The 448,200-nt window shown below is 59.0% G+C and carries 377 protein-coding genes and 2 pseudogenes; 231 read left to right on the top strand and 148 right to left on the bottom strand.

The annotated features are described in order from the left end of the window. The 4 genes from FKG95_RS29730 to FKG95_RS19035 form a co-directional block, all read left to right on the top strand. Positions 1 to 788: hypothetical protein (locus FKG95_RS29730; RefSeq protein ID WP_179954173.1), on the top strand; the 788-nt coding region annotated here is incomplete at its 5' end. A 6-nt stretch (positions 789 to 794) separates the two neighbouring features. Next, positions 795 to 1,691 (top strand): sulfotransferase family protein, encoded by an 897-nt coding sequence (locus FKG95_RS19045; protein WP_142897978.1) that lies wholly within the window; start codon positions 795 to 797, stop codon positions 1,689 to 1,691. A gap of 139 nt (positions 1,692 to 1,830) precedes the next feature. Continuing rightward, entirely contained in the window at positions 1,831 to 3,558 is a 1,728-nt protein-coding gene (locus FKG95_RS19040; RefSeq protein WP_142897977.1) for a type I secretion system permease/ATPase, read from the top strand. Further along, positions 3,551 to 4,858 carry an HlyD family type I secretion periplasmic adaptor subunit gene (locus tag FKG95_RS19035; RefSeq protein WP_142897976.1) on the top strand — a complete coding sequence of 436 codons (1,308 nt, stop codon included), beginning with the start codon at positions 3,551 to 3,553 and terminating at the stop codon, positions 4,856 to 4,858. Before FKG95_RS19040 ends, FKG95_RS19035 begins: the two co-directional genes overlap by 8 nt. A 710-nt stretch (positions 4,859 to 5,568) precedes the next feature. Here the strand turns inward: FKG95_RS19035 and FKG95_RS19030 are convergent. Next, a complete protein-coding gene (locus FKG95_RS19030) occupies positions 5,569 to 5,976 on the bottom strand; it encodes a protein-tyrosine phosphatase family protein (RefSeq protein ID WP_179954172.1) in 408 nt (135 codons plus the stop codon). 553 nt (positions 5,977 to 6,529) lie between these two features. Between FKG95_RS19030 and FKG95_RS19025 the strand changes: the two genes are divergently transcribed. Beyond that, positions 6,530 to 7,171, top strand: coding sequence for a GntR family transcriptional regulator (locus FKG95_RS19025; protein WP_142897974.1), 642 nt, complete (start codon positions 6,530 to 6,532; stop codon positions 7,169 to 7,171). Between the two features lie 141 nt (positions 7,172 to 7,312). Here the strand turns inward: FKG95_RS19025 and FKG95_RS19020 are convergent, their stop codons facing one another. From FKG95_RS19020 to FKG95_RS19000, 5 genes are all read right to left on the bottom strand, one after another. Next, entirely contained in the window at positions 7,313 to 8,743 is a 1,431-nt protein-coding gene (locus tag FKG95_RS19020; RefSeq protein ID WP_142897973.1) for an HlyD family type I secretion periplasmic adaptor subunit, read from the bottom strand. A 1-nt stretch (position 8,744) separates the two neighbouring features. Next, positions 8,745 to 10,892, bottom strand: a complete 2,148-nt coding sequence (locus FKG95_RS19015) for a type I secretion system permease/ATPase (protein ID WP_142897972.1) — start codon at positions 10,890 to 10,892, stop codon at positions 8,745 to 8,747. A 295-nt stretch (positions 10,893 to 11,187) separates the two neighbouring features. Further along, entirely contained in the window at positions 11,188 to 12,237 is a 1,050-nt protein-coding gene (locus tag FKG95_RS19010) for a transporter substrate-binding domain-containing protein (RefSeq protein WP_142897971.1), read from the bottom strand. A gap of 110 nt (positions 12,238 to 12,347) precedes the next feature. After that, positions 12,348 to 13,448, bottom strand: coding sequence for an amino acid ABC transporter permease (locus FKG95_RS19005; RefSeq protein ID WP_142897970.1), 1,101 nt, complete (start codon positions 13,446 to 13,448; stop codon positions 12,348 to 12,350). A 4-nt stretch (positions 13,449 to 13,452) separates the two neighbouring features. Further along, positions 13,453 to 14,628, bottom strand: a complete 1,176-nt coding sequence (locus FKG95_RS19000) for an amino acid ABC transporter permease (RefSeq protein ID WP_142897969.1) — start codon at positions 14,626 to 14,628, stop codon at positions 13,453 to 13,455. A 112-nt stretch (positions 14,629 to 14,740) separates the two neighbouring features. On the opposite strand from FKG95_RS19000, the gene FKG95_RS18995 reads away from it, so the two are divergent. From FKG95_RS18995 to FKG95_RS18960, 8 genes are all read left to right on the top strand, one after another. Next, positions 14,741 to 15,337 carry a protein-tyrosine phosphatase family protein gene (locus FKG95_RS18995; RefSeq protein ID WP_142897968.1) on the top strand — a complete coding sequence of 199 codons (597 nt, stop codon included), beginning with the start codon at positions 14,741 to 14,743 and terminating at the stop codon, positions 15,335 to 15,337. A gap of 402 nt (positions 15,338 to 15,739) precedes the next feature. Further along, positions 15,740 to 16,210, top strand: a complete 471-nt coding sequence (locus FKG95_RS18990; RefSeq protein ID WP_142897967.1) for a toxin-activating lysine-acyltransferase — start codon at positions 15,740 to 15,742, stop codon at positions 16,208 to 16,210. A gap of 203 nt (positions 16,211 to 16,413) precedes the next feature. Beyond that, positions 16,414 to 16,785 (top strand): hypothetical protein, encoded by a 372-nt coding sequence (locus tag FKG95_RS18985; protein ID WP_142897966.1) that lies wholly within the window; start codon positions 16,414 to 16,416, stop codon positions 16,783 to 16,785. Between the two features lie 110 nt (positions 16,786 to 16,895). Continuing rightward, on the top strand, positions 16,896 to 26,306 hold the full coding sequence (locus FKG95_RS18980; protein ID WP_142897965.1) for a hypothetical protein: 9,411 nt from the start codon (positions 16,896 to 16,898) through the stop codon (positions 26,304 to 26,306). 1,078 nt (positions 26,307 to 27,384) lie between these two features. Then, positions 27,385 to 28,101, top strand: a complete 717-nt coding sequence (locus FKG95_RS18975) for a 4'-phosphopantetheinyl transferase family protein (protein ID WP_142897964.1) — start codon at positions 27,385 to 27,387, stop codon at positions 28,099 to 28,101. A 1,051-nt stretch (positions 28,102 to 29,152) separates the two neighbouring features. Next, the gene (locus tag FKG95_RS18970; protein WP_142897963.1) at positions 29,153 to 30,673 is read left to right on the top strand and encodes a PfaD family polyunsaturated fatty acid/polyketide biosynthesis protein; all 1,521 of its coding nucleotides are present in this window, start codon (positions 29,153 to 29,155) and stop codon (positions 30,671 to 30,673) included. Between the two features lie 45 nt (positions 30,674 to 30,718). Next, the gene (locus FKG95_RS18965) at positions 30,719 to 37,099 is read left to right on the top strand and encodes a type I polyketide synthase (RefSeq protein WP_142897962.1); all 6,381 of its coding nucleotides are present in this window, start codon (positions 30,719 to 30,721) and stop codon (positions 37,097 to 37,099) included. Positions 37,100 to 37,206: 107 nt separating this feature from the next. Further along, positions 37,207 to 44,880, top strand: coding sequence for a type I polyketide synthase (locus FKG95_RS18960; protein WP_142897961.1), 7,674 nt, complete (start codon positions 37,207 to 37,209; stop codon positions 44,878 to 44,880). 358 nt (positions 44,881 to 45,238) lie between these two features. Here FKG95_RS18960 and FKG95_RS18955 read toward each other — a convergent pair whose 3' ends face one another. The 8 genes from FKG95_RS18955 to FKG95_RS18920 all read right to left on the bottom strand — a co-directional run bounded on the left by FKG95_RS18955 (position 45,239) and on the right by FKG95_RS18920 (position 53,420). After that, complete coding sequence (locus FKG95_RS18955; RefSeq protein ID WP_179954171.1) at positions 45,239 to 46,222, bottom strand: AraC family transcriptional regulator; 984 nt, start codon at positions 46,220 to 46,222, stop codon at positions 45,239 to 45,241. 688 nt (positions 46,223 to 46,910) lie between these two features. Then, positions 46,911 to 47,723, bottom strand: coding sequence for an alpha/beta fold hydrolase (locus FKG95_RS18950; protein ID WP_142897959.1), 813 nt, complete (start codon positions 47,721 to 47,723; stop codon positions 46,911 to 46,913). A 70-nt stretch (positions 47,724 to 47,793) separates the two neighbouring features. Then, entirely contained in the window at positions 47,794 to 48,534 is a 741-nt protein-coding gene (locus FKG95_RS18945) for a GNAT family N-acetyltransferase (RefSeq protein WP_142897958.1), read from the bottom strand. A gap of 3 nt (positions 48,535 to 48,537) precedes the next feature. After that, complete coding sequence (locus tag FKG95_RS18940) at positions 48,538 to 50,127, bottom strand: pyridoxal-phosphate dependent enzyme (RefSeq protein WP_218940254.1); 1,590 nt, start codon at positions 50,125 to 50,127, stop codon at positions 48,538 to 48,540. Between the two features lie 26 nt (positions 50,128 to 50,153). Then, a complete protein-coding gene (locus tag FKG95_RS18935) occupies positions 50,154 to 51,386 on the bottom strand; it encodes an NAD(P)-binding domain-containing protein (RefSeq protein ID WP_142897957.1) in 1,233 nt (410 codons plus the stop codon). Positions 51,387 to 51,755: 369 nt separating this feature from the next. Further along, on the bottom strand, positions 51,756 to 52,319 hold the full coding sequence (locus tag FKG95_RS18930) for an OsmC family protein (RefSeq protein WP_142897956.1): 564 nt from the start codon (positions 52,317 to 52,319) through the stop codon (positions 51,756 to 51,758). 72 nt (positions 52,320 to 52,391) lie between these two features. Then, positions 52,392 to 53,099 (bottom strand): hypothetical protein, encoded by a 708-nt coding sequence (locus tag FKG95_RS18925; RefSeq protein ID WP_142897955.1) that lies wholly within the window; start codon positions 53,097 to 53,099, stop codon positions 52,392 to 52,394. A 117-nt stretch (positions 53,100 to 53,216) separates the two neighbouring features. Then, entirely contained in the window at positions 53,217 to 53,420 is a 204-nt protein-coding gene (locus FKG95_RS18920; RefSeq protein ID WP_142897954.1) for a hypothetical protein, read from the bottom strand. Between the two features lie 501 nt (positions 53,421 to 53,921). On the opposite strand from FKG95_RS18920, the gene FKG95_RS18915 reads away from it, so the two are divergent. Together FKG95_RS18915 and FKG95_RS18910 are read left to right on the top strand one after the other, a co-directional pair. Next, positions 53,922 to 54,803 carry a helix-turn-helix domain-containing protein gene (locus tag FKG95_RS18915; RefSeq protein ID WP_218940253.1) on the top strand — a complete coding sequence of 294 codons (882 nt, stop codon included), beginning with the start codon at positions 53,922 to 53,924 and terminating at the stop codon, positions 54,801 to 54,803. A 142-nt stretch (positions 54,804 to 54,945) separates the two neighbouring features. Continuing rightward, complete coding sequence (locus FKG95_RS18910) at positions 54,946 to 55,794, top strand: helix-turn-helix domain-containing protein (protein WP_142897953.1); 849 nt, start codon at positions 54,946 to 54,948, stop codon at positions 55,792 to 55,794. Here the strand turns inward: FKG95_RS18910 and FKG95_RS18905 are convergent. Further along, positions 55,791 to 56,249, bottom strand: a complete 459-nt coding sequence (locus tag FKG95_RS18905; RefSeq protein WP_142897952.1) for a hypothetical protein — start codon at positions 56,247 to 56,249, stop codon at positions 55,791 to 55,793. The genes FKG95_RS18910 and FKG95_RS18905 overlap by 4 nt on opposite strands. A 314-nt stretch (positions 56,250 to 56,563) precedes the next feature. Beyond that, positions 56,564 to 56,899, bottom strand: a complete 336-nt coding sequence (locus tag FKG95_RS18900; protein ID WP_218940252.1) for a winged helix-turn-helix transcriptional regulator — start codon at positions 56,897 to 56,899, stop codon at positions 56,564 to 56,566. 245 nt (positions 56,900 to 57,144) lie between these two features. On the opposite strand from FKG95_RS18900, the gene FKG95_RS18895 reads away from it, so the two are divergent. From FKG95_RS18895 to FKG95_RS18875, 5 genes are all read left to right on the top strand, one after another. Further along, the gene (locus tag FKG95_RS18895) at positions 57,145 to 57,843 is read left to right on the top strand and encodes a hydrolase (protein WP_142897951.1); all 699 of its coding nucleotides are present in this window, start codon (positions 57,145 to 57,147) and stop codon (positions 57,841 to 57,843) included. Positions 57,844 to 57,942: 99 nt separating this feature from the next. Then, positions 57,943 to 59,961, top strand: coding sequence for an amidohydrolase (locus FKG95_RS18890; protein ID WP_246116824.1), 2,019 nt, complete (start codon positions 57,943 to 57,945; stop codon positions 59,959 to 59,961). 106 nt (positions 59,962 to 60,067) lie between these two features. Beyond that, positions 60,068 to 61,723, top strand: coding sequence for an MFS transporter (locus tag FKG95_RS18885; RefSeq protein WP_179954170.1), 1,656 nt, complete (start codon positions 60,068 to 60,070; stop codon positions 61,721 to 61,723). Between the two features lie 52 nt (positions 61,724 to 61,775). Continuing rightward, positions 61,776 to 62,474 (top strand): pirin family protein, encoded by a 699-nt coding sequence (locus FKG95_RS18880; RefSeq protein ID WP_142897949.1) that lies wholly within the window; start codon positions 61,776 to 61,778, stop codon positions 62,472 to 62,474. A gap of 3 nt (positions 62,475 to 62,477) precedes the next feature. Then, on the top strand, positions 62,478 to 63,866 hold the full coding sequence (locus FKG95_RS18875; protein WP_142897948.1) for an alginate export family protein: 1,389 nt from the start codon (positions 62,478 to 62,480) through the stop codon (positions 63,864 to 63,866). A gap of 326 nt (positions 63,867 to 64,192) precedes the next feature. Here FKG95_RS18875 and FKG95_RS18870 read toward each other — a convergent pair whose 3' ends face one another. Together FKG95_RS18870 and FKG95_RS18865 are read right to left on the bottom strand one after the other, a co-directional pair. Then, positions 64,193 to 64,525, bottom strand: coding sequence for an ArsR/SmtB family transcription factor (locus FKG95_RS18870; protein WP_246116823.1), 333 nt, complete (start codon positions 64,523 to 64,525; stop codon positions 64,193 to 64,195). A 60-nt stretch (positions 64,526 to 64,585) separates the two neighbouring features. Then, on the bottom strand, positions 64,586 to 64,897 hold the full coding sequence (locus FKG95_RS18865; RefSeq protein WP_218940251.1) for a thioredoxin domain-containing protein: 312 nt from the start codon (positions 64,895 to 64,897) through the stop codon (positions 64,586 to 64,588). A gap of 153 nt (positions 64,898 to 65,050) precedes the next feature. Between FKG95_RS18865 and FKG95_RS18860 the strand changes: the two genes are divergently transcribed. The 10 genes from FKG95_RS18860 (at position 65,051) to FKG95_RS18815 (ending at position 74,368) form a co-directional block, all read left to right on the top strand. Beyond that, a complete protein-coding gene (locus tag FKG95_RS18860; RefSeq protein WP_142897946.1) occupies positions 65,051 to 65,785 on the top strand; it encodes a cytochrome c biogenesis CcdA family protein in 735 nt (244 codons plus the stop codon). 148 nt (positions 65,786 to 65,933) lie between these two features. Further along, a complete protein-coding gene (soxX, locus tag FKG95_RS18855; protein ID WP_142897945.1) occupies positions 65,934 to 66,407 on the top strand; it encodes a sulfur oxidation c-type cytochrome SoxX in 474 nt (157 codons plus the stop codon). Positions 66,408 to 66,444: 37 nt separating this feature from the next. Next, positions 66,445 to 66,894, top strand: coding sequence for a thiosulfate oxidation carrier protein SoxY (gene soxY / locus FKG95_RS18850; RefSeq protein ID WP_142897944.1), 450 nt, complete (start codon positions 66,445 to 66,447; stop codon positions 66,892 to 66,894). 24 nt (positions 66,895 to 66,918) lie between these two features. Then, on the top strand, positions 66,919 to 67,245 hold the full coding sequence (gene soxZ, locus FKG95_RS18845) for a thiosulfate oxidation carrier complex protein SoxZ (RefSeq protein WP_142897943.1): 327 nt from the start codon (positions 66,919 to 66,921) through the stop codon (positions 67,243 to 67,245). An 82-nt stretch (positions 67,246 to 67,327) separates the two neighbouring features. Then, positions 67,328 to 68,164 (top strand): sulfur oxidation c-type cytochrome SoxA, encoded by an 837-nt coding sequence (gene soxA / locus FKG95_RS18840; protein WP_142897942.1) that lies wholly within the window; start codon positions 67,328 to 67,330, stop codon positions 68,162 to 68,164. Between the two features lie 142 nt (positions 68,165 to 68,306). After that, positions 68,307 to 69,995 (top strand): thiosulfohydrolase SoxB, encoded by a 1,689-nt coding sequence (gene soxB, locus FKG95_RS18835; RefSeq protein ID WP_142897941.1) that lies wholly within the window; start codon positions 68,307 to 68,309, stop codon positions 69,993 to 69,995. 69 nt (positions 69,996 to 70,064) lie between these two features. Then, positions 70,065 to 71,345 (top strand): sulfite dehydrogenase, encoded by a 1,281-nt coding sequence (soxC, locus tag FKG95_RS18830; protein ID WP_142897940.1) that lies wholly within the window; start codon positions 70,065 to 70,067, stop codon positions 71,343 to 71,345. Next, positions 71,329 to 72,378 (top strand): c-type cytochrome, encoded by a 1,050-nt coding sequence (locus FKG95_RS18825; RefSeq protein ID WP_142897939.1) that lies wholly within the window; start codon positions 71,329 to 71,331, stop codon positions 72,376 to 72,378. The genes soxC and FKG95_RS18825 overlap by 17 nt, the downstream gene beginning before the upstream one ends. A 3-nt stretch (positions 72,379 to 72,381) precedes the next feature. Beyond that, a complete protein-coding gene (locus FKG95_RS18820) occupies positions 72,382 to 73,074 on the top strand; it encodes a c-type cytochrome (protein ID WP_142897938.1) in 693 nt (230 codons plus the stop codon). A 28-nt stretch (positions 73,075 to 73,102) separates the two neighbouring features. Next, positions 73,103 to 74,368 carry an NAD(P)/FAD-dependent oxidoreductase gene (locus FKG95_RS18815; protein WP_142897937.1) on the top strand — a complete coding sequence of 422 codons (1,266 nt, stop codon included), beginning with the start codon at positions 73,103 to 73,105 and terminating at the stop codon, positions 74,366 to 74,368. A gap of 226 nt (positions 74,369 to 74,594) precedes the next feature. On the opposite strand, the gene FKG95_RS18810 is transcribed toward FKG95_RS18815, so the two are convergent. Together FKG95_RS18810 and FKG95_RS18805 are read right to left on the bottom strand one after the other, a co-directional pair. Then, positions 74,595 to 75,545 carry an MBL fold metallo-hydrolase gene (locus FKG95_RS18810; protein ID WP_142897936.1) on the bottom strand — a complete coding sequence of 317 codons (951 nt, stop codon included), beginning with the start codon at positions 75,543 to 75,545 and terminating at the stop codon, positions 74,595 to 74,597. A gap of 51 nt (positions 75,546 to 75,596) precedes the next feature. Then, the gene (locus FKG95_RS18805; RefSeq protein WP_142897935.1) at positions 75,597 to 76,112 is read right to left on the bottom strand and encodes a GlcG/HbpS family heme-binding protein; all 516 of its coding nucleotides are present in this window, start codon (positions 76,110 to 76,112) and stop codon (positions 75,597 to 75,599) included. Between the two features lie 216 nt (positions 76,113 to 76,328). Between FKG95_RS18805 and FKG95_RS18800 the strand changes: the two genes are divergently transcribed. Further along, positions 76,329 to 76,946 (top strand): thioredoxin family protein, encoded by a 618-nt coding sequence (locus FKG95_RS18800; protein ID WP_218940250.1) that lies wholly within the window; start codon positions 76,329 to 76,331, stop codon positions 76,944 to 76,946. Beyond that, positions 76,943 to 78,085 (top strand): YeeE/YedE family protein, encoded by a 1,143-nt coding sequence (locus tag FKG95_RS18795; RefSeq protein ID WP_218940249.1) that lies wholly within the window; start codon positions 76,943 to 76,945, stop codon positions 78,083 to 78,085. Before FKG95_RS18800 ends, FKG95_RS18795 begins: the two co-directional genes overlap by 4 nt. Before the next feature lie 681 nt (positions 78,086 to 78,766). Here the strand turns inward: FKG95_RS18795 and FKG95_RS18790 are convergent. Next, positions 78,767 to 79,639 (bottom strand): LuxR C-terminal-related transcriptional regulator, encoded by an 873-nt coding sequence (locus FKG95_RS18790; RefSeq protein ID WP_142897934.1) that lies wholly within the window; start codon positions 79,637 to 79,639, stop codon positions 78,767 to 78,769. Between the two features lie 128 nt (positions 79,640 to 79,767). On the opposite strand from FKG95_RS18790, the gene FKG95_RS18785 reads away from it, so the two are divergent. Genes FKG95_RS18785 through FKG95_RS18755 form a run of 7 tightly spaced genes read left to right on the top strand, consistent with a single transcriptional unit; the run spans position 79,768 to position 86,791 of the window. Continuing rightward, complete coding sequence (locus tag FKG95_RS18785) at positions 79,768 to 80,667, top strand: beta-keto acid cleavage family enzyme (protein ID WP_179954169.1); 900 nt, start codon at positions 79,768 to 79,770, stop codon at positions 80,665 to 80,667. A gap of 48 nt (positions 80,668 to 80,715) precedes the next feature. Beyond that, positions 80,716 to 81,720, top strand: coding sequence for a TRAP transporter substrate-binding protein DctP (dctP, locus tag FKG95_RS18780; protein ID WP_142897932.1), 1,005 nt, complete (start codon positions 80,716 to 80,718; stop codon positions 81,718 to 81,720). 42 nt (positions 81,721 to 81,762) lie between these two features. Further along, positions 81,763 to 82,266, top strand: coding sequence for a TRAP transporter small permease subunit (locus FKG95_RS18775; protein WP_142897931.1), 504 nt, complete (start codon positions 81,763 to 81,765; stop codon positions 82,264 to 82,266). Continuing rightward, entirely contained in the window at positions 82,266 to 83,582 is a 1,317-nt protein-coding gene (locus FKG95_RS18770; protein WP_142897930.1) for a TRAP transporter large permease, read from the top strand. The genes FKG95_RS18775 and FKG95_RS18770 overlap by 1 nt, the downstream gene beginning before the upstream one ends. A gap of 6 nt (positions 83,583 to 83,588) precedes the next feature. After that, positions 83,589 to 85,607: an alpha-ketoacid dehydrogenase subunit alpha/beta gene (locus tag FKG95_RS18765; protein WP_142897929.1), complete on the top strand. Its 2,019-nt coding sequence runs from the start codon at positions 83,589 to 83,591 to the stop codon at positions 85,605 to 85,607. Positions 85,608 to 85,610: 3 nt separating this feature from the next. Beyond that, the gene (locus FKG95_RS18760) at positions 85,611 to 86,012 is read left to right on the top strand and encodes a RidA family protein (protein ID WP_142897928.1); all 402 of its coding nucleotides are present in this window, start codon (positions 85,611 to 85,613) and stop codon (positions 86,010 to 86,012) included. Further along, positions 86,009 to 86,791, top strand: coding sequence for an HpcH/HpaI aldolase family protein (locus FKG95_RS18755; RefSeq protein WP_142897927.1), 783 nt, complete (start codon positions 86,009 to 86,011; stop codon positions 86,789 to 86,791). Before FKG95_RS18760 ends, FKG95_RS18755 begins: the two co-directional genes overlap by 4 nt. Positions 86,792 to 87,441: 650 nt before the next feature. Here FKG95_RS18755 and FKG95_RS18750 read toward each other — a convergent pair. Both FKG95_RS18750 and FKG95_RS18745 read right to left on the bottom strand, forming a co-directional pair. Beyond that, a complete protein-coding gene (locus FKG95_RS18750) occupies positions 87,442 to 88,233 on the bottom strand; it encodes a Hint domain-containing protein (protein ID WP_142897926.1) in 792 nt (263 codons plus the stop codon). Between the two features lie 815 nt (positions 88,234 to 89,048). Next, positions 89,049 to 89,549, bottom strand: coding sequence for a hypothetical protein (locus tag FKG95_RS18745; protein WP_142897925.1), 501 nt, complete (start codon positions 89,547 to 89,549; stop codon positions 89,049 to 89,051). A 192-nt stretch (positions 89,550 to 89,741) separates the two neighbouring features. Between FKG95_RS18745 and FKG95_RS18740 the strand changes: the two genes are divergently transcribed. The 7 genes from FKG95_RS18740 to FKG95_RS29725 all read left to right on the top strand — a co-directional run bounded on the left by FKG95_RS18740 (position 89,742) and on the right by FKG95_RS29725 (position 108,835). After that, the gene (locus FKG95_RS18740; protein ID WP_142897924.1) at positions 89,742 to 91,922 is read left to right on the top strand and encodes a type I secretion system permease/ATPase; all 2,181 of its coding nucleotides are present in this window, start codon (positions 89,742 to 89,744) and stop codon (positions 91,920 to 91,922) included. Beyond that, a complete protein-coding gene (locus FKG95_RS18735; protein WP_142897923.1) occupies positions 91,922 to 93,319 on the top strand; it encodes an HlyD family type I secretion periplasmic adaptor subunit in 1,398 nt (465 codons plus the stop codon). Before FKG95_RS18740 ends, FKG95_RS18735 begins: the two co-directional genes overlap by 1 nt. A gap of 4 nt (positions 93,320 to 93,323) precedes the next feature. Further along, on the top strand, positions 93,324 to 94,067 hold the full coding sequence (locus FKG95_RS18730) for a hypothetical protein (protein WP_142897922.1): 744 nt from the start codon (positions 93,324 to 93,326) through the stop codon (positions 94,065 to 94,067). A gap of 32 nt (positions 94,068 to 94,099) precedes the next feature. After that, the gene (locus tag FKG95_RS18725; protein ID WP_142897921.1) at positions 94,100 to 94,861 is read left to right on the top strand and encodes a class I SAM-dependent methyltransferase; all 762 of its coding nucleotides are present in this window, start codon (positions 94,100 to 94,102) and stop codon (positions 94,859 to 94,861) included. Positions 94,862 to 95,403: 542 nt separating this feature from the next. After that, positions 95,404 to 96,003, top strand: coding sequence for a toxin-activating lysine-acyltransferase (locus FKG95_RS18720; protein WP_142897920.1), 600 nt, complete (start codon positions 95,404 to 95,406; stop codon positions 96,001 to 96,003). Between the two features lie 141 nt (positions 96,004 to 96,144). Further along, entirely contained in the window at positions 96,145 to 108,441 is a 12,297-nt protein-coding gene (locus tag FKG95_RS30220) for a calcium-binding protein (RefSeq protein ID WP_142897919.1), read from the top strand. A 253-nt stretch (positions 108,442 to 108,694) separates the two neighbouring features. Beyond that, positions 108,695 to 108,835 carry a hypothetical protein gene (locus FKG95_RS29725; RefSeq protein WP_179954168.1) on the top strand — a complete coding sequence of 47 codons (141 nt, stop codon included), beginning with the start codon at positions 108,695 to 108,697 and terminating at the stop codon, positions 108,833 to 108,835. Positions 108,836 to 108,969: 134 nt separating this feature from the next. Here FKG95_RS29725 and FKG95_RS18710 read toward each other — a convergent pair whose 3' ends face one another. Beyond that, on the bottom strand, positions 108,970 to 109,278 hold the full coding sequence (locus FKG95_RS18710) for a carboxymuconolactone decarboxylase family protein (protein WP_142897918.1): 309 nt from the start codon (positions 109,276 to 109,278) through the stop codon (positions 108,970 to 108,972). 10 nt (positions 109,279 to 109,288) lie between these two features. After that, positions 109,289 to 110,137, bottom strand: coding sequence for a helix-turn-helix domain-containing protein (locus FKG95_RS18705; protein WP_246116822.1), 849 nt, complete (start codon positions 110,135 to 110,137; stop codon positions 109,289 to 109,291). Between the two features lie 104 nt (positions 110,138 to 110,241). Here FKG95_RS18705 and FKG95_RS18700 point away from each other — a divergent pair, with 104 nt between their 5' ends. From FKG95_RS18700 to FKG95_RS18655, 10 genes are all read left to right on the top strand, one after another. Continuing rightward, entirely contained in the window at positions 110,242 to 110,706 is a 465-nt protein-coding gene (locus FKG95_RS18700; protein WP_142897917.1) for a universal stress protein, read from the top strand. A gap of 62 nt (positions 110,707 to 110,768) precedes the next feature. Then, positions 110,769 to 112,421 carry an MFS transporter gene (locus FKG95_RS18695; protein WP_142897916.1) on the top strand — a complete coding sequence of 551 codons (1,653 nt, stop codon included), beginning with the start codon at positions 110,769 to 110,771 and terminating at the stop codon, positions 112,419 to 112,421. Positions 112,422 to 112,488: 67 nt separating this feature from the next. Then, entirely contained in the window at positions 112,489 to 113,883 is a 1,395-nt protein-coding gene (locus tag FKG95_RS18690) for a NarK family nitrate/nitrite MFS transporter (protein ID WP_142897915.1), read from the top strand. Positions 113,884 to 113,947: 64 nt separating this feature from the next. Continuing rightward, positions 113,948 to 117,712: a nitrate reductase subunit alpha gene (locus tag FKG95_RS18685; protein WP_142897914.1), complete on the top strand. Its 3,765-nt coding sequence runs from the start codon at positions 113,948 to 113,950 to the stop codon at positions 117,710 to 117,712. Further along, a complete protein-coding gene (gene narH, locus FKG95_RS18680; RefSeq protein WP_142897913.1) occupies positions 117,709 to 119,232 on the top strand; it encodes a nitrate reductase subunit beta in 1,524 nt (507 codons plus the stop codon). The genes FKG95_RS18685 and narH overlap by 4 nt, the downstream gene beginning before the upstream one ends. After that, on the top strand, positions 119,232 to 119,942 hold the full coding sequence (narJ, locus tag FKG95_RS18675) for a nitrate reductase molybdenum cofactor assembly chaperone (RefSeq protein WP_142897912.1): 711 nt from the start codon (positions 119,232 to 119,234) through the stop codon (positions 119,940 to 119,942). Before narH ends, narJ begins: the two co-directional genes overlap by 1 nt. Positions 119,943 to 119,956: 14 nt before the next feature. Then, complete coding sequence (narI, locus tag FKG95_RS18670; protein WP_142897911.1) at positions 119,957 to 120,730, top strand: respiratory nitrate reductase subunit gamma; 774 nt, start codon at positions 119,957 to 119,959, stop codon at positions 120,728 to 120,730. A gap of 5 nt (positions 120,731 to 120,735) precedes the next feature. Beyond that, positions 120,736 to 121,524 (top strand): peptidylprolyl isomerase, encoded by a 789-nt coding sequence (locus tag FKG95_RS18665; RefSeq protein WP_142897910.1) that lies wholly within the window; start codon positions 120,736 to 120,738, stop codon positions 121,522 to 121,524. A 333-nt stretch (positions 121,525 to 121,857) separates the two neighbouring features. Further along, on the top strand, positions 121,858 to 122,475 hold the full coding sequence (locus tag FKG95_RS18660; protein WP_142897909.1) for a hypothetical protein: 618 nt from the start codon (positions 121,858 to 121,860) through the stop codon (positions 122,473 to 122,475). Between the two features lie 35 nt (positions 122,476 to 122,510). After that, positions 122,511 to 123,992: a B12-binding domain-containing radical SAM protein gene (locus FKG95_RS18655; protein ID WP_142897908.1), complete on the top strand. Its 1,482-nt coding sequence runs from the start codon at positions 122,511 to 122,513 to the stop codon at positions 123,990 to 123,992. Between the two features lie 162 nt (positions 123,993 to 124,154). Here FKG95_RS18655 and FKG95_RS18650 read toward each other — a convergent pair whose 3' ends face one another. The 4 genes from FKG95_RS18650 to FKG95_RS18635 all read right to left on the bottom strand — a co-directional run bounded on the left by FKG95_RS18650 (position 124,155) and on the right by FKG95_RS18635 (position 127,483). Further along, positions 124,155 to 124,460 carry a propionyl-CoA synthetase gene (locus tag FKG95_RS18650; RefSeq protein WP_142897907.1) on the bottom strand — a complete coding sequence of 102 codons (306 nt, stop codon included), beginning with the start codon at positions 124,458 to 124,460 and terminating at the stop codon, positions 124,155 to 124,157. A 246-nt stretch (positions 124,461 to 124,706) separates the two neighbouring features. Continuing rightward, a complete protein-coding gene (locus FKG95_RS18645; RefSeq protein WP_218940248.1) occupies positions 124,707 to 125,396 on the bottom strand; it encodes an aspartate/glutamate racemase family protein in 690 nt (229 codons plus the stop codon). Between the two features lie 10 nt (positions 125,397 to 125,406). Beyond that, on the bottom strand, positions 125,407 to 126,480 hold the full coding sequence (locus FKG95_RS18640; protein ID WP_142897906.1) for an isocitrate/isopropylmalate dehydrogenase family protein: 1,074 nt from the start codon (positions 126,478 to 126,480) through the stop codon (positions 125,407 to 125,409). A gap of 88 nt (positions 126,481 to 126,568) precedes the next feature. After that, complete coding sequence (locus FKG95_RS18635; protein WP_142897905.1) at positions 126,569 to 127,483, bottom strand: GntR family transcriptional regulator; 915 nt, start codon at positions 127,481 to 127,483, stop codon at positions 126,569 to 126,571. A gap of 201 nt (positions 127,484 to 127,684) precedes the next feature. On the opposite strand from FKG95_RS18635, the gene FKG95_RS18630 reads away from it, so the two are divergent. From FKG95_RS18630 to FKG95_RS18620, 3 genes are read left to right on the top strand one after another with little or no spacing between them, the layout of a single operon-like run. Next, positions 127,685 to 128,641 carry a Bug family tripartite tricarboxylate transporter substrate binding protein gene (locus FKG95_RS18630; protein WP_142897904.1) on the top strand — a complete coding sequence of 319 codons (957 nt, stop codon included), beginning with the start codon at positions 127,685 to 127,687 and terminating at the stop codon, positions 128,639 to 128,641. A gap of 56 nt (positions 128,642 to 128,697) precedes the next feature. After that, entirely contained in the window at positions 128,698 to 129,213 is a 516-nt protein-coding gene (locus FKG95_RS18625; protein WP_142897903.1) for a tripartite tricarboxylate transporter TctB family protein, read from the top strand. A 21-nt stretch (positions 129,214 to 129,234) separates the two neighbouring features. Continuing rightward, on the top strand, positions 129,235 to 130,758 hold the full coding sequence (locus FKG95_RS18620; protein ID WP_142897902.1) for a tripartite tricarboxylate transporter permease: 1,524 nt from the start codon (positions 129,235 to 129,237) through the stop codon (positions 130,756 to 130,758). A gap of 10 nt (positions 130,759 to 130,768) precedes the next feature. On the opposite strand, the gene FKG95_RS18615 is transcribed toward FKG95_RS18620, so the two are convergent. After that, complete coding sequence (locus tag FKG95_RS18615; RefSeq protein ID WP_142897901.1) at positions 130,769 to 131,698, bottom strand: helix-turn-helix domain-containing protein; 930 nt, start codon at positions 131,696 to 131,698, stop codon at positions 130,769 to 130,771. Between the two features lie 146 nt (positions 131,699 to 131,844). Here FKG95_RS18615 and FKG95_RS18610 point away from each other — a divergent pair, with 146 nt between their 5' ends. Genes FKG95_RS18610 through FKG95_RS18600 form a run of 3 tightly spaced genes read left to right on the top strand, consistent with a single transcriptional unit; the run spans position 131,845 to position 134,065 of the window. Further along, on the top strand, positions 131,845 to 132,678 hold the full coding sequence (locus FKG95_RS18610) for a sulfurtransferase (protein ID WP_142897900.1): 834 nt from the start codon (positions 131,845 to 131,847) through the stop codon (positions 132,676 to 132,678). A gap of 1 nt (position 132,679) precedes the next feature. Further along, a complete protein-coding gene (locus FKG95_RS18605) occupies positions 132,680 to 133,090 on the top strand; it encodes a rhodanese-like domain-containing protein (RefSeq protein ID WP_179954167.1) in 411 nt (136 codons plus the stop codon). 9 nt (positions 133,091 to 133,099) lie between these two features. Next, positions 133,100 to 134,065, top strand: coding sequence for a GAF domain-containing protein (locus tag FKG95_RS18600; protein WP_218940247.1), 966 nt, complete (start codon positions 133,100 to 133,102; stop codon positions 134,063 to 134,065). Positions 134,066 to 134,163: 98 nt separating this feature from the next. Here FKG95_RS18600 and FKG95_RS18595 read toward each other — a convergent pair whose 3' ends face one another. Continuing rightward, positions 134,164 to 134,751 (bottom strand): FMN-dependent NADH-azoreductase, encoded by a 588-nt coding sequence (locus tag FKG95_RS18595; RefSeq protein ID WP_179954166.1) that lies wholly within the window; start codon positions 134,749 to 134,751, stop codon positions 134,164 to 134,166. Between the two features lie 230 nt (positions 134,752 to 134,981). On the opposite strand from FKG95_RS18595, the gene FKG95_RS18590 reads away from it, so the two are divergent. Further along, a complete protein-coding gene (locus FKG95_RS18590) occupies positions 134,982 to 135,440 on the top strand; it encodes a YybH family protein (RefSeq protein WP_218940246.1) in 459 nt (152 codons plus the stop codon). Positions 135,441 to 135,494: 54 nt separating this feature from the next. After that, positions 135,495 to 135,866, top strand: coding sequence for a YybH family protein (locus tag FKG95_RS18585; RefSeq protein ID WP_142897899.1), 372 nt, complete (start codon positions 135,495 to 135,497; stop codon positions 135,864 to 135,866). Between the two features lie 120 nt (positions 135,867 to 135,986). Here FKG95_RS18585 and FKG95_RS18580 read toward each other — a convergent pair whose 3' ends face one another. Continuing rightward, the gene (locus FKG95_RS18580) at positions 135,987 to 136,565 is read right to left on the bottom strand and encodes a MarR family winged helix-turn-helix transcriptional regulator (protein ID WP_142897898.1); all 579 of its coding nucleotides are present in this window, start codon (positions 136,563 to 136,565) and stop codon (positions 135,987 to 135,989) included. Between the two features lie 133 nt (positions 136,566 to 136,698). On the opposite strand from FKG95_RS18580, the gene FKG95_RS18575 reads away from it, so the two are divergent. Continuing rightward, positions 136,699 to 137,583: a haloalkane dehalogenase gene (locus FKG95_RS18575; protein ID WP_142897897.1), complete on the top strand. Its 885-nt coding sequence runs from the start codon at positions 136,699 to 136,701 to the stop codon at positions 137,581 to 137,583. Between the two features lie 56 nt (positions 137,584 to 137,639). Here FKG95_RS18575 and FKG95_RS18570 read toward each other — a convergent pair whose 3' ends face one another. Then, entirely contained in the window at positions 137,640 to 138,524 is an 885-nt protein-coding gene (locus FKG95_RS18570) for a LysR family transcriptional regulator (protein ID WP_142897896.1), read from the bottom strand. A gap of 106 nt (positions 138,525 to 138,630) precedes the next feature. On the opposite strand from FKG95_RS18570, the gene FKG95_RS18565 reads away from it, so the two are divergent. From FKG95_RS18565 to FKG95_RS18535, 7 genes are all read left to right on the top strand, one after another. Next, positions 138,631 to 140,082: an aldehyde dehydrogenase family protein gene (locus FKG95_RS18565; protein ID WP_142897895.1), complete on the top strand. Its 1,452-nt coding sequence runs from the start codon at positions 138,631 to 138,633 to the stop codon at positions 140,080 to 140,082. After that, complete coding sequence (locus FKG95_RS18560; RefSeq protein ID WP_142897894.1) at positions 140,079 to 141,089, top strand: membrane dipeptidase; 1,011 nt, start codon at positions 140,079 to 140,081, stop codon at positions 141,087 to 141,089. Before FKG95_RS18565 ends, FKG95_RS18560 begins: the two co-directional genes overlap by 4 nt. Positions 141,090 to 141,166: 77 nt before the next feature. After that, a complete protein-coding gene (locus tag FKG95_RS18555) occupies positions 141,167 to 143,008 on the top strand; it encodes a BCCT family transporter (RefSeq protein ID WP_142897893.1) in 1,842 nt (613 codons plus the stop codon). Positions 143,009 to 143,114: 106 nt separating this feature from the next. Beyond that, on the top strand, positions 143,115 to 144,782 hold the full coding sequence (locus tag FKG95_RS18550) for a hypothetical protein (RefSeq protein ID WP_218940245.1): 1,668 nt from the start codon (positions 143,115 to 143,117) through the stop codon (positions 144,780 to 144,782). Beyond that, on the top strand, positions 144,779 to 145,483 hold the full coding sequence (locus FKG95_RS18545; RefSeq protein ID WP_142897892.1) for a DUF3726 domain-containing protein: 705 nt from the start codon (positions 144,779 to 144,781) through the stop codon (positions 145,481 to 145,483). Before FKG95_RS18550 ends, FKG95_RS18545 begins: the two co-directional genes overlap by 4 nt. Before the next feature lie 14 nt (positions 145,484 to 145,497). Further along, positions 145,498 to 146,502, top strand: coding sequence for an Ldh family oxidoreductase (locus tag FKG95_RS18540; RefSeq protein ID WP_142897891.1), 1,005 nt, complete (start codon positions 145,498 to 145,500; stop codon positions 146,500 to 146,502). An 83-nt stretch (positions 146,503 to 146,585) separates the two neighbouring features. Then, the gene (locus tag FKG95_RS18535; protein ID WP_142897890.1) at positions 146,586 to 148,319 is read left to right on the top strand and encodes a phosphoenolpyruvate hydrolase family protein; all 1,734 of its coding nucleotides are present in this window, start codon (positions 146,586 to 146,588) and stop codon (positions 148,317 to 148,319) included. On the opposite strand, the gene FKG95_RS18530 is transcribed toward FKG95_RS18535, so the two are convergent. Then, on the bottom strand, positions 148,316 to 149,392 hold the full coding sequence (locus tag FKG95_RS18530) for a hypothetical protein (RefSeq protein ID WP_142897889.1): 1,077 nt from the start codon (positions 149,390 to 149,392) through the stop codon (positions 148,316 to 148,318). The genes FKG95_RS18535 and FKG95_RS18530 overlap by 4 nt on opposite strands. Before the next feature lie 30 nt (positions 149,393 to 149,422). On the opposite strand from FKG95_RS18530, the gene FKG95_RS18525 reads away from it, so the two are divergent. From FKG95_RS18525 to FKG95_RS18450, 16 genes are all read left to right on the top strand, one after another. Beyond that, the gene (locus tag FKG95_RS18525) at positions 149,423 to 150,433 is read left to right on the top strand and encodes a branched-chain amino acid ABC transporter permease (protein ID WP_142897888.1); all 1,011 of its coding nucleotides are present in this window, start codon (positions 149,423 to 149,425) and stop codon (positions 150,431 to 150,433) included. Between the two features lie 3 nt (positions 150,434 to 150,436). After that, entirely contained in the window at positions 150,437 to 151,468 is a 1,032-nt protein-coding gene (locus tag FKG95_RS18520) for a branched-chain amino acid ABC transporter permease (protein ID WP_142897887.1), read from the top strand. 55 nt (positions 151,469 to 151,523) lie between these two features. Beyond that, positions 151,524 to 152,774: an ABC transporter substrate-binding protein gene (locus FKG95_RS18515; protein WP_142897886.1), complete on the top strand. Its 1,251-nt coding sequence runs from the start codon at positions 151,524 to 151,526 to the stop codon at positions 152,772 to 152,774. A gap of 25 nt (positions 152,775 to 152,799) precedes the next feature. Continuing rightward, complete coding sequence (locus FKG95_RS18510; RefSeq protein ID WP_142897885.1) at positions 152,800 to 153,585, top strand: ABC transporter ATP-binding protein; 786 nt, start codon at positions 152,800 to 152,802, stop codon at positions 153,583 to 153,585. Further along, positions 153,578 to 155,857 (top strand): ABC transporter permease, encoded by a 2,280-nt coding sequence (locus FKG95_RS18505; RefSeq protein WP_142897884.1) that lies wholly within the window; start codon positions 153,578 to 153,580, stop codon positions 155,855 to 155,857. Before FKG95_RS18510 ends, FKG95_RS18505 begins: the two co-directional genes overlap by 8 nt. Continuing rightward, positions 155,844 to 156,677, top strand: a complete 834-nt coding sequence (locus tag FKG95_RS18500; RefSeq protein WP_142897883.1) for a phosphoenolpyruvate hydrolase family protein — start codon at positions 155,844 to 155,846, stop codon at positions 156,675 to 156,677. The genes FKG95_RS18505 and FKG95_RS18500 overlap by 14 nt, the downstream gene beginning before the upstream one ends. Before the next feature lie 12 nt (positions 156,678 to 156,689). Further along, positions 156,690 to 158,747, top strand: coding sequence for a flotillin family protein (locus tag FKG95_RS18495; RefSeq protein WP_142897882.1), 2,058 nt, complete (start codon positions 156,690 to 156,692; stop codon positions 158,745 to 158,747). Between the two features lie 3 nt (positions 158,748 to 158,750). After that, the gene (locus FKG95_RS18490; protein WP_142897881.1) at positions 158,751 to 159,188 is read left to right on the top strand and encodes an SRPBCC family protein; all 438 of its coding nucleotides are present in this window, start codon (positions 158,751 to 158,753) and stop codon (positions 159,186 to 159,188) included. Position 159,189: 1 nt separating this feature from the next. Next, on the top strand, positions 159,190 to 160,659 hold the full coding sequence (locus FKG95_RS18485; RefSeq protein WP_142897880.1) for an SRPBCC family protein: 1,470 nt from the start codon (positions 159,190 to 159,192) through the stop codon (positions 160,657 to 160,659). Beyond that, on the top strand, positions 160,656 to 161,522 hold the full coding sequence (locus FKG95_RS18480; RefSeq protein ID WP_142897879.1) for a fumarylacetoacetate hydrolase family protein: 867 nt from the start codon (positions 160,656 to 160,658) through the stop codon (positions 161,520 to 161,522). Before FKG95_RS18485 ends, FKG95_RS18480 begins: the two co-directional genes overlap by 4 nt. Positions 161,523 to 161,525: 3 nt before the next feature. Then, complete coding sequence (locus FKG95_RS18475; protein ID WP_142897878.1) at positions 161,526 to 162,299, top strand: alpha/beta fold hydrolase; 774 nt, start codon at positions 161,526 to 161,528, stop codon at positions 162,297 to 162,299. A 30-nt stretch (positions 162,300 to 162,329) separates the two neighbouring features. Continuing rightward, positions 162,330 to 163,664, top strand: a complete 1,335-nt coding sequence (locus tag FKG95_RS18470) for a metal-dependent hydrolase family protein (protein WP_246116821.1) — start codon at positions 162,330 to 162,332, stop codon at positions 163,662 to 163,664. A gap of 592 nt (positions 163,665 to 164,256) precedes the next feature. Continuing rightward, positions 164,257 to 165,267, top strand: coding sequence for an ArsJ-associated glyceraldehyde-3-phosphate dehydrogenase (locus tag FKG95_RS18465; protein WP_142897877.1), 1,011 nt, complete (start codon positions 164,257 to 164,259; stop codon positions 165,265 to 165,267). Positions 165,268 to 165,274: 7 nt separating this feature from the next. Further along, positions 165,275 to 166,567 carry an organoarsenical effux MFS transporter ArsJ gene (gene arsJ / locus FKG95_RS18460; RefSeq protein WP_142897876.1) on the top strand — a complete coding sequence of 431 codons (1,293 nt, stop codon included), beginning with the start codon at positions 165,275 to 165,277 and terminating at the stop codon, positions 166,565 to 166,567. A 233-nt stretch (positions 166,568 to 166,800) separates the two neighbouring features. Then, positions 166,801 to 167,508 carry a Crp/Fnr family transcriptional regulator gene (locus FKG95_RS18455; protein WP_142897875.1) on the top strand — a complete coding sequence of 236 codons (708 nt, stop codon included), beginning with the start codon at positions 166,801 to 166,803 and terminating at the stop codon, positions 167,506 to 167,508. After that, positions 167,505 to 168,080 (top strand): DUF4202 domain-containing protein, encoded by a 576-nt coding sequence (locus FKG95_RS18450; protein ID WP_142897874.1) that lies wholly within the window; start codon positions 167,505 to 167,507, stop codon positions 168,078 to 168,080. The genes FKG95_RS18455 and FKG95_RS18450 overlap by 4 nt, the downstream gene beginning before the upstream one ends. A gap of 7 nt (positions 168,081 to 168,087) precedes the next feature. Here FKG95_RS18450 and FKG95_RS18445 read toward each other — a convergent pair whose 3' ends face one another. From FKG95_RS18445 to FKG95_RS18375, 15 genes are all read right to left on the bottom strand, one after another. After that, the gene (locus FKG95_RS18445) at positions 168,088 to 168,363 is read right to left on the bottom strand and encodes a cytochrome C oxidase subunit IV family protein (protein WP_142897873.1); all 276 of its coding nucleotides are present in this window, start codon (positions 168,361 to 168,363) and stop codon (positions 168,088 to 168,090) included. Continuing rightward, positions 168,360 to 168,917, bottom strand: coding sequence for a cytochrome c oxidase subunit 3 family protein (locus tag FKG95_RS18440; RefSeq protein WP_142897872.1), 558 nt, complete (start codon positions 168,915 to 168,917; stop codon positions 168,360 to 168,362). Before FKG95_RS18440 ends, FKG95_RS18445 begins: the two co-directional genes overlap by 4 nt. After that, positions 168,914 to 170,857, bottom strand: a complete 1,944-nt coding sequence (locus tag FKG95_RS18435) for a nitric oxide reductase activation protein NorD (protein WP_142897871.1) — start codon at positions 170,855 to 170,857, stop codon at positions 168,914 to 168,916. Before FKG95_RS18435 ends, FKG95_RS18440 begins: the two co-directional genes overlap by 4 nt. Positions 170,858 to 170,866: 9 nt before the next feature. Beyond that, a complete protein-coding gene (locus tag FKG95_RS18430) occupies positions 170,867 to 171,688 on the bottom strand; it encodes a CbbQ/NirQ/NorQ/GpvN family protein (protein WP_246116820.1) in 822 nt (273 codons plus the stop codon). Positions 171,689 to 171,693: 5 nt separating this feature from the next. Beyond that, on the bottom strand, positions 171,694 to 173,067 hold the full coding sequence (locus FKG95_RS18425; protein ID WP_142897870.1) for a cbb3-type cytochrome c oxidase subunit I: 1,374 nt from the start codon (positions 173,065 to 173,067) through the stop codon (positions 171,694 to 171,696). 127 nt (positions 173,068 to 173,194) lie between these two features. Beyond that, positions 173,195 to 173,647 (bottom strand): c-type cytochrome, encoded by a 453-nt coding sequence (locus FKG95_RS18420; RefSeq protein ID WP_142897869.1) that lies wholly within the window; start codon positions 173,645 to 173,647, stop codon positions 173,195 to 173,197. Between the two features lie 213 nt (positions 173,648 to 173,860). Further along, a complete protein-coding gene (locus FKG95_RS18415; protein WP_179954165.1) occupies positions 173,861 to 174,244 on the bottom strand; it encodes a c-type cytochrome in 384 nt (127 codons plus the stop codon). Continuing rightward, the gene (locus tag FKG95_RS18410) at positions 174,241 to 175,206 is read right to left on the bottom strand and encodes an FAD:protein FMN transferase (protein WP_142897868.1); all 966 of its coding nucleotides are present in this window, start codon (positions 175,204 to 175,206) and stop codon (positions 174,241 to 174,243) included. The genes FKG95_RS18415 and FKG95_RS18410 overlap by 4 nt, the downstream gene beginning before the upstream one ends. Then, a complete protein-coding gene (locus tag FKG95_RS18405) occupies positions 175,203 to 175,766 on the bottom strand; it encodes a nitrous oxide reductase accessory protein NosL (protein ID WP_142897867.1) in 564 nt (187 codons plus the stop codon). The genes FKG95_RS18410 and FKG95_RS18405 overlap by 4 nt, the downstream gene beginning before the upstream one ends. Continuing rightward, positions 175,763 to 176,587 carry an ABC transporter permease gene (locus FKG95_RS18400; protein ID WP_218940244.1) on the bottom strand — a complete coding sequence of 275 codons (825 nt, stop codon included), beginning with the start codon at positions 176,585 to 176,587 and terminating at the stop codon, positions 175,763 to 175,765. The genes FKG95_RS18405 and FKG95_RS18400 overlap by 4 nt, the downstream gene beginning before the upstream one ends. Further along, positions 176,584 to 177,501 carry an ABC transporter ATP-binding protein gene (locus FKG95_RS18395; RefSeq protein ID WP_142897866.1) on the bottom strand — a complete coding sequence of 306 codons (918 nt, stop codon included), beginning with the start codon at positions 177,499 to 177,501 and terminating at the stop codon, positions 176,584 to 176,586. The genes FKG95_RS18400 and FKG95_RS18395 overlap by 4 nt, the downstream gene beginning before the upstream one ends. Further along, on the bottom strand, positions 177,498 to 178,769 hold the full coding sequence (locus FKG95_RS18390) for a nitrous oxide reductase family maturation protein NosD (RefSeq protein ID WP_142897865.1): 1,272 nt from the start codon (positions 178,767 to 178,769) through the stop codon (positions 177,498 to 177,500). Before FKG95_RS18390 ends, FKG95_RS18395 begins: the two co-directional genes overlap by 4 nt. Positions 178,770 to 178,771: 2 nt before the next feature. After that, positions 178,772 to 180,676 (bottom strand): TAT-dependent nitrous-oxide reductase, encoded by a 1,905-nt coding sequence (gene nosZ / locus FKG95_RS18385; RefSeq protein WP_142897864.1) that lies wholly within the window; start codon positions 180,674 to 180,676, stop codon positions 178,772 to 178,774. Continuing rightward, positions 180,669 to 182,861 carry a NosR/NirI family protein gene (locus tag FKG95_RS18380; protein WP_218940243.1) on the bottom strand — a complete coding sequence of 731 codons (2,193 nt, stop codon included), beginning with the start codon at positions 182,859 to 182,861 and terminating at the stop codon, positions 180,669 to 180,671. Before FKG95_RS18380 ends, nosZ begins: the two co-directional genes overlap by 8 nt. A 124-nt stretch (positions 182,862 to 182,985) precedes the next feature. Continuing rightward, positions 182,986 to 184,176, bottom strand: a complete 1,191-nt coding sequence (locus FKG95_RS18375; protein ID WP_142897862.1) for an NnrS family protein — start codon at positions 184,174 to 184,176, stop codon at positions 182,986 to 182,988. 529 nt (positions 184,177 to 184,705) lie between these two features. On the opposite strand from FKG95_RS18375, the gene cobA (FKG95_RS18370) reads away from it, so the two are divergent. From cobA (FKG95_RS18370) to arcC, 13 genes are all read left to right on the top strand, one after another. Then, entirely contained in the window at positions 184,706 to 185,527 is an 822-nt protein-coding gene (gene cobA / locus FKG95_RS18370) for a uroporphyrinogen-III C-methyltransferase (RefSeq protein WP_142897861.1), read from the top strand. After that, on the top strand, positions 185,520 to 185,846 hold the full coding sequence (locus FKG95_RS18365; protein WP_142897860.1) for a c-type cytochrome: 327 nt from the start codon (positions 185,520 to 185,522) through the stop codon (positions 185,844 to 185,846). Before cobA (FKG95_RS18370) ends, FKG95_RS18365 begins: the two co-directional genes overlap by 8 nt. Next, positions 185,843 to 187,006 carry a cytochrome D1 domain-containing protein gene (locus tag FKG95_RS18360; RefSeq protein ID WP_142897859.1) on the top strand — a complete coding sequence of 388 codons (1,164 nt, stop codon included), beginning with the start codon at positions 185,843 to 185,845 and terminating at the stop codon, positions 187,004 to 187,006. Before FKG95_RS18365 ends, FKG95_RS18360 begins: the two co-directional genes overlap by 4 nt. Before the next feature lie 3 nt (positions 187,007 to 187,009). Then, complete coding sequence (gene ahbB, locus FKG95_RS18355) at positions 187,010 to 188,002, top strand: siroheme decarboxylase subunit beta (protein WP_142897858.1); 993 nt, start codon at positions 187,010 to 187,012, stop codon at positions 188,000 to 188,002. Beyond that, positions 187,999 to 188,463, top strand: a complete 465-nt coding sequence (locus tag FKG95_RS18350) for an Lrp/AsnC family transcriptional regulator (protein WP_142897857.1) — start codon at positions 187,999 to 188,001, stop codon at positions 188,461 to 188,463. Before ahbB (FKG95_RS18355) ends, FKG95_RS18350 begins: the two co-directional genes overlap by 4 nt. Next, positions 188,460 to 188,981 carry a siroheme decarboxylase subunit beta gene (gene ahbB, locus FKG95_RS18345; RefSeq protein ID WP_142897856.1) on the top strand — a complete coding sequence of 174 codons (522 nt, stop codon included), beginning with the start codon at positions 188,460 to 188,462 and terminating at the stop codon, positions 188,979 to 188,981. The genes FKG95_RS18350 and ahbB (FKG95_RS18345) overlap by 4 nt, the downstream gene beginning before the upstream one ends. Continuing rightward, the gene (nirJ, locus tag FKG95_RS18340) at positions 188,981 to 190,189 is read left to right on the top strand and encodes a heme d1 biosynthesis radical SAM protein NirJ (RefSeq protein ID WP_142897855.1); all 1,209 of its coding nucleotides are present in this window, start codon (positions 188,981 to 188,983) and stop codon (positions 190,187 to 190,189) included. The genes ahbB (FKG95_RS18345) and nirJ overlap by 1 nt, the downstream gene beginning before the upstream one ends. Continuing rightward, the gene (locus tag FKG95_RS18335) at positions 190,164 to 191,711 is read left to right on the top strand and encodes a nitrite reductase (RefSeq protein ID WP_142897854.1); all 1,548 of its coding nucleotides are present in this window, start codon (positions 190,164 to 190,166) and stop codon (positions 191,709 to 191,711) included. Before nirJ ends, FKG95_RS18335 begins: the two co-directional genes overlap by 26 nt. Next, positions 191,668 to 192,429, top strand: a complete 762-nt coding sequence (locus tag FKG95_RS18330; RefSeq protein ID WP_142897853.1) for a sirohydrochlorin chelatase — start codon at positions 191,668 to 191,670, stop codon at positions 192,427 to 192,429. The genes FKG95_RS18335 and FKG95_RS18330 overlap by 44 nt, the downstream gene beginning before the upstream one ends. 711 nt (positions 192,430 to 193,140) lie before the next feature. Continuing rightward, complete coding sequence (locus tag FKG95_RS18325) at positions 193,141 to 194,556, top strand: YfcC family protein (RefSeq protein ID WP_142897852.1); 1,416 nt, start codon at positions 193,141 to 193,143, stop codon at positions 194,554 to 194,556. A 59-nt stretch (positions 194,557 to 194,615) separates the two neighbouring features. After that, positions 194,616 to 195,848 carry an arginine deiminase gene (arcA, locus tag FKG95_RS18320; protein WP_142897851.1) on the top strand — a complete coding sequence of 411 codons (1,233 nt, stop codon included), beginning with the start codon at positions 194,616 to 194,618 and terminating at the stop codon, positions 195,846 to 195,848. A gap of 44 nt (positions 195,849 to 195,892) precedes the next feature. Then, entirely contained in the window at positions 195,893 to 196,894 is a 1,002-nt protein-coding gene (gene argF, locus FKG95_RS18315; RefSeq protein WP_142897850.1) for an ornithine carbamoyltransferase, read from the top strand. 3 nt (positions 196,895 to 196,897) lie between these two features. Next, positions 196,898 to 197,848, top strand: coding sequence for a carbamate kinase (gene arcC / locus FKG95_RS18310; RefSeq protein ID WP_142897849.1), 951 nt, complete (start codon positions 196,898 to 196,900; stop codon positions 197,846 to 197,848). 93 nt (positions 197,849 to 197,941) lie between these two features. Here arcC and FKG95_RS18305 read toward each other — a convergent pair whose 3' ends face one another. Then, positions 197,942 to 198,550: a transcription elongation protein SprT gene (locus tag FKG95_RS18305; RefSeq protein ID WP_142897848.1), complete on the bottom strand. Its 609-nt coding sequence runs from the start codon at positions 198,548 to 198,550 to the stop codon at positions 197,942 to 197,944. 815 nt (positions 198,551 to 199,365) lie between these two features. Here FKG95_RS18305 and FKG95_RS18300 point away from each other — a divergent pair. The 3 genes from FKG95_RS18300 (at position 199,366) to FKG95_RS18290 (ending at position 204,368) form a co-directional block, all read left to right on the top strand. Then, positions 199,366 to 201,609 (top strand): HAMP domain-containing methyl-accepting chemotaxis protein, encoded by a 2,244-nt coding sequence (locus FKG95_RS18300; protein ID WP_142897847.1) that lies wholly within the window; start codon positions 199,366 to 199,368, stop codon positions 201,607 to 201,609. A 228-nt stretch (positions 201,610 to 201,837) separates the two neighbouring features. Beyond that, a complete protein-coding gene (locus tag FKG95_RS18295; RefSeq protein WP_179954164.1) occupies positions 201,838 to 203,964 on the top strand; it encodes an ATP-binding protein in 2,127 nt (708 codons plus the stop codon). 23 nt (positions 203,965 to 203,987) lie between these two features. Then, positions 203,988 to 204,368, top strand: coding sequence for a response regulator (locus tag FKG95_RS18290; protein WP_142897845.1), 381 nt, complete (start codon positions 203,988 to 203,990; stop codon positions 204,366 to 204,368). A 12-nt stretch (positions 204,369 to 204,380) separates the two neighbouring features. Here the strand turns inward: FKG95_RS18290 and FKG95_RS18285 are convergent, their stop codons facing one another. Beyond that, entirely contained in the window at positions 204,381 to 205,340 is a 960-nt protein-coding gene (locus FKG95_RS18285) for a LysR family transcriptional regulator (protein WP_142897844.1), read from the bottom strand. Between the two features lie 116 nt (positions 205,341 to 205,456). Between FKG95_RS18285 and FKG95_RS18280 the strand changes: the two genes are divergently transcribed. Both FKG95_RS18280 and FKG95_RS18275 read left to right on the top strand, forming a co-directional pair. Then, on the top strand, positions 205,457 to 206,005 hold the full coding sequence (locus tag FKG95_RS18280; RefSeq protein ID WP_142897843.1) for a thiamine pyrophosphate-binding protein: 549 nt from the start codon (positions 205,457 to 205,459) through the stop codon (positions 206,003 to 206,005). Then, positions 206,002 to 206,586: a thiamine pyrophosphate-dependent enzyme gene (locus tag FKG95_RS18275; protein WP_218940242.1), complete on the top strand. Its 585-nt coding sequence runs from the start codon at positions 206,002 to 206,004 to the stop codon at positions 206,584 to 206,586. Before FKG95_RS18280 ends, FKG95_RS18275 begins: the two co-directional genes overlap by 4 nt. 52 nt (positions 206,587 to 206,638) lie before the next feature. Here the strand turns inward: FKG95_RS18275 and FKG95_RS18270 are convergent, their stop codons facing one another. After that, positions 206,639 to 208,114, bottom strand: a complete 1,476-nt coding sequence (locus FKG95_RS18270) for an aldehyde dehydrogenase (RefSeq protein WP_142897841.1) — start codon at positions 208,112 to 208,114, stop codon at positions 206,639 to 206,641. Positions 208,115 to 208,369: 255 nt separating this feature from the next. Here FKG95_RS18270 and FKG95_RS18265 point away from each other — a divergent pair, with 255 nt between their 5' ends. From FKG95_RS18265 to FKG95_RS18240, 6 genes are all read left to right on the top strand, one after another. After that, positions 208,370 to 209,956, top strand: a complete 1,587-nt coding sequence (locus tag FKG95_RS18265) for a 5-guanidino-2-oxopentanoate decarboxylase (RefSeq protein ID WP_142897840.1) — start codon at positions 208,370 to 208,372, stop codon at positions 209,954 to 209,956. Positions 209,957 to 210,098: 142 nt separating this feature from the next. Continuing rightward, positions 210,099 to 211,313: an NAD(P)/FAD-dependent oxidoreductase gene (locus FKG95_RS18260; RefSeq protein WP_142897839.1), complete on the top strand. Its 1,215-nt coding sequence runs from the start codon at positions 210,099 to 210,101 to the stop codon at positions 211,311 to 211,313. 240 nt (positions 211,314 to 211,553) lie between these two features. Next, positions 211,554 to 212,414, top strand: a complete 861-nt coding sequence (locus tag FKG95_RS18255; RefSeq protein WP_142897838.1) for an FAD binding domain-containing protein — start codon at positions 211,554 to 211,556, stop codon at positions 212,412 to 212,414. After that, a complete protein-coding gene (locus FKG95_RS18250) occupies positions 212,411 to 212,890 on the top strand; it encodes a (2Fe-2S)-binding protein (protein ID WP_142897837.1) in 480 nt (159 codons plus the stop codon). Before FKG95_RS18255 ends, FKG95_RS18250 begins: the two co-directional genes overlap by 4 nt. Beyond that, on the top strand, positions 212,890 to 215,139 hold the full coding sequence (locus FKG95_RS18245; protein WP_179954163.1) for a xanthine dehydrogenase family protein molybdopterin-binding subunit: 2,250 nt from the start codon (positions 212,890 to 212,892) through the stop codon (positions 215,137 to 215,139). Before FKG95_RS18250 ends, FKG95_RS18245 begins: the two co-directional genes overlap by 1 nt. Then, complete coding sequence (locus FKG95_RS18240; protein ID WP_142897836.1) at positions 215,132 to 215,377, top strand: MoaD/ThiS family protein; 246 nt, start codon at positions 215,132 to 215,134, stop codon at positions 215,375 to 215,377. The genes FKG95_RS18245 and FKG95_RS18240 overlap by 8 nt, the downstream gene beginning before the upstream one ends. A 38-nt stretch (positions 215,378 to 215,415) precedes the next feature. Here the strand turns inward: FKG95_RS18240 and FKG95_RS18235 are convergent, their stop codons facing one another. Beyond that, complete coding sequence (locus tag FKG95_RS18235) at positions 215,416 to 216,336, bottom strand: hydrogen peroxide-inducible genes activator (RefSeq protein WP_142897835.1); 921 nt, start codon at positions 216,334 to 216,336, stop codon at positions 215,416 to 215,418. A 174-nt stretch (positions 216,337 to 216,510) separates the two neighbouring features. Between FKG95_RS18235 and FKG95_RS18230 the strand changes: the two genes are divergently transcribed. The 9 genes from FKG95_RS18230 (at position 216,511) to mnhG (ending at position 224,744) form a co-directional block, all read left to right on the top strand. Then, on the top strand, positions 216,511 to 217,470 hold the full coding sequence (locus FKG95_RS18230) for a universal stress protein (RefSeq protein ID WP_142897834.1): 960 nt from the start codon (positions 216,511 to 216,513) through the stop codon (positions 217,468 to 217,470). A gap of 1,084 nt (positions 217,471 to 218,554) precedes the next feature. Next, complete coding sequence (locus tag FKG95_RS18220) at positions 218,555 to 218,800, top strand: YdcH family protein (RefSeq protein ID WP_142897832.1); 246 nt, start codon at positions 218,555 to 218,557, stop codon at positions 218,798 to 218,800. A 199-nt stretch (positions 218,801 to 218,999) separates the two neighbouring features. Next, positions 219,000 to 221,306 carry a putative monovalent cation/H+ antiporter subunit A gene (locus FKG95_RS18215; RefSeq protein WP_142897831.1) on the top strand — a complete coding sequence of 769 codons (2,307 nt, stop codon included), beginning with the start codon at positions 219,000 to 219,002 and terminating at the stop codon, positions 221,304 to 221,306. Next, on the top strand, positions 221,303 to 221,722 hold the full coding sequence (locus FKG95_RS18210) for a Na+/H+ antiporter subunit B (RefSeq protein WP_142897830.1): 420 nt from the start codon (positions 221,303 to 221,305) through the stop codon (positions 221,720 to 221,722). Before FKG95_RS18215 ends, FKG95_RS18210 begins: the two co-directional genes overlap by 4 nt. Before the next feature lie 14 nt (positions 221,723 to 221,736). Beyond that, positions 221,737 to 222,123 (top strand): Na+/H+ antiporter subunit C, encoded by a 387-nt coding sequence (locus FKG95_RS18205; RefSeq protein ID WP_246116819.1) that lies wholly within the window; start codon positions 221,737 to 221,739, stop codon positions 222,121 to 222,123. Beyond that, positions 222,120 to 223,622, top strand: coding sequence for a Na+/H+ antiporter subunit D (locus FKG95_RS18200; RefSeq protein ID WP_142897828.1), 1,503 nt, complete (start codon positions 222,120 to 222,122; stop codon positions 223,620 to 223,622). Before FKG95_RS18205 ends, FKG95_RS18200 begins: the two co-directional genes overlap by 4 nt. Continuing rightward, a complete protein-coding gene (locus FKG95_RS18195) occupies positions 223,619 to 224,092 on the top strand; it encodes a Na+/H+ antiporter subunit E (protein ID WP_142897827.1) in 474 nt (157 codons plus the stop codon). The genes FKG95_RS18200 and FKG95_RS18195 overlap by 4 nt, the downstream gene beginning before the upstream one ends. Beyond that, entirely contained in the window at positions 224,089 to 224,412 is a 324-nt protein-coding gene (locus FKG95_RS18190; protein WP_142897826.1) for a cation:proton antiporter, read from the top strand. The genes FKG95_RS18195 and FKG95_RS18190 overlap by 4 nt, the downstream gene beginning before the upstream one ends. Further along, positions 224,409 to 224,744, top strand: coding sequence for a monovalent cation/H(+) antiporter subunit G (gene mnhG / locus FKG95_RS18185; RefSeq protein WP_142897825.1), 336 nt, complete (start codon positions 224,409 to 224,411; stop codon positions 224,742 to 224,744). Before FKG95_RS18190 ends, mnhG begins: the two co-directional genes overlap by 4 nt. Before the next feature lie 76 nt (positions 224,745 to 224,820). On the opposite strand, the gene FKG95_RS18180 is transcribed toward mnhG, so the two are convergent. Genes FKG95_RS18180 through FKG95_RS18170 form a run of 3 tightly spaced genes read right to left on the bottom strand, consistent with a single transcriptional unit; the run spans position 224,821 to position 228,698 of the window. Beyond that, entirely contained in the window at positions 224,821 to 225,417 is a 597-nt protein-coding gene (locus FKG95_RS18180) for an RNA polymerase sigma factor (RefSeq protein WP_179954162.1), read from the bottom strand. A 2-nt stretch (positions 225,418 to 225,419) separates the two neighbouring features. After that, entirely contained in the window at positions 225,420 to 226,631 is a 1,212-nt protein-coding gene (locus tag FKG95_RS18175) for a hypothetical protein (protein WP_142897823.1), read from the bottom strand. Positions 226,632 to 226,643: 12 nt separating this feature from the next. Further along, the gene (locus tag FKG95_RS18170; protein WP_142897822.1) at positions 226,644 to 228,698 is read right to left on the bottom strand and encodes a hypothetical protein; all 2,055 of its coding nucleotides are present in this window, start codon (positions 228,696 to 228,698) and stop codon (positions 226,644 to 226,646) included. 1,400 nt (positions 228,699 to 230,098) lie between these two features. Between FKG95_RS18170 and FKG95_RS18165 the strand changes: the two genes are divergently transcribed. Then, the gene (locus tag FKG95_RS18165; protein ID WP_142897821.1) at positions 230,099 to 230,458 is read left to right on the top strand and encodes a hypothetical protein; all 360 of its coding nucleotides are present in this window, start codon (positions 230,099 to 230,101) and stop codon (positions 230,456 to 230,458) included. Between the two features lie 19 nt (positions 230,459 to 230,477). Here the strand turns inward: FKG95_RS18165 and FKG95_RS18160 are convergent, their stop codons facing one another. The 5 genes from FKG95_RS18160 to FKG95_RS18140 all read right to left on the bottom strand — a co-directional run bounded on the left by FKG95_RS18160 (position 230,478) and on the right by FKG95_RS18140 (position 235,209). Further along, entirely contained in the window at positions 230,478 to 231,461 is a 984-nt protein-coding gene (locus FKG95_RS18160; RefSeq protein ID WP_142897820.1) for a hypothetical protein, read from the bottom strand. 78 nt (positions 231,462 to 231,539) lie between these two features. Beyond that, complete coding sequence (locus tag FKG95_RS18155; protein ID WP_142897819.1) at positions 231,540 to 232,124, bottom strand: hypothetical protein; 585 nt, start codon at positions 232,122 to 232,124, stop codon at positions 231,540 to 231,542. A 90-nt stretch (positions 232,125 to 232,214) separates the two neighbouring features. Next, the gene (locus FKG95_RS18150) at positions 232,215 to 232,463 is read right to left on the bottom strand and encodes a hypothetical protein (RefSeq protein ID WP_142897818.1); all 249 of its coding nucleotides are present in this window, start codon (positions 232,461 to 232,463) and stop codon (positions 232,215 to 232,217) included. 262 nt (positions 232,464 to 232,725) lie between these two features. After that, positions 232,726 to 234,477 (bottom strand): S8 family serine peptidase, encoded by a 1,752-nt coding sequence (locus tag FKG95_RS18145; RefSeq protein ID WP_179954161.1) that lies wholly within the window; start codon positions 234,475 to 234,477, stop codon positions 232,726 to 232,728. Positions 234,478 to 234,525: 48 nt separating this feature from the next. Continuing rightward, the gene (locus tag FKG95_RS18140) at positions 234,526 to 235,209 is read right to left on the bottom strand and encodes a hypothetical protein (protein ID WP_142897816.1); all 684 of its coding nucleotides are present in this window, start codon (positions 235,207 to 235,209) and stop codon (positions 234,526 to 234,528) included. 651 nt (positions 235,210 to 235,860) lie between these two features. Here FKG95_RS18140 and FKG95_RS18135 point away from each other — a divergent pair. Further along, on the top strand, positions 235,861 to 236,808 hold the full coding sequence (locus FKG95_RS18135; protein ID WP_142897815.1) for a transcription antitermination NusB family protein: 948 nt from the start codon (positions 235,861 to 235,863) through the stop codon (positions 236,806 to 236,808). A gap of 268 nt (positions 236,809 to 237,076) precedes the next feature. Then, positions 237,077 to 238,072, top strand: a complete 996-nt coding sequence (locus FKG95_RS18130) for a hypothetical protein (RefSeq protein WP_179954160.1) — start codon at positions 237,077 to 237,079, stop codon at positions 238,070 to 238,072. 308 nt (positions 238,073 to 238,380) lie between these two features. Here the strand turns inward: FKG95_RS18130 and FKG95_RS18125 are convergent, their stop codons facing one another. From FKG95_RS18125 to FKG95_RS18105, 5 genes are all read right to left on the bottom strand, one after another. Continuing rightward, positions 238,381 to 240,726: a hypothetical protein gene (locus FKG95_RS18125; RefSeq protein WP_142897813.1), complete on the bottom strand. Its 2,346-nt coding sequence runs from the start codon at positions 240,724 to 240,726 to the stop codon at positions 238,381 to 238,383. A gap of 309 nt (positions 240,727 to 241,035) precedes the next feature. Continuing rightward, positions 241,036 to 242,223: an HD domain-containing phosphohydrolase gene (locus tag FKG95_RS18120; protein ID WP_142897812.1), complete on the bottom strand. Its 1,188-nt coding sequence runs from the start codon at positions 242,221 to 242,223 to the stop codon at positions 241,036 to 241,038. A gap of 45 nt (positions 242,224 to 242,268) precedes the next feature. After that, positions 242,269 to 243,372, bottom strand: coding sequence for an HDOD domain-containing protein (locus FKG95_RS18115; protein WP_142897811.1), 1,104 nt, complete (start codon positions 243,370 to 243,372; stop codon positions 242,269 to 242,271). Next, complete coding sequence (locus tag FKG95_RS18110) at positions 243,373 to 244,746, bottom strand: PAS domain-containing sensor histidine kinase (protein WP_142897810.1); 1,374 nt, start codon at positions 244,744 to 244,746, stop codon at positions 243,373 to 243,375. A gap of 4 nt (positions 244,747 to 244,750) precedes the next feature. Next, complete coding sequence (locus FKG95_RS18105; protein WP_142897809.1) at positions 244,751 to 245,302, bottom strand: heme NO-binding domain-containing protein; 552 nt, start codon at positions 245,300 to 245,302, stop codon at positions 244,751 to 244,753. 287 nt (positions 245,303 to 245,589) lie between these two features. On the opposite strand from FKG95_RS18105, the gene FKG95_RS18100 reads away from it, so the two are divergent. Continuing rightward, positions 245,590 to 246,753 (top strand): hybrid sensor histidine kinase/response regulator, encoded by a 1,164-nt coding sequence (locus FKG95_RS18100; RefSeq protein WP_142897808.1) that lies wholly within the window; start codon positions 245,590 to 245,592, stop codon positions 246,751 to 246,753. Positions 246,754 to 246,940: 187 nt separating this feature from the next. Here FKG95_RS18100 and FKG95_RS18095 read toward each other — a convergent pair whose 3' ends face one another. Beyond that, positions 246,941 to 248,029, bottom strand: coding sequence for a DNA-binding response regulator (locus FKG95_RS18095; RefSeq protein WP_142897807.1), 1,089 nt, complete (start codon positions 248,027 to 248,029; stop codon positions 246,941 to 246,943). Positions 248,030 to 248,320: 291 nt separating this feature from the next. Here FKG95_RS18095 and FKG95_RS18090 point away from each other — a divergent pair, with 291 nt between their 5' ends. The 3 genes from FKG95_RS18090 to adhP all read left to right on the top strand — a co-directional run bounded on the left by FKG95_RS18090 (position 248,321) and on the right by adhP (position 252,448). Then, positions 248,321 to 249,166 carry a phosphate/phosphite/phosphonate ABC transporter substrate-binding protein gene (locus FKG95_RS18090; protein WP_218940241.1) on the top strand — a complete coding sequence of 282 codons (846 nt, stop codon included), beginning with the start codon at positions 248,321 to 248,323 and terminating at the stop codon, positions 249,164 to 249,166. Next, a complete protein-coding gene (locus FKG95_RS18085) occupies positions 249,151 to 251,064 on the top strand; it encodes an ATP-binding protein (RefSeq protein WP_142897805.1) in 1,914 nt (637 codons plus the stop codon). Before FKG95_RS18090 ends, FKG95_RS18085 begins: the two co-directional genes overlap by 16 nt. Before the next feature lie 364 nt (positions 251,065 to 251,428). Next, positions 251,429 to 252,448, top strand: a complete 1,020-nt coding sequence (adhP, locus tag FKG95_RS18080; protein WP_142897804.1) for an alcohol dehydrogenase AdhP — start codon at positions 251,429 to 251,431, stop codon at positions 252,446 to 252,448. 4 nt (positions 252,449 to 252,452) lie between these two features. Here the strand turns inward: adhP and FKG95_RS18075 are convergent, their stop codons facing one another. The 5 genes from FKG95_RS18075 to FKG95_RS18055 form a co-directional block, all read right to left on the bottom strand. Continuing rightward, the gene (locus tag FKG95_RS18075; protein WP_142897803.1) at positions 252,453 to 252,851 is read right to left on the bottom strand and encodes a GFA family protein; all 399 of its coding nucleotides are present in this window, start codon (positions 252,849 to 252,851) and stop codon (positions 252,453 to 252,455) included. Positions 252,852 to 252,939: 88 nt separating this feature from the next. Continuing rightward, positions 252,940 to 253,836, bottom strand: a complete 897-nt coding sequence (locus tag FKG95_RS18070) for a diacylglycerol kinase catalytic domain-containing protein (RefSeq protein WP_142897802.1) — start codon at positions 253,834 to 253,836, stop codon at positions 252,940 to 252,942. 1 nt (position 253,837) lies between these two features. Next, positions 253,838 to 254,857 carry an SPFH domain-containing protein gene (locus tag FKG95_RS18065; RefSeq protein ID WP_142897801.1) on the bottom strand — a complete coding sequence of 340 codons (1,020 nt, stop codon included), beginning with the start codon at positions 254,855 to 254,857 and terminating at the stop codon, positions 253,838 to 253,840. Positions 254,858 to 254,893: 36 nt separating this feature from the next. After that, the gene (locus FKG95_RS18060; protein ID WP_142897800.1) at positions 254,894 to 255,598 is read right to left on the bottom strand and encodes an NUDIX hydrolase; all 705 of its coding nucleotides are present in this window, start codon (positions 255,596 to 255,598) and stop codon (positions 254,894 to 254,896) included. A 175-nt stretch (positions 255,599 to 255,773) separates the two neighbouring features. After that, positions 255,774 to 256,580, bottom strand: a complete 807-nt coding sequence (locus tag FKG95_RS18055; protein WP_142897799.1) for a phytanoyl-CoA dioxygenase family protein — start codon at positions 256,578 to 256,580, stop codon at positions 255,774 to 255,776. A 229-nt stretch (positions 256,581 to 256,809) separates the two neighbouring features. Between FKG95_RS18055 and FKG95_RS18050 the strand changes: the two genes are divergently transcribed. From FKG95_RS18050 to FKG95_RS18000, 11 genes are all read left to right on the top strand, one after another. Further along, entirely contained in the window at positions 256,810 to 257,766 is a 957-nt protein-coding gene (locus tag FKG95_RS18050) for a carbohydrate kinase family protein (protein ID WP_142897798.1), read from the top strand. Positions 257,767 to 257,807: 41 nt separating this feature from the next. Continuing rightward, a complete protein-coding gene (locus FKG95_RS18045; protein ID WP_179954159.1) occupies positions 257,808 to 258,647 on the top strand; it encodes a TauD/TfdA dioxygenase family protein in 840 nt (279 codons plus the stop codon). A 292-nt stretch (positions 258,648 to 258,939) separates the two neighbouring features. Next, on the top strand, positions 258,940 to 260,214 hold the full coding sequence (locus FKG95_RS18040) for a metal-dependent hydrolase family protein (protein ID WP_246116818.1): 1,275 nt from the start codon (positions 258,940 to 258,942) through the stop codon (positions 260,212 to 260,214). A 31-nt stretch (positions 260,215 to 260,245) separates the two neighbouring features. Further along, positions 260,246 to 261,337: an ABC transporter ATP-binding protein gene (locus FKG95_RS18035; protein WP_142897795.1), complete on the top strand. Its 1,092-nt coding sequence runs from the start codon at positions 260,246 to 260,248 to the stop codon at positions 261,335 to 261,337. A 77-nt stretch (positions 261,338 to 261,414) separates the two neighbouring features. Further along, entirely contained in the window at positions 261,415 to 262,854 is a 1,440-nt protein-coding gene (locus FKG95_RS18030) for an extracellular solute-binding protein (protein WP_142897794.1), read from the top strand. A 146-nt stretch (positions 262,855 to 263,000) separates the two neighbouring features. Continuing rightward, on the top strand, positions 263,001 to 264,029 hold the full coding sequence (locus FKG95_RS18025) for a carbohydrate ABC transporter permease (RefSeq protein WP_218940240.1): 1,029 nt from the start codon (positions 263,001 to 263,003) through the stop codon (positions 264,027 to 264,029). A 14-nt stretch (positions 264,030 to 264,043) separates the two neighbouring features. Further along, positions 264,044 to 264,952 carry a carbohydrate ABC transporter permease gene (locus tag FKG95_RS18020; protein ID WP_142897793.1) on the top strand — a complete coding sequence of 303 codons (909 nt, stop codon included), beginning with the start codon at positions 264,044 to 264,046 and terminating at the stop codon, positions 264,950 to 264,952. A 4-nt stretch (positions 264,953 to 264,956) separates the two neighbouring features. After that, positions 264,957 to 266,042, top strand: a complete 1,086-nt coding sequence (locus FKG95_RS18015) for an ABC transporter ATP-binding protein (protein WP_142897792.1) — start codon at positions 264,957 to 264,959, stop codon at positions 266,040 to 266,042. Further along, positions 266,039 to 266,347 (top strand): hypothetical protein, encoded by a 309-nt coding sequence (locus FKG95_RS18010; protein WP_142897791.1) that lies wholly within the window; start codon positions 266,039 to 266,041, stop codon positions 266,345 to 266,347. The genes FKG95_RS18015 and FKG95_RS18010 overlap by 4 nt, the downstream gene beginning before the upstream one ends. Positions 266,348 to 266,481: 134 nt before the next feature. Next, positions 266,482 to 267,543, top strand: coding sequence for a sugar phosphate isomerase/epimerase family protein (locus tag FKG95_RS18005; RefSeq protein WP_142897790.1), 1,062 nt, complete (start codon positions 266,482 to 266,484; stop codon positions 267,541 to 267,543). A 32-nt stretch (positions 267,544 to 267,575) separates the two neighbouring features. After that, positions 267,576 to 268,733 carry a Gfo/Idh/MocA family protein gene (locus FKG95_RS18000; RefSeq protein WP_142897789.1) on the top strand — a complete coding sequence of 386 codons (1,158 nt, stop codon included), beginning with the start codon at positions 267,576 to 267,578 and terminating at the stop codon, positions 268,731 to 268,733. Positions 268,734 to 269,192: 459 nt separating this feature from the next. Here the strand turns inward: FKG95_RS18000 and FKG95_RS17990 are convergent, their stop codons facing one another. Continuing rightward, complete coding sequence (locus tag FKG95_RS17990; protein ID WP_142897788.1) at positions 269,193 to 269,582, bottom strand: DUF7383 domain-containing protein; 390 nt, start codon at positions 269,580 to 269,582, stop codon at positions 269,193 to 269,195. A gap of 359 nt (positions 269,583 to 269,941) precedes the next feature. Here FKG95_RS17990 and FKG95_RS17985 point away from each other — a divergent pair, with 359 nt between their 5' ends. Together FKG95_RS17985 and FKG95_RS17980 are read left to right on the top strand one after the other, a co-directional pair. Then, complete coding sequence (locus FKG95_RS17985) at positions 269,942 to 271,078, top strand: AfsR/SARP family transcriptional regulator (RefSeq protein WP_142897787.1); 1,137 nt, start codon at positions 269,942 to 269,944, stop codon at positions 271,076 to 271,078. Positions 271,079 to 271,080: 2 nt separating this feature from the next. Beyond that, the gene (locus tag FKG95_RS17980; protein WP_142897786.1) at positions 271,081 to 271,647 is read left to right on the top strand and encodes a hypothetical protein; all 567 of its coding nucleotides are present in this window, start codon (positions 271,081 to 271,083) and stop codon (positions 271,645 to 271,647) included. A gap of 27 nt (positions 271,648 to 271,674) precedes the next feature. On the opposite strand, the gene FKG95_RS17975 is transcribed toward FKG95_RS17980, so the two are convergent. Genes FKG95_RS17975 through FKG95_RS17965 form a run of 3 tightly spaced genes read right to left on the bottom strand, consistent with a single transcriptional unit; the run spans position 271,675 to position 274,099 of the window. Next, on the bottom strand, positions 271,675 to 272,052 hold the full coding sequence (locus tag FKG95_RS17975) for a carboxymuconolactone decarboxylase family protein (protein WP_142897785.1): 378 nt from the start codon (positions 272,050 to 272,052) through the stop codon (positions 271,675 to 271,677). A gap of 18 nt (positions 272,053 to 272,070) precedes the next feature. Further along, positions 272,071 to 273,171 (bottom strand): aromatic ring-hydroxylating oxygenase subunit alpha, encoded by a 1,101-nt coding sequence (locus tag FKG95_RS17970; protein ID WP_142897784.1) that lies wholly within the window; start codon positions 273,169 to 273,171, stop codon positions 272,071 to 272,073. Between the two features lie 13 nt (positions 273,172 to 273,184). Further along, positions 273,185 to 274,099 (bottom strand): MurR/RpiR family transcriptional regulator, encoded by a 915-nt coding sequence (locus tag FKG95_RS17965; protein WP_142897783.1) that lies wholly within the window; start codon positions 274,097 to 274,099, stop codon positions 273,185 to 273,187. 77 nt (positions 274,100 to 274,176) lie between these two features. On the opposite strand from FKG95_RS17965, the gene FKG95_RS17960 reads away from it, so the two are divergent. From FKG95_RS17960 to FKG95_RS17940, 5 genes are read left to right on the top strand one after another with little or no spacing between them, the layout of a single operon-like run. Then, entirely contained in the window at positions 274,177 to 276,630 is a 2,454-nt protein-coding gene (locus tag FKG95_RS17960; RefSeq protein ID WP_218940238.1) for an FAD-dependent oxidoreductase, read from the top strand. Then, positions 276,630 to 277,739, top strand: coding sequence for an alcohol dehydrogenase family protein (locus tag FKG95_RS17955; protein WP_218940237.1), 1,110 nt, complete (start codon positions 276,630 to 276,632; stop codon positions 277,737 to 277,739). The genes FKG95_RS17960 and FKG95_RS17955 overlap by 1 nt, the downstream gene beginning before the upstream one ends. A gap of 4 nt (positions 277,740 to 277,743) precedes the next feature. After that, on the top strand, positions 277,744 to 278,853 hold the full coding sequence (locus FKG95_RS17950; RefSeq protein WP_142897782.1) for a mandelate racemase/muconate lactonizing enzyme family protein: 1,110 nt from the start codon (positions 277,744 to 277,746) through the stop codon (positions 278,851 to 278,853). 1 nt (position 278,854) lies between these two features. Beyond that, positions 278,855 to 279,958, top strand: coding sequence for a mandelate racemase/muconate lactonizing enzyme family protein (locus FKG95_RS17945; protein ID WP_142897781.1), 1,104 nt, complete (start codon positions 278,855 to 278,857; stop codon positions 279,956 to 279,958). A 13-nt stretch (positions 279,959 to 279,971) separates the two neighbouring features. Beyond that, positions 279,972 to 281,252 carry an aspartate aminotransferase family protein gene (locus FKG95_RS17940; protein WP_142897780.1) on the top strand — a complete coding sequence of 427 codons (1,281 nt, stop codon included), beginning with the start codon at positions 279,972 to 279,974 and terminating at the stop codon, positions 281,250 to 281,252. A gap of 85 nt (positions 281,253 to 281,337) precedes the next feature. Here the strand turns inward: FKG95_RS17940 and FKG95_RS17935 are convergent, their stop codons facing one another. Further along, positions 281,338 to 282,114 (bottom strand): SDR family oxidoreductase, encoded by a 777-nt coding sequence (locus FKG95_RS17935; RefSeq protein WP_142897779.1) that lies wholly within the window; start codon positions 282,112 to 282,114, stop codon positions 281,338 to 281,340. 243 nt (positions 282,115 to 282,357) lie between these two features. Here FKG95_RS17935 and kce point away from each other — a divergent pair, with 243 nt between their 5' ends. Beyond that, on the top strand, positions 282,358 to 283,284 hold the full coding sequence (gene kce / locus FKG95_RS17930; protein WP_142897778.1) for a 3,5-dioxohexanoate:acetyl-CoA acetone transferase: 927 nt from the start codon (positions 282,358 to 282,360) through the stop codon (positions 283,282 to 283,284). An 82-nt stretch (positions 283,285 to 283,366) separates the two neighbouring features. Here kce and FKG95_RS17925 read toward each other — a convergent pair whose 3' ends face one another. After that, the gene (locus FKG95_RS17925; RefSeq protein ID WP_142897777.1) at positions 283,367 to 284,008 is read right to left on the bottom strand and encodes a carbonic anhydrase; all 642 of its coding nucleotides are present in this window, start codon (positions 284,006 to 284,008) and stop codon (positions 283,367 to 283,369) included. Positions 284,009 to 284,445: 437 nt separating this feature from the next. Between FKG95_RS17925 and FKG95_RS17920 the strand changes: the two genes are divergently transcribed. Further along, positions 284,446 to 284,655, top strand: a complete 210-nt coding sequence (locus FKG95_RS17920; protein WP_142897776.1) for a helix-turn-helix domain-containing protein — start codon at positions 284,446 to 284,448, stop codon at positions 284,653 to 284,655. Positions 284,656 to 284,689: 34 nt separating this feature from the next. Here the strand turns inward: FKG95_RS17920 and FKG95_RS17915 are convergent, their stop codons facing one another. From FKG95_RS17915 to FKG95_RS17905, 3 genes are all read right to left on the bottom strand, one after another. Next, positions 284,690 to 285,256, bottom strand: a complete 567-nt coding sequence (locus tag FKG95_RS17915) for a DinB family protein (protein WP_142897775.1) — start codon at positions 285,254 to 285,256, stop codon at positions 284,690 to 284,692. A gap of 4 nt (positions 285,257 to 285,260) precedes the next feature. Beyond that, positions 285,261 to 285,851, bottom strand: coding sequence for a histidine phosphatase family protein (locus tag FKG95_RS17910; protein ID WP_142897774.1), 591 nt, complete (start codon positions 285,849 to 285,851; stop codon positions 285,261 to 285,263). Between the two features lie 271 nt (positions 285,852 to 286,122). Beyond that, on the bottom strand, positions 286,123 to 286,878 hold the full coding sequence (locus tag FKG95_RS17905) for a class II aldolase and adducin N-terminal domain-containing protein (RefSeq protein WP_142897773.1): 756 nt from the start codon (positions 286,876 to 286,878) through the stop codon (positions 286,123 to 286,125). Positions 286,879 to 287,212: 334 nt separating this feature from the next. On the opposite strand from FKG95_RS17905, the gene FKG95_RS17900 reads away from it, so the two are divergent. After that, positions 287,213 to 288,451, top strand: a complete 1,239-nt coding sequence (locus FKG95_RS17900) for a cytochrome P450 (RefSeq protein ID WP_179954158.1) — start codon at positions 287,213 to 287,215, stop codon at positions 288,449 to 288,451. Here the strand turns inward: FKG95_RS17900 and FKG95_RS17895 are convergent. Next, positions 288,448 to 289,779 carry an NAD(P)/FAD-dependent oxidoreductase gene (locus tag FKG95_RS17895; protein ID WP_142897771.1) on the bottom strand — a complete coding sequence of 444 codons (1,332 nt, stop codon included), beginning with the start codon at positions 289,777 to 289,779 and terminating at the stop codon, positions 288,448 to 288,450. The two genes, FKG95_RS17900 and FKG95_RS17895, sit on opposite strands and share 4 nt — an antisense overlap. Positions 289,780 to 289,926: 147 nt before the next feature. Between FKG95_RS17895 and FKG95_RS17890 the strand changes: the two genes are divergently transcribed. Together FKG95_RS17890 and FKG95_RS17885 are read left to right on the top strand one after the other, a co-directional pair. Further along, complete coding sequence (locus FKG95_RS17890) at positions 289,927 to 290,478, top strand: RrF2 family transcriptional regulator (RefSeq protein ID WP_142897770.1); 552 nt, start codon at positions 289,927 to 289,929, stop codon at positions 290,476 to 290,478. A 2-nt stretch (positions 290,479 to 290,480) separates the two neighbouring features. Further along, positions 290,481 to 291,698 carry an NAD(P)/FAD-dependent oxidoreductase gene (locus tag FKG95_RS17885; RefSeq protein ID WP_142897769.1) on the top strand — a complete coding sequence of 406 codons (1,218 nt, stop codon included), beginning with the start codon at positions 290,481 to 290,483 and terminating at the stop codon, positions 291,696 to 291,698. A 3-nt stretch (positions 291,699 to 291,701) separates the two neighbouring features. On the opposite strand, the gene cbiB is transcribed toward FKG95_RS17885, so the two are convergent. Then, positions 291,702 to 292,697 (bottom strand): adenosylcobinamide-phosphate synthase CbiB, encoded by a 996-nt coding sequence (cbiB, locus tag FKG95_RS17880; RefSeq protein ID WP_142897768.1) that lies wholly within the window; start codon positions 292,695 to 292,697, stop codon positions 291,702 to 291,704. A gap of 197 nt (positions 292,698 to 292,894) precedes the next feature. Here cbiB and FKG95_RS17875 point away from each other — a divergent pair, with 197 nt between their 5' ends. The 6 genes from FKG95_RS17875 (at position 292,895) to cobM (ending at position 299,244) form a co-directional block, all read left to right on the top strand. Next, on the top strand, positions 292,895 to 293,965 hold the full coding sequence (locus FKG95_RS17875) for a sirohydrochlorin chelatase (protein ID WP_142897767.1): 1,071 nt from the start codon (positions 292,895 to 292,897) through the stop codon (positions 293,963 to 293,965). A 78-nt stretch (positions 293,966 to 294,043) separates the two neighbouring features. Next, positions 294,044 to 294,691, top strand: a complete 648-nt coding sequence (locus FKG95_RS17870) for a precorrin-8X methylmutase (RefSeq protein WP_142897766.1) — start codon at positions 294,044 to 294,046, stop codon at positions 294,689 to 294,691. Continuing rightward, the gene (gene cbiE / locus FKG95_RS17865) at positions 294,688 to 295,896 is read left to right on the top strand and encodes a precorrin-6y C5,15-methyltransferase (decarboxylating) subunit CbiE (RefSeq protein ID WP_142897765.1); all 1,209 of its coding nucleotides are present in this window, start codon (positions 294,688 to 294,690) and stop codon (positions 295,894 to 295,896) included. Before FKG95_RS17870 ends, cbiE begins: the two co-directional genes overlap by 4 nt. Continuing rightward, complete coding sequence (locus tag FKG95_RS17860; protein WP_142897764.1) at positions 295,893 to 296,615, top strand: precorrin-2 C(20)-methyltransferase; 723 nt, start codon at positions 295,893 to 295,895, stop codon at positions 296,613 to 296,615. The genes cbiE and FKG95_RS17860 overlap by 4 nt, the downstream gene beginning before the upstream one ends. Then, positions 296,612 to 298,450 carry a precorrin-3B C(17)-methyltransferase gene (gene cobJ / locus FKG95_RS17855; RefSeq protein WP_142897763.1) on the top strand — a complete coding sequence of 613 codons (1,839 nt, stop codon included), beginning with the start codon at positions 296,612 to 296,614 and terminating at the stop codon, positions 298,448 to 298,450. The genes FKG95_RS17860 and cobJ overlap by 4 nt, the downstream gene beginning before the upstream one ends. Beyond that, complete coding sequence (gene cobM / locus FKG95_RS17850) at positions 298,447 to 299,244, top strand: precorrin-4 C(11)-methyltransferase (protein WP_142897762.1); 798 nt, start codon at positions 298,447 to 298,449, stop codon at positions 299,242 to 299,244. The genes cobJ and cobM overlap by 4 nt, the downstream gene beginning before the upstream one ends. A gap of 2 nt (positions 299,245 to 299,246) precedes the next feature. On the opposite strand, the gene FKG95_RS17845 is transcribed toward cobM, so the two are convergent. Together FKG95_RS17845 and FKG95_RS17840 are read right to left on the bottom strand one after the other, a co-directional pair. Further along, positions 299,247 to 300,005 carry a cobalt-precorrin-6A reductase gene (locus tag FKG95_RS17845; protein WP_142897761.1) on the bottom strand — a complete coding sequence of 253 codons (759 nt, stop codon included), beginning with the start codon at positions 300,003 to 300,005 and terminating at the stop codon, positions 299,247 to 299,249. Continuing rightward, a complete protein-coding gene (locus FKG95_RS17840) occupies positions 299,995 to 301,083 on the bottom strand; it encodes a cobalt-precorrin-5B (C(1))-methyltransferase (RefSeq protein ID WP_142897760.1) in 1,089 nt (362 codons plus the stop codon). The genes FKG95_RS17845 and FKG95_RS17840 overlap by 11 nt, the downstream gene beginning before the upstream one ends. A gap of 69 nt (positions 301,084 to 301,152) precedes the next feature. On the opposite strand from FKG95_RS17840, the gene cobA (FKG95_RS17835) reads away from it, so the two are divergent. The 3 genes from cobA (FKG95_RS17835) (at position 301,153) to FKG95_RS17825 (ending at position 305,382) form a co-directional block, all read left to right on the top strand. After that, on the top strand, positions 301,153 to 301,992 hold the full coding sequence (gene cobA, locus FKG95_RS17835; RefSeq protein WP_142897759.1) for a uroporphyrinogen-III C-methyltransferase: 840 nt from the start codon (positions 301,153 to 301,155) through the stop codon (positions 301,990 to 301,992). A 27-nt stretch (positions 301,993 to 302,019) separates the two neighbouring features. Then, positions 302,020 to 303,414 carry a cobyrinic acid a,c-diamide synthase CobB gene (locus tag FKG95_RS17830; RefSeq protein WP_342779256.1) on the top strand — a complete coding sequence of 465 codons (1,395 nt, stop codon included), beginning with the start codon at positions 302,020 to 302,022 and terminating at the stop codon, positions 303,412 to 303,414. A 420-nt stretch (positions 303,415 to 303,834) separates the two neighbouring features. Then, on the top strand, positions 303,835 to 305,382 hold the full coding sequence (locus tag FKG95_RS17825) for a PAS domain-containing sensor histidine kinase (RefSeq protein WP_142897758.1): 1,548 nt from the start codon (positions 303,835 to 303,837) through the stop codon (positions 305,380 to 305,382). A gap of 12 nt (positions 305,383 to 305,394) precedes the next feature. Here the strand turns inward: FKG95_RS17825 and FKG95_RS17820 are convergent, their stop codons facing one another. Next, positions 305,395 to 307,884 (bottom strand): transketolase-like TK C-terminal-containing protein, encoded by a 2,490-nt coding sequence (locus tag FKG95_RS17820; protein ID WP_246116817.1) that lies wholly within the window; start codon positions 307,882 to 307,884, stop codon positions 305,395 to 305,397. A 178-nt stretch (positions 307,885 to 308,062) separates the two neighbouring features. Between FKG95_RS17820 and FKG95_RS17815 the strand changes: the two genes are divergently transcribed. Next, positions 308,063 to 308,536, top strand: coding sequence for an Lrp/AsnC family transcriptional regulator (locus tag FKG95_RS17815; RefSeq protein ID WP_142897757.1), 474 nt, complete (start codon positions 308,063 to 308,065; stop codon positions 308,534 to 308,536). Positions 308,537 to 308,572: 36 nt separating this feature from the next. Here the strand turns inward: FKG95_RS17815 and FKG95_RS17810 are convergent, their stop codons facing one another. From FKG95_RS17810 to FKG95_RS17795, 4 genes are all read right to left on the bottom strand, one after another. Next, positions 308,573 to 309,367, bottom strand: coding sequence for an undecaprenyl-diphosphate phosphatase (locus tag FKG95_RS17810; protein WP_142897756.1), 795 nt, complete (start codon positions 309,365 to 309,367; stop codon positions 308,573 to 308,575). A gap of 217 nt (positions 309,368 to 309,584) precedes the next feature. Next, entirely contained in the window at positions 309,585 to 310,319 is a 735-nt protein-coding gene (locus FKG95_RS17805; RefSeq protein WP_179954157.1) for a GntR family transcriptional regulator, read from the bottom strand. 796 nt (positions 310,320 to 311,115) lie between these two features. Beyond that, positions 311,116 to 311,601: a YajQ family cyclic di-GMP-binding protein gene (locus tag FKG95_RS17800; RefSeq protein ID WP_142897754.1), complete on the bottom strand. Its 486-nt coding sequence runs from the start codon at positions 311,599 to 311,601 to the stop codon at positions 311,116 to 311,118. A 272-nt stretch (positions 311,602 to 311,873) separates the two neighbouring features. Beyond that, entirely contained in the window at positions 311,874 to 312,362 is a 489-nt protein-coding gene (locus FKG95_RS17795; RefSeq protein ID WP_142897753.1) for a hypothetical protein, read from the bottom strand. A gap of 222 nt (positions 312,363 to 312,584) precedes the next feature. Here FKG95_RS17795 and queF point away from each other — a divergent pair, with 222 nt between their 5' ends. Then, positions 312,585 to 313,049: a preQ(1) synthase gene (gene queF / locus FKG95_RS17790; protein WP_142897752.1), complete on the top strand. Its 465-nt coding sequence runs from the start codon at positions 312,585 to 312,587 to the stop codon at positions 313,047 to 313,049. A gap of 46 nt (positions 313,050 to 313,095) precedes the next feature. Here queF and FKG95_RS17785 read toward each other — a convergent pair whose 3' ends face one another. Next, a complete protein-coding gene (locus tag FKG95_RS17785; protein WP_342779254.1) occupies positions 313,096 to 313,710 on the bottom strand; it encodes a queuosine precursor transporter in 615 nt (204 codons plus the stop codon). A gap of 96 nt (positions 313,711 to 313,806) precedes the next feature. Continuing rightward, on the bottom strand, positions 313,807 to 314,529 hold the full coding sequence (locus FKG95_RS17780) for an SAM hydrolase/SAM-dependent halogenase family protein (RefSeq protein WP_142897751.1): 723 nt from the start codon (positions 314,527 to 314,529) through the stop codon (positions 313,807 to 313,809). 280 nt (positions 314,530 to 314,809) lie between these two features. Here FKG95_RS17780 and FKG95_RS17775 point away from each other — a divergent pair, with 280 nt between their 5' ends. Together FKG95_RS17775 and FKG95_RS17770 are read left to right on the top strand one after the other, a co-directional pair. Further along, positions 314,810 to 315,478 (top strand): GcrA family cell cycle regulator, encoded by a 669-nt coding sequence (locus FKG95_RS17775; protein ID WP_142897750.1) that lies wholly within the window; start codon positions 314,810 to 314,812, stop codon positions 315,476 to 315,478. 408 nt (positions 315,479 to 315,886) lie between these two features. Then, positions 315,887 to 316,762 carry a hypothetical protein gene (locus FKG95_RS17770; RefSeq protein WP_142897749.1) on the top strand — a complete coding sequence of 292 codons (876 nt, stop codon included), beginning with the start codon at positions 315,887 to 315,889 and terminating at the stop codon, positions 316,760 to 316,762. On the opposite strand, the gene FKG95_RS17765 is transcribed toward FKG95_RS17770, so the two are convergent. From FKG95_RS17765 to FKG95_RS17755, 3 genes are all read right to left on the bottom strand, one after another. Beyond that, positions 316,743 to 319,670 (bottom strand): sensor histidine kinase, encoded by a 2,928-nt coding sequence (locus FKG95_RS17765; protein ID WP_142897748.1) that lies wholly within the window; start codon positions 319,668 to 319,670, stop codon positions 316,743 to 316,745. The genes FKG95_RS17770 and FKG95_RS17765 overlap by 20 nt on opposite strands. Positions 319,671 to 319,672: 2 nt before the next feature. After that, positions 319,673 to 320,032 carry a hypothetical protein gene (locus FKG95_RS17760; RefSeq protein ID WP_142897747.1) on the bottom strand — a complete coding sequence of 120 codons (360 nt, stop codon included), beginning with the start codon at positions 320,030 to 320,032 and terminating at the stop codon, positions 319,673 to 319,675. A gap of 114 nt (positions 320,033 to 320,146) precedes the next feature. Further along, positions 320,147 to 320,536 carry a response regulator transcription factor gene (locus tag FKG95_RS17755; protein ID WP_142897746.1) on the bottom strand — a complete coding sequence of 130 codons (390 nt, stop codon included), beginning with the start codon at positions 320,534 to 320,536 and terminating at the stop codon, positions 320,147 to 320,149. 382 nt (positions 320,537 to 320,918) lie between these two features. Between FKG95_RS17755 and FKG95_RS17750 the strand changes: the two genes are divergently transcribed. Genes FKG95_RS17750 through FKG95_RS17730 form a run of 5 tightly spaced genes read left to right on the top strand, consistent with a single transcriptional unit; the run spans position 320,919 to position 326,811 of the window. After that, positions 320,919 to 321,920, top strand: coding sequence for a BMP family protein (locus tag FKG95_RS17750; RefSeq protein ID WP_142897745.1), 1,002 nt, complete (start codon positions 320,919 to 320,921; stop codon positions 321,918 to 321,920). A 14-nt stretch (positions 321,921 to 321,934) separates the two neighbouring features. Continuing rightward, positions 321,935 to 323,491, top strand: coding sequence for an ABC transporter ATP-binding protein (locus FKG95_RS17745; RefSeq protein WP_142897744.1), 1,557 nt, complete (start codon positions 321,935 to 321,937; stop codon positions 323,489 to 323,491). After that, complete coding sequence (locus FKG95_RS17740) at positions 323,491 to 324,540, top strand: ABC transporter permease (protein ID WP_142897743.1); 1,050 nt, start codon at positions 323,491 to 323,493, stop codon at positions 324,538 to 324,540. Before FKG95_RS17745 ends, FKG95_RS17740 begins: the two co-directional genes overlap by 1 nt. A gap of 6 nt (positions 324,541 to 324,546) precedes the next feature. Next, positions 324,547 to 325,491, top strand: coding sequence for an ABC transporter permease (locus FKG95_RS17735; protein WP_142897742.1), 945 nt, complete (start codon positions 324,547 to 324,549; stop codon positions 325,489 to 325,491). Between the two features lie 33 nt (positions 325,492 to 325,524). Next, positions 325,525 to 326,811 (top strand): amidohydrolase family protein, encoded by a 1,287-nt coding sequence (locus FKG95_RS17730; RefSeq protein WP_142897741.1) that lies wholly within the window; start codon positions 325,525 to 325,527, stop codon positions 326,809 to 326,811. 57 nt (positions 326,812 to 326,868) lie between these two features. Here the strand turns inward: FKG95_RS17730 and FKG95_RS17725 are convergent, their stop codons facing one another. The 3 genes and pseudogenes from FKG95_RS17725 to FKG95_RS30470 all read right to left on the bottom strand — a co-directional run. Beyond that, positions 326,869 to 327,426 (bottom strand): hypothetical protein, encoded by a 558-nt coding sequence (locus FKG95_RS17725; RefSeq protein WP_142897740.1) that lies wholly within the window; start codon positions 327,424 to 327,426, stop codon positions 326,869 to 326,871. 84 nt (positions 327,427 to 327,510) lie between these two features. Continuing rightward, the gene (locus FKG95_RS30475) at positions 327,511 to 327,840 is read right to left on the bottom strand and encodes a tetratricopeptide repeat protein (protein WP_425456765.1); all 330 of its coding nucleotides are present in this window, start codon (positions 327,838 to 327,840) and stop codon (positions 327,511 to 327,513) included. A 287-nt stretch (positions 327,841 to 328,127) separates the two neighbouring features. Beyond that, positions 328,128 to 328,313 (bottom strand): annotated as a pseudogene (locus FKG95_RS30470) (tetratricopeptide repeat protein); the annotation flags it as partial. A gap of 399 nt (positions 328,314 to 328,712) precedes the next feature. Here FKG95_RS30470 and FKG95_RS17710 point away from each other — a divergent pair. Next, entirely contained in the window at positions 328,713 to 329,165 is a 453-nt protein-coding gene (locus FKG95_RS17710; RefSeq protein WP_142897738.1) for a GNAT family N-acetyltransferase, read from the top strand. Between the two features lie 65 nt (positions 329,166 to 329,230). Here FKG95_RS17710 and FKG95_RS17705 read toward each other — a convergent pair whose 3' ends face one another. Then, complete coding sequence (locus FKG95_RS17705) at positions 329,231 to 329,764, bottom strand: DUF4240 domain-containing protein (RefSeq protein ID WP_179954156.1); 534 nt, start codon at positions 329,762 to 329,764, stop codon at positions 329,231 to 329,233. Between the two features lie 477 nt (positions 329,765 to 330,241). Here FKG95_RS17705 and FKG95_RS17700 point away from each other — a divergent pair, with 477 nt between their 5' ends. The 4 genes from FKG95_RS17700 to FKG95_RS17685 all read left to right on the top strand — a co-directional run bounded on the left by FKG95_RS17700 (position 330,242) and on the right by FKG95_RS17685 (position 334,295). Further along, positions 330,242 to 331,333, top strand: a complete 1,092-nt coding sequence (locus tag FKG95_RS17700; protein ID WP_142897736.1) for an ABC transporter substrate-binding protein — start codon at positions 330,242 to 330,244, stop codon at positions 331,331 to 331,333. Between the two features lie 140 nt (positions 331,334 to 331,473). Next, positions 331,474 to 332,364, top strand: a complete 891-nt coding sequence (locus tag FKG95_RS17695; RefSeq protein ID WP_142897735.1) for an ABC transporter permease — start codon at positions 331,474 to 331,476, stop codon at positions 332,362 to 332,364. Beyond that, on the top strand, positions 332,364 to 333,203 hold the full coding sequence (locus FKG95_RS17690; RefSeq protein ID WP_142897734.1) for an ABC transporter permease: 840 nt from the start codon (positions 332,364 to 332,366) through the stop codon (positions 333,201 to 333,203). The genes FKG95_RS17695 and FKG95_RS17690 overlap by 1 nt, the downstream gene beginning before the upstream one ends. Before the next feature lie 45 nt (positions 333,204 to 333,248). Next, on the top strand, positions 333,249 to 334,295 hold the full coding sequence (locus FKG95_RS17685) for an ABC transporter ATP-binding protein (RefSeq protein WP_142897733.1): 1,047 nt from the start codon (positions 333,249 to 333,251) through the stop codon (positions 334,293 to 334,295). A gap of 33 nt (positions 334,296 to 334,328) precedes the next feature. Here the strand turns inward: FKG95_RS17685 and speB are convergent, their stop codons facing one another. After that, positions 334,329 to 335,384: an agmatinase gene (gene speB / locus FKG95_RS17680; protein WP_142897732.1), complete on the bottom strand. Its 1,056-nt coding sequence runs from the start codon at positions 335,382 to 335,384 to the stop codon at positions 334,329 to 334,331. A 214-nt stretch (positions 335,385 to 335,598) separates the two neighbouring features. Between speB and FKG95_RS17675 the strand changes: the two genes are divergently transcribed. Both FKG95_RS17675 and FKG95_RS17670 read left to right on the top strand, forming a co-directional pair. Continuing rightward, positions 335,599 to 336,519 carry a LysR family transcriptional regulator gene (locus FKG95_RS17675; protein WP_142897731.1) on the top strand — a complete coding sequence of 307 codons (921 nt, stop codon included), beginning with the start codon at positions 335,599 to 335,601 and terminating at the stop codon, positions 336,517 to 336,519. Next, positions 336,520 to 337,038 carry a GNAT family N-acetyltransferase gene (locus FKG95_RS17670; RefSeq protein WP_142897730.1) on the top strand — a complete coding sequence of 173 codons (519 nt, stop codon included), beginning with the start codon at positions 336,520 to 336,522 and terminating at the stop codon, positions 337,036 to 337,038. Positions 337,039 to 337,068: 30 nt separating this feature from the next. Here FKG95_RS17670 and FKG95_RS17665 read toward each other — a convergent pair whose 3' ends face one another. Next, positions 337,069 to 337,410, bottom strand: a complete 342-nt coding sequence (locus FKG95_RS17665; protein ID WP_142897729.1) for a winged helix-turn-helix transcriptional regulator — start codon at positions 337,408 to 337,410, stop codon at positions 337,069 to 337,071. A gap of 111 nt (positions 337,411 to 337,521) precedes the next feature. Here FKG95_RS17665 and FKG95_RS17660 point away from each other — a divergent pair, with 111 nt between their 5' ends. From FKG95_RS17660 to FKG95_RS17650, 3 genes are all read left to right on the top strand, one after another. After that, the gene (locus tag FKG95_RS17660) at positions 337,522 to 338,439 is read left to right on the top strand and encodes an SMP-30/gluconolactonase/LRE family protein (RefSeq protein WP_142897728.1); all 918 of its coding nucleotides are present in this window, start codon (positions 337,522 to 337,524) and stop codon (positions 338,437 to 338,439) included. Between the two features lie 153 nt (positions 338,440 to 338,592). Continuing rightward, positions 338,593 to 339,165 (top strand): TetR/AcrR family transcriptional regulator, encoded by a 573-nt coding sequence (locus tag FKG95_RS30465; RefSeq protein WP_179954155.1) that lies wholly within the window; start codon positions 338,593 to 338,595, stop codon positions 339,163 to 339,165. 99 nt (positions 339,166 to 339,264) lie between these two features. Next, positions 339,265 to 340,446 (top strand): fatty acid desaturase, encoded by a 1,182-nt coding sequence (locus FKG95_RS17650; protein WP_142897726.1) that lies wholly within the window; start codon positions 339,265 to 339,267, stop codon positions 340,444 to 340,446. A gap of 23 nt (positions 340,447 to 340,469) precedes the next feature. Here FKG95_RS17650 and FKG95_RS17645 read toward each other — a convergent pair whose 3' ends face one another. Further along, complete coding sequence (locus tag FKG95_RS17645) at positions 340,470 to 342,098, bottom strand: methyl-accepting chemotaxis protein (protein WP_142897725.1); 1,629 nt, start codon at positions 342,096 to 342,098, stop codon at positions 340,470 to 340,472. A gap of 432 nt (positions 342,099 to 342,530) precedes the next feature. On the opposite strand from FKG95_RS17645, the gene FKG95_RS17640 reads away from it, so the two are divergent. After that, positions 342,531 to 343,235, top strand: a complete 705-nt coding sequence (locus FKG95_RS17640; protein ID WP_142897724.1) for a GNAT family N-acetyltransferase — start codon at positions 342,531 to 342,533, stop codon at positions 343,233 to 343,235. A gap of 111 nt (positions 343,236 to 343,346) precedes the next feature. Here the strand turns inward: FKG95_RS17640 and FKG95_RS17635 are convergent, their stop codons facing one another. Next, complete coding sequence (locus FKG95_RS17635; protein ID WP_179954154.1) at positions 343,347 to 343,838, bottom strand: PepSY domain-containing protein; 492 nt, start codon at positions 343,836 to 343,838, stop codon at positions 343,347 to 343,349. Positions 343,839 to 343,968: 130 nt separating this feature from the next. Here FKG95_RS17635 and FKG95_RS17630 point away from each other — a divergent pair, with 130 nt between their 5' ends. The 4 genes from FKG95_RS17630 (at position 343,969) to FKG95_RS17615 (ending at position 347,065) form a co-directional block, all read left to right on the top strand. After that, positions 343,969 to 344,289 (top strand): PepSY domain-containing protein, encoded by a 321-nt coding sequence (locus FKG95_RS17630; protein WP_179954153.1) that lies wholly within the window; start codon positions 343,969 to 343,971, stop codon positions 344,287 to 344,289. 72 nt (positions 344,290 to 344,361) lie between these two features. Further along, on the top strand, positions 344,362 to 345,033 hold the full coding sequence (locus FKG95_RS17625; RefSeq protein WP_142897721.1) for a response regulator transcription factor: 672 nt from the start codon (positions 344,362 to 344,364) through the stop codon (positions 345,031 to 345,033). A 4-nt stretch (positions 345,034 to 345,037) separates the two neighbouring features. Further along, the gene (locus FKG95_RS17620) at positions 345,038 to 346,423 is read left to right on the top strand and encodes a sensor histidine kinase (protein WP_142897720.1); all 1,386 of its coding nucleotides are present in this window, start codon (positions 345,038 to 345,040) and stop codon (positions 346,421 to 346,423) included. Positions 346,424 to 346,585: 162 nt separating this feature from the next. Further along, the gene (locus FKG95_RS17615) at positions 346,586 to 347,065 is read left to right on the top strand and encodes an RT0821/Lpp0805 family surface protein (RefSeq protein ID WP_342779252.1); all 480 of its coding nucleotides are present in this window, start codon (positions 346,586 to 346,588) and stop codon (positions 347,063 to 347,065) included. A 48-nt stretch (positions 347,066 to 347,113) separates the two neighbouring features. Here the strand turns inward: FKG95_RS17615 and FKG95_RS17610 are convergent, their stop codons facing one another. Beyond that, positions 347,114 to 348,028, bottom strand: coding sequence for a S1 family peptidase (locus tag FKG95_RS17610; protein ID WP_179954152.1), 915 nt, complete (start codon positions 348,026 to 348,028; stop codon positions 347,114 to 347,116). Between the two features lie 169 nt (positions 348,029 to 348,197). Between FKG95_RS17610 and FKG95_RS17605 the strand changes: the two genes are divergently transcribed. From FKG95_RS17605 to FKG95_RS17585, 5 genes are all read left to right on the top strand, one after another. Beyond that, positions 348,198 to 349,295, top strand: a complete 1,098-nt coding sequence (locus tag FKG95_RS17605; protein WP_142897718.1) for an ABC transporter substrate-binding protein — start codon at positions 348,198 to 348,200, stop codon at positions 349,293 to 349,295. Positions 349,296 to 349,416: 121 nt separating this feature from the next. After that, positions 349,417 to 350,190 carry an ABC transporter ATP-binding protein gene (locus FKG95_RS17600; RefSeq protein ID WP_142897717.1) on the top strand — a complete coding sequence of 258 codons (774 nt, stop codon included), beginning with the start codon at positions 349,417 to 349,419 and terminating at the stop codon, positions 350,188 to 350,190. Beyond that, positions 350,183 to 351,019, top strand: a complete 837-nt coding sequence (locus FKG95_RS17595) for an ABC transporter permease (RefSeq protein ID WP_142897716.1) — start codon at positions 350,183 to 350,185, stop codon at positions 351,017 to 351,019. Before FKG95_RS17600 ends, FKG95_RS17595 begins: the two co-directional genes overlap by 8 nt. 207 nt (positions 351,020 to 351,226) lie before the next feature. Continuing rightward, the gene (locus FKG95_RS17590) at positions 351,227 to 352,291 is read left to right on the top strand and encodes a lipid A deacylase LpxR family protein (protein ID WP_142897715.1); all 1,065 of its coding nucleotides are present in this window, start codon (positions 351,227 to 351,229) and stop codon (positions 352,289 to 352,291) included. A 186-nt stretch (positions 352,292 to 352,477) separates the two neighbouring features. Then, positions 352,478 to 353,008 carry a response regulator gene (locus tag FKG95_RS17585; protein ID WP_142897714.1) on the top strand — a complete coding sequence of 177 codons (531 nt, stop codon included), beginning with the start codon at positions 352,478 to 352,480 and terminating at the stop codon, positions 353,006 to 353,008. A gap of 71 nt (positions 353,009 to 353,079) precedes the next feature. Here FKG95_RS17585 and FKG95_RS17580 read toward each other — a convergent pair whose 3' ends face one another. Next, entirely contained in the window at positions 353,080 to 354,702 is a 1,623-nt protein-coding gene (locus tag FKG95_RS17580) for an ATP-binding protein (protein ID WP_179954151.1), read from the bottom strand. Positions 354,703 to 354,996: 294 nt separating this feature from the next. Here FKG95_RS17580 and trhO point away from each other — a divergent pair, with 294 nt between their 5' ends. Both trhO and FKG95_RS17570 read left to right on the top strand, forming a co-directional pair. Next, positions 354,997 to 356,028 carry an oxygen-dependent tRNA uridine(34) hydroxylase TrhO gene (trhO, locus tag FKG95_RS17575; protein ID WP_142897712.1) on the top strand — a complete coding sequence of 344 codons (1,032 nt, stop codon included), beginning with the start codon at positions 354,997 to 354,999 and terminating at the stop codon, positions 356,026 to 356,028. Then, the gene (locus tag FKG95_RS17570) at positions 356,025 to 356,702 is read left to right on the top strand and encodes a glutathione S-transferase (protein WP_142897711.1); all 678 of its coding nucleotides are present in this window, start codon (positions 356,025 to 356,027) and stop codon (positions 356,700 to 356,702) included. The genes trhO and FKG95_RS17570 overlap by 4 nt, the downstream gene beginning before the upstream one ends. 52 nt (positions 356,703 to 356,754) lie before the next feature. Here the strand turns inward: FKG95_RS17570 and FKG95_RS17565 are convergent, their stop codons facing one another. Further along, the gene (locus FKG95_RS17565) at positions 356,755 to 357,663 is read right to left on the bottom strand and encodes a formylglycine-generating enzyme family protein (RefSeq protein ID WP_246116816.1); all 909 of its coding nucleotides are present in this window, start codon (positions 357,661 to 357,663) and stop codon (positions 356,755 to 356,757) included. 162 nt (positions 357,664 to 357,825) lie between these two features. After that, a complete protein-coding gene (locus FKG95_RS17560; RefSeq protein ID WP_142897709.1) occupies positions 357,826 to 358,395 on the bottom strand; it encodes a TetR/AcrR family transcriptional regulator in 570 nt (189 codons plus the stop codon). 239 nt (positions 358,396 to 358,634) lie between these two features. On the opposite strand from FKG95_RS17560, the gene FKG95_RS17555 reads away from it, so the two are divergent. Continuing rightward, entirely contained in the window at positions 358,635 to 359,198 is a 564-nt protein-coding gene (locus tag FKG95_RS17555; protein ID WP_142897708.1) for an Mpo1 family 2-hydroxy fatty acid dioxygenase, read from the top strand. A gap of 58 nt (positions 359,199 to 359,256) precedes the next feature. Here FKG95_RS17555 and FKG95_RS17550 read toward each other — a convergent pair whose 3' ends face one another. Beyond that, entirely contained in the window at positions 359,257 to 359,559 is a 303-nt protein-coding gene (locus FKG95_RS17550; RefSeq protein ID WP_218940236.1) for an SCP2 sterol-binding domain-containing protein, read from the bottom strand. A gap of 496 nt (positions 359,560 to 360,055) precedes the next feature. Here FKG95_RS17550 and FKG95_RS17545 point away from each other — a divergent pair, with 496 nt between their 5' ends. After that, positions 360,056 to 360,679 carry a hypothetical protein gene (locus tag FKG95_RS17545; protein ID WP_142897707.1) on the top strand — a complete coding sequence of 208 codons (624 nt, stop codon included), beginning with the start codon at positions 360,056 to 360,058 and terminating at the stop codon, positions 360,677 to 360,679. A gap of 484 nt (positions 360,680 to 361,163) precedes the next feature. Beyond that, positions 361,164 to 362,006 (top strand): SDR family oxidoreductase, encoded by an 843-nt coding sequence (locus FKG95_RS17540; RefSeq protein ID WP_142897706.1) that lies wholly within the window; start codon positions 361,164 to 361,166, stop codon positions 362,004 to 362,006. Between the two features lie 43 nt (positions 362,007 to 362,049). Here FKG95_RS17540 and FKG95_RS17535 read toward each other — a convergent pair whose 3' ends face one another. Both FKG95_RS17535 and pspF read right to left on the bottom strand, forming a co-directional pair. After that, a complete protein-coding gene (locus FKG95_RS17535) occupies positions 362,050 to 362,685 on the bottom strand; it encodes a TetR/AcrR family transcriptional regulator (RefSeq protein WP_142897705.1) in 636 nt (211 codons plus the stop codon). 76 nt (positions 362,686 to 362,761) lie between these two features. After that, a complete protein-coding gene (gene pspF / locus FKG95_RS17530; protein WP_142897704.1) occupies positions 362,762 to 363,838 on the bottom strand; it encodes a phage shock protein operon transcriptional activator in 1,077 nt (358 codons plus the stop codon). A gap of 190 nt (positions 363,839 to 364,028) precedes the next feature. Here pspF and FKG95_RS17525 point away from each other — a divergent pair, with 190 nt between their 5' ends. The 5 genes from FKG95_RS17525 to FKG95_RS17505 all read left to right on the top strand — a co-directional run bounded on the left by FKG95_RS17525 (position 364,029) and on the right by FKG95_RS17505 (position 367,060). Further along, a complete protein-coding gene (locus FKG95_RS17525) occupies positions 364,029 to 364,235 on the top strand; it encodes a hypothetical protein (RefSeq protein WP_142897703.1) in 207 nt (68 codons plus the stop codon). Between the two features lie 92 nt (positions 364,236 to 364,327). Further along, complete coding sequence (gene pspA, locus FKG95_RS17520) at positions 364,328 to 365,008, top strand: phage shock protein PspA (protein WP_142897702.1); 681 nt, start codon at positions 364,328 to 364,330, stop codon at positions 365,006 to 365,008. A 5-nt stretch (positions 365,009 to 365,013) separates the two neighbouring features. Next, positions 365,014 to 365,247 (top strand): envelope stress response membrane protein PspB, encoded by a 234-nt coding sequence (gene pspB / locus FKG95_RS17515; protein ID WP_142897701.1) that lies wholly within the window; start codon positions 365,014 to 365,016, stop codon positions 365,245 to 365,247. Next, entirely contained in the window at positions 365,244 to 365,699 is a 456-nt protein-coding gene (locus tag FKG95_RS17510) for a PspC domain-containing protein (protein WP_142897700.1), read from the top strand. Before pspB ends, FKG95_RS17510 begins: the two co-directional genes overlap by 4 nt. 143 nt (positions 365,700 to 365,842) lie before the next feature. Beyond that, complete coding sequence (locus FKG95_RS17505) at positions 365,843 to 367,060, top strand: serine hydrolase domain-containing protein (protein WP_142897699.1); 1,218 nt, start codon at positions 365,843 to 365,845, stop codon at positions 367,058 to 367,060. 285 nt (positions 367,061 to 367,345) lie between these two features. On the opposite strand, the gene FKG95_RS17500 is transcribed toward FKG95_RS17505, so the two are convergent. Then, positions 367,346 to 368,101, bottom strand: coding sequence for a hypothetical protein (locus FKG95_RS17500; protein ID WP_142897698.1), 756 nt, complete (start codon positions 368,099 to 368,101; stop codon positions 367,346 to 367,348). A 363-nt stretch (positions 368,102 to 368,464) separates the two neighbouring features. Here FKG95_RS17500 and FKG95_RS17495 point away from each other — a divergent pair, with 363 nt between their 5' ends. Continuing rightward, positions 368,465 to 369,367 carry an EamA family transporter gene (locus FKG95_RS17495; RefSeq protein WP_142897697.1) on the top strand — a complete coding sequence of 301 codons (903 nt, stop codon included), beginning with the start codon at positions 368,465 to 368,467 and terminating at the stop codon, positions 369,365 to 369,367. A 262-nt stretch (positions 369,368 to 369,629) separates the two neighbouring features. Beyond that, positions 369,630 to 370,319 (top strand): cytochrome b/b6 domain-containing protein, encoded by a 690-nt coding sequence (locus tag FKG95_RS17490; RefSeq protein WP_142897696.1) that lies wholly within the window; start codon positions 369,630 to 369,632, stop codon positions 370,317 to 370,319. A gap of 122 nt (positions 370,320 to 370,441) precedes the next feature. Here FKG95_RS17490 and FKG95_RS17485 read toward each other — a convergent pair whose 3' ends face one another. The 3 genes from FKG95_RS17485 to FKG95_RS17475 form a co-directional block, all read right to left on the bottom strand. Next, positions 370,442 to 370,906 carry a c-type cytochrome gene (locus FKG95_RS17485; RefSeq protein WP_179954150.1) on the bottom strand — a complete coding sequence of 155 codons (465 nt, stop codon included), beginning with the start codon at positions 370,904 to 370,906 and terminating at the stop codon, positions 370,442 to 370,444. 145 nt (positions 370,907 to 371,051) lie between these two features. Further along, on the bottom strand, positions 371,052 to 373,085 hold the full coding sequence (locus FKG95_RS17480) for a TRAP transporter permease (RefSeq protein ID WP_142897694.1): 2,034 nt from the start codon (positions 373,083 to 373,085) through the stop codon (positions 371,052 to 371,054). Between the two features lie 205 nt (positions 373,086 to 373,290). Then, positions 373,291 to 374,304, bottom strand: a complete 1,014-nt coding sequence (locus tag FKG95_RS17475) for a TAXI family TRAP transporter solute-binding subunit (RefSeq protein WP_142897693.1) — start codon at positions 374,302 to 374,304, stop codon at positions 373,291 to 373,293. Positions 374,305 to 375,007: 703 nt separating this feature from the next. Between FKG95_RS17475 and FKG95_RS17470 the strand changes: the two genes are divergently transcribed. Next, positions 375,008 to 375,187, top strand: coding sequence for a hypothetical protein (locus FKG95_RS17470; protein WP_142897692.1), 180 nt, complete (start codon positions 375,008 to 375,010; stop codon positions 375,185 to 375,187). Positions 375,188 to 375,330: 143 nt separating this feature from the next. Here FKG95_RS17470 and FKG95_RS17465 read toward each other — a convergent pair whose 3' ends face one another. The 4 genes from FKG95_RS17465 to FKG95_RS17450 form a co-directional block, all read right to left on the bottom strand. After that, a complete protein-coding gene (locus FKG95_RS17465) occupies positions 375,331 to 375,942 on the bottom strand; it encodes a flavin reductase family protein (protein WP_142897691.1) in 612 nt (203 codons plus the stop codon). A 65-nt stretch (positions 375,943 to 376,007) separates the two neighbouring features. Next, complete coding sequence (locus FKG95_RS17460; protein ID WP_142897690.1) at positions 376,008 to 377,036, bottom strand: DUF3179 domain-containing protein; 1,029 nt, start codon at positions 377,034 to 377,036, stop codon at positions 376,008 to 376,010. Positions 377,037 to 377,279: 243 nt separating this feature from the next. Next, on the bottom strand, positions 377,280 to 378,242 hold the full coding sequence (locus tag FKG95_RS17455) for a DUF2336 domain-containing protein (RefSeq protein WP_142897689.1): 963 nt from the start codon (positions 378,240 to 378,242) through the stop codon (positions 377,280 to 377,282). Positions 378,243 to 378,469: 227 nt separating this feature from the next. Beyond that, positions 378,470 to 380,971, bottom strand: coding sequence for an ATP-binding protein (locus FKG95_RS17450; protein ID WP_142897688.1), 2,502 nt, complete (start codon positions 380,969 to 380,971; stop codon positions 378,470 to 378,472). Between the two features lie 489 nt (positions 380,972 to 381,460). On the opposite strand from FKG95_RS17450, the gene FKG95_RS17445 reads away from it, so the two are divergent. Together FKG95_RS17445 and FKG95_RS17440 are read left to right on the top strand one after the other, a co-directional pair. Further along, positions 381,461 to 382,009, top strand: coding sequence for a bactofilin family protein (locus FKG95_RS17445; RefSeq protein WP_142897687.1), 549 nt, complete (start codon positions 381,461 to 381,463; stop codon positions 382,007 to 382,009). Positions 382,010 to 382,359: 350 nt separating this feature from the next. Beyond that, positions 382,360 to 384,690, top strand: coding sequence for an ATP-binding protein (locus FKG95_RS17440; RefSeq protein ID WP_142897686.1), 2,331 nt, complete (start codon positions 382,360 to 382,362; stop codon positions 384,688 to 384,690). A 62-nt stretch (positions 384,691 to 384,752) separates the two neighbouring features. On the opposite strand, the gene FKG95_RS17435 is transcribed toward FKG95_RS17440, so the two are convergent. The 6 genes from FKG95_RS17435 to FKG95_RS17410 form a co-directional block, all read right to left on the bottom strand. Next, positions 384,753 to 386,132 (bottom strand): tetratricopeptide repeat protein, encoded by a 1,380-nt coding sequence (locus tag FKG95_RS17435; protein ID WP_142897685.1) that lies wholly within the window; start codon positions 386,130 to 386,132, stop codon positions 384,753 to 384,755. 77 nt (positions 386,133 to 386,209) lie between these two features. After that, a complete protein-coding gene (gene mtnA / locus FKG95_RS17430) occupies positions 386,210 to 387,316 on the bottom strand; it encodes an S-methyl-5-thioribose-1-phosphate isomerase (RefSeq protein ID WP_142897684.1) in 1,107 nt (368 codons plus the stop codon). Continuing rightward, positions 387,313 to 388,614 (bottom strand): S-methyl-5-thioribose kinase, encoded by a 1,302-nt coding sequence (gene mtnK / locus FKG95_RS17425; RefSeq protein WP_142897683.1) that lies wholly within the window; start codon positions 388,612 to 388,614, stop codon positions 387,313 to 387,315. Before mtnK ends, mtnA begins: the two co-directional genes overlap by 4 nt. Positions 388,615 to 388,877: 263 nt before the next feature. Beyond that, positions 388,878 to 389,075: a hypothetical protein gene (locus FKG95_RS17420; protein WP_142897682.1), complete on the bottom strand. Its 198-nt coding sequence runs from the start codon at positions 389,073 to 389,075 to the stop codon at positions 388,878 to 388,880. Between the two features lie 588 nt (positions 389,076 to 389,663). After that, positions 389,664 to 391,121, bottom strand: coding sequence for an ATP-binding protein (locus FKG95_RS17415; RefSeq protein WP_142897681.1), 1,458 nt, complete (start codon positions 391,119 to 391,121; stop codon positions 389,664 to 389,666). After that, positions 391,118 to 391,837, bottom strand: coding sequence for a response regulator (locus tag FKG95_RS17410; protein ID WP_142897680.1), 720 nt, complete (start codon positions 391,835 to 391,837; stop codon positions 391,118 to 391,120). Before FKG95_RS17410 ends, FKG95_RS17415 begins: the two co-directional genes overlap by 4 nt. 195 nt (positions 391,838 to 392,032) lie before the next feature. Here FKG95_RS17410 and FKG95_RS17405 point away from each other — a divergent pair, with 195 nt between their 5' ends. After that, positions 392,033 to 392,584, top strand: coding sequence for an EF-hand domain-containing protein (locus FKG95_RS17405; protein WP_179954149.1), 552 nt, complete (start codon positions 392,033 to 392,035; stop codon positions 392,582 to 392,584). 74 nt (positions 392,585 to 392,658) lie between these two features. On the opposite strand, the gene FKG95_RS17400 is transcribed toward FKG95_RS17405, so the two are convergent. Next, positions 392,659 to 393,492, bottom strand: coding sequence for a mechanosensitive ion channel family protein (locus FKG95_RS17400; protein ID WP_142897678.1), 834 nt, complete (start codon positions 393,490 to 393,492; stop codon positions 392,659 to 392,661). A 669-nt stretch (positions 393,493 to 394,161) separates the two neighbouring features. On the opposite strand from FKG95_RS17400, the gene FKG95_RS17395 reads away from it, so the two are divergent. Both FKG95_RS17395 and FKG95_RS17390 read left to right on the top strand, forming a co-directional pair. Beyond that, complete coding sequence (locus FKG95_RS17395; RefSeq protein WP_246116815.1) at positions 394,162 to 396,003, top strand: PHA/PHB synthase family protein; 1,842 nt, start codon at positions 394,162 to 394,164, stop codon at positions 396,001 to 396,003. A 57-nt stretch (positions 396,004 to 396,060) separates the two neighbouring features. Then, the gene (locus tag FKG95_RS17390) at positions 396,061 to 396,804 is read left to right on the top strand and encodes a class I SAM-dependent methyltransferase (RefSeq protein WP_142897677.1); all 744 of its coding nucleotides are present in this window, start codon (positions 396,061 to 396,063) and stop codon (positions 396,802 to 396,804) included. Between the two features lie 471 nt (positions 396,805 to 397,275). On the opposite strand, the gene FKG95_RS17385 is transcribed toward FKG95_RS17390, so the two are convergent. Continuing rightward, entirely contained in the window at positions 397,276 to 397,950 is a 675-nt protein-coding gene (locus FKG95_RS17385; RefSeq protein ID WP_142897676.1) for a hypothetical protein, read from the bottom strand. Positions 397,951 to 398,354: 404 nt separating this feature from the next. Between FKG95_RS17385 and FKG95_RS17380 the strand changes: the two genes are divergently transcribed. The 5 genes from FKG95_RS17380 to FKG95_RS17360 all read left to right on the top strand — a co-directional run bounded on the left by FKG95_RS17380 (position 398,355) and on the right by FKG95_RS17360 (position 403,254). Then, positions 398,355 to 399,644 (top strand): DoxX-like family protein, encoded by a 1,290-nt coding sequence (locus FKG95_RS17380; RefSeq protein ID WP_179954148.1) that lies wholly within the window; start codon positions 398,355 to 398,357, stop codon positions 399,642 to 399,644. After that, positions 399,641 to 400,117, top strand: a complete 477-nt coding sequence (locus tag FKG95_RS17375; RefSeq protein WP_142897674.1) for a DUF2269 family protein — start codon at positions 399,641 to 399,643, stop codon at positions 400,115 to 400,117. The genes FKG95_RS17380 and FKG95_RS17375 overlap by 4 nt, the downstream gene beginning before the upstream one ends. Positions 400,118 to 400,237: 120 nt before the next feature. Further along, on the top strand, positions 400,238 to 400,798 hold the full coding sequence (locus FKG95_RS17370; protein ID WP_142897673.1) for a hypothetical protein: 561 nt from the start codon (positions 400,238 to 400,240) through the stop codon (positions 400,796 to 400,798). Between the two features lie 134 nt (positions 400,799 to 400,932). Beyond that, a complete protein-coding gene (locus tag FKG95_RS17365) occupies positions 400,933 to 401,361 on the top strand; it encodes a DUF2147 domain-containing protein (RefSeq protein ID WP_179954147.1) in 429 nt (142 codons plus the stop codon). A gap of 183 nt (positions 401,362 to 401,544) precedes the next feature. After that, a complete protein-coding gene (locus FKG95_RS17360; protein ID WP_142897671.1) occupies positions 401,545 to 403,254 on the top strand; it encodes a di-heme-cytochrome C peroxidase in 1,710 nt (569 codons plus the stop codon). A 99-nt stretch (positions 403,255 to 403,353) separates the two neighbouring features. Here FKG95_RS17360 and FKG95_RS17355 read toward each other — a convergent pair whose 3' ends face one another. The 3 genes from FKG95_RS17355 to FKG95_RS29720 form a co-directional block, all read right to left on the bottom strand. Next, positions 403,354 to 405,315, bottom strand: a complete 1,962-nt coding sequence (locus tag FKG95_RS17355) for a peptidoglycan-binding protein (protein WP_142897670.1) — start codon at positions 405,313 to 405,315, stop codon at positions 403,354 to 403,356. A gap of 140 nt (positions 405,316 to 405,455) precedes the next feature. After that, positions 405,456 to 406,742, bottom strand: coding sequence for a cation:proton antiporter (locus FKG95_RS17350; RefSeq protein ID WP_142897669.1), 1,287 nt, complete (start codon positions 406,740 to 406,742; stop codon positions 405,456 to 405,458). A 460-nt stretch (positions 406,743 to 407,202) separates the two neighbouring features. Beyond that, on the bottom strand, positions 407,203 to 407,691 hold the full coding sequence (locus FKG95_RS29720) for a hypothetical protein (protein WP_179954146.1): 489 nt from the start codon (positions 407,689 to 407,691) through the stop codon (positions 407,203 to 407,205). 40 nt (positions 407,692 to 407,731) lie between these two features. Between FKG95_RS29720 and FKG95_RS29715 the strand changes: the two genes are divergently transcribed. The 3 genes from FKG95_RS29715 to FKG95_RS17335 all read left to right on the top strand — a co-directional run bounded on the left by FKG95_RS29715 (position 407,732) and on the right by FKG95_RS17335 (position 409,769). Continuing rightward, entirely contained in the window at positions 407,732 to 408,235 is a 504-nt protein-coding gene (locus FKG95_RS29715; protein ID WP_179954145.1) for a cytochrome P460 family protein, read from the top strand. A 213-nt stretch (positions 408,236 to 408,448) separates the two neighbouring features. Beyond that, positions 408,449 to 408,937, top strand: coding sequence for a thermonuclease family protein (locus FKG95_RS17340; RefSeq protein WP_179954144.1), 489 nt, complete (start codon positions 408,449 to 408,451; stop codon positions 408,935 to 408,937). Positions 408,938 to 409,019: 82 nt separating this feature from the next. Then, a complete protein-coding gene (locus FKG95_RS17335) occupies positions 409,020 to 409,769 on the top strand; it encodes a DUF6969 family protein (protein ID WP_142897667.1) in 750 nt (249 codons plus the stop codon). 13 nt (positions 409,770 to 409,782) lie between these two features. Here FKG95_RS17335 and FKG95_RS17330 read toward each other — a convergent pair whose 3' ends face one another. The 4 genes from FKG95_RS17330 to FKG95_RS17315 all read right to left on the bottom strand — a co-directional run bounded on the left by FKG95_RS17330 (position 409,783) and on the right by FKG95_RS17315 (position 412,677). Next, complete coding sequence (locus tag FKG95_RS17330; RefSeq protein ID WP_142897666.1) at positions 409,783 to 410,970, bottom strand: YeeE/YedE family protein; 1,188 nt, start codon at positions 410,968 to 410,970, stop codon at positions 409,783 to 409,785. Between the two features lie 30 nt (positions 410,971 to 411,000). After that, positions 411,001 to 411,477 (bottom strand): DUF302 domain-containing protein, encoded by a 477-nt coding sequence (locus FKG95_RS17325; protein ID WP_142897665.1) that lies wholly within the window; start codon positions 411,475 to 411,477, stop codon positions 411,001 to 411,003. 398 nt (positions 411,478 to 411,875) lie between these two features. Next, complete coding sequence (locus tag FKG95_RS29710) at positions 411,876 to 412,037, bottom strand: hypothetical protein (protein WP_179954143.1); 162 nt, start codon at positions 412,035 to 412,037, stop codon at positions 411,876 to 411,878. 157 nt (positions 412,038 to 412,194) lie between these two features. After that, positions 412,195 to 412,677: an acyl-CoA thioesterase gene (locus tag FKG95_RS17315; protein ID WP_218940235.1), complete on the bottom strand. Its 483-nt coding sequence runs from the start codon at positions 412,675 to 412,677 to the stop codon at positions 412,195 to 412,197. Positions 412,678 to 412,851: 174 nt separating this feature from the next. Here FKG95_RS17315 and FKG95_RS17310 point away from each other — a divergent pair, with 174 nt between their 5' ends. The 10 genes from FKG95_RS17310 to FKG95_RS17265 all read left to right on the top strand — a co-directional run bounded on the left by FKG95_RS17310 (position 412,852) and on the right by FKG95_RS17265 (position 424,430). Further along, positions 412,852 to 414,249, top strand: a complete 1,398-nt coding sequence (locus tag FKG95_RS17310; protein ID WP_142897663.1) for a glycerate kinase type-2 family protein — start codon at positions 412,852 to 412,854, stop codon at positions 414,247 to 414,249. A 136-nt stretch (positions 414,250 to 414,385) separates the two neighbouring features. After that, entirely contained in the window at positions 414,386 to 415,261 is an 876-nt protein-coding gene (locus tag FKG95_RS17305; RefSeq protein WP_218940234.1) for a protein-L-isoaspartate O-methyltransferase family protein, read from the top strand. A 315-nt stretch (positions 415,262 to 415,576) separates the two neighbouring features. Continuing rightward, on the top strand, positions 415,577 to 417,118 hold the full coding sequence (locus tag FKG95_RS17300; protein ID WP_142897661.1) for a CYTH and CHAD domain-containing protein: 1,542 nt from the start codon (positions 415,577 to 415,579) through the stop codon (positions 417,116 to 417,118). Positions 417,119 to 417,509: 391 nt separating this feature from the next. Beyond that, complete coding sequence (locus FKG95_RS17295) at positions 417,510 to 418,481, top strand: Bug family tripartite tricarboxylate transporter substrate binding protein (RefSeq protein WP_179954142.1); 972 nt, start codon at positions 417,510 to 417,512, stop codon at positions 418,479 to 418,481. A gap of 72 nt (positions 418,482 to 418,553) precedes the next feature. Then, the gene (locus FKG95_RS17290) at positions 418,554 to 419,102 is read left to right on the top strand and encodes a tripartite tricarboxylate transporter TctB family protein (protein ID WP_142897660.1); all 549 of its coding nucleotides are present in this window, start codon (positions 418,554 to 418,556) and stop codon (positions 419,100 to 419,102) included. Positions 419,103 to 419,106: 4 nt separating this feature from the next. Then, positions 419,107 to 420,606 (top strand): tripartite tricarboxylate transporter permease, encoded by a 1,500-nt coding sequence (locus FKG95_RS17285; protein WP_142897659.1) that lies wholly within the window; start codon positions 419,107 to 419,109, stop codon positions 420,604 to 420,606. A gap of 3 nt (positions 420,607 to 420,609) precedes the next feature. Then, positions 420,610 to 421,782 carry an L-rhamnonate dehydratase gene (locus tag FKG95_RS17280; protein WP_142897658.1) on the top strand — a complete coding sequence of 391 codons (1,173 nt, stop codon included), beginning with the start codon at positions 420,610 to 420,612 and terminating at the stop codon, positions 421,780 to 421,782. Beyond that, positions 421,779 to 422,690, top strand: coding sequence for a dihydrodipicolinate synthase family protein (locus FKG95_RS17275; protein ID WP_142897657.1), 912 nt, complete (start codon positions 421,779 to 421,781; stop codon positions 422,688 to 422,690). The genes FKG95_RS17280 and FKG95_RS17275 overlap by 4 nt, the downstream gene beginning before the upstream one ends. 1 nt (position 422,691) lies before the next feature. Then, positions 422,692 to 423,402 (top strand): GntR family transcriptional regulator, encoded by a 711-nt coding sequence (locus tag FKG95_RS17270; RefSeq protein WP_142897656.1) that lies wholly within the window; start codon positions 422,692 to 422,694, stop codon positions 423,400 to 423,402. Then, positions 423,399 to 424,430, top strand: a complete 1,032-nt coding sequence (locus tag FKG95_RS17265; protein ID WP_142897655.1) for a 4-hydroxythreonine-4-phosphate dehydrogenase PdxA — start codon at positions 423,399 to 423,401, stop codon at positions 424,428 to 424,430. The genes FKG95_RS17270 and FKG95_RS17265 overlap by 4 nt, the downstream gene beginning before the upstream one ends. A gap of 85 nt (positions 424,431 to 424,515) precedes the next feature. Here FKG95_RS17265 and FKG95_RS17260 read toward each other — a convergent pair whose 3' ends face one another. The 3 genes from FKG95_RS17260 to FKG95_RS17250 form a co-directional block, all read right to left on the bottom strand. Continuing rightward, the gene (locus FKG95_RS17260; protein ID WP_142897654.1) at positions 424,516 to 425,049 is read right to left on the bottom strand and encodes a SixA phosphatase family protein; all 534 of its coding nucleotides are present in this window, start codon (positions 425,047 to 425,049) and stop codon (positions 424,516 to 424,518) included. 26 nt (positions 425,050 to 425,075) lie between these two features. Beyond that, positions 425,076 to 425,951 carry a haloalkane dehalogenase gene (locus tag FKG95_RS17255; protein ID WP_142897653.1) on the bottom strand — a complete coding sequence of 292 codons (876 nt, stop codon included), beginning with the start codon at positions 425,949 to 425,951 and terminating at the stop codon, positions 425,076 to 425,078. Positions 425,952 to 426,031: 80 nt separating this feature from the next. After that, positions 426,032 to 428,329 carry a mechanosensitive ion channel family protein gene (locus FKG95_RS17250; protein ID WP_218940255.1) on the bottom strand — a complete coding sequence of 766 codons (2,298 nt, stop codon included), beginning with the start codon at positions 428,327 to 428,329 and terminating at the stop codon, positions 426,032 to 426,034. A 224-nt stretch (positions 428,330 to 428,553) separates the two neighbouring features. Between FKG95_RS17250 and FKG95_RS17245 the strand changes: the two genes are divergently transcribed. Beyond that, positions 428,554 to 429,828 (top strand): MFS transporter, encoded by a 1,275-nt coding sequence (locus FKG95_RS17245; protein ID WP_142897651.1) that lies wholly within the window; start codon positions 428,554 to 428,556, stop codon positions 429,826 to 429,828. A 21-nt stretch (positions 429,829 to 429,849) separates the two neighbouring features. Here FKG95_RS17245 and FKG95_RS17240 read toward each other — a convergent pair whose 3' ends face one another. After that, the gene (locus FKG95_RS17240; protein ID WP_142897650.1) at positions 429,850 to 431,361 is read right to left on the bottom strand and encodes an AMP nucleosidase; all 1,512 of its coding nucleotides are present in this window, start codon (positions 431,359 to 431,361) and stop codon (positions 429,850 to 429,852) included. A gap of 137 nt (positions 431,362 to 431,498) precedes the next feature. Beyond that, entirely contained in the window at positions 431,499 to 431,966 is a 468-nt protein-coding gene (locus FKG95_RS17235) for a hypothetical protein (RefSeq protein ID WP_142897649.1), read from the bottom strand. A 309-nt stretch (positions 431,967 to 432,275) separates the two neighbouring features. On the opposite strand from FKG95_RS17235, the gene FKG95_RS17230 reads away from it, so the two are divergent. Further along, positions 432,276 to 432,836, top strand: a complete 561-nt coding sequence (locus FKG95_RS17230; RefSeq protein WP_142897648.1) for a pseudouridine synthase — start codon at positions 432,276 to 432,278, stop codon at positions 432,834 to 432,836. A 49-nt stretch (positions 432,837 to 432,885) separates the two neighbouring features. Then, positions 432,886 to 433,770 (top strand): spermine/spermidine synthase domain-containing protein, encoded by an 885-nt coding sequence (locus FKG95_RS17225; protein ID WP_142897647.1) that lies wholly within the window; start codon positions 432,886 to 432,888, stop codon positions 433,768 to 433,770. Between the two features lie 17 nt (positions 433,771 to 433,787). On the opposite strand, the gene FKG95_RS17220 is transcribed toward FKG95_RS17225, so the two are convergent. The 5 genes from FKG95_RS17220 to FKG95_RS17200 form a co-directional block, all read right to left on the bottom strand. After that, a complete protein-coding gene (locus FKG95_RS17220; protein WP_142897646.1) occupies positions 433,788 to 434,975 on the bottom strand; it encodes a DUF2336 domain-containing protein in 1,188 nt (395 codons plus the stop codon). 175 nt (positions 434,976 to 435,150) lie between these two features. After that, positions 435,151 to 436,755: a trimethylamine methyltransferase family protein gene (locus tag FKG95_RS17215; RefSeq protein WP_142897645.1), complete on the bottom strand. Its 1,605-nt coding sequence runs from the start codon at positions 436,753 to 436,755 to the stop codon at positions 435,151 to 435,153. 4 nt (positions 436,756 to 436,759) lie between these two features. Continuing rightward, a complete protein-coding gene (gene tdh, locus FKG95_RS17210; protein WP_142897644.1) occupies positions 436,760 to 437,785 on the bottom strand; it encodes an L-threonine 3-dehydrogenase in 1,026 nt (341 codons plus the stop codon). A gap of 97 nt (positions 437,786 to 437,882) precedes the next feature. Continuing rightward, entirely contained in the window at positions 437,883 to 439,085 is a 1,203-nt protein-coding gene (locus tag FKG95_RS17205; protein WP_142897643.1) for a glycine C-acetyltransferase, read from the bottom strand. 158 nt (positions 439,086 to 439,243) lie between these two features. After that, a complete protein-coding gene (locus tag FKG95_RS17200) occupies positions 439,244 to 439,852 on the bottom strand; it encodes a helix-turn-helix domain-containing protein (protein WP_142897642.1) in 609 nt (202 codons plus the stop codon). Between the two features lie 259 nt (positions 439,853 to 440,111). Here FKG95_RS17200 and FKG95_RS17195 point away from each other — a divergent pair, with 259 nt between their 5' ends. The 3 genes from FKG95_RS17195 (at position 440,112) to FKG95_RS17185 (ending at position 443,962) form a co-directional block, all read left to right on the top strand. Next, on the top strand, positions 440,112 to 441,137 hold the full coding sequence (locus tag FKG95_RS17195; protein ID WP_142897641.1) for a GlxA family transcriptional regulator: 1,026 nt from the start codon (positions 440,112 to 440,114) through the stop codon (positions 441,135 to 441,137). Positions 441,138 to 441,275: 138 nt separating this feature from the next. Next, entirely contained in the window at positions 441,276 to 442,298 is a 1,023-nt protein-coding gene (locus FKG95_RS17190) for a P1 family peptidase (RefSeq protein ID WP_142897640.1), read from the top strand. An 869-nt stretch (positions 442,299 to 443,167) separates the two neighbouring features. After that, a complete protein-coding gene (locus FKG95_RS17185) occupies positions 443,168 to 443,962 on the top strand; it encodes a THxN family PEP-CTERM protein (RefSeq protein ID WP_142897639.1) in 795 nt (264 codons plus the stop codon). Between the two features lie 106 nt (positions 443,963 to 444,068). Here FKG95_RS17185 and FKG95_RS17180 read toward each other — a convergent pair whose 3' ends face one another. The 5 genes and pseudogenes from FKG95_RS17180 to FKG95_RS17160 all read right to left on the bottom strand — a co-directional run. Next, the gene (locus FKG95_RS17180; RefSeq protein WP_142897638.1) at positions 444,069 to 444,815 is read right to left on the bottom strand and encodes an ABC-type transport auxiliary lipoprotein family protein; all 747 of its coding nucleotides are present in this window, start codon (positions 444,813 to 444,815) and stop codon (positions 444,069 to 444,071) included. Continuing rightward, positions 444,802 to 445,830 (bottom strand): MlaD family protein, encoded by a 1,029-nt coding sequence (locus FKG95_RS17175; RefSeq protein WP_142897637.1) that lies wholly within the window; start codon positions 445,828 to 445,830, stop codon positions 444,802 to 444,804. The genes FKG95_RS17180 and FKG95_RS17175 overlap by 14 nt, the downstream gene beginning before the upstream one ends. A gap of 13 nt (positions 445,831 to 445,843) precedes the next feature. After that, positions 445,844 to 446,737 (bottom strand): ABC transporter ATP-binding protein, encoded by an 894-nt coding sequence (locus FKG95_RS17170; RefSeq protein WP_142897636.1) that lies wholly within the window; start codon positions 446,735 to 446,737, stop codon positions 445,844 to 445,846. A gap of 2 nt (positions 446,738 to 446,739) precedes the next feature. Further along, positions 446,740 to 447,897 (bottom strand): ABC transporter permease, encoded by a 1,158-nt coding sequence (locus tag FKG95_RS17165; protein WP_142897635.1) that lies wholly within the window; start codon positions 447,895 to 447,897, stop codon positions 446,740 to 446,742. Between the two features lie 189 nt (positions 447,898 to 448,086). Then, positions 448,087 to 448,200: pseudogene (locus tag FKG95_RS17160) on the bottom strand (IS5/IS1182 family transposase); the annotation flags it as partial.

Genomic DNA, 448,200 nt, shown 5'->3' with positions numbered 1-448,200 from the left:
AGAATGTGACGCTGGGGATCGACACTGTTCTGGATGCGGCCACGACGAACCGGACATTGAGCATCGACGAGGGTCTGACATTGGACGCCGACTTCATCTTGGCGGGCAGCGTGAACCGTTCAGCGCGGGTTGACTTCCGTGGCGAGCAGACGGTGGACGGGTCTGGCGAGATTGTTCTGAGCCGCGAGAATGCGCTGGATGAGGGCGGTGTTTTAAACACGGTGCGCTTTGCAGGCGTCTCGACGGGAGCGGAAACGCTGACGCTGGGTACCGATCTGACCCTGCGCGGGCAAGGCCGGATCGATACGGCGAACGCGACCGACGAAATCGATCTGAAAGGTGTCGTGCGCGCCGAGGGCGGGTTGCTTGAGATCGATGAGTTCGATGAGCTGGACGGGACACTTGGTGCCGCATCGGGGGCCGAGCTTGAGGTCGAGCAGGATCTGACGATGCTCGAGCAGGGTCGTTTGGAGATCGGGGTGACGAACGAGGGTGCCGGCCGGATCGATGTTCAGGGGGCTTTGAACCGCGCCGGGGTTCTGTCTCTGGACGTCGGAGACGACTTTGTCGCGACCCTGGGCGACAGTTTCGAGTTCGCGACCATCAGCGGGGGCATGACCGGGAGTTTCCAGGGTTTTGAGGGTTTCGATCTGGCGGGTGATCTGGCCTTTGTACTGGATGAGGCCGCCGACAGCCTCACCCTGCGCGTCTCGACAGACCAGGAGGCACAGGATGGAGGTTTCCTCACAATTGCTGATTTCATCCCGACTGACGAAAACATCATTTAGGTTCCAATGTACAAGAGATTAAACTTCATATCAGGCCTTCCTCGCTCCGGCTCGACATTGCTCGCGGCCATTCTTCGACAAAACCCACGAATCAGTGCCGAAATGAGTTCCCCCTTGGCGCCGCTCTTCAACGCCTGCTTAACCGGTATGGGCGCAGACAACGAGTTTTCGGTTTTCTTCAAGGAAGAGCAAAAGCGTTCAATCCTCGAAGGGGTTTTCGAGAACTACTACAAGCACCTGGATACCGCGGATGTCGTATTTGACACCAACCGTATGTGGGCCTCGCAGTTGACCGTTATCAAGCAACTTTTTCCTGAAACCAAGGTCATCTGCTGCGTGCGCAATCCCGCATGGATTTTGGATTCCGTCGAACGTCTTCTTCGCAAGAACGCATTAGATGTCAGTCGGCTTTTCGGAAACTCTGCCGAGAGAGCGACTGTGTTTTCGCGCGCAGAAACGCTGCTAAACCCCGGTCGTATGATTGGCTTCCCCTGGTCGGCTTTAAAAGATGCCTACTACAGTGCTGAGAGTGATAGTCTGCTCCTTGTCGATTACGAGCTTTTGGCCAGTCGGCCGCGCGAAGTCTTAGCCCTTATCTATGACTTTATCGGTGAACCTGCCTTCGAGCATGATTTCGAAGATGTTACTTATGAGCAGGAACAGTTTGATCAACAGTTGTTGACGAAAAATCTGCATACCGTGCGTGGCAAGGTGGAGCTAACGCCTCGTCAAAGCATTCTGCCGCCTGATCTCTTCAAGAGATGCCAAAACTTGGCCTTCTGGCACGATCCGAACGGTACCGCTGCTCATCGGATCGTTGTTGCGAAAGAAGACCCTCCCGCCGAGTCGAATTCTGGAGCGGAAGCAAAGAGTCGAGAGCCGATGCCTGATAGTGTCGTTTAAGACTGATCATGTATTTCCAAGCGGAGGCCAATTCAGAACACTTTAACGTCGAAGAGAGTGATGCTGGACAATATCAGATGCTTGCTATGACTGAACGGCGAGCATCTGATGACACTCACCTGTTGAAAATTTCGATGTCATGAGCCGCAGTTCCAACGAAGCCATCATCAAGAATGCTCTCAACGTTTGCACTTCGGCTTTCATGGGCGTGGGTGCTGTCAGCTTTGTTATCAACCTGCTAATGCTGACGGGACCAATGTTCATGCTGCAGGTTTATGACCGAGTGCTCACTAGTAGGTCTGTGCCAACCCTTGTGGCTCTTGCCGGTATTGTAGTTGGTCTCTATGCGTTTTTTGGAGCCCTGGAAGCGCTTAGAACAAAGATACTGATCCGCATCGGCTCGCGATTAGATACTCAGCTCTCCGGTGCGACATTCGAGCGTGCAGTGGCATTGCCGATAACGGCCGGGCGGCGTGCAGAGCGCCTGGAACCTATGCGTGATCTGGACTTGGTGCGGCAGTTCCTGTCCGGGCCGGGACCTTCCGCCCTGTTCGATATGCCCTGGATGCCAGTTTACTTAGGGGTCGTCTTTCTCCTTCACCCGGTCCTTGGATTAGTTGCTTTGCTTGGCATAGTCATACTCTGTGTTCTCATTGCCTTGAATGAAGCCTTTGCGCGCACCCCTTCAGCAAAGGCAGCAGCACAGTTGCTTAATCGCAATGCTCTAATTGAAGGAGCGCGACAAAACGCCGAGGTGGTCGCCGCTATGGGAATGATGCCTGGTTTGCGCGCGCGTTGGCTCAAAGAAAATCATTTGTATTTGTCCTTTCAGCGCAAAGCGTCGGATCGGGCGGCGGTTTTTGGCGCTCTCACGAAGACACTCAGATTCGTGATGCAGTCGTCGATCTTAGGAGTCGGGGCTTATCTTGCAATTCATGAAGCGATCACGCCGGGGGTCATGATTGCGGCCTCCATTATCACATCCCGGGCGGCAGCGCCAATCGAACAAGCTGTGGCCCAATGGCGTGGCTTTCTGTCAGCCCGCCAAGGGTTCAAACGGTTGAAGCAGGTGCTTGAATCCGGAGTATATTCCGGGCCCGAGACAGAACTACCACTTCCTGTTCGTGGTCTTGATATCGAGGGCTTGTTTATTGCCGCTCCCGGAGAAACCAAGTCTATTGTACAGAATGTCACGTTTTCTCTAAAAGCAGGAGAGGCACTTGGGGTCATTGGTCCGTCCGGCTCTGGAAAATCGACACTTGGGCGCGCACTGGTCGGTGTTTGGCCTGCCGCTCGTGGCTCAATCCGGCTAGACGATTCCGACCTGGATCAATGGGCCTCTGAGCGATTGGGAATGTCGGTGGGATATCTTCCTCAGGATATCCAACTCTTTGCTGGTTCTGTTGCCGAAAACATTGCTCGTTTTCAACCTGACTGGTCGTCCGAGCAGGTTATAGAAGCTGCCCGGTTTGCAAATGCGCATGACATCATCGCGCGCTTACCTGATGGATACGACACTGATGTTGGAGAGGGGGGCGTCATTCTTTCCGGTGGTGAACGTCAACGTGTCGCGCTCGCCCGAGCTCTTTATGGCGATCCTTTCCTGGTTGTTCTCGACGAACCGAATTCAAATCTCGATTCGGAAGGCGAAGCGGCTCTCACTCATGCGCTGCGGTTGCTGCAAGAAAGAGGGCGTATTGTCATTGTCATTGCGCATAGGCCAAGCGCCATTTCCGTTGTTGGCAAGTTGATGTTCATGAACAAGGGGCAGGTGGGTGCCTATGGACCGCGGGACAAAGTGCTCGAACAGATCCTATCGAAACCTGAAAGGGATAGTGCGAGTCTGAAGGTGGTGAGCGATGGATGACTCCGACGAAGAAGTTGCCTCGAGCCTGCGTAAACACATTTGCATCGCCTTTTTCCTTTCGACTCTCCTTATCGGCGGTTTAGGTGTTGCTACTGCGTTTATTGAGATCAGCGGCGCTGTTATAGCGCCAGGCCGTGTGGTCGTAGAGACGAATGTCAAGCGTGTGCAACATCAGGAAGGAGGTATTGTTCAGGAAATACTGGTACAGGAAGGACAGGTTGTAGAGGCTGGAGCGGTTCTGGTTCGTCTTGACGACACGCTTGTGCGGGCGAATTTAAGAATTATAGATACCAGGCTAAATGAACTCGGGGCATTGGAGGCTCGTCTAGAAGCTGAGGCTGGCAGTCACTCTCAATTAAAAGTGCCGAATTCGCTCGTTGCACAGATGTCTAACCCCGAGATTGCGGCGGTTATTGAAGGGCAGCGCCGGCTTCTTGAAGCAAGACGTGTCTCCAGGGATGGGCGTAAGGCGCAGCTTTCTGAACAGATACGCCAATTTGAAGAGCAGATTTCCGGTTTGGCATCGCAGCGAGATGCAAAAGGTCGCGAGATTGAACTCATTGTAAGTGAACTCGAGGACCTAGCTGGATTGATGATAAAAGGATTAGTACGCCGCTCGCGCATTGCGGCTCTTGAGCGGGAAGAAGCGAGAATTGAAGGAGAGCGAGGTGGGTTCATTTCTGAGATTGCGCGTGCAGGACAATCAATATCTGAGCGCAAGATCCAAATTTTGCAGATTGACGAGGAGACACGTGCAGAGGCTGTTGAACAACAGCAAAATGTACGCGCCGAGATTGCTGAACTTAGGGAGCAAAGACTGACGAGCGAAGATCAGCTACGCAGAACAGAGATCCGCGCGCCGAGGGCTGGATCTGTTCAGGGCCTTTCTGTTCATACCATAGGTGGGGTAATTGCCCCCGCCGAAGAAATTCTACTTATAGTGCCGCATGAGGATGTTCTCGTGATCGAAGTCGAAGTCGCGCCGACAGATGTGGATCAATTGGTCCTCGCACAGAAGGTTATTGTTCGTTTGCCAGGCTTCGACCAACGAACCACACCTGAGTTGCATGGAGAGATACTCACGCTTTCAGCAGATTTGATGGAGGACCCGACAACAGGACTTTCATTTTATCAAGCCAGGATCACTTTATCGGATGATGAAGTCTCAAGGCTCGGCGAGAAGCGCCTTGTATCTGGAATGCCGGTGGAAGCTTTTGTACAAACTGAGTCTCGCACGATTCTTTCATATCTATTAAAGCCGTTAACTGACCAGATTGCTTACGCTTTCAGGGAAGGGTAACAGTTCCTGAAGTTGGTCTTGTTGCAAAGAATATCATAGAAAAGAGCCACGTTGAATTTGGATGGAGTTCAGGCAGGGACGTTGAGTGACGGTTGGTAAATATGACCTCTAGCTTTGGACCTGATGCACCACGAAGCCAAGTATTGAGCCGGCCTCTTTGGAGATGAGCACAATCTCGGCGTTTTTAACAGTGACGTAGATTGTCTCCATCGAATCGAAGTCAAGGGTCAGGTTGATCAGGTGTTTTAGCTTGAGATGACCGTTTGTGAGTCGATTATTCAGATACTGGACCTGTGGGTGCAAACTTACATCCAGGGTCTCGCCACTATCTAACAGTTTCTAGGTTGCAGCTCCATAGCCAGGAATCTGAAGTGGAGTGATTGACGCCCGAATATAATGGTTGCTGTGCTTGAAGACTCTCGTCAGAAACCGTCCTTCCGCCTTGGTACTGCGAATGTGGATCTGCCTCCTGCCAACAGAGTTTGCTTGCACTTGCATCCAACTAAGACGCACGGTGATCTGAGTAGAGTCCAATCGCTGAGAAAAGTGCACAAAGTTGGTTGCGTGCCCCCGCAACCAAATCCTAAACGCAACCAAACACAATGACCCCCTCCGTGGGGCCTTTTGTATTTGGGTATGAGACAAGCTTTGAACCTGCGACCCTTGGGTATTCGGAGCAACCGTGAGCCCGCTGGGCTCGCGTAAGCATCTCATCGTGCCGAGGTCTTGCTGCGCGCGAGCAGATACGCCAATTGCCTTTCAGTCTCGATCGCTTCCGGTCGTACCGAGCGGACTTCGCGCAAAGCCCGCGTCGGTGAGAATCCGAGTTCAACCAGGAGGCAGCCTGCCAGGAGACCGCTGCGTCCATCGCCGGCCATGCAGTGTAGAGCGATGCTATTGCCACCGCGCAGTCTGTCGACGGCCCTGGAGAGGATGCGTTTCAAGCTGGCTTCCTGACCCGGCAGTGGCACACCAAAGTCGCGCAAGGGAAAGCGCGCGGTTTCAATAAGAATATCTTGGGCGGCATCGATAACGTCGTCGTAAGCAACGCATTCCAGTTCTTCATCCTCGATCAGACCGATTAACAACGCGACCTTATGTTCCAGTAGGCGTTGCATTTCGTGCGCCAACGTCGCTTCGCAGAGATCAAGACCGCCATCCTGTCTGATTACCAGCCCTGGAAACCCTGTAAAAACAATCTTGGCCCCCTCTTCAAGGCGGGGAGATAGGATAGAGATCGGTTGCATTGTCTCACCTAAGGCACGCAGTATCTTGACCGAATTTGCTGAGACAGCTACAGACAGGCCGGTCGAAAGGCAGAAGTCTCTTGCGTAGACGTCTAAACGCACGCTAGCACAGAGTGATTACATAAATTGGATGCTTTTCGCGTTTGGCAGCCCCTGCGCGACCTTCTTCGCGGTTGGCAGTGCTCCACGGTCAGCATCGCTGTGTAGAAATCGTTATGAGCTGAACTTTAAAGCGACCTCGAGTTTTATTGTGTTATTTTAGGAGATTAGCTATCCATTTTTAAATTGCAGTATATTTTGAGATTGTTTCCTGCTTTTTGTTCAATTAATATTGAAATATTGTTCTATGTAGTATTTAGGCTTTGCAGTTTTGTTTTATAGAAAGTTATGAAGATGCGATCAACGACAAGAAAGGTTCCACTGGATGCGCGAGAAGACGCGAGTTGATGCTATTTACGAAACACTCCGCGACCGCATCTGTTTAGGGCAGTATGGGCATGGCGATATGTTTTATGAGGCTGATCTGGGCCAAGAGTTCGAAGTTAGCCGGACTCCTATTCGCCAGGTTCTGCAAAGACTAGCTTCGGAAAAGCTGGCAGTTGTGCGAGCAGGCGTTGGCACCGTTGTCGCGGGGTGTTCTCCAGCGATTGTCAGGAGCTATCTTGAGATTCATAGCCGCCTGTTGGTATCTGTCGCTGAACTGGGCTTAACCGCCGATCCGGCGCCTTTGGAAGAAACGGCCGCATCCTTGTATTTCCGTGCGTCCAGGCTTGAGCGCAAGGCCGACCCGGAGCGGTTTTGGCTTGCGCTCAAGGATTTGCAGGAGCTGTCTAGCCGGTTAATCGTTGACGACCTGGTTCAGCATATGGATGAGATGCTGTTTTATCGCACCGCGCCGACCATCATGTTAGGCGCACGCGCGATGCCAAAGAAAGCGGCCGTGATACTCAAGCGGAATATTGATGCCATTGTTGATCCGGCCGAAGCGGGCGACTATCCGGCTCTCTTTGCAGCTCTCGGTCCTGGTATCAGACACTACGCGGAGTTGGTTTTCGACGAAGCCTAGCCTCGCATCCGGATGCTCGTCTCATATGCCAGATGGCATGGTCGCATAACTCCAAAAGGCGGTTTCGGACCTGCGCGCAAACCTGCGTTGTGTCCGGGGCGCCGGCAGCAGATTTCAGGCCCTTTTCCTATCTCACGGTTATTACATCTCGCGAAGCGCTTCGCCCTGATACTTTGCGATCGGCGACAGAAAGTAATCGAGGATACGCCGCTTTCCCGTTTTTATTTCAACTGTAACCGACATGCCGGGTCCGAGAGCGACGAGGCGATTTCCGATTTGAATATGCTCGCTCCTGAGTTCTGCGCGGATAGGGTAGACGAGACCCATGTGCTCTTTCTCGACGGCATCCGCGGAAATGTGTTTTATGTCTCCTGTGATCAGGCCGTATTTCGTGAAGGGGAAGCTTTCGATTTTGATTGCGACCTGCTGTCCGACCTCAATGAAGCCGATATCCTTGTTCAGGACGAAAGCTTCCACCTCGAGAGGCTGATCGTCCGGAACGATGCTGAGCAAGACCTCCGCAGGCGTCACGACGCCGCCTCTGGTGTTGACCTTCAACTCTTTGACGTGACCTGAAACAGGAGCCCGCAGTGAGCTCAGCGCTTCACGGGCGATAATTTTGTCCAGTTCGGACTTGGACTGCTGATATTTTTTCCGCGCTTGCAATAGCTGCTCCAGCAACTGGCTTCGCCAGGCCGTCACAGCCTCGTTCTGCTCACTGAGAATAGTCGAAACGCTGGCAGCCAGCTTCGTGGCGCGGGTTCGCTGAATCTCCAGGTTCTCCTGCATTTCGATCAGGTTGATACGGACGTTCATCAGCTCCAGTTTGCGAGTGACCCCCTTCTCGTAGAGGGTTGTCAGAGCATCGGCCCTTTCCTTGACCATAGGGATGATCAACTTGAGCTTTTTGATTTCCGACATAACCTCCCGTCTCTCCGCCTCGGCCGCTTTTTCGCGCGCCTGGAGCGTTTCCAGACGTTTCTGGAAGGCGGCGACGTCGGCCTTCAACTTGTTCCGGTGAACCTCCACCAGAGCCGGGTCGGCAGCGCCTGAAAATCGGAATGCGGTGGTTTCGCCGTCGATCAGTTTCAGAGCCGCGTCAAGCCGGGCCATTTCCAGGGCCGCTTCCAGGTTCTCACGCCGCATCTGCTTGATGTTCGCTTGGATTTCCGATGGGTCTAGTTCGATCAGGAGATGGCCTTGCGGGACATACTGGCCCTCTTCGACATGAATAGCTTCGATCACGGCGATTTCCTTGGGCTGGATCGTGTTTATCCGTCCGGAGGGGATGATCGAGCCCTGGGCGACCGCGACGATATCGAGCTTGCCGACGTAACTCCAAACGACGGCGCCCACGACAAGGGCCGCGATGAGGGCGGCGGACCATCGCAAGAAGCGCGATGCCGGTGTCTCGATGATCTCCAGCGCCGCGGGCAGGAACTCGAGTTCTTCCCGCTTGCGCTTGATCTGCGCCTTGGCCGCCAGATCTTGCTGTGCGCGGCGCCAGAAAAGCATGTGGCTCCAGATCCCCCGAAGCAGGCGAGAGGGCCAGGTGATGATCGCGGTTATCATGTCAGCCTACCTGTTGCTGATATAGTCTTGCGTATTGTCCGTCGAGTGCGAGCAATTCCTTGTGGCTGCCTTGTTCGGCGATTGCGCCTTTGTCCAGCACCACAATTCTGTCGGCCCGCCTGACTGTCGAGAGGCGGTGCGCGACGATGAGCACTGTTCTATTGGCACAAATGCTCTGCATATTCTCCTGGATGATACGCTCGGACTCATAGTCGAGCGCCGATGTGGCCTCGTCGAAGATTAGGACCGGGGGATTTGCGGCCAGGGCGCGGGCGATGGCTACCCGCTGCCGCTGACCGCCGGAGAGGTTGCTGCCGCGTTCTTCCAGAATGGTGTTGTAACCGTCTTTCATCTCGAGGATGAAATCGTGCGCGCCGGCGGACTTCGCAGCCGCGACAACCTGCTCGAACGGCATTGCAGGTTGCGCAAGAGCGATGTTCTCCCGGATGCTGGCGCGAAACAGAACGCTTTCCTGCAGGACGACGCCGATCTGCCGTCTGAGTTGGGCAGGATCGGTTAGCGCTATATCGGAGCCGTCGATAAGAACCCGTCCGCGTTCCGGAAGGTACATACGCTGAACCAGCTTTGTCAGAGTGCTTTTTCCGGATCCCGAACGGCCGACGATACCGATGACCTCGCCGGGTTGAATGCTGAGCGAGAGATCACGCACAACCTCAGGTCGGTTGGGTTCGTACCTGAAGCTGACGCGCTCAAAATCGATCCTGCCCGCAATAGACGGCATGACCGGTTTCGAGGGATCGCTGCCTGGCTCCCTGGGGCTGTTGAGAATGTCTCCCAGTCGTGCGACCGAGATACGCATCTGCTGAAAATCCTGCCACAGCTGCGCCAGGCGGATGATGGGGCCGTTGACCTGACCGGCGAACATGTTAAAGGCGATCAACTGACCGACGGTCATATTGCCGGCAATGACTTCCGTCGCGCCGACCCACAGGATTGCGACCATGACCGCTTTGGAGATCAGTTGCACGCCCTGGCTGCCAAGCGTGCTGATGACCACCGTGCGGAATCCGGCGCGCACGTAGGCCGCCAGTTGCTCTTCCCAGCGGTGACGCATCTGGGGCTCGATCGACATGGCTTTCAAGGTCTCGATGCCGGTGACCGTTTCCGTCAGGAACGACTGATTGACCGCGCCCCTTTGAAACTTCTCCTCAATTCGGTTTCTCAGGCTTGGCGTGATCAAAAGCGATAGAACGACAAAGAAGGGGATGCTGGCGACCACGATCCAGAACAGCGTCCTGCTGTAGTAGTACATAATCGCGAAAAAGATGGCAGTGAAAAAGGTATCGATTAAAACTGTGACCGAAGATCCCGTGAGAAAGTCGCGGATATTGTCCAGTTCCCTTACGCGCGCGACCGTCTGTCCAACCGGTCGTTTTTCGAAGTATCCGAGCGGCAGGCTTACCAGATGATCGAACAAACGGGCGCCCAATTCGACATCCACGCGGCTCGTCGTATGGGAGAAGATGAAGGTGCGCAGTCCGTTGAGCAGAACATCGAAGACTACGATCGCAAGCATTCCGAAGGCGAGGACATCCAGAGTGCTCAGGCTCTGGTGAACCAGAACCTTGTCAACCACGACCTGAAAAAACAGCGGTGACGCCAAGGCAATGATCTGGGTAAAGAGCGACGCGACAATCACTTCACCGAAGAGTTTACGGTATTTGACGATCGCCGGAATGAACCAGCGCAGATCGAAGGGGTGTTCGTCTGTCGGTACGGCAAGGCGGGTGGTTGCAAACAAAGCTTCGCCGGACCAGATCTGGCGCAGCTCTTCGCGCTGGATCTGCTGCGGCGGCTGGCCTGGAGCCTGAATCAGAACCTGATCCTCCTGACAGCGCGCCAAAACAAAGTACTCGCCGTTCTTATCCAGGGCGACCGCGGGCAAGGGCAGCTTGTCGAGGCGTTCGAACCTGCAGGTTCGCGCCTTGGCCTTCAGGCCCATTTTTTTCGCGGCCCGGACGAGGTGCATCATCTCGATCTGCCCGGTCGGCGAAAACTCATTCATGAGCTGTTGCGGGTCGCTCGTGACTTTCTGAAACGCCAGCAGCATGGAGAGGCAGATGTAGCCGCTATGGGGGAGGTCTTGTTTCGAGCTGCTCGCTGCGCTTCGTGCTCTCTCGAGTTTCATGATGCAGTTGCCTTTGGTCTTGAAGAGCGCATAACCCTGGCTGTCTTCACTCCGGTTGACCTGGTTGTGGGCGCATCCCGGCGCAGGAACCCGGAGCCGTGGGGGCGCTGGTGGACGCGCTCCAAGAGAAAGCCGTTCCGAAAAGAGCCGTTGCTGGAGAAGCGAGTCCCGAGAAGCGAAAAGGCAAAGACCCGTGTCCTAGGATCTTTGCCTGATCACAACTCGCCGCAACCGGTACGGAGGGGGCAGGTTTCATGCCGGTCCGCACATCACGAACACGCCGCTGAACCGCCCATCACCTTACCGGATGGGCATACAACAAGCCGCCATCGGCCCAGAGTTGGTTCGGGGTGCCGCCGCGGACCAGTCCCATAGGTGTGTTCTCGCCGATCGTCCGCTCGAAGACCTCGCCGTAGTTACCCACCTGACGGATCACTTCGATTGCCCAGGTCTCGTGAATACCGAGTTTTTTTGCCATGTCACCCATCGCCGAGTCGGCGCCCAGCAGACGCTGAACCGCTTTTGGCTGATCGTCGAGCGAAGCCACGACCTGATCGATGTTTTGCGAGGTGATGCCAAAGCTCTCCGCCCATAACATGGTTTGGAAGGCCCAGAAGACGGAGGCTTCCAGTTCCTGGTCGGGTTGGACGACGATGGTCAAAGGTTCGTTGGAAATGACTTCGGGCAAGAGCTTGTAATCACCCGGATTGTCGGCCAGCAGACGATCCGCCGCGAGCGCGGAAAAGTCGCTGGACATTACATCGCACTTACCTCCGAAGAAGGCTTGCAGGCGTGCCGTCTTGTCGGCGATGTTCTCGACCTTGTAGTTCATGTCCCGGTCGCCGAACCAGTCGGCGACATTCAGCAATGTGGTTGAACCTTCTTCGGCGCAGACTGTGGCGCCGCGTAGTTCGTCCGCGCTGCCGACACCCAATGACCTTGGCACCATGAAACCCTGGCCGTCGTAAAAGGTGGTGACCACGAAGGCCATGCCCTGATCCGCGTCGCGGGTGCCCGTGCGGGTGATGCTGCGCGCGGCCATATGGGCCTGATCGGCGACGATCGTCTTCATACTGTCGGAGAAGCCAATGCCGCGAATGTCTGCTTTGCCAGCGTCGCCGAGGATCGCCGCCGCGGCCATGCGGCAGAATTCGGGATTGAAGCCGGCGTACTTGCCGTTGCTGTCCGGGACGGAAAATCCCGGCGAGTTGCTGTTGACGAGGCAGATCAGTTCCCCTGAGTTTTTGATGTCATCCAGAATTTCACCGCCATGAGCCGAGAAGGGGGCCGACGCGAGTGCGGCAATGAGGCTGACCGAAGCCGCGGCCATCGCTGTTTTGAGCATTGAGTCTCTCCGTGTACGTCTTCTTGGATTGCTTATTTGTTTAACCGAGTATCCACTGAATTAGTGTACATGTATACACGTTTGTCGTGACGCTTTTATGTCACCGCTTTCTAATTCTTGTCTCTCGCACTGAGATAGCGCGCCACATGTCTTTCCATTGTCTGGGCGTGCCGTGATACCAGGAGACAGGTCAGGGCATAGAGCAGGCCGACGAAGACAAAGCCCTCGATCGCGTGTTTCTGCCAGGTGGGATCGCTGTAGGCCATGCGCGTCGTTGCCAGCAGATCGAAGATGCCGACGATCGCCACCAGCGAAGTGTCCTTGAAACCGCCGATAATGGTGTTTGTCATGGAGGGGATCGCCACGCTCAGGGCTTGCGGCAACACGACTAGGCGGACCCGTGCCAGATAAGGCAGACCCAACGCTTTTGCGGCGTCGTGCTGGCCTCTTGCGATCGACTGCAGTCCGCCGCGCACGTCCTCGGCGAAGTAGGCGGCATGGAAAAAAGTCAATGCCGCCAACGTGGCCAGGAGCGGATCATAGCTCCAGCCGCTCGGCAGCAGGAGCGGGAGGATGAAGATGCCGAAAAAAAGAACGGTGACCAGCGGCACGCCGCGGATGAACTCGATGTACGACGTTGCCATCCCGGCCAGAAGAGGTGGTCCTTCGTGACGTGCAATCGCCAGGGCGATCCCCATGGGCAACGCAAGGATCAAGCTGAAGACACCCAGGAACAGGACCACCGACAGGCCGTGCCAGCGCACCGTTTCGACCTGCTCAAGGGCGAGGGGCCGTCCGTCCAGGAGACTGGCGAAGAGGATGAAAGTAATGGTCAGCCCGACGATGCTGGGGCGGGCCGGCCATCGGCGCCAGGCAAGACAGGTAAGACAGGAGATGACCAGTAAGGATCCCAGAATTGGCCGCCAGAGCTCTTCGCGGGGATAGACCCCGAACAGGATGACCGACCATTTCTCGGCGATAAAAGCCCAGCACGCGCCGGTCACGGCTTCGCAGGACGCCGCGTCGGTCGGCCGCCACTGCGCCGAGAGCACAAGCCAGTCGAGGAGGCCTGGGAAGAGCCAGAGGAAAAGGGCGATCAGCAGCAGGCTGACGAGTGAGGTCCGCCAGTCACAGAACAGGCGCGTTCTGATGAAAGACCCGGCGTTCGCGATTGCCCTGCTGCGGGTTTTGTTCGACGCGGCTGTGGTCATGGATTTAGTTCTCCTTGAACTGTACCGCGCGGTTATAGAGGTTCAACAGGGCCGAGACGCTCAATCCGATGGCCAGGTAGATCGCCATGGTCAGCAGCATCAACTCGACCGGGCGAAAGGTCTGGTTGACCGAGGTGTTCATCACCGAAACCAGGTCCGAATAGCCGACCGCCAATCCGATGGAGGTGTTTTTCATCAGGTTAAGGTATTGATTGGTGAGCGGCGGGATGATCGTGCGCAGGGCTTGCGGCAGAACGATCAGCCAGGCAATTTGCGGCCAGCGAAGGCCCAGGGAATAGCCGGCTTCGGTCTGCCCATCGGGCACGGACTGGATTCCGCCCCTTACCACTTCGCCGATCTGGCCGCCGTGATAAATGCTGAGCGCGATGGCCAGGGCCAGAAACGGGATCGATACCGCCGCGCCGCCAACGAAGTTGAAGCCTTCGAAACGGGGAGCTTCGATGCCGGCATCCAGATAGCCGATCAACAGCACAAGGAGCGCGCAGGCTGCCGCCAAGGCCGTCAGACGCATCGAGAGCCTGATGCCGGGCAATGACGGATAAAAACGGCCGAGCACCGCCAGGAGCAACGGCAGTGCCCAAAGTGCAGCTAAAACCGCGTAGGCTGCGTCCGGAGCGCTGCCGGGGAAGCTGAGCACTGGAACCTGGAAGCCCCGGTTCGAGAGATAGGCCAGATCGTAAAAAGACCAGGCATCGCGGACCATCGGCAGTTCGCGCACCAGCAAGACATAGACGGCAAGCAGGATCAAAAGCTTGGGCAGGTTGCGCATGGTCTCCACGTAGACCAGCGCCGAGCGGTTCACGAGCCAGTGTCCGCTGCGGCGGGCAAAACCGATCGCCAAGCCGATCACGGTCGAGAGGACTATGCAGACGACAGTCAGGTGGAGGGTGTTGACAAGACCGACCACCAGAGCGTCGCCATAGGAGTCCGACGCAGTGTAGGGCAGGAGACTCTCGTTTACGTCGAAGCCGCTTTCTTGCGACAGGAAGCCGAAGTCGATCGCGATCCCTTCGCTGCTAAGATTGGCTGACAGATTCTGCAGCAGAAACCAGCCGAACAGCAGCAGCGCGGCGGCTGCGGAAGCCTGCAGGGCCGCGCGCCGGAAGGCGAGCGAGTGCGTAAAGCGCGGCATACCGACTTTTCCTGCGCTGCCTTCCATGCTCTAAGCCACCTTGCCAGAAATCTGCACATCGTTTGTAAAATTTACTTTCACTCGACAAGAATACCTGTATACCTGTCGAAATTCGGAAGTCAATAAGAGTCTGCAATCCATGTCGACAGTTGTTCGAGACTGCTTTTCCTATGCCGATCTGGCTCTGCCGGGGACGCTTGGGATCGTTGCATTGATGTCATGCCCCGGCGCTAGAGCTGGACAGGCAGCCGATGCAAATCCGGCGGAAGATCTGCAGCGCGATTTCTCCGTTATTTCTTCGAGAGGGTTGCGCATGGTGGTGAGTTGCTTGGAGCCGCGCGAATTGCCGCTCGAACCACAGCACTATCAAGGCCTGTACGAAAAGGAACGGATAGACTGGGAAATCGTTCCGATCCCCGACTATCACGCACCATCTCCGACGCAGGACACACTACTGACCCGCCTTTTCGATTCTGTGGATCTTCGGTTACGTTTTGGCGAAAAAGTCGGATTTCATTGCTACGGCGGTCTTGGCAGGACCGGAACGGTCGTTGCCCGCTATCTGATCCACAAAGGACTGACACCCGGTGAAGCGATCCGCTATATCCGCGATAATTACAACAGCCGGGCGATCGAGACTATCGCGCAAGAGGAATATCTCAAGCTCTGCAGGCGCCCGGCGCGTGGTGCATTGGCGGAGCCTGCGGGAGATGCTTCGGCGCTGACCAAAGAGTGACCTGCGGCGTGGCTCCAGCAAAAACGCACCGAATGAGGGAACCCGTCAGATCAAACGTCCTGGCGCGGCCTGCTGTCCTTGCCGATGCCACACAAATTTGATCAGCGCCCTGCGTGCCAGCCGCTGTCTCTGTTTTTCCGCCTGCAATCGAGCCACGCCTGGTCCCAGCGGTGCGCTCGTGGTCTCTCTGCCGTATTCTGACGGACCCTCGACAGATAAGAGACGATTTGAAGAAGCAGGCAGGGTTTCAAATAACTGACATGGACGCCGGCTACTCTCTCGCTGTCTGGTCTGGTGCAAGTTCTTGCATATCAAAACGTATACCTGTATTTTTCTTGTGATCAACACCAACGCCTGGGCTCGGCATGCGTTCATGGCATATAGACTGTGAGGGTGGGCGCAATGAGTTTGGAGCGCGAAGTAACAGCCAGTTCAAGATGTCTACCCGTCAGGGAGCAGACAGCGGTGCTTGGCGGCGTGCTCTGGCTTTGTCAGCACTCGGATCTTCATCTCAACATTCCGGTCGGACTGCTGGTGAACCGTGTTGCCGCCTCCATCGAGCTCAATCAGTTCCGCTACTTTGAAGACGATAATGGCGTGCCTGTCGGCTTCTGTAACTGGGCTTACCTGTCCGACGAGCTTCTACAAGAGGCGCTAGCCGGAGAATTTCTTTTTAAAACAGACTATTGGCGGAGCGGAGAAAATCTCTTCTTTCCCGAAATGCTCGCGCCCTTTGGACACTTGCGGAGAATCGTCCGCGACATCAGGGAGAACATCGTTCCGCGCAATCAGCGGGGCTGGTCTGTCCGGGGGCAGATCCTTGCCGGTGATGAGGATAAGCCGGTGAGGGTACATAGGTTTCGGAACAACTAGCTTCCGCCCTCGGGCCGCAGGTCACGGCTATGGCTTTTCGCGATCAGGACCTGGCGTTGCCGCAGCTCGGCACAGCTTCACCCGTCACGAGATCGTAACAGAAAACTGCTAACGTATATTCCTGTATACATGTTATAGATTTTGCAGTTAATCTGTTGCAGGACAGCATTTTTAGTGTGATCAAACGTGGGGAGTTTCAAGCAATGAGCAAAGACCTTCAGGCCGATACGGCCCCTGATATCTATGTAGAGACGGTGTCTTCGATCAACTTCAACAACGGTGTGGTGCGGTTGTTCATGGTTGATCAGAACCCGTCCGAGCTAATGGAGAAAGACGCCGATCCGTCGAAGCTGACGCCACGCCTGAAGCAGCAGGTCATCATGCCGCTTCCCGGTTTCATTTACATGCTTTCGGTGATCCGCGGCCTGATGGAAGACCCGAAAATGCAGGGCATCGTGGAGAAGTATGTCGAGTTGGGTCTTCTGAACAAGGGGCCGGATGAGTCCGGAGCTGAGCAGACGGGTGCGCAAAAGACCGGACCTGTACAGACCGATGCCGTGGAGGCCGCCGAATAGGTAGGCGTTCTAGGGGGCAGCTGGCCGCCTGTTGAGCAAGATGATTTACCGGGATATCCATTTAGGTTGCAGGGCGCGATCGCGCTGCATCAGCGAGGGGGATGTAACAGATGGGCGCCGCAGCTAAAAAGATCAAAAGCGCATTTAAGTCGGTCGGGTATTTCTTCACCGGCCAATATAATGGCGACAGCGGTAACAACAACATCGTCGCCATCGGCTTCGGCGGCACCATCCACGCCAAGGGGGGCAACGACACAATCACGGTCGGCTCATTCTCCGCAACGGTCCATACCGGCAGCGGAAATGATAAGGTTTACGCAGGGGCGGCGCACTTGAAAGTCCGGGATACCACCGGGCATCTGACGGTCCGCGGTGCTGCCGGCTTCGCCGACATCAAAAAAACCGGCAATGGCAACCTGAGCTTCGGCGGCGCCGCCGGCGCTACGTCCATCGAACATACCGGGTATTCGGGGAACGTCAGTTTCACAGGTGCAGCATTTTACAACAAGATTACCCGGCGCGGCGCTCACGGCCACGTGGTGTTCCGCGGCGCTGGCGCCAGCAACGACATTCAGCATATCACCCGGACCGGAGATACTCACTTCGAGGGAGCCGGCGCCAGCAATGTGGTCAACCGCGCGTGGCACGGCAGTTACGAGGGATCCAGCGGTGACGTGTCGATGGTCGGCGCGGGTGTTAGCAACAAGATCAGTCACAATCTGGAGCAGGGTAGTGTCCTGTTCGAAGGCGTTGGCGGCCATACCACGATCACCCGACGCGGGAAGAGCGGCGATGTGGGATTTGTCGGCGCGGGTATCAGCAACGACATCCAACATCATGTCCATACCGGAGATACCCACTTCGAAGGGGCTGCTGCCGAAACTAAAATCGTCCGGAACTGGTATGGCAGCTACGCCGGATCCTCAGGCAATGTGTCGTTGACCGGAGCGGGCGTTGCGAACCGGATCGAACATAACCTGATGCACGGCAATGTCTCATTCGAAGGTGCTGGCGGTTACACAGAGATTAAGCGCTGGGGTGACGGCGGCGGCGAATCGACCGGCGACGTGACCTTCATAGGTGTGGGTGCGGTCAACGTTATCGAACATAAGACCTGGAGCGGGGATACGCTGTTTGAGGGCGCTGGGGCTAGCAACACCATTACCCGCGAAGGCGAGAGCGGTAACGTGACCTTCCGCGGCGCGGGCGGCGGCAATTCCATCACACATCAAACCACGACAGGGGACACCTATTTCGCCGGGGCCGGTCTCAGCAATGTTATCCGTCGCACCTACGGCACGGGCTCGCAATACTGGGCATCGAGCGGCAACGTGACAATGGTCGGCGCAGGCGCTGAGAACCGGATTGAACATCACCTGCTCCACGGCGATGTTCTCTTCGAGGGTGCCGGTGGAGCGAACTTCATCGAACGTTTCGCGAAAACGGGCCATTCCAGCGGCGACGTCACCTTCCGTGGCGCGGGCGCGGCCAACTCTATCACTCACACGACCTGGAGCGGGAACACTCTGTTCGAAGGTGCGGGCGCCGCCAATATCATCACCCGCGAGGGTGACAGGGGGAATGTGGTCTTCAACGGTGGGGGCGCCAGCAATTCCATCCTTCATCGCACCGTTGTAGGGGACATACATTTTACCGGGGCCGGTTTGCGCAACGTCATCCAACGGAAGTACCGCTGGTTTTCTGACTACGCGAGAACGCGCGGCGACGTCACGATGGTCGGCGCAGGGGGCGAAAACCGGATCGAACACAATCTGATGCGCGGCGATGTCCTGTTCGAAGGCGTCGGCGGCACAAACGTTGTTACGCGCAGCGGAGTTGGCGAATCGACCGGCGATGTTACTTTCCGCGGTGCGGGCGCGGCCAACTCGATCACTCACACGACCTGGAGCGGGAACACCCTGTTCGAAGGTGCGGGCGCCGCCAATATCATCAACCGCGAAGGCATGCGCGGGAATGTGACCTTCCGCGGAGCTGGCGGCGGCAACTCTATCACCCACAAGACGGTTCAAGGGGATACCTATTTTGCCGGGGGTGGTCTGAGCAACGTCATCCATCGCACCTACCGCTGGTACGCTCACTACGCTCAAACCCGCGGCAACGTGACAATGGTCGGCGCGGGCGCCGAGAACCGGATCGAACATAGGTTGCTCCATGGCGATGTTCTCTTCGAAGGTGTCGGCGGGGCAAACATCATCAAGCGCTGGGGCGGAGCAGGCGGCGAATCGACCGGCAACGTGACCTTCCGTGGCGCAGGTGCGGCCAACTCGATCACTCACACGACCTGGAGCGGGAACACCCTGTTTGAGGGCGCGGGCGCCGCCAATACCATCGACCGCGAGGGCGAAATTGGGAATGTGGTCTTCGAGGGTGGGGGCGCCGACAACTCCATCCTTCATCGCACTGTTGCAGGAGATACACACTTTACCGGGGCCGGTTTGCGCAACGTCATCCAACGGAAGTACCGCTGGACCTCTCAATATGCCCGAAGCCGCGGCGACGTGACAATGGTCGGCGCGGGCGCCGAGAACCGGATCGAACACAATTTGCTCCATGGCGATGTTCTCTTCGAAGGTGCCGGCGGGGCGAACATCATCAAGCGCTGGGGCGGATTAGGCGGCGAATCGACCGGCAACGTGACCTTCCGTGGCGCGGGCGCGGTCAACTCTATCACTCACGCAACCTGGAGCGGAGACACTCTGTTCGAAGGTGCGGGCGCCGCCAATATCATCAATCGCGAAGGCGAGAGCGGTAACGTGACTTTCCGCGGTGCGGGACTTGGGAACTCCGTAACGCATGCCACCACACAGGGCGATCTCTCGTTCGAGGGTGGCGGCGGCGCGAACGTCGTGACCCGGGTCGGCAAGACCGGAAATTTGACGTTCACGGGAGTGGGGGCCGCCAACGTCATCACCCATTATGTTGACCAGGGACAGATGACCGTGAATGCGATCGGTGGCGCCAATGTGATTAGCCGCAGCGGCGACGGCGACACCACACTGGTTCTTGCGGGTGGCGCCAACGTCGCCACGGTCGACGGGAACGGCGACCTCGATGCGCAGATGTTTGGCGGCGCGAATGTGCTGAATAAGTCCGGCGGGGGTCATACCAAGGCTGTCCTCGGCGGGGCCGCCAATGTGGTGCGCGTCGGCGACGGCGGCAGCGACATTACGAGTGTCGGCTTGTATGCCGACATCGAGACCGGCGCCGGATACGACGAGATCCGCTCCTACGGTGTCGCCGCGCGAATTCACAGCGGCGGCGCGCCGGAGGGTCAGAGCGACCATGTCGAAGCCTACGGCGCCTACACGGATGTCGACCTCGGCAACGACCAGGGCAGCGGCAAGACGGTCGAGGACGTCGATTTAGACGCGGTCCTTGCCGAACTGGTCGATGGTGAGGAGGCAGGCGATTTCTCCGGCGGAGTCGAGGGCTTTAAGGAAAGCGCGATTGAGAAAGCCAAGGCGGAGAACGGCCTGGCCTCGCTGGACGATGCGATTGTCTCCGGGACGGCCGGCTCGATGTCGGCGGAGGAAGCCGCGGCGAGAAGGGATGCCGCCCTGGCGTTCGATATCGATGCCCATCTGGCGCAAGACAAGTACGCCGACGCCATGACCGCCCGTGATGGGGATTTGCGCGCAACGGCAGAGAGCGAACACGGCTCCGCGGAGCAGATGCAGTCGGCGGAGACGGACGCCAATCCCGACGATCCGGCGTACGACGTCGATGCGGGTGCGATAAACGAAGATCTGTTGGGTAGCATTTGGTCTGCGGGCGCGTTCAGTTTTACCGACGACCATGACCATCATGTCGACATCTTCGGCCTCGGCACCAAGGTGACGACCGGCGGCGGCAACGACTACGTCGGCGCCTGGACCCTGGCCTATAACGAGATTAACACCGGTGATGGCAGTGACACGGTCGTTGCAGGATCCATCATCAACAACATCCACACCGGGGATGGCCGCGATAAAGCCTATCTAATAGGGCTTGGAAACTACCTGCATGCCGGCGCGGGGAACGACTTCGGCCTGCTTTTGGGCGGCGTGAACGTTGCTGAGATGGGATCGGGCGACGATAAGGTTGTATCGGTCGGACTTGCCAACGTGACCCTCAAAAGCGAGGAAGGAGACCTGACCGCCGTCATGCTGGGCGCCGCCAACGTGCTCGTCAATCGGGGCGATGGTGACCTTGACGCCTACATGTTCGCCGCGGCGCAGGTTGCTTACAAGGAAGGCGACGGTGACGTTTTTGCCGTGATGGCTGCAGGTGGAAACGCAATCACCCAAAAAGGCGACGGATATTTCGTCGTCTGGTCCGCAGCGGCTCTGAACGTGGCCGTTCAGATCGGCGACGGCGCCTATGAAGCCTATATGCTGGGCGGGCTCAATGTCTCCACCAAGGTCGGCGATGGGTACAACGGCGTGGTCATGCTGGGCGGATACAACGTCCACACTCACGACGGCAATGGGGACGGCGGATATGTCGCGATCGGCGGCGGCAACCTCATCACGAAAACCGGTCATGGCGATCTGGCCGCCGTCATGATCGGTCTGGGGAACGTCTTTACCCATGCCGAGGGTGACGGCGACGACGCTCTGGTGGCGATCGGGCAGGGCAACCTCATCACCAAGGACGGCGACGGGGACCTTTACATAGTTTCGATTGCCGCGCCTCTCTCGGCAGCTTTTGGCGCGCCGGATATCCCCACGGCCAATGTGGTGACCCAGGTCGGCGCGGGCGACACTTTCGGCATTATGGTCGCGATGGCGACCAAACTGGCGGTGAATGTCTTCACCAAGGTCGGAGACGGCGACGTGGCGCTAGTGATGGCCGGCCTAACCCCGGGTGTGCTTAAGGGGCTGCTGAAGGGAGGTCAGTCGGACGTTGGGTTGGGTTTTGGCGAAGGCTTTAAAGACTTCGCCGTAAACCTCTTCACGCAAGCGGGCGATGGCGACACCAATGTTTTCGCGCTTGGCTCCTTGAATATGATGGTCAAGGTCGGCCATGGCGACTCCGGCAGCGCTTGGGATCATTGGGACGCCGAACAGATCGACAGCGTGACCGACACCGGCGACCGGACAGCGGAGTGGGACGACAGCGCACCGACCGTCGCCGATCACATCACCGACGGTATACGCGATGCCTCCGACACCGTCATCGGCGATCTCGGCGGCCTCGATACAAAGATGATCGCCGTCGGCGACATGAACGTCATGATCGAGGTAAATCCCGACGCGACCAAACCCACCAGAACTTTTATGGCCGGCATCGGTCAGATGCTGAATGTTCTGGTCAAGGCTGGCGACGGCCTCTTCGTCGGCGTCGCCGCGACCAGCGATGCCTACGATGTGATTAAGAATGCCGTCTGGGGAAGACCTGGCAAATCACTTGACTTTGACGATGATTTACCGAAATCCATCGGCAACGTCATCGTGCATGCGGGCGACGGGCCAAGCTGGATGGTGACGGCGGGGACCCGCAACGCCATGGTGAAAGTCGGCGACGGCTCGGTCAGCACCGGCGACACCGAGGGCGGCTGGACGCCGGAGGGCCTGCGCCTGATGGTCGGCAGCTTCAACCTGACCTACGACCACGGTGTCTCGAACGACATCATGATCACCCTCGCCAATGCCCAGTACGGCTCCACCGCCGACAGAAAAGGACTCTTCGGCAGCCTTGGCGACTTTATGTCGAACACTGGACATGGCGCGCTGGACAAGCTCTGGGATAAGAAGACGCTCGGTGTCCCGAATATTTTCACCGGTCAGGGGCGGCAAGAACTGGCCGGGCTGCTGTTTGCGGGTTTCTCGCCAGGTGAGGCCCCAAAACCAGACAATGACGATGATCCAGGCCCGTCGGAGTACAGCAAGCGCTCCGGCAAGTCGCAAATCAACAAGTGGTCAAGCAAATTCCACAGCCTTGCCGAGGCCAGCTTGGACCGAGGCGGCGCCGCCGCACGGAGGGAATACGTCAATCAAGCTGTCGCTGATTCCGCGGATAGTGGTAAGGACATCAAAGACGAATTTAACAAAATGTATAAGGCGATGAAGGAAGGCGTCCAGAGCGGTTCCAATCTGGTTGTGGCCGGCGCGGGCTCGGATGTGGTGATCACGATCGGTGGAGCCAACTTCGTCTTCGGCGATACGCTATCGAGCTTTTTCGACATGTCCTTCGCCTCCTTCATGCCGGCGAACGGCCAGGCGATCTCCGCTAACGAATTCGTCGGTATGTTCTTCAAGGGGCCGCCGCCTAGCTATAGCGCGACGAAAGCCTATGAGGAAGACGTAAAGCCCTGGGATAAATACGACGCCGAGGCATATGATCGGTATCTCAAGGAAAGTCGGGACTCAATGCTGGGGAGGCTCGGTCAGGGGGCGATGGCGGGCACCGACTTCCTGCAGATGTTCGGCGATATCGGCTTTACGGTGCCTTACGCAACCTTCGGCGAGATGTTCGGGGTCAACTACACCGAGACCGGCGAACTGATCACCGACTTCGATGCCAGTCAATTGCTGTCTTACTTTGCGCGTATGTTCTGGGTTGAACTCACGCTTCCAACGTCCGTTCTGGGCGGTGCGGGCTTTGACGGGGCCGGGACTGGCCTCAATGCCTACCTCTTACACAAAGCGGAGGCTTCGGTAGAGGACGCCGCGGAGTGGGGCAGAGGTATGCTTGAGCGGTCCGCTTCGATATTCAACGGTTCCAGCGACCTCGCCGACCACATGACGAACACCGATACCTCCGCAGGCTTCATACCGGGCCATGGCGTTCCGGTCATTCCGGCCGTGCCCAGCATCGGTTCGCTGATCGCGCTGATCCAGAATTTCGAGGGGATCACGCAGATCGGCGAAGGCGGCGCCTTGGACAATGCCGCGGAGATTCTCAGGAACCTGAAGCCGATGACGGCGCACGGCGACGTGCTGCTGGCCAGCGGCCTCGCGAACTTCCAGTTCGGCGGGCACGGCGACGATGTCATCGCGGCCGTCGGCAACCTGAACCGTCTCTTCGCTGGTTCTGGCGACGATGTCATGTTCAGCCTCGGCGAGTTCAACTACCAGAACGGCAATCTGGGCGACGACATGATGCTTTCGGTCGGCAAATACAACGTGCTGCACGACCTCGACGGCGACAATATGGTGGTCGCGATCGGTGAGCGGAATGATATCCGTACCGGCCGGGGCAACGACATGCTGGTGGTCTATGGCAACACGAATAAGGCCCGGACCGGCGACGGTGTCAACTTCATCGTGGTCGTCGGCAACAAGAACTCGATCTATCTCGCCGGCAGCAGTATCGCCTTTGGTTTCGGGGCGGAGAATAACTACTACGTGCTCGGCGGCGAGGGCAGCGAGGCCCTGATCTACAATGTCGGCTCGGCCAAGGTTACCTTTTCTCCTGGCGCGAAGGGGTATGTCGAGCTCGGCGGCGGCTACATCGTCGGCAGCGGCGGCGATGACTTCATCGGCTTCACACGCGAGGGGCGCGAGATTGGTAATTCTGACGAAGACAAGCCTGACAATAATCTCTTTGGCGACGACAGGCTTGACGAGGTCGGGCTCGACAATCGCGGCAAGGACACGCTCCTTTTGCGTGGCCGGGATACCGTGGGCTGGGGTGGCCATGGCGGCAGCGCCGACACGGACATTTTTGTTGTCGGCTATGGCCTGAAAGACGGTGTGATTCAGGAAGCGGGCGGCAGCAAGCTCGGCTTCGGCGACGAGACCGAGGACAAGATCATCCTCGGTGAGATGATCGGCGTGGCCGATTACAGCGGCCGGATCCTGGATGCGCCCGTGCGTTTCGAAAGAAACGGTGACGATCTGAAGATCTTCATGCCGGACCACGCCTTCTTCGCCAGCGATCCATCGCCGCTGGGGCCGGACGGGCTCAACAGCGTATCCATCGAAGACTATTTCGAGTACGGCGGCGCGCAGTCCGCACAGATCGTACTTTCGGTCTGGGATCCGGAGGTCCTGGCGGAGTGGCAGGCAAAATACGATGCGGAGGAGGCGAAAGTCGCCGGCACCGGCAATCAGGCGATGCACACCTTCTCGACCCACGACTTCGCGAACTATACTTATCTCACTAAAGCGGGCGTGATCGCGATCATGCAGGCTTTCAAAAATTCGACCGCCACGACGGTTGCGGAGAAATGGGCGGACGCCTGGGCGCAGCAGTGGGACTTCGATGCCGGCAACTGGAAGGCTGACGGTGCGGTCAAGACCGGGACGGATCTGTCGAACTTCAAGCTTTCCCATCAGTATGGCGTGATGGTCGCCGGGGGCAGCGGCGACGACTCCATCATCGGTACCAGCCTTGATGACGTCATCGAGGGCGGCGCGGGCAACGACACGCTGGATGGCGGTGACGGCGTCGACACCGCGGACTACAGCACTGCTTCAGGCAGCGTGACCGTCGATCTGACTGCCGGCACGGCAACGGGTGCGGCGGGTGACGACACCCTGTCCAATATCGAAAATGTGATCGGCAGCGGTTTTGACGACACTCTAACCGGCAACGGCGAAGACAATGCGCTGACCGGCGGCGGCGGCGACGATGTCCTCTCCGGCGGCGACGGCGCCGACAGGCTTGCGGGCGGCGCGGGCAACGACACGCTGGATGGCGGCGCGGGAACGGATATCGCCGACTACGGTGGCGCTCAGGCGGGTGTGAACGTGGATCTCGGCGCCGGCACCGCGACCGGCGGGGCAGGGAACGATACGCTTTCCGCGATCGAAAACGTCATCGGCGGCGGCTTTGGCGATACCCTGATCGGGAGCGATGCCGACAACTATCTCTTTGGCGGCGCTGGAGACGACCTGCTCGACGGTGGCGCTGGCGATGACACCCTGGACGGCGGGGCCGGGTCCGATACGGCGGACTACAGCAACGCCCAGGGCGGTGTAACGGTCGACCTGGACGCTGGCACGGCAAGCGGTGCGGCGGGTGACGACAGCTTGTCAAACATCGAGGATGTCATCGGTAGTGCTTTTGACGATGTCCTGACCGGCGACAGAGGCGATAACCTGCTTGTCGGCGGGGCCGGTGACGATACGCTGACCGGCGGGGCCGGCGATGACGTCTTCATCGTCGGCAGCGGCGCCGATACCATCTCCAGCGATGGCGCCGACCCCAGTGACACGGACGTGGCGGTCTTCGAGAACGGTATCGGCTCCGACAGCCTTTGGTTCTCGCGCGATGGCGACGACCTGCTGGTGGAGATCCTGGATGGCCCGGGAAGCGTCACTCTCTCGGACTGGTACGGTTCCGGTGCGACGGGCGCGGAACACATTGATGTCTTCGAAGCCGAAGGCATGCACCTGGTCCAGACCTCAGTGCAGCAACTGGTCGATGCCATGGCTCTGTGGACCGCGAACAATTCCGGGATCGATGACCTGGGACGGCTGAATGCCCTCCAGCAAGATCAGGGACTTCTGACGGCGTCGTCTGCGTGGCAGGCTTATACTGGCGCAGCTTATGGCTCCGGTCATGGATCCTGAAACCTCAGGCGGTTCTGACGCGCTTCAGGATTGCCTGAGTGATCTGCCTCATCCGCATTTTGCGGTGGCTTGAGACGCTGGGCAATTAGCGTTCATCGCCTGGCGTGCGAAGCTGCTGGACGATGATAAGCTGAAAGCCCCAATGCTGAGAAAGGTGCACAAAGTTGGTTGTGGGCCCCCGCAACCAAACGCGACAAAGCCATCCATCGGATGGTTTTTTTGCGTTTCGGGCTGTTGGTCAGTATATGAACCTGTGCCCATGAAGGTTATAGCGGCAACCAAAGGGAACGCTCATAACTTGAAGGCTGAGGGCGTATAGAAAAAGCTCCAGTGGAGCTTTTTTAGCCCGAAGGTTGAGCACGGACAAAGTCCGCGCGCAGACTGCGCAAGGGACAAATCCATCAAACAGTCCACTGGACTGTTTGATCCCGCAACCAAATCAAAAACGCAACCAAATATGCAGAAGCCGCCCTCAGAGCGGCCTACGCAATTATGAACCGGCAGCATGAGGTCCAGGAAACCACCGAGATGCCGGTTGGATCCCGGGCTTCAATGGGAAATTTCGAGATGAGCCGCTCGACGGCGAGATCCCTTACGGCTTTAAGGAAGCCCGGCTGTTAATCGAGCATGGACGCAAGCACTACACACCGTCCGGCCTCGTAGTAACCTCGGTTCCAGGCCACCGGTACCCTGAACCATTCGGCAGTACGGCATCAGTCTATCCAATGCTGTTGATGGGCTCCGGCCAGATCGCCGCTTTCACTGACTGGCTAAGAGCCTAAACCAGCGCATGTTACCAACCGCGGGTGTGGGCCACGCAGCTTGAACGCGCCCGATCAAAACCCGGGCGCCTGCTTGTTTGAGGCTCGGATGACAACAGGTGCAAAAAGCAGACACCGGCAGGGAGTTCTATCGCCGTTCGGCGCGCACCGTTTTCGTTCCGCGAAAAACCTGCTTACCTGAATCGGCTAAAGACCGGTCCCCAAAGGACCTGTATACGAAGAGCCTGCACAGGTGCAATGCATTGATGCTTGGAATCTGGATACTGTTGGAACATCGATTTTGATTGGTGATTTGCGTGTTTGCTTTTAGAGAACTACCAATAGATCAAGGCTCTTCCGTCGTCCCTCAATCTGACATTCGTCTGTTTCTCGGCAATACGGACGAAGCTGCAGACCTCTCCACGGGGGCGGAACTCGGCCCGGAAGAGCGCGCACGTATGGAAAAGCTGCAGGACCCGCTGCTTCGCCGACGTTTTGGTGTCCGTCGCAGGTGGCTGCGTCGTCTCATATCTGCTGAATGCGGAATACCCGAGCGCGAGGTGGACTACCGCGTCAATCGGCATGGCAAGCCGGAACTCGTCGATGCAGTGGAGGCGGCTGGGTTTCATTTCAACACTTCGACTTCGGAAGGTTGGCACGCCATTGCGACGTCACGCACGGGACCCGTCGGTGTCGATCTGGAGGCAATCGGGCGGCAGGTCAACTACGCGCAAGTCCTGCGCCTTGCGGCCAGTGCAGAGGAGCTGGAATGGCTCGACGATGCCCAGGCCGGCACTTTCGATCTGAACGCCATGAAGATCTGGGTGGCCAAGGAGGCCATTTTGAAGGCTGCCGGTCGAGGCTTGTCGGTCAACCCCCGCAGGGTCTCTCTGCCACGCAGTCTGGCCGTTTCCAAAACGCCCGGCAGGTGGAGTGAGGTGCTTGTGCCGGGTTTGGCTGGCCCTTTTTGGGTTCAGATTCTCGAGAGGGAACAGGTCATCCTGGCACTCGCCCAAGCTGAACCGAAACCCTAATCCACTGCAGGGTGATCGCGGGCGGACTGAGAGCGTCGCGTTGTGTCAAATTCTGTTCTCTGCTCGTGACAAAAATGAGCGCTGCTCCTCCTCGCCGTCGGTGACTCGCTGCAGAACCGCCAGCCTTCCCGTAAAAGCCTGACGCATCTTTAGCACAACCCAAGCGGAGTTGTTAACATGCTAAATATTCTTCGTCTGGTTGTCCATTTTTGTCAGGATTTTGGCGCATTCTTGCCACTTCCATTCTTGGCCGCATCGCGAGACTTTAAGTGCGTTAGGGTCTGTTGCGGAAGCGACAGGGCGCCGCGGTTCTGTGTTGTCCGCGGACCGGTTGAGAGTCAAGAGAGGACAGTTTGCTGCAATGGCCAAAATGAATGTTACGGGTTCTCTCGAAAGGGGAGCTATCGGCTCAGGAGGTGGCCATTCAGCAAGTAAGGAAGGGGCCGTAGATTCATCTGGTTCACGCATTGGCCCGACAGGCACGCGACGAGAAATCATCGACCCGGGCGTCCAGCTTCAGACCGGCTTCAGAATAGCATCGGGTAAAGAGATTTTCATTCGTCTTGTCTACTGCGCGAGAGGCTGGCGCCGTTCACACTGGTCCGTAAGCAAATTCAACGCGCCGCCCTAAAATCGGCGGTACCTTGCGGGCAGTTGCACCTATCCAAACCAATAAACTGTCCCTAACGACGATCTTGAAACTGACGGCTTTGGCATGATCAAGACGGGACGGCATCATCACTGACGTCTGGCTGTGATAACAGGAGCGCTGGCAGGCCCTTCGATCATTTGAAAGCGCATTCAAAAAAGGAGACGAAGAGTGGTAGCAGTTGAGTCACAGTTGCATCTTAACTCTACACCGCGAGCCATCACACCGGATGTCGTCCAGTGGCAGGCGGAAAACCATAATTTCCGGCCAGTGGTAAATGGCCGGGCCGTTGCTGAACATGTCCTTCGGGACGCTGGCATCAACCACACACTAAATCTTGCGTCTGCTATCCAGCGATTCCGTCAACCTCTGCTCGTTCTTGATGCACCTGGACATGGTCGCATGGTGACGACCTATGGAGAGCACGACGTCGAGGAGGCCATGAGCCACTTCAGACTGGAGATGGATGCCGGCATCAGTCTGGTTGGTGTCTTGCCGGGCATCTATCCGGAATGGCTGGGGTCGCGTCGCTTCACAGACAGTTGCGGTTGCCGGTTTCCCTATGTTGTCGGTGAAATGGCTCGTGGGATTTCTTCGGTGCAAATGGTTGTCGCCTCGGTCCGTGCCGGTTTCGTCGCATTCTTCGGCAGTGGCGGTCTCCGTCCACATATTGTGGCGGATGCGATCGATGAAATCACACAAGCTGTCGGAAGTGACACCGCTTGGGGAGCGAACCTGATCCATTCGCCCGATCGGCCGGATAGGGAGAGTGCCATGGTCGATCTGTTTCTCCGCAAAGGCGTGAGACGCGTATCAGCGTCAGCATTTATGGGGCTCTCAAAAGACCTTGTGCGCTACGCAGCCAAGGGCCTGAGCCGTGACGCAAACGGTAACGTGGTTCGTCAAAATCATGTCTTTGCTAAGATTTCCCGCGCTGAAGTTGCGGAGCCTTTCATGAGGCCGCCTCCTGCCGGCCTCTTGCGTGAGTTAGTCGCGGCCGGAGAGATCAGTCATGAAGAGGCTGAGATACAAGCAACCCTGCCGGTCGCGGAGTTTGTCACCGTGGAGTCGGATTCCGGTGGCCATACCGACAATCGGCCGCTTGCCTCTTTGTTCCCCGTCATCGCTGATCTGCGTGAGCGGATCGTTCAAAAGCACAACTACCGCCGGCCCATACAACTCGGGGCCGCAGGCGGTTTGGGAACGCCTGCGGGAGTCGCATCGGCCTTCGGGCTCGGCGCTGACTATGTCCTGGTCGGTTCGGCGAACCAAAGCGCAGTCGAGTCGGGGCTGTCGGAAGTCGGCCGCGCCATGTTGTGTGAGGCGGGTATCGCGGACGTGACCATGGCGCCTGCTTCGGACATGTTCGAACTCGGCGTGAAAGTGCAGGTGCTGAAGCGCGGTACGATGTTCGCCGTCAAAGCTCAACGGCTCTACGACCTCTTCCGTCGCCACGAGACCATTGACGCGTTTTCGTCCAAGGACCGCGAGTGGCTGGAAAAGCAGGTCCTGCGGGAAGGCTTCGAAACGGCCTGGTCTAAGATTGTTGAGTACAGGCGGAAAAGCGATCCGACCTTTGCGGTCGCGACAGATAAGACGCCACGGCAAAAAATGGCTCAGGTCTTCCGGTATTTTCTATTCATGGGCTCCCAGTGGGCTCGGGAGGGAATTGAAGACCGCAGGGCCGACTTTCAGATTTGGTGCGGTCCGGCGATGGGGGCCTTTAACGACTGGGTGCAGGACAGTTTTCTGGAGCCCGCCGAGAACCGGACAGTTGAGCAAATCGGACTCAACCTGCTCGAGGGAGCTGCCCACGTCACACGTGCTCAGCAACTGGGCAACCTCGGCATGCGCGTTCCGCAGCATCTCTGGGCCTACAGGCCGCAACCGCTATGCCTGGGATACGCCGCAAGCGTCCAATAATCTGCCGTTTCAATCCTGACAGTGAACCGTTGAGAGGGGTTATCGATGCCACACAGCCGAAAGCTATCGCCAATCGCGATCGTCGCAATGGGCAGCAAGTTTCCTGGCCGGGGAACAACGTCCGGATTCTGGCGGGATATCGTAGAGGGCGTCGACACGAGCAGTGACATTCCCGAAACCCACTGGCGCGTTGAGGACTATTATGATCCCGATCCGAAGACGCCGGACAAAACCTACAGTTCCAGGGGGGCCTTTATTCCGGCCTTTCCTTTCGACCCGATTGCATACGGAACGCCGCCACGTGTCATTGAAACAACGGATACGGTGCAGCTTCTGGCGCTTCATGTCGCGAAGCAGGTGCTTGCCGACGCACAGCCGGACGGCACATCGCCCGTTGATCTTGAACGCACCAGTGTCGTGCTCGGCGTGGCCGCGGGAACCGAGTTGATCGGCGACATGGCGAGCCGCCTCAACGGCCCAATCTGGATCAAGGCGATGCGCGAGGAGGGGATCGCGCAACCTGATGCCGAGAGAGTCGCCGACAGAATTCGCAGTCATTTCACGGACTGGCGTGAAAGCACTTTTCCGGGCCTGCTTGGCAACGTCGTCGCCGGACGGATCGCCAACCGGTTCGGTCTTGGCGGTTCGAACTTCACCACCGACGCCGCTTGCGCAAGTTCCCTCGCGGCGATCCAACACGCGGCTCAGGAGCTTTGGCTCGGCGATTCCGATTTGGTTCTGGCGGGTGGCGCCGATGCCTTGAATAACATCTTCATGTACATGTGTTTCTCGAAGACACCAGCCATGTCCGCCAGCGGTAAATGCCGGCCGTTCTCCGACGATGCTGATGGCACGCTGATGGGCGAAGGCTGCGGTATCTTTGCCTTGCGCCGTCTGGAAGATGCGGAGAAAGACGGAAACAGAATCCTCGCCGTCATTACCGGTATCGGTGCCTCGTCCGATGGTCGCGGATCGAGCGTCTATGCGCCCCGGGCAGGCGGCCAGGCGTTGGCGATACGTCGTGCACTCAACAAAGCCGGTATCAGCCCGCGAAGCGTTGAACTGGTTGAGGCTCATGGAACCGGTACGCGTGCGGGTGACGCTGCCGAGTTCGAAGGGCTGAGGGAAGTCTTCGGCGAGGCTGACCCTGATACTGGAGCCTGGTGCGCGCTCGGCTCGATCAAGTCCCAGATTGGTCATACGAAGTCAGCGGCCGGAGCGGCAGGTCTGGCCAAGGTTGTCTCAGCGTTGCATCATAAGGTCCTGCCCCCGACGATCAATGTGCGGGCCCCAAATCCTAAGCTCGGTATCGACGGATCGGCTTTTTATCTCAATACCAAAGCACGTCCGTGGATCCGAAGCAGCGACCACCCGCGACGTGCGTCGGTCAGTTCCTTCGGTTTTGGCGGAACGAATTTCCATATCACGTTGGAGGAGCGGCGCGGGCCAGCTTCAAGGCGTAGCAAATACAGAACTGCTCCGACCGAGCTTTTTCTGTTCTCAGCCTCGTCAGGGGCCGGATTGAGTGAGCAAGTCCAGGCTCTGATCGCGGAATGCTCCAGCGACGCGGATCTGCCGCATTATGCAGCCGCGTCGCAGCGGGCATTTAACCCTGACGCGTCTCAACGCTTGGCTTTTGTCATTGGTACGAATGAGGATTTAACCAAGATCGCGGTAACGCATGGACCGAGTTTGAAGGCAGAGCGCGCGTTTTCGATAGGGAACATCATCTACGAAAAGGGCCCCTCCATCGTTGCGTCAGGAAGGACCGCCTATCTTTTCGCGGGACAGGGCAGCCAGTACCTTGGCATGGGCGCCGACCTTGCTATGACGTTCGACCTAGCGCGTGCGCCCTGGGATTGGGCTGCACGCGACCCTGTTCTCCGCTCTCTTCAGCTGCATGGCCTCAGCTTTCCGCCACCGGCCTTCACGGATCGGGAAACCGAGAGGCAGTCGGCCGAATTGACGCGCACGGAAAACGCGCAGCCATCTATTGGTCTGGTGGCCCTTGGTCAGCTTGGTATCCTCAACGATCTCGGCCTGCGGCCGGACTGCCTCGCGGGGCATAGTTTTGGCGAGGTGATGGCTCTGCATGCTGCAGGTGCGCTTGATGCGACGGCTGCGATCAGGCTGGCGCGTGCGCGCGGCGAAGCCATGGCGCAGGCCGCCCAGGCAACACCCGGCGGCATGCTTGCCGTCTTTGCGGAACGCGATTTTGTGGATGCTTATCTCGCGGAAGGCGCCGGGGGTCTGGTGCTGGCCAACGACAATGCGCCTGATCAGGTCATCCTGTCTGGGCCGGTCGCGGCGATCGAAAAAGCCGAAAAAGAGCTCACGGATCAGAAGTTGCGTGTCCGCCGCCTCAGTGTTTCGACGGCCTTTCACTCACCGCTGGTTGCCGCTGCGGCTACGGATCTTGAGGCCGCGATCGAAAATGCCCGGCTCCGCGCGCCACGGCTACCGGTCTATGCCAATCTGACCGGCAAGCTTTATTCGAACAATGAAGCAGAGGCTCGTGCCGTTCTCAAGGCGCAGTTGACCGCCCCGGTGCGGTTCCGGGAAACAATCGAAAAGATGTACGAGGACGGTGTTCGGACCTTTGTCGAGGTCGGGCCATCTTCAGTTTTGTCCGGGCTAGCCGGTGCAATTCTGAAGACCCGGCCTCATGTTGCCACCTCGCTGGACCAGCGCCAAATGCACGGTGTGACTGCGTTCCATCGCGCTCTGGCAAAACTTGCTGTCGCCGGTCACAGGATCAACTTCGAGGCGCTTTGGCACGAAGCGCCTGCGCCTGAGCCGCGCCGGCAACCAAAGCAACACGAGATCATGCTGAACGGTGCGAATTACGGCAAGCCTTATCCAAGCCAAACCCATCCAAACCAAACCCATCCAAGCCTGACCTGTGATGACGAGTTGTCCGCACCTGTACACGCGCGCTGTTTCACCGGGACGCTCGGGTCTACGAACGGAGCTCATAAGGACGCTGAAGCCTGCCATCGAACGCGAGAGCCCCATGCGGGTTCGGACGATGAGCGTGGCAGGCTCATCAATGCCCTATCCGATTCCCAACTGGCACTTCAGCGCGCTTCTGAAGCCACCAGCGAATTACAAGCGGCCGAAACCGTGCGTGCTGTGATGGCTGAGAAGACAGGTTACCCGGCCGATATGCTGGAGCTCGGTATGGAACTCGATGCTGAGTTGGGCTTCGACTCGATCAAGCAGGTCGAGATCCTCTCGGCGCTGCGTGAAAAGCTACCGCATATGCCGGAGATCGAGCCATCCCGGCTCGCTGAGTTGCGCAGCATTCAGTTGATCGTCGACGCCATCACTCCGACTCCATCCGGGCAAGCACAGGCTGGACAGGCGAAGAATGAGGTGCAAGCGGTCGAGGTGCCGGTGACCCCTGGTCCCTCTGATGCGGCTGCTGTAAGCGGGACGGCGCTATCCGAAGCTGCGGAAACCGTGCGTGATGTGGTGGCGGAGAAGACCGGATACCCGTCCGATATGCTGGACCTTGATCTGGATCTCGAGGCCGAGCTGGGGATCGATTCCATCAAGCAGGTCGAGATCCTCTCGGCGCTGCGCGAGACGCTGCCGGATATGCCTGAGATCGAACCGGCGCAACTGGCCGAGCTGCGGACCCTGCAGCAGATCGCCGAGGCGGTTGTTCCGGTTTCTTCTGCGCAAACACAGGCTGGGGCAGGACAGGTGAAGCCTGACGGTACCGTGGCCGGGCGATCTCTGAACGGGGTAGGCCCGACACAACCTACGGCGCAAGCGGTCGAGGTGCCGGTGACCCCTGGTCCCTCTGACGCTGCTGTGAGGGAGGCTGCGCGTTCCGAGGCTACGGAGACCGTGCGTGATGTGGTGGCGAAGAAAACCGGATACCCCGCCGATATGCTGGACCTTGAACTGGATCTCGAGGCCGAGCTGGGGATCGATTCCATCAAGCAGGTCGAGATCCTCTCGGCGTTGCGCGAAGAGCTGCCGGATATGCCGGAGATCGAACCGGCGCAACTCGCCGAGCTGCGGACCCTGCAGCAGATCGCCGAGGCTGTTGTTCCGGTTTCTTCCGTGCAGGCAGAGGGCGGGCGGGCGACGCCTGATGCTAAAGTGGCCGGGCGATCTCTAAACGGGGCAGGCCCGACACAACCTACGGCACAAGCGGTCGAGGTGCCGGTGACCCCTGGTCCCTCCGATGCGGCTGATGTGAGCGAAGCTGCGCTTTCCGAGGCCACGGAGACCGTGCGTGATGTGGTGGCGGAGAAGACCGGATACCCAGCCGATATGCTGGACCTTGATCTGGATCTCGAGGCGGAGCTGGGGATCGATTCCATCAAGCAGGTCGAGATCCTCTCAGCGCTGCGCGAGAAGCTGCCGGATATGCCGGAGATCGAACCGGCCCAACTCGCCGAGCTGCGGAGCTTGCAGCAGATTGCCGAGGCGGCTGTTCCAGTTCCTTCCGCGCAGGTAGAGGGCGGGCAGGTAGAGGGCGGGCAGGCAGAGGTTGAGCAGGCAACGCCTGCTGCTACCATTGTCGCGCGATCTCTGAACGGGGCAGGCCCGACACAACCTACGGCGCAAGCGGTCGAGGTGCCGGTGACCCCTGGTCCCTCCGATGCGGGTGCTGTAAGCGGGACGGCGCTATCCGAGGCCACGGAGACCGTGCGCGATGTGGTGGCGGAGAAGACCGGATACCCCGCCGATATGCTGGACCTTGATCTGGATCTCGAGGCGGAGCTGGGGATTGATTCCATCAAGCAGGTCGAGATCCTCTCGGCGTTGCGCGAGAAGCTGCTGGAAATGCCGGAGATCGAACCGGACCAACTGGCCGAGCTGCGGACCCTGCAGCAGATCGCCGAGGCGGTTGTTCCGTCTGCAAGTTACGATGCGCCGGCTTCGCAGATGAAACCTGTTGAACCCCCGGTCGAATCTGATCTGTCTCTCGCCACGTTTGTAAAGAAGGCTGCAAACTTAGGCCTTTCGCGGCAGGTCGTCGACGTCGATGTTGCCCCGTCCTGCTCGGACCAGATGCTGCTGTCCAACGGACAGCGCATTGAGATCACGCGTGACGTCCCCGATCTTTCTGGTGCGATTGCATCTGCATTTCAGTCTCTGGGAATCACGGCGGAGGTGGTCGATGCGCCATCGGAGGACGCCGACGCTGTGATTGTGACGAGCGGATTAGCCGACAGCCGAGGGGCAGCGGAGGTGAGTTGGACGGCCCTTGCGATGGCGCGCAGTGTCGCCGAGACAACGAGCCGGAACGCCGGTTGGTTTATCCTCCTGCAGGATAGTGCCGGTGATTTTGGGCGTATGAACCGAACACTCGATAAAGCCGCACGTGGCGGGCTCACGGGACTTGCCAAGACCGCCGCTCTTGAATGGCCTGACGCAAAACTGCGTGTGATCGACGTAGACCGGCACAGTGCCACACCTGAAGACACGGCGCGGCGGATTGCCCAGGAAATTCTCTTTGGTGGAGGTCCTCTTGAGGTCGGCCTGAAGCAGGATGGCCGACGTCTGACGCCTATAACCAAACCGGCGCCCTATCGAGACAATGGGTTCACGTTAGACCATGGGGCCAACATCGTCGTGACTGGCGGTGGACGCGGAATCACCTCCAGAATTGTCCGTCGACTCGCTGGCCTGGGGCGGATGCGATTTCTCATTCTCGCGCGCAGTGAGCTCCGCCAATGGCCGTCGGATATTCCGACGGACGCTGATGAGCTCCAAATCCGCTCGCTCCTAGCGGAAAAGGCACGTGAGACGGGACAGGTCACCGACTTCAAAGCCATAGCGGCAGAGGCTGGCCGGCTCGTGGCCTCGCGTGATGTCGCGGAAACACTCGCGGCCGTGAAAGCAGCAGGATCTGAGGTGACCTATGTTGCCGTCGATGTTGCCGATGTTGAAGGCGTGGCGGCTGCAGTGGGTGCGTTTCGGGAGCAAAACGGACCCATTTCCGGTCTCATCCACGGAGCCGGGCAGCTTGCCGATAAGTTGATCAAAGATAAGACTGAAGAACAGTTCCGGCGAGTATTTGAGCCAAAGGTTCTTGGTTTCCAATCGGTCTGGTCGGCCATTGAGGCCGATAACCCTTCGTTTGCGGCGCTCTTTTCGTCGGTTTCGGGACGCTACGGTAATCCCGGTCAAGCTGACTATGCAATGGCGAACGAAATTCTAAATCGCTTTGCCTGGTGCTTGCGGCAATTGCGCCCGCAGATGCATGTGATGTCGATAAACTGGGGCCCGTGGGACTTTGGCATGGTGACCGAGGGCATGCGTGCGCAGTTCGAGGCACGAAACACGGCCCTCATCCCGGAAGACGTCGGCGTTGACGCCTTTGTCGCGGAGCTTTTTCACGGCGCGCTCGATCAGCCCGAGATTGTTTTTGCCGGCCAGCTGACTCCGACCTCCGGCCGGTAAGGCTTTCCAAGACCGCAGAGTTGTTGAGGAGCGTTTGCATCGTGAGGGCAAGCGTAAGGGCTCTGATATACGTCGGCGCCCGCAGTTCGCTTCAAGGAACGAGTTAGATGAAAGATCCTATCGCGATTGTCGGCTGTGGCGCGGTTCTGCCCGGTGCCTTATCTCCTGACGAACTATGGCACGCGGTTTTGGAAGGCCGCGACCTACTGAAACCTGTTCCTGATGGTGCATGGCCTGTTCCACCGGAATTGGTGGAGCGGCCGAAGTTGCGCGCAAAGGCGGCGGGCCCGCACGTACCATTCCGCGGCGGCTTCGTGCAGGGCTTCGACGCCGTTTTTGATGCGAAGGCCTACGACTTACCGACCGAGGAGGTGCTGGCGCTCGATCGCTCTTCACAATGGCTCCTCCACGCGGCGCGGCAGGCGGTCGGGGAGTTGGCGCAGCCGGAAGTGGCGGGTGAGCGGGCCGCCATTGTGGTTGGAAACTTGTCTTACCCGACCCGGAACATGACCGAACTGGCCTACGCCGCGGCAATCGGTTCGGCCTTGCCGGGGAGCCGACCAGTCCCCCAACGCCAATGGTTGGACCGCTTCGTATCTGGTCGTCCCGCACACGTTCTGGCGCAGGGCCTTGGGGTTACGGGACCGGCATTCTGTCTTGATGCCGCTTGTGCATCCTCGCTCTATGCTGTCAAGCATGCCTGCGATTATCTCCGTGACGGGATTGCCGATGTTGTCGTAACCGGCGGTGTCAACGGTTGCGATAATATATTTCTGCATCGGGGTTTTGCTGAAATAGGAGCGCTCAGCCCAACGGCCCGAAGTCGGCCCTTCAGTAAACACGCTGATGGGCTTTTACCCGCCGAGGGTGCTGCTGCTCTTGTGCTTAAACGCCTCGAGGACGCCGTCCGTGCCGGGGATCATATCCATGCCGTGATCCGTGGCGTCGGACTTTCCAACGATGGGCGTTGTAAGGGGCTCCTCTTACCCGACTCAGGTGGGCAGGTGCGTGCGATTGAGGCGGCCTACAGAGGCACCGGTCTTTGTCCGTCAGACTTATCCTTGATGGAGTGTCATGCGACCGGAACACCGGGTGGGGATGGAACCGAAATCGAGAGCCTGATCCAGGTAATGGGTGATATCCGGGATCTCCCGGTCGGGTCCTTGAAATCAAACATCGGTCATCTGGTGACGGTCGCGGGAACTGCGGCGATTATAAAGGTCATCGGCGCCATGAAGCATGGGCTGCGTCCCGCGACTCTTCATGCCGAAGACTGGATCTCCGAGTTTGAGAATTCGCCCTTGCGGCCATTATTGCAAAAGGAGAATTGGCCGGACGACGTTCCGAGGCGCGCGGGCATCAACAACTTTGGGTTCGGGGGGAGCAACGCCCATCTTGTTCTCGAAGAGTTTGTCCCTGCCCGGAGACTGCATAGCGTTCCGGTCACGTCAGATGTTTTTTCAAAGCAACATGCTGGGGAAGAGCAACGCAATCTGGATGACGACATCGTCGTCTGTGGCATTGGGGTGATTCATGGTAACGAGAGAGGGTTCGGAGCCTTTGCCCGCAAGGTCGCAGGACCGAACCCTTCCGAGGGAGACGAACGGACGGAGTCCGTTGTTCTTCCACTTTTAAAGCTTGGTTTCCCGCCAAACGACCTGAAACAGAGTCTCAGTCAACAAACCCTTGCACTTGAGGCGGGATTGCAGGCAGTGACGGATATCGATCTGCCGGCCTCCGAACGCTGTGGTGTCTTGATCGGCATGGGCGCCGATTTTGATGCTGTTCGTCCTGGCCTTGCCTGGCGCATGGAACAGGCGTTGCGCGATCAGCAGGCGGGAGAGGGGGGTGCGCCAAGCTTCGACGCGGATATCGGCGGATTGACCGGGCCGGCTTACGTGATGGGCGCCATGCCCAATCTTCCCGCCAACCGGATCAACATTCAGCTGGATATGCGTGGTCTGGGTTTTACTGTCTCGAGCGAGGAACTCTCCGGGCTGACTGCGCTCGACATAGGTATTCGCGCTCTCCGGCAAGGTGAACTTGATTTCGTTCTCGCGGGTGCTGTCGACCTCTCGACCGAAGTTCTGCATCGGAAAGCCTGCAAGATGCTTCCGGAAATCGGCGAGCGCACCCATGCGGACGGTGCGATTGTCTTCGCGTTGAAACGGCGCGCCGACGCGGAACACTCTGGTGACCCAATCATTTCCGTTCTTGACGTTGGCGCGATGGAGAGACTTCCCCGGCCCGGCGAGGCTGTCTCCGAAGCCAGCGCGCTTGGTCAAGCGCATGCGGCATCGGCTCTCTTCGAATTGGCGGCAGGACTTGCCACGAGACTTCACGGCGGCCACCTGTTGCCTAAAGGTCGTGAAGTTTCTGACGATCGCCCTGCGGAAATCGGCGCAAGATCCTTTACCGGATGGACACAGTCTGCATCCTTACGGCCACTCGATCGGCAACCGGCCTCGCTCCATGATGGCGAAGTGCCGTATCTTGCTTTTGCCGCTGCCGAGACATCAGAGCAGCTCGCCGTGATGCTGAGAAGCGGGCGCAGCTCGAGCAAGGGGCATTTGCGGATCGCCGTTACCGCTGGAACGGCCGGGCAACTCGCCGGACGGATTGACCGGTCGATTCAACAGCTCGAAGCTGGTGGCGTGCCTGAGGGACCGGGAATCGAGTTCGGATCAACGGAGTTTGACGGTGACGTGGCTTTCGTCTTTCCAGGGCTTGCCTCTGCCTATCCCGGCGTTCTGGGCCAATCGCTCAAGTCGTTCCCCGAGGTGCGCGACAGACTCGATCGCGTCCACGGACCTGAAGCGTTCAACCGCATCGGCCGGTTGAAGAGCGCCTGGAAAGACCGCGACATCACAGTTTCCGAGATCGCGACCGTGGGCGCCGGGGCTTCCATCTTCAATGTTACTCTTTTGAGATCCGTTCTGGGCGTGCAGGCGGATGCTTGCCTCGGAGTTTCGATGGGTGAACTCAGCATGATGTTCTCTCATGGGCTTTGGGAGGCGCCGATCACTTTTATGGAAGGACTGGAACGTTCGGGTTTTTACAGGAACATCGCCGAGGACTCACCGCTCCTCCCTGATTATTTCGGATTGGAACCGGAGGAGTGCGGGGGGTGGAGGAGTTTTGAGATCGTCGGACCGGTCGAGGAACTGCGGGATCTGATAGATCGGACAGAGCATGTTTGGCTCCTCATCATAAACTCGCCGAACCGCTGTCTTATCGGGGGCGAAAATGGTGCTTGTTCGGCACTTGTCGCTCGTCTGCCCCGAAGGTTCCAGGCTATGCCGCGACCCAAAAGCATCGCTTTCCACGCTCCTTTTGCCGAGCGTTTCAGCGATGATCTCCGGACTCATCTTGCGAGTCAAGAAACCAGAACCAGCAACGGTATTCGCTATTATCTCAATGCAGTGAACGACAGCATCGATCCCACCACGGCTAAGACGACCGAGCTCTGGGTTCGTCAGGGCGTGCAGACGGTCGATTTTCCCTCAACAGTTCTGAAAGCCTGGGATGACGGCGTGCGGGCCTTCATCGATGTCGGCCCGCGAAGCACTCTTGCAAGTTCCATTCATTGCACACTGGGTCATCGACCACATATCTCGGTCGGCCTCGATCTGGTGAGGCGTGATGATCTGAGCCAACTCGCAGACGCCTGCGCTAAGCTGTTTGCATATGGCGTGACTGTTTCAATCCAGGGGCTCGCGCGAAGGCTCGATCGTATGCGCAGAGCCGAAGCCCCCGATAGCGGCAGGACTATTTCCTTTCCGGCGCACCTGCCGGAAATTGTTGTCCGACTCAACGCGGCTGGCGTAGGCGGCGCTGAACGGTCTATTGATCCGCAGCCGGAAGAGTTTCAGCGCCCGCATGTTATGCCTCGACCTCCTTGCTTGCCGAGGTCCGCTCCCGTTACTCCAAGCGCGGGTTATTCGCACTGGCCACAGGCATGCAGTGAACGACGGGTGATGACAGACCCCTGTTTGACCTCTCGGCGGGAGGACCCGGAAGATTCAAGCCTGCTTTTGGTCGCGCAGGGAAGAGCAACAGCTTTTTCTACGTCGGGTTCCGCCACTGCAATGCCACTGCCGCCGGATACGTCGAGCGCCGTTGAATCTGTAACTCGTCGGCCTGTCCGTTCTGCAACCCCGCCCAGCGGGCGCGCCAAACCTAAGCCGGTTGTTGTGGGGAGGAGCTCTGTTCCAGAGCCGCTTGAACGGCTCCGGCCAAGCGGACCAACACTTGACCGTGCAGCCTTGGAACTGGCGTCCCGTGACAAAATCTCAAAAGTCTTTGGCGAGATGTTTGTCAGCCAGGATGGCTATCTTCGCCAATGTAGAATGCCGGCTCCGCCGCTCCTGTTGGCGGATCGTGTCACAGGTCTCGAGGGTGAACCCGGGTCCATGGGCAAAGGCATCTGCTGGACTGAGACAGATGTCCGTCCCGACTCCTGGTACCTCCACGATGGCCTTATGCCGACCGGGATACTGATCGAGGCAGGTCAGGCCGACCTGCTTCTGATTTCCTGGCTTGGTGCCGATTTCCTGAATCAGGGTGAGCGGGTTTACCGTCTTTTGGGTTGCGAGATCACGTTCCACGAAGGTGATTTACCCAGGATCGGTGACACGATTGGCTACCAGATCCACGTAGACGCACATGCCAATGTCGGCGATACGAGGCTCTTCTTTTTCCGCTATGACGCCTGCATCGGTGATCGTCTGATCTCTTCGGTACGTCATGGTCAAGCTGGCTTCTTTACCGATGCCGAGCTGGCGAATTCCGATGGTGTGCTCTGGTCTCCGGACGAGGATGCACCAAAATCTGATGCCCGAATGGACCCCGCGCCCGCAACAAGCCTCAAGCGCAGTTTCTCAGCTGCGGAACTAAAGGCCTTTGCTGAGGGTGATGCGTTCGCTTGTTTTGGTGCGGGTTTCGAATTTGCCGCGGCGCATCAGCGGACACCCAAGATACCCGCGGGCCGGATGCAGCTCATCGATCGCGTGCCCCTGTTCGACCCGGCTGGCGGACCCTGGGGACGCGGCTATCTCATGGCTGAATGCGATGTCCCCATGGACTCCTGGTTCTATGACGGCCATTTCCATAATGACCCCTGCATGCCAGGCACTCTTATGGCGGAAGCCGCCGTGCAGGCTCTTGAGCTCTATGTGGCGGCTTTGGGTTTCACCATCGAGCGCGATGGCTGGCGCTTTCAACCAGCAACAGGCGAGGCCTTTAAGTTTGAGTGCCGCGGACAGGTCGTTCCTGACAAACTTCACCATATCACTTACGAAATCTTTATCGAGGAAGTGATCGACGGCGTTCAGCCGAAAGTCTACGCCGCTCTGCTTGCCAGGTCGGACGGATTCAAGGTGTTTTTGTGCCGTCGCTTCGGGGTCACCCTGGTTCGGGATTGGCCGCTCTCTTCGCGCTCGACCTCCATCGATGCCTTGCCGGAAAGGCGAATTGTTTCCCCAAGTGGTGACGTTCCTGGAGATCATGCGTCACTGATGGCCAGCGCCTGGGGCAGGCCGTCGGCTGCCTTCGGGGCTATGTATCGAGAACTCGATGTCGAGGGCTGTCCGCCAAGACTACCTGGGCCACCTTACAAATTCATATCCCGCATCCTCTCAGTCGACTGCCCGCCAGGACGCCCGACGATCGGCGGTAAACTGACTTCCGAGTACGATGTTCCAGCCGATGCCTGGTATTTCCGGGATGGCGGCACCGGGACCATGCCTTTCTCTGTCTTGAGTGAAGTGGCGCTGCAACCTTGTGGTTGGTTCGCAAGCTACATGGGATACGCGCTTGGCAAGCGGGTGAAGGTCCGGAATCTCAATGGTAAGAACTGTAAAACTCATCGTGAGATTTGGCCGGATTCAGGAACCGTAACCGTCGAGGTTTCTTTCATTAAAGCCGCGCAAGTCGGTCCCATGACGCTGGTATTTTATGAGGTCACCTGCCGGCTTGGAGATGACGCAATCATAAGCCTGGAGACCGATTTTGGGTTCTTCCCGCCTGAGGCCCTGGCCCAACAAAGGGGTCTTGCGACGACCGACGCCATGCGGGCTGTCCTCAAGGGGCCACAGCAGGTGGTTTCGAGGGAGGAAAGCAAAGCGGTATTGGCCGGAAAACAACAGCCCTTGCTTCCATCGGGATTGCTCGGTCTTGTCGACGAGGTTACCGGCTTTTGGCCGGATGGCGGAGAGGCCGGGTTGGGCCGCGCCATGGGCCGGCAACGGGTTGAGCCCTCGGCATGGTACTTCAAGGCACATTTCTTCACGGACCCTGTTCAGGCCGGGTCACTGGGCCTGGAAGCGCTCTTCACGCTTCTGAAAGCGGTTGTGAAGATGAAGAACCTGCATCAAGGCTTCAAGTTTCCACGCTTCGAGAGCCCGGCACTGGGCGAAGCGCTTGTCTGGGCTTACCGCGGTCAAGTGGTTCCGGCAAACAAGGAAGTGCTGACGGAAATCGAGATCGTCGAAGTCATCAATGAGAGCGAATCAGTCCTGATCCGGGCAAAAGGCAGCCTGTGGGTCGACGGTCTGCGTATCTACGAGGTGAGTAACTATTGCCTCAGGATCAGAGAATTGGAGAAACAGAGCACTCCAGCAGTTGACGCAGGACCCGGCGTCGTCCGGATTGATCCGGATGCTCAACCCTGGTTGAAGGATCACAAGCCGAGTTACGTGATTCCTGCCTATCCCTTACTCGGTGTCGCCGGCCTGTTATTGGAGAGCGCTGGCGCGGACGCTGCCGCAGCACCGGTCAGACGGATCGATATGCTGGAGGTTAGGGGCTGGCTCCTGCTTGATGCAGGTCCGCTTGACTTGCTGTTCCGGCGGGTACCGATGTCCGATGGGTCGGAACGGGTCACCTTTCACCGTGTGCGTGGCGGGGTGCCCGAGAAACGCCCTGCCGGTGTGGCGATAAGCTCCCGCGAGCCCGGTGGGTCCGCTCCTGACGTCTGGCAGAGGCTTGAACATGAATGGGTGGAAAGCGATCCTTACGGCGCTGGAGGTTTGTTTCACGACGGTGCTTTCCAGGTCGTCGATTCCATCAAATGGGGGGACAACTGCTCGAGTTTTGATTTTGATGCGGCTGGTGCCCGAGCGTCCGCTGATGACAATCCGACAATTCTTCTCGACACTCTGTTCCACGGCTTTCCGCACCATGCGCCCGAGCGCTGGTATGGTGCGGTTGCGGCCGGCCAGGTCGCTTTTCCCTACCGGCTGGATCATTTCACGCTGTATGGCGCTTTGCCTCGGTCGGGCAGGGTGACCGTTGTAACCCGCCGCCGGGATATGCCGACCTTGCGGACTCTTCGCTTCGATGTGCAGGTTCAGCTTGAAGGCCGGGTGATAATTGACGCCACCATGACGGAAGCCCTGATTCCGACGGGTGTGCCACAGTGCATGACATCCACAGATGTGCGACGCTATTGCCAAGACCGCGTTGCCATGCCGGCATTTAGCGTAAGCAGCCTGTTGCCCGATTGTACCCGACTGACCACCGGCGACTTGCAACGGGCCAGTTGGTTGCCCGGGACCTATCAAGTTATCTACGACGTTTCTCCCGAAGCCCGGGATGACCCTCGTGCAAGCGTCGAGCAGATCGCTATCAAAGATCATATCGCGAAGAAATACGCGATCCACCCGGCTGATGTCCGGATCGAGTCTGATAGTGTCCGACCGGGCGCGAACCCGTCACTCGCGCTTTCCTCACTGTTGAGAGAATGGGTCGATGACTGCAGCTTTGAAGTTCGAGATGTCTAGACAAGGGCGTGTCGTAAAGGCAGATGCACAGGCTCGGTAAATCGTCATTGGCGATTCACCCTGAACTTGATCTGAATCTAATTCGTCTGGGGCGAAGGTAAGGGGTGCGAGTATCTTGTCGTAAGCGTCATCGCGCAAGACAATGGCCAGACCATTTATTGTTCGATTTCCTTCTGTTTAGGGCCCGGCCTGGTTACGAACTGCATGCCTCGAAGAGATTGACGCAATCACTAAGTGCTGTGACCTAAACGCGAATGGCGGCTTTTGCAAAGGGAAGGGATTTCACATTTCAGTCGTGCACCCAAGTGGAAGTGGCGGGCGCAAGGCGTCCTTGGCACTGCAACGCCCGGTTTGTGGGTCAGGCGGCCGCGCTGGAGGCACAGAATTTCCCCTTCCGGACGCCACGCCACCCGCCGGGAGAACACCCGGTTTCTTTCTTAAATGCGCGCGAGAACGCCTCTGGCGCATTATATCCGACGCGAAAGGCAATGGCGGCGGTCGGAAGCTCAGAGTCGCGCAACAGCGACTTGGCGACGGAAATTCTTTGCGCCACAACGTATTTCCGCGGACCCACGCCCATCACTTCGGTAAATCTCTCCACGAATGAGGAGCGCGACATGCCAACCAATTTCGCGAGATCGTCGACACGCGGCGGGTCCGCCACATCGGCATGAATGCGCGCCAGCGCCCGCGCGATGCGCGGATGCGCCATGCCACTCAACCATCCAACGGGCGTTGGGTTGGTCTCGATGTGGGTGCGCAGGGCTTCGATGAGCAGAATGCGGCACAGGCCGGAAGCCACCATATCGCTTGAGCAGCGCTCCGACGCCAATTCCCGCGCTGCCATGGCGACGGAGGCCTCGATCCACGAGCGCGTTTCAAGGCTCTCGATGCTGATCACCAATAGCTCCGGCAGAGTGTCGAGCAGGGGGTTGGGCACCCCATTGCTCCCGATAAAGCCACAAAGCATCCGGGTCCTGTCGCCGCCGCCGCCATGGGTGAGCCGCATCAGCCCATTCCCACTCGCCGGCAAATGCAGATCATCACTGGACACTGGCCGCTGGCCTGTTCCGCTGGCAAGGACGTGAACCGGATTGGACGGTAGAAAAATGACGTCACCGGGCTTGGCGCGATAGTGTTCTTTATAGCCCTGCGAAGTGTCGAGAGACACAACCGCCTCGCCTTCGGTGATCAAGTGGTAGGCGATGATGCGACGCGGGATCGGCATGAAGGGCTTGCAATCCTGCTCGGTAACACGGGCGTTAATCGCCCAGGGTGCGGTAAAATCGGCTCTCAGAAAAACCGCCCCCTCAAGATCGAGGGATCTTACAATGTCTGTCAAAGGATCTAGTCTCATGTCGCGTCCAATCGTTACACCGGGCCTGAACCTTTGCTTGTGTTTCACTGTTTTTGGTTTCCGAGCCGGTGACCGGTGGAATGTGTCTTCGTCATTTACGTGCGGATCGGTCGAGTTTCCTGAAGAAGTTCCGAATTTAATCTGAAACGGGATTTTGGCCGCGGGGACTTCTGTTGCGGGGAGCACAATCCTGCTCGTTTTTCCTCTGGAACGGCATGTCCGTGTGATCAGGGCCGGGCCGCAGGCGGAAACGTGGGGACGATCATGAGCCGATCGGCATGCGCGCCTGTCGTCGGGCACCTGTGGTGTAGAGCCCGAAAATGATGTTACCTCCTCAGACAGGCTCCTCATCTCCGGTTGGCACAGGTGTTTTGCCGATCGGGGATGAGAGACCAATCCGATTTTTCACGAGGTCGATCTCATGCCGGGCGAATTCAACGCCCTTTTCGGTGAGTGATATGGCGGCGCGCTCTCCGTACCGGCAGAGGTCGTGACCGACGAGGACCGGCGCAGATGCCCGCCCGATCCAGCGCGAATGGATGCCAGGAATTGGAAAGATACCCGCGAAGGCTTCAAAGAGGATCACGCACTAGGCTGTCAGGCAGACAAACCGAGTGAGACAAAGCATTGGACACTGCCCGGTCGAGTGAAAAAGAAAAGCTTCAGCCACAGGTTATGCGCGGGAAAGATGATCCTTGATGATGCCTGACACCTTGTCGCGGACGGTAAAAGGACCCAGGTGCCCGACCCCCGCGAGTTCGACAAGATTTGCTTGCGGTGCTTCTTTCGCCAACAAGGCGATCACCCGTTTTGCATGGGCACGTGTTTGTGCGCCGCTCAGCAACGTCACGGGCAGGGCCAGCGGTAGATCCGGTCCCTGCGGCTCGTAAAGAAGTGCGCCGAAGTCCAGGGCGGCCTTGGGCGCCCATGTGATCAAGTCCCGCCGTCGGTCAAGACGCAGCGCCAGCCAAGCGCCCAGGCCCCCCCAGAAATCCGTAAATACCTCGGCAGCAAACGCCGCGTGGCCTTCTTCAATTGCGTCCTCCAGCGATGCGGCAAAGGTTTCAAGCTCGCGATAGAGCCGCTGGTCACTCTCGCCTGACCGCGCCAGAAGGCTGAAGCAGGTCGGTTCGTAGAGGCACAGCGAGGCGACATGTTGTGGGTAATGGCGGGCGATGTGAAGCGCCAATGCGCCCCCGTAGGAGTGACCGACCAGGTGAACCGGGCGCGCTGCACTGAGAAGGCGTTCCACCAGGGGCCTGGCTTCTTCTGCCAGCGAATAGGACTGCATGGACCAGCCCGCCGCTGCCGCTTCCGGTCCCACAAGGTTGGGCGCGATGAAGTCGGTGTCGCTGTCAAATTGAGAGGCGAGATGAGCCCATTGGGTTCCGTTCGCGCCCGAGCAATGCAGTGCCATGACAGGCGCTGACCGCACCCGCCCGGAAGGCCCAAGTGGGCAAAAGTCTGTTTGAAAAGTGCTGTTCATAGCCGTCTCCTGAAAAAAGGGTGAAAGTCATGGCGGCTGTAGCCGGGAATGCGCTGGCGTTGGTGCGTCATCAGCTCTGACCCCGCACTGTTGCGCGCGCCTCGACATCCACCAGCGTTGCAATTTGCATCTCGCGGCGGAGGCGGAACCCCAGAGCTTTGTAGAGCACGATCGCAGCGTGATTGTCGGCATAGGTGTGCAAAAAAGGTGCTTCATCGCGCGCCAGTATGCCTTGGGCGACATGTGCCACGAGTCGACGTGCAAACCCGTGCCCTCGGTACGCGGGATGAACGCAAACCGCGCTGATCTCGCAATAGCCGGGCAGACGCAAGCGTTCTCCCGCCATGGCCACGAGGCGGCTACCGAGCCGAATGCCCCAATAGGCCCCCAGCAAGCGGGTCCGGGCTGCGAATGGGCCGGGTGCCGTCAACTCCACGAGGCGCATCATTTCCGGCACGTCGTCCGCCGACAGAAGCGAGATTATGTCCGTTTCGCCTGCCTCGATGGGGTGCTCGAGCAGCATCTGCACGCCCATTGCCTGGCGCGTGCAGACGAGGTCCGCCGGAACATACACCTCGTCAGACTGCATGAAAGTGACACCGTTTGCGCGTTTTCGGACGAGCCGCACCAGGCAGGCCTGCGTCTGTGGACCTGTTGGTTCAACGGCACCGAAGGGTGCGACATCTTCCGCATAGGCGCACGCCGGACCCTCCGTCTCGGCAAAGCCGGCATGCCGCGTTGTCAGCGCGGACCAGATTGGCCGGTCAAGACGGTGAAGGCGGTGCCGAAGACAGACGTTTGTTGCGCCCATAACTTAAGCACCCGCGTTTGCGCTCGATGTCGCCCTGGATGGACGGCGCACCCATTTCGGCAGATAGTCCATCGGATCGGCGACCGGTGTAAAATCAATCGGTCGTGCGAGCTGCTTCAGCCTGTGGCCGAGAGAGCCGTCACCTGCCGCCGCAAGCACTTCGTTCGCGCCGCCGACCAGTGTGCCGCCAATGAAAACCTGCGGCACGGTCCGCATCCCCGTATGCGAGAACAGTGCACGCAGCACGTCGCCGCCGCGATCTTCTTTGCGATACTCGGCGCTGTCGACATCGATGGAGCGGAAAGGAACACCGGCCGCGTCAAAGAGGCGCCGTACCGTCCAGCAGAACTCGCACCACTCGAAGCCGAACATCACAACAGGCGCGTTTGCATCGCGAATGACCTCTTTGACAAGATCAAGCGCTTCCTCGGAGATCGGAGGTGCCGGTTCCTTCTGCGGGGACGAAGATGGTGCGACCGCCGCAAGCGCGCTGGCCGATTTTGCGATTGCGGCCTCCTCCTCGTTCATTTCGACTTCGATATGATCGAAAAGCGGCGTCGACAGATACCGCTCTCCGGTGTCCGGGACCATGGCGAGGATCGTGCTGCCGCCGGGCGCGGCTTCGGCAATGGCGATCGTCGCCGCCACGGTTGCCCCGCCGCTGATTCCGCAAAAGATGCCTTCGCGCCGTGCCAGGTCCTGAGCAACCTGCAGCGCATCCGCGCCGGAGACGGGCTGGAAGATATCGATCAGGCCAGCCTCCTGCGCGTCACCAGCCAGCTTGGGTATAAAATCGGGCGACCAGCCCTGGATCGGGTGAGCGCGCGCGTTGGGATGGCTTCGCGCCGCCGCACCATCCGGTCGCCGTAGTTGCGGCACCCCGCTGGCGAGGATCTGCGTGTTATCGGGTTCCGCCAGGACGATGCGGGTGTTTGGGCGATGCTGTTTCAGCTCTCCGGCAACGCCCTTCAACGTGCCACCGGTACCGAAACCGGTCACCCAGTAGTCAAGCCCCAGTTGTTCAAAGTCGCTGAGGATCTCTTGAGCGGTGGTTTGTGCATGAAATTCCGCGTTGGCCTCGTTCTCGAACTGCCGGCAAAAGAACCAGCCATGCGCTTCGGCGAGCCGTTCGGCGGTGCGGAACATGCCGGTTCCGCGCTCGGATGCGGGTGTCAGGATGACCTTGGCTCCCAGAAACCGCAGGAGCTTTCTGCGTTCGAGGCTGAAATTCTCGGCCATGACGATCACCAGCGGGTAACCCTTTTGCGCACAGACCATGGCCAGTCCGACGCCCGTGTTGCCCGAGGTCGCTTCGACGACGGTCTGACCGGGTTTGAGCGCACCTGACCGCTCCGCCGTCTCAATCATGGCCAGTGCCAAGCGGTCCTTGACCGAACCCAGGGGGTTGAAGGCCTCAAGTTTGGCAAAAAGCGCCACGTGGCCCGGTCCAACGTTGTTCAGACGCACAACGGGCGTGCCGCCGATGGTTTCGAGAATGGATGCCCTCGGTCCACTTCGGTTCGCGGTGTGCCGATTTATGGTGTGTTGCCCTGCGTTCTGCTTTTCGGGCGGTTCGACAAACATGTTCGACATTTTAATGCTCCTCCGAGTATGCCTGTTCAGGCAGCACGGCACGCGTCGAGGTGCTGCCCGATAAGAATTGAAAGGTCATGCGTGTCCGCCGCAGCGCCCGAGATTTGATGCGACCGCCTGCGCCGCAAGATGGGCAGGCCAAGCATGTAAAGCCCCGGCACAGGACAGACGCCCCCGTCGTGCCGCAGCCGGCCGCGGGCATCAAATACGGGCGCATCGATCCACGTGTGATCAGGTGTGTATCCGGTCGCCCAGACGATCGTGCGAAGAGAACCGCTCAGATCGAGCGACAAGCGGGGGGCGGCAGCGATGGCGGTCGGCTCCGGCTGGTCCGGCGCAGCGATCTCGCCGGGCGAAGCCAACCTGTCGAGCCACTCGTCGATGCGCCGCAGTGTGCGGTTCATCTTCAAATCCGCCGCCGTAACAAGACTCGCAAGACCACCGGAGAAAAGCGCCTTGCCATTGCGTATGGCGGACAAGCGGCCAACCACTTCAACGCCGAGTTCCTGGAGTGCGTTCAGATCGACCGGTCCAGCGCTAAAAAGCTGTGCAGAGGGCAATCTGCGTGCCCGCGAGAGATCTTCGATCTCAACCGCGCGTTCGTCGCTTATACCGCAGACATCAAGCCAGTGATCAATGTCACGCCCGCGATAATGGCGCGGCAGGCGCAGGTGTCCGCCGACGGCCAGAACAACCTGTCGGCCCGAAAGCTGCAATTCTCGTGCGATCTGAACGCCGGACGCCGATGCGCCAACGACAAGCACGGTTCCGGGCGGCAGTGCCGCAGGATTGCGGTACCGATCCGTGGTGATCTGCAGAACGTTCTTCGGGACATCGCGGGAGAGCGCGGGCACCCTGGGCCGGCGCGTTGCCCCTGTGGCATTTACAACCGTCTCAGCAGTGAAGAGGTCCTGGCCGGTTTCGATGCGAAAACACCGCGCTTCGCTGGAAAGGCGTGTGACGGTCACACCGCTGCGCAACGGGGCGGATATCGCTTTTGCATAGCGTTCCAGACTGTCGGCAAACTCCCTGGCCGACATATACCCGTCCGGGTCAGGACCTTTGTACGGCGCACCGGGAAGGCCGTTGGCCCAATTGGGTGTGATCATATGCAGACTGTCCCAGCGCTCCTTGTGCCAGGAATCGCCCGGCCCGCCACGATCGAGAACGACGTGGTCGATCGATCGGCGAGTCAGAGCCCGGCTCATGGCGAGGCCGGCATGTCCCGCGCCGATAATGATGGCCGTTGCGTGTGTCATGTCGCTGCCTTTTTCTTCCGGGAAACCCGGCTGCACTGTGTTTCTTGGAGAGGCAGGGCGCCGAAGCCGGGCGCCCTGACCGGAACCGTTCAGGCTAGAACGGCAGATCCGTCCATCGGATCGGCCTTAAAAAATCGCCGCGCGTCAGTCCGATATCGTCGAGCAGCCTGTGGTCGAACTGTCCGTGCACCCGGCCTATCGGCCTGCGGCGGGGTATGCATCGCCGAGTGACGATGCGGCGCCAGATTTTGCCAGTCCTGTTGGTTTTCGGCGCAGCGGCGTTTCCGGGTTCCGCGAGGATTTCCGCTTTGTCCGGATCATGAGATTGCATGGTAAAGTCCTCTCTTGAGTCACTGCGTCAAAGTGGCGTCAGCCGACGGTGACCTGAACAGCTGTCGGGTTGGTGAGGATGTCGAAGACTGCGGATCGCTTCTGCGATTGCGCGACCAGTGCCGCGATGTCTTCGCTGGAGGCATCAGCGTCGATGTCGAACTTCACGCGCACGGCCTTGAAGCCATTACGGACATCCGGGTCGATGCCGAGGATCCCCGCGATATCCATGTCACCCTCGAGGGTCGCCTTGACCGACCTGAGATTGATGCCGCGGTTTTCCGCAACCGCCGCGACGCCCGCGGTCAGACAGCTTGCCAGAGCGCTCAACAGGATTTCGACAGGTGTCGCACCCTTGTCCGCTGCGGCGAACTGCGGCGGGTGATCCGCGTCGATCGAGAAAACCTGTGAGTGGCTCTGGTTCTCCCCGAGGCCGAAAAAACCTTCGATCGTGGATCGGCTATGGACGCCGTCAATCCATTCACAGGCAGTGCGCCAGGTGAATTGACCGGCGTCTGGGGCCGCCTCGAGGGCTGAGCGTGCGTCAAGCAGTGCCTGGACGTTGACACCGTTTTTTAGAGAGAGTTCGGTATTTACGGTCATATGTAGATCTCCATTTTTGTGTTGAAGCCGGCGAGGGCCCCGCAGGGTCCCTGCGTCAGCGGAGGGGGAAGGTCAGAGGTCCGGGCGCTGCGGCAGCGCAGTGAAAAGCTGGATGTGCGCGTTTTGGCCAAAAGCGCCGGGCGCCACACCGTAGGTCTTGCCGTCGCTGTGCCAGTTGACCGCAAGACCCGCGGTCAACTGCTCGCCGGACAATTGCAGCGCGGTGTCAAAGCTCTGTTTGAACGTTGCAGAGCCATCAGCGTCGGCGACAAAAACAGACTGACTGCCGTCAAGCGCGCCGACGGGCAGATCAAAGGTGCCGATGAAGGGATCGGTTTCGCCATTGGCCATAAAAAAGTGCCAAAGCGTGTAGACCCCATTTGGAACAAGCCCCTTGAATGCGACCGTCAGGTGGCCCTCGCCATCTTCGACGTGGTAGTGCCCGCTGCCCGACGCTCCCAGCCATTTTCCAAGCGTCAGATCGAGCTTCGTCCCCTTTTTGAACGGGCCGACTGCGGCGGGATTACCGGGATCATGCGGCTGCGGTTCTGCCGCGGTGAAAAGCGGCGCATCCGGATCGGTGTCGTCCGGGCCTGGACGATAGACCTTGCCCCGCGACGCTCCGCGCGTGACGTAGACATCCTGCTCTGCCACGCCGGCCTCAACGTGGGATACAAATGAGACATCGAAGGCGATTGGCGTTTCTTGCTTTGGTGCATCGACCGCCAGAGCCGGTGCGGCCATCGCCATAACGGCTAGAATAAGGGGAAGTGTTCGCATTGCTGTTTCCTTTTGGTTTGCATGGGGGCGGCAACGCCGCGGTAGAGCCGGTCACCGGCAATGCACCGACCCATGGGGCCGGCTATTGCCAAGCGGCGGTTTCTCGGACAAGTCAGGTTATCTGTGCCGGAATGCAGGTCTGGCCGATCTCGTGGATGTGGCGATGGTCGGTGCCGCAGCAGCCCCGAGAACCCGCAGGTTCGGCAACAGCGGCAGATCGTGTCCATCGTGGAACATCAGGGTGGTCTCGATGCCGCCATCGGTTAACAGCTGTGTGCTGCCCAGTTGCGGCAGGTTCTTTTGATATCTTGGTCGTGTCATGGCTTCACCGTGCCTTGTTTGTCTGGGAACAAACTATGCAGCTCGGTGCCGCCTGCGAATGACGCGGCCGCCAAGCAACATGACGTAACCGCCGAAACTTCTCACGCTGACGTAATCTGAGCAGGGTTTTCTCACCACCCTGAAACGCAGGGGGCCAAATCCGGGAAAAATGATCCTGCGCGGGACGGGTGGAGCCAAGCAGGATTCGAACCGGAGCCATAAGCGGCAAGGAGCGAGCGTCTTGAAGATCCTGAAGATGCCTGCTCAGGTGGCTTTGGAATGCCTGTTGACGCTGTCTTCCAACTCTTGAGCGTAGACTGGACTAACATCAACGGGCGGTAGGGTACTTTTTCTTATAGTTGATATGTCTATCATAGCAGCGTGAGCAGGAGGGGTATTCGTTCATGCGTAAGGGTACACTCGATTTGATCCGTGTCTGTAAACCACTCGCGGCATGCGGCAAAAGACGTCGGCCCGCTGGCATCTATGGGGAATGGCGCAATGAATGAAGCAGAAACCGGCGCGCGTGACTGGCATGCGATTCAGCGTCAAAGGGCGGGGCAAACGCGCACGATCGCAGGGAGCACGAGCTGTAAGCTGTTTTCCTGGCAACTGAGTTCGTGCCCGGGATTTCAACCCCTATGTTCTGACCTCACGATCCAGCTTTTTAGACGGGGGGCTGCCTGGGGCATGGTCGATTTGGGCGCCGGAAGGTTTTATGCCCATGGTCGGTTGGGTTTCTGGGGTGTGACGGCGGCCAACGAAACGACGCAATACGAGACCGAAATCTCGCCTGGCGGAACCGAATTGACCGTTCTGGCCATACCAGGGCATCACATTGAAGACCTCATGGAGGACGCGGCGGGACGGCGAACCGCAAAGCTCCCGTCATTGCACAACTCGATGCATCAGGATTTGATCGTAAGGCAGCTGATCGAGTGCCTTATTCAAACGCCCCCCGAAATGATGACAGCCCTTTACCTGGATGGAATCATTCAGGCACTGGTGGCACGCCTCGCCGTGCTTGATGAGCGCAGGGTGCCCGCAGCAGTTTGTCGGGGAGAAAAAACGGCTTCCCGTTTGATCGAAGAGATCGAGGGCAGATTAGGCGAAAACTTGACGACCGACGAACTTGGGTCGCTTGTCGACGCCCTCCCGCGGCAGGTTCACAAAACCATTGTGATGGCTACAGGAACCACCCCGCACCAATATGTCATCGAGCGGCGGGTCGCGCGGGCACGGGAAATGTTGGCGCAGAAAGATTTATCCCTGGCCGAAATAGCCTATACCTGCGGGTTCTCTTCGCAACAGCACATGACGAACGTCTTTTCAAAGCGGCTTGGAGTGTCGCCCGGAAAATACCGCAGGGAAATCCGGGCCTGAGGACGACGAGTGGCAAGAATTTGTAACGCAGCGGTTTCTTGTAAGACGGTGGGTGTTCTCTGCGGCAGGTTCAGTTCTTGTCTTCTTTTGTCCGCAGATGTTGCGGTAATACGGGTTTACTGAAACTTGGTAAGGATACCCCATGATCGTTCCGAGACTGGAAGCCGGATTTCCGCCAGCCGTGGCTTCGGCGGCGACCGCTCAGGTCTATGCAGCTGTGACAGCGCCGGAACCTTTCGAGGTCATGTTCAACACCGCACGCTGTCTGGTTATGGTACCGTTGGGTGCGGGGCGACTGGAATTCAACGCGCCCGACCTTAACCAGGGTGAGGCGGTCACAAAGCCGTTCGTTCTGGCATATCTTCCGACTGGACGCGAACGTCACATCTGCCAAAAGCGGAGAGTGGAGCATCTTTTTTTGTCGATTGCAGCGGATCGGATGGTCGCGGTTATGGGATCGGCGGCGCGCAATAGCGTTCAACGCCCTGGCTGCGTTGTTGGCTATGCCCATCCCGATATTCCTGCCGTTGCGCAGGCCCTGCGACGGCATATGCTCGACCCACGTTGTGCGAATTCGGTCTATCTGAACGCTCAAGCCGACATTCTTCTCGCGCATGCCATGGCTGCCCTCGGTTCTCGGCCGGCCAATTCGGCAGGTCCAACCCCGTTTCGCAATGATCTGCTTCAGAGTATCCTGTCGCACGTGGAGAAACAGCTCGAAGAGGGCGTTTCGATCGCGGCATTGGCGTCGGCCTTTCAGATGACCCCAAGCGAGTTCTCGCGGCGCTTCAAGGTAACGGTCGGGTGTTCGCCGCAGCGTTACATCATCGAGAAAAGAATTGCCGAAGCGAGACGCCTCTTGCGGGAGAGTGATGAGCCCATCGCCGAGATCGCCTTTCGGCTTGGGTATTCGTCTCAGGCACACCTTACCTCGTCTTTCAAATCGCTGATGGGGCTGACACCCTCTCGTTACCGAAAGCGCAATCGCTAACCGGAACCGGATGTAAGACTCAAATGTGCCAGGTGCCAACGGCGTTTCCATTCAACGTGTTGCTGCTGTTGGGTGAGGAGAAGGCTTGTGATCCGGGGTTCCCGCTCGAGCGGAGCCACGCTTAAAACAAAGGCAACGTCCTCTGAGATCTGGGCGTGATCCAATGCCAGTTCTTTCGTGAGCTGGCTGGAGAAAACCTGTGTGGCCTCGTTGACGGATGAGAGTCTGCGCAAGTCTGCGAACAGCACAGGTATTGCGTATCCGAGGCCTGGGGCGGTCGCGATGAAGTCGTTGCTGGATGCGCTGAGGAACAGCCGATCTTCCTGCAACAGGTCCAGAAGGTTCCCGTCCGTCTCGGGGTCGAGGCGCCAAGTCCAGGAACGTTCCTTCTGGTCCAGGCACAGGGCGCTGGCGATCAGTCGGACAAGTCCACATGTAAGTGATTTCTCAAGCATCAAGCGCGGTGTCTTTTCTGTGCAGGATGCCACAGACTCTTGTCATCTGAGCGGCAGCTTGTCTTTCAACGCCTTGCGAAGTTGCAGGGATTTGCGCGGCCGTTCCGAAAGAGTCCTCGCTTCGCAAAAAATTGTAAATTTTGCCTCTGCTTGAAATACAGCGAATGCCGATCCGGCCACAATCACCACTGTCGAAAACGAAGACTAAAATTCACCCAGTTGGAGAGATGCCGGTGGTTGCCCGGGAAAGAATGAATGGTCTTGGTGCGCCTGGTTGGCATGCCGTTGGTCTTACTACGGTAGGGCGGGCGAACTCATCCCCAACGCTCGGCGATGCCATGGATGGAACGCAAGGCGTCATCGAGTTCCCGGCCGTGATCCGTCAAACCATAGGTCACTTTGGGAGGCACGGTCGGTTCGTAATCACGAAAGACAACGCCTTCCTGTTCGAGCATGCGCAGACGATCGGTCAAGACCTTCGAGGAGATGCCCTCGACCCGGCGCCGGAGTTCGCCATGCCGTGTCGGACCGTTGTTGCTGAGAACCCACAGAATGTGTGTGGTCCACTCTCCAGAAAGCAGACGCATAACGAGATCGAGCGGACACCCCTTGGGAATTGCCGCGTCCGCAGTTCCGTCTTTAGTCATCATTGGTTCCTTAGTTACCAAACAGTGCCTACTTTACATCAGAAACCACCATGCCAACAATAACTTTGAACACAGGTTTCACCCGCCGCAACCCTCCCGAAACGGGGCCGCTGCGTCAGATTTGAGTATCGAGAAAGAGATCAAAAACCACCCACCGATGGCTTGAGCCGAGCCGTTAACACTTGGGTTCCTAAAGCCCCGGTCAGTTCGCGCGAGGTCATCACTTGTGCAGAGAGAGGAGAGATAAAGTGCCCAGTAAACCTGAACTTCTTACGCCGACGAACTGCCAGCTGATTATCATCGATCAACAGCCGCAGATGGCTTTCGGGGTCGAGTCGATCAACCGCCAGGTTCTGAAAAACAATGTCGTGGCTCTGGCAAAGTCGGCCAAGGTCTTCAATGTTCCAACGACCATTACGACCGTGGAGACCGATAGCTTTTCCGGGCATACCTTTCCCGAGATTCTGGCGGTTTTTCCGGACACGCCTCTGCTTGAACGGACGTCGATGAATTCCTGGGACGACCAGAAGGTCCGTGATGCCCTGGCCAAGAACGGCCAGAAGAAAGTGGTCGTTGCCGGACTCTGGACCGAAGTCTGCAACAACATGTTTGCCTTCTCCGCCATGGCCGAGGGTGACTACGAAATCTACATGGTTGCCGACGCGTCCGGCGGAACCACGCAAGAGGCCCATGATTATTCCATGCAGCGCATGGTGCAGGCGGGCGTTGCGCCCGTGACCTGGCAGCAGGTTTTACTGGAGTGGCAGCGCGACTGGGCGCACCGCGGCACCTACGACGCGGTGATGGATATCGTGCGGGAACACTCTGGCGCTTACGGCATGGGCGCCGACTATGCCTACACAATGGTTCACAAGGCCGAAGAGCGTGTGAAGCACGGGCCGCGTTTGGAGCCTGTGGCAGCGGGCGAGGCCTCGGCGGCTGAGTAGCACGCACTCACATCACGGACTTCATGAGGGGACGTGCGTTCCAAGTGAGCGTGGCCGCACGTTTCTCAAGCCCAACTTCTCAAGCCTGCGAGAGAGGCCATGCCCGATTTATCCAAACCTGAAACAGACAAAGCCGATGATGCGCAACACCGCCGCGATGCACCCAGCCGGCGTGCCGCGCTCAAAGGCGGGACGGCCTTGGGAGTCTGCGCGTTGCTCTCTCCCCGGCTGACCCATGCGCAACAACAACCAGGAGATGGAATGGCTGAGATCATCCTCCGCGGCGGCCGGATTACGACGCTCGACCGCGCAAATCCGGAAGTACAGGCTATCGCAGTGCGCGAAGGTCTCGTCCAGGCGACCGGCACGAACGATGAGATCATGCGTCTCGCGGGCGAGTCTACGGAAGTCATTGATCTCTCGGGCCGACGCGTCATTCCCGGCCTGAACGACAGCCACACCCATCTGATCCGTGGTGGTCTCAACTATAATATGGAACTGAGGTGGGAGAACGTTCCCTCGGTCGCCGACGCTTTGCGGATGCTCAAGGATCAGGCGGACCGCACTCCGGCGCCCCAATGGGTGCGCGTTGTCGGCGGCTGGTCGGAGTTTCAGTTTGCGGAAGGGCGCATGCCGAGCCTGGAGGAGATCAATACCGCTGCGCCGGACACGCCGGTCTTTGTGCTTCATCTTTACGCCAGCGCGCTCTTGAACCGCGCAGCCCTGAGAGCGCTAGGCATTACCGGTAAGACGCCGAACCCGCCGGGCGGCCTGATTGAAAAGGACGGGAATGGCGAGCCCACGGGTATGCTGATCGCGAAGCCTTCAGCGCTCATTCTCTATTCGACTCTTGCGCAAGGCCCCAAACTGCCGGTCGAGGAGCAAATCAATTCGACACGGCATTACATGCGCGAGATGAACCGGCTCGGCATTACCAGCGTGATCGACGCCGGTGGCGGCGGCCAGAATTTTCCGGACGACTACAACGTCATCCAACAGCTGCACGACGCGGATCAGCTTACGGTTCGGATTGCTTACAATCTCTTCGCCCAAAAAGCCGGAGACGAACTGACCGATTATGAGCGCTGGATCGCCATGACCGAACCGGGAGCCGGTTCGGATATGCTACGCATGAATGGCGCGGGCGAAAACATCACCTGGTCGGCGGCGGACTTCGAGAACTTCCTGGAACCGCGTCCTGATCTGGCGCCGACAATGGAGAGCGAACTCGAACCCATCGTCGAGTTGCTGGCCACCAACAAATGGCCGTTCCGTATTCACGCGACCTATGATGAATCCATCGACCGCTTTCTGAGTGTCTTCGAGCGTGTCAACGGCAGGACGCCATTCCAGACCCGCTTTATCATCGACCATGCCGAGACCGTCAGTCAGCGCAATATGGAGCGGATCAAGGCGCTCGGCGGCGGCATTGCCACGCAGCATCGCATGGCGTTCCAGGGCGAGTACTTCGTTAACCGCTTCGGCGCGGAGGCGGCAAAAGCCACGCCGCCCATCAGCAAGATGCTTGAGCTGGATCTGCCTGTGGGGGGAGGCACCGACGCTACGCGCGTTGCGTCCTACGATCCCTGGGTTGCGCTCTACTGGCTCACCACCGGCAAAACACTTGGCGGTTTATCGCTCTATGCAGATGACAACATTCTCGATCGCGAGACGGCCTTGAGGATCTGGACCCACGGTTCGGCCTGGTTCTCCGGTGAGGCTGAGGTCAAGGGAACGCTGGCGCCGGGAATGTACGCGGATCTCGCTGTTCTCTCCGCAGACTATATGTCGATTGCGCCGGAGGAGATTCGTCAAATCAACTCCGTCCTGACCATGACCGGTGGCCGCGTCGTCTATGCGGAAGGAGACTACGCGGGTTCGGCACCGCCTCTGCCGCCAGCTTCTCCCGGCTGGAGTCCGATCAATGCGGAACCCAGCCCGGCGATGCGGGCCGCGGCAGCCGGTGCGACGCAATTCGCCCGCGTATGTCATGACGGATGCGCGTCTTCCTGCGGTCTGCATGGCCACGATCACCAGATCGCATGGACTCGGCCGATCCCCACGGATGACAAACGCAGCTTCTGGGGTGCGCTGGGCTGTTCATGCTTTGCGGTTTGAGGAGCCTGAAGGCTCCAGCGCTATCGCCGCCTGCGTCAAAGGCCTGGCGGCAGCGGGAAACAGTGTGAGGTGCGGTCGTGTGCGCTGACAAAGAGGCAAAGCGGTGGTGACGGGGACGAATCAGGCGGAGAAACCGCGAGACCAGGTCTCGTCCTGGGCACCCTTTGCGCAGCTTTCGTTCCTGGTCCTCTGGACGGCGACGGTCGTCTCGAATATCGGCACCTGGATGCACGATGTCGCCTCGGGCTGGCTGATGACGTCGTTGTCGCCGTCGCCTCTCATGGTGGCTCTGGTCCAGGCGGCAACCACGGCACCGATGTTTCTCTTCGCCTTGCCGGCGGGGGCGTTGGCCGATCTCGTCGACCGCCGCCGGCTGCTGATTTCTGTGATGCTGCTACTCTCGTTGTCGACTTTGGCGCTGGGCCTGCTTGTCCTCTTCGGCCTGATTAACGCCTGGGTGCTGCTGATTTTCACCTTTCTATCCGGTGCGGGCGCCGCCTTCGTCGCCCCGGCCTGGCAGGCCATCGTGCCGCAGCTGGTGCCCCGTTCCCAACTTCAGCCGGCGGTGGCTTTGAACAGCGTGGGCATCAATGTCAGCCGCGCCATCGGACCGGCGCTGGCAGGTGTGATTATCGCAAGCGCGGGAATCGCCTGGCCCTACCTTATCAACGCGTTTAGCTTTCTTATCGTTATCGCCGCGCTGATGTGGTGGCGTCCTCCGCCGAGAGAGGAGACGCATTTGCCGGCAGAGCGTTTTTGGAGCGCTGTAAGGGCTGGTCTGCGTTATGCACGCGCGAGCACGCCGTTGCGCGCGACCCTCATCCGCGCCGTCGCCTTCTTCCTCTTCGCCAGTGCTTACTGGGCTTTGCTGCCGCTCATCGCACGCCAAGAGCTGCAGGGCGGACCCGAACTCTACGGTGTTATGCTGGGGGCCGTGGGCATCGGCGCGGTTTGTGGTGCATTACTTCTTCCAAAGCTGAAGACGCACCTGAATGCGGATCAGCTTGTCGCCTGCGGCACCGTCGGAACCGCCCTGGTGCTGGTGATATTCGCCTTTCTCAGGCGGCCAGACGCCGTTGTTGCGGCCAGCCTGATCGCAGGTGCATCCTGGGTCACTGTGCTTTCAAGCCTTAATGTCTCGGCGCAGACATCACTGCCAAACTGGGTGCGTGCGCGGGGGCTGTCGATCTTCATTACCGTGTTCTTCGGCGCCATGACACTCGGCAGTATGATCTGGGGTCAGACGGCGTCGATGATCGGTGTTCCCATGACTCTGCTGATTGCAGCCGGCTGCGCGGTCCTGGGGGCCGTGATTTCCTGGCCGGCGAAGCTGCAACAAGGTGCCGACTTTGACTTTTCGTCCTCTTCGCACTGGCCAGCCCCGTTGGTTGCCGAAGACCCTGAGCCTGATCGCGGACCCGTTATGGTCACGGTCGAATACCGGATTAACCCGGAGAGGACTGCTGCTTTTGTCGAGGCTATGCAAAGCCTTAAGGCGGAGCGCCGACGCGACGGTGCATATGCCTGGGGACTCTTTGAGGATGTCGCGGTGCCGGGCCGTTACCTGGAATACTTCACTGAAGAGTCCTGGCTCACGCATCTTCATCACCACGCTCGGGTGACTCAGAGTGATCGACATATTCAGGATGCGGTAAGAGTCTTTCATCTCGGCCCTGGAGATCCGCAGGTCACCCATTATCTTGCGCCCGAGCCGGGCGCTGCAACGCCAAGCAACGTGCCTCAAACCGGAGGGCTAAGCTGATTCAAAGTCAGAAGCGCCGTCTTAGGGCTCATGAGCAGAGGGAAGTAAAGCTATGATTCGTGTGAGAGACCGCATGACGCGCGGGCGCACCCAAGTGTCTTGGCTCGATAGCCATCACAGTTTTTCCTTCGGGAACTATCGGGATCCTGAGCATATGGGTTTTGGCGCGCTGCGCGTCATTAACGATGACCGGGTGACGCCGGGCGCCGGGTTCGGCGAGCATGGTCACGCGGATATGGAAATCATCTCCTATGTTCTGGAGGGCGCGCTTGAACACAAAGACAGCATGGGAAACGGCTCGGTGATCGTGCCGGGTGACGTCCAGCGCATGTCGGCCGGAACCGGTGTGACCCACAGCGAATTCAATGCTTCGAAGACCGAGCCGGTACATTTTCTTCAGATTTGGGTAATCCCGGAAGCTCAAGGGATTGCGCCAAGCTATGAACAAGTCCGCATCCCTCCGGAAGAACGACAGGGCAGGTTGCGCCTGATTGCTGATCGCTGGGGCAGCGAGGGCTCTGTGACTGTGCATCAGGATATCCGTGTCTATGCCGGCGAGTTTGCCGAAGGCGAGGCCGCGACCTACAGGATTGACGAGGAGCGCCGTTGCTGGCTTCAGGTGGCGCGCGGAATAATTCGACTCAACGGGGAAGAACTGAGGGAAGGGGACGGTGCCGCCATCGCCGGTGAACCCCAAATTACACTCGAAACGGACCATCGCGCTGAAGTGCTGCTGTTTGATCTTGCGTAACCCATGAGACAATCTGTCATCACTGCGGCGGCGTTACTCTTGGCCTGGCCTATCAATGCCGCCGCGGAGCCGCGTCCTGAACTCCAGAAATTCCGTTTTCATGAAGATTACAGGTTCCTGCGCACCTTCAGCGGCGCGCCCGATCCCTTCGATCCCATCAAGTACGTTCCACTCGATGACAGCGGTTCAAGTTCTCTGAGTTTTGGCGGCTCTATCCGCGAACGTTACGAATACACCGGCAACCCTCTCTTCGGCGACGACCCGCAGGACGAAGATGGCGTTTGGCTGCAACGGGCCAACCTGCACGGCGATCTGTATATTGGCCGAAATCTAAGGTTTTTTGGAGAATTTTCCAGTGCTTTGTCGGAAGGCCGGGCCGGCGGACCAAGCCCGGTCGATGAGAACGAACTGGATGTACAAAACGCCTTTGCTGATATTTCGTTCCCGGTCGACCGGGTAAACAGCTTCACCTTGCGCGCAGGACGGCAGGAGCTGCAGTTTGGCACTGGGCGGCTTGTCGATGTGCGGGAGGGCGCGAACGTCCGCCGGACATTCGACGGCGTCCGGGGGCTCGTGGAGGTCGCGAACTGGGACCTGGATCTACTTGCCGTGCGCCCCCGGCGCGATGAAAATGGGATCTTCGACGATCGGACAAACCGTGATGAAGTGCTCTGGGGTGTCTACGCGGCTGGAGAGCCTCAGCTGCTGGCCGCGAGCGGCCTCGATCTCTACTATCTCGGGTTTCGCGACGACCGCGGAAGCTTCGTGCAGGCGGTCGAGGATGAGACCCGGCACAGCATTGGTGCGCGTCTCTCCGGCAACCGGCAGGGATGGGACTGGAACCTCGAGGCCGCGTATCAGTTCGGGACCTTCGGAGATGGCGATATTGCCGCCTGGACCGCCGCGAGCGACACGGGTTTTAAATTCGACGAAACGCTTTTCCAACCGCGCATAGGCCTGCGCGCCAATATTGCCAGCGGCGACGAGGACCCGGCCGACGACGAGCTTCAGACCTTCAATCCGCTCTATCCTCGCGGTAACTATTTCAGCCAGGCTGCGGTTCTGGGACCACGGAATTTCTTCAACCTGAACCCCCATTTGAATTTTCAGATCACCGAAGAGTTCGCCCTCAATACTGATGCGAATTTCTACTGGCGCCTGGAAAAAAAAGATGGTGTGTACAGTCCGTCCGGACAAATCATAAGGGGCCCAGGGCAAAGCGACGCCCGTTACGTTGCTACGGGGGTTTCAGTCGAAGCCACCTGGGCACCCCTGCGGAACGTCGATTTCACCGCTATTTACACACACCTGGCACCGGGAGCCTTCATTGAGGAGACCGGTGCGAGCGAAAGCGTCGATTTCATTGAATTAACAGCCCGCTTCAGATTCTAAGCCGTTCCCTCTTGGGGGGGGAGCGGTCAGGAGACTGCCCATTCGATAGGAGTTGCGCGGAGGCGACATCAATCTCATCGCCGGGGAAGACAGCAGAAAGTTGGTTGCGGGCCCCCGCAAACCGGCGGGGCCTTTGCGTTCAGAACCGTTAGAAACGGCCGCTCATGACCTGCTCCTGCAACGTCACGCAGTCAATGGCTCGAGGTTTGCGTCAGATCCACCTCAAACTTCGAGGTCTTGTTTTTCGAAAGAAAACGTCAAACCCTTCAATGGAGACCGGTCTCGGATCTGTGCCGTTCTGGTTGCGGCCCTGAAGAACCAGTTGGTCAGGTCGGCGGTTTGCAGAACATGTTATAGAGGACCGAGACGAGTTCACGCGCTCGCTCGCTGGCAAGCGAGTAATAGATCGTCTTGCCGTCACGGCGGGTCGCGACAAGGTCGTCGGCCCTCAGGCGTGCGAGCTGTTGAGAAACGCTCGGCTGACGCATTTCCAGCAGAACCTCAAGGTCGCGGACTGATTTTTCACCCTCCACCAGCATGCAGAGAATGAGGAGACGATTTTCATGAGCGATCGCTTTGAGGAAGTCGCTGGCCGCCCTGGCGCGCGTCATCATGTCTTCCATGGGGCCCAGGTCCGAAAGCTCTTTGGCATCTGCCATGTTGGTGCTCGTAATAGTCAAATCAGAAACATGCTGTGTTTCAAATAACTATGCAGGCGGTCACTGTCCACTTCCAGATGACGTTTGCACCCCATTTGACACCTCCATTTGATCGATCAGCTCAGCAAGTAGTCCCCAAAAGAAGTCTTCGCCTGGATATCCCTGTATGCGGCCGACTTCTCTGCCATCTGCGATGAGCACAAAGGTAGGGGTGTAGTGAACAGGCTTTAGCTCCGGCAGGTCGTCCGGCCAGTCGCCGTGCAGATCAACCCGCCGCAGAGGGGCTTCTTTCCCTTCCCTCGTCTTGGGATAGATCGGAGCAATGTCGCGATCCCAGCGCGCGCACCAAGGGCAGCCCGCTTCCTCGAACATGATCAGCTCTGCCGCACTTGTGGAGAGGGGAAGGCCAAGGCAAAGCAAACACAAGACGGCACCCAGTCTGACCCGGTGCATCATTTTTCTGGCACAGTTCATACCATAACATATATAATTAATCGAATATGAAGTCCAGAAGGGAGGGCGAGTATGGGGTTTGACGTTAGCCTCGGCGGTGCTTTTGTCGCTGGCCTGCTGTCATTTCTCTCGCCTTGCGTCCTGCCTTTGGTGCCGCCTTATCTGTGTTTCATCGGCGGGCTTTCGATGGAAGAAGTCGCTGAAGGCACGGAGACCGGCGCAAGCCGGAGGGTTGCCGCGGCCGCGTTGAGTTTCGTCCTCGGTTTCATGACGGTCTTCGTGGCGCTCGGCGCAAGCGCGAGCATGGTGGGGCAACTGGTCGCCGAGCACCTCGGTATCCTCAGTTACGTGGCCGGCGCGGTCATTATCGTCATGGGCCTGCACTTTCTGGGCTTAGTTCGTATTCCACTGCTCTATCGCGAGGCTCGCTTTCACGCCTCTGCGCGCCCGGCGGGTCTGTTTGGCGCCTATGCGGTTGGTCTTGCCTTTGCCTTTGGCTGGACACCCTGTGTCGGCCCGGTGCTGGCGGCAATCCTGTTCATGGCGGGCAGCGAGGAAACCGTCGGGCGAGGCGCCGGCCTGCTGACGGCCTATGGTCTTGGCATCGGTATTCCATTTTTGCTGGCGGCACTCTTCGCCGGGCAGTTTCTACAATTCGCACGGCGCTTTCGCCGTCATGTGGCGAACGTTGAAAAGGCAATGGGGGGATTGCTCGTGGCCACTGGGATTCTTTTTATAACCGGGTCTATGAGTACGATCTCCTACTGGCTGCTGGAAACTTTTCCTCAGCTTGGAAACGTTGGATAACAGGATGTTAGAGATATCGCATTCAAATATTGCAATATATATATTGATTTAGGGAGCGTCTCTCTTCATTATTGATTTCAAAGGGATCGGCGCCGCAAAAAAACACAAAGACCAATGCGCCGACCAAACCACGCGAAAGTGGGAGGAAATGGTGGGCCACATACATACAGCCGGATTCTGTCTGGCGATCTTTCTGGGTACCGTAACTGCGACGGCGAACGCCGCGACGATAGAACCGCAGGACGTCGTGATTCGGGACGCCGAGGTGGAGGCTTCGTTGACCGGTTCGCCTGGCGATCCGGTTGAGGGCAGCAAATGGTTCAAGAGCCGCAAGCTCGGAAACTGTCTTGCCTGTCACGGCAACAGGGATCAGATCGGCGAACCCTTCCACGGGGACATAGGGCCGCCCCTTGATGGCGTGGCGGATCGCTACTCAGAAGGAGAGCTGCGCGCAATCCTGGTGAACGCGAAATCCGTCTTTGGGCCTGAAACGATTATGCCCGGCTTCTACCGCGTCTTCGACGGGCAGCGGGTTCGCGAAGAGTTTCAGGGTAAGCCGGTCCTCACAGCGACGCAGGTTGAGGATGTCATCGCTTATCTGAAAACCCTCAAGGAGGAATAGTCGCTCCATGCAGACCTTCAGCCTGAAAGGAGATATTATGAAAAACGTGACGCGCCGCAATGCGCTTCAGATTACCGCCGGTCTCTTGGCCATTGCTGCGGTTCCGCTGCCGCTTTCCGCGGCAGATACAGCCATGGAGGAGATCGAGCAATTCACCGGCGGCAGCGAAGCTTCCGAGAGTGGCAAGATCAGTCTCGAAATGCCGGAGATCGCCGAGAACGGCAATACCGTACCCTTGACGGTCTCCGTCGACAGCCCAATGAGCGGTGACGACTACGTCAAGCGGGTCATGGTGCTTGCGGACGCTAATCCGCGGCCCGGCGTCGCGACGTTTCACTTCTCACCAAAAAGCGGTGTTGCCGAAGCCTCGACACGTATGCGGCTTGCGAGAACTCAGAACGTTATAGCCGTTGCAGAGATGTCGGACGGTTCGTTTCACATGGCGAAGGCCACGGTCAAGGTCACGATCGGCGGCTGTGGCGGTTGATCAGGAAGAGAGGAGTACCGGGCAATGGCAAAATCCAAGCCACGCGTAAAGGCCCCCAAGGCGGCCTCGAAGGGAGAGGTTATCACAATCAAGACGCTGATCTCTCACAAGATGGAGTCGGGTCAACGCAAGGACAAACAGGGCAACCTGATTCCACGCCAGATCATACATAACTTCACCGCCAAGTTTAACGGCGAAACTGTCTTCGCGGTCGATATCGAGCCGGCCATTTCAGCAAACCCCTATCTGCAGTTCAAGATGCGGGCTGACGAGCCCGGCGAATTCGAGTTCATCTGGCAAGATGATGATGGCTCGGTCTACTCGAAGAAACAAAAACTGAGCGTCACCTAAAGGAACCGGCCGTCTGTGCAGTGGTTTTACGACCGGCACACAGCGCGGCGAGAATCCGACGACGCCTTTGGGAGGGAGAGGGATGATGGTGAAAAGAACGAAAATTGCAGTCTTGAGCGCCGCCGCGGCTGGTCTCGTGATGAGCGGCTACGCCTTCGCTCTTCCCGAGGGGGTCGATACGGTTCAAGTGACAGCGACAGCGAAAGACCACCCGCTCGATGAGATCTATTCGGGCTGGCATTTCCGGACACCGGAGACCCAGGCATTGCAGCAGGATGACTTCGAGAACCCGGGTTTCCTCTGGGTCGAACAGGGCGCCGAGCTCTGGGAGACTGTGGACGGCAGCGAGCAAAAATCCTGCGCTTCCTGTCACGAGGATGCGGCCGATACCATGGCAACGGCCGGCGCACAAATGCCGAAGTGGAACGAGGCGTTGGGCAAGCCGGTGAACCTGGAACAGCAGATTAACCTGTGCCGCAGCGAGCGCATGGGGGCGAAACCCTGGAAGTGGGAGTCGTCAGAGCTCCTGTCGATGACGGCCTTCGTGCGCAACCAATCGCGCGGTACACCGGTTGAGGTCCAGATTGGCGGCCCAATGACACCGTGGTTTGAAAAGGGCAAGGATCTCTACAACACCCGGGTCGGTCAACTTGATCTGGCGTGTGTTAATTGCCACCAGGGCTACTACGGGCAGAGTATTCGTGCCGACCGTTTGAGCCAGGGGCAGTCCAACGGTTTCCCGACCTATCGTTTGAAGTGGCAGAAGATCGGGTCGCTGCATCGGCGCTTCAAGGGCTGCATGGATCAGGTCCGGGCCGAGCCGTACAAAGTGGGCTCCGACGAGTTCCTGGCTCTGGAGCTGTACGTCAACTGGCGCGGGCAGGGGCTGCCCGTCGAAGCACCCGCTGTCCGCCAGTGATCTCGCCGCGGTCTGCGACTGACTGACCGTCTGCCGCAGCCTTTGCCTCTGCCCTGCTGCCCATAGACTGGGCTTTGCGGAAGTGGTCCGCTGTGAGCGGATCTGCGCGCGAAGTGGCGCAAACCTGTGAAGGAGAGACTGAGTGCTTTCTCGAAGAGACTTTCTGCAAGTCGCGCTTGCGACCGGTGCCTTGGCTAAAGGCATAACAGGCCGCAGAGCCTTTGCGGCGGGCTCAGCCCTGACGCAGTCCGATCTTCTTGCCTTCGAGCCTCTGGGCAATGTCACGCTGTTGCACGTCACCGATATGCATGCGCAGTTGGTGCCGCTCTACTTTCGTGAGCCGAGCATCAACATCGGTGTCGGCGAAGTCAGCGGCCTGCCGCCGCACGTCACCGGCAAGGCGTTTCTGGAAAAGTATGGCCTTGAGGCTGGAAGCACCGAAGCCTATGCCCTGAGTGACCAGGGCTTTGAGAGTCTGGCCCGCGACTACGGCCGTGTCGGCGGCGCCGACCGTCTGGCAACGCTCCTCAAGGCCGTTCGCGCAGACCGGCCCGATAACACGCTTTTTCTGGACGGCGGTGATACCTGGCAGGGCTCCTACACCTCTTACCAGACACAGGGCGCGGACATGGTTCGCGTGATGAACGCGCTGGGGACCGATGCCATGACCGCGCATTGGGAGTTCACCTATGGAACAAACCGGGTGAACGAGCTATTGGAACAGCTGGCTTTTCCCTTTCTCGCGCAGAACGTCCGAGACACGGATTGGGAAGAGCCGGTCTTCGATGGGGTTGCCTATTTCGAGCGAGGTGGGGTCAAGGTTGCCGTCATCGGCCAGGCCTTTCCCTACACGCCGGTTGCCAATCCCCGTTACAAGATTCCCACCTGGTCATTCGGTATTCGGGAGGAGGCCGTCCAGGCCCAAGTTGACGAGGCGCGGTCTGCAGGTGCGGAGCTCGTCGTCCTGCTTTCGCACAACGGCTTCGATGTTGACCGTAAGCTGGCTTCGCGGGTGCAGGGGATCGATGTGGTCCTGACCGGTCACACCCACGATGCACTGCCGGATGTCGTGCAGGTCAACAAAACCCTGTTGGTTGCCAGCGGTTCCCACGGCAAGTTTCTGTCGCGCCTGGATCTCGACGTCCGTGACGGCGAAGTCAAAGGCTATCGCTACAAGCTGATGCCTGTCTTCTCGGATGTCATTACACCCGATCCGGAGGTCACGGCGCTGATCGGGGAGATCCGGGAGCCACACAAGGCCGAGCTGGAGCGCGTCCTGGGACAGACCGAGACAATGCTCTACCGACGGGGCAACTTCAACGGCACCTTCGACGATCTGATCTGCCAGGCGCTGCTGGAAGAGCGTGATGCCGAGATCGCGCTATCGCCTGGCTTCCGCTGGGGCGCATCCCTGCTGCCCGGCCAGGACATTACCGTCGAGGATGTGCACAATCTGACATCCATAACCTATCCGGCGGCTTACCGGACGGAGATGACCGGCGCGTTCCTGAAGACGGTGCTGGAGGACGTCGCGGACAATCTTTTCAATCCCGATCCTTACTATCAGCAGGGTGGCGACATGGTGCGGGTCGGTGGCCTCGGCTACAGCATCGATCCCACCGCGTCGATCGGCAAGCGGGTCACGGGCATGACGTTCCTTGCCAGCGGTGAACCGATCGAGGCGGACAAGAGTTACAGCGTCGCTGGTTGGGCAAGCGTCAACGAGGGGACCGAGGGGCCGCCGATCTGGGATGTTGTGGAGAGCTATGTTCAGCGCAAGGGAAGCGTGAACATCACGCCCAATGACTCGGTCAAGGTGGCTGGACTGTAAGAGCAGGGCTTGGAGGTGAGCCCTGGCTCCAACCCTTTCAGTGTAAGTGTAAAAGTGAGGTCGAGTGAGATGAAAGACCAAAGTGTTCGACCGGGAACGACCCGCCGCGATTTTTTGAGGACGTCGCTGTTGGCCGGGGGCGCCGCAGCGGCCTCGGCTTCGGTCTCCACTTCCGCCCAAGCGGCCGGCGACCCGGCGATCCTCGAGGTGCAGCCCTGGGCGCAGGCTCTGGGCGACGGAGTCGATGCACGGCCCTACGGCTTCCCGTCACCCTTCGAAGAGCAGGTGAAGCGCCGCAACGTTGACTGGCTGACCGCCGACCCGGTGAGTTCGGTCAATTTCACGCCCCTGCATGACCTTGACGGGATCATCACGCCCAACGGCCTTTGTTTCGAGCGGCATCATGCGGGTATCGCCGAGGTTGATCCGGCGCAGTACCGCCTGATGATCAACGGCCTTGTTGAGAAGCCGCTGATCTTCACCATCGAAGACCTCAAGCGCTTCCCGCGCGAAAATCATCTTTATTTCCTGGAGTGCGCCGCCAATTCCGGCATGGAATGGCGTGGCGCCCAGCTCAACGGCTGTCAGTTTACCCACGGCATGGTGCACAACGTGATGTACACCGGCGTCAAGCTGCGCCATCTGTTGGAGCGCGCGGGCGTAAAGACCAAGGGTAAGTGGCTGCTCGCGGAGGGCGCCGATGCCTCAGCCATGACCCGTTCGATCCCCATGGAAAAAGCGCTCGACGATTGCCTGGTTGCTTTCAAGATGAACGGTGAGGCGCTTCGTCCGGAGCAAGGCTATCCGGTCCGCCTCGTGGTGCCCGGCTGGGAAGGCAACATGTGGGTCAAATGGCTGCGCCGTCTCGAGGTGGGGGATCAGCCCTGGCATCACCGCGAGGAGACCTCGAAGTACACTGATCTGTTGGCCGATGGCCGGGCCCGGCGCTTTACCTGGGTGATGGACGCCAAGTCGATCATCACCAATCCGAGCCCCCAGGCCCCTATCACCCATGGCCGTGGCCACACGGTCATCTCCGGCCTGGCCTGGTCCGGCAGAGGCACCATCCCGCGCGTCGACGTCACTCTGGACGGCGGCAAGAACTGGTATCCGGCGCGGATGGACGGGCCGAGCCTGCCGATGTCGTTGCATCGCTTCTATTTCGACTTTGATTGGGACGGCCGCGCGCTGCTGTTGCAGAGCCGGGCGCATGATTCGACCGGATACGTTCAGCCGACGAAGGATGAACTGCGTATGGTGCGCGGGGAGAACTCGATCTATCACAATAACGGCATTCAGACTTGGTATGTGAACAACAAAGGGGTCGCCGAGAATGTTGAAGTTTCCTGATCTCTTTTTTGTGCTCGCCGCCGCACTGTGTCTTGGCCAAGCCGCATGGGCCGAGTCGTTCGATCTTGGCCGCGAGGCCACGCCCGAGGAGGTCGCGGCCTGGGATATCGATGTCCGCCCCGACGGGCGCGGTCTGCCGGTGGGATCAGGCTCTGTAACTGACGGCGAAGAGGTCTTCATCGAAAAGTGCGCAGTCTGTCATGGCGACTTCGGCGAGGGGGTCGGCCGCTGGCCGGTTCTGGCCGGTGGTCAAGATACGCTGGCCGGCGAGCGCCCGGTCAAGACCATCGGCTCCTACTGGCCCTATCTCTCGACGGTCTGGGACTATGTCCATCGCGCTATGCCCTTTGGCGATGCTCAGTCGCTGAGCGATGACGAGGTCTATGCCATCACTGCCTATCTGCTCTATATGAACGACGTCGTCGATGATGAAGATTTCGTCCTGTCCAAGGATAACTTCGCGGATACCCGGTTACCCAACGAAGGCGGGTTCTTCATGGACGATCGCCACAAGAGTCCGATCTTCGCAAGGACCGAGGTTTGTATGACCGACTGCAAGGAAACAGTCGAAATTACGATGCGCGCCCGCGTTCTCGATGTAACGCCGGATCAGGCGGCGGATGAACCAGCCGATGAGACAATGGACCAGGAAGCCGCCAACCCGAAGAGCACGACCCTTGCGGTCGTGCCGGAGCCGGCAGCGTCGGCCGACCCGGGTCTTGTCACAATGGGCGAAAAGCTCTTTCGCAAATGCAAGGCCTGCCACCAGGTCGGTGACGGTGCAAAAAATCGGGTCGGCCCGGTTTTGACCGGAATTGTCGGACGGCCGGTGGGTACGGTAGAGGGGTTCAGATATTCGAAGCCGATGGCGCAGGCCGGCGAGGGTGGTCTGATCTGGGACCACAAGTCTCTTGGCGCCTTTCTCGCAGATCCCAAGAGTTATATGCCCAAGACCAAGATGTCCTTCAGCGGATTGCGGAAGCAGGAAGAAATAGATGCAATTCTTGCCTATCTCGCGAGCACTGCGGAGTAACCCATGCGCAGCTTGGCCATCCTCGTCGCCCTTCTTCTGCCGGCTTCAAGTGCCGTCGCAGAGGTCGGTGATGCGGAGCGCGGTGCCAAGGTATTTCGCAAATGTGTGTCCTGCCATCAGGTAGGCGGCACAGCAAAGAACCGCGTCGGCCCTCATCTGAACGGGGTCTTTGGGCGAGCAGCCGGAGCAGTGGCGGGTTTCCGTTACTCGGACCATATGAAGCGTGCAAGCGCGGACGGACTGGTTTGGACCTTCGAGACCCTGGATGCCTTTCTGGAGAACCCGAAATCCCTGGTGTCGGCGACACGGATGAGTTTCCGCGGCTTGAAGAAGGCGCAGGACCGCGCCGACATTCTCGCCTACCTGCGCCAGTATTCCGACAAGCCGTCAGACATTCCTGAGAGTGAGCCAACACTTCGAGATGGTGGTCCAAATTTGGATCCGGCTGTTCTATCCCTGCAGGGTGACCCGGCCTACGGCGAGTATCTCTCCAGCGAATGCACCACCTGTCATCAGGCGGACGGTTCAAATCAGGGAATTCCGTCGATCACCAGCTGGCCGGCAGAGAACTTCGTGGTCGCCATGCATGCCTATAAGCAGCAACTGAGGCCGCATCCGGTGATGCAGATGCTTGCCGGACGACTTTCGGACGAGGAGATCGCTGCCTTGGCTGCCTATTTCAGCGGTCTCGACTAAAGAAAAAAGGCAAAGGGAGGAGAGCAAAATGAAAATAAACAGAAGAACGTTTTTGGGAACGACCCTGACCGCCGCAGCCGGCCTGACGGCGCCGGCGGTGCTTGGCCAGACCAGGCCACGGGTCGTGGTCATCGGTGGAGGTGCCGGCGGGGCCACGGCCGCGCGATACATCGCCAAGGACAGCAAGGGTGCGATTGATGTCGTTCTCATCGAACCGACGCGGCGCTACTACACATGCTTCTTTTCCAATCTCTATATCGGCGGCTTCCGGGAGATGAGCTCCATCGGCCACGGTTACGGCAAACTGGCCAGCGACTATGGCGTGAATGTGGTGCACGACTATGCCATCGGGGTCGACCGGGATGCCAAAACGGTAACGCTCGCCGGCGGCGGCTCGATCGGTTACGACCGTCTTGTGCTCTCGCCCGGGATTGACTTCAAGCAAGATGCTCTGCCCGGCTGGGATCTCTCGGCCCAGAACGCGATGCCCCATGCTTACAAGGCCGGTACGCAGACCGAGCTCCTGAAGGCTCAGATCGAAGCTATGCCCACTGGCGGCATCTTCTGCATGGTCGCCCCACCGAACCCCTTTCGATGCCCGCCTGGACCCTATGAGCGCGTGTCGATGGTGGCGCACAAGCTGAAGGCGGAAAACCCGACGGCCAAGATCCTGATTGTCGACCCCAAACCAAAGTTTTCGAAGCAAGCGCTCTTCGAGGAAGGTTGGCAGAACTACTATGGTGGCATGATCGAGTGGATCGGCCCGGATTTTGGCGGCGATGCGGTGGAGGTGCGTCCCGATACCATGGAGGTGGTAATCGACGGTGCCGTCGAAAAGGTCGACGTCTGCAACGCCATTCCTGCGATGAAGGCGGGACGCATCGCCGAACTTGCCGGTGTGACGAATGAGGCAGGCTGGGCGCCTGTGGTGCCTGCGACTATGCAAAGCCGCATGGATGAGAACATCTATGTCCTGGGTGACGCCTGCCATCAGGGGGACATGCCAAAGTCCGGTTTCTCGGCAAACAGCCAGGCCAAGGTCTGCGCTATGTCCGTGCGCGGCACACTAACCGGGTCGAAGGTCTTTCCAGCCAAGTATTCCAACACCTGCTGGTCGCTGATCGAAACCGACGACGGTGTGAAGGTCGGGGCGACCTATAAGGCGACAGAGGAAAAGATCGCCAAGGTGGATGGGTTTATTTCCCAGACCGGCGAGGCGGCGGGCCTGCGCAAGCAGACCTATGAAGAGTCGCTCGGATGGTATGCGGGCATTACCGCCGACATGTTCGGCTAATGTCGATTCCCTGTCGACTTTCGGCCCCGCAACGACGAAGCACGCCGTTGCGGGGTTTCTTTTTTCCAACCTTGCAAGCGCTTTAGAGCAATTCACATTTAGATGGACTCAAAATTCACTGCCTCTCAATCAGCAAACTGCTGATCTCGAACGCGATTTTTGAGGAGTTACGTTTCAAGATAAATATAAAACGCTTTAGAGTTGCGTATGACGCTTGGGCGCTTGGTTACTCGAACTCCATCTGTTCGTAGACCCGACCGGCGTTGCGTGTGGCCAATTGCTCGAAGGTGTCGAGATGCGTGTAGGGTGACTGATCGACATAGTAGGCCTCCTCCAGGCTGCCGCCGTCTTCAAGCAGCTTGCCGATCTGTCCGCGCAGATAGACCAGGTAGTCCCTGGTATAGCGCCTGACCTGGTCCATGTTTGTCGGATGGCCGTGACCGGGGATCACGTAGGTTGCCTTGAGAGCTTCAAAGTCTTCCCAGCTCTCCAGCCAGCCGGCGGTGTCTGTGTCGTCGAAGATCGGCAAGAGGCGTTCGTGAAAGGCCATGTCGCCGGAAATGACCAGGCTTTGCTCGGGCAGCCAGACCACGATGTCTCCCGGTGAGTGAGCTGGCCCGAGATTCCTTACCTCAATCCGGAATCGACCCATTTCAATGAGCTGTTCCTCCTCGAAGGTTTCGCTGGGGCCTTGCAGAACCGTGCCAGCCGACTTCTCTTTGTTGTAATTCTCCATGCGCGCCAGGATCTGAGGGCCGCGGTCTTCAAATTCCTCTGCCGCTTCGGCATGCGCCAGAATCGCAACGCCTTGTTCCGCCCAGTAGGCATTGCCCAGCATGGCGTGTCCCTGGCCGTTCTCGTTGATCACCAGCTTCACCGGTTCGTCTGTGATTTCTCTGATCTCTTCATGCAGCGCCTTGGCCAAGAGATAAGCCGCGCCACCGTTGATGACGACGACGCCGTCGCCGGTGACGATGAAGGACAGGTTGTTGTTGTGTCCTGAGTTCTCATAAGTCGGCGGGGCAGTGGCGCCGATGGCCGACCAAACGTGAGGGATCACCTCCACTGGTTTTGCATAGAGCACCGACTGCGGATACTGATCGGGAATCTGCTCGCTCGCAACGCAGGGGAGGGATGCGTTTGCGAGCAGCGCCGCCAAAGCTATCGGAAGACGCATGGCTCTCTCCTGTTAATTGCCTCCTGATACCTGCAGCTTTCGCCGTCTCCGCTAGAAGGCAATCTTGTCGTCGATTGCTGCCAGACCTGCGTCGGCGCAAGCCTTGTCCGCGGAGCCGCTGGGGGCGCCGGAAACACCTATAGCGCCCAGCATGCTGCCGTCGCCGGCGACGATTTGCACACCGCCGCCCAGCGGCAAGGCGTTGGAGATGTTACGGATTGCCCAGGCTTCGCCTTCCTCTGTCAACTCCGCCAGCTCAAGGGTGTCGGTGCGGAAACTGACGGCTGTCCAGGCCTTGCGATAGGAAGTGTCCGGTGTGTGAGGCCCGGCGAACTGGTCGCGGATCGTGGCCTGCAGATTGCCACCACGGTCGACCACCGATACGGCGATTTGGAAGCCTTCGTCCCGGCAGCTTGCCAGGGCGGCCTGGGCCGCCTCCACCGCCACATCGGGGGCCAGTGACTTGAAGGTCACGATGGCGTCCTGCGCGGCAGCGGCGCAGGAAAAACCCGCGATAAAAAAAGCTGCAACAGCGAGACGGTGACCTGGGCTATAATAAGAAAGCATGAAGGTTCTCCCGATTGCGGTGGCTTGCCGCGCGCTTGGTTTCAGCGCCGATAACACCTACCTTTGAGCGATTCTTGTTGTCAGGCTAAAATTATACATATAAATATTTGAATATAAATATGTAAAAACAGCGATGCTGCTTTTTGCTTTGCAATCGATGACGGATGACCGATTGCAAGCGTCCTCCCGCAGTTGCGCTGAAGAGGGAGAGAAGCCATGGAAAGCAACCGAAGGACGGTGCTGCTTGCCGGTATGGCGGCCACCGCTCAACTCTTGTCACCGCAAAGCCTGCGTGCGGCCGAACCTGAGGTTGGCGATAACGGGCTGCATGTTCAAGACTGGTTCGTCGAGAGTTTCCTCGATCTGCAGGAAGACCTTACCGTCGCCGCGGACAACGGCCGGCATTTTGCTGTACTGTGGGAACAGCGTGGTTGTCCCTATTGTCGTGAGCTGCACAGCGTAAATCTGGTACGTACCGAGATCGTTTCTTATTTGCGGGAAAACTTCGAGCTTCTTCAACTGGACCTCTGGGGCAGTCGCGCCGTCACCGATTTTGATGGCGAAGAGCTTGAGGAGCGTGCCTTGGCGAGAAAGTGGCAAATCAACTTTACGCCGACCGTCGTTTTCTTTCCAAGCGACCCGCAAGCAGTTGCAGGCCGGGCGGGGCGGGCGAGCGAGGTGGCCCGTATGCCCGGCTACTTCAAGCCATTTCATTTTGTCAGCATGTTCGAGTTTGTCCGCAGCGGCCAATATCAGGAACAGTCCTTTCAACGCTATCTGCAGGAAAAACTCGAGCAGCTCAAAGCGGAGGGCAAGTCGACGGATGACTGGTGAGCGCGCCGGGCGGTCAGACCCGAACCATGGATGAAATTCCGACTTCACTGATGCTCGCCGGCTGTGGCCTTGGGGCCGGGTTGGTCGTCGGCGCAGCTGCCCGCGGTGTGCGTTTCTGCACCTTCGGGGCGATCGAGGATTGGATTCTGGCGGATGACACGCGGCGGATGCGCAGTTGGGGGCTGGCGATGGCGGTTGCCATGATGGCCGTGCAGTTTCTCGACGCCTGGGGCGGCGCGCGGATTGGCGAGAGCTTCTATCTCTCCGCTTCTTTCGGTTGGGCCGGGGCGATTGTTGGAGGTCTCCTGTTCGGCTTCGGCATGGCGATGGTGGGCACCTGCGGTTACGGAACGCTGGTCCGCCTCGGCGGCGGCGATCTGCGCGCTATCGTCGTGTTCCTGGTGCTGGGGCTCTCGGCCTATATGACCGCGCGTGGCATTACAGGCGTTCTGCGTGAAGCGGTGATCGATCCCCTCAGCCTGAACCTGGAGAAGCTTGGCGGTCAGGGCTTGTCGCACCTCTTAAGCGCAGCGCTGGGGATTGAGCGATCTTCGATAAGCATGGGATTGGGACTCGTCGTGCCCCTGGTCATGGTGCGCTGGTGTTTCCAGAGTGCGGCTTTCCGCGCGGCGCCAAGAGACATCTTCGGCGGCCTTATCATTGGTCTTGCGGTGGCGGCCGGCTTTGCGGCAACCGGTATCGTCGGTGCCGATCCCTTCGATCCGCAGCGGGTCGAGTCCTTGACCTACGTTCTCCCGCCGGGAGAGACAATCATCTATCTGCTGACCTTCTCCGGGGCCACGATCGACTTCGGCGTTGGCCTAGTCATCGGAACCATTGCGGGCGCTTTTCTCACCGCTGCGGCGAAGAGGGAGCTTCGTCTGGAAGCTTTCGACGACGCAAGAGAGATGCGCCGCCACCTGCTGGGAGCGCTATTGATGGGCTTCGGTGGCGTGACGGCGCTGGGCTGCACGGTGGGGCAGGGTATTTCCGGGATTGCCACCCTCTCACTTAGTGCCCCGCTGGCGCTTGGTTCGATCCTCCTGGGGGCGGCCTTCGGACTGCACTATCTGGTCAGCGGCAGTGTCCGGGAGGCTTTCTCCGCCCTGCACGCCGTCGGTCGTGAGCCCTTTAACTGAGGCAGATGGGTTTGGGGCACCAACCGGGATCTGTCGCGACCGTACGATGAGGTTTCGGGTCGTTGATCTCAAGTCGGGATTGTCACATTAAGCTCTTTAAAGTCAGTTTCCTCTTCATTGTGACGTGTCGAGACGCCAACCATCTCCCCCGCACGCTATCGATTCCCACCGGATGTTATCCGCCATGCTGTTTGGCTCTACGCTCGTTTCACTCCAAGCTATCGAGACGCAAGGCGTCGGACTGCGGGAGTGACCGCAAGCTTTGGAACCAGACTCAGAAGATTCACTGAGTACAAAGTGATGCTCGCACCAGCTTTTCGCAATTGCTGCGACTACGATTCCCCGGATAGCTGCATTGCGGTGACGCGCCGAGCTTTGCGCAAAACAGCTTTATGAGGGAGACCAGGCGACGGTTGGGTGGATGATTGTTTAGCCAGCACGCCAGCGGCGGCCCGTTTTCAGACCTTTTCGCGAGGCGTTTCTGCAATTTTCTCCTGTGCCTCCAGCAGGCCCGTGCGCTTCATTGTGCCCAGTATGGCCGGATACTTGGGCGAGCCCTTCGATCGCGCGGCGACGGCGATGGCAGACCTCATCTGGTCCTTGCCTTAAATCCTGATCGCCATCACCGGACCCGGGCTTCAACGCACAATGGTGGCGATCTCGGTCGCCTGTCTCGGGCCGCTAACCAAAGCAAATCCTCGCCGCTTCGGTGCGGTTGCGGGTCTCGGTACGTTTCAGGATGGCGGAGATGTGCAGCTTGACTGTCCCCTCGCGAATGTTGAGCGCCTCGGCAATGTCCCGGTTGGACGCACCACCCTGGACGAGCCGCATGATCTCGATCTGTCGCGGTGTCAGTGAACTCATCGCCTTGCCACCATGATCGGTGATTTGACGAGACGCTTCGGTGGCGCCAGCCTGGATCAGATCACGCGAAGCCGTGAGCGCCCTGGTGAAGTGGTCGCTGTGCTGAACCACTTCGTCGACGCAGGAAGCGACATCCTCGGAAGCATCGACAGCGGCGGCTTGCAGGCGATCGATAGAGGCCTTTAAATCCGCCAGCGGGCGCAGCACATCGTTTGCCGCGATAAGTGCGAAGCGCCCTTCCGAGATTTCGTTTCTGCGAGCATCCGACAGTGTGCGATGGAGCGCTTCCAGAGCCTCGCGGCGGTCGGTGACGTCCAGCGCGACGCCGTCCCAGATAACTGTGCCGTCACTCTGCCGCCGTGGACGTCCTATAGAGCGAACCCATTTGAATCCACCTTCCGGGAGTTCGACGCGCACCTCTTCATCCAGGGTCGTGAGTTGGGATGCAGACCGCTCCAACGCGGCTATAAATCGCGCTCGGTCTTCCTGATGAATCCAGCTGTGGTCCACGGCCTCGAGTTCCATGAGGGCATCGGCGTTGAGGCCGAATGTCTTCTCAATTTCGGCACTTACGTAACTGTAGCGATAGGTACCGTCGGGGGTGCGCAGCCGCTGCATCGTATGGCCGGGAAATGCGCCGCCAAGCAGAGCGGCAAGATCGAATGGGGAGGATTCTTTTTCAAAATTCATATTACTAAAGATATATAGAATTACTGCAGAAGCAATGAAAATATAACTTTTTATATGACTTTTTGAATTTTGAGTGTATAACCTCGTTACAGAAATGCCCGGATCAACCGGGCTGGGAGGAGGGAGTTTTGGACAAGATCATCATTGAAGCGCGGGTGAACGAACTGGCGACGCGGGTGGGAAATCCCCATGTGCCTTTCCTCCCGCAAGAGATCATCAAAGATGCCAAGGCCTGTTACGACGCGGGTGCCGCTGTTTTGCACTATCACGCCCGGACAGCGGACGGCGCGCCGGATCACAGCCCTGAGTTCTACCTCGAAGCCAACGCGGGTATTCGCGCGCAATCGGATCTTCTGATCCACCCCACCTTGGGTTACGTCGCCAATGACGCGGACGCCAGAAGCCGGTTCGCAGCCGTGGAGGCCATGATGCAGTCTGCCGAGACGGCGCCGGACTTCGCGCCGATGGATTGCGGCAGCGTCAACGTCGACTGGTGGAATCCCGAGAAGGGGGCCTATGACACGACGGATCTGATCTATAAGAACTCGACGGCGACCCTGATGTATTTCGCCGAGCGGATCGACCACTATGGTCTGAAACCCTACCTCGTCAGCTGGAACATCAGCTTTACCCGGCAGATCGAACAGTTCCTGAAGATGGGGGTCCTGCGGGGACCCGCCTATGTATGCTTCTGCATGACGGATGAGATCATCTTCGCGGGTCACCCGGGCACGGAGGCCGGGCTTGATGCGCATACGACCTTCCTGCCGAAGGACTTCGAGACGGTCTGGACGGTGGTGAACTACAAGGGTGACCTCTTTCAGCTGACCGAGAAGATTATCCGCCAGGGCGGGCACATTTCCATCGGTCTGGGCGATTATGCCTATATGGACGGCGCGCGGCATATGACCAATGCCGAGGTAATCGACAAGGTGGTGGCGCAGGCGCGGAGCCTGGGCCGCGAACCGGCAAGCGCGGCCGAGACGCGCGAAATCCTGCAAATGCCGAAGGTAAAAGTCGCGGCCTGAACCGCGACGCAATCGAACCCTCTGGCCAGCTCTCTGGGAGGAGAAATCATGGTACTGAAATCAGCACTTCTTGGCGCTGCAGCCTTTAGTATGAGTGTGGCGGCTGCCCAGGCGACCGAGTTCAAGATGCAGACCTTTCTCGGGGCTAATGCCTCCACCACCAAGGCCTTCGAGGCAATGGCGGCTCAGCTGAAGGAGGATACCGGCGGTGAGGTGAGTATTACCGTTCTTCCGGGCAAGGCCGTGGTCGGCGCGGGAGAGACAATCGATGCGATCCAGAATGGGCTTCTGGACGGGCAGTACACCGCGCCCAGTTATTTTGCGGGCAAGGATGCCGCACTGGGCGTGCTGGGTGACACACTGGCCGCATACCCGGACAGCGTGACGCGCGACCGCTGGTTCACCGAAGGTGGCGGACTGGAACTGGCCCGCGCGCTCTATGGCAAGTACGACCTCTATTTGGTCTGCCCGGTGCATTGGCCTTCGGAGCAAATCCCCTCGACGGTCGAGATCAAATCCGTTGAAGGTCTTGAGGGACTCAAGATGCGTGCTCCGGGCGGCTTGGCCTCAGACCTGCTCAGCCGGGCGGGTGCTTCGCTGGTGACCATGGGCGTCGGTGAGAGTGTCACGGCCATGGAGACGGGTGTTCTGGATGCCACGGATCTCGCGAATGTGGCGCTGAACGTCGCGCTGGGTATGCACAATCAGGCGAAGTATTCGGTGCTCGCGCGGCATTCCATGGCCGTTACCGAAATGTCGGTGTCGATGGATAAATGGAACAGCCTCTCGTCCGAAAACCAGGGGAAATTCGAAGAGGCATGCAATGCCATGTCGGCGGCGCTGGTCAAGACCCTCACGGCCGAGGATGCCGCGGCGGAAGCGAAAGCCAAATCTGAAATGGGTGTGACCTTCATTGCCTTTGGCGACGAGGATGCCGCCAAGTTCCGCAAGATGACGACCGAGGTCTGGAACGACTGGGGAGCCAAGTCAGCGGATGCCCAGGCAGTGGTGGACAGCCACAAGGCTTTCATGACCTCCATTGGGTTGAATTGATAAAAGCGGCCGTGCCCGGCCGAATTTTCCAGGAGCGGCCATATGTCTTTTCTTGACCGCTTTGCCCTGTGGCTGGGCCGAATGACGGCATGGTGCTTCGCCGCGATCGTTCTGATTATGGTCTACGAGGTGGCCGCCCGTTACGGCTTCAATGCGCCGACCACCTGGGCACATGAGGTTTCCATCCTGCTGGCGTCCATAGGATTTGTCATTGGCGGGGCCTTCTGCATGGCCGAGAGAACGCACATGCGTATCTCTCTTCTGGTGGATCGGCGTCCTCGGCTCGCCAGCTTCTCAGAGGCTCTTGGTCTCGTGGCGGGCGCGATCTATCTGGGCGGGCTCAGCTATGCTGCGTGGCGAATGGCGGAGAAGGCCTTGTGGCGCTTTTCGCTTTCCGGGGCCTGGGATCCCGAGCGGTCGGGCAGCACCCTGAATTCTCCCTTGCCGGGCTATCTCAAGGCGCTGCTTTTTGTCGGTTGCGTCCTGTTTCTGCTCCTGATCCTGCGGCGTATGCTCCCCTTGCATAATCGTTGGCGGTTGCGCTGATGGATATCGGCAGTCTCACTCTGCTGATTATTGCCAGCATGACGGTTTTACTGATGCTGGGGGTGCCGCTGGCCTTTGTGTCGGGCGCCATCGCGGTCGTCCTGACCGTAACGCAGTTCGGGTGGAACGGGCTTTTCATCGTCGGCAGCCGAACCGTGGAGTTTCTGGACAGTTTCGCTCTGATCGCAGTGCCGATGTTTGTCATCATGGCCTCGATCATGGAAAAGTCGGGGGTCGCGCGTGACCTTTACCGCGCATTCCACGTTTGGGCCGGCGGGCTGCGTGGCGGTATCGGGGTCGTGACGACCTTTGTCGCTGTTCTGCTGGGTGCGACGACCGGGATCATCGGTGGCGAGATTGTGCTGCTGGGCCTGATCGCCTTGCCGCAGATGCTGAAGCTCGGCTACGACAAGAAGCTCGCGATCGGCACCATCACGGCGGGCGGCTCGTTGGGCACGATGATCCCGCCCTCGATCATCCTGATCTTCTATGGGCTGACCGCAGAGGTCAGCATTTCACATCTCTTCGTTGCCACGCTGCTGCCGGGCCTGATGATGGCGCTCCTTTACATCACCTATATCCTGATCCGCTGCGGCCTGAATCCGGCGATGGGCCCGCCTCTGTCAGAGGAAGAGCGCAACATTCCCTTGCGGGAGAAGCTGGCGCTCTTCGGCGGTGTCGCCTTGCCCATGCTGGTTGCGGGCGGCGTCCTGGTGTCGATCTATGCCGGCTTCGCCTCAATCACCGAAAGTGCGGCTTTGGGTGCTTTTGGAGCCGCTGTCGTGGCCTGGGTGCGGGGCGCTTTCAGCTTCGCGATGTTGCGCGACGTGCTGGTGCAGGCATTGCGGACCTGTGGAATGGTATTCTGGCTTGTCTTTGGCACGAACGCGTTGATTGGCGTTTATAATCTGATGGGCGGGATCGGCTTCGCACGCGAGATGCTCGTCGGGCTCTCAAGTGAACCCGGCGTAATCCTTGCAGTGATGATCGGCGTTTTCATCCTCCTGGGTTTTTTCATCGACTGGATCGGAATTCTGTTCCTGACCATGCCGGTCTTCCTGCCGACTCTGCAATCCCTGGGCTACGACCCGATCTGGTTTGGTGTCGTCTTTAATCTGTCAATGCAGATCGCCTATCTGACACCCCCCTTCGGGCCGGCCTGTTTCTATCTGAAAGGGGCCGCACCTGAGGGCATAGACCTGCAGGATATCTTTGCCGCGCAGTGGCCTTTCATCGGGTTGCAGGTGCTTGCTCTCATCATTGTGGTTCTCTGGCCCGGGCTGTCTCTGTGGCTACCACAGCTTATCTACGGATGATCCGCTATGGCTGACGTTTCGATCCTAAGGACTCTGCCTCCGACACCGCAGACGAACCGCTTGAGCCCCGAGGATAACCTGGGACTTCTGACCCAGATGCTTCGTATCCGGCAGTTCGAGATCCGCGCGAAGGAGCTGTTTCTAAAAGGCGTTATCAAGGGCACGGCGCATTCCTCGGTCGGCCAGGAGGCGATCGCGGCAGGGGCCTGCCGTGCCCTTGAACCAGAGGACTTCCTGCTCACGCACCATCGCGGGCATGGCCATACCATCGCCAAGGGCGCCGATATGGGTCGCATGTTTGCCGAGCTGATGGGGAAGGCCGAGGGCTATTGCCGCGGTGTCGGCGGTTCGATGCATATCGCGGACTTCGATCTGAATATTCTGGGGGCCAACGGTATCATCGGCGCGGGTATGGGGATCGGGACCGGGGCGGCCTTGGCCGCCAAGCTGAGAAAGACCGGCGCAGTCGGAATCGCTTTTTTCGGCGATGGCGCCTCGAACGAGGGCATTTTTCACGAGGCGATGAACCTCGCCGCAATCTGGAAACTGCCTCTGATCTTCTTCTGCGAAAACAACCAGTACGGCCTGACGACACCCACCGAGACCGTTACCGCGGGTCCCGGAATCGCGGCGCGGGGGGATGCTTACGGAATTCCGAATCTGCGCATCGACGGCAATACACCGGTGGCCGTATTCGATGCGGTGGAGAAGGCGGCTTTGCGCGCGCGGGCAGGCGATGGCCCTTCGCTGATCGAGGCGATGACTTATCGCTGGGATGATCACTCGATGCGGGCCAATCTGGACAGTTACCGTACAGCGGATGAAGAGGCGGGGTGGCGGTCGGAGGATCCCATTGCGCGCCAACGCGAAAGTCTTGGTCTGGATGATGCCGCGTTTGACCGGCTGACGGGTGATGTCGCGGCTGAGATCGAGGTGGCGGTCGACTGGGCGAGTGGGTTGGGGGAGCTGTCACCCGATGGGGTCATGGACATGGTGAAGTCACCGCCACCACCCCTGTCGCTGGTCGAACCGCCATCGGGGGAGCGGGCGATCACCTACAAGCAAGCCATCAATGAGGCCTTTCATCAGGAAATGGCGCGTGACGATAGCGTGATCCTCATGGGCGAGGATGTGGCGCGCATCGGCGGCATCTTTGGCACGACGACCGGTTTGCTCGATGCTTTCGGACCAGAGCGGGTGCGCGACGTGCCCATTGCAGAGGGGGTGCTGGCGACCTGTGGTGTCGGTGCCGCGATGCAGGGGTTGCGTCCGATCATCGAGATCCAGCTGTTCGATTTCGTCACCTTGATGATGGATGCGATTGTCAATCAGGCTGCAAAAGCGCGCTTCATGCTGGGTGGTAAGACCAGGGTGCCGATCGTGTTCCGCGGCCCCCAGGGAGCTGGCATCCGGCTGGCGGCGCAACACACGCAATCGCTTGAAATGTTCTTTGCCAATGTGCCGGGTCTGGAGATTTACGCGCCGTCGAATGCTTATGACGCCAAAGGCCTGATGGCCACTGCAATCCGTTCGGATAATCCGGTTGTCTTCCTGGAACACAAGTTAATGTACCTGAGCGCGGAACAGGCTGTTCCCGAGGAACCGTACACAATAGCACCTGGTCGGGCGCGTATTGTGCGGCAAGGGTCGGACGCAACGCTTGTGGCGAGCCTGGCGATGGTTGATCGCGCCGTGCAGGCGGCGCAGCGCCTGGCAAAAAAGGGGATCAGTGTGGAGGTAATCGATCCCCGCACGATCAAACCACTCGACATGGAAACTATCGTGACCAGCGTGCGCAAGACCAATCGCGCGGTGGTCGTGCACGAGGCGCCGCTCTTTGGGGGGATCGGCGGCGAAATTGCCGCTTCGATCATGGAGCAGGCCTTTGACTGGCTCGATGCGCCGGTCGCCCGCGTCGGCGCACCGGAGATGCCTGTCCCTTACAATGACAATCTCGAACGCGCCTATATGCCCGACGCCCGCGACATCGCGGCAGCCATCGAAACCGTCTGCTACAGGAGCTGAAGCATGCCCAAGCGCGAGGTCATCGTTCCCGAGGGAATGGAAAATATTTACGACAGATATCACTACGCGCCGGGCATTCTGGTGGGCGATACGCTCTATTGCTCGGGCCAGGTCGGGCGCGATGCAGACCTGAATGTGGTGGAGGGGGCCGAGGCACAGTTCGTTCAGGCCTTTGAGAACGTCGGCAAGGTGCTGGCGGCGGCCAACGCCACCTTCGACGACGTTGTCGAAATGGAAACCTGGTTTGCCGACAGCATGGCAGACCTGACGACTTTTATGACGGTCAAGGACCGCTTTTTTACGACGCGTTATCCGACCTGGACAGGCTTTGCCGTCAAGGGATTTTCCATGCCGGGAATTCTGGTCGAGATTAAGTGCAAGGCTGTCCTCGGATTAAGTGAATGACGCGGGATCTCAAGACACTTCTTCGCGCAGGCGAGGCGGTTTTCGGCACCTGGTCCCAGATCGCGTCCCCTGAAATGGTGGACCTGGTCGGTCTCAACGGCTTCGAATTCACCATCATTGACTGCCAACATGGTTTCTTCGGTCTGGAGACCGCTGAAAACCTGGCCCGCGCAGCCGATGCCAACGATATTGCCGCCGCAGTGAGGCTGCCTGACAACGACCCGGTCGCGATCATGAAGGCACTGGATGCGGGTATCCGGCATGTCGTGATCCCCAATCTTGAAACGGCCGAACAAGCCGAGCTGGCCGTGGCGGCGACACGTTTTGGCCCCCATGGCCTGCGAGGCGCCTGTCCCTGCTGCCGCTCCGGCGGACACTTTATCCGCAACTGGCCGGACTACGTGGCCGAAGAGGAGGCCCGCGTCGGGGCCATCGGACTGGTGGAATCCGCTGTGGGCGTGGATAACATCGAAGCCATCGCCGCAACACCCGGGCTGACGGCACTGATGTTCGGCCCCTTCGATCTGTCGGTTTCCATGGGCCTGAACGGAGATTGGCGGCATGAGGAGGTCGAGCGCCGGGTTTCACGCATGGTCGATACGGCGGTCGGATTGGGCGTCCCCGTTATGATGCCGGTCTTTTCGCCGCATGTGGAAGAGTGCCGGAGCCTGGTCGCGAAGTGGAAGGGCCGGGGGGTGTCCACCTTCGTCATCGGGTCCGACAAAATACTGGTTTCCGATGCTTTTTCACGCTGGACGTCAGCGCTTCGGAGGACCTGAAGAAAGATTTGGCGATGCGTTTTGATGTTGGAAGACTCCTCCGGATGATCATCGAAGACCGACCCTAGGGATTGCTGCATGACCTGTTGCCGCGGCCGAAGGGGAGCGCTCGTAACGAGGGGCCTTTGCGTCTTACTTTACCCAAAGTTCGCTGCCTCTCGATCCGTAAAGCCCGATCTCGAACGCAGATTTCGGGGCCTCCTTTGTTGCGCGTAAAAACGCAAGAAGCTTGGGGAGGGGCGACCATTCCGCGCGTAGACCACGCGGGTTTAATTCAGGAAACGCTCCACGAGAGACTTCCACCCGGCACCCTCTTGTCAAGAGTGCCAGACGCTCAGAAATCGCAGGCGCCTGTAGCACCTGTTCCAGGTGTATAAATTCAGGCGCCGCACTCCAACTGCGCACCAGATTGGGAGGTCGCGGTTTGGTCAATTCTGTCCGCTCTGTGACCGGTTCTAATCGAGGCGGTGAGGAACGAAAAAACGGCCCCGCCGGTGAAAAGCTGAGGCCGTTTTGTTCTTTTCGCCTGCCATGCCCGACGGGTTTGAAGCGGGATCAGATCATCTCAGAATGGAACCGCGGACGGCGATCAACTAAGCTTGTGACTTTGATCCAACTACAAGACTTAGAGCGGATTCACAGGATCCGCTCTAGTGAATGGTCTCCCCGGCCTGTTTGGCGGCGGTGGCGTGCAGGGTGCCTTCGGCGGGGGTGATGCCCCGGCCGAGTTTCGAGGGGGGCGCGCTGGCCGCGACCTCGGGCCGGTATTCGGGCTCGGCGTAGAGATCCGCGTCGGTTAATTCGCTGCGCTTGAGCACGTAGTCCTCAGGGCGCGGGATCTCGCCGTACCAGTAGAGCGGGTGGGGCTCCTCGCCGTCCTTCGCGACCAGGCCGGTTTCGGCATCGAAGCGGTAGCCGTCTTCTTCCAGGCAGGCCAGCACGCTTTTGCTCTCGCCCTCCGGCGTCAGGATCAGCGTGCCCGCGCGCATCTTTCCGCTTTGCATCAGCGCGTCGTTGCCGTCGGTCAGATAGGCCACCTGGACAAAAGCATCTTCCCGGCTCTCCACGGGCGCATTGGTCGCCGCCCGCAGGACCGTGCCGTCGGCGCTGACGATGGTGCCGTCCGAGCGCAGGATCTCCATCAGCATGCGATGCTGCCCGGCAAACTCACCGTCCCCGCAAAGGAACACATGCCCCGGCGTTACCTTTAGGCCATGGAAGTCGATAACAAGCTTGTCCGGTGTAGCATAGGTGCGCGTGACCCGGCACGGCGAAAGCGCGCCCTGGCCCTTGTGGTCGGAGGCGTCATAGGCGAGGACCTCGTCGCCGACTCTGATCTGCTCGATGGGTTTTGACGTGCCGTCGGGGAGTTCGACGGGGGTGCCGGCGGCGAAGCAATACCTAGCCCTGAATTCCCGATCATAATCTGGGTCTTCAGCCATTCGCTCTTCGGTTTCTTTGATGATGTCAACTACTTCATCATCGGAAATACCGTTTTCTGGTCTTGTGTCCGGAGGTGGCGATGCATCTGGTCCATACTCGTGTAAGAGAATTCGCATCTCTCCGTCTGCCCAATACTCCCACAATGTTGGTGCGGCGAAAGTATTAGGTAACCCCAGCTCACCAACCCCAATTCCAAATGTTTCAGAATAGATTCTACCATTCTCTGAGTAGACATGCCGAACGACAAGCCCTGGGTAGAGAGCATGCCCAGGAAGAGTGGCGTTGACAATCATTCTCGAGGTCTTGTCTACAATGTGCATCACTGGGCCTGAGCTGGGAAGCGCGTCTCCACCGTTGTTCAATGTGTCTTGCAGTGACTTAACGCCAAACCAATCGGCGTCCATCAGCGACACTTCAGAGACGTCCCCGGTTCTCACAGGCTGTGATGTGTCAACTCCAGGATCAGTGAACGCAGGGAACCTCTTGGCTGCATACCAGGCGTTTTCTATGTTTGTGGTTGGTATCAAAAACGCTTTCGGCGCCAACAAAGGTGCTGGGAAAACAGCGCGAGCATCAATAACTAAATCTGCTTGTTCTGCGAAGGTTAAATCAAAAAAATCTGTACCTTCTTCGAATCCTACAATGCTTCTTGCTGTATAATTGTGGTAGTTCTCGTGGCTGATATCTATATTTAATCGTTCGCTATTGGGTATAATGTATTGTTTCCCTCCGCCATATTTAAGTACTACCTTCCCCTCTTGGTTGATACTGATAGTGTGGTTGCTTGGTGATTTATCAAAGCTTACACCCATTCTTACTTCTCCCTAAGCTTCGCGCAGCCTGGCGTGATTACATTACCAACAGAACGTTTGTAAATTGAATTAAAAACTTCGGAAAATATAAAGTATATTTTTACAAAAATATGTAAAATTAAAACAAATACACAACAAATAACTGCTTCTGCTATTATTCCTGCCATGGTCGGTACGCCATTTTCATAAAATACTATATCGAAAGATATAACACTTCGACTTGCCGCATAAGTGGTGAGGACGCGAAATAAAAACAGTAAAACAAATAGAGATAAATTAAATTTTAATTTAGTTTCCCAAATGCTGTTATTGTAATAATTAATCAAAATAACGTATTGAGTGCATAAAATAAAAGAAAGTAAAAAATGCCAAAAACTTGAATAAATTCCAGTCAAAACAAGAGTTGATGTAAATATTGAGCAGGAAAAAGTCAAAATAAAAATTGAAAATTTCAATAAAAATAAAATATATATTTTTATTTTTTTCAATGTTTTGATTTTCACGAGTAGTTGTTTTCCGTCTGTGTGCCGCGAAATACTTTTTCGTCCAGAATTTGATCGTTGTGGCAAGTTGAAAAAGAGTTGCACTTACAGATTGACAATTTGCGCTTCCGCACTTCCCCCTTGCCAATGCCCTATTATTGACACACGATCAATCATCGAGTGCAAGAGCAAATTTTAACCACTTGAGGTAAAATGCCCGAGGGTGCAGGAGGCGCCGCAGCGGCTGCGGGGAACGGCGGGTCCAGGGAAATTTCGAGTGCATTGGCGGCGGACACGGGTGTGCTCTGTCTGACCATGATGCTGCATTTCCTGAAGCTGCCTGCGGACCCGGAGCAGATTCGGCACGAGTATTCGCCCAACGGTGCGCCGCTGGACGTGATGAGTCTCGTGCGCGCGGCGCGGCAGCTCGAGGTCAAGGCGCGGGCGGTCCGAGTCAAGCCAAAACGCCTGGAAAAGTCCCCTTTTCCGGCGATTGCCGAGGCGGGTGACGGGACCTTCTTCATCCTGGCGCGGATCGCCGAAGGCAAGGCGCTGGTCCATGTGCCCGGGCAACGGCCGGAGACGATCACCGTCGACGAACTGCTGCAGCGGGGCACCGGGCAGTTCATCTTCCTGACCCGGCGGGCGCAGCTCGCGGGCGAGGACCGGCGTTTCGATTTCACCTGGTTCATTCCCTCGATTGTCAAGTACCGGCGATTGTTCGGCGAAGTCCTGCTGGCGTCGCTGTTTTTGCAGCTCTTCGGGCTGGTCACGCCGCTGTTTTTTCAAGTTGTGATTGATAAGGTGCTCGTGCACCGGGGGCTGACCACGCTCGACGTTCTGGTGGTGGGTTTGCTGGCCATCACGGTCTTCGAGATCATCCTGGGCGGCCTGCGGACCTATATCTTTTCCCACACCGCCAGCCGGGTGGATGTGGAACTGGGCGCGCGGCTGTTCCGACACCTGCTGGCTTTACCGATTGCCTACTTCGGCGCGCGGCAGGTGGGCCAGACCGTGGCCCGCGTGCGCGAACTGGAGAGCATCCGCAGCTTCCTGACCGGCAACGCCCTAACCGTGGTGCTGGACCTGCTCTTCACCTTCGTCTTCTTCGCGGTGATGTACTACTACGCGCCGGTCCTGACCTGGATCGTGCTGGGCTCGATCCCCTTCTACGTGATCCTGTCGGTGGCGATCACGCCGGAACTGCGGCGGCGGGTCGAGGAGAAGTTTCAGCGCGGCGCGGTCAACCAGGCCTTTCTGGTGGAATCGGTCTCCGGCGTCGAGACCCTGAAGGCCATGGCGGTCGAGCCGCAGATGCGCCAGCGCTGGGAAGAACAGCTGGCGGAGTACGTGCGGGCGTCTTTCCGCAGCGTGGTGCTGGGCATGATCGGCAGCCAGGGCGTGACCCTGATCAACAAGGTGGTGATCGCCGCCGTACTCTGGGTCGGCGCCAAGCTGGTGATCAATGGTGAGCTGACCGTCGGGCAGTTGATTGCCTTCAACATGCTTTCCGGGCAGGTCAACCAGCCGATCCTGCGCCTGGCACAGCTCTGGCAGGATTTCCAGCAGTTCCGGATCTCCCTCGACCGCCTGGGCGATGTTTTGAACGCTCCGGCGGAACCGGCGCAGAGCCCGAACCGTCCGGCACTGCCCGCCATCAAGGGCGACATCATTTTCGACCGTACGGTTTTTCGCTATACGCCCGAAGGACCGGAGGTGCTGCGCGGCATCTCGCTTGATATCAAGGCCGGGCAGGTGATCGGCGTGGTCGGGCGGTCCGGCTCCGGCAAATCCACCCTGACCAAGCTGATCCAGCGGCTTTACGTGCCCGAGAGCGGACGGGTCCTGGTGGACGGCACGGATCTGGCCATGGTGGATCCGACCTGGCTGCGGCGGCAGGTCGGCGTGGTGTTGCAGGAAAACGTACTCTTCAACCGCTCGGTCCGGGATAACATCGCTCTGGCCGATCCGGCGATCTCCATGGAACAGGTGATCGAGGCGGCGGAGCTGGCGGGCGCCCACGAGTTCATTCTCGAACTGGCGGAAGGCTATGACACCATTCTGGGCGAGCGCGGGTCTTCGCTCTCCGGCGGGCAGCGGCAGCGCATCGCCATCGCCCGGGCCCTGGTGACCAACCCGCGGGTGCTGATTTTTGACGAGGCGACCTCGGCGCTGGACTATGAGTCCGAACGCATCATCCAGGACAATATGCGCAGCATCTGCGCCGGGCGGACCGTGATTATCGTGGCGCACCGCCTTTCCACCGTGCGCCGCGCCGACCGCATCGTCACCATCGAGGCGGGGCAGGTGGTCGAGGACGGCACGCACGAAGAGTTGCTCAGGAGCGACGGCCGCTACGCCGCGCTCTACAAACACCAGACGGGAGAATTGTGATGTTCGCGGGGATCCGGCAGGCCGGTGCCGTATGGCGCGCATCCGTCGCCGAGGAGCGCAAGCAGCCTAAGGCGAAGCTGAAGGGCCAGGAGCTCGAGTTCCTGCCCGCCGCCGTTGAGATTTTGGAGACCCCGGCCTCGCCGGTCGGGCGTGCGGTGGTCTTCGTGATCGCCACGCTCTTTGTCGCCACTATCGCCTGGGGCTGGTTCGGCAAGATCGATACGGAAGCCGTCGCCCAGGGCAAGATCATCCCCGGCGGCCGGGTCAAGGTGATCCAGCCGCTGGAAATTGGCGTGGTGCGGAACATCCATGTGCGCGACGGGCAGAGCGTCAAGGCGGGCGATCTGCTGATCGAACTGGATCCGACCGAGAGCGACGCCAACCAGGAACGCCTGGCGCAGGACCTGGTTGCGGCGCGTCTGGATGTCGCGCGCCTGACCGCGATGATGCAGCGCGAGGAGGACCCCATGACCGCCTTCAGGGCGCCGCGGGGGATCTCGCCCGTCATGGCTGCAACCAGCCAGGCCTTGCTGGAAGAGAAGCTGCACGAGCATGAGGCGCAGCTGGCCTCCATCGACAGCGAAATATCCGAGCGCAAGGCCGAACGCGCCATGACCCAGGCCAACATCAAGAAGCTGTCGGGGATGGTACCGCTGCTGGCAGAACGGGTTGCCGCGCTGGAGACTCTGGCCGCGAAGAAGTTCGGCACCCGCTCGGCCTTTCTTCAACTGAAACAGGATCTGGTTGAAGCCGAGGGCAATCTCTCGATCGAAAAGCACCGGGTGACGGAGGCGTCGGCGGGTATCGAGACGCTCCAGCGCCGCCGTGCTTCGCTGATCGCCGGTTTCCGCGCCGAGGCGAACCAGGAACTGGCCGAGGCGCTGCAAAGGGTTTCGGGGCTGGCGCAAGAGCTGCGCAAGGCCGAGGAACGCAATCGCCTGCGGCATCTGACAGCGCCGGTCGACGGCGTGGTTCAGCAATTGGCCGTGCACACGGTGGGCGGCGTCGTGCAGCCGGCGCAGTCTTTGATGGTGATCGTTCCCGGCGATCAGCCGCTGGAAATCGAAGCCAACGTCCTGAACAAGGACATCGGCTTCGTGGAAGCGGGACAGTCTGCCGAGATCAAGGTCGAGAGCTTTACCTTCACCAAGTACGGCCTTTTGCACGGCGAGGTCATGCAGGTCTCCGCCGACGCCATCCAGGATGAAAAAGAGGGGCTGCTTTACACGGCGAAGGTTGCCATGGACGATGACCGTATTCTGGTCGGCGACAAGTGGGTGCCGTTGACGCCCGGCATGGCGGTCACGGTCGAGGTCAAGACGGGACATCGCCGGGCGATTGAGTATTTTCTGCATCCTTTCCTGAAGTATCAGGACGAAGCTTTGAAGGAACGTTAGAGCCTTGGATCAAGAGAAGACAGGGGACAACCAAGGGGCAGGCGAACAGCGGGTTCTGGTTTCGACCGAAAGCCCGGCGATCAACCTGGAGCGTGACGCGAAAGGCGGTATCGTGGTGACGCGGCGGCCCAAAGTGACGCTGGTGATGCTCAGCGGCGGGATCGACAGCGTCTATACCCTGGTCAAGCTGCTCAGGGAGACCCGGGACGAAATCCTGGTCCATCACGTCGATCTGATCAATCAGGAGGACCGCTTTCGGATCGAAGGGAAGCGCTGTCTCGAGATCGTGAACTACTGCCGAGAAACCTACCGGGATTTCAGCTTTTCCCAATCGGCCGTCGATCACCGGGGGTTCCGCTTCTTCGGCTACGATATGGTGACCGTCGGATTTGAAGCGGGCATCGTCGCGCATTCCTACCTGATGGCCAAGGGGCGGCCCGTCGACCGCTGGACCGTGGGCACCTGTACGGAGGAGGGGCACTGGGAAGAGCGCTTCAAACATGTGGAGGCCTGCGTCGCGGCGAACTGCTTCCCGGAAGCGCCGCCCAGCTTCTTCCTGTTGCCGATGGTGACGAAGCGAGAAGAGATGGACTATCTGCCTGAGCGTCTGGTTGACATCTGCTGGACCTGTCGGACGCCCGTGAAGACCGAGGACGGCGTTGAAGAGTGCGGGGAATGCAAAACCTGCGAGCTAATGATCGACGTGCGGCAAGAACGCGCCCGAGCGCTCGTTGCTGAACCTGCCTGATCGACTTTGTGTGACCAACCGGCTTTGCTGCGATGACCCAAAACCAGCGCGAACCCTCCATTCGTGAGCTTTTCCATTCGGCCTGGGGCCGTAATCTTCATATCGGTCTGTTCGAGGATGAGACCCTTTCGGTTCCGCAGGCAGCGGCGGCGGGGAACCGCCGGATGGCAGCATTTGCGGCACCTTCGGCGGGTGATCGTGTTCTGGAAGTCGGTTGTGGATTTGCCGATGCGTCGAAACTGCTCACGCAAGAATTTGGCTGTCACGCGGTGGCGGTGGATAATGCGCCCTGGCGCTTGAGTGGTGCGGATATTGCCGGCACACGAGACCGAGTTCAACTGCTTGCCGCAGAGCACGGGCGCCTGCCCTTCGCGGACCGGAGTTTCGATCTGGTCTGGGCGGCGGAAACGCTGGGCTACGCGGATGATCTCTCGAGGACGATTTCTGACATTGCGCGGGTTCTGCGTCCGGGCGGGCATTTGATCCTACTGGAATGGTTCGGATCTGTTTTGCTCTCGCCCCGGCCGATCCTGGAGCTCTATGGCGCGTCGCATCTTTGGCCGCAAAGGCGCTGGCGAAGCGAGTTGGCCGCTGCCGGATTTGAAATCGAGCGTTTTGACGATTGGACGCTCCATGCGCGCGGCACCTACGACCGGCTTTGCAGGATTTTCGAAGCCGACGCGGAGCGCTATACGACAGCGGCGATAGCGCAACAGAATATGGACCACAGACTGCGTTGGATCGACCGTTCCGCGCTTGGCAGCCTGATGATCCTTGCGCGCAAAAAAGGTTGATTACCTCAAGCCGAGTGCAGGGTTGGTTTTCCGGACTGGTGTCGTCCTAAGACTATTTGCCTTATCAGCCCTTTGGCGATTTAAGGTTGAGTTTAGAAAAATTCACTGGGTAAAAAGTCAGCGGTCGATGTTCTGTTGCAAGAACTTCCCTATCGATCGTTAGTTGTTCGTTATGGTTGTATTTTTCATGCTGTCCGTGACCGATTTTCTAAAAACGATATTAAAAACAACAAAATACAACGCCAGAGAAGTGGTTTTTTTGAATAACTATAAATTATAGTGTTTTGACACTAGACGCTTGAAGTCAAAAGCCAAAGGGAATTGCAAGAGAAATTTCTCACCTCTTGCGTGAAATAGCTGTTCACATGCGAATTCGTTAACTGTATCTTGCAGTAGTTCCTGCGGTGTCGATGTGGCCGGTGTTGGCCGCAACCGAACGTAAGTGTGGCGGTTTGCTTAGGTTTGGGTAACTTTCGCTCTGGTTTGAGTCGCTGCGGGAAAGTAGGAAGGGCCAGATAGGTCACCTAAAACTGGGGGTCAGAATGACAGAAACAAACGAGCCATCGGCGAACGAGGGGCAATCTCTCGGGGGCGCTGGTGGAGCCAATCCGGCGGATATAGGCAGCTCAAATCAGAGCGATCAAAATCAGACACATGATCGAGCAAAGGCGAGCGGTCAATCGGAGGGGCAATCCTCCGGCCAGGCCGAGGCCGGCACGCAAGGTGCGGCGCCAAACGACTCGATCGACAAAGTCGCGGCCTTGGGCCACGGCGTCTGGCTGATGTCGCAGGTACCGACGCACAAGCACTTCTTCATTGCCGATCTGGAATGGATGCTGGTTCCGCCGGTGGCCGTGGGGCAGTTCCGGCTCTGGCTCGAAAAGACCCTGCCGGTCGGATTTGCGACTTGGGCCTTCCTCAACGAGGACGCCGAGAAGCGGATTCAGGAAGGCGGTATTCGACGCCTCGCACCGAACGACTGGAAGTCCGGTGACCGCATCTGGCTGATGGACCTCATCACGCCCTTCGGCGGCCGTGACGAGGCGGTCAAGGAAATCAAGACCCAGGTTTTCCCCGGCAAAACGATCAAGACACTGCAGCCTGCGCCCGACGGCAACGGGCTGATCACGGTGGAGCTCTAAGACGTCCTTTCCGCGTTGGGAAGGAAGGCCTGAGTCCACTGCTCACTTCGACAGCGAGCCGGTCTTTCTTCCCCGCGCGTTATGCGTTGCGGCGTTCCTGCCGCAGCATTCAAGAAACGAACGTAATCGGCGGATAAAGACATGGAAGCATATCGGCTTGGCGGCGTGGCACCGAAGCGTGTGGCGCAGGTTCCCGACTTCGCGGTTCAGGTTTTCGGTGGCTCTGGCTCAGGAGGATTGGGCGCGACCCGGCAGGACGCGATCCGCCAGAGCAGTGGCGCAGAGACAAGCCTCGGCGCCGAACTGAAGTTTCCAGTCAATTTGACGCCGCCTTGCGCGCCTGTCGAAGCGCCCGCCATCCAGGTCAGGCCGGTCACAGACGCCGGCCTCGGCCGCGCGTCGGCACCGCGCTTCATGTCACCCACGGGCAGCTTTAGGAGTCTGCGCGAAGCCATCAACGACCGCGTCATCGAGGCCGCGGTTCTTGATACGATCCCGCCGTCCATGATCCGTCCGGCGCCCAAACGGCACCGGGTCTACAATTTCACCGTTGAAGGCCTGCACACCTATATCGCCGGCGGCTACCGGGTGCATAACGATTCGCGCTATTCGGTACAGAGTACCGAGGGACGCCTTGGCTCGTTGCTGGGGTCGACCCTGGCCTCTCACTTTGGACCCGATAACGTTGCGTTGAGCCTGCTGACACAGGCCGCTGGCGACACGCTCGGTGGCTACATCGGCGATGCGATTGGTTACCAGTTCGGTGTTCGGTCGGACTATTTGCCGACTCGCTTCGGTGTCGCGCTTGCGAAGCAGGGCATCAACTATGGTGTTGGGCAACTAAGCTCTGCAATCAGCGAAAGACTTGGATTCGATCAAGCGACCTTCGGCGGACGTTTGGGGGCAACGGCTGCAAATGTTGTTATCGGTACTGCGGCCAATGTCGTTGTGGCAAATTCCTTGCTAGCCGCTGGAGCCAGCAAAGAATTTGTTGGTGCAGTCAGTGGTGCCGTCCTTGAGCCAACCTTTATTATCGGCCCGGGCGATTCCATTATTCCAACTGGATATACCGTAAATGTAGGGGCGACACTTGCAAACATTGGTGCTGGTGCGCTGGGTACTTTTGCTGGATCGGAGCTTGCAAAGCTTCTCTTCGATGGGAATCCGCAAGGACAAGCCATCGGCGGTTCCCTTGGAGGAGCAGTCGGTGGTATTCTAGCGGGAGCGAAGCTGCTTGGGTTCTTGGGTATTGGGGCTGGGCCGCTGGGAATTCTTATTGCGTCTTTTGCAGGTGCGTTCCTTGGGACAGCGCTGGGCGGTCTCTTCGGGGGCGATTCTGTCGGTCCGAACGCGATTTCTTACCTCCGATACAGAGATGGAAAGTGGCAGCTCGGAGCTGAAGGAGCTGACAACGGCGGAGATATAGAGGTCGCGCGAGCGATGTCCCGAGCGGCTGGCGATACCTTGACGCTGCTGTTCAACAGCGTTGGCGGTGTGCCCGTCGGTAAGTTCGATCGCGACCTGAACTTTGGCTACATCGGCGGCAAATACTTCTCTGGTGGGCCGGTCCCTGACAAGGAAGTCGGCAATTTTGATACGCCGCAACAGGCGATCGAAGACGGTGTCCTGCGCGGAATCAAACGAGCCGACTTTGAAGGCGGGGACCGTTACATCAAGCGCGCGTTCAAGGTGACGAGCGCGAACACGCTGGAAGAGCTTGGGAAGGATATTGAGCTCGCTTCGGCTTACGGAGTCTACGCGGATAACAAGGTGCTCTACGACAAGGTTCAAGAGCAGCAACTGGACGCCTCTTTTACCAACAACGAGGAAACGCTCTTTGGCCGTAATCGTCAGAGCGAACAGGAAATCCGGGAAGAACTGAAAGCCGGGCTCCGGCAGATCGCAAGTGAAGTCCAGGAGGGTGAGGGCGCGGCGGCTGACGAATTGACCGGGTCTGATACTTTGGGCGACCCCCAGAAAGGCGAGCCGAAGGTTCTTGTGGACGGCCTGTTCGGTGGCGATGGCAACGACAGCCTGATCGGCGGCAAAGGCACCGACGTTCTGGTCGGCGGCGCCGGGAACGACGAACTGATTGGCGATCATATTGCCGAGGATACGACGTCCAACTATGGCGATGCCGATGTCCTCTACGGCGGCGAAGGTAACGACCAACTCAAGGGCGGCAAGGGCGATGATGTTTACTTCTTCGGCCGCGGCGACGGGAGCGATACGCTTCACGACGATTACCACTACTGGGGCACCGAAAAGTACGTCTACAAAACCACCCAGGAGCTCGAAATTAGGGGTGGAGAGGGCGAGAAGAGACGCGTCCAGCTCGTCAACGGTAAGTTTTACATCCCTGGCGGTGGTGAGGAAAATGCCAGGTGGGTCGATGCCTCCACGGTAACCGGCGGCAAGATCATCGATACCCATCATTACAAGACGAGACCTGTGATCAAGCAGGGGAATGGCGGTGACGATACCATCGAATTCGCCAACGGTATCTCAATAGCCGATGTCCGTCTCAAGATTGACGGCAACAACCTGATCATCGCGCTCGACGATCCGAATGCCGCGAGCTTCGCAGACCTGACGGACCGCATCACCATTCAGGATTGGACCAATCCGAAAAACCGCGTCGAGACGCTCGGATTTTCCAGTGGGGCGCAGATCGATATTTCCGGTGCGGACGTCGCCGACTTGACGGCCGCTGACGGCGTTTCTCTCTCAGCAATATCCGGCGCGGCAAGCGATGTTAGTGGCACGTCCGGAGCGGATGTTCTGATTTCCTCGACAGCATCGGAAATACTGTCGGGCGGTGCGGGTAACGACATCTACTATTACGATGCCTCGGGCGGTCAGGATACGATCCAGGACAGCGCGGGTGCCGACATTCTCGAGTTCGGCGCAGGCGTGACCGCAAAGTACCTTCTGTTGGAGGTCAGTGGCAACGATCTGATCGTGACCATCCGTACCAAGGATCAGTTTGATGGTACGGATCCCACGCTCTCGACCGACCAAGTGACTCTGAAAGACTGGAAGACTTCCGCGAGCAGGATCGAACGTTTCCGCTTCGCAGACGGCACAGTGCTTATGCCTTTTGTCGACGGTGCCGACGCCGCCATGCTGCAGACCGAAGCGCAGATGGAGTGGCGTGATACCCTTGCCGAGGCCGAAGCGTTGGGCCTGCAAAATGCAAATGATTCAGATGACTTCGTTGGCAAGCGGATCGCGCAAATCGTAACGAACGGGTCTGCTGGCGCGGAGGTCTCCGGTGGTAGCGGCGACGATATCCTGCATGCACAGTCGAGTGGAGGCCAAACTGTAAGCGGCGGTAAAGGGCAGGATGTCCTTATCGGCTCATCCGGCAATGAAAGCCTCTTGGGCGGCGGCGGCAACGACGTTTACTTCTTTGGGCGCGGATCAGGTGTTGATGAAATCCTGGACGAGACCCTGGTGGTTGAAAACCAGGAGGTGCCGGCAGAGAGTACTTACGAGTGGGTTGTCGCCGGTGGTGAAGGCGAGGTGTATCGTTACAAGTACGACTTGGCCAATCAGAAGTACTTTGTTCCCGGCGGGGAAGGTGGAGTTTGGAAGTCCATCTTCAACGGGGAAGGTGATCCGCCTGTTGGACACTATGAGGAAATTGCACAAACAAAAATTGTCGAAGTCATCGTCGATGGCAATGCGGGCACGGCAGATGTGCTCGAATTCGGTGTTGGGATTTCCGCGAGTGATTTGATCTTCGAAGTTAGCGGGAATGATCTTATCATAGGGGTTCGCGGGGCAGCTGACGCGGCCGTAACGACAGCCAGTTCGCTTGATGACCGCATTGTCATCAAGGATTGGTTCAGCGTGAACAACCGCGTCGAGTTTGCCCGCTTTGAGGACGGCAGCACCTATAAGATCGACAATACGACCGGTACTGTCTCCCTTGCTGCCGATGCGGATGCGTTTGAAGCGGTTGGCAATGTCGTCGATGGCGCTAACAACGGGGGCATCCTCGACGATGGTGGTGCCTCAATTGCACGGGCGTCTCGTTCTTTCGTGGTCGATAGAGGCAGTTTCCCAAGCTCAACAACAACCTCCTGGTATCGAGACGGCTTGCGCATATCAGCCGTCGAAGGTGATTTGATCCTCAACCCAGCCGCTTTGACCGGTCCGGACTCCATCGACCGCTTGCAGCTCGGAGACGGCACGACCGGCAGCACCGGCCTGACCATCGAGCTCGGGCTTCAGGCTGCGACGGTCGTCGATCTGGAGTTGATGGACTTTGAAGCAGGTGACGCCGCGACCTGGACCGCGTTCGATGCTTCCGGCGCGCAGATCGGCACGGGCACGATCAACTTCAGTGACCTGACGGTCGGAGAGTCCGGACTCCAGCTTTATACGATTTCCGCTGCACCAGAGACCTATATCTCCAGCGTTACCTTGACCCCGACCGACACCGGCAATGGCACGGTTGGCAACATCTCATTACGCTCGGCCTCGGCTCATCGCGCGATGGGCAACGAAGGTCTGGTGGCTTTCGATCTGGATGGAAACGGGTTGGACCTGATTTCCAGAAGCGCCTCGGCTGCCCTGTTCGATATGGATGGTGACGGCTACAAGGAACAGACCGGTTGGATCGGCGGCCAGGATGCATTCCTGGTCTGGGATCGCAACAACAATGGTTTGATCGACGATATGACCGAGATGTTCACCTTTTCGGACACGACGTCTGCGAACGGGCCTGCTACGCTTGCCAGTCTCGACAGTAACCTTGATGGAAAATTCTCATCTCTTGATGATCACTTCGACGATGTTGTGCTCTGGAATGACGCCAATGGTGATGGTCAGACCGACATTGGCGAGATCTTGCCTTTCCACCGAGTTGGCCTCACGGCGATCGACCTGTCTCAATCGGCGGAGTCTTATACTGCGCGCGGCAATGAGATTCTCTCGAGCGGTTTCTATACCCGTCTCGGCAAGGTCGACCGGCAATATGGCCGTTTCTACGGCGTATCGCTTAGCCACAACGATCTGGGCGTCAAGGTTGAAAACGGCGACAACGGAACCGGCAGGCTGAATTTCGAGGGCCGTAAGACAGTGTCCTTCGGCGGTGGTCTTGATGCGATAAACGGCACGATCGATGCGTCGGTTGCTCATACCGTCACCGGAACCGGTCTTGACGACATTCTTACGGTCGACGGCACCATCGACTCCACCGAGCACGGCGTTCAGTTCAACGGTGAGGCCGGCGATGATATTCTGACCGGCGGCTCCGGCGACGACGTCCTGATCGGTGGGGCCGGTAAAGACAGGCTGTTCGGCGGCGCCGGTGACGATATTCTGATTATGGACGACGAGGATACACTCACCAGAGTGGAAGGCTCGACCACCTTACTGAATATAGACGGCGGCGATAGTGACGATGCCGCCAATCCGGACTTTGACCTTTTGGTCTATGACGGAAGCAATGCACTAAATCTCACGCTGAGCGATATCAGGGTTGAAGCTGTCTTTGGCGGTTCCGGAGATGATACGCTCTCGGCAGCCGATTTTGCCGCAGGACGAGACGCCGTTTTGGCCGGCCGCGAAGGCAACGATAACCTGACTGGTGGCGCTGGCGACGACAATCTGGAAGGCGGTGAAGGCAACGATATCCTAACCGGCAATGCAGGTAACGATGTTCTGACCGGTGGCGCGGGCGATGATACATTCTTCGGCGGCGATGGCGATGATCAGATCTATATCGATGCCGACGACCAGCAGGCCAATATCCATGGTGGTGCCGGCAAAGACACGGTCATTGTGAATGACACGCGGGGCGTTACGCTCGATCTCGGCGCCATGCAGGCAGAGGCAGTGATCGGCGGCTTTGGTGACGATACGCTCTCGGCGGGGACCGCTGTTGGGGTTACGCTGTTCGGAGGCAGCGGCGCCGATACGCTGACCGGCAGCAGTGGAGACGATACGCTCGACGGTGGTGCCGGGTTTGATACAGTCGTCTATGGCGGGACTCAAGGCAGCTATCAAGTCATTCATGGCTCTGGGGATAGTGCCGGGTTGGTTACGATTACCGGTGCTGACGGTGCTGATGTTCTTTCGAACGTCGAACGGGTTGTCTTCGCGGATGGCCAAGAAGACCTCGCCGAGTTAGAAGCCGTAATCCTCATATCTGCGCCGAGTGAATGGGCGATAGTAAGTCAAGATGGTCGAAATGCGCTTCTACTCGATACCTATACCATTGATCAACTCGACGTGCGCCGCGATGGCAATGACCTTATCGTTGGTGTAAGGGAAGCAGGTGTCGCATTTGAAAATCTGGCAGAAACCGGGCGCCTAGTCGACTGGTTCAACCGTATGGGCGAAGTTTCTCATTTCGCTCTTAAAGATGGCGCCTCTTTCAACATGGCCTTGGTGGCCGAGACTGCGACCGCAGCGCAAGTTTCGGATGCTAACTGGCTTACCAATTCGGATTACGTGAACCTCGGTTTGAAGGGAGGCTTGACCGAAACCGGTAGCGATGCCGTGGCCGATACTCTTGTCGGTTCTTCCGGCGACGATACCCTGATTGGCCTCGACGGGGCCGACAGCTTGGAGGGTAAGGCCGGACATGACAGTCTTCTCGGCGGTAGAGGAGACGATACCTACTTCTTTGGCCGCGGCGATGGTTGGGACAGCGTCTATGATGCCTATACAACGGATGACGTTCATACAACGGTTCCCGTAAACTATACTTACTACACGTACGAGAACTGGTACCGGAGTGCCGTTGGGGGTGAAGACGGTACTACTTACACTTGGATCCAGCCTGTATCGGCCGGCAATCCGGGGGGCGGCGAGGGCCACAATATTTCGATTGTGCGCCGCAGGTTCACTCATCAGGGTGTCCGGCACGACCCGGTCGTTATCCCCGGTGTCGCGGCTGACGGCGGCCAGGATACGCTCGAATTCGGTGCGGGCGTAACCGTTGAAGACCTTGCGGTGCGTGTCGTTGGTAACGACTTGGTCATTGGACTCCGCGATGGGGCAGAGTCGACCACGCCGTTCGATCAACTGGCTGATAAGATCACGCTGAAAGACTGGTTCGACGACTTTACGAAGATCGAAGTGCTCAAGTTCGCGGACGGAAGCAGCTATTCCTTGCGCGCAAATATTGACGGTGTCGGTACAGAGGGCGAGATCATTATTGCGTCAATCGCGGGAACGGCCGTGGATGGTGGTCTGGGTGACGATATTCTCATCGGGGCCGATGCCAACGCGACTTTGCGTGGTGGTGATGGTGCCGACACGCTCATCGGTGGCGAAGGTAACGATACGCTGGAAGGCGGTGCGGGCGACGATATTCTGATCGGCGGTGCCGGTGATGATACCCTGTTCGGGGGCGCTGGTAACGATACGCTCTTTGGAGGCAGTGGCAGCGATACCGCCCTCTTCAGCGGCAGTCTCTCAGATTATCGAGTCACCTACGATCAGGCAGCAAAGGCTTTCACGGTCAGTCAATCGACCGAAAACGGTGACGTTGATACTGTTGTGTCAGGAGTTGAACAGATCAAGTTCGATGACGTGACGCTGAATTCTTCCCATGCTTTGGGTATTGCACCTATCGCCATCGACGGCGATGCGGATGTAATCGGCGAAGATGGATTGGTGTCCTGGACCGTCTCCGCGCGTACGTATGACGGTTCCGGTCTCGGTGATGTCACTTATGGTCTAGAGACGGGGCCGCAGCACGGTGTTGTCGTCGTTAACGCAGACGGGAGCTACGTCTACAAAGCCAATGACGGCTACTCCGGAACCGACAGCTTTACCTTTAACGTGACCAACAAATCCAATGGACTGAGCTCAACGGCGACGGTTTCACTGGATGTGCGTAACCAGGCTGGACCGACCTTGACGGGAGGTTCGGAGGTTCATGTCAGCGACAGCTATACGATCGGCCATCAGTATTACAATGACGTTGCCAAGTTGTCTGACGGCGGTTACGTCATCGTCTGGACATCGGATAACGGTGATGGCAATGGCTGGGAGGTCTTCGCTCAACGCTACGATGCTTCGGGTGCGGAAGTCGGCGCCGAGATCAATGTCAATGACTACAAGCCCAGCTCGCAGTTCGCTCCAAGAGTAGCGGCATTTGACGATGGCGGCTTCGTCGTATCTTACGGAAGCCATGGGCAGAACGGCAGCAATTACACGATTTATGCGCGCCGCTATCTACCCGATGCCGCAGACCCGTCTCAGCTTGTCGCGCAGCCTGAACAACCTGTGAGTTTGGTTGGGAATCACCAGATTTATTCGCAGGTTGAAACGACCGCTGACGGCGGATTTGCTGTAGCCTGGACCTACGCAAGACCTAACGGCGGTAATCCTGATACCGATGACGTTCTCAAAAAGTTTTTTGATGCGGACGGCAACGAGATTGCGGGCTCTTACGACTATGTGAATGGGCACAGAGGCAAAGTGCAACGGATTAACGGTATCGCGCGCCTTAAGAACGGCGACACGATTGTGACATACCAGTCAAGCCATGCGAAAACCTGGGGTGTTTACGCCCAGCGTTACGATGCGAATGGCGTGGCCATCGGTGGGAACACCACGATCATCGCCGGGCGGGACAGCAAAAAGTACTATGGAAGTTCGATTGCAGCCTTGGAAGATGGCGGATATGTCATCGCCTTCACCATGTCTCGTGTTTCCAACAGTAAAGAACAGGTGTTTGTCTGGGTTTACGATGCGGATGGCAATGGGCCTCTGGGCGTCACTGGAAGTTTTGGGGCCGAAGCAAACGGGAAGCATTCACATGAGGTTGTGGGGCTTGCCGATGGCGGCTTCGTGGTTACCTACAGAAAAAGTGATGGTAACGGTTTTGGTGTTTACGCTCAGCGTTTTGACCGCAACAGGCAATCGGTTAGTGGTGAAATCCGTCTGAACGATTATTTGCCGGGTGCACAGGAAGCAGCGACGATCACGGCGCTCCCGACCGGCGGATTTGTCGCCACATGGGTCTCCATTGGTCAAGATGGCAGTGATTACGGCGTCTACAGCAAGGTCTTCGAAGCCAGCGGGAGCTTTACTGGCGATCTTGGCAACAATGTCATTGCCGGAACCACGGGTTACGACACCATCGTCGGGGGCGCTGGGGACGACAAGCTGATCGGCGGTGGCTCGGCGGATACGCTTGACGGCGGCTCGGGGTCCGATACGGCCTCTTATGAGAGTTCCGAACTGGGAGTTTCGGTCAGTCTCGCAAGCGGAACCGGATCCAGAGGCGATGCCAAGGGTGATGTGCTGATTGGGATCGAAAACCTCATCGGTTCAGCTTACGCCGACGATCTGACAGGCGACGCCGGAGACAACCGTCTTGAGGGTGGGGACGGCAGCGATGTTCTCACCGGTGGCGCTGGCGCCGATGTTCTCGACGGCGGCAGCGCGGAGGACACCGCTTCTTATGCGGACTCTCCGGAAGCGGGAGAACCTGGATCCGGCAAGGGCGTCACGGTGAACCTCGAGACGGGCGACGCGTCGGGGGGCGATGCCGAGGGCGACAGTCTTATCGATATCGAGAACCTGGAAGGCTCGGCCTTCGATGACGCCTTGACCGGTGATGACCAGGACAACCAGCTTGTCGGCAACGCTGGCGCAGATACTCTGTCTGGTGGCGAAGGGGATGACAACCTCATCGGCGGCGCCGGGGCCGACTGGATGTCTGGCGGAGCAGGCGCCGATACGCTCCTGGGCGGAGACGGCTACGACGTTATGGCCGGCGATGCCGGGGCCGATAGTCTCGACGGCGGGTCTGGCAATGATACTGCGAGTTACGTGGACTCTGAAGCAGGGGTGGTGATCGACCTGGCCGCTGGCACAGCTGCCGGTGGCGATGCGGAAGGGGATGTGCTCACAGCAATCGAATCCCTGACCGGTTCGGGCCACGACGATCTCCTGACCGGCGATGGGAACAGCAATACGCTGATTGGTGGCGCAGGCGCCGATACTTTGACCGGCGGGGCTGGTGATGACGACCTGAGAGGCGGAGATGGGGACGATGTTGCCGTCTTCGATGGTAATCGGACCGACTTTACCATTACAACCGACGCTGCGATGGGCACGATCACGGTTACCGACAACGTCGGTGCCGGCGGTTCGGACACGGTTTCACGTGTTGAAACCCTGCGATTCGCTGACGGCGACGTTTCGACCAGCATCTACAACTGGGCTCCGGTCGTGGCAAACCTGATTGACGATCAGGTCGCTCAAGCTGATGAGGCTTTCAGTTTCCAGGTTCCGGCCGATAGCTTCAGGGATGACAATGCAGCCGATGTGCTGACATTTAGCGCGACGCTGACCGATGGCTCGGCTCTACCCGGCTGGCTGACCTTTGACCCGGCCACGCTGACATTCGGAGGAACGCCGCCGGTTGGGGCTATCGGAACCAGCCTGTCGATCAAAGTGACTGCGAGTGACGGCAGTGGTGCCATGGCGGATGACGACTTCACCATTGACATCATGGCGGCACTCGACGATCCGACGCTCAGTGTTTCCGCGGTCCAAGGCAATGAAGATAACGCGATTGCGCTAACCGTGACCTCTGGCCTACCGGCTGGAGTGACAGAAGGAACCTTGAGCATAATCTTCTCGGGTGTGCCGGAAGGTGCCCTCCTGTCTGCCGGGACAAAGAATGCCGACGGGACTTGGACTCTGGCGCTGGCAGATCTTACAGGCCTCACCATTACACCGGCAGCTGACAGCGATGCAGACTTCGTGTTGACTGTGAAGGCCGAGTTGACTGACGGACAGCGGCGGTCCGAGATCACTGTGCCGCTTGCGGTGACCGTGAACCCGGTCGCGGACGTTCCGACTGTCACGGTGAGTGATGCTTCCGGCTATCATGGGACCGCTATTGCCCTGAACATTGGGGCGGTTGCGACCGACGGTGACGGGTCCGAAATGGTTACAGTGACCATTGCCGGTGTTCCGGCGGGGGCAACTCTCTCTGCGGGTACAAACAACGGCGATGGGACCTGGACGCTCACTTTGGCGCAGCTCTCCGGTCTCACGATCCAGACCGCTGCCGGCGACACGACCGATATGGTATTGAGTGTGACCGCAACCTCGGTTGACGGCAGTGACAGTGCAACGTCAGTGGCTAAGGTGGTTAACGTCGTGGTGTCGGATACAGCGCCACCATTGGTTATTGCAGGAACAGGTTCCGACAATCTTCTGGAGGGAGATTCGGGCAACGATACGATCTCCGGTCACGGCGGGAAGGACACTCTGTTTGGGTATGGCGGCGATGATACGCTCAATGGAGGGGCGGGGCGCGATACGCTTGATGGAGGCGCAGGAAATGACGTCCTCATCCTTGGTAACGATGTGCAGAGCTACGAATGGAATTCCGTACAGGGAGGTGAAGGTCAAGACACAATCCTTGGCGGATCCGGCGACGATATTCTTCGTGTTTACAGTTTGTCTGCGGCGCACTCTATTGAGACGATCGACGGCGGCGCTGGATACGATGTGCTGCAAGCTTACGGCACCGGCGACATAGATCTCACGGGTGTTACGCTTCTGGGAATCGAGAAGATTGCAACCGGCTCAGGCGGTGGTGATGTTACCGGCACATCCGGGGCAGATACCATTCAGGGCGGTTCGGGGAGCGACAGTCTCTTTGGTGCTGGCGGCGACGATACCTTCCTGGCGTTAAATAATTCCACGAATTCAGATACTTTCCGCGGCGGCGACGGCAATGACCGGATACTTGGTAACGCAGGGGACAATGCCATCGCCGTCCGTTATCTCTCGGCAAGTAACTCGATCGAGACGATTGATGGCGGCGCCGGGTACGACAGAATTGTCGGCTCGGTCTATGCCGATAACATAGATCTAAGCACAATCGCTGTTACCGGTATCGAAGAGATCGATGGCGGTGGCAACAAGGACGTCATTGTGGGGAGCGCAGGGGCGGATTTCATCAAAGGCGGTTCGGGAAGTGATACGCTGACTGGTGGTAGCGGAAACGATACGCTCCACGGTGGTACCGGCAACGATACGTTGGAAGGTGGTGCCGGTGACGATACCTATATGTTCGGACTAGGTGACGGAAGCGATCTGATCCGCAATAACGATGGGGTCTCGACGAACGACCGTTTGCTGTTCGGTGGTGGTATCACAACCGACGAGATTTGGTTTGAACACAACGGGAATAACCTGGTGGTCTCGGTTCTGGGCACAACGGACGAGGTTGTCTTTGAAAACTGGTTCACGGATGCGACCCGGACGGTTGACAAAATCGTCACAGACGATGGTCAGGTCCTGTTGCAGAACCAGGTCGATCAGTTGGTCAACGCGATGGCGTCCTTTACACCTTCGGACGGCACAGGGACTGGTATCACCAGTAATACCTTGCCGACTACTGTGAGCAGCGCAATTGCGGCGAACTGGCAATCAGGAAGTTGATGACGCTGTCACCCGTTTTTTCGCGTCTTCTCTGTGGGATATTCCATTGAAGTGATCGCTGAGGTCGGGTGCGCCGACGCTCGATGACTTAACGTCCACTGCGCTGATCCTCTCTTGCCGCGGGGAACATGACCAGCGGCAAGAGACAGACTATGCAAAAGGGCAGGGAGGAGCGAACGCGGTTCGAGGCCGACCTGGTGCTTAACACTGGGCGCTTCTTGAACGGGAGCGGTCGGACGACGCTGCCGATGCCATGAGCTGGTTCTTCCACCCCACGCTTGCACCCGACTTGCCGATCTTCGAAAAACTGCGTCGCCAGGGCTTGTCGATCCGGCAGACACAGTGGCGCAAAGCCCAGAGCGCCAATCAGGGCGTGGCCGCGACGGCAAGTTGATGTCGTTGCCGGCAACAGCAAATTCTGTGTGCCACACTGTGCGGCGAGACTATGCCATCAACAAAAGCTATGGGTCAGTTCAGAAAAACCGGCTGAGGAGGACACATGACTGGTGGCGGCATGAGGCCCGGAGATCACTTGATGTCTTCAATCCAGGTCTTGGCGGCTACTGCCCTTGGCAGGCCACAGGAACCGATCGCCAAAAGAGCAACCTGCTTTACCGCCGCGTCCTCGATGCCTTCCGCCCTGGCGCGGCGGGTATGGGAATGGACTGCGCCTTCCGACCCTATGCCGACCGCCAACGCCAGTTTGACCAGTCTTTTTTCACGGTCCGTGAGCGGGCCGGCCTCTGCTGTGGCTTTACCGAGGGCGGAATAAGCCTCCCAGATTTCAGGGAAGTTTTGAGTGAGCTCGCCGGCAGCGCCAGGAATCGTATTCGACATAACAGATCCTCTAAATTGAGTGGTCGTCTATGAGTGGACAGGGTTTTGCAAAGCGCTCCAGATCAGACTGGTCCGAGATTTGAACTCGCGTGCCGTCCACGATCACACCATAGGCGCGCAGGGACTTGAAAGCGCGGCTGAGGTTTTCAGGCGTCATCCCAAGAAATGACGCAAGCCTGCGTTTTTCAATCAGCAGATCAAATTCCGTCGCATTGTCGGCACGGATCTGTTGCCGCAAAAGGTAGTTGGCCAGGCGCTCCAGGGAAGTGCGCAGTTTCAGGTTCTTCGTGCTTTTGATAACGGATCGGTAGCAACGCGCCAGCTCGGTAACAATGGCCTTAGCGAAGAGTGGGTCGATTTCAAAGACTTCGCGCACATTCTCACTAGGGACGAGCACAATCCGGCTCTTCTCAAGAGTGCGTGCCGACATCAGATAGGGCGCATTCTTGATGGTTGCCGCGAGGATAAAGGTCGAGATCGGAGTGACGGTAGCCATACTCGTCTCGCGGCCCCTCCAGCCGGAGAAGAGGTCGACCGATCCGCTCAGGACGATATGCAAAAAGTCGCTCGGGTCGCCTTCGCTGATCAGTTCGATCTGCGGTGGGAAATTCTGAACGTAGGATCCCCGCATAAGAACGAGGAAGTGATCCTCTTTCATGCCCTTGAAAAGGTCCAGCTCGCGAATTTCGGGGAAGTGAGACTTCGGCATATGAAACTGCTGCGTTTGTGAATACGCTTGATATTTATCAGGTCTCTTCACGGTAAAAGTCAAGAATTCATCTTTCCTTCTGTTTTGGCGGCCTTGATTTTGACAGGCACGAAAAACGAAATATTTCTGTAAGCCATTTATTTTAAACAAAAAATCCTGCCAATTGATCCTTGTCAACTCCTCGGGAGCTTAATTGCTGGCTTATGGCGTCAGGCGCCGGTTCCAACCCGCGCAACGACCGAAGGAGGACAGTGATGGAAATAATGCTCGCCTACGACCATTCGCGTAACGCGCGGATTGCGCTCGAAGCCGTAAAGGAAATGTTCGGGGCGATTAAGCCGAACGTCACACTGATTTCGGTGATTGAAGACCCAGGGAGCGCGACGGCCGGCGCCGACGAGATGTTTAAAGAGCAATATGCCGAACAGAAGGCTGGTGTCGATGCGGCGGCAGCCGAACTCATGGCTGCAGGCTTTCCCTCGAAGGTCGTTGTAGCCGAGGGCGACGCCCGCAAAATGATTTTGCGGGCCTGTGATGAGCGCAAGCCGAATTTGCTTGTTATGGCGCGGCACAGTCACAAACCAGACGGCAATTTCATCACCCGGCGCCTCGATGCGCTGGTTGAGGAATTTGACCACATGACCTTCGGGTCGGTCTCCGCCTTTCTCGCCCGGCGTGTCCAATGCCCGCTTCTGATCGTTCCCACCGGAAGCGATTGAGCCAGGCGGTTCATCCACGACAACGACCTTTCATTAGTTTCTAGCCCGACCGAGGCCCCCCAATGCAAGTATCCGACGTCTTCCGGTTCAAGAACCGTGAAATCCGGGCGCTCCACCTGACCTGGATCGCCTTCTTCATTACATTCTATGTCTGGTTCAATATGGCGCCGCTTGCGTCATCAATTCTGAAGTCAGCCGACTGGCTCACGAAAGACGATCTTCGCCTCTTCGCGATCGCCAACGTGGCGCTCACTATTCCGGCCCGCATTCTCGTGGGCATGGCGCTCGACAAATGGGGGCCGCGTCGGGTCTTTTCCCTCCTGATGATCACGATGGCGATTCCGACCTTCGTTTTTGCATTCGGCGAAACCCGCGAGCAGCTCTTTATCTCACGCCTTGTGATGTCATCGGTCGGCGCCTCCTTTGTCGTCGGCATCCACATGACGGCGCTTTGGTTCAAGCCACGCGATATCGGCTTCGCTGAGGGTTTTTATGCCGGTTGGGGCAATTTCGGTTCGGCTGCTGCTGCCTTGACGATCCCCACGGTCGCTCTGACGATTTATGGCGGCGATGACGGCTGGCGCTATGCGATCGCTACCTCAGGCGCAATCATGGCGCTTTACGGGATCTTCTACTGGTTCGCGATTACCGACGGACCGACGAAAGACACTCACAAGAAGCCTCGGCAAGCGGCGGCGCTGGAGGTTTCCAGTTATCGCGACCTGGGCCTCCTGGTTCTATTCACAATCCCGCTGGTCGGCATTCTTTCGATCCTCGTCTGGCGGATCCAGGGTATCGGCTATATTGACACGCTCACGGCCTCATTCTGTTACGCAGCGATCGTGGTGGTCGTAATCTACCAGATCTGGCAGGTCCTGCGTGTCAACCTGCCAACGCTGAAGAAGGGTGTGCCTGAGGACGACCGTTATCCCTTCTCATCGGTCGCGGCTCTCAACACCACCTATTTCGCTAACTTCGGCGCTGAACTTGCTGTGGTGTCAATGCTGCCTTTGTTCTTCCAGGAGACCTGGGGCTTAACACCGGTCACGGCGGGTATCATCGCTTCGTCCTTTGCTTTCGTGAACCTCTTCGCGCGGCCCATGGGCGGACTTGTTTCCGACCGCTTCGGCAACCGCCGCTTCGTCATGCTGTCTTATATGTTCGGCATCGGCATCGGCTTTGTGCTGATGGGGCTTCTGGACTCGACCTGGCCGCTTATCATCGCCATCTCGATCACCATCGCCTGTTCTTTCTTCGTACAGGGCGCCGAGGGCGCGACCTTCGGTATTATTCCTTCGATCAAACGGCGCGTGACCGGGCAGATCGCGGGTATGGCAGGTGCCTACGGCAATGTCGGCGCGGTCTTCTATCTCTTCATCTTCATGTACGTCACGCCGTCGCAGTTCTTCTTCATCATCGCGGCGGGCGCATTCATCAGCTGGGCGGTTTGTGCGCTCTGGCTGCGTGAACCGCAAGGCGGCTTTGGTGACGAGTATGTGATCTCGTCTGTCGATGAAGCCATTGCGAACGAGGCGCAGCTGCGCCGTGAGACTGAAGCTGATCTCGCGGTGATCTTCGCAGGCAGCGAAAAAGTGGCTCTGGCCGACAAGGGTACGGGCCTGACCGTAACCGCCAGGTTCAAAGACATCGATGACCTGAGAACGGCGCTTGCGCGCCTCGGCAACGGCAGCACCAAGTCGGCGCCTGCTGAATGAAACGCCGGTAGCCCGGCGTGCCGGGCCACCACCTCAATTCTTACGCCAAACCGGGAGGAACCTACCCATGGCGACCACAGACCACTCCAATCAGCCGCAGGGTCATGTTCTGACCGACTGGCGCCCGGAAGACCCTCAGTTCTGGAGCGATCGGGGCCGCGCCATTGCGACCCGTAATCTCTGGATTTCGATCCCCAACCTTCTCCTGGCTTTCTCGGTCTGGATGGTGTGGTCGGTCGTGGTGGCGCGGCTTCCGGCGATCGGCTTTGACTACACGACGGGTCAGCTCTTTTGGCTGGCTGCTCTGCCCGGCCTTTCCGGCGCGACTCTCAGAATCTTCTATACCTTTATGATTCCGATCTTTGGTGGCCGGAAGTGGACGACGTTATCCACGGCCTCGCTGCTCTTTCCAGCGGTCGGGATCGGCTTCGCCGTACAGAACCCGGAGACACCATATGTCTTGTTCGTGGCCCTGGCGCTGATGTGCGGCTTTGGCGGCGGTAACTTTGCTTCCTCCATGGCCAACATCGCCTATTTCTACCCCAAGAAAACCAAGGGTAATGCGCTGGCTCTGAACGCAGGCCTGGGTAATCTCGGTGTCTCGGTGATGCAATTTGTCGTGCCGATGGTCATCACCGCCAGCGTCTTCGGGGCGATCGGAGGCGAAGCCCAGACGCTGGAAGACGGCAGCCAGCTCTGGATCCAGAATGCCGGCTTCATCTGGGTGCCTTTCCTGGCGGTTTCTGCAATCGCGGCCTGGTTCGGGATGAACGACATCGCCGATGCCAAAGCTTCGCTTGGCGATCAGCTCGCAATCCTCAAGCGCCGGCACAACTGGATCATGTGCGTTCTCTACACCGGGACCTTCGGATCCTTCATCGGCTATTCAGCGGGCTTCCCGCTTCTGATGAAGACTCAGTTTCCCGAGGTGAACGTCCTGTCCTACGCCTTCCTCGGTCCGCTCGTCGGCGCCCTCAGCCGTGCGGCGACCGGATGGGTCTCGGATAAGTTCGGCGGCGGCAGGGTCACCTTCTGGTGCTTCCTGGGGATGATCGTGGCGGTCTGGGGCGTGCTCCAGTTCCTGCCGCAGAACGGCACGGCCGGTGACTTCTGGGGCTTCTTCGCCTGCTTCATGGCGCTCTTCTTCCTGACCGGTGTGGCCAATGCCTCAACCTTCCAGATGATCCCTTCGATCATGAAACAGGAAATCCCGCGCCTGATGCCGAATACAGATCCGGCGGTGAGACAAAAAACGATCGAGCGCGAGAGCGCCGCGATCATCGCCTTCACCAGTGCGATCGCGGCCTATGGCGCCTTCTTTATCCCTAAAGCTTACGGCACCTCGATCAGCATGACGGGTGCCCCACACGGCGCGCTCTGGGCTTTCCTGGGCTTTTACGTCATCTGCCTCGCGATCACCTGGTTCTGTTACAGCCGCAAGGGCGCTTCGGTTCCCTGCTGACACTTTGAACATCCCTGCGTCGGTAAGGGCGCCGGCGCAGGCCCCACTCTGAGGAGACAGAGATATGAGCCATCTGCTCGATAGATTGAACTTCCTCCAGTCCAAGGAACTGGAACAGTTTTCGAACGGGCACGGCCAGGTGACACGGGAAGACCGGACCTGGGAAGACACCTACAGAAACCGCTGGCGGCACGACAAGGTCGTGCGCTCGACTCACGGGGTGAATTGCACCGGATCATGCTCCTGGAAGATTTACGTCAAGTCAGGGATCGTGACCTGGGAAACTCAGCAAACTGACTACCCGCGCACGCGCCACGATCTGCCGAACCACGAGCCGCGCGGCTGTGCGCGGGGCGCTTCCTACAGTTGGTATCTCTACTCCGCCAACCGCGTGAAGAACCCGCTGATCCGAGGCAAGCTGCTGAAACTCTGGCGCAGGATGCGCGAGACCATGGACCCGTTTGAGGCCTGGACCGCGCTGCAGCAGGATCCGATCCTGCGCGCCTCCTACGTCGAGGCGCGTGGTAAGGGCGGCTTTGTGCGCGCCAACTGGGAAGAGGCAACGGAAATCATTGCAGTTGCCAACGCCTATACGGCGAAGACCTACGGCCCCGATCGGATCTTCGGCTTCTCGCCGATCCCTGCCATGTCGATGGTCAGCTACGCCGCGGGCAGCCGCTATCTGAGCCTGCTTGGCGGCACCTGCATGAGCTTCTATGACTGGTACTGCGATTTGCCGCCTGCCAGTCCGATGACCTGGGGCGAACAGACCGACGTTCCCGAATCCGCCGATTGGTACAACGCAGGCTACCTGCTGGTTTGGGGTTCGAACGTGCCGCAAACGCGGACTCCGGATGCGCACTTCTATACTGAAGCGCGCTATCGCGGCACCAAGTCTGCTGTTATCTGCCCGGACTATTCCGAGGCCGCCAAGTTCGGTGACGTTTGGCTCAACGCCAAGCAGGGGACTGATGCCGCGTTGGCCATGGCTTTTGGGCATGTGATTCTGCGCGAGTTCCACTTGGACCGGCAGGCCGAATACTTCGAGGATTACTGCCGCAAATACTCCGACATGCCGATGCTGGTGCAGCTTGAGGAAAAAGACGGCCGGCTGCTGCCGGGCCGGTTCCTGCGTGCCGACAGTCTCGACGATAAGGTCGGCGAGGCGAATAACCCCGAATGGAAGACCCTGGCCTTTGACGAGACCAGCGGCAGTCTGGTCGCGCCGAACGGCTCGATCGGCTATCGCTGGGGCGAGCAAGGCGAATGGAATCTTGAGGAACGGGCCGGCGAGGCGGAAACCCGTCTTCTGATGACGTTGATCGGCGACAGCGACCACGATGAAGTCGCTTCGGTCGATTTCCCGTATTTCGGCGGTGTGGCCACGGCTGAATTCGCCACGGACGCGGATCATCCTGAAGTTCTGACCCGCCACATCCCGGCCCGGCGTATAAAAACCGGGCAGGGCGACATGCTGGTTGCCACTGTCTTCGATCTCTTTTGCGCCAACTACGGGCTCGACCGCGGTCTCGGCGGAGACTGGGTGACACACGACTTTATGTCCGATGTTCCCGGCACGCCGGCCTGGGCCGAGAAGATCACCGGTGTCGACGCCGAAAAAATTATCCATGTCGCGCGTGAATTCGCGTCCAACGCCGAAAAGACCAATGGCAAGTCCATGGTCATCATCGGCGCGGGGATGAACCACTGGTACCACATGGACATGAACTACCGCGGCATCATCAACATGCTGGTGATGTGCGGCTGTGTGGGTCAGTCAGGCGGCGGCTGGGCGCACTATGTTGGACAGGAGAAGCTGCGTCCGCAGACCGGCTGGGCGCCCCTGGCCTTCGCACTCGACTGGGGCCGCCCACCCCGGCATATGAACTCCACCTCAGCCTGGTACGCCCACACCGATCAATGGCGTTACGAGTCCCTGACGGCGAAGGAGATTATCAGCCCCACCGCGCCTGACGGCGACTGGGATGTTTCCCTGATCGACTACAACATCCGCGCTGAGCGCATGGGCTGGCTGCCCTCGGCACCGCAGTTGAAAACCAATCCCCTGGAAGTAGCGAAGGCGGCCAAAGCGGCGGGCAAGGAAATTCCCGCTTACGTGGCCGAGCAGCTCAAGTCGGGTGATCTGGAGATGTCCTGCGAAGACCCGGACGCGCCCGAGAACTGGCCGCGCAATCTCTTCATCTGGCGGTCCAACCTGCTGGGTGCGTCGGCCAAGGGCCACGAGTACTTCCTCAAGCACCTTCTGGGCACCAATCACGGCGTCCTGGGCAATGACCTCGGCGAAGAAGGCCAACAGTTGCCGAAGGAGGCAAAATGGCATGATGAAAGCCCGCGCGGAAAGCTCGACCTGTTGGTCTGCATCGACTTCCGCATGAGCACGACGGCGGTCTATTCCGACATCGTGCTGCCCACGGCAAGTTGGTACGAGAAGAACGACCTCAACACCAGCGACATGCACCCCTTCATCCATCCGCTCCAGGCGGCGGTGGATCCGGCCTACGAGTCGAAGTCGGATTGGGAAATCTTCAAGGCGATCGCCAAGAAATTCCAGGAAGTCGCCCCCGGCGTCCTGGGCCAGGAGACCGACATTGTTGCCCTGCCCATCCTGCACGACACTCCGGGCGAGATCGCCCAGGACCAGGTGCGGGACTGGAAGAAAGGCGAGTGCGACCTGATCCCCGGAAAAACGGCCCCCGCCTATGTGGCGGTCGAACGGGACTACACCGCAATATACGATCGCTTCGTTGCCGTTGGCCCCCTGATGGACAAGATCGGCAACGGCGGCAAGGGCATCGCCTGGGACACCAAGGACGAGGTCCAACACCTGCGCGAGCTGAACGGCGAGTGGCAGGACGGTCCGGCCAAGGGCTGCCCGAAGATCGTGACCGACATCGACGCTTCGGAAGTGATCCTGATGCTGGCGCCGGAAACCAACGGCGAGGTTGCGGTCAAGGCGTGGCAGGCGCTCGGCAAGGCAACGGGCCGCGAGCACGCACACCTGGCGCTGCCCAAGGAAGACGAGAAGATCCGCTTCCGCGATATCGCGGCGCAACCGCGCAAGATCATCTCCTCCCCCACCTGGTCGGGCCTCGAGAGCGAAAAGGTCTGCTACAACGCGGGTTACACCAATGTCCACGAGTTGATCCCCTGGCGGACCCTGACGGGCCGGCAGCAGCTCTACCAGGATCATCTCTGGATGCGTGCTTTCGGTGAGGGCTTCATGTCCTACCGGCCGCCGGTGGATCTCAAGACCATCACCGAAGAATTGAACAATGACGCCCGTGACGGCAATCCTCATCTGGTGCTGAATTTCATCACGCCGCATCAGAAGTGGGGTATCCACTCGACCTATAGCGACAATCTGCTGATGCTCACGCTGAACCGGGGCGGTCCCGTGGTCTGGATCTCCGAGCCTGACGCCAAACGTGCCGGGATCGAGGACAACGACTGGGTCGAGGCCTACAACGTGAACGGCGCACTCACGGCCCGCGCCGTGGTCTCCCAGCGCATGATGGATGGCACGGTCTTCATGTACCACGCGCAAGAGAAGATCGTGAACACACCGGGGTCCGAGAAGACCGGCCAGCGGGGCGGCATTCACAACTCGGTGACGCGCGCGACGCTCAAGCCCACACATATGATCGGCGGTTATGCCCAGCAGAGCTACGGCTTCAACTACTACGGCACCGTGGGATCGAACCGGGACGAGTTCGTCGTTGTCAGAAAAATGAGCAAGGTCGATTGGCTTGATGAACCCGCCAGCGAGCCCACCAGCGAGCCCACCAGCGAGAAGGACACCGCGAAATGAGAGTACGAGCACAAGTCGGCATGGTGTTGAACCTCGACAAATGTATCGGGTGTCACACCTGCTCCGTCACCTGCAAGAACGTCTGGACCAGCCGCGACGGCGTCGAATACGCCTGGTTCAACAACGTCGAAACCAAGCCCGGCACCGGTTATCCGACCGACTGGGAGAACCAGGCCCGCTGGAACGGCGGCTGGGAGCGGACCGCATCTGGTAAGCTCCAGCCGAAACAGGGCTCGAAGTGGCGCATCCTGGCGAACATCTTCGCCAATCCGGATCTGCCCGAGATCGACGATTACTACGAGCCCTTCGATTTCGATTACGATCACCTCAAGTCGGCACCGGAGATGACGGCCTTCCCGACGGCGCGGCCGCGCTCCAAGATCACGGGCGAGCGTATCGAGAAGATCGAGAAGGGTCCCAACTGGGACGAGATCCTCGGCGGGGAATTCTCGAAACGCAGTGAGGACTATAACTTCGAAGGCATCCAAAAGGAGATCTACGGGGAGTACGAGAACACCTTCATGATGTATCTCCCCCGGCTCTGCGAGCACTGCCTGAATCCCGCCTGCGCGGCCTCCTGCCCCTCCGGCGCGATCTACAAGCGCGAGGAGGACGGCATCGTCCTGATCGACCAGGAGAAATGCCGTGGCTGGCGCATGTGCGTCAGCGGCTGCCCCTACAAGAAGGTCTACTACAACTGGTCCACCGGCAAATCCGAGAAATGCACACTCTGCTATCCACGGATCGAATCCGGTAATCCGACCGTCTGTTCGGAAACCTGCGTCGGCCGCATCCGTTACCTCGGTGTCATACTCTACGATGCCGACAAGATCGAAACGGCGGCCAACGCCGAAAAGACGACCGACCTTTACGATGCGCAACTGGATGTCTTTCTGGACCCGAACGATCCCGAGGTCATCGAAGCCGCAAGAGCGGACGGCATTCCGGCGGACTGGATCAAGGCCGCGCAGGAAAGCCCGATCTGGAAAATGGCGATGGAGTGGAAGGTCGCCTTCCCTCTGCATCCGGAATACCGCACCCTGCCCATGGTCTGGTACATCCCGCCGCTCAGCCCGATCCAGAATGCCGCACAGGCCGGGGCGATCGGCATGGATGGCGAAATGCCTGATGTGCGCAGTCTGCGCATACCGGTCAAATATCTCGCTAACATGCTGACGGCGGGCGACGAGGAACCGGTCGTCCAGGCCCTCGAACGGATGCTCGCGATGCGGTCTTACATGCGCTCGAAAACCGTCGAGGGTGTGATTGACGAAGGCATTGCGGCGCGGGTCGGACTGAACGGCCGCATGATCGAGGATATGTACAAGATCATGGCAATCGCGGATTACGAGGATCGCTTCGTCATCCCCACCACGCACCGCGAAGAAGTCGAAGATGCCTATAACCTGCGCGGCGGCTGTAGTTTCACAGACTCCAACGGCTGTTCCGGTGGGATCAGCAAGGGCAATCTCTTCGGTAGTAACAAACGTCCACTGAAAATGCCCAAGGAGGTCGTGTGATGGACCGCACTGTCAAAGCCCTCTCATTGATCCTCAGCTATCCGACACGCGCGTTGCAGGCGGCCATGCCGGAAATCGGCGGCGTTCTTGCCGCAGACAGCCGTTTGACGGCGGCAACCCGCCGGGCGCTGCGACTGTTGATCGAAAATCTGGCCAACCGCGATATCTACGACCTCGAAGAAGAGTTCGTGTTGCTCTTCGATCGCTCGCGCAGTCTGTCGCTCAACCTCTTCGAGCATGTTCACGGCGAGAGCCGCGACCGGGGCGGCGCCATGGTCAGTCTGGTCGAGACCTACCGTGCGGGCGGTTTCGAGCCCGTCACCGCCGAACTGCCCGATCATCTGCCGGTGCTGCTTGAGTTCCTGGCGACTCAACCTGCGTCTGAAGTCCGGGAGACCCTGGCGAATGCAGCGCATATCTTTGACGCCCTAAGCACGCGCCTCGAACGGCGCGAAAGTCCCTACAGCGCCGTGTTCACGGCTCTCCTGCAACTTTCCGGCGTCCGGGCCGACAGCGAAGCCGTGGCCGAACTTCTGGAGCAGCCCGAGGACGACCCCGGCGACCTCGCCGCCCTCGATACTGTCTGGGAAGAGAGCCAGGTCACTTTTGGCCCCGACCCCAATGCCGGTTGTCCGCAAGTGCACGAAATGCTGTCGCGCATGGAACTGCCCATCAACTCCAATTCGGCCCGACACGTCGCGGCCAAATGACGAAGGACTGAGACATGAGTATCGACTTCTTCATCTTCGGCATTATGCCTTACGTTGCGCTGACCGTGCTGGTGGTTGGCTCGATCGCACGCTACGAACGTGATCCCTTTACCTGGAAATCCTCATCGAGCCAGCTCTTGCGGCGCAAGCAACTGATGCTGGGTTCGGTGTTGTTCCACGTGGGCATCATTGTCGTATTTTTCGGCCATCTGGTCGGTCTTTTCACACCGATCTGGGTGCTCGACGCCATCGGCGTCAGTTACGGCTTTAAGCAGCTCATGGCCATAGTGGTCGGCGGCATCGCCGGTGTGGTCGCCCTGATCGGCGCGAGCATGCTTCTGCACCGCCGTCTGACGGACCCTCGTATCCGGCAGACCTCGAGTTTTGCCGACATCGGCATCCTGGCTCTCATCTGGCTGCAGCTGCTGGTCGGGCTGGGCACGATTTTTCTCTCCATGAGCCATCTGGATGGCGGCGAAATGGTGCGTTTCATGACCTGGGCCCAAAGCGTCATGGGCCTTCAACTCAACGCCTGGCTCGAAGTGGCGAACGTACACGCCCTTTTCAAGTTCCATATCTTCCTGGGCTTGCTGATCGTGATCCTGTTCCCCTTCACCCGGCTCGTGCACATGCTGTCCGCACCGGTGCGGTTCCTCTGGCGGCCGGGGTATCAGGTGGTGCGGTCGCGCCGCCAGACGACCCTGCCGGCGCGCCCGGACACCGCTCCGAAGGCCAAGGTGCACGCTGCACGGCCCGCAACCGGTGGCATCGCGAAACCTGCGGAGTAACGATTATGGCAGCATCCCTGTTTCCCGATCTGATCGTGAACGGCGAGGTCATCCCGCAAGCGGAGCTGGACGCGGAAACCCAGAACCACGTCGCGCCCAAGGGTAAACCGCTGATCGCCCGGCAAAAGGCTGCCAATGCACTCGCCGTGCGGACCCTTCTATTGCAGGAGGTCCGGCGACGCGGACTTCAGGCGATCCCCCGTGAGGTCGCCCCAGGGCGATTTGAGACCGAGGAGGAGGCCCTTATCCGGGACCTCCTCGATCAGGCGATCCCCGCGACCGTGCTAACCGACGCTCAGGTTCAAGCTGAATGGGCGCGCGACCCGTCGCGCTTCCGCAGTCCGCCGCTCTGGGAGGTCTCGCATATCCTCTGTGCCTGCGATCCGCGTGACGACGCGGCCCGGACGGCGGCTCAGGCACATGCAAAGGCCCTGAATGAGGAGGCTCTGCGCGATCCCCGAGGTTTTGCTGCTTTAGCGCGCCGCACAAGCGACTGCGGCTCCAAGTCAAATGGTGGTGCCCTCGGTCAACTCGGGCCCGGCGACACTGTGCCTGAGTTCGAGACTGCTCTGCGTGAACTCTCAGAGGCAGAGATCACGCAAGGACCTGTACTCAGTCGCTATGGCTGGCACATCATCCGTATGGATGCCGTGGCCCCAGGCCAAATATTGCCCTTTGAAAGCGTAAAGGACCAGATTGCAGCCGCCCTTGAGAGAGCAGCCTGGGATCAAACCGCCCGGGTGTTTGTCGCTGGCCTCGTCGAGTCCGCCGAGATCTCCGGTGCCAAGCTTTGATCTGCTATTTTCCAGTGCGTGAAGGGCTCTATCGATCGCGAATTTCTGGCCACGAAGGCACGGTTTTCAGTCTGTATTGCAAGAAGGTCAGGGGATAGAGCAGGCAAACATGTTTTCGCTTAAATGGCCCGACCCGGGATCATGAACTTCCGCGACGGGCCGCAGACCGAGATCACCCGGAGGGATGCATCCAGCCCCGAGTGGAGTTCTTTTGATGGTTATCTGACCCGTTCTCTTTTCCCGGTCCGTTCAGGGTTGGTCGACACAACCCGAAAATGCTGTTACTATAGCTCGTCTATTTGAAGTTCGGCGGATTATTGAGGGGTTGATGTTATGCACCTCCATGATAGCACGCGGAACAAGAGCGCGCTGAGTTCCTCCGCCAGGAGGCAGCTGGAAGACGCAGCAAAGGCGCTTCACGCAAATTCATCTGGAAATTTTGAAGAGATCTACCGGTATCTCTTCGATGAAGCTATCGAGTGCGGTGGTCTTGTAACGGATGGTACGCGCGCCAAGCACCCAATCCTCTCCACCGCGCGCCTTGGTGATTCCGCAGTCCAATCGTCGCCCGAAGAACGCCTCTGCATGGATGCTGCAATTGATCGGATCTGCACAGATCCGGGCTTCCGCAGACGCTTAAAGGCTGCGCCGTTATCCGCGTTGTCTTCTCTTGGTATTACCATGCCAGTGAGCGCGCAGGAGTTACTTCAGTCCGAGGACCATGACGATCCGGATCTTCTCATCAACGCTGCCACAGCGCAGACCACGACCGAAAATGATCTGGCGGCCAACTCTCAGGAGGGGGTGGTTGCTGTCGCAATCGGCGTAACGATTGTTCTCTCCGGCGTCGCGGTTGCCGTTGTCGTGATCATTCGCCGGCGACGGCGCAAGTCGAAGTCAGAACAGATAGAGGATAGCTTTAAAGGCGGGGACGGGGGCGACTACAACTAACCTGGCCACTCGTTTTGAAAGCAGAGGGGGCCAAGATGAACGTGCTCTTCTACTCAGTGCCAATTATGGATTTCGCCGGAGGCCGCCTCGTTCCGGCGGGTCAGGACTTTCCGCCGAATTGCCCATCACTCTCCACATACCTGCTTGCTGCGGTTCTTCGGGATGCAGGGCATCGTGTATCCGTGATCGACCTTGTGGCCGTCGGCTCTATTTCGCTTGATCTCGATGATGCTGATCTGAATGGGGCGGGGTTGATTGCCATAAGTGCGACATCGCTGAACTGGCCAGCGGTGCTCGATGTGATAGGGCAGATCCGAGCGGCCGACGTTACGGCGCCCGTTGTCGTTGGCGGCGTTCATCCCACCATGTTCAGCGACTATATTCTGTCCGACTTTCAAACCATCGATTACGTGGTCCGAAATGAGGGAGAGGTTGCGCTGACGGACTTGTGCGCCCGCCTCGAAGAAGGCGAGGATGTTTCTTCTGTTCCGAACCTCTCCTGGAGGACGTCGGACGGGAGGGTTGTGCATAACAGTGTTGCACCGGTCCTCGACGTCGACCGCCTTGCCGCTCTGCCGCTGCCTGCCTATGACCTTATGCCGCCCGGCATCTACCCAAGTTTGCCGATCCAATCGTCCAGAGGTTGCCCGTTCAGTTGCAGCTTTTGTTCAACCTCGCACCGCCGTTCGTACCGTGGCGTCGCTCCCGAAGACTTTGTGGATAGGCTGGAGGCAGTCTTGGCTCTTGGTCGCAACCGTGTGATGGAGCCGGATCTGATTCAGATCATAGATGACGAATGGTCGATCAACCGGAAGCGAAGCACGGCAATTCTGCGTGAGTTGGACAGGCGAGGACTGGAGGTTCAGATGACCTACGACTCGCGCGCAAACGACTTTCTGCTGGATGACGAGTATATCGAGTTGGTCGCGCCGCACACGGCCGGTGTGCTGGTCGGGGCGGAGTGCGGCTACGATGACGGCCTGAGGCGTATCGGAAAAGGCACAACGACGGAACGGCTCAGGGACTGCGCTGCATTACTGCATCGTTACGATATCGCGCACTGCGCCGAATTTTCGTTTATTCTTGGTTTGCCGTGGGAATCGAAAGAGGACGCGCTTGAAACCGTGCGCTTCGCATTCTCGTTGGCGTCAAACTTTGGCGTTACTATTCTCTTGCAGTGGTACTGGCAGCTTCCGGGATCTCATTTGTGGGACGCGAGCTACGCCCGGGGCATCGTCGCGCCCGCCATGTATAACGAGTTTGGCTTTTTTCGGAATCTCTACCTCTTTTCGACTGGGAACCGCCTGGAAGTCGACGAGGTCTGGGAAGTTATGGATGTCATCGATACGCTAACCAGTGTTCTGGTTTTGCGCGGACATGACCGCACCGCGATCCGGGCGCGTCCACCGGCCCCGATCGAGATAAATTTCCCCCGAGCCGCCGGTATCCCGCCGGAAAGTTCATCGTTGCAGCTTGTTCGCAGAAGCCAGCGTGAGCTGGATCGGGCAGGCAACTGAGCCCTTCACGATGATCCAGTTACAGGTTGCCGGGGCATTGTAGCGGGCCCAGTGAAACGCGCAGCTTGAAGCAGGTCAGAGACTTCAAATTCTGACAAGGGGGCCGACAAAAAACACGGGCCGGGCAGCCGGTATTGTTCCACATAGCGACACTACGAGTGGTTAACCAAACCGCCCTGGACCTTGGCGTGCTTTTAAAACGCTACCGGTCTGGTCGAGGACATTCGGGTCGTCGATCGCGGCAACCATCTTCCAGTCCTCCACACTTGCGATCTTTTGCATGGTGCCTTGCAGGATCTTGACTGAGCGTGTCTTGGGCAGGTGTTGAATCGGAATAACGGTTTTGAAAGCCGCGACCGGACCGATTTTCTGGTGAACGAGCGCGACCTGCTCTCTCGAGTTTTTCTGTGGTCGGGTCCGTCCTGTCGTATTGAATGAAAAATCCGACCGGAATTCGGACTTGGCCAAGTCTTACAGAAGTCACCGTCGCGGGAGCTCACTTCGTCCAGAAGGACTCTCATGACGAGATCGGCAAGGCAGTTGCGGATTGGATGCGGTAAAGCGGTTTACAGGCATCAGTGCGGTGATGGCGGGCGTGTTCTGTCCGGATACTTATGGCGTCGCAATGCGAAGATACTTTTACGGTAGGGGCGGTGGGATTGATTAAAGGCTATAACTTTGCGTACGAGAACTCTTTTGCATTCGCGCCGACAGTCAACGTGGGACTGAATCCGAGATGAGGGCTTTCAGCTTCGCTACGGCCGCATCAGGACTGGTCATCACTGGGGCTTCTACGGAGGCTTGCGCGGTCTCTTTGGCCCGTGCCATCGAAAACTGCGCCAGCATGATGGCGTCGGCTTCGTGAAGCGCTGCCGCTGCATCTGCAATGAGTTTGTCGTGGCGGGCTGTGTCACCGGCGTTCAGCGCCTCAAGTGCATCCGGAACGAAAACAGTTTCAAGTGAAACCGTGACACCCCGGGCAAGCGCGGACTCCCGAAACTCTTCGGCCATGGATGCGCCTGCAGGCCCGAATGTGTGGAGAAGCGCTATTCTGTTCCCTCGTGTCAGTGCGTCGTCGAACATCGCTTCGTTGGGCTTTAAGACCGGAACGTTGTGACCGGTTTTCGCAGCTTCGATGGCTGGACCGAAGGCTGAACAGGTGAAGAGCACGCCGTCTGCACAGATCCGTCCCGCATGGTTGGTTAAATCTGCGATCCGTTTCTTGAGATCCGGTGTAAGACTGGTTGTTTTCGCCCGGTCAATGGACAGAGACTCGTCAAGCACGCTAATCGCTTCTGCCTCGGGCCAGATGCGGGTCAGAGCCGAGGATATCGGCTCCATGGCCAGTTGGGTGGCATGAATCAGGACAATCCTTGGAGGGATGGCAAGGCCGGGCATGGTCATAAATCCGGTCTCACGCGGTTCCGACAGCGTCAGCGACCAGCCGGCCGAATTCGGCAGTGTTCGTCGTGCCGCCGAGATCACGGGTCCGGGCAGCGGGGTCTTCCAGTACCAAATCGACGGCAGAATTCATGGCAGCGCCGGCCTCCATCAGTTTCTTGACGCCGCGCTGCTCCCCAAGCCAAGTCAGCATCATTGCCGCCGAGAGGATCAGTGATGTTGGGTTGGCGGTGTTTTGCCCGGCGATATCCGGGGCTGATCCATGCTGGGCTTGCGCGCAGATCAGACCTGTCTCTGCGTTCGCGTTGATCGAACCCGCAAGACCCAGGCTACCTGATAGTTCCGATGCCAGATCAGAGAGAATATCACCATAGAAATTTGTCGCGACGACCACGTCGTACTTTTCGGGTTGGCGCACCAGAAGAGCGGCCATGGCATCGACGATGACCGTCTCGGTCTCTACATCCGGAAAGTCTTTTGAGACCGTCTCGAAACACTCCAGAAACAAGCCGTCTGTCATTAAAAAACTGTTGGCTTTGTGGATCGCCGAGACCTTGTTCCGACGCTGGCGCGCAAGCTTGAAGGCTTCGCGGCAGATCCGCTCGCTCCCTTGCCGGGTGATTTTGCGTATCGAGAGCGCCATATCAGGGGACGGCATCATCTCGCCCACACCCTGATACATGTTGCGATCAGGGTAGAAGCCTTCCGTTGCCTCGCGCATGATCACGAGGTCCATGCCCGGCGCTGCGTTGCTGAGAAAACTGCGTGAGCGTGCGGGCCGGACATTGGCATAAAGATCAAGCCCGATCCGGAATCCCGCCGAGACGTTGCGTCCGCCTTCCGCGAGGGGCGGATAGTCCATGTGGGACTGCGTGCCAAGAATCACGCCATCGAACTCTTCGCGGGCCCGCTCGAGCACTTCGTCCTGCAGGGTGATACCGTGTTTCTTCAGGCTGTCGAAGCCGGAAATCTCTTCTTCGGTTGTTACGCCGAGTTCGAATTTCCGGTTGGCGGCTTCAACCGCGTCAAGTGTTGCGCCCATGATTTCAGGGCCAATCCCATCACAGGGCAGAACCATAATACGCATCTCTTCCTCCTCCGGACAGCGCTTCGGGCCGCATCGGTGCGGCGGGGATTAAATGCATTTTTTAATTTAAAAAAGCAATATGCAATTTTTAAATCTTGCCGAGATTTGCGTCTTCCTGCGACCACAACAGCGGTGATTTTTTCTTGAGCGCGCCGCTGAGGTGGCGGCGCATATTGTATGAAGCCTCGATGACTTCGCCCCGTTCCAGAAGTTCGATAATCGCCAGGTGACCTTGGGTCTGCTCAACAAACCTCTCGCGGTTAAACACAGTGCGGTATTCTAGAAGTCTTCGCATCTGGTTCACCCGAACCAGGGATTGGTGGAAATAGGGGTTGCCGGAGAATTTAATCAGCTCTTCATGGAAGCCCGCACCCACGGAGAGCAGGCGCTCGAGCGGCTGATGCTCGATGTCATGATCCAGCATCCGCATCTGTATGCGCTTGAGATTTGCGAGCATCTGAAGATCAATCTCGTAGTCGGGATCCAGCATTGCGGCAGGTTCAATGACCATACGAAAATGATAAATCTTTTCAAAGGCCTCAGGAGTCTTCGCAACGGTTAGAAAGCGCCAGCCGTAACCTGGTTTGCGTTCGGCCCAGCCCTCGCGGACGGCGCGGACCAGCAGATCGTTCAATCGTGCCTTGGTGATCCCATAGCGATTGCGGAGGTATTGTTCTGTGACCTCCTCGGGCAAAGCATCACGGCGCCAGTCGTCGGCGATCTGCTGGTAGTCAGACTGCTCGTCCTCAAGGGCGGCGCTCAGGGCATTGGAGCGTTCGAGTTGTTGTTGACTGTCCGTGACGAAAAAACCCCGGTTCGGTTTTTGCACAACAAGACCCGCATCCAAAAGCAACTGCAGCGCTTCGCGGACGGGTGAACGCGAGATCCCGAAGTCATTCGCAACCGTTTGAGCGCTGATGTGCTGTCCAGGTTCAAAGTCCCGGGCAAGGATTCGCCTCGAAATCTCCTGAGCAACCTGCCGTGCAAGCTGATTTGACTTCATTTATCGGAGCTCCCAATCAATTGATCACGTTTCGCTGGGGTTGGGTGGTGTGCAATTTTTCCGTGTCTGTATGGATTTATAAGACGAGAAAATCAATTTTTCGTCCAAAAGTCCAAACTTTATGAGTTGACAGTTCGTATGACTCTTGCGTAATTGGTTTTATAAATCAAAAAAGACATATTTGTATTGGGAGGAGTTACGATGAAGTACGTCTTTGGGGCAGCCGCAGTCGCGTTGGCACTGACAGCGACGCCAATCGCTTTGGCAAACGAGAGCTATCCGTCCGAACCGTTGAACTATGTCATCGCTTTCGGTCCGGGCGGCGGAAACGATCTGATGTCGCGCACCCTTGTGGGGATTCTGAACCAGTATGACCTTTACGACCGCGATATCTCGGTTGAGAACCGGGATGGCGGTAGTGGGGCGGTAGGCTTCAGTTATGTAAAGCGTCAGAAGGGCAGTCCTTACTTTGCTACCTCGACCAGCGGCAATTTCCTGGCGACGCCGCTCGTATCAAATACCGATTGGACCTATGCCGACTTCACACCCGTCGCGCTTTTGGCCAGTGATGCGATGTTCTTGGTGGTCAGCAGCGACTCAGGCATTGAGACCGTCGATCAGTTTGTCTCTGCCGCAAAGGATGGCCGGGTGATTGTCGGCGGTACCGGCACGGCCGGACCGGAGCGCGTCGTTGCTAGTCTTTTCGCCAATGCCGCTGGGATCAGTTTTGATTACGTACCTATCGGTTCTGGAGGAGAACTTGTCACCTCGCTGACTTCCGGAAGTGTCAGCGCTATCGTTGCCAATCCTTCCGAGGTCAGCGGGCAGATCGCGGCCGGCAACTTTCGGGCGCTTGCCTTCTCGGACGCGGAGCGCAGCACGGTCTATCCTGAGATCCCAACCTTTCGCGAACAGGGTTACGATTTCGATTTCTCCTTACCGCGCGGAATGGTTTTACCGGGCGGCGTAGATGCGGAGATCCAGGCCTGGTGGGTCAAAACCCTTCAAGAGGTTGTCAAAACGCCCGAATGGCAGGACTACCTGAAAACAAATTCAATGTCAGGCAATCCGATTTGGGGGGCCGCATTTGGGGCTTACCTTAAAGAGACCAGCGCGGAGTTTGAAACCGTGCTGCGTGAAATCGGCGCTACTCAATAGTCGGGAGTGTCAGGGCGGTTCGGTCCGCCCTGACGAATTTCCCATAGAGGAATTCCATGAAAAAGTGGTTCTCGCTTGGGCTCGTTGGATTGTCATCGGCCTATCTCGCCTATGGTTTGCGAACGCTCGACATACTCGACTTTTCCGGGCGTCCGGGCGCCGGGTATTTCCCGCTGATCATCGGAGGCTTGCTGCTGCTTGCGACCGCGGTCAACGCGGTGCTGGATTTCCGCGAAGCCCGTCAGGGTGAGATGCATCCGCTTCAGCTCGATCCGGCGACTGAAGGCACGGCAGAACTGATGGGGGTGGACGCCCACGGCTTGGATGGCGGCAGACGTTTCCCCCGTGATGTGCTCATCATACTGGCGTTGCTTTCCGGATTCATCTTTTTGCTGCCGGTCCTCGGCGCTCTTGCGGCCATGATCGTGTTGATGCTGGCCTATCTTTTCACATTCAATCAGGCTGAGCTCCTGACCAATGTCCTCTATGCCCTGGCGCTGCCGGCCTTCCTCTACTGGTTGTTCAGCATCATTTTGAACGCATCCTTGCCTGTTGGACCGTTCGGATTCTGACCGGTTGATGGAGATATCCCTATGCTGACGGACATTTTCGCCAACCTGGCTTTTGGTCTCTCGATTGCGGTGACGCCCACAAGCCTCCTGTTCCTAGTGATCGGTGCTTTTGTGGGTATGATCGTGGGGCTTTTTCCCGGGTTCGGACCAGCGGCCGGAATCGCTGTACTGATCCCCATGACCCTGGGGCTGGAACCGACGGTCGCCATCATCATGCTGGCGGGGATTTACTACGGCTCGATGTATGGCGGGACGATTACTTCAATCCTGATCAATACACCCGGCGAATCTGCGACCGTCGCCTCCACGCTCGACGGTTACCCGCTGGCGCAAAAGGGCAGGGCGGGGCCGGCCCTCGTGATGCAGGCGATCGCCTCTTTCATCGGTGGCACAATCGGCGTGGTTCTGATTACAGCACTCGCGCCTCTTCTTGCGGAGTTCGCGGCGTCATTCGGCCCTTCGGAGTACTTTCTCATCATCACGCTCGGGCTGCTTCTGCTGACGACGATGATGGGGGACAACAGGTTTAAGGGCTTGATCTCGGCCTTGATCGGTTTTGCGATCGGCACGGTGGGGGTTGACGTGATGAGTGGCCAGCAACGCTATACCTTCGGTTCGCCGGAACTGATCGGAGGGGTCTACTTCGTCGCTGTTGCGATCGGGCTGTTCGGTATCGGCGAGCTCTTGCATTGCATCTACAACGGTCTGCATCTCAGGCCTGCCAAGAAGTTGCGGCTCAGCTTTAAATCCAGGGAGTTCTGGCCCACCAGATTCGACTATATCGAATCCCGCTTCACTTTCTTCCGTGGCTCGATTATCGGCTTCGTCGCAGGGGTCCTCCCCGGATCCGGGGCCACTCTGGGTTCGATCATCGGCTATTCGGTTGAAAAGAAACTCGCCAGGGATCCGGAGAATTTCGGCAAGGGAGAAATGCGGGGGCTGGTGGCGCCGGAAACGGCCAACAATGCAGCTTCGGCCGGGGCGATGGTACCTCTTCTTTCTCTTGGTATTCCCGGTTCAGGCGCGACTGCCGTCCTGCTGGGAGCCTTCATGATGTGGGGGTTACAGCCGGGTCCGCTTCTGATCGTGAACGATCCAGGCTTTGTCTGGGGGCTGGTAGCAAGTATGTATCTGGGCAATATGATCCTGGTCGCGCTCAGTATTTTTGCGATTCCGCTTTTCGTGAAGTTTCTGGATATACCTTATCGGCTTGTGGTGCCTGTGATCGTACTTCTCTGCGTGATCGGAGCTTTTGCCATCCATGCAAGCATCATCGAGACATGGATTTTGTTCATGGCGGGCGTTCTGGGCTTTGCCATGAAGCTCTACGGTTACTCTCCCGCGGCAATCGTCCTTGCGCTGGTGCTGGGGGGAATGGCTGAGGAGACCTTTCTGCAATCCCTGATCATCTCAAATGGTACATTGGACGTGTTTATCGAACGTCCGGTTTCCCTTGCGCTGCTTTGTATTCTGATCGCCGTCGTGGTTGTCCCGATCTGTCTGGCCTTGTGGCGTGCACGGCACAGGATGAGCCCGTCAGGCTAGACCGGCCATATCACGCCTCATTCTGGACCGGGCTCTGAAAATACTGAGAGGGCGGCCTGCCGAACTGTTTGCGGAAGAAACGCGAGAAGTAGAGTGGGTCGATAAAGCCCAGATCGAACGCAACCTCTTTGATCGAGCGCTTGCCTGATCGCAAGGCGACACGTGCTTCGATGGCCAGGCGTTCGTTGACCGCCTGCATTACCGATTTACCCAGCTCGTCTTTGACGCGCCGGTTGAGCTTGGAGAGCGTCACACCCAACGCCTCACTATAAAAAGTGGCTTCTTTTCGTTGCGCGAAGGTCTCTTCTACCAAGTGCTGGAACTGCAGTACCAGGGGAGAGAGATGCTTCGTCTTTCCTGCTTCATGAAGTTCCGCGGCGGTCGCGCGGGATTTGTAATCCGCGGCATGCAGAAGCAAGGCACGCAGGACGTTGAGCGCACGGTCATGACTGAATGGACTTGGATTGCTCAAGATGCTGATCATCTCGTGAAATCGCCCCTCGACAATCGTGTGTTCTGTTTCAGGGAATGCAACGACCGGCAGGCCGGACAGTCTGTTGAACACAACGCCATCGCAATAGACCTCATCACGCTGTACGCGAACGCAAAAGAAATCATGATGGAAGCTGAGTGAGATGAGGGTCTGCCCTTCGGAAAAGGCCACGACCTCACCCGGGGACAAGGTTAGCAGTTGCCCCTTTTTCAGCGTCATTGACTGGCTGTCCAGGGTCAATGCGATATCGCCGCGGTTGGCCAGGTACAGACGATAGAGTTCAAGCGGGTATTCAGGTGGCGACCCTTCTTCCTGTGGAACTGTAAGGGCCGGAAGGCCGGCAGTTTCCGCATTCGTCGGCAGAAGGTTCAAAAGAGCTTGGTCCGGCATTTGATCAGTCCATGGTCGGTCGGTCGATTCTGCTCGGTCAAAACGAGGTTTCTCCATCCCGCAGAACACTAAAGTAGTTCGTTAACCAACATCAGAAAAGTGCCGAGATGAAGGTTTTGTCCATGTCAAAGTCGGATTTGTGTATGGGGGATGGCGTCGGTTCGTGAGAGCCTGAAGCCCCAGTAACGCAAGGAAGGCATGAAATGGACTCTTCTTCTCTAATTTCCGCCGATGAACTGAACGGCGTTCTCGGGCGTGAGAAACTGCGGGTGTTCGACGTGCGCGGCACCTGGCAGACCCCCGCCCGCGCACTGCATGATGACTACCTGGCGGGCCATATTCCCGGTGCCGTGTTTGTGGATTGGACCAAACAGTTTTTGGATCAGGGGCAAGCGGTCGGTCTCGCACCCGTTTGTGACCAGGAGGCTGCCGCTGCTGATTTCAAATCACTTGGCGTGAATGAGGGAGATCTTTGCATTCTCTACGACGATTACTCACACATGCTCGCAGGCCGGGTCTGGTGGGCGATGCGTCACTGGGGTTTCGAGAACCTACGTGTCCTGAATGGAGGCTGGAGTCACTGGAAAGCCCAAGGATTCCCCGTTTCGACTGATGTCCCTAATGTTCCGGAGGGCTCGTTCACACCACGGCTCAACAGCGGCCTGCGTGTTAGCCTCAATGAGCTCCAAGAGAGAATGGCGCAGGCCTGTCACATGGATGCGCGTGGCCCGGTCAGCTATGCGGGCAAGCCGGAAGACCCGCGGACCGGACATATTCCCGGTGCGTTGCACGTGCATTTCAAGGAGCTGTTGGATGAAGACACGGGTCTCTTCCTCGAGTCCGACGCTCTTGAGAAAGTCTTTGATCGACTGGCGCCTGAATGGCGCACACGTCCGGTTATTGCATCTTGTGGTTCCGGTTATGCCGGGACGGTCCCCATGCTTGCACTGAGCGGCTTGGGCGTAGATTCAAGTCTTTATGACGGGTCGTTCTCGGAGTGGAAACAGGAGCCTTCGCGACCTGTCGAGCAGAGCTGACATGGTGAAACTCAGGATCAGCTCTGCCGAATTGGTCGCGCGCGCCCGCGGTGAAATAGAAGAAATCGAAACGCCCGACGCGATCGAGATGCTCGGCAACCCCAATCTGGTGGTCGTCGACATCCGGGATATCCGCGAGCGTCAGCGCAAGGGATACATCCCCGGCAGCATCCACTGTCCCCGCGGAATGATCGAATTCTGGGTCGATCCTGACAGCCCCTACTTCAAGGATGTCTTTGGTCAGGCTGATAAGAGCTTCCTGTTCCACTGTGAGTCGGGCTGGCGCTCTGCGCTGACCTTGCGGACTCTGCAGGAAATGGGTTTTCAGGCCTGCCACTTGAAAGACGGGTTTTCGTCATGGAAAGCCGAGGGCGGTCCCGTGGCGTTCTCAGAGATGAAATCCGATAAGTGAGATTATGAAGTGACTGGACACAACCAGCATATCGACCGGGTTCTTGAGACAGCGACCTCTTCCAAGGCAGCGGCAATGTCGCGGCTTGCGGCCTCATGGTCGCGTTCGCTCACCAAGCATGGCCTGCATCCGGGCAAGCGCCGGGCACCGGATCGTGTGACCGCCAGTGATCTGCGCTCGCGCCGGGAGTCTCTCGGTGAGGCACTGGCTCTGGCCTCTCCCGGGCTTGACCGCCTCTTTGAAATCGTGGGCAAACCCGGTTGCGCGGTTTTGCTGACGGATGCCGAGGGCATCGTCATGGATCAGCGCTTGAACGACGTCGATGAACATACCTTCAAGCAATGGGGTTTCTGGCAAGGCACCAACTGGAGCGAGGAAGCGGAAGGAACGAACGGGGTCGGCACCTGCCTCACAGAAAAGAGGCGCGTGGTTATCCACCGGGATGAGCACTTCCTGGCCCGCAATACCGGCATCAGCTGCATCGACGCGCCGATTTTCGGTCCCGATGGCAATCTCATCGGAGCTCTGGGCGTTTCATCGGCCAGATACGATCAGAGTCCGGCGTTGAACGCTATGATCGCGGCGCTGGTTTCACAAACCGCACAAAATATAGAGGTATCGAAATTCCGTGCCGCCTATCCAAAGTCCCGTATCGTTATGCTGCCGGGGGAAAACCTTGAAGCCGGCGCGCTTCTGGCCGTCGATCAGGATGATCTGGTGGTCGGTGCAAGCCGGAGCGCCCGCCGACGGTATCTCTTGGGTGTTGGTGGGGACGTCGAACCTTGCCTCGCGTCCGATCTGCTGTCCGACATGAAAAGCGAACTGGGTTTTGAGGGAGCTGAACGCAGGGCCGTATTGCAGGCGCTCACACAAACGGGAAACAATGTGTCCGAGGCTGCACGTCTCTTAAGGGTGGGAAGGGCTACGCTGTACCGCCGGATGAATAAGCTGAAAATCTCAACTCGCAAAAACTAGGGTCAGAGCGTCGTCTTGATCCGCTGCCGATTTCTCTCAGCAGCTTGAGCGCCTTTGATCGCAGTAACGCAAGTCACGTCACTGCGATCGGTGCAAATCTAGGCTGCATCCCGGATCTGCCGCATGGCCCGGTCCAGGGCGCCTTCAGGATCTGATACCATTGTATCGGCTCCGATGACGGTCACGTCCGTAATGCCCAGAAAACCGAGAATGTGCGTCATATAAGCGGTTGCGTAATCGACGGGGCCATTGATCTCCGTCCCGCCCGAGGTCACCACCAGGAAGACTCTCTTGCCCTTGAGCAGTCCGACGAAACCCTCCGGTTCGGCGCGAAAGGTAAGCCCGGGCCTGCAGATCTGATCGATCCAGGCTTTGAGAACGCCTGAAATGGAGAAGTTATAGATCGGCGTACCGATCACGATGAAGTCGGCGGCTTGTACTTCGTCGACAAGCTTCTGGGAATGCTGCAGCCGTTCTTTCTGCCGCGTGCTCCGCTCCTGGGCCTGAGTGAAGTTCGCAATCACCCATTCTTCGTCAAGAAATTCAGCGTTTGTGACTGCATCGCGTTCGATCACCTTTGCTCCGGGATGCTCCGCGACAAGCTTTCCGACGAGAGCCGCTGTGAGTTGACGGGATGCGGACCCCTGCCTGCGTCCACTCGAATTTACCTGTAAGATCGTTGCCATGATTGTTTCCTGCAATTTTGATGGAGTAGAGGCTCTGAACGGGCTGAATGCGACGTCCAGGCATGAAACGCAGGTGGCGCTGCCGTGAGGTCTTTTCTCCCGTTTGACCAATTTGCGGCATTCCAGGTGTCTCAAAAACGAGACAGCTTGCGGTGCCGGGTTTCCGGGCACCGTCGTTTTGTCCGCAGGCATCGCCAAATTCATGCTGTGGCAACAAGAAAGGATCAGACATGAAGGTAGCCCCCCTTACGATTGCAGCTTTACTCGCCTTTTCACCCGTCGCAGCGTCTGTCGCAATGGCCGATGGTCACAGTGCAACAAAGGCCGCTATTGAGGCTGTCGATGCTGAGTTCGAAGCGGCTTTAAGTGCCGGCAGCGCATCCCGTCTCGCCGGTGTTTACACCGAGAACGGTCAGGCTTTGCCGCCTAATGGCCCGATTGTCTCCGGCCGGAAAGCTCTGGAGGTCTTCTGGCAGGGTGCTGTCGATGCAGGCCTCGCTTCTGTCGAACTCGAGACGGTCGAACTGGAAGACTTCGGTGATAGCGCCGTTCAGGTCGGCCGCTACACGCTGAAAGCGGCCGACGGGACGACGGCCGACGTCGGCAAGCTCATGATCCTCTGGAAGAAAGAGGACGGTGAATGGAGATGGCACCGTGACATCTGGAACAGCTCTAACCCTGCAAAGTAGGGTCAGAACGACCACGCGGAACCAGAATACCCGAGCGATGTGAGAGGAAGAAACATGAGAGAAGATATAGAAGCCGTTGACCGCGAGTTCGAAGCCGCGATGAAGGCCGGAAATGCCTTGGGTCTGGCCGGTGTCTACACAACCACCGGACAAGCGCTCCCGCCCAACGCAGCGACTGTCTCGGGAAAAGAAGACATCGCAGCTTTCTGGCAGGGGGCGATCGACATGGGAGTGACCGGTGTCGAGCTTGAATCAGTGGAACTGGAAGAACTGGGCGATACCGCCATCCAGGTTGGGCACTTTACCCTGAAAACGGCAGACGGAAGCGTGGCCGACAACGGCAAATACATCGTGATCTGGAAGCAGGAGGACGGTGCCTGGAAGTGGCATCGTGATATCTGGAACAGCTCAAATCCAGTCGCTTAGAACAAATACGAATTTCCAAAGTGCTTCCGTCGAAACGCCCTGACGGAGATTGCCGGGGCGTTTCTTTTTCCTGAGTGTTGTACCGACCAAGAGAGTGTCACGATCATTTGTTTCACCACATTAGGGACCCTTCGCTCTGTGCTCTTGGGCTGAGATTTCGACTGGGCAGCCCAGGGGACGACAGGCACTCTCATCGCAAAGTCGGCAGTTACGCCGGGCGCTTTCTTCGTCTTTCGTTGTCACTGCCAGAATAGTCTCCAGCACCGGTTTCAGGCCGGCAATCTGCTGCTTCGAAAGGCGTTTGACGATTGCGCGTGTCGCACGTTCTCGAGCGCCGATGATTACTTCGGCGCTGTCTTGTCCGTTAGCGGTCAAACGTAAGACGACGGCCCGGCCGTCGGTATCACTTCGGCGCCGTTCCACCAGTCCGTCTTGTTCGAGACTGTCTATCAGGCGAACCGCTCCTGAATGGGTCAGGGAGAGGACGCGCCGGAGCGCATCAATACTGTCGTCCGGATGATTGCGTATTGTCACCAATGCGGTCGCGGCATTGGTGCTTGGCAGGCCAAGGTCTCCGATCTGATCTTCAATCTGCGTGGCGATCGTCGTCGCGGCTGCAGCTAACAGATTGTTTATGTAGTCATCTTTTTTCATGAGCGTAAAATATATGAGAGAATCATACAAATCAATGGACGGCATTGACTTAAGTCATATATATGACTGGCGCATATAAATTGAAAGCGAGAATATGGCTGTCGAACCTGTTGCATCTCGTCGGTGTCCCGTCCCGCGCGCCTGCACCCAATAGAGTTACTTTTCAGAGGAAAGTCTCATGACCCAGTTCCCAAAAAACGCGCTTCCGCGGAAGAAACTTAGAACCGTCCTAGGCAAAAAGATGGCCTATGTGGAGGTCGGCGAGGGCGATCCGATCGTCTTTCTGCATGGCGTTCCGACTTCTTCGTATCTCTGGCGTAATGTCATGTCTCATCTGGAAGGCAAAGGGCGGTTGATTGCACCGGATCTGATCGGGATGGGGGATAGTGAGAAACTCGACAATACCGCCGATGGCAGCTACTCCATTCCGGAACACAGCAGGTATCTTTTCGCGCTTCTCGAAGAACTGGATGTCAAAGAGAACGTCACCTTCGTTTTGCATGACTGGGGCTCCGGTCTTGGCTTCCATTGGGCGGAGCGGAACCGGGGTGCCGTGAAGCAGATGGCTTTCATGGAAGCTATTCCCTCGACGTTTCCCACCTGGGACGATTTTCCGGAAGCAATCCGAGAGGTGATCGGGAAACTGCGTTCGCCGGAAGGTGATAAGATGGCGTTGGAGGAAAACTTCTTTATCGAAACACTTCTGCCAGCGGCCATTCTGCGTGATCTGACCGAAGAAGAGCATGCGGTGTATCGCAAGCCGTACCTCAGTGCCGGTGAAGACCGCCGGCCCACGCTGGCAGGGCCGCGCCAGCTCTCTATCGAAGGTTCACCGGCCGATACCACCGCGATCATCGAAGCTTACGGTGAATACCTGTCCAAATCGGAAGATCTGCCGAAGCTCTTCATCAATGCAGAGCCCGGCGCTTTCCTTGTTGGGTATGCAAGAGACTTCGTTCGGACTTGGCCAAATCTTACAGAAGTCACCGTTGCGGGAGCTCACTTCATCCAGGAGGATTCTCCCGACGAGATTGGTAAGGCAATCGCGGATTGGATGCGGTGAATCTCACCGCATGTCTCGATTTGTCACTTCGTCCCAGTGGCATGGGCAGCGATCTCTTACCGCGACAGATTTGTCCGCTCAGCCATGCGTGCGGTGAGAAATTCGGCAAAGGCCGAGGTTGCCGGGCTAGGGGTGTCCCGGGCCCGGCTGATCAGATCGATCCTACGGTGCGCGACCGGACTTGCCAGTTCGCGGAAGGTGATCCGGGAGTCGGCTTGCCGGCACACCAGCTCGGGCAGCAGCGTCACGCCAAGGCCGGCGCGGACCATCGTCAAAAGGGTCGTGGTGTTGTGCACGCGCAAATGGGCGCGCTCGAGGGCACCGTGCAGTTCGGGTTCGTCAATGCGCTCACAGAGCGGATTGGCGATGAGCCCGGCTCTCGCCAACGCCTGCCAGGAGATTTTCTTGCGCTTAGCCAGCTGGTTGTCCGCGCGCATTACGACGCCGAAGTGATCCGAGGCCAACTCGACCAGACGGACCTCCGCAGTCTGACGGGCGTCTGACACAATACCCAGATCAATCCGTTCCCGCTCAAGTTCGCGCTGGATCGAGGCGCTGTCCATGTCGCGAATGTCGAGTCTGACGTTGGGTGAAGCGGCGGTGAACTCCAGAACCAGCTCTGGGAGGATGGTCATCGCAAAGGAGGGTACCACAGCGATCCGGACTTCGCCTCGGCGTGCACTGGCGAAATCCGTAAGGGCCGTGATGGTCCTGTCGAAATGCGCGAGTTCCCGGTTGGACATCTCAAAAACATAGGTGCCGAGCGCAGTCAGGCGTGATTTTCGTTCTGACTCAAACAGCGGCTGACCCAGGTGCGCTTCCAGCTGTTTCAATGTCATAGACACGGCAGAAGGTGCGCGCCCCAGGCTCTCGGCAGCGCTGACCAGATTGCCGGCCCGGGCAACCTCGACGAAGACACGCAGCATCTCTGTTTTTATCATTTCAATTTTTCTGAAAGAAACTTCAAGTCTTTCTGATTGAATGAAATTGCTGGGCGTGTCAAGGCTTCCAGGTGATCGCGGGAAGTCTTGAGGGAGCGGTGTTGGGATGGGCGCAGTGGGTCGGAACTTTATTGCGGGTGAATGGTGCGCAGGTGAGAGCGAACTCGAGAACCGCAATCCCTCCGACACCTCGGACCTGATCGGCCGCTATGCCCAGGCCAGTGCTGGCCAACTGGACGACGCCATTGAAGCGGCGCGGAGCGCTCAGGCGGTCTGGGCCAGAACCGGTCCAGAACAGCGCCAGGCCGTGTTGCAGGCGATCGGCGAGGAACTAATCGCGCGCAGCGGTGAACTCGGTGAGCTTCTCAGCCGGGAAGAGGGTAAGCCCCTGGCCGAAGGTCGGGGCGAAGTCTACCGCGCCGGCCAGTTCTTTACCTACTATGCCGCAGAGGCACTGCGGCAACTTGGCGAGAACGCCGACAGCGTCCGCCCCGGTATCGAGGTCGACGTCCGCCGGGAACCGGTCGGGACCGTCGCCGTGATCAGTCCCTGGAACTTCCCGACGGCGACGGCGGTTTGGAAAATCGCCCCGGCGCTGGCCTTTGGCAATGCGGTGATCTGGAAACCGGCGAACCTGGTGCCGGCCTCGGCGGTCGCGCTGACCGAGATCATCGCGAAACAAGATCTGCCTGCCGGTCTCTTCAACCTCGTCATGGGGTCTGGCGGCAGCATCGGCCAACGCCTTGTCGAACACCCCGGGATCGACGCCATCAGCTTCACCGGGTCGGTCGCCGTCGGCAAGGGCATTGCGGCCTCGGCGATCGGCAATCTGACTAAGCTGCAGATGGAGATGGGATCCAAGAACGCCCTGGCGGTGATGGACGACACCGATCTTGAGCTTGCCGTTTCAGCTGCACTCAACGGCGCCTTTGGCGGCACGGGTCAGAAGTGCACGGCCTCCTCGCGTCTGGTCGTACATGAAGCGGTCCACGATGCCTTTGCCGAGAAGCTGGTGGCCGCGGCAGGCAAGATGAAGGTCGGACATGCCTTGCGTCCCGAGACCCAGATGGGGCCGGTCGTTTCCGAGAGCCAGTTCCGCCAGAACCTTGAGAACGTTGCCTTGGCGCAGCGCGAAGGCGGCGAACTCCTGACCGGCGGCGAAGCCCTTCAGATGGAGACCGAAGGTTATTACATGTCGCCGGCGGTGATCGGCGGCACCGGCAACGACTGGCAGGTCAACCGCGAAGAGCTCTTCGCGCCCATCGCCTGCCTGATTAAAGTCGGTTCCTATGAAGAGGCGCTTGAGGTGGTCAACGACACGCGCTTCGGCCTGACCGCCGGCATCATGACCCGCAGTCTGGCCCGGGCGACGCACTTCCGGCGGAACGTCCGCAGCGGCTGCGTCATGGTGAACCTGCCCACCGCGGGCACGGACTATCACGTTCCCTTCGGCGGCCGGGGTGAGAGTTCCTATGGGCCGCGCGAGCAAGGACGCGCCGCAGCGGAATTCTACACCACGGTCAAAACCGCCTACATCAACGCAGGGGTGCCGGAATGATCATCGATGCTCTTCAGTACGCAAACTGGTCGCCCAAGATCTTTCGCCAGATGCGCGAGGGCGGTGTCGACGCCGTCCATGTGACCATTGCCTACCACGAAAATTTCCGCGAGATGGTGCTCAATATCGAGCGCTGGAACCGCTGGTTCGAAGACTATTCCGATCTGATCTGCCACGCGCGCAGCGGCGATGACGTGCGGGCCGCAAAAGCCTCCGGGCGCACGGCGATACTCTTCGGTTTTCAGAACTGCTCGCCGATCGAAGACGACATCGGGCTGGTTGAAATCGTCCATACCCTCGGCGCCCGCTTCATGCAGCTCAGCTATAACAATCAGTCTTTGTTGGCCACAGGCTGTTACGAAAGCGAAGACCCGGGCATCACGCGCATGGGCCGTCAGGTGATCGCCGAGATGAACCGGGTGGGTCTGGTGATCGACATGAGCCACTCCGCCGAGCGCTCCACGCTGGAAGCGATCGAGATTTCCGGGCGGCCCATCGCCATCACCCACGCCAACCCGTCTTGCTGGCATCCGGCGCTGCGCAACAAGTCCGACAGCGTGCTCAAGGCTTTGGGTGAATCCGGCGGCATGATCGGCTTCTCACTCTATCCGCATCACCTCAAGGACAAGTCGGACTGCAGCCTGGAGAGCTTCTGCGAGATGGTTGCGCGCGCCGCGGAGATCATGGGTGTCGCGCAGCTCGGCATCGGATCGGACCTCTGCCAGGATCATCCGGACAGTGTTGTCGAATGGATGAGGGTCGGCCGCTGGACGAAGGAAATCGACTACGGCGAGGGCTCACGCAACGACGTTGGTTTTCCGCCGATGCCGTCGTGGTTCCGCGACAACAGAGACTTCGGAAAAGTCGAAGCGGGTCTCCGGGCCGTGGGTTTCGATGCGGCAGAGGTTGCCGCGATCATGGGCGGAAACTGGCTGAATTTCTTCGACCGCAGTTTCGGGCCGCAGGTCCAGCAGGCTGAAGCACAGCCGAGAGAGGTTGCTGAGTAACAACCCCAATACCGGTCCGCCGATAGGAGACCGGAGAGATATGAAAAATAAAACAAACTCAACAGAGGGAGGGGAAAATGGCTGTTAAACCACCATTTACCGATCTGGAGATCGCAAAGGCTCCAGCTGGATTTTACGAGGGCTACAGCCTTCCGATCGCGCTGATCAGTAAGTTTTCGATGGCCATGCTCGTGATCTGGGCGTTGTTCTGGCCGGCAAACGCGAACGGTGTCCTCGGCAGCGTCAACTGGTCCCTGCTGGAGGGATTTAACGGCTTTTACATCGTCATTGTCGGCTTCTTCGCCGTTTTCCTGGCGGTGCTCGCCATCCTGCCGCAGACCGGACGGCGCCTGATGGGCCGCGAGGGGGAGGCGCCCGAGTTCTCGAACTTCTCCTGGTTTTCCATGATGTTCGGTGCCGGTCTTGGGGTTGGCCTGATGGTTTTCGCGACCGCCGAGCCCCTGGGGCTATGGGGATCCAATCCGGTCGTTCTCGATGGCGATACCGCGGCCAATAGCGAGGGTGCGGTTGAAGCAGCCTATCGCTATACCTTCCTGCACTACGGTTTCCACGCCTGGGCGATCTACGTGGTGACGGGTCTGTCGCTGGCTTATTACGCCTACACGCGCAATATGCCGCTCACCATCCGTTCGGCGCTGACGCCACTTCTGGGCAAACACGTCAACGGTCTGGTCGGGCACATCGTCGACGTGCTGGGTGTCGTCGCGACCATCCTGGGTGTATCGGTGACCATCGGCTTTGGTGTGAGTCAGTTCGTCGACGGCATGTACGCGATCACCGGCATGGACTGGATGATGGATATGACCGGCGAAGCGCCCAAGCCGGGCACCGTCGGACTGGTCGTGGCCCTGGTGATGATCATGGGCATGTCGATCATTTCGGCCGTGTCGGGTGTCGGCCGCGGGGTTAAGTATCTTTCCAATCTCAACCTCGTGCTCTCGCTGATCCTCTTGCTGACTTTTGTGATCTTCGGCTCTTTCCTCTTTGCCATGACCACCTACGCGTCAGCCCTGGCTGACTATCTGCTTAACTTTCTGTCGCTCTCGTTCGGCGCCTATGGACCGCAATCGGCGGAGAGCTTTGCCGCCGCTCTGCCAGCGGAAGCGGCGCCCCTGGCCAGCGATCTTTACGCCGGAGCCACCAATGCCTGGGGGTCTCTGGAGAAATTTCAGAGTGGCCTGACCGGCGCTGCTGCGGCGTTGCCTCCTGAGGTTCAGCTCGCGGCCTACGAAGCGGGCACGGAAGGACGTCAGTTTGGCTGGCAGGCCGGCTGGACCACGTTCTATTGGGCCTGGTGGATTGCCTTTTCGCCCTTCGTTGGTCTGTTCCTGGCGCGCATTTCGCGGGGCCGAACGGTGCGGGAGTTCATCCTGGGCTGTGTCGTGGCACCGGCGCTGGTCTGTTTTGCCTGGATGACCATCCTGGGCGGCACCGCCATTGACCTTGAGCTGACCGGTGCTGCGGAGGGCGCGATCATCGGGGCCTCCAATACCGCGAAGCTCTTCGTCACCCTGGGTGAAATGCTTTCGGGCGGTTTCCTCTCGGCGATTACGGTGATGTGCGTCGTGCTCATTTTGACCTTCCTGGTGACCTCGGCGGACTCGGGTATTCTGGTTATGAACACCATCATGTCCGGCGGTGAGCAGGAGACCGGTGTCAAACACCGCATCGTCTGGGGAGTGATCCTGACCCTGGTGATCGGCACTCTGCTGATCGCGGGCAAGACCAATGGCGGCGCCGACCCGATGGAGGCTCTGAAATCTGCCATGATCATCGGAGCCTTGCCCTTTACCATGGTTATGGGCCTGATGTGTGTCTCCTTGACCAAGGCGCTCTATCGTGACGGACTACGTGACAAGCATGGTGTCATGGAGGCCAGCGCGCAGGCGGCCGAGTAAGCAGCGGGATGCCGGCGTCCTTGCAAAGTAACGTGCAGGGGTGCCGGTTACCGGTAAGTTGATAGCGTTTGTCATTTAAAGGCTTGAAAACAGGAAAGCATGACCCGTGACCTTGCCTCGCAAACATGAAGCCGACGTGCCGCTGCGATCCGCGGATAACGTCATGCGTTTGGCGCGGATGGGATCGTTTCATCCGACGCGCTTGTCGTTTATGCAGAGCCTGCTGCGCCGTCTTGCGCGCGAGGCCTGGCGCTTCGAACGGCGCTGCTGGGAGATCGACGACAAGGGTGTCGGCCATGCGGTCTACAGCGTGCTGGGCCCCGAACGGGCTTATTCCCTGGTGTGTTTCGCTCATGATCTGCCCGATGAGATGCGTTCGGACCGGGTCATTGCGACGGCCTGGGACGCGACCTTTGCACTCTTCGACGGGGTGCCGACTGAAAACGACATTGATCGGCTGGCGCGGAATGTTCCGAAACAGGAGGCAGGCCGGGTGTCGGACGATGAACTTTCACTCTCCCGCGCCAATCGCTCGGTACGGCTCTTCGAGTATGTCGTCGGGTGCCTGGCGGAGGGCCGTCAGCCGGATCGCGCGGAGATTGACGCAGTTGGATACCTTATGCGCACAACCGCGGTTTACGGTTCGGGCAAGTTCGGGGCCGCCGACCGTGTGAAGATCGCGGGCCGGCCGGAACTGAAGGGGCCCTTCCAGGCCGAGATGCTGTCGGTCTGGCTGACCCGCAGCTTCACGCTCGATCTGGTCGAGCACATGGCCCGGGTCAGGGACGGCGCGCAAGCTGTCACCATTGACCCGGACTTGCGCCGCCGCTTCGGGGTGGGGAACTCGACCGGGCTCGGCATGGCGCCCTTTCTGATCAATCATCCGGTTCTGCTCAACAACTGGATCCTGGCGCGTGAGGAAGCGCTGGCGCGGGTGCGTGCTCTTGCAGCGGCCGATCAGAATAGTGTTGAGGGCTTTCGGAGCGCACTTGTCCGGGCCACCGAAAACGTTGCTTTGTGGCGGTCGGAGCATCCGGTGCAGGAGCAAAAACTGGCCGGACTCCGCAAAGACCTCGATGCTTTGACTGCGCGCTGCAAACCTGATGACAGCTTTGACAAGCCAATGCCCTGGAATCTGCTTTGGCTCTGGGCGGAAGACGTACTCTCCCTCGAAGGTCAGGAGCTTCTGGTCTCGCTGCTGCTCGAGCCGCAAGGAGATCTTGTCGATGACCTTGCCGATTGCATGGATGCCGATGAGGACGCCGCCTTCCGGATCGACGGCAGCATGACCACGCAGACCCTGCGCGGCATTTTGGCCGAAGTCTTCGATTGGGCGCTCTCCGTGGACTATGAATCAGCGCCGAACTGCGCCCGCTTCTGGTATGTGTCGGAGGAAAAGCTTGAGCCCCGGCTTGGTGAACGCGCCAGTGAAGAGGGCGCGGAGTACGAGCAACCGCTCTCGACGGGCCGCGACGCCGCGCAGATGGCGGCGGATCTCGACCACTGGCAGGGGGAGCTATCTGTTGCGGCGTTCCTGCTGGCGCATCCGGAGCACCGTCACACCGCCCGCCGCGCCCAGATCGCGGCGCGCTATTCCTACGCGGAGATTCGCGACAACCTCATCTCATCGGACCTGATGCCGATCGATCTGCTGCGCTGCAAGCTGTCGTTCTTCGGCGCCGACCGCTTCGATCCGCGCTCGGATCGCTGGGTGCGCATCTGCATGTACCGGGATGCACCGTTCCCCCAGGAAATCCTGCAGGCACCGCGATGAGCGATCCAACGATCCAGTCCCCGAGCGGGCCGGGAAAGGATGTCATCGGCGATTGGCGGGTTTCGCTGGCCGAGATCGATGCCATGGGCCGCAAAGCGGCGCGCGGCGCCGGCTTCACCTGGGGCATGGCGGAAGAGGCGGGTCGCGCGGCGCGCTGGCTGGCGGCTTATCGCCTGCCGGGTCCGGAAGCCCTCGTTGCCGTACTGAATGAAGTCGACGCCGCGGTTCCGGAGCATGCACCCCGTATCGACGGTGATGTTTGGCATTGCAATGCCGAGGCGCTCTGTCCCATTGCGAGCGGCGCCGCACTCTCTGACCGGGCGAAAACCATTGTCCAGGGCGGCAGCTTTCGTCTTGGACCGGTGATCTGGCCGGTTCTGGTGGTGCCGTTTCTCTGCCGGGCTGCCCGTGATCTCGATTGCGCGATGACGCTTCGTGGAGGTGATTTCCTGGTTCATGCCACGAGCGAAGGACCGGTGGCGAGGGATTGGTGGGCCGTGACGGTACCATTGAGCCGTGAACTCTTGGTCACCCGGATAATGGAAACACCCGGCGAACTGCGCCGGCCGGGATCAGACGCCCACGTTCTTCCGGTGGAGCTGTGGCGCAGGCTCGACCACTTTGCCCAACGTACCTATGCACCGGCTACCGAGGCTTCGCGCCGGGCGGGCGCTGGTGCCGGCCTCATTGACCGAGATTAAAGGAGTTTTCGCCCATGACCGAGAGCGTGACCATGAACCCGGGCGAGATCGAGGCGCTGGCCGTTGAGATCCTGGAAGCCGCCGGAGCCCGGACTGAGAGCGCTCGCCCGCTCGCCCGTGCCATCGCCGCCGCGGAGCGGGAGGGAATCGCCAGCCATGGCCTGATGTACCTGCCGATCTATGCCGAACACCTGCGTTGCGGAAAGGTCGACGGCCAGGCGGTACCCAAGGTCACTTCTCCGCGGCAGGGGACCGTCCTGGTCGATGCGGGCACCGGCTTTGCCCATGCCGCGATTGACGCCGGTTTTGCCGAGCTCATACCCAGGGCGCGCGAGCTTGGCGTCGCTGCGCTCGCGATCCGGAACTCCTACAACTGCGGGGTTCTTGGCTACCACATGGAACGGCTCGCGGCAGAGGGCCTGGTCGGTCTCGGCTTTACCAATGCACCGGCCTCGATCGCGCCGGTTGGCGGCAGCCATCCGGTGATTGGCACGAACCCTTTCTCGCTCGCGGTTCCTGACGGCGGGGGCGGTGCGGCGATTCTAATCGACCAGAGCGCAAGCGTCGTCGCCAGGTCTGAAGTGATGAAGCATGCCCGTGAGGGCCGGCCGATCCCCGAAGGCTGGGCGCTTGACCCGGATGGTCAGTCGACCCGTGATCCTGACCTCGCGATTAGAGGTTCGATGGCGCCGTCCGGCGGCTACAAAGGAGTCGGTATTGGGCTGTTGACCGAGGTCATGGCGGCGGCCTTGACCGGCGCCTATCTCGGTATCGACGCGGCGCCCTTCAGTGGCACCAAGGGCGGTCCGCCACGTACCGGGCAGTTCTTCCTCGCAATCGATCCAGCGGCAAGCGCTGGCGATGTCTTCGCGGAACGGATTGCGGCGCTGGCCGGTGCCATCACCGAGCAGCCGGGCGCACGTCTTCCTGGCCAAGGGCGCCGCGCCGCCCGTAAGCGCCATGATCGCGACGGCATTCAGGTCTCGACCGCGTTGCTCGACAAAATTCGGTCCGATTAATCGCGGCGTCACCGGAACCCTGCGAAAAGCATCCGAAACCTGCTAGAGTTGAGGGACAAGACTAGAAGCAGGCGTGAATAACGATGCGTTTGGCAAAATCCGAAACAGACTTTCTGGTCGGCGCGGCGATTGGTTCCGGCAATGCAGCCTTGGCGGCGGAGCGCGGCGGCGCGGACTTTTTGCTGGCGATCAATGCCGGCCGGCTCAGAAACATGGGGGCGCCATCGATTGCCTGCATGCTGCCGATTTTGGATGCCGGATCCCTGACCCAGAGCTTTGCTGTGGGCGAGCTGTTGCCGCAGTGCAAAGTGCCGGTTCTCCTGGGGGTCAACGCATGGGGTGAAAGCTGCAATCCGGCTGAAATTGCCGAACGTGTGCGCTCAAGCGGCTTTGCCGGTGCCGTGAATTTTCCCAGCGGCATGCACTACACACACGCCATGCAACAGCTCTTGTCCCGTGCCGGGCGCGGTATCGAAAAGGAGGTTGAGATCTTGCGGGCTGTTCAGGACGTCGGCCTGACTACGATGTTTTACTGTGCGACCCGCACTCAGGCGCGGCTGGGGGCAGACGCAGGGCTCGATATGGTGTGTTTGAATCTCGGTTGGAATGCTGGCGGTGCGTTTGGTCACCGGATGCGTGCCTCGATCGAAGAGACCGCGTCGGTCGCCCGCGAGATCGGCCGTTTGATCAAGCGTATTCACCCGGGCGTGGCGTTTCTTCTGGAAGGCGGACCTATCGTAACGGCAGAGGACCTGGGGCGTGTGACGGCCCGCGCGCCAATCGATGGATACGTTGGCGGCTCGACCATTGAACGCCTGCCGTTTGAAGCTTCGGTGGCCGATCAGATCGACGCCTACCGGCGCGCCAGTAACCGCCGTGTCGCCCTCGACACGGAGAGCGCCAAGCTGGTGACCTGGGGTCAGCGCTGCGGTTTTGTCGGCCGTTCATCGGCCTTGGTCGCGTTTTTGCGCCGGCTCCGGGTACTCGCAGGCGGGCAGACACCGCTGATGATTTTTGCTGAGCCGGGCCTGGATGTGCGGCCTACATTACGTGCCCTCGAAAATCAGAGTGCGCGCGGGAAGAAGAAGGTCTTGGAAATAGATCTTCTTTCCGAGGAATTTCCGGCGGGTGTCGGCCGGAGGCTCTTCGGCTCGGCGGAACTTGCCGGTCTCAACCCGGGGGCTCTCGCCGACGAGAGTCTCGGTCTCATCGTTATCCGTGCGCCGAGCGCGTTGCCCTCCACCCTTAAGCGGCGTCTTGCGCGCGCCCTGAGCGACGGTAGTTTCATCATCCCCGGCAGCCGCCGGAAGGTCTCTGTCCTGCCGCGTGTGGTGCTTGTGTCAGACGATTGGGATCAGGGGCGGGGCCAAGACCACGGGTCAGGTGCGGAGTTGGCCCGTTTATTGGCCGGTTGGACGCTGCGGGTGCCGCCGTTGCGGGATCGTGTCGAGGACCTGATGGCCGTACTTGATAAGCTCGCCGAGGAGCTTACGCCCGCGTCGCCCGGGCGCAGCGATTTTTCGACTGCGGCAAGAAAGCTTCTGACGGCACATACCTGGAGCGAGAACGAGGCCGAATTGAAACGGCTTCTGGGGGGCTTGGCCGGCCGGAAGCTGACACACCAGATTCAGCCGGAGGAGCTGGCCGGTCTGCTCGAAAGCGATGATGGAGATGAAGCGGACGCGCGAACTGAGAAACGCCGGGTGGTCGATGCTCTCTGGCGGAATGGATTTCACCGGACTCGCACGGCCGAGGCGCTTGGGATCTCGCGCAAGACACTTTACAACAAGATGGCAAAATACGGTCTGAAGGGTTAAGGGAGCGCGCGGAAATCCTGTTGAGCCTTCAGTGGAGCGGGGCGGCAGATGACGCCATCCAGGGCATCCGGCCAGAGTGTTTCGTGCGCGACTTCGCTCTCTGCAGCGAGGCCCAGGAGTGGGCCTTTCCAATTCACTGCCCGGACGGCGTCGAGGACCTCGCGCGCGGCGGCGCCACGCTGACGGAACGACGGAAAGCCGGCCGCAAAGTCGGCCACCGGAGGGATCACAAATACCGCGGCCGGATTGACCCGGGTTGCGGCGCTTGCCGCTTGCGGACCTGCGACCACGGCCAGAACCCGAAAGCCCGACGCGCTCAAATGACTGAGCCGCTCAATTTCGAGAGTCCGGTCAAGACCTACATCGCCAAGGAGCTGGACAAATTCCTGATCCTGCTGTTCGACCGAAGGCAAGTTTGCGATCCAGTTGATCCCGGCTTCGCGCAGCCTTTTCGTTTCGGCTTCGGCATTAAAAAAAGGATCGGCGAGAAAGAGCCCCAAAGCTCTCGCTTCCATCTGCCATGGCGCGGAGTGCACCTCGGAGATGAGGCCGGAAGCGCCACTGTGATTGGGCAACAGCAGGGCAATTTCATCTGGGATTCCACTGTCTGAAAACCGGGGTCTCGCGGTCAGAATAGCGGGCGGTAAGGCAACGGAATCCCACGAAGACTCGGCGCGTAAGGTGATGTTCCAACTCAAATGATTCCGCAACATGATAAACAAATTACCCAATATTACCCAAAATCTCAATAAAACCGGCTTGTGAGCAATAATTTTACTCTCCACACTTAAATCAACGCCAAAAGGCAGTGTGGGACGTCGCCGTGCAAGCTTCGGGATATGCATTCCGAAGATTAAAGCCGGATCATCCCATAAAAAAACGCCGTCCTGCTGGAACGAGACGGCATCGAGGGAGGCACGAGAGATCATGGTTTCCATGACCTTCGCGATGCATTGGCCGTCGGTCTCGCCGGCGTCACTGCACCGTTGCAGATCCGGCGGAAACTCCAGCCACAGACATTGTGGCCGCGCCCTTTCTCGTTCTGGTCGACAAAAAGCGAGCAGCGTCAACATTCGGGTCACCGCAACAGGGAGCGCAGCCCGTTGAGGAAGTTTATCGAGCGCCATACCTTCTGGGCGATCGTCGTCCTCTTATTGGCGGGTATTTTCCTCTGGATGATTTTTGCGGTTTGGCCGGACTGGATGGTCTCGGCACTTGGCCGCAAAAAGACTTTTGTGAATACTTTTCTCAACGGCTTGACGCTCGCCGGTCTTTATTTCCTGGTGGCCAGCGGCTTTACGCTCGTATTCGGGCTGATGCGCAACGTCAACCTGGCACACGGCTCCATGTATCTCCTGGGAGCCTACATCGGATACGAAGCGGCGGAAGCCTCCGGCAACTGGTTCGTTGGCCTGGGCGTGGCCTTCATCGCGATCGCCGTGACCGGTATTCTGCTCCAGGTACTGGTGTTCCGGCGGATGGAGGGTGACGACCTGCGCCAGACCCTCGTCACCATCGGGGTTTCCATCGTGGCGGCGGATCTGATGCTCGCGGTCTGGTCCGGCACGACCTATCAGTTCGCGCCGCCGGAGTGGCTGTTCGGAGCTGCTGAGCTACCGATCATCTCGACCATCCGCTCGTCAGGGCAAGAGGTCTTCATCAAGTACCCGGTCTATCGCCTGGCGGTGCTAGGGGTGGCCATCGCGGTCGGCATCGCGCTCTGGCTGTTTCTGAACCGAACGCGTATCGGCATGATGATTCGCGCCGGCGTGAACGACCGCGATATGCTGGCGGCGAGCGGGGTCAATGTGCAGCTCGTCTTCGCCCTGGTCTTCGCCATCGGCGCGGGGCTTGCCGGGTTCGCGGGCGTGATCGGGGGCACCGCGCTCTCGATCGCACCGGGGGAGGATATCCGCTATCTGCTCGCGTCGCTCGTTGTCGTGATTGTCGGTGGCATGGGTTCGGTGCCAGGCGCAGCGATCGGTGCGCTGCTGATCGGTCTGGCCGAGCAATTCGGTCTGGCATACTTCCCGACCTACGGCGTGGTCCTGACCTTCCTGATCATGGTCGTGGTGCTTGCGGTGCGCCCTCAGGGTATCATGGGGAACAGCTGAGCCATGGCCGACCTTTCTCTCATCGCAGGCAAGAGCCGGCTGCCGAACATCCACCCTGCGGCGCTGGCCGCGGCGGTGTTTCTGTTGTTTTATCCGGCCTTCGCGTCCAACTTCTTTATCTTCCAGATCGGCGCTTACACCCTGGTGTTGGGTACCATTGCGCTGTCGCTGATGATGCTGGCCGGTTACGGCGGGATGGTCAGCCTGTCGCAACTGACGGTGGCGGGCCTTGCGGGTTATCTCATGGCCATCCTTGGGGAGAATTCGGTCGGGGTCATGGGGCTGGGCTGGCCCTGGTGGCTCACGGCTATGACCGCAATTCTCGCAGCGTCGGTCTTTAGTGCACTGATAGGTGCGATCTCGGTCCGGACCGAGGGTATTTACACTATCATGATCACCCTGGCGATTGCCGTCGCCTTTTTCTATTTCGTCCGCCAGAATTACGTCATCTTCAATGGCTTCACCGGCTATGCCGGTGTCGAGCCACCGGTTCTCTTCGGCGTCTACTGGCGCGATCCGACACCCTTCTATTATCTGAGCCTCGCGGTCGCGGCCTTCTTCTTCTTTGCAGTGCTTTACGGCGCCCGCTCGACCTTCGGCCTCAGCCTGCAGGCGATCCGCGACAACCCCAGGCGCATGCGCGCGATCGGCTACGATGTCACTCTGCACCGGATCTTCGCCTACTGGCTGGCGGGGCTGATTGCCGGAACTGCCGGCGTTCTGATGGTCTGGTTCAATGGCCGTATTTCGCCGGGTTCGGTGGGTGTCGATATCGTGATCGATATCCTGGTCATCGCAGTGGTCGGGGGCATGCGCCATCCGATCGGACCCTTCATCGGCGCACTGGCCTTCGTTCTTTTGGAAAACTTTGCCATCGATCTGATCGACCGGGAGCGCTTCAACACGGTCATCGGACTCGCTTTTCTTCTGGTCGTTCTCTTTTCACCGGACGGCCTGCTCGGGCTTTGGATGCGCATCAAAAACGCGCTGAAGCTCAAGCGACGCACACTGCCGGAAAGCGGCGGTGAGCAGTAACCGGGATCAGGCAGGTTCGCCCGAACACGGTCAACCCACAACAGGGAGGAACAAAATGATAACCGATAAAAGGACAGTGATAGCGGCAGTCGCCGCGGCCATGCTAGCCGGCCCGGCGTTGGCGCAGGAGGATTCCGTCAAGATGGGGGCGCTTGCGACCCTGGAAGGCGCCTTCACGGTGCTGGGCGAGGACTCCATGCGCGGTGTCAGAATGGCGCTGGAGGAGTTCAAGTACACAGCCGGCGGCAAGAAGATCGAATTGATCACCGGTTCGTCGGATGCATCGCCGGACAGCGCGATCCGTGCCACCCGCAAGCTGGTCGAGCAGGACGGTGTGCAGGTTTTGGTTGGGCCCTTGTCAGGGTCCGAAGGTCTGGCGGTCAAGGATTACGCTAAAACGCAGCCGAACGTCACGTTCTTGAACGGCTCGTCTGCGGCTCAGGACACAACGCTGCGTGACCCCGCAGAGAATTTTTTCCGCTTCGGCACCGAGGGCGCGCAGTGGATGGCGGGGCTGGGCGAGTATGTTTATAATGAAAAAGGCTATCGCAGCATCGCCGTGCTGGCTGAAGACTATTCCTTTCCTTATACGCAGGTCTTCGGCTTCCTGGAGCCCTTCTGCCGTCTGGGCGGCGAAGCGCCCGCGGACGCCCGCTTCTGGGTGCCGATCGGCAACAAGGATTATTCCTCGGTGATCGCCGCTTTGCCGGACGATGTTGATGCGATCTATGTGGCGCTGGGTGGTGCCGACGCTGTCAACTTCCTGACCCAATACGAACAGGCCGGTGGTGATCTGCCCCTGGTCGGCGGTTCCATTACGGTTGACCAGACCGTGCTGGGCTCCAAGGGCCGAACCCGTGACTTCGTGATCGGCACGCCTTCGGCTGGCCCGATCTCCGACACCTGGGACGACGCACGCTGGCAGAAGTTCGTCCAGGCCTACAAGGCCCAGTTCCCGGATGGCTTCCCATCACCGTCGCTTTTTGCGCATGCCTACTACATCAACACCAAGGCAGCACTGCTGGCGCTGGATGAAGTTGGTGGCGATCTGTCCGATGGCGGCAAGAAGTACCGCGAGGTGCTGTCCAATCTCTCCTTCGAGACTCCGACCGGTATGGTCAAACTGGACGAGCGGCGTAATGCTATCGCCGATATCTTCCTGACCGAGGTCTCTGAGGGGCCGGACGGCAATCTGCTCAATAAGACCATCAAGGTGATCCCGGAGGTCAGCCAGACCCTGGGTGTGTCCTATGATGAGTTCCTGAAGTACGGCCCGGTCAGCCGCGAGAACCCGAAGTGCGGCTGAGACTGAAGACTTGAGGCTGACTTAAATGCTTAGGACCGACGCCCTTACCCGCCTGCAGAGTACCGGCCAGTATGCGCTGGAACTCGAGGCCGTCAGCCGCCACTTCGGCGCGCTGGTGGCTCTGGCGGACATCAACCTGACCGTCAAGGCGGGTGAGCGGCGTGCGGTCCTGGGTTCCAATGGGGCAGGGAAAACAACGCTCTTCAACGCGATCACAGGTGACTTTCCGCCAACCACCGGCCGGGTCAGGCTGTTCGGTGAGGATGTCACGGATCTTTCTATTCATGAACGGATCCGGCGGGGACTGCGCAGGACCTATCAGATTTCCCTGCTCTTCGACGGCCTGAGTGTCGTCGACAACGTTTATCTGGCCTGCCGGGGCGCAAGCCGGGGCCGGCTCTCTTTGCGGCGTCCGAAGCCGGATGATGCCATGACCCACGCGGCGGAGACCTTGCTTGATGCCGTGCACCTGGGCGCCGAGCGCGAAAGCCTGGTCTCGGAACTCAGCCATGGCCAACAGCGGCAGCTCGAAATCGCGCTCGCGCTGGCGGGCGCGCCGCGCTTTATTCTTTTTGATGAACCCGCCGCCGGTCTTTCCCCGACCGAGCGCAGTGAGCTCATCGAAATTCTGCAATCTCTGCCCACACACATCGGCTTTATCATTATCGAACACGACATGGATGTGGCTCTGCGCGTAGCAGAGAGCGTAACCATGATGCACAACGGGCGCATTTTCAAAGAAGGCAATCCGGAGGAGATCGAGAACGACCCGGAAGTTCAGGAACTCTACCTGGGGGGTGGACATGCCTGATCGCCGGAGAAGCAGAAAACCCTCGGATACGGTTCTTCAGATCCGCGATCTGCACGTCTTCTATGGCAGTTCTCATGCTTTGCAGGGCGTCGACTTCACTCTGGAACACGGCGTTCAGGCCATTGTCGGCCGCAACGGCATGGGCAAGACGACCCTCTGCAACGCCATCATGGGGCTGGTGCCCGCCAGCCGAGGGTCGATCCGCTTCCACGGTGACGAGCTGACCAAGCTGCCGCCCCATCGTATTGCAACGCATGGGATCGGCTACACACCGCAGGGACGGCGGCTCTGGCCCTCGCTCACGGTCGACGAGCATATGCGCCTGTCGGATCGCGGTGGCAGTACCTGGACCGTCGAGCGTGTCTACGACACCTTTCCGAGGCTTGCGGAGCGCAAGAACAATGGTGGCGGACAGCTCTCCGGCGGTGAGCAGCAGATGGTCGCCATCGCCCGTGCCCTGCTGCAGGACCCGGAACTGCTGGTCCTCGACGAGCCGACCGAGGGACTCGCACCGGTCATCGTCCAGCAGGTCGAGGACATGCTGGCGCAGTTGGCCGAAGAGGGCGACGTTTCGATCCTGCTCATCGAGCAGAATATCGGTGTGGCGACGGCGATTGCTGAAAACGTCGCAATCATGGTGAATGGCAGGGTCAATCGCGTTTTGCCTGCGGACCAGCTTGCCAACGACCGGACGCTGCAGGAGCGGCTTCTGGGTGTTGGCCGTCATTCCCACGAAGACGCGGATTTTCCGAGCTTTGACGAAGTGGCGGCTGCGCCGGCGTCTGAGATCGACGAAGCGGAGGTGTCATCCGATGTGGTTTCCCTGCCGGTGCAGGAGAGCGAACGGAAGGCTGTACACTATATCCCGCCGACACGCTGGTCGAGCGCGGCCTGGAAGGAGAGGGGAGACGATAGACTTGTAGAATCCCCGAACCAAACCTCCGCAAAGGGCAAAGATTCAACTGCCACGAGCCGTCCCTTCGATATCAAGCCTGAGCCGATTTACGCCGAAGCGCTCACGCCGCTTGCACAGCTTCGCGGTCAGGAAGTTTTGGTTGTGGGTACCTTCGACACCAAAGGCGCGGAACTTCGCTACATCCGTGACCGGATCGCCAGTCAGGGCTTAAGAGTGCGGACGGTTGACCTTTCTACCTCCGGCAAACCCTCCAGCGCGGACGTGCCGCCGCATATGATCGCGACCTACCACCGGGGTGGCGCCAGCGCGGTCTTCACCGGCGATCGGGGCGCGTCGGTCCGTGCCATGGCCAAGGCTTTCGAGGCCTGGATCCAGCGGCAGCAGGGGATCGGCGGGATAATCTCAGCGGCGGGGTCCGGTGGCACGGCACTGGTCACGCCGGCGATGCGGCGCCTCCCTATCGGCATTCCAAAGGTGATGATCTCGACCGTGGCCTCCGGTGATGTCGGAAACTACGTCGGGCCGTCCGATATCATGATGATGTATTCGGTGACCGACGTTCAGGGGCTCAACCGCATCTCCAAGCAGGTGCTGGCCAATGGCGCCAATGCGCTGGCGGGGATGGTCAAGCAGTCGCAAACCGAGCAGGGTGAGCATAACCATGACCTGCCGGGCCTCAGCCTGACCATGTTCGGAGTCACCACCACCGCTGTCAGCCAGATTACGGCACAGCTGAAGGACCACTACGATTGCCTGGTTTTCCACGCGACCGGCGTTGGCGGACGCTCAATGGAGAAACTGGTCGACAGCGGGATGCTGAGCGCGGCGGTCGATCTGACCACCACGGAAATCTGCGACATGATGATGGGCGGCGTCTTCGCCGCCGATGAGGACCGTTTCGGCGCCTTCATCCGCACGCGCATTCCCTATGTCGGCTCTGTTGGCGCCCTCGATATGGTGAATTTCGGTGCGCCGGAAACCGTGCCGCAAAAATACCAGGGCCGGACCTTCGTGGAGCACAATCCGCAGGTCACCCTCATGCGCACGACAGCGGACGAGAACCGGCGCATGGGCGAGTGGATCGTGGAGCGTCTGAACAAGATGGAGGGGCCGGTGCGTTTTCTGATCCCCGAAGGCGGCGTCTCGGCACTCGATGCGCCCGGGCAGCCCTTCCACGATCCTGAGGCCGACCGGGCGCTCTTTGATGCCATAACACGTGGCTTCAAGGAGACCGGTAACCGTCGCCTCCTGCGCCTGCCGCAGAATATAAACGACCCGGCCTTCACCGATGCGGTGATCGCCGCCTTAGCCGAAATCGATAGTTACCTTGGGAGAGAGCGACATGCCGCGCTTTGAGCGTTCGGACCTGCTGAAGAAGTTTCAGCAAATGAAAAAAGACGGCCAACCCATTATCGGCGGCGGCGCGGGGACCGGCCTCTCGGCGAAGTGTGAAGAAGCGGGCGGGATCGATCTGATCGTGATCTACAATTCGGGACGCTACCGCATGGCGGGCCGCGGCTCGCTGTCCGGCCTCATGGCCTACGGGAACGCTAACGACATCGTCATGGAGATGGCCTCGGAAGTTCTGCCGATGGCACCCAACACACCGGTTCTGGCCGGGGTGAACGGCACTGATCCCTTTTGCGTGTTCGACAGTTTTCTAGATGATCTCAAGCGGATCGGCTTTTCCGGGGTGCAGAACTTTCCAACCGTTGGTCTGATCGACGGCACCTTCCGCGCCAATCTGGAAGAGACGGGCATGTCCTACGGGCTGGAGGTGGACATGATCCGCATGGCCCACGAAAAAGACATGTTCACTACGCCCTACGTCTTTAACGAGGATGACGCGACGGCTATGGCCAAGGCCGGTGCCGACATCGTGGTTTGCCATCTCGGTTTGACGACCGGCGGCTCGATCGGTGCGGAAACCTCGCTCAAACTGGAGGACTGTCCTGCATTGGTCGATGCCTGGGCCTCGGCGGCCCTGCGGGTCAATCCGGATATCATTACACTGGTGCACGGCGGCCCGGTCGCCATGCCCGACGACGCCACTTACGTTCTTAACAACACCGACGCCTGTCACGGGTTCTACGGCGCTTCTTCGATGGAGCGCCTGCCGACCGAGATTGCGCTGACGGAACAGACCCGGGCCTTTAAGGCCATCGGCGGTCGCTGAAGGGAGGGAAACATGACAAGCGGATTGATTGGCGCGGTCATACTCTGGCTGATCATTGCGATCATTGGCATCGCAGTGGTGGTCTATCTCTTACACTGGCTTTATCACCGTTCAACGAAGGAGGTCTCCTTCGTCCGTACCGGCTTCGGCGGGGAAACGGTCGTGATCAACGGCGGTGCGCTCGTATTGCCGATCGTTCACGAGGTGACGCCGGTCAATATGAACGTCGTGCGCATCCCGGTGCGCCGCAGCAAGGAAGAAGCGGTCATCACCCGCGACCGCATGCGCGTCGACATCGAAGCCGAGTTTTTCGTGCGGGTCGCACCCAAGCCTGAGGCGGTGTCCGCCGCTGCTGCGACGCTCGGCAGACGGACCATGGACCCGGACGGACTGGCGGATCTCCTTTCCGGTAAGTTCATCGGCGCGCTGCGCTCGGTCGCGGCGGAAATGTCGCTCGACGAGATGCATGAAAAGCGCGGTGACTATGTGGTCGAGGTGGAGGCCCGCGCCATGGACGTTCTGGCCCGCAATGGCCTGGAGCTGGAGTCCGTGGCGATTACGGATCTTGATCAGACCGACCTGGAGTTCTTCAATCCAGCCAACCGTTTTGATGCGGAAGGCCTGACCCAGCTGATCGAAGCCATCGAAACCCGCCGCAAGGCCCGTAACGATATCGAGCAGGGCTCCATGGTCGCCATCCGCAGCCGGAATCTGGAGGCGGAGAAAGCCACGCTGGATCTGGAACGGGAAAGCGAAAACGCGCGTTTGTCTCAGGAACGCGATATCGAGGCTCTACGCGCGGCGCAGCGTGCGGAAATTGTCCGCGAGCAGGTCGAGCGCGAAGCCGAAGCGGCGCGGGCGCGTATTTCCACCGAACAGGATACACGCAAGCGTGAGATTGAGCGGCGCATTGCGCTGGAAGATACGGAGATCAAAGCACAGGAGGAAGTCGAGCAGGCCCGGATCGCGCAGGAGCAGGTCCTGGATAAGGCCCGCATTGAGCGCGAGAAGCTGCTGCGGTCACAACAGATCCAACAGCGTCATGCCACGGAAGTCGCCGAGATCTCGGCAAACGAGGATATCGAGCGCGCGCGGATTGTGTCGGAGCGTCAACTCCGGGAAGCGCGCATTGTATCCGAGGAGGAAACCCAGGCCCGCGAGATCGCACGTGGGCAACAGATCGAGTCCGCCGAGATTGCCGCTCGTCAATCCGTCGAGGCTGCGCGTATACAGCAGGAACAGACACTCGATAAGGCCCGTATCGAGCGGGAGAAGCTGCTGAAGTCGCAGCAGATCGCACAGCAACAGGCGACCGAGGAGGCTGAGATTTCAGCCCGTGAAGAGGTCGAACGCGCGCGTATCGCCTCTAACCGCGGCCTGGATGAGGCGCGTATTTTACTCGAGCGCGACCTCAAACGCTTGGACGTCGAACGCCGGCAGGTCATCGAGCTGGCTGAGCTGGATAAAGAGATTGCGCTGCTGAACAAGCAATCCGATGAAGCGGCAACCCGCGTCACCACAGAAGCTGTCCGGGCCGAAGCAGCCAGGGCCGAGGAAAATGTGGCGACCGTGCGCGAGACCGAGGTTGCGGATCGTCTGGCGGCGATCGACCGCTTGCTGGCGGCGAAAGATGCGGATACCGCGAAGATCGCGGCGGAGGCCGAGAAAGTCCGGGCCGGCGTCGCCGCCGAAGCGCAAAGGCTGATGAACGAGGCTGAAAACGTCCTGACCGACGATGCCCGGGCGAGCTTGCTGCGTGGCAAGATGATCGAACGCCTGGAGGGCATCGTCCGCGAGTCCGTACGGCCCATGGAGAACATCGAAGGCATCAAGATCCTGCACGTCGATGGCCTCGGCGGCGGTGGCGGAAACGGCGCACCGCGCTCACCCACGGACGAAGTGATCGAGAGCGCGTTGCGCTACCGCGCCCAGGCCCCTCTGATCGATGAGATGATGAAGGAGATCGGGGTCGAGGGATCGAACGTTGCGCGGATGGGCGACGTCTTCCGCGCCGCGCGGGATGCCCAAAGCCTCGCCAAGAATAGCAAAGACACCAAGAAGGACGATTAGCCTATGGCGGAGGTCTATACCTCCTCGATCATCAACGCTCCGGCTGAGCGGGTCTGGGCGCGTATCCGTGATTTCAACGCCTTGCCGGCCTGGCATCCGCTGATCGCGGAAAGCCGGATCGAAGGCGGCGCGCCGTCTGATCAGGTCGGCTGCGTCCGGGATTTCCGGCTGAAGGACGGAGGACGTATTCGGGAAAAGCTGCTGGCGCTTTCCGATTACGAGTTCTCCTGCAGTTACTCGATCCTGGAAAGCCCCATGGGGGTCGAAAACTACGTGGCGACCCTGAAACTCACACCGGTGACCGATGGCAACCGCACCTTTGCCGAATGGTCGGCGGAATTCGATTGCGTTCCCGAGGCGGAATCCCAACTGGTGTCGGACATCGGCGGCGGCGTTTTCCAGGGCGGGTTCGATGCCCTAAAAAACCAATTCGGCACCTAAGATGGTTGAAGTCCGCCGCTCCACAGTCATCGATGCTCCGATCGAAGAGGTCTGGGGGATTCTGCGCGACTTCAACGGCCACGACCGCTGGCACCCGGCGGTTGCCCAGAGCAGGCTCACGGGCGCCAGGTTTACCGACCAGGTCGGGTCGGTTCGCGATTTCCGGCTCACCGGCGGCGAGAGGGTCAGGGAACAACTGCTGAGCCTCTCGGACAAGAGCTGCAGTTTCAGTTATGCGATCGTCGAAAGCGATGTTCCGCTTAATGACTACGTGGCCCATGTAGCCCTGAAGCCCGTGACCGACGGGCGACGCACCTTCTGGGACTGGCGGTCGAAGTTCCGCCCGCCAAAGGGACGCGAGCAGGAGCTGGCGCAGTTGGTTGCGGAAGGGGTTTACGATGCAGGCTTCTCTGCGATCCGTGCGCTGGTGGCCGGGACGTCTAATCGGTCCGCACCGTCGACTGGATCTGCTGCAGGGTCGATCGAAGGACAGGCCATCATAGTGCAACGGCACGGTGGCCCGGAAGAGCTGGTCATGGAGACCGTTCAGGTGCCGCCTCCCGGATCCGGCGAGATCAGGTTGCGCCACACGGCCATCGGCGTGAATTTTATCGACGTCTACTGCCGCACCGGATACTTCGATTTGCTGAAGCCGCCGAGCGTGCCCGGCATGGAAGCTGCGGGGGTTGTCCTCGATGTCGGACCGGGCGTAACCCACCTGCGTGTTGGAGACCGGGTCGGCTATGCCTGCCCACCGGTGGGCGCTTACGCCAGCCATCGGACCATGCCGGCTGATCTGGTTTTCCAACTGCCTGAGGATGTGAGCGACGAGACTGCCGCCGCGGGCTTGCTCAAGGCTATGACTGCGGAGTTTCTGCTCCACAAGGTACATCCTTTGCAGGCGGGCGAGACCGTCCTGGTCTACGCACCCGCGGGCGGGGTAGGCCGCATGCTCTGCCAGTGGGCCTCGCATTTGGGTGCGCGCGTCATAGGTGCGACCTCCAGCCCGGAGAAAGCGGCAGCAGCGCGGGCCGCTGGGGCGGAGGCTGTCATTCTTCCCGGCGAAATCAGTCTCGAATCGCAGGTGATGGAATTGACTGCCGGCCATGGCGCCGACGTTATCTTAGACGCCGTGGGACGTGACAGCTTTGCCCATTCCCTGCGGGCGCTTGCAATCCAAGGGCATCTGGTCAGCTACGGCCAAGCTTCAGGGCCTGTGGGCACTTGGGATATCGGCGCGCTTTCGTCACGTTCCGCCACCATCTCGCGTCCGAACTTCGGGCATTACACCGACACACCCGGGAAGGTGCGCGAGATTACGTCGCGTGTCTTCGATGCGTTGCGCGCCGGCGTGATCAGCGTTGAGATCGGTCAACGCGTTGCGCTCGCGGACGCGGCAAAGGCGCATCGTGATCTGGAGGGGCGCAGCACCACAGGGTCGACAATTCTCATACCGGGGGAAAGCTCGTGAAAGTAGCCGTCTTTGAATGGAACGGAATCAGGCGTGTGGGGCAGGTGGACGAAGCCGCGCAGACAGTGGCGCCCTTTGATCTGCCTCTCGATGCCGCACGCGAGGCAGGGGTCACGGTCCTGATCGACCGGCCGCTGCCGCCGACGGGAACGCCTATCGCGCTGTCGGACGTAACCCTCTGTGCACCGGTGCCGCGGCCCCGACGGAACGTCTTCTGTGTCGGAAAGAATTATCACGAGCACGCCCAGGAGTTCTCCTCCTCCGGCTTCGACAGTTCGGCGGCCAAAGGGGCAGTGCCAGAGCACCCGATTGTCTTCTCCAAGACTCCGGAGAGCGTCATAGCCGCCGGCGCGCCGGTCAAAATCGATCCGTCGGTGTCGGAGGCCATCGACTACGAGGCTGAACTCACGGTGATCATTGGCAAAGGCGGGCGTAATATTCGCGCTGAGGACGCTCTGTCGCACGTTTGGGGTTACACGATCGTGAACGACGTCACGGCGCGTGATCTTCAGGGGCAGCACAGCCAATGGCTGATCGGGAAGTCTCAGGACAGTTTTTGCCCCATGGGTCCTTGGGCTGTCACCGCCGACGAAATGAACCTGGATGATGCGGCGATCCGTTGCTGGATCAATGGCGAACTCCGTCAGGACTCCAACATCAAACTCCTGATTTTCGATGTGCCCACCATCATCGCCGCGATCTCGAACGGTCTGACCCTGATGCCTGGAGACGTGATCGCCACCGGCACGCCCGCCGGTGTCGGGATCGGCTTCAACCCGCCGAAGTATCTCAAGCCCGGTGATAAGATGTCTGTCGAGATCAAGGGCATCGGGCGCCTGGATAATCCGGTGGAGGCCTTCTGAGTCATGGTCGATATAAAACTCGGGAGTATGGTGAGCGAGGTCGCCGGAGACGGACCGGTCGTCGTGTTGGTTCATGGCTTGGGAGGAAGCTCCAACACCTTCCAGCCCTTGATGCCCACCTTGAGTGGGTTCCGCGCGATCCGTCCCGATCTGCCGGGGGCGGGCCGATCGGACATGCGGCCCGGGCTTGCCGGGCTCAAGGGACTGGCCGCTGCCGTCGCCGAAATGCTGCGGGCACAGGCAATATCGGAAGCGCACTTTGTCGGCCATTCCATGGGTACGGTTATCTGCCAGGAGCTTGCGGTGTCTCAAGCCGATCTGGTCACGAGTATGACTCTTTTCGGGCCGATCCTGGAGCCGCCGCCCGCCGCTCGCCAAGCTCTCCAGGCGCGGGCGGAGGAGGCCCGCAAGAACGGCATGGCCGGCATCGCGGACGCTGTATCGAACGCCAGCCTCTCGGCGACGACCAAAGAAAGAAACAGCGCGGTTGTCGCGTTCGTGCGTGAAAGCCTCATGCGCCAGGATCCTGCCGGTTACGCCCGTCACTGTGAAGCGCTGGCCGATATGCGGCCGCCTGAGCATGGTGCGATTTCCTGTCCTACGCGGCTGGTTACTGGTGCTGAAGACGTGGTCGCGCCGCCCCAGATGGGCGAGCAGCTGGCTCAACGTATCGCGGGGTCCAAATTGTATATACTGCCCAACTGCGGTCACTGGACGATGATGGAAATGCCGTCAGACGCGGCACAGCATCTCTCTTTGCAGCTGGGTGAAAACTGATCCGAAAAAACGGAATGGAAGGAAGCAGCCTTGGCCGATACAAACTATACCGATTGGGGTGGCGGACGCAGTTCCTCGAGCGAAAACGCCATTACCTTCACCAATATCCGGGTTCTCGATGCCACCGGTGAGGCGCCTTACACGGGCGAGGTCGTGGTCGAGGGCAACCGCATCAAGTCTGTGAGCCGTTCAAGCGGCGGCTATGCCTGGGGCAACGGCGGTGGTCAGCGGATCGATGGGCGTGGTGCGACCCTCATGCCGGGCCTGATCGATGCGCACCTCCACTTGAGCTGGAACAATGCCCCCGGGATCGCGCCGATCCAGATGATGCCGCTGGAGGAGCATGTTCTGGTCACCGCCGAGATGGCGAAAATCATGATCGATGCCGGCTTTACGGCGGGGCGGGGGGCCGCGGCCGCCAAACACCGGCTCGACGTCGTGATCCGTGACTTCATCAACCAGGGACGAATTCCCGGCCCGCGTTACACCGCGGCGGGTCCCGAGATCACGACCGTGGGCGGTCTGGGCGACACATCCCCACCTCACATCCAGCACGAAGGCATGAACCTGGGCATTGTCGTTTCAGGTCCCGAGGAGATCCGGCGGACCGTGCGCGAGCTGATCAAATACGGTGTCGATACCATCAAACTCAACCTTTCCGGCGAGGAAATCACAGGCATGGGGGCAGAGGAAACGCCCATGTCCGAAGAAGAGATTTCCATGGCGGTGAAGGAAGCACGCGTGCGCGGGAAGTCTCTTGCCGCCCACGCCCGCTCATCGGAATCGGTCAAGCAATGCGTCAGGCATGGCATCGAATACATCTATCACGCCTCCTTCGCTGATGAAGAAGCGCTCGATATGCTCGAGGCGGTCAAGGACAAGCATTTCGTTGCGCCGGGTCTTGCCTGGCTGATCAATACCTCGCGCAATGCCGGGGACTATGGGATCAAGCCGGGCACGCCGATCACCATCGCCTATGAGAGGGAACTGGAAATGGCCGTCGAGACCATGAAAAAGATGCACAAGCGGGGCATCCGGGTTCTTATTGGCGGCGACTACGGCTTCGCCTGGACCCCGCAAGGCACCAACGCCACCGACATCCATACCTTCGTTGATCTGCTGGGCATGTCGCCGATGGAGGCAATCCAGGCCGCCACCAAGTATGGCGGCCAGATCATGGGGATGGGCAATGAACTGGGCATGATCCGTGAGGGCTACCTTGCCGACCTGCTGCTGGTAGACGGTGACCCCATCGCCGACGTGCGGATCCTGCAGGACAAGAACCGGCTGCTCGCCATTATGAAAGACGGCAAGTTTCACAAGGCACCGACCGGTCATGTCGCGGGAATGCGGGTCACGGCGTAGAGGCAATTTGTAAGCTTGTCCTCGTAGGATTGTAAGACCGGTCGGTAACGTGAGCTGCGCTAAGGCTCCGACTGTATGACCGCGGGCTTCCGCGAGGGCATGACAGATGGACTCTGTTTTGCCTGCGTCACATAACCAAAATTTTTCTGAAAACTTTTTGTCACAAAGCTTCTCTAGAGATGGTCGCGCTGAGGAGCTATTAACTCCGTTCGCCCCGCATATGTCTGCTTTTTGAGGGGTGGATACCGGACCAGTACCCTCGACTGAAATCGTCCCTGATACACTGACGCCCTGTCCGGTATGCGCACCAGGGTCCGTTGAGGTTCAGGATACGACCGGGGTTGGCCAGAGCTAAATCAAGATTAGGAGCGAGGAGGCAGAACATGTCGGGCATATTCAACGACGAGCGACGCGAGCTTGATTTAGCTCTGGCCAATCCTTGCAGGACGGATCGTATGTTTTCAGCTCTTGCATCGCGAGCGCCTTGTGTGGGGCCCGCCACACGGCGCCACTCGCTCCTAGCCGCTGAAAACATATGATCCGCCACGACGATATCCTGAACCTCAATAGACCCTAGGTCTGGAGACAACGAATGGTGAATGTTGCGCTTAACGGTATGGGCCGGATCGGCAAGCTCGTCTTGCGCGCTTTTGTCGAAGAGGGTTTGCCTGCGAAGATCGTTTTGCTGAACGACGCGACGGGCGACACGGAACAGCACGCCCATCTGCTTGAGTTCGACACGGTCCATGGTCGCTGGGACGCGAAGATTTCCCATGACTCGGAAAGCGTGACGATCAACGGCAACCGCATGCTGATGACGGGTGAGGCCCGGATTGGGGATCTACCACTCGCCGAACTGGGTGTAGATCTGGTCGTTGACTGCACAGGCGTATTCAAGACACAGGCACTTTTGCAGCCCTACTACGAAGCGGGTGTAAAAAAGGTCGTAGTGTCCGCACCTGTGAAGGAGGCCCACGCGCTCAATCTCGTGTATGGGATCAACCACGATCTTTATGACCCGGCTCAGCATCATCTCGTGACAGCGGCGAGCTGCACGACCAATTGCCTCGCACCTGTTGTTAAGGTGTTATATGAAGAAATTGGAATTCAGCACGGGTCGATCACGACAATCCACGATGTTACCAATACGCAAACGATAGTGGACCGACCCGCAAAGGATCTCCGGCGCGCCCGCTCGGCGCTCAACTCTTTGATCCCGACCTCCACAGGCTCGGCGACGGCAATCACCCTGATTTATCCCGAGTTGAAGGGGCGCCTGAACGGCCATGCGGTCAGAGTGCCGCTTTTGAACGCGTCCTTGACGGATTGCGTCTTCGAGATGCAGCGGCCCACGTCGGTCGAGGAGGTGAACGCTCTCTTCGAAACCTGGGCCAATGGACCCTTGAAGGGTATTCTCGGCTATGAAACCCGTCCATTGGTCTCCGCCGACTTCGTCAACGATCCCCGCTCGGCGATCGTCGATGCTTTGTCGACGATGGTGGTCAACGGGACTCAGGTAAAGGTCTATGCCTGGTACGATAACGAATTCGGCTATGCCTGGCGTCTGGCAGATGTGACCCGCATGCTGGCCGGATCGATTTGAGGTGTTCATGAGCGAGGCAGCAGCAAAGCGTCCACCGGGGTTGGCGGCCTATGCCGTAGTGACGCTGGCCTATTGGGCGTTCATGCTGACCGACGGTGCTCTGCGCATGTTGGTGTTGCTGCATTTTCACAGTCTCGGCTTCAATGCGATTCAGCTCGCGTGGCTGTTCCTGCTCTACGAGTTCATGGGCATGGTTACCAATCTCTCGGCTGGCTGGATCGCCGCGCGTTTCGGACTGACAAGCACGCTCTACGCCGGTCTGTTGCTTCAAATTGGCGCTCTGCTCGCTTTGACCCAGCTTGAGACCGAGTGGGCGCTGCTGGTTTCCGTCATTTTCGTGATGGCGGTGCAGGGCGTCTCCGGCGTCGCTAAGGACCTTGCGAAAATGAGTGCCAAAAGCGCGGTCAAGATTTTGGCACCGGCAAACGAGCAAGGGGCATTGTTCCGTTGGGTCGCGCTTCTGACCGGATCGAAGAATGCCGTTAAGGGCTTCGGGTTTTTGCTTGGTACCTTGCTGCTGGGTACAATTGGCTTTACGGCATCCGTCTTTGCGATGGCGATTACCCTGAGTGTCATCCTGCTCGCTGTTGTGGTTTTGATGCCGGGCGGTCTGTCTGGCGGAAAAAAAGACGCCAGGTTCCGCGAGGTCTTCTCCAAGGACGCCAATGTGAACCGCCTGTCTGCGGCGCGTCTCTTTCTCTTCGGGGCTCGCGACACCTGGTTTGTGGTTGGCATCCCTATCTATTTCTACAGTGTCTTGTCCGATGGCAGCCTGGCGGGAAACCGCGCTGCCTTTTTCCAGATCGGAGCTTTCATGGCGGTCTGGATTATCGGCTACGGAATTGTTCAGGCGGCCGCGCCAAAGCTGTTGCGTGCGAAGAGGAAGAGCCTCGCTGAGACAGTGGGACATGCGCGCCTGTGGGTTGGGTGCCTGACGGTAATTCCGGCTGTTCTTGCAGGAGCTGTCTGGTTCGCTCAACCACAGAGCACTGCGGATTGGTTGACGGCCACCCTGGTTGGCGGACTGCTTCTCTTCGGTGTGGTTTTTGCGATCAACTCGTCCCTTCATTCTTACCTGATTCTGGCCTTCACCAGTTCGGCACGCGTGACCATGGATGTGGGCTTTTATTACATGTCGAATGCTGCTGGCCGGCTGCTCGGAACTCTGCTTTCGGGCCTGAGCTACCAGTTCGGTGGTCTGACGCTTTGTCTGGCAACGGCGGCGGCCATGTCGTTCCTCAGTTTTCTCTGCGCGACGGGCCTCTCAAGGTCTCATCTCTCATCAAAGCAGTCGGTCTAAGACTTTAAACTCTCGCCAAGCGCTCATTCGGACTTAAACCCGTGTTTTTGACGTAAGTGCAAAAACTTAGAAAACCGCTATACTCTTCTTACAAAGGTTGACCCCTGCTCCTGCAGGTTTGAGGGGTATGCTGCGGCTTTATGTCGGTATCCGGCCCCGCGACTTGACTCAGCTCAATGCTGAAGAGCGTTCGTTAAAATATTACAACGCAAAGAATAAATACGGGGTGGGTTATGCAGCGAAATGACGATGCTCAGATCGCTAAGGCTTCTGTGCTTCTGGCCAGCGTGCCTGAGGATGTCGCCGAGACAATCCTGGCGCGGTCGGAAATTCGTGTCCTGGACCGTGGCGAGACGATTTTTCTGCAGGGCGAGCCCGCGGATAGCGTCTTTATCGTCCTTGAAGGCTGGGCGAAGCTGTTTCGGATTTCTCATAACGGTGCTGAAGCTGTGGTTGGTGTCTTCACCAAAGGCAGAAGTTTTGGTGAAGCAGTGGCATTCCGAAGCGATGTTTATCCGGTTGGCGCAGAGGCGGTCACCGACTGCCGCCTGATGCAGGTTCGCGCTTCGATCATTCTCGATATGATGAAGTCCCGCCCGGAGGTCTGCACCGCGATGCTGGCCTCCACCTTCAAACATCTCCATGCCCTGGTGGCCCAGATAGAGCAATTGACGGCTCAGACAGGTGCCCAGCGTGTGGCTGAGTTCTTGATTGAGCTCTGCCCCGTCGATGAAGGACCCTGTGCGGTTACTCTGCCATACGACAAGGTTCTGATCGCGGGCCGTCTGGGGATGAAACCCGAGAGCCTCTCGCGCGCCTTCGGCCGCCTGCGGGACACCGGCGTTAAGATCAGTCAGAACCATGCCGCGATCTCCGACGTGGCGCGCCTGCGCGACTATGTCGAGGAAGATCGCGCGACGGCCTGGAGCCGGGTGCAATGAACGGGCGGCTTGAAGCGGTTCTCGCCGCAATCGACGAGGCCAATGCGGCGGATCCCACCCTGGAAGATGACGAAACGGGCCGACAGCCCGCTGCGTTGCTTTACGGACGCCGTATGTCGTCGGAATTGGCGCGGATCTGCCCTGAGGCTTCTGACATTCTGAAGATCGCCGCCCGCGGCCAGCATATCGAGCGCTGGAAAACGCCACGTAGCTCCTTTCCGGAGGGCAAGGCGGGTTACTTTGCCTGGCGCAAGGGGCAGGGCGCCGCCCATGGGGCCCGTCTGGCAGGGTTGATGGCGGCGGCAGGCTATGACGAGGCGGATTGCGCGCGTGTCGGGCAGCTTCTGCGTAAGGAGGGGCTTAAGCGGGATGCCGAAGTCCAGATGCTGGAAGACGTGATCTGTCTGGTGTTTCTGCGCTGGTACTTTGCGGATTTCGCCGAAGGCCGGGAGCCTGATCAGATCTTCCGTATCGTGTCCAAAACCGCGCGCAAGATGTCGGCTGAGGGCCGTGCGCGGGTTGCCGCGGAATTCGATCTGCCGCCTGAACTGGCACCGGCTCTGGCAGTCTGATCGCCGCTTACAGTCCCGCCGCGAGATAGAGCGCGAGCAACAAGACCATATAAATCGCGATCAACAGATTGAGTCCGCGGTACCAGGAGGGTGCTTCTGCCAAACCCAGGTATCGGGCCAGGATAAGGCGCGCCTTCATGTAGGCAAGAAACAGGATTGCCGCCCCGGCAATCGGCCCGGTGATTCCTCGCGTCACGAAGTATGCGATGGCGGTGGTTGTGAGGCTCAGGGTCAATAGCCAGACCCAGCACCACCAAAGTCTATTCTGAAAGATGCTTTTCATCTCAGCAGGTAGATCACAGGAAACAGAAGGACCCAGATCAGATCAACCATGTGCCAGAAGGCGGTGCCGGTCTCCAGGTTGCGTGGACTGTCGTAGCACGCGATAAAGCCCAGAATCACAATGCCGGCCACCACATGGGCCGCGTGAAAACCGGTCAGTAGGTAATAGAAGGTGAAAAAGGGGTGTGTCTCGGTGCCAATCCCCGCCGATAGCTTGTCGCCGTACTCGATCGCCTTGACCCAGAGAAACACGAGACCCAGCGCCGCGGCGCCCGCGAGCCAGAGCCTGGCCTGCTTCCGCTGGCCCTGAGCGCCGTCCCGGTTTGCCAGTGCGGCACAGAGGCCGCTGGTCACCAGGACGGCGGTGTTGAGGCCGCCCGCAGCACGGTCGAGGTGATCCTGCGCGTCGGCAAATCCCGCCGGATCACTAATCCGCACCGCGAGAAAAGCCGCGAGCCCGGCACCGAAAACCAGCAATTCGCTGATTATAAGCACCCACATCATCAAATCGCCTGGCAATTCGGCGAGAAGACCTTGCTCCTTCGCCTCGCTCATGCGCCGACCAGATGCCGATAGATCTCCGGCAGTGCCGTGGTCAATCGGTCCGGATCGGGGATGACGGCGTAGCCCCCGCGCCCGAAGATGCGCGAGAACCATGACTTCCCCTTGGCATCGACAGTTACGCCGAAGACGGATTGGCCAGCGCGGCGGGCCTCGCGGATTGCCATGCGGCTGTCCTCGATTCCGTGTTGTCCTTCGTAGTGGTCCAGATCGTTGGGTTTGCCGTCGGTAATGACGAGAAGCAGTCGACGCTGACGTGACTGGCGGGCGAGATCTGCGGAGACATGGCGGACGGCGGCACCGAGCCGGGTGTAAAACCCTGGCCTCAGGCCTGCGATTCTTGCCTCAATCTTTGCCGACATGGGGTCGCTGAAGTCTTTGCAGCGGCGCAGGTAGACCCGGTCCCGGCGCAGTGAAGAAAAAGCGTGAATGGCGCAGTCGTCCCCGCAGGCCGAGAGGCCCCAGGCGAGCGCGGTCAGAGCTTCGCGTTCGATATCTATGACGGCGCGGCCGGTGACCGCGCTTTCCGTGGAGCGCGATACGTCGAGCAGGATCGAGACTGCAAGATCCCGCGCCTCGGAACGGGCCGCCCGCCAGATCCGGTTTGAGCCCCGGCCCGTCGCGCGGAGCTCGACCTGAGCCCGGACGGCGGCTTCCAGATCGAGGTCGTCTCCGTCGGGTTGACCGGGCAGGACGAGCCGCCGCGGCCGCAGGGCTTCGAACTGGCGCTTGACTGCCCGGATGCGGCGTTGCGCCCGCGGGTCGTCGGCGTAGGGGGCAGGCTCCGAACTCTGCGGGGCGTCGCTGGCAAGCACGCGACAGTGCTCAGGCAGGTAGCTTCCACTTCGTGCATCCCATTCCGGGTAGGTGAACTTACCTGCAAGCCGCTCCAGATTGACGTCCTCTGGAGCGAGGTCGAGATGCAGCTTCAGCCGTGTTGCGGGCGCTTTCGAGATCTGACCCAGACCAATCTCATCCTGATCGTCGAGGGCTTTTTTCGCGTTATCGAGATCGTCGTCGTCGACCCGGCGATTAAGATTCAAAAACTCGGCCCAGGCCAGGACGGCTTCAAAGCGATAGAGGATCAGACTGTCCCGGCGCTTGGCCTGATCGGCCTTCTTGCGGCGGGCCCGAAATGTGCCGTCGCGACCCTCCTGCGGCGGGCCTTCGGTATCGGGGCTCTCCAGCTCCGTGGGCGCTGAGAGGATAAGGGGACGGAGATCCGGCCAGAGCGGCACGGGCTGATAGGGGCGGTAGCCTCTAGGGGCTTGGTAAGCAGTGAGATCGGCGTCAGCCTGACGCAGCGCCGGCAGCATGTGTGCGGCGTGGGCGTTGAGGTCAGGCTCAGCGCCCAAAAGAGCCTGGATCATCGCCTCCATTCCCGCTTCCCAAGAGGGCAGGACCCGAGGCGCGCGAAGGCTCAGGCATGCGCGCGACAATTCCTTGTAGAGTGGACGCAATCCGGGACAATGCTCCAGGGTGTCGCGCATCATCGTTTGTCCGGCGGCCAGGGCGCGCAGATCGGCCCGCAGAAGATCCTGTTCCGTGATCGGTGAGGGCGCATGGGCCGCACTGGCGGCCAGCCAGAAATAAAGGGATAAATTGGCTTCGCGGTGGGGAAAATCAGCGATCCGTTCCGGCAGGCGCAGGGCTTCGCCGTCGAAACTCGCCCGTGTGATCCGCTCCGCGCTGGCGCCGAAGCTTCGGCGCCAGGATAAGCGGTGTCGGCTGGATTCCGGGGCGACGGCTTTGATCTCGACCGAGCTCGCGCCGCCCAGCCCCCGGAAGAAAACTGCCAGCCGCCCGACGACCTCGTCGAGGTCGACCGCGGCTCCATGATGCACCTCCGGCGCATCCAGGCGGCTGGCGAATGCGTGCCACAGTTTCCCGACCGATTCCTCGGGTTCCCATGGCTCGAAGGCGACTCCGGTCATCGCTGTACCTCACCCAAAGACAGCGGTGACCAGATCCAGGAGTCCGCGTTTTACATCCTCATCATCTGTTAGGGGTTCAATCATGGCTGCCAGGATCGCCCGTTCCACAGGCATGCCCTGATGGATCAGGGTTGCGCAGTAAACGAGCAGGCGGGTCGAGACGCCTTCCTCCAGATCCTGGCCTCTGAGACCCCGGAGCTTTCCGGCCAGGCGCACCAGAGGCGCAACGCGGTCGGCGGAGAGACCACTCTCTGTCGCGACGATTGCGGTTTCCTGCTCGGGCGCCGGGAAGTCGAATTCAATCGACAGGAAGCGTTGCCGCGTCGAGGGCTTCAGGGTTTTTAAAATATTCTGGTAGCCGGGGTTGTAGGACGCGATCAGCATGAACTCCGGCGCGGCCACAAGCTCCTCACCGGTGCGGTCGATCGGCAGAATCCGCCGGTCGTCGGTCAGAGGGTGGAGTACGACGGTGACGTCTTTGCGCGCTTCGACGACTTCGTCCAGATAGCAGAGCGCCCCGGCCCGGACCGCGCGGGTGAGGGGGCCATCCGCCCAGACGGTTTCGCCGCCTTTCAGCAGATAGCGTCCGATCAGGTCGGCGGCGGAGAGGTCGTCGTGACAGGCGACCGTATAGAGCGGGCGGTTAAGCTGCGCGGCCATGTGCGCCACGAAACGTGTTTTACCGCACCCGGTTGGTCCCTTGAGCAAGAGCGGCAGGCCATTGCTGTGCGCGGCAGCGAAAATCTCGCATTCATCGCTCTGGGGGAGATAGAAGGGGGCGGCTGCCCCCTCCTTTTTTATGGACCCTTCCATGACCATGGATCCTTCCATTGCCTTTACTCCGCGGCAGCGCGCTGTTGCATATGTCCAGGCTCGATCACTTCTTTGCGCGGCGCGAGGACAGCGTAGATGAAGAGCAGAGCCCCAAGGACGACAGCGATGCCTGAGCCGAAGCGCATGATGTAGAAGATCTCGATTTGATCTTGAACGTCCATGAAGTTCTCGCCCATGACCCGCTGCAGGTGAGTTTGGACGACCCCTGCGAAGGTGAGGACAAAGGTCATGAAGGTCATGCCACCGGCCATCAGCCAGAAGGACGCCATGTTCAGCACCTGGTTATAGGGATCGCGGTTTTTCAGGATCGGGAAGGCATAGGTGAAGATTGCCAGGTTCAGGGCGACATAGGCTCCGAAGAAGGCAAGGTGCCCGTGCGCCGCCGTGATCTGCGTGCCGTGGGAGTAGTAGTTGACACCATGCAGTGTGTGCATGAAGCCCCAGACTCCGGCCCCGAAGAAGGCCAGAACGGCGCAGCCGAGCGCCCACAAGAGAGCGGCTTTGTTGGGATGATCGCGCTGGCCTTTCCACACCATGACGAACGCGAACGCCATCATGCCGAAGAAAGGAACGACTTCGAGTGTTGAGAAGATCGAGCCGATCCACTGCCAGTATCCGGGCGTGCCGATCCAGTAGTAGTGGTGACCGGTGCCGAGGATACCGCTGAAAAGCGCCGTGGCGACGATGACATAGAGCCACTTCTCGACGATCTCACGATCGACGCCCGTAAGCTTCAGCATCAGGAAGGCCAGGATGGAGGCCATGATCAGTTCCCAGACGCCTTCGACCCAAAGATGGATCACGTACCACCAGTACTTCTTGTCGAGCGCCAGGTTGGCGGGATTGTAGAAGGCGAAGAGGAAGAGCAGCGCCAGACCCCAGAGACCGATCAGCAGCACGCTGCTGATCGCGGTCTTCTTACCCTTCAGGAGCGTCATACTGACGTTGTAGAGGAAGATCAGCGCGGCGACGACGATCCCGGCCTTGACCCAGAGCGGTTGCTCGAGGAATTCCCGTCCCTCCTGACCGAGAATGGCGTTACCTTCGAAGAGATTGAAGATGTAGGTCACGACGACGCCCAGGGTGCCGACCACCATGATGATGAGGGTCAGATAGGCCAGGAAGGGCGAGTGAATTTCCTGTTCGGACTCTTCCGGTATCAGGAAATAGGCCGCGCCCATGAAGCCGAGAAGCAACCAGACCACCAGGCTGTTGGTGTGCAACATCCGTACGATGTTGAAGGGCAGCAGTTCGCTCAGGGTGTTGGGCGAGATGTAAATCCAGCCGGCCAGCAGTCCGCCGCTAACCTGGATCGCGAAGAGCGCCATTGCGACCAGGAAGTAGGCCTGCGCAATTTTTTGGGTTTGATATTTCATTGGGTGAGTCTCCTTAGAGAGCGGTCGTTCTTGATTTCTGCAATCAAGGGCGTGAATCGCTCTCCAACTGATATGATGAGAGGCTGATTCACGTTTGACTTTGATTTCAAAGTAAAACGATCAGGCTCTAGCCCGCGTCGTTCGGTGGCCATTCCTGCGTGCGGATCGTATTGGTCCAAAGCAGGAAGTCCGTGAGATTGCGGACCTCTTCATCGGTCAGGTGGAATTGCGGCATCTGGCGCCGCCCCTCGACACCGGTGGGCTGTGCATCCATCCACGACTTCATGACATCGAACGCGGCTTCGGGGTCGTCAACGACACCCCAGCGTGTCATCACGTTCCCCAGTTCGGGAGCGTAGTAAGCACCTTCGCCAAGAATCGTGTGGCAGTTGACGCAGGCCTTCTCTTCCCAGATGCGCTTTCCGCGCTCAACGCTGGCGGTCAAGGTCGCCTTATTGGTCGACGTCTCGACGATATAGATGTGACTGTGGATCGCCAGACCCACGAAGATGACAATGAAGAATAACGACCCTCCATAAAATATGTTCCGGGCCATGGACTTGGTCATGACTTCGCGCATCGCGCTCCCCTTTTTGGAGTCGTTTACAGTGTGGGGAGAATGGCGGAGCGGGCGTTGGAGAGCCTTAACGAAAGTCAAGAGGGAGACGGGGAATCTCGGAGAGACGCTTCAACAGACTGGAGTATCGGGCGCTGTGCAGGCAAAGCGCACGCAAAAACCGGTCGGGATCGCATCTGCAATCCCGGCCGGATGTTTCCATGACCTGTTGAAGGTCTATTCGTAAGTCTTGAGATAGGCGATGACGTTGACCCGGTCTTCTGCCTTACGCAGTCCGACAAAACTCATCTTGGTGCCGGGGGTGTGGTCTTTTGGTTTCAGCAGGTAAGCGTCGAGCTCCGCGTCGTTCCAGACCAGACCTTCTTCCTTCCTGGCCAGAAAGGCCTTGGAATACCTGTAGCCTTCGACCGATGCGATTTCCGCGCCGATGATGCCGTTGAGCTGCGGCCCCACTTTATTCTTCGCGCCTTCGCCAACCGCGTGGCAGGCTTTGCATTTGTTGAAGACTTTTTTGCCCTTATCGACATCGCCGTCGGCGAAGGCCGGAGCCGACAAGGCAGCGACCAGGGCCGCCAGGACGGCGGTTCTCCGTATCTTCATCTATCATCCCTTCCGTTATTTTCAGATGAGGCGAGAACTTCCAGGGACGCCGAGGCATACAACGGCAACACCCTCTCGATTGCCGCGCGCGGCAGCAGGCAAAAAGCCGTCGAGAGGCCATCCGCCATGGCGGCCCGCTCCGCGGAGACGGAGACCACTGCCCAAGTCCTGGCGAGGCCGCCGCTGCGCGGATCGAGAATATGCCCGACAGTGTTTCCGGCATCGAGCAGCGTGCCTCGCGGCGCCGAGGTTGCAAGGGCACGGTTTTCAAGCGAAAGCCGCCGGATAATTCTGTTGTCCGGCGTCGCGACTCCCGCCCGCCAGGCATTGCCATGCGCGTTCCGGCCCAGAGCGCAGATCTCGCCCATTTCGACCAGAACGTTGCTCAATCCGCGCGCGCGCAATAGATCGGCCACCTTGTCGGCGATATAGCCCTGTGCGATCCCATTGAAGGTCAAGGCCATGCCCTCGCGTGTGAAGGAGACGGCCTTCGAGTCGTAACGCAGAGCCGTCCAGCCGGTGCGTCGCCGAACCTCACCGATTTCGCGCGCGCTCGGGGTTTCACCCTTCGATGCGCGCGCGGCGTAGAGCTGCCAGAGCGGCTGGACCGTCGGATCGAAGGCCCCCTCCGTTGAGCGGTGGAGACTGTCCGACAGGCTGATGAGTTCCAGAAGTTCGGGCGGCGGGCTCTCCAAATGTCCCTTAGTGTTGAGGCGGACCAGGGCAGAGTCCGGCCGGTAGAGACTGAAGATTCTCTCGAGCCGGGCAACTTCCGCCTGCACCGCGGTGAAGACATCTGTGGCGGCGGTCTCCTCCACGCCTACGAGCGACATTGAGGCTTTCGCGCCCAGGGCCGAACCTCGCCAGCGGGCGGCTGGTGCGGTCGCCAGGGTTGATGACGGCAGAACCGCCAGGGCCGCGGAAACGCTGATAAAGCGGCGGCGGGAGAGTCTTGCCGTCATTGCGTCGTCTCTCGCGGTTCCGGGTTTTCGACCGTCTGATGACTCTCGCCGGGGAGATCCAGGTCGACCGGCGCCAGGACGACCTCGCTGGGAATCTCCTCCAGCGACATAACGTTGCCGCCGCGATCTTCCGCGAAACGCTTAGCGGCGGCCAGGGTGCCGAAAGGCGCGATTTCAGGGGCACCCATTCCGCCTTTCACGTCCGCGCCGACCACGAAGGACGCGGCTTTGGCGGCAACCCAGTTGGTGGGACCGGGTTCGTCCCAGCTTTTCGCCTTCTCCATATCGCTGACATAGACGGCGATCACCGGTGCGTCGCGTTCCGGACTGCGCAGATAGGCAACGGCATCGCGGACCTGGGCGAAGAAGATCGGTCCGGGCATGCCTTCCAGGTGAATCTGGGCCTTCGGTCCGCCGTGATCGGCGATCCACATCTGGCAATAGTAGCTGAGGGCTGTTTCGGTCAGCGGAACGGGGTCGGGAAGCTCGACGATTTCTTCGCGGCAGGCCGTCAGGGCGAGCGGTGCGAGAAGGAGTGAAAGAAGAAGATGCCGTCTCATGGTTCGACTCTCCCGAATGCGCCGCGCGCCATGAAGAGGGCCAGCGGCGGCCAGAGCATTAGCGATGCCGGTGCGACCCAGGCGGGAAGGGCATCAGCGGCGCCCGTCATACCGGTCGCCAGGGCAACGCCCTCGGCGCCGGACACGTTCCATAGCCGGAAGGCATCCGCCGGATTGAGGGCTAAGAGCCAGGGAAAGACGCTGCGGGTGAAGAAGCCGCCGTCGTCAAAGACAATCGCGCCCAGAAGGCTGAGGTCGTAGAGGACCACGAACAGCAGCCAGAGCCCGGCGGCGAGACCCGCCGCGGCAGTGGCGCTTCCCGCCAGTGCCGAGACCAGATAACCCAGGGCCAGGAAGGCCCCGCCCAGCAGGATCGATGTTCCGATCAGCCGCGCCAGCGCCAGCAGGCTCTCGCTGCCTGCGCCGCCCGTCAGGGCCGCAGCTGCGCCGGCGGTGCCGAAACCGAGGGTCATGGCGAAGGCGAGGGCGCTCAGGTGGGCCAGGAACTTGCCGAGCAGGACTTCGCCCCGCGAAACCGGATAGGTCAGGATGAGGGCGAGCCCGCCTCGCTCCACTTCGCCCGCGATTGCGTCGAAGGCCATCATGAGCGCGAGCAGGGGGGCCAGATAAACCGAAAGCGTGGTCATGGAAGCGACCGAGACGGTCAGCAGGTCGACGCCCAGGGCACCGGTCGGCGCGGCACCGGCAAAGGTCAGCGCCAGGGCAAAGAGCATCATGATCAGACTCGCCGTCAGCACCCAGAGATTTCGCCGAGCAATCCGGAGTTCTGTCGAGGCGATGGCGAGAACGCGGGTTATCATGGCTGCTCCTCCCCGGAAAAGCGCCGATAGAGGTCTTCGAGGCTCGGCGGAGACATCTCGACATCGGTCACAAGGTCGCCGAGGGCGGCGATCCGCGCCAGGCGCTCCATTTTTTCGTCCGGCTGGCAAAAGAGTTCGACCGACGCGCCGTTGAGCCTCTGGCCGCCGAGTTCCGCATGCAGCTCGGTGGCATCGTTGTCCTTGGCGGTCAGCTTCAAACGGATCGGCAGGCCGGCCCGCTTGCTGAGCCGTGCCAGAGTGTCGTCTGCAACCAGTTCGCCTTTGCGCAGGATGGCGATCCGGTCGGTGCGGGCCTCTACTTCGGTGAGCGCGTGGGAGGAGATCAGCAGGGCCGTGCCCTGGGCGGCCATCTCGTCAATGATGCTGTAAAGTTCGTGACGTGAGATCGGATCGAGGCCGCTGGCCGGTTCGTCGAGCAGCGCAACGCTCGGACGCCCCAGCAGCACCTGCGCCAGTCCCAGGCGCTGGCGCATGCCCTTCGACCAGGTTCCGATGCGCCGGTCGGCCGCATCCGCAAGCCCGACCCGGTCCAGGAGAGGGGCGACGACTTTGCGCGGCTCGCCGGCCAGCCTGGCGAAGAGGGAGAGTTGCTCACGGCCGCTCAGCGCGCGGTGGAAGGCGACCGCCTCGGGCAGATAAGCCACCGCTTTCCTGGCGGCGTCGGAACCGGGGCGGGCGCCCGCGATGGTGATTTCGCCTGCGTTTGGCGTGCTCAATCCCAGTATCTGCTTCATGAGCGTGGTTTTGCCTGCGCCGTTGTGGCCCAACAGGGCGACCCGCTCACCGGGCCGCAGTGCGAGAGTGACCTCGTGAAGCACCTCCGTGGCGCCGTGGCTTTTACACAGCTTCTCGACGATCAGAACGGGAGCGCTGCTTGCGGTATTTTCTGTCATGAGGAATCTCCCAGGGCTGGGATTTCGATTTCCACCGGCTGCATCATGGGGCGGCTGTCGTAGACGCCGCCGGGCAGCAGTGCGGGAAAGGCGGATTGAGACCAACGGACGAGCTGCACGGCCGGAGCCCCAAGCAGCAGTTTGGCCGCAGGCTGGGTCCAGAGGATATGGTCCATGCTGTCGTTGGGCCGGTAGGGTGTATCGGCGATGCCGTCACCGTTGATGTCGTAGGCGGCGAAGTCGCTCCAATAATTCCCCAGGCCGTTGGCCGACCAGTCGACCCAGCGTGAGCCGACGTACTTGACCTGTGTGCGGTTGCCGATAAAGGCGTTGCCGCTGATTTCATTGCGCTCCGATCCCGCGGTGAAGTGAATACCGGTCGCGCAGCGCTCGAAGCGGTTGCCGGAAATCAGGTTTTTGTGGGCGTTGTAGAGGAAGGTGCAACGGTTGCCTCCGTCGCGCACGAGATTGCCCCTGACTTCCGAGCTGTTGGCGTAGTTGAGCATGACGCCGTGATCGGCGTCGCCGATGGAGATGTTGCCGATGATCCGGACACGCTTGGAGAACATCACCGCGTAGCCAAGGTCATTGCCGATCGAGACATTGCCGATGACTTCGCTGTCGTCGGCGTGCATGTAGTGGACGGCGAAGCGCAGTTCCCGGAATTGATTGTTCTTGAAGGAGTTCTTTTTCGAGGTGTTCACGAAGATGCCGTCGCGGCCCCAGCGGACGTCGTTGCCTTCGACCCTTGCGCCCGGCGCATTCCAGACGTAAACGCCGTTGCCCCGGTCGTTGACGCGGTGGTCGCGGCGGCCTTCGATGAAGTTGTTGGCCACCAGGGAGTCTTTCGCGCCGTGGATGTTGACCCCGTAAAGATTGCCGATCAGCCGGTTGTTCTCGACGATGGCGCCGGTGGCTTTCTTGCCAAGCGTAACGCCGGAGTCGATGGTCTGGTGGGATGAGCCGGAGCCTTCGATCGTCAGGCCGCGGACCACGACGCCCGGGACGGTCACGCTGATGACGCTGCCTTCACCGAGGCCGTCGATCACTGCTGCGCCATTGCCCTCCAGAGTGAGCGCCTTATCGATCACGACGGCGCCGGAATGGCGTCCCGGCGCAAGCTTCAAGACGTCGCCGTCTTCAGCCTGCGCCAGAACGTGAGCCAAGGCCCCGGGCTCTGCCGGCACGTCCCATTCACTCGCGACGGAGGCCAGCGGCCACAGCAGCAGAGCAGGGAAAAGCGCCGTAATGAACCCGGGGCGTTTCATGGTCAGACTCCCCTTGGTTCCACAAGCATGCGTCCGCGCATTTCCATGTGCAGGGCATGACAGAACCATTGGCAATAGAACCAATGCACGCCGGGACGTTCGGCGATGAAGGTGACCGAAGCGGTGGCCTGCGGTGCGACCTCAATGGCGACACCGAAGTTCGCCATGCAGAAGCCGTGGGTCAGGTCGTCGATATCGTCCATGTTGGTGACGTAGATCGTGACCTCGTCACCTTGCTTCACCGTGAATTTCTCCATGCTGAAGCTTGGCGCAATTGAAGTCATGTAGACACGAACCTTGTTGCCGTCCCGGATCGGTTCGTCGGCACCGGACTCGATATCGACACCGTCGGCTTCCGCCTGCTTGATGGCATCGGCGAAGGTCGGATCGTTACGGTCCCAGACAACCACCGGGTTCACTTTGGAACGGTGAACGATGATGCTGTCATGGGGTTCCGCGAAGGTCGGGCCGTCATGAACGACCTTCATCTCATCGCTGGAGATATCGATGAGCTGTTCGTTCTCCGGTTTGAGCGGTCCCACATTCAGGAAACGGTCCTTGGAGAACTTGTTCATCGAGATCAGCCACTTCCCGTCGGCCTCTGCGGTCTCACCCATGGAGGTCGAGTTGTGGCCGGGCTGATAGTGGACATCGACCTTGGAGATGATGGGATCGACGTCGCTGCCGTTATAGGCCTCGATGGCCTTATCGATGTTCCACTTGGCAACCTGGCTGTCGAGGAACAGAGTCGTGAAGGCGTTGCCCTTGCCGTCGAAGGCGGTGTGCAGCGGACCGAGGCCCAACTGCGGCTCGGCAACGATGCAGGACCGCGGATCGGCGTCTTCCTCAAAAAGCGCGTCGATCTTGGTCACGTCGATCACCGAGACGGTGGGCGAGAGCTTGCCGTTGATCACGATGTGCTTCTTGTCGGGTGCCGCGTTACAGCCGTGCGGACTGTTGGGAATCGGGACGTAGCGGGTATATTTCGAACCCTTGCGGCCGTCGACGACCGGGACGCCGTTGAGTGTCTGGAAATCGCCGGTGGCGACCGCTTCTTCGATCCGCTTGATGTTGAAGATCACCGCATGGTCGGTCTCGTTCGCGGTCATCTCGGCCAGGTTGGTGCCCATCTCGGAATTATAGCTGGTCGAGAAGGCGTATTTGCCCTGATAGTCGCAATCGCAGTTGTCCAGGTTGCCGCTCACGATAACCTGCCAGGCGACTTTCATCTCGTCACCGTCGATCGCGCTGAAGATGTTTACGTAGTCTTCAGGGCTGTCGAGAATCGTGCCATCGTTCACCAGTGGCGTTTCGTGTTCGCCGTTGGCGAAGACATAGCCGGTGCGCGGGTACTTCTGCGGCCGCAGACCATGGATATCGCTGGCATTCGGAATCTCGATAATCTTGTCGCATTTCATGACGTCGCAGCGGACCCGGGCGACCCGCGTGTTGGCTTTGTCGTTCATGAAGATATAGCGGCCGTCGTAAGTACCGTCGGTAAAGGACATATGGGGGTGGTGAAGGTCGCCGTTGTCATAGGTGACCTTGCCCTGGGCCTTGAGATACTCTTTTGTTTCAGGCAGCAGGCCTTCGGTCAGAATCTTCAGGGACTCGTTGGTTTGCCCCCAGCCGGTGGCCGAGCAGCGATTGAAGACCGGGATGCGCATGAATTCGCGCATGGACGGCACGCCGAGGATACGCAACTCGCCCGTCTGGCCCGAAGACCAGAAGCCGTAGTATTCGTCCAGTTCGCCGGGGTCCAACGCGTGTTTCCCCGCGGCTGCGCGGGCCGGCTGGCTGTTCATGACCATGCCGGTGCCGCCGGCAGCGGCCAAGAGGGCACCGCCTGCAGAAGCGCCCAGCAGATGACGCCGGTTTATCGACCAGTTTTTATCCTTCTCAGACATGAGTTCCCTCCTTCAGTGGAACGCGAGCGCCAAACGCCTTTTCCAGCGCGGCGGCGCTCTCCTTGTTGCGCGCGACCATCTTCGCGTGCCGTTTCAGTTTCTTGATGACGACCGGGCATTTCTGGCCCGACTGGTACAACACCTGGCAGTGCAGGCAGTTGACGCATTCGTTGGGATTGATCTCGCCGGTCGGGTGGATGGCCTGCACCGGGCACTCATTGGCGCAGGTTTTACAGGGGTTGCCGCATTCGCGGTAACGCTTCAGCCAGTCGAACATGCGCATCCTCGCAGGGATCGCGAGGGCGGCGCCAAGCGGGCAGAGATAGCGGCAGTAAAAACGTTCGATGAAAAGACCGACGACCAGCAGGCCGACAGCGAAGAGGACGAAGGGCCATTCCCGCGCGAATTTCAGGATGATCGCGGTCTTGAAAGGTTCGACTTCGGCATAGGTCTCCGCCAGAGGTATCGAGGCCAGCGAGACACCGAAGAGGCCCAGGAAGATCATGTATTTGATCGGCCAGAGGCGTTCGTGCAAACCCCAGGGCAACTCCCACTGCGGCACTTTGAATGCCCGGGCGATGCGGTTGGTAAGTTCCTGCAGCGCACCGAAGGGGCAGAGCCAGCCGCAGTAGACGCCGCGCCCCCAAAAAACCAGGGCGGCGGCCAGCGAAAACCACAGAATGAAGATCATGGGGTCCAGCAGGAAGGCATCCCAGGTGAAGCCGGTCTGAAGCGCGCCGGCGAGAGCCATGAGATTGACGACCGAAAGCTGCGCGTTGGCATACCAGCCCAGAAAGACGAGCGTGACCGTCAGAAAGCCCATGCGAAACCAGAAAAGGCTGCGTTCGTTCCGAGTGGCCTGGAACTGAAAGAAGAACACCGCGGTCAAAACGATCAGCATGGCCGCAAGCCCGGCGATTTCGAATTGCCGGTCACGCCAGATCCGCTGCCAAAGCGCGGCCTTCGCCGCGGCTTCTTCGTCCGGCGTGTCCAGAGAGACCGGAGTCAGCGGAACGAGATAGGACTCCGGCAGCCGGTAGGCGAGATCGAAGGTCAGAAAACTCTTGTCGATCGGCCCGACCGCGCGCTGTGCCAGAAGTTGCAGGCGCCAGGGTTCCGCGGGGTCAAAGCCGGAGTCGGCGGGGATCTTGAAAAGATCGAGTTCGGTAAAGCTCGGTGCGCCTGCGGCTGCGATTGTGCCCAGACGGCGGTGCTGTTTGTCGAAAAAGCGGACTGAGTTGTCGCCCTGGATCAGCTGGATGCGGTCGAAAATTCCGCCCCGCACATAACCGGAGCCCTTGAAGGAGTAACGGCCGCGTCCCGCGACCATGATGGCGTGTTCGCCTTCCTTGAGCCAGGTCGTGAGGTTGTTGTATTCGGCGTCGCCCATCAGGCTGCGGCCGATCGACGGCACACTGATCAGGGCGGCTTTCATCGAAATGAAGCTGTCGGTCTCGGGACCTTTTTCCGGGCGGGCGGCAGCCCGTTCGTCGCCTGAAGCGGCGAAGGCCGCGTTGATCTGGCCGACATCCAGCGTCAGGGAGCGGATAGAGCCGTCACCCTCCAGTGTCGTCCAATCCTCAAGGCGCTCGACACTGACATCTATGACTCGCTGCGGACCTGAAATTTCAGGGGCGAGACCGCCTAGACCCAACGCGCGGGCGACTTTGAGACCGCCGCGGACGAGCGAATCGTCAATCACCATGATGGTGACGGTGGCGCCTGAGATAATGTCGAGATCATGCGCCGATCCGCCGGCGGCGGCCTCCGCTTTGAGATCCAGTCCGGCGTAGCCCTCGGTCAGACGCTGGACCTTGACGTCGGGAATTCCGATCAAAACGATCGGCTCCGAATGTTCGACCAGACGTACGCCGGCCAGAACGGCATCGGGCGTGATGGCGGCGACCACATGGATCGGCTTGCCGGAATAGCCGGTCGTGCCTACGAAGTCCGAGGTCAGGAAGGCCCAGCCGAGGGTTTCGCCATTCTTCAGGATTGGTGCAACGGGAATATCGTCGCGCAATTGACCGAAGCCGGTCGCACCGGGCATCAGGTCGCTGGCTTTTAATGTGGTCAGAAACCGGGGGAGTTCAGGTTGGCCCGATGCCGCAACCGTAACCCGGGGCTCCACAAGCAAAGAGGCCGCAAAAGACAGGCACATCAGCAGGCAGATCAAGAGGCGCACGGACATCACTCCAAAAAAGCCCGGCCACTCTCTGCCTGCACATTTCTGAAGTCCTTGACTTGCGTCAAGAGACGCCGTGAGTTTTTCCTCTACTCCCACGCGTAGCGGTGTCAGATCGGAGATCTTAAGGACGTGAGTCGAGATTCAGAATCACCGGCAGGTAAACGGCGACGAAGAGAGTAAAGGCGGCGATCCACAGACCGCCGGAGACCAGCGTGGCTGCGTTGTACCACTCGATTCCACCCGCCGAGCCGACGGCCCGCAGGACCGCGGACAGAGCGATGAGCAGATAGGCGAGGGCAATGGGTGCCGATACGGTCAAAGCTTTGCCTGCGTGCCCCAGGATCGCGCGGCTCATGACGGCCAGGGTCATGCCGCCAATGGCTCCGATTCCCAGAAGATGCAGGGCCGCGACCTCGCTGAAGAGATCGAGAAAGGCCAGACCCAGAGCCATGTAACCTGTGGCGAGCATGGCGAAACCGAGGTGCAGGCTCCAGAGGATCGGTTGGGAGAGCGTCCAGCGGCCCCGCCACCCGGCGAGGCGTGCGGCCTGCAGTGCGCCGGTGAGGAAGGCGACCAGAGCAACGGCAATATCCGGTACGGCAAAGACGATCAGCAGTGGCAGCAGGATCGCCGTCGCGATCGCGGTCCCATCGAGAACCCGGTGAGAGCGCGGCAGGTTCGTCTCGATCCCGGACCGGGTCATGGCGTTACGGGTGAAGGCCGGGATGATACGGCCGCCCAAGACGACGATGATGGAGATTGTGCCCAGCAGCCCCAGACGCAGACCCGGCCAGACACCGTCGTCGATGAGCCCGCTCCATTCCAGATGAACCAGAAGGTTCCCGCACCAGACCATGGTGAGAAGCAGCAAAAACATGAGGTTTTGCGGTTTCGGCCTTTTAACCAATTGGGTCGCGATCTTACTGGCCAGCAAAGGCAGAAAGGCAAGATCGATGGCGGCGACCAAAAGGGGATCGAGTGCACCGGACCACCAGACCGCGAGGCGGCCTGCAAGCCAGAGTCCGGAGGCCGCGACGATAAAGAGATGGCGGGCCGCCTTGGTACCGGTCCAGTTGGGCACGGCGGTTAAAAAGAATCCGCCCAGTGCCGCGCCCGCGTATCCGAAAACCATCTCGTGCGCGTGCCAAAGATGAGGCGGCACCGCGAAGGGCATTTCGGTGACCAAAGCGCCGGTCGCGTGAATGCCGAGCCATCCGACCCAGAGGCCGACCGAGATCACGGCGTAGAGACCGGCGGCGAGAAAGAAGATGCGAAAACCTTCGCTAAAGAGGGTTCGCAGGGCGGTGATCATACGGGTTTTTCCGGTGAGACAGGTGTTGGAGCCGGGGATGGGGTCGTGACGGCCGCAGGCACGCTGATACTGCTTTCCGCCGCCAGGGCAAGACCGACCGCGCCCAGGATGAAGGCCATGAAAAATATACGTAAAAGAGAGAACCGGATCGGAAGGCACCGCATCGGACACTCCGTTATCTGAGGCCGGAAAAGTCTGTCTGCGTGCCGCTGGATTTGCCTTAACGAAAGTCAAGGCGGGAAAGGGTTGGACTCGGCATTCTCCTCTTCAACTCACCAGCGCAACTGGGAAAACCGGCATGAATGGCTTTCGCAAAACCCGGAGACTCGCATCCCTCGCAGGTGTTGCGTTTCCGATGGCTTTAACCGCGAACGGGATTTCGGCTCAGGAGAAACCCGAAGGCCAGCCGCGCGTTGATCAAAGTGAGTTCAACGTCTTCAGAACACCTCGAGACGTTTACTGAGGTGGAAAGCGGGAGCGCGGTTCCGGTCGCCCTCTTGTTGCATCGTAAAACGCCAGGGAGGGCGCAATGAAGAAACTGGGACGGGTCTTTCTGGTCGGAGCGGGTCCGGGCGATCCGGAGCTTTTGACAATGAAAGCGGTCCGCATGCTGGGTTTGGCCCAGGTTGTGGTCTACGACCGTCTGGTCTCCGACGAAGTGCTCTCGCTGGTGCCGTCTGCCGCCCGGCGTATTGCCGTCGGCAAAGCGCCGAAGTCGCACCCGGTGCCGCAGGAACGAATTAATGACATTCTCGTCGAGTTGGGTCAGCAGGGCCTCTGCGTCGTCCGTCTGAAGGGCGGCGACCCTTCGATCTTCGGGCGCGGCTCGGAAGAGGCCGCCGCACTCCATGCTGCCGGCATCCCGGTGGAAATCGCGCCGGGCATCACGGCGGCCCAGGGGGTCGCGGCGGCGACCGGCGTTCCCTTGACCCATCGGGGACTGGCGACCGGCGTGCGCTACGTCACCGGACACTGCCGGCGCGATCTGCCGCTCGATCTGGATTGGGCCGGTCTGGCGGACCCCGATACCACGCTCGTGGTCTACATGGGCGTCGCCAACATTGCGGAAATCGCGACCTCGCTGATTGCCCATGGTATGCCCGCGGCCTTGCCCGTCATGGCGGTGTGCAACGCAACAACCCCCAAGGAAGTACGCTTGCTCTCGCAACTCGACAGGATCGCGGCGGAAGCAAAAGCGGCTCGCCTCGAGGGCCCCGTGCTGTTCGTCATCGGCGAAGTCGTCTCCCTCTACCGCAGTTGTCCCGCTGAAGTCCTGTCGCTGTTTCCGGCCGAACTGGCCGACGTCTCCCAAGGTCCTTTTAACTGGCTTAGAGCATCGGCAAATGCGTGAAGCTCTCGTCACCGTCTTGTGGTTTACGCTGCTGACCGGACTGGCTCCGGCGGCGGCGGCTGACCTTTCCCTCGAGAGGGAAGCCGAGCTGGAACGGCTCGTGCTTCAGGACTGCGGGTCCTGCCACGGCCTGACCCTGAAAGGCGGGCTCGGTCCCGATATCCGGGCGGAGACGCTCGCGGGCATCCCGCCCGAAGCGCTGACCGAGATCGTGCTGGACGGCATACCGGGTACGGCGATGCCGCCCTGGCGTCCTCTGCTCAGCGAAGACGATGCCCGCTGGATCGCGGATTTCTTACTGAAAGGCGATGTCGAATGATCAAGGGTTTTCCATTCTTCCTTCTGGTTTCGGTTTTGCTTTTCAGCGGCTCCGCTGTGAAGGCGGACAACCTGCGCGGCACCGGCGATCTTGGCGTCGTGATCGAACGGGCGAGCGGCTCGGTCCTGATCGTCGACCAGTCGGAGCGGGCCAGGATCGGCCGGGTCGAAGGTCTCGGCGATCTTTCGCATGCTTCGGTCGTCTTCTCGCCCGATCAGCGCTTCGCCTATGTGTTCGGGCGTGATGGCGGCCTCAACAAAGTCGATATCCTGGCGCAGTCGCTGGTCGACCGGGTCGTGCAGTCGGGCAACGCGATCGGAGGCGCGATCTCGGACGATGGCCGTCTGGTCGCCGTCTCGAACTACGAACCCGGCGGCGTGCGCGTGTTCGACGCCGAAACTCTGGAGATGGTGGCCGATATCCCGACGGGCTCAAAAACCATCGGTCTGGTCGACGCCCCGGGACACCGCTTCGCATTTACCCTCTGGGACGACGGCGAAACCTGGATCGCCGATTTTTCCGGAGGCCGGACGCCGGAAATCACCAAGGTGACGGGCATCGGTGAGAACCCCTACGATGCGCTGATCACGTCGGACGGCCGTCACTATATCGCCGGTCTGTTCGGCGAGGACGGCCTGACGGCGCTCGATCTCTGGGACTCGAAACCGGCGCCGCGCCGCATTCTGCAGGGCTATGGCCGGGGTGAAGAGCCTTTGCCGGTCTATAAAATGCCGCATCTGGAAGGCTGGGCTTTGGCAGGCGAGCGCTTCGTTCTCCCGGCGGTGGGCCGTCACGAGGTGCTCTGGGTGGATGCCCGGACCCTGGAAGAGGCGGGCCGGACCAAAACCCACGGTCAGCCGGTCTTCGCGGTCGCGCGGCCCGACGGACGGCAGGTCTGGGTCAACTTCGCGCATCCGGATAACGACACCCTGCAAATCATCGATACCCCCTCCGGCGAGGTGGTTCACAGCTTCAAGCCGGGCCCCGCGATCCTGCATATGGAATTCACCCCGCGTGGCCACGAGATCTGGGTTTCGATCCGCGATGCCGGCCGGGTCGATATCTACGACACCCGGAGCTTCGAGAAACTTGGCGAGATTGCCGCGGACACGCCGTCCGGCATCTTCTTCACGGCACGCGCTCATCGCACGGGACTCTGAGGCATGACCCTTCATCTCGATCCCGTCGACCACGAACTGCTTGATCGCTGGCAATGCGACTTCCCTCTGGTCTCAAAGCCTTTCTCGGTCATGGCCAGACGGCTCGTTCTGACGGAAGACGAGGTGCTTCGGCGTCTGCGCAGCTTGTCGGAGGCCGGCGCGATCAGCCGGATCGGCGCAACCTGCCGGCCCAATACCGCAGGCGCCAGCACACTGGCCGCGGTCGCGGTGCCGGACTCCCGGATCGAAGAGGTCGCCGCGGTCATCGGCGGGGAGCCGGGCGTCAATCACTCTTACCTCCGTGAAAACCGATGGAATATCTGGTTCGTGGCGACCGGCCCCGACCGCGCGCAGGTGAACGGGTGCCTGGCACGGATCGGCAGGCGGACGGGCCTGGAGGTTCTCGACTTAAGGCTGGTGCGCCCCTTCAACATCAATCTGGGCTTCGCCCTCGACGGGTCCGGTAAACTGCCGCCGCAGCGGGAAAACATCGACACCGCTGTTCTGATCCCCGGCGACCGGGAAATCATGCAGGCGCTCAATGTCGGTCTGGAGATCGTCGCGCAGCCGTTCAATGCGCTCGGGGAACAATTGCGACGCCCGGAGAGTGAACTGCTGCAACGGATCGAGGCTCTTGCGGCTGCGGGGATTCTCTCCCGGATCGGGGTCATCGTCCGCCACCGTGCGCTCGGCTGGAGCTCCAACGCCATGGTGGTCTGGGATTTGCCGGAAGAGGAAATTCCCCGGGTGGGGCCGGCGTTGACGGCGGTGCCGGGGATCACGCTTTGTTATCAGCGTCGTCCCGTGCCGGGCGTTTGGCCTTACAGCCTCTACTGCATGATTCATGCGCGCAGCCGCGTCGAGGCCATGACCGTGCTAGACAGCGCCTGTGATGAGGTCGGGCTACGCGACGTGCCGCATCAGGTGCTCTTCAGCGTCCGCTGTTTCAAGCAGACCGGTGCACGGGTGTTGCTGGAGAAAGGAGCAGCGGCATGAAACCTTCCGACTACCGACCGGATGCGACCGACCGGCGAATCATCAATGCGCTGCAGGAGGGTTTCCCGCTCTCATCACATCCTTATGCAGAGGCTGCCGCTGATTTGGATCTCAGCGAATGCGAACTGATTGAACGATTGGCGCGTCTGCGGAAGGAAAGAGCGATCACTCGTTTCGGCCCCTTCTTCGATGCCGCGGCCATGGGTGGTGCCTTTTGCCTCTGCGCAATGAACGTTCCGGGTGATCGTTTCGAAGCGGTGACGGCGCAGGTCAACGCGCACTCCGAAGTCGCCCATAACTATGAACGGGCTCACCAGCTCAATATGTGGTTCGTGCTGGCGACGGAGACACCGGAAGGGATCGAGGCTGTGGCCTGCGCGATCGAACGGGAAACCGGTCTCGAAGTCCTGCGCTTTCCCAAACTCGAAGAGTTTTACATTGGCTTCAGGATGGTCGCATGAACCTGGATGGAACGGACCGGCGGATAGTCGAAGCGACGCAGTCGGGTTTGCCCTTTGTTGCACAGCCCTACGCCGAAATTGCATCTTCCCTGGGCCTGGAGGAAACTGAAATCATCGATCGTCTGGCCGCAATGCAGGCGCGCGGTGTCGTACGTAGGATCGGGGTTGCACCGAACCACTATGCCCTGGGCATGACCTCGAACGGTATGACGGTTTGGGACGTTGAAGATGAAATGGCCAGTGAACTGGGCGCGCAGGTCGGGCGGCTCGACTTCGTGTCGCACTGCTATCTGCGGCCACGCGCCTTGCCGCTTTGGCCCTACAATCTCTTTGCCATGGTGCATGGCAGCGACCAAAGAGAGGTCGAAGAGAAGCGCCGGGTTATTGTCTCATTGCTGGGGCCTGCGTGCCGGGGAAACGACACACTTTATTCGACCCGCATCCTGAAAAAAACCGGATTACGGCTGGCCCGCAAGGGCGCAGGTGACTCCAACGCTACAGTCCGAGGAGAAAGCTGATGTTTCGACTCTCCCACTATATGCACCAGCTTGTGAAGCCGACGCCGGTGCGCCGGCGTAACGGCGAGGTGAAACCTGTTGTCATCTGGAATTTGACCCGCCGCTGCAATCTTCAATGCCGACACTGCTATACGACCTCGGCAGATCATGTCTTTCCGGGCGAGTTGACGCACGAACAGGCCATGGGCGTCCTGGAGGATCTGGGAGACTTCAAGATACCGGCCTTGATCCTCTCCGGGGGTGAACCCTTGATGCGTATGGACCTCTTCGAAATTGCGGAGCGGGCGCGCAAGATGAAGATGTATCTTGCGCTCTCGACCAACGGCACCGCGATCGAGGGAGAGCTGGCGGAACGTGTCGCGGATATCGGCTTTGACTACGTAGGTATCAGCATCGATGGCATCGGTGCGACGAACGATTGGTTCCGTGGCAAGGAAGGCGCTTTCGATAAGGCGCTTGCCGGCGTGCGGGCCTGCAAGGCGCGTGGCGTCCGGGTCGGTTTGCGTTTCACCATTACCCAGGAGAACGCCGGTCAGCTTCCCGAGCTTCTCGCGCTTGCCGATGGGGAAGGGGTGGACAAGTTCTATCTCTCGCACCTGGTTTACGCGGGCCGCGGCGACAAGCACCGGGGCGCTGACGCCACCTGGTCCCACACCCGCACCGCAATGGATCTGCTGATCGATCGCGCCTGGCGGGCCGCCGACGCGGGGTGTCCGCTGGAGATCGTCACCGGCAACAACGATGCCGATGCCGTCTACTTCCTGCGCTGGGCGGAAGAGCGCTTCACCTCGGAGCAGATTGCGCATCTGAAGGGTCACCTGCAAGCCTGGGGCGGAAACTCTTCGGGGGTCGGGGTCGCCAATATCGATCCGCAGGGCGCCGTTCATCCCGACACCTATTGGTCGGATTACACGATCGGCAGTGTGAAAGACCGGCCCTTCTCGGCGCTCTGGACCGGTGACGACCCGATGCTCGCACAGCTGCGCAGACGTCCACGCCCGCTCAAGGGCCGTTGCGGGGCCTGCAGCTATAAGATGGTCTGTGGCGGCAATACACGGATCCGGGCATTGCAGCTGACCGGCGACCCCTGGGCCGAGGACCCGGCCTGCTACATGAGCGACCGGGAGATCGGGGTCGAAGACTCGGATCGCCTGACCGTAACACCTTTCCGGGGCAAGAGCCGTGATCCGATACATCGTTTTCTTTAGCTGTCTGCTGGGCCTGACCGGCGGGGCTCTGGCAAATCCTGACGCGCTCTATAGCGAGCATTGCGCCGCGTGCCACGGTGCCGACCGCCTGGGCGGGATCGGGCCGGCGCTGATTCCCGAAACGTTGAAACGCATGCGCGGTCCGAAGTTGGCGGACGTGATTGCCGAGGGCCGTGCAGCGACGCAGATGCCGGGCTTCAGCGACACCCTGAAACCTGATGACATTGCGGCCCTCACCGAATTTGTAAAGGTGCCGCTGGCCAAGATCCCGGAATGGGGGCCTGAAGAGATTTCGGCAAGCCGGGAGCTTGATCCTGATTATCGTCCAGCTGACCAACCGGTTTTCGACGCCGACCGCCTGAACGTCTTTCTGGTCGTGGAAACCGGCGATCATCATGTCTCGGTGCTTGATGGCGACCGCTTTACAGTTATGGATCGCTTCGAAACGCCTTTTGCCGTACATGGTGGACCGAAGTTCACACCGGATGGCCGCTTCGTCTTCATCATGTCACGGGACGGCTGGGTGCAGAAATACGATCTTTGGAGCCTGGCCGAGGTCGGGCGGATACGAGCCGGCCTTAACAGTCGCAATATCGCCATCTCCAAGGACGGCAAGCATCTGGCCGTGGCGAACTATCTGCCGCGCAGCCTGACTATTCTGTCGAGCGAAGATCTCTCGGTGGAGCGGGTGTTCAAAGTGCACGCCAAGAACGGAAACCTGTCGCGGGTATCGGCCGTCTATCAGGCGCCGCAACGTGAGAGTTTTATCCTGGCGCTCAAGGACGCGCCCGAGATTTGGGAGATCGCGACAGGTCCCGAGGCAGAGCCGGTGTTTGAAGGTTTCGTCCACAGTCATGAAAAGGGCATGCTTGAAGCCCTTCCGTCGTCCGAAGGTCTTTTTGCGCTCCGCCGGATCGAGGTCAGTGAACCCATCGACGACTTCTTCTTCACGCCCGACTACCGCCATTTGATCGGTGCCGCCCGTGATGGCGCGCGTGGTGTTGTTGTCAATCTCAACGCCGGGCGGGAAGTCGCCGAGTTACCGCTGCCCGGTCTTCCGCATCTGGGGTCCGGTATTTCCTGGCTCCGTGGGGAACATCGGGTCATGGCGACGCCGCATCTGAAGGAGGCCCGCTTGTCGGTCATAGATATCGGAAGCTGGCAGGTTGTGAAAACGCTCGAAACCCTTGGGCCCGGGTTTTTCCTCCGCAGTCATGAAAACACGGACTACGTCTGGGCCGATGTTTTCTTCGGGCCGAACCGTGACGTCATGCATGTGATCGATAAAGAGAGTCTGGAGATCGTGAAAACTTTGCGGCCGGTGCCGGGGGCCACCGTTGCCCACGTCGAATTCGATCGCAGCGGCCGTCATGCCCTGGTCAGCGTCTGGGAAGACCAGGGCGCAGTTATCGTTTACGACGCCGAAACCCTGAAAGAAGTCAAACGCCTGCCCATGCGTAAACCCTCGGGGAAGTATAATGTTTGGAACAAGATCACCTTTTCCGACGGCACATCACACTGAGCGGCCTGCGGTTCTGATTGTCGCTCACGGTTCCCCCTCCGCGCCGGAGGTGCCCGAGGCGGCCATAAAGGCCCTCGCCAAGGAGACGGCCCGCTGGCTGCCCGGCTGGAACCTCGACGGTGCGACGCTGGCTGCGGAATCTGCCCTGGAGACCGCGCTGAACCGCATGTCCCGGCGGCACCTGCTGATCTATCCCTTTTTCATGTCGGATGGCTGGTTCGTGAGGACGGAACTGCCGCGCCGTTTGAGAGCCGGCGGTCAGCGATCCTTCGAGGTCCTGACCCCCTTCGGGCACAACTGCGGAATCCCAGCGCTCTGCGAAGCGGCCATCAAAACCGCGGCGAAGTCGGCAGGTGATCTCGCGGCGGATACGAACGTTCTGCTCGCGGCCCACGGTTCGCGTTCTGTGCCGCAGCAGCGGCGCCTGATCGAGCGAACGGCCGGTATTCTCGCCGCATCGAATTCCTTTCGCGGCGTGCATGTCGGCTTCCTGGAAGAATTGCCGAGTGTCGGCGAGGCGGCGCGTCTTGCCGGGGCGGGCGTATGCCTGCCGCTGTTCGTTGGCCGCGCGGGCCATGTAGAGATCGATCTTCCGCGCGCACTTGCGGCGGCCTCATGGTCGGGAACACTCCTTGATCCTCTGGGAACCTGGCCGGAGATTCCGGATCTGATTGCAACGTCATTGCTGCAATCGCGGCCCGTGGCCTTGTCTGGCTAATCTGCCCCTACTCGGGGTGAGGTAAAGTCTCGCGCTCTGCGTCGACCGTTTCCCTGAACGACCTAGAGCGCGTCATGTTTTAACGGAAACACAGAGTGTTTTCGCTAAAACATGTGAACCCGCTCTACATCATATAGTTAGAGCAGATTCACCGGTACGACGGATCGCCGAAGGCGATTCCATCTAAACCGGATCTACTCTAGCTGGTGGTCCCTCATTCATCCCATCGATGACTCTCCGGCGGTGCACCTCGGAACCTTCAGTGCATCCGGTCTCTCTTAAAATCGACGCTCTTGGCGATGCCGGATCAGCAGCTCTTGCTGGCTTGGAGTTTCGCAATGACCATCGGATTGTTACCCTCTCAGATAGAGGGTGCCCCGGGTAAAATTCTCACCCAGATAGAGGTGGAAAAGCGGCTCTCGATGGGCGGCTGAGGGCGAAGCTCTTGAAGTTGTTGAGTGATATATATCAAGGACGGCCCGCACGCCCTTCGTCAGACTGTTATCACGAATGCAAGGTTTCTCGTCCGGTCACGCGGCTCAGCCGGGTCTGCCGCGGTGCGGATATGCGGGTTCGGTTTCCGGAAGAGTTTTGAAAAGGATCGGGACGACAGTCGCGGCGCGGTCGGTCGTTCCTTCGCCGAAGTTGGGAGTTACGGTTTGAGCGGACCCTTGCAGCTATAAGACCCCATGACAGGAGACGCGTGACGCTATGAAACTGAAGTTTCCGAGTGCCTACACAATCTTGTTCGGTTTGATTATTGCGGTGGCGGTCGCCACCTGGTTTGTTCCCGCCGGTCAGTACGACCGGGAAATGAGCGAGACCCTGGGAAAAGAAGTTCCCATTCCCGGTACCTATAAGACAGTCGAGCCCAATCCGCAGGGTTTCTCCGATGTGGTCCTGGCGCCGATCGCCGGCTTCTTCGATCCGGGGACTTATGAGGCACGGGCGGTCGACGTTGCGCTCTTCGTGCTGATCATCGGCGGTTTCCTGGGCATCGTCACCAGAACCGGCGCTATCGACGCTGGGATCGAGCGGGCCATGGCGGCCATGCGCGGGCGGGAAAAGTGGATGATCCCGATCCTCATGGCGCTCTTTGCGGCGGGCGGCACGGTCTACGGCATGGCGGAGGAAACCCTCGCCTTTTACGGCCTGATTATCCCGGTGATGATCGCCGCCCGTTATGATGCGGTGACCGGTGTTGCCATCATCATGCTGGGGGCAGGGGTCGGCACCCTGGGCTCCACCATAAATCCCTTCGCCACGGTGATCGCAGCCAACGCCGCGGGGATCGCCTTTACCGACGGTATCCTGCTGCGGTTCGTGCTTCTGATCCTTTGCTGGCTGGCGTGCGTGGTCTACGTCATGCGCTACGCCGAGAAGGTCAAGGCAAACCCGTCTGCCTCGATTGTTGCGGACCGGCGGGAGTCCAACGAAGCACACTTTCTCAAGGGCCGTGAGGCTGCGGCGGGCAATCATCAACTCGATTTCACGTTGACGCGCAAAATCGTGTTGCTCGTCTTTGTCCTCGCTTTCGCCGTGATGATCTGGGGGGTCTCGGCCGGTGGCTGGTGGATGGCGGAGATGTCGGGCCTCTTCATCGTGGCGGCAATCCTGGTCGGCGTGATCGCCCGCATGAGCGAGGAGGACTTTACCAACACCTTCGTAGATGGCGCTCGCGACCTCCTTGGCGTCGCCCTGGTGATCGGCATTGCCCGCGGCATCGTGGTGGTCATGGACGCGGGCAATATGACCGATACCATTCTCTTCTGGGCCGAGGGCGCGGTCAGCGGTTTGCCCGCCATCGCCTTCATCAACAGCATGTTCGGGATCGAGGTGGCCTTGTCCTTCTTCGTACCCTCATCGTCCGGTTTGGCTGTTCTAACCATGCCGATTATGGCGCCGCTCGCGGATTTCGCAGCCGTGCCGCGGGATCTGGTGGTGACGGCCTATCAGTCGGCCAGCGGGTTGGTGAATCTGATCAACCCGACCTTTGCGGTGGTGATGGGTGGGCTGGCGCTGGGGCGTGTGCCCTACGAGCGCTGGCTGCGATTCATGTGGCCGCTGCTTCTTATCCTGACGGTCATCATCATGGCCGCGATAAGCATCGCGACACTTTTGAACTAGAGCCGCTTGCGCCGCGGTCTGAAGACATCCTGCTCGAGGTTTGGCAACGGAGAAACGAAATGGCGAAATTAGGCGTTCACTCGGAAGTCGGGAAGCTTCGCAAAGTCATCGTGCATCGTCCGGGGTTAGCGATCGCCCGGCTGACACCGGGTAACTGTCATGACCTGCTGTTCGACGATGTGCTTTGGGTGAAGCAGGCGCGCCAGGAGCATCTGGGTTTCGTGGACGAAATGCGCCATCGCGGCATCGAGGTTTATCATCTCCGCGAACTGTTGGAAGAGACCCTGTGCGATATGGAGGCGCGCAGGTGGCTGCTGGATTTGAAGGTCACCGAAAACACCGTGGGTGTCGGTATGGCCGGTGATCTGCACGCCTGTCTGATGGAGATGGATCCCTACAAACTCTCTGTCCATTTGATCGGCGGGATCAACCGGGCCGAGCTACCCTTCGAACCCGCGGGCATGATTGGGCGTCTGCTCGCGCCACAGGACTTCGTTCTGCCGCCCTTGCCCAACCAGCTTTTTACCCGTGATCCTTCTGCCTGGATCTACGGCGGCGTGACACTGCATCCCATGTTCTGGCCCGCGCGGCGGCAGGAGACGCTCAACGTCGCCGCCATCTACCGCTTCCATCCACTGTTCAAAAGCTCGGACTTCGAGTTCTGGTGGGGGGAGGATGTCGAAAACGATCATGGCAATGCGCATGCCGAAGGCGGGGACATTCAGCCCGTCGGCAAGGGCGTCGTCCTGATCGGTATGGGCGAGCGCACGACGCCCCAGGCCGTCGGACAGATCGCCCGAAGCCTCTTTGCGAAAGGCGGGGCGGAACACGTCATCGCAGCGGCCATGCCGAAAGAACGCTCGGCAATGCATCTGGATACGGTGTTCACCTTCTGCGACCGGGATCTCGTCAATCTGTACCCTGACGTGGTCGACAAAATCCGGGCTTTCTCCTTGCGGCCCGGCGAGCGCGGGGGCGAACTCTCGGTCACCGAAGAGTCCGCCGACTTCCCGGCGGTGGTGGCGAGGGCACTGGGGCTGAAAAAGCTGCGCCGGGTTCACACCGGCGGTGATGCCTACGAAGCCGAGCGCGAACAGTGGGACGACGGGAACAATGTGGTCGCGCTGGAGCCTGGCGTCGTCATGGCGTACGAGCGCAACACCTTTACCAACACCCTGCTGCGCAAGGCGGGCGTCGAGGTCATCACCATCGCGGGCAATGAGCTGGGCCGGGGTCGGGGCGGCGGGCACTGTATGACCTGTCCGATCCTGCGCGATGCCGTCGAGGACTGACGTTCCGAACTCCAACTCCGCAAAAAAAGAGGGATAAAACGCCCATGGCTTTCAATCTCAAAGGCCGCAGTTTTTTGAAGCTTCTGGATTTTAATCAGCGGGAGCTGCGTTACCTGTTGGATCTGTCCCGTGACCTCAAACGCGCGAAGTATGCGGGCACCGAACAACAGCATCTGAGGGGGCGCAACATCTGTCTGATTTTCGAGAAGTCTTCGACCCGGACCATGTGCGCCTTCGAAGTCGCGGCGATGGATCAGGGCGCGGGTGTGACCTATCTCGGACCGTCAGGTTCGCAGATCGGGCATAAGGAGTCTATGAAGGACACCGCGCGGGTGCTGGGGCGCATGTACGATGCCATCGAGTATCGTGGCTTTGCTCAAGGCATTGTCGAAGAGTTGGCGAAATATGCCGGGGTTCCCGTCTTCAACGGATTGACCGACGAGTTCCATCCGACTCAGATGCTGGCGGATCTGCTGACCATGCGGGAGCACGCCGACAAGCCGCTTCACGACATCTCCTATGCTTTCGTTGGCGACGCGCGCAGCAACATGGGCCATTCCTTGATGATTGCCGGTTGCCTCATGGGCATGGATGTGCGGATCGCGGCGCCAAAGGAAAACTGGCCGAGTGACGAATTTCTCAACCCGGCCCGCGAACTCGAGGCAACCTACGGTGCCACTCTGACCATCACCGATGATCCCGAAGCGGCGGTCAAAGGCTGCGATTTCATCCACACCGACGTCTGGGTCTCCATGGGTGAACCGCCCGAGGTCTGGGAAGAGCGGATCAGGCTGCTGAAACCCTATCAGGTCAACAATGCGCTCATGGCGGCGACCGGAAAGACTTCGACCCGCTTCATGCATTGCCTGCCGGCCTTTCACAATCGCGAAACCAAGGTCGGTCAGGAGATTTTCGAAAAGCACGGTATCGCCGAGATGGAAGTCACCGAGGAGGTTTTTGAATCCCCCGCCGGTATACAGTTCGAGCAGGCGGAGAACCGAATGCACACCATCAAGGCCGTCCTGGTCTCAACGATTGGAGTTTAGGCCATGCGGATTGTTATTGCCCTTGGGGGCAACGCGTTGCTGCGCCGCGGACAGGCCCTGACCGCCGAGAACCAACGCGAGAATGTGCGGATCGCAGCCGAAGCCATGGCGCCAATCGCGCGGCAGCATCAGCTTGCGGTCTCGCATGGCAATGGTCCGCAAGTCGGCCTGCTTGCTCTGCAAGGCGCCGCCTACAAACCCGATGAGCTCTACCCATTAGATGTCCTGGGGGCCGAAACCGAAGGTATGATCGGCTACATGATTGAGCAGGAGATGGGGAACCTGCTGCCTCCAGAGGTGCCTTTCGCGACAATTCTGACCATGATCGAAGTCGACCAGGCGGACCCGGCCTTTGCCGACCCGGCCAAGTTCATCGGGCCGGTTTACGAGGAGGCTGAAGCCCGGCGCCTGGCGGCCGATAAGAATTGGTCGATCAAACCTGACGGGGACAAATGGCGTCGCGTCGTGGCTTCTCCACAGCCTAAACGGATCTTTGAGATCCGCCCGATCCGATGGTTACTGGAACGCAACACCATCGTCATCTGCGCCGGTGGAGGCGGCATCCCCACTGTCTACGATGAAAACCGCAAGCTGCAGGGCACGGAAGCAGTAATTGACAAGGACCTGGCCAGTGAGCTGCTGGCCCGCGAGCTGGACGCGGACCTGCTGATCATGGCGACGGACGTGGATGCGGTTTACACCGATTGGGGGACGCCGGAGGCCAAGGCGATCAGGCAGACCTCGCCCGAGGCCCTTCGGGCGCAGAGTTTTCCGGCCGGTTCCATGGGGCCCAAGGTCGAGGCGGCCTGTCTCTACGTGGAACGCACCGGCAAAGCCGCGGTCATAGGCGGGTTAGCCGATCTGGAGAGCATGGTCACCGGATCGGCCGGGACCACGATCAACAGCACGGCATCCGGACTGGAGTGGTATGATAGGGCAAACCGCGACTTTTGATTTGGCACAGTTTCGTCTGAATAGACTGCGTGCCCCTCGTCAGACTGCCCAACGGTGTCGTTTCGATAGTGTTGGACCATCGATAGTGTTGGATCAGCCGTCAGGAACCATCGGTCCGTGGAGTGGACAATGCGGGGGGCCAACTTCAGAGAGCCATTTACGCGATACGCGTGCGACGTAGCCGCATTCACTGCAGGACACCTTAATCATCCGCGAGGTCTGCCCTGGTGCCTTATCCTTGTCGATCTGCTGAATCTCGGGCGAGGGCAGGGGACCTGCGGTCTCGAGTATTGACTTTGTGATCTCCTTGAACAAAGCCCCCGGCGGAGACTCGTTCCTGGTGCCCTTAAGTCCCAGGGATATTGCCAGGTGACGGAATAGATAACCGTGTTGATCCCGGTCCCCGACGGCAATCCGGCACATCTGAAACGCCAATGCCGCTGCAACTTCTGTTTCCTCGCTGCGGTCGGGCCGAACCAGGATTACATAAGTGGCGCCGTTATCCTGTGTCCAGGAGTCGGTGATGTTCGGGCTTCTGCGGCCGACACTTGGAAAGCCGGTGCGGACATCGAAGTCGGGCAGGGGAAATCCAAGATCGTCGAACCATCCCCGCATCGCCGTGGCGACCTCTCTCAGCCAGTCCTCGCGGACTTTGCCGGAGGACGGCGAAGACGCGGATTTGGTGCTCCCTTTGTTTGGCATCTGATCTCGTACCAGTCTTTTCGCGAGTTAAGCGTCGAATCTGTGAAACGCCTTCTGCATCGGGAGCGCCACAAAGTCCATCACTGTTAGCATGCGATTAAACAGGATCGCACGCGCGTCTAAACATTATGCGTTACTTTAATTGGCAATTCGAAACAATTCAAGGTAGCAAAAACAGCAATTTTAGGTAGTGTTGCGACCGCTTGAATCCCGTGTTTCTGCACGTTGCATTCTTGAGTGAAGAGGGGTTTGCTCAAGCTGGTCTCTACCTGTCTCAGCATAAAACGGACTGGCTGATTTGGGTTTCCTCACTTTGAGGGGAGATAGTGACAGATGTCGAGACGGACTCAAATTTTTATTTGTATGTACTAACTATATTCTTCTTTCGGTTGTTTTTGAAACAATAATCAGTCGTCCTTACATGCACGGTTTCGTTCGCAGACTTCAGGCTTTGATTCTGCATGTGCTCTCCGGCGGATCAAAAAGCGGTCTTGAAACAAGCGATCGAGAGAAGCCCTCCACACTCGACCGCTCTTTCAAGCATGTTGCTCATACAACCTATGCTTATTAAAAACTCATCTCTGCAATTAATAAAACGTTATATAAAAATGTTTAAACGATGTTTTGTGTTTAAATATTTGATGCGTAAATGCGCTTGCACCTAACGGCAGGAGCTTCCATCGATCAGGTACTCGTGCGTCACTGAGTGCAAGCTCGATATGAGAGCGATGTTGAGAGTGACTGGAGTGTGTCCCGGTCGACTTAGATATCCTGCTGTATGCGGCGCGGCGCTATGATCTTTAGGAGATTGTGCAATGTCACCGCAAGCCAGTATCGATGCCAAGCAGCCGCGGATAAAGCCAAGTGTGTCCTTGCCTTTGGGTCGGGTAACCTTCGCGAAAGTCAAGATATCCGCTAAGCTGATTGCGGGATTCACTGGATTGGCGGTGCTTAGCGCACTGATCGGTATCGCGGGTTTGTTCTTTGTCGATAGAATCAATGACCGGCTCACAGATATTACGGAGACGTCGGAACCCACGGTGTTCTTGGCCGAGAGTCTGAATTCCAACATCTGGGAAGCAACCAAGGTCGCGGAGGAAGTCATTGCCGAAGAAGACCTTGAGGATATAACGCCTCTTGTTGAGGAGTTCGCCGTTCTGGACGGTTTGTTTCTGTCGTCATTCTCCGAGCTGCAGAGAATTGTGACAGACCCGCAACTCAATGACGAATTGCTTGCGACAAGGTCGGCCCAGAAAAGGTTTGTCGAGATTTCCCGCGAGATGTTTGCAGCGCACCGGATAGAACTTGAAGAAGAGGCGAAAGCCAAGGAATTGCTTTTCACTTTTGACGAACTGGGCCAGCGCATGATCATTGCGTTGGATGAATTTGCGACCGAAAACGAAGCCGAGATGGCTCAGGTGCAAACCCGGGTCGGCGAATTGCTGGCGAGTGGTGCCACCGCAGCACAAGTGGATCAAGTGATTCAACAGCTTTACCGGGTCGACTATCCGGTCGTTGAGGCCGCCTTGAAGCTACAGCGCCAGGTTATTGAGATGCAGGACACGGCCGGAGAGTATCTGGCGGAGGAATCTGCTGCAAAACTGGGGGCTGTGGCGAAAGAGTTCGAGACACTGTCTCGCGGCGTGCTGAAGAATATCAGTATTCTCGCCGAGTTTGCGGAGAGCGAAGAGGACACGGCGGACGCCGAATCGCTAAGTAAGTTGTTTCAGGAGTGGATCGTCTTTGCGGGGGATGACGAAATGCTCTTCGATACGCACAGGGATATGTTGCAGGCAGAGACCGAGGCGGATGAACTCACTGAGGATCTTGAAGCGGAGGCCGACGCGGTCGCCCAGGTCCTGGACAACGTGGGGGAATACGCCGAGGCAATTTCCAAAGCTTCTGCGAATGAAGCAGATCAGGCAGTGACTCAAGCCAGCCTCTCAATCCTCTCTCTGCTCTTGCTTGCAGCCGTGATTTCGGCAGGACTGATTTACTTCGCGGTCGCGTCGGTTATCCGGCCGATCAAGGGAATGACGCAATCGATGAAACATCTGAGCGACGGAGACACCTCAGTGGAGGTCCCGAGTATTCAGCGGCGAGACGAAATCGGCGATATGGCCAAGGCAGTACAGGTCTTTAAAGAAAACGCGATCGAAAAAGAGCGTCTCAATGACCGTGAGCGGGAGCATCAGTTGGCCCGCGAAGCGCGCTCCGAGCGGGTTGCGGAACTTATCTCGAGTTTCGAAATCTCAAGCAACGATGTATTGAGTTCAGTGAATGCTGCTGTTTCGCAGCTGCGGAGCAATGCACAGACGCTGTCTGCGACTGCAGAACAATCGAACAGCCAGTCTGCCGCAGTGGCTGCGGGTTCAGAAGAAGCCGACGTCAACGTCCAGACCGTTGCAGCCGCAACTGAACAGTTGAGCAGTTCGATCGTCGAGATCACTCAACAGATGGATCATTCCTCGCAGATCACCCGTGCGGCGGCTGAAGAGGCTGAGTCAACGACGGAAACAGTTAAAAATCTCAGTTCGGCTTCACAGAAGATAGGTGATGTCGTGAGTCTGATCACCGATATCGCGGAGCAGACAAACCTCTTGGCTCTCAACGCGACGATTGAGGCCGCGCGTGCGGGGGATGCCGGCAAAGGTTTCGCCGTTGTCGCCTCCGAGGTCAAATCATTGGCCAACCAAACGGCGAAAGCGACCGAGGAAATAGGTACCCAGATCAATAGTATTCAGGACATTTCCGACGAAGCGGCGAACGCGATCCACAAAATTGCCGGGACGATCGGCAAAATGAACGAGATCGCCTCGACGATTTCCGCCGCAATGGAAGAGCAGCGCGCGGCAACCCAGGAAATATCACGCAACGTTTCCGAAGCCTCCGCGGGAACGGCCAGTGTTAGCGCCAACATCGTCGGTGTAAGTCAAGGCGCCCAAGAAACTGAGAAAGCTGCGAACGAAGTTCTGCAGGCGGCTGACGATTTAGGGCAACGTGCTCAATCGATGAGCGATAGTGTCGATGGCTTTCTAGAGGGTATCCGCAGCGCATAAACTGGAATGAGACTAGCTGTTCGCGTAATAATGATCACTCGCCGACGCAGGGGCGCAAGACTTTGACGTATCTCAATCGTCCAAGGCGCGGGCGGGTTATTTCTCGCTATCCGGCGTTGGGCCGGCCCGGAGAATGATTGCGGGTAGGAGCGTCGTTAAGGGGGGGGCATGGTTTCGTCTAGCGATTTTGTTGTAACCGGGGCGCGGAGGTTCCCGCCGCTTTCAAGTGTGCTGAAGGTCTTTGCGCCCTTCATCAACCTAAATATCTCGAAGAAACTCGTTGCCGGTTTTGCAACGATTTCGATCTCGGCTGTCCTGGTTGGTATCACGGGCTTGTACTTTATTGACAGAATCAACACGACTCTGAACCACATTTCGGACGTTGCAGCCCCAACGGTCGAGACATCCGATGACCTTATCGCTCTGATCTTTGAAGCAACCAAAGTAGCGGAGGAGATTATTGCAGACAGCGACCTCAACCGCATGGAGCCATTGATCACAGAACTTAGTGTGCTTGATCATAAGTTCGATCAGACCTATGTCGAACTGCAGGGCCTGGTCAGCGATGTCTCGCTCCTGGATGAACTGGCTACGGCGCGCCAGGAGCAATCTGAGTTCAACGAACATGCCCTTCAAATGGTCTCGGTTCTCAGGAGCGCTTTGAACAACGAACAAGAAGAAACCAAGCTCCTCACCGCATTCGACCTGGCGGGTTCGGAGTTGACTAAATTGCTCGATGTCTTGGCCGAAAAAAATGAACTGCAAATGGCGAAGGCTGAGGAGGAAGGGGATAGACTGGCAGAACGTGGGGCCGATGGACACTCTGTGAACGGCGTCCTCGGGCAACTCTTCGATAGAGACTATCCGGTCGTGGAAGCGGCTTTGAAGATGCAGCGCCTGATCATCGAGTTACAAGACACGGCCGGCGAATATATCGCAGAGCGAAACTCCAGCAAACTGGGCGCGATCGAAGCTGAATTTGTCGCCTTGTATGAGAGCGTGTGGCCGCATCTGAGTGTTTTGCGCAAGCTGACGGAAACGCAAAGAGACAAAAGCGACGTTGACGAACTCCGCTCCAGGCTCGACACCCTCTTTAAGCTGGGCTATGGCCGCGGACAGCTCTTCGAGACACACCGGGCCAAGCTGGCGGCCGTGCGCGAGTCCAGACTGCTTGCAGAACGCCTGGAAACCGACGCAGATAACGCCGTTGCGGCGCTGGATCAGGTTGCCGAGTCAGCCGACGCAATCAGCGACGGTGCCGATGAAGCTGCGGAGCACGCCGTTGACCAGGCGAGAACAACAATTCTGACGCTGCTCATCATCGCGATGATCGCATCTATCGGATTGTTGTCGTTTATCGTTCTGACTGTTGTGCGTCCGATTAAGAATTTGACGGGGGACATGGTCTCTCTTGGTGAGCGTTATGGTTCCACTGTCCCGCCTGTCCGCAGGCGGGGCGATGAAGTTGCCCAGCTCAGGATGACGTTTGATCAGCTTCGGGCGCAGGTGCAACAGCGCACCGATCAGTTAGACTCGGCAAACCAGAGTCTGGAACGGGAGCTGGCCCGGCGTGAGACCCTGGAGAGGCAGCTCGTTCACACCCAAAAGCTCGATAGCCTGGGTACGCTGGCGGGTGGCATCGCGCATGACTTTAACAATATGCTGTATGTCATTCTAGGTTGTACCAAAATCGCTCTCGAAGAGGAGCCCAAAGAGAGCTTTACTAGCAAGCTGATCTCCAAAATCGATCAAGCCGCGCAACGCTCGAAATCCATCGTCGACCAGATTTTGTTCTTCAGCCGCCGCGAACAAGCGAACCGGGAGCCTCTCCAAATCAGCCATGCTGTTCGCGAATCCGTCACGCTGTTGCGGGCTGGTCTGCCCTCCACAATGGTTCTCGATATGGAGATCGATGACAACTGTGGCATAGTTTTGGCCGACGAGACGCAGATCCAACAATTGACTGTGAACCTGATGACCAATGCCTTTCAGTCCTACTCCGACGGCAAGGGGTCGATCCGTCTGACAATGATCGAGACCGAAGTCGACCAGGCCTTCGCAGATCAACACTTGGGACTGCATCCAGGGCCCTATGTTCGCTTGTCGGTGGCCGACCGTGGGTGTGGTATCCCGGATGATGTGTTGGTGAAAATCTATGATCCCTTTTTCACAACGAAACCGGTTGGTGAAGGCACGGGCCTGGGACTGTCGGTCGTGCATGGTATTGTCACCGGGCATGAAGGTGTCATAGTGATTTATACCCGAGTCGGCGAAGGGACGACCTTCGAGGTCTACTTGCCGGTTTATGAGGGACAAAGGCTCGAAAGCGGCGGCATGCGGAGCTCTGTGACGTAGGTCCGTCTTTTTGGAGGGGAAAAGTGGCAAAGATCTTGGTTGTGGACGATGAACCGTTGATTTGCGAGATGCTTGAGGTGTTTCTCTCGCGCGCCGGTCATGACGTCACAGCGGTCACCGATGGGAAACAGGCAGTCAAAGCTGTCGAGTCAACTCCCGTGGATCTTGTCGTTGCCGATATCGTCATGCCGGAAAAAGACGGTCTCGAGACAATTATGGAACTCCAGAAAAAGCGACCTGAGTTGAAGATTATTGCTATCTCCGGCGGGTCCCGCATCGGCAACTTTGACTTTCTGGCAATGGCCAAGAAACTGGGGGCGTGCAAGACTTTTTACAAACCCCTGGATAACAGTGCTTTGCTGGTTGCGATTAACGAGTGCCTGGAAGACAAGTTGCCGACTTAAAGGCAATCACATCTATCGTTGAGCGGCGGTCTCCTCTTGTTGGCTCTTGAGCAGCAATTGTCCATCCCAAACACCGTCTTCGACCATTTCCGTCACCTCCCTGCATAACTCCTGAGAAAATCGCGTTACTGCGTTCGAAGTCTGGCGACCAAGCGGCAAGGCGACGACAAGTTTGCGTGAGAGGGCCGGAGCAACAATCGGTGTTGCCGTCAGCTTGCCTTCCGCGACCTCTTCGTGGATCGAGGCATAGGGCAGAACTGTCGCTGCATGTCCGCGCCGCGCCAGATCCTTAAGAGTCTGCAGGGCATCGGCTTCGACCGGCACATTCAGCTGCAGGCCCTGCTTCGCCGCTTCCTGTTCCAGGAGAATACGCAGGCTGTGGTTTGGGCCGGGCAGAACAAGCGTGCGCTGCGCGATAGCGGCGAAGCGCACCGCACGCCGGACATCAAGCGCTGCTTCCTTGCTGGCGACCAGAAAGAGGTTTTCCATCAGAAGCGGCTGCACCATCAGGTTTGTCTGCTTCTCCTGGGCGTACATGATGGCGATGTCGACTTCACCCCTGAGCAGCCACTCCAGAAGATACTCGGTAAAGGCCGGGACGATCCTCAAACTTACCTCCGGGTAGGCTGTGCGAAAGCGCTCAGTGATACGGGCGGCGAGGATATCGCCGACTGTCGGCGGAATTCCGATCACGACCTTTCCTCTGACCGCAACAGCCTGTTCCGTCAGGTCCGCGCAGGTTTCCTCGACCTGACGCAGGATCGAGGTGGCGCGCGACAACAGCAACTCGCCTGCTTCGGTCAGGACCATGCCCCGCCCGTGGCGTGAGAAGAGCTGCGTTTTAAGCTCGTCTTCCAGCATCCGGATTTGCCGGCTGAGTGCGGGTTGCGCGATTCTCAGGCGCTCGGCCGTCTTACTCAGACTGCCCAGTTCCGCGACCTGGACGAAGGTGTTGAGTTGTTTAAGGTCCATCGTACTATCAAAAAATTATATAGCTTTTCGTAAATTCTTATATTTCAAATATATCCGTTGTGTTGATAGATTCTCAACGACAAGGTCATGCAGGCAACTTGAAGTGCGAACCCCTCATGCAGCAAAACTCTCTCCAAAACAGCCACTCAATTGACTGGAAATTACAGGTCTATGAGGTGCTGAAGGATTTCGATGTAAAGCATGCGGCTTACGTGCCCGATGCGGGCCATTCCACCGCCATCGAGCGCTTCAATGCCGATAAGGCGGTGCACTCTGTGGTTTTAACAACCGAGGAGGAGGGGATCGGCTATCTGGCAGGGGCCTGGCTTGGCGGAGAGCGGGGTGTTCTACTGTTGCAATCGAGCGGTGTCGGCAACTGCATCAACACCTTGGCACTCCCGGCATGCGGCCGTTTTCCGCTGCTCATGGTCGTGACCATGCGCGGCGACTGGGCCGAATTCAATCAATGGCAAAATCCCATGGGTCAGGCGACCGAAGCAGCCTTGAACCTCATGGGCGTGAGGACCTGGCGCGCCGAGAGAGCCGAGGAAGTTGAGGGGCTCTTGCGTGGAGCGGCGACGATGGCATTCGATGGGGACCAGGCCTGTGCTGTTCTCCTGAGCCAACAACTGATCGGTAAAAAAGTATGGAACCAGGCGCAATGACATCTACCCATTTGAACCGTAGAGAAGCTGTCGCCGAACTGCTCGAAGATCGCGGTGATCTGATCGTGACGACCGGTCTCGGGTCGCCGTCCTACGATGTCATGGCGGCGGGCGATCACGACCGGAATTATTACCTTTGGGCCGCGATGGGCAGCGCCGCGACCGTCGGCCTTGGGCTGGCGATGTCCCGACCTCAGGATCCGGTCCTGGTGGTGACCGGTGACGGTGAGATGCTGATGGGCATGGGAGCCCTTGCCACTATTGCCGTGCAGGCACCCAAGAACCTGACGATCGTTGTTCTCGACAACGGCCACTACGGCGAGACGGGAATGCAGCGCAGTCACGCCGGTCACGGCATCGAGCTTGACAAGGTCGCCCAAAGCGTCAACTTCGACTGGACCGCCCGTATCACCGACTTGGCCGGTGTCCGTAACCTTCGTACACGGGTTCACGCGAAAAACGCGTTGAATTTTGCCGCGGTCACAATTGACGTGGCGGAGGAAGACCGCATTCTGCCATCCCGCGATGGCGTTTACATCAAAAACCGCGTTCGTGCGGCTCTTGGCCAGCAGGATTTTTGAGCGCCGGGCCCCAAGCAATTTGCGCCTTAAAAACCCGCCATGCTTCCGTTGATCATCTGATGATAAAGGGGTTGGCGACGGGCGAGGCCTGTGCCAGCCATACGGATTTCGTTTGTAGATACTCCTTGATGGCCTCCAGGCCGCTTTCCCGGCCGATCCCGCTTTGCTTATAGCCGCCGAACGGCGAGGTATAGCTGACCGCACGGTAAGTGTTGACCCACACGGTACCGGCTTTCAGCCGTTCCGACATACGAAGCGCGCACCCCATGTCTTTGGTCCAAACGCCCGCCGCCAGGCCAAAGTCGATGTCATTTGCGATGCGCAGGGCGTCTTCCTCGTCCTCGAAGGGGATGACTGAGAGAACCGGTCCAAAAACCTCTTCCTGGGCGATACGCATATCGTTGCGCACGTTGGTGAAGATGGTGGGCTCGACGAACTGCCCGCCGATGGCGCCGGGCCCGTCGTACGGCTTGCCGCCTAACACACAGGTTGCGCCTTCCTCGCGTGCAATCTCGATGTAATCGAGTACTTTTTTATACTGTGGTGGAGTTGTGACGGGGCCAACGTGAGTCTCCAGCGACATCGGATCACCGATCGTGGCTTCTCCAGCGACCTTGACCAGCCGTTCGACGAATGCGTCGTGGATGGACCTTTGCAGCAGCAGGCGCGAACCCGCGATACAGGTCTGGCCGGTCGCCGCGAAGATGCCGGAAATAGCACCCATGACGGCGGCTTCCTGATCAGCGTCCTCAAAGACGATATTGGGTGACTTTCCACCCAGCTCCAGGGATACATGTTTGAGATCGCGCGCCGCGGCCTCGTTGATCTTGCGTCCGGCTACGTCGGAGCCGGTGAAAGCGATCTTAGCCACGTCCTTATGCGCGACGAGGGCCTGCCCGACATCCGCGCCAAAACCGGTAACCGTATTGACGACGCCGGGCGGGAACCCGGCCTCTTCGATGAGTTTCATGAAGGCCAGAGTAGAGGCGGAGGTGAACTCCGAAGGTTTGATGACCGCTGTGTTGCCTGCGGCCAAAGCTGCCGCCAGCTTCCATGCGAGGAGCAGAAGCGGGGAGTTCCAGGGCGTGATCATGGCAATCACACCCAGCGGTTCATAGCGTACGAAATTGAGGACGGCTTCCTTGTCCGTCGGAATGACGGCGCCTTCGATTTTGTCCGCAAGGCCGCCGTAGTAGCGATACCACTCGGCCATATACTTGGTTTGCGCCGACATCTCGGCGTAGAGCTTGCCGTTATCGCGGACCTCGATCTCCGCCAGCGCGGCCGAGTCCCGCTCGATCAACTCCGCGAGACGCATAAGCAGGCGGCCACGTTGCGACGGCTTCATCGCCGACCATTCACCGTCAAACGCAGTCAGCGCGGCTGTGACGGCATGATCGACATCCCCGCCGTTACCGTGCGCGATTTCCGCCCAGGCTTCACCGCTGTAGGGATTGACCGTCTCAAACCATTTCCCAGCGTCTGGTGCTACCCAGGCACCGCCGATATAGTGCTGGTACCTCTCCATCCGTCCTCTCCTGTGCGTTCTTGTGCGTTTTTGCCTGCCGCTCCGCGCGGAATTGATTTTGCACGGTTGTTATAGCATCAGATTTTCCTGTCAGGCTTGGAACTAGAACTTTTCGATAGCCGCTTTCGAATTTCAACATGGCTCTGCAGCGCGTGAGAAACCGTATTTCGTTGACAAGGAAAGCTGCACTGCCCGATCTAAGGGTCCGCGGATCGACACGGGGTCAGATTCGCAAACGCCAGTGCGAGCAAACTTATGACCACGATCGGTGAAGCCATTGTCCGGTACCTCGAAGAGCGCGAGCTGCCGGTTGTTTTCGGATTGCCCGGGGTGCATACGGTTGAGCTTTACAGGGGGCTGGCCCAGTCGAAGATCCGTCATGTCATCGCGCGCCACGAACAGGGGGCTGGCTTTATGGCGGACGGCTTCGCACGCGTATCGGGGCAGCCGGGTGTGGCCTTTGTGATCACCGGTCCGGGGATCACCAATATACTGACAGCGATGGCACAGGCGCGCTCGGATAGCGTGCCCATGCTGGTGGTTTCAAGTGTGAACGAGCGGGCCGGTCTCGGCTCGGGGCTGGGGCACCTGCACGAACTTCCCGACCAGCAGGGGGTTTGCGCGCTTGTCGCCTGCCGTTCGGAACAGGTGACCTCGGATGCCGAGTTGATGCCAGCGCTGCACGGGATCTATCAGGATTTTGCGACGAAGCGTCCGGCGCCTATGCACCTGGAGGTCCCGTTGGATGTGATGGGGGCTTCGTTCGACCAGGTTTTAAGCGCGCCCGATCCTAAATCACCACCGGTTCCCGGTCCCGAACTGCTTAAGAGTGCAGTGGGCCTGCTATCGCGGGCGCGCAAACCGGTCATTCTGGCTGGGGGCGGGGCGCGCTGGGCCGAGGACGCGCTCCTGGCCGTTGCTGAACAACTGAACGCACCGGTCGTCCAGACCATCAATGCCCGTGGCTTGATGCACGGTCACCCACTGACAATCCCGGCCAGCGCCAGTCTGGAGGCGGTGCGCGATCTGCTTCGGGTATCCGACGCCATTCTCGCCGTCGGGACAGAACTCGGGACGACCGATTATGATATTTACCGCAATGGCGGCCTGCCTGAGCTGAAGCATATGGTTCGCATCGATATTTGCCCTGATCAACTCGCCCGTCATCCTGCCGACGTCACACTCTGCGGCGTGGCGGCGGATGTCCTTCCGCTGCTGAGCAGGGCGCTGGGTGAAGGCAGGGGCGCGCCGGACTGGGGGGCTGAGCAGGCGGCTGAGACCCGGGTTAAGGCGCACGCCGAACTGCCGGGCGACTATGCCCATCAGGTGGAGATGCTGAACTGCATCCGCGACAGTTTTCCGAACTCCATCATCGTCGGAGATTCCACTCAGCCGATTTACGCGGGGAATCTCTACTACGACCATGACTGCGCAGGCGGATGGTTCAATTCCTCGGTTGGCTATGGGGCCTTGGGTTATGGCATTCCCGCTGCGATCGGCGCGGCTCTGGCGGCGCTCGATCGGCAGGTCGTCTGTATCACGGGGGACGGGGGCGCGCAGTTCACCCTGCCGGAATTGATGACTGCGTTGGACGAGAAACTGCCGATCATCTTCGTCATCTGGAACAATGCGGGATATCTGGAAATCGAAACATCCATGGCTGACGCCAATGTCGAGGTGGTCGGCTGTGATCCCACCCCACCGGACTTTGAGGCGCTTGCCAAGGCCTGCTCGATGTCTTTCCGGCGTTGCGAGAACAGCACCGCCGGCTTTTCCGAGGCGCTCAAATCGCACAAGCCCGCTGACGGACCGATGATCATTGAAGTGGATGTCCCGCGTTGAGTGTCTCGCTTTGCTTCATCTCATGAGTAAGGGGACATCCGACGGCTTGAGACGGTTATCGCGAAAAAAAACGGCTATGGCTGCTAGAGTGCAAATGCTACGCAAGAAGTGAGCGCTTAAGCGAGAAAGAGGAGAAGGCCTGATGGGTGAGGGTCTCATTGCACCGAAAAACAAGTCGTACGATGTCGTGATTGTCGGCGGAGCGATGCTTGGGTCCGCGGTCGCCTGGTTCCTGAGCGACAATCCGGATTTTGACGGTTCCATCCTGGTGGTTGAGCGGGACCCGACCTACGAGTTCACCTCGACCGTACACACCAACAGCTGTATGCGGCAGCAGTTCTCGAACGAGATCAACGTGCGGATCTCGCAATTCGCAGCCGAATTCGTGAAAAACTTCCGTGAATTCATGGGCAATGACGAGCGCGTGCCGGACGTGCCGCTCCACAGCTATGGCTATATGTATCTGGCGGACAATGAAGCCTTTGCGCAGGTTCTGCGGGAAAATCAGAAGCTCCAGGCGGCCTGTGGCGCCGGCACGAAGTTCATGACCCGAGACGAGATCAAGCGCGACTATCCCTTCTATCAACTCGACGACATCGTTGGCGCGAACCACAACCTTGTCGACGAGGGGTACTTCGAAGGCAGTACGCTCTTCGACTGGTGGAAACGCTCTGCGCGGGAACAGGGCGCGGAATACATTGCCAACGAGGTGGTTGGGATGGCCAAAAACCCAGCCGGCACCCGGGTCGAGAGCGTGACCCTGAAGTCGGGTGATGTCATAGCCTGCGGCTCGGTGGTGAATGCCTCAGGCCCACGCGCAGTCTTGACGTCGCGCATGGCGGGCATCGAAATTCCCGTGGAACCCCGCAAACGCTACACCTTCATCTTTTCGGCGGAACAGCCACTGGACCGGGATTTGCCGCTGACCATCGATCCCTCGGGTGTTCATATGCGCAGCGACGGAACCTACTATCTCGCGGGTTGCCCGCCCGATGACGACCCTGCGGTTGACTACGACGATTTCGTTCAGGACTTCAGCATATGGGAAGAGAAGGCCTGGCCCGTCATCGCAACCCGCGTTCCCCAGTTCGAGGCCATAAAGCTGATCAACTCCTGGGCCGGACACTATGCCTACAACACCTTGGACCAGAATGCGATCCTCGGACCCCACAGCGAGGTCGAGAATTTCATCTTTGTGAACGGCTTTTCAGGCCACGGTTTCCAGCAGTCTCCTGCCATGGGGCGCGGCACGTCGGAATGGATCACCTATGGCGAATACCGCTCTCTCGATCTGACGCCTTTTCACTACGACCGCATCGCGCAAAACAGACCTTTCCTGGAGAAGGCAGTCATTTAGGAGCACCCGCCGGTTTCAGGCTTTGCGCCATAACTCGCAGCTCCATCCGATAACGTAAACGCGCAGCAGGTTTGGTGCTTTTACCGCTTGCCGGTTTCATGCTCCCTGTGAGACGGTTGTATTTGAGATTTGATTGCGGGCCATCGGAAGACCGGGCCTGCTCCACGTATCAGCATTTACTGCCCTGAGTGGCGGGCAGGATAAGAAGTAGAGAGCACCACCTGGTGCCTTGGAGGATTCATGGAATACCATACGCCTGGCAGCTTCAAAGACGCCGCCACGATCGCGGCGAAAGCGGAGGGAGTGACACGGTTTTTGGCAGGTGGCACCGACGTCCTGGTACAGTTGCGCGCTGACATGGTGACACCCGACGTGCTCATCGACATCAAGCAAATCGCCGGTGTCAAAGATATCGCCCGAGAGGAGGGCGGCTGGCGGATCGGCGCGGCTGTTGCGGGCGCCGAAATGACGGAGCATTCCGAACTGGGCAAGGAATGGCCCGGCGTGGTCGAGGCGATGGACTTGATCGGATCCACCCAGATCCAGGGACGCGCGACCCTCGTCGGAAACCTCTGCAATGGCTCACCGGCGGCCGATAGTGTTCCGGCACTGATGGCGGCTGGCGCATCGGTCTCGGTGGTGGGGGCCTCCGGCACCCGCAAAATACCGGTCGAGGAAATCCCCGCAGGCCCGGGCAAAACCAATCTTGCCAAAGGCGAGGTTATCAGTGCGGTGCATTTGCCGGCCCGGGGTGACAATGCCGGCGATGCTTATCTGCGGTTTATCCCGCGCACCGAGATGGATATTGCTGTTGTCGGCTGCGGCGTCAGTCTCCGGCTTGACGGTCCGGCGGTCGCGGAAGCCCGTGTTTCCTTGGGGGCAGTGGCGCCCAGGGTTCTTCTGGTCGAGGACGCTGCAAAAGCGATCATCGGCAGCTCGCTTGATGACGCGGCGCTGGAAGCTTTGGCTGCGGCGGCCTCGGCAGCCTGTAACCCGATCGACGATAAACGCGGCACCATCGAGTTCCGCACCCATGTGGCCGGCGTCCTGGCACAGCGCGCCGCCAAAATAGCTTACGAGCGCGCAGGAGGTGCCAAATGAGCATGATTCATGTGACCACGACCGTAAACGGTGATGAGGTCGAGTTTCTTTGCGATCCCCGGGAAACCCTGCTGGATGTCCTGCGCGACAGGCTGGCGCTGACCGGCGCGAAAGAGGGATGCGGCACCGGCGACTGCGGCGCCTGTTCCGTTACGGTTGACGACCGGCTGGTCTGTTCCTGCCTGATGCTGGGGGCCGAAGCCGAAGGCAAATCCATCGGCACCATCGAGGGCATGGCCAATGGCGAGGAGCTGCATCCTCTGCAGGAGAAGTTCATCGAGTATGCCGCGCTGCAGTGCGGTGTCTGCACACCGGGCGTTCTGGTGGCGACCGAGGCGCTGCTGAAAAAGAACCCGGACCCGACCGAGACCGAGGTGCGCTACTGGCTGGCGGGCAATCTCTGCCGCTGTACCGGTTACGACAAGATCATCCGCGCTGTGCTGGACACGGCTGCTGACCTCAGAAAGGCATCGTAATGGCTCCCGACGGAAACATGACAAACGGTTTCAAGGTCGTTGGCACCCGCCCCAAGCGGCCAGACGGCGTGGATAAGGTCACCGGGCGCGCAAAGTTCGGCGCCGACGCGGCGGCACCCGGTATGCTGCACGCCTCTATCGTGCGTTCGCCGCATGCCCATGCGAAAATACTGAAAATCGATACCTCAAAGGCAGAGGCGTTGAAGGGCGTAAAGGCGGTCGTGACCCGCGCCGATTTCGCCGAGGGGTTGACAGGCGAGAACTGGAATATCCTCGAGAACGTCATGGCGGGCGATACCGCGCTCTACGATGGCCACGCCGTGGCGGCAGTTGCCGCGACCACGGCACTGGCTGCGCGGGATGCGGCCAAGCTGATCGAGGTGGAATACGAGCCTCTGCCCCACGTGACCGACGTGGACAAGGCCATGGCCGCGGATGCGCCGGTGATCCGCGCCGGTGCCGCCGACAAGTCGGTTCCCGAGGGCATGCATCCGAACGTCGTGCGCTATCATGAAAGCGGCCACGGCGATGTCGACAAGGGCTTTGCCGAAGCAGACCTGGTGATCGAGGAGAGCTTCAAGACCGAGGCCACCCATCAGGGTTACATCGAGCCTCATGCCTGTTTGGCCCAGCTCGGTCCCGACGGCAAGGGCGAGGTCTGGTGCTGCACGCAGGGGCACTTCAATGTTCAGAAGGTCTGTGCGGCACTGGTAGGCACCGAAACCAGCCAGCTTCGGGTCACGCCTTCGGAAATCGGCGGTGGCTTTGGCGGCAAGACGGTTGTCTTCATAGAGCCTGTCGCCCTCGCTTTGTCTCGCAAGGCCAACCGCCCGGTCAAACTGGTGATGAGCCGCTCCGAAGTCTTCCGCGCGACGGGGCCGACGGCCTCGACCTCCATGGACATCAAGATCGGCATGACCCGTGAGGGCAAGATCACCGCCGCTCAGGGTGTCTTCCGTTTGCAGGGCGGGGCTTTCCCCGGCGCGCCGATGGAATTCACCGCGATGTGCGCCTTCGCGCCCTACGCTCTGGAGAACGTGCATCAGATCGGATACGACGTCATGTCGAACCGCCCGAAGCAGGCGGCCTATCGTGCGCCCGGGTCTCCCATGGCCGCCTTTGCGGTCGAATCCGTCATTGACGAACTTTGTAACAAGCTTGATCTGGACCCGATCGAGGTGCGCCTGAAGAACGCCTCCAAGGAGGGCACCAAAGCCTCCTATGGACCAAAGTTCGAACGTATCGGTCTGGTGGAGACCCTCGAGGCGGCGAGAGCGCACCCCCATCTGACCGCGCCCTTGGCCGAAGGGCAGGGACGGGGCATTTCCTGCGGCTTCTGGTTCAATCATGGTGGCGAGACCGCTGTTTCGTTGGCGCTGTCCGAGGACGGCACCGTGGCCATTTCGGTCGGGACACCGGATATCGGCGGCTCGCGGGCGTCCATGGGGCAGATGGCGGCCGAGGAACTGGGTATTCCCTATGAGAATATCCGCACCACCGTCGCCGACACCGCGACACTGGGCTATAACGAGATCAGCCATGGCTCCCGCGTGACCTATGCCAGTGGTCTCGCCACCATCAAGGCAGCCCGTGACGCCGTGAAGAAGCTCTGCGCCCGTGCGGCGGCAAAATGGGGCATCGACGAGGAGGCGGTGGTCTGGGAAGACGGCTGCGCCAAACCCTCCGGTCCCAATGCGGGTGAGTTCGAGCCCTTGCCGCTGGCGAAAATCGCCCGCAGCATGGGCCGCACCGGCGGACCCATCGTTGGCCATTACGAGGCGACACCGGAAGGCGCGGGCGTCAGCTTCGCCACCCATATCGTCGATGCCGAAGTCGATAAGGAAACCGGTCAGACCAAAGTCGTGCGCTACACGGTCGTCCAGGATGCCGGCAAGGCCATTCACCCGACCTACGTGGAAGGCCAGTTCCAGGGTGGCGCGGCGCAGGGCATCGGCTGGGCGCTGAACGAAGAGTACATCTACGGTGAAGACGGACGCCTGCAGAACTCGGGTTTTCTCGACTACCGGATCCCGGTGGCCTCCGATCTGCCAATGATCGATACGGTCATTGTCGAGGTGCCGAACCCGGGCCATCCCTACGGTGTGCGTGGTGTGGGCGAGACTTCGATCTGTCCGCCATTGGCGGCGATTGCCAACGCGGTCTCGAATGCCGCCGGGGTCCGCCTGACGGAACTGCCCATGTCGCCGCCCCGCATCCTGAAGGCGCTCAACGATCAGGCCAATGGTTGAAGTCAATCTCTGGTCGGGCCTCAAGGCCTACACGGGTGGTGCCGATAAGGTCGAGGTCGAGGCCCGGAACGTGGGAGAACTCCTGCGCGGCCTTGTCCGGGCCTACCCGGACCTGGAACCGACCATCGAAGCCGGGGTCTCGGTCGCTGTGGACGGACGGATCATCGCCAGCAGTCTGACCGAGCCTGTTTCATCCGAAAACGAGATCTACCTTATCCAACGGCTGAAGGGCGGCTGAGGCATCGTGATGGATCTCATAGGGCTATCGTAAAAGCCTTAGCGTAACACAGTCACCTCCGGCACGCCCTCCGAGATAATCTCACGGATCAGCTCCGCCAGGGCCTGGAACTCGTCCTGACGTGCCGAGTGCCGGCGCCAGACCATACCGATCATGCGAAAGGGGCGGCGCGTGCGCAGATGCCGGGCGACCACCTGATCGTCGTTGGAGACTTCCGAGCGCACGTACAAGGCCGGCAGCAGAGATAATCCCATGCCCATGCCGACCATCTGGCGCAAGGTGTCGAGGCTGGTGCCTTCATAGTCGAGGGCAAGTTTGGCGCCGTACTGTGCGCAGAGTTCGTGGACCTGGTCGTGCAGCCGATGACCACGTTCCAAAGTCAGGACCGTCTCGTCTTTCAGGTCGGTCTGCTCGACCTGCTGTTTTTTGGCCAGCCGGTGATCTGTCGGCGCGACCACCAGGAGCGATTCCCGGAAAAGACGCGTATGGGCGATGTCGCTTCCCGTGACCGGAAGGGGGAAGAGCAGCAGATCGTAACTGCCATCATCGAGACCGCCGAGCAGAGCCTGTGGCAGTCCCTCGCGCACGTAAAACTTCAGATCCGGAAACCGCCGGTGAAGCTCCGGCAGAATGTGCGGCAGAAGATAAGGGCCAAGCGAGGGAAGGACGCCAAGGCGAATGGTGCCGCCCATGAGGTTTTGTTCATGTTTCGCGACCTCCACGATCTCCTGAACGTCGCGCAGGACGCCTTTGGCGCGGCCTGCGATCTCAGTGCCGATCGGTGTGAGGATCACACGTGCCCGGCTGCGTTCGACAAGCTGGACACCCAGTTTCTCCTCGAGTTCGCGCAGCTGGCCGCTGAGGGTCGGCTGGGTCACATGGGTGAGTTCAGCCGCACGCCTGAAGTGAAGCGTCTCAGCCACCGCAACCAAGTAGCGGAGCTGTTGCAAGGTTGGCACCTGTCGAAATCCTCCCCTTCAGGGCATCTTTGAAAGCTAAAAACTATCGAAAGTTTCTTTAACTTCGATTGGAACAATCAATTTTTCAAGCGCAATTTTAACCAAGGTGTATCTCCACGCCACTCGCGTGACCTTGCCTTAAACAAAGAAAAAAGCGCTAGGGAGCTGATTGCCATGAAAAGATTTACGAACATTTTGTTGGTTTGTGATGAGGATAGCCTTCATGACGCGCTGATCGAGCGGGCGGTTTGGCTCGCGAAGGCAAACGGGGCCAGAATTACCCTGGTGGATGTGATGGAATCAGCGCCCGGCGAGCTCGCAAGCCTGTTTGGCAGCTTTTCGGGCGCGGGTGCTCAGGATGTCGAGCACGAGGTGATTGAATTCCGCAGCGCGCGCCTGGCCGACATTGCAGGCCCCATCAAGTCCGAGGGCATCCAAACCGCCGAGGTGGTTTTACAGGGCAATCCCTTCATCGAGATCATCCGCAAGGTTTTGCGCGACGAACATGATTTGGTCATGAAAGGCGCTGCCGGTGCGTCGGAAGGGCGCTCGCTCTTCTTTGCAAGTACGGACATGCATGTGCTGAGGAAGTGTCCCTGTCCGGTCTGGATTATGAAGAACAGCCCCGACAGGCGGAATGCCCGCATCCTTGCGGCTGTCGATCCGGATCCGGCCAACGAGCAGAAAGTCGGGCTCAACACCCTGGTCATGGAGCTCGCGACATCCTTGACGGAGATTGACGAGAGCGAGCTGCACATCATGAATACCTGGCGGCTTGAAGAAGAAGCCGCCTTGCGCAACAGCGCCTTCGCCAAGGTGCCAAAAGCCCGGATCGACAAACTGGTGGATGAGCAAGAGCAGAAGTGCCAGCAAAACCTGTCGCAACTGCTTTTCCGCTACCCGGACACATCCGGGAAGCATGAAGTCCATCTCGAAAAAGGCGCAGCACGGGAAATCATTCCGGAATTTGCCGAGCAGAATAAGGTCGATTTGATCGTGATGGGAACAGTGGGGCGGACCGGCGTGAGCGGGCTGATTATCGGCAACACCGCGGAAGCGATCCTGAACCAGGTGGAGTGTTCCGTGTTGGCGGTGAAACCACCCGGTTTCGAAACGCCGGTGAAGTTACACTGACTTGCGGAGCGATGTTACCGGCAGCGTGGCAATGGGGATATGATCTCTGGCAAGGATGCAGGCGTTGCGCGGTGCAGTAACCTCGTGCCTCCGGAGTGCTGAGGCGACCGACCGAAGCCACGGCACCCAAGATCGACAGCCGTGTCGTCTTAGAGTTTAGCGCAACGAATGTCGTCTCAATTGAGAGCTAAGCTGGATTAAGGTCCGGTTGCGTGATTGATAACTGCGGAGGCGGCTGACTTTTCTGAGGTGGAAAGCGCCTGTCTGTGGGGTCCTGCGCCCGGCGCGATCGATTGACCGGGCCGGGCGTAAGCTTAATGCGCCCTCACTCACGCTTTTGCCATTTGTCCCAACCGCGATTTACTGCGCAGTTTGCGCCAGAGGATTTGCGCGACGTGAGCTTCGGCCGAATCACATCCGTATCGGGCGATACAATCGTGATAATCATTCTTGGCATGCTGGAGGGCCGCTGCGTGGTCTCCCCTGTAAGACGGCCGGTTAAATGCGTCAGGTATCTTGGTCATCCGCTTCTTTCATCCTTTCAGCTGCGTCTTTCCGATCAGGGCAAAACTTCAGAGTCCCTCTCTCCTCCTGCAATTGGGGGGTGTTTTGGATTGGTCCAATCGATCAGAAGCCATTCTTTAATCGGAAGAAATGATAAGTTGCCGCCGCCTGCGCCAAATTTGGCAATCCGGCCAGTCTGTTATCGAACTGCGCAGTCACGCAGGAAAGGCAAGCTCATCGCAAGAATGTTTTATTGATTGATAAAAACTATCAAACTGATAAGTGACAACGAATGGAACGATCACGAAGCGCGGCCATATCAAACTGTACTCCACGCGGCCCGATGCGAAGATCTGAGTGAAAGGAGGAAAATGTGAACCGGCGTTTTTCCAGCATTGCCAAACAGGATTTCCCTGCGGGACCGGCTCATAGCGCACAAGATCGCCACGATGGGAGACTTCACAACGGGTTGTGCTGTCAGTCAGCCACGGTCCGGTAATCGAGGACATCCTACAAAATCAAAACGCCTTCCAGGTTCGGACTCCGGGCCTGCTCCTCTGACCTCCAGGGAAAACAGAACATGCCAAACGACTACAGCTACACTGCGCTCCTGAATAAGCACAACGCGATTGATGAGCAGATTTCGCGCGAGATGAAGCGGCCTCTGCCCAACACCCTGAATATCCAACGTCTGAAGCGTCAGAAGCTCTTGCTCAAGGATCAAATTGAGTCGTGGAGAAGGCTTATGCTGGCTGTTCGGGCGCCGGTGGGAGAGCCGTCCGGCGGGGTTGGCGCACAGGAATTTGCGGCCGCGCGTCAAGCTTGATTACCCTCGTTTTCGCCCTAGTTTTTGCAGGAAACCACGTCCCCATCGCTTGCGGTGGGGACGTTTTGCGAACAAATAGCAACTTCGTGTTTTGCGCTCTGAGCGACGCATAGGCATTTGTAATAAATTAATATTGGGTACAGAGTGCCCGGGCAGTTTATGGTCCTAAGGTTTTTGTTGTGGGGAAGTGAACCTTCGTATGGATAACTCCGATCCGCGCGTCGAGTCGGGAGAGACGCAAAAAGTGACGGCGAAGGTGAAGGCAGAGAGTAGCATCGGCATCGGTTGGATTGCTGCGTTGCCGCCTCTTGTGCTTGCTCTGGTGTTTGCCACCGGGCTGCCCGCCATTGCCGATGGTGAAACGCTCCGCTTCGTCTACGAATGGGTCCCAAGCGCGGGAATCAATCTCACATTTCTCGTTGATGGACTCAGTCTTACCTTTGCGCTCTTGATCGCCGGGATTGGCGCGGTGGTGGCGCTCTTCTCGAGTGTCACCTTGGCCGGCCATGTCCACTACTGGCGTTTCGTCTTCTATCTCCTGTTCTTCATGTTCGCCATGCTCGGGCTGGTCCTGGCGGACAACCTGATCACGCTCTTTGTTTTCTGGGAACTGACATCTGTCGCTTCCTACCTCCTGATCGGCTTCAATCACTCCACGGCCAAGGCCCGAAGATCAGCGCTGCAGGCTCTTCTTGTGACCGGAGGTGGCGGGCTCGCACTGCTGGCAGGGTTTATCCTGCTGGGCAGTGCCGCGGGCACCTACGAGCTGTCCGAAATCATGGCAATGGGCGATACGATCCGCGATCACGCGCTTTATCTGCCGATCTTTTTCCTGGTCCTGGCAGGTGCTTTCACCAAGTCAGCTCAGGTGCCGTTCCATTTCTGGCTGCCCAACGCCATGGCGGCGCCGACACCGGTGAGCGCCTATCTTCATTCCGCGACCATGGTCAAGGGCGGCATCTACTTACTGGCACGCATGCATCCGGCCCTGAGCGGCACCGAGGTTTGGCTCTGGACGCTTACGCTCTTTGGCGCTGTGACCGCGGTTTTTGCCTCGGTACTGGCCTTGCGCCAGACCGATCTGAAATTGGCCCTGGCTTACACGACGCTTATGGCGTTGGGGACTCTGACCATGTTCCTTGGGTCGGGGGCGACCATTGCCATTGCCGCGGCGGTCACCTTCCTGATCGTGCATTCCTTCTACAAGGCGGCTTTGTTCCTGATCGTCGGCATCATCGACTATCGCGCGGGAACCAGGGAAACCTCGGAACTCGGCGGTCTCGCCAAGACCATGCCGGTGACCGCCTTCGCCGCCGCTGCGGCAGCGCTTTCCATGGCCGGGTTCCCGCCCTTCCTTGGTTTCATCGGCAAGGAGTTAAAGTACGAGGGAGCACTTGCCGTCGCGTCCGAACCGCTTTTCGTGGCCACTGCCGCGGTACTGGCCAACGCCCTGATGGTCGCGATCGCCGGTATTGTCGCATTGAAACCGTTTTACGGCCCGCGACTGGAAACTCCGAAATCGCCGCGTGAAGCGCCGCTCTTCATGTGGATCGGCCCGCTTGGACTTGCGGTGCTTGGCCTGGTCTTCGGCCTGATGCCCGGATTGATCAGTGCCAGTCTCGTTCAGCCTGCGGTGACGGCGATTGCCGGTCAGCCGGAAGAGGTCAAGCTCGCACTCTGGCATGGTCTGAACCTGCCGCTGCTGCTGAGTGTCGTGACCTTCGTTCTTGGCATCAGCTTCTACCTGGGCCATCAAAAGCTCCGCGGGTTTCTGGTCCGGGTGGAGCAGAGACTTCCGGCAACGGCGGATCAGATGTGGGACCGCTTTCTGGATGGACTTAAGGCCTCGGCGGCCTGGCAAACCCGGATACTTCAAGGCGGGATTCTGCGACGCTATCTCTTTGTCGTTTTTGCAACGACGGCGCTCGGCGGCGTTGTGACACTCTATGTCACGGATGCCGCGCGCTGGCCCGAAATCCTGCCTGACTTCACGATCAAACACCTGTTGGTCGTGGGATTGATTGCCGGCGGTGCCATTATGACGGTCTTTGCGGGCTCCCGGCTTGCCGCCATCTGCGCCCTGGGTGTGGTGGGTATGGGAGTTGCGTTGATTTTTGTGATCTTTGGTGCGCCGGATGTCGCCATCACCCAGCTTTTGGTCGAGACGCTGGTGGTCATTCTGGTCGCCGTGGTGATGCTCCGCCTGCCGAGCCTGGAACGGGATCCCATGAAGGGAGCGCGGATTTTCGATGCCATTCTGGCTCTGTTTGTCGGCGGCGTGGTCACCGTCATTCTGCTCTCGGTGCTCGACACGCCGCTCGACCGCACAATTACGGCATACTTCGAAGAGAAGAGTATGCCCGAGGCCTTCGGACGTAACATTGTGAACGTTATCCTCGTCGATTTCCGGGCGCTGGATACCTTTGGAGAGATTGCTGTCGTCGCCGTTGCCGCTCTGGGCGCTTATGTTTTGATCAAGGGCACGAAAAAGGCGAAGCAGCAATGAATTCTCTTATCCTGAGCGCCGCAACGAGGATCCTGGTGGCCTTGATGCTCCTGTTCTCCGTCTACATGCTGCTGCGTGGTCATAACGAGCCCGGCGGCGGCTTCATCGGCGGCTTGCTCGCCACGATCGGGATTGTGCTCTATGCCATTGCCCATGGCAGCGCGGCGGCCCGCCAGGCCCTGCGGCTCGACCCCCTGACCATCGCCATGGGCGGATTGGGTATTGCACTGCTTGCCGGTGTTCTCGCTGTTCTTTTCGGAGATCCCTTTTTCTCTGGCCAGTGGTCATTTCCCTTCGCCGAGGGCGGTGACAAGGGCTTCCCGATCAGTACGGTGCTGCTGTTTGACATAGGTGTTTACCTCGTCGTGGTCGGCGCTGTGCTAGCGATCGTGCTGGGTCTGGAAGAGGAGGTCTGACCGTGGAAGTCTTGATGGCTCTTCTCATCGGCGTTTTGGTTACGGCCAGCGTTTATCTGATGCTTGCGCGAAATGTCATGCGCTTTCTCTTCGGCCTTGTGCTGCTCAGTAACGCAGCGAATCTGACGATTTTCGTCGCCGGACGGCTCACTCCGGAGTCCCCGGCCCTGGTGCCGGCCGGCATGCTCACGCCGCCGGACGTGGTCGCCAACGCCCTTCCGCAGGCCCTGGTGCTGACTGCAATCGTCATTGGTTTTGGTCTCTTCGCTTTTGCGCTGGTCCTTGTCTACCGTGGCTACGATGGCCTCGGCACGCTTGATACGGATGCCATGCGGCACGCGGAACCCATCGAAGACAATCAGCCAACAGCAAAAGGCAAGCTGGAGGGAACGAGCTTGTGAGTTGGCTTTTGGCGCTACCTGTTATTCTTCCCTTCGCAACAGCTGTGTTGGTCTTTCTTCTCCGCTCGCGCGGGGCGGCCGGACGTTGGCTCAGCGTTGCCGGCTGCGGCCTTCTGCTTATTGTCTCGATCCTCCTGATGGCGGCGACCTGGCGCGAGGGCGTCATCGCGGCTCAGATGGGGGGCTGGCCCGCTCCTTTCGGCATCACCCTGGTGGCCGATCTGCTGAGCGCCGTTATGGTCCTGATCACTGCCATTACCGGTTTGGCGGTGGCTGTCTATGCCCTGGCGGACATCGATGAGCGCCGGGAGACTCTTGGCTATCACGCGCTTTTTCAGATTCTGCTGGCCGGCGTTTGCGGCGCCTTCCTTACCGGCGATATCTTCAACCTCTATGTCTGGTTCGAGGTGATGCTGATCGCCTCTTTCGGCCTCTTGGTCTTGGGCGGGGATAAGGCGCAGCTGGATGGCGGTATCAAGTACGTCACCCTGAACCTTGTCTCCACAGTCATGTTCCTGACCGGGATCGCGTTGCTTTACGGCTTGACCGGGACGCTGAACATGGCGGACCTGCACGGCGCGGTGCGCGAGGTCGAGAACCAGGGCCTGCTGACGGTCGTGGCGGTCGTATTCATGATTGCCTTCGGCGTTAAGGCCGCGGTTTTCCCGCTCTTCTTCTGGCTTCCGGCCTCGTATCACACGCCGCCGGTCGCCGTGTCAGCGGTGTTCGCCGGGCTTTTGACCAAAGTCGGCGTCTACGCGCTGATCCGTACCTTTACCCTGATCTTCACCGAGGACACGGCGTATACCCACAGTCTGCTGCTCGTCGTGGCCGCTCTGACAATGGTCACGGGCGTGCTTGGCGCGGCAGCGCAGAACGAGTTCCGGAAGATTCTCTCGTTCCATATCGTCAGTCAGATCGGGTACATGATCCTGGGGCTTGCTCTCTATACGCCGCTGGCCTTGGTCGGCGCCGTCTTCTATCTGGTTCACCACATCATCGTGAAAGCGAACCTGTTCCTGGTCAGCGGCGTGGCCAAGCGCCTTGCCGGATCCTTTGAACTCTCGGCCATTGGCGGACTCTACAAGTCCAGTCCGTTCCTGGCGGTGCTCTTTCTGATACCGGCCTTTTCTCTTGCCGGCTTCCCACCCTTGTCAGGCTTCTGGGCGAAGTTCCTGCTGGTGAAGGCCAGTCTGGAAGTTGAGGCCTACCTGATCGCCGCGGTCGCACTCGTGGTCGGACTGCTCACGATTTTCTCCATGACCAAAATCTGGGCAGAGGCTTTCTGGAAGCCCCATCCCGACGGGAAAGAGCCGGTTCTGACTGCTCTCGACGGACGCGCCCGGATGGCTCTGTTGGCCCCGATCCTTGCGCTCGCGACCCTGACCATTATCATCGGGTTCTATCCGGAACCCTTTATGGTCTTCGCTGAACGTTCAGCGGCACAACTTCTTGATCCTGCCCTCTATGTCAGGGCGGTCCTGGGGGCAGCCACATGAATATCTTCATCCTGAACGCTTTTCTCGCAATCAGCTGGTCCGCATTGATCGGCAGCTTTACGCTCTCGAATCTGCTGATCGGCTATATCATCGGCTACGCCGCGCTCTGGGTTGCACGGCCCTTGTTCAAGGCGAGCAACTACTTTGAGCGGGTCTGGCGGGTTCTGCGCCTCATCCTGCTCTTCATTTACGAGCTGGTGATCTCGAGTTTCCAGGTTGTCTGGGACGTCATCACGCCGACGCATCTCAGCAGTCCCGGTATCATCGCCGTTCCCCTGGATGCCGAGACCGATGAGGAAATCCTTTTGGTCGCCAATCTCATTTCACTGACACCGGGTTCGTTGAGCCTGGATGTTTCGCCTGACCGCAAGACTCTCTACGTCCACGCCATGTTTGTCGACGACCCGGAAATACTGCGCCGGGAGATCAAAGAGGGTCTGGAGCGCAGTGTTATTGAGGCCTTACGATGATCTTTGAAGACGGTGCGCTGCTTGAAACGGCGATTGACATCACCTTTATCCTGCTGATGTTGGCAATCGTGGTCGCGTTTATCCGCTTGGTGCTAGGACCAAGCCTGCCGGACCGGGTTGTTGCGCTGGATCTGATTACGGTCCTGGCGGTCGCCTTCAGTGCACTCTTTGCCATTGCGGCGGAGGAGCCTGCCTTCCTGGATGTCGCGATTGCGCTGGCGCTGATTGCTTTCCTAGCAACCGTTGCCTTCGCCCGTTTCGCCGAACGGCGCAGACTTCGCGCGATCGCATCTTCGAAGGAGGCCGAGGAGGGGTCATGATCGAAATCCTTGTTGCCTTTTTCGTGGTCTCGGGCGGCCTCTTCGCTCTTGTTGCTGCACTTGGCGTGCTTCGTCTGCCGGATGTTTTGATCCGAATGCATGCTTCGACCAAGGCAGGCACTCTTGGCTGTGGTCTGATCCTGGTTGCCGTCGCCATCTTTTTCGGCGAAGGGGCGATCACGGCCAGGGCCGTAGCGGCGATCGTTTTCCTCATTCTGACGGCTCCCGTCGCGGCGCATATGATCGGCCGTGCCGCCTATAAAACGGGTGTTCCTCTCTGGGAAAGAACGGTCGTTGACGAGATGAAATCGTCTTCCTCGCGGCCAAAGTGATAAAGCGCCGGAGCAGTGCGCCCCGGGGCGTAACACCAAAACCTGCTAAGTTTCTTTCAGTGGGTGCAAGAGAGGTTTAGCTGTCACCCATCTGCTGGGCGAGGCAATGGCGCAGTGCCTCCTTGGCGTGGTAGACCCGGGTCTTCACGGTTCCCTCGGGGCAGGAGATGATCTCGGCGATTTCCCGGTAGGGCAGATCCTCAAAGAAAGAGAGTTCCAGAACCGCGCGGAAGGCAGGTTTCAGTTTTCCCAGGCAGTGATGCAGATGGTCACTCTCCTCCAGAGCGATCATTGCTGCAGCCTGGTCCGCCGACTCGTCGACGGGATCGCACTGATCCAGATCGTCCAACTGTGTGGGCTTCTTCTTACGGTGATGGTCCATGACTTTGTGATAGGCGATGCCGAAGATCCAGGTGCTCGGTTTCGAACGCTCCTCGAATTTCTCGGCCGATTTCCAGACTTCCAGAAAGGTCTCATTCAGGATGTCAGCCGCCTCGAAGGGGTCATTCAGCTTGGAGAGAATGAACCGGTAGACGCGGGTCTCCAGGTCGGAATAGAGCGCCGCGAAGGCTTTTTCGTCTCCCTTGGCAACGCGCTTCATTAGAAGGGTCGAGCTCTCTTGCTCCAACGCCCCGGTCTCCTCGTCTAAAGTTGAATAGGAACTGCTGGCCATGATTAGCGCCCCGCAACGATCCGTCTGACGGGCGAGGTGCCGATAACCGCTCCATTCCCCGAAATGGCTTTGACACGCCATAGATAGGGACGGCCGGCTTCGAGATGCGCCAGACTGTAGACCTTGAGTGATGTGCTGTTTTGGTCCGACGGCAGCACGATACCGGTAATGGGGCGGCTGGAAAGTTCATCGGGGTCGATCAAAAGCGCCCCACCTATCGGTTGAACCTGTCCGGGAGGAACGGGCCGGTCCGGACGTATCGGGTAAATCTCAAGCTGGTAGACCGCGGCACCCGGTGTGTCCTGCCATGAGAATTCCGTCTCCGTCGAGAGTTGGGTTCCCTCGGGCGGGCCGGTAAGGACAATGTTCTGTCCGGCAGGTGCGGCAGTGGCGTCCTTGCGCGGTACCACGAAGTACTTGAGTTCCGGTGGCGCAAACCTGAGTTGAGGGTCGGTTGCAACCAGACGGACGATATGGAGGCCCTGGGCAGAGGTCGGCAGCTCCGGGCTTTGCAGTGTCACGCGGCCCCGGCCTGCAAGACTGCGGCGGAAGACCTGGAGCCTGCGGAAGACCAGGGCACCTCGTGTCGAGCTTGGGTCGGCAATCTGCCACTCGAACTCTGCGATGCCGGCGCCGTCAAAATTGACGTCCGCCAAGGCGACAAGACGCTCACCGGCCGGCAGTACCTTGACCCGGCTGCGATCCTCAAAGAAGAGGTCCAGGCGCCTGACGTCAAACTCACTGGCGGTGCTGGTTGCCGGAACCAGTCTCACCGCTCCGGCGGTAGCGGCGAAGCCATCGTCAAAGCTGCGGCGGTAGATGGGGACCAGGTCCGGGTTCTGGGCCATTTGGAAGGCAACCGATGCCGGAACCCGCACTGTTTCAGTGAAGGTCTCAATCGGGAATATCTGGCCGGCAGGATCGCTGAGTCTTGAGAGGAGCGTAGCGTTCGTGGCGACAACCGTTCTGCCGATCAGAAACTCGCCCCTTGTTGATCTGACGGTAACGGTAGGGGAGGCAGAGAGCACGTCGCGGCGCACGCGCCAGGTCACCGCAATTGCGGTTGACCCCGCAGGAACTGTCACCTGGGCATTCGTGGGTGTCGGCGTGACATCGAGAATATCCGCGCTTGCCGGGGGTGCAAACGCCGGGAGGCATGCAGCGGCCAGAAGGAGGCCGCGAGCGATGAGCGACTTACAGGACTGAATAGCCATCAAATCTCTCCATCAGTAGCTAACGGGTGCGGAAATCCGCAAAAGTCCGAAAGCCTGCCAATCCGTACCGTCGAAGCTTTTGTCACTGTTGCCATCTCTATTCTCCACAAGACCCTGAAACGCAAGCGCGACCCCGACATAGTTCTCAGTGGGGGGAAGGATCGTCCATACGATCTCGCCGTTCGCGATGGTGTTATCAGGTGTGTCGCCGTCGCCGGTCAGGAGGTTCAAATTGTAGTTCAGCGCCGTATTCAGGGTTTCGGGAATAATCTCGGCCTGGAGGCCCAGATTGAGGTTGATGCTATTGGTTCGGGTATCGAACATCTTGTCCTTGAACCGGCTCCACTGAACGCCGCTGTTTACCTGCACGGCATCGCTGACTGCCCAATTCGCGGAGACATCAGTCATGTAGTTGGTCGAGTCCGAAGACTGATTCGTGCGGTCGAGGAAGCCTGAGAAGGTCTCGGATAGTTGCCAGCCCCAAGCCCCGTAGCTCGATCCTCCACCCAGTGTGACCGAGTAATTCTGATTGTCCGTATCTGTTCCCAGATAAGCCTCGGGAGTCTTGATCCGTTTGTTGCCTGCCGTCCCTGCATTGAGGTTCAAGAAGGGCTGGCCAAACCAATCGGTCTCGCCCTCGGCCGGGGGATCTATTGTTGGGTAGTAGTTTGCGGAAAACTGATAACTCGACAGGCGTTCGGTTGGAAGTTCTTCCAGATCGTCAACATTGTTCGTCTGGTACAGTGCCTGCGCGTTCGCCGAGACGCTTCCCCAATTGATGTCGGAGTAAAGCAGAACACTCTCACGATCCGCTGCCAGGGATGAGTTGGCCAGGCTGTTGAAGAAGGTATCCACGCGTTCGTATTGAGCGCCGATCGTGACGCTCAGATACTCACCCCCTATCTCCTCGGACTGGAACGGCGTGTAGGCCGCAGCGAACGACCAGGCATCTCCCTGAGCTTCGTCCTCGCCGACAACGACGTCACCCTGTTCGAAGTTGCTGCGGGCATACTGTCCGGTGAGTTGCAGGCTGCGCTCAAAGAGGAAGTGTTCGACAGTCACGCCCCATCCATCGCCCTCGTTCACGATGGTGTCTCCGCCAATGCCGAAGCCGCCGTTGCTTCCCTGGCCGTTGTAGTAGATACCTGTGACGGAGAAATCCTGACCCCAGGCCGGAACCGGGTGCGCCGTGGCCTGAAAACCCATAAGCCGGTTGTCACTGTCGCCCAGGCCGGTGATGTTCTCGCTGCCGACGGTGCTCTCAGGCAGGAAGCTGAACCCGGTGACCGCAATCATTTCATCGGCGCTGCCGAGGCTGGCGGAAAGTCCGCGGCGGCTGTAGTTCGACATGATGTAATTGTCGATATCCAGACTTTGATGGCCTAACGCAACCTGGCCAAAGATGTCTTCGCCATCGAAGCGGGTATTGAAATTGTACTCTCCCAGATCAAACCTGCGTCCGGTTGACGAGCGAGCCTTTTGGGTTTCTAAGAGATAGTTTGCATTTCCGGTGACCGACCAGCGCCCGGCGCTATAGGCGGTATCGGCGTACCCGCCACCGGAGACCTGCCCGCGCGCGGGTTGGTTTGAGAAGCCCTTGTCATCGAGTCTTTGGCTGAATTCGACGGAATTCGTCGCGGACAAAGAGAAGGGATCTACGTCCGGGCTGACATCGGCAATGCCCGCATCTCCAGAGACAAAGAGGACCCAGCTTCCGCGCGCGATGACCTCGCCGTCAGGGGTGAGTTCAATCATGCGCAATTCGTGTTCACCCGGCTCCAGGGCTTGCTGCGGGCGGTAGGTGAATGACTGATCCTCAAACGCGAGAAGAGGGGTTACGTCAATGGCATCGACTTCCAACCCCAAACGCAGAAGGATCTCGAAAGGGACATCGTCGGGAATCCTGATCACAATCTCTTCGAGCGGCCCGTAGCTGTCGCCGTTTTTGGCGGGAGCCAGTGTTGCAGTCCACTGATCTTGGGCCGTGCCGTCCAATTTCTGCGTATCGTCCGTTTCCTGCCCAAAGGCTGTCGCGCCCAGCAGGATAAAGCCTACAAATGCAAGCACGATTGCCCGAGACAATGCGCGAGGTATCGCACCGCCATCGACCGCTGCGCGGCAGGCGTAGGGGGTGCAGACTGGCCTCCGCCCCTGGCTGAACCCGTCGCAGGACAAGTGGTTTGGGAGTCCCAAGATTTACTCCTGGTACGCTTTTATTTGAAGTGAGGGGAACATTCAATTCACCTATTGTGAAATATATTGTATTTGCACAAGTAATTATCACATTATTATTTAAATAACGTTAAGTAAATAAAGTATAAAAGCCGAATTTTGATATTTTGTTACTTAATAAAATGTCAGTCATGATAGCCGTACGGAGAGCGATACGCGTAAATGCCATCTACCGTCTGCCGAAACGGCCGTGAGTCGCGGTGGTGTCTCAGGTCGGTCTCCCTATCTGCCAATATCCGACGTTCCCAGTTACACTGCGGCGATGCCGCGTTTTTTACGCGTCAATCAGGCAAGCTGTCCCAACAGGCCTGAAGACTTTTGCCGCTGTCTGCGAACAGGCCAAAAAATCTACAAATGGTAGAAAAAATACCTTTTCTGAAAATCTGACACTCTCATTTATTTGCTTACGAACTAATCGCTTTCATGTTGTCCACGCACCGATACAGCGATGAGTGGCATTTGCAATAACATCGCGTGAACACACAACGTCATACATGCGAATGCGGTAGACATGAACCCGAAGCGCTGCACAAAGATGATGCACATTTGCATCGCATCTGGTCGGATGGTGCGGTTAATCGTTAAAAAATCTAATAATAACAATATATTATGTGTTTTTCTTGGATGCTTTTTTGATTAAAATCAGCTGGAAAAATAATTTGAATACGCACAATCAAATCGTGGCAACCTGATGTCCCAAAAGGCGATGAGCGATTGAACCAATAGGCGATTGGAGGCGTTTTGAGTCCGAGATCACTGATGTTCATGACGTCAGAATTAATTCGCTGGTGAGGCGGAAAAAACAGCGAAAAGTCGGAGCGAAATCCTACAAACACGCTTATTTAAGGTAGATGTATCGTCCGGGTGGGCCCTGGGGCGAAGACGGCGTCGCTGAAGGGTTGAGTGTCAGTTCTGGGGTGGAGTTTTCAGGGGGGGTAAACACTCCTGGAGGAAGAGAGCTCGATGCATGGATGCGCAGCGCTTGGGCGATCATTCCCTGGCTCCCGTAAGAAAAATCATCGCAGCATTTTTTTTGAACCTTTTGCCGTGATGCCGCGACGTAGGAATACGGCTCAAGTATGAAGCCGCTGATTCCATACTTCCACCTGCCGGTGGTCATGTGACCAACCGAGACGTTGAACATTCCGTCTTGGTTCGGCCGGGACAGTCGGGCGCTTTGCCGATAGCGTTCGACTGTCCCACTTTTTTCCAGCCGTCTGAAACTCTTGCAGGCTATGAAGCTATCCAGCTACGCCACTTATGTGATTGTTCCGTTGCATCTGATCAGCGGATGCCTGTTCGGCCTTCTGCCCAATTCACCTTACGACTCTGCGTACTACAGCCTTTACAGTGCCATCGTCCTATTGCTTGTTCTGACGGTGGTTGTCTATGGGATGCTGGTCCACTATCTGCGGCCAGGTGTTGCCTTGATTTGGATCCAGTGCGGGATCGCATCGATGGTCGCGGCAGTCCCTGCCTATGCGCTGGAATTCAGCGATCCATGGCATCTTCTCATGTATCCCCTGGTGCAAGGAGCAAGCCTTTTAGCCTGTCTGCTAGTTGGTAATGCTGTCGCGCTGATGGCGCGGAATTGAGCGGACTCTTCTTCTCAGATCAGCACCAGTCGATCGCTTGCGGTTCGGTGAAGAGAAGAGGGCGGAGTTCATAGTGTTCGGTGACCGCACAGTCGATGTGATCCTGTTTTTTCGCCAAACCCTCCAGTTCCTTGATTCCCGCGTTCGTTTCTCCGTTCATATAGAAAGCCATAACCGCAGTGACCATGAGTCCTTCCTTTGAAGGCCATTCGACGAGAAAGAGACGCTTTTTGAGGTTGTTCTTTCCCGCGCGCGCGCTTTTAACGAGTTGGACTGTGAGCTGGTCTCCCGGCTTCAGTCCGATGTCATGGACGATGCGGGGGGCTTCCCCGCAGGCTCCAAAACGCATTCGGGCGATGAAATGGCCGGAAACAAGCAGCAGGACATGGAAAGCAACCAGCGGCGAGAGAGAGACTGCCAGGACCGTCAACAGATAAGAGATCGAGACGGGCTGACCGGATTCCAGGCCGTATTGAATGACGATCTGTGCGAGCGCGGCCAGGCCCCAGAACAGTGCGACGTAGTGCATGACAGCCGTCAGGCTCCGTGAACGCGTGTTGTGTCCCATGAAAGTATCGACGAGCCGCGGGTCTGAGCCCAGGCGGATCATTTTATGGGCCGCGAAAAGACGATCAATCCTGCTTGTGAGGGTTCTGCCGTAGGGGACGGAAGGCAGTCGGATCGTCAGGCGTTCTTGTGTGGGATCATCCACGGCATAGTAGTTTCTCTTATCGATCTCAAGTGTCGGGCCCAGGAAAACGTAGTCGACGGGATTTCCCCACGCGATGGCGATCCAGGTGTCGATCCAAAGACTCAAGAGAAAGGGAAAGGCGAGCAGGGCGGTAAGGCATAGGAGAATTGGGACATGTCCCTCGCCCTGTTCCCACCACCACGCCAGCACGTCGGCTGCGGGAGATCCCGTCATGAACTCTACCCCGTAATAGCCATAGGCAACAGTGCCGGCGACCAGCAACAGCATGCGGATGGCTATCTGATTACGCATTGGAGCTTAACCGCGAGTGACAGGGATTGTGTCGGTTGTTACTCGGACCGGCAGCGTGCCTGAACGACAGACGGGATATCACTGATCAGGCTCACCTGGTGTCATTTCGATCCAGCAGAAGGCGTCGTAGGGCAGGCCGTTGTCAGAAATGAATACCTTTTCGCAACTTGCGCCGCTGAAGCGATAGCCATGCTTTGCGCCGGCCTTGTTGAAAACTTCGATCATCTCGGGGCGATTCAGAATGCTGTTCACATAGGTGTTTTCGTGTCCTGCGATCGGTCTGCCTATCTTCTGAGACCAGTTCTCGTCCCGACGCGCGGTTTCCATCAGATAGCGCTGCATCCAGGAATAGTGGCTCAGGGATCCGAGCATGAGCGATGTGTATGAACCGCCGCTGTTGTTTTGCTGATGGGCGTCGAGGATCCTGGTGAAGAGCGCGACTGTCTCCGCTTCTGTGAAAGCGCAGGCGTGATCTGGATCTTTTCTGCCGATGTCCAGGCGCAGTGAGCCGCCCGAACGCTCATTCGAAGCCTTAAGCGTACAGTGCTCGGTCTCCGTCTCATAGAAAGGCTTACGCAATGCCCGCGATTCCTGCGCCAGGGAAGGAACCGTGGTGGAGAGCGTGAGCGTTGCCGTCATGAATACAAGTGCCGTTTTCGTCATGCTGCTTCCTTTCCTCATATGCGGGTTTCTTGTCCGGGGCAGGAACGGGGTCTGGCGTATGCACCGCGCGCTAGAGGCCGGGCTCCTGTTTCAGGATTCGTTGTCGTGAAGCCTTGCCAGGTACCAAAGAATCGAAGAAACAAATGTGATGAAGGCACCCACGACGGCCAGGCCGAAGCCGACAAAGGCGAGCAGGCCCAAGCGGGTTTCTTTTATGGCGATGTCAAAGCTGGGAATGTTCAGAGTGTAAAAATAAATCACACTGCCCACGACGAACATAATCAGACCGTACGTGAGGATATCGAAGAAATAGTCCGGTGATTTTTTTGCAATTAACATGGCAATGCACCTGAGGGTCGCGGGGTGGAAACGCCGACACTTCAATCAATTCCGGTTTCTTCCAGCAACATGAAGCGTCCTACTCTTCTATTTGTCGCCCCAGGTAAGCAAACGTTCAAAAAAACTCTACCTATTTGATTTTTATGATTATAATGGTTTTTTTCCTCTATTTGGCCTGAGGTGGCGATAGCGCCGCAGCGCGCAGCGTGGGTTCCGAGCCGGGTCCCCGGGCGTGAGCCGGCCCGGGTCTGACGCTTTGCCTTCAATCCCTGCAGGGTTTGGGGGCGCGAACCAGGCCCCAACCGAATTTCGTGTCTCTCCCGTCGTTGCCGATGTCCCGGGCGCTGCGCCGGATTCCTTCTACGATCAGTCCGTTCGACTGCCGGGGATTAAGCGAAAGTTCAGCCGCAACGATAGCGGCGACATAGGGCGCGGCAAAAGAGGTTCCGCTGCGATAAGCGCCACCGCCACCGGTTTTGGCTGTCCAGACGTCGACGCCCGGGGCGGCAAACTCGATGTGACTGCCCTGGTTGGCCTTGGTGTATAGCCGGTTGCGGGAATCGACCGCAGTGACTGCGAGTACAGACTTTTCCGCGGCCGGAAAGGCGGGGGGCGCATCAGCACCGAAATTGCCGGCGGCGGCCACCAGAACCATACCTTGCCGGCTGGCCTGGGCAAGACTGGCTGAGAAGACCGCGTTTCTTGGTCCGGCGAATGAAAGGTTGACCACGCGCAGCCTTTCCTGCGCCAGCCAGTCAAGCGCGATGGCGAGGCGGAAACTGGAAGCTTTCGAGGGGCCGTCGTCATCTCGCTCGAAAACCTCGGCGACGTAAAGCCGGGCGGCGGGAAGCAGACCGATCGGCGTACCGACTCCGGGCCTTCCGATCAGTAAGGCCGCGATCCCCGTCGCATGATCGAGCCCTTCCGGGTTTTGCTCGCGGTCGATGAAGGATTTCTGCACGATGCTTTGTTCAGAAAGTGCCGGGTGGCTCAGGTCGAGGCCGCTATCGATCAGGCCGATCCGGATGCCGTGACCGCCCTGGGCGCAGCTCAAGAAGTCATCGGTCCAGTTGATCGCACGTTTCGCATAGTACCGCGGCCCGTTTTGAATCTCATAAAGTGAGTTCACATCCACGATGGCATTGGGCAAGGCTGTCTGCAGCTCGCTTACGGCTTCGGTAAGGGTTTTGGAGGCCGGCACGGAGAGACGCAGAATCTCCTGGCCCAAAGCAGCGAGCTCTACGCGCTGGGCGACGCCATAGCCAAGCGCGGTGACGGTTCCTTCCGGATCGCTGTCTTGCACGCCGGTGAGAAGAGTAACCTCATCAGGCACGGCCTGATTCAGGTTCTGCGATGCGGGTTCCAGGTCCGGGGACGTGGTCTGGTTCGCCGCCAGTTGGCAGAGTTCGAACTCGACCACAGGTACCGGACCTTTGACGAGCCGCCCATGGGGATCAATCAGAACCAGACCATATCGATGTCCGCCCTTCAGGCGTGAAGAGTCAGCAAGGCGGGCGATGAGCCGGGAACTCTGCCAGGTGTTGACCTCGATCTCGAGCCGGCGGTAATCGCCAGGCAGCTCCAGCTCAAGCGAAAACCCGCGTGCGGCGTCCAGTCCCCTGCCTTCGATAATCAGCAGGTCGCCGGGACGAAAACACTGCGGCCCGATGAGGCGATGCATCCCGATTCCATCCGGCCGTCCTTGAGGCTGGCCCTGCGGCTGACCCTGAGGTTGACCCTGGGGGCGGCCGCCGCCGCCGGTCGGGTTGGGTTGCGTCTGGCTGCCGTTTGGGTTCTGCGTCGAGGGGGCCGTGGATGGCCTCGATGGCGAGGGCTTGGACGGAGTGGGGGCGGGGTCCGATGCTGGAGTGGGCGACCCCGGTTGCCGTGGCGGTTCTCCGGCGGTGCCAGGCACAGTTGGTGAACTCGTCGGGCTCTGCGCCTCGAGGGGTGACTGCGACAGCGCAAGCAGGCTTGTCGCAAGGCCCATAGCCATGAACGTCTTTACCAACATCTTTCTACTCAATCTCATTCTGTCGAATTTGTGTGAAGCGATTTCCTGTCAGTCGATTTCAGCAGTATCGACAACATCCGCACGGTTGCGCAGTTTTTGCAGGGCGGATTTCAGTGTTGCACCATTCACGCTCGCGTCCAGGTCTAAGTAATAGATACCCAGAGAAGACGGGCCTTCCTTGATCGAGAGGCCGGTTTCCAGCAACAACGAGCGGATAGCGGCCTCTGTAGCGTGGGGTTTGAAGGTGACCTGTAACACGGCGCCGCTGGCGCTGCCGGCAAGCTGCGGCTCGCCGTCGCGATCCTGCCACTCTTGCGTCGAGAGACCGGCGAAGACGGCAAGTGTCAGGCAGGCGGCGACGGCCACGTGCCGCCACCAGAAGGCAACGCCCTCGCCGCGGGCGCTCAGTTGAGCTCGCCCAGCCAGATCGCTGGCCCGTTTTCCAGTGAGGGTATCGCAGGCTGCGCCTGAGCCGTTCCCGGCGATACCTTTAGGTGCGATATCTTTCTGCAGGCGTTTCAGGCCAAGCTCGCCCGGTGAATTGACGAGAGACTGCCGCTTGACGGCATTGCGCAACCGCTCGAGGTATATGAGTTCGATCCGTGCGGCCTCGGAGCGTGCCAAGTAGTCCTCGATGGAGGCCTGTTCATCCTCGTCAAGCGAGCGGTTCACATAGAACGGCAGGAGCTTCATGAGCTCTTGATCGTTCGGCTGTTCCTGTGCGTCGGTCAAAGGTCGTCTCCCACTTTTTCCGTGCCGGTCTGGTTCGTTTCCGGTCGGGGCAAATTCTATCTACTCTTGGGAGCCAGTCTCCGGCTCTCCAGTGTGGTTTCATAGCGTATGTCGCCGACTTCGGGTGAAGCGTTCAAATTTGGGACGGCGGCTCGCGATTATGTGATTGGTGCGTCCGGTTATCCCGTTTTTTCAGGTGCTTGAGACTGCTCGAACAGCTCTTGGTTGATAGCACCCGGCGACAGATACGTGTTTTCGGATATGGTCTGGATTCGGATAGCACTGGGAGTATTCGCCCGGCGCCCAGATTGTCCGAAGTCTTGTTGTTTCAGTAGGTAGGGTTTGGTCCGTTTCCGGTTCAAAAACATCATCACCGGCAGGCCCACGGGGAACGCCCGTCACTGCCTCGTCTTGCTGAGGCAGCGAGTATTTTTGAACTTTATCGAAGCAAGAACCGACCAAACGTTGTGGAACTGACCTTTCGGCATCTTTTTTGTTTCGGCAGGTGACAGTTGCGGCGGGAGAAAGCCTGACGATTGCGAACCCCGGGGGACGACTTCCAATGGACCGGCCCTTGCCCCGGCGTCGTCGGGACTACGCCGTCGCGGTTGCCAAACCGGTTCCGGCTCCACAAAGCTTGGAGATCAAGAGGTGAATGAAGTTGAATCTGCAGAACACCAATGGGGCGGCCGCAACCTGATTGGAGGTGGCGTCGGTGCCGGACCTGCCTTAACGCTGAAGCAGCTGCTTTACAAACTCGAAGATCATTTCCCCACCCTATTATCGGGAGAAGGCAGCTTAAGGTCCGAGCGGGAGATGTGGAGCGATCGCCTGCTCTCAACCTTTGACGGCGCCTACCTGGAGACTTTAGGGCCACCGGGCGCGATATCGGGCCTGCTCTACAGCTATGACCCAGGACCCGAATCCGAAACCCGGAAAAAACGGATTTGGGCGGGCACGCTTTTACGCAACGCATTACCCCGGTGGCGGGGTGGGAAGACCTGGGTACGGCGCGCCTTGCTGCGGCTCGAGGAGAACCGGCATGCCGAGTGCGTTCAGAAACAGGTCGAGGGGCACAGCCTGACCGTTGAATACGATCCGGGCAGCGATGCTTTGGGTCCCCGCCTTGTGATGCGGATCATGCCGCCGGTGGCTGCGAAACCGCCTCCGATCTCCCTGGGGGTTTCCTGTGACGAACTCCTGAACGGCCTTCGCGGTGTCTTCTCGAAGCAGGAGGAGCCCTGGCCGAGAGAAGCGTTTCATGTCCCGCACGCAGAGTTCCGGCCCCGGAACAGCTCGGCGTCTCTCTCGGTCTTCAGTGCGCGGGATGAGGTTACTCAAATCGCTTACGTCTACCCGCTCAGCGATGAAGTCAAATCCGAGTTGGAACAGAACCGCCGCTACGCGCTTGAACTGGTCAGAAACACTTTTCCTCACTGGCCCGAGGCTTCCGAGTGGCTGCGCAACGCGATCGTGCGCATGGAGCTTGAGCAGGGTTATGCGGATACCAAAGTCCTGCGCCGCGGCCTCTGCCTGCAGGTCGTGCATCATCAGGGGGACATCGTCATCTCGGTCATCCCCGAGGGGATTCTCTTCTAGCGCCGCGTCGGCTGCAGCGCATGCGGTCTTGAACTTGGCTCTGGAATGAGAGGCCGGGGAATGATCGGCCAGGGAATGATCGGCCGGGAAATGATTGGCCAGGAAATGAGAGGCAGAAGTCCGCATGAGTAAATTTCAGTGTTGCATACTGGTCTTCATGGCCGGGATTACCGCCCCGGCGCTTGTTGCCTTTGCTGCTTCGCCGGCTGAGTCGGTATCGCGATACCCCGGACAGAATTTCCTTTCAGCAGAGAACGGAGGGCGGCAAATGGAACTGCTTCAGACAGTCGCTGCAAATGACGACAACAGCGGTTTGGGACGGTCGCGATTTACCTTTAAGCAACTGACGCACAGGCTTGAGAAGCATTTTCCTGTTCATCTTCCAGGTGAGGGAAGTCTGGCCGCGGGGAATCAAGTCAGCGGCGATCGGTTCCAATCGAGCTTCGAAGACACCTATCTTGATATCCTTGGTCCGACTGACGCAGTGAAAGGCCTGCTTTACAGCTTCCGCCCCGGGCTCAAAAGCGAAAGCAGCAAAAAGCGGGCCTGGGCCGGCATACTTATGCGTAATGCATTGCCGGGATGGCGCGGTGGCAAGGCGTGGGCGCGCCGATCGTTGTTCCAGCTCGAGGCCAATCCCGGCAAAGAAGTCTTCGAAAAGGAGGTGGAGGGCTACAGTATCATTATCGCCTACGAGCCGGGTATCGATGCGCCGGACCGCCGGATAGTCATGCGCATCATGCCTGTGCTTGTTGAGAGTGGGGTGCCCCGTAATCCCGCGGCCCAAGATCCGCTGAGCGAAGGTTCAACAGCTGACAAGCCCGCAACGGCTTCGCTCGGGCTTTCGATGTCTCAACTTCTGGGCGGGCTCGGTAACGCCTTTCCGGAACGTTTGGAACAGCGTGGGGAGCTCTATTTGGGGCCGGACATACCCTACGATCAGTTTTTCTCGGAAAACAACTTCGCCTCTCTTTCGACCGCCGGCGTGTCGAAAGATCTCATTCAGATCCAGTACAGCTACCAGCTGCGCGAAGATCATAAGCCGGAATGGGAACGAAACCGCGCGTACGCTCTTGCGCTGATTAGGAACGTTTTCCCCGATTGGTCCGGCGCGGGCGAATGGTTACGAGGGGCCATCGCCAAAACCGAAGACGAGCGTGGCGAGGAACGCCTGAGACTCGTCCGCGATGGGATTGCGGTGGAGGTTATCTACTACCTTGAAAATATCGGCATTTCGATCTTGCCGGAAGAACGTTACTTCTAGACCGGATCATATTCAGACGGAAAGACTCCCCGTTTTTGTCTGAATATTTGAATCCGTTCCGGTTCTTATAATTAGATCAGGTTCGCAAGCACGATGCATCGTCTTCGGCCATTCCATCTAAACCTGATCTGATCCAACGGGCATCGGGTTAAATCGAAAGTGGAGCCGAGGCAGCGTTTTTAGAGCACAACGACGCGTTCGGATCGCTCAGAGAAAACGGGTAATTGCGACATGCGCCGGTTTGCCGACGCACGCTTCAACAGCTTAAAGACGAGCCCGGTCGTCCCTGCAAAACGATGAAGACCGCGTTACGGTGAAGGCTGCGCAATGGGTACGACTTCCTCCTCAGCGTCGACCCACACGTAACTTGCATCGATCCCCGTCTTATTGTGGCACTGCATGCAACCGACGCTGCTTTTTTGCACGCTACGATCATTGTTACCGTCTAAGGGGTTATAGCTCACCTGGAAGGTTTCCATCGTGGTATTGCGTAACCGGACACTGGTGTTGTTCGCCGGATCGATAGGGGCAATCCGGAAGCAGTCGCTTGCCACCTGATTGTCGAGACCGCAAGGGCGGGTATAGACTTCCTTAGGATTGCCCGGCACGTTGGCACGGATCGGCCACTGGGTATTCACCAGGACGTAGTTTTCGAAGGCTGTGCCTTTCAGTTGCGCGCGGAATTTTTCATTTAGTCTGACCGCATCCCCCCCGAGACCGATCTTGTTGAGCCGTGTGACCTGATTGGCGACCGGCGGTTTCGGGGTCGGGTTTGTCGGAGCGCAGGCTGGATGAACCCTGTTGTTGAGAATGAGCTGCAGGTTAGCGCAATATCTGCCGTTCTCAATGGTTTGAATGCCTTCTGCCGCCAAACGTTCGCGGCAGGCTACAGGTAGCTTTGCCTCTGACGGCGGAAAGACGCCCGGTCGTTGTGTCATACAGGCGGCAGGACCGGGGGTATTCTCTGCGGCTTGTCGGCTGAACAGCGTGTAGTCGGTCTTTGCATCGCCTGCGCTGTCAGCTGGCGGTACATTGTCAACGTGCTCGAATGTTGACCAGACCCATTGCGGTGCCCAGAAGGTTTTATGCGCGACGTGCAGGCCCACCAGACCGAAGACGTAGCCCTGCGTACAGATGTCACCTTCGCTGGTTGCCTCGAAGTAATCGCCCTCGCGGGTGACGTAGCGCTTCTTTAGATTTTCCAGATGATCCAGATCGGACACATTGGCCGGCGCCGCGCAGTCAAGACCGCCCTTTTTACCAGGATCCGGAGTGCAGAGAACCCGCCAGGCGCCCTTGATTTCGATGGCGCCTTCCTGAGGCGTTTTCGCGGCGGTGTTGTGAGTGCCGGCAGGGAATCTGACATCGAAGTATTTGCTGCGTTCGGGTAACGCAGAACGGTCGAAAGGACCGCTGGCGCTGTAGTTCCCGGTGTTTGCCAGCTCATTGGCTTTCAGATACTCGAATTCCGCACGGTTGAACCTGACCTCGTAGCGCAGCGTCTGTTTCTTCTGATCGACGAGGGTGTTGAACTGATTGCCGAAGGCCTGGTGCGTCTCGTTCAGTACCTGCGTGACACTCCGGAATTTGGAATTCATCCGGAAGACCTTGCGATACCCATTACCCTTACCGCAGGCGAGGGGTGGTTCCTGGGGATCGTCGAAATTTCGATTGTCCAGTGTCCAATGCGGGTTTTGAGGCTGGAAGGTTTCGTAGACCTCCCTGTAACTCTCCCAAACGCTTGGCCGGTCGGCGGCTTGGCCGATGATGCTGGAGCGGTCGGGTTCACCGCGCAAAATCCGGTCGCCGTCAAGCGCGACGGGCCAGTTAAGAGCTATAAAACTCCGCCAGGACAGGCAGTCGAACATAGTCTGCGCCTGGTCAGGTGTCAGCTTCGCGGGATTGGCGCCCACGTCGCCGGGCAGATCAGGGCTCAGGTCCGCAGTATCGCAAAAATCCGGGGCAGGGGCATTCAGTTCGGGCATATTGCGCGTGAAGGTCTTGGACCCGAACTTTAGCCTGAGACTATCGAGCAAAAAACTGTAGTCGGAACGTTGTGTCGGCGCGTGGCAGCCAAGACAGAAGTCTTGTGGTTTGCCATAAGCGGCCATACCGTCAAAGTCGAAGAGCGCACCTCGGTAGAGGAACCAAAACCAGTTGCCGCCCGGGCATTGGCCGCCAATACGGAACTCATCCGCCTTGCAGTAGCCGTCGAGCTTGATCATGACAGTTGGCCAGTTGGCCGCTTTTGGGTCGGGACCGGTTACATAGTTTCTTTTGAAAATGATCGACCCGTTGGGCAGATCGACCTGATCGAGCAGAGAGGTCTTCCTTGCCTTAGTGTCGTCGAGGATCAAGTTGACTTTGTCGAAGGCAGGTCGATTCAGAAAAACCTCGACCAGGTTCCCGTGCATGGGTGTTGAGCTGTTAAAACGGGGGCCGCCGACGTTAACGATGGGAAAGCGATGCCAGTTGGGGTTGCTTTCGAAGTCGACTTCATGCAGATCCCGGTTAAAGGCGGCGGCGCAGTCTTTTGCGGCGGCTACGCAGACCTTGGCGCAACTCTGCGTGTCAGCGAGACAGGAACTTAGCGAGAAATCAGGCGGAAAGCCCTCTACAGGATGTTCTTTCGGGGAACAGCTGCCTAACAGCAAGAAAGTAATGAGAAATCCCGATGCAGACAGCCCGCGTTGTAACACTGTTAGACAGGATCTGTTGAATAGTTTCTTGATAGGAAATGTGAGCCGGAACGAAATCATGTAATTCACCCCCGGTTATTTTATAACTGCGTATATCATCGAAAAGTTGCAGTCTTCCAATTGTACACAGATTTTTTCCGGCACCAAACGTTTCGTTGTTCTGGTGGATTTGTTTTCGCCAAAAGGCTGTATCGATCTCGGCCAGGTGAGCCGTTGAAAGGGAAGTTTTTGGTATGAGCAGGTTGGAGAAAAGATCTTCTACAGTCAGGCGTCGATCAATGCATCCTCGTCATCGTGAACTTCGATCACCATCAGCGGTTCCTTGATTTTGTGAACTTGGTGATAGTTTTGGATCTTCTTGATCATGGCACGGGTCAGTCTGTGTCCTGCGGCGATAAGGACGGTTTCCGATTCCGTCACGACGTCCTCGTGCAGTTTGTGAACGTCGCGCAGCAGGCGGACGGGCACTTCATGAACCTCAGGTGCGTCTTCGGTTTCCGGCGTTTCATCCGGCGGCGTCAGGCGTGCACGCGCCAGGGCCAGGATTTCCGGATCATATTGCGCGCTGTTCTTTGCCATCGCATCGAAGACCGATGCGGGCGGCAGGTCCGCATTGCTGGCGGCAGCCAGGTCGATCAAGACCCGCAGCACCCTGGCTTCCTTCGGCAAGTCTTCGCCTGAAACCCCGTCGCCCGGAAAGCCGCTGCCGTCAAACCCGGCGGCCTGATAATAAACGGCGGTGGCGACCGGCCCCAGGCGCGGAATATTGGTGATCAGATCGCGTGCGACTTCGGGTGAACGCGAGACCAGGCCTTTCTCGACCTCCGTAAGTGCCTCGCCCTTTCGCCGTTTGCCGGCGAGTTCCGCGGGGAGGGTGATTTCGCCGATCGAAGAGAGCATGATCGACATGTTGAGCGTCCAGGGATCGGTCAATTTAAGCGGTTTCGCAATCGCTCTTGCCCAACTTCGGATCCGTGCCGTCTGCTTGAAGGCCTCGGGGTTGTGCAGGGACAGGACGTCTACCAGCACTTTGACGCTGCCGGCCAAAGTCTGTTCCAGAAGGTCCCGTTCTGCGGTGACCAGCCTGTACTGCTCCTGAGCGGCCTCCACCGCCTTGGCAAGGTCGTCCGGGGCGCAGGGTTTGGTCATGAAGCGGAAGATATGACCTTCGTTCACGGCTTCCATGGCGGTCTGCTGATCTGCGTTGCCGGTCAGCATCATTCTAACGGTGAGTGGGTTTTTGCCTTTAACCTGCCTCAGGAAAGTGATGCCGTCCATTTCCGGCATCTGCTGATCGCTCACCACAACCGCGAACTCGCCATCCTCTTCAATCGCCTTTAGTCCCGCAGCAGGTCCTTCCGCTGTTTGCAGGTCGAACCGTTTCCGCAGGTTGCGCTTAAAAGCGCTTAAAATCTGAGGGTCATCATCGACAAATAGGACACGTGCATTCATGGGTCTATCCTGTTGGCTTCACCGGCCTGTTCGGCTCGATAGAGTTCACGCCGCCGCTTCCTTTCGGCCATCGCCCCCGGCTTGTCTGGCAGCCTGAAGAGCAAGCAGCACGGTATCCCGCGGATCGGGCGCAGTGCCGGGTGTCGTTTGATAGGCTATGGCCGAGCTGACAGGGTCGGGAAGCCCCCAAAGGAGGGCAAGATATCCTCCGACATCATCCTGCGTGCAGTTAAAGGCCTGGTCTTCTTGCTGGCTCAGAGCCGCCGGGTCGACCGCGCCGCCGCTTTCAAGACCAGTGTAGCAGTTCGGAAAATTGGTGCAGATGACCAGGCGGCCGATGTTGTGCAGTAAACCTGCAACTCTTGCCAGTTCGATCTCCGCGGGAGACGCCTGCGCTTCGGAAGCCGCTTTCTGCGCCAGCGTGGCCATGGTTTTGGCCTGCGCGAGCGTGTTACCGAAAACGGCGCTGTTCAGCGCCGGTGTTGCCGACATGGGCTGAAAGCAACCCTTGTCCACCAAGGGTCTGATAATATCGATACCCAACAGTCTGACGGCTTCTGCGGGGCTGTTCACCGACTGTCCGATCCCGAAGTAGGCCGAGTTGGCCAGTTGGAGGATCTTTGCGGCTAAACCCGGTTCCGATGCAAAGATGTCCGCCGCGTCCTCGAGCGAGCTGGAGTCGCCTTCCACAGCGACTTTCAAGCTTTGCAGAGCCTCCTCCGAAACCGGCAGACACGCTGTGCCCGAGACGGCAAGTTGGAGATCAGCGCGGGGCAGCTTGCTCTTCGCGGCAAGACTTCGTTGGATTTTTTCGCAGAGACTGTCCGTGTTGCAAGGTTTGGGCAGGAACTGATGACTGACACCGACGGTGCGGAATGTCATTTCCCGGTCTGCTTCGCCGGAGAGAATGATGCGTAGACTCTCCGGGTGCGTCCGCGCTGCCTCCGTCATTAACTGAGCGCCGTCCACGCCGGGCATGCGCATATCCGAGACGATGACGTCCACGGGATTTTCACTCAGATGGCTTAACGCCGCCTCTCCACCGTCCAGGAAGTCCATGTCCCACTCATTGCGCAAGCGGCGAAAGGTTCGTTGCAGTCCCCGCAGGATGTTTGGTTCATCGTCGACAAAAATAACACGTGCGGACATCTATACGGCCTCCTTTACTTCTGGGGTTCGTACTGCCGGCAGGGTGATTGTGAAGGTGGTGCCGACGCCTTCTTCGGTGGTGAAGGAGAGTGTTCCATCATGTTTCTGAGACACGATGTTAAAGGCGATCGAAAGACCCTGGCCCGTGCCTTTTCCAACCCCCTTCGTCGTGAAAAAGGGATCGAAGATCTGCCCCTGGTTGGCTTCCGGGATTCCGCAGCCGTTGTCGGTGATCGCGATCGTCACCTGACTATCGGAATGGCTCGTCTTGATGGCAATCTTGCCCAGACTTTCCCCGCCTTTGCTCTCGATGGCGTGGGCCGCGTTGACGATCAGGTTCATGATCACCTGATTGATGTCGCCCGGCAGGCAGGGAACCATAGGCAAGCCGGCATCGAAGTCCGTCGTTGTTTCGGCAACATATTTCCACTCGTTCCGGGTGACCGAGAGTGTCGTTTCGATCGCCTGGTTGAGGTCGATCGCCGTCATCTCGGTGGTGCCGGGGTGGGAAAACTCTTTCACCGCCGTCACGATTTTGCTGATGCGCTCAATGCCATCGAGGGTTTGATCGATCGAACTCGGAATCTCCTCCTTAAGGAAATCGACATCCGCCGCCTCGGCATTGGCCCGGACCGCACCTGTTTGCTCCTTATACTGATCGTCGGTGTCGGCTTTTTGCAGCAGAACGTCGTATGCCTGAAGAACGGACATCAGATCCGAGAAGGATTCCTTAAGGAAGTGCGCGTTGTCGTTGATGTACTGGATCGGCGTGTTGATCTCGTGGGCAATGCCACTCGCGAGCGTGCCAAGAGATTCGAGCTTCTGCGACTGTCGTAACTCTTGCTCCAGACGCAGCTGTTTCTCCTGGGCCTCCTTGCGCGCAGTGATATCGCGGCTGATCCATACGCCATGTCGCTTTCCTTCCAGTTCGAAGACGGATACCGCAAGTTCGAGAGGAAAAGGCGTTCCGTCGGCGCGAAGCCCCACCATTTCCTGCATATCGCCAACAGTCATGAACTTCTTTGCCGGATCGCGCTGGCGCTCCAGTGCAACGGCGGCTTCACGCGAACTCTGATCGAGCAAATCGTATAGGTTCGTCGATTTAAGCTCGCCCGGCTCGCGGCCGAAGGTCATTTCCGCCGAACGGTTCGCCCGCTGGATCTTGCCATCGCCATCGGTCAGTAGAATGACCGTCAGGGCTTGGTCGAAGATGGCATTGAGTTGCTGCGACTGGCCGATAAGAGTCTGGGAGGCCTTGAGAAGCTCTTTGTTGGAGAGATACAGCTCGCGGCTCTTCGCCTCCAGGAGGGCTTCAGCTTCAGATCTTGCGGCCTTTTCGCGCGCCAGCCGCTTTTCAAGCGTCCCGATATCCATGGTTTTATGCAGCCTTTGAGAGATTAAAGCGGACCCGGCTGCCTTTGCCCTCACTCTCGTCCTGTCGATCGATGCTGACCTTGTCCTTCACCTTGAAATGGTCGAGACAGCCCAGGATCAGGCCGTGTGCCGCGTCGGCGAGGCAGCGTTTTGACTCGTAGGTCACGACGAGTTGGCCATCTCCGGGCCGTTCCGTCTTCACCGAGGGCAGATCTGCATCGGGGTAGAGTTTGCGGACTTCGATGTGAATGTAATTTTCGACACTCTCGAGAAAGGCGAAGACGTCCTGGTCGTCATTGACGAAGTGTGGATAGATCGCGACGAGACGATGAAAGAAATGCTCACCGAAGGTGCGCACGAGATCCGGTACTTCGGCGCCGGTTTCCGCGGCCAGGTTGACGACCAGTTTTACGAGTTCGGTGTGGTCGTAAGTGCCGACCGCCGTGTAAGCGCCGTTGGAGGCCAAATCGGCATTGTCTATGATTCGTTCCGCGATTTCCGGTGAAAACTTATCGTCCACCATTTCGAGGAACTCGGTAAATACAACACCTTTCATGTTCATCTCTCCAAGTCACTGTAAACATAATTGAGTTTAGTGTGATATTTTATAATGATCTCTTGTAATAACTGTTAACGAAACATACTAATGGTTGTGTGTTTTAGCGGGTTTATTATTCTTTTTGTTTTGTTTTCAACTATTTTTGTCTTCCAATGAGATTAATGACGAATTTTATTAAATCTCCCCCCATTTGAGGACTGCGCCGAAAGTTTGTTGCGATCATGCTCCTGGCCATGAACACGGACGACCCGGTTTCGTGAAGCTGTTGACGAGGAGACACAGAGATGGCCAGCAAACAAAAAGTCCTGCTTGTGGATGACGAACCGCATATCCTGTTTGCCATGAGCCGCCGCCTCTCGCGTAAGTTCGACGTAGCACTGGCCACGTCGGTCACGGACGCCATGAAGAAGATTGAGGCATCAGAGCCTTTCAGCGTGGTGGTCAGCGACATGCACATGCCGGGCGTGAATGGCCTCGATTTCCTGGAAACCCTGAAAATCAGTGCGCCTCTGGCGACCAGGATCATGCTGACGGGCAGCACCGAACCGGACATTGCCGTCGATGCCGTCAATCAGGCCGAAGTCTTCCGTTTTATTCGCAAACCCTGCACGGGCGACCAACTGAGCAAAGCGGTGGAGGACGGTGTTTTGATGTCCCTGCGCCAGCGCGACATGCTGGATGCGTCGAAGCGGGCGAACGAAACCATGAAGCAGACCTCTGATCTCTTTTCGACCATGAGCCACGAGCTCCGGACACCGCTCAACCACATTATCGGTTTCGCTGAGATCCTTGAGCAGCAGTTGGATGATGACGGTCGGAGCCGTGACTACGTCTCGACGATCCGCGAAAGTGGTACGAATCTCAGTGAGATCGTGAACAGTCTGATGGACTATGGGGCAGTGCAGTCAGGGCAGTACACACTCGATCGGCGGCCCGTATCACTGCGCGACTTCGCGACCGATTGCATTGAGCGTATCCGGCCGGAGTGTGATCAAAAAGCGATCCATCTCTATGTAGATGAACCCGAGGATGATGTCGAACTCTTCATCGATGCACAGGCTTTGTCCGTGTGCGTGGGCAATCTCTTGTCGAACGCCGTTAAATTCAGTCACCATGAGGGCGCAGTGCTGCTGGAGTTCTCCGTTGATGAGGCTGGCCTGCTCACGGTCCTGGTCGCTGATAAAGGGGTCGGAATCGAGCCGGAGTGGTTGGACCGCGTCATGCAGCCCTTTGCCAAGGAAGCCGACGTTTATGATGGCGCCTTTGGCGGGATTGGCATGGGACTTCCCCTGGCTCGGGCCCTGGCGAATTTGCAGGGTGGCCGCATTGACCTCGATAGCTGCCTGGACGAGGGCACAAACGTACGGATTGTGATCCCCGCGGCGTCCGTAGAGGTACCGCCCCAGATCTCGCATGCGAATGTGGTGGCTTTTCCAAACCGACAATAGGTTTTCCGCGAGTCTGATAGCTTTTGGCCGTGCTGCGGTTAAAAGCCTGAGCCTCCCTCCAGGGCCCAGAAAACCCCATCAGACTCATCTCACACCGTGAGACGGCAATTCGCGCCCTTGATCGTTCCACTCAAGGGCGTGAACTGCGTTTTGGTCCAGCGGGCTATAGGCTCCGGGGCAGCCCCGCTTATGATGAGAGCCGCGGGTAGGTGAGGACAAGCTTAACCAATTCCGCCTGTCGCTTGGTGTCCGTCTTGCTGAAAGCCTGCTTCAGGTAGGTGCGTGCCGTGCTTACGGTGACACCTGCGTTCTCGGCTGCTTCGTCCATCGAAGCGCCCTTAACCAGCTCATGAACAATACGTGCCTCGGCGCGGGTCAGCCCGAAGAGCCGCGAGATCGCCTCGGCTGACGGCAAGGGTTGGTTCTCCGGATCGGAGACATAGAGCGCGACAAGCGGATTGCAGGATTCTTGCGCCTGTTCGGAACCTGGTGCCGCGATCGGAATAGCGAGCACAGAGTAGGCGCGTTTCTGCGAGGGGCGTTGGAGGGAGACCACAAACGAACCCTGTTCGTTTTCCTGTGGGTCGGCGGCTGCCATCTGGATGAGTTGGTGCAGCTTTTCGGACTCCGATGTCGTCGAGGCCCGGCAAATCTCGCCGGCGCTCATGCTCAGGCCATCGCTTCTGGAGAGGAGTGCACCACCACTTTTGTTGGTCAGAAGAACCCGTGCGGCCGGGTCGACAACGATCACACTGAGCGAGAGGTGGTCAAGTGCCGCCATGCCAATAGTGTTATTAATATCAGAGAGATCGCTGTCTCGTATCTCGGCCGTTTCTCGTGTCTCGGGCGTCTTTTGTATCTCAGCCGGACCCTGTGCCGTCACCCTGGCTGCGAGGCCTGCCTCGATGCCTTCCTCCAGAAGTTCGGCCGGACAGGGCTTCGTGTAAAAGCGGAAAACACTGGCATCGTTAATTGCGCCGACGGCTGTGGAGAGATCTGAGCTGCCTGTCAGCATGATATAGGCGGCTTCGGGAGAGAAACGCCGCATGGCGGCAATCAGCTCGAGCCCGTTCATGCCGGGCATCTGCATGTCCGAAACGACGACATCGATATCCAGTTCCTGCGCTTTTTGCAGCGCGGTCTTCGGTGAGCTCTCGAATTCAAGGCACCAACGGTCGCGCTGATGGCGGAGCTGGCGGGACAATGAGCTCAGAACTGCAGCTTCGTCGTCAACGAAGAGAATGACCGGTTTATCCTTGTGCATGGGCAGTTTCATAGGCCGGCTTTTCTAAGAAACCCTAAATCCAAAGGTCTTTTGCACGGGCCGCCGGCAATCCCCCTCAAATGGGGATGACCTAAATCCGAAGAAAACGGCATGCTCTTGCGTAGAGAATAAAGCCTCAGTGTTAATAAATTCACTGCAAATATAGTGGTAGTGTGATTTAGATTTCTGAAGCAAAGGTGCATGGAAGGGTGAGTTGGCCCGCAATATTGGAGATCAAAAATGCAACGAGTTTTTTCAAAAGCGAGAATTATTCCGCTTTCTATTCACCCTATGCGATTTTATTTGCTTATTGCGGCCGTCCTGCAAATCACCCTTTCGACTGTCGGGACTGCGGCCGCCGACAGCCGGGAAAGCTTTGTATTCGGGATCGTGCCACAGCAATCGGCTTCGCGACTGGCGCAGGCCTGGGTGCCCTTTATGGAGCGCTTGAGCGACGTCAGCGGCTATCGCATCGAGTTTGCGACGGCAAAAGACATCCCGACCTTTGAAGCCTGCCTTGCCAAGGGTGCCTATGACATCGCCTACATGAATCCCTATCATTACACGGTTTTTCACGACCTTGCCGGATACCAGGCAATAGCGCGCGTTCGTGACAAGCGGCTTCGGGGTATCCTGGTCGCCCGCAAGGATGCGTCTCTTGAAAATCTGGAGCATCTCTCGGGCAATGCGGTTGCCTTTCCGTCGCCTGCCGCCTTTGGCGCAAGTGTTATTCCCCGTGCGGAACTGAAGGCACGGGGGATCGACATCTCGCCGAATTACGTCAAGTCGCATGACTCCGTCTACCGGGCGGTTGCGGCAGGCCTGATGCCCGCGGGGGGCGGTGTCATGCGGACCTTCAACAATGTTCCCGCCGACATTCGGGATCAGTTGAAGATCGTCTATCGCACCGACGGCTATACGCCACATGCCTTCGCGGTGAGTTCGCGGATGAATGGGGCACAGTCCGAAGCTCTCTTCGAGGCGATGCAGCAGGTTGCGGCGAATGATGCCCAGACCCTCCAGCCCCTGGGGATGAAAGGCTTCGTACAGGCGGCCAACGCGGATTGGGATGACATTCGTGCCCTGCAGCTAACACAGAACCACACCCAGATCGTTTCGAACGAATCCCTGCAATGTCATTCCGGCTAAAAACAGTCCTCGGTATCGCGGCGATCGAGTGTGTTCTGCTGGCGATACTGGTGATCAGCGGTCTTCATTACCTGCGAAGCTCGAACGAGGCACAACTCCTCGAGCGCTCGCAGGTTACCGCGCGTTTGTTCTCGACCATGACCAGCGACGCACTGCTCTCGCTGGACCTGGCGACCCTGGATGCCCTCGTCGGTCAAACTCTTCAGAATGACGACATCCTCTATGTCAGAGTTCGCAACGCCAACGGACTGGTTGTGGCGCAAGGCGGAGACAGCGGCGCGCTGGAAGCGGACTTCTTGGAGGACGATTCCATCGAAACGACGTCGAACGACATGCGTCTGGATGTTTCCGCGCCGATCGTCTCCGCTGGAAAGGACTTCGGCAGAGTCGAGATCGGCCTCTCGACCGCGACCATCGAGACCACTCTTGGTGATGCGACCCGTTGGATGCTGTCGATCGCCGCGATGGAGATCCTGCTGGTGGCCGTTTTCGGGTTGCTTTTAGGCACCGTGCTGACCAAGCAGTTGGCGCTTTTACGCAAAGGCGCGAAACGTGTCGCCCAGGGGGATTTCGGTTATCAGTTGCGGGTCACTGGCCGTGATGAACTGGCGGACACCAGCAACAGCTTCAACCGCATGTCCAGAGCTCTGGCCGAATTCGCCAAAGAGGCCGAGGAGGCCCGGCGGAAAGCCGAGGCGGAGCGTGAGCACGCGGAGACGGTCATGCGCGATGCCATGAACAGCATGGATCAGTCCGTTGTGATCGTGGATGCCCGGGACAGGATCGAGTTCGTCAACGAAGCTTTCAAAGAAACCTATCCTGATATCACCGCCAATGGAAACATGCCGCAGAGTTTCGTCGAGCTCTCTTGTCTGCTGTCGGAACAGTTGGAGCCCGCGGACGACGACGGTGAGTCCTTGAATGCCCTTTTGGAATCGGCCGCGCCCTCGGCGGGGGCCGGCATCACGGAAGACATGCAATGGCAAAGCCGCACGCTGGACGGCCGCGTTCTGATGAATTCGCGGCGCCAGATGTCGAACGGTGGTGTCGTCGTGGTCGAAACCGACATTACCGAGCTCTTCGATGCGGTCGAGCGGAACCGGCATCTCGAGATGGAGGTGATGCAAAGCCAGAAGATGGAATCCCTGGGAACCCTGGCCAGCGGCATCGCCCATGAGATCAATACGCCAATCCAGTATGTCGGCGACAATGTGAAGTTTGCCCGGGAGTCCTTCTGCGATCTGAACCAGGCCTTGTTGGACCTTCGTGCCGGCAAGGGCGATCTCGAGACGGCGCTGGAGGAGATGGATTGGGAGTACCTGTCCGAGGAGGTGCCGCGCGCCTTGCAGGAAGCGACGGATGGCGTGCAGGCGGTCAGCCGGATCGTTTCTTCCGTAAAGGCCTTGTCGCACGGGGACAATGGCGAAAAGACGCTTTACGATCTCTCGTCCCTGATCGAAAACGTCGTGACGGTCTCGAAAAACCAGTGGAAGTACTGCGCCGAAATCCGTTGTGATACTGACGATCAACTCGGTCAGGTGCCGTGTTTCCCGGGTGATCTCAGTCAGGTCCTGATCAACATGGTCGTCAATGCGGCGCAGGCGATCGAGGAAGCCGAAGAGGTTCGGGCCGGACTGATCCGCATTGCCGCCAGGCGGGAAGACGACGAGGCTCAGATCTCGATCGTCGATAACGGCAACGGGATTCCTGAAGACAAGATCGAGCGTATCTTTGATCTCTTTTTCACCACCAAGGCACCTGGCGTCGGCACGGGCCAGGGGCTGGCCATTTCGCGTTCGATCATTGAGGAAAAGCATGGCGGCAGGCTATCGGTTGAGTCTGAAGTCGGTGTCGGGACCACCTTCAGAATTTCCCTGCCTCTTGCAGATGCGGCCTGAGTTTCGGTCGTCCTAGTCTGCGCGGCCGCAATCAGATTTCCTCCTAAACGCCCCCCAGCGGATCCCGCGCGCCAGTTCTCTCGTCCGCGTCTCTTGTGAAAAAAATCGAGTGGACGGGTCGCCCGTCAACAAATTTCGTTGAAAATGCGATGTTCGGCTGGACAGCTGTGGATTGTGCACCACCTACTACCTAGGGTCTGTCTCTTGCGCTGCGTCACATCGTTTTCTGTCAAGTAAACGCTATGATATCGCTTGGCGATTTGGATCAACGACACGGGCGGGGAAAGGAGTCAGACATGTGCTGACACACCACCTCGGCGTGGGTGGGCGTGTTCAAAACCTCTTGTCCAACAGGGAGCCAAGCATGCCAGGTACCATGAAAGCCGCTGTCGTCACGGAACTGGGACAGCCACTGGAAATTATGGAAGTCGAGAAGCCTGACGTCCGCGACGGAGCCGTTGTCGTGAAGGTCGAGGCCTGCGGCGTATGTCATACCGATCTGCACGCCGCACAGGGAGACTGGCCGGTCAAACCCTCGGCTCCGTTTATCCCCGGACATGAGGGCGTCGGTGTGGTGGCGGAAATCGGCAAGGGCGTGTCCTGGCTGAAGGAAGGCGACCGGGTGGGCGTGCCCTGGCTTCATTCCGCCTGCGGTCATTGCCGCCATTGCGTCGGCGGATGGGAAACCCTTTGCGCCGAGCAGCAGAATACCGGCTACGGTGTGAATGGCGGATTTGCCGAATATGTTCTCGCCGACCCGGGTTATCTTGGATTGATCCCCGACGGTTTGGAGTTTGCGCCCTCGGCGCCGATCCTCTGCGCCGGCGTAACCGTATACAAAGGCCTGAAGGAAACCGAGGCGAAGCCGGGCCAGACCGTTGCCGTCGTTGGCGTCGGCGGCCTGGGCCACCTGGCCGTTCAGTACGCCAAGGCCATGGGCTTTCATGTTATCGCCGTCGATATCGCAGAGGACAAGTTACAGTTAGCCAAGAAATCGGGCGCGGATCAGGTCTTTAACGCGGCGGAGCAGGATGTGGTGGACGAGGTTCAGAAAGGTGGCGGTGTCGAGGGTGCGCTGGTGACGGCTGTATCGCGGGATTCCTTCCCTCTGGCACTCGGCCTGCTGGGCCGGGGCGGGACTATGAGCCTGGTCGGTTTGCCGCCGGGCGGTTTTGAGCTGCCGATCTTCGATGTGGTTCTTTCGCGCAAGACCGTCCGTGGTTCCATTGTCGGGACGCGCAACGATCTCACCGAGGCTCTGCAGTTTGCCGCCGAGGGCAAGGTCGCCTCCCACTATTCAATGGACAGTCTGGATAACATCAACGCCATCTTCGAGCGTATGGAGGCCGGAAAGATTGAAGGCCGCGTGGTGATGGAGATATAGCGCCTCACATCCGGGTGGTCGGTTGCCGCTTGACTGCGACCGACCACCAGGACGGTGCTTCTCTCGCGAAGCTGTGCTGTTTCCCCGGAACGATCGCCGAGGGGGCCTCCAGTGAGGTCATCGTCAGGGATATCTTGTCGTAGCCTTCGTCGATTGCGCAGATCGTGCTGCCGCAGTTCCGGCAGAATCCGCGCTGAGTCTTTTCCGATGACTGATAAAACGCGGGTTCGCCAGCTGGACCGGTCCATTCGATCTGGTCAATGGGGAATTCGACCCAGGCAACGCTCGGGGCGCCGGACCAAAGCTGGCACATCCGGCAGGAACAGAGGTGGGGAAAGGTAGGTTTTCCCGCGACCTCGTACCGGACGTTGCCGCAGAGACATTGACCTTTGCGTTTCTTCACCCGCGTTTCCCCTGTCTGCGTGATGGTTGCAACTCTGCGGATATGGAGATCATCAGCAGGGGCGGCAAGAGGGCTGACAACGGGATGGTCAAGGCAGCACCATCCTCAACTGTTTCTGCGAGATACCGATCTCGGCCTCGACGCCCCAGTTGAAGGCGAGGAAGTCCTGTTCGATCCCGTCGGCAAAGATCACGCCGCCTTCGTTGATGCGTGAGAGAATGCGCAGGCTCGTGTCCTTCTGAATCTCTCCCGCCGAGATTTCACACCCTGAGATCCGGCTCGGCCAAGGTTCGCGTGCGAAGAAAGCCGCGCGCGGTTCTTCAGGTCCGATCTCGATGCTGTGATGGGTCGCGGTCATGATGGATTTTGCCCAGCCGGTCATGCCGGTGCCGGTTGCGACGATCATGCCGGAAGAGGACTGAAACTCCTCGGCGCCGGCGTAATTTACCACGTAACGCGCCGACTGATGCGACCGGTGACCGATAAAGAGCTCGTTCAGGGCGGTCAGCTCATCGCCCTCGCCCAGGCGGGCCCGGACCATTGCGCGCTTCTGAAATCCCACTTCCTGATGGGCAACGGCGGGAAGCAGTTCGCCGAGCAGATCAACCGGATTTGGCGTCAGGACTCCCTCGGTTCGTGCCGGGTCGGGGCTGATACCGATCACCGCCTGACCGTCGAGATACTTTGCCAGGTTCGCGACCAGGCCGTCCTGTCCGATGGCGACGATGATATCGTTGGGAAAGAAGAGGAAGCGATTCAGATCGTCGCGTAAAACCTGGGCAAAGGACCAGTCGCTTGGAATGCTGCGCTTGGCGCCCGTGATTGCCTCGGCTTCGATCCGGTCACGGGCTTCGACTTCCTCGATGTTCTGACCACGGCTTTGCAGGAAAAATGCTGCCTGGCCCCGCGTGGCATGCGCGGCCAGGAGGCTGGCATATTCGGTCTGACGTGTGATCAGAACCACGCGGGGGTTGAGACTGCTCATGTTATCCTTGCGCCTCCGTCGATCCGACCAGGCTCTTTATCTGGTTCATGATGCCGGCCAGCATGTCCGGGCTGACCGTCAGGCTGTCGATCCGTTCCAGCTTGCCGGCAAACTCCTGGGCTGCCAGGGCGTAGAGAACAGCCGGAGGCACCGAGCCGTAGGCGGACATGCGGGCGGTCTCCATATCGGCAGCCGCCTGTTCAACCGAGCGGATCCGCCGGGCCTCTGCTTCCGCGGTGACGATCTTGGCCTCGGCGTCAGCCTCGACCGTGATCCTCGATGCCGCGGCCAGGGCCTCGGCTTCGGAGCGGGCGTTGGCGTCCTCGCGGGCGATCAGCTCTTTCCGCCGCGCGGCTAGCTCGACCTGATTGTTCAACTCGTTTTCGGCAATGGCGCGTTCCTTTTCGACGGCCAGCGCCCGGCGGCTGAAGGTCGCTTCATCCGCCTTCTGCTGCAGGCTTTCGAAGGTCGGCGCCTGCAGCGCGCGCGACAATTCGGAGCTTGGGGTCAGGGCCGCCACGCGGACGCTGACAATCTCGAGCCCCATGGAGGTGAGGGTCGGATCTTCGGTGAAACCCGCGTTGATGGCCGCCTGCAGGGGCGCAAGGCCTTTCTCCAGCAGTTCGCGGACACCGTATTTCTTCAGGTGCGTATCGGCGAACTCTCGCACCAGGCCGTTCAGCACGGACCTGATCTGATCCTGAGGCTTTCCGGCGGAGCGTCCGCTCTTCAGGTCGATAGAGAAGTCCACGCGTTCACCAAGGCGCTGTGCATCGACGACACGCCAAGAGACGACGCCCTGGACCGCCAGGTCCTGATAGTCCGAGGATTGGCCCTTGATCATGAAGTTTAGTTCCCGGTCGTCCATGGGGATCTCGCTGATGGACGCGCCGGTCGGGTCGAACCAGAACGACAGGCCACGCCCGGCGCGCACTGTCTTTCCCTTGCGGAAGTATTGGACGTAGCTGGAGGCTTCGGACCGCAGCTGACTGAGCAGGGGGTACTTTTTGATCTGTGCCATTTTGCATTCTCGCTTTTCTACTTGAGTTCGCATTGCCTACTTGAGTTCGTAAAGTTCGGCGGGGCGGTATGCGCCTCCCGTTTCGAATTTGCCCGTTGCGCGGATCAGTCCGCGGTCGAGCAGTTTGCGGCGAAAGGCGGGCTTGGTCAGGGACCGGCCCAGGATCGCCTCGTGAATTTCTTGTGCATCCCGCAGCGTGAAATGCCGCTCCAGCAGCGCAAAGCCGATGGGTGTGTAATCCAGTTTGCCGCGCAGGCGCTTGACCACGTCGCCGAGCAGCTCTTCGTGATCGAAGGCGAGTTGCAGTTTCTCGCCGTCCGGGGAGAGGGCATCGGCGGGACCACCTTCCTCCCCGCGCCAGGGCACTTCGATCCGCGCGAGCAGCAAATCATCCCGTCCGTTGCTGACGGCGACGAGCTTTTGGAGCGGTGTCAGAGCGAAATAGACGACGCTGATGACGCGTCCGCGCGGGTCACGCTCCAGCGCACCATAGGTTCCAAGCTGTTCCAGATGCGCCTCGTATAGACCGGCCTTCTCCTTCATGACACGCAAGACAGTCTCGTCCAGCGTCTTGTCGGCATGAACAAATCCGCCAGGCAAAGCCCAGAGACCGCCAACCTCTTCGGCGTCGTTGCGCCGCATCAGCAGAACCTGCAAACCGCCCTGCGCAACCGTTAGGATCGCCAGATCGATCGCGACCGAGGGTTGGGGGTAGTCTGAGAGTTGTTTCGTCGGTTTCATTGGGTTTGCCTCTGTTATGATCAAAATAGATATAACTATTATAATCATAAGTCAAGGTGATTTGATGAAGCTCACGCCGGTTCTTAGATAGAGGTCTGATTTATAAAAGATTATTCGAAGATTATGTTGAGCTTCGGGTTTGGATCCGGGACGTCCGCAGTCACTTTTTTCTACGCTATTTGCTGCTGTGGCCGATGGCGAAATCGTTGCGGCCTGTGCGGTCTTCGCCGCGCAGCAACCAAAGGGGGCGGGTGGCGAAGTTGACCGGAATACCGCTTTTTCCGTCAAGCGGCCTCAGATCACGTTCGAAAACCGAGGTGGCGGGCATGTAACGGATCGCGACCCCGGCGCGCCGCTGCGCAGAGACGTTGGCGTCGGCGCCATGAATCATGAAGACGTCATGCAGGGACATTTCACCGGGTTCCAGCTCCAGGTCCACAGCGGTTCCCGCATCGAAGGCATCCTCGGCTGTGCGGTCGCTCAGAACGATATCCTCGCGCGTCTCATGCAGATGCGGGAAGAGGGCGCCGGTACCGTGGGATCCGGGGATGACGCGCAGACAGCCGTTCGCCCGGGTCGAAGGATCCAGTGCGACCCAGACCGTACAGGTCGCAAGCGGCCGGATCGGCCAGTAGTGACCGTCCTGGTGCCAGGGCGTTTCAAAGCCGGTGCGTCCCGGCTTGCAGAAAATCTGGCAGCCCCAGAGGATGATATCCTCACCGATAAGATCGGAGACCATGTCGAGAATCTCCGGCTCGCGGGCGAGCTCCAAAAAGGCCGCACTGCCACGCACACCCTCTGCATTCTTACCTTCTATATGGGCGCTGACCAGCTTTTCCGGGCGCACGTCCGGGTTGGCTTCAATCAGCTCGTCCAGGGTTGCACGCAGCCCGGCAATGCGTTCTTGGGACAGGCGAAACCGTGGCACCAGATAGCCGTCCTTGCGGTACCGGGCGATGTCTTCAGGCGACAGATGGGGCATGCAAAGTCTCCGCGGAACTGCTGTCGATTGGAGAAGGCTAGGGGAACCTGAAGCCCTGCGCAATTGCACTGAAGGTCATCTGCGGGACTTCAGCTTCCGTCAGAAAGCTGTAATTTTCGGGGGCTTGCCAAAGTCATTCGCGGCCTTACCATGGCCGAAACAGAAGATAACGGCGTGGGCTTTGAAACCGTTGCGCGCTGTTCGTAAAATGAGACGGGGGAGAAACACAGTGGCAAAATTCGATGCGGTCTTCGTCGGACTGACCATTCTGGATATTGCGGGCCGCCCGGTGGAGACCATCCCCGAAGGCGGCGGCGTCGCCTTTATCGATGAGATCAGGATGAACCCGGCAGGCACGGCCTCCGGTGCGGTGATGAATGCCGCCAAGCTTGGGATTTCCTGCTCGACTGCGGCCTGTCTCGGGAATGATGAGAAGGGTGACTTTGTCTACGACTTCTATCGGCGCATGGGCATCGATCTCTCACTCATCCAGCGCACTGACGAAGCTTTGACGTCCGCGACGATACTGACCATCCGGCCCAACGGCGACCGGCCCGCGTTGCACTGCCGGGGCGCTTCGGACAAGCTTTTCATCACCGAGGACCAGTTCGACGCGGTCTGTGATGCCAGGTTCCTGCACCACGGCGGAACGGGCCTTCTCGATGCCATGGATCGGGGCCAAAGTGAGAGCCAAAGCGCGAAGCTGCTTGCCCATGCCAAGGCGCGCGGCCTGACCACGACCTTCGATCTCATTGCACCCAACGCGCAGACGGTCGGATTGCTGAAGGACCTGCTGCCACACGTCGACTACTTCATGCCCTCCTTCGAGGAGGCGGCTTTTCTCTCCGGGCTATCCGAGCCGGCAGAGGCCGCGCGGTTCTTCAAGGATATGGGCGCAGCGGCCTGTATTTTTAAATGGGGCGAGAAAGGCTCCTACATCAGTACCGCCGACGGCGACTTCGTCGTGCCCGCGTTCGAAGTGCAGGTCTCCGACACCACCGGCTGCGGCGACAGCTATTGCGGTGGCTTTATCGCCGGTCTTTCCATGGGATACGATCTGGAAGAGGCCTGCAGGCTCGGAACGGCTACTTCGGGACTGGTTGCAACGGGCTTGGGCTCCGACGCAGGCGTGGTTGACCTGGAGCACACGCTCGACTTTATGAAGACAGCCAGGATACTGGCCTGACTGAACGGGGAACAGTGATTAAGCGGGGAATGTTGCGCACGATGTTTGATGTGAAGCCTTTGACACCGGCGGTCGGCGCTGAAGTCACCGGTCCTGATCTTAAGCAGCCGATTTCCGGTTCGCTTGCCGAGCAACTGCGCTCTGCTTTGTGGGAGCATCAGATGCTGGTCTTCCGGGAACAGAATCTCGACATTCCCGCGCAGAAACGCCTGACGGCGGTTTTTGGCGATATCATGCGTCTGCCTTACGTTGCCTCCATGGACGGCGAGCCGGAGGTGATTGCCGTTCTGAAGGAAGCCAGTGAGCGTAACGTGGGCGTCTTCGGCGGCAACTGGCATTCGGACTTCAGCTTTCTCAAGCAACCGCCATCGGGCTCCGTCCTCAATGCGGTGGAGGTCCCGGAAATCGGCGGCGACACGCTTTGGGCCAACCAGGTGGCGGCTTACGATGCCTTGCCGGCCGATCTGCGCAAGATTGTCGACGGCCGTGATGCCATCCATATCGGCAAGCCCTACGGCGTGAAGTATCCGACACCGGTTGCGCTGCGCAGCTCCATCCAGATGTCGCGCGACAATCCCGAAGCGGACGAAGAGACGCGCCATCCCGCTGTCATGATCCACCCACACAGCGGCCGCAAGGCGCTCTTCTTCAATCCGATCTATACGACCCGCCTGGACGGCATGACCGAGGCCGAGAGCGCACCGGTTTTCGACGCCCTTTACAAGCATTGCACCCGGCCGGAGTTCTGCTGCCGCTTGCACTGGACCCCGGGCACCGTCGCGATCTGGGATAACCGCACGACCCTGCACTACGCAGTCAACGATTACGATGGCTCGCGGCGCCTGCTGTACCGCACGACCTTTGTCGATCCGGCGAACTGATCGCATTTCGGCAACAATCGGCGACGGCGTGAAGTTCATAAATAACACCACCGCCAAGCCACTGATTCTAAGCCGTAAAATAGGTCTTTAGTCCAGCATCTGCGGATTCCCGCAAGGAAAAAGGAGAAATCACCGCCGAAAGCTGATAGGATTAATGTATACATTGTTCTGGCGTGAAAACCGTGGTGCTTCCAGGCACCGGAAGCGTGCGGTTAGAACGGTAAAAATAGCGAGGCGGCGGAGAGCGCGGTCAAGTGCTCCGGAATCGCCCGCAGACATGGGAGGAAGTATCTTGAGTACGACTCTGTTCAGTAACGTCCAGGTCATCGATGGATCTGGTGCCGCTGCCTTTCCCGCCGAAGTCCTGATCGAAGGCAACCGTATCAAGAAAATCGCCCGCGACGGCGAATCCCTGCCACGGGATGGCGCGCGTCTGATCGACGGCGGTGGCAAGACCCTGATGCCGGGTCTGATCGAATCACACGGTCATATCAGCTTCTGCGATACGCCGAACCTGGAGGGGCTCGGCGACATTCCTCCGGAAGAACACACGCTCCTGACCATGAAGTATGCCAAGAAGATGCTCGATCAGGGCTTCACGGCAATCTTCAGTGCTGCGGCTGCCAAGGCACGCCTGGACGTGGTGATCCGCAACGCTATCGATGACGGCGACATTCCCGGACCGCGTCTGCGCGCGGCCAGCCCGGAGCTCACCGTGACCGGTGGTCTTGGCGATGTCCGCCGGGCCCATATGTACCGCGAGACCTTTGCGATCTGTTGTGACGGTGCGGACGAGTTTCTGCGCACCGCGCGGGAAATGTGCCGGGAAGGTGTGGACACCCTGAAAATCAATCCCTCGGGCGACGAGTTCATTCCCTTCGCCCGCGCCCATCAAACGGTCATGAACGAAGCCGAAGTCGCGGCGGTCTGCGAAGTCGGGCGCTCGCGCGGCAAGATGGTCGCCGGCCATGCCCGCTCCGCGGAAAGCGTCAAGATGTGCGCGCGCAACGGTGTCGATATCGTCTATCACGCGACCCTCGCGGACGAAGAAGCCCTCGATATGCTCGAGGCCCGCAAGGACAACATCTTCGTCGGACCGGCGGTCGGCATCATGTATGCGACCTCCATGGGTGAGGGGGCAGCCTGGGGTGTCACAAAAGATACCCCGGTGGCCATCTACTTCGCGCGGGAGCTGGAAAGCTGCGTCGATAATATGAAGAAGCTGAAAAAGCGCGGCCTTCGGATCTTGCCCGGCGGCGACTACGGCTTCGCCTGGAATCCGATCGGCACCAACGCGCGTGACCTGGACCACTTCGTCAAGCTACTCGACTTCACGCCTCTGGAGGCTATTTCCGCGGCCACCAAGCTCGGGGGTGAGCTGATGGACATGGATGTCGGGCTGGTGAAGGAGGGTTATCTGGCTGACCTGCTGCTTGTGGATGGCGACCCCTCCAAGGATGTCACCCTTCTGCAGAACGCGGATAACCTGACCGGGATCATGAAGGACGGTTCTTTCCACAAGGATCCCGCAGCGGCGGCTGAAGTCGGCCAGGTCGCTGCGGAATGAGCTGCCAGCTTCGCTTCAGAGGGATTGAGGCATGACGGCGGGATCAGCGGACGTAGCAGTCCGCCTTGAGTCCGTCACCAAACGCTTCGGAAACGTTGTCGCGCTGGACAGGATGTCCTTCGAGGTCGAGCGGGGCCGGCTTTTTGTCGTCTTCGGCCCCAGTTCCGTCGGCAAGACCACGGCTCTGCGGACGATCGCGGGTCTGGAGCGGCCTCAGGAAGGTCGGCTCGAGATCAACGGCCGGGATTTCACCCGGGCGCCGATTGCGGGGCGGAACGTCTCCATGGTGTTCCAGTCCTTCGCGCTCTATCCCCATCTGACGGTCCGCGAGAACTTTGCCTATCCCTTGAAGGAGGCGGGTGTCAGCACGGCTGAGATCGCCCAGCGGATTGGCGAGATCGCGGAGATTTTAAAGCTCGGCCACCGCCTGGAGAACAAGCCCGAGACTCTCTCAGGCGGCGAGCAGCAGCGCGTCGCGCTGGGCCGCTCCCTGATCCGGCGACCTGATATTCTGTTGCTGGACGAGCCGCTGACCAACCTCGATGCCAAGCTGCGCGATGACATGCGCACCGAGATCAAGCGCCTGCACCGGCAGTTCGGGATCACGATCATCTATGCGACGCCGGACGAACTGGAAGCCCTTTCCATGGGCGAAGAGATCGCGGTGATCCGCGAGGGTCACGTGGTGCAGACCGGCACACCGGACGAACTCTATCTGACTCCGAAAGACCTTTACGTCGCCCAGAAAATCGGCTCGCCGACCATGAACGTCATGGGCGCCAGCCTGGGCAGTGACGGCAGGTCGATCGAAGTTCCTTTCGGCAGTTTCGCGCTGCCGGACATCAATCTCCCCCCGGGGGCGCGGGACTTAAAGGTGGGGATTCGTCCCGCTGACATCCGCATTAATGGGGGAGCGCCGGGCGGCATATCCGGCCGTGTGCACATGCTGGAGCCGCTCGGCGACATTACCATTGTGGACATCGATGCCGCGGACCAGCGCCTGAAGGTCGTCGTGCGGGAGGCAGATGCCCTGGCGTTGCAGCCGGGTGCCGAGCTTTCGTTCGATTTCGATCCGGCGCGGGTTCATGTCTTCGACGCTCAATCCGAACAGCATATTACCTAGGAGTTGCGATCCGAGAGACCCCGCCGAAAAGCGCGGGGAAGAATGAAAACAAAACAATAAATGTGGGAGGAAGAGTGATGAAATACGTGAAAACCCTGAGAGCTGCCGCTGGCGGTTCCGCTGCGGTTGCAGTTCTGTCAGCCGGACTGATGTCGGCGGCGCCGGCCTTCGGCGAGGATGTGGTCCTGCGCATGGCTGTGCCGGACTGGCCCCCGACCCGGATCATGAAGGATCTTTTCGACAAGAGTTACAAAGCCAAGAGCGGTAACAATGTCACTTTGGAACCCGACTTCATTCCCTGGCCCGATTACTACACCCGGCTGTCCGGTTCCCTCACATCGGGTGAGAAACGCTACAGCATGGCGGTTTCCGACAGTCAGTGGCTCGGTGCCTTCATCGAAGGCGGCTACTACCAGAAACTCAACGACGCCATCGATGCCGATCCCGAGCTTCAACAGATCATGCAGGATCTGAACCCGGCCCTGGTGGATGCCTACTCGACCTATCCGCATAAGTCCGAGAACTACTATGGCTTCCCGCAGATGCCCGACGTGCTGGTGGCCTACTACCGTACCGACGTCTTCTGCGACGAGAGTGAGGCTGCCGCATTCAAGGCGAAGTACAATGCGGATCTGCCCTGTACACCGGAGGAGATGAACAACGCAGACTGGGACATGGTCCAGAAGTTCGGCGAGTTCTTCGGCCGCAAGAAGGGCGAAACCCTGAGCGGCAAGGCGCTGGATGACGATTTCTACGGGATCGCCTATCAGGCCGGTAAGGGCTATGACTTCTCCACCATGCAGATCGCCAGCATGATCTGGCAGCATGGCGGTGATATCTGGGACGAGACCAAGGCGCCCACGGGCAAAGCCGAGGGCGTGGTCAATTCGCCGGAGGCCGTGAAAGGCTTCGAGCATTATCTCTCGCTGCTGCAGTACATGCCGCCGGTGGTTAAGACCGGCACCATGGATATCTTCAAGCAGGATGAGTTGTTCCGTGAAGGCAAGGTCGCCTACATGATCAACTGGATTGGTTTCGCAGAAAGCTCCATCGACGCCAACACCTCCAAGGTCTCCGACAAGGTCGACTTCGCCATGGCGGCAGGTCTGAAAAAGGCCGACGGCAGCATCGACAGAACCTACAACATCGGCGGTCAGCCTTTCGTGCTGATGACCTGGAACGATGAAACCACCAACATGGAAGCGCTGGAATTCGTGAAGTGGTGGCTGTCGCCGGAGACCCAGGTGGCCTTCGCCAAAGCCGGCGGTCAGAGCGGCCTGAAGTCGGTTTACGAGGATGCCTCCTATAACTCCTTCCGGCCCTGGAATCATGCCTTCGGCACGTCTCTGAACAATCAAAAAGACATCTGGCACATTCCGGAATTCTTCGAGCTTCTGGTGCAGCAGCAGGCGGAGTTCGACAAGGCCATCACCGGCCAGCAGGACGCCAAGACGACGCTGGATGCCATTGCGAAGTTCCAGGAAGAGCTTCTGCAGGAAACCGGGCACATCGAGTAACGATGTGCCTGGCATGCGCGCCGCCGCTGTTCCCGGCGGCGCGCATCACCCTTCTTTACGCACGGTTGGCGGCGGTTCTCTGCGTGCCGCAGCCAACCGAAATTCTGACTTAAAGCTTCAGCAAAGCATGAGACAGTTGCCGTAATATGATGAAAGTCTGGGAAGTTTATCCCCTCCGCGTGGCGTTCCTCTCGATCCCCGCCGCGCTCCTGATCTCTGCTCTCGCGATCACGCTCTTGCCGCCCTCGGTGTCCTTTTGGGTGTCGGGCGCGGTCTGCGTCTTCTCGGCGTTTCTCTTCGTCGCCTACGCCTGGGGGCGGCACGCGGGCGGTCTGCTGGTGGCGCCGGCCATTGCGCTGCTCTTCATCATGAACATCTTTCCGCTGCTCTGGTCTTTCGGCCTGAGCTTTTTTCACTACCGCGCCAACCGGCTGGCGCCGCCGCGTTTCGCCGGCCTGCATTATTACGAAAAGGTGCTGACCGACCCGGTGGTCTGGGACCGTCTGCAGGTGACGGCGCAGCTGGTGGTGCTGACGGTCAGCCTGCAGATGATCGTCGGCTTTCTCCTGGCTATGCTCTTCGCGAAGCAGTTCCCTCTGCGGCGGGTGCTGCTGATCCTGGTGCTGACCCCGATGATGCTGTCCTTCGTCGCCGTCGGCGCTTTCTTCCGCTATTACTATGAGCCGACCTTCGGGTTGCTCTCCCAGGCCGTGCGGGTCTTTACCGGTGAACCCTTTGTCCTGCTGCAGTCCACCGCCGGGGCCATCGCGGGCATTGTCTTCGCCGATGCCTGGATGTGGTCGCCCTTCGTGATGCTGCTGGTTCTGGCGGGGCTGGTGAGCGTGCCCAAGTACCTCTACGAGGCGGCCTCCATCGACCGGATCTCTCATTGGCGGCGTTTCTGGTACATCACCTTTCCCTACGTTCGCAGTCTTCTCATGCTGGCGCTGCTGTTCCGCACCATCGAGGCTTTCAAGCTCTTCGACGTGGTCTTCCTGCTGACCGAGGGCGGGCCGGGCACCTCGACCGAGACCATTGCGGTCTATGTCTACCGCGTGTCGTTCCAGTACTTCAAAACCAGTGAGTCGGCGGCACTGGCCTACATTCTGCTCTTCACGGTGATCGTGCTCACCAATCTCTATCTCTACTTCGCCAACCAGCGAAACCGGACTTAAGGAGAGGCGCGTCGATGTCTGCAACAGACAAGAAATCGCTGACCGAGCGGCTCGGACTGAAAGTCTACTCCGGTGTCGGCAACGCGGGCTGGGGGCGGACGCTCTTCGCCGCGGTGATCAGCTTCATCTACTTCTTCCCGGTCTTCTGGATCATCCTGACCGCCTTCAAGACCCACAACGACGCCCTGGCGATACCGCCCAAGTTTGTCTTCTCGCCGACTTTCGAGAATTTTGTCGCGGTCTTCAGCCGCGCCTATTCCGCCGGTGCCGCCGCGCAGGACACCGGCTTCGCGCTCTACTTCTTCAACTCGGTCTTCATCGCGGGAACTTCTGTCCTGCTGGCTCTGGCCATCGGCACCCTGGCGGCCTTCGGCTTCTCGCGCTATCCGCTGCGCGGCAACGACACCTATCTTTTTATTATCCTGACCACCCGCATGCTGCCGGCCATTGTGGTGATCATTCCGATCTTCCTGATGTTCCGCGTCGCCGGGCTTTCGGGCACCTACATCGGGGTCATCCTGCTCTACACCGCCTTCAACCTGCCTTTCACCATCTGGATGATGAAGAGTTTCTTCGACGAACTCTCGCCCGACGTGGAAGACGCCGCGCGCATCGACGGCTCCTCGGACCGGCGCGTGTTCTTCAAGATCTGCCTGCCGCAGGTTAAGGCGGGCCTCGCCGCCACCGCCGTCTTCGGCCTCATCCTGACCTGGAACGAATTCCTCTTCGCGCTGCTGCTGACCGGGGTCGATACCCGCACCGTGCCCGTGGCCATGGCGCAGACCATCGGCGGGGACATCGGTGTGCGCTGGGGATTGCTGGCGGCCATCGAGACCCTGTTCCTCATTCCTGTGATCGTCGTGACCTTCATGCTGCAAAATCATCTTTTGCGCGGTGTCACCTTCGGCACGATCAAGAGGTAGCGCCATGTCGACGATCGAAGCGACCAGCCTCACCAAGACCTTCGGAAGTTTCACCGCGGTCCGCGACGTGGACATGTCTGTGGGGGAAGGGGAGGTGGTCTGCCTGCTCGGGCCGTCCGGCTGCGGCAAGACCACGACACTGCGTATGATCGCCGGTCTGGAATCCGTCACCGAGGGTGAGGTCAAGATCGGCGGCAGGGTGATGAACAGGCTGCCGCCCGAAAAACGCGATATCGCGATGGTCTTTCAGTTTTACGCGCTCTACCCCTCGGTCTCCATCGGCGGCAACATCGAGATGCCGCTCTATCATCTGGGCCTCTCGGCGGAAGAACGTGGCCGAGAGGTGGCACGCGTTGCTGAGATCCTGCAGCTCGGTGAGGTGTTAGAGCGTTTGCCGGGTCAGCTTTCCGAGGGCGAAAAGCAGCGCGCGGCGGTTGCCCGCGCCATCGTGCGCGACCCGAACTGCTTCCTCTTCGATGAGCCGCTCTCGCGCCTGGATGTGGAACAGCGCCATTCCATGCGCGGCCAGATCAAGGAGGTTCTCTCTGGCCTATCCAAAGCCACGGTGATCGTGACCCACGATCAGATGGAGGCCCTGACCATGGCGAACCGCATCGCGATCATGCGTGACGGCATGATCGAGCAGATCGGTACGCCCCACGAGGTCTTCTCCCAGCCCCGCAATGTCTTTGTTGCAGGCTTCATCGGCAGCCCGAAAATGAACCTGCTTGATGGACGTCTCTCAACTATCAAGGATGGCAAGGCGACCATTGAGCTAGGTGCTGACAACGTGGTCTTCCCGGTTCCCGCCGCCGCCGAGGCTCTCGTCGGGAGCCATCTGACCATCGGCATCCGACCACGCGCATTGGAGCCGGTCGATAGTCCCAGTGAACGCAGTCTGACCGGCCAGGTGGAACTAATCGAACCCATGGGCGCGGAAACACTGGTGCACGTCCGCGACGAGGATGAACGGGACCTGCGGGTCGTGCTGCCGCGTGAGCGCAAGGTGGCGCCGGGGGAGGTTCTGCACCTTGCCTGCGATTTGACCCAGACACATATCTTCGACGACAGCGGACTGGCGGTGCGATGATGAATAACCAGCCGAAACTTATGGGGCGTAGCAATGCGCGGCGGGTCGAGAACAGTATCATCGGACTTGGCATCGCCGCGCTGATCATGATCTTTCAACCCTTCAGTCTGACGCTCTTTAGCATTGGTTGTGTGCTGGTGGTTATCGCGGGACTCTCCAATAATCTGCTGCCGGTCTGTAAGCCGGAAGGAACCTGGCGCGGCTTCTTCAGGGTCGCCCTGATTATTCTGACCGTCTTCGTTGTGGTGGTTGCTATCGCGATAGGCTCCGCCGTTCTCTACGGTGTCTATCTGCGGGCGCAATAGCCGCAAAAACAGGGTGCAGTAAAAGTGTCACAGAGTGACGTCATGATGACCGCGCCGTGGGACATGGATTCCGGACGCGGCGATGCGCCGGGTCTTCAATACAAATATCAATACTTGAATAAGGGAGACGACTCATGGCAACGACGATTAAGGGGCCGGCGCTGTTTCTGGCCCAGTTCGCCGGGGACGAAGCACCGTTCAATTCCTGGGACGCCATCACCAAATGGGCCGCCGGGGCCGGCTATATCGGTGTGCAGATTCCCTCCTGGGACGACCGGGTCTTTGATCTGGAGAAGGCCGCGACGTCAAAGGATTACTGCGACGAGGTAAAGGGAGTTGCCAGGACCAACGGCATCGAGGTGACGGAACTCTCGACCCATCTGCAGGGGCAGCTGGTCGCGGTGCATCCTGCCTATGATGAAGCCTTCGACGGTTTCGCCGCGCCAGAGGTCCGGGGTAACCCCCAGGCCCGACAGGCCTGGGCGGTGGATCAGGTGAAGAAAGCCCTGCAAGCCTCTCAAAACATGGGACTTACGGCGCATGCGAGTTTCTCCGGCGCTCTGGCCTGGCCCTATGTCTACCCCTGGCCGCAGCGTCCCGCCGGTCTGATCGAGACCGCGTTCGCAGAGCTGGCGAAACGCTGGAAGCCGATCCTGGACGTGGCCGAGGATTGCGGCGTCGATGTCTGCTACGAGATTCATCCCGGCGAGGACCTGCACGACGGGATTACCTTCGAGATGTTCCTGGAAAAGACCGGCAATCATCCGCGCTGCAACATCCTCTACGATCCCTCGCACTTCGCGTTGCAGTGTCTCGATTACCTGGACTTCATCGATATCTACAAGGATCGGATTCGGATGTTTCACGTCAAGGATGCGGAGTTCAATCCGACCGGGCGGCAGGGTGTTTACTCCGGTTATCAAAGCTGGACAGACCGCGCGGGCCGCTTCCGTTCGTTGGGCGACGGGCAGATTGATTTCACCGGGATCTTCGCGAAGATGGCCGCCAACAACTTCGACGGCTGGGCCGTGGTCGAGTGGGAGTGCTGCCTGAAGCATCCGGAAGACGGGGCGCGCGAAGGCGCGGCCTTCGTAAGGGATCACATCATCCGGGTTACGGAAAAGGCCTTTGACGATTTTGCCGGGGCCGGCACCGACGAGGCGGCTAACCGCCGGATGCTTGGAATTAAAGACTAGAGTCGAGTACTGGAAATGAGGAAGGTTTGACGATGGCAGCAGCAAACAAGGGGCCGATCCGCCTGGGTATGGTCGGCGGAGGACGCGACGCTTTTATCGGTGGCGTTCACCGGATTGCGGCGCGTTTGGACGGGCACTACGAACTGGTGGCCGGCGCGCTCTCGGGCAATCCGAAAAAGGCCCGCGCTTCAGGCGTGGATCTGGGCCTGGATCCCGACCGCTGCTACGGCACCTATTCCGAAATGGTGGGAGGCGAGACCGCCCGGCCCGACGGCATCGAGGCGGTTGCCATCGTCACGCCGAACCATATGCACTTTCCACCGGCCAAGGCCTTTCTGGAGGCCGGTATTCACGTCATTTGCGATAAGCCTCTGACCCTGACCCTCGCGGAGGCGAAGAAGCTGGCGGCAGTCGTGGAAAAGACCGGCAAGCTCTTCGTACTGACTCATAACTACACCGGTTATCCCATGATCCGGCAGGCGCGGGAGATGGTGCGCAAGGGCCAGCTTGGGACACTGCGGCTGGTGCAGTCGGAGTATCCCCAGGACTGGCTGAGCGAGAAGCTGGAAGCCAGCGGGCATAAACAAGCCGACTGGCGCACCGATCCGAAACGCAGCGGGGCGGGGGGGTGCATCGGCGATATCGGCACCCATGCCTGGAACCTGGCGACCTTTGTCAGCGGTCTGGAAACCGAGAGCCTCTGCGCCGATCTGGACTCCTTCGTGAAGGGCCGTAAGCTTGACGACAATGCCAACGTCATGCTGCGCTTCAAGGGCGGGGCGAAGGGCATGATCTGGGCCAGCCAGGTCGCGCCTGGTAATGAGAATGCGTTGAAACTGCGGGTCTACGGCACCAAAGGCGGCCTGGAGTGGGAGCAGGAGCACCCCAACCAGCTCTGGTTCACACCTTTCGGCGAGCCCAAGCGCCTGATCACCAGAGGCGGGGCCGGCAGCATCGATGCCGCCGGTCGGGTCACCCGCGTTCCGCCGGGCCACCCGGAGGGCTATCTCGAGGGCTTTGCGAATATCTACAGCGAAGCCGCCGCCGCCATACACGCGCACCGCAAAAAGAACGGCAAAATTCCAAAGGGCGTGCTCTTCCCGACCGTTACCGACGGCCTGGATGGCATGCGGTTCATCGACGCCTGCGTTCGGTCCTCGAAGAAGAACGCCGCCTGGATCAAGCTCTGATCCGGTGAGCAGGGGCCTGCGTTGCGCCGAGCGACACAGGCCCGAAGGCTGCCCCGGCATCTCTCGAAGCCTCCCGGAGCATCTATGAGAATAGACGGGATCGATCACCTCGTTCTTTTCGTTGCGTCTATTGATGCGATCAGAGATTTCGACGTGAGGGCGCTGAGCATGGAGGTCGTGACTTTTGTCTGATCACCTTGGCGCCCATCGAGAAGGCTATCGATCATCAGAAGTCACTTGAGATCAAGATCGAAGAGGGCCCGGTCGCCCGCACCGGCGCCACCGGACCTCTCCGCTAAATTTATCTGCGCGACCCCAACGGCAATCTGCTGGAGATCAGTAATCAAACCAGTTGAAACACTTTAAGCGTTTCTGTGATTAGGTATCGCTGGCCTGGTTGCGCGCAGAGGAAGCAAGCGACGAGACCAGCGATAAGTGGCTTGATGGCGAACCAAGGAATCAGGCTCCCAATTCGCGCCAATGGACGACAACATCTCCAATGATGAAGTTGTCTTCACCTCTACTCCGTTTGACTTTGATCGTGTTGTTGCCGCGTTTCAGATACTTGGCTGGAATTTCATCGAGCCAGACAGACCAACTGTTGTGGGAGCCGTGCTGCATAATATCCTCGTACGGCAAGGCCATGCCATTGATCAAGACTTCATGATAGTCACTGTCAACATCATAGGCTTGAAGAACGACATAGCCATCGAGAGGCGTTGCGTCGACATAAAAGCAGTAGGCAGGAGTTTCATCGCCACGGAATGTCGCGCTGGTGCTTATGTCCCCCTTGTCATCGCCCAGGTGATCCCAAAAATGAATGATCTTAAAATCACTTCGAGTAGCCATTTTTTTTACTCCTAGCTTTCAATGTAGTTTCGTTGAAAACACATGATCCTTGGCCAGTTCCCTCTCCGTAATGGATGTAAATCCTTCGCGGGTGGCAAGGAGCTACGCGCAGGGTTTTTCATGACGAGTTATTGTCGTGAACGTCGCGGGGCTTCCCTGAGGTAGCGTCAAAAACGTTACCCACTGACCGTCAGTGATTCGTCAGTCAATACGTCATTCGATAACAAAACTTCTGAATGGAGTGCTGATTCTTTTTCATGACGGCGCTTGGCGGGAAATCCAAGGAATCGACACAATCATCGCGATCATGTATGCTTGCAAACAAGTTGTTCCTGAGAGAGGACGGCGGATGAGACATCATGGCTGATCTCAAGCTTTTGATTCTCGGGCGGGTGCGCCTGGAAACGAACGACGGTGAGTGTGTCGGTCGTCTTGGTGCGAAAGCAAAGGGGCTCCTCGCATACCTCGCAGCACAACCCCACGGCCGTGCAGACCGCGAAGTGCTTGCCAATTTGCTCTGGGATGCTTGCCCGCAAACCGAGGCGCGCCATTCTCTGCGGCAGGCCTTGCTAACGCTGCGGACTCGGTTGGGCGACTATTCGGACAGGGTGCTGACGTCAGATCGCGAGAGTTTGCAATTGCGCCTGGATCTCGTTGACGTCGATATGCGCCGCTTCGAAGTCGCTGTGCTGTCAGCAGATGATGAGGCCTTAGTCCAGGTTTGCCGTCTTTGGCGCGGACCGTTTTGCGAAGGGCTGGATGTAGGTGCCGATCTTTTCGAAGACTGGCTGCTCAGGGAGCGCGCGCGGTTAGATGAATTGGCAGTAGCAGGATTCAGGCGTGCCGCCAAACAGCAGCTCTCCGCTGGTTGTTTCGCGGCTGCCGTCGACGCGGCACAACGCTGCGTAGCGCTCAATCCATTTGATGATTCTGCACATGCGTATCTCATTGATCTTTACGGGCAACGCGGATGGATCGGGTCAGCCCGCAATGCTTATCGGCGCTGCGTAGATCTCTTTCGGCGTGAGCTTGGCGAAGGACCTGATGAAGCTGTCCAGGCGGCAATGGCTCGCGCTCTGGAACGGCGTGATCACCAAGCTGACCGTCGTCCGACATTTGAATGTCCCAAGGTCGCGGCTCCTGCTTTGTCCTTGCCCGGCGCAAGGTTAAGGAAACCTGCAAGTGTCTTGAACGCGAGTGTAATGGCCCTTTCTGCTTTTACCGTACTCAGCGTGATGATTTCCATTGGTGCCTTTGTGAGAGATGAAGTCAGGGGCCCGGCTACCTCGACCTCGGATCAAACCGGGGCTTCCATTGCCTGGGTGGGCAGGGGTATCGCCGAGACCTATCCGCGAGCGCAGAGTGCAGTTCTTTCAAGTCGTCCAGCGGAGATTTCCGCAGTCGGGGATGCGCGGCAAATCACGACCAGGGAAGCAATCTCGCGGGCGCTTCAATTGGACTCCGATTACGCTTACCTCTATCCCGCGGGGTGCTGATCATGACAAAAGTTCTCAAGCCAAATTGCTGTTTATTCCGGCTCGCTGTTCTCGCGATGATCCTGACGGCCGGTGGTTTCTCCGCCGATCAAAGCAGGGCGGACGACGTCTCGGGCGAGGGGCCTTTCACGGTCAATTTCACGTCGATCGCGATCAGTCCGACGCCGCCGGTTTCGCTGTCCGACGATCGTCATATGGGTATTGCCGAGAACTTCATGACCGCGACCAATGCCAGCGGCAAAGGCCTGCTGCATAACCTGACGGGGCGCTGCATCGGCTGGTTCGTTGTGTATAAGTCGACCGCGTCCTACGAATTCCACGGCCACTGCAATTACATTGACGCGGATGGTGATACCGTCTTCGAAAAAGCGGATTTCGACGTTCAGCCCTTGGACTCGGTTCGCGTGGGAACCGGGAAATGGCTGGGCGGGACCGGCAAGTACAAGAACCTGAGCGGCGTTTTCGAAATTCGCACCAGCCCGCTGAAACCGATCAGGGAAGGTTTCGTTCAAGGCATCGGCACGAAGCAGGGGAATTACAGCCTGCCACCTTCGGGCGCGCTGAAGTAGGCCGGAATTCCGGATCGCCTTTGCAGGTTATAGAAGTTCTTTTTCTTCCAGCACCTTGCGCGCCACGCGGAAGCATTCGAGCGATTGCGGAACGCCGCAGTAGATACCAACCACATGGATGATGGCCCGGATCTCTTCCTTGGTGACGCCGTTGTTGATCGCGCCCCGGCAATGGATTTCCCACTCCTGCATCTTGCCCAGCGCGCCGATCATGGCGAGGTTCATGATGGAGCGGGTTTTGGGATCGATGGCCTCGTCGCCCCAGCCGAAACCCCAGCACCAGGCGGTCATGGCCTCCTGGAAGGGGCGGGTGAAGTCGTCCGCGGCCGCCAGGTTTTGCTCGACGTATTCGGCGCCGAGGGTGGCCTTGCGCTGTTTCAGGCCCTTATCGAAAAAGCTATCCATGAGGTCTATGCTCCTGGTTTAAAAATGAGCATTATCAACGGATTCACGCATCCAACTCTGAAGATGCTTTATGGAATGTTCGGAGCGTACGCCGTGATTCGGGTCCAGCACCAGCGGCCCGGGCCGGTAGCCCCGGTTCTTCAAACCCCGTTGAACGGATTCGACCAGGTGGATGTCTTCTTCCACGGTCGTTGCGCGATCCTGAACCGCCAGCCGCCGGACCACTTCTGAATCCACGCCGTCGATGCTGTACCAGCCGCGCCAGACCACGACCCGCTCCGCATCAAGGGCGCGCCAGTGGTAGGTATTCAGCAGATTCCCCGGATAGACCTGGAAGGAAAACATCGGCCAGAGAAACCAGGAGGAATAGTGCCCGGCGTGTTCGTTGGCTTCCAGGTCGATGGGGTAGCTCATCTGATCCAGATTCTGGCATTCGGTGGTGTGGCGCAGGCAGTAGCCCTGCGGCTGAATATCGTAAGTCTCCGGTCTGACCACCCCGGTCGCGAAGGTCGGGTGGTTGAGCTGGCAGTGGTAGCACTCCGAATAGTTTTCGATCGAAACCTTCCAATTGCAGTTCTCCGGGATTTCGACCCACTCCAGCGGCTTGAGCTTAGCGATATCGGGCACATAGGCGGAGAGCTGCGCGCGGGCCTCAGGAAACCACTCCTCCATGGGCGCGGCATCAGGATCCAGATTGACGAAGAGAAAACCGCAAAAATCTTCGACGCGGATGGACGTCAGACAGACCTTGTTCTTATCGAAGCCCGGCACCGCGCGGATGTTCGGACCGGCTTTCAGCTGTCCCGACAATTCATAGGTCCAGGCGTGATAGGGGCAGACGATGTTGCGCGCGTTACCCGACCCGGTGACCAGCTCGTGTGCCCGGTGCTGGCAGACATTGTAAAAGGCGCGGACTTCGTCATCCCGTCCACGCACGCAAAAGAGACTCTGGCCGCCGATTTCGAAAGCAAAGTAGTCGCCGCGCTTCTCCAGCTGCGAGACATGTCCCGCGAACTGCCAGGTCCTGAACAGCAGTCCCTGCTGCTCGATGCGGAAGATCTCCGGATCCGTGTAGTAGCGCGCGTCCAGTGAGCGGATGATTTCGGCGGTCTCGCTCATTCCTGCTTTCTCCTTACTTGCCGGAGGGGTCCTCCCGATAGATCCCGAGTCTGTGGCGGCGTTCGTGAAAGGCCTCGATGTTCGCGATCACCTCCGGGCTGGCATCCGCGATGACGAAGGCCATCAGGGTTTCCAACAACGCGACCGTCGCGACCGTGGAGGGAAAGAACTGCGGCGTATCCGACTGCACCACGAAACCATGATCGCTGCCCGCGACGATGGGGGAGGCGGCGCTGTCGGAGATGCCGATGATCGTCACGCCCTGTTGCCGGGCGATTTCAACCGCTTCGACCACTTCGCTGCGATAGGGTTTGAAGGTCATGGCCAGCAGCACATCGTCGGAGCCCGCGCGGGCGATATCGTCGATGGCGACACTGCCACTGCGCGGGATGGCTTCGATGGTGTCGACCGCCATTCCCGCGAGGTAAGCGAAGTTGCGCGCGAGCGCGTTGTTCACGCCGACGCCCAGCACATAGGTGCGCCGCGCCCGCACGATGGCATCGGCAGCAGACTGGACATGCGCTGCATCGGTCGCGGCAAAGCTTTGCTCGATGTTGGTGATCGCGCTCGATGCCATGTCGGCGTAGAGGCCCGAGAGCTTACCACCCTTGGAGAGCGACTGCAGCCAGCGCGCCCGGTCGGGAAAGTTCACGTTGCCGTTTCGGATCTCCTCGCGGAAGGGCTCGCGGAAATCGTCGTAACCCTCGAATCCGACGGAGCGCGCCATGCGCACGAATGTGTTGGGCTTGACCTGCGCCGCCTCGGCAATTTCCCGGATCGAGGAGACGCCGACATCGTTGGGATTTTCCAGCACATAGGCGGCGGCCTTTCGTGTCTCCGGTGTGAGGCTTTCCAGCTCCACCGCGAGATCCCGTAAAAGGTCCCGCGGTGTGGGTGAGTCTTGATTTGGTACATTTATATTATTCATGATTGACGATGGTACAAACATACATTTAGCCTGTCCATCGAAAATCGCGCCTTTGCGTCTGTCAGGGAAACCAGAACGTGCCGAATGATCCTTCGTCGAATTTGCCCTCTACGGCCCGGGTCGTGATCGTGGGCGGCGGCATCATGGGCTGTGGCCTCGCCTATCACCTGGCGCATGAGGGTTGGCGCGATATCCTCTTGCTGGAAAAGGCGGAACTGACTTCGGGTTCGACCTGGCATGCGGCCGGGCAGATCACCCACTCCACCTCCAGCTTCGGGCTCGGGCGTTGCGTCGATTACAACATCGGCCTCTATGCCGGAAAGCTGGAGCAGGAGACCGGGCAGTCGGTAACCTGGCACGGCTGCGGATCTTTCCGGCTGGCGTATGACGACGATGAAATGGATTGGTTGCGCCATACCCTGAGCGTGGGGCAGGCGCTGGGCTTCAATATTGAACTGGTCGGCCCGGCGCGCATTCGGGAACTGCATCCCTTCTATAATCTCGACGGTGTTCAGGGCGCGTTGCACACGCCGGACGACGGCCATGCCGATCCTTCCGGCATTACGCAGGCCCTGGCCAGCGGCGCACGGCAGCAGGGCGCGAAGATCATCCGCCGCTGCCGCGCCACCGATATCAGGCAGCTGCCGAGCGGCGAATGGCTGGTCTCGACGGAGAAGGGCGAGGTCACCTGCGAGCATGTGGTGAACGCCGGCGGGACCTACGCCCGCCAGATGGGCGATTGGAGCGGGCTTCAGCTGCCCATGACCTCCATGACCCACCACTACTTTGTGACCGACACGGTGCCGCAGTTTTTGGAACTGGAGACCGAACTGCCGGTCATCCGCGACGACAAGTTGGTCTCCGGTTACATCCGCATGGAACAGAAATCCGGGCTGATCGGAATCTACGAAAAGGAAAACCCCAACGCGATCTGGCTCGACGAATGCCCCTGGGAGGCCGAGAACGAACTCTTCGAAGCGGACTACGATCGGGTCATGCCCTGGCTGGAAAACGCCCTGGACCGCATGCCGATCTTCACCGAGCTGGGCATCAAGCGCGAAGTCCACGGGGCGATCTCTCATCCGCCGGACGGCAATCCGCTGATTGGCCCGGCGCCCGGTGTGAAGAACTACTGGTGTTGTTGCGGCACCCAGATCGGTATCGGCTGGGGACCGGGGCTGACCCGGGAGCTGGCCCGCTGGATGGTGCATGGCGCGGCGGATATCTCCATGCGCGAGTTCGATCCGCGCCGTTTTGGCGACTACGCCGACAAGGACTGGCAGGTGATCAAGGCGAAGGAGGACTATTGCCTGCGCCATGAAATTCCCTTCCCGCATTTCAATCGTCTCGCCGGACGGCCGGTCAAACCCAGCCCGCTTTACGAGCGCCTGAAGGCCAAGGGCGCGGTCTACGAAGAGGTCTATGGTCACGAGCGTCCGAGATGGTTCGCGCGCGACGGCGTGGCGCAGCAGGATCACTACTCCTTCCGCCGGAATGCCGTGCATGACATGGTCGCCGCCGAGGTGAAGGCCGTGCGTGAAGCTGTTGGCATCATGGATATTTCCGCCTTCACCAAAGTGGAGGTTTCGGGGCCTGAAGCCGAAGTTTTCCTGGACCGGCTGGTGCCCAACCGCCTGCCCAGGAAGATCGGGGGAATTGCGCTGACCCACCTTCTGAACCGGCGTGGACGGATCGAGGTCGAGCTCACAGTCGTGCGCTTGGCCGAAGATCGCTTCTATCTGGTCTGTGCCGCCTTTTTCGAACAGCGCCTTCTGGATCATCTGGCGCAGCAGCGTGACGGTGAAGTTCTGCGCATCACCAAGCTCTCCGACGACTGGGCCGCCATCACCATCCAGGGCCCTCAGTCCCGCAAGGTCCTGGCGGCAACCACGCAGGCCCCGCTCGACAACGCAAACTTCCGCTGGCTCAGCGCGCAGCAGATCGAGATCGCGGGCCGCGAAATCTGGGCTTTCAGAATGTCTTACACCGGGGAGTTGGGATGGGAGATTCACGGACTGCGTGAAGATATGCTGGCGGTCCACGATGCGCTCTGGGCGGCGGGTGAGGCCCACGGTATTGCGGACTACGGTTCCTTTGCGATGAATGCCATGCGCATGGAAAAGGGCTTCAACGGAGCGGGTGAACTGACCAACGAAGTGACCTTGCCGGAAGCCGACGTGATGCGTTTTGTCAATTTGGACAAGGACTTCCTGGGCAAAGCTGAGACAGAGAAGAGTCTCGAAAAGCCCTTGCCCTGGATCTGCGCCTATCTGGCCGTCGAGGCGGACAGCGAAAGTGACGGACACGGCGGCGAAGCGGTGCTGCTGGGAGGTGCTGTCGTGGGCACGACCAGTTCCGTCGCCTATGGGCACACGGTCGGCCGCATTCTGGCCTTTGCTTATGTGAAGCCGGAAGCAGCCGTTGCCGACACTGAGCTTGAGGTCGTGATCATGGGCGAACCCAGAAAAGCGCGGGTTTTGTCGGAAGCGGCATACGATCCGGAGAATCTCTTGCCCAGGAGCGATGCCTGATGACTGCCACTTTCCAGATCCCGGACACGATGCGCGCGGTCGTTCTGACCGGCCACGGCGGGTTCGACAAGCTTGTATATCGCGAGGATTGCCCAACGCCGCGGCCCGGTCCGGGCGAGCTGCTGATCAAGGTTCACGCCTGCGGGCTCAACAATACGGACGTCAACACGCGCACGGCCTGGTATTCGAAAGGCGTTACCGACGAGACGACCGGCGGCGCCTTCGACACGGCTGAGGAAGAAGACGCGACCTGGGGCGGCGCGGCGATCACCTTTCCGCGCATTCAAGGCGCCGATGTGGCGGGAACGGTGGTTGCCGCAGGTGAGGGGGCGAATGCTGGGTTGATCGGCAAGCGCGTTATGGTCGATGTCTGGCTGCGGGACTGGAACGATCCTCTGAACATGGATAAATGCGGCTACTTCGGTTCCGAATGCGATGGCGGCTTTGCTGAATTCACCAAGGCCGACCAGCGCAACGTCCACCCGGTTGAGTGCGATCTCAGTCATGCCGAGCTTGCGACCTTCGCGACCTCTTACGTAACCGCCGAGAACATGCTGAACCGCGCCCAGGTCGGGCAGGGCGACAGCGTTCTCATCCCCGGCGCGTCGGGCGGTGTCGGTTCCGCACTGATCCAACTGGCCAAACGCCGGGGCGCAAAGGCTATCGCCATGGCCAGCGAAGCCAAGTGGGAGTCCGTGAGAGCGATCGGGGCCGATACGCTTCTGCCGCGTGCGCCCGAAGATCTGAAGACGGCCCTCAAAGAGGCGACCGGCAGTGAAAACGTAACGGTGGTCGCCGATGTCGTCGGCGGTGATGTCTGGCCTTCCCTGATCGACGTTCTGGCGCGGGGCGGGCGCTACACCTGCGCAGGCGCCATCGCGGGACCGATGGTGACGTTTGACCTGCGGACCTTTTATCTCCGGGACCTGACCTTTACCGGTGCCACCGTGGTTCCTCCGGGGGTCTTCGCGGATCTGGTCGGCTACATCGCGTGCGGCGAAATCAAGCCGCTGCTTGCGGCAAGCTATCCCCTGGAGAAACTGGTCGAGGCGCAACAGGCCTTCATCGACAAAAAACACACAGGCAACATCGTTGTGACCCTGGACTGAGGACATGAAGATCACCCGCATCACCGTCTGGCAAATGGATCTGCCGCTATCGGCACCCTATTGGCTTTCCGGTGGGCGGCTGAAATTCGAGCAGCTGGATTCCACCTTCGTGCGGATCGAAACCGATGTCGGCCATTCGGGGTGGGGCGAGGACTGCCCCTGGGGCGAGTCTTACCTGCCTGCGCATGGCCGGGGGATCCGGGCCGGGCTGGAAATTCTGGCGCCGATGCTGCTGGGCGAGGACCCTCGCGCGCTCGATCATATCAACCGGCTGATGGATGTCACCTTGCCGGGGCATTTCTATGTCAAGTCGGCATTGGATGTGGCCTGTTGGGATCTCCTCGGGCAATCCGCCGGCATGCCGCTGTGGCAGCTGATGGGGGCGCAGGAAGCGGCCCGGGTCGCGGTCAATTCCTCCATCTCCAGCGGCACGCCCGAGGAGATGATCGGCCTGATCCAAAAGGCGAGCGCCAGGGGCTATCGCGTTCATTCGGCTAAGATTGGCGGCAGCAACCCCGCTGCCGACATCGCCCGGATCGACGCCATCTCGGCGGCACTTCCGGCCGGGGAAAAGGTGACCTTCGATGTCAACCGCGCCTGGACCCCGGGTGTCGCCATTCAGGTGCTCAACTCCGTCGCCGCCCGCGACTGGATAGAGCAACCCTGCGAAAGCCTCGATCTCTGCGTCCAGGTCGCCGCCCGAGTCCCGCAACCCGTCATGCTCGATGAATGCCTGCAGTCTTTCGGAGATCATTTGGAGGCTTGGAAGCGCGTTGCTTGTGAAGGTGTGAAGGTCAAACCCAACCGGGTGGGCGGTCTTACGAAAGCACGCCAGATCAGGGACTTCGGAGTCTCCGTTGGCTGGCAGATGCACATTGAAGACGTCGGCGGCTCGGCTCTGGCCGACACGGCCGCGCTTCACCTCGCAGCTTCCACGCCCGACGAAAACCGGCTGGCGAGCTGGCTCTGCCACGATCATCTCGCGGTCGACCCGGTGCCGGGGCAGGGCGTTCGAAATCTGGACGGCTTCGTCACTTTGCCCGACGCACCGGGCCTTGGCGTTGTGCCTGATCCCGACCTGCTCGGCGCACCGGTCGCGGTCTACGGAGCGTGACATGACGATTACCCGCATCTCACTCTGGCGCGTCCCCCTGACCAGTCATGAGACTTACTACATGGCGGCGGGGAAGGCCTGCGCGACAGTCGAGACGGTGGTATTGCGGCTGGATTGCGATTCGAGTTTGAGCGGTTGGGGAGAAGTTTGTCCGATTCCTCATTACCTTCCGGCCTATGCCCGCGGTGTCGAGCCAGCGGTCGAGGAGATGGCGCCGGTACTGCTGGGCGCCGACCCGGTTGGTCCGGAAGCCCTGATGGCGAAGCTCAATGCCCATCTGCAGGGACATCCTTACGCCAAGTCGGCGGTCGATATTGCGCTCTGGGATCTGACCGCAAAGGCGGCCGGCCTTCCACTCTACCGGCTCCTCGGCGGACGTATGGCAGAGGACCTGCCCCTCTATCACTCCATCACCAGCGTGGCTCCAGACGAAATGGCGCGGATCGCGAAGGAGGCGCAGGCCACGGGCATCGGCCAGTTCCAGGTGAAGCTCGGCGCGGACAACGACTGGCAGACCGATGTTGCGCGTCTGCGGCTGGTGCGCGAGGCCGTTGGGCCCGGGCCGCTGGTTTATGGCGACTGGAACTGCGGTGTAAAGCGCCTGGAGGCAACGCGCGTAGGCCGCGCCGTGGCAGATATCGATGTGATGCTGGAGCAACCCTGTGCAACTCTGGAAGACTGCGCGGCGGTCCGCGCGGCGACCGGGCTGCCGATGAAGCTTGACGAGAGTGCCAACGATACCGCCTCGCTTCTTCAGGCGTATGCCCTCGGCTGTATGGATGCGGTCGCGCTTAAACTCTCCAAGTTCGGCGGCTTGAGCGCGTTGCGGCGCGCGCGGGACCTCTGCCTGCATCTGGGTACAAAGATGTGCATCGAGGACACCTGGGGTTCGGATATCTGTACTGCTGCCGCTTTGCATCTCGGGATCTCAAGCCCGCCGGATGCGGTCCTGAATATCTGCGACCTCTCCGGCTACGTCGCGCCGCGTCTGGACCCGGACGCGCCGGTGCGAAAGAATGGCCGCATCGCGCCACCGGAGATTCCAGGTCTCGGTGTCGCGCCCGATCTGTCAGTGCTCGGCAAGCCCTGCCGGGTTTTCGAATAACAGGAGCCTTCGGATGGATGCCCATATTTCTCAGCAAGACTGGATCGCCCGTGCGGAAAAGGTGCTGCCCGGCGGCGGCTTCGGCAATTTCGATCCGGGCATTGTCATTCGCGAGGGGCGCGGTTCGCGGGTCTGGGACGAGGACGGCAAAGAGTATATCGATTATCTGATCGGTTCCGGCCCCATGCTGTTGGGGCACGGTCACCCGGAGGTACTGGAGGCGGTGCAGGAGCAGCTCGCCAAGGGCATGACCTTTTTTGCCAACAATGCACGTGGGATCGAACTGGCCGAGGAAATCTGCAACGCGGTGGCCTGTGCCGATCAGGTGCGCTTTGTCAGCACCGGCGGCGAGGCGGATATGTACGCCATGCGTCTGGCGCGGGCGCACACAGGCCGCGATAAGATCGTGAAGTTCGAGGGCGGTTATCACGGCATGTCGGCGGAGGCCCTGATGAGTCTGGCGCCGACCCGGCTGGCGAACTTTCCCATGGCCGTGCCCGATTCCGCGGGGATTCCGGACTCTGTGCGGGACCACATGTTGATCGCACCCTTCAACGATATCGATTTCATACGGCAGCTGCTGGCGGAACATGCCGGGGAAATTGCCGCCGTTATTGCGGAACCTCTGCAACGCTTGATTCCGCCCGAACCGGGCTTCCTGGAGGCGTTGCGGGTAGAAACCGAAAAGCACGGTATTCTGCTGATCTTCGACGAGGTCGTCACGGGGTTTCGCTTGGCCTACGGCGGCGCGCAGGAGCTCTACGGCGTGACGCCGGATCTTTGCAGTCTGGGCAAGATCATCGGCGGCGGGTTTCCGCTGGCGGCGATCGCCGGCAAGGCCGAGGTGATGGCGCATTTCGACAAAGCCAAAGTCGGGGAAGCGGGGTTTACCCTGCAGATCGGCACTCTGAGCGGCAATCCCGTCGCGGCGGCGGCGGGCTTAAAAACCATGGAGATTTTGCGCCGCTCCGGCAGCTACGAGCGTTTGCGGGCACGCGGAGTGAGCATCATGAAGGCCCTCGAGGAGCACCTTTCGGCAGCAGGCGTCGATCACCAGATCGTTGGTGATCCGGTGCTCTTCGATGTGGTTTTCGCCTCGGACCGGGTCACCGGCTACCGCGGCGTCCTACGCGGGGATGCCAGTCTCGGAAAGCGCTTTAACCAGAAGCTCCGGGAGAAGGGAATCTTTAAACCGGACGGGAAGATCTATCCCTCGCTCGCGCTCACCGACGACGATATTGCGCAGACTGTCGATGCCATCTCTTATGCGGCGAAACACATCGGCGGTTCGTGAGTGCCCCCGTTTTCAGGCCCGTTCTTTCTTTTAGAGAGGCTCTACTTTTGACGTTTTTTGCTTGGCTCAAGGGCTGTGGTGAAGGTTACGCGAGCATCTTGATGTCGCCGCAGACGGAGATCGCCTGTCCTGAAATGGTGCGTCCGCGCGGGCTGGCAATAAAGAGAATCTGATCTGCAATCTGCTGCTGGGTTACGTAATCCTTGATGGAGGTATAGGAGAAGGCTTCCGCTTCGATCTCCTTGACCGAGACTCCCTTTTGCTGCGCCTTGGCCTCCATGACCCGGCGTTGACGGTCACCGGCGACAATGCCTGGCAGGATGGCGTTGACCCGGATGCCGTCGCCGCCGAGTTCGATGGAGAGAGACTTGGTAAAGCCGATGACACCCCACTTGGCCGCGGCATAGGGCGTGCGCATGGCAAAGCCATGGCGCCCGGCGGCGGAGGAGAGGTTGACGATAGAGGGGTTCCTGCTTTTACGCAGATGGGGCACGGCGATGCGTGTGCAGTTGAACTGGCCGGTCAGGCAGACTTCGAGACAACGGTCCCAGTCTTCAGGATGAACCTCTTCAACAGGTGCGGTCGGGCCAGCGTTTCCGGCGTTATTGACCAGGACATCGATCCCGCCCATCTGCATTGCCGCATCCTCGATGAAAACAGCGACCGCGGCGCGGTCCGTAACGTCGCAGAGGCTTGCCTTCACGCCGGTAAGTTCGTCGGCAACGCTGGCGACAGCTTGCGGGTCGGCGTCGCAGACGACAACTTCGGCCCCTTCCGCCCGGAACGCCCGTGCGGTCTCCAGGCCGATCCCGGCGGCACCGGCGGTGATGATGACACGTAATCCCTTGATTTCTAAATCCATGGCGTCGCAGCCTCCCTCCTCAAGTATTCCGATTTTCTGTCTTCGGTGATGCTACTCGCTCGTCTTCGCCGAGAGCGAATCTCTCTTGCCCGCGCCGCCATGGTTGCCCTGACAAAGCCTCTGATCAAGCCTCCACTCCGTTTCGAACCGTGCTCATGGACTGGATTTGCGTCAAGCCGATCTGTGGAACAAGATGGCTGCTGCGCGCGACGTGTTCATCGGGAGACTGGGAGTAATGAAGAGATGAGCGGCAAAGTCATCATCACCTGTGCGGTCACGGGATCAATCCATACGCCGACCATGTCGCCGCATCTTCCCATCACGGCGGAAGAGATCGCGGACGCGGCCATCGGAGCGGCGGAGGCCGGCGCCGCCGTCGTTCATCTGCATGCCCGCGATCCCGAGACAGGCGAACCGGACCAGGCAGTCGAGGCCTTTACACCCTTCCTTCAGGTCATCAAGCAACGCTCTGACTGTGTGGTCAATATCACCACCGGCGGAGCCGCCACTATGACCATTGAGGAGCGGGTTGCGCCGGCGAAAACCTGCCGCCCCGAGGTCGCTTCGCTGAACATGGGCTCGATGAACTTCGGTCTTTATCCCATGCTCGCCCGCTTTCCCGAGCTGAAACATCAGTGGGAATATGAATATCTGGAAGGCTCACGAGATCGGATCTTCAAGAATACTTTCGCTGATATCGAATACATCCTGACCACCTGTGCCGAGAACGGAACGCGCTTTGAAATCGAGTGTTATGACATCAGCCATCTCTACACGCTTGCGCACTTCGCCGAGCGCGGGATCGTCAAACCGCCGTTTTTTGTCCAGTCGGTCTTCGGCATTCTGGGCGGCATCGGGGCGCATCCGGAAGATATCGCCCACATGAAACGCACGGCGGATCGTCTCTTCGGCAAGGACTATCACTGGTCGGTTCTGGGGGCCGGGCGCAATCAGATGCGTGTTGCTGCCATTGCCGCCGCGATGGGCGGGAATGTCAGGGTCGGTCTGGAAGACAGCCTTTGGATCGGCCCGGGGCAGCTCGCCAAAACCAACGCCGAGCAGGTTATTAAAGTACGCGGGATTATCGAGGGGCTTGGGCTGGATGTGGCCACACCCGCAGAGGCACGCGCCATGCTGCAGCTCAAAGGTGGGGACCAGGTCGGATTCTAAGTGCCGCCGGTCGGCTCATGCGGGAGCAGGCCGACGCCGAGTCGTAAAGCGTGGAAGGGTCTTCGCGGCGGGGCTCTGCGGCCTATTGGTCGACGGCTTCGAACTGCCCGCTTTCCTGGTTCAGCGTCATGAGCAGGCCCTCCGCGATATCGAAAAAGGCTCCCATCAGGCGGAGACGTCCATCGTCCACGCGCTCCTTGACGAAAGGAAAGGTCTTCAGGTTCTCGATCGAATTACGGATCGAGGCATGTTCCAGAGCGCGCTGCTGGGCTTCGATCGGCTCTCCGGCGCAGTCGCGGAGGGCCTCTTCGCGCGCGGGCGAGAGAAGGGACATCCAGCTGTCGATGAAGCTATGCTTGCTGGGTTTTTCGTGAAGACCGTCCAGGAACGCCCTGATGCCGCCGCAGCGCCCGTGCCCCATGACGAGAATGTTCTCCACTTCCAATGACAAGACCGCATATTCAACAGCCGCGCTGGTGCCGTGGTGGTCGCCGCTGGGCTCAAAGGGGGGAACCAGGTTCGCCACGTTACGCACGACGAACAACCGGCCCGGGCCCGCGTTAAAGATAGCGGCGGGATCTACACGGCTGTCACAGCAGGCGATGACCATTGTTTTCGGTGCTTGTCCGGCTTCGGCCAAGGACCGATAGAGTTCCGCTTCCTCCGGATATTGGCCTCTGAGGAAACGGTGATATCCCTCAACCAGGTCGGATACTCTGCGCATATATCTACTTTGCCTTGTTTGTCGTCTGTTTCAGCCGTTTGTCTCGTTATGTCGTGTTACACGCAAGGCGGTGAAGACCGCCCAAGGCCGGATTTCCATAGAGCCGGATTTCGATCGTGACTGCAGCTCCTGCCCGAGCTGCTATGCCCGACAAACCGGCAAGTTCTTCTGCACACGGACCGGTCTTGAGAAAATAGCGGCTGACCGTCAAGCAGGCGCGCCATTCTGTTACAGCACCGCAACCTGATCGACCGCAATTTAGCAAATTTCGCAGGCGGTGTATTGGCCCAAAACAGGCAGATAAGGTCTTTCCACTTAGCAGGACTGTACAATTAGATAAAAAAACTTTTAAAACGTATAAAAAATATCAAAAGACCCTACAAACAAGGTAGAACCGATATATGTCCTGGAGAGGATTAAAGATTTAAGGGCGATCGATGCTGAGTCATCCGATGTACACCCTTCACGAGGTTGCGGATCTCTTGAAGGTCAAGGAGAGCACTGTCCGGTCCTGGATCCACGATGAAAGCCTGCGGGCGGTTAAGTTCGGCCGTGATTGGCGCGTGGCCAAGAAGGACCTGGAGGCCTTCGTCAATGCGCGGGCCAATCGTCCGCCCAACGAAGGTGAGGCCGGGACGCATTCATGAGAGTCTTTTCGGTGGAACTTAGACGAGTGGGAGCTTAGGCCGGCTCCGAAAGCGCGTGCCGCTCCGGATCCCAACCCATCGCTTCGAAATCCTTTTCTCTCAGAGTCAGATCCCCCGAGAGAAAAAACTCGTCGAGCTGGGGAGGAGAGACGGATGTGGCCGACATCATGGCGTGCGCCTGGCCACGGTGGTGGGTCTGGTGTTGAAAGAGATGGAGCAGGACTCTGTCGGTTCGCTCGAGCTGAAGGTCTTCTTCCCGGACCAGGCGGACCTCCGCCTGCAGGTCCTGGGGCATCAACGCTTCGCAAAAGGTGATCAGGCGCTGATCCCATTTACGTTGTGCCTCCATGAGGGCGGGTGCCGTCGGCTCGGGTGGCAGCGTTCGGCTGGCCGGACCCATCGGATTGCCTTCCAGCGCATCGATATAGAAACAATCGACTTGAAGGTTGTGATTCAGGGTTTCTGAAATAGAGGGGAAGAATCCGGTTCGTTCCGCTATGAATTCCGCCTGACTCAGATCACAGCAGGCGCTGAGCAAGCGATAATTGGCCCAGGCCGAGTTCCGGGCCATTTCGATCAGCGCTTCTGTGAAATAGGTCATAACGCTATTGCTCTATGCCGTTGCACTCTCGCGGATATCCGTCAAGCTCGCTTGCCTGCCACCAGGGGAAACCCTCTCTCGGTGGTTCGTGCCGGACCGGCACGGTATTGGGCAGATCGAACTCCGCGCCCAATGCGGCATGCTTCTGCACAGACCAGTATACGCCGCCGTGTGCGACGATCAACACGGGCCCAGGGTAGGTCAGCGCTTTATTGAGGCCTTGCAGCGCACGTTTCAGGAAGGCTTCGTAGGGTTCGGCGCCCACTGGGTTCGACAGGCTGCTTTTCCAATCCTGGAACCAATCGCCCTTGCTGCCGCCCTCGCACACGCCCCAGCTGCACTCGCGGAGTTCCTCAATGACTTCGAGAGAGCATCCGAGCGCTTCCTGCAGAATTTCTGCCGTCTCTAGGGCGCGAGAGAGGGGACTGGAGCAGATTCTTGTGATCGGCAAGTGCTTCGTAAGGGATTGAGCCGCGCGGGCCTGGGCACGGCCCCGATCGTTAAGGGGTACATCGGTCTGTCCCTGCGCGCGCCCTTGCAGGTTCCAGTCGGTTTCACCATGCCGGAGAAAGTAGAACTCGGTCGCGGTCAGCATGCTGCCAAGGGTCTGTTGAGGTTCAGGATACCGCCGGGGTTGCTCAGAGATAAAGCGAGGTTAGGAGCGAGGAGGCAGAACATGCTGGGCATATTCAACGACGAGCGACGCAAAGTCGCTTTATCTCTGAGCAATCCTTCCAGGACGGGTCGTATTTTACCAGCGGAAGCGTCGCGAGCGCCTTGTGTGGGATCCACCACACCGCGCCACTCGCTCCTCACCGCTGATAAAATATGACCCGCCACGACGATATCCTGAACCTTAACAGACCCTAGCTGCGGTAGTCCGGGGCTTCGTCGTCCAGTATTTTGCGCAGCTCGCGAAAGTGATTCTGACCCAATCCATCGGCTTCCCATTGCTGCGCGGTCTTTTCCGCGATCTCGTCGGAGAGAACGCGCAGAGGCTGGCCGGTCATGTAGGCAGTGATCAGGGTCTCGGCCGAGCGTTCCAGGTAGTAGAGGCAATCGAAGGCCTCGGCGACGTTTTCTCCCGTGACCAGTACGCCATGATTGCCCATCACCATGACCTTCTTGTCGCCGAGGATTTTCGAGCAGCGCTCGGCCTCGTCATCCAAAGCAAGACCGCCGTATCCACTGTCAACGACGATGCGATTGAAGAAGCGCGCGGTATTCTGATCGATGGGCGGGATGGTGCTGTCCGCCAGACTGGCCAGGACGGTGGCATACTTCGAATGGGCATGCAGAACGCAGCGCGCCTGCGGGCTGTTGCGGTGGATCGCGCCGTGCAGGCCCCAGGCCGTGCGTTCCGGTGCATTCGGCTGGTCCATGGTCGTGGGGTCGTTGGCGTCGATCAGAATCAGATCGCTGGCGCGGATGCGGGAAAAGTGCATGCCGTTGGGGTTCAGCAGGAATTGCGAACCATCGTCATTGACCGCCAGACTGAAGTGATTGGCGACGGATTCGTGCATATTGAGTTTCGCGGTCCAGCGGAAAGCGCAGGCCAGATCGACACGCTCTTCGTAGTAGGCTCCATTGTCGCGAAGCGATTTTACGGCTGTGACGGACATAGGGTTCCTCGCTCTTGCTCGATACGACGGGGTGCCGATATTCGGTCTTCCGGTACCTCACTCTTCCAGAACAAGTGACAGCCGGCCAGATCTGTTCCACACCGCAGGTTGCCACGATTGTTTTCCCCGGACAAACACGGAATTTAGAGCCTGCCTTAATCGAACATCGGGCTGTTCCATGTGCAGGGAACTGAAAAAATACTACGGTCTGTACCGAAACATAAATGTCGACAACTGCTGTAATGTCGTTGGCATGAATACAGAAACGAATTCCCAGACGATGACCCTCTCTCCTCTGTGTGAGCGGGATTCTCAATCGCGGTCTTGCGGAGGAGTGTCGCTCTCTCAGCCGCTTGATCCTATTTCCGCTGTTACCGCACCGGACCCCTATCCTCTCTACGCCGCTCTGGTGGCCGAGCGGCCGCTCTATTTCGATGACAGACTTGGAATGTGGGTGGCTTGCGGCGCCGAGGTCATCGAGCGCATCCTGAGCTGCCGCGCCTTTCGCGTGCGGCCCTTGAATGAAGCTGTTCCGAAACCGCTCCTGGGAACGCGGGCAGGGGATATTTTTGGCCAACTCGTGCGGATGCGTGACGGTGGTAGTCAGGTGGCCTTGAAGCAAGCCGTGTGCAGTGCCTTCGCACCGGTCGATACAAAGGCCCTTGTGCGGCGGAGTGATGCCTGGATGCAGCATCTTCTGCAGGCTCATCCTCCCGCAGACCGGACGGTGGGATCAGGCGGTACTCCACCCGACATTGCCTGTGCCCTTCCGGTTTATGCGGTCGGTTCACTTTTGGGGACGCCGAGCGACCTCCTGCCAAGCTCTGTCTTCTGGATGGAGGATTTCGTACGCGCGATTGCACCAGGAAGTACGTCCGAGCAGATTGCGCGCGGCAGTGCGGCGGCCGAAAACCTCGTTGCAATGTTTCAGGGACTGCTGCAACAGGCACAGTTCCCCGATCACAGGAACCCTCGGGGAATGCCGGTTAACCTCGGTCTGCTCTCCAGCTTCGCGCGTTCCGCCTGCCGCCATGCCGGTCATGAAGAGGTCACGATCATCGCAAACGCGATCGGCTTTTTGTCGCAGAGTTATGAGGCAACAGCAGGATTGATCGGTAACACGCTGATCGCGTTGCAAAAGAGACCTAAACTTCAGCGTAAAATTGAGGATGAGCCTGCGATGTTAGGTTCGGTCATACGCGAAGTTGCCCGTCACGATTCTCCCGTTCAAAACACCCGGCGCTTTCTCGTGGAAGACAAAGTTATTGCTGGTCAGAAGATGCGGGTCGGCGACGCAGTCCTGCTTGTACTCGCTGCTGGCAACCGCGATCCCGCTGCCAACTCTGACCCTGAGCATTTTGATCCTGACCGTTGCAATCCATCGCTTTTTACCTTCAGTGCCGGGGCACACCTCTGTCCCGGCGCCAAGATGGCGCTGGCGCTGGCGCAGGGTGGCGTTCAGCATGTCCTGGCGTCGGAGATCGATCTGGAACGGCTGGTCGCTGGTTTTGGTTACCGGGCCTCGCAGAACGGACGGATTCCAATGTTGAACTGGGAAACGACCCGCAGCTAAACCTCCGCCATCATCGCGGCTTTCGAACCGTCGGTCATACGGCTGTGGCGGAAGGGCGTGGGATCGACGCAGGTTGGCCCACCAGTCACCAGATCCGCCATAAGTTTGCCCGCGCCCGGGCCGATTCCGAAGCCATGTCCCGAGAAGCCCGAGGCAATAAAGAACCCGGGGATCTCGTCCACTTCGGATATGACCGGCACGGCGTCAGGTGTCACGTCGATGCAGCCGGCCCAGCTTTCGGCGATCTTGATGTTCTGGAAGGCGGGGAAGGCGGCCTTGAGGTTCCGAACCGATTCGGCGACGATCCACTGCACAGGCTCTGGATTCAGGATGCGCACCTGCTCGAAAGGCGTCACGCTGTCCAGCGACCACTGCCGCGCCATCCGGGCTTCCTCGAGGAAGCGCGTGCCCAGCCGCAGTTTCAGGTAAGGCCATTCCTCCCGCAGATTGGGAAGGAAGGGGAAGAAGAGGCGAAAGCTGTCGGGCACGATGTCGGCGACGCTGACCCCGCCGTGAGCAACGGTGTAACTGCCGTCCAGACGCTTTCTGTAGGCGAAGCCCTTTCCGGCGGCGGAGGTCTCCAGGCCGGTGTCGAGTTTTTGGCTGCGCGAGACCGAGCTGATCACGTTCAGCGCCTGCAGCTCAACCTTTGCGTTCGTGCAGAAGCGCCGTGACCAGGCGCCCCCGGCCAATACGACGGCGTCGCAGTCGATCCGGCCCTTTTCAGTGATGACACTGCTGACCCGTCCCGCCTGTTTTTCGATGCCGCGGACCGCGCAGCCGGTAAAGATCTTCGCCCCATTCCGCCGGGCCGCCTGGGCGATCGCGGGTGCGGCTTTTTGCGGTTCGGCCCGACCGTCGTTCTCGGTGTAGAGCGCGCCCTTGAATTTGATCGTCGATCCGGGCGCCAGTTCCTCTGTCCGCTCCGCCCCGATCATGCGCGAGGCCAGTTGATGCGGCCGGGCATGCTCGTCCAGCCAGCGCTCGCGCGTGGCGATGTCGTCCTCGGTTTCACAGAAATAGAGGATGCCGCACTCCCGGTATCCGGTCTCGGCCCCGACCCTTTCATTCATGCCGCGCCAGGCCCGCATGGATTCCTGGATCAGAGGGATTTCACGCGGATCGCGGCCCATCTGACGGCACCAGCCCCAGTTCCGGCTGGACTGCTCGCCGGCAATGATTCCCTTCTCGCAGAGCACGACATCGACTCCGCGTTCGGCCAATTCCAGCGCGGTGGAGGTGCCGATGATTCCGCCGCCGATCACGACGACGGCGGCGCGCGCGGGAAGCTTTTCATCTCCTGTGAAAGGATCTGGTTGGGGAGCCATAGCCTGCTTTCTTAAGAAGTCACATCAAGAACGGAAGGGTAGCTTATAGGGTCACGGGCGTCTGTTCAATTTGCCTGCGACACGTCGTTCAGGCTTGACACCCATCTAAAGATTTTTAAACTCGGATATAAATGATCGGAGTTTAAAATGGCGCTCTACGGCAGCATCGTCGAATACGGACTGCATTGCCTGCTGCATCTGGTTGACCCCGTCGACGGCAGACCGCCTTCGAGTCGTGACTTGGCGGATTATCAGGGTCTGCCGCCCGCCTATGTGGCGAAGATTTTTACCCAGCTTCAAAAGGCGGGGCTGGTGACGTCTGAGGAAGGACTGCGCGGCGGATATCTGCTGGCGCGCCCGGCGGACAAGATCACGGTCCTGGATGTGGTCGATGCCCTGGAGGGGGATAAGCCCCTCTTTCGGTGCCGCGAAATCCGACGGAACTGTGTGCTCTTCGCGGAGGAACCACCGAAGTGGGCGACCAGCGGCCTCTGCTCCATCCATGCGGTGATGCGTTCCGCAGAGCAACAGATGCGGCTGGTGCTGGCGGGCACGACGCTGACCGGCCTGATGTCAAGCGTGGGCGACAAGGTGCCGACGGCCTTTATGACGGCGCACGAGGATTGGTTTCGAGACCGTAATCTGCAACGGCAAGCCGCGCGCGGCCGCAAGAAAACGGCACAAAAAGAGGATCGCTGAAGATGCAAAAGCTTTTGATCGTGGGCGGCGGGTTTGCCGGTGTCTGGGCCGCGCTGGTTGCCGCGCGGGAAACCATCCACCAGGGCCGGGAACTGCAGATCCAACTGGTCTCAAAGGACCCATATCTGACCATGAGGCCGAGACTCTATGAGCCGGATCCGGAGGGCCTGCGCGCGCCCTTAAAGCCCACGTTGGAGCCGGTCGGCGTCGATCTGCTGGTCGCGTCCGCAGAGCGCATCGATCCTATAGCAAAGACAGTTGATGTGGTGACCGAAGAAGGGGCGCGCAGCTTAACCTACGATCGGCTGATCCTGGCCTCAGGCAGCCATCTCGCGGCGCCGTCGGTGCCGGGCCTCGCCGAGCATGGCTGGTCCATCGACGACTACGAGGCGTCCGTTGCCTTTGACCGCCACTTGCGTGCGCTTGCCGCAATGCCGGCGGCAGCAGATCGTGACAGCTTCGTGGTCTTGGGCGCAGGCTTTACCGGGATCGAGTTGGCCCTCGAGTTGCGGCGCCGCATTGAAATCCACAGCGACGCTGCGCGGGCTCGGAAGGCCTCGATCTTCCTGGTTGATCGCGAAAAGGTGGTTGGCGCGAGCCTGGGCGACAACCCCAGACCGGTCATTGAAGCCGCGCTTGCCGAGGCCGATGTCGAGCTGCGCCTCGGAGCGTCTGTGACCTCAGTCGGGAAGGGACGCGTGTCCTTCGGGACCGGAGAGTCGATTGATACATTCAGTGTCATCTCCACGGTTGGTTTAACTGCAAGTCCACTGACTGGCCAGTTGCCGCTCGAACGGGACGAAACAGGGCGTCTGACAACAGATCCTATGCTTCGGGTTCAAGGTATCGACTCCGTCTATGCTGCGGGAGATGTGGCGCGGGCCTATGTGGATGATGAGAACCTCGCCCTCATGTCCTGTCAGCATGCGATATTCATGGGGCAGATGGCCGGTTTCAATGCGGCGCACGATATCCTGGATCTCCCTTTGCGCCCCTACCGTCAACCCTTCTATCAGACCTGTCTGGATCTTGGTCGTTCCGGGGCCGTCTACACCACCGGCTGGGAGCGTGAAGTGCAGAAAAGAGGTGAAGAAGCCAAGAAGCTCAAGCGCTTCATCAATAGTGAACTGATTTATCCGCCGGCAAATGACCGGGCGGCGATCCTCGCGGCGGCGGATATCGATGCGCGTGAGGATAACAGGACGGCGGCGGCGTCTTAACCCCTATCCGAATAATGCCAGAACCCCCACGGCGGTTATTGCAGCGAAAATACCGGCCAGGATGTATAGGCTCAGCGCGGATTCGATGTCGGCGCTGTTTAGTTCGCTGCGGCCATTCCCCATCCAGGGGTCGTCCACCACGTGGTTGCCGTAACGGCGCGGTCCGGCGAGGGCGAAGTCGAGAGCGCCGGCCATGGCGGCCTCCTGCCAGCCGGCATTGGGGGAGTTGTGCTTGCGGGCATCGCGCCGCATGACCCGCCAGGCCTTGCGATGATTCGCGGCGGGGTGAAGGGTTGCTCCCAACACCAGGAACAGTCCGGCAAGGCGGGCGGGGATGAGGTTCGCAACGTCGTCCAGCCGGGCGGCGAACTTCCCGAAGGCTTCGTAGCGCTCGTTCTTGTGTCCGATCATGCTGTCCAGGGTGTTGATCGCTTTGTAGGCGCAGAGGCCGGGCAGGCCGAAGAGGACATACCAGAAAAGCGGCGCGACGACACCGTCCGAGAAGTTCTCGGCCAGGCTCTCCACGGCGGCGCGGGCGACACCCGCTTCATCCAGGCTTTCGGGGTCCCGGCCCACGATCTTGCTGACCGCCCAGCGGCCGTCGGCCAGGCTGCGCTTCAGAAAGATCGCGACCCGCTTGACCTCGTCATAGAGGCCGCGAAAGGCGAGCAGACTGCTGACCGCCAGAACCTCCAGCACCCATCCCGCGGGCAGCCAGTCGGCCACCAGAGTGATGACGACTCCGGCCAGTGTCGTGAGTCCGATGACCCAGAGGCTCAGCAGCATGCCCTGCCAGATCTTCAGGCCGCGCGTGAAGTGGGGGCGGTTCAGGCGCTTTTCCAGGCGCTCGATCAGGCGGCCGATCACCACAACGGGGTGCGAAACGACGCTATAGAGCCATCTTGGGTCGCCCAGCGCAGAGTCGAGCGCCAGGGCGAAGAGCAATATCTGAGCAAGGACGAGCCCGGCCGTGGGGTCTGGGTAAAGGTCGGTCAGCATGGCGGGAGAATGAGGTGACCACCGCGCGGGGTCAATCTCTTCTCAACCTGTTTCAGGTTGCTTTCGAAAAGAGAGGTCGTTGAGAAACAATCCCTTGGACTGAGAGGCGCTGGCGCCGTACTCTGCCCGCCGAAATTTGCCGTTCCAATACGGCGCGGCGGCAGCAGGATGCACCGGCGATGGAAGGAAATAAAAAGATGACGAAGATCGGGGTGATGGTTTGCGGTCACGGCAGCCGGGACGAAGGCGCGGTGCGCGAGTTCCAGTCGGTGGCACGCGGGATCAAGGAACGCATGCCGCAATATGACGTGGATAGTGGTTTCCTGGAATTTGCGACCCCAATCATCCGTGACGGACTGGATCGCCTGCGTGAGAAAAAGAACGATGTCGTTCTTGCCGTGCCGGGGATGCTTTTTGCCGCCGGGCACGCCAAAAACGATATTCCGTCGGTGCTCAACACCTACGAGGCTCAGAATCCGGAGATGGAGATCCGCTATGGCCGGGAGCTCGGGATCGATTCGAAGTTGATCAAGGCGGCCTCGGCCCGGATCCAGGAAGCGCTTGATCAAGCCGGCGGTGATGTGCCCCTGGAAGAAACCCTGTTGATGGTGGTCGGGCGGGGCGCGTCTGATCCGGACGCCAACTCCAATGTTTCCAAGGTGATGCGCATGCTTTGGGAGGGCTTCGGCTTCGGCTGGGGCGAGACCTGTTACTCCGGTGTCACCTTTCCCCTGGTCGAACCGGGCCTCGAGCATGCGGCGAAGTTGGGCTACAAACGCATCATCGTTTTTCCTTACTTCCTCTTCACCGGCATCCTGGTAAAGCGGATCTACGACTACACGGATCAGGTGGCCGCGCGCCATCCCGGGATCGAGTTCATCAAGGCTTCCTACCTGTCGGATCACCCGCAGGTTCTCGATGCCTTTGCCGACCGGGTGCAGGAGATCCTGGATGGTGAAAACCTGATGAACTGTAAGCTGTGCAAATACCGCGAGCAGATCCTGGGTTTCGATGCCGAGGTCGGCTTGCCGCAGGAAAGCCACCATCATCATGTGGAGGGCATCGGCACCGGACCGGCAGAGCCGGCGCATGATCATGACCACGGCCACGGCCATCAACACGGCCATGCCCACGACCACTCCCATGGGCATGATCACGGACATAGCCATAGCCACGACCATGGGCATGGTCACGACCATCATCACCATCCTTATCCTCATGCCGATCACCCGCTTGGGCCGAAAAGCATGAAAAAGGCCGTGGGCTGAGGACCCGGCGCCGCTTGAAACAAGGTGGCAGGTTGATGAAGCCTCTGTGCCGTGGGCGCAGTGTTTAAGGGCAGGGCAATGCCAAGCTACGACTACATCCGCGATCCGCAGGAGATCTACCGGCAGTCCTTCGCGACGGTTCGGGCGGAAGCTGACTTTTCGGACATGGACGCCGAATTGGCAACGGTCGCCGAGCGCCTGATCCATGCCTGCGGTATGCCGGATATCCTGGAGGACCTGGCCTGGACCGCCGACGCGGCGAAGGCCGGACGGGAAGCTCTGCGGGCCGGCGCGCCAATCCTGGCTGACTGCCGCATGGTGGTTGAAGGCGTCATCCGAGCGGGCCTGCCGCGGGACAATGCCGTCTTCTGCAGCCTGAACGACGAACGGACCCGGCCACTTGCGGCAGAGCTCGAAACCACGCGCTCCGCGGCTGCGGTGGAGCTCTGGCAGGATCATCTGGAGGGCGCCGTGGTTGCCGTCGGAAACGCGCCGACAGCCCTGTTTCATCTTCTGGAGATCCTGGGCAAAGGCGCGCCGAAGCCAGCCGTTATTCTGGGCTTTCCGGTCGGTTTTGTCGGCGCGGCGGAGTCCAAGGAAGCGCTTATCGAAGCGGATCTGGCAGTGCCCTACATTACGCTACGGCGACGGCGCGGTGGCAGTGCGATCGCCGCAGCGGGCGTCAATGCTCTGGCCGGCCTCGCAAAGTCCGCGGACATGTCATGAGCCGCTGGTTGTCAGTTGTGGGGCTGGGGGAAGATGGTCTCGACGGTCTATCGCCCGCAGCCCGCCTGCTCGTCGAATCCGCTGAAATCCTGGTCGGTGGCGCGCGTCATCTGGCGTTGCTGCCGGAGGACGGACGCAAACGTCTGGCCTGGCCAAGCCCGATGATGGATCTTCTGCCGGAAATTGGGACCTATAGGGACAAGGAGGTCTGCGTGCTGGCGACCGGCGATCCCTTCTGTTTCGGCGTCGGCACGGCGCTGGCCAAACACTTCGGCCATGATGTCCTGCGCGTCGTGCCGGGCGCTTCCGCCTTCAGCCTGGCCGCGGCACGCCTGGGCTGGAGTCTGGACCGGGTGGAGACGCTGTCATTGCACGGTCGGCCCCTGTCGCTTCTGGAGAGCTTCATTCAGCCCGAAGCGCGGCTCCTGATCCTGAGCGAAAATGCCGCGACCCTGCAGGGCGTGGCCCGGCTGCTCTCCGCACGCGGATTTGGCGGCAGCGAGGTCACCGTTCTCGAACACATGGGTGGGCCGAAAGAGCGGATCGTGACGGGGCGGGCCGACGAAGACTGGCCGGTTCAGGGCATGGCCGACTTCAACAGCCTTGCGGTTGAGTGCAAGGCCGGGCCGGAAGCTGTCCTCCGTTCCCGCGCACCGGGACTGCCGGACGAGGCATTTCACCATGATGGCCAGGTGACCAAGCGCGAGGTGCGGGCGGCGACGCTCTCCGCCCTGATGCCCATGCCCGGGCAGTTGCTTTGGGATGTCGGCGCCGGCTGCGGCTCGATCTCCATCGAATGGATGCGGGCCGAACGGCGCTGCCGCGCGGTCGCCATCGAGCGGAAGCGGGAACGCCTTGCCATGATCGCCGGAAATGCCGAGGCGCTGGGCACGCCCGGACTGGAGATCGTCACCGGTGAGGCGCCCGCCGCGCTGGACGGGCTGGAGCCGCCCGACGCCATTTTTGTGGGCGGTGGCGCGACCCGCGAAGGCCTCTTCGATCTCTGCTGGAACGCGCTCAAGCCCGGCGGGCGTCTGGTGGCCAACGCGGTCACCCTGGAGAGCGAGCAGATCCTTTTTACCCGCCATGCGGAGCTTGGCGGCGAACTGACCCGGATCGCGGTCTCCCGCGCGGCGCCTGTCGGTCCCTATCATGGCTGGCGTCCCCTGATGCCGGTCACTCAGTTTTCGGTAGTAAAGACATGACGACGAACAACAGCCGGACCGGCCGGCTCTATGGCCTGGGGATCGGGCCAGGCGATCCCGAGTTGATTACGCTCAAAGCGCTGCGCCTGTTGCAGGCCGCGCCCGTGGTGGCCTATCCGGCGCCCGACACCGGCGAGAGCCTCGCGCGCGCCATCGTGGCGCCGCACCTGAAGGGCTGGCAGACGGAGATCGCCATCCGGGTGCCCATGGTCACGGCGAGGTTTCCCGCGCAGGAGGTCTACGACCGGGCAGCGGAAGAGCTGGGCGAACAGCTGGAGGCGGGCCGGGATGTTGCGGTGCTCTGCGAGGGCGACCCCTTCTTCTATGGCTCCTTCATGTATCTCTTCGGACGCATGGCGGAGCGCTTTCCCGTCGAGGTCGTGCCGGGAGTTTCTTCGCTGACGGCCTGCGCGGCGACGCTGGGGACGGCGCTGGCGGCCCGCAACGACATCCTGACCGTGCTGCCCGCGCCGCTCGAAGCTGAGACTCTGAAGGCGCGCCTGCAGGGTGTCGAGGCGGCGGCCATCATCAAGGTCGGGCGGCACTTTGCGAAGGTCAAACAGGTGCTCGACGAATTAGACCTTACCGGCCGCGCGCACTACATCGAACGGGCGACCATGGAGAATCAGCGCATTCTAGCGCTGGACGACGTTGCCGAGGAGGGCGCACCTTACTTTTCCATGATCCTGATCCATCGCCGCGGGGAGGCCTGGACATGACCGCCGCACAGCATCCTGAAGCCCCCGTCTTTATTGCGCTGACGGCAAAGGGCAGGGATCTCGCCGCGCGCCTGAGCGCCGACTGGCCGGGCAGCGAGCTGCATGGCCTGGCGGGACGGGCTGAACCCGTGGAGATCGGTTTTACCTCAGTGGCGGAACATCTGCGGGAGCTTTTCGCGGCGGGGCGGCCCATCGTTGGGATCTGCGCGGCGGGCGTTCTGATCCGCACGCTCGCGCCTTTGCTGAGCGATAAACACAGCGAACCTGCCGTTCTTGCCCTGGCGGAAGACGGCAGCGCCGTGGTGCCTCTGCTGGGCGGCCATCGCGGCGCGAATGAAATCGCGCGGCGGCTGGCGGAGAGTCTCGGCATCGAAGCTGCCGTTACAACAGCAGGGGACAGGCGCTTTTCGGTTGCTCTCGACGCGCCGCCCAAGGGCTGGCGGCTCGGCAATCCGGAACACTACAAGGCTTTTGTCGCTTCGGCTCTGTCCGGGGAGAAGATCCAATTGGAGGGATCTGCCGACTGGATCAGCCAAAGCGATTTGCCCCTGGACGATGACGGAACCCTGACCATCCGCATCACCGAACAGGAAGTCAGCGGATCCGAACAGGAGCTGATCTTCCATCCCCAGGTGTTGGCGCTGGGTGTTGGATGCGAGCGCAACGCCGAACCGGAGGAACTTCTGGGGCTCGTGCGGCAGACGCTGGCGGCGGAGAGCCTGGCAGCAGGCGCTGTTGCCGCAGTGGTGTCAATCGATGTGAAAGCGGACGAGCCCGCTGTCCATGCTGTCGCGGATGCTTTGGTCGTCCCGGCACGATTCTTCGCGGCAGAGGTTTTGGAAGCGGAAACGCCACGTTTGGCCACACCCTCGGACCTGGTCTTCCGGGAGGTCGGCTGCCACGGTGTGTCCGAGGGCGCTGCGCTGGCGGCCGCCGGGCCGACGGGCCACTTGATCCAGCCCAAGGTCAAGTCGGCGCGGGCAACCTGCGCCATTGCGCGCTCGGCGGGACTGATCGACGCGCAGCAGGTCGGTCGCGCGCGCGGCAGTCTTGCGGTCATCGGCCTGGGTCCAGGCAATGTGGAGTGGCGTGCGCCGGAGGTCGAGGCGGTCGTGCGGCAGGCGAGCGATCTGGTGGGCTACGGTCTTTATCTGGATCTGCTGGGGCCGCTCGCCAAAGACAAGATCTGCCACGACTATGCGCTTGGTGAAGAAGAGGCGCGCGTGCGTGCCGCCCTGGATCTGGCCGCAGAGGGGCGGGACGTGGCGCTGATCTGCTCGGGTGATCCGGGGATCTACGCCATGGCGGCTCTGGTCTACGAGCTGCTGGACCGTGCCGACAACCCGGCCTGGCTGCGCGTCGAGCAAAAGGTGGTGCCGGGAATTTCGGCCCTCCAGGCGGCGGCTGCAAGAATCGGTGCGCCTCTGGGGCATGACTTCTGTGCCATTTCCCTGTCGGATCTGCTAACTCCCTGGGAAGCGATCGAGCAGCGTTTGAAGGCGGCTGCCGAGGGAGATTTCGTGGTAGCCTTTTATAACCCGGTTTCCAAACGCCGGACGACCCAGCTTGCCCGGGCGGTCGAGATCCTCTCGGCGCACCGTCCGGCGGATACGCCTGTGGTGCTGGGCCGGAATCTCGGGCGGCCTGGTGAACGTGTCACGGTGCTGGATCTGGCGGATCTCACAGCGGATAAAGTCGATATGCTGACCGTGGTTCTGGTCGGGGCCTCGACCACGCGGCGGGTTGAGCGCTCTGACGGATCCTGCTGGGTCTACACGCCGCGCGGATATGCGAAAAAAATGGTTCAACTGAAGGCTTCGGGAGATGCGGCATGACGGTTCACTTTATCGGTGCGGGCCCGGGTGCCGCGGATCTGTTGACCCTGCGCGGGCGGGATCTGATCGCGGCCTGTCCCGTCGTGCTCTACGCCGGTTCTCTGGTGCCTGAAGAGGTCGTCGCCCATGCGCCGGCAGATGCTCGGGTGATCGACACGGCGCCCATGAACCTGGATGAGATCATGGCGGAAATCGAGGCAGCGCATGCGCAGGGCAGGGACGTTGCACGGGTTCATTCTGGCGATCCCTCGCTTTACGGCGCCATCGGAGAACAGATCCGCCGCTTGAAAGCCCTTGATATCCCCTACGACATCACACCGGGCGTGCCGGCCTATGCGGCAGCGGCGGCGACACTGGGACAGGAACTGACCCTGCCGGATGTCAGCCAGACGGTGATCCTGACCCGCACGGCCATGAAGAGCTCGGCCATGCCCAATCACGAGGACCTGGCGACGCTTGGCGCATCCGGGGCGACCCTGGCCATCCATCTTTCGGTCCGGAATCTCAAGCATGTCGAGGCGGAGCTGACGCCTTTTTACGGCGCCGATTGTCCTGTGGCCGTGATCTTCCGGGCTTCCTGGCCGGATGAAACCGTGATCCGGGGAACGCTCGCGGACATCCGCGCGAAGGTGCGGGCTGCGAAGCTCACCCGGACCGCCTTGATTCTGGTCGGCAGAGTGCTGTCGGAAGACACCGACTTCACCGACAGTAAGCTCTATGACCCGACACACGTTCATGTGCTCCGCCCCGAGCGCAAGACCCCTAAACAACAGAAGCGCTCAAGTGTCTCCTGACCTCAGCTTCGGGCGTGATGCTCAAGCCATTCGGCGGCTTCTTTCACGCTAGAGGCCGACCGGAGTGCGGCGCCGGGTGGACGCTGGATCATGATGACGGGTAATTTCAGGCGTCGCGCGGCTTCGATCTTGCCGTAGGTGGCCGTCCCGCCGCTGTTCTTAGTCACGATTGCGTCGATGCGGTACTGTCGCATCAGGTCGGCCTCTGCATCTGCCTCAAAGGGCCCGCGTCCCAGGACGATTTCACAGTTTTGCAGGCCCAAGCGGTTGTCCGGCGGGTCAATCGTGCGCAGAAGGAACCAGGGATCTCTCAAGGCTGCAAAGGGCGCCAGATCCTGGCGGCCTGTGGAGAGAAAGATCCTCTGGAAGCCGTGGTCAGAAATTGCTGCGGCAGCACTCTCTGTATTCTCGACCGGAATCCAACGATCGTCGTCGGTTTCCCGCCATTCCGGCCGCAGCAACTGAAGGAGCGGCAGGTTGACCGCTTTGCAGGCGTGCACGGCATTATCCGATATTTGAGCGGCATAAGGGTGGGTCGCGTCGACCACAGCCCCGATGGTGTCGTCGCGCAGGTAGTTCGCAAGTCCTGCAATACCCCCAAAACCGCCCGAACGCACCTGACCTGGCGGCAGTGCTGGATCCCGGGTCCGTCCCGCAAGCGAGGAAACGATCTCGAAGCGGTCATGCTTGTCCATCAGCTCGGCCAAATGAGTGGCTTCGCCGGTTCCGCCCAGGATGAGAACGCGCGTTTTAGCGGGCATTGGCGGATCCCACGAGCTGCCCTGCACGGTCGAACACCAGAACCTCTATTTCGGTCTCCCCGGCGAGGAGGCCGAGTGCGGCTTTTTGGGCGCCTCTGGCAATGGCGTCGGCCAATGGTACGCCTTCCTGCCGTGCGGCTTCCAGGACCTGATTTGCGGTATTGGCCGTGCGTGCCGAGGCGATCAGTGACTCCGGCGCCCCAAGGTCGGCGAGTTTCCCGGTCAGCCAATCGAAATCAACCTGGCTGCGGCCTGAATGCAGATCCAGGTGGCCCGCGGCCAGTTTGGTCAGCTTGGCGAAGCCGCCGCCGATTGTGAGAAGCGGTATAGGGTGTTTGCGAAGATATTTCAGCAAACCACCGGCGAAGTCACCCATGTCCAGCATGGCGAAGTCGGGCAGGCTGTGGAGTGTCTGCACGGCTTTTTCGGAGGTTGAGCCGGTGCAGCCGGCTACATGGGTGAGGCCATTGGCACGCGCCACGTCGATGCCGCGGTGGATTGAGTGAATCCAGGCGGAGCAGGAGAAAGGGACAACGATCCCGGTGGTTCCCAGGATTGACAGGCCACCCAGAATGCCCAGGCGCGGATTCCAGGTCTTTTTTGCGAGCGCGGCGCCACCGGGCACGGAGATTTCGATCTCAACATCGCCGCTGTCACCATAGCGCTCCGAGAGCTCTTGCACGGTCTCAGTCATCATCCTGCGTGGCACCGGATTGATTGAGGCCTCGCCAACCGGAATCGGGAGGCCGGGCTTGGTCACGGTGCCCACTCCCTCGCCGGCTTGAAAACGAACGCCTGTGCCCGCCTCGCCACGGCGCAGCGTAACGATGATCTCGGCCAGATGGGTGACGTCCGGATCATCGCCAGCATCCTTGATGATACCCGCGCGGGCATAGTTCGCCGTGATTTCCTGCCGGTTCAAGGCAAAGGCGGGCTGCTCGCCCCGCGGTAATGTAATGGTCACCGGATCGGGAAATTCCCCTGTGAGCAATGCCGTGTAGGCGGCGCAAGTCGCGGCCGTTGCACAGGCGCCTGTTGTCCAGCCTCGGCGCAGCTCTCCCTGGGGTTTTCGTACCATGTCGCTTTTTTACAGTTCTTCGGTCGTCTCTGGCTAGGCGAGAAGTGACGGTGGGGGTAAAGTGCGCCCATGGACAAGTTATCTTTTTCGCTACCGGAATTCGAACCCGGCTGGGTCTGGCTGACAGGCGCAGGACCGGGTGATCCCGGTCTGCTGACACTTTACGCTTTGCATGGCCTGCGGTCTGCCGATGTTGTGATTTATGATGCCCTCGTCGATCAGTCGATCCTGGAGCTGGCGAAACCCGGATGCCTGCTGGAATATGCCGGAAAACGCGGCGGGAAGCCCTCACCAAAGCAGGCCGATATTTCCCAGCGCCTGATCAGGTATGCGAAAGAGGGGCTCAGAGTCCTGCGTCTGAAAGGTGGCGACCCTTTCGTTTTCGGACGCGGCGGCGAGGAGGCTCTGGCACTCGTGGCCGCAGGCGTGTCTTTCCGGCTGGTGCCGGGCATTTCAGCGGGGATCGGCGGTCTCGCCTATGCTGGAATTCCGGTTACGCACCGCGATACCAATTCGGCAGTGACCTTCGTCACCGGCCACAATCAGGGCGGCATTATGCCCAACGACCTCGATTGGGCGGCGATCGCACGCGGCTCGCCGGTGATCGTGATCTATATGGCGATCAAGCACCTTGCGCAGATTTCCGGCGCGCTGATTGAAAAAGGCCGAAGCCCGGACGAGCCGGTCGCGGTGGTCAGCAAGGCCAGCACGTCCGAGCAGGAGGTTCTGGTGACCACGCTGGGAACTTGTGCTGCCGATGTCGCCAGCCAGGGGATCGAACCGCCCTCGCTGGTGGTCGTGGGCGAAGTCGTGCGCTTGCGTGATGGTCTCGATTGGCTCGGTGCGCTCTCAGGCCGTGTCCTGACGTCTGATCCGCTGCAGCGCAATCAGGGCCGGGCTACCGGATAACGCCAAAGCTCTGAGGGCAGGCCGCTGTTGGACAATCGTATCCCTCCCGGACTTCTGATCGCTGCGCCAAGCTCCGGCAGCGGTAAGACCTCCATTACCCTCGCGTTGCTGCGCCGCTTTCGTCAGCTCAAGCGTTCGGTGGCCTCGATCAAGGTCGGGCCGGACTATATCGATCCCGCGTTTCATGCGGCAGCCAGCGGCCAGGCCTGCACGTCGCTGGACAGCTGGGCAATGCGCGAGTCCAGCGTGATGCAGCTTTTGGAGACCGCGGGTGAGAGAGCCGAATTCGTACTCGGCGAAGGCGTCATGGGCTTGTTTGACGGCGCGCCTGACGGGCGGGGGTCGACCGCCGATCTGGCTTTGATGACCGGCTGGCCCGTTGTCCTTGTGATCGATGCGCGGGGCATGGCGGCCTCGGCGGCCGCAATTCTGCATGGTTTCAAGACATTCGATCCGCGCGTATCAATTGCTGGCGTGATTTTTAACCGGGTCGGCAGCGACCGGCATGCCGCGATGCTGGCTAAGGCTTGCGGACCCCTCGACGTTCCGCTGCTTGGCATGGTGCGCAACGCGTCCCACTTGCAGCTACCCTCCCGGCATCTCGGATTGATACAGGCCAACGAGCATGAGGCGTTGGAGAGTTTTCTGGAGGCCGCGGCCTGCGACATCGCGGGAGAGATCGACTGCGATCGTTTGGCGGTTTCGGCCTCCGCGCGCCTCTGTAAAGAGCGGGGGGGAGGCGTGTCAGGCGCATCCCGATCTCGCCAACCGGGACTCAAGCCATTTGGACAGCGTATCGCCGTGGCACGTGATACCGCTTTTGCCTTCAGCTATCCCTTTCTGCTCGACGCTTGGCGCACTGCAGGTGCCGAAATCTCCCTCTTTTCTCCCCTCGCGGATGAAGCGCCTGACCTGACAGCGGATGCCGTCTATCTGCCCGGTGGATACCCCGAGCTGCACGCGGGCAGACTGGCCGGCAATCGGAGCTTTATGACAGGACTCGAAGAGTCCGCGCGTCGCGGCGCCTGCGTCTACGGTGAGTGCGGCGGCTATATGGTGCTGGGGGAGGGGTTAACCGATGCCCAGGGCGTTCGCCATGCCATGGCTGGCCTGCTTCCCTTGGAGACATCTTTCGCGCCGGAGAAAACCGGGAAACCGGGACGGCGAATGGTGCTTGGATATCGTCAGGCCGCGCTCTTGCAGGATACGGCGATCGGTATGGCGGGAGAAGGCTTTCGTGGGCACGAGTTCCACTATGCCCGGGAGCTCTCCGTCGATGAACCGACAACCCCGGTGCGCGCAGTTCGTCCCGGTGACAGGCTTTTCGGATTGAAAGACGCTCAGGGACAGGATTTGGCCGATGCCGGTCTCGTTCGAGGGAATGTGATGGGGTCGTTCCTGCATATCATAGATACGGTGTAGTAACCCTGCGCAAAAACCTTCAATTTCGGTTGCTAGCTCCCGTCATCTTGGGTACTACCGTTGCTTGTGAATGAGAGGGCTTCAAGATATCGCGTCTGCAGTTTATACGCGGTTTCAAAAATGGACCGCTCTGCCGTGCGCGGATTGTTTCATGAGGCGAAAAACCGGCTTTATCTGAAATGACCTAATAGAAAACCTGCCGGTTCAGCCGGAGAATTGGGAAACTGCTTCCTTCTTGAACATTGTTTGTTAGCCTGTTTATGTGCAAGTCTTTACGATAGGCATAAGAAAAAAAGAGCGAAAAGTTGCCGGGTTTTCAGGGGCGGGATAATCGAAATACCCGCAAATGGGTGCAGGGTCCATTGGATCGTTCGAAATTGTTGAATGATCGTGGCGCAATGATCGTGGCGCGGTGAAATTATGGATGACATCGATTTAAGCGGTCACGATTTCCGCGCGATTATTGACGCAGCGCCGGTTCCGATTGCCATCAGCCGCATTTCCGACGGCAAAATCCTGTTCGTAAACAAGAACGTCGAGAAATTCCTCGCTATGCCTGCAGTAGAAATTGTCGGGCGCAGCACTGTCGAGTTCTATCAGCAGCCGGAAGACGAGACCGTTCTGGGTATTATTGAGCGTGAAGGCCGGCTGGAGGATATGCGTATCGGCATCAAAACCGGAGACGGCGACTGGGTCTGGGCGACCGTGAACGGAACGCCGACGGAGTTTGCCGGCTTTGAATGCATGCTGATCGTTCTCACGCGCAATGGTCCTTACGTAGGGCAGGGGCATCTGCTCAGTGGCAGTGAACAGCGTTTTAAGGACTTTGCCAGCGTCTCGTCCGACTGGTACTGGGAAATGGACGCGGATCTCCGCTTTACCTATTTTTCCAAACCTTCCAGCGAGGCCTTCGAACTGGCGCTGGAGACGTCGCTTGGCAAGACCGATGTCGAGCTGCGAGAGGTCTATGAGATCCCAAGCCAGAACGCAGGCGATTGGGATGCGCATATTGAAGACTTAAGAGCGCATAGGGAGTTTCGGGATTTCATCTACCGGATTGAAACCGAGCGGGGGGTTCTGCGCTACGTGCGCACAAGCGGCATGCCGATTTTTGCACCGGATGGACGGTTTTTGGGCTATCGGGGCTCGGCCAGCGATGTAACGGCGGATTTCGAGGCCCGGCGGCAACTCCTGCGCGCCAAGGAAGAGGCGGAAGTCGCGAACCGGACCAAATCAGAGTTTCTGGCGAACATGAGCCATGAGCTCCGCACGCCCCTGAACGCAATCATCGGGTTTTCTGAAGCCATCGAGCGCGAGATTGCCGGCCCGGTTGGAAAGCAGGTGTATAAGGGTTACGCGCACGATATTCACGAAAGCGGGCAGCTCTTGCTGGGGATCATCAACGATATTCTCGATCTTGCGAAAATCGAATCCGGTAACTACCAACTGGTTGAAGCCCGGATCGAGGCCAAGGAAATTATCCAATCCTGTGAGCGTCTGATACATCCGCGTGCCGAGAAAGCCGGTGTGAAGCTGACCCTTGAGCACAGCGGCGTTTTGCCGCGCATCTTCGTAGACGAACTTAAAATCAAACAGATCATCATCAATCTGCTTTCAAACGCCGTGAAGTTCACACCGCGGGGCGGGGATATTTCCTTGTGTGCCGAAGTCGGGCCCGGACAGGAATTCATTATCAAGGTGCGAGACAGCGGCAAAGGCATGACCAAGGAAGACCTTGCACGCGTGTTAAGCCCGTTCGTTCAGGCCACGGACGATCAGAACCATACGCAGGAAGGCACGGGGCTTGGTCTTCCGATCGCCAATTCCCTCTGTGAACTGCATGGAGGTTCCCTGGAACTCACGAGTGAACTGGGTGCAGGGACCACCGCCTGTGTGACCTTGCCCAGCAACCGGGTGATCGTCGAAGACGAACCCGCCTGCAACGCCTTTAATCTAAATATGCCCTGACCCTGTCGGGCGCTAGGTCTCAACCCCGCTTGTCATGACACGCTGCAGACAAGCTGCGGCGCAGGCGTCGAGAATTGCGTCACTGCCGATCCTGTAATGCCGGTAGAGATCCTGAAGTGAACCGGACTGTCCGAAGTGCTCCACGCCAAGTGCATGCTGCCGCTGACCGCGCACAGAGCCAAGCCAGGCGAGACTGGCCGGATGTCCGTCAGTGACCGAAACCAGGCTGGCGTTGGGGGCAAGCGGGGCCAGTAAGCGCTCGACGTGAGAGCTTGCCGTCGAATGCCCTTGCTGCCGTGCACGCTCCGCAGCGCTCCATTCCGCATTCATGCGGTCGGCCGACGTGATGACCATCAGTCCGACGCCGGGCATCTCTTCCAGAAGGCTTTGGTGGGCTTCGATCGCTTCGGGCGTTATCGCGCCGCTGCAGAGTATGGCGAGCGACGCGCCCACTGCGGGTGGGTGAAGCCAGTAGCCGCCGCGGATGATGTCTCGCCGAAGTGCGGGATCGAGATCGCGCTCGGGCTGCGAGAGGCTGCGCGTCGAGAGGCGCAGATAAACAGCGCCGCCTTCGGCATCGCGCAGCCAATCGACATCGGCATTGCGGTCACCCGGGGCCTCGCCACGCGGCGCATGACCGCCGTCGCGCTGCAGATAGTCAAACGACCAGGCCAGAATGGCGGCCAGTTCATCGACAAAAGCGGGCTCGAAGGCGGCCAGCCCGTCCTGAGCCATTCCAATCAGCGGGGTTGATATGGACTGATGCGCACCGCCTTCAGGCGCCAGGGTGAGGCCCGAGGGTGTGGCGACGACGATAAAACGGGCGTCCTGATAGCATGCATAGTTCAGCGCATCGAGACCACGCTGGATGAAGGGGTCATAGAGCGTACCGATCGGCAGCAGGCGCGTTCCGAAGAGCGAGTGGGACAGGCCGAGCGCACCCAGCAACAGGAAGAGATTGTTCTCCGCGATGCCAAGTTCAATGTGTTGTCCCTGAGGTGACATACCCCAACGCTGCATCGAAGCGACCTTGTGGTCCTTGAAGGTATCCGCCTTGTCATGCCGGTCAAAAATGCCGCGCCGATTGACCCAGCCGCCCAGATTTGTGGAGACGGTCACGTCCGGTGACGTCGTCACAATGTGATCCGCGAGAGCCCCGCCCGCACGGGCAAGCTCAGCCATGATCTTGCCGAAGCCCTCCTGTGTCGACATCTCGCCGCCTGTCGGGTGCGGGAGGTTATCCGGTATCGCGATGGGGGCCGCGGTCGTGCGCCGGTGCGAGGGTTCTGCAAAAGGCACTGCGTTCAAAAAACTCTCAAGTGTCTCCGGCGGAAGTGGCAGTCCGGCCGATGGGTCCCATTCTGCACCCGGCGGAATATCGTTGGCCGAGCGGAAAGTCTCCATCTGTTCCAGGGTCATCAGGCCGGCGTGATTGTCTTTGTGTCCGGCCAGGGGCAGGCCGAAACCCTTAATCGTGTAGGCGATGAAGCAGGTTGGCCGGTCATCCTCGATCGCATGGAAAGCTTCGAGAACGGCCTCAAGATCATGGCCCGCCAGATTGGTCATCAGCCGTGCCAGCGCCGCGTCATCGCGCCGTGCAAGCAGATTGCCGATCCCGGGTTTCTCTCCGATGTCCGCCTCGAGCTGTGCCCGCCACGCGGTTCCGCCCTTAAAGACCAGAGTCGAATAGAGTGAATTGGGACAGGAGTCGATCCAGGCGCGCAGATGCTTGCCTCCCGGCTCACGAAAAGCCGCCTCGAGAAGCTTGCCGTATTTCAAGGTAACGACGCGCCAGCCCATGGTCTCGAAGAGGCTGTCTATGCGACCGAAGAGGCGATCCTGGACCACGGCATCAAGACTCTGCCGGTTATAGTCGATGATCCACCAGACATTTCGAATGTCGTGCTTCCAGCCTTCCAGCAGCGCTTCGTAGATATTGCCTTCGTCGAGCTCTGCGTCGCCGGCCAGCGCGATCATGCGTCCGGTCTCCGCCCCGCGGCTGGTCATTTTCCGAAGCTGCACATAATCCTGAACCAGGCTGGCAAAGCTGGTCATGGCGACGCCCAGGCCGACCGAGCCGGTGGAGATGTCGACATCGTCGCTGTCCTTGGTGCGCGAGGGGTAGGACTGCGCGCCTCCGAAGGCGCGAAACGCTTCCAGCTTCTCGCGTGTCTGCTTGCCCAGCAGGTACTGGATGGCGTGAAAAACCGGACTGGCGTGGGGCTTCACCGCGACCCGGTCTTCGGGGCGCAGCACGTCCATGTAAAGCGCTGTCATGATTGTGACCAGCGACGCGCAGGAGGCCTGGTGGCCGCCGACTTTCAAACCATCCTTGTTTTCCCGCAGGTGATTTGCGTTATGAACGGTCCAGGTCGCGAGCCAGAGGATCTTCTTTTCAAGCGCGCGCAAAAGGGAGAGCCGCCCGGCGTCGTCCAGCCCTTCCAAGCTTGTCTCTGAAGCTTCCTGAGCCACAGGCTGCCGCCGTAACATTTCTTTGTCCATCCTCGCATCAGATCGCGCATGACGGTGCGTCCGTCGCGCGAGGAGTCCCGCGGCTGGAACGCACCTAGCTTAGCTTAGCCGAAAACCGAGATGGGAATCTTGCTAATTGTCCTTCCAGAATTGATCAAAAAGGTAATATCTTTCTCAAATCTTTAGATTTGTAGAAGAAATTTCCAATATGAAACTGGATGAGCTCGATCAGAAAATCCTGAACTGTCTTCAGGAGAACGCCCGGATCTCAAATGCGGAGTTGGCGGAAGAGGTCGGATTGTCGGCTTCACCCTGCTGGCGCCGCGTGCGCGCGCTCGAAGATGCGGGGGTTGTGCGCAAGTACGCCGCTATCGTCGAGCCTAAAGTTATCGGCCTGCCGGTGAACGTCTTCGTGAGTGTCACGCTTGAAAAGCAGGTTGAAGACTGGTTGGAGCGCTTCGAGGCCGCATTGCGGGATCGGCCGGAGGTGATGGAGTGCTATCTCATGACCGGTGAGTTCGACTACCTGCTGCGGGTGGTGGTGCCTGATCTGCAGGCCTACGAAAAGTTCGTTCTTGAACATCTGACCCGAATTCCCGGGATTGCCGGGATCAAGTCAAGCTTTGCCCTCAAGCAGGTCCAATACAAAACGTCACTGCCGCTTGGCCATCTCCTGTCTTAAACCGGATCGGCAGGGCCAAAAGCTACAGACGGATGTTCAGCTGTAGGCCCAGAAAAGCAAGCCGCAGCCGAGAAGAACCCGGTAAGCCGCGAGCAGGGTGAAATTGGCCCGGCTGAGCCAGTTCATCAGCCACCAGATGGCGAGCAGGGCCGAAACGAAAGAGAAGGCTGTCGCCAGAATGATCTCGGCGCCGATCTCCACACCACCGGCACTTCGCAGTTTCATGCCAAGCAGTGTTCCGGCCGCGACAATAACGGGAATGGAGAGCAGCATGGAGAACCTGGCTGCTTCGCTGCGGTTGAAGCCCAATACCCTGGCAGCGGTCATGGTAATCCCGGAGCGGCTGGTGCCGGGAATGATCGCAAGCGCCTGAGCGATACCGATCACCAGGGCGTCGCGATACAGCATGTTGTCGATCTTGCGCGTGACCTTGCCGAGCTTGTCGGCCGCAAAAAGGGCGACACCGAAACCGAGTGTCGTCCAACCGATGACTTCCACGGACCGCAGGTTATCTGCGTGCTGAATGATGAAGAGACCCGCAAGAACGACCGGCAGCGTTGCAAGCGCAAGATATGCGACGAGACGCGCTTTGGGGTCACCGCGGTCTGTGATGATTTTTGGCAAGCCGCGAATGAGGTCCAGCAGATCCCGCCAGAAATAGGCAATGACCGCGCCCAAAGTGCCGACATGGACGGCCACATCCATTATCAGGCCCTGATCCTCCCAGCCGGTCACCGCGGGAACCAATACCAGATGGCCCGACGAACTGATCGGCAGAAATTCAGTGATTCCCTGAACCAGAGCCAGGACCAAAATTTGTAATTCGCCCATACCTGGCGGTGCCTTCAAAAGAAATGTTGTGCTTTGTATCGCTAGTCATGGCTGTCTGAGACATCAGACACGCCGCACTTAGTGCCCGATTATGGTTACAATATGATTACGTTGGGAAAATTCGGCAGTGAGAGCTTGCGTTGGAGGGCTCGGGATACAGTGGGATGGCGGATCTCTGCCCAACAAATCTTGATCGCCGATCGGTACCGGCAACAAATTATCCGGTTTTACGCGTTTCGCTCTTCCGGCTCATGGCTTCCGCCCGGGTGAATTCATCCTGGAGTCTGTGGATCTGCTGATTTTCATCAATCATGTGCGTGATGTAACTCTTCAGCCATTCCGGGATCGGTCTGATCATGACTTCATAGTTGGCCAGAATAATGTGGCTTCTGAAGATATCGCCGACCTCGTTGGGCTCGTCCTCGAAAAGGCACCTCACGAGGACGCAGGTCTGGAGGGCCAGTTTTTCGATCAGCGCGAGATTGTTGATCCGGCCACGCCAGTAGAGGTTTAGTTGACAGCGCATGGACTGCCAGGACTGAATCACCAGGCGGTTCTTTGAGAACTCAAACAGCAACTCGTGGATTCGCCAATCCAGTTGCTGATAACCGGCGATGTCCCCTCGTTTCACCGCGTCGCACATGCTTTTGCACAGAAGGTTGAGCTGACCCAGTTCCTGTTTGTTCCGGTTGGCCGCGACCGCTCTCGCAGCCAGGCCCTCAAGCACGGCGCGCACGGCGACAATCTGTTCGATATCGTCACAGGAAGGCGCTGCGACAAAGGTTCCGCGCCCCGGTTTGATAACGACGATATTCTCGGTTTCCAGCGTCTTCAGGGCTTCACGGATCGGTCCGCGGCTGACGCGGAACATTTCTGCCAGGCGTGTCTCGACCAACCTTGCTCCGGGCTGAAAGGTTCCTTCATCGATCGCGGCCGCAATGCGTTTGGCCACCTGATTTGTAAGCGAGGGAGGCCGGCTTATCCCCAGAAAGCCGTATTCTGATTTTCGAGGATGCTTAGACCCGTGCATCACCAGTACTTCACCCGTTGTCAGTGGCTATTTGCTTTACCTGCGCACCACTTTTCGTTGCAGCGAGGCGGCACCCTACTTTATTTTTTAGGATAAATCTACAGGTGGATTTCAGCGTTACTTGGGGTTTGGTGAGGAACTCTTTTAACACTGCTTCTAAAACAAGTCATAACTGTAAAGGGCCAAAGACAGTTTGCTTTCTTGACTGTCGTCATGACACAGAAAAGTCACAAGGCTGTGTCAGGGCTAACTGCCTGGAACAAAAAGACGGATCGGTGTTCTTTCAAGAGGACACTTGCTTTGCGGATGCTTTGTTGGCACGGGTGCAGGCGGCGCGTTTTTCGCCAATGGTATGCAGGTCAAAAGAGTGTAATGAGGCTCGCAACCCAGGCGTATTTCTTCAGCTTCTATCCCGTGCCTGTTGAAGTGGTATCAAGAGGCGGTCCGCCAGCGAATCGCTTGCCCCCTTCATCGCGACACAAAGCCTCGCGTTGAGTGCCAGCAGGCAAGGGGGTGGTCCCGAAAAGAGGCGCGCTGACTCGCTCTTTCGGCGCAGCGCCCGACTCTCCGATAAGCGTATAGGGAGCGATCCTGCGTGCTCAGGGCCTCAGCCCGGTGGCTCGACCAGGGCAATGCAGGCTTGGCCGGTCTGCACCTGAAGCCAGGCCCGGCTTCGGCTCCGGCTCCGTCTTTGGTTCAGGCCTGCGCGAACCCGCACTTAGCTGCGGAAGTTGTCGTACTGCAAGGGCTGTTCGATGCCCATATCCTTGACGTGCGCGATGGCAGACTGCAGATCGTCGATCTTCTTCCCTGTAACGCGCAGTTCGTCGCCCTGGATGGCCACCTGGACCTTGAGCTTGCTGCCCTTCAGGTCTTTCACGATTTTCTTCGCCAGCTCTTTGTCGATGCCCTGTTTGATTTCAATGACCTGGCGGACTTTGTTGCCCGAGGCTTTTTCCACGGTTTTGAAATCGCATGCGCCCGCATCGAGTTTACGCCGGGTAAAATGAACCTTCAGCAGTTCGTGCATCTGCTTCAGCTTAAGATCGTCGTCTGCGAGAATCGTAATCTCGTTGTCGCTGCGTTCGATCGTGCAGCTCGAACCTTTGAAATCGAAGCGCTGAGATATCTCTCTCGAGATTCCATTGAGCGCATTGTCGACTTCGTTGACGTCGGTTTTAGATGTGATGTCGAATGACGGCATTGTCTGTTCCCGAAGCTTGTTTCGGCCCCGCGAGAAATGCCGTGACCTCTTGGAACGCTTCGTCCAAAGGTCTTTCGGCACTCGCAGACGCGTTCTGATTTCTACGGTCTCCGGTCTACTATAATCGTCCGGCGATTGCCAAGCGCGCCGTTAGAAAATCTGCCCGGAACTGTTCGCGAGACCGGAACTGTTCATGAGAGGGGATCGGCTCGGGCAGACGGGCATTGCGCGCCCAGGCTGTCACGCATTCAGGCCGTCACGGGTTCAGGCCGTTACTGATAGAAGGCTTGCAGGTCCATAATGAGGATTGCGTTGCCGAGCAGGATTGCGACCGCCATGAAGCACAGAAGGGTGTAGCGGTGGTAATTCGCTTCACGGCTCGATTTGATCGTGCGGATCTTCACGAAGAGGTTGGAAAGAGCCTTCGCGATTTCGCGCAGTTTTTCCCGCTCCGTATTTTGCCAGACCTGATAGAGCACGAGGGTGTAGAGCGCGGCAGCGGAAAAAAGAAAGCTTGTGAATGCCGCCGTTTTCACCAGCTGGATGTTGGTTTTTGCGAAGTGAGCAACCAGCATCAGGCCGGCGAAGACCAGAAGAGTCGCGCCGACGGATTTCCATTGCTGGGCTTTTGCGAACCTGATGGAGTTTGCCGACTCGGTGTAGAGCATGAGAAGTTCCGCATGGGTCAGATCGTCGAGATCCGATGCCTGCAGCTCAAACTCTTCTTCCTCAAACTCATCATTTACGACATCAACAGCCATCTCAGCTCATCCAATGCTACGCCAAGCTTTGCAGGCTGTCAGAATATGGTTAAGGAAAGCTTGCGTGGATTTTTGGCCTTGGATTTCCGGCCGAGGATTTCTGGCCGGATCAGCCCTTCAGATGGACCTTGCCGGATGAGCTCTTGATCCCCGGGAACGGGAGGCTTAGGTACTGCGGCGTCTCCCTCACATGAGCAACAGCTGCCGCGGAACCCAAACCCCATGACAAACTCTACATACGAAACTCTCGGACAGCTCGGTCAGGCATCGGAATTGCCGCAAGATCCGGACGAGGCCGTTCTCGAGACCGTTCCCAACCCCCATCGGGACGTCGACTATCTGGTCCGCTTTACCGCGCCCGAATTCACGTCGATCTGCCCGGTGACCGGCCAGCCCGACTTCGCCCATCTGGTGATCGACTACGTAGCGGAGGAGCTTCTTGTGGAGAGCAAGTCGCTCAAGCTTTACCTCGGGAGTTTCCGCAATCATGGCGCCTTTCATGAGGACTGCACCGTTGCAATCGCGAAGCGTCTGATTGACGCCATGAAGCCCCGCTGGCTGCGTATCGGCGGTTACTGGTATCCGCGCGGCGGGATCCCGATCGATGTCTTCTGGCAGAGCGGACCGCCGCCGAAGGGACTTTGGCTGCCCGATCAGGGTGTCCCGAGCTACCGTGGGCGCGGTTAGTTCCACCGCACTCGGTAGCGGGTCTAAACCCGCTGTCATCCCGAGTTTAGGCGTCCTTGATAGCGGCAAACTGCGGCTTTGTAATGCTGAGCATCAAACGGAAGGGGATCAGCATGACCAGAGCGACGCCGATCTTGACCAGATAGTCGCCGAGGGCCAGCGTCTGCCAGGGCACGCCGGTCTCGCCGAAGCCGATCCCAAAGATGGTGAAGGGAATGCCGGTAGCCGCAAAAGCCAGCCAGAAGAACACAAAGGTGTCCAGGGCTGAGGCAATCGTCGAGGAAGCCATGGGCGCCAGCCACCAGGCCTGCTTGCGCAGGCGGTCGAAAATCGAGATATCCAACAGCTGGGCGAGCAGGAAGGCTGAGCCGGAAGCAACGGCAATGCGCGGGTCGGCAAAATAGAGCGACAACAAGACTGCAAGCGCAAAGCCCACATAGACGACCTTGCGCGCCTGCCGGGAGCCCAGAGCGCGATTTGTCAGATCCGTGATCAGGAACGCCACCGGATAGCTGAACGCACCCCAGGTCAGCAGATCGTTGATCTGATACTGCACAAGGATGTTCGAGGCCGTTACGACGGCGGCCATCGCCAGCACGGCGAACGCCAGGACTTTCATCGAGGCGGCTTCGCCAGTCTTATGGTCTTGCGGCTTGGTCATTCTGTCTGTCTTTAGCTGTGTGAAAAGCTCCAGAAAGCGCAAGATCGCGGGCCTTTGGCGTGTCTCGGCTTTGCGGACCGGAGCAGGAATGCGGGTCTAATAGCTTAGCGCCGTCCCGACCGCAAGCCCGAGTCGCTCCGCGGCGTGGCCGCCGTTGACGGCGATTTCAACCAGTCCGTTGGCATTCTCGTACCAAAAAGCTTTCCCCGCCGGAACATCGGAGAAGGTGCGTGCCGCCGCGATCTGCATTCCGGCAAGCGTGAGGCGGGCCTGAGCGGGGACTTCACTCGCGCGCAGACCTGTCATGGCGTTTCCGTAACAATCGATATAGACGATTTCCGCGAGATCGTTCGGCCACGTCGCTCCCGGACGCGCGGTTCCGTCCAGATCCTGCGTATTTACAGGATCTCCCCGCGCGAGCATCACGGCGACCGGGGCGAAGAGGTCCCGGCCGTGGAACGAGGCCGAGAGGCGTTCCGGCCGCCAGAGAATCTCTCGGTAGCGGCTCATCTCGGCGCGTCGCGCCACAAGGTCCAAAATACCGTTGTCGGGTCCGATAAAGCTGTGCCCGTCCGCTTCCAGGATGACCGGCGCCCGATCCGAACCAACGCCCGGGTCGACGACGGCGAGGAAAATGCTGCCGGCCGGAAAGCCGGTGCTGTAGGCGGCGAGGAGATATGCGGATGCGCGCGGGTCGAAGGCAGGTGCGTCGGCAAAGAGATCGATGACCGGGCGGGCAGGGGCTCCCTGGTGCAGAACCGCTTTTACCTGTCCGCTGTAAGGCCCCTCAAGGCCGAAGTCGGTAAAGAGGACGAACATCGCGGTGACCCTCAACGGAGAATAGCCGGTTCAATTTGGTCGGAAGATTTTGCTTGCCGGGGCGCCATGACGGAACCTTGTGATCGTTAATAATTGTTAACCGCTGTTAACGCTTTCGACCCTGCGCAGGCGCAAAACAAACAAAGTTGTGGATAACTCGAATCCAGGCGGTTCATAGACTCGACTCCCTAAACCATACCTTATATGGTGGCGCTTAACCATAAAAACCCTACATTTAGACAGGGTAGCTATATATTGTTGTTGACGTGAAGGTGGGCATATGAGCTGGACTCCAGAACGAATCGACGAACTGACGAGACTCTGGGAATCGGGCCAAAGCGCTTCGGCGATTGGCAAGCTTCTAGGTGTTTCGAAGAACGCAGTTGTCGGCAAAGCGCATCGGATGAAACTGCAGGCGAGGCCCTCGCCGATCAAGCGCGGTGACGACGGAGGAGCCTCGAACTCCGCATCCTCCGCCAAGCCTGCGGCTAGGCAAAGCTCTGCAAGCGCCAGAGCGGCGCGTCCTGCGAGCACAACGGCTGGCACAGATAAGGGCGCTGCGAAAAACGAACCCCTTCAGACGGTCATCTCCGCAGCACTTGCGGCGAAGTCTGCGGGTTCGGGCAACAGCGAGGCAAGCTCCGCCGTTGCTGCGAAGGCCGCTGCGGCGGTGCGCAACGGACAGTCTGCAAGCGGCGCACAGTCAGCGGCCCAGGCACCGAGTGTTGCGAAAGCGGCCCGCGGAACATCTCGGGACAGCGTTGCTTCGGCCACGCGTGCGGTGAACGCAAGCCGGCGAGGGCCCAAGTGCCTCTGGCCGATTGGCGATCCGGGGGATGCGGATTTCCATTTCTGTGGTGAACCGGCATTGTCCGGCAAACCCTATTGTGCCGAGCACTGTGCGAAGGCCTATATCACACGCTCGCGGTCAGATTCCGCCGCTGCGTAATCAGAGCCTATCCGTTGCGTCCGTTGGGATGACCTGACGGATACCAGTTGGCGAAGCCGCAGATAACGGGCATTTGAGTGATATCCGTATCACTTGGTGCCCGTTTTTCTGTTTTATGCGCCCCGTTTTCTGCTTTGTGGGAAAGGCCCTGCCTCGTGAGCAGCAACCAATCGAGCTGAGGCGAAACTTTTTTTTACACCTGATATGCCTCTTGCCGGGTTATGACGCCGTCTGCATTGCGTCTCGTAGCTTTCAGACCTACCTGAAGTTTTTTCATTCGCGATTTTACAATCTTGCATTCGTCACATTAACGCCGCGAATTTGAGAAATGTGTGTGTGCGATCATGTTCACCCCTTGTAAAGATTCGTTTCCCCATAGTAAGGAGTATGGCTAAGGGAGTATGGATCTTGATCAACCCAGTGTGTAATTGGCTCTGCCGCGCCGCGTTTGTCGGCGCTGTCTCAATCGGACTCTCCACTGTTTCCGCGGGTTTCGCGCAAGCTGATGATCAGATGGCTGCAGTTGGCGATCAACAGCGAATCAACTTGGAAGCCGTGATCGCGAATGGCGCCAAGACACTGAAAGACAAAATCTCCTTTACGGTCTCCCGTTTCGAGAACGGCGGTGTCGGACCGATCGTCGCGACGGCCGAAAAGTCACCGGCGGAACTCTCTCTCCCGGCCGGGCAATACCGTGTTTCGACCGTTTACGGCGACGTGACTGTCGACTCCAATCTTGAAGTGGCGTCATCGGCAGTCAAACATCGGGTCAACCTGAACGCCGGCTGGGTCCGGCTGAAGGTTATCCCGCATCGTGGGGCCAAGCCCATGAAAGGCGATGTGTCCTGGGAAGTCATGACCTATGGCCGCGATGCCAACGGCAAACGTCATCGGGTCGCGACTGCCAACGGACCGAGGCCGAGCCTTGTGCTGCCCGAAGGCTTTTATCTGGTGCGGGCCAAAACGCGGGACGCAAGGGTAAAGCACACGATCGAAGTCACCGCCGGTCACACGTACAAGTACACCCTGAACATGAACGCAGGCTCCTTGCACACATCTGCGCTCACCCATGACGGTGGCCTTTTCGCGTCTGACGAGGTGACCTGGGAAGTCTACCGCAAGGGCGGAAAAAGAGTCCTCTCGTCCATCACCGGCGCGACCGGGACTTTCACCCTGCGCGAGGGCAGCTACCGGATTGTCGCGACTTCAGGCGAGATGACGAGCTCCACCGATGTTGCGGTGCGCTCCGGCAATAGCAGAAAAGTCAATCTGACCCTACGCTGACGCCGGGTTTGGGAAGGTCGGCCGGTGCCGCCTGGCGATCGGAGCCGGCTTTTTCTTCGCCTGCGCTATGTGCGCCATCGCTTACATCAAGCTCATGGCCCTTGCCGTAAGGCAGCGTGAAGCTGAACACTGCTCCACCGACCTCTGCGCGCGTTTCCTCCTGTCCGGAGCCGGCTTCGTTTTCGTCCGGCCGTTCCAGCCAGATCCTGCCGCCAAGGTATTCGACGATCTGACGGCAGATCGGCAGGCCCAAACCGGTGCCGCCGGTTGCCCCAGCGCGGCTGTCGTTGACCTGCTGGAATTTGTCGAAAATATGCTCCTCGGAACCAAGCGGTACGCCAGGGCCGTTGTCCGCAACCGAGATCTTCAGACCCTCGTTCTGTGCGATCACCCGCACTTCCACCCAGGGGTCATTCGAACTGCAGGACTTCACGGCGTTTGCCAGCAGGTTCACCATGACCTGAATAAAACGGTCCTGATCTGCCCGGATCGGCTGAAGGTCGTCCGGGAGCTTCAGCGAGAGTTCGATTTTGTCTTCCGTCAGCAGGCTGCTGTTCGCGGCCACGGCTTCGCGAATCGCCTCCGCGGCGTCGACATCAGTAATGTTCCAATGGGTCCGGCCCGACTCCAGTTTGGCCATATCGAGGATCTGGTTGATCAGCCGTGTGAGGCGCTCGCTCTCCTTGATCACGATGCCTAAGAAGCGGGTGCGCTCTTCATGGGCCAGCTTTGGGTGGTCGTAGAGAATTTCGCTAAACGACCGGATCGAGGTGAGGGGGGTGCGCAACTCGTGGCTGACCGTGGTCAGGAAGTCATCTTTCAGCCGGTCCAGTTCCTGCAGGCGTTCGTTGGCAGCCCGCAACTCGGCCGTAGCGGCTTCCAGTTCCCGGGACTTTTCTTCCAGTTGGTGACTGTACTTGATGGCCTCGGATGCTTCGCCGAGCACCTCCATGACTTCTTCGATCGAGACGATTTCGCCCTTCACCACGGTGCCGATCAGGGCGCGGGCCGTCGCCGCGCCGATCGTGCCGGCGAGCAGGCGTTCGGCGAAATTGACAAGATCGGAGTCGGCCTCGCCAATCCGCATAAGGTTGAGCCCGCGCGAGCGGGCGTAACTTTGAAAGGCGCGCAGGCTGCGGCGTTCGCCGACAAAGCGCGAAACCAGATTGTAGAGTTCACTATAGGTGGCCGTTCCGCGCCAGAGTTGATGTCCGTCCCGCAGTCCGGAATGCTGGAACACATCGACAAAAAGCGCGGCCTGGATCCGTTCCAACGCGTTCTGGCGGCTGAGCAGCGAAACCGCGACGTAGCCGCCGATGTTGGCCAGCATGCTCCAGAAGAGAGAATGGGAGAGAGTGTCGAAGTCCTGCAAACCAAAGAGCGCATAGGGTTTTAAAAGCTCGATCCCCGCCGGTCCAAAGTCCACGAAGTCGATGGGCAACCATCCGGAGCGGGCGAAGGACGGCAGCACAAGGGTATAGGTCCACACGAGGAAACCCAGCACCAGGCCGGTCAGCGCACCCTTGCGGGTGCCGCCCTTCCAGAAGATGCCGCCGATGATGGCCGGCGCGAACTGCGCCGCAGCGGCGAAAGAGACCAGTCCGATGGACGTCAGCGTGTAAGACTCGCCGATGAAACGGAAGTAGCTGTAGCTGAGCAGGAGGATGACGAGGATGCTTCCGCGCCGGATCCCCAGAAGCAGGCGCGTCAGGTCGCCGCGTTCATTCAGCTTCAAGCGCTTGATCCGCAGCAGCACCGGCATGATCAGGTCGTTACAGACCATGGTGCTGAGCGCGATGGTCGCGACGATCACCATGCCCGACGCCGCCGAGAGGCCGCCGATGAAGACGAAGAGGGCCAGAGAGCCCTGGTTTTCGGCGAGCGGAATGGTCAAGACGAACATGTCCGCCAGGTTGCTGCCGCCGGGCGTAAACATCATCACGCCGCTCAGGGCGATGGGCAGGACGAAGATGTTGATCGCCAGGAGATAGAGGGGAAAGAGCCAGACGGCCTTGCGCAGGTGTCCCTCGTCGACGTTCTCCACCACCGTGACCTGGAACTGGCGGGGCAGGCAGATCACCGCCGCCATCGACAGCAGCGTGGTGGAGACCCAGGCGCCGTAGCCGCCGGCGGTGCCCTGGGTGAAGAGGGGGTTGAGGTCCGGCATCGCCCGGGCCTGGCCGAAGAGGTCGCCGAATCCGTCATAAAGGCCATAGGTCACAAAAATACCGACGGCGAGAAAGGCAAGCAGCTTGATGACCGATTCAAATGCGATGGCCAGGACCATGCCTTCATGTCTCTCGCTGGCGTCGATATGGCGGGTGCCGAAAAGAATTGAAAAGATTGCCAGAACCAGGGTCACCAGAAAGGCGGTATCCCGCAGAACCGGAACCGTGCTGAAATTCAGGAGCTCCAGGAGACTGGACAAATCCGTGACGCCGCTGGTTTCGGCCACGTCCTGATATTGCAGCAGGACCGCGAAGCTGGTTGAGATGGCCTTAAGCTGCAGCGAGATGTAGGGCATGATGCCGACCACGGCGATCACGGTCACCAGACCGCTGAGGAGATTGCTCTTTCCGTAGCGCGCCGAGATAAAGTCGGCGATCGAGGTAATGTTGTGGGCCTTGGTGATGCGGATGATCTTGTGCAGAACGAACCACCAGAGCGCGAAGGTCAGGGTCGGCCCCAGATAGACGGGCAAGAAGCCGATGCCGTCGGTGGCCGCGCGCCCGACACTGCCGTAAAAGGTCCAGGAGGTGCAGAAGACGGCGATGGAAAGAGTGTAGACATAAGGGTTGGCGGCAAAGCTGCGCCCCTCGTCCGCACGTTTGTCGCCGTAGTAGGCGATAGCGAACAGCAGGCATAGATAGCTCAGGGAAACGAGCAGTATGAACCAACTCGACAACATTTCTACCAGGTCTCACTCTCATTTGAGCCGCGTCCTGGCCGGATGTTTCCACTTTGATTTGGCCTCGGCTTGATGCTGTGGGGCAGGGAGTCCTCCGGTATGGCGGAGCGTTCCGGCGTGCCTTTCTCCAAAGGCAGGCCGTGCGCCCGGCGGCCGCGTCGCCGTTCCTGACCCTTCTCCGATATCAGGCCGATGAGAAGGATAAAGGCCGCCCAGGCCAGAAAGAGATAGATGTACAGCAGGGGAATCCCGCCAAAGGCCACATCCACGCCGAAGACCGACAGCAGGGGCGGGTTAAAAAGCAGGATGCCCAACAGGAAGAGCGCGATGGAGCGCTCGCCTTTGGAATCAGAATTATTCATTGGACTTATCCAACTCCGGGCTCAAAAAAAGCCATCTGGGGTCCGCTCTGACATGCCCGGCCTTCGTCCCAAACCCAATGCGTTCCTGATCCGTCTTAGCCGTTTCAGCGGTTTTCAGGTCGAGCATGCAGGCGATTTTTCTTCGAGGTAAAGCTTGACCCGGTCATTGACCTCCCGGTTGGAGAAGGGCTTGATGATGTAGTCGTCGGCGCCCGCATCGAGACCCTTTTCACGCTCCGCGTCTTTTCCTTTGGCAGTCAACATCACGACTTTAACCTGATCAAGCTTCGGGTTGGCCCGGATTTTCCGGCAGACCTGATAGCCATCGCATTTCGGCAACATGACGTCGAGCAAGACGAGATCGGGAACCCTCTGTCCAATTGCGTCGAGTGCGGTTTCCCCGTCGCTGGCCACTCTGACATCAAGCCCCATCTGCGTCATGAGAAACTCAAGTGACAGCAGGATATTCGGTTCATCATCGACCACTAGCACCGAATAGGTCATGTTCCGCCCTCCCTCCCCGAGGAGCAGGCCGGTATTATCCGAATTCCCGGACTTTCAACCGGCGCGAGGCGGCCGCCGGCGCTCATTAGTCATCTTGCGCATTATTCGTTGGTGGCCACCAGTTGACAGATTATCCTGCTTTTTCCGTCTCTGCCAAGTCGCCAGCCCAATGGGGATGGTATTCGCGGGCGGTGCGGAAGTTGGATCGGAAAATTGACCGTTTGGTCAGAATTTGGCTAAACTACGCGATAAGCGAGGGGGTGCTGCCGAATTAATCTTGCGTTTACAAGGACTAAGTAGGCAATAAAACCAAACCTCTCCAAGGGGGATTCGTTGGATCGCTCGGGGTGGTGTTCAACAAATAAAGAAACAGGGGACAAGTATGTTCAGGAAAATTTTTGCTGCCGTCTGCAGTCTGCTGACGGCAGCCATCATCGTGGGTGCGATGGGTGGACAGGCGCTCGCGGAAAAGATCAAGGTGGCCGGGATCTATACCCAGCCGATCCAGCAGAAGTGGGATGCGCGTCTGCATCTGGCCTTGGTCGCGGCCGAGGAAGCCGGTGAGATCGAATACGTCTTTTCGGAAAAGGTCGCAAACACCGACTACGTGCGGGTTCTGCGCGAATACGCCGACAGCGGTGTCGCGCTGATCGTGGGCGAAGCCTTCGGGATCAGCCGGGAAGCCCGCGCGGTCGCGGACGACTATCCCGAAGTGTCCTTCCTGATGGGCGACCCCTTCAAGCCGCATGGCGAAAACTTCGCGGTCTTCGATAACTACATTCACGAACCTTGCTATCTGATGGGCATGATCGCGGGGACCATGACCAAGACCAACAACATCGGCATGGTCGGTGGCTATCCCATCGGCGAGGTGAACCGTCTGTTCCACGCCTTCATGGCCGGTGCGCGTTCCGTGAACCCTGACGTTCAGTTCAAGGTCAACTTCATCGGCTCCTGGTACGACCCGCCCAAGGCCAAGGAAGCTGCCTTCGCTCAGATCGAAGCCGGTGTCGACGTGCTTTACGCCGAGCGGGCCGGTGTGGTCGATGCCGCACGCGAGAAGAACATCATCGCTTTCGGCAACGTGAACGACATGAACAAGGAAGAGAACGGCACCGATGTGGTCGTGACCTCCGCGCTCTGGCACATGGAAGCCGCCATCAACAACGCCATTGCCGAGGTCAAGGCCGGCGAGTTCAAGGCCGTGGACTACAAGGAATGGACCATGATGGCCAAGGGCGGCGCGTCGCTGGCTCCTTACTATGAGTTCGAAGACCGGATCCCGGCCGACATCAAGGCCAAGGTCGAAGCTTTGAAGGGCGATATCCTGGCCGGCAAGTTCGTGGTCGAGATCAACGACGAAGAACCCAAGTCGACCTACTGAGGATAAACCTCAAGATGTCTGCTGTATTGCGCTTGGAAAAGATCACCAAGCGGTTCGGCTCCCTTGTGGCCAACGACGGCGTATCGCTGTCGTTGGCCCGGGGGGAAGTGCTGGCCCTGCTTGGCGAGAACGGCGCGGGTAAGACCACACTGATGAATATCCTCTTCGGTCACTACGTGGCCGACGAAGGCCAGGTCGAGGTCGAGGGTAAAGCGCTTCCGCCCGGTGCGCCTCATGCCGCGATTGCCGCGGGTATCGGCATGGTCCACCAGCACTTCACCCTGGCGGACAACCTGACCGTGCTCGACAACGTGGTTTTGGGCACGGAATCCCTCTGGCGGCCCTGGCAGGGCCGGGCAGCGGCACGAAGCCGGCTCGCCGCTATGGCGTCGGATTTCGGCCTGAGCGTCGATCCGGACGACCTGGTGGGCGACCTTTCCGTCGGCGAACGGCAGCGGGTCGAGATCCTGAAGGCTCTCTACCGGGATGCGCGTATCCTGATCATGGACGAACCGACCGCCGTCCTGACGCCGCAGGAGGCAGAGAGCCTGTTCGATACCCTCAGGCGGCTGGTCGAGCGCGGGCTCTCGATCATCTTCATCTCACATAAACTCAATGAAATTCTCGCGATCAGCGACCGGGTCATGGTGCTGCGCCGGGGCAAAATCGTTCATGAAATGCCGACCGAAAGCGCGGACCGTCATATTCTGGCCGAGGCCATGGTGGGCCGGGCGGTGACGCGTCCCAAGGCCGATCCGATGGAGCCCGGTCAGCCCGTGTTGTCGATGACGGCGGTATCCCTGCGTCCATCGGCGGGCGGTGTTGCCCTCAAGGATGTGAACCTTAAGATCCGTGCCCACGAGGTGGTGGGGATTGCCGGTGTTTCCGGTAACGGACAGGTCCAGCTGGCCGAACTGATTTCCGGCCTCAGCCGCCCGGACAGCGGAACCCTGACTCTCTTTGGGGAGATAATCCAACAGCCCTCACCGGCGAAGGTCGTAGGCCTCGGCGTTGGACGCATTCCCGAGGACCGGCACGCCGAGGGCGTGATCGGCGAGATGTCGATCTGGGAAAACATGATCAGCGAGGACCTGCGGGCCAAGCCGATTTCAAACAGGGGCCTGATCGATCACGGGGCGGCACGGGCACGCACCGAAGATCAGATCGAACGTTTTGACGTGCGCTGTCCCGGTCCCAACGCCGAAACCCGTCTGCTTTCGGGCGGCAATATGCAAAAGCTGATCCTGGCCCGCGCCCTGTCGCGCGAACCCGGTCTGGTGCTCGCCAACCAGCCGGCCCGCGGGCTGGATGAGGGCGCGATCGCATATGTGCATGGCCAGTTGCTGGCGGCGCGGGAACGCGGAGCAGGGGTGCTGTTGATCACCGAGGACCTCGAGGAATTGCTTGCGCTCTCGGACCGGGTGGCGGTGATCTATCACGGACGACTCTCGGCGAGCCTGGATGCCAAGACGGTCAGTCCCCGGGAACTGGGGCTGATGATGGCGGGCCATGATCCGAATGAAGACACGAGTGGAGCCCGAGGATCGGAAAACGGGGGAGCCGCCGCCTGATGCGCCTGGAATTACGAGAAGCGCCGCCGATCTGGCTGGCGGGCCTGGCGCCCGTCCTGGCCGTCGCGGCTGCCCTGTTGCTCTGCGCCGGATTGATTGTCTGGACCGGTGAGTCGGTTCTGGAGGCCTATGCGCTCTTGGTCAAGGGGGCGGTCGGGTCTCGCTTCGCACTGGCCGAAACCCTGACCCGCGCCACGCCGCTGATCCTGACCGGCCTGGCGGCGGCGGTTGCCTTCCGCGCCAAGCTCTGGAACATCGGCGGTGAGGGGCAGCTTTACATGGGGGCGCTCGCCGCGACCTGGCTGGGGACCGGCGCGCTGGATCTGCCGCCGTTTCTGCTGATCCCGATCCTGCTGATCGCAGGGGCGCTCGCCGGCGGGTCGGTTCTGATCGTGCCGGCGCTGATCAAGAACAAGCTGAAGGTCGACGAGGTCGTCACCACGCTGCTGCTTAATTTCATCATTCTGCTGTTCGTGAACTACCTGCTCGAGGGCCCTTTGAAAGATCCCATGTCGCTGGGCTGGCCCCAGGCGGCACCGATTGTCGATGAGGGCCTGTTGCCGAAAATCCTGGAGAAAAGCCGCTTGCATCTGGGCCTGATCATCGCGCTGCTGGCCGCCCTGGCGATCTGGCTGGTGATGCGCTTCACGGTCTGGGGTTTCGAGATCAAAGCGGTCGGTCTGAACGCCCGCGGCGCGGCCTTTGCGGGCATCAACGTGAACGCCACCATCATCCGCACGGCCCTGATCTCGGGCGGTCTCGCCGGGATTGCCGGGGTGGGCGAGGTGATCGGCCTCAAAGGTTACCTCACCCTCGATCTCTCGCCGGGTTTCGGTTACACGGGTATTGCGGTGGCTATGCTGGCGCAGCTTCATCCCATCGGAGTGGTGGTCTCGGCCTTCTTCCTGGCCGGGATCTACGTGGGCGCGGACTCCATGGGCCGGGCGGTCAACATTCCGACCTATCTGGCCGATGTGCTGGTGGCGTCATCGGTTCTTTGCGTCCTGGTCAGCGTGATGCTGGTCCGCTTCCGGATCAGGCGGGGATAGAACGCTATGGACATCCTCGAAATTCTTCTGACCACCGGTTTCTGGGCGGCGACCCTGCGCATCGCGACACCGCTGATCTTCGGCACGCTCGGCGAGCTGATCTGCGAGCGGGCAGGGGTGCTGAACCTCGGCATCGAAGGCATCATGACCATGGGCGCCATGGCGGGCTGGATGTGGGTCTATCAGGGGGGCGACCTCTGGGGCGGCCTGGCCTTTGCCGCCTTCATCGGCATGCTCTTCGGCCTGCTGCATTCCAGCTTTACGGTCTATCTCGGCCTGTCTCAGCATGTGACGGGAATCGGGATCACGCTGCTGGCCTCCTCGCTCAGCTACTTCGTCTTCCGCATGCTGCTGCCGGATGCCACCACGCCGCCGAAGATCGAACCCTTTCAGCCCTACGCCATCCCGGTCTTGTCCGATCTGCCGCTGCTGGGACCCTCGGTCTTCACGCAGACCCCCATGACCTATCTGGCGCTGATCTGTGTCGCGGTGATCTGGTACGGTCTTTACCGGACGCCGGTGGGACTTGCCGTGCGCATGGCCGGGGAAAATCCGCTGGCGGTCGAGGCGCAGGGCATCGACGTCCTGGCCATCCGCACCGGCGCGGTGATGGTTGGCTCGGCCCTGATGTCGGTGGGCGGTGCTTTCCTGACCATGTCGGCCTTCGACGCCTTTTACTTCGGCATGGTCAACGGGCGCGGCTGGATCTGCGTGGCGCTGGTCATCTTCGCCTCCTGGCGTCCGGGCAAGGCTTTGCTGGGCGCGCTGCTCTTCGCCGGGATCGATGCGCTGCAGGTGCGGGTCCAGCAGGTTTCCGGCGCGGCCATTCCCTATCAGTTTTTCCTGATGGCGCCCTATGTTTTGTCTATTCTGGCCATGGTGATCATGGCGCGCCGCGCCGCTTATCCGAAAGCGCTGCTGGTGCCCTTCCGGCGCGGTGACAGGGCTTAGGGATACAGGGCTTAGACTGAAAGAGAGCGAACAATGCTGGATCTGATCGTCCGCAATGCAAAGCTTCCAGGTCAGAGAGATCTGACTGATATCGCCTGTCAGAATGGCAAGATCGTCGAGACCGGGCCACAGCTCGACGCTTCTGCGGCTCACGAGATTGATGCCGGCGGTCTGCTGGTCACGCCGCCCTTTGTCGACAGTCACTTCCACATGGACGCGACGCTGAGTTTCGGCCTGCCACGAGTGAATGAAAGCGGAACTCTCTTAGAGGGCATCGCGCTTTGGGGCGAACTGAAACCGGACCTCACGGTCGAGGCGATCAAGCAGCGGGCCTGGGAACTCTGCCGCTGGTCCATCGCGCGCGGCACCCTGGCGATCCGCAGCCACGTGGATATCTGCGATCCGCGCCTGCTCGCGGTCGATGCCCTGCTGGAGATCCAGAAAGAAGTCAGACCCTATATCGATCTTCAACTGGTCGCCTTTCCCCAGGACGGCTATCTGCGCGACCCAAACGCCAAGGCGCAGCTCAAGACCGCCCTGGACAAAGGTGTCAACGTGGTCGGCGGCATTCCGCACTTCGAGCGGACCATGGCCGACGGGGCGGAGTCCGTGCGCCAGCTTTGCGAGATCGCCGCCGAGCGCGGCCTTCTGGTCGATATGCACTGCGACGAGACCGACGATCCAAACTCCCGCCACATCGAGTCCCTGTCATATGAAACCCAACGCCTGGGCCTGCAGGGCAGGGTGGCCGGATCGCACCTGACCTCCATGCACTCCATGGATAACTACTACGTCAGCAAGCTGATTCCCCTGATCGCCGAGGCGGGTGTCACTGCCATCGCCAATCCGTTGATCAACATCACCATCCAGGGCCGCCATGACAGCTACCCGAAACGCCGCGGCATGACCCGGGTGAAGGAACTGATTGCCGCTGGGGTGCCGGTGGCGCTGGGCCACGACTGCGTCATGGACCCCTGGTACAGCCTGGGCAGCCACGACATGCTCGAGGTGGCCTCCATGGCCCTGCACGTTGGGCAGATGACCGGTATGGATCAGATGCGCGAGATGTTCCGTTCCGTGACCCAACGTGGGGCCGAGACGATGCATCTGGAGGGCTACGGGTTAGAGAAAGGCTGCAACGCCGACATGGTCATCCTGCAGGCCTGCGACGAAGTCGAGGCGTTACGGCTTAAGGCCAATCGTCTCCAGGTCATCCGGCGCGGCAAGGTGATCTCCGAAATGCCGCCGGCGACCGCGAAGCTGGATCTGGACGGCGCAGCGCATGAGGTGGATTGCTTATTATTCAGGGACAACAGCTAAAATCTCTCCGACCCGGTCAGGGTATAATTTCGTTGCATCGTGATGCCGGACTCCGGACTACTCGTTTGAATTGCGTCTGTCAGCTTTGTAAAGCCGATAGATCTTGAGGATGAGGAAGCTGCAGCCGCAGATCGTACCGGCAAGGACACCCATATTCTGCGCAATACGAAGTTTCCAGTAACTCACTGCGCCACTTTCTTCCGGGTTGGATTCTGCTTTTGGATTGCTGTCGATACCCAGTCCTGCAAACCAAAAGTCGAAGGTTAGAAACAGGGCAACTTCGACTGCGAGAGAGACGATGATCAGGACGCCTACAGCCTGCAGGAGAAGTCGGACAAGCTGCTTTGCCGTGGGAGCGAAGACACCGCAGATACAGAGAACGATGCTGGCGGGGAGGCTCGAGTTGAAAAAGGAGATCCAGCCATCCGCAGCGGCCGATGCAAGGGGCGTCAGGCCGGGAAAGGTCAGACGCGTGATGGAGTATTCAAAGTAGTGCGGCGCGAAAGCATAAATGGGGACGTTCTGCAAAGCGCCGTAGGCGCTGGTTAGAAGCACCGATAGAGCGATCAGCAGAGGAAAGAGCAGGAGTTTCTTGAACCATTCGTTCTTAAGCATCGAACGGGCATCTGGAGTCACTGGTGGCGAGATACGGCTTGACGCCTGGTGCTGGAACAGATTTGAGCCTGCGCTTGCTGATCGTCAGGGCTTTACTCCCTGGGCCATCAAGCGGGACAGACTTTCCCGTGCGCTGTTCGAACCGTTGCTCGCAGCCCTCATGTACCATCTCAGCGCTCTTTGTTTGTCCTCTGTGACGCCGATACCGTTCTCGAAAATGATCCCCAGATTGTTCTGCGCCGCCGTGTCTCCAGCTCTTGCTGCCTTTGATGTCCAGATAGCCGCAAGTTCGGGGTTTTGCGCGACTCCGAGACCCTGGAGGTACATCGCACCCAGCAAGCTTTGGGCACGACTGTTTCCCAGTTCAGCTGCTGGTTTTGCCCAACGCAGCGCCTCTTGCCGGTCTTCCGGCACGCCGCGACCGGTGAAATAGCGAATGGCCAGATTGTACTGTGCATCGGGGAACCCCTGAGCCGCGGACTTTTGGTAGAGAGCGATCGCCTTGTCGATATCCCCGGGGGAACGCCGTTGCCGTGGTAATAGAGGTCTCCCAAAACAGATTGGGCCTTCGCATGGTCCTGTTCGACAGCCGGGCTCAAGAGCCTTGCGGCTTTTGCTGGGTTCGGCGGCACGACCCGATTGGATAGATACTCAACCGCGAGATCGGTTTGCGCAGTGGCGTCATTTGTGGCCGCCGCGCGCGCGAACCATTCGGCAGCCACCTGCGGATCGGCGGCCACGCCCAATCCCGCCTCATAGAGAATGCCGAGCATGTTCTGTGCACTCGGGTCTCCTGCTTCCGCAGGTTTCAGCAACCACTTCCGGGCCTTCTCGTAGTCCTGCAGGACCGGACCGACGGACATATAGAGTGTGCCCAGCCTCGTCATCGACGCCAGATGACCCTTTTCGGCAGCGGCAATCGTCAGGGATGAGGCGCGCGGGGCGTATTCCCACTTCTTCAGTCTCAGATATGCGGCACCGAGTTGCGCGCTGAGCTCGATGTCGTCAGGATTCTGCGCGATGGCCTGCTCACAGAGTTCCAGAACCTCCTCGGTTGGCGCATAGAGGGCGCTTTTTTTTAGCTGAGAGAAGCAACTTTCCTTGAGGTTATCGTCGGTTTGCGCCAAAGCAGGAGCCGTGAGGAGAACCGTGCCGGTAAGGAAAGCCGTTAGAGCAATACGTTTCATTGCGCCGCCGAAGTCTGATTACGTTGGGTTTCGTGATGCAAGGCTAGTTACTTTGAGTTGCTGAAGCAATCCACGGGGTGCAGGTAAGGTTGGGAAGAAATGGATTGGCAAAAAGAGAACTACAGATTAACGACCGATACGGCCCGTTTCGACATGGAGGTGTTGTTTCGCTTCATCTCGGAGGAGAGCTATTGGGCGCGGGGAATGGCGCGGGAGACCTTTGAGCGGGCGGTACGGCATTCGGTCTGTTTCGGTCTGTTCGATGGAGACCGCCAGATCGGCTTTGGCCGCGTAGTCTCGGACTTTGCGTCGGTGGCTTATCTGAAGGACGTTTTCATTCTCGAAGACTGCCGGGGGCGCGGTCTGAGCAAGTGGATGATGGAATGCATCCTGTCCCACCCTGACCTGCAGGTCATACGCCGGTGGTTGCTGGTGACGGCGGATGCACAGGAACTCTACAAGAAATTCGGCTTCACACCCCTGAAAGTGCCGGAGAAGTTCATGGAACTGCATAACCCGCAGGTATACACGGGCCATGAAAACAAGCGCTGACGGAAAGTCACTTGAGTCAGGAGTGTCGAGGGAATTCCAGACTGAACAGCTGTCCTTCGGCGCTCTCAATCGCGAAAGCGTTTCCAGAGCTTGGGGAAGCGCTTTTTGACATCGTCATCATCCCCTAGCGGCTGCCCTGTAGGTGCTGAGAAGTCATCCATTCCGGCATAGAAAGGAAAATCTTGCGCATCTTGACCGGTCTTCTTCGACCAAACCTCTTTGGCCGTGAAAAGCAGTCCTTCCAGTTCGTAGTAACCGCCGGGTCCGGGCGATAGTGCCGCACTCACAATGTCGTCTGGGGATTCAATGGCCGTCTCGAAGACTTTGCTTCCCTTGGAAATCAGCCACAGGCGGAAATATAGAAACCCATCGTCGGTTACGCCACGATTGAGGATGTCCGCCACTCCGATCAAGTCCCAGGAGTAGGCTCGCCTCAGCTCTTCATCTAGTGCCATCTCGTAGGCAACGAGTTCATCCGGTGAAAGCAGGGAAAGTCTGTCTGCAAGGTGATCAAGTTGTATTTGAGGCGCCGCTTCATGAGAAGCCGTGCTGTCAATAATGGACCAAAAGGCCTGATAGGACATGGGCTCTATTTGCATCTGGTTTCCAACGGAAGGCTTTGGGGCTGTAACAACAACAGCTAGGAACAGCACGACAGCAGCCAGAATCGGTTTTGTATAAGCAGACGAAGGCATTTTTCCACTGCGCGCGTAGAGTGAGAAAGAATTATAGCGAAGCTAATTATAAAACGATCTGTCGGCAAACCCAAACGTGCCGGAGAATTTTATGGAACAAGCACAACCTCCAAGGTTTATGGAATACGCGCACGCCGTTGAAGCGGCCAGGGGCGAAGCACGAGCGGCGCTGATCAAATACTGTCCACTTCATGCTCAAATAACATGCAGTTTTGACCGGCTTTCACGATGTTGTTTGATTTTTATCAAACAAAAATTTGTTTCATAGATATTTTTGCTCCCGCGTTTCTCTGCGACTTATGACCGCAATGCAGCCCCTTTCCCTTTGAGGAGGGGCCACAAAAATCGACTTCACGCAGGGAACACGAAGGGGAAAGTAATATGTCTGTGCGTTTCACCAGACGCGGGCTCTTGAAAACGGGCGCCGGTGTTACGGCGGCTTTGGCGATGCCGGCCATTGTCTCGGCAGCGGGACACAAAAAGTTCGAAGGCAAGACCGTCAGGCTGCTGACCTGGTCCGACAACACGGGTCTCGCCATCCTCAATCACATCGCGAAACCTTTCGAAGAGGCGACCGGCGCGAAGGTCATCGCCGACCGGACCGGCAGCACCTCTGAAATGGTGGCCAAGCTGCGGGCTTCCGGTGGCCGGGCGCAATACGACGTCATCACCCTGGCCGGGGTGGGCGCGGTCGAACTCGCAAAAGACGGATTGCTGGCAAAGCCCGACCTCAACCAACTGCCCAATCTGCAGGACGTGGATCCGCGCTTTCGCACCGGCGCCGACGGACATGGCATCGGTTATCTGCTCTGGACGGGCGGGCTGGTTTACAACACCAAGACTTTCAAATCGCCGCCGACCAGCTACGCGGAACTGTGGGAGGAGCAATACGCCGACCGCCTGTTCCTGCCGCCCGCGACCTGGACCGACGCGCTGGACACCATCTTCGCGACCTCGCGCATGCTCGGAGGCGACGGACGGGACGCGGATGCCGCGCTGGCGAAGCTCGGCGAACTGCGCAACCGCCTGCTGACCTTCGGCGAGAATCCGACACAGCTGGTCGAGCTCTTCCGCTCCGACGCGCTGGATATCGGCGGCGTCTACGCCCCGGCCTTCTTCGCCAAGGAACTGGCCGACCCTGCAAATTCGAACATGGGTGCGACTTATGACGTCGAGGAAGGCTTCTTCGCCGACCTCATGTACACCATCATGCCGAAGGCGAAGCCAGGCGAGGATGACGTGGTGCATGCCTTCATGAACTACACGCTGGATGCCAAGGTCCAGGGCGTTATGGCGGAAGCCGTCCTTAACGGTCCGATCAACCAGAAGGCCGAGATGTCCGCGGCGGCGAAAGCCAGCCCCTTCATCATCAAGCCGGAACAGCTCGGCGATAAAGCCATCGTGCATGACAAGGAGTTCATTGCCGAGGTGCGCGAAGACTGGATCAAGCGCTACACGCAAACGCTGGCTTAGTCCGTCTTTCGCAGTGAGCGCCATTCCGTGAGCGCCATTCCGTTCTGGGGGGAAGGGAATGGCGCTCTCCTTTTTTTGAGCCTGATCGCGTTTCATTTTTTGATGAAAACCGCGAACTGCAGTTCAGGAGCAGGGGCCCGGTGAACGCCCAGAGATCCTCACTTCGGTCGTTTGCGCTTTCGCTGCCGGCCATCATCGCGATCGCACCCTTTCTGGGTGCCTGTTTCTACATCTTCAGATTCTCGGTTTCCGGCGAAAGCGGTGTGATCAGCGGCTATTCGCTGCAGGCTTATTTCGATCTGGCCGAGCCCTTTTTCCTGCGCTCGGTCTGGGTGACGGTCAAGCTTGCGGCGCTGAGCACCCTCGTCGTAATCGTTCTGGCGGTTCCGATCGCTCTAGTAATTGCCAGCGTCCGCACGGCGCTGGTCCGGCGGCTGCTGACGGTGACCATTCTGCTGCCGATGATCCTGAACCTGCTGATCCAGTCCTACGGCTGGATCATCCTGCTGGGGCCCAGCGGTGTCTTGAACACGACCCTGCGGGAAACCGGACTAATCTCCCGTCCCATCCTGCTGCTGTTCAACGAAACCGGTGTTCTGCTCGGCTTGATTCAGACCGCCATTCCGCTGGCCGTTTTCCCGATCCTGAGCGCAACACGGGTCATCTCCCGCGAGTACCTCGAGGCGGCCAGTTCACTCGGGGCCGGGAACTGGAGGGTCTTTTATGACGTGATCCTGCCACTGTTGAAGCCCGGGCTGGTCAGTGCCGCTTCGATTGTCTTCGCCTACAACGCCAGCGCCTTCGCCGTGCCGCTTTTGCTGGGCGGACGCCGCGTGCAGATGCTCGGCGTGGCGATCAGAGACATGATTTCCCCGCTCTTCAACTGGTCCGGGGCCGCCGCGGCCGGCATGGTGCTGATCGTGATCACCACAGGCGTCTTGCTGCTGGCCGCCGCGCTGATCAACCGTTCCGCCCGCACGCTGAAGGCGAATGAAGTCCCCGGGCCATTGCAAAGCGGCGGAGGCGCCTGATGTTCTCCAGCTTGTTTTCCATGAGGGGCGGCAGCTACAGCGTCGCGATCTTTTTTCTCACCACGCTCGGGTTATTGATTTCGGCGCTGCCGGTCGCCGTTGTGACCTTGATGTCGTTTTCGGCGGCGGAGACCGCGGCTTTCCCACCGGCGGAGTTTTCCTTCCGCTGGTATGAAGCGCTTTGGAGTCAGTTGTCGGCGGACGAATCCTCCAGCGCCCATTCGCTCGGGGATGCCTTGTTCACCAGTTTGCTGGTCGCTGCCATCGTCATGCTGATCTCCACCTTCGTTTGCGTCCCGCTCGCCTATGCCCTGGTGCGCGGCGGTGGCAGGGTGCGGGCCGGTATGGAGCTCCTCTTCACCCTGCCGCTGGTATTTCCCCTGGTGATCCTGGGCATCGCCTTTCTGCTGATCGCCGAGAGCCTCGCGCTGGACCTGGGGATCTGGCGCCTGGTCATTCCTCACGTCGCGCTGGTTCTGCCCTTTGTTCTGCGCAATTGCATGAGCGCCATGAACGGGATCGATATCGAAATCGAGGAGGCGGCCATTTCGCTCGGCGCGAGCTGGATGCGCGCCTTTCTGGATGTGGTGGTTCCGCTCATGAAGCCGGGTATTCTGGCCGGGCTGATCTTCGCGCTGATCATCTCCTTCAACGAATTCACCATCACCTTTTTCATGTACACCATCGATGTCAGCACGCTGCCGATCTGGATGTACAGCCGGACCGTGTCTTCTCTCGATCCTGCGGTCCTGTCCCTGTCGGTCGGGATTATCCTGGTCGATGTCATCATGATTCTCATCATCGACAAAATTATCGCGGGCCGCGCGAGCCTCTTCTAGAAAAGCGGCCCAAAGCCGCCCCAAATCGGATCGAAAGACCCTGCTATGAGTACCGACCTGAAGATCGAAGCTGTTTCAAAAAACTACGGTTCCGTCTCGGCGCTGCGCGATATCAATATGTCCGTGGAGCGAGGATCCTTCCTTTGCCTTCTCGGCCCTTCCGGCTGCGGGAAGACGACTTTGCTGCGGATCATCGCGGGCTTCGAGCAGGCCACCGCGGGCCGCCTTCTTCTGGATGGCACCGATGTTTCCGGGGTCCCACCGCACAAGCGGGGCTTCGGGATGGTCTTTCAGTCTCTGGCCTTGTTCCCGCACATGAGCGTCGCCCAGAATATCGCCTATGGCTTGAAGCTGCGCGGCATCGACAAAGCCAGGCAGCGCGACCGGGTTGAGGAACTGCTCAACGTCATCGAGCTGCCGACCATTGCAGACCGTCCCGTCGCCGCGCTCTCCGGCGGACAGCGGCAGCGTGTCGCCATCGCCCGGGCTCTGGCGGTTCAGCCGAAACTCTTCCTGCTGGATGAGCCTCTCTCGGCACTGGATGCGAAACTGCGCGAGAATATGCAGATCGAACTGCGTCAACTGCAGCGCAAGTTCGGCGTGACCACTGTGCTGGTCACCCACGATCAGACCGAGGCCATGATGCTCGCGGACCAGTTGGTGATCATGGACCACGGCGTCGTGCGCCAGTCCGGTGCGCCGTCCGAGGTTTACCGCGCGCCTGCGGATGCCTTTGTGGCGGATTTCCTGGGCACGGCAAATGTCGTGCGGGGAGAGGTCATGGAAGATGGTGCTGTCGCGTTCCTGGGGATGCGCGCGCAGGTCAAAGCTCGTCAGCTGCAGGGATCGAAGGTTGAGGTGGCTATCCGTGCCGAGAACATTGGCGTGGTTGAGCCCGAAAATCCCGAACGCGCGACCCTCGGCAGGGTCGAATTCGTGCGCGACCTGGGGCCGAGTGTGGAATCGATTATCGCTGTGGGTGAAGAGAAGCTGCGCGTGCGCTCCCGGGCGAGCGAGGTCACCAGCCTGAGTGTCGGGCAGCAGGTCGGTTTGAAGATCGATCCCGAGCTCTGTTCTTTCTTCAGCCGCTGAGCGGGCGGCCGGAACCTCTATTTCTTCGGGTCTCTATTTCTGCGGCAGCGACGGACTGAACATCATGAGGCTCAGGATTTCAAACAGGATCTGAGCCGCGTTTTGCGCGGTGTTCGTTGTGGCGTCGTAGGCCGGAGCTACTTCGACCACGTCGCCGCCCACGAAATTCAAACCCTTCATCCCGCGAATCAGCGCGAGGGCTTCACGCACGGTCAGGCCGCCGGCTTCCGGCGTGCCGGTCCCCGGTGCGAAGGCCGGATCCAGGCTGTCGATATCGAAGGTAAAGTAGGTCGGGCCGTCGCCGATTACTTCGCGTGCCTTTTCGATGATGGCCAGGATAGAGGTGTCCGAGATGTCTCTGCCATGGATCACGGTCATGCCGGACGCTTCCGAGAACTCCCAGATGTACCCAGCCGCGCCACGGATACCGATCTGTATGGTACGTTCCGGGTCGAGAACACCGTCCAGCACGGCGTTCCGGAAGGGGCCGCCGTGGTGGAATTTTTCGCCTTCATAGGAGCCGCCGGTGTCGCAGTGCGCATCGATGTGCACCAGACCCAGGGGCCTGTCCTTGCCCAGGGCCTTGAGAATGGGGTGTGTGACCGAGTGATCGCCGCCCACCGCCATGGGAATGACATTCTGAGCCGCGATTTTTTCCACGAAGTCTTCGATGTCCGACAGGCTCTGGTGCAGATCGAAGCGGCTCTCGAAGGGGACGTCACCGATGTCGGCGACCTTCATTTCATGAATGGGGGCGCATTCCAGGGCATCGTTGTAAGGGCCGATCCGCTCGATCGCGCGCAAGGCACGCGGACCGAAGCGTGCGCCGTTGCGGTTGGTGACGCCGAGGTCCATCGGTGCGCCGAAGAGCGCGACCTGAAGGTCTGCAATATCCGGCTCTCCGCTGTCCTGGAAACGGTAAGGGGCATCGAGGAGCGTCGGAATGCCCGCGTAGGGGGCCGGCCGGTGTCCGCCTTCGGAGAAGATCTTATCCGCGATCTTCCTGAACTTCGGGTCATGCAGATCCCCGCCGTCAGCTTCCGAGAATTTTTCTCTTAAGGCGGCCAGTTTTTCGGCTGTCCAGGGCACGGCGGTTTTCCTGCTGCATTTGATGAAGAGTTGATACGAGCGCTCGCACTGCGGTCTTCCGTGGTTAGAGGGCGATTCACGCCCTTGACAGAAGACGTCAAGGGCGATCGCACTCTAGGGTGCCGTGTGACCCGGTTAAATTTGCCAATACGAAATTTTTGTTTGATAAAGATCAAACAGAATTTATCAGTCACGGCGGGACGATAGACGGGTTATGGCAAGACGGAAGAAGGCGTTTTCAGGCCAGACGAGCGACGTGGATTTGCGGCTGATGCGCGTCTTCAAAACCGTGATCGAATGCGGCGGTTTGTCGGCCGCTCAGGCGGAGCTGGGGGTAAGCCGTTCGACCATCTCGATCCAGCTCTCGGATCTGGAGACGCGCCTGGGCGTCCGCCTCTGCCATCGCGGGCGCAGCGGCTTCAGCCTGACCCAGCAGGGCCAGCAGGTTCTGACCTATATCGATCGCCTGCTGACGGCGGTCGACGACTTCGGTGCAAACGTCTCCAGCGTCAACGACCGGATGGTCGGCAAGATCGAAATCGGCATGATCGATTACACGGTGTCCGACGATAACAACCCGCTGATGTCCGCCATCAAGCATTACCGGGAAAAGGAACCTGGGGTCACGATCAGCCTCATGACCGGCACGCCCAATGAGATCGAGCGGGGCGTGATCGACGGGACCCTGCACGTCGGGATCGTGCCCGACTATCACCGCTTGCCGGGGCTGCGCTATAACTACCTCTATCATGAGCCGATCGGTCTCTTCTGCGGCGGGGAACATCCCCTGGCATTGGAGATCGCCGCCGGGACCGAGCTGACCGCCGAAGAGGTCTACGAGCACAAACTGGTATTCCGGGGTTACTACGAGAGCGATGCGCTGCGCGGCATCAAGGAGCGCTTTCCGGTCGGCTGCACGGTCTACCAGACCGAGGCGGTCCTGGCCTTCGTGCAGGCCGGGGTCTATCTGGGCTTTTTCCCGGTGCATTGTGTGGACGCCATGCGCGGGACGATCTACGAAGTGCTGCCCGAGGTCTTCGGCTACACCAGTCCGATCTGCGCCATCTCCCGCAGTGACCGGCGGCAGTCCGTCATCCTGCAGGACTTTCTGGGATTGTTGTGTTCCAAGAATTAGATGAAGACTCTCGGCTTTGATGAGGAGACCATGATTATTCGCGAAGCGAGGTCCGGCGACGAGGCGGCCATTCGCAAAGTGGAAACCGCGGCATTCGAGCAATCGATGGAAGCCGAGTTGGTCGAAGCCCTCGACGCGGCCGGGGATACTGTCTTGTCCCTGGTGGCGGAAGAGGGGGGTAAGATCGTGGGGCACGTCCTCTTTTCGAGACTGCGGTCACCTGAGGGCTGTCTGGCTCTCGCTCCGATTGGGGTGCTGCCGGAACGGCAGAAGAGAGGGATCGGGTCGGCGTTGATCCGTGAGGGACTGGCTCGCCTGGCTAAGGCGGATTGGAAAGCGCTGTTTTTACTCGGCTATCCGGATTATTACCGTCGCTTCGGATTTAGCGTCGAGGCCGCTGAGAGGTTTGAGACCGGTTATCCGAAAGAAGCGACGATGGTCCTGGAACTGGCCGAAGGCGGGCTGGGTGGTTGCAGCGGCCCGATCGTCTATGCGCCAGCCTTTGAGATGTTTGAATAAGCCGGTATCTGATTGAATAGCGACTGCGGGCTAGATGTTGCTATCCAGGGCTTTGCCCCAAACTTTCGCCCAGGCGCCCAGAGGCTCGAGGTGTCCGAACAGCTCGTGGCCGAGTTTCGTCGCGGCGTAACCTTCCGCCGTCCGCTCCACCAGTTTGGCTTCGCGCAATTCCTTGAGGCGGGAATTGAGGACCGCGGGCGAGATGCTCTCGCAGCGTTCCTGGAGGACCCGGAAGGTGGCCGGCCCGCCTTCACAGAGGGTCCAGAGCACGCCCATGGCCCAGCGGCGGCCGAGCAGGTCGAGCAGCGCCATGACGGGCGCGCCGCTTTTTGAGCCGCGGACGGGTGAGCCGGGCAGTGGGATCTTGGTCATGACGCCAATTCCATCGCTATTAAAAACATAGCAGTTTTTGCTTGGCAGAGCATAGCGAGTTTGCTATGAAAAAGATAGCAATATGATCCGCCCCGCATACCGGAGAGAGCCATGAGCGAAAGCATCTACGAAATCCTCGACGAGCGTTTCCGGCGCAGCGTCAAGCTGACCGAAAAGCTGGATTGTCTCTGGTCGGAAGGGCGCTGGACCGAGGGGCCGGTCTATGTGCCGGCGTATCGCTCGGTGATCTGGAGCGATATTCCCAATGACCGGCGTTTGCGCTGGGATGAGCTCACCGGAGCGGTCGGGGTCTTTCACGGCAACGCCGGAACCTACACCAACGGCGCGACCCTGGACCGGCAGGGGCGGATTGTTGCCTGCGAGCATGGGACCCGGCGGGTGGTGCGTTGGGAGCACGACGGCTCCTGTTCGGTTCTCGCCGATCGTTATGACGGCAAGCGGCTCAACAGCCCGAACGATGTGGTGGAGAAGTCGGACGGCTCGATCTGGTTCACGGACCCGGCCTATGGGATTGAATCCGATTACGAGGGCTTTCAGGCGGATGCCGAGCAGGACGGCGAACATGTCTATCGGATCGATGCGCAAAGCGGAGAGGTGGTCCGTGTGGCCGACGACCTTACCTGCCCGAACGGCCTCGCCTTTTCCCTGGACGAGCGCCAGCTCTACATTGCCGATTCAGGCGGAACCCGCTACGCCAGCGGAGAGCATCATATTCGGGTCTTCGATGTTTCCGAGGACGGCAGACTGGCAGGCGGGCGGGTGTTCGCCCTCTGCAGCAATGGTTTCTTCGACGGCTTCCGGCTGGATACCAAAGGCCGGATCTGGACCAGCGCCGGTGACGGCGTGCACTGTTATGATCCGGACGGCAGTCTGATCGGAAAAATCCTGGTGCCGGAGCGGGTATCCAACCTCTGTTTTGGCGGGCTTAAGCGCAATCGGCTCTTCATCACCGCCTCCGCCAGCCTCTACAGTGTCCTGCTTCCGACCAGCGGGGCGAAACTTCTTTAAAACCGCTGCAAGGCGGCGAAGGCGCGCCGGTTTACAGGTCTGACAAGCCGTTTCCACAGCTGTCATCGAGCCGAATTTTACCCAAGAGCCTTGACAGAGCCTGAAATTTTCCCAAAGTAAGTGATTGTTTACTTGCATTCGGAGTTTCGGGCAGTGGCCTTGCGGGACGGGAGAGAGACCAAAGAGCGGATTAGCCGGGCGGCTCTCACTCTTTTCGTGCAGAAGGGTTTCGCCGAGACCTCGATCCGTGACATCACGTCGGCCGTGGGGATTACGGAAGGCGCGCTCTACAGGCATTTCCCGGGTAAAGACCAGCTGGCCTGGGACCTCTTTTCCACCAACTACATTTCCTTCGCGACCGAACTGACCCGCGTGCGGATCGGCAAGTCCGGATTTTCTGAGCAGGTGGCAGCGATGGTGGAGGCCTTTTGCCGGCTGTTTGATCAGGATCCCGAGCTTTTCAGCTATCTGCTGCTGGTGCAGCACAATGAGTCCGGCAAGCTGCCGGACACGATCAAGACACCTGTGGATGCGGTCCGTGACTGCGTGATCGACGGCATGGAGAACGGGGATATCCCCAAGGCGGATCCGGAAGTTCTGACAGCCAGTCTTTTGGGGGTGGTGCTGCAGGTGGCGACGGCCCGCATATACGGCAGGATCGAGAAGGGGCTGTCCGAGATGAAAGATGATCTGACCGCCATATGCCTGAGAGTTGCGCAGGCATAAGTACCGAGACGGCAATGATTGGCAGGTTCGACTTCGTATCCTGACAATTTTTTTTGCCAGAAAAGTAAGTGAATGTTTACTTAAGTCAGGAGGATTGAAATGTCATTGCAGTCTTTGGCGGATGGAAAGGGCGAGAGTGTCGAACCTCGTGCTGTCCCCGAACCGGCGATCCGCCGCGGCCAGGCGGTGCAGGCGGCGCGGAGTCAGCGCATTAAATTCACGAACGATGCGAACGATCGTTTCCTGGCGACGCTGCGCAGCCGTGTCGCCGATTACTTCCAGGCAACCGGCCGGTCGCGTACGGGCGGTGCAAAAATTCTTTTCAAGGGCATATTCTATGGCGGTTTGGCCGCGGCCCTCTATGCCCTGACGCTGTCCGGCCGCCTGGGCGGCGCCGGAACCTTCTTTTCAGCAATGGCCTGCGGGCTCTTTGTGCTTCTGCTGGTGGCGAACATTGCGCACGATGCGGCGCACGACGCGTTGAGCGGCAACAAGAAATTCGATCGGTTCGTCCATATGATCGTCTTTAGCCTTTTGGGCTCCAACGCCTATCTCTGGCGGATGCGTCATGTGAAATCGCATCACAACTTTCCCAATGTCAACGGATGCGACGTCGATATCGACGAGAACCCCTTTATCCGTCTGTCGCCGAATCATCCCGGCCGCTGGTATCAGGCCTATCAGCATCTCTATGTGCCCCTGATTTATGCTCTGGTCGCCTTGCATTCGATCTTCTTCCAGGACCTGATCTATCTCTTCAAGAAGCGGCTCGCAAACTTGCACGACATTCGCCATCCGCCGCATCAGTACGTCCTCTTTGTGGTCTCCAAGGCGGCTTACCTCGGGCTTGCGCTGGCGCTGCCTATCGCATTGCTTGAATATGCCTGGTGGCAGGTTCTGATCGGATATCTTTTTGTGACCGCAGTGCAGTCGCTGATGTTCGCCTTCATGCTGATCGGGACCCACTTTACCGAAGAGACCGCTTTTCCCATGGTCGATGAAGAGGGCTATTTGCCTCACAGTTGGGCCGATCACGCCTTGCTGACGTCAACCGACTGGTTGCCGCGCAGCCCTCTGGCAAACTTCATCGCGGGTGGTGCCAATGCCCATGCGGCTCACCATCTCTTCCCCAACGTCAGCCACGTCCACTACATCGCGATCAGTAAGATTATCCGCGAGACGGCAGCTGAATTCGGCAAGCCCTATAAGGAGGCAGGCCTGCTGGAGATGACAAGCTCGCATTTCCGCCTTCTGCGCCGCCTTGGGCGTCAACCCGGGTGACGTCGCGGAGATCTCGACAGACTTCAGGCCGCGGATCGTAAGCCGGAAAGATGCTGACCGAGGCTTCGCGCGGTCTGATCGTCGAGGTCGAACCCGATCCCGCGGGACTTGGGCGTCACACGCAGGATGCGGCCGTCGACCTCGCCGAAGCCCGGCACCTTGAGCTTGATTGCATCGCCTTCACCGAGGCCATCAATCGCGGCGATCTCGGCACCGCCGGCGGAAATGTCATTAATCAGACACTGGTGCCACTGACCCTTCGCGAAAACTTCGGAGTTCTCGTGCGTGGCGACCCGGGTGTGTTCCCGCCGGTCAAAAGCTTCGTGCCGGCGGAGCTGAGAGAGGATCTTCGAGACTCCTTCACCGAGTTGCGCAACGGCTTCGCTGCTTCTGTCTGTGCCTGTTTGAACTTCGTTCGAAAGCTGGAGCACCTCCGACGCCTCGGTCGCAACGGTTTGAATATTCACGGCGACCTCGCGGTTACCGGCGGCCGCTTCCTGGATGTTGTTGGCGATTTCATCCGATGCCGCATTCTGCTGCTCGGCCGCCTGGTCGATCGCCGCGGAGACCTGATCCATCTTTTCGATGATTTCGCTGATCGACTTGATGGCGCCGACGGCAAGGTTGGTCGATTCCTGAACCTTCGTGACCTGGGAGCTGATCTCGTCGGTCGCCTTTGCTGTCTGGTTGGCGAGGCTCTTGACCTCACCCGCGACGACAGCGAAACCCTTTCCGGCTTCCCCCGCGCGCGCGGCCTCAATGGTTGCGTTGAGGGCCAGTAAGTTGGTTTGCGCGGCGATGTCGGAAATAACCTTGACGATATCGCCGATCTCCTGGGAGAGGCCGTCAAGCTCGCTCATAATCCGGCCGGCGTCCTCGGCCTCCTGAACTGCTTTTTGTGTGACTTCCTTCGATTGGTCCGTCTGGCGGCCGATTTCCTTCACCGTCGCGGTGAATTCTTCTGTCGCGGCGGCCACGGTCTCGACATTGGCCGAGGCCTCTTCCGAGGCCGAGGCGACGGCGGTCGCGCTGGAGCCGGAGCGCTCGGAGGCCGCCAGCATCTTGCTGGCCGTCTCTTTCATTTCCATGCCCTGTTTTGCAACGATGTCGATTGCGCCGTTGATTTCCGTCTCCAGGCTGTCCGCAAGTTTTGAGAGTTCGTCCTGCAGGTTCTGTTGTCCGGCTTCGATGTAGACCGAGACCGCCTGTTCCATGTCGAAGAGGATGGCGCGGGTCACAGCTTCCTGTGCGTCGTTGAGCTGTTGAGGTTTGCGCCGATACTGCTGCACCAACAGCTTGTTGATCCGTGAGAGAAGAAAGCTGTATGCGCCGATGTACCAGTTGGGGCCCAGGCCGATTCTGCGGTGGGCGTTGCCGATTGCTTTTGCCCGGGTGAAATACTCGGCGTCAAAGCGGCCTGAGAACAACAGTTTCCAATGCTCGATCTGCGCAGATTTCAGATATGGAACCCGTGCACCGTTGTCGGTGAGTTGATTCAAAGCATCCCAATCGCCGACAAAACCATAAAAATCGTCCATCAGTTGGGGCAGGTCGCCCTCGAGATTCGAGAAGATTGCCGGCAGACGCCCTCGCACTGCGGTGTCGAGTCCCGCGAAGCTCAAGCCGTTGCTGATATCCGTATCTTTGTCCATCGGTGGTACCCCAATTTATTCTTTTTCGTCGGCTGATCCAAAAGTCGTTAAATCACGTATTAAAAGCCTTTCATTAAGCAACCATGAAGGTTAAATCGCTGGTTTAATACGTCTATAAGTGCAAGTCCGTTTGGGTTGTACAGCTCTAAAAATGCAGGGAGAATCTCGCGTTTTCTGGCTGCGACGCTGTCACCTTCCATTGTGAAATTCCACGTCGAAGATGGCCGTTTGAGCGTTCGATGCTGCACGCTCCGGGCGCACCTGACCGGTATTTCGTCCAGCCGGACGTGAACCGGCGGCGCTTGGATTACTGCTCTTGAGCGCCCGCCCGGGCATTCAAGTGGCGCTGCCGCGGCCTTGGGACTGGATCTTTGCACCGCGCCTGCCGGGGTTAAAATCGGGACCTGTGATTTTACCGATTTTGGAGCAAGCATGAGCCAGGTTGAGAATGAACTCGGTTTACCCGTCGGTTTTCCTGTCGCGGAGTGGAGCGCCCGACAGCGGCCGGCAAGGACGCCAATCGAGGGCCGCAGCTGTCGTGTCGAACCGCTCGATCCTGAACGGCATGCGGCAGATCTTCATGACGCGAATCTCAAAGACCGGGACGGCCGGATCTGGACCTATCTGCCTTACGGCCCCTTTGAGTCCCTTGCGGATTTTCGGGCTTGGATAAGCCGTGACTGTCAGGGCGACGACCCCCTGTTTCATGCGATTGTCGACAAGGCGAGCGGAAGGGCCATCGGCGTTGCCAGCTACTTGAGGATTGAGCCCACAGTCGGCGTTATAGAAGTCGGGCACATTAACTATGCGCCGGAGCTGCAGAAAACGGCAGCGGCAACCGAGGCCATGTATCTGCTGATGCGCCGGGTGTTCGATGAACTGGGTTATCGGCGTTACGAGTGGAAGTGCGATGCGCTGAACGCGAGCTCCCGCGCGGCGGCGGCACGGCTTGGTTTTCAGTTCGAGGGGATCTTTCGTCAGGCAACCATCTACAAGGGGCGCAACCGGGACACTGCCTGGTTCGGAATGACAGATCAGGATTGGCCCGATATCCGGCGTCGGATGGAGGGGTGGCTCGATCCCGCGAATTTCGATGCGCAGGGACGTCAGCTCCGGCGCTTATCTGCATTCGGATAAGGAACTCGGGCGCTGCGCGATACGCTCCGATAGGCAAAATGACAAACCGCGGCGAAGGTGCATTCGCCGCGGTTTTCATAGGGGGTGCGTGTATTTCCGCAGGCAGCGTTACTACCGGTATCGCTTCTTAAGAATACGGCCATTGTGGGCGTTCACGACCAGCTTCACCGGGCGTCCCTTCCGATCATATGCGCGGACTCTGTAGCGGTCGTGTTTCAAGACGATCCTTGAGATGTCGTGGTAGTTGCGGTGGCGAAGCTTCTTGACGATCTTTTTGATCGGCAGGATACGGCGCTTGTGAAACTTGTGTCCGTGCTTGTGTTTCTTGTAGTAGCCGTGACGGTCATAGTATCCGTGCTTGTGACCGTAATGCCGATGCGAGCGATGGTGTCCGTAGCGGCGGTCGTAACGCCGGTCATAGGCTCGGTGGCCGCGGTCATGATGGCCAAAGAAGATGGCCCCGGCCCAGTAAGGGCTGGAATGATAGCTATGGCTGTAGTGACGGCTGCTGTTGTGCCCACCGTGCCGGTCACCGGCTTGCGCGCCGGCTGTGCCGGCCAGGATCATGCTGAGCGCGCCGAATAGGATCAGTAGTTTTCTCATGTGTGCCTCCAAACCAAGTTTCATCCGGGTGGGATGGACGATGGTGAGGGACACTGCCATAGTCCCGCTGAACTGATCCTGGATGGGCTGTTCATTCGCTGTTCAGGTTCCAGGGGCTAGGAAAGTGGCCATGATGCAGCAACTCGTGACATTTCTCTGCCAACCCGCCCGCGCCCTGCTATTTGCGCTGGGGCTGGCCGTTGTCATGCTTTCCGTGCCACCTGTGTCCGCGCAGGACCATGACAGGGCGCGGGATGCTGTCTCCAGCGGTCAGGCTCAGCCCCTGGATGCGATTTTGCCCAAGGTCCGCGCACGCTATCCAGGCAGACTGCTGGACGCGAAGCTGACCCGGAACGGCGGAAAGTACCGCTATGTCATTAAGATCCTGGGTAAAAACGGCAAAGTCCGGCGTGTGACCGTCGATGCCCGCAGCGGCCGTATCCTGAAGTGAAGACTATGGCGTTGTTGAGCTGTGGCGGAGCAGAAATCCAAAGCGAACCCTCTGAATTAAAAAGGAAAAGCGATGCGGCTCTTGGTCGTTGAAGACGATCCGGATCTTGCCCGCCAGTTGAAAGCCGGGCTCGAGGATGCCGGATATGTGGTTGATGCCGCTCATAATGGCGAGGACGGGCACTTTTTGGGCGATACGGAACCCTATGACGGCGTTGTTCTGGATCTCGGGCTGCCAAAGATCGATGGCCTGACGGTTCTGGAGCGCTGGCGCCGTGACGGACGAAGTATGCCGGTCCTGATTCTGACCGCGAGAGACCGCTGGAGCGAGAAGGTGGCAGGTTTTGATGCCGGTGCCGACGATTATCTTGCAAAGCCCTTCGTCATGGAAGAACTCCTGGCGCGCATCCGTGCGCTTCTGCGCCGGGCGGCCGGTCATGCGACCAACGAGCTCGAATGCGGACCGCTTTTGATCGACACCCGGGCCGCGCGGGTTACGGTGAACGGGACGGCAGTGAAACTGACGTCACTGGAGTATCGCCTTCTGACTTACCTCATGCATCACCGCGGACGGGTCGTATCGCGCATCGAGCTGACCGAGCACCTCTATGACCAGGACTTTGACCGGGATTCCAATACCGTCGAAGTCTTCGTTGGACGGCTCCGCAAAAAGCTGAAGGTGAATCTGATCCAAACCGTCCGAGGCCTTGGCTATTGTCTTGCCGAGCCCGAAGACGGTGCCTGATCCAATGATCAACAATGGGTCCAGGTCCCTGGCATTCCGGTTGATCGCCGGCGCGGCGCTCTGGTGCGTATCGGGCCTGGCCGTCGGGGGTCTGGTTTTATCGTCCCTGTTTCTGGAGTATGTCGAGCGGTCGTTCGACGATCGTCTGACCGTCTTGCTGGAAAGCCTTGTAACAGGAAGCGAAATCGCTGCCGAAGGCCGCGTCGATATGACGGCGGCGCTCAGCGAAGCACGCTTTGAGCAGCCTTACTCAGGCTGGTATTGGCAGATTTCCCAGCGCCGGACAGACGCGGGCGCTCCGGAGCCTGTTCTTCTGGAACCCCTGCGATCGCGTTCGCTTTGGGATTGGACGTTGCCCGGGCCCGATCCCAAGGCCGGGGCGGATCTTCGAACCGCGAATGTGCCCGGTCCGGATGGCCAGAGCCTGCGTCTTGTCGCGCGGGAGATTATCCTGGCCGGGGCGGATTTTCCGCTGGATTTTGTCGTGGCGGGCGATCGATCGGAAATGGTCGCCGACATCCGGCGCTTTAATTCGACTCTGGCCTGGTCTCTCGGACTTCTTGGCGGCGGCCTGGTGCTGGCCATGTTTTTTCAGGTCCGATTCGGCCTGAAACCTCTGCGCCGTATCCAGGTCGCTTTGGCCGATATCCGCTCCGGCCGCGACGACCAGTTAACCGGGCCCTTTCCCAGCGAGATCCAACCGCTGGCAGCCGAAGTCAATGCCCTCCTCGAGCATAACACGGCCGTTGTCGAGCGCGCGCGCACCCATGTGGGCAATCTCGCGCATGCGCTGAAAACGCCGCTTTCAGTTCTGCTCAACGAATCCGCGGCCTCCACCGAGCCGCTCGCAGATACGGTCAGTCAGCAGACCATCCTGATGCAGCGCCACGTCGATCACTATCTGGTGCGGGCGCGGACCGCCGCCAGCGGGGGAGTCCTGGGGGTTCGCACCGAGGTCGCAGAGGTGCTCGAAGATCTCAGGCGCACGCTGTTGCGCATTCATGCGCGCCGGGACATCTCGATCGAGGTCGAGTGTGAAGACGATCTGTTGTTTCGCGGTGAACGTCAGGACCTGGAGGAGATGACCGGCAATCTGATGGACAACGCCTGTAAGTGGGCAAGAGAGCAGGTCAATGTCTCCGTGAGTCTCCGCGATGGCGAGTTCTGCATTCTTGTGGACGACGATGGCCCCGGCCTGCCGCCGGCCCGCCGGGAAGAGGTCATCCAGCGGGGAAAGCGTCTGGACGAATCGGTTCCAGGTTCGGGACTCGGCCTCTCAATCGTGGCCGACATTGCGGGACTTTATGACGGAAAACTCGCGCTGCAGGAATCGCCCACGCAGGGTTTGCGGGCGGCTTTGACACTGCCGGGTGCGCGAAGAACCGATTAGTACCTGATTTTAAAGAAAAAAATCATGTTCATGTAGCTGAACGGGAGATGAACAGGCTGTTCAGCATCGTTTCAATCTGAGTGCACTAGAGTTGGCGTCATATTCACACGGCGGCAGTGAAGAGCATTGCGCCGGATACCTGGAAGTAAAGTGAGACCAACCATGACACCTATGAAATTCATCCTCGTCGCCGTCTTGGGTCTTTCGGTCGCAGGCTGTGCGAACAACGATCAATACGGCACCAAGGAAACCGTCGGCACACTGCTTGGCGGCGTCGGTGGCGCCGTGGCCGGTGCTCAGTTCGGCAGCGGATCCGGACAGCTTGCCGCGACCGCCGCGGGCGCACTGATCGGTGCTTTTGTCGGCAATCAGGTCGGCCAGAGCCTCGACAAGGCCGACAAGCAATATGCCTATCGTGCAGAGCAGGATGCCCTGGAATACACCCCGACCGGCAACGAGGTGACCTGGAACAATCCGGACAGCGGAAACTCAGGCACCATCAAGCCGGTCCAGACCTACCAGAGCCCGCAAGGGCGTTATTGCCGTGAGTACACCCACACGGTTTATGTGGGCGGGGAAGCACAGGATGCCTACGGCCGCGCCTGTCGTCAGCCCGATGGTTCGTGGGAAGTGGTCGGTTAAGACACACAAAAACGAGGCGAAAAAATCCGGGGTCGGATGTCGGTGGTCTTACTGCCAGCATCCGACCCTGACGATATAGGGCTTTGCGCCGTCGAAGAGTTCCGTCTCGCTGTTCTTTTTGCTCACGTCCGCGGTCGTGACAGTGACCTGATTGTTTTCGAGAAAGCCCAGAACCACAGAGTTGCTGACGGCGTAACCGACATCGCGCACGACTTTGCCGGTTTGCTTGAAGGTTGAAACCGTATCGATTTTTGCGGTGATCACGCCGATGACGCGTCCGCTTTCATCGATCACGGGGCCGCCACTGTTACCCTTTCGAACATCCGCACGGATTGGAACCATCACACCAAGCCGGGACACCTGATAGCGCTGCAGGGTGCGTCCCGGTGTAAGAAGCGGTTTGATGGGCGCAATCCCCTGGTTTGGATAACCCACCAGAACGATAGGAAGATCGGTCAACTGGTCGTTTTTTCTGGCGAAGGTCGCGTGCACCTTGCTTTCCAGCTTGGTCTTGAGCAAAGCCAGATCAAAAGCCGGGCTGGTTGCCTGGATGGTTGCCTCGAGCCGCTGTCCCGCGGTTGTCGTGACGGAAACCTGCGGACAGCTGGCAACCACGTGATTGTTGGTGAGGACCACGCCTCCCGGGGCCACGAAGAAACCTGTCCCGATACTGACCAGGCGCTTTCCCGGGGCAAGAGGTTTGCTCTGGTTCTCAAGCTTTTCGCGGATACGCTCGATTCGCCGCTGTTTGATCGCTTCGGCTCTCTCGTCGCTGACCACCTCGCCGACGCAATCCGAGCGCAGCACAATCTGAACGTGATCGCGTTTCGCGTCGTAGCAGTTGACGACATCCGGCGACTGGTTCGCCTTGGCCGAGAGCGGTGCCATGACGCTGAAGCCCAAAAACGCGCAGCCTGCGAGCGACAGGCGGTTCGCCCTGTTCCGGGCCTGATGTTTTCTCATGATCATTCTCAACTTTGCCGCCATAAAGGCTGCGGGATCAAGCGCTGCGATTTCTGAGCGGCCTTTATCTTCCGTTTGAAGTGCGGGACAAAGCCGAAGACTTGCAATAGTTTTGGCTTTTGAGCGAATCAGCTTTGCCTGATTTATAAGTGTTAGAGGAAGGAAAAAAATGAAATCGACCTGTTTCGCACCTGGAGGCAAAAAGACCCTCTCCCGACGTGCTCTGGGTGGAAGCTTGGCCCGTTTTACCCTCGGGGCTGCTGTGGCTGCCGGCGTATTCTCGGCTGGCGCCCTGTCGAGCAGCGCGGTGCAGGCGGCGGAAAAGATAACCATCGCGGCTCTAACCTTCGTTTCTTCTTCGCCTCTCTTCATCGCGCAGGAAAAGGGCTACTACGCGGACGAGGGCCTGGAGGTCGAATTCAAGTTCTTTCGCGCCGCTCAGCCTGTCGCCGTCGCCATTGCTTCCGGGGATGCCGACTTCGGCGTCACGGCCTTTACCGGCGGTTTCTACAATCTGGCCGCCAAGGGCGCGCTCAAGGTGATCGGGGCGCAAAGCCGCGAGGAGCCGGGTTACGACTTTTCGGCGTATCTCGCGTCCAATCAGGCTTTCGACGCGGGTTTCACCTCGGTCGAAAAGTTTCCAGGCCGCAGTTTCGGTATGACCCAGACCGGATCTTCCTTCCACTACATGATCGGGCAGCTCGCCGACAAACGTGGTTTCGATCTGGGGGAGATCAATTTGAAACCCCTTCAGTCGGTGCCGGCGATGATCGGCGCACTTAAGTCTGGTCAGATCGACTCCATGATCATTCCCGCACATATTGCCAAGGGACTCGATAAGGCCGGTGCGGCAAAGATCATCGGCTGGGTGCATCAGGAGACGCCCTACCAGCTTGGCGGGCTCTTTACCTCGGCGAAGAACATCGATGAAAGACGTGAAATCGTGGAAAAATTCGTGCGCGCCTACCAGCGTGCGGCGGGTGATTACAACGAGGGCATGAATGCGCTCGACGGCTCAGGTAACCGGCAGTTTGGTGCCAAGGCGGACGAACTGATCCCGATGATCAACAAGTACGTCGGGCCGAAACCGACCGCTGCCAAAACCAAGGCGGGTGCGCCTTTTATCGATCCGAAAGGGCGTCTGGACGTCGGTGATATCTACAAGCAGGTCGCCTGGTATCAGGAGCGGGGGATGGTGGCGAAGTCCTTGAATCCGGCAGATATCATCGATCTGTCGTTCATCGAGGGGCATTTCAATCTGCCTTGAGACGCGATTTGAAGATACTGATGAGCCTGACCGTTTCACTTGAAACTTTCTGGAGACGGTCAGGCTCGGTGTATTGAGGCAGCGTGGCTACTAAAGTACAGCGTGGCTACTGGGGGACAGCGTGGAACTGCGGGCAACGGGGATTACGCATAAATATGACGACCTGACGGCGTTGGAGGCCGTCGATCTGCACGCGCGGGAGGGTGAGATCCTGGCGCTGATTGGTCCCTCCGGCTGCGGCAAGTCGACGTTGCTTGGTATTCTGGGCGGGCTCTTGCAGCCAAGTGAGGGCAGGGTTGAGATGCAGGGCGCTTTGCCGGAGGGCTGTCTGAACCCCTTAACCTATGTTTTTCAGGATTTTGCGCTGCTGCCCTGGCGTTCCGTGCGAGGCAACGTGCGCCTGCCGCTCGAGCATCACCAACTCACCTCGGATGAACGCCGGGAACGGGTTGAAGATGCGCTAGCCCGAACCGGTCTGACGGACTTTGCCGGAGCTTACGTGCGGCAGCTCTCGGGCGGGATGCGCCAGCGTGTCGGTATCGCGAGGGCGCTTGCGGTCAAACCTGCGGTGCTGCTGATGGACGAACCCTTGTCGGCGCTGGATGCGCAAACCCGAAATCTTCTGATGGAAGATTTTGTCGGACTTTGGCTGCGCGAAAAGCTGACCGCGGTTTACGTCACCCACAATCTCGATGAGGCCTTGCGGCTGGCGCATCGCGTCGTTGTCCTCTCGCGGCGGCCGGGGCGGGTGCGGGAAGAAATCATTATCGATGTGCCGCTGGATGAACGGCAGGGCACGGCGGGTCTGCTTGAACTGGCACCCCTGCGCGAGCGTCTTTGGGCTCTGATCCGTGACGAAGCCCAGACGGCGGAACTGGAGCTGGCGGATGTCTGAAGGTCCTCTACCCAAAGAGGGCACCGCTGCGCCCACGCGGCAGGCCGCTTCGCGTGCGGTCCCGTTTCGGGGTGGGGGTTTTGCGCCTTCGTCCCATCGCGCCGCCGCCTGGATTGCTTTCGCAGCTGTAATCGCCGCCTGGCAGTTCGGCAGTTCCATGGGCTACATCCACCCGCTCACGCTCCCCAGCCCGGAGGAGATCCTGACGGCCCTGGCTGATCTGGCGCGCAGCGGCGACCTATGGCGGCATCTCTCCGCGTCGCTGGGGCGCCTGGCAATGGGCTGGAGTCTCGGAACGCTGGCCGGTCTGGCGGTTGGCCTGGCGCTTGGGATGTTCTCGATTGCGAGGTCCGTCGGCCTGCCTTTTGTCTCGGCCCTTTTTCCTATACCCAAGATCGCGTTGCTGCCGCTCTTCATTATCTGGTTCGGTATTGGTGAGCCCTCGAAAGTCGCTACCATCCTGTTCGGCGTCTTCTTCCCGACGGTCATCAACACCTACAGCGGTGTGGACAACGTGGCGCGCAGCCTGATTCGCATGGGCCAAAGCTTCGACATGCCGACCCGCGACATTGTCTTCAAGGTCGTCTTTCCGGGCGCCATGCCCGCCATTCTCTCCGGATTCCGGATCTCGGCCTCGATTGCGATTGTCCTTCTGGTCGCCGCCGAGATGATCGGGGCAGAGTGGGGGGTGGGAGCGCTGGTGCTCGCCGCCGGAAATCTGATGCAGACTGACTACCTGATCGCGGGCGTGGTGCTGTTGTCGCTGATCGGCTTGACCATTGGTATTGTGCTCAGCCGCCTGGAGGCCTTGTTGCTGCGCTGGCGCTGAGACGGCTTCAGCCGAGACGAGAGACTGTGGGTGGGGATTTATCGCACAGGTTACCGCATTGCTAACACTTTACGCTTAGACCTATTTCGAAGAGCCGGAGTTGTGGCCTATGCTGGACTTGGAAAAAGACATCACAGCCCAAAAATCGCCTTTTTCTAATTGTTATTGATATGCAAGCCTATGGTTTCGGTTCGTGAGATTCGGTGAATGAATTTGTTTAAATATTATAAAGCTTTGCTGCTTGTTCTTTGTGTGGTGTTGCAGCCCTTTCCCCTGCAGGCCGACTCCGGGACAGCGCCTGAAGAGAAGGCAAAGCCCGAGCGGGACGCGAAGGGCACCCTGAGTTTCGTGGCGGAAAACGATCTTTTCGGCAGCAGCCGCGACCGGCATTACACCCATGGTTCAAAGATGTCATGGCTGTCCCCGCGGAACGGCGCGCCGGAGTTTGCCCATGAAGTGGCGGACTTTTTACCCATGTTCCCCGATGGCGGCAGCTTGCGGATCTCCTACTCCGCCGGGCAGAGCATGTTCACACCGGACGATATCCGTGATCCGTCGCCGCCTGAAGATTCCCGTCCCTATGCGGGCTGGCTCTACGCCGGAGTGGGTATCGTCTCGGAAAGCAATGATCAGATCGATGTTCTCGATCTCAACATAGGCATGGTCGGCCCGGCGTCGCTCGCGGAGGATACGCAGAAGACCTGGCATGATTTTATCGGATCGCCGGAACCCCTGGGTTGGGGCACGCAAATCAAAAACGAGCCCGGCATCCTTTTGACCTACGAACGAAAGTGGCGTTCGCTCATTCAATTCGATAAAGAGGATATTCCGGTACTTGGCCTCTGGCCCGGACTGGGCATCGACGTGACTCCCCACGTGGGCGGTGCCGCCGGCAACGTCCTGACCTACGGAGCCGCCGGTGCGACCCTGCGTTTCGGCGAAGATCTGCGGAACGATCTGGGCGGTCCGCAACGGATCCGTCCGAGCCTGCCGGGATCCGCTTACTTCGATCCGGTCGATCTGCTGGGATGGTACCTCTTTGCGGGCGCGGAAGGCCGGATCGTCGCGCGCAACATCTTCCTGGATGGCAATACCTTCAAAGACAGCCGGGACGTGGATAAAGAAATCCTGGTCGGTGACCTGCAGTTCGGCGCCGCGGTCATCTTCCCGGTTGCCCGGATTGCCTACACCCACATCATCCGTTCGAAGGAGTTCGAAACCCAGGACAGTCCCGATCAGTTCGGGGCGATCAGCGTCTCCTTCCGCTTTTGAATAAAATTGCGTTGTTTTCCTTTGGATAACAGTTTGTTACCGCCTGAGCTTCTTACCTATTGTTAAGGCTTTCGGGGTAGCTTCACAGAGCCTGATTGTTTGTGTCATACCAAACGCGCCGATCAGGCATCCGGGCTCTTGGTTAGGGCCGTATTTGTGATTTCTGCTGAAGGTTGGACCACTGGAATGACTGTGCTCTCGCGCGAAGAATGGGGCTCTCTGTCCTTTTTGGTGGCCGACGATACCGGCGTTATCCGGGCCATGATGGAAATGATGCTGCTGGCACTGGGCGCCGGCTCGGTCGCGATGGCTGCTGACGGTCAGGAAGCGATGGACGAGCTTCAGCGTAACCCGGTTGACTTCGTCATTTCGGATTTGAATATGACCCCGGTTTCCGGCCTGGAATTCCTGCGGTCGTTGCGCTCGACTGATGATCTTGCGCTGGCGAGGACGCCGGTCGTGGTGATCAGCGGTTATGGCGAACTCGAGGTCAAGGAACAGGTTCTGGCGGCGGGCGGCAACGCCTTCATGACCAAACCTGTCAAGCCGGGCGGGATCGAGACCCGTATCGTTGAAATCCTTGAAGCACAGGGCCGCGCAGCCCCTGCGATCGCGGTCCCATCGGCTAAGGTCGCTTCTGCTACAGTCGCTTCTGCCAAAGTGCTGCCGGTGCAGATCGCAGCTTCCGAGGCCACGCTCCTGGCCGGCCGCGCGTGACCTAACGCGCTCCCAGCCTCGGGCCCGCGCCGTACCTCTGCCTTTCCAAAAGCTCTGAAACAGCGCTTCTCTTAGCGTTGCTGCTTGCGCCAGCGTTCGATCGAGCGGGTAATTGTCTCGCGTGAGGTCGAGTCTTCAAGCCAGGAATGGGCGAAGTCTGCCGTGGTGCTGTGCGGGCGTTTGTTCTCTTCAAGGTTCGCGAAGCGAATGCGGATCGGCACACGGACACCTTCGCCGACGACGACGGCTTCCTGTGTCCGCAGCGAGGGCAGGCAGCTCAGCATTCCGGCGGCACTCTCGGGCAGGGCGCGTTCGACGAATTCCTGATCCTGCTGGTTACCCATGCGCAGAGCAAAGAGGGTGTTGCACTGGGAGAGGATCGTTTCCGCCAATTCCGATGGGCGCTGTGTGACCAGCCCAAGTGAGACGCCGTACTTGCGGCCCTCCTTGGCGATCCGGGCAATGGCCTTACGGGTGGGGCCGAAGCCGTCGTGAGGATCCCGCGGGATGTAGCGGTGCGCTTCCTCGCAGACCATCAGGATCGGGGCCGAATCCTCGGGAGGGCTCCAAAGGGCGAAGTCGAAAATCGTCCGGCAGAGCAGCGATACCACCACGTCCACAATCTCGGCGGGAACGCCGGAAAGGTCAAAGATCGAGACCGAACGGCCAGACGTCGGGATGCGCAGAATCCGCGACAAGACATCGGTCATCGTGTCCTTGACCGTCAGGCCGGAGAACATGAAGCTGAAGCGACGGTCGTCGCGCAGATCGTCGATGCGGTTCTTCAGGCGCAGATAGGGTCCCATCTGATCCGGCTTACCCAGATCTCCCATCGCGTCGTCAATTCGTTCGAGCATGGTGCTCAAGCGATAGGGGACCGGCGTATCGACGGTCAGGATCCGGCTTTGTTCTTCGTCCGAACAGAAAGCCCGCTTTGCATACACGATTGCGTCTTTGAGAATGGCTGCTTCACTGTCTCGCGCGTTTTCGTCCGGGCTACAGAGAACCTCGATCATTTCTTCGAAATTCAGCAGCCAGTAGGGCATCTGAAGGTCGGTTGGCCGGATGATTTCAGCGGCATCGCCAAAAGCCGGCGCGTACTCATTGTGGGGATCGAGCAGGACAACGTGACCGTGCGGGTGGGACTGAAGAACCGAGTGCAACACGACCGATAGCGCACAGGATTTGCCTGCGCCGGTCGTTCCCAGGATCGCAAAATGCTTTCCCAAGAGCTCGTTGGTCATCACATAGGCCGGAATCCGCGCGTCCTGATAGAGGCTGCCGACCACAACGTTGGAGGCGTCGGGCCGGGAGTATATCGTTCCCAGCTCAACGTCTGTCGTCGAGTAGAGCGGTGCACCGAGAGTCGGGTAAATGGAGATACCGCGGCGAAAATCCTGGGCGATGCCCTCCAGACCGTCGAGAGGCGTCTCGCCGAAGAGGTCGATCTCAACCTCGCGCTGCTCGTCGGGCCGGGGCGGAGAGGAAGCCTGCCGGGCGTCCAGCTTATTGACGACCCCGTAAGCCCGTGACCTTGGCGTATCGATGCGGACGAGTGCGCCGATCTGTACCGCGAGGTCGACCTCGGCGGCATCGATGGTCGAGCCGCGGCTTTCAGGGGTTACCAGGGTTGCCAAAACCTTGGAGCCGAAAACGGATGTGACATAGCCGGCCAAAATCGCCTGATCAGACAAGATGCGCTCCCATGGGGTGGTATGCAAGACCGCCAGTATTCCCGCTTCCGGTTAAGAAATAGCTAGGCCATGCCCTAGGTCACGGACGGGCAGGCGGAATCGAATATCGGGCAACGCCAGTGCCGTCGAGGCAGGCTGAAGATCCCGCCAAAATAGTAATAAATGTACACAATCATCCCAAAAGGGGAATTTTCCGGCGTTTCGTGACCGCGCCGCGGTTTTTTTTTTGGTCGGCTGCCGGAGGTTGTGGTAATCACCACATGCCATTTTAAAAAATATGCTTACATATGAATCATGACCCATTTTGTTGTCGCAGCGCTCTATAGATTTGCACCGCTTCCGGATTTTGCGGAACTGCGGGAACCGCTGGCGGATGTCTGTCGCCAGCAGGGCGTGATGGGCACGCTGCTCCTGGCGCGAGAGGGTATAAATGGAACCATTGCCGGGACACGCGCCGGCATCGATGCGGTTTTGACCTACCTGCGGCGTGATCCCCGCCTGGCGGATCTTGAGCATAAAGAGAGCTCCGCCGCGAAAATGCCGTTCCTGCGCATGAAAGTGCGTTTGAAAAAAGAAATCGTGACGTTGGGTGTGCCTGATGTGGATCCCAATCTTCAGGTTGGCCGGTACGTGCAGCCCGAGGACTGGAACGCCCTTATTTCCGATCCCGAAGTTCTGGTGATTGACACACGCAACGACTACGAGGTCGGTATCGGCAGCTTCGAGGGGGCGACCGACCCAAAGACCGAGACCTTCCGGCAGTTCCCCGACTACGTGAAACAGAATCTGGACCCTAACAAACACCGCAAAGTCGCGATGTTCTGCACTGGGGGCATACGCTGTGAAAAAGCTTCATCTTTTATGCTGGGACAGGGTTTTGACGAGGTATTCCATCTGAAGGGCGGTATTCTCAAATACCTCGAGACCGTCCCGGAATCCGAAAGCCTCTGGAAAGGCGAGTGCTTTGTTTTCGACGATCGCGTGGCGGTCACCCATGGTCTCAACGAAGGCAGCTACAGCGAATGCCGAAGCTGCAGGGCGCCGCTCTCGGTTTCTGACAGAAACTCGCCGCTTTACGAGCGCGGTGTGTCCTGTCCGTTCTGCTATCACGAACTGACTGAGGCAAAGCGGGCGCGCAACAGCGAACGCCAACGCCAGGTGATGCTGGCGGCGGAGCGGAACGAGAGCCACTTCGGTCCGCATCCCAAGGCGCATGGCCGTAAGAAACCCGGCTCGCAGACGAAGGCGTCCTTGACGTTGGAGCTCGCCGTTTCAGAGACCGGCAAGCACCATCCCGAACCAAGCTCAGACTCGGAGACATCATGAAACTTCCGATTCTCTACAGCTTTCGGCGTTGTCCCTATGCCATGCGGGCCCGCATGGCTTTGGTGATTGCAAATATCGAATGTGAATTGCGCGAAGTCGTCTTGAGATCGAAGCCGCCATCCATGCTTGAGGCTTCACCAAAGGGCACAGTACCTATTCTCCTGCTGCCCGATGGCCGGGTGCTTGACGAAAGCATGGATATCATCGACTGGACGATGGAACGTTCCAATATCCGGCGCTGGTCCTGGCCGCTGCAAGATCCCACGACCCGCGCTCCTGCCTATGGTTTGATCACCGAAAATGACGGACCCTTCAAGTTCGCATTGGATCGCTACAAGTACGCCGATCGGTACCCGGAGCAGGATGCGACTCTTTACCGGGGACTGACGGAGCCGTTTCTCGATAAACTGGAACTCCGCCTGACACACTCGCCCTACTTGTTCGGGGATGATCCTTCCCTGGTGGACGTCGCGATTTTTCCTTTCGTGCGTCAGTTCGCGCGGGTGGATCTGGACTGGTTCGAGAGCACGGACTACAACGGCCTGCAGCGCTGGTTGAAGGCCCTGGAAGAGGGGCAGCTCTTCAGGTCGATCATGCGCAAACATGATGCCTGGCGTTCAGGTGATTCAGTGACCTACTTTCTGGAAGATGCCGCCGCCCAGGAAGCGGTTTGACCGCAAAGCCCCTGTCTGCAGCGTCTCTTGAGTGAGGCTTCGAGCGCAGGATTCAGAGATCGCGCACCAGCCGGAAGCCGATGAGAATGTGTTTCAGGTTTTCCGGCCGGGCGTGCCGTGCGGCCGGCCTGCAGACCCCGCAGCCCTTGTCGTCCCAGGACCCGCCTTTGACCAGATAGCGCCCGGTATTGCCGGGACTCGACGTCCATTCGAAAACCTGTCCGGCTGCATCGAGCAGTCCATAGGGGCTTTGGCCCTCGGGAAAACGACCGACCGGAAGCGTGTCAAACGGGCCCTGGTCGTGGCTGTTGAGCCGCGACTGATCGAAATCGTCACCCCAGGGGAAAAGTCGGCCATCCGCGCCGCGCGCGGCTTTTTCCCACTCAAGCTCACTGGGCAGGCGCCAGGTCATACCGGTTTTCCGGCTTAGCCAGGCCGCGTAGGCCAGAGCGTCCGCGTGGGAGACGAGAACCACCGGATGCTGTGCGCGTCCAGCGGGCGGACTGCCGTCGTCCCAGGCATGGCGCCGGGTTCGTTCGTAAGGGTGGATCAGTCCATAGCCCCTCCAGGTGCCGGGGGTTACGTCGGGCGCGCGGTGCCCGGTTTCCGCGACAAAAGCCGCATATTGCTGATTGGTGATGGTGGTTTTTGTGATCGCGAAGGCCGGAAGTGTCTGTTCACCGCGCGGCCGCTCCCGGTCGTACCAGCCATTCTGGCGTGTAACACTGTGTCCGTATGCCGCCTCATCGAGCCGATAGCCGGTCTCGCGTTCGGCGCTGTCTGAGCCGGCGAAAAAGGGACCCGCAGGGATGACAACTGTTTCTGGAAGGCCGGGCCCTGGAACACCGGACTTTGGAACACTGGACTCTGGAACACTGGGCGCTCCCGCCGGAAGCCGTTGACACGCTGCCGTCAGAATTAGAACGGCAGCGGCCAGTGCCAAGCTTATTGTTTGCGTCAAGGGAGTTCTGGCGGAATACATCGCTTTGGTCCTGCTGCGCCCGCCCGGGTAGGGAGTATTCTCCCGATGTCCAGGTGAGCTCGAAGACAAGACGGAAGTTTAACCAAAAGGGGTGATCACCTGGGATCACATCTGCGCGGGCTGGTTAGCCGCTCAGGTGATTCAAAGGATGGGAGCGACCGCTGAGTCGGCAATGTTTTGAAGCAGGGCACGTTCGGGGCGGGAGCGGGATAGGACCCGCAGACCGATGACGCTGGAAAGCATGGATTGGGCGGTCTTCCTGGCATCAACCGCCTCGTCGATACTGCCATCCTGCTGGCCGGCGCGGATGTTATCGAAGAAAAACGCCTCGATGCTGGACAGGCTCTTTGCCACACTGCCGCGCATTGCTTCGTCGTGCATTTCCAGCTCCAGAGCGGTATTGACGATAAAACAGCCCCTGGCGCCGTTTTCCGCGCAACCTTCCTCCACCAGCTTGCGAAACCAGGCGCAGATGGCATCGACGGGCGAGCGCGCGCTCTGCATGCCCTTCTGGCGCCGGGCGTCGTAACGCTCGTAGGCCAAACGGAAGAGGGTCTGCTTGTCGCCAAAGGTGCCGTACAGGCTCCCGCGCTGAATCTGCATGGCTTCGACCAGATCATGCACTGAAGTCGATGCGTAGCCGCGGCTCCAAAAGGCATTCATCGCCTTTTCCAGCGCTTCTTCGATATCGAATGCTTTGGTTCTCGCCATAATCCACCTGCTGTGCAAAAGGCACAGACCGGCGCCACGTTGTAATATTCCGCTTGCGAAGGCAAGTGATGAGTAGCCGTGGTTCCTGGCCTGCTCTAACGGGTCGGCTCAAAAAAGCATGCGGTCGGATAAAGGGCTGCAAACATTCAAACTACAGCTATGATAGTGACCGCTTACGATGGCTCGAACCGGCGTAACGCTGTCGCTGGAGATATCTGTTTTATTTGGGAGGGCGGAAAATGTCACCAAAGGGTCTCTTCGAATCCCAGATGGCCATGTATACCAGCTATCACCGGGATCCGCGCAACCGTGCCACGCACTTTGTGGGAATCCCGGCCATTGTCTTTTCGCTTTTGGTCGTGCTGGCGCTCTATCGGTTTCCGATCGCGGGTTTTGACGTTTCCGCCGCTCTGATCGTCGCGATTGCAGTGCTTCTGCTCTGGATCAGTCTCGACGTCGCAATCGGCCTGGCGATGGTGCTTTTAATGGTGCCTTCACTGTTACTTGCAGACTGGCTGGCGTTGAACGCTGCGCCGTCGACCGTCTGGAGTGTTTTCGCTGTTTTCTTCATCGGCGGTTGGATTTTGCAGCTCTGGGGGCACGTTTACGAGGGGCGCCGGCCTGCGTTGATCAGCAACCTGTTTCAGGCCTTGATCGGGCCCATGTTCCTGGTCGCTGAAGTCTTCTTTGCGCTTGGCTGGAAGCGGGCCCTGAAACAGCGGATCGACGAATTGATGTTGGAGCGCTACCCACAATATGCAGAGGCACCTTCGCACAGGGCGAGGCGGCAAGAGGCCGGATAGGGGTTTGCTGCGGACCAGGGGGGAGAGGATAAGCCCCGGCTGAATTCGGAGGTTTGCCTCAGCTTTCCAACATATTACTGAGCTTCATGACTACGCCCTTGGAACCGCTGACTTTGATTTTACCGGTCATGAAAGCAAGTGTGGGGTCCAGATTGCCATTCATCAGTTTTTCCAGATTGTCGCTGGTTACGCCGACAGTCGCATCACTGTCCTGATCGTCGTTGCTGAAAACTGCCGGAGTCTCGGTTCCATCCCATAGGATTATGCCCAGATCGTTAATGTCGAACTTTACGCGATAACCCAAGGGCAGGTTCTCCGCGGCACGACTTTGAATGAGAAGGGTCATTTCCTCGAGGTTCACTTGGTCGCTCCTTTTTCAGTCACCGGCGTCACGTTTTTCGTTCAAACGACGAGAGGCCTAGACTAAAGCTACCCCATTGAGAATAGGTGAACGCCGTTATTGCGCCTGTAGATATAATAGAGTTTCTCGTTTTGCACGAGTTCAAACGCGTTTCACAAGAAGTGACCAAGCATCGGTGGTGTGAAACGTTGGTTTCAACGCACAAGTTGGTGTTTGCTTTTCCTCGCTCAACCCCCCAAGTTAAAAGAGCTGGTTTTTGACGGAATTCGCGGTTGTGCGCGTAATCTAAGTAATCGCTTTTATTGAAGAATGAGGCAATTAGATGTGAGTGGCGAAGCGTCGAAATTCGCGGTATTGATGAAGGGGAAAAGGTCGGCGAAACCCGGAATGCGTCAGGACTTTGGAACGGCCCCGATCGCTATGATCGGTGCGATGCGGCGGATCGGCTCATAGGAGCCTTAGGGAGGCACAAGCAGGTATGTTGAGTTTTTGCCCGATGATCAAGTTGCGCGGCTTGATCCTGGGATTGTCGCTTCTAATTTTAAGCGGACCCGTTCAGGCTGCGGATGCTCCGGTCGAGGCATTTTTCGGAGTCTTTCAGGGTGAGACGACTTTCCTGACCGCGACGGGCGCAAAGAAGCGCGGGATATCGGTATCCTTCAGCCCTGCTCCCAACGCGATGCCCGGTATCGACGGTGTGGAGGTTTCCTGGACGACCTTGTCGAAACGCTCGGACGGCAGCTTTAGCTCCAAGACACACGATGCGGTGTTTGTTCCCGCTGACCCGGCCGAAACGATTTTTGTTGCGGTGAGTTCCAGCGGCAAGGCTGAAGACATTGCGAAGTTGGAGCAGGGCGCAGGCGAGGGCAAGGACGGCGGCGAGACAGTCGAGCCGCGTTCCCCCCGTGACCCGCGCGGCACGGCGCCGTACCTCTGGGGACGAATTAAGGAGAACACTTTTTCCATCTATGTCGTGGTCGTGGCTGAGGACGGCGGTTACGAGATTCAGGTTTACAACCGGACCCTCACCAAGGAGGGCATGACCCTGGTTTATTCGCGCAACCGGGCGGGGGAGCACCTGAAACTGCTCGAGGCCTTCCTGAAGCGCAAGGATAGTTAACACTTCAGGTCACGGCTTTGTAGGTCGAAAAAACCCCGCCGGGCGGCCAGCGGGGGCAGTTTTTCGATACTGGTCAGGCTAGGGGTAAGCCTGAACAGTAAGCTAAGTTTTGCACAGGAGTGTCACCGAGAGTTTAAAGCGGGTATTTCGATCAAAACCGCCTCAATTCCAGCCAGATGAGGGTCCGAGCGACGTCCCGTGAGGCCACCCACTCAAGCGGTGATCTGCTTGTTTTGTGACAGCCGCGGTCGATCGGGTGCAGAGTGCCCGTTCTATGCTGATGGCGGGGTCGGACCGATGATCTGCGCGGCAGTGCTGGCAGTGTTGGTCACGCGGGGTTGCATGGCTGGAATGGCCGCGCTGAAACCACGCGGAAGCTGAGCTCGTCGAAGTTCCGTTGAACAATCGACAGGTTCGGTAAAGAGGTTCATATTGCTGCTTCTGTTTGGACCAGGACCGGCTGCGGCCGGGTAGGGGAGACGCAATGTCGGATCTGTCGGGAAAAACGCTTTTCATCTCCGGGGCGTCCCGGGGCATTGGCCTCGCGATCGCTAAGCGCGCGGCCCAGGACGGCGCCAATGTCGCGATCGCGGCCAAGACAGCGGAGCCGCACCCCAAGCTTGAGGGCACGATCTACACGGCGGCAGAGGAGGTCGAAGCCGCGGGTGGACGCGCCCTGCCGGTGATTTGTGACATCCGTTACGAGGACCAGGTCGAAGATGCCGTTGCTAAGACGGTGGAGGCCTTCGGCGGTCTTGATATCTGCGTCAACAACGCCAGCGCCATTCAGCTGACCCCGACGCTTGAGACCGATATGAAGCGTTACGATCTGATGCACGGAATCAACACGCGCGGCACGTTTCTAGTCTCAAAAACCTGCATTCCGCACCTTAAAAAGGCCGAAAATCCCCACGTTCTGAACCTCTCGCCGCCGCTCGATATGAAGCCAAAGTGGTTTGGCGGACACGTCGCCTACACCATGGCGAAATTCGGTATGTCCATGTGCGTTCTTGGGATGGCGGAGGAGTTCAAGAAAGACGGTATCGCCTTTAACGCACTCTGGCCCAGGACGGCGATCCGCACGGCCGCAGTGCAAAACATCCTTGGGGGCGACGAGGCCATGCGGCGCTGCCGAAATGTCGAAATCCTGTCCGATGCGGCGCATGTCATCCTGACCCGCCCCTCACGGGAGTTTACGGGTAACTTCTGTCTCGACGACCTGATTCTGGCCTCAGCCGGGATTACCGATCTATCGGGCTACGCCGATGTTCCCGACGAGGAGCTGATGCCTGATTTCTTCGTGCCTGACGATATGCCGCCGCCTTGAGCCCGTGCGACTAAAGCCGCGAGCGCGCGCGACTAAAACGGCGTCACTGTCCGACGCCGCTGCGCAGCATCCGAACGAAGGTCTTCGCGATTTCAGCCGGCGAGCGGCCGTCGGGTTTGTACCAGCGTGAGGCGTGATTCAGAGAGCCCAGAAGGCTGAGCCGGAAAAGGCTGCGGTCGACCGAGGGCGGCAGATCCAGCTCGTCGATGAGAACCCGAAAGACCTCTTCGTAGCCGTTGCGCTGCTCGTTCAAGAGCTTCTGCAGATCCGGCGAAACCCTCGAGATATCGGCCAGAACCACGCCAGCGAAATCGTCCGCTTCCAGAATGGCGCCCGTGTGTGCGGCGCAGGCGGCTTCGAGTCGCAGCCAGGGATCGCTCTCTTTTTCCATCGCCCGCCGTACCGACGTGCTGATCTTCTTCAGCCCTTCGTCATGAACCGCGGACATCAGGTCTTCTTTGGAGAGGAAATGATAATAGATGGAGCCCGCGAGGATCCCGGCTTCGCTGGCAATTTTGCGCATGGACGTAGAGGCATAGCCGTTTTCGCGCAATTGCCGCGCGGCGGCTGCGATGACCTGAGCACGCCGGTTGTCGGCGCGTTGAGGCGACGGAGGGTTTGCCGTGCTTGCCGTCTTTGCAGGGCTCGCGGTTGCTGCGGGGCTTACTTTACGATCCATATGTCAGACTTTGATGGCCGCGCGGGCGCCGGTTCTTTTTATCATGGGCTCCAAACTAAAGGCTCACGGGGGCCGGTTAAACCACTTTGTCCCCAGCATCCCGGCCGGCCTCGATCAAATCGTGCTTTTTCAGGCTGTTCCGAAGCTGATGGTAGCTCAGCGAGAGGTAAGACGCCGTGGCTTTCTGGTTGTAGCGGTTGAACGCCAGAGCCCCGAGAAGAAGCTCTCTCTCGAAGTTCATGACCTTCTGTTTGAAGTCGAAAGGTTCTGTCGATCTTCTCGTTCCCGGTGATTCAGGCGGTGCAGCTTGCTGCTCCGACGGCCCCTGAACGCTGCCGCTGAGCGTCGCATTGACGTTGGCGGTCAGCGGTTGTGGCCGGTAAGGCGAGTCGAAGGGATCAAGCTGCAGTGCCGAAATTTTTTCGCCTTCGGCAGAATGCGCGGTTGCACGCTCGACAACATTTTTGAGTTCGCGGACGTTTCCCGGCCAGCTATGGGCTTCCAGTTGTTCCATGGCAGTTGCGCTGAAGCCCGGAAAGGACTCCCGGCCGAGTTCCTGCGCCATGGCACGGCCGAAATAACCGGCGAGCAAGGGAATGTCTCCGTGCCGGTACCGCAAGGGCGGCAGGGTGACGACGTCGAAGGCGAGGCGGTCGAGAAGATCGTCCCTGAAGCGCCCGTCGGCGGCTGCCGCGGGCAGATCGACGTTGGTGGCGCCCACGACCCTCACATCGACTTCCAACGTGGTGTTGCCGCCCACGCGTTCCATCTCGCCGTACTCGATCACCCGCAGAATCTTTTCCTGGACCGCCAGGCTCGCGTTGGCGATTTCGTCCAGAAAGAGCGTGCCCTGATGCGCCATCTCAAAGCGGCCGATGCGGCGCTTGACGGCGCCCGTATAAGCTCCGGCTTCATAGCCGAACAATTCGGCTTCAATCAGGTTCTCCGCCAGTGCGGCGCAATTGAGCTTGATGAAGGGCGCCCCCCAGCGTTGCGAGAGGAAATGGACCCTGGCGGCGGCGAGTTCCTTGCCGGTGCCGCGCTCACCGACCACCAGCACGGGCCGGTCAAGCGGCGCGACCCGCGAGATATGTTCCACAGACTCCAGAAAAGCCCGGGATTCGCCGATGGGTGAGGGGAGTTCGTGCTGCATTTTTATATAATATCATAAAAAGCTAAAAAATAGCAAAAAACACGAAAATATACGATTATGCAAATTTTTGATTCTTCTTGAAATATAAAAAAATATATAAAAATCAATACTTTATAAGATTTTTTGTAATCTGGCACAGTCCCTGCAATCTTATGAGGTAACAGTCATTTATCAAAGAGGAACGTCAAAGATGTCGTACCAGGATTACTCCTCCGATTCCTCCTACAGCGCCGGTCGTCGTCATACACACCGGGCCGGGCGCCGTGATCGCGAAGAGGATCTGCACGGACTCTGCCGCCGCACTTTGCGGCGGGCAAACGAGGCCATGACGCCGAGCAGCAGGCGGCACTGGATGATCTTCGGTGCCGGCGTGCTCGTCGGCCTGATCCTTGGCTAAAAAGACCCGCTGAACACCAAGGCTCCGCAGGCCATCGAGATAGACGTTCTGACCGGCCGCCGCCTTAAAGTACGAGACTATGGAGCAAAGCAATGAGCATTTTTTCCCGCCTGACCGACATCATCAATTCCAATATCACGTCGATCCTGGATCGGGCCGAGGATCCCGCCAAGATCATTCGCCTGATCATTCAGGAGATGGAGGACACTCTCGTCGAGGTGCGATCGGGCGCTGCGCGTAACATTGCCGACAAGAAAGAGGTCGAGCGGAAACTGGCAAAACTCATCGACGCCCAGTCCGAGTGGGAGCGCCGCGCCGAGATTGCCCTGACGAAGGGCCGCGAAGACCTCGCAAAGGGCGCCTTGCTCGAAAAAGCCAAGCTGGCTGAGGCTATCGAGGTGATGAAGGAAGACCTCGAACACATCGAAGAGGCCTTGCAGCGCGGCGATGAAGATATCGCAAAGCTCCAGGCCAAGCTGGCGGAAGCCAAGGCAAAGCAGAAGGGTATGGTGACGCGCCATGATTCGGCGGCATCCCGCCTGAAGGTTCGCCAGACTCTCTACGACGGCCGTGTCGATGACGCCCTGGGCCGTTTCGAGCAGCTTGAAAAGAAACTGGACGAGGCTGAAGGAAGAGTGGAAGCTTTTGACGTCGGACAGCGCAAGACCTTGGCGCAGGAGATCGTCGAGCTTGAAGTGGAAGACGAGATCGATGCGGAAATGGCCGCGATTAAGGATCGTTTGGCCAAGAAGAGCGTGAAGAAAAAGGGATAAGGCTGATGGAGTTGGTCGAACTTCTTCGCACGCCGCTGATCATTTTTCTGGCCGTCGTCGCGCCGGTATGGATCGTGGTTCACTACTTTACCCGCTGGCGCACGGCGAAGACTCTCTCGCACGACGACGAGCAAACTCTGTCCGAGCTCTGGGAGTCCGCCGCAAAGATGGAGGACCGCATCCACACGCTCGAACAGATCCTGGACGCGGAGTCTCCCGGCTGGAGGGCCAGACAATGACGAGAGGACCATACTATTCCCAGGACGGCGGGCCGCAGCAGCAGTACAGGCAAGGCCAGGACTCCAAGAACCACCAGCCCTACAGCCGGGTGCGTCTCTATCGGACGTCCGGCGGGCAGGCGCGCCTTTTCGGAGTCTGCGGCGGTATCGCCAACTACTTTGGGGTTCCGACTTTCTGGATCCGCCTGGCCACGATCATCAGTGCCATTTTCTTCACGATTCCGACGATTTCCGGATATCTGCTGATGACACTGATCTTGGACCGTGAACCGGAGAATCTCTATGACAGCCCGGAGCAGGAACGCTTTTGGCAATCGGTGCACCGGGAGCCCGGCCAGACACTTTCCAGTCTTGATAAGAAGTTCCGTGCGCTGGAGCTGCGTCTGCGGCGTATCGAGGCTCAGGTCACATCGCCTGGCTATCGGATGGACCGGGATTTGCGGGATTCCTGATCCCCGCGCCCGGGAACCCGCCTTATCTACATTGTTTGAGACAGCATTGTTTGAGGCAGCGGCAGTTTAGACATACCCCATGGCTGTGGCCGTCGTGATCAGTTCGGTTTTGTGCGTTCTTCGTGGAAAGAAGGTCCAGGCCCATGCTCTCCCGCAAGCTTTTTCAAAATCGAATTCTGGTGAAGATCTGGGTCGTCATTCTCGGTGCTGTGATTCTGATTGGGGTGACGAAGGTCTTCCTGGTCAAGGCAGAAGCGGATGCCGGTCAGGCTCTGCGCTTAACTCCATCTGCAACCCAGTTGCCGGGCTGGGACCCCCAGGGGCTGGATGAAGTCTTCGCATATGCGGCTACTCTGAGCACCGATGCCTTGGTCATTGTGACGGAAGGGCAAACTCTTGGCGCTTTCGGCAAGATCGAGGTGCCTTATCACGTCCATTCCATTCGCAAGGTGTTTCTCAGTGCGCTGGTTGGCCAGCATATTGGCGCCGGTGCGGGACGTATCAGGCTTGAGGCGACGTTGCAGGAGCTTATGATCGATGATTCACCGCAGCCCCTAAGCCCAGTGCAAAGGACCGTGACGGTCCGCCATCTGCTCAAAAGCGTTTCCGGCATCAACCATCCCGCCGCCGCGGAAGCAGGTTTGACGGCGGAGAAAAACCGCCGCCTCGGCGAGAGGGAGAACCTGCCCGGGAAGGTCTGGGCGTACAACAATTGGGACTACAATGCTCTGACGACGGTTTTCGAAAAACGGACCGCGATGTCCGTCGCCGAAGCCTTTGACTTGGGGATAGCGCAACCGCTTGCTATGCAGGATTATGTCCGTGAGGATGTTTCCTACCTCGAAGCCCCGGAACGCTCGCGGCACAAAGCGGCTATGTTTCATATGTCGGCACGTGATCTTGCCCGCTTTGGTCAGCTCTACCTCGACAAGGGTGTACTGGAGAGCAGGCGCATTCTTTCTGATTCTTGGATCGAGCGGATCACTGCCGAAGCTGTCGATACAGGCGACAGAGGGCTGAGAAGCCGGCATGGTTATCTCTGGTGGATACCGGATGCGGACAGTGGCTTGCCCGCGGCCTCTTTCTGGGCGTGGGGCTTTGGGCAGCAGGCTTTGTTGATCATTCCGGAGTGGCGCTCGGTCATTGTGCATCTGTCCGATACAACTGAATTTCGCCGGCGGTTTTTCGGATTAATTCAAGATGACGGCCTTGAGCCTCAAGCGGCGCTCGAGAAACTTATAGTGTTGTGTCGAGAGCCGGTGGAGGAGACCGCCGTTTTCTGTGCCAAAGATAGGTTCGTTTCACGCAGCGAGTTTGCTGAGCTGTTGCGCGTCATCGCGAACGCGCGCGCTGAAAAATGAGCCGCCGTTAGTGCTTGTATCTACCTGTAAGTCTTAAAAGAATAAATTTCACCCTACTTGGAGTTTTCGCCTGACGGCGGACCACAGTTTTCGTCCGAGTTCCCGTTAATGTGATGCGGTTCTAATGCCGTGTTCGTTTCTATTTTAGACTGCGGCCGGGTATTTTCCGACTGCAGGTGTTTATCCAAAGCTATCGATCCGGTGTGGAAAGCGCGGCGTCTTCAAAGCCAGTGGTGTTGAGAGAGTTTTGCGCCCCGGATTGCTTCGGCAAAAGGCGGTCAGGCTCTATGCGAAGAGTGATTCCATCGCCGTGCCCTGCTGATGCGTCCACCATTGCATATCGGCCAGCAACTGATCCCGATGCATCCATAAAAGGCAGAATGTACAGCTGCCTCTGAAGGAATTGAGCCACTCGACACCCGGTTCCACGTGGGTGTAGCCGTAGCGTTCGGCGACGCCTTTAGCGGCCAGTTTCGGTTCGATGAAACTGTAGGTGTAGTGGGTGTTCCACTTCGTATACGCCAGCGTCCGGGATATGCGCGGCAGAAAGGCCGAGAGGCCAGTGCCGCGGTAGTCGGGCCGGTACCAGGCGGCGCCACTGAAACAGACCGGACCCGTGATGGCTGTTGCCGAGGGAGCCTCGCAAATCGCCAGCTCTTCCGGAAACATGACTGCATCCGGATATTCATAGGCCAGCCGCAGGGATTCGAACTCAGCCTTGAAGTTTGTCCCGGTCCAGTCGTAAAAGCGGGCACATTGCGTTGCGACGATATCGCCGCGCTGGTCACGTCCAGAGATCCAGAACGAAGTTTCGGGAGACATGTGGTTGACCCGTGGGTCATACATTGGAGTGAGCGGGTACCAGCTTGCGGTCTGGGTTTTGTTGAAGGCGAGAAGGGCCTCAAAGTCCGTCTCTATCGAAAGAAGCAGACCATGTTCGTCGGCGATTCGTTCCGCCGCTGCGAAGAAGCCATCGAGCAATTTCAAGGGACCAAACTTGAGTTCGATTTGTTTGCGAAAGTCATTACGAAAGGTCGTCATCGGTTTCTCCTGTTTGTTTACACTTAAGATTTCTATTATAGAGCTTTTTTTATTTTTATTCCTCTCTTCAAACGGGAAATTTAATTTCTAAAAATAGAAATATACTTAAATAAACACGTAAAAGTTGTGTATTTGAAATTGCCGATACGTAAGCTGTTGCCTTGGCTGGCAGATTTTGGAGCCATCGCTTCGGTGACTGTTGAGCTATTGATTGAACGGCTGGCATCCCGTAGTCAGTCTGATGTTGCCTAAGCTCGCAGGCTTGGCCGTTGGCCGGCGCATGCGGCTCTGGGCAGGTCGGGTTCGGCCGGTCCGTTTTCGACCAGTCCGGAACCGGTGACTCCGGTTACAGGAAGATCCCCTATGGAAGCTTGGGTGGCGATCACCGTCGCGGCGGCGTTTTTGCAGAACCTCCGGTCCGCTCTGCAGAAGCAAATGAAGGCGCTGGTCTCAACGTCCGGCGCGACCTATGCGCGCTTCGTTTTCGCGTTTCCCTTTGCGTTACTTTATCTCGGTGGGCTCACATCCCTCGGCGGGTTCGAGCTTCCCGTGCCGAATCTTTCGTTTTGGGGCTTTGCGGCGATCGGCGGGGCAGCGCAGATCTTTGCAACTGCACTCCTGGTTTCGCTTTTCTCCTTTCGGAATTTTGCCGTGGGCACGGCCTATTCCAAGACTGAAACCGTGCAGACAGCCCTGATCGGGATCGTCATTCTGAGCGATCCGTTAAGTCCGGCCGCTCTGGCGGGTATCCTGATCAGTCTGGTGGGCGTGCTGATACTTTCCCTTGCGAAAGGCGCGTTCGACCTCAAGACGTTTCTCATGAGTTGGTTCAAAAAGACGGCTCTCATCGGTGTCGCCTCTGGCACCTTCTTCGGTATATCGGCGGTTTCCTATCGCGCTGCCTCTTTGTCACTGGGCGGGGAGGGCGTCATCATCCAGGCGGCATTCACACTGGCTTGTGTGACCGTGATGCAGACCCTGGCAATGTCGATCTATTTGCGCTTGAGGGAGCCCGGCCAGATCATGGCTGTTATCCGGACCTGGCGCATCGCGCTCGGTGTCGGGCTCAGCGGCATGATGGCTTCTGCCTGCTGGTTCACGGCCATGACGCTTCAGAACGCCGCCTATGTACGGGCGTTGGGACAGGTTGAATTGGTCTTTACCTTCGCGGCATCGTATTTTTTCTTCCGGGAACGCCCGAACTTAACAGAGGTCTCCGGCATCTTGCTTCTCATCGGTGGGGTTCTCGTTCTACTGCTCGGGTGAGCGCGCGGATCTCTTGTTGTTAATAGCGGCAGCGGTCACACATAGATCAGATCAAGTTTAGATGGGATCGCGGACGGCGATGCATCGCGCTTGTGAATCTGGTCTAATCACAAGGATCAGAACGGATACACATATTTAGACGGAAACGCGGAGTGTCTCCGTCTAAATATGATCCGCTCCAGTGACGATATGAGATCTGATGGCCGTGACAAGCGGCCTGAAAACCTGACGCCAGTCGCAAACAGAAAGGCCGTGCCTTAAGATGTCAGAGATAACCGAGAAAAAAGGTGAGGTTCCTAAGCCCATTCTTGTCTGGGATCTGCCGACCCGGCTTTTTCATTGGTGTTTGGCCCTGCTGATCGGCCTGTCCTGGCTGACCGGTGAAATGGGCGAAATGGAATGGCACATGCGTTCGGGAATCGCGATCCTGACCCTGGTGCTGTTTCGCCTTCTTTGGGGCCTTCTCGGCAGCACGACCGCGCGGTTTTCTTCGTTCGTTGCCTCACCCATGACCGCCATTACCTATGGACGCGGTCTTCTTACCGGCAAGACCGACCGCTATCTTGGGCACAATCCCCTGGGCGGGTGGATGGTCGTCGCTTTGCTGTCGATTGTTCTGGTTCAAGCGTCAACCGGGCTGTTTGCCAACGACGATATTTTCACTGAGGGCCCACTCTATCATCTGGTGACGAAGTCCACGTCGGATTGGCTCACGTGGTTCCATAAAACCCTATTCAATTTCCTTTTGGCTGCGGCCGCTCTGCATATTGCCGCCGCGTTCTTCTATCTGCTTGTGAAAAAGGAAGACTTGATCCTGCCCATGATACATGGCCGTAAGCAGGCAGGTGAAGGGGAAGACAAACCGCATCTTGTTCTGCGTCATCCCCTGCTTGGTCTTTTGACCCTGGCGGCAGCAGGCGCCGCAGTCTGGGCTGTTCTCACTTTTGTGTAGCCAGGCACTCTGACTGGGCGGGGTTCCAAGACACTGAGTGCAAAAGATAAGGGGCGTGGTCTGAACCAAGCCCCTTATTCCCGGCAGGACTCTCGCCCTGCCGGCTTTTGACGCTCTAATCTTTACTTATCGCGATTGGCGTCGTGGCAGGCTTTGCAGGTCTTGCCGACCTCGCCCAATTGCTTGCCAGCCGCCGCCATATCACCACTGGCGGCAAGATCAGCCAGTTTTGTGGCCTCGGTTTCAAGGGACTTCAGGCCTGCGGAGAACTTATCCCAGTCTTTCCAAACGTTTTCGTTGGAGGTGGTCTTCTCGCTGCCCATTCCGTGGGTGTTCTGTTTGAAGGCGGCGGGGGCCAGTGTTGCGGCTGCCGCAATCCCGCGTGCGTGTGCTGCCAGAGCGTCTTTGTGCTCCACCTGGCCTTTGATGATCAGTGCAGAGGCCTTCATGTTCCCCCCGACGGTTGCCATCAGCGCTTTGCGGTATTCGATAGCGGCATCAGGCTCCGTCTCGGCCATGACGCTTCCGGTGACCAGTACAGCTCCCGCCACTGCGGACGCGCTGATGATCTTCACCAATTTATTCATTCTTATCCCTCCAGTTGCTTCCAATCTCTCGAAAAACGGCCCGCGGGCAAACGTGGGCATGACAACAACACCTGCCGTCGCGGTATTATTCCACTGTGCAGCGTTTTTTTTGTCTTTTTTTTCAAACGGCGATCGCGAAGCGGTGTCAGGCCGCTCTTCTGTGCAAAAACTGACGGATCAGAACAGGCAGCATCAGCACAAAACCGACCAGCATGGTCGTGATACCAGGTGCGATGAAGAGCAGCGAAACCAATCCGACCCACCAGCGTTCCAGTTTGTTGAGCGGCGCCATGAGGAACCCGGAAAAGGCGACGCCCAGAGAACTGATCCCGAGCATGGCCCCCAGGAGCGTGGTCGCGAAAGCGGCCCAGGTAAAGCCGTCCGCAACCAGGAGCAGGGCGGGCGAATAGACGAAAACAAAGGGCACCAGCGCTTTCGCGATCCCCAGCCGGAAAGCGGTGTTGCCGGTCTTGAAGGGATTGGATCCGGCGATACCCGCGGCCGCATAGGCCGCAAGGGCAACCGGTGGCGTGATATCCGCCAGGACGCCGTAATAGAAGACGAAAAAGTGTGCGACCAGTTGCTCCACCTGAAGCTGGGCCAGGGCAGGCCCGGCCACGGCGACCAGAATAATGTAGGTCGCCGTTGTGGGAATGCCCGCACCCATGATGATGCAGGCAAAGGCAACCAGAAGCAGAGAGAAGAACAAGGCCCACTGCGGCACGGTGAAGTAATTGAAGGGCCAGACGCTTCCCATGACATTGCCGATATCGGTCGCGGTCTGCAACACAACGTAACCGAGCCTGAAGCCGACGCCGGTCAGGGTCACCACACCCACGACGATGCCGACCGTGGCCGCCGCTGCGCCGACCGCGAGAGTGCTCCGGGCGCCGGCCGCGAGTGAATTCCAGAGATCGGTCAGGTTCAGCCGGTTGACAGGATTCAAAAAGCCGACCACGACGCAGGCGATAATGCCGTAGACCGCCGCAAAGTCGGGCGTGCGGCCTGAGAGAATGAGGTAAACCAGAATCCCGAGCGGAATAATCGAGAGCCAGTGCTGGCGCAGAACGATCGCCGCTTTGGGCAGTTCCTCTGCGGACAAGCCTCTGAGGCCAAGCTTTTTGGCCTCGAGATGCACCATGATGAAGATCCCGAAGTAGTGCAGCAGCGCCGGGAAGAGGGCGGCGGCCAGAATATCGCGCAGCGGGATTTCCAGGTATTCCACCATGATAAAGGCGGCAGCCCCCATGATCGGCGGCGTGATCTGGCCGCCTGTGGATGCGGTTGCCTCCACGGCGCCGGAGAAGTGGGCCGGATAGCCGACGCGTTTCATTGCCGGGATGGTCAAGGCGCCCGTGGTCACAGTGTTGGCGATCGAGGACCCTGAGATCGTCCCCATGAAGGCGGAAGAAAAGATGGCGACTTTTGCCGGGCCGCCGGAGTAGCGGCCGGCGATCACCATGGCCAGATCGATGAAGAGCTGACCCAGCCCGATCCGGGTCGCAAGCACCCCGAAGAGGATGAAGAGGAACACATACTGTGCCATCACGCCGATCGCGACGCCGTAAATCCCCTGGTTTGTCATGTAGAGGTGATTGATCAAGCCGAGCCAGCTTGTCCCGCCGTGCTTCAGCGCGCCGGGCGCGTAGGGACCGAAGATCGCAAAAAGAATGAATATGATCGCGATGATGGGCAGGGTAGGGCCGACCGACCTGCGCGCCGCCTCCAGGGTCACGACAAGGAGGATTGTCCCGGCAAGAACGTCGAAATCCGACGGGTTCCCGACCCGCTCAGCCACGATCTCAGGGGGGAGCAGCGGAAGGTAAAGTGCCGCCACGACGGCCAGGATGCCGAAGATGATATCGAGAAGATTTACACCGTCGAGCCGGTACCACACGGCGGGCGGCGCCTCTGTCGTATTGCTGCGGCGATATGAAAACATAAAAAAGACGAGGCCGAGCACGAAGGCAAGGTGAATACCCCGATGCAAGAGCTCGCGGATCAGTCCGAAACCGGATGCATAGAAATGATAGACCGACATTGCGACCAGCAAGGTCGTGATCACCACGGCGATCTTTGCGCCGGTCGGCCGGAATGCGGTTTCGGGATCGTATTTGCGCTCGAGCTCTGCGATCTCCTCGGCGCTGAGACGGTCCTCGTCCTGCGGATCCGCATTCATGTCTTCGTCCCCCAGACTATTGACCGGCTGCCGGTTGGTTTCGTTTGATCCGGAAGACGGCTGACACGCTCAGGCCCCATACCCGAGAGCGTTTGAACCTTGCGAAGAAAAACCCGGACGCCGGAGCGCTCGGGTTTGGTCATCTAGAGAGCCGGACCGTTCTTCATGGGCTTTGCGAGAACCAATGCTGCTCTCTCTCGCCGGCCTATTTGATCAGGCCGGCTTCCTTGTAGAAACGCTCGGCGCCGGCGTGAAGCGGCACACCGACACCCGTGAGAGCCGTCTCGGGGGTGATGGTCTTGCCTTTGGCGTGACCGACGTCGAGCAGCTTGCGGGATTCCTTGTTCCACAGGGCTTTTGTGATGTTGTAGATGAGTTCCTCATCTTCCTTGGCGCTGGTGAACCACTGCGCGCCGACGGAGACGGTGTTCACGGCACCGACGCCCGGATAAGCATCCGCGGGAATTTCACTCTGGGCAAAGAACCCGTACTTGTCAGCGAGTGCTTTGGCGCCATCGCCATCGATCGGAACAAGTTTGATTTCGGCGGCAGAGGCGAGTTCCACCAGCGAGCCGGTCGGATAACCCGCGACCACGAAAAAGGCGTCAATCTTGCCGTTGCGCAGGGCTTCCGAAGCCGCGTTACCCTTCAGGGCTTCCGCATCGACATCGGACACGCTTAAACCGTTGGCTTCCAGAATCAGGTTTGCATCCACGTAGGTACCGGATCCGGGCTCGTCGAGCGAAACCCGCTTGCCCTTCAGATCAGCGACGCCGTTGATGCCGCTGTCTTTCAGGGCAACAAGATGGATGTGCTCCTCGAACAGCGCGGCGATCGTGCGCAGATCCTTCGCGGGTTCCTTGCCTTCCATGGTGCCCGTTCCGGTATAGGCCCAGTAAGCTACATCGGATTGCGCGAAGCCGGAATTGCGCAGGCCCGAGATAATCGCGTTCACATTGTCGACTGACCCGCGTGAAGATACGGCGGAGGCAATCAGGCCATCGACACCGCAGCTTCCGCCCTCACCACACTCACGTGATCCAGGCGGTTTGGAAATGGCGTTGGCGATGACGCCGCCGACGGGATAATAGGTATAAGCCGTGCCGCCCGTACCGATCGTGAAGAACTTCAAGTCTTGAGCCTGCGCGGATATGGCGAGGCCTGTGACAAAGGCTGCGGAAAGGGCCGCCGTCTTTGTAAATTTGCTCAGTAGGGTCATCCCTGTTTCCTTTTGCTCGTCATGGCCAGCACACAAAGCCCGGCAGACCCTAGGTCCGCCCAATTCACCCCAAGTTGTTTTATTTGGAGAATCCTGGTGCTGACGCTCTCGATCGTTAGATGGTCCAGCCGATATCCGCTCTTCGTATAGGGACGCCGAAGCGCTGGCGGACTGATTCGGCTGAGACCAAGGCCGGGAAGTATGGGTGTTGTCGGTAACGTTACGCAAGTGGCAGATGACGCACAAAGCCGGTTTCTACGCAAAGTTTTCTTGTGTGGAAGCGTGGATTACAGCGTCATAAAAACAGGGTTCAAATTAACCTTAATAAAAATAGTAAAATGCCGTTTAATCAATTATGTAATTAATAAAAATGGAAAAATTTAACTATATAACTGAATTTTAATTAATATTAATTCAAATAAAAATTAATAATTTATTTGAAATCGAGATGAAAATTGTATAAATCTCTCGTCATTCTTCAATGTATGGGGAGGGGCAGAAACATGATGTTGGCGGAGCTCCAGACGGGGGAACACCAAGGGCGGGTATCAGCACAGAGCGAACTCGCGCACAGCATGATCTCGACCATGGGAAGAGAGTCGGCGATCAGTGCCTGTTGGGCAAATGAGTGGTTCGGCGTGCTCGAGGAAATATATGCCCTGGACCGCGCGTCCCGCGAAATTTCGAGCGGGGAGTAACCGGCGTGGTCATAGATGCGAAGCTCAGCGAAGGCTACGTCGTGCTGTGCGACAAGCGTGCTGAAATGCACAGTTTTCTGATTGTTTCATTCGGTTTGTCGGTCGAGTGCCCCCATTGCGGTGCGACGGAAATTGCGACCGACCTGGTGACTGATTTTTATCTGTCGGATCGGGCTGCGGCGTAACGCCTGATCCGACGAGCGGACAGCTCCTGTTCTTTGGATTGCGACCGTTTCCCACTCTCGGGACACGCTACTTACCCTCTGGAACAGGCGTGAGCGAAGCACTGCGCTCACCCGAGCAGAAAACCTTATTGGGCTGTCTTGCTTTATTTCGGCCGCGGCATGGTGAAAACGCTCTCCACCTTGGCGTAGTCCATGTAACCCATCCGTGCGATGGGCAGAACCTTGGAGATGTCGATCAAGCCATCGGTCAGGACGTTGTCATTGATATGAATGCCGACGACCTGACCGATGACCATCGCGTTGGCGTCCCGCGGATCATTGCTGGGCAGCTCGACAATCTGATGGGTCTTGCACTCCAGATGGATCGGTGAAGCCTTGACCCGCGGCGGAGCGACCAGGACTGAAGCTTCGGATTCCAGCTCCGCCAGTGCCATTTCATCCGTCTCAGCCGGATACTGGCCGGCGGAGATGTTCATTTGAGATCTCAGGTCCCAGGTCGCGATGTTCGCGACGAACTCTCCGGTCTCCCGGCAATTTGTCACTGTGTCCTTCACTTCATCGTTTTTCCGTCCGTTTGACGAAAACATCACCAGGTGCGGGTCTGACGAGACGCCGTTAAAGAAGCTGTAAGGGGCGAGATTGACCACGCCCGCCGTATCAACGGTCGAAATCCAGCCGATAGGGCGGGGAACGATGCAGCTTTTGAAGGGGTCGTGCGGAAGGCCGTGCTTATTTTCAGCAGTTTCGTAAAACATAAATATTCGATGATCTCTCGGGGAAGACTGTTGACACTGAACCTAACAACAACGCGTCCCGAATGCTACTCGATGCGCAGATCGCCATCGGGATGGAAAGCGTGGAAGACGAACGCGAAGGTGACGTCATAGGGAACGTCGCGCAGAACGTCGTTCTCGCGGCGCTGGACAATCACATTACCGACATCCCGGCCTTTGGCGATGACTCGAGTGTCGAGCGCCGAATTTTGGCCCGCTTCCCAGGTCAAAACCAGGTCGTCGCTTTCGATCTTGCCGCTCTCCCGGAGCAACTTCATGCTCCAGGCCTTTTTGCCCACCGCGACCACACGCGCCATCGGCTCGATCCCATCGGGCATCTCGCCGCGATAGAGAAAGGGAACAGTGGAACTGTCGTAGCCGTCGTAGGGGTTTTGACCATAAGACCGCAGGTTTTCGTTGTTGGGGACCAGCACCGAGCCCTCGGGGTGGCGGGCAGCGAAACGCTCCCAGGATTCCAGCCGGGATGGCAGCATTGTCAATTTTTTGCCCGTCATCTCGCCGACGATCGCTTCTCCAAGGAATTGCTGCCACCAGCTTTCCGTGGTCCGGTCATACATCACCAGATCCGAGTTGCGCAGCTTGCCCGTGGTTCCGAACTCCAGGACCTCGCCTTCGAGCGTTCGATCGAAGACGATCGCTGAGTTGCAGAGAGGGCAGTAGGTCACCGTGACCGGCTTGCCGCCGATCACGTCATTGACGATCTCGTGCCAGGTCAGGATCCGCAAAGGGTAGGCGCGTGCTTCACCCGCGATGACCAGACCCACGACAGGCTCCGTGGGCGCCAGGTTGCCCACTGCCGCGACAGGAACGAACTTCGGATTATCGATAGAGGGGATGCCGTCTTTTGGGGGACCGCCGCTCAGAATTTCCCGGTACTCAATGGAATGGATCGCAAAATCAGTGTTCGGCCATTCCGAGCGCCAACGATCGACGGATTGCGCCGCAGCTGTCGAGAGGTGGGCCACGCCATTCAAAAGAATAATGGAGAGCAGAAAAACGGCGGATGCGAGGCGGGCGGCTCGGTTACGAAGCGGCAGACTGTGGGAATCGGACATTCATTATTTTTCGCGAGCCGCGATCGAAAAGCGAATCACACTCGGGTGATGGGAGCCTGGCCCCGTCAACTGAGAAACACTTTAAACTGAGAAATACCTGGAAGTGCTTGACAGGGTAACGCAGGCAGCAGGGGCACCACCCGACCTGGCTTTGAAGCACGGTCGCGATGCTTCAGGCTGGGCAGTCAGAATAGTGGGGTAACTCGAGACGCTGCCGCTATCGGCACGCCAGGAGACAGCCTGTTACGAACTGCTCAGACTTTGCGGCTGAACGCCATTGTTTGCTTCGATTACGTCGCGGACCTTCTCCACGATCTCCCGGTGCAACATGCTCGGGAGCCTCGCTTTGGTGCAGAGCAGACTGGTCGCCTGAGTATTGCCCTCGCGCAGGATCAGCTCCACGTTCTGCACGGATGTGCCGGTTCTGACCGCGATGGCCGCTTCAAAGAATGGCAGGTTTCCGCCACGGATCGCCATGAGGCAAAAGGTATGGGTCAGTTCGCCCTTCTGATTGAGATCCGTGGCATATTGCATGGCTTCCGCGGCCGTTTTGAACTCCGCCAGATCAAGCAACGCGTGGTTTTCGGCCTCTTGCGCGAGGACGTTCACGAAGTCAGGGGACATTCCATAGCGCGTCTCAAGCTGCTCGCGGGCCGTTTTGGAGACCTTTTTGATCAGGCCCATCGCGATCCTGGGCGAGAGATCCGCGCGCTTGGCAACAAGCTCCAGGAGATCTTGATGCGACTCAAAGCGTTTTGTGATCTTGGTAAAGCCATGATCGTCGAGCGCGGCGGTTTCGTTCTGCACAAGGGCGTGGGCGACTTCAACACTCCCAACCGTAGCCAAGTGATTACTCACTTTAAGCGGCAGATCCTGCCGTTCAGCGATGGCAATACGAACGGCATCAGACACGTCTCCCGCGATTTCAATAAGTTCGTCCTCGGAAAATATTTCGGTGACCTTCAGGAAGGGAATGGCCACGGATTCCAGATCGTGGGCGAGGGTGTAGCCGATGTCTTTGGGCAGAAATGCGCATTTTCCCACGCTTTCGGCGAGGGCCGCGCGCACAGCTTCGACGGCATCCTCCGCCAATTGACGCGCAATTGCCCAGATGAGCTGGCATTCAAGTGGCGTCATACCCGTTTTCAGCTTGTTCGAGAGCTTTTGCGCTACTTCTGCGCGTTTCTCCGGCTGTAATTCGCTCACAAGGTAGTCTGCCTGGTAACTACGGAGCGTTTTCTTCTCGGCCACGGATTGTCCTCGATGCTTTAGGTTTGCCTAAACCATTGGTGCAGCATCGCTTAAAGACATTAGAGTACCGTTAATTATTCAGACTGATGTACGAATCCTGAACGCGGCGCCGACCCTGGTCTTTCTGTTGGATTTGTCTCAAGACCGGGAAAGAGCCCTTAGCCGCGGCGAGACTGTTTTTTTCAGTCGGCGGAGACCTGTGTTTCCGGCTCAAGCGTCTTATTGAAGCGTGCAACGGCGCGCTCGCTCGGAAAGTGGATCGTCACGGTTGTTCCGACACCCAGGGCGCTTGCGATATCCAGAGTGCCGTCGTGGGCCTGAACCAGCTTTTGCGTGAGCGGCAGGCCGAGGCCCGTGCCTTCGTGTCCTTTCGAGAAGGCGTTCGTCACATGGCCGAAGACTTCCATGGAGATGGTGATTCCGGCCTTATCCATGCCGATACCGGTATCTTTTATCTTGATGGTGAAGCCATTGGTTTCGTCGTAGGTGATCGCCAGGGTGACGGACCCACCTTCGGGCGTAAATTTAACGGCGTTGGATAAAAGGTTGATCAGGATCTGTTTTACCCGGAGCTCATCGGCAAAAAGGTAAGGAAGACCGGGATCGATCACGCTCTCCATATTGACCTTGCCGCTCTCGGCCCGGGGGGTGATCAGGCGGCTCGCGGCCGCGGAGACATCGGCGAGATCGACACGCTCCTCGTGAAGCGCGAGCTTACCGGCTTCGATGGCGGAGAGATCGAGCGTATCGTTGATCAATTGAAGCAGATGTGTGCCTGATTCATGAATGTTGCAGGCATAATCCATGTATTTCGGGCTGGACATGGGGCCGAAGAGTTCTCTGCGGATCACATCGGAAAAGCCGATAATCGCATTCAACGGCGTTCTGAGTTCATGGCTCATGTTTGCCAGGAAGCGCGATTTGACCCGGTTCGCGGTCTCGGCGCGCTCCTCGGCCCGCTTACGGTCGGCGATTTCCTCACGCAGCTCCCGCGTGCGCTCCTCGACCCGGATTTCGAGTTCGTCGCGCGCCGACTTCAGGGCCTCCTGGGCTTGCTTGCGCTCGGTAATGTCTTCCGCAATGGCGATAAAGTGTCCCTTGCCGCCCTCGGCATTGCGCACCGGCGATACGGTCATGGCGCACCAGATTTCCTGATTAGCCTTGGTTTTCAGCCTCAGTTCCCCGCGCCAGATGCGGCCGGAGGTGACGACAGAGAGCAGGTCCTTGCACTCCGCGCTCAGGGTCTCCTGGCCGACCAGTTCGCGCGGCAGCAGGCCGGAAACCTCGCCGATCGTATAGCCCGTCAGGCTGGTAAAGCTCGGATTGATGTACTCGATGTTGCCGTTGTCGGTGGTAATGATGATTGCGGTTGGGCTTTGCTCTACGGCACGCGAAAACGTGCGCAACCCTTCCGTCAGTGCGCTGTTTTCAATCTCATGCTGCTTCAGTGCCGCCACCATATGGCTGAAGGCTTCGGCTGTTTCCTGGATTTCGGCGTAGCGGCTGCGCACGGCGCTGGTCGAGTCCAGGTCACCGCTGGTGATGGCAAGCGCATTTGTGCGCAAGGCCGCTATGGGGCGGGCAATAGATCTCCACAGCATGAAACCGACCAGGCAGGCGATCACCGCAATCGCCATGGCCAGGTAAACGTTAAATATCTGATTGTCTTTGATCTCGCCCAGGAAGTCGTTCTCGGGAACGTGGATGGCGATGATCCAGGGCCAGTTGGAGTTTTTGAAAGGTGCAAAGACCGCATGGTAAGTCTCTTCACCAACGTCGTAAGTCGTAAACTGCTGCGATTGCAGGTCAGATACATTCCCTGAACGCTGAAGGGATTCGTATGCGGCGCGGCTGAGTTCGTCGTCGAGCTCTTCGATGCGCGTGAACCGCAGGCCTTCCGAGCTGTCTGAGATCGGCTTTTTGATCTTGTCTGCATCCGGAAATGCAATGACATCACTGTTTTCGTTCAGAATGAAGGCAGATCCGGAGTTGCCGATTTTAAGTCGTGCCAGAAAGGTCGAGATCTCGGTGATTTCGATGTCCACGCCGACGACGCCCTTGATGGTGCCTTCAGAGTCGAGAACCGGCGCGGCTGTTGTAATCCCCGGTTGGCGTGATGTGAAAAAGATGTAGGGATTCGTCCACACCAAATCACGTGTCGCCAGCGCTTTCTTGAACCAAGGGCGGGTTCTGGGATCAAAAGTGTCTTCGAGATCGCGGTTGCGTCCGGTTTCCACATATTCTGAATCGCGCCACAGGAGCTCGACAGTCCGGTCTTCGCCGTCGCGGGTGATGATCTTTGTCCGATAGCCGCCCTGTGCGAATTCATCGTCTCGTTTCACATAGAAAAAACTACCATCGGTAGATCCGAAGTAAATGCCGGCAAACTGCGGATAGAGACGGAGCTGCTCGAAAAAGTAACGCTCCATCGACTTTGGGTTGTCGCTGCTGAGAACATTGTGGTCGGCTAAGCGCTGGGTCAGATCCGCTGCTGTTTGTGCCGGCGACAGAAAGTCTTCGGAGCGGTCGATTGTATCGGACGCCACGTTTTCCATGATCTGTCGGGCGTGGCCCAACAGAACGGCTTCGGTGGTTACATAGGACGAGAAAAGAATTGCAGAGACCGTAACGAACTGCAGCCCTATGATCCCCATGACAAGGATGCTTCTGATCGAAGGCTTCATGCGCCGGGTTTCCGCCCCTAAACTTGCCGTAGTTGCTGTTTCATCCCCACTAGGCTCGCAGAAATGTACCAGCAGGACAACTCCTCCAGTCGTCCACAGCAGAGATTGCTCACCTAGGAGATATTTCAACCGGGCGGCAAGAGCTGGCCGCAGATGTTTCAACGTTTCCGGCCTCACACCTCATGCGTGAGGCGGTGCCCCTTGCCGATTCGTCCCATCCCGCTGCGTCGCGGATATGAGGCTGCAACCCATGGATGATTGTAGCAGTTCACAGAGATGACACAGATTCTGCGGAAATTGGTCATTATTGTCGTTGAAGGTTCGCTTCAAGATTTGCGCCGGTGACGAATCACGACTGCTTCGAAAGAAAGGGGTCGCACTGACGGGACGCCGTTCCGGCTGGGCCAAATCTAATGAACTGGACCTGGAGCACTGGACCCGGAGCACGGGAGAGGTGTAAATTTCGAGGAATGGGGAGGAGACCATACAATGTTTTCACGAGGCGAAAAGTCAGGGGAAGCGAAAGTGGACCAGTCGAAAGTCGAACAGTCGAAAACCAATCAACCCAAGGCAGAGCAAACAACCGCCACGCCGAACCCGGCACCTGCTGCACAACGCAGCAGCAGTGGTACCCCGTCGGTTATCAACGCGGACTTGCGCGTGATTGGGGATCTGGAGAGTGCAGGCGACATCCAGGTCGATGGCGTTGTGGAGGGTGATATCCGCTCCCGCACGGTTACCGTGAGCCCCGGCGCAAATATCAAGGGCTCCATCCAGGCCGATACCATCAACATAAGCGGCACGGTGAATGGTCAGGTTGAAGCGCCGACCATTAACATCTCGAAAACGGCGCATATGACCGGCGATGTCATTCATCAGATCCTATCGATTGAAGCAGGTGCCAACTTCGGCGGCAACTGTCGGCGGCTTGAGAGTGTGAAGGCCGCGCGTGCTGTTCAGTCGGCTGCGCAAAAGGGCGGTGTGCAGGGCCAGAGTGCCGGCGAGACTGCGGCTGCTGGTAAAGCGGCGCGCGCATAACGCTCCGAAACGGCTCAGGTTTCAATGCCTGAGCCTGCTTGGCACGCCGTAACCCGCCGTTCAGGCGGTGTACGGCGCAGTGCCTGTGCGAAGTGCAACCCGCGTCTATGGCGCAAGCATCCCCGTAAATGAGAGCGGCATTACCTGTTTTCTGCGGCAGGGCAGGCAACAGGCTGAAGTGTGTCTTGACCAATTGAGCGGGTTCGCAGAGCTGAATGAGCGAATTGGAGCCGGAAAACAGCTCTAAACAGTTGAATCGTGACACAAAAATTCCCTTAAATTTATAACTAATTATTCATTGGTCGGCGTGTAAAAAGGGCAAAGCCCCGAATTTTTACAGACGGTCAACTTTGCACAGGTCCTACACAATTTCTGCGCTGATTCTGGCGTCGGCGGTCGCGCTTCTGGGGGTTGACGCACATCAGCGTCAGGCCGCCCACGTCGACGAGCTGCAGCGGGACTTCGAGTCTGTGGTCAACAGCCTGAACGGCGTGGCAAAAAGGGCCGGCGACCATATCCATATGCTGCGCGAGGTGACCGAGCGCGAATTACGCTCGGCTTATCCGCGAGGCAATGGTCAAGGCAGCGACGAGACGCTATACGACCAACTGGTGCCCTCCACGGCCTTTGACGGCTATGCATTGGACGAGGTGTTGGCGGCCGGGCAAACGCCGCAGCACTTTGGCAATTTGACCGCTTCTGGCGAATTGGATCGTAGCGACTTCGCTTTGCGCCGTGAGATAGAGCTGGCTACCGGGCTCAGTCCGCACTTCAGATCCTCGGTTGCCTCCGTACAATATGTCGACAGGGTCTCGTACGTCTCACTTAGGGGCTTCGCATACACTTACCCCTGGGTCCATTCGAATGAGTGGCATTTCAGCAATGACAGCCTGCTCGGTCCAATGGTAGCCGAGGGCAGGCAGGACAGAAATCCGGAACGCCAGCAGTTTTGGTTGTTCCCTGGTGATGAGCAGCGGCGCAACGAACCGGTTGCAACGGTTGTGGCGCCCATCGACGAGAGTGGCCAGTTCCGCGGCGTGATCGCATTGGATCTGCGGCTTGAAGCGCTCGCCCAGGATCTGCTGCAAGCAGCTCCGCATAGCGGCCGGATCTTTCTCCTGGGGCCTGAAAGACAGATTCTTGTCCATGCTTCCGCCGGCAGCAACGCTGCTGGAGCGGGCGGTTGGCCGGACAATAAACCGGCAAGCCTGCCTGATAGCATCGTCAGGTTTATTGAGACCGAGGTCAAATCGCCCGACCTTATGGTAATGCAGCGGGACGTGGCCGGTGTGCCCTGGCAAATCGTGTTCGCCGTATCTCAGGGAGATATGCTGGTCGACACGCTGAAAGATATGTGGGCAGAGCTCGGCGCATTGCTCTTGCTGATCTACGTGCTGTTGACGGTGGAACGCAGCCGCCGGGTTTCCCTGGCGCTCAAAAAGAGTGAGGCAAACCTGCGGAATTATGTTGCCGAGTTGGAGGAGAGCAAGCTGCATGTTGAATCTCTGGTTGCCGAGATGGCACGGGAGACCACGCGGCAGCGCAATCGCGAACGCCAACTCTCCGAAGCGCAACGTATTGCCCGCCTGGGCGATTGGCATTGGAACGTGAAGACCAAGACAGTGCAGTGTTCGGCAGAGCTCTCACGGATGCTCGGTTTCGAAGAGGCGAAGAGATCGATCCCCTTTGAGGAGCTGCGGGCCCGCGTGCACCCCCACGACCGTGACGTTTTTATGAGCACTCTCGAGCAGACCTACAGGGAAAAGTCAGAATGTGACTTTTCCATCTGTGTCGTGAGAGATGACGAGAGTGAACTATACGTTCGGCTCGACGGTTCCTGCGAATTCGACACCGATGGCAATGTCTCTGCTCTGTTCGGGGTTTGTCAGGACATCTCTGAGCAGAAAGCGACCGAGATGGCCCTGATCCAAGCCTTGAACCAGGCGAAGGAGGCAAACCAGGCGAAATCCGACTTCCTTGCAAACATGAGTCACGAACTGCGCACACCGCTGAACGCAATTATCGGCTTTGGACAGGTGATTGCAGGTGAGCTCTTCGGGAAGATCGGGAACGCGCGTTACCAGGAGTACGCTTCGGACATCCTGTCGAGCGGTGAACATCTGCTCGATATCATCGACGATCTGCTTGATCTCTCGAAAATCGAAGCCGGTGAGTTTGAGCTGCACGAGGAAGATCTGGATCTTGTAGAACTGGCGCGCGATGTCATCAAGCTGATGGGGCCTCAATCGGAAAAGCTTGACATCACGCTCTCCCTGCAAACCGGTCAGGATGAGATCTGGATGCGGGCTGACCGCCGTACGCTACGTCAGATCATGATGAATCTGCTCTCGAATGCCATCAAGTTCTCTAACGCCGGCGATGTAGCGCTACTGGCGGTCGAGGACGCCTGGTCGGAGGGCATCATTCTCACCATTCGCGACACGGGCATCGGCATTGACGAAGACGATTTGACCCGTGTCATGCAGCCCTTCGGTCAAGTCGCAAACCCGCTTTCACGCAATCATCCTGGAACCGGGCTGGGGCTTCCGATCGTGAAGGCTTTGATCAAGCTCCACGGTGGCCAGTTTGAGATCGACAGCGCCTTGGGACTGGGCACAACGGTCAAGGCCGTCTTTCCCTCGGACCGGCGTTTGGCCACCCGTCTGGAGCGCGTGTCCTGACAAATCCCGACCGGATCAGCGGACGTCTCTAGATCTCTTGCCGTTCTTCCCTTGGCTTTGGATCAGTGAAAGGCCTCAGCGGCGCGTTGACGGGCATTGCCAGCATCATAGGTCTCACCAAGCCCCGCGAGAACTTCTGAGAATTTTGCCCAGCTGTCACCGTTGCGGGGGCGGAGCGCCAAGCGTTCTGACAGAAGTCCCCTGGCCAGTTTGAGCTCGCCACCCTTCATGGCGGCATCGATCAGAATCTGTGCAAAAATATCCCGCTGCGCATGACTTGCGCCGATACGGGCGTAATCCAGGCGGATGGGCAACATACGTTCGATGCAGCGCCGGTAGTCGCCTTTGAAATAGGCTGCGATGGCTTCGCAGAGTGGGAGCGTGAGGCTGCCCATGGTTCCGGCGGCGACGTTGCCCTCGGTTGAGGCGAATTCGAACAGGGAGGTCGTCAGCCGCGCGATATCCATGTCGTACCCGCGCCGGGCGAGGGCGATCATCACGTGGGTGTCGGTGAAGGGCAAGACGTGATCGCCGATTTTGCCCGAGCAGATATTTGCGATCGTATCCCAGCGATCGCCCACATCAACGCCGCGCAGCTCGAGCCGTAAAAGCATCGAAACCGCATTCTGGACGTCGAGGTAAAAATCCGTCGGCTCCGCGTAGAAGGCTGTGTCATAGAGCGCGAGTACGCGGTCTGTATCTCCCGCTTCCAGTGCGAACATGGCCAGGTGCCAGTAGAGATGCTCTTTCATCGGATTACGGTCGGCCCAGGCCTCCTCGGGTACGGTCAGAAGATCCAGGCCCTCGTCCAGCCTTTCTTGCATTTCGTAGACGTGCCCCAGTGCATGCACGGCCCAGAGATCATCGCTGTTGAGTTCCATCGCCCGGCGGGCGGCGATTTCGGCGGCGCCATAGTCGCCACTTTCCTCAAGTCCGAAGGCGTGCATCCCAAGCAGGAAGCCGTAACCCGGGACCGACTCGTCCCAAGACGATTGCAGCCGTGCCGCGCCGTCCCGCATTCCGGTATTCCGGCCGAGCCAGAAGGAATTGTGGTGGTGCAAGCGTGCCGAGAGAATGTCGCGCGGGTGCTCGACCAGAATTTCGTCCCAGATCATACAGGCGCTTCGGGGGTCGCCCCGGTGGAGCGCTCCCAATGCGGCAATGCTCGCTTTCTCCCGCCAGGTGGCGTTCGCCGACGCCGTCTCAGCCGCCGCCAGACACTCGCCGATCTTTTCGCGCAACGTGACCGAATGGAAGCCCGACAGCAGAAAACCCTTGAGACAGTGACCCATGGCGAAATCGGGATCTGCTTCCAGAAGTTTTTTCATCGAGGCCGTGGCCGAGAGCCGGAATTCCAGATAACCCTGGATCGTCTCGTCGTAGGCTTCCGCTGCAGCATCGCTGTCGGTTGTCAGAGGTATGCCGCGTTTATCAGTCCGCATGACAGTCAGCTCCAAGTGCTGGTTTGGGGAGGGGCCGCGGTGTTGCTGGTGGCCAGATTGAGAACGTACTCGGGCAATCAGGCGCTCAGCGTTTTCCGTTCCGGGAAGAGGGCCTCCAGGCCGTCGCGCGATGCAGCACAGACGCCGCGTTCGGTGATCAGGCCTGTAACATAGCGCGCCGGCGTCACGTCGAAAGCATAGTTTGCCGCGGGGCTCCCATCCGGGGTCAGCTTTACAGTCGCGACATCACCCTGGTCTGTGCGCCCCGTGATGTGGGAGACTTCGCTTGCGTCCCGCTGCTCGATCGGAATATCGCGCAGGCCGTCTTCAATGGTCCAGTCGATCGTGGGGCTAGGCAGGGCGACGTAGAAGGGGACGCTGTTGGCGTCCGCGGCCAGGGCTTTCAGATAAGTTCCGATCTTGTTGCAGACGTCTCCGCCCGCCGTTGTCCGGTCCGTACCGACGATGCAGGCATCGACCTGGCCGTGCTGCATCAGGTGACCGCCCACGTTATCGACGATAACCGTGTGCGGGACACCGTGGCGCCCAAGTTCCCATGCCGTGAGGCTGGCGCCCTGGTTGCGCGGGCGGGTTTCGTCAACCCAGACATGGACGGGAATGCCGGCATCGTGCGCCTTGTAGATCGGGGCGATGGCGGTTCCCCAGTCGACGGTTGCCAGCCACCCCGCATTGCAGTGCGTCAGCAGGTTGATCACGCCTTTGCGGTCTTTGGCCTCCCAAAGCCCTGAAATCAGGTCCCGGCCGTGGTCGCCGATGGAGCTGCAGATCTCGACGTCCTCATCGCAGATCTCCGCGGCCCTGCGGTAAGCTGCGCGCTGCCGCTGTTCGCGCGGCAGGGCCAGCAAGCGGGCGCGCATGTCATCGAGCGCCCAGCGCAGATTGACCGCAGTTGGCCGGGTGGACAGGAGGGTTTCGTATACCTGGGCAATACGGGCATCGGATGCGTCATCTTCCAGCGCGACGCAGACGCCATAGGCTGCTGTGGCCCCGATAAGGGGCGCACCGCGCACGAGCATGTCACGGATCGCTCGCGCCGCGTCTTCAAGGTTGCTCAAGCGAACGGTCGTGAATTCATGAGGCAGTTTCGTCTGGTCGATAATTTCGACCGTCTTACCGTCCTGCGCGAGCCAGATCGTGCGGTAGGCTTTGCCCTCGACATTCATTCTTCGTCGCCTCCCTGGAGTTGCCTGGCATAGCTTATCACAGATGCCATGTTCTCGTATGTCTTGCGATCGACGATCAGGATCCGGCCCAAGGCCAGAGCCTTGGTCTCACAGGCGGCGCGCCGATCCGGATCTTCTATGGATTCGAGGTCTTCGACGTGCGCAAGGCCCAAAATGCGGCGGATCATCTTGGCGCCTGCAAAGCCGAGAGAATCGTGAAACAGGTCCTGCAGGTAAGTCCGCCGATAGGCGGCGAATGCGGCTGCGCTGTCCAGCTCCTCAAAGAGACCCGCGACATAGGCATCGCCTTGTCCCTGGCTTTCCCAAAGCTGCAGGAATCTGCTTTGAAAACGCTCCCAGATCTCGCCGATCTGGGTGAGAATCCACTCGCCGTATGCAACGCGGTCCTGGCCGTTGCCGGCATGGCCGGGCTGAGAGAAGTAAGCCAGGAAAAGGTTGCCGATCACTGCGCCGACATCAAACCCGCGGGGGCCGTAAAACGCGAATTCCGGATCGATGACCTTGGTTTCCGTCTCAGTCACCATAATGGAGCCTGAGTGGAGATCACCGTGGATCAGGGCTTCTGCGCGCCCCATGAAGGCTTCTTTGAGCGACTGCACGGCGACCTTGAGCTCTGCATCGTTACGGAACCGTGCTGCGGTATCGTCCAGCTGCGGACTGGTCCAACGATTGAGCTCCGCCACGCGGTACGGGTCTGTGAAGACCAGATCCTCGGTGATTTTGCAGAGGGCATCGTTGTCGCAAAAGACGGCGTTGCGCTGTTTCTTTTCCTTGGCTGAAAGATAGAGGTCAGAGGTTTTGAAGAGAGTCTGTGCCATGAACTCCGAGATCTGCTCCGCCAGCTTCGGATAGAGATTTCCGGCGATTAGACCTTTGCGCAGAATGATGTGCGGTGTCAGATGTTCCATGACCGTCAGGGCCATGACATCGTCGTAGTGGTGGACCGCAGGGACCAGGTCCGGCACGCAGTCGATCTGTGTGATCAGGGCTTCATGTTCGAAGAAAGCGCGCTTGAGGGGCAGGGGCCAGCTCTCGCCGACCAGCCGGACATAGGGCAAAGCCTGCTTTGCCACCAGAGAACCGCTGGCTCCACGCACAATGAAAACAAGATTGAGATTTCCGTCACCGACTTCATCGACGTGCCATTCGCTTGGGTTGCCGCCCAATATCGAAGCGCAGTTCTCAAGCTTTGCGAGATAATCCGGCAGGGTCCCGCCGTCGAGAGGATGGTACCCCCCGGCAGCACCGTCAGCCCGCGTTTCCGAAGCCAGCGACATTCCTTTTTCTCCCGTCCGCTTGCCGATTCCCTGGCAGCGTCAGAAGGTGCCGCTGCATCACCCGGCAATTTGGTAAAGGATGACAGAAACCCTGGTTCGGAACCAAGCCGAAAAGCAATTTCCGCTTCAGCTCATGACAGATTTCCGAACAGAAATGTCTCTCAGCATCGAAAGAGCGGAGGAGAATGGAGATGTCGATCCGCAGGGGAGCGTGATCGGCTTCGTGGTGTTGCCGTACCTGCGGCGTTCCCGCTTTCCTGGCTTCAGGACCCAGTCCGCTTGAGTTGATCTGCGGAGTCGATGAAACCTTCGTCGTTGGCAAATGCCAGATAATTATCCAGGACACGCATCAGTTCACCGCCATCGTCGGACAGTTTAACGCCATGCTCTTTTGTTGTGCCGCGCACGGCAGCGCACAGGTCGAGCAGGAGAGATGTGTGATTAAACGCGTAATCGCCCATGGACGAAAAATTCCTCGTAAAATTACCAGACATACAACCGGCTCAGCGCCAGCCCTTGAAGACCTGCGCACGCTAGTGCGTGAACGTGTCTTCAATATGGCACCACCACTACATCTAAACGATGGCCCGCCAGTTCAAGGCAAATTTTAAACACCTTTTGCGCGTGTATCAAAAGAAATCGCACAACCCGTATGGGTGTTTAAGTTCTTTGCTCCGACTCCGTCAAAAGCCGTAAAGCCATCCTGGCCGGACAGATATCGCAAAATCCGCGCCAACGCAACTTATCTCAATTCGGCTGGCGCTTTCGCGCCTGTTTTGAAACATCGCGCCCTCTTCCTGCGCGCAGTTCGAATCCGGTCGGGCTCTGTCCAAATTGTCCGCATATGACATCCCAGAGTACTTGCGCGTCTTTCGGACGAACGTTCCAACCCACGGCTCTATCATATTTTCCAATGCTTTGCGCGACCGCCCGTTAGGACGTGATGGCGAAGGGACCGTCGCGTATCCTCAATGCCACTGCCGAATTGCCGGACAGTTTTGTCCGATCAAACCAACAAACCGTTAAAGCCGGGATTTGTCTAAATTGTTCTATATCTTGGGAAGTGAGGCGGTTGCGGTGAGGCCGCCGGGAGAACGGTTATGCGCAGACTGGTTACGCGCTGGCCGGTTACGCAGCGTAACGTCGCCCCCGTGACTGCGGAGTATGGAGCGCGCGATCGATAAACCAAGCCCGATGCCGCCCGTTTCGCGATTGCGGGACTCTTCCATGCGCTCAAAAGGTTTAAAGACCCGTTCAAAAGCCTCTTCCGGGATGCCGGGACCGTCATCCTCAATGACGATCGACAGACTGTCTTCGCTGCGCTCGATGCGGACGCGTGCCCGGTCGCCGTAGATGACCGCGTTTTCAATGAGATTGCGTAATGCGCGCTTCAATGCGACCGGCCGGCAGGGGTAGGGCAGCCGTTCGCCCGGCGCGCACTCAACCTCTTTCCCGAGATCGCGCAAATCATCGCAGAGGCTCCCAAGAAGCGCGGCAAGGTCCAAGGTGCGGGTGTCTTCCTGCACCGCGTCTTCCCGTGCAAAAGCGAGCGTCGCGTCGGTGATGCGCTCCATCTCCTCAAGGGCTTCGATCATCTTCATCCGGGTTTCTTCGTTTTCGATAAATTCCGCGCGCAGACGCATGGACGTGATGGGTGTCCGCAAGTCGTGCGAGACCGCGGCGAGCAAACGGGTCTTGTCTTCCACGTAGCGCTGCAGGCGCGTGCGCATGGCATTGAACGAGGCCGTCATCCGGCGCAACTCCGGTGGTCCGTCCTCGGGCAACGGGGGGAAGTCCTCGCCCCGGCCAAAACGGTCCGCCGCCGTGACCAGACGCGTCACGGGGCGGGCAATGCGTCGCGCCATCACCACGGCAATCAATGCAATCAAGACCGCCATGACGACCATTGAGACAAGGGCCGGCCATTGCCATGCGGTCGCAGCCCCGGGAACAACGGTTGCGGCATTCAACCAGGAACCGTCCGGCAGGCGCATGGAAGCAAGCAACCCGAAGCCGGGCGGTCCGGGCCAGTCGTGGGTATGGTCCTTCCTCGGTTTATCGCCGCGGTCGCGCTCAGCCCATTGATCCCCTGCGAGATCGCGTTTTCTTTGCTGCTTCGCCCAGCGGAAGAAGCGGGGCCTTTCGGTCACCGCGACCTGGACCTCAGGAACCGCATTCTCCAGCAGGCCCGCCAAGCGGTCGCGGTCCTTGAGGGAGAGGCGCAGCTCGCGGTCCGGTCCAATTGCGCTTGCATTGGAGAACCAGTAGCGCAGGCGGCGGGAGCTCACCTGCCGGACCACGCGCTTACGGGCTTCCACAGGCGTATCCAGCAGCAATTTGGTCGAGGTCGCAATCGCGGTGATGGCTTCTTCACGCACGGCGTTCCGTACGGATGCGCGCCGCTCGTCTTCGAAAATAAAGGCGCTGACCACGTGCGAGACGACAAGCGCCAGCAACAAAAGCACGATCATCTGCCCTGCGAGGCTTTGGGGGAAGAGGCGTTTCATGAACGTGTCACATCACTGGCGAAGGTGTAGCCGCCGCCCCAGACTGTTTTGATGAGCCGGGGGGTCTTGGGGTCGATCTCAATTTTTTTTCGCAGCCGGCTGACTTGATTGTCGATGCTGCGGTCAAAGGATTTGGCTTCTCTGCCTTGCGTGAGATCCAAAAGCTGCTCGCGGCTCAGGACGCGCCTGGGATGATCTAAGAACGCCATCAGCAACGCAAATTCAGCCGTGCTGAGAGGCGTGACGACATCGGCGCCGTCAATCAGTTCGCGCTGTTCGGTGCTCAGGTGCCAGCGGTCGAAGGAGAGACGGCTTTCCACCGGCTTCTCCCGCTGCCGCGGCAGGCTCTGCGATCGACGCAGCACGGCTTTGATGCGGGCAAGGAGTTCTCTCGGGTTGAAGGGTTTGGTCAGATAGTCGTCGGCACCGATTTCCAGCCCGATCACCCGGTCGGTTTCTTCCGCCATTGCCGTGAGCAGAATGACGGGTATGTCGCTGGTGGCGCGCAGGGAGCTGCAGAGGGAGAGGCCGTCTTCACCTGGCATCATGATATCCAGGACGACAAGGTCAATGGCGCTGTCCTGCAGAGCCCGCTTCATGGCTGTTCCGCCATCGGCAGCCGTGACCCGGTAACTGTGCTTGCGCAGATACTTCGCGAGCAGGCTGCGAATCTCCTCGTGGTCGTCGACGATCAATATATGCGGTGTCGGCTCCATGGGCTCCATGCGATCAGGTTGTGATTGGACTAATATGACCCAGGAAATCTGCGGTTTCCGGAAAAAAGTGTATCAAAGTGTCTCAAGCGCCAGATTCGCCACAGTCTGCGACGATTTCCCGATTCCGATGACAAACTTCTGCGACATCCTATCCCTAGATTGGTGTCATCGAAGTTTTCAACTCAGAGGATGATCATGAAAAGAACGACAAAGCTTTCCGTTGCCGGCGTGAGCCTGGTTCTTGTGCTCGGTCTGGCCGGTGCGGGTCTCAGCAATGCGCACGATCGCTGGAGCGGTTACGGCGGTTCGAAAGGCGGTTCCGTGGCCTATGCACACGGCCAGGGCGGTCACTTCGGAGGACAGCGCGCTAAAGGTCGGAAGATGATGCGGCGTATGATGCAGTCCTTCGATGCGAACGAGGATGGCTCTCTCACGCAGGCCGAAATTGATACCGGCCGGCAGCAGCAGCTTGCCCAGTACGACAGCGACAATGACGGCACACTGAGCCTTGAGGAATTTCAGGTCTTTTGGATGGAGATGAACCGCTCACGCATGGTGGACCGTTTCCAGCGCCTCGATGAAGATGGTGATGCCATCGTCACGGCGGGCGAGTTTCTGGAGCCTTTTGCCAATGCGGTGGAACGTCATGACAGAAATGGCGACGGGGTTCTGTCCAAAGACGACCGGCGCAAGAAAGGCGGGCGCGGTCAAAGAAATCCGGACGGTGATGGTGCTGTCGCCCAGTAGACCCCGGGCCTACGGTTTTAGAGCGCAATGCCGGGCACGGGAATCGCGCCCGGCATTGCTCAAGACCTGACGGCTTAAGCGGCGTCGCTCGAATTGATGAGATGAACGTCGCGTTGGGGGAAGGGAATCGAAATGCCGTCGGCGTCGAAGCGCTGCTTCATGGCCTTGGTCATATCGAATTTCACGCCCCAGTAATCTCCGGCGCTGCACCATACACGCACGATGATGTTGACCGAACTGTCGGCGAGCTCTCCGACGGCGACCATCGGCGCGGGGTCCTTGTGAACCCGGGAGTCCGCCTCGGCAATTTCCAGGATGGCCTTCATGGCGTCATCGATGCTGTCGCCGTATCCGATACCCATCACCATGTCGACACGGCGGTTGGCGTTGTGGCTGAAGTTCTTGATCGCCGTGTCCCAAAGCTGGCCGTTGGGGACGATGATGTGAACGTTGTCCGGGGTGTTCATGGTCGTCGTGAAGAGCGAGATCGCCTCGACCGTCCCGGTTACGCCGCCGCCATCGATGAAGTCGCCGATCTTAAAGGGACGGAACATCAAGAGCATGACGCCGGACGCGACGTGGCCCAGCGTTCCCTGCAGTGCCAGGCCGATCGCGAGACCCATGGCGCCCAGGACGGCGATAAAGCTTGTGGTCTCGACACCGAACTGACTGAGAACGGCGACCACCGTAAAGATGATGACTGCGTAGCGGACAATGCTGGCGAAAAACTTGCGCAGGGTTTCGTCCATGCGCGGGCTTTTGCCCAGCAGCTTATCGACGGTTCGCGACGCCCAGCCGGCGAACATCCAACCAATGATCAGTATAATAATGCCGCCGACGACATCGAGGCCGTAGGTGGTTATGATTTCGACAATGAGGTCCCAGGTCTCTGCGACATCTTCATTCATAATACTTCCCTCTTTCATTTTTCATTTGGAATCCTTGACGCACATCCGTCCCCGCTTGGATGTCCGCGTGACTCCTTTTCTGTTCGTACGTTTTTATGATGACTGCCTGTCTGTCGTGGACATTTACGTCATGGCTTCAAAGGTGTGTTGACACCGCGGAGAGATGACTCGTAACCACAGGCGCAATTGCCCGGTTCTTCATACGCCCTATCATAATTGGGGAGCCGTATGCATGTGAGGATCTCTACGTACATGTGCTTTGGCCCTTGAACGTTGACCAGTCCGGGCGCCGAACAGGAATATTAGCACAAACGATAAAGAAGTAACAGTTTTTGACTTGGGGTTTATGTTTGCTCCGGTATTTGATTTTTTTGCCTATCTCCTGTGCAGCGGAGCAGTGTTTTGGTGTTTTGGCGGGTGAGTGTTTTGTGAATACTCGTGTTTGGCAGTAAGCTGAGCGCCTGAACACTATCCGAAGTAGTCTGCACCGAATCGTAGATATCGCTGTAAGTTTGCAGCCGCTTAAAAGATCCATGTTCCCGCAAATCAATAACCGGTCGCGGCGAAGGGCAGGCGGGTGCTATAACCTATTCAAACGGGGCATCAGCCCACTTGAAGTCTTGGCCGGTCGGGACGAGCGGGCAATTCAGATCAAACGGGGAGAGAAACGTGAGTGAGCAAGCCGACAAGACTTCCGGTGGCGCTAAGGATGGCGACGGCTTCGAACAATTGCAGCAGGTTTTGACCGGGCAGGCAGAGGCCGCGGAACGCTGGAACGAGCTTGCTGAACGGAGTCAACGGGTCGTTCAAGCCTTTTGGGAGCATCAGAGCGAGCAGGGGTTCCAGGTCACGGACCCCGTATCGGTCGGCAAAGCCTTTCTGGAGATGTCGGCGGCCCTTTGGAGCGACCCCGCCAAGATGATGGAAGCCCAGTCCAAGCTGATGCAGGAGAATATTGCGCTCTGGCAGAGCACGAACCGCCGCATGATGGGAGAAAAGGTTGATCCGGTTATCGAGCCCACCGGTGGAGACCGGCGCTTTAAGGCGAATGAATGGAGCGAAGATCTGCTGTTCGACTTCATCAAGCAGAGTTATCTGTTGTCCTCGCGCTGGGCGCAGTCCCTCGTGCGCGACGTCGAAGGCATTGATCCCAAGAGCAAGGAAAAGGTTGATTTCTATACCCGGCAGTATCTGAGCGCGCTCTCGCCCACCAACTTCGCCATGACCAATCCGGCCGTCCTTAAGAAAACCATGGATACCGGTGGTGAGAACCTCATGTCCGGACTGCAGAACCTGCTTTCAGATCTGGAGAAGGGGGATGGCCGTCTCGCGATCTCCATGACCGATGAGTCCAAGTTCGAGGTCGGTAAGAATGTCGCGGTGACGCCGGGCAAGGTGGTTTTTCAGAACGACCTCATGCAGCTCATACAGTATGCGCCCAGCACAGAGACAGTCTACAAACGCCCATTGCTCTTCGTGCCGCCCTGGATCAACAAGTTCTACGTGCTCGACCTGCAGCCTAAAAACAGCCTGATCAAGTGGGCCGTGGACCAGGGCTACACGCTCTTCGTCATCTCATGGGTCAATCCCCGCAAGGAACTCGCGAACAAGTCCTTCAGCGACTACATGCTGGAAGGGCCAATAGCCGCGATCGATGCCATCGAGCAGGCGACCGGCGAGAGCAAGATCAACGTTCTCGGTTTTTGTATCGGCGGTATCCTGACCGTTTCCACATTGGCGTACATGGCCGAAAAAGGAGATGACCGCGTGGCGTCCGCGACCCTGCTGGCGACCATGGTCGATCTGCAGGACATCGGCGAGGTCAGTGTCTTTATCGACGACGAGCAACTGGCGGCGATGGATCGCCACATGGAGGAAACCGGTTACCTCGAGGCCCATCATCTGGCGCAGATCTTCAACATGATGCGCGAGAACGATCTGATCTGGTCATTCGTGGTGAACAATTATCTCCTGGGCCGCGACGCCATGCCGTTCGACCTGCTGTATTGGAACTCGGACTCCACGCGCCTGCCGGCTTCGATGTTGTCCTACTACCTGCGCAAGGTTTATCAGGAAAATCTTCTGAAAGAACCCGGTGGAATGGTTCTGGACGATACGCCGATCGACATCTCAAAGATCAAGATCCCGACATATTTTCTTGCCACCAAGGAGGACCATATTGCGCCCTGGGGATCCTCGTACCCGGCGACTTCTCTGCTGGGGGGACCTGTCCGGTTCGTTCTGGGGGCTTCAGGTCACATCGCGGGGATCGTTAATCCCCCCGCGGCGAACAAGTACTGCCATTGGATCAATGCCAAGAAGCCAAAGAGCAAGGAAGACTGGTTCGAGGGCGCGGAGCGGCATGAAGGCTCCTGGTGGCCGGATTGGCATAGCTGGCTTTCCAAGAAGTCAGGCACGAAGAAGACGTCACCGCGGATTCCGGGAGAGGGAAAGCTGCCGGTGATCGAGGACGCGCCGGGGTCCTATGTCAAGGTGAGGGCGAACGACTGATTTATGGCCATTCCCGGAGGAGAGGGGGCGGGCCGATTGGGCGCACAGAGGCAGGATATGGATCAAAGGGAGGCACTGGCCTCGTCCTGGAGCAAGAACGCCGAAAACTGGACCAGAGCCGTTCGGGAAGGGCTGATCCCAAGCCGGGGCGCCGGGACCGACGACGCCATTGTCGAGGCGATTTGCTGCCGGAAACCGCAAAGTTTTCTCGACGTTGGCTGTGGCGAGGGCTGGCTGGTCCGGCGGATCGTCAAGCGCACGGGTTGCCATGCGCTTGGGATTGACGGCTCGGCTCAGCTTATCGCGGACGCCCGCCAGGCTGATCCTGATGGCCGCTACCAAGTTGTCGATTACCGTGAGTTGGTGGAGAGGCGCGCCGGATTCGATGAGAGTTTCGATGTTATTGCCTTCAACTATGCCCTTTTCGATGAAGAGGCGTCCAGGCTTCTTGAGGCGATACGGCCTTACCTCTCAGCCGGGGGACGGATCGTTATTCAGACACTGCATCCCTGGGCGCTATCGCGAGAGGGGCATTACCTGGACGCGTGGCGTCGCGAAGACTTTTCCGCCTTTAAGAATCAGGACTGGACGTCGATGCCCTGGTACTTTCGCACGCTTGCGTCCTGGCATGACGTCATTCGTAACGCAGGCCTGATGATGGCAGAACTGCGGGAGCCCGCCGCCAAGCCCGGGGGGCTGCCGCTTTCGCTGCTCCTGATTTGCGCTGCTTTCGAACAGTTGGAGGAAAAGCGGTCTGAGATTTCCGACTGCCGTGAAGATCCTGCTGACGGAAACCAATGATCTCTCTGGACGCCGCTGTTTGACGTGAGCGGCGGGCCTGCTTCAACACCTTGGTGAACTGCGCAGATTTCCTGCAACCCAGTCCGGGCATCGACCCGGAAGCCATTCATCACTCGTGGGCCGCTGCATTTTTCGGTGCCTGTTGGGACTAGGTTGAGAACTCCTATTCCCCGATGGTCTTGATCGTGTTTTGCCTGGTTTTAGGCAGGAGAGGTCTCGAAAGCGGGCCCGTAGGCCCGGTGAGAGGGCTCGACGCCCCTAAAACCAGGTAAAACACGACCCCAAAGGGGCAGCAAGATTATGAGTTCTGGGAACCACGTTCTGGGAACCAAGTTCTGGTCAGCGTCGTGTCGTCAGTCCAATTCTGGCTAAGCACGATGCTACAGCATCGCTCCATTCCTAACTCCTTGCCAGAAACATAATTTTGTCGTCAAGACCGTCAAAGAATAGGAGTTCCCAACCTAGATCGGATCAAGACTCTTTTCCGTATTTCAGGATCGGTTTGTTTTGGCTCAGCGTCATCCAGGAGGCTCTGACCAGATAAGTGCTCCAGGCAACAATTCCCACAAACTTACATGCGTCTTCCAGGAACCCGACGGTCGGACCGCTGAACGGCAGAACGTCAAGGAATATGCTTGCGCCAAAAAGGAAAAATCCCAGAAGAAGCAAAAAATTATCGGTTGTCAAAATCTCGCGGGGGAAACGGAGGAAAATGAAGACGGAAAATAAGGCGTAGAGAGCATAAATAATTTTTTCGTCGATCCCAAGATATGGGGCGATAACATCATGAATTAAGAAAAAATCGTCAAAACTAAGTGCGACGGTAAGTATGCCGAGATGAAGCAAAAATTTGCCATATTCGGTTGAATTTTGCATTCGAACCAAAACAACTCCGGCAAATAAAGCAATAGATGCTGCGCACATCCACATAATGGCGCCAAGATTTGAGATGGCGCCGGTGTAAACCTCGCCTTTGAGATATACAATTGGGTCAGCCATCATGACCCAGGGGGATACCCATGGCTGAAATTTCACAAACAGACACAGGAGTATCGCTGGCAATACTGAAAACGCGATTGGACGATAAGAGCGGATTTTTATCCTAAGTCGGCCAATGTCATGAATTTTCTCGGCGATCACGCCCACTGTGGTTTCCTAAGCTTCGGTTTGCATCGTCGCACATAATAGCAAGATCAAACTCATTAACAAAAGCAAATTATAGATTTGCACTGATCTGGAAAGACTCAAGACGTGGCCCAAACTAACTTTCTTTTCTTATGGATGGAAACAAAACTGTAACCAATATTATTGATTTTGGCTGAATAGGTATTTAATTCCAATACAATCCAAGAAAAAATTTTTTATAATCCGGTCCCGAGGCTCTTTTGTGACAGTCCAATTCTCCCTGCCTTCCGACTGGCAGACTGGCATAAAGGACCCTGACGCTCCGTTCCGAGCCCTCGGCCGTGCCGGTTTGACACTTTCGTTGCTTCTGGTCTGCAGAGCTTTTAAGTCTGGGAAGATATGCAAGAGGAAGGTACCCGATAGCTTTGAAAGTTCTTTTGACCGGTGCCAACGGTTTTGTCGGGCGCCATCTCATGTCTTCTCTTCTGGATGCCGGGTACAGTGTGACGGCGGCTGTACGTGATCCCGGTGGGTTCCGGCGGCAGTGGCCATCAATCGATGTCATGGATTGCGATTTCATGATCGATCAGCACGCTGCCGTCTGGCGCGCACGGCTGGCCGGCTTCGACGTTGTGGTGAACTGCGCGGGTGTCCTGCAGCGCAGTCCGGGTGTCGACCCGGAAGCCATTCATCACCTGGGACCTGCCGCGCTTTTCGACGCCTGCCGGGATTTGAAGCTTCGAAAAGTCATACAGATTTCGGCGATCAGCGCCCGTGAGGGTGTTGAGACTGAGTATGCTCAGACAAAGTGCCGGGGCGATGCCCATCTGATGGCGCTGGATTTGGATTGGGTCATTTTGAAGCCGTCGCTGCTTTACGCGAAGGGCAGTTACGGTGGCACGTCTTTGATCCGCGCCCTCTCCGCGCTTCCCCTGGCCATCCCTTTGCCGGGCTCCGGCGATCAGGCGTTTCAGCCCCTCCATCTCGATGATCTGGGGCGGAGCCTCGTAAAGCTGCTGGAAGACCCCGCGGCGGGAAAACAGGTTTTGGAGCCCGCCGGGCCCGAGACTCTGTCCTTGAAGGACATCCTGCTGCAGTACCGCAGGTGGTTGGGAATTCGCGGCGGCCTTTGTATCCCGGTTCCCTTGTGGCTGGTGCGGGCCGTCTGCCGCATGGGCGACCTCCTTGGCATCGGTGCTTTGCGGACAACGTCGCTTGAGCAAATCCTCGAGGGTAACTGCGGAGACAATCAGGGCTTCGAGGAGGCGATCGGCTTCCGGCCCCGCAGTCTGGCGGAGGCGCTTCAAAACGATCCGTCCGATGTTCAGGACCGCTGGCACGCGCAGCTTTACTTTTTTGCGGTCCTCGCGACCTTCGCGCTTTCGGCAACCTGGATCCTCTCCGGTGTGATCGGTCTTTGGGTTTTGCCCGATGTCGGCGAGCAGGTCGCAGGGCGGATCGGCTTGACCGGCGCGGCCGCGCTTGCAGCGGCCTTGGGGGCCTGTTTGATGGATATTCTGGTGGGGGCCTGGGTTGCGTTGCGCCGTGCGCCAGGTCTCTGCGCCCTGGTGCAGGTTACCATTATTCTCGGCTACACCCTGGTCCTCGGCATTGCGATTCCCGAACTGTGGGGTGATCCCTTCGGCTCCCTGATTAAAAACCTTCCGATGTTGGCGCTCATCCCCATCTGGGCTGTTTTGGCGAAGAGCAAATGATCGATCCCTACCTGACTGCCAAGTGGGTTCATATTCTCAGTTCAACGGTTCTTTTCGGGACCGGCTTGGGGACAGCGCTGCATCTATGGCTCACCCATCTGTCGGGCAATGTCGATGCCATCGCCGTGGCGACGCGAAACACCGTTCGGGCCGATTGGGCCTTCACCACGCCCTCGGTCATTGTTCAACCCTTGAGCGGTGTGGCGCTGATTGAACTGGCCGGCTACGATTGGCTGGAAAGCTGGCTGGTGGCTGCACTCGCGCTCTACGCCCTGGCCGGGGCCTGCTGGTTGATCGTTTTGAAACTCCAGCTGCGCATGCGGGAGCTTGCGCAAGAAGCGTCCTTGCAAGGTCATGGCTTGCCGGATGTCTATTTTCGCTGCGCGCGGGCCTGGTTTTGGCTGGGTTGGCCGGCGTTTACAGCTGTGATTGTGATATTCTGGCTCATGGTGCACCGGCCGCAGTTATGGTGAGCGCGGAAGGTGGCTGCCTCTTTAATGCGAGGCGCGTTCACCACAAAGATGGCATCGCATGAGGAGAGCATTTGGTCTATTATCCAGACAACTTACCCGGTAATTTCCAGGAGCGTTGTCATGCAGATTGTCGTCGAAGATCGTGATTTCCGCCGTCTGAAACCGGAGACCCAGCAAGACCTGCTTTCGCTCCTGATCGGGAAAAAGCTGCCCTCGCTTCAATCCGGGGCTTCCAAGCCCAATCCATCGAAGCCCAATTCACCGAAGTCCGATGCCTCGAAGCCCAGTTCATCGAAGCCGGGCCCGTCCTCCAATCGCCTGAAGTGGCGTGAACCTGTCGATCTGCGGCCTGAGCAGGCGATGAAGTTTCTGCACGGTCTGTCTTCGGATCACCGGCGCAAGTTGGAACTCTTTTCCAAGAAAAGCGGGCGGGTCCGCATGCGCGATATCATGAAGATGTCGGGCGATACGGATCTGCGCGGTGCTTCGGACTTTCAACGACTTATGACGCGCCGTTTGCGCCGCCTGATCGACGACCCTGAAAAGAAGGCGCAGTTGATCGGATGGGACTTTGACGCGACCAAGTGGGATGAGAAACAGACGACGATCATCGACGGGGTCTACTACGTGACGGAAACCACGGCGGCCTCCCTGCGCAAATGCATGAAGGAACATGCCTGACGTTCGCGTGCCCGGACGAACGGCGATAATCCGATCGTGATGCCATCACGCTTTCAGTGCGCAGGACCATCCGTTATCGTCGGGTGATGCAAAGCCTCACCCTTCGTTCCCTTTTCGCAAGCTTTCTAATCGTCATGCCCGCGGGAGCGGAAGCGCTCGCCTGCGCCTCTGTCTATGGTGTCTGGTCCACCTGGGAAGACGATCCTTTCGAGTCGGAAGAGCAATCCCGTCAGGAAATTTATGATTGCGGCGATGCGGTCTGCAGCCGTTTTGTTTGGGAGGCGAGGCCGCTGGATGAAAAGACCGGCGAGCCGCGTCTGGACGTAAATCATCCCGATGAGAGCAAGCGAGCCCGTTTGGTGTCCGAGGTCAATATTCTCAGCAAGTTCGAGCCGGTCGCGGATGACCGGGGCTGCATTACGGAAATCTACGGAGGCGAGATCTACGACCCGCGCGCCGGCGATATTTACGGCGATTCCTGGTTGAGCTACACGATTGAGCTTGAAGGGGATGACATTTTGCGCTTCCCGAACGGCATCGCCTGGACCCGATACAGCGACTAAAGCAAGACAACTTGGAGTCTCCGCCGCGTTTTTAATCGGCATGCGGGTGGAATAGGCTATGCTTTCAAAGTGTTATGACTTAGAATTGTAAGTAGAGAGACGAACTGCGAGGGAGCGGTGAGTCGGGTTGGGGCGAGCGGATCAGGCAGGAGGTTTGACCGGTCGATTGATTAGAGGTGGGGAATGCGAAATTTCTTTCGCGTTGCACTCCTGGCCGCAGCGGGTGCTGTGGCGGGCTGTGCTCACAATATTCCAGATGATGGGTTTGTTTATCTTGATCAGGGTTGGTCGAATGCCGACCGTCAATGGTTTTATACCACGACCCAAGGGTCGCAATTGATACCTTACGACTGGTTCCTCGCGGTCGAGCAGACCGACAGCGAGGAGGCCTTTCGCAGCGACGCAAATATCAACCGTTACCGCTACCTGACCAACGTCGCGACGTCGTACTACAATCCCGACGGTCTTCCGGTGGGTATGACCCGCTATGAGGATCCTCAGGGCGAGGCCTGGATGGGCTTCACCTGTGCCGCCTGTCATACGGCCCAGATTGATTATCAGGGCAGCAAGATGCGCATCGACGGCGCCCCGGCGCTGGCCGATCACACCGCCTTTCATGACGGTCTGATCGCGGCGCTTGAGCAGACCGGTTCCGAAGACGCGAAGTTCGACCGCTTTGCCGCGAAGGTCCTTGATGATCAGGACGGCGACGAGGCGCGCGATGACCTGCGTGACCGCCTGGCCGATCTGACGGCGGAACTGAGATCCTGGCAGGCGCGTAATCACACGCCCGTCGCCTACGGCAACGCGCGGGTCGATGCCTTCGGGATTATTCTCAATGAAGTCAGCGGGACGGCTCTCGGCTTGCCGGAGAACTACCGGGCGCCGGATGCACCGGTCAGCTATCCCTTCCTCTGGGATACGCCGCAGCATGATTTCGTGCAGTGGAACGGTATTGCCAAGAATGGTGTTCTGGGCTCACTCGGCCGCAACGTCGGCGAGGTTCTCGGGGTCTTTGGAACCGTGAACGTCAAGAAATCACGCTTCGGCTATCCGTCGTCCGCCGACACGAGAAACCTCCGCGATATGGAGGACCGGGTCAAAGAGCTGTATTCGCCCAAGTGGCCTGATGAGCTGCCGGCGATCGATCCGGTGAAGGCCGCGGCCGGCGAGGCGCACTACAATAAGTATTGTGCGGGCTGCCACGTGGTCCTCAGCGACACTGAACGGACAGATCCCGAGCGCCAGATCACGGCAAAGATGGCAAAGGTCTCGAAGATCGGGACCGATCCGCGGATGGCGACGAACTTTATTCAGCGCCGGGCTAAGACAGGCCGTCTTAAAGGGGCCAGGACCCGGGTGATCGTGGGGCGCAGCCGTCTGGGAGAGGAAGAGGCGGCGGGCGCCTTGCTCAGCCATGTCGTCAAGGGAGTTATCATCCGCCGCGTCGTCGACCGTGTGGCGGGACCGCGGGTCGAGGGGACCGAGAACATCAAGGTCTCTGAAAAGTCCCTGCAGCGCGCGCTGGCGGGACTGACACCCGAAGGCGAACAGACCGTGGAGACGGTCGAGTTGCTCCAGGATTCGCCCTTATTGGCCTATAAGGGGCGCCCGCTCAACGGGATCTGGGCCACCGCGCCATACCTTCACAATGGTTCCGTGCCCAACCTCTACCAGCTTCTGCTGCCGTCAGATCAGCGCATGGATCGGTTCTCGGTTGGCAGCCGGGAATTCGATCCGGTGAATGTCGGCTTTGAGACCGATCCAATGCCGGGGAGGTTCTCTTTCGACACCTCCCTGATCGGCAATTCGAACGCCGGACACGACTACGGGACCGGAAAGCTGACGGAGGCGGAACGCTGGGAGCTTGTGGAGTATTTGAAGACTCTCTGAGCCCTGTCGGAAGAAGCTGCTTTTGGAAACCTGATGGCAACGCGGGGCGTCTTTCAAGCGCTTCGCGTTGCCCTTCAGAGTAACCGCTTTCGAGTGGACCTAACGGATCAGAGACGCTTTTTTCCGGGCCGCTTCCAGATCATCGGCGCGATAGGGGCGCTGGCCGCAGTCGGCCTGAAAACTGCGCTCCAGGGCTTTCAGCGCGCGGTCGTTTTGCCTGGCTTCGGGCAGGATCTTGTCTTTGTACTCGGCGAACAGCCGGTGCCGCTTATCCAGAAGCCTGTTGTAGACTTCGAGCGTTTCGGGCTTGTCTGGATCGGTTTTCGGCAGTGTCTCATCCAGTTGCACGTCCAGGGCCGCAATCTCGTCGGCCGTCGCATCCTGTTTCTGACTGGAGGTTCCCGCACGGAGCTTTTGCGCCAGATAATCGTCTTCGATTCTGAGACAGGCCGAGAGCTCGTCGCGGCTGAGGACATTCGCGTCCACCGGGCCCACTGAATCGAGCTTTTGCTCAGGGCGGAAAAGACTGATGACTTCGTCTTGTGTCCCGAGATAACCCTTTGCGCCGAGATAGGCTTCGACTTCAGCCGCGGCAATTTCACTGTCCGTTTGGGATCCGATTGCAGCCGTCTTCGCGGGAGGAGGCGGGGGCGGCGAAACAACGGCCGTTGCAGGAACGGCTTGGGGGACAGGCGTCCCTGTTGCATCCGCCTCTGTTGCTGTCGCTCCGGTTTGGGTGGATTTGCTGGGCGCACGTGACACGACCAAATCGACTGAGAGGTTGCGTCGCGTTGCCTGGCCCGGTGCAGGAAGCTGCCGGAGGACGGTCCCCGGGGCGACGTCTTCATGGACTTCGTAGGTAACGCGTCCGATCAACTGCTCGCTCTGGATCAGCATGAGCCGTGCCTTGTCAAAGTCGAGGCGGGTGACGTCGGGGGTTTTGGATGTCGTTTCTGTCTGGGGTGCCTCTGTCTGGGGAGCCTGCGCCTGAGGGGCTTGAACCCTTTGAGGCTCCGGCGCCGCCTGCACGACCTGGGGAGCGGTCGGTGGCGGGGGACTCTCCGCCCGCAAGGCCGTGATCAATGCTTCGTCAATTTCCGTAGTGCCGGGCAGCTTTTGGTCTAATCGGAAAGCCGCAACCGCGCGCAGTGTGCGCGGTCCGGCGACACCATCCGCAGGTCCGGCGTCGTAGCCCAACGCGTTCAGAAGGCTCTGCGCGGTCTTATTTCGCGCCGACTGCCCCTCGCTCTCGGGTGTGCCCTCGGCAAGATCGGACTCTTGAGGAGAGAGGCTCTCGACACCGGAAGAGACCACGCCCAGGTTGGACAGGGTGGCGATGCGACTTCCGATTTTGGCGAAGCGGTCGGTGCTGATGGGGCGGGTAACCACGGGGGCGTCCGAAACGAGGACCGCTTCGTCCAGGGCTTGCAGCTTTACGATTTCTGACTTGGGTCGTGCGAGATCCATGGTTCCCGCGATCACGGTGATGACTGCACGTTCCTCGCTGACGTCGATTTCGAAACTGGCTTTTCCGGCGGTGACCGTGCCGTAGTTGCTGGTGACGGAAATCGGCAGAAGTTTCTGTTCGGAGGGTGTCAATTGCACAAACATCCGCCCGAACGCGACTTTAATCTCCCCACCCTTGAAGTCGACCTGCGTGTTGGGGTGGACCACCGCCTCCCAGGATTGGTCGGCGTAGCCGATGATCGCGGTCTGATCGCCGGTAATCAGCGAGTCGCCGGCGACCAGCGTCATGCGGGTAACGCCTGCGAAAGGCCGCCCGCCCCGCATGACCAGTATGTTCCCGACCTCCTGCTCATTGGCGATGCGTTGATGCGTGACCACGGCTTTCAGGAGCGGACTTTGCGGATCGGTCCAATTGATGTTTTGCGCGCTCAGGCTGGGTGTTTTGGCGATCAGGGCTGCGCCGATCACCAAGGCGCCAAGCGTCAGAACTGCGGCAGCGCGGGTCTGCCGGAAGAAGGCCGTCGATGGGGTGAAACGACGCTTAAAGGTGCCTTCGCGGTTCTCTGCGGTCCGGTTAACCTTTTGATCCGTCACGGGTTCGTTCTCTCTGCGTTAACTTTATTCAATCGTTAGTGTACCACGACTCTGCCTAAAACAAGCAGCAGAGTCGCGATCAGCCGGCGAGAAAACACGCAATCGGCGCAATTCCGCCTCTGCAGGCCGGGTAAAGCTTCTCAGTGGTGTGCTTTTTCGTCCTGCTGTTGATCTTTTGGAACGAAATGCTTTGCCACCTTGCCGACTGTTGCGCCCTGAACCACGACGGAAAAGACCACGATGACGTAGGTGGCCGTCAGGATCGTCTCACGGATCGGACTGTCGGGTAATGAGAGGGCCAGGGCGATGGAGATGCCGCCGCGCAGGCCGCCCCAGACCAAAATCGGATAGGCGCCCTTGGTGAAGTCAGCGATTTTGGACATGAAGAGCATCGGCACGCCGACCCCGGCGCAACGGGCCGCGAGAACCAGAAAGATGCTCAAGACACCCAGCAGCAGATGTCCTGCATCCTGAGCAATCGCCACAATTTCCAGGCCGATCAGCAGAAAGAGCACCGAGTTCAGGATTTCGTCGAGCAGCGACCAGAAGTTATTCAGGTGTTCGCGCGTCCGCTGGCTCATGGCGAGCCGTGAGCCGTGGTTTCCGATCAGCAGACCGGCGACCGCCATGACCACCGGCCCCGCAACGTGCAGTCTTTGCGCCAGTGCGTAGCCACCCATCACCAGGGCGAGGGTGATCAGAACCTCGATGTTGTGCTCATCGATGGAGCGCATGGCCAGGAACGCCAAACCGCCGATCACAAGGCCCAGGAGAGCACCGCCGATAGCCTCCTGAACAAAGAGCTGGCCGGCATCGATCAGGGAGAGCGGCTGGCCGCTCATCGCCGAGGCCAGAAGGATGGAAAAGATCACGACGCCGACACCGTCATTGAAGAGGCTCTCGCCTGCGACTTTTGCTTCCAGCGTGGCCGGGACGCGCGCGGATTTGAGAATACCCATGACCGCGACCGGATCGGTCGGGCTGATCAAGGCCCCGAATACCAGGCACCAGGCCAGCGGAACGTCGAAGCCGACCGCGAGGGCCAGAAATTTGAAGCCAAAACCCACAATCGCCGTGGAGAGGGCGATCCCGATCGTCGCCATGGCCAGGACGGTCCATTTGCGTTTGGACAGGCTGCTGAGATCGACGTGCAGGGCGCCGGCGAACAACAGGAAGGACAACATGCCGTTCATCAGGGTCGAGTGAAAATCCAGATCCTTGACGAAATCGTGCAGTGCCGCGCCCATGGCAATTTGGGGGAAGAGCCTGTCAGCGCCCAGGAGGGCCAGAGAAGCGACGGCTCCGATGACAGTCAAACCAATGGTTTGGGGAAGCTTGATAAATTTATAGTTTAAATATCCGAGTGCCGCGGCCAGGACGATGAGTGCGGCTGAGGCCTCAAATGGAGAAAGATCTGATGTACTCATAAAACCCTAACAAAAAGTCAGTCAAGAATTGCGCGAATTATCTATTGGTGAGACGAAAGCACAGTTTATCACGTGCGTTCACAAGTCTGTGTAACCCTGCATCATTGTGAATAAAAGTCCCTATTGTTGAATATGCTGTTTGCCGGGTTTGATCGAGAGACTGAAACCGATGAATAGCGGCCCAGCTCCTTTCCAGCACTCGGGGAGTTGGGTCTAAAGCAAAGTCCTCATCCCTCGAGGATCTCGCGGGAGGACCGGGTTTCGGCCCGGTCCTTTTCCCCCGGGGGGAACGAGCAAAAAAACAAATTAGGGAGGTGGAGATGGGCGACAGACTATCTCGAGAGAAAATTATCACCGGACTAAAAGACAATCTGCTGACCACCACGACGGCGATCCCGCTTGTCCTGGGGCTGGCGGTCGGCGTCGGCGCAGTTGCTGTCAGCATCACGGCGTTGCCCGGTCACGCTGTTGCTTCATGCGCCGCGGCAAACCCTTGCAACCCTTGCGCAGCGGCCAATCCTTGCGCGGCGAAGAATCCCTGCAACCCTTGCAATCCCTGTGCGGCGAAGAACCCCTGTAATCCGTGCAATCCCTGTGCTGCGGCAAACGCTTGCAACCCCTGCAACCCTTGTGCAGGTGCTGCAGCCGGCGGCGTGTCCGCGCGCTGCATCGTTCCGCGTCTGGCATCGGCGAATCCCTGTGCGGCAAACCCCTGCGCCGCAAAGAAAGCATGCAACCCGTGCAATCCTTGCGCGGCGAAGGCCTGTAATCCGTGTAATCCCTGCGCTGCCAAGAACCCTTGCGCGGCGAAAAATCCCTGCAATCCCTGCAACCCCTGTGCAGCCAAGAACCCCTGCAATCCCTGCGCAGCGGCGAATCCCTGCAACCCTTGTGCAGCGGCCAATCCTTGCGCAGCAGCAAACCCCTGCAATCCCTGTAACCCTTGCAATCCGTGCAATCCCTGTGCGGCAGCCGGGGGCTCGGCGGAGTTGACGGACTCCGAAATGATGCGGGTTTATGACTGCATTATTGACGAGATGGTTGCCGGCTACGCCAAGTCGGGCAATCCCAGCGCGGTGGCCTACAAGGACTGGCCCCGTTTCTCGAAGATTTCCTATACCTCGGACACCCATGGCGGCCGCCTGGTCAACAACTATTCCAACGACGTGGCCAAGTCGGAGTACAGCAAGTTCGAGGACGGCGGCACCATGCCCGTCGGGTCGATCCTGGCCAAAGACAGCTTTACCGTCTCCGGCGCTGGCAGAGTAGCACCAGGGCCACTGTTCCTGATGGAGAAGATGGCGGCCGGTTTCGACGCGGATGGCGGCGATTGGCGCTATACCCTCATGATGCCGAACGGACGCGTGATCGGCGTAACCGGAGGCCAAAGCTCGGGTGCGGTCGCCTTCTGTAAGGACTGCCATATCGCCGTCGGCGATGATCAGGACTTCCAGTTCTTCCTGCCGGAAGAACTCAGAACATCGATGAAGTAGGCTGGCTCAAGCGTTGAGAAAAGCGCTTTTGAGGACGTGATCGGGATGTGTTGCTGCTTCGGTGGCGGCACATCCCGAATTTTTTCGGGGCTTGACCAGGCTTTCGTTTTGATTGGAAACCCCGTGTACGGGAGTACTATTAAAGATTGCGGAATCATTGGAAGTCGGCTTGCGGGCCGGGTCTTTAACTTCCGCTCTTCCGGGCTGATGCAGATGAGACAACTTGCCCTATCCTTGGGTCTTGCCGCGTTTACGCTCGTCGGCGCCCCGGCATCGGCGGAGACGATCACCGGCGCTTCACGTATCATTGATGGTGATTCGCTTGAAGTCGCAGGCCGGAAGATCGATCTGCTAGGTGTCGACGCACCCGAGCTGGGACAGACCTGCAAGTGGCCCAAGAAGGAGATCAACTGCGGTCTGATTGCCAAATCGGCGCTGATGGATCTGACTGCCGGTGTCTCAGTGGTCTGCGAACTTGCGGCTGGTGACAGGGGCGGCAACGCGCTTGGTGTCTGTCGGGCGGCGGGGTACGATCTCGCTGAAGGTATGACCCACACTGGCTGGGCTGTTGCGATCGACGGTGCGCCGCAGCGTTATAAGACGGCGATGGCAGGTGCGCAGGAGGCGCGGCGTGCGTTGTGGCATGGGCAGTTTACGCTGCCTTGGATTTGGCGGGCACAAGAAGGAGAGGCCGGTCAGTGACTCTCCCTTCCGTCTGCATTAAGACTGGTAAGCCCGGTGCTTGGAACAAAGCACGGCGAACCCTGAGGTATTGAGGGATAAGATGATTGTAAGCAATTTGATGGCGGGTCTCAGCAAGGCTGAACTCCAGGCGATGTCCAAGGCCGGCAGCGAGATTGTCGAGGCCTACCGGGTCTTGAACAAGACCTCGGCCAATGTGGTCGGTCAGGTTCTGGCCAACCAGGGTACGTTTTACGAGTGGGACCACTATCCGAACGGCGACGTGTACGACGCCGAGACTTTCAGTCAGTACTACTATCATTCTCATCGCGGAACCGACGGGGAAAACGGACACTTCCACACTTTCCTGCGGTCCGGCGGCATTCCCTCCGGAATCTGGCCCGCCCCCTATGAAGGTGAGGGCACGCGACCTCTAGGTGAAGACGCCCTGGCCCACATCATCGCGATTTCCATGGATCGTCAGGGTTTCCCGATTGCCCTTTTCACGACCAATCGCTGGGTCACGGGCGAGACCTTCTATTCGGCGGAGAGCGTCATCCAGATGATTGATGCCTTCGAGATCGACCACACCTTCCCCTGCCTCGCGGCCAACAAGTGGATCAGTGGCGTCGTTCGCCTGTTCCGTCCGCAGATCGAGGAGTTGCTGCGCCAGCGCGATGCCGAAATCGAGAAGTGGCAGGCCAGTCATCCGAACGAAGACGTGTACGAGGACCGGAATCTGGAAGTGACATCGAGCGTCAAGATCTCTGTCGACGAGCAGATCAAGGCCGTTCACAAGGCCCTATCCGAGGCCCCCAAGGAGAACCTCTTTCTCAACAGTTCCTGGGGCTGACGAACGAGGCCTGTTACAGCCTGAAAAAGGGCCTGAGCCGGACGCCGATGTAGTTGCCCGGCAGAGCGCAGGCGATCCAGACCCAGCCGTGCAGGCTCGTCGAGGCAACGCCGCTGAAAAAAGCGCCGATGTTGCAGCCGTACGAGAGACGCGCGCCATAACCCATGATCAGGCCGCCCAGGACGGCGGCAGTGAGTGAGCGGAACGCAATTCCCGCCGGTTTGACGAGCCGGCCTGCAAGGGCCGCGGCCAGGAAGGCGCCCAGGATGATTCCGAAATTCATCACGGACGTGACATCCTGCAAGACGCTGCGCTCCAGGGCCGCTTGCTGAAAACCACCCGACCAGAAACCACTCGTTGCAGGATCCCAGCCGGCGAAGACGGCTGCCTTGGCCGCCCAGAGTGAAAAGGCCCAGGTGATGGACCAGGGGTGCCCGGCGACCAATAGAGTCAGCCAATTGAAGAGCGCCAGCAGAAGTGCGGATAGGAGCAGGGGCCAGGGACCACGTAGAAGCGTCTGCCACCTGAAATGGCCGATATCCCAGAGCGGCCGTTTTTGAGTTCCGCCGAAGAAACGCATGACCGCGTAAATCAGCGCGAGCGCGCCGAGTTGAAGCGGCAGGGCGATTTCCCAACCAAGGTGCTCGCTCAGGGAAACCGATCCGACGCCCGGCAGCTGCGACCACCAGGCAAGATCAAGGCTGCCCCAGAAAGCGCCGATGCAAAAGAAGACCAGGACCAGGAGAGTGCGGAGGCTGCCGCCGCCGGCGGCAAAGAGAGTGCCCGATGCACAGGATCCGCCGAGCTGCATGCCGATCCCGAAGAGGAACGCGCCGAGGGCCATGGAAAGGCTGACCGGCGCGACGGCGCCTCCGACGCCCCGCCCGAAAGCTTCCCCCTGCGCCAGGATGGGCGCGAACAGTAGAACGGCGACGGCCAGCATAATCAGTTGAGCGGTGACACCTGAGATATCGCCCTCGAGCATCGCGCGGCGGTATGCGCCGGTAAACCCGAAGGCGGCGTGGTAGAGCGATATGCCCAACCCAACGCCGATCCCAAAGAGCAGGAGCTGCTTTAAGCTGATCATGAGGACCGAGGCCGCAAGCAGAACGATGGCGGTCATCGCCAGCAGGAGCGCGGTGATCTGGACCGGGTTAGGAACGCGCGGTAACTCCGCGGAAGGCTGTGCGATAGCGCTCATTGATGTGGCAAATCCTGTAGTGGCGGCGTGCTATTGCAGAGCGTCTTGGGCGATCTGCGCCAGAATGACGTCCAGTTCGGCCCCCAGTCTATCAAGATCCGCGACCTCATAAGCGCCAAAAACGTGGCTGGGCAGGCGATAGCTCAAGCGGGCCGTGCCGTCGGATTGCTCCGTGACATAGAGCCTGAGCGGGGCTTCAACGCCGGCGGCTTCGCTCGCGGCAAGCATACGGACCGCAAAGTCCGGGCGGAAGATCATGAAGACCCGGTTGCCCGGAATCGTCACGCCAATCGACTTCGCCCCACAATTGGCACAAGCCTGAGCCACAAGACCCATCTTATTCTTGGAGATCGCGCCGGTCAGCCGTTCGGTGAAGTTATCGAAGGGAATCGTGGTTTCGATAAGTTTTACGCCGCTGTGAGGAGAGTAGGGCTCGGCAAGCAAGCTGTCTGAAGGCGCGATGAAACAGAGCAGTGAGGCAAGGGTCATTGGAATGATCCAACGCATGCTTAATCTCCGGTAACTTTCTTGAGTGAGCCGTGAGACTACCTCAATTGCGCCTACCTGAAGGGTATATCACTGTTATTTGATCGCAGATTTACCCACGAAATCATCGCTTTGAGGTAAATTCGCACCGGCTTGATCACATAGTTTCACGACGCTGTGCAGAAGGGCTGAAAGAAACGCAAGAATAGCCATTTGCACAGTGTAATAAGGGAAGGCAGTCCGCTGACCCCGGATCCTTTAAGTCAAGGGTTCGCAACAACAAGGAGTGTAGAGATGAACAACAAAACTTCACACAAGGGACGGCTTCTGTCCTCCACGACCATTATCCCTGTCATGCTCGGACTGGCCGTTGGTCTGGGCAGCATGGCTGCAGGCGTAACTGCACTGCCAAGCTCCGCTTACGCCGGCTGTTCGCCCTGCGCCGCGAAGAAGGCTTGTAACCCTTGCAATCCTTGTGCAGCTAAGAAGGCCTGCAACCCTTGCGCCGCCAAGAACCCCTGCAATCCTTGCAACCCTTGTGCTGCAAAGAACCCGTGCAATCCTTGCGCGGCTAAAACCAACTAAGTCATTCCCTGACTTTTTGGGAACCGGCCGCTTTCCGTCGATCGATGGAAGCGGCCGGTTTGCGTTTGACATGACTTCATGGCTCGCATGAGGAGCAGCCGCTTCATTCCGGAGCGGTTTTTTTGATTTGATTTCTGAATTTGAGTGGGCGCCCTATTTGGTGGATTGTCCGGGCGCTTCCGCCCGCCAGCCCAGCAGCTTCACGATCTGCGCCGGCGGCACCACGATGCCGTTGCGCCCGACCAGACAGGTATTTGACGTGCCGCGCGCGATGACGCGTGTGCCAACCACAAATTCATGCTCGCTGAAGACCAGCCGCCGGTCCCATCGAACGATGCGGGAGCGCAGGGTATATCTTTGAAACAGCTTGAGGGGCTTTCTGAACTCCATGGTCAGTGAGCTGATGGCCGGAGCCCAGCGATATTTCAACATGAGCCGCAGGAGGCCGGTTCGCAGGAACATATCCATGCGGCAGAGATCTATCAGCGTCAGATAGCGCCCGTTGTTCATGTGAAAATTGATGTCGAGATCTGTCGGAAGCACGCGCAGCTTCAACCGCGACCACTCCAGCAGGCCCATTTTTTTCCGAAAGAAGGATAGCAGCACGACCCAGAAAAGGCGGAAGATAAGGCTCATCGCAAACACCCTAAGAAGACCAGCGCTCTGAACTTCCCCCGACGCGCGGAGAATAGCATATCTCCATTTCAGTTTCGAGCCGTTGCAGAGCCGCGCCGACCTGGTTTTACGCTCCAATGCGGATGTGCTAATTCTTGCGCGCATACCCCACGATACAAATGACGGAAAAGATCGATGAACCAGGCCGGTGATGGCGGGCGCCCCGCCGAACTGCGTGCACTTGCGCAGGAAATCTACATGGCGGGTGTCAAGGCCGCCGATCCGGCTGAGGCGGTGCGCCGGGCCTTAAGGATCAAGAATGACCGGCTCGAGATTCTCCTGTCTCCGGGTACAGCGGACTCGGAAATACGCAGCGGCGAATGGAGGGCCGTGCGACCCATTGCGATCGGCAAGGCGGCAATCGCAATGGCCCGAGCCGCAGGTGAGCTTCTGCCCGGTCGTCTCTTCCAGGGCGATGGAATTATCGTCACGAACCACGAGAATGCAGCTTCAGCGACAAAGGTCTCCGGATTTGAGTTGATCGGCGCCGGCCACCCCTTGCCCGATGAGAGCGGTTTGTACGGCGGGCGCCGGGTCATGGAAATCGCCGGCCAGGCCGGAGAGGATGAGCTGGTCCTGGTGCTGGTCAGTGGCGGCGGGTCCGCACTGGTTCCGGCACCTGCGCCGCCGATTACCTTCGCGGAAAAGATCGAAACCACCGACCTTCTGCTGGCGAGCGGCGCGGACATCGTGCAGATGAACTGCGTGCGCAAACACCTGTCATCCTTGAAGGGCGGGGGCCTTGCGCGTTGCGCGGCACCGGCTGCGCTTCATGCCCTGATTCTCTCGGATGTGATCGGCGATGATCTAAGTGCGATCGCCAGCGGCCCGACCGTGGCGGATACAACCAGCTTTGCCGAGGCCATCGAAATTCTGAAAAACGGCTGCGCGTGGGATCGTGTTCCGGAGAGCGTGAGGCACCGCCTCAACGAGGGGCGGGCGGGGCGAATTGAAGAGACGCCCAAGCCCGGCGATGCGATTTTTCAGAAAACCGGCGCGACCCTGATCGGAAGCAATGGGTTGAGCCTTGCCGCAACCGAAACGCTGGCGCAAAAACTCGGATTTGAAACCCATATTGTCAGCGAGGCTCTCTGCGGCGAGGCCCAGGCTGCGGCGGAACTGATACTTGACCATGCCCTGACCGTTGAACGCGGCGCAGGGCGGCCTCTGGCCTTACTGGCGGGTGGCGAGACGACAGTGACGCTGCAGGGTGACGGTCGCGGCGGACGCAATCAGGAGATGGCGCTGGCTTTTGCCATGCGGGCCGCAGACCGGGGATTGATGGGCCGTTGGGCGTTTCTAAGCGGGGGAACGGATGGCCGGGATGGCCCGACAGATGCCGCGGGCGGGCTCGTCGACCCGGGCAGCATGGCGCGTATCGCGGCCGCGGGTGGCAATGCCGCGGCGCTCCTAGGCAACAACGATTCTTATCAGGCGCTCGCGTCTGCCGGTGATTTGCTGAAGCCGGGGGCAACCGGAACCAATGTGGCGGACCTGCAGGTCCTGCTGCTTGAGCCTGATCGGTCTCGTTGAGATGGCAAGCATTCCCTATCAGGGTTTTGTGCTGTTTGTAGAGGGCAGGCGCGCTGATCAAGGCTCATAATTGATTTACCCGGAATGGTTCGAGTCAACTAGTATTTCTCTATAAGGAGGCATGGGGAGATGGGCTTTGGCAGAAATTGATATCGTTCGGCGTGCCTACGCAAAACAGGTTCTCGCGGCTGCGGACGTGCGAAATCAGATGCTGGAGGATGCCTTTGCGACAGTCGCGCGGGAGGCTTTCCTCGGACCCGGACCCTGGCCGATCCTGCGATGGGGCAGGGGCTACGTTCTCTCGCCCAATGATGATCCCGTCTATCTCTACAGCAATGATCTGGTCGGAATTGATCCCTTGCGCAACCTCAATAACGGCCAGCCTGCATTGCACGCGTTGTTGATTGACAGGGCCGGTCCGCAGCCAGGAGAACATGCCGTCCATATCGGGGCCGGTGTCGGCTACTATTCGGCCATCCTGGCCGGGATGGTTGGGCCATCGGGAAAGGTCACGGCGATTGAATTCGACCCGCAACTGGCGGCGCGTGCGCGCGAAAACCTGCACGCATTTGAGCAGGTCACGCTGTTGCAGGGAGACGGCGCCGAGCTCGAGTTTGAGCCCGCCGATGTGATCTACGTGAACGCCGGGGTGACGCACCCCGTGCCGCGTTGGATCGACCGGCTTCGAGATGGCGGACGCTTGATCCTGCCGCTGACCACGCGCCAGGGGTTTCTTGGTGGCGGCGTTACAAAACCCGAAGATGGAAAGCCGATCGAACGGCGCGGCGCGGTTTTTCGGCTGCGACGCAGGGGTGATGAATTTGATGCATGCTGGATATCTCCCGTTGCTATCTTTCCTTGCGAAGGCGCTAGAGATCAGGAGGCTGAAGTTGCTCTGTCGGCGGCGCTGGATCGCGGCGGCTGGGAGCAAGTCACACGCTTCTACCGCGGTAAGGACATGCCCCAGAAAAATACCTGCTGGTTACGAACCAAGAATTGGTGTCTTTGCTAATGCGGATGGAGCGTTTGTCTGACAGGATCACATACCGAGAAGTAGGCCGGGTTTTTAGAAAAAGCAACCAGGGCGCGCATTGACATCGAGTCAAATTTACACTTAGTTAGTATTCACATCGAAATATAGTGTTTAGACGCATCGAATATTACAATTATATTACAGATTAATGACATGTTATTGAAATTAAGTTGCATATTAAAAGGTGAATCTTCATCATCGCCACTCTACATATTGAATTCGTGACGGATCAAATTGACAAGGGTGGCGGAACGGCGAGGTTCTGGCAAAGAGCCCGCTGTTTGTCTTTGGCGCATGCAACATGAAATCGAACTGAAACTGGCGATTCCCGAAGACGCACTGGCGCGCTGGCGCCGTGCTTCACTCTTCAGACCCTTCACGAAAGGCCGAGCGAGCAACAAGCATCTTGTCGGCACCTACTTCGATACCCCTGAGTTGGAGCTGAAGGCGCTGGGCATTGCGTTGCGTGTGCGCAAGATAGGCCGGAAACGCATACAGACGCTCAAGGTTCCTGGCAACAAAGCGACGGGCTTTCAGCACCTGATCGAATATGAGCAGGAGATCTCTCAGGACGAGCCCGACCTCTCGCTGATCGACAGTAAGCCCCTGCAAAAGCTCTTCACCAAGAAACAGGTGCATGACCGCCTGACCCCTGTCTTCACGACAGAAATCAAGCGCCGGATCACGATTTTGGCGTACGGGGAGAGTGAAATCGAGATGGCCTTGGATGAGGGCAGTATCTCGACCGCTGATCAGACCATGCGTTTGAGTGAAGCTGAATTCGAACTCCGGTCCGGTCATCCAATCGATATCCTCGATCTGGCGCTTGAGATCCATGGAAAGCTGCCGTTTTCATTGGAGCGGCGCAGCAAGTCAAAGCGCGGCTACAGTCTCTTTACCGGTGACACGCCTGCGCCTGCGCGAGCTACGCCGGTGATTTTGGACGGCAAGGCCATAAGCCGCCGGGTCTTTTCGCAGATTGCGTGGAACTGCATTGCGCAGATGCGGGACAACGAACAACCGGTTCTCGAAACAAACGATCCGGAAGGTGTTCACCAACTGCGTGTCGGTATCCGCAGGCTGCGTTCTCTCTTCGGCATCTACAGCGCATATCTGGCGCCGGGGACCCGGGAAACGGTTGTCGCGGAATTGGCCTGGGCGCAAAAAGAGCTGGGACCCGCCCGCGACTGGGATGTTTTCGTCGAGGAAACACTGGCCGCTGTCGAGAAAGACATGCCGGATGAAAAAAGCCTGCCCCATCTTGCGCGTGCGGCCGCTGCGATGCGGGCCTCGAAATCGGGAGACGCCCGTGCCTTTGTGCGCAGTGAACGCTACGCTCTGTTGCTGCTGCGTTTGTTCAAGGGACTGGAGGCAGACAGCTTTTTTGCCGACGAAGACAAAGCGGTCCGCAAGGCCCTCGCTAAGCCGGTCCATGATCTGGCGGCGTCCGTCCTGGCGCGGCACGAACGCCGGGTCAGGAAGCTGGCGTCTCGGGTTCAGGAACTGGAGATCGAAGACGTTCACCGGCTGCGCCTGCGCGTGAAGAAAATGCGCTATGCGGCGGAGTTCTTTCGAGGGCTTTTCGCTGTGAAAAAGGCCAAGCGGCGCAGCAAGGCCCTGGCCGCGCTGCAGGAAGCGCTCGGTGCCGTGAACGACGCTGCCGTTTGTGAAGATCTTCTGGAGCAATTGACGACAGCGGCGCCCAGGAACGTAAATCTGCGGGTTGCCGCGGCCCTTTTACGCGGGTGGTATGGGGCGCTCTCCGCCCACAGCGTCGCGTCGCTTGCATCACTCTGGGAAGACTACGAGGCCACGCCCTGTTTCTGGGACGACTAGGTTGGGAACTGCTGTTCCTTGACGGTCTTGATCGTATTTGCCGGGTTTCAGGCCGGAGAGGGACAATGTCGATCGCGTTTTCAGTCTCTCACCCTCAAAGAAACGCGGGCTCAACCGGGCGAGAGTGCCCGGCAATCACATGGCCAGTGTGTGATCGCTATATGGCCCTGGGCCCGGAGCGGTAGACTGTAAGACTGAGCAGCGCGCCCCGGGCTTCCACGGCACTCCACCCAGACCCCTGTCAAAGCTTGCCCGAGTCATCGGACCGGCCTCTGGATCCGCAGAAGCCTGCGGTGATTCCAATTCATTCTTGACAAGTTTGATATTTGGTATGCCAAATGTCATTCAGGTCAAGGCAGAGTCGCCATAAGGCCAAAAAAGGGAGGACAAGATGAAAAACACTTTTGCGTTCCGGACAGCTTTTGCGATGGCTGCCGTGGCCGTATTGCTTCCGGCGACGGACAAGCTCGCCGAGGCTGAAGACTTTCCGTCCAAGACGATCGAAGTGGTTACGCATGCCGGCAACGGCGGAGGAACCGATGTCACAACGCGCATGATGATGATGCGCGCCCGCCGTGAACTCGGGCAGGACATGGTGGTTGTGAACAAGCGCGGCGGCGGCGGCGCGGCAGCGCTGGAGTACTATAAAACCCTGCCGGCGGATGGTTACACAATCCTGACCTTCACCGTCGGCCACGCAGCCGTGGTTGCCAAGGGGCAGGGCGGCATGACCATCGACGAACTGCGTCCGATTGCGCGCGGGACGGACGATCCGCAAATCCTCATGACCAAGTGCGGCGTCTACAGCAATGCCGAGGATTTTGTGGCCAAGCAGAAAGCCTCGCCGATCACCTATGGGGTTACCCATCTGGGAAACATCGATGACGTCTCGGCCTTCATGTTCGCCAAGAAGGGCGGAATGATGACGCCCAAGATGCTGCCGTTCGACGGCGGCGCGGAACTGGCCACGCAACTTGTTGCGGGCGCGGTCGATGCGGCCGTGTTGAATCTTGCCGAAGCGAGCGCGCAGATCGAAGCGGGCGAGATCTGCCCGACCGTTGTATTGGCGGACGAGCGGATGGCCAAGATTGAGGACGTACCGACAGCCAAGGAGCTGGGTATCCCGGTCAGTTTCTCAACGGTCCGCGGTTTCGCGGTTCATAAAGATACGCCGGATGATGTGGCTCAAAAAATTGAGGCGGCTCTTTTGAAGGCGATGAACCACACGGTTTATCAGGGGTTCCTGACCTCGGTCGGTCTTGATGCAACATCCGTTGCCGGCTCGGATGTTTGGGGACCGCAGATCGAAACCACGGTGAACGATATGAATGCGGCTCTGAAAGAGCTGGGCTTCATCGAGTAACGCCCTGTCCACTCAGGTACGGCGGGCCCTTCCTGCCGTACCTTTTTTTCCTTCAAGATGGACAAAACAGAAATGCCGCAGCGTTCTCATGAGGATTCGGCTCAACAGGGTTTGACCCAAGGGGACTTACCCCAGCGTGATTTATCCCAGCATGATTTACCGGGGCGTGACTGGCACCGTTTTGAGCGCTGGTTCATCCCTTGCCTGATCATCGCTTTTTGCATGGTGGCCTTTTGGCTGACCACAACCTTCAAGACGATGCCGCCGATCCTGAAGCGCGGTATTCAGCCCTCGGATTTTCCGCAGCTCTTGCTCGGTCTTCTCGTTCTGCTGACGCTTTTCATGGTCTGGAAAGATCCGATCCGCGTCAAAGAGCGCATGCACCGCAGCACCTGGGGCACGATCCTGCTCTTTGCCGTATTCGCGGCGACGACGGCGATTGATCTCTTCCTCGCTCTGGCGATCTTCGCCGTTGCAATGGCGGCCTACTGGGGAGAGCGGCGGGTGCCGATGCTGGGGCTGGTGGGGCTCGTCGTCCCGGTGGCGATATTCTTCATCTTTGATCAAGTCTTTGAGATCCGCTTTCCCCGCGGGCTCCTGACCAACCTCTGGTACGGGTAACGCAATGGATCCCTTGATCAACGGACTGATTTCGCTCGCAGACCCTTATCTGCTTTTATTGCTCTTGATTGCGACGATCGGCGGTGTCGTCATCGGTGCCTTGCCGGGTTTGAACGCCACAACGGGCGCGGCCCTGCTGTTGCCTTTTACCCTGACCATGGATCCCGTTCCCGCCATCGCCACCATGACGGCCATCTACTGCTCCGCGACCTTTGCCGGTGCCATCACGGCGATCCTGATCAACACACCCGGGACGGCGGCGAGCGCGACAACCTGCCTTGACGGCTATCCGCTGGCCCGGCGGGGCGAGGCGGGACGCGCACTTGGGATGGCTGTCGTATCCTCGACCTTCGGCGGTATTTTCAGCGTTTTGTGTTTGATGCTGGCGGCGCCCCTTCTGGCGCGGGCGGCCTACAATTTCTCGCCGCCGGAATACTTCGCGCTGACACTCTTCGGACTCTCCATGCTTGCCTCGATTGGTGACGGTTCGGCGTTGAAGAACCTGATCGCCGGCGGCCTGGGCATCCTGATCGCCATGATCGGCGTCGACAACCTGACGTCGGTCGAGCGTTTCACCTTCGGCTCCTACGAGCTCTACGAGGGGATCGGGTTTGTTCCCGTGATGATCGGCGTATTCGGGATTTCGGAACTCCTGGTGCAATCCCAGCAGTTGCATGTCAAACGTGAAGCGATCCGCATGAAGTCGGTGGAACTGCCTGGACGTGCGGACTACAAAAAAACCTGGCGGACCATTCTGCGCTCTTCGGGCATCGGCACCTTCATCGGTATTCTTCCGGCCGAGGGCGCCACCGTCGCGTCGATGATCGGCTACAACGAAGCCAAGCGCTGGTCGCGCAACTCCGGAGAGTTCGGCAAGGGCGCAATCGAGGGTGTGGCAGGATCGGAGGCCGCCAACAACGCGGCGACCGGCGGCGCGATGGTGCCCACGTTGGCCCTGGGCATTCCCGGCAGTGCGACCGCCGCTGTTATTCTGGCGGGGCTGATGGTGCATGGTCTGAGGCCCGGCCCGGCAATGTTCACGGAACAGGCCGATTTCGCCTATGCGATCTTCTGGTCGATGATGCTGGTCAACATTCTTTTTCTCATCATCGGCCTGCGGGGCGCGAAGGTTTTTGCGCGGGTGACGCTCATTCCGGTTCAGGTGCTCTGGCCCTCGGTCTTCGTCTTTTCCATCGTCGGAGCCTACGCGCTGGACCAGTCGATGTTTGATGTTTGGGTCGCGCTGGGCTCCGGTGTGATCGGTTACTTCATGCGCCGCTATGGCTTTTCCGTCGTGCCCCTGGCCATCGGCCTGATCCTGGGCGGAATGCTGGAACAGCGTCTCGGCCAGTCCATGGTGATGCTCGACGAAAAGTGGTGGCTGATGTTCACACGACCCCTGACGCTGCTGTTTTTGGTGCTGACGGCACTGGCCCTGTTCGGACCCGCACTATGGGGTCGGCTGGTCAAGCGCCGGGCACCGCTTGAATCCTCCGGAGAATAGGATATGACCCGAATTAAATCCGTAAGAGCGCGTGTCTGGAACTGGACCGGCCCCACAGTGCCGCCGAGCGGTAATTTCTGCAGCAATGCCTCGGATGCTTTGTGGGACAAGGGAGACGCCATGTCGTCGTTCCGCTTCCACCAATGGCTGACCTGCGAAGTCGAGACCGAGGACGGCACGATCGGAATCGGCAACGCGGCCCTGGCACCAACAGTGGTCAAGAAGGCGATCGACGACTGGTATGCCGCGCTGGTGATCGGTGAAGATCCCTTCGACTACGCCTATATCTGGGAGAAGATGTACCGCCGGACCCACGCCTGGGGACGGCGCGGCATCGGCATGACGGCGATTTCGGCAATCGACATTGCGATCTGGGATCTCATGGGCAAGCTGACCGGTAAGCCGGTCTTCAAGCTTCTCGGTGGCCGCACCAAGGAGAAGATCCCGGTTTACTATTCCAAACTCTATGCCGGTCCCGTCGAGACCATGCAGGCTGAAGCCGAAGCGGCACTGAAGCAAGGCTATCAGGGGTTCAAATCCCGCTTCGGGTACGGTCCCAAGGACGGCATGTCGGGGATGCGCGAGAACCTGAAGCGGGTCGAAGCGTTGCGCGAAGTGATCGGCTATGACCGTGACCTGATGCTCGAGGCCTATATGGGCTGGAACCTCGACTACACCCGCCGCATGTTGCCGAAGCTGGAAAAGTACGAGCCGCGCTGGTTGGAGGAACCCGTAATCGCCGACGACATCCGGGGGTATGCCGAACTCAACAAAGGCCCGATCCCGATCTCCGGCGGCGAGCATGAATTCGGCCTTCTGGGCTGTGCACAGCTTTTGCAATCCGGGGCCGTGAGCGTCCTGCAATACGATACCAACCGCGTGGGCGGTGTTACGGCAGCGCAAAAGATCAACGCTGTCGCCGAGGCGCATCAGGTGCCCGTGATCCCGCACGCCGGACAGATGCACAATTATCACCTGACAATGGCCAACCTGAATTGCCCGATCAGCGAGTATTTCCCAGTCTTCGATGTGGAAGTCGGCAACGAACTATTCTACTACATCTTCGATGGAGAACCGGTCGCCAGGGACGGTTACCTGCAATTGGATGACGATACGCCGGGTCTGGGTATCTCGATCAGCGACAAGCACCTGGAGAATTTTGAGGTCATGGAATGAAACCCTACAACGGCATCTGGCCGGTTGCGCCGACAGCTTTCAATCCGGACGGCACGCTCGATGACGACGGCAATCGCCGTGTGATGGACTGTATGATCGACCAGGGCGTCGACGGCCTCTGTATCCTGGCCAATTACTCCGAGCAGTTCCTCTTGTCGGATGCCGAGCGCGAGACCCTGACCCGGCTCAGCCTGGAACACGTCGCGGGCCGCGTACCGGTCATCGTGACCATCAGCCATTTTGCAACCGACATCGCCGTTGCCCGCGCGCGGCAGGCCAAGGATATGGGGGCCGATATTGTGATGATGATGGCCCCTTACCATGGCGCATTGCTGAAGGGCGCGCCCACCCAGATCTTCGAGCAGTTTGCCAGGGTGGGCGAAGTCGGCATTCCGATCATGCTGCAGGATGCGCCTTTGTCGGGCGTCGAGCTCGACGTTCCGCTCCTGGCCAGAATGGCGCGCGAGATCGAGATGTTGAAGCTGCTGAAGATCGAAAGCGTGGGTACCGCGGCCAAACTGCGTGCTCTGCTGGCCACGGCCGGCGATCATATCGACGGGCCCTTCGACGGCGAGGAAGGCATCACCCTGCTGGCCGATCTGGATGCCGGAGCAACAGGCACCATGACCTCGGCGACGATCCCCGACCAGATCAAGCCGGTTGTGACACATCATCTGGCCGGCGACCGCGACAAGGCGCGGGAGGCCTACGCGCGGGTTCTGCCCGTCATCAATCACGAGAACCGCCAGTGCGGTTTCCGCGCCGCGAAGGAGACGATGCTTGAGGGCGGGGTGATCAAATCCGCCTTCTGCCGTCATCCTATCGTGCCCTTGCCACCCGAGCCCCTTGCAGCGTTGATGGAACTGCTGCGCCCGCTCGACCCGGTCGCATTGCGGTGGGGTAAGTAGCATGTCGGCGGCGTCCTGGGCATCGGAACTGCGGGCACTCGGTGCGATATCACCGCGCAAAAGCCTTGCGGAAGAGGCTGCTGACACGCTGCGCGAATTCATTCTCCTGGGCAAGCTCAAGGCCGGCATGCCGGTCCCCGAACGGGATTTGGCCGAGGCGCTGGGCATCAGCCGAACACCATTGAAGGAAGCCTTGCGCATCCTCGAACATGAAGGACTGGTGGTCTACGGCCCGACCCGCAGGCCTCGTGTTGCCGATCCCTCGCTCGAGGAACTCGCACAAAATCTTGCGCTTCTGGGCGCGCTGGAGGCTTTCGCGGGAGAGCTTGCCTGCGCAAACGCGACGGACGATGAAATCCAGCACGTGGTCCAACTCAGCCGGAAAATGGGATCGGCCCCGCCGGATACCGATCCGCTCGAGTTCTTCCGTTGGGATATGGAATTTCATCAGACGATCGTCAGGGCGGCCCGAAACACGCCGCTGCTGGAAACCCATAAAACACTGAATGCGCGGCTTTGGCGTGCCCGCTTCATATCCTCGAAGCTGCGCACCGGGCGCGACAGTACCCTCGGCCAGCACGAGGACGTCTCGGTTGCCCTGCAGGCCCGCAATGGCAAGGACTGCGCGCAGCATCTGCGCCGGCATCTCGAGACCGCGATCACCAACATTGCCGCCGCTCAGGCGATTCTTCAGGAAGAGGAGAAGAAATGACCAAAAAGACCATCGCGTTGATCCAGGGCGACCCGGGCGGCATAGGCCCTGAACTTCTTGTGCGGCTGCTGCGCGAAGCGGAGGTGCGCGCCTCCGCGAATCTGGTCGTCATTGGTGCGCCGGAAATCTTTGTCCGGGGCGAGGCACAGCTGGGAACGAAAATCGAAGCTGTCCGCCACGCCGCTATTGATGCCGTTACCGATATTGCGGAGGGCGAGATCCTGCATCTTGATCTCGAGATCGACGGCATCGGTGACGTGCCCGTTGCAGAGGTCTCGGCCCAGGGTGGGATATCGTCGATCGCAGGCCTGAAAAAGGCGTTTGAGCTCTTCAGAGATGGACATATCGACGGCGCCGTCTTCATGCCCTTCAACAAAAGCTCAATGCATATGGGCGGCAACGACTTCACCGACGAACTTGGCTTTGCTCACGACTTCTTCGGGCTCACGACGCCCGCCAGTGAATTCAATGTTGCGAAAGGCATGTGGAACGGACGCATCACCAGCCATGTCGCGATGAAAGACGTGCCTAAGCTTCTGACCATTGAACGCATCGAGGAAGGCATCCATCTGACGGACCGCACCTTGAAGATGGCCGGATACGAGCGCCCTCGGATTGTGGTCGCCGCATACAATCCCCATGCGGGCGATGGCGGACTGATGGGGGATGAGGAAACCCGGGTGATTGGCCCTGCCGTCGAACGGGCACGGCAAAAACAGGTGAACTGCACGGGTCCGCTGCCCGCCGATACGCTCTGGCTCAAGGTGCGTGACGGCGAGTACGATGCGGTGGTCACCATGTATCACGATCAGGGTCAGATCGCCATCAAGCTGCTGGGCTTCGACAGGGGTGTCTCGGTCCTGGCCGGGCTGCCGCTGCCGCTCACCACGCCGGCCCACGGCACAGCTTTCGATATCGCGGGACAGGCCTGCGCCAACCTGGTACCGACGCAGAATGCCTTTTCCATGTGTTTGAACATGGCAAGCAATCGCAACGCGACCGAGGGTGTCGAAACCGAAGTGGCGTGAGCGGTCCCGGTTCGTCGCTTGCCGGCTCAGGTTTGACAGGCGGGGCAGGCGGTATGGCGCCCGCTTCAAGCTGACCCGGCTGATCTCAATGCGTTTCTTCGCAGACCAGATCCCGCGGCTTGATAAAGTAAGTCAAGGTGCCGTCACCGGGCGATAGATCCCGCCAGGCGCCGATGTCCAGATCGAAGGCCGCCAAGGCCGCCGTGGGGTACTTTTCGTTCAGATCGGCGAGCAGGCGGCGAGGCGACTCGGGGCCGGCAATGTGCGATGCCAGGGCCTCGGTTCCAGGGTTATGCCCGATCATCAGGATCGACTCGAAATCGTCGGACTGCTGACGGATGATCTTGAGCAATTTGGCGGGAGACGCCATGTAGAGATCCAGGCGGTGCTCCACAATGTGCTTCTTGGGCAGATTTTCGGCGATGAGCTCATAGGTTTGCGCGGCACGCCTGGCCGTCGAGCAGAGCACGAGACCCGGCTTTATCTTCAGCCGGGCGATTTCCTGTCCCATTCTGGGCGCCGCTTTCTGACCGCGTGGGGCCAGGGGCCGTTCGAAATCCCCGTTGGCGGGCGTTTTCCAGTCTGACTTGGCGTGACGCAGAAGATAGAGTTTTTTCATATACAGAGTGCCGTTTGCTCGAAGCTTCAGAGGTCTCTATGCCAGGCCGCCAGGGCCTGACCGATCTCCTCGGGCGAATCTTCCTGAATAAAGTGGCTGCCGGCAACCGTCACCTCGCTCTGATTGGTCCAGCTGCGGCAGAAATCGCGTTGCGCGCCGACCAGGATCGCCCCTGGCTCGGCGTTGATGAAGAGTTTGGGCAAATCGTTCTCTGCCATCCACTCCGCATAATCCGAGACGATCTGAACCACGTCTTCCGGCTCGCCGGATAGCGGGATTTGACGTGGCCAAGTGAGCGTCGGGCGCCGGTCTTCACCGGCCTCCGCGAAGGGACGGCGGTACACCGCCATTTCAGCCTCGGTGAGACCGCGCAACACTGATCCCGGCAAAACCTTCTCAACGAAGATGTTCTTCTGCAGGACCATCGCTTCGCCGGCATCCGAGCGAAAGCCCTCGAAAAGCGGTGTGATCGCTTCGGGCCAGTCGTCCCAACTGACGGGCCGTACGATGCCTTCCATGTAGGCGATGCCTTTCACCGCACCAGGATGACGGCGCGCCCAATCGAACCCGAGCGCAGACCCCCAGTCGTGGATCACGAGAGTGACGTTTTCTCCCACCCCAATGGCGTCAAGGAGCGCGTCGAGATACTTGCGGTGTTCGACGAAGCGGTAGGAACCAGGCCCACTGTCATCGAGTTTCTCCGAATCGCCCATTCCGATCAGATCTGGCGCGATACAGCGGCCGCGATCCGCCAAATGCGGCATGATGTTACGCCAGAGGTAGGACGAGGTCGGATTGCCGTGCAGAAAGACAATCGGGTCGCCTTCGCCGATCTCGACATAGGCCATTTCCTTGCCCAGCACAGTGACGCGTTCTTTTGGCAGTTCTTCACTGGATGTCATCAGAGCTCGTCCTTGAACTGATTCCTGCACGACAGAGTAAATCGGGTTCTCGAACAACGGAGGGCCCGAACAGCTTATCGTTACGCCCCCTGGACCTGACCGTCGTCGGACATGGCCGCGGCGGCGGCTTCCTCGATTCGCTTTTTCATATCCGGATTTTCGTTCATGGACTCCGGAATATCCACCAGAACCCGACGATGAGCGAACTCGATGCCGTTTTCGTGAAAGGCCTCCTGTACCCGGCGGTAGACTTCCTTGCGGATCATGAACTGTTCACCCGGTTTCGCCTTGAATTTGGCGCGCAGGATCATGGCGGAATCCTCCATGGCCTTCACGCCCTGGGACTTCAGCGGCTCCAGGAAACCGGATCCCAGGATTTCGTCCTCCAGCAATTCGGAGCCAATGCGCTTGAAGATCTTCTTCACCTTGTTGATGTCGGTGTCGTAGGTGACGCGGAACTCCAGCTTCATAATAACCCAGTCGCGGCTGTAGTTGGTCAGGTACTTGATCTCGCCGAAGGGAACGGTGTGCAGCGGACCCCGGTGATGGCGCAGAACCAGGGAGCGCACGTTGATCGCTTCGACCGTGCCCTTCACATCGCCGATATCCACGTACTCGCCGATCCGGAAGGCATCATCGACCAGAAAGAAGACGCCTGAGACGATGTCTTTCACGAGGGTCTGTGCGCCAAAGCCGATGGCGATACCGATCACACCGGCGCCGGCCAGGAGCGGTCCGACGTTCACACCCAGCGCCGAGAGGATGACCATGACCGCCATGACCAGGATGGTGATGAAAAGGAATTTCCGTAAGAGCGGGAGGAGGGTGGCCAGGCGCGTCGCGCCTTTACCGCCGCCTTCGCCCTCTCTCTCGACAATTTCATCACCGCCGTCGGCTTTGATCCGCCGGTCGATGGCATGCTGCGCCACTTCCCAGATGACATAGGCGATCAGAAGGGTGAAGCCGATCTCGACGATGGCACGGATCGCCGATGCCCCGAGACCACCGGCAGAGATGGCAAAAATATCGATGCCCCAAAGTCTGGCGAACACCAGAACCGCGAGGATCACCAGCAACAAACGAATGGCGCGAAAGACGATCCGCAGATAGCCGTAACCTGCGCTGTCCGGTTTGACGCTGTCACTGATAATCTGACGCAGGGTGTAGTCGATCAGAGGGACCGCGACGACGATCAAGAAGCTGCCCATACCGGCAAAGGTGACGCGGTCATGACCGATCAGCGCTGTGGCCATGGCAATGATGAAGATGGCCAGGACATAGGCGATCGCGAGCAGGTGCCAGAACTGACTGAAGATCGTCCGCAGGCGGTCACCGACGGTCTCGGGCGCGCCCTGACAGGCAATCAGACGTGCGACGTCGCGTCTGTCGCTCCAGATAAAACCGATCAGCAGCAGAGAAAAGGTAGAGCCGACGGCAATATGGAAAAGACTGCTCAGATTGGGGTCCATGCCGTAAGGGCGCAAGAGGTTGCCGCCCATGAAGAGGAACGAGAACGCAGCGAGGCATAGGAATTGCGCGTGCAGCCGTTGCGAAAAATCGTCGTCGAAGGGCAGGCACCTCAGCGATGGTGTCTGTGGGGCCAGGAGAAAGCGCGAAATCAGGGATACGCTGCGCATGACGACGGCGGCGCTGACCATAGTCAGTACCAGCAATCGCACCGGAGGGTGGCCCTGATAAAGGGCAAAGAAGCAGGCAAGTGCGACGAGGGCAAAGACGCCTATCGCAACCACGTCGAGTACGACCCGTAGCAGCAGATACCCCGCTTTGCCCGCAGTTGTAACAGGCGCCGCCTGATCGATCTCCCGACGCAGCTTTTCGGTGATGCGCCGAAAGCCGAATTCCGCCGCCGCGCCTGCGCCGAATATGAACGCGAAGCCCGCAGCGAGGATCAGGAAGAATTCGCCGCCGCGCCCCGGCGGCGCGACATGATCGGCAAAGCTGGATAGCAGTTCCGGAAAGCGTGGCGCCGAGGCCAGGACCGCCGCCAGCCGCTCGCGGACGATATGGGCGTTGGTCTCGAAGTCCGAGATCATGCCTGCGGAGTTGGCGTCGCTGCCTGCAGCGGAATTCTGATCGAGGAAATCCACCATCAGCTGCCGGACTTCGCTGTCGCTCAGGCGTGCCAGCAGGTCTCTTCGTTCGGCAGCGGTCAGTTCGCCGCTGAGCAGGGACGGCTGCGCGTCCGTTTCGCTCGAGGTTTGAGAGGGGACGCCCGGCAGGCTTTGCGCCGACACCGGTGATGCGGGAAGCGTCGTTGCCTGTATGGCTAGAAGCAGAAACGCCAGCCAGAAGATCTGCGAAATGCCTCTTCCCGCCACTTTGGGAATTTCAACGCCAGATATCACGACCGACTCCATTGCCTGCACAGTCCTCTCCGAGCTTAGCATGATCGTTGTGACGCGAACAAAATCACTGAGACGTGGCAATGAACGCTGTTCGGGGGGGGGGCGTGAGGTGAAAGGGGGCGCAAGTTAACCGTACGTAATTCCGATGGACAAGCCGCAAAGCCGGGGTCAACATCTCGCAATAGTTTGGAAGACTCGCGAATTCACTTTTCTTCGACCCACCTTCGGCTCTCAGGATGCTTAAAACCCTCTCGTCGATCGCGGCACTGCTTCTTGCGATCGCCTATCTGGCGCTTGGGAACGGCCTTTTCTCGACCCTTCTTTCGGTGCGCTCAAGTCTTCAGTTCGGCTCGACCGAGACGACCGGCGCGATCATGTCGTCCTATTTTCTTGGTTTGGTCATCGGCGTATTCTGGTGCCGTGAGGTAATCCGAAAGGTCGGCCATATCAGAGCCTTCGCTGCTTTTGCGGCGCTGCTTTCCATTCTGCCCCTGTGCCACGCTTTTGTAGTCAATCCCTGGGCCTGGGCTGTTTTCCGGGTGATCGCCGGGCTGTGCCTGTCCGGTGTCTTCATGGTCGCCGAAAGCTGGATCAATGAACGGGCTACCAACCAGATCCGCGGGCAGGTCCTCTCCATCTACATGATCACTTTTTATCTGGCCCTGGGCAGCGGGCAGTTTCTGATCAATCTGGACGACACCCAAAAGGTGAGCCTTTTCGTGCTGGTGTCGGTCCTCTTCTCTGTTGCCATCATTCCGATTTCGCTCACTCAGTCCGAGGCGCCTGCGCCGGTTCCCAAAATCAGCTTCGGAGTCACGGATCTCTTTAAGCTCTCGCCACTTGCCGTGGTGGGCTGCGCCGTGGCCGGGATCTCCAACGCGGCCTTTTACGGCATGGGTCCCGTCTTCGCCAAGGAGGCGGGGCTGCCCTTGAGCGGCGTTTCCATTTTCATGGGCATGACCATTTTCGGCGGCCTGGTTCTACAGTGGCCGCTGGGCAAACTCTCCGATCACTTCGACCGGCGGCACATCATCATGGTTCTGGCGGCCCTGATCGGTTTGACTTGCCTGGGAATGGCGCTGATGGCCGGGGTTGATCCCATGGCGATCTACGCGCTCACTGCCGTTTTCGGTGGCGCCGCCTTCGCCCTGCATCCGGTTTGCACGGCCCACGCCAACGACTTTCTGGACGCGGAACAGCGGGTCAATGCAGCGGGCGGGCTGATGGTCGTCTACGGCTGCGCTGCGGCTGCGGGGCCTTTGATCGCCGCAACGGTGATGGGTTTCGCCGGAGCCGGAGGACTCTACTACTGCATCGCAACGGTTCAGGTGATGTTGTTCGGCTTTGCGCTTTACCGCGCATCGTCGCGCAGGACCATTCTGCGGGTCTTGCGGCGCCCGCTGGTCTTCGCGCCGCGCATGACGACCGTAATCGCCCATGTCGCATCCGCGCGAAACCAGGAGCCTGACCCCGCATCCGGGAGTGACGGCAAAGATCCCGCGGGGAGCTAAATCCGCCCCCAAGACTCTCGCTTATCGGAACGCGGCTTCGGCGAAGCTGCGCAGCTTGCGGGTATGCAGACGTTCGGGCTTGAATTCCCGCAGCATTTCCATGGCGCGGATTCCGATCATCAGGTGCTGGTCGACCTGACGCCGGTAAAAGCTGTTGGCCATGCCGGGCAGCTTGATCTCGCCGTGGATGGGTTTGTCCGACACACAGAGCAGCGTTCCGTACGGCACCCGGAAGCGAAAGCCGTTGGCGGCGATGGTGGCCGATTCCATATCCAGGGCGATGGCCCGGCTCTGGTTCAAGCGCTTCACGATTTCCGCCTGCGCCAAGAGTTCCCAATTTCGGTCGTCGATGGTGGCCACCGTTCCTGTGCGCATGACCTGTTTCAGGTCGTAGTCGTTGAGACCGGTCGTTTCGGCCACGGCGCTCTCCAGCGCCTTCTGCATTTCAGCCAGCGCGGGGACGGGAACCGAGATGGGCAGATCGTGATCGAGCACATGATCGTCCCGCACATAGCCGTGTGCCAGCACGTAGTCGCCCAGCTTCTGCGCGCGCCGCAATCCGGCGCAATGGCCGAGCATCAGCCAGGCATGGGGCCGTAGCACGGCAACGTGGTCGGTAATGGTCTTGGCGTTCGAGGGGCCGACACCGATGTTGATCAGTGTGATGCCGCGGTTGTCGGGGCACTTCAGATGATAGGCGGGCATCTGCGGCATGCGCGCCGGCGGCGTTCCCTGTTCCACCTCCCCGACAGTGTTCTGCATGGTTCGGTTCGGGGTGACCACATCGCCGGGCTCGACGAAAGCCGAATAGTGGCTGCGCCGTGCATCTTCCTCGGTGCCGGTCATCATTTCATGGCAAAACGCAACGAAGGCTTCCACGTAAAACTGGTAGTTCGTGAAGATGACGAAGTTCTGGAAATGCTCCGGCGAGGTCGCGGTATAGTGCTTGAGCCGGTGGAGGCTGTAGTCCACACGCGGGCCGGTGAAGAGGGCCAGTGGCCGCGGCCGGTTGGGTGCGACTTCGTAGATCCCGTTGACAATGCTGTCGTCAATCATCGTCAGATCCGGCAGGTCGAAGACGTCACCCATGGTGCTGTAGCGTTCCGACGTCAGATTGCCCTCGATGTGTATGCCCTCGGCAAAGGAAAACTGCAGGGGGATCGGCATGTCGGAGACGCCGATTTCCAATGGCGCTTCGTGGTTTTTCAGAAGCAGACGAAACTGTTCGCGCAGATAGTCCTTGAAGAGGTCCGGCCGGGTCAGAGTGGTGCCGTGGACACCGGGCCCCGCGAGAAAACCGTATGACAGGCGTGTATCTACCTTGGCAGCAGTGGTGGTACGGGTCTGTACATAGGGGTAGCAGGCACGCACCCGTCCGGAGATGTCTTCGCCGCGCTGGTAGGCCGCAAACTGTGTCCGGAGTTCCTGGGTGCTGCTGCGGTAAATCTCGTCGACCCGCTGCCATGCGGTGTCGGGATCATCGTAGAATTTGAGATCGCTTATGAGAGGACGTTTGGTGCTTTTTATTGTCATGGCGATTCTTAGCACAGCTTCCCGGCAGTGCGATCGTTTTTTCTTTGAGACAAGACGCACCGTGAAACGACCGCCCTCCATCGGGTGAAGGAGGGGGGGCCTTAACCCACGGTTTTGCCTGTTCTTGCGGCTTTTGGCTAAAAGACGTTGATCAGCAGGCTATAGCTCTCGCCGTCGCTGACCACGACGCGCCGGAAGCCGAAAAGCTTCAGAATATCGAGAGTGCCTGCCTTACGCGCCGCACCGCTGTCAGCGACCATCTTGAGGTTGCGCAGAGAGGGCGCGAGCTGAGTCAGATAGGCACGGGCCTGAAAACTTGTCGCCAGGGTGTGCCGATGCAGCGACATGATAACCATCTCTTCCGCGTCAAAGCCCACCAGCACGATCGCGGCCTGCGGCGGGTAGCCCCGGTTCAGCTGTTGTTCTGTCAGGGCGGCGACCAGACGTTCGCGCGTGCCGGCATCGCGATCCTGAAGCGGGTCAAAGGGGCTGATGTAGTCTTCGCTGGATGTGACTTTCGGATAGACCGGCTCCCGGTCGGTCTGGGCATATGCGGAGGCGGTGAGGGTGAAAAATACGGTTGTGACGAGAATGATCAAACGCATGACGGCTTTCGAAGCTCCTGGACTGGCACGGCGGGACAGCTGTCTGAAAATGAATTTAGCCGTGAAGTTATTAAACAAATTTAAGAACGGACAAATTGTAGGGCAACGACTCCATTGTTCCGATGTTAAGGCCGATTTTGCGGAGGGGAAGCCGCGCTGCAAACACTTGCCGACGTGTAAGAAGTCGGAGCAAACCGCCTTTTGGTTCAAATTAAGCCGATGAGCGGTTGATGAGCGGCCGATGGGAGTCTGGCGCCCGCGTGTCTTTTCCGATATCGCTTGGGAAATTCCCTATGTCCCGGAGCGCCCTTGTCCCGTTTTCGCTACATTGCTTTTCATAAACCCTATGGTGTCCTGAGCCAGTTTACCGGGGAAGCCGGTCAGAGAACGCTGGCCGAATTCGGCCTGCCGTCCGGCGTTTATGCTGCCGGGCGCCTGGATAAGGACAGTGAGGGCCTGCTGGTCCTGAGCGATGATGGCCCTTTCATCAAACGGCTACTGGATCCCGATCACGGCCATGCCCGCAGCTATCTGGTGCAGGTCGAGGGTGTGCCTCAGGCACAGGATCTGAAGAGGATGAGCCAGGGCGTCCTTATCAAGGGCTACCGGACCAGGCCCTGTCGGGTCGCGCTTGTGCCGGATCCGCCCTCGCTCGAACCACGCGACCCGCCGATCCGCGCGCGCAAGTCCATTCCGACCGCATGGGTCAGGGTTATCCTCAATGAAGGTAAGAACCGGCAGGTCAGGCGCATGACCGCAGCGGTTGGGTATCCCACTTTGCGGCTTTTGCGCGATAGCATGGGTAAGCTCCCTCTGGGCGATTTAGCACAAGGTTGCTGGCGGGAGATCCGAAGGCAGGATATTCTGTGATCTCAGAACGCGGCCGCTGCGCCGCGAAGACAAAGGTACCCCGAGAGAAATGAGCAACGGCGAAGACTACAGCAAATGGTGGCACGAGGATTCAGGCGGACTGGGCCTGACCCATGCCATGGATATGGAGTTGCTGCATAAAGAGATCAGTCCGTTCCAAAAGATTGAAATCTTCGAACACAAGACCTTCGGACGCATTCTGGTCCTCGACGGCCTGATCCAGGCGGCCCAGGCCGATGAATTTATCTATCACGAGATGGCCGTTCATGTGCCGTTGCTGGGGCGGCACCGTGACTCCGCCTCGGTCCTCATCGTAGGTGGCGGTGACGGCGGTATCCTGCGTGAAGTCTTGCGTCACAACGAAGTCGAGCGGGTCGTGATGGTCGAAATCGACCGCATGGTGATCGAGCTCTCGAACCAGTATCTGGCGATCAATGGCGACTACGGCGATCCGCGTGTTGAGTTAATCTGTGCGGATGCAGCCGATTACCTGCGCCAGCGCGCCGAAGAAGGAGAGATGTTCGATCTGATCATCCTGGATCTGACCGAGCCTGTCGGTCCGTCATCGAGCGTTTTCACGGAAGCTTTCTGCCAGGACATCGCAACCTGCGTGAAGCCGGACGGCGTCGTCTTGGATTCCGACAGCATCTTTGTGGGCAAAGACCGGGTGCAGTTCCTGCAGGAGCTCTGCGGTGACAAGGATAAAAACCTCGTCACTGTGATGCAGGAAAAGCAGTATCTGCCGCAAATCAGCGCCTTCCGCTCGATTGTGCCGCTCTATCCCGGCGCGGAATTCGGGTTCTTCCTCTACAGCAAGGACGGCTTTTCCTACGCGGAACCCTTCAGGGATTTTCAGGGACGTCACTACAACGCGGATGTCCATCGTGCGGCCTTTGCCCTGCCGACCTGGTGGCGCACAGAACTGGGTTTTTAGCCGCCGTCGCGCTCAACCTAACGTTTGCCGTCGTTTATGATCCGCAGTGCGTTCTGATAATAGGGGTCGCGCTGCCAACGGCGCATCATGGCCGTTGCGCTCTCCAAGCTGGTGTTGTCGAAAAACGCCATGGCCTGGGTGATTTCGTCCGTCTCGATGTGTTTGTCGCCCAGCCTGCCGCGGCGGAATTGCACGAGAATGGACGCAAAGGCGAGCTTGTCGAGACCGATGGCCTTGCAGACGACCGCGAGACCTTCACCGCCCGGTTCGAATACAAAACGGCGCAGCAAGTTGGACCTCAGGCGGCTGAAGCGGCCCAGGCCCAGCATGAAAGATGCGACTTCACCTTCCTTTAACAGATCCATCAGCCATTTGGCCTGTTCCGGATGGATTGTGAAGTCATTGGTTTTGGCGCTCAAGGGCGCAATATTGTCGAATTCGCGGCCCGCTGTTTCTCCCTCGCTCTCCGCAGCTTCGAGCAATCCGCTGACTGCAGTCTCGATGTTCTCATCAAGCTCGGTTGGGTCGAGATCGTAGGTGTTGGTGAGATGCTGCCGCAGTGCTGCCGATACGCTCCAGTAGAGTTTGCGCGCGAGCGTGGGTGAGAGGTCCTGGCGCTTTGCGAGCGGGGATTGGTATGCAGTGACCTCTTCCGCCTGATCGACCAGTCCGCGAAGGTCTTCGTCGGCAATGGAGGCACCCTCGTTTTCGATCAATGCCGTGATAACACGTTGATTCCCGGTTTTTATCAGGGCGTTGGAGAGGGGTTCGCTCAGGGAAGGGCGCATAGCGACGGCGACCTGGTGCTCCATGGTCCGGTACTGCACCACCTCGATCAGTTCGGAATCGCGGATCACCTCGCTTTTGACCAGGATCGGATGTGCGACCTCTATTTCGTCGTTTGCCAGGGCTTTGAGGAGATTGCTGTGAGCGTCCGGCAGGACGGCGAGCTGGGCGGCCAGGGCTTTGCGCACCGAGATTTCCACGTCATGGATAATCTGGTGGATAATTTCACTCATGATCTGACGATCGGCATCGCTCAGGGTGTGGCCCTGACCTGTATAAAGATCGCCGATTACGCTCGCGAGCCGCGACCTGCTTTGGACGGATTTGTCGCGCGCGAGTTCGACCAATTCGTCGAGCTCATGAGCATCGACGTGGCTTTTCGCGCTGTCCGTCCTTTCCAGTCCGGTCTCGAAACCCATGGCACCTCTGTATCGTCTAGGCGTCCGACCGCGTGACGGGCGGAGTTCTACTACCTAAATGATCTCAAAAGTACCTCCTTAAAGTTGATAAGGTGTGAATTAAGAACTGCTTTAGTGTTGATTTTTAAGGAGTTTAGGAGCGTACATCCAAATTGAGATTTAATCGCTGAAACTGTTAAAAATCGGTCGGAACACCACCTTCTTCCTTACGTTTCGAGACAAACTCCGCCAGTTCTTCTGCCGTGGCCGGGTCGAGGTAAGGCGCTTCATATTCCTGAATAAGCTGTTTGAAGACCCTGTTTGCGCGCTGGGTTGCTGTTTCTGAGCCGGCTTCCTCCCAGCTTTCAAAGTTCCGCCAGTCCGAGAGAATTGGGGCGTAAAAAGCCTTTTCGTAGCGGGCCTGTGTATGCTCCGTCCCGAAAAAGTGCCCGCCCGGCCCCACGTCGCGGACTGCATCCAGTCCCAGGCTTGCGTCGCTGACTTCGAGGGGCTCCAGATATGCCGCGACCATTTGCAAGAGATCGGCGTCGAGGATGACCTTTTCGAACGATGCGCAAAGCCCGCCTTCAAGCCAGCCCGCGCCGTGTTTCAGCAGATTGGTATGGCCTGTGACCGCACCCCAGAGGGCGAAAACCGATTCGTAGGCGGCCTGTGCATCGACGCAGTTGGAGGCATTCACATTGGAGGACCGATAGGGAATGCCATAACGGCGGGCCAGTTGGCCACCGATTTGAGCCGTTTTAATGTATTCGGGAGTCCCGAACGCCGGCGCGCCCGACTTCATGTCGACATTCGAGGTAAAGCCGCCGTACATGACCGGCGCTCCAGGACGGACGATCTGTGCGAAGGCCAGACCGGCCAGGGCCTCGGCGTTCTGCTGGGCGAGCGCCCCTGCCAGTGTCACGGGCGCCATCGCACCGGAGAGGGTAAAGGGCGTGATGACCACCGCCTGATTGCGCCGCGCCATTTCGATAATGCCGGTCAGCATCGGGTTGTCCAGGCGCAGCGGCGAGGAGGTGTTGATGATGGTCAGCAGGCTGGGTTGCTGGTCGAGTTCCGACTCTGTCAGCCCGCGGCCGATCCGCACCATTTCAAGTGCATCGAGATTGCGTTCCCGTCCCAGGGAATAGGCGTGAAAGACTTTGTCGCCCATCGTGATGAAATCGCTGAGGCAATCGAGGTGGCGTGTGGCAGGTGGCAGATCGACAGGCTCGACCGGATAACCCCCGAACATATGGATGATATTGAGTTTCTGGCCCAGTCGGACGAAGTTCCGGAAATCGACCTGATTGCCGACACGCCGGCCGCGGTCGGTATCCGAGCAATTCGGGGCACTGGCGACCATCGAGGTAATGAAATTCCGGCCCCCCATTGGCAGGTGGCGTTCCGGATTGCGGGCGTGCAGCGTGAATTCCGAGGGCGCATTCGCGATGGCCTCGAGGATCATGCTGCGATCGAAGCGCACCCGCTCGCTGCCGGGGGTCACGTCTGCGCCTGCCTTGTCGAGAATCTCCCGGGCCTCGGGCAGCAGGAAATCCATGCCGATCTCTTCAAGGATGGTCAGAGACGCATCGTGAATTCTCTCGATCTGTTCCGGGTTCAGGACTTCGGCGGGCGCGTAGGGATTGACGATGGTTTTCCAGGCGGGTTGGGTGAAACCGTTTTGACGTCCGGCGCGTTTGCCGCGCCGTCCGCTTGAACGGCCTGTCCGGCGGGACCTGCTGCTCCCGTCGTTCTCAATCGCCGTCGCAGCCGTTTCACCAAGCCCACCATCGTTCATTTTATCAACTCCAATCGAGGATTACCTTGCCTGATTGACCGCTATTCATGATCGAAAAGCCTTCCTCGAAGCGATCGATCGGGAACCAGTGTGTCAGCACCGGTGTCAGATCCATCCCGCTTTGCAGCAGCGCGGTCATCTTGTACCAGGTCTCGAACATTTCACGCCCGTAGACCCCTTTGAGCGTCAGGCTCTTGAAGATCAGATCGCTCCAATCAATCGCGGTATCGTTCGGCTGAAGCCCGAGCAATGCGATTTTGCCGCCATGGTTCATGGCATCGAGCATTCCCCGGAAAGCCTGCGGATTTCCTGACATCTCAAGGCCGACATCGAAGCCCTCGGTCATCTTCAGATCGGCCATGACTTCAGGCAACGTCGACTTGGAGACATTAAGCGCGCGGGTGGCTCCGAGTTTTTCCGCTAACGACAGTCGATAGTCATTCACGTCCGTTATGACCACATGACGGGCACCAGCATGCTTTGCGATGGGGATGGACATAAGGCCGATCGGACCCGCGCCGGTGATCAGGACATCTTCACCGACAAGATCGAAGGATAGCGCCGTGTGCGCGGCGTTTCCCATCGGGTCGAGGATCGCTGCCAGATCATCAGAAACGTCGTCGGGCAGGGGATAGGCGTTGCTGGCCGGAATGGCGACGTATTCGGCGAAGGCGCCGGCGCGATTGACGCCGACACCGCTGGTGTTCCGGCAAAGATGCCGCTTGCCCGCCCGGCAGTTCCGGCAGTGTCCGCAGGTGATATGGCCCTCACCTGAAACCCGGTCGCCTTCCTTAAAGTCAGCGACATTGCTGCCGACCTCGACGATCGTGCCGACATATTCATGACCCACGGTCATGGGCACGGGAATCGTGTGCTGTGCCCAATCATCCCAGTTGTAGATATGCATGTCGGTGCCGCAGATCGCGGTTTTCCGCACGCGGATAAGGACATCGTTTTGACCGCAGAGCGGTTTTGCGACGTCTTCCATCCAAAGACCGGGCTCCGACTTTGCTTTGATCAAGGCTTTCATGGTTTTCTTCTCTTTCAATGCGCGAGAATTTTGCGGCGCTTCGGGACGGGCCAGGTCCCAAAACCGGGTTGCTTGAGCATGTTCCGATCATGCGGGCTCATTTAATGACGCCGAGTGCACGTCCGGCTTTGGCAAAGGCCTCGATGGCCCCTGCGAGGTCTGCTTCGCTGTGGGCTGCGGACATCTGGGTGCGTATCCGCGCCTTACCCTCGGGCACGACAGGGAAGGAAAAGCCCGTCACGTAGATGCCGTCGTCGTACAGCATTTGCGCCATCTCGCCCGCCAACCTGGCGTCGCCGAGCATCACAGGGATGATGGGGTGCTCGCCGGGAACCAAATCGAAACCCAAATCCTGCATCCCGGTTCTGAAGAACCGGCTATTTGCCCTCAGGCGGTCGCGCCACAGGCTGTTGCCCTCCAGCAGGTCGAGGACAGTAATCGATGTCGCGACAATCATGGGCGCAAGGGAATTGGAAAAGAGATAGGGGCGGGACCTTTGGCGCAGCCAGCTCACGATCGGCTTGGAACTGGCAACGTAGCCGCCTGATGCGCCACCCAACGCCTTTCCCAGGGTTCCGGTCAGGATATCCACGCGATCGGAAACACCGCAGAGTTCGGGCGTGCCGCGGCCTTTTTCGCCGACAAATCCGACCGCATGGGAATCGTCAACCATGACCAGGGCATCATAGCGCTCAGCCAGATCGCAAATAGCCTTCAGGTTGGCGATGGTGCCATCCATGGAGAAAACGCCGTCGGTTGCGATCATGCGAAAGCGGCAGTCTTGCGCCTGTTTGAGGCAGTCTTCCAGCGCCTCCATATCGTTATTGCCGTACCGCAGGCGCCTGGCCTTACAGAGCCTTACACCGTCGATGATGCTGGCGTGGTTCAAGGCGTCGCTGATAATGGCGTCTTCAGCGCCCAGAAGCGTCTCGAAAAGGCCCGTATTGGCGTCGAAGCAGGAGGAATAGAGGATCGTATCCTCCATACCCAGGAAACCGCTCATCTTCGCCTCGAGCTTCTTATGAATATCCTGCGTGCCGCAGATGAAACGTACGGAGGAGAGGCCGAAGCCATAGCTGTCCAGCGCTGATTTGGCCGCTTCGATCAGGGCCGGATCGCTCGAAAGGCCGAGGTAGTTGTTGGCACAGAGGTTAATGACCTCCTTCGCATGCGCCGCGTCGCCGTCGACCTTGATATGGGAGCCTTGCGGAGAGGTGATCAGGCGTTCTCCTTTGTAGAGCCCTTTGTCGATCAGCGATTGCGTTTCCTGCTCCAGATATGCGGAAAGTGCTCTGCTCATTTGCGAGGTGTCCTTATTCGTAGCGTCTCGTGACAGCGGGTAAGTACAATATAGTGAACAGTCGTTTCGTACGGGTGACTGGATCAGAGCCGGATTGTTCGCTTCCGGCATTCAGAGCCACAACTCAATCCCCGGCATTTACTGCTTGCGGCGAAGCTCTAAACCGAAAGTTGGCCGCTGTTATGACCTGGTAGTGCCATGACCAGAAGCGCCTGCGCTGGTGCTTTTGCGGTATTCTCAATTATGTGTGTCTGATCCGATGGATAGCGCAGGGTTTCGCCCTGGCTCAGATCGACAACCTGATCGGGCAGATGAACCCGCAGCGCTCCACTCAAGACCGTTAGGTGTTCGTAGGTATCTTTCGCATGGGCCTGGGAGTTCAACTCGCTCTCCGGCTCGAAGCTGATTTCGTACCATTCTACCGGCAAAATCGTGCGAGTCGGCCCTAGAATTCGCAGCTCACACTTGCCGTCGGCGCTTCTCATGGTTGGGGTGGAATGGGCCCTGACGTGCGTGACGGCACCTCCGTTTTGATCCTGCCCTTTGGACGCACCGAGCAGCTCGCTCAGTTCAATGCCCAGCGACTGGGTCAGGTTCCAGAGGACCACAAAGGTCGGATTGACCTTGCCGCGCTCGATCTGAGACAGCATGGATTTGGAGATCCCGCTTCGGCCGGCCAATTGATCAAGCGTCAAACGCCGCTGCTTTCGCGCAATTTGCAGGGTGCCTCCAAGCTGGGGAACTGGCGGTGTATCTATCGCGGGCATTTTGTCGTTTCGTTCCTGTCATGGGTGTGTTCACTATATCGAATAAAAGTTTTGTCAGCAATGGGGCGCGGCGACTCTAGGGGCTGTCCGAGGACCTTTTCGCAAGCCCTGGTTCGTGGTTTATTACCGTTCTGACAAAGTTTTTCGACAGGACACTGGTCTGTAAGCGTGATGCGGCTTGCCTCTCGCGTTGGATATCGGGTATCGCGGATGGAGCGAAACCGGAACAACACGGGAAACAGGGGAGGGCGAATGCAAAATGGCGAAAGATGACAGCAGTGCGCCTACAGGGGCGGCAAAAGGCCGTAACGGCTACGAACGGCCCACCAAGTTCGGCGTGCTCCTGGTTCCGGGCTATTCCATGATGACGCTAGCCGCCATCCTTGATCCTCTGCGGCAGGCGAACGAGCAGACGGGGCGAAAACTCTACGAGTGGTCGCTCTTTTCCACAGATGGGGCTCCGGTCATCTGCAGCAGCGACGTGGCGGTTGACGTCCAGTATGACCTGAATGCCGAGGTCTATCCGGACATCGTTCTGGTATGTGCGGGATACCATCCCCAAAGAAATGTTAGTAAGTCCGTCCTCGCCTGGCTGCGCGTCCGCGCGCGGCGTGGGGCGGTCATCGGCGGGACTTCAACCGGGAGCCTGATCGTTGCCGCCGCAGGTTTGCTCGACGGTTACCGCGCGACAATCCACTGGGAGAATCAGGCCGGTTTTGTTGAGCTTTTTCCGAACGTGATCTGGACCGGCAATATTCTGGAAATCGATCGAAATCGCTATACCTGCTCGGGCGGGGACGCAACGCTTGATCTCATGTTGAACATTATTGCCAGGGATCATGGCTCATACCTCGCCATGATCGTGTCCAGTGAATTCCAACACGGCCGGATCCGGACCAGCAGCGACAACCAGAGCGTTGCGCACCGAAGGCTGCTCAAATTGAAGTCTGCCAGGGTTTCGGCCGCCATCGAAATCATGGAGCAATATCTGGAAGAACCTCTGACGCTGGAGGAAGTGTCCGAGAAGGCGCAGGTTTCACGACGCCAGCTCGAGCGCCTCTTTCGTCATCACCTGGGCTGCTCACCTGGAAAATACTATCTTGATCTTCGCCTGGACTTTGCCCGCTCACTCCTGCTGCAAACCGAGAAGCCGGTCACGGACATCGCTTTCGCTTCCGGGTTCGTGACTCTCTCTCACTTTTCCAAGAGCTTTCGTCAGCGCTTTGGTATCAGTCCCCGGCAAGAGCGACTGGGGGCTGCTGACGCGATCTCTGCGCCGCTCTGATGAGATCTGCGGACAACAAAAAAGCCGGACAGACATCCCGCCCGGCAGTACTCCTCCCGTTGATGTCTCCATGCTCTACATCAGCGACCGCACTTCGGGAATGAGCGTAGTGTATCGTGGCAGACTGGAGGTTTCTGAATGGTCAAGTCGCGTGAAGCCGGCCCGGGTCCGGTCGGTCCGTCAAACGCAATCACCGACGTGCCAGGGCTCAAGGTTGGAAATGCCGGCGACTTCGGCCTGCGGAGCGGTGTCACGGTCATTTTGCCTGACCGACCCGCGGTCGCGGCCGTGGATGCACGCGGTGGCGGGACGGGAACGCGCGAGACTGTGTTGCTTGATCCCTCCGCCACTGTAGAGCGGGTGGATGCAATTGTGTTGAGCGGCGGTTCGGCATTCGGCCTGGATGCAGCAAGCGGCGTAACCGGATGGCTGGCCGAGCAGGGCAGGGGCTTCCGCATTAAAGAAGCAGTCGTGCCCATTGTGCCGGCGGCGATCCTCTTCGACCTGCAAAATGGCGGTGATAAGGACTGGGGCCGCATGGCCCCTTATCATCAGCTTGGCAAAGATGCGGCGGCCGTGGCTTCGATTGACTTTGCCCTGGGCAATGCCGGTGCGGGGATTGGCGCTGCAGCGGGTGATCTGAAGGGTGGACTGGGATCTGCATCCGTTCTTATGGGAACCGGTGTAACCGTCGGTGCGCTGGCAGCGGTCAACCCTGTCGGATCGGTGGTGATGCCCGGAACCGCTCACTTCTGGGCCTGGCCATTCGAGCGGGATGGAGAATTTGGCGGATCGCCGCCTTCGCCCAAGCCCCTGACCTGGGATCAGAATTACAGCTTTCCGCAGGGCACGGCGGGGCAAAACACGACACTGGTGGCGGTTGCGACCGATGCCGTCCTCACCAAGGCACAGGCGCAGCGTGTGGCGGTCATGGCTCAGGACGGTCTTGCGCGCGCGATCCGCCCGGTTCACACACCGCTCGACGGAGATGTGGTCTTTGTCCTCTCTACAGGACGGATAGCTTTGAAAGACTCTATCTCTGAACTTGCGACGATTGGGATGCTCGCCGCAGATACGGTGGCACGTGCGATCGCCCGGGGCGTTTATGAAGCCGAGAGCCTTGGTGAGACGTTGTCCTATCGGGAGCGCTTTAGCAAATAGCAGCCTGCCGCGGCGGCTGAACGGCCCGTGACTAGCCCGTGGACTTGGGCGCATTACTTCGGGGCAAGCCCGGAGGCCAGGCTCGCAAACTGGCTGACCAGCCCACCCAACTGCTACCGATGAGGGAATTATTCCGACCGTTCTGATTGCGGCTGAAACGGCGTTTGGCGGCGATGGTGCCGCTTGGGCTGCCAAAAGGCGCAAGTGCCTTTCATGCCATAATTTGTCACAGATGCTGCTCCTGATCGCGATGCCACTTTTGGAGCACAGGTTGGGTTGTACTCAAAATACAGGGTTTCCGCGGCATCGCGGGAAATTCTGGCAAATTTCTAACCGCTGGTTTTTGCTATAATCAACTGACAGTATAGTGTTGATTGTATGCATATAATTGTTAACCATTTCTATGTAAGAGGGGTGGTGAGCGGGTAAGTGTCAAATAATCTGACAGGTTCTCAGTCCAATCTATAAGTTAACCATTCGTTAACTATGCGACTCCAGGGAAAATAAGGGATTCTTTTGTTTTATGCTTGAATTTTGTCGTCGATTTTCTTTACAGAAGCCAATTGTGTTCTAACAATGGCAAAATCAAAAAACAGCTAAAATACTGAAAAATATAAATAATTTACAGATTGACGGTAGGCGAATTATTTGTGTCGTAAAAGTGGTTTTGTCAGCCTTTTTTACAATCTGATCACGGTGATCGACGAAAAAGCTTCTAACCTATTGAAATATATATTTTAAAAATTTTGGCATCAGTTTTGCAAAGTTAATGCACGTGTATCACAGGTAGCGAAGCCCTAAACGGCGAAGGTCTTGGCAGCTTCCTCGGAAACCAGACCAAGTGTAATAAAAATGGAGACCATAAAATAATGGCATGGACTAGCTTCAAACGCGTATCGACTGCGTTGATCGTGTCCCTTCCCGTCGCTTTCCTCGGTGCCGCCGGTGCCTCGGCCGCGCCCATCACGGAATGGACCTACACGATCGATAGTGCGTTTACTGCCTTTTCGCCAGCGGGTGTGACAGGATCCAATCCCAACGCCGAACTCGGAGCTCCCACCACGCTTGAGTGGGGAACCGGCGGCGGTGGGCCGAGCTCACTGGTTGTCGACTCCACCGTTACCAGTCCGCCGGTTTTGACCACAGGTGGACCCGCCGTGCTGGGCGCCTCGGTCACCCATAACAATAACCCGATCAGCGGCACGACACTGACCTCGGCAACGCTTTCGACGCAATTGGTGTTGACGGCGTCCAGCGATCCGACGATCACCCGCACTCTGATGTCGGATTTTGAGATCGAGTTCAGGGAAACCCCGAATGACGGCGACTGCGGTTTCGACTCGGTTTCGAATTGCGATGACATCTTCATTCTGTTGAACCCTGAAGTTCTTGTTGAAGAGTTCATCATTGACGAGTTCATCTATACCATCACGCTGGACGCGGTGGGACTGGGGCCGTTGAGTGACGCCGCCTGTGCGGAAGCCGGTCAACCGTCCGGTTGTGTTGGCTTCACCACACAGGAAAGTCAGGCCAACAATCTGCAGACGCGCTTCTCAATCACCGCCCGTGAGATCCGAATTCCAGAGCCCGCCAGTCTTGCACTGCTCGGTTTTGGACTGCTCGGCATGGGTATTGCCGTTCGGCGTCGCCGCAAAGTGGCCTGACACTTGGCGCCAAAGCTGAGTTCCAAAATCAAAACGGCGGCTCCTGTGAGCCGCCGTTTTTTCTTTTGATGCCAGCCGGAAAGGCTTGTGAGCGTCGGGACCCCGATTATCCGGATGAGGGCTGTCTCGGTCGCCGGCGGCGCTGCTGATTCTGTTCGAATGCCGTCTGGCCGGTCGTGAGGGTCCATTCGACCAGACCTCTCAGGACTTTATCCAGGGCCTCGTCGAAGGCGGTGATGATGCTGTCGATCTGGTCCGCCGCAGCTGTCGATGTATGCTCGAAGTTTTCCGAGGCGATGATTGAGCGCTGAGGAAGCTGGATCAGCTTCGCATTGATGCCGACCAGCGCTTCCGGTTCGCCGCTGCGGTAATAGATCGTCTGAAACTCTCTGAGTTCCGTCTTTAAGATGAAGTCCGCGCGCAGTCCGCCCGTCTCCCGCGCCACTGATACGATCTTGCCGCTGTTCTCGAAGGATTCGACCATTAGCGTCTGAACCATGATCGGCGCCTGATCGACCCAGCCCGATCTCGCATAGAATTCCATCTGGGTCGGCGAACGCTGCAATGCGATGCGGGTCGTGTTCAAGCTGCCGTTCGCGACCGGCGGCTCGAGAACGAGTTGCCATTCGACCGCCGGCAGATCCTGGCGAAAGGTGCTTTTGGGGGTCAGGCGATAAAGCGATGGCGGCGGCCCCTGGCCTGGCACAAGGTTCGAGCAGGCGGATACCAGGCCGGCGATGGGAAGGGCGGCGAGGGCTTTCAGGCTCTGTCGCCGCTGCGGAAAGGCCGGACTGCCGGATGCGACAGTGGGGCCGGAAGAGACGTGCTCGGGATTTCTTTTATTGTGCTTCATAGCCCTGTTGCTGGTCGCCGAAGATAAAGCGGGCGGGGTCGCGCTGCACTTCGGTGGTTATACGTTGAAGTACGCTGATCAGTTCGCGTGCTTCGATCATGACGTTGGAAACCTCATAGAGGCCGGTGGTCGTAAAGTCGTTGATGGGTTCACGGTTCTCGGCAATCAGGCCTTCGAGCTGACTTGCCGCCCGGTCCATGCTGCTGACCGTGCTATCAAGTTTCTGGAGCACGACGCGAAGATCGGCCGATACATCCTGGACCGAACCGTCAACTGTGCCGGCTGTCGTTTCAAAGGCTTTCAGGGTCTGGTTCGCGCTTGTCGTCAGGCTCTCCAGGTTGGTCTGAATCGATTGTGCCGTTTCCTTGAGTGAACCAGTGGCCTCGCTCAAATTGTTCATCGTGACCGAGGCGTCGTTGATCAGCATTTCGACCTTGTCGCGGTTCTCCACGAAGGCTTCGCTGATTTCGCGCGCGTTTTTGATGGTAGCGGCGATGTCCGCCCGGTTGCTGTCGCTCAGCACGTCGTTGGCCCGGTTGAGAAGCAGGATCGCGCCGTCCAGAAGTTCAGGTGCTGAGCTGATGACGCTCTCAAGGTCCGACGAGCGTGAGGGAATGATCGCGCGTTTTTCTTCGCTGGTCGCTTCGAGCATCGGTGCCTCGCGTGAACCGCCCGACAGAAGCACGTAAAGACCGCCCGTAAGACCGGCAAGGTTCAGGGTCGCGTAGGTGTCCGTCTTGACCGGCGTCGCCGCGTCGACTTCGACCAGGGCCCGGACGCGATTGGGATCATCGTGGTCGAGCCCGATGAAAATGACTTCGCCGACCCGCACGCCGCTGTAGCGCACAGGACTGCCGGTCGCGAGACCGGTGACGGATCCCCGGAAAAAGATATCGAAGCGTTTGACTTCCGTGTTGATTTGGAAGTTGGCCAGCCAGATCACAAAGCCGATCAGGCCAAATACCAGCAGCAGGACGAAGCTACCGACCATGACGTAGTTTGCACGGGTTTCCATTATGCGATCTGCCTCACCCTAAATGCTCCTGCCTTTTTTGCGTCGGCGCTGGCGTAACGGGCGCCGTGCCGGCTTGTGCCGCCTTACCTATATGGTGTCCAGCGTGCGTTTTTGCCGTTTCAGCGGCCCGGCCGCGCGGACCTTTGAAGTATTCATCGATCCAGGGGTCCGGCTCTTGAATCAACTCGGCAATGGTCCCCACCTTCACCTTTTTGTTCAGCAGCACTGCAACCCGGTCACATATGGCGTGCAGCGAGTCGAGATCATGGGTCACCATGACCACCGTCAGGCCCAGTGTCGCCTGGAGCTCCAGGATCAGCTCGTCGAACTTTGCCGCGCCGATCGGGTCGAGGCCCGCGGTCGGCTCGTCGAGAAAGACGATCTCGGCATCCAGAGCGAGGGCCCGGGCCAGGCCGGCGCGCTTGCGCATGCCCCCGGACAGTTCCGAGGGATACTTGTTTGCGGCGTCAGCGGGCAGGCCGACCATCGACACTTTAACATCGATCAACTCCTGCCGAAGTTGCTTGGAGAGCCTTGTGTGCTCCTTGATCGGGGCTTCGATGTTCTGAGCGACCGTGAGAGACGAAAAGAGAGCGCCATCCTGGAACAGAACCCCCCAACGCGCCTGCAGGGCCCTGGCTTCGCGCACCGACAGCTTGGAAGTGTCTTTGCCGAAGACTTCAATAAGGCCCGACGACGGCCTGTTCAGGCCTATGATCGTGCGCAGCAGGACCGACTTGCCCGTGCCGGAACCGCCGACGATACCCATGACTTCGCCGCGCCGAACCGAAAAATCGAGTTGGTCATGCACGACCTGCGTCCCGAACTTGTTCCGCAGTCTGCTGACGTTGATCACGGTTTGACCGTTTGTCACTTGGTCCTGCGCCGTTTCATTGCTTGAGGCCATTATCAAATCCCGATAATCGAGAAGATAACGGAGAAGAGCGCATCGAGGACGATGACCAGGAAGATAGCCTCGACGACCGATCGGGTGGTCTGTTTGCCGACGGATTCTGCGCTGCGGGCGACGCGAAGGCCTTCATAACAACCGACAATCGAGATGATGATGGCAAAGAAGGGGGCCTTGATCATACCCACCAGGAAGTCATTCAACCTCGGGACGGAGAGCAGTTGACTGGTGAATTGAGCGAGCGAGATGTCCAGCGTCGCCATCGCCATGATCGCGCCGCCCAGCAGCCCCATAACATCTGCGTAGAAGGTCAGCAGCGGCATGACCAGAAATAGTCCGATTACCCGGGGCATCACCAGGACGTCCATCGGATCCAGACCGATGGTCTCCATGGCGTCGATCTCTTCGTTGACCTTCATCATGCCGATTTGCGCGGTAAAGGCACTGCCCGAACGGCCAGCGACGATGATGGCCGTCAGCAGAATTCCCATTTCGCGCAGAATTCCGACTGCTACCAGATTGACGGTGTAAATCTGAGCGCCGAAACGCGCGAGCTGGTCGGCGCCCTGGAACGCCAGCACAACACCGATAAGAAAGGAAATAAGTCCCACGATCGGCAGCGCATTGAAGCCGGTCTGTTCCATCTGGCTGACCAGAGCGACAAAGCGGATGCGCCGGGGGTTCAGAATTGACCGCACCAGGACGATAACGGTGTAACCCAGAAAGTTCAGCAGGTCACGGCCGGCTTTGCAGAACAGATAGGTCTCATGCCCCAGATGCTCCAAAACCTGGACCAGGGCATTGCCCCTTGAAGGCTCAGGCGGACACTCGATGTGGTTTTCCGAGACCGTGCGCATAATGGTTTCTGTGGTTTGCGAAGCCCTGTGGTACTCGACCGACAGGCCGGCGGCTTTGAGTTCGGCAGCTGTGCGGATGATGACCCAGGCGCCTGCGGTATCGAGGCTTTCGATCTCTGCCAGATCGAAACGTGCCGTCTCAAGCCCTTTGGCTTTGAGTTTTCGCAGGTCACGGCTCACCTGACCGACGGTTCGGATCGTCCAGGCGCCCTCGAACGAGACGGTAAGTTGTCTCTCTGCAGTTTTAACCGTAAAGCTGCATTGGTCGGCAGTTGGAACTTCGACGTCGGCCAACGCCATAAATGTATCCGTTTACAAGTTTTATCAAAGGGATCGAGGAAGGGAGTTTCGCCGAGCTTCAGATATCAGTCAAATTTTCCCCCTCAATCCGCCTCTGACAGCGAATCGCGCAGAGAGTGTGATTGCGAGGTTAAACGAAAACTCGGACGTATTTGTTAAAAAAAAGGAAATAGTGCCTAGGGTCGGGACTCAATTGATCCACCAAGTGATGGAAGCGGCGAGGCATATGGCCGCGAGGAAGGTGTCGGCACGCTTGTCGTAGCGGGTCGCTATCCTCCTGAAATCCTTGAGCCTGCAGAACAT

The sequence above is a fragment of the Denitrobaculum tricleocarpae genome (genome assembly GCF_007004665.1).
GTDB lineage: Bacteria > Pseudomonadota > Alphaproteobacteria > Kiloniellales > Kiloniellaceae > Denitrobaculum > Denitrobaculum tricleocarpae.
Note: the sequence above shows the minus strand (reverse complement) of the source record. Positions and strands in the feature narration are given on the sequence as shown.

Excerpts from the sequence above, each read along its gene's own strand:
- FKG95_RS19045 (WP_142897978.1), top strand. The coding sequence starts at position 795 with ATGTACAAGAGATTAAACTTCATATCAGGCCTTCCTCGCTCCGGCTCG.
- FKG95_RS19040 (WP_142897977.1), top strand. The coding sequence starts at position 1,831 with ATGAGCCGCAGTTCCAACGAAGCCATCATCAAGAATGCTCTCAACGTT.
- FKG95_RS19035 (WP_142897976.1), top strand. The coding sequence starts at position 3,551 with ATGGATGACTCCGACGAAGAAGTTGCCTCGAGCCTGCGTAAACACATT.
- FKG95_RS19030 (WP_179954172.1), bottom strand. The coding sequence starts at position 5,976 with ATGCAACGCCTACTGGAACATAAGGTCGCGTTGTTAATCGGTCTGATC.
- FKG95_RS19025 (WP_142897974.1), top strand. The coding sequence starts at position 6,530 with ATGCGCGAGAAGACGCGAGTTGATGCTATTTACGAAACACTCCGCGAC.
- FKG95_RS19020 (WP_142897973.1), bottom strand. The coding sequence starts at position 8,743 with ATGATAACCGCGATCATCACCTGGCCCTCTCGCCTGCTTCGGGGGATC.
- FKG95_RS19015 (WP_142897972.1), bottom strand. The coding sequence starts at position 10,892 with ATGAAACTCGAGAGAGCACGAAGCGCAGCGAGCAGCTCGAAACAAGAC.
- FKG95_RS19010 (WP_142897971.1), bottom strand. The coding sequence starts at position 12,237 with ATGCTCAAAACAGCGATGGCCGCGGCTTCGGTCAGCCTCATTGCCGCA.
- FKG95_RS19005 (WP_142897970.1), bottom strand. The coding sequence starts at position 13,448 with ATGACCACAGCCGCGTCGAACAAAACCCGCAGCAGGGCAATCGCGAAC.
- FKG95_RS19000 (WP_142897969.1), bottom strand. The coding sequence starts at position 14,628 with ATGGAAGGCAGCGCAGGAAAAGTCGGTATGCCGCGCTTTACGCACTCG.
- FKG95_RS18995 (WP_142897968.1), top strand. The coding sequence starts at position 14,741 with ATGTCGACAGTTGTTCGAGACTGCTTTTCCTATGCCGATCTGGCTCTG.
- FKG95_RS18990 (WP_142897967.1), top strand. The coding sequence starts at position 15,740 with ATGAGTTTGGAGCGCGAAGTAACAGCCAGTTCAAGATGTCTACCCGTC.
- FKG95_RS18985 (WP_142897966.1), top strand. The coding sequence starts at position 16,414 with ATGAGCAAAGACCTTCAGGCCGATACGGCCCCTGATATCTATGTAGAG.
- FKG95_RS18980 (WP_142897965.1), top strand. The coding sequence starts at position 16,896 with ATGGGCGCCGCAGCTAAAAAGATCAAAAGCGCATTTAAGTCGGTCGGG.
- FKG95_RS18970 (WP_142897963.1), top strand. The coding sequence starts at position 29,153 with ATGGTGACGACCTATGGAGAGCACGACGTCGAGGAGGCCATGAGCCAC.
- FKG95_RS18965 (WP_142897962.1), top strand. The coding sequence starts at position 30,719 with ATGCCACACAGCCGAAAGCTATCGCCAATCGCGATCGTCGCAATGGGC.
- FKG95_RS18960 (WP_142897961.1), top strand. The coding sequence starts at position 37,207 with ATGAAAGATCCTATCGCGATTGTCGGCTGTGGCGCGGTTCTGCCCGGT.
- FKG95_RS18950 (WP_142897959.1), bottom strand. The coding sequence starts at position 47,723 with ATGAACAGCACTTTTCAAACAGACTTTTGCCCACTTGGGCCTTCCGGG.
- FKG95_RS18945 (WP_142897958.1), bottom strand. The coding sequence starts at position 48,534 with ATGGGCGCAACAAACGTCTGTCTTCGGCACCGCCTTCACCGTCTTGAC.
- FKG95_RS18940 (WP_218940254.1), bottom strand. The coding sequence starts at position 50,127 with ATGTCGAACATGTTTGTCGAACCGCCCGAAAAGCAGAACGCAGGGCAA.
- FKG95_RS18935 (WP_142897957.1), bottom strand. The coding sequence starts at position 51,386 with ATGACACACGCAACGGCCATCATTATCGGCGCGGGACATGCCGGCCTC.
- FKG95_RS18930 (WP_142897956.1), bottom strand. The coding sequence starts at position 52,319 with ATGACCGTAAATACCGAACTCTCTCTAAAAAACGGTGTCAACGTCCAG.
- FKG95_RS18925 (WP_142897955.1), bottom strand. The coding sequence starts at position 53,099 with ATGCGAACACTTCCCCTTATTCTAGCCGTTATGGCGATGGCCGCACCG.
- FKG95_RS18920 (WP_142897954.1), bottom strand. The coding sequence starts at position 53,420 with ATGACACGACCAAGATATCAAAAGAACCTGCCGCAACTGGGCAGCACA.
- FKG95_RS18915 (WP_218940253.1), top strand. The coding sequence starts at position 53,922 with ATGAATGAAGCAGAAACCGGCGCGCGTGACTGGCATGCGATTCAGCGT.
- FKG95_RS18910 (WP_142897953.1), top strand. The coding sequence starts at position 54,946 with ATGATCGTTCCGAGACTGGAAGCCGGATTTCCGCCAGCCGTGGCTTCG.
- FKG95_RS18905 (WP_142897952.1), bottom strand. The coding sequence starts at position 56,249 with ATGCTTGAGAAATCACTTACATGTGGACTTGTCCGACTGATCGCCAGC.
- FKG95_RS18900 (WP_218940252.1), bottom strand. The coding sequence starts at position 56,899 with ATGATGACTAAAGACGGAACTGCGGACGCGGCAATTCCCAAGGGGTGT.
- FKG95_RS18890 (WP_246116824.1), top strand. The coding sequence starts at position 57,943 with ATGCCCGATTTATCCAAACCTGAAACAGACAAAGCCGATGATGCGCAA.
- FKG95_RS18880 (WP_142897949.1), top strand. The coding sequence starts at position 61,776 with ATGATTCGTGTGAGAGACCGCATGACGCGCGGGCGCACCCAAGTGTCT.
- FKG95_RS18875 (WP_142897948.1), top strand. The coding sequence starts at position 62,478 with ATGAGACAATCTGTCATCACTGCGGCGGCGTTACTCTTGGCCTGGCCT.
- FKG95_RS18870 (WP_246116823.1), bottom strand. The coding sequence starts at position 64,525 with ATGGCAGATGCCAAAGAGCTTTCGGACCTGGGCCCCATGGAAGACATG.
- FKG95_RS18865 (WP_218940251.1), bottom strand. The coding sequence starts at position 64,897 with ATGTTCGAGGAAGCGGGCTGCCCTTGGTGCGCGCGCTGGGATCGCGAC.
- FKG95_RS18860 (WP_142897946.1), top strand. The coding sequence starts at position 65,051 with ATGGGGTTTGACGTTAGCCTCGGCGGTGCTTTTGTCGCTGGCCTGCTG.
- soxX (WP_142897945.1), top strand. The coding sequence starts at position 65,934 with ATGGTGGGCCACATACATACAGCCGGATTCTGTCTGGCGATCTTTCTG.
- soxY (WP_142897944.1), top strand. The coding sequence starts at position 66,445 with ATGAAAAACGTGACGCGCCGCAATGCGCTTCAGATTACCGCCGGTCTC.
- soxZ (WP_142897943.1), top strand. The coding sequence starts at position 66,919 with ATGGCAAAATCCAAGCCACGCGTAAAGGCCCCCAAGGCGGCCTCGAAG.
- soxA (WP_142897942.1), top strand. The coding sequence starts at position 67,328 with ATGATGGTGAAAAGAACGAAAATTGCAGTCTTGAGCGCCGCCGCGGCT.
- soxC (WP_142897940.1), top strand. The coding sequence starts at position 70,065 with ATGAAAGACCAAAGTGTTCGACCGGGAACGACCCGCCGCGATTTTTTG.
- FKG95_RS18825 (WP_142897939.1), top strand. The coding sequence starts at position 71,329 with ATGTTGAAGTTTCCTGATCTCTTTTTTGTGCTCGCCGCCGCACTGTGT.
- FKG95_RS18820 (WP_142897938.1), top strand. The coding sequence starts at position 72,382 with ATGCGCAGCTTGGCCATCCTCGTCGCCCTTCTTCTGCCGGCTTCAAGT.
- FKG95_RS18815 (WP_142897937.1), top strand. The coding sequence starts at position 73,103 with ATGAAAATAAACAGAAGAACGTTTTTGGGAACGACCCTGACCGCCGCA.
- FKG95_RS18810 (WP_142897936.1), bottom strand. The coding sequence starts at position 75,545 with ATGCGTCTTCCGATAGCTTTGGCGGCGCTGCTCGCAAACGCATCCCTC.
- FKG95_RS18805 (WP_142897935.1), bottom strand. The coding sequence starts at position 76,112 with ATGCTTTCTTATTATAGCCCAGGTCACCGTCTCGCTGTTGCAGCTTTT.
- FKG95_RS18800 (WP_218940250.1), top strand. The coding sequence starts at position 76,329 with ATGGAAAGCAACCGAAGGACGGTGCTGCTTGCCGGTATGGCGGCCACC.
- FKG95_RS18790 (WP_142897934.1), bottom strand. The coding sequence starts at position 79,639 with ATGAATTTTGAAAAAGAATCCTCCCCATTCGATCTTGCCGCTCTGCTT.
- dctP (WP_142897932.1), top strand. The coding sequence starts at position 80,716 with ATGGTACTGAAATCAGCACTTCTTGGCGCTGCAGCCTTTAGTATGAGT.
- FKG95_RS18775 (WP_142897931.1), top strand. The coding sequence starts at position 81,763 with ATGTCTTTTCTTGACCGCTTTGCCCTGTGGCTGGGCCGAATGACGGCA.
- FKG95_RS18770 (WP_142897930.1), top strand. The coding sequence starts at position 82,266 with ATGGATATCGGCAGTCTCACTCTGCTGATTATTGCCAGCATGACGGTT.
- FKG95_RS18765 (WP_142897929.1), top strand. The coding sequence starts at position 83,589 with ATGGCTGACGTTTCGATCCTAAGGACTCTGCCTCCGACACCGCAGACG.
- FKG95_RS18760 (WP_142897928.1), top strand. The coding sequence starts at position 85,611 with ATGCCCAAGCGCGAGGTCATCGTTCCCGAGGGAATGGAAAATATTTAC.
- FKG95_RS18755 (WP_142897927.1), top strand. The coding sequence starts at position 86,009 with ATGACGCGGGATCTCAAGACACTTCTTCGCGCAGGCGAGGCGGTTTTC.
- FKG95_RS18750 (WP_142897926.1), bottom strand. The coding sequence starts at position 88,233 with ATGGCTGAAGACCCAGATTATGATCGGGAATTCAGGGCTAGGTATTGC.
- FKG95_RS18740 (WP_142897924.1), top strand. The coding sequence starts at position 89,742 with ATGCCCGAGGGTGCAGGAGGCGCCGCAGCGGCTGCGGGGAACGGCGGG.
- FKG95_RS18735 (WP_142897923.1), top strand. The coding sequence starts at position 91,922 with ATGTTCGCGGGGATCCGGCAGGCCGGTGCCGTATGGCGCGCATCCGTC.
- FKG95_RS18725 (WP_142897921.1), top strand. The coding sequence starts at position 94,100 with ATGACCCAAAACCAGCGCGAACCCTCCATTCGTGAGCTTTTCCATTCG.
- FKG95_RS18720 (WP_142897920.1), top strand. The coding sequence starts at position 95,404 with ATGACAGAAACAAACGAGCCATCGGCGAACGAGGGGCAATCTCTCGGG.
- FKG95_RS30220 (WP_142897919.1), top strand. The coding sequence starts at position 96,145 with ATGGAAGCATATCGGCTTGGCGGCGTGGCACCGAAGCGTGTGGCGCAG.
- FKG95_RS29725 (WP_179954168.1), top strand. The coding sequence starts at position 108,695 with ATGAGCTGGTTCTTCCACCCCACGCTTGCACCCGACTTGCCGATCTTC.
- FKG95_RS18710 (WP_142897918.1), bottom strand. The coding sequence starts at position 109,278 with ATGTCGAATACGATTCCTGGCGCTGCCGGCGAGCTCACTCAAAACTTC.
- FKG95_RS18700 (WP_142897917.1), top strand. The coding sequence starts at position 110,242 with ATGGAAATAATGCTCGCCTACGACCATTCGCGTAACGCGCGGATTGCG.
- FKG95_RS18695 (WP_142897916.1), top strand. The coding sequence starts at position 110,769 with ATGCAAGTATCCGACGTCTTCCGGTTCAAGAACCGTGAAATCCGGGCG.
- FKG95_RS18690 (WP_142897915.1), top strand. The coding sequence starts at position 112,489 with ATGGCGACCACAGACCACTCCAATCAGCCGCAGGGTCATGTTCTGACC.
- FKG95_RS18685 (WP_142897914.1), top strand. The coding sequence starts at position 113,948 with ATGAGCCATCTGCTCGATAGATTGAACTTCCTCCAGTCCAAGGAACTG.
- narH (WP_142897913.1), top strand. The coding sequence starts at position 117,709 with ATGAGAGTACGAGCACAAGTCGGCATGGTGTTGAACCTCGACAAATGT.
- narJ (WP_142897912.1), top strand. The coding sequence starts at position 119,232 with ATGGACCGCACTGTCAAAGCCCTCTCATTGATCCTCAGCTATCCGACA.
- narI (WP_142897911.1), top strand. The coding sequence starts at position 119,957 with ATGAGTATCGACTTCTTCATCTTCGGCATTATGCCTTACGTTGCGCTG.
- FKG95_RS18665 (WP_142897910.1), top strand. The coding sequence starts at position 120,736 with ATGGCAGCATCCCTGTTTCCCGATCTGATCGTGAACGGCGAGGTCATC.
- FKG95_RS18660 (WP_142897909.1), top strand. The coding sequence starts at position 121,858 with ATGCACCTCCATGATAGCACGCGGAACAAGAGCGCGCTGAGTTCCTCC.
- FKG95_RS18655 (WP_142897908.1), top strand. The coding sequence starts at position 122,511 with ATGAACGTGCTCTTCTACTCAGTGCCAATTATGGATTTCGCCGGAGGC.
- FKG95_RS18645 (WP_218940248.1), bottom strand. The coding sequence starts at position 125,396 with ATGACCATGCCCGGCCTTGCCATCCCTCCAAGGATTGTCCTGATTCAT.
- FKG95_RS18640 (WP_142897906.1), bottom strand. The coding sequence starts at position 126,480 with ATGCGTATTATGGTTCTGCCCTGTGATGGGATTGGCCCTGAAATCATG.
- FKG95_RS18635 (WP_142897905.1), bottom strand. The coding sequence starts at position 127,483 with ATGAAGTCAAATCAGCTTGCACGGCAGGTTGCTCAGGAGATTTCGAGG.
- FKG95_RS18630 (WP_142897904.1), top strand. The coding sequence starts at position 127,685 with ATGAAGTACGTCTTTGGGGCAGCCGCAGTCGCGTTGGCACTGACAGCG.
- FKG95_RS18625 (WP_142897903.1), top strand. The coding sequence starts at position 128,698 with ATGAAAAAGTGGTTCTCGCTTGGGCTCGTTGGATTGTCATCGGCCTAT.
- FKG95_RS18620 (WP_142897902.1), top strand. The coding sequence starts at position 129,235 with ATGCTGACGGACATTTTCGCCAACCTGGCTTTTGGTCTCTCGATTGCG.
- FKG95_RS18615 (WP_142897901.1), bottom strand. The coding sequence starts at position 131,698 with ATGGAGAAACCTCGTTTTGACCGAGCAGAATCGACCGACCGACCATGG.
- FKG95_RS18610 (WP_142897900.1), top strand. The coding sequence starts at position 131,845 with ATGGACTCTTCTTCTCTAATTTCCGCCGATGAACTGAACGGCGTTCTC.
- FKG95_RS18605 (WP_179954167.1), top strand. The coding sequence starts at position 132,680 with ATGGTGAAACTCAGGATCAGCTCTGCCGAATTGGTCGCGCGCGCCCGC.
- FKG95_RS18595 (WP_179954166.1), bottom strand. The coding sequence starts at position 134,751 with ATGGCAACGATCTTACAGGTAAATTCGAGTGGACGCAGGCAGGGGTCC.
- FKG95_RS18590 (WP_218940246.1), top strand. The coding sequence starts at position 134,982 with ATGAAGGTAGCCCCCCTTACGATTGCAGCTTTACTCGCCTTTTCACCC.
- FKG95_RS18585 (WP_142897899.1), top strand. The coding sequence starts at position 135,495 with ATGAGAGAAGATATAGAAGCCGTTGACCGCGAGTTCGAAGCCGCGATG.
- FKG95_RS18580 (WP_142897898.1), bottom strand. The coding sequence starts at position 136,565 with ATGCCGTCCATTGATTTGTATGATTCTCTCATATATTTTACGCTCATG.
- FKG95_RS18575 (WP_142897897.1), top strand. The coding sequence starts at position 136,699 with ATGACCCAGTTCCCAAAAAACGCGCTTCCGCGGAAGAAACTTAGAACC.
- FKG95_RS18570 (WP_142897896.1), bottom strand. The coding sequence starts at position 138,524 with ATGATAAAAACAGAGATGCTGCGTGTCTTCGTCGAGGTTGCCCGGGCC.
- FKG95_RS18565 (WP_142897895.1), top strand. The coding sequence starts at position 138,631 with ATGGGCGCAGTGGGTCGGAACTTTATTGCGGGTGAATGGTGCGCAGGT.
- FKG95_RS18560 (WP_142897894.1), top strand. The coding sequence starts at position 140,079 with ATGATCATCGATGCTCTTCAGTACGCAAACTGGTCGCCCAAGATCTTT.
- FKG95_RS18555 (WP_142897893.1), top strand. The coding sequence starts at position 141,167 with ATGGCTGTTAAACCACCATTTACCGATCTGGAGATCGCAAAGGCTCCA.
- FKG95_RS18545 (WP_142897892.1), top strand. The coding sequence starts at position 144,779 with ATGAGCGATCCAACGATCCAGTCCCCGAGCGGGCCGGGAAAGGATGTC.
- FKG95_RS18540 (WP_142897891.1), top strand. The coding sequence starts at position 145,498 with ATGACCGAGAGCGTGACCATGAACCCGGGCGAGATCGAGGCGCTGGCC.
- FKG95_RS18535 (WP_142897890.1), top strand. The coding sequence starts at position 146,586 with ATGCGTTTGGCAAAATCCGAAACAGACTTTCTGGTCGGCGCGGCGATT.
- FKG95_RS18530 (WP_142897889.1), bottom strand. The coding sequence starts at position 149,392 with ATGTTGACGCTGCTCGCTTTTTGTCGACCAGAACGAGAAAGGGCGCGG.
- FKG95_RS18520 (WP_142897887.1), top strand. The coding sequence starts at position 150,437 with ATGGCCGACCTTTCTCTCATCGCAGGCAAGAGCCGGCTGCCGAACATC.
- FKG95_RS18515 (WP_142897886.1), top strand. The coding sequence starts at position 151,524 with ATGATAACCGATAAAAGGACAGTGATAGCGGCAGTCGCCGCGGCCATG.
- FKG95_RS18510 (WP_142897885.1), top strand. The coding sequence starts at position 152,800 with ATGCTTAGGACCGACGCCCTTACCCGCCTGCAGAGTACCGGCCAGTAT.
- FKG95_RS18505 (WP_142897884.1), top strand. The coding sequence starts at position 153,578 with ATGCCTGATCGCCGGAGAAGCAGAAAACCCTCGGATACGGTTCTTCAG.
- FKG95_RS18500 (WP_142897883.1), top strand. The coding sequence starts at position 155,844 with ATGCCGCGCTTTGAGCGTTCGGACCTGCTGAAGAAGTTTCAGCAAATG.
- FKG95_RS18495 (WP_142897882.1), top strand. The coding sequence starts at position 156,690 with ATGACAAGCGGATTGATTGGCGCGGTCATACTCTGGCTGATCATTGCG.
- FKG95_RS18490 (WP_142897881.1), top strand. The coding sequence starts at position 158,751 with ATGGCGGAGGTCTATACCTCCTCGATCATCAACGCTCCGGCTGAGCGG.
- FKG95_RS18485 (WP_142897880.1), top strand. The coding sequence starts at position 159,190 with ATGGTTGAAGTCCGCCGCTCCACAGTCATCGATGCTCCGATCGAAGAG.
- FKG95_RS18475 (WP_142897878.1), top strand. The coding sequence starts at position 161,526 with ATGGTCGATATAAAACTCGGGAGTATGGTGAGCGAGGTCGCCGGAGAC.
- FKG95_RS18465 (WP_142897877.1), top strand. The coding sequence starts at position 164,257 with ATGGTGAATGTTGCGCTTAACGGTATGGGCCGGATCGGCAAGCTCGTC.
- arsJ (WP_142897876.1), top strand. The coding sequence starts at position 165,275 with ATGAGCGAGGCAGCAGCAAAGCGTCCACCGGGGTTGGCGGCCTATGCC.
- FKG95_RS18455 (WP_142897875.1), top strand. The coding sequence starts at position 166,801 with ATGCAGCGAAATGACGATGCTCAGATCGCTAAGGCTTCTGTGCTTCTG.
- FKG95_RS18450 (WP_142897874.1), top strand. The coding sequence starts at position 167,505 with ATGAACGGGCGGCTTGAAGCGGTTCTCGCCGCAATCGACGAGGCCAAT.
- FKG95_RS18445 (WP_142897873.1), bottom strand. The coding sequence starts at position 168,363 with ATGAAAAGCATCTTTCAGAATAGACTTTGGTGGTGCTGGGTCTGGCTA.
- FKG95_RS18440 (WP_142897872.1), bottom strand. The coding sequence starts at position 168,917 with ATGAGCGAGGCGAAGGAGCAAGGTCTTCTCGCCGAATTGCCAGGCGAT.
- FKG95_RS18435 (WP_142897871.1), bottom strand. The coding sequence starts at position 170,857 with ATGACCGGAGTCGCCTTCGAGCCATGGGAACCCGAGGAATCGGTCGGG.
- FKG95_RS18430 (WP_246116820.1), bottom strand. The coding sequence starts at position 171,688 with ATGGAAGGATCCATGGTCATGGAAGGGTCCATAAAAAAGGAGGGGGCA.
- FKG95_RS18425 (WP_142897870.1), bottom strand. The coding sequence starts at position 173,067 with ATGAAATATCAAACCCAAAAAATTGCGCAGGCCTACTTCCTGGTCGCA.
- FKG95_RS18420 (WP_142897869.1), bottom strand. The coding sequence starts at position 173,647 with ATGCGCGAAGTCATGACCAAGTCCATGGCCCGGAACATATTTTATGGA.
- FKG95_RS18415 (WP_179954165.1), bottom strand. The coding sequence starts at position 174,244 with ATGAAGATACGGAGAACCGCCGTCCTGGCGGCCCTGGTCGCTGCCTTG.
- FKG95_RS18410 (WP_142897868.1), bottom strand. The coding sequence starts at position 175,206 with ATGACGGCAAGACTCTCCCGCCGCCGCTTTATCAGCGTTTCCGCGGCC.
- FKG95_RS18405 (WP_142897867.1), bottom strand. The coding sequence starts at position 175,766 with ATGAGACGGCATCTTCTTCTTTCACTCCTTCTCGCACCGCTCGCCCTG.
- FKG95_RS18400 (WP_218940244.1), bottom strand. The coding sequence starts at position 176,587 with ATGATAACCCGCGTTCTCGCCATCGCCTCGACAGAACTCCGGATTGCT.
- FKG95_RS18395 (WP_142897866.1), bottom strand. The coding sequence starts at position 177,501 with ATGACAGAAAATACCGCAAGCAGCGCTCCCGTTCTGATCGTCGAGAAG.
- FKG95_RS18390 (WP_142897865.1), bottom strand. The coding sequence starts at position 178,769 with ATGAAACGCCCCGGGTTCATTACGGCGCTTTTCCCTGCTCTGCTGCTG.
- nosZ (WP_142897864.1), bottom strand. The coding sequence starts at position 180,676 with ATGTCTGAGAAGGATAAAAACTGGTCGATAAACCGGCGTCATCTGCTG.
- FKG95_RS18375 (WP_142897862.1), bottom strand. The coding sequence starts at position 184,176 with ATGATCACCGCCCTGCGAACCCTCTTTAGCGAAGGTTTTCGCATCTTC.
- cobA (WP_142897861.1), top strand. The coding sequence starts at position 184,706 with ATGAAGAAACTGGGACGGGTCTTTCTGGTCGGAGCGGGTCCGGGCGAT.
- FKG95_RS18365 (WP_142897860.1), top strand. The coding sequence starts at position 185,520 with ATGCGTGAAGCTCTCGTCACCGTCTTGTGGTTTACGCTGCTGACCGGA.
- FKG95_RS18360 (WP_142897859.1), top strand. The coding sequence starts at position 185,843 with ATGATCAAGGGTTTTCCATTCTTCCTTCTGGTTTCGGTTTTGCTTTTC.
- ahbB (WP_142897858.1), top strand. The coding sequence starts at position 187,010 with ATGACCCTTCATCTCGATCCCGTCGACCACGAACTGCTTGATCGCTGG.
- FKG95_RS18350 (WP_142897857.1), top strand. The coding sequence starts at position 187,999 with ATGAAACCTTCCGACTACCGACCGGATGCGACCGACCGGCGAATCATC.
- ahbB (WP_142897856.1), top strand. The coding sequence starts at position 188,460 with ATGAACCTGGATGGAACGGACCGGCGGATAGTCGAAGCGACGCAGTCG.
- nirJ (WP_142897855.1), top strand. The coding sequence starts at position 188,981 with ATGTTTCGACTCTCCCACTATATGCACCAGCTTGTGAAGCCGACGCCG.
- FKG95_RS18330 (WP_142897853.1), top strand. The coding sequence starts at position 191,668 with ATGTTTGGAACAAGATCACCTTTTCCGACGGCACATCACACTGAGCGG.
- FKG95_RS18325 (WP_142897852.1), top strand. The coding sequence starts at position 193,141 with ATGAAACTGAAGTTTCCGAGTGCCTACACAATCTTGTTCGGTTTGATT.
- arcA (WP_142897851.1), top strand. The coding sequence starts at position 194,616 with ATGGCGAAATTAGGCGTTCACTCGGAAGTCGGGAAGCTTCGCAAAGTC.
- argF (WP_142897850.1), top strand. The coding sequence starts at position 195,893 with ATGGCTTTCAATCTCAAAGGCCGCAGTTTTTTGAAGCTTCTGGATTTT.
- arcC (WP_142897849.1), top strand. The coding sequence starts at position 196,898 with ATGCGGATTGTTATTGCCCTTGGGGGCAACGCGTTGCTGCGCCGCGGA.
- FKG95_RS18305 (WP_142897848.1), bottom strand. The coding sequence starts at position 198,550 with ATGCCAAACAAAGGGAGCACCAAATCCGCGTCTTCGCCGTCCTCCGGC.
- FKG95_RS18300 (WP_142897847.1), top strand. The coding sequence starts at position 199,366 with ATGTCACCGCAAGCCAGTATCGATGCCAAGCAGCCGCGGATAAAGCCA.
- FKG95_RS18285 (WP_142897844.1), bottom strand. The coding sequence starts at position 205,340 with ATGGACCTTAAACAACTCAACACCTTCGTCCAGGTCGCGGAACTGGGC.
- FKG95_RS18280 (WP_142897843.1), top strand. The coding sequence starts at position 205,457 with ATGCAGCAAAACTCTCTCCAAAACAGCCACTCAATTGACTGGAAATTA.
- FKG95_RS18275 (WP_218940242.1), top strand. The coding sequence starts at position 206,002 with ATGACATCTACCCATTTGAACCGTAGAGAAGCTGTCGCCGAACTGCTC.
- FKG95_RS18270 (WP_142897841.1), bottom strand. The coding sequence starts at position 208,114 with ATGGAGAGGTACCAGCACTATATCGGCGGTGCCTGGGTAGCACCAGAC.
- FKG95_RS18265 (WP_142897840.1), top strand. The coding sequence starts at position 208,370 with ATGACCACGATCGGTGAAGCCATTGTCCGGTACCTCGAAGAGCGCGAG.
- FKG95_RS18260 (WP_142897839.1), top strand. The coding sequence starts at position 210,099 with ATGGGTGAGGGTCTCATTGCACCGAAAAACAAGTCGTACGATGTCGTG.
- FKG95_RS18255 (WP_142897838.1), top strand. The coding sequence starts at position 211,554 with ATGGAATACCATACGCCTGGCAGCTTCAAAGACGCCGCCACGATCGCG.
- FKG95_RS18250 (WP_142897837.1), top strand. The coding sequence starts at position 212,411 with ATGAGCATGATTCATGTGACCACGACCGTAAACGGTGATGAGGTCGAG.
- FKG95_RS18245 (WP_179954163.1), top strand. The coding sequence starts at position 212,890 with ATGGCTCCCGACGGAAACATGACAAACGGTTTCAAGGTCGTTGGCACC.
- FKG95_RS18240 (WP_142897836.1), top strand. The coding sequence starts at position 215,132 with ATGGTTGAAGTCAATCTCTGGTCGGGCCTCAAGGCCTACACGGGTGGT.
- FKG95_RS18230 (WP_142897834.1), top strand. The coding sequence starts at position 216,511 with ATGAAAAGATTTACGAACATTTTGTTGGTTTGTGATGAGGATAGCCTT.
- FKG95_RS18220 (WP_142897832.1), top strand. The coding sequence starts at position 218,555 with ATGCCAAACGACTACAGCTACACTGCGCTCCTGAATAAGCACAACGCG.
- FKG95_RS18215 (WP_142897831.1), top strand. The coding sequence starts at position 219,000 with ATGGATAACTCCGATCCGCGCGTCGAGTCGGGAGAGACGCAAAAAGTG.
- FKG95_RS18210 (WP_142897830.1), top strand. The coding sequence starts at position 221,303 with ATGAATTCTCTTATCCTGAGCGCCGCAACGAGGATCCTGGTGGCCTTG.
- FKG95_RS18205 (WP_246116819.1), top strand. The coding sequence starts at position 221,737 with ATGGCTCTTCTCATCGGCGTTTTGGTTACGGCCAGCGTTTATCTGATG.
- FKG95_RS18195 (WP_142897827.1), top strand. The coding sequence starts at position 223,619 with ATGAATATCTTCATCCTGAACGCTTTTCTCGCAATCAGCTGGTCCGCA.
- FKG95_RS18190 (WP_142897826.1), top strand. The coding sequence starts at position 224,089 with ATGATCTTTGAAGACGGTGCGCTGCTTGAAACGGCGATTGACATCACC.
- mnhG (WP_142897825.1), top strand. The coding sequence starts at position 224,409 with ATGATCGAAATCCTTGTTGCCTTTTTCGTGGTCTCGGGCGGCCTCTTC.
- FKG95_RS18180 (WP_179954162.1), bottom strand. The coding sequence starts at position 225,417 with ATGGCCAGCAGTTCCTATTCAACTTTAGACGAGGAGACCGGGGCGTTG.
- FKG95_RS18175 (WP_142897823.1), bottom strand. The coding sequence starts at position 226,631 with ATGGCTATTCAGTCCTGTAAGTCGCTCATCGCTCGCGGCCTCCTTCTG.
- FKG95_RS18165 (WP_142897821.1), top strand. The coding sequence starts at position 230,099 with ATGAAGCTATCCAGCTACGCCACTTATGTGATTGTTCCGTTGCATCTG.
- FKG95_RS18160 (WP_142897820.1), bottom strand. The coding sequence starts at position 231,461 with ATGCGTAATCAGATAGCCATCCGCATGCTGTTGCTGGTCGCCGGCACT.
- FKG95_RS18155 (WP_142897819.1), bottom strand. The coding sequence starts at position 232,124 with ATGACGAAAACGGCACTTGTATTCATGACGGCAACGCTCACGCTCTCC.
- FKG95_RS18150 (WP_142897818.1), bottom strand. The coding sequence starts at position 232,463 with ATGTTAATTGCAAAAAAATCACCGGACTATTTCTTCGATATCCTCACG.
- FKG95_RS18145 (WP_179954161.1), bottom strand. The coding sequence starts at position 234,477 with ATGTTGGTAAAGACGTTCATGGCTATGGGCCTTGCGACAAGCCTGCTT.
- FKG95_RS18130 (WP_179954160.1), top strand. The coding sequence starts at position 237,077 with ATGGAACTGCTTCAGACAGTCGCTGCAAATGACGACAACAGCGGTTTG.
- FKG95_RS18120 (WP_142897812.1), bottom strand. The coding sequence starts at position 242,223 with ATGAATGCACGTGTCCTATTTGTCGATGATGACCCTCAGATTTTAAGC.
- FKG95_RS18115 (WP_142897811.1), bottom strand. The coding sequence starts at position 243,372 with ATGTCCGCACGTGTTATTTTTGTCGACGATGAACCAAACATCCTGCGG.
- FKG95_RS18110 (WP_142897810.1), bottom strand. The coding sequence starts at position 244,746 with ATGGATATCGGGACGCTTGAAAAGCGGCTGGCGCGCGAAAAGGCCGCA.
- FKG95_RS18105 (WP_142897809.1), bottom strand. The coding sequence starts at position 245,302 with ATGAAAGGTGTTGTATTTACCGAGTTCCTCGAAATGGTGGACGATAAG.
- FKG95_RS18100 (WP_142897808.1), top strand. The coding sequence starts at position 245,590 with ATGGCCAGCAAACAAAAAGTCCTGCTTGTGGATGACGAACCGCATATC.
- FKG95_RS18095 (WP_142897807.1), bottom strand. The coding sequence starts at position 248,029 with ATGAAACTGCCCATGCACAAGGATAAACCGGTCATTCTCTTCGTTGAC.
- FKG95_RS18085 (WP_142897805.1), top strand. The coding sequence starts at position 249,151 with ATGTCATTCCGGCTAAAAACAGTCCTCGGTATCGCGGCGATCGAGTGT.
- adhP (WP_142897804.1), top strand. The coding sequence starts at position 251,429 with ATGCCAGGTACCATGAAAGCCGCTGTCGTCACGGAACTGGGACAGCCA.
- FKG95_RS18070 (WP_142897802.1), bottom strand. The coding sequence starts at position 253,836 with ATGAGCAGTCTCAACCCCCGCGTGGTTCTGATCACACGTCAGACCGAA.
- FKG95_RS18065 (WP_142897801.1), bottom strand. The coding sequence starts at position 254,857 with ATGGCACAGATCAAAAAGTACCCCCTGCTCAGTCAGCTGCGGTCCGAA.
- FKG95_RS18060 (WP_142897800.1), bottom strand. The coding sequence starts at position 255,598 with ATGAAACCGACGAAACAACTCTCAGACTACCCCCAACCCTCGGTCGCG.
- FKG95_RS18055 (WP_142897799.1), bottom strand. The coding sequence starts at position 256,580 with ATGCCCCATCTGTCGCCTGAAGACATCGCCCGGTACCGCAAGGACGGC.
- FKG95_RS18045 (WP_179954159.1), top strand. The coding sequence starts at position 257,808 with ATGTTTGATGTGAAGCCTTTGACACCGGCGGTCGGCGCTGAAGTCACC.
- FKG95_RS18035 (WP_142897795.1), top strand. The coding sequence starts at position 260,246 with ATGACGGCGGGATCAGCGGACGTAGCAGTCCGCCTTGAGTCCGTCACC.
- FKG95_RS18030 (WP_142897794.1), top strand. The coding sequence starts at position 261,415 with ATGAAATACGTGAAAACCCTGAGAGCTGCCGCTGGCGGTTCCGCTGCG.
- FKG95_RS18025 (WP_218940240.1), top strand. The coding sequence starts at position 263,001 with ATGATGAAAGTCTGGGAAGTTTATCCCCTCCGCGTGGCGTTCCTCTCG.
- FKG95_RS18020 (WP_142897793.1), top strand. The coding sequence starts at position 264,044 with ATGTCTGCAACAGACAAGAAATCGCTGACCGAGCGGCTCGGACTGAAA.
- FKG95_RS18015 (WP_142897792.1), top strand. The coding sequence starts at position 264,957 with ATGTCGACGATCGAAGCGACCAGCCTCACCAAGACCTTCGGAAGTTTC.
- FKG95_RS18010 (WP_142897791.1), top strand. The coding sequence starts at position 266,039 with ATGATGAATAACCAGCCGAAACTTATGGGGCGTAGCAATGCGCGGCGG.
- FKG95_RS18005 (WP_142897790.1), top strand. The coding sequence starts at position 266,482 with ATGGCAACGACGATTAAGGGGCCGGCGCTGTTTCTGGCCCAGTTCGCC.
- FKG95_RS18000 (WP_142897789.1), top strand. The coding sequence starts at position 267,576 with ATGGCAGCAGCAAACAAGGGGCCGATCCGCCTGGGTATGGTCGGCGGA.
- FKG95_RS17990 (WP_142897788.1), bottom strand. The coding sequence starts at position 269,582 with ATGGCTACTCGAAGTGATTTTAAGATCATTCATTTTTGGGATCACCTG.
- FKG95_RS17985 (WP_142897787.1), top strand. The coding sequence starts at position 269,942 with ATGGCTGATCTCAAGCTTTTGATTCTCGGGCGGGTGCGCCTGGAAACG.
- FKG95_RS17980 (WP_142897786.1), top strand. The coding sequence starts at position 271,081 with ATGACAAAAGTTCTCAAGCCAAATTGCTGTTTATTCCGGCTCGCTGTT.
- FKG95_RS17975 (WP_142897785.1), bottom strand. The coding sequence starts at position 272,052 with ATGGATAGCTTTTTCGATAAGGGCCTGAAACAGCGCAAGGCCACCCTC.
- FKG95_RS17970 (WP_142897784.1), bottom strand. The coding sequence starts at position 273,171 with ATGAGCGAGACCGCCGAAATCATCCGCTCACTGGACGCGCGCTACTAC.
- FKG95_RS17965 (WP_142897783.1), bottom strand. The coding sequence starts at position 274,099 with ATGAATAATATAAATGTACCAAATCAAGACTCACCCACACCGCGGGAC.
- FKG95_RS17955 (WP_218940237.1), top strand. The coding sequence starts at position 276,630 with ATGACTGCCACTTTCCAGATCCCGGACACGATGCGCGCGGTCGTTCTG.
- FKG95_RS17950 (WP_142897782.1), top strand. The coding sequence starts at position 277,744 with ATGAAGATCACCCGCATCACCGTCTGGCAAATGGATCTGCCGCTATCG.
- FKG95_RS17945 (WP_142897781.1), top strand. The coding sequence starts at position 278,855 with ATGACGATTACCCGCATCTCACTCTGGCGCGTCCCCCTGACCAGTCAT.
- FKG95_RS17940 (WP_142897780.1), top strand. The coding sequence starts at position 279,972 with ATGGATGCCCATATTTCTCAGCAAGACTGGATCGCCCGTGCGGAAAAG.
- FKG95_RS17935 (WP_142897779.1), bottom strand. The coding sequence starts at position 282,114 with ATGGATTTAGAAATCAAGGGATTACGTGTCATCATCACCGCCGGTGCC.
- kce (WP_142897778.1), top strand. The coding sequence starts at position 282,358 with ATGAGCGGCAAAGTCATCATCACCTGTGCGGTCACGGGATCAATCCAT.
- FKG95_RS17925 (WP_142897777.1), bottom strand. The coding sequence starts at position 284,008 with ATGCGCAGAGTATCCGACCTGGTTGAGGGATATCACCGTTTCCTCAGA.
- FKG95_RS17920 (WP_142897776.1), top strand. The coding sequence starts at position 284,446 with ATGCTGAGTCATCCGATGTACACCCTTCACGAGGTTGCGGATCTCTTG.
- FKG95_RS17915 (WP_142897775.1), bottom strand. The coding sequence starts at position 285,256 with ATGACCTATTTCACAGAAGCGCTGATCGAAATGGCCCGGAACTCGGCC.
- FKG95_RS17910 (WP_142897774.1), bottom strand. The coding sequence starts at position 285,851 with ATGCTGACCGCGACCGAGTTCTACTTTCTCCGGCATGGTGAAACCGAC.
- FKG95_RS17905 (WP_142897773.1), bottom strand. The coding sequence starts at position 286,878 with ATGTCCGTCACAGCCGTAAAATCGCTTCGCGACAATGGAGCCTACTAC.
- FKG95_RS17895 (WP_142897771.1), bottom strand. The coding sequence starts at position 289,779 with ATGGCTCCCCAACCAGATCCTTTCACAGGAGATGAAAAGCTTCCCGCG.
- FKG95_RS17890 (WP_142897770.1), top strand. The coding sequence starts at position 289,927 with ATGGCGCTCTACGGCAGCATCGTCGAATACGGACTGCATTGCCTGCTG.
- FKG95_RS17885 (WP_142897769.1), top strand. The coding sequence starts at position 290,481 with ATGCAAAAGCTTTTGATCGTGGGCGGCGGGTTTGCCGGTGTCTGGGCC.
- cbiB (WP_142897768.1), bottom strand. The coding sequence starts at position 292,697 with ATGCTGACCGACCTTTACCCAGACCCCACGGCCGGGCTCGTCCTTGCT.
- FKG95_RS17875 (WP_142897767.1), top strand. The coding sequence starts at position 292,895 with ATGACGAAGATCGGGGTGATGGTTTGCGGTCACGGCAGCCGGGACGAA.
- FKG95_RS17870 (WP_142897766.1), top strand. The coding sequence starts at position 294,044 with ATGCCAAGCTACGACTACATCCGCGATCCGCAGGAGATCTACCGGCAG.
- cbiE (WP_142897765.1), top strand. The coding sequence starts at position 294,688 with ATGAGCCGCTGGTTGTCAGTTGTGGGGCTGGGGGAAGATGGTCTCGAC.
- FKG95_RS17860 (WP_142897764.1), top strand. The coding sequence starts at position 295,893 with ATGACGACGAACAACAGCCGGACCGGCCGGCTCTATGGCCTGGGGATC.
- cobJ (WP_142897763.1), top strand. The coding sequence starts at position 296,612 with ATGACCGCCGCACAGCATCCTGAAGCCCCCGTCTTTATTGCGCTGACG.
- cobM (WP_142897762.1), top strand. The coding sequence starts at position 298,447 with ATGACGGTTCACTTTATCGGTGCGGGCCCGGGTGCCGCGGATCTGTTG.
- FKG95_RS17845 (WP_142897761.1), bottom strand. The coding sequence starts at position 300,005 with ATGCCCGCTAAAACGCGCGTTCTCATCCTGGGCGGAACCGGCGAAGCC.
- FKG95_RS17840 (WP_142897760.1), bottom strand. The coding sequence starts at position 301,083 with ATGGTACGAAAACCCCAGGGAGAGCTGCGCCGAGGCTGGACAACAGGC.
- cobA (WP_142897759.1), top strand. The coding sequence starts at position 301,153 with ATGGACAAGTTATCTTTTTCGCTACCGGAATTCGAACCCGGCTGGGTC.
- FKG95_RS17825 (WP_142897758.1), top strand. The coding sequence starts at position 303,835 with ATGGATGACATCGATTTAAGCGGTCACGATTTCCGCGCGATTATTGAC.
- FKG95_RS17820 (WP_246116817.1), bottom strand. The coding sequence starts at position 307,884 with ATGGACAAAGAAATGTTACGGCGGCAGCCTGTGGCTCAGGAAGCTTCA.
- FKG95_RS17815 (WP_142897757.1), top strand. The coding sequence starts at position 308,063 with ATGAAACTGGATGAGCTCGATCAGAAAATCCTGAACTGTCTTCAGGAG.
- FKG95_RS17810 (WP_142897756.1), bottom strand. The coding sequence starts at position 309,367 with ATGGGCGAATTACAAATTTTGGTCCTGGCTCTGGTTCAGGGAATCACT.
- FKG95_RS17800 (WP_142897754.1), bottom strand. The coding sequence starts at position 311,601 with ATGCCGTCATTCGACATCACATCTAAAACCGACGTCAACGAAGTCGAC.
- FKG95_RS17795 (WP_142897753.1), bottom strand. The coding sequence starts at position 312,362 with ATGGCTGTTGATGTCGTAAATGATGAGTTTGAGGAAGAAGAGTTTGAG.
- queF (WP_142897752.1), top strand. The coding sequence starts at position 312,585 with ATGACAAACTCTACATACGAAACTCTCGGACAGCTCGGTCAGGCATCG.
- FKG95_RS17785 (WP_342779254.1), bottom strand. The coding sequence starts at position 313,710 with ATGACCAAGCCGCAAGACCATAAGACTGGCGAAGCCGCCTCGATGAAA.
- FKG95_RS17780 (WP_142897751.1), bottom strand. The coding sequence starts at position 314,529 with ATGTTCGTCCTCTTTACCGACTTCGGCCTTGAGGGGCCTTACAGCGGA.
- FKG95_RS17775 (WP_142897750.1), top strand. The coding sequence starts at position 314,810 with ATGAGCTGGACTCCAGAACGAATCGACGAACTGACGAGACTCTGGGAA.
- FKG95_RS17765 (WP_142897748.1), bottom strand. The coding sequence starts at position 319,670 with ATGTTGTCGAGTTGGTTCATACTGCTCGTTTCCCTGAGCTATCTATGC.
- FKG95_RS17760 (WP_142897747.1), bottom strand. The coding sequence starts at position 320,032 with ATGAATAATTCTGATTCCAAAGGCGAGCGCTCCATCGCGCTCTTCCTG.
- FKG95_RS17755 (WP_142897746.1), bottom strand. The coding sequence starts at position 320,536 with ATGACCTATTCGGTGCTAGTGGTCGATGATGAACCGAATATCCTGCTG.
- FKG95_RS17750 (WP_142897745.1), top strand. The coding sequence starts at position 320,919 with ATGTTCAGGAAAATTTTTGCTGCCGTCTGCAGTCTGCTGACGGCAGCC.
- FKG95_RS17745 (WP_142897744.1), top strand. The coding sequence starts at position 321,935 with ATGTCTGCTGTATTGCGCTTGGAAAAGATCACCAAGCGGTTCGGCTCC.
- FKG95_RS17740 (WP_142897743.1), top strand. The coding sequence starts at position 323,491 with ATGCGCCTGGAATTACGAGAAGCGCCGCCGATCTGGCTGGCGGGCCTG.
- FKG95_RS17735 (WP_142897742.1), top strand. The coding sequence starts at position 324,547 with ATGGACATCCTCGAAATTCTTCTGACCACCGGTTTCTGGGCGGCGACC.
- FKG95_RS17730 (WP_142897741.1), top strand. The coding sequence starts at position 325,525 with ATGCTGGATCTGATCGTCCGCAATGCAAAGCTTCCAGGTCAGAGAGAT.
- FKG95_RS17725 (WP_142897740.1), bottom strand. The coding sequence starts at position 327,426 with ATGCTTAAGAACGAATGGTTCAAGAAACTCCTGCTCTTTCCTCTGCTG.
- FKG95_RS17710 (WP_142897738.1), top strand. The coding sequence starts at position 328,713 with ATGGATTGGCAAAAAGAGAACTACAGATTAACGACCGATACGGCCCGT.
- FKG95_RS17705 (WP_179954156.1), bottom strand. The coding sequence starts at position 329,764 with ATGCAAATAGAGCCCATGTCCTATCAGGCCTTTTGGTCCATTATTGAC.
- FKG95_RS17700 (WP_142897736.1), top strand. The coding sequence starts at position 330,242 with ATGTCTGTGCGTTTCACCAGACGCGGGCTCTTGAAAACGGGCGCCGGT.
- FKG95_RS17690 (WP_142897734.1), top strand. The coding sequence starts at position 332,364 with ATGTTCTCCAGCTTGTTTTCCATGAGGGGCGGCAGCTACAGCGTCGCG.
- FKG95_RS17685 (WP_142897733.1), top strand. The coding sequence starts at position 333,249 with ATGAGTACCGACCTGAAGATCGAAGCTGTTTCAAAAAACTACGGTTCC.
- FKG95_RS17675 (WP_142897731.1), top strand. The coding sequence starts at position 335,599 with ATGGCAAGACGGAAGAAGGCGTTTTCAGGCCAGACGAGCGACGTGGAT.
- FKG95_RS17670 (WP_142897730.1), top strand. The coding sequence starts at position 336,520 with ATGAAGACTCTCGGCTTTGATGAGGAGACCATGATTATTCGCGAAGCG.
- FKG95_RS17665 (WP_142897729.1), bottom strand. The coding sequence starts at position 337,410 with ATGACCAAGATCCCACTGCCCGGCTCACCCGTCCGCGGCTCAAAAAGC.
- FKG95_RS17660 (WP_142897728.1), top strand. The coding sequence starts at position 337,522 with ATGAGCGAAAGCATCTACGAAATCCTCGACGAGCGTTTCCGGCGCAGC.
- FKG95_RS17650 (WP_142897726.1), top strand. The coding sequence starts at position 339,265 with ATGTCATTGCAGTCTTTGGCGGATGGAAAGGGCGAGAGTGTCGAACCT.
- FKG95_RS17645 (WP_142897725.1), bottom strand. The coding sequence starts at position 342,098 with ATGGACAAAGATACGGATATCAGCAACGGCTTGAGCTTCGCGGGACTC.
- FKG95_RS17640 (WP_142897724.1), top strand. The coding sequence starts at position 342,531 with ATGAGCCAGGTTGAGAATGAACTCGGTTTACCCGTCGGTTTTCCTGTC.
- FKG95_RS17635 (WP_179954154.1), bottom strand. The coding sequence starts at position 343,838 with ATGAGAAAACTACTGATCCTATTCGGCGCGCTCAGCATGATCCTGGCC.
- FKG95_RS17630 (WP_179954153.1), top strand. The coding sequence starts at position 343,969 with ATGATGCAGCAACTCGTGACATTTCTCTGCCAACCCGCCCGCGCCCTG.
- FKG95_RS17625 (WP_142897721.1), top strand. The coding sequence starts at position 344,362 with ATGCGGCTCTTGGTCGTTGAAGACGATCCGGATCTTGCCCGCCAGTTG.
- FKG95_RS17620 (WP_142897720.1), top strand. The coding sequence starts at position 345,038 with ATGATCAACAATGGGTCCAGGTCCCTGGCATTCCGGTTGATCGCCGGC.
- FKG95_RS17615 (WP_342779252.1), top strand. The coding sequence starts at position 346,586 with ATGACACCTATGAAATTCATCCTCGTCGCCGTCTTGGGTCTTTCGGTC.
- FKG95_RS17610 (WP_179954152.1), bottom strand. The coding sequence starts at position 348,028 with ATGAGAAAACATCAGGCCCGGAACAGGGCGAACCGCCTGTCGCTCGCA.
- FKG95_RS17605 (WP_142897718.1), top strand. The coding sequence starts at position 348,198 with ATGAAATCGACCTGTTTCGCACCTGGAGGCAAAAAGACCCTCTCCCGA.
- FKG95_RS17595 (WP_142897716.1), top strand. The coding sequence starts at position 350,183 with ATGTCTGAAGGTCCTCTACCCAAAGAGGGCACCGCTGCGCCCACGCGG.
- FKG95_RS17590 (WP_142897715.1), top strand. The coding sequence starts at position 351,227 with ATGAATTTGTTTAAATATTATAAAGCTTTGCTGCTTGTTCTTTGTGTG.
- FKG95_RS17585 (WP_142897714.1), top strand. The coding sequence starts at position 352,478 with ATGACTGTGCTCTCGCGCGAAGAATGGGGCTCTCTGTCCTTTTTGGTG.
- trhO (WP_142897712.1), top strand. The coding sequence starts at position 354,997 with ATGACCCATTTTGTTGTCGCAGCGCTCTATAGATTTGCACCGCTTCCG.
- FKG95_RS17570 (WP_142897711.1), top strand. The coding sequence starts at position 356,025 with ATGAAACTTCCGATTCTCTACAGCTTTCGGCGTTGTCCCTATGCCATG.
- FKG95_RS17560 (WP_142897709.1), bottom strand. The coding sequence starts at position 358,395 with ATGGCGAGAACCAAAGCATTCGATATCGAAGAAGCGCTGGAAAAGGCG.
- FKG95_RS17555 (WP_142897708.1), top strand. The coding sequence starts at position 358,635 with ATGTCACCAAAGGGTCTCTTCGAATCCCAGATGGCCATGTATACCAGC.
- FKG95_RS17545 (WP_142897707.1), top strand. The coding sequence starts at position 360,056 with ATGATCAAGTTGCGCGGCTTGATCCTGGGATTGTCGCTTCTAATTTTA.
- FKG95_RS17540 (WP_142897706.1), top strand. The coding sequence starts at position 361,164 with ATGTCGGATCTGTCGGGAAAAACGCTTTTCATCTCCGGGGCGTCCCGG.
- FKG95_RS17535 (WP_142897705.1), bottom strand. The coding sequence starts at position 362,685 with ATGGATCGTAAAGTAAGCCCCGCAGCAACCGCGAGCCCTGCAAAGACG.
- pspF (WP_142897704.1), bottom strand. The coding sequence starts at position 363,838 with ATGCAGCACGAACTCCCCTCACCCATCGGCGAATCCCGGGCTTTTCTG.
- FKG95_RS17525 (WP_142897703.1), top strand. The coding sequence starts at position 364,029 with ATGTCGTACCAGGATTACTCCTCCGATTCCTCCTACAGCGCCGGTCGT.
- pspA (WP_142897702.1), top strand. The coding sequence starts at position 364,328 with ATGAGCATTTTTTCCCGCCTGACCGACATCATCAATTCCAATATCACG.
- pspB (WP_142897701.1), top strand. The coding sequence starts at position 365,014 with ATGGAGTTGGTCGAACTTCTTCGCACGCCGCTGATCATTTTTCTGGCC.
- FKG95_RS17510 (WP_142897700.1), top strand. The coding sequence starts at position 365,244 with ATGACGAGAGGACCATACTATTCCCAGGACGGCGGGCCGCAGCAGCAG.
- FKG95_RS17505 (WP_142897699.1), top strand. The coding sequence starts at position 365,843 with ATGCTCTCCCGCAAGCTTTTTCAAAATCGAATTCTGGTGAAGATCTGG.
- FKG95_RS17500 (WP_142897698.1), bottom strand. The coding sequence starts at position 368,101 with ATGACGACCTTTCGTAATGACTTTCGCAAACAAATCGAACTCAAGTTT.
- FKG95_RS17495 (WP_142897697.1), top strand. The coding sequence starts at position 368,465 with ATGGAAGCTTGGGTGGCGATCACCGTCGCGGCGGCGTTTTTGCAGAAC.
- FKG95_RS17490 (WP_142897696.1), top strand. The coding sequence starts at position 369,630 with ATGTCAGAGATAACCGAGAAAAAAGGTGAGGTTCCTAAGCCCATTCTT.
- FKG95_RS17485 (WP_179954150.1), bottom strand. The coding sequence starts at position 370,906 with ATGAATAAATTGGTGAAGATCATCAGCGCGTCCGCAGTGGCGGGAGCT.
- FKG95_RS17480 (WP_142897694.1), bottom strand. The coding sequence starts at position 373,085 with ATGAATGCGGATCCGCAGGACGAGGACCGTCTCAGCGCCGAGGAGATC.
- FKG95_RS17475 (WP_142897693.1), bottom strand. The coding sequence starts at position 374,304 with ATGACCCTACTGAGCAAATTTACAAAGACGGCGGCCCTTTCCGCAGCC.
- FKG95_RS17465 (WP_142897691.1), bottom strand. The coding sequence starts at position 375,942 with ATGTTTTACGAAACTGCTGAAAATAAGCACGGCCTTCCGCACGACCCC.
- FKG95_RS17460 (WP_142897690.1), bottom strand. The coding sequence starts at position 377,036 with ATGTCCGATTCCCACAGTCTGCCGCTTCGTAACCGAGCCGCCCGCCTC.
- FKG95_RS17450 (WP_142897688.1), bottom strand. The coding sequence starts at position 380,971 with ATGAAGCCTTCGATCAGAAGCATCCTTGTCATGGGGATCATAGGGCTG.
- FKG95_RS17445 (WP_142897687.1), top strand. The coding sequence starts at position 381,461 with ATGTTTTCACGAGGCGAAAAGTCAGGGGAAGCGAAAGTGGACCAGTCG.
- FKG95_RS17435 (WP_142897685.1), bottom strand. The coding sequence starts at position 386,132 with ATGCGGACTGATAAACGCGGCATACCTCTGACAACCGACAGCGATGCT.
- mtnA (WP_142897684.1), bottom strand. The coding sequence starts at position 387,316 with ATGAATGTCGAGGGCAAAGCCTACCGCACGATCTGGCTCGCGCAGGAC.
- mtnK (WP_142897683.1), bottom strand. The coding sequence starts at position 388,614 with ATGTCGCTGGCTTCGGAAACGCGGGCTGACGGTGCTGCCGGGGGGTAC.
- FKG95_RS17420 (WP_142897682.1), bottom strand. The coding sequence starts at position 389,075 with ATGGGCGATTACGCGTTTAATCACACATCTCTCCTGCTCGACCTGTGC.
- FKG95_RS17415 (WP_142897681.1), bottom strand. The coding sequence starts at position 391,121 with ATGAAACGCCTCTTCCCCCAAAGCCTCGCAGGGCAGATGATCGTGCTT.
- FKG95_RS17410 (WP_142897680.1), bottom strand. The coding sequence starts at position 391,837 with ATGGAGCCGACACCGCATATATTGATCGTCGACGACCACGAGGAGATT.
- FKG95_RS17405 (WP_179954149.1), top strand. The coding sequence starts at position 392,033 with ATGAAAAGAACGACAAAGCTTTCCGTTGCCGGCGTGAGCCTGGTTCTT.
- FKG95_RS17400 (WP_142897678.1), bottom strand. The coding sequence starts at position 393,492 with ATGAATGAAGATGTCGCAGAGACCTGGGACCTCATTGTCGAAATCATA.
- FKG95_RS17390 (WP_142897677.1), top strand. The coding sequence starts at position 396,061 with ATGGATCAAAGGGAGGCACTGGCCTCGTCCTGGAGCAAGAACGCCGAA.
- FKG95_RS17375 (WP_142897674.1), top strand. The coding sequence starts at position 399,641 with ATGATCGATCCCTACCTGACTGCCAAGTGGGTTCATATTCTCAGTTCA.
- FKG95_RS17370 (WP_142897673.1), top strand. The coding sequence starts at position 400,238 with ATGCAGATTGTCGTCGAAGATCGTGATTTCCGCCGTCTGAAACCGGAG.
- FKG95_RS17365 (WP_179954147.1), top strand. The coding sequence starts at position 400,933 with ATGCCCGCGGGAGCGGAAGCGCTCGCCTGCGCCTCTGTCTATGGTGTC.
- FKG95_RS17360 (WP_142897671.1), top strand. The coding sequence starts at position 401,545 with ATGCGAAATTTCTTTCGCGTTGCACTCCTGGCCGCAGCGGGTGCTGTG.
- FKG95_RS17350 (WP_142897669.1), bottom strand. The coding sequence starts at position 406,742 with ATGAGTACATCAGATCTTTCTCCATTTGAGGCCTCAGCCGCACTCATC.
- FKG95_RS17340 (WP_179954144.1), top strand. The coding sequence starts at position 408,449 with ATGAGACAACTTGCCCTATCCTTGGGTCTTGCCGCGTTTACGCTCGTC.
- FKG95_RS17335 (WP_142897667.1), top strand. The coding sequence starts at position 409,020 with ATGATTGTAAGCAATTTGATGGCGGGTCTCAGCAAGGCTGAACTCCAG.
- FKG95_RS17330 (WP_142897666.1), bottom strand. The coding sequence starts at position 410,970 with ATGAGCGCTATCGCACAGCCTTCCGCGGAGTTACCGCGCGTTCCTAAC.
- FKG95_RS17325 (WP_142897665.1), bottom strand. The coding sequence starts at position 411,477 with ATGCGTTGGATCATTCCAATGACCCTTGCCTCACTGCTCTGTTTCATC.
- FKG95_RS17315 (WP_218940235.1), bottom strand. The coding sequence starts at position 412,677 with ATGAGCCTTATCTTCCGCCTTTTCTGGGTCGTGCTGCTATCCTTCTTT.
- FKG95_RS17310 (WP_142897663.1), top strand. The coding sequence starts at position 412,852 with ATGAACCAGGCCGGTGATGGCGGGCGCCCCGCCGAACTGCGTGCACTT.
- FKG95_RS17300 (WP_142897661.1), top strand. The coding sequence starts at position 415,577 with ATGCAACATGAAATCGAACTGAAACTGGCGATTCCCGAAGACGCACTG.
- FKG95_RS17295 (WP_179954142.1), top strand. The coding sequence starts at position 417,510 with ATGAAAAACACTTTTGCGTTCCGGACAGCTTTTGCGATGGCTGCCGTG.
- FKG95_RS17290 (WP_142897660.1), top strand. The coding sequence starts at position 418,554 with ATGCCGCAGCGTTCTCATGAGGATTCGGCTCAACAGGGTTTGACCCAA.
- FKG95_RS17285 (WP_142897659.1), top strand. The coding sequence starts at position 419,107 with ATGGATCCCTTGATCAACGGACTGATTTCGCTCGCAGACCCTTATCTG.
- FKG95_RS17280 (WP_142897658.1), top strand. The coding sequence starts at position 420,610 with ATGACCCGAATTAAATCCGTAAGAGCGCGTGTCTGGAACTGGACCGGC.
- FKG95_RS17275 (WP_142897657.1), top strand. The coding sequence starts at position 421,779 with ATGAAACCCTACAACGGCATCTGGCCGGTTGCGCCGACAGCTTTCAAT.
- FKG95_RS17270 (WP_142897656.1), top strand. The coding sequence starts at position 422,692 with ATGTCGGCGGCGTCCTGGGCATCGGAACTGCGGGCACTCGGTGCGATA.
- FKG95_RS17265 (WP_142897655.1), top strand. The coding sequence starts at position 423,399 with ATGACCAAAAAGACCATCGCGTTGATCCAGGGCGACCCGGGCGGCATA.
- FKG95_RS17260 (WP_142897654.1), bottom strand. The coding sequence starts at position 425,049 with ATGAAAAAACTCTATCTTCTGCGTCACGCCAAGTCAGACTGGAAAACG.
- FKG95_RS17255 (WP_142897653.1), bottom strand. The coding sequence starts at position 425,951 with ATGACATCCAGTGAAGAACTGCCAAAAGAACGCGTCACTGTGCTGGGC.
- FKG95_RS17250 (WP_218940255.1), bottom strand. The coding sequence starts at position 428,329 with ATGGAGTCGGTCGTGATATCTGGCGTTGAAATTCCCAAAGTGGCGGGA.
- FKG95_RS17245 (WP_142897651.1), top strand. The coding sequence starts at position 428,554 with ATGCTTAAAACCCTCTCGTCGATCGCGGCACTGCTTCTTGCGATCGCC.
- FKG95_RS17240 (WP_142897650.1), bottom strand. The coding sequence starts at position 431,361 with ATGACAATAAAAAGCACCAAACGTCCTCTCATAAGCGATCTCAAATTC.
- FKG95_RS17235 (WP_142897649.1), bottom strand. The coding sequence starts at position 431,966 with ATGCGTTTGATCATTCTCGTCACAACCGTATTTTTCACCCTCACCGCC.
- FKG95_RS17225 (WP_142897647.1), top strand. The coding sequence starts at position 432,886 with ATGAGCAACGGCGAAGACTACAGCAAATGGTGGCACGAGGATTCAGGC.
- FKG95_RS17220 (WP_142897646.1), bottom strand. The coding sequence starts at position 434,975 with ATGGGTTTCGAGACCGGACTGGAAAGGACGGACAGCGCGAAAAGCCAC.
- FKG95_RS17215 (WP_142897645.1), bottom strand. The coding sequence starts at position 436,755 with ATGAACGATGGTGGGCTTGGTGAAACGGCTGCGACGGCGATTGAGAAC.
- tdh (WP_142897644.1), bottom strand. The coding sequence starts at position 437,785 with ATGAAAGCCTTGATCAAAGCAAAGTCGGAGCCCGGTCTTTGGATGGAA.
- FKG95_RS17205 (WP_142897643.1), bottom strand. The coding sequence starts at position 439,085 with ATGAGCAGAGCACTTTCCGCATATCTGGAGCAGGAAACGCAATCGCTG.
- FKG95_RS17200 (WP_142897642.1), bottom strand. The coding sequence starts at position 439,852 with ATGCCCGCGATAGATACACCGCCAGTTCCCCAGCTTGGAGGCACCCTG.
- FKG95_RS17195 (WP_142897641.1), top strand. The coding sequence starts at position 440,112 with ATGGCGAAAGATGACAGCAGTGCGCCTACAGGGGCGGCAAAAGGCCGT.
- FKG95_RS17190 (WP_142897640.1), top strand. The coding sequence starts at position 441,276 with ATGGTCAAGTCGCGTGAAGCCGGCCCGGGTCCGGTCGGTCCGTCAAAC.
- FKG95_RS17185 (WP_142897639.1), top strand. The coding sequence starts at position 443,168 with ATGGCATGGACTAGCTTCAAACGCGTATCGACTGCGTTGATCGTGTCC.
- FKG95_RS17180 (WP_142897638.1), bottom strand. The coding sequence starts at position 444,815 with ATGAAGCACAATAAAAGAAATCCCGAGCACGTCTCTTCCGGCCCCACT.
- FKG95_RS17175 (WP_142897637.1), bottom strand. The coding sequence starts at position 445,830 with ATGGAAACCCGTGCAAACTACGTCATGGTCGGTAGCTTCGTCCTGCTG.
- FKG95_RS17170 (WP_142897636.1), bottom strand. The coding sequence starts at position 446,737 with ATGGCCTCAAGCAATGAAACGGCGCAGGACCAAGTGACAAACGGTCAA.
- FKG95_RS17165 (WP_142897635.1), bottom strand. The coding sequence starts at position 447,897 with ATGGCGTTGGCCGACGTCGAAGTTCCAACTGCCGACCAATGCAGCTTT.